Raw genomic sequence first — 453088 nt, forward strand, 5'->3', positions numbered from 1 at the left:
GGCCGGCTTATAGGACTATCACCTTCATACCGTCAACCAGGAAAAAGCATCGAGGCAGAACCTTTTTCATAAGCGCTTGAAATTGCAGGCTCATGACAGCGCCGCTCCCGAATTCGTCATCCGTCTCCTGGATGTCTGGCCGAGATGGTGCGTACGAATGTGGTGGGTGTTCGATCTATATGCCACCTCTGATCGAGGGCGCCGAACCCCCGTCAAAAAACGGGCGGCACCCTTGCTAAATGCCGATTCCTCGGATACTGCCAGCCTCGTGGAGAGGTGGCCGAGTGGTCGAAGGCGCTCCCCTGCTAAGGGAGTATACCGGAGACGGTATCGTGGGTTCGAATCCCATCCTCTCCGCCACCTTGGTATAAAACCGGGAACGCCGATTCCCGCCGTTTTCCCTCCCTTAGTGGCTATCAGCGCCCTCAACAGCGTGTTTTTGCTGCCGTTGATGTAGATCGCGTCGTCCGCGACCTCGACATGCTGGGCGAAAGCCCGGACGTGATCCCGCCGATAGCCGCCTTTTTCGAGCCGAAGCCCGGTGCGCGCCTCACACGCCAGTTCTCGCACGGCCGCCCCTGTGAGGCCCTTATGGGCCGAGCTTTTCAGCATGGCCTCGGTTCTTACGGCGTCGGCCCGTGCCTGATCCCGTATCGCCGTAAGGCCGGCGATGCGTTCGCCAAGGGCGGATTCGGCCGGGTCGAGCGAACCCGCCTCGATAGCCTCGTAGAGCCGCTTTAGCCGCATATCGGCCTCGGCCGCGCGCTGGTTCAATTCGGCGATGTGCTGGCTGCGCCGCTCGACGCTCTCCTGCCGGCGATCCAGCAGCGAGGCGAGCACATCTTCGATCCGCTCGGGGTCCAGCAGCCTTTCCTCGATGTGGCTGACCACGATGCGGTCCAGCTTGTCCATCGGGATCGCGCGGCCCTTGCAGCCGGTTTCGCCCTGCCGTGCCCGGATCGAGCAGGCGTAATAGCGGTAGCGGCCGTTCTTGCCTGTGCGGAGCGTCATGGCCCCGCCGCAATTGCCGCAATAGCAAATGCCGGTCAGCAGGTTCGGGCCGCTGACGACGCGCGGCGGCGTCACCTTCGGATTGTTGACCTGCAACCGCTTCTGCACCGCCTCGAATATCTCAAGGTCGATCAGCGGCGGCACCGCGACGGTGACGACTTCTTCCTCGGGCTTCACCTCGCCTTTCTTGGAGCGGCGGTTGAACCGATGTTCGCCGATATAGGTGCGGCGGGTCAGGACGCGGTGAAGCTGGCCGATGCCCCAACGCCCGCCGCTGCGGGTGAACATGCTGTGCCTGTTGAGGTAGCTGACGATGTTCTTGACGCCCATGGGGCCGGACGTGCCATCGCCTTCCGATGCAAGGCGGAAGATCAGGCGCACGGTGTCGGCGTGCAGCGGGTCGATTTCCAGCTTCTTCTTCATCTTCGTGCCACGCTGCTCGGCATCGACCACGCGGTAGCCGATGGGCGGCAGCGAGCCATTCCAGAAGCCTTGCCGCGCGTTCTCCTTCAAGGCGCGCAGGACGTGCTTGGCGTTCTCCTTCGACTGGTATTCGTCGAACAGCGACATGATCCGCCGCATCATCTGGTGGATCGGATCGTCACCAAGTTCCTGCGTCATGGAAACGAGCTTGACGCCGTTCCTCGCCAGCTTCCGGTAGTAGTATTCCATTTCAAATTCGTCGCGGAAGAACCGCGAGAAGCTATGCACCACCACCACGTCGAACGCTGGCGGCTTGGACGTGCCGGCTTCGATCATGCGCTGGAACTCGGGGCGGCGGTCGTTGGTCGCCGATGCGCCCGGCTCGACGAAGGTTTCGACAAGCTGATAGCCGCGAGACTCGCAATAGGCTTCGCCCTGCCGCTTCTGGTCGGGGATCGACACGTCATGCTCGGCCTGCCGGGCGGTCGAAACGCGCAGATAGAGCGCGGCGCGCAGGGCGACGTGCGGGGAATGAATGTTCATAGCGCGCCTCCTTTCGCCGCGCGGCGTTCGAGCAAGGGCAAGGCCAGCTCGACGCGATCATGCAGCACTTTGGGCACGAGCTTCTGGCCCTCGCCGGGGTCCATGCGGATCAGACCGTAGCTCGCCATCTTCTTGAGGGTTCGGGACAGGTTGGGCTTTGCCCGTCCCGTGATCCGCGACAGTTCCTCAAGCGAGCCGGGCGACTGCTCGTCGATGACGCGCAGCAGCTCGCGGTTCCCGCTGGATAGAAGCTGCGCGAAGGATTCCATGGATGTGAACCACACCTTCGGATCGTCCGCCGCCGGTTTTTCCTCGCCCTTGGCGATCCGCATGGTGCGGGCCTTCATCTCGTCGTAGCCGGCAATCCCGACTTTCAGGGTCGTCATGTTACGCCTCGCTCCTTCAATACCGCGTCCACCGCCTGCCAGAAGTCGGCCAGCAGCGTGGCCGCGTCCTCGTAGGCGTAGGGCTTCACGGTCTGGAGGCGGTGCCGATGGTCCATCGGCTCGCCGCGCTTCCCCCGGCCGACCGGATGGGCGTTATCGAAGCCGACCAGCCGTTCGCCCGAAGGCCCGTGAAGCGTGAGCGAATAATCGAGGCCGTGCGGCTTCTCCGGGGACGCCGGAACGCGGGTGACGATGAACTTCACCCAATGGCCGCCCTCGGGATCGACGACAAGCACCTGACCGTCGAGGTCCAGAAGCGTGTCGAGGCTCTGGTCACGATCCTCGCTCATGACTTGCTGTTATCATCTGAAGATAACAATGGCAAGTCCTGATTGTCGGGATCGAGGTCGATGGGGCCGAACAGGCGGTCGAGCACATGGCCGAAATACCGCTCGAAGATTTGCAGTTCTTCCTCGGTGATCGGCACCTTTTCGGGCCAGTCGTCGAAGACCGGCAGCGCCTCAACATCTACGATGCGAAGCGGCGACCTGCGACGTTCCCGGCCGTCTGGTGTGGGTTCGTCGGCGTAGTCGAAAAGATCGTAGGGAAGTGCTTCGGGGACCGGGTGTCGCGGTCGCCCTTTGCGGGCGCGGCGGCGCTCTGCGCACATGGAATCCTCCTTGGTTCTGGTGGATTCCGGGGCGCTACAGGTCCCGGAATTAAGCGAACCATGGAGGGCAGTCGGCGGCCTGTAGCGTGCCGCATTTGCGCCTATGCGCTGGCGGCACCCCTGCCGGGATGGGGTTAGCTTGCGGCTCGCCGGGCCTTGGCGAAACCGCGATCCGTGGCGATGAAGTGTTGAAGCATCGGCACGATGAGCTTGGCGGGATCGGCGACGGGCTGGCCGCTCTCGCGGGCCAGCACCTCGGCATAGGCGATCAGATCGCGATTGAGGGTTGCGGGCAGCTCCAGCATGACCTTCACGGGCTTGTCGTCTGGCAGCGGGCCGAGTTTCAGTTTCGTCATGGTCAACCTCCTGCCGGCTCGAACACAAGATCGCGGGTGACGATGATCCTGACCGGAAAGCCCGGCCGGATGGTGAGCGTCGGCGCGACCTGCAACTGGCGTTGGACGATCTGCTGGCCGGCCTGATTGACGGTATCCTGCGCCCCGTCGCGGATAGCGCGGATCAGCCGGTCCTCGTCGCTCGTCGCCAGCTCGGAACCGACTGCAAGCAGCGTGGACAGCCCTGCGGCCTTCATTAGATCCCACCAATGGTAATCAACCCCGTCTTCCAGCCCGGCATAGCCGCTGGCGTCCGCGCCCGGCAGGCGCTCCAGAACGATGGAGCGGCCGCCCGGCAGGATCAGGCGGTTCCACACCAAAAGCACCCTGCGCTGGCCGAAGGTCACGCCATCGTCGTATTGGCCGATGATGCGGGTGCCCTGCGGGATCAGCAGCAGCGAGCCGGTCGGGCTGTCATAGACGTTCTCCGTCACCTGTGCCGTGATCTGGCCCGGAAGGTCGGAACGGATGCCGGTGATGAGCGCGGTGGGGATCACGGCCCCTGCCTGAAGGATGTAAGGCGAGGCCGGCGGCGTGACTCGATCCGGCGCGACGGTCTGACGGTCCACGGGTCCGTTGAGGAAAGTCGTATGCCGGTCCTGTGCCACGGGCTGCCCGCCGAGGCCAAGACCGGCAAGGCCGGGCATGGCCGTTCCCGCCGGCGATCCCGTGCGCGGGCCGGACTGAAAAAAGACGTTGCTCAAGCGCGCGGCTTCTTCCTCGGCCCTGCGGCGTTCTTCCTCGGGATCGACGGCGGGCGTCGTCATGACGGGCGGCGCGACTGGCTGGCCCCTGTTCTGCGCGTCGAGGATCGGACGGCCGAGGTCGCCGGGCAGCGCCGGGCCGAGCGCCGGCCCGCTATAATCGCTCGGCAGGCCGGAAAGGCCGTCCGCCGTGGGGCGGTTTTCGGTCGAATAGAGTTCGTCGCCGCCCGGTCCCCCGTCTCGGGTCTGGAGCGCGTAGATCAGCACGCCGCCGATGCCGAGAAGCGCGACGGCTCCGACGCCTGCCAGCATCTTGCGGGACAGACGGGTGACGCGGGGCGGCTCGGCGCGCAGCCGCATGGGCGCGGCGGTATCGGTGATGGTGTTGTCGCTCATGACGGGGTGTCTCCGGTCGCACTGGCGGGCTGCGTGGCGGCGGCCTGCGTCGGGTTGGTGCGAACGATCCTGACGACCTGCTGGCGATTGCCGCTGCCAAGGCGCAGCTCGGCCGCGCCGAACAGGCGGTCCACGATCAGGACGTTCTGGTGGATGCGGGAATTGACGATCTGCGGCTCGCCGTTCGATCCAAGCACGAAGATCGGCGGCATCTCGCCTTGCACGATCCCGGCCGGGAAGACGACATAGACGCGCCTGCCATCGTCGAAGACGGAAACCGGCCGCCATGGCGGGCTGTCGCCCTGCACCTGCAAGGCGTAGCGATAGTTCCGCGCCGCCTCGGCCGGAATGATCGGCGCGGCCGGGACCGTCTGACGCTGGCCGGCAGGCGGTGCCGGATAGGCCCATGCGACGGAAGGCATGTAGAGCGATTCCCGCGCGCGCAGCTCGAGCATGTAAGTGCGCCGGTCGGTGGTGACGACAAGGTTGGTGGAAATGTCCGGCCGTGTCGGCTTCACGAGGATATGGACACGGCGGTTTGCGCCGCTGCCGCTCTCGGTGTCGCCGATAATCCACCTTGTCGTATCGCCGGCCGCGATCGGCCCCGCGCCTGTCAGGCTTTCGCCCGGCTCCAGCGCAATGGTGGTGATCTGCCCGACTGCGGCATAGACCTGATAGAGCGCGCCTTCCGACCACGGATAAATCTGGATAGCGTTGTAGTAGCCTTCCCGGCGCGGCTCGACGCGGGCGGCGGCGTTGGCGTTCTCGACGCGGCCAGTCGGCGTGCCTGCGGCGGTGCCGCCGCGCGCCACGGTCCATGCCGGGGGCACATGCAGCGGCCGGGGCGTGTTGTCGGTTGCCGCCGCCTGCACGGTCGGCAGCGGCGGCACGCTGGCGTCGTAGCTGAATTGCGGCGTCCGGTTGGTGGCGCAGCCTGCCAAAGTAATTGCAAACGCCGTCGCAAAAATCGCATAGGTTAGCGACTTCAGGATCAGTAAGGAGGAACCGACAGAATGGATTCTGTGCCGACGATTGTTGCCCGGTATATCGATGCCTACAACAGGATGAATGTACAGGCGATGCTCGACTGCCTGTCGGGCGACGTTCGGTTTATCAACAGATCGAACGGAGAGACGACGAACGAAACGCACGGGATCGAGGCATTTCGTGCGCTGGCGGAACAGGGCGTCCAGTTGTTTGCTGAAAGAGAACAGACGATCCTCGACTGCATCGCGATAGACGACCGTGCAGCGGCGCGCATCGGCTATCGTGCCAAGGTCAAAACCGACCTGCCCAACGGCTGGAAGGCCGGGCAGAAGATCGAGATGACTGGCACTTCGTTCTTCACGATCTCCGAGGGAAAGATCAGCGAGGTGATTGATGCAAGCTGACGCTTTCATTGGCTCATCTCCCGCGACCAGTTGATGGCGTTGATGTAGATGCCGAACGGGTTGGCCGCTATCGCTTCGCGCGAACGCGGGGTCTGGATCACGATGGTCAGGATCGCGGTCCATCGTTCGGTTCTGGCGAGCTGGCCGTTTTCGTAATGGCGCTCCGTCCAGGCAATCCGAAACGAGTTCGGCGAAGCCCGGAGTCGGCTGTTCACTTCCACCGCGACTTGCTGCCGGCCAATCCTCGTGAACGGATCATTGCTGCGCGCATAGTCATTCAGGGCCGCCGCACCGCGATCTGTGGTGTAGTCATAGGCCCAATGCCAGAACTGGCTTACGATGACCGGATCAGAAGACAGGCTTCGGACCCATATGATGAAGTTCTCCAACTGCTTCCCGATCTGCTCGTCGGATAGCGTGTAATTGGCGATGGCGGGGCCGGACACACGGACCTCGTGATTGCGATCCACCTCAACCACCCAAGGCACGACGGTTCCCTGAGCCGATTGCCAGACAAGGGCGGCCGCAAACGCGGTCGAAACAAAGAGATTGCCGAAGGCCATATAGCGCCAATTCTTAGCCTGCACGCGGGCCGAGCCGATACGCTCGTCCCACACTTGCGCGGCGCGCTGATAAGGCGTCTCGGGTTCCGGCGTCTTGCCGTAATGGGTTGCTGGTCGTTTGAAGATGCTCATGAGCGGTCACTTTCGGAAAGGTTGACGGAAGAACCGGAGCCGTGGCTGTCACCGGAGCGCACCGCATGGGCGGCCATGGTGGTGCCGTGATTGAGGGCCTGCCGGCGCTGCATCCGCTGCGCCCAAGCCGGAGGGCTGCCGGCCGGGCTGGATGGCGCGGCTGCGGGTTCGGCGCTTGCGCCGCCGACCGTGCCCATGGTGGAGCTGCCGCCCCCCGCGCCGAATCCCGCCTTCGCGCCTTCGGAGAAGCTGGACTTGATGCTTTCGCTTGCTCGGGATGTTGCGCTGGAGGCTGCGCGTTTGAGCGGAGAGATGGCGGCCGAGCCTGCCGCTCGGGCGACGCCGCCGAGGCCGGAGGCAACGCCTGCCGCCCCGGATTGGCCGAGCGAGCCGACGCTATAGGCAGCGGTCGCCGCGCCCGCGGACGTCGCGCCGCCCCGAACGGCCGCGGCTCCAGCGGACAGGGCAGCAGCGCCGCCCTTCGCGGCAAGCATGGCCCCGCCGCCAGCCGCTGCGCCGCCGGCAAGCACCATGCCGCCGGCAGCGAGGCCCGTGCCAACGGCCGCGCCTGCGCCGAGCTGCGGCCCGCCAGAGACGATGCCGTTGGCAATGCCGGGACCGAAGATACCGAGGCCGAGCAGCGACAAGGCTGCCAGCACAATCGCCATGGCGTCGTCTATCGTGGGGGTCGCCCCGCCGAAACCGGCCGTGAATTGCGAGAACAGTGTCGAGCCGATGCCGATGATGACGGCGAGGACCAAAACCTTGATGCCCGACGACACTACGTTGCCAAGCACCTTTTCGGCCATGAAGGCGGTCTTGCCGAACAACCCGAACGGGATCAGCACGAAGCCGGCAAGCGTGGTCAGCTTGAACTCGATCAGCGTCACGAAAAGCTGAACAGCGAGGATGAAAAAGGCCAGCACGACCAGCGCCCATGCGAACAGCAGGCACGCGATCTGGATGAAGTTCTCGAAGAAGCTGATCCAGCCCATCAGGTCGGAAATGGATTCGAGCAGCGGGCGGCCGGCGTCGAGGCCGGTCTGCGCGACGCGGCCCGGCCGCATCAGATCGGTGACGGAAAAGCCCGTGCCCGACGCCATCAGGCCGAGGCCGGCGAAGCTCTCGAAGACAATCCGGGCGAGATTGTTCCAGTTGGAAATGATGTAGGCGAAGACGCCGACGAACAGCGTCTTTTTGACAAGCCGGGCAATTATGTCGTCGTCCGCGCCCCATGCCCAAAAGAGCGCGGCGAGCGTCACGTCGATGACGATCAGCGTCGTGGCGATGAAGGCGACCTCGCCGCCGAGCAGGCCGAACCCACTGTCGATGTAGGAGGTGAAGACTCCGAGGAAATTGTCGATGACGCCTGTGTTGCCCATGGTCAGCGCGCCTCGCTGCGGTCACGTCCGAGGAAGCGGTCGCGGGATTCAGCCCATGCGGCGAGGCAGCCGGCGTCACTCGCCGCCGCCTCGCCGAGCTGTTGGCAACGGCGCAGGGTTTCGCGCAGCGGATCGGCCGGGGGCTGGAGGGCCGATGCCGGCCTTGGCGCGGAAGGCTCGTCCTTCCGCGCCATGTCGATTGCGGTCGCCGTGACGGCGATGGCGACGAACACCACGGCCCCGAGGCGGGCCAGCATCTTGCCGTCCATGGCGAGCCTCCCGTCAGTTGTTGCCGTTGAACATCTGCGCGTTGCCCGGCTGATAGCCGCTGCCCGGCGTGAGGAAACGGCGGCGCTGCTCGCGGCCCTGTTCGGCGGCGGCGGCGCGTTCCGCTTCGGTCAGCGCGTCAGCCCGGCCGTTCGCAGAGATGACGGCGATCAGGTCGGAAAGCTGCTGCGACTGGAGCGCGAGAAGCTGGTTGCCGGCCTGCGTGGCTTGCAGCGCGCCGGTCGCGCCTTGGCTCTGGCCGACAAGCGCGGCCATCTCGGCGCGGTTGCTGTCGATGTTGCCGACCGCACCCGCCTGCACGCGCATGGCGTCCTGCAAGCCGCCGACCGTGTTCTCCCAGCGGCTCCGCGCATCGGCGACAAGCTGTGCGTCGGTCGTCGAAAGCGAGACATTGCCGTATTGCTGCTGAAACGCTTGGTCGATCTGCCCGACCTCGAACGCAATGTTCTGTGCTTGGCTAAGAAGCTGCTGCGTCCGGCTCACGTTCTGCTGGAGCTGCTGGAGCGACGAATGCGGCAGGCTCGCCAGATTGCGGGCCTGATTGATGAGCATCTGCGCCTCGTTCTGGAGGCTGGTGATCTGGTTGTTGATCTGCTCCAGCGTGCGCGCTGCCGTGAGCAGGTTTTGCGCGTAGTTGCTCGGGTCATAGACGATCCGGCCGAAACCGAATTGCGCATGGGCCGGGCTTGCCAGCATGGGCGACAGCGCGACAGGCACGGCGAGCGCCAGCGCAAGGGCCGAAGCCCCGACGAACTTGGAATAGGTCATGGAAGAATCTCCTGTGTGGGGTGGGCATCGAGCCGGGCCGGCGCGGCGGATTCCGGTCGGTCGGCAAGATTGGTGAGGTTGGGGATCAGCTCGGCCGCCCAATCGACGCCGCGCGCGCGCAGCCATGCGGCGAGGAAGCCGTCGCGGCCGGCTTCAGTGACGATCTGTGCAATGAGCGTCTGGTCGGATTTGGCGGATGCGGCGCAGAGCGCGAGGCCGATTTCGGACAGGCCAAGCTCGAACAGGCGATTGCCACGCCTCGACTGGCAGTAATAATCGCGCTTGGGCGTGGCCCGTGCGAGAATTTCGATCTGCCGATCATTCAACCCGAAACGCCGGTAAATCTCGGTAATCTGCGGCTCGATAGCCCGCTCGTTCGGCAGCAGGAGCCGCGTCGGGCAACTCTCGATGATGGCGGGCGCGATGTTGCTGCCGTCAATGTCGGACAGGCTTTGCGTGGCGAAGATGACGGATGCGTTTTTCTTGCGCAGCGTTTTCAGCCATTCGCGGAGCTGGCCGGCGAAACCCTCGTCGTCCAGCGCAAGCCAGCCTTCATCTATGATGAGCAGCGTGGGTCGTCCGTCGAGCCGGTCGCCGATGCGATGGAACAGGTATGACAGGACGGCCGGGGCCGCGCCGGTCCCGACAAGGCCCTCGATCTCGAACGCCTGCACGTCCTCCGAGCCGAGATGTTCGGCTTCGGCGTCGAGCAGCCGGCCATAGGCACCGCCGACGCAGAACGGCCGGAGCGCCTGTTTCAGATCGTTGGATTGCAGCAGCACCGCAAGGCCGGTGATCGTGCGTTCCTCGACCGGGGCCGAGGCGAGCGAAGTCAGCGCCGTCCAAAGATATTCCTTCACCTCGGGCGTGATGGCGACGCCTTCGCGCATAAGGATGGCGGCGATCCAGTCCGCCGCCCATGCGCGTTCATAGGTGTCGTGGATGCGGGCAAGCGGCTGGAGCGAGACGGACGCCTCGGCCCCCTCTGTCAGCCCGCCGCCAAGGTCGTGCCAGTCGCCGCCCATGGCGAGCGACGCGGCGCGGATCGAACCGCCAAAGTCAAAGGCGAAGACCTGCGATCCTGCGTAGCGGCGAAACTGGAGCGCCATGAGGGCGAGCAGCACGCTCTTGCCCGCGCCCGTGGGGCCGACGACAAGGGTGTGCCCCACGTCGCCGACATGGAGACTTAGCCGGAACGGCGTTGAGCCTTCGGTCTTTCCAAAGAGCAAAGGGGGTGCGCCGAAATGCTCGTCCCGTTCCGGCCCCGCCCACACCGCCGACAGCGGGATCATGTGGGCGAGATTCAAAGTGCTGATAGGCGGCTGCCGCACATTCGCGTAGGCGTGTCCGGGCAGGCTGCCGAGCCATGCGTCAACCGCGTTGACGCTCTCGGGCATGGCTGTGAAGTCGCGGCCCTGAACGATCTTCTCGACCAGGCGCAGCTTCTCGTCGGCTATGCGCGGGTCGGCATCCCATACGGTGATGGTGGCCGTGACATAGGCCATGCCCGCCACGTCCGCCCCAAGCTCCTGCAAGGCCATGTCGGCGTCGAGCGCCTTGTTGGCCGCGTCGGTGTCCATCAGCGCGGACGCCTCGTTGGTCATCACCTCTTTCAGAATCGCGGCGATGGACTTGCGCTTGGCGAACCATTGGCGGCGGATGCGGGTCAGCAGCCGCGTCGCGTCGGTCTTGTCGAGCAGGATCGCGCGCGTGCTCCACCTGTAGGGGAACGGCAGGCGGTTCATTTCGTCGAGCAGGCCCGGCGTCGTCGCGGTCGGGAATCCCACGATGGTCAGGACGCGCAGATGCGCGTCGCCAAGGCGCGGCTCCAGCCCGCCGGTCAAGGGCTGGTCGGCGAGCAGCGCGTCGAGGTGCATCGGCACCTCGGGCACGCGCACGCGATGCCGGTTGGTCGAGATGGTGGAATGGAGATAGGTCAGCGTCGCGCCGTCATCCATCCAACGGCACTCGGGCATGAAGCCGTCGAGCAAGGCCAGCACGCGGTCGGTGCGGTCGATGAAGCCGCGCAGCAGCTCCCACGGGTCCACGCCCGTTTTCTCGCGGCCCTCGTAGAGCCATGTTTCGGCGCGGGCGGCTTCCTCGGCCGGGGGCAGCCAGAGGAAGGTCAGGAAATAGCCCGACACGAAATGCGTGCCTGCTTCCTCGAAACCAGCCTTGCGCTCGGCATCGACCAGCGCCGATGCGGCATCGGGAAAGGTGCTGTCGGGATAGGTCGCGGCTTCGCTGCGCTGCGCCTCGACGAAGATGCTCCAGCCGGAGCCGAGGCGGCGCACGGCATTGTTGATGCGGCCGGCGACGGCGACCAGCTCGGCGGCGACGGCGGAATCCAGATCGGGACCGCGAAACTTCGCGGTCCTCTGAAAACTGCCGTCCTTGTTCAAGACGACGCCGGAGCCGAGCAATGCGGCCCATGGCAGATAGTCGGCGAGCCGGGCGGCGGTGCGGCGATATTCGGAAAGGTTCATCATGGCCGCGCCCTCACACCGCCAGATGGCCGGGGACGCGCAGATGCCTGCGCCCGACCTCAACGAATTGGGGATCGCGCTTCGCCGCCCATACGGCTGCGAAATGGCCGATGGCCCAAATGGCGATGCCGACCAGCCAGAGGCGCAGGCCGAGGCCCACGGCCCCGGCCAGCGTTCCGTTCATGATGGCGATGGAGCGCGGTGCGCCGCCGAGCAAAATATGCTCGGTCAGCGCCCGGTGGACCGGGATCGAGAAACCCGGCACCGCGTCGAGCTGTTCGAGTCCGCCCGCCATCAAACGAGCGCCCCGCCGCCGAAGGAGAAGAACGACAGGAAGAAGCTTGATGCGGCGAACGCGATGGACAGGCCGAAAACGATCTGGATCAGGCGACGGAAGCCGCCGCTGGTATCGCCGAACGCGAGGGTCAGGCCCGTCACGATGATGATGATGACGGCGATGATCTTGGCGACCGGCCCCTCGATGGACTGGAGGATTTGCTGCAAGGGCTGTTCCCATGGCATCGACGAACCGGAGGCATGGGCGGCCGGGGCGAGCATGAGGCTGATGGCAAGGGTGGATGCGGCGGTCGCGGCGAAGCGATAGCCGCGCGTGAGCGTGCGGATCATGAAGATACTCCTGTGCTGGTGGGGATGGCCGAAGGTATGGGATGCGTGATGCGGTAGTCGCCGTCCGGCCCCAGCCCCTCGACGCGGGCAAGCTCGGCGAGCCGGCGCGCGGAACCGCGCCCGGAAAGGACGGCAACAAGGTCGATAGTCTCGGCGATGAGAGCGCGCGGGACGGTGACGACAGCCTCTTGGATGAGCTGTTCAAGGCGACGGAGCGCGCCGATGCCGGTGCCGGCATGGATGGTGCCGATCCCGCCCGGATGGCCGGTGCCCCACGCTTTCAGAAGGTCGAGGGCTTCGGCACCGCGCACCTCGCCAATGGGAATACGGTCGGGGCGCAGGCGCAGCGAGGAACGGACCAGATCGGAAAGCGTCGCCACGCCGTCTTTCGTCCGCATGGCGACAAGGTTCGGCGCAGCGCATTGCAGCTCGCGCGTGTCCTCGATGATGACGACGCGATCCTGCGTCTTCGCCACCTCGGCGAGCAGCGCGTTGGTCAGCGTGGTCTTGCCGGTGCTGGTGCCGCCTGCCACCAAGATATTGGCGCGGGCTGCGACGGCTTCGCGCAGCGTTTCCGCCTGCTCGGCGGACATGATGCTCGCCGCCACATAGTCGTCGAGCGTGAACACCGCGACGGCGGGTTTGCGGATGGCGAAGGCCGGCGCGGCGACCACTGGCGGCAGCAGGCCCTCGAACCGCTCGCCGCTCTCGGGCAGCTCGGCCGAGACGCGCGGGCTGCGGGCATGAACCTCTGCGCCGACATGATGCGCGACCAGCCGCACGATACGTTCGCCATCGGCGGCAGACAGCCGTTCGCCCGTGTCGGAAAGCCCTTCGGACAGCCGATCCACCCAAAGGCGGCCGTCCGGGTTCAACATCACCTCGACCACGGCCGGGTCTTCGAGCAACCGGGCAATGGCGGGGCCGAGCGCGGTGCGCAACATGCGCGCGCCGCGCTGGATCGCTTCCTGTCTGTGGTGGTTGGTGGTCATGTCGGCCCCGGCTTCTGGCGGGGCGCAACAGGCGGTCCCCGGACGGGGTCGATTAAGAAAGCCCGGAATTGGGCTGGTTCAACAAGTATCTAAGCGGCGGCGGCAATCGGCGGCCATCGGCGGTAAATGGGACGGGTCCGAATACCTATTCTTGATCGCCGTTGCTCTCGGATTCGTCCGGCAACGGATCGTCGGGAAGTGAGTCGAGGTCGCGCGACAGCTCTTTGAGGAACCTGTCGCCGGACGCCAGACGTCGGCCGAGATTCTGCATGAAGCCCTCGAACCGCTCCGCACCTTTTGCACGGGCTGCGGATTGCGCGGCTCCCGTAAGCGGCGGCGTGATGGTCATCCAGAAATGGATGAACTGCGCGACCGTCTCGCCGAGGACGGCGAGATCTAGGTCGAGCGTGTCGATCTGGCGGCCGAGCTTGTCCAGTCGGCGCGACATGGCGGCTTCAAGCTGGTCGTCGGCATCGCCGGACAGATAGGACATGACCGCCGCCTCCACGATTGCGGATTTTGAGACATTGCGGCGCAATGCCACCGAGCGGCGCAGCGCCATCGCCTCGATCTGCGGAATGAGCGCGGGGTCGAAATAGATATTCAGGCGGGTGCGTGTGGTCATGGGCGTGTCCTCAAAGCTCAATGCCATCATCGGGGTTCAGTGCCACCTGCCGCGCGACCATCCTCATGCGCTGGCGCATGGCGCGGGCCTTGGCGGCGTCAACGTCCGGCTCGTCGTCCAAGAACTCGAACTCCTGTTCGGGCGATGGCGGAGGGGCGACGATTTCCTCTTGGCTTGGCAATTCCGGCTCGCGGCGGATGCCGGCATTGGCCGGATCACCCTCGGTCCCGTCTGCGGCATCGGTCACGGAACGGCTTTCCGCCGCGACTACGCGGCCGGACCAATCATCGGCGGATGGGCTGGTCGCCAGCGGAGCGGCGACCAGATCGGGCGGGGTCAGGATGCGTTCCTGAAACCGCGCGTCCTCGAAATAGCGTGCCTTGGTCGCGCGGATCGGCGGCGTGCCCGCCACCATCACGATTTCGTCGGTGGGCGGAAGCTGCATGATCTCGCCCGGTGTGAGCAGCGGCCGGGCCGTCTCCTGCCGTGACACCATCAAGTGACCTAACCACGGGGCAAGGCGGTGCCCTGCATAGTTGGTGGAGTCGCGCAGCTCGGTCGCGGTGCCTAATGCGTCTGAAACGCGCTTGGCCGTCCTTTCGTCGTTCGTGGCGAAGCTGACGCGGACGTGGCAGTTGTCGAGGATCGCGTTGTTCGGCCCATAGGCGCGCTCGATCTGGTTGAGACTCTGCGCGATCAGGAAGCCTTTGATTCCATACCCCGCCATGAAGGCGAGCGCCGATTCAAAGAAGTCGAGCCGGCCGAGCGCCGGAAACTCGTCCAGCATCAACAGCAGCCGATGGCGCTTGCCGGAGGTGGTCAATTCCTCGGTCAACCGCCTGCCGATCTGGTTGAGGATCAAGCGAGTAAGCGGCTTGGTGCGGTTTATGTCGGACGGCGGCACGACCAGATAGAGCGTGACGGGCTGGCGGCTGCCGACCAGATCGGCAATGCGCCAGTCGCATCGTGCCGTCACCCGCGCCACCACGGGATCGCGGTAGAGGCCGAGAAAGGACATGGCGGTGGAAAGCACACCCGACCGCTCGTTCTCGGACTTGTTCAACAGCTCGCGGGCCGACGACGCGATGACGGGATGAACGCCAGCCTCGCCGAGATGTGGCGTGTCCATCATGGCGCGCAGGGTCGCCTCGACCGGGCGGCGCGGATCGGACAGGAAGTTGGCGACGCCCGCCAGCGTCTTGTCTTTCTCCGCATAGAGAACATGCAGGATCGCGCCGACCAGCAGGCTATGGCTGGTCTTTTCCCAATGGTTGCGCTTGTCGAGGCTGCCTTCGGGATCGACCAGAATATCCGCGATATTCTGCACGTCCCTGACTTCCCACTCCCCTTGCCTGACCTCCAGCAGCGGGTTGTAGGCCGACGATCTAGCATTGGTCGGATCGAACAGCAGGACGCGGCCATGCCTCGCGCGAAAGCCCGCTGTCAGCGTCCAGTTTTCCCCTTTTATGTCGTGGACAATGGCGGATGCCGGCCATGTCAGCAGCGTCGGCACCACCAGCCCGACGCCCTTGCCGCTGCGCGTCGGGGCGAAGCATAGGACATGCTCGGGGCCGTCATGGCGCAGATAGTCCCGTTCGTATCGGCCGAGCACGACGCCATCGGGGCCAAGCAAGCCGGCGCTGCGGATTTCCTTGTCCTCGGCCCATCGCGCCGATCCGTAGGTGGCGACGTTGCGCGCTTCCCGTGCGCGGATGATCGACATGAAGATTGCGGCGGCGATGGCGAGGAAGCCGCCCGATACGGCGATGATGCCGCCCTCGACGAAGATCGCGGGCGCGTAGGCGTCGAACGAAAACCACCACCAGAAGAAGGCGGGCGGATAATAGACCGGCAGGCCCGCCAGCTCGAACCATGGTGCGCCAAGCTGCGGCTGGAAGCCGAGGCGGAACGCCGTCCATTGCGTCGCTGCCCACACCATCACCAGAACGATGGCGAAGACGACAGCGATTTGACCCCAAAGGATTCGGCCTCCGCGCAATGCAGGCTCCAGTCGGCAAAAGAGACGGAGCCGATCAGAGAGTAGGCAAAATCGGGACGGGCAACAGGAAAGAGGCTGCCGGAGGGCTGCCGGATACTATCGGCGGCAAATAGGACGGGTTGCCTCGGCATCGTCGCCGATGCTGGTGCCTATGCCGGCTGACGGAAACGAATCGCGGCTGGAAGTCAGTAGGTGCGGACGATCCGGCCCATGTCGTTAGCGAGCGTGAGCAGGTTGCGAAGCGCCGCGTTGCGGTTGGACGGCGACCAGATCGCCGAGAACGTGATCGGCTCCGGCTCGTCGGCGAACGGCAGAAAGACGATGCCGGTTGTGGGCAGCAGCGCCGTGGCTGCCCCGACGATGGTGACGCCGAAGCCCTGTCCGACCAAGGACAACAGGGTGCCGCGCCCCACGTCGAAACGCAGGATCGACGGCGCGGGCCAGCTTCCGGCGAGGCGCAGAATGATATGGTCATGCGCTTGCGGGCCGGTGCCGCCATGCCGGACAAGGAACGTCTCGCCGACCATATCGGCCCATGTGACGGTTGCCTGCCCTGCGAGACGGTGCTGCTCCGACAGAACGGCGACCAGCGGCTCCGTCCAGATGCGACGGGAATTGCAGTCAGGCAGTTCGGGTGTGCCGGCCACGAAAACTATGTCGAGCATGTCGGCGCGAAGCTGCATGACGGTATCGCGGGCCGTGCCCTCGGCGATCTCGACCTCGATGCCGGGGTGGTCTTCCCGATACCGTCCGATCAGCTCGGCGAGGAAACTGCGGGGGATCAGGGCGTGGATGCCGATACGAAGCCGGCCGCACTCGCCCACCGCCGCCATGCCTGCGGTCTTCACCGCATGGTCGAGTTGATCGACGCCGGCCGCGATCCGCTCGACGAAGTGGCGTCCGGCTTCTGTCAGGCGAACACCTCGCGCATGGCGCTCGAACAGGAGGATGCCAAGGTCTTCTTCCAGCGCCTTCACGCGGGCGCTGACGCTGGATTGCGCCACGCCGAGCGCATTGGCGGCGTGACGAAAGTTCAGATACTCGGCGACGGCAAGCGTCTGAATCAGCGATGCCATGGGGATACGCGATCCGAGTGCGGTTGATATGCCCGATTGCCGGTCGATCATTGGCGCTGAACGGCGGCGCATAGCTTTAGCGCCTCCGCTCTAGTCGGCTCCCAACCATGGGCGACGGCATAGAAAGCACGGTAAGACCAGAAGGGGGCATCTCACCTCGCAATGTTCATCGCTGCGGACGGGTTGTTCGCCTTCGCCGCCAAATATCTGCCGGTGAGTGTCTGTGCCTCCCGAGCAAGTGCGATAGGCGGGCCTTGGAAGACGATTTTTCCGCCATTCCGGCCCGCCTCCGGCCCCATGTCGATTATCCAGTCAGCGTTGGCGATAACGTCAAGGTTGTGTTCGATAACGATCACGGTGCTGCCGCCATCTACCAATCGGTCTAGGATTTTGAGCAACCGGCCGACATCGGACATATGCAATCCGGTGGTAGGCTCATCGAGGATATAGATTCCCTCGCCGTCCCCGAGCTTCATTGCGAGCTTGAGGCGCTGGAGTTCGCCGCCTGATAGCGACGAAAGCGGCTGCCCAACACTTAGGTATCCCAAACCGACAGCGATCAAAGCATCCAGTGTCGGCGTGATTTCAGGATTGTCGAAAAAACGTCGAGCGTCCGACAGGGGCATCTCAAGAACATCACTGATCGACTTTCCACGAAGGCGCTTCCTTAGAACGCTCTCCTTGAACCTCTTGCCTTGGCAAGTCTCACAAACTGTTTTGATCGGATCGAGAAACGCAAGATCGGTATAGGCGATCCCTAGACCTTGGCAGTCAGGGCAAGCGCCACGCGAATTGAAGCTGAACAGGGATGCGCTGGAGCGAGTTGCCTGTGCGAACTCGTCCCTAATGGGGTCCATAATCCCGGTATAGGTCGCTGGCGTCGAGCGGGAAGACACACCGATGGCCGATTGGTCGATAAGCACGGCCTCGGGAAAGGCAGACGCAAAAGCCCCACTGATGAGCGAGCTTTTTCCAGACCCGGCGACGCCTGTTACAACAGTCAGGACTCCCTTCGGCACATCGACATTGACGTTTTTCAAGTTGTTTCCGGTGGCGTTTCGTAGCGGGAAAGAACCTTTGGCCGAGCGAACGTGCGCCTTGATAGCGAACGGCGCTCGTAACGCCTTGCCGGTCGGAGTGCCTGACGCCAGAAGATCGGGGACCGAGCCTTGGAACATGACTGTTCCCCCGTCGCGTCCAGCACCGGGGCCGATGTCTATGACATGATCTGCGATGGTGATAACGTCCGGGTCATGCTCCACGACAAGGACCGTATTTCCCTTGTCGCGGAGCTTCTTGAGCATCCGAGTAAGGCGATCCACATCACGGGGATGCAGCCCGATACTCGGCTCATCAAGGACATAGATCACCTCGACCAAGCTGGAGCCAAGGTGACGGACCATTTTAATTCGCTGCGACTCTCCGCCAGAAAGCGACCCGGTTTCCCGGTCCAGACTTAGATAGCCAAGCCCGATGTCGATAAGCTGTTCCAGACGTTCAATGACATCGCCGGCCAGTTGAGATGCGACGCTGCCCGATAGTTGAGCTAACACCTTCACCAGTTCTTGGCACTCTAGAGCGGCCATATCCGCAATATTGTAACCGTCTATCCGGCACTCCAGCGCGCGTTGATTGAGGCGGCTTCCTCCGCACGCTTGGCATGGCCCCGATATTACGAATTTTGCAGCGCCAGCTTTTGTTGCATCTGAAAGGTCGGACGTGTCACGGCGAATGTATAGGCGGGTAAATTTGCTCGCTACGCCCTCAAAGGGTGCGTGGCGGGCTGTCGCACCTGATCCGATAAGCACCTTGCGGCCTGACCCATAGAGCAAGTCATGCCACTCGTCTTTCGTGTAATCTTTCAGCTTCTTGTCGTTATCGAAACGACCAGACTGCGTATAAACTTTGATATGCCATCCGTCTTTCCCGAAAGGGCCATGGCGGAACGGTCCTTCATTCAGTGATTTTTCAAGATCGAAGAAAGCACTGTGATCCAAGGTTCGTGCTGTGCCGATCCCTTCACAATTCGGGCACATGCCTTCGGGATCATTGAATGAAAAAGCGTTCGAGTATCCCGCATAGGGTTGCCCCACACGCGAGAATAGAAGCCGAAGCAGAGCATAGGTGTCGGTATAGGTGCCAACCGTCGAGCGAGCGTTTCCGCCGACACGCTTCTGCGAGATGATTACAGGGGTTGAAAGGTTGGTGATGGATTCGACGTCCGGCCTTCCGTAGTGCGGCAAACGATTTCGCTGGAAAGCCGTGAAGGTGTCATTGAGTTGTCGTTGTGCTTCCGCGCCAACGGTATCAAAAACCAAAGACGATTTGCCGGACCCGGAGACGCCAGTGAAAACCACAAGCCCGTTCCGGGGAATATCAACATCAACATTCTTGAGGTTGTTTTCCGCTGCGCCCCGCACCTCTATGGCTCTGGCATCGGAATGGAGTGCGAGGGAAGCGCCGTCCGTCATACCAGCCCACCATCAGCACGAATGTTCTGTCCAGTGACCCATCCCTGCGATTCGTCAACGAGCATCCCGACGATGCCCGCAATATCAGACGGTCGGCCCAAACGCCGTAGCGCAGTCATGTAGGTGAGATTGGTAAGCGTTTCCTCGTCTGCATCCCGGCGCAACAGATCGGTATCTGTTGGCCCGGGCGATACCACGTTCACCGTGATCCCTCTCGCTCCCCATTCCCGCGAGGCGACGCGAGCGAATTGCTCGACCGCTGCCTTGCTGGCTGCATAAACTGCTTCCCCGGCTGACGGCCATGCCGTGCCTATCGTGGAAATGCAGACGACCCGGCCATTTTCGCGCATGGCGTGTCCGGCCTGCTGCATGGTGAATAGTGTTCCCCGAGCGTTGATGCCCATCACTCGGTCGAACATTTCCGGCGTTATGCTTTCGATGGGCGCATGTTCGATGATGCCTGCCGAGCAAACCAACACGTCCAAAAACGGACCATCGTTTTTTCCGAACCAAGCCGAAGCGGTCTGGAATAACGAAGAAACTGCATCAATGTCAGCTTGATCGGCTCTGAACGCCCTTACGGCGCGACCGGCATCTTGATGAGATTTCTCGACCGAACGAGCGGCGTTTTCATCACTCTGGTAGGTGAACATGACCGCAAAACCATCTTCCGCGAGCCGGTCAACAATGGCTTTTCCGATCCCCCGTCCGCCGCCAGTAACGATGGCGCTGCGCTTATGTTCGATCATGTCTTTCCCGCGATTCTGGTCATTCCAAGTTGACACTAGCACGCTCCCCCTGACATCATTCTGTCAGGGGGAAACGGAGAAGATCATGCGTCGCGCAGAACGGTTGTTCCGCATCGTCGGGCTGTTTCGGGATCGAAAGGTGCTGACGGCGGCAGAGCTGTCAGAAGCCCTAGAGGTCTGCGAGCGCACGATTTATCGTGACATCGCGCACCTGCAAGCCTCGGGCGTCGGCATCGAAGGCGTCGGGGGCATCGGCTATGTAGCAGACGACAACCTCCAGCTACCGCCGCTCAACTTCTCGCTGGATCAGATTGAAGCGTTGGCCGTGGGATTGAGTTTTGTCATGGCTGCCGGGGATACGGAATTGGCGCAAAGCGCCGCTGCCGCGCAATCGAAGATCGACGCTGTGCTCCCCGTAACGTCAAAGCCAATGTTGGCCGACACGCCCATTGTCGTGTCGCGCCGCGCGGCTGGCCGCGCGCCGCCCCATGCAGCGACGATACGCCGGGCGCTCCGCTCCCGGTCCATCGTCGAGTTCGACTATCAAAGCGATCAATCCAAGCGCGCTCGGCGGCGGTTGCGCCCCATGGCGCTTACTGCATTTTCCGACTGCTGGATTGTTAGCGGATGGTGCGAAACACGGCAGGCATTGCGAAATTTCAGGCTGGACAGAATAGAAAATCTTAGAGTCACCAATGACACCTTCGACAGCATCCCCGGTCACGATATTGCCGGGTATGTGAAACATCGGCGGGAGTTGTTGGTCCATCGCAATCGCGGCGCTTCGCGCACGCAAGCACTAAATTCCTAGCCCTCTCTGCCGCCCTAGCTGCCACGAAACCGATCCGCCCTGCACGACGCCCATAACCTCGCGGCCGAGCTGGCGGTCGATGACCGGCCGCCACGGGACTAGCGTAAACTCATGGGACTGCTCGACCACGGCGAACTTGCCGCTCGATAGCTGCATGGTGCCGGTGAACTTGCCGCTGACGTTCTCGCCGTCCGTGGCGGCACGGAACGGCAGCCCCTTGCTCTCGGCCATCTCCGCGCCGACGCGGGCAACCTCGCGCTCGCGCAAGGTGGCGAGAAGGCTGCGACGGTAGAAGATGCGGCCATTCCGTGCTCGAGTGGCGTCGCTGTGTTCGATATGATGCTCGCGGCGCTGGTCCATCGCCTCACGCACTTGCTGGCCGAAACCGGCCGGCGCAAGGTCCGCTGTTTCGCCATGGACCAATCGCCGGTCCAGCCATGTCGCGCCGTCCGATCCGATCTGCTTGCCTAGATCGACCGGAGAAAGGACGCGCACGCTGGCCTGCCGGTCGCGGCCGGCGTCATAGACAGCGGCACGGCTGACCAGATCGTCGGGGATGCGCCATTGGTCGGCGTCGATCCGCTCGACGATACCGGCCCGGCGCAGCGCCTCCAGCCGGCGGACATGGGCATCGACATAGCCCTCATAGTCGCCGCCGGGAACGCGGCCCTCGAATTTCGCCTGCTCCAGATGGCGGCTCGGCCGATAGATGCCGTCCTCGGCAATGGCCCTGATGGTGCGGTCGGACGGCCGGGCCGTCGCCTCGGCCGGGCCGATCTGGATGACGCTGCCGATGCGGGCATCTTCCAGCCGCTCGGGCGCGATGCCCGCGATGTGATGCGTCCGCCCGTCGATCCCGTCCACCACGATGGTCAGGTCTTCGCCCAGCTCGTCTGATAGATGCTTGTCCACGACGCGGCCGACAATAGGCGTCTCTGGCGCTCCGTCATGGATTTGGAAACTCATGGGATCGCGTTCGCCGCCCTGCGGGCCGAGCGCCTTCTGCATGGTGCGGATAATGTCGCCGCGCTCGCCCAGCTCGCGCAGGGCCGGCTCCATGTCCTTGCTCAATTCCCAAACGCCGGGCGCGTGTTCGGTCGCCAGCCCCATCTTCTCCAGCTTGCCGAGACGGCGCAGGCGCAGCGTCCGCTCGAACTGCCGCTTCGGCTCTGCCGGTTCATGGCGCAGATCGAGGAAACGGGCATCGGCTTCCTCGACCATGGCGCGGTCGATCCGGGTGAAACGGTCTTGGTCGATTTCGGCGGATAGCTTGCGGGTCTGCTCGATCTCGGTCACGGGGCCGAGTTCCAGACTGGCAAGCTCGCTGGCGCGCTCGCGCAGGCCAGCGGAAAGGTAGTCGCCGTTGATGACTAGATCCCCGCCGGCATCGTCACGGCCGTTGACGATGATATGCACATGGGGATGGCCGGTGTTGTAGTGATTGACGGCAACCCAATCGAGTTTCGTGCCGAGGTCCGCTTCTACCTGTTGCATGAAATCGCGGGTGTAGGCCGTGAGGTCCGACAGCTCCGCGCCGTCCTCGGGCGAGACGATGAATCTGAATTGGTGGCGGTCGTCCTTACCGCGATCAAGGAAGGCGTCGCCATCGGCGCGGTCCTCGGTCGCCGAATAGAGCCGGCCGCGCTCGCCATCGCGTGACGTGCCGTCGCGCTGGACATAGCGCAGATGCGCGCGGGCGCGTCCGCCCTTCCACGCTGCCCGGACGCTGCGCTGCTTGACGATCACGCGGCGGCTGCCGGGCTGGCGATGATGCCATTGGCCGGAGATGTTGCGGGCGCGCACGAAGCTCGCGCCCCGGCCGCGCTTCACGCCCTTGCCGCTGGCGGCCACGGCGCGGGACCGCCCCGGCGATGACGGGCGGGCGGATGACGGCATGGAAGGATCGCGGGAGGCTGCCGCCTGATGCTGCCGGGTGATCTTCTTGACCTGCGTGAAAAAGCTCTTGGTCTTGCCGGCCTTCGGCGTGTCGGATCGGATGCGGCCGGGCTTTGGGCGGAAGCGGTTTTCGTCGTCGGCGCTCATGGGCGCGACTCCAGCCAAAACCGCCGAAAACAGGCCGATATGGGCCTATGGTGCCGCTCGAAACCCTGCAAAGCCATGGCTTTGCGCGAAATCGCGGCACGCGGCCCCTCAAAACCATGGTGCCGGAATCGGGCACCTAACCAGTGTGCAGACAACAACAATTTCCAGAAGCGGCCCGACATGGTGCCGTCTTCTTTAATCTTGCCCTCCGCCCTTTCTGCCTTTTCTGCCCCTCCTGCCGGGAATCCAGCCGGGCAAAAACCTGCCTGACTGGACACCGGAACGAGCGCCGCCGAGCGCGGGAACGCCGCCCTCATGGCGTTCCCGAACCGCTCGCGTCGGCGACGAAAATGCTGTCGCCCCGTGACTCCGCATCGACGGGATCGCGCGCCGGAACGGTCGCGCGGCCGTCACCGGATCGTGCGTCGGACGGCGGCGCGGCGACAGCCCGCCCGTCGCCCGGACGCATGACGAACAGCGGTGCCTCGCGCCAATCGGGCGGCGGTGGCGGTGCTGATGACGGCGCTTCTGTTGCCGCCGCGCCGCCGAGGATCGGAGCAAGCGCGGCGACATAGGCCCGCGTTTCGGCCGGCAAGGCGCGGCCGGTCGCAAGGTATTCGTCATAGCGGCCGGGACCGGCATTGTAGGCCGCCAGCATCGCCGCGACATTGCCATAGCGGTCGAACATTTCGCGCAGGTAGGCCGTGCCTGCGAGGATGTTGTCGCGCGGGTCGTAGGGATCGCGGCCGAGGCCGTAGCGGGCGCGCAGGCCCGCCCATGTGTCGGGCATCACCTGCATCAATCCCATCGCCCCGGCCGATGAAACCGCGCGCACATCGCCCGCGCTCTCGGCGCTTAGCACCGCGACGATCCAATGCTCCGGTATGCCGAAACGCTGCGACGCCTCGGCGATGTGGGCCGTATAAGGATGGGCGGCCGCCGGGCGCTCGACGGGCGCGGATTGCGCGACCGCGACGCTCGATCCGGCGCAGACGGAAAGCGCGCCGGCCAGTATCAGGACGGCATAATGCCATGCAGTCCTGTCTCCGCTTCGACACCAGCCTGCCAGCGTGCTCGCTGCGGTCAAGGGCAAGGCGCAAGCGCCGGCCGATGGCCGCCCCTGACCTTCGCTGTGCGCGCCGGCCGTCCGGTGGCCGAGCGGGACGAAGGGATGAGACGGCTTTTCCGCGAACAAAGGGATGACGATCTTGGACCGGATGGCGGGCCGGACGCGCGCGGCCGTCATTCCTCGTCCTCGACTTTTCGGGGGTGCTTCCAACGCAGCGTCCAGACCGATGGATCGTCGTTGGACTGGAACAGCTTGGCGCGGATCGGGAACGGGAAGATCGGTCCCTCCAGCCGCAACGACACGAACTCGCCAGCGTTTTCGCTGGAGTCTTTCCATGCGGGGCCGGTGTCCGGGCCGTCCTCGCTATCGAGGCGCACGCGATAGTCGGGCGCGTTCTTCACGTCGCTCGGCTTGGCCGGAACGATGAACAGCTTATCGCGGAGGCCGAACGAATGTAGCTTCCCGGCATAGCCGGTTTCGGTGCGGGTGAAGGTGCCTATTTCTGCCATGGGAAATCTCCTGTGATTGGCTTTCGGGGATGGTTTCAGTGCGTCGGTGCGCGCCACTCGTAGCGGCCGACGCCTTCCTCATCGGTCCAGAGCGGGACCGCTCGGCCGATGACGGAAGCTGCGGGGGTGAGTCCGAAATAGCGGCCGTCGAGGCTGTCGCGGACTTCCCAATTCATAAGGAAAAGCTGGCCGTCGCCGATCACTCGGCAGCCCTGCCAGACGGGCAGATCGCGGCCGAGGCTGTCGCGCTCCAGCGCCTCGCCCATCTCGATCCCGTCAACCGTGATCGTGGATCGCAAGCGACAAACCCGCTGTCCCGGCAGGCCGACGACGCGCTTCAACAGCGGAACGCCGCGCGCGATATAGCTGCGCTCGGCCATGAAGGCGGCGAGCGGTTCGGGCGGCATGACGGCGACCAGCTCGGGCACCTCGATCCGCTCGGCCGGCTCGACGGTATAGAAGCCGATGGGTGCGCTGGCCGTCGCGTTCCAGATGAGTTTCACGGGCCAATCGACCGCGCTGGCGGCGGCGATTCCGATAGCGGCGAGCGCCGTCACCGTGAGGGTGCGGCGGCGCGTCATGGCTCGATCCTTCGGCGGTGAAGCCACGCGGCATGTCGCTCGGGCGTGTAGGCGTGCGGCTCCAGATTGGCGGTCAAACGGTTGTGGACGTGCCGCCAATGCTCCGGCGCGGCGTCGGCCGGATCGAGGCCGAGCGATTCCACGGCGTCGATGGCGGCAAGCCCGCGCTGCACCTTCGGCCAGCTATCGAGCCGCAACAGGATTTCGCCGCCGGGGCGGACGAATGGCAATGTCTGGAACGGCTCGCCGCGCCCGATGGCCCGCACAATGTCGATGCGGGAAACGACCGTGCCATGCTCGCCGTTCGCCCATCGGACGAAGGCGAAGACGCTGCCCGGCGCGAAGCCGACCACGCTACGGCGGCGGTCGATGATCTGTTCATAGCTCTTGCGGCCGAACCTGATCCAATGCTCGATGCGGCGTTTCTCGAAAGTCAGCTCGACCAATGTGGTGAAGGGCGCAGGCCCGTCCGGCAGCGGACGGCCGTGCGCGCTGCGATGGGCGCGACGGGTCATTGTGCGTCTCCGGCGATGTGCTGGTGGGGATTGCGCGCGTGCGCTGCGTCAACGGCGGGCGTCATGGCTTGCCGTTCCCGGCAGAACCGGCACCACGCTTCGCCTGCGCGCGCGTCAAAGAAAAAGAGTTAGATTCTCTGTTAGATAAGTTAGCGGTCGGATTCCGCGTTTCAGGCCAAAGCGTTAGCTGCGGTTCGTGCGCCTGATCTGCCGATAGTCGTGCGCCTGATATGCCGATACCCCGTGCGCCTGATCTGCCGATGGCATTAACAGGGTTATCAACAGTGCCTGTTGATGAGTTTTCGGGGCGGATGCGCAGCAGCTCGCGGCCGTCTTCCCGCTCGATCTGGAGGCGGTAGCCGGGGAGTTTCTGGCGGGCCGCGATCCGGCGCAGGTCGAGCGCGAAGTCGGACGGCCGGGCAAGGCTGCCGGATTTCTGATGAAGGTGCGCGACCTCGAAAATCCAGCCATGACGCTGGTGCCCGGCGTGCTTTCTGGCGACGCGGTAAAGCCATCGCTCGATGCCGCCAGTCAGGCCGAAATAGGCCGGGTCGATGGTCAGGACCAGCGAGCGGTCGATGACGCTGTTGTAGAACCATTCGGGCAGGACGAACTCCATGCCCTCGACACGGCCGGCGCGCGTCGTCATTTCCTCCCATTCGTTGATCCAAGAGAATTGCCGGCGACGCCAATGCGGGCCGTTGCGAATGGTGGTGGCGATGACGGTGGATTGCAGCCGCGCCAGCGCGGCTTTTAGAAGCCGGTATTGATGATTGCCGGTCGGCCGCCCGATGGCGCGCAACAGGTGGTAGGGCGTGAACCGGACGAAGCGCGAAGTCGTGAGGCCGTCATTCTCGGCCGCGACGATCTGCGAGGCCGCCCATATCAGCACATCGGCGTCCCAAATGGTCGCCATCCCATGCTCGGGCATCCCGAACACCTGCACCTCTATGTCGGCGGCCTTGTAGAGAATCGGCTTGGTGCGCGGGGTCTTCGCCAGCGAGAAAAACGGCCGCTCCATCAAGTCGCGCTGGTCGCGCGGCGGCGCATCGCCCGTTGCGACCACGAAGGGGTCTAGGCGGCTGCGCTCGCTGTCCTCGGTCGGCTGCGCGGGGGCGTGATCGTCCTCGCGCAGCATCTAGCACTCGTCCCGTTCTTCGGGCGTGAGCGGACGCGCGGGAAAGACCGTGCCGGCGGTCTTGTCGCGGGTGGATTTACGTTCGCCGACCGCGCTCCAGTCCTCCAGATCGCGGACGGTGTAGAGGACGCGACCGCCGACCTTGCGATAGGTCGGGCCGGTGCCATAGGTGCGATGTTTTTCAAGGGTGCGGATGGATATGCCGAGGAAGCGCGCGGCTTCCTTGGTGCGCAACAGGCGCGGCGGCAGGCCCGCAAGCGGGTTGGCCATGGATCACCTCCAGTCGGGATTGGGCTGCCGGGGGGCGGCAGCGGACTGTGGCGAACCATGGCGAGGGATCGGCGGCGCGTAGCGTGCCGCATTTGCGCCTATGCGTTGGCGGCACCCCCTTCGGGGCGCTGCGCGGCTGAGGGATTTCAGCCGCCCGTCGCCGTGTCGCGCCGAAAAGGCAAAGACATTCGCGCGCGGCTCGGCTAGGAATGTAAGCGGAGCAGACGCGCTGCTCTGGGGCTTAGTAACCCCTGACTAGCGGTTGGTGCCGGCCGTGACGGCACCACGATCCTCGACTTATGGTCGGGGGGCCTATGACGTATGTCCAAGGCTACCCGCCCAAAGGTCATAGGGCCGTCTAGTCACGGTTACTAACTCCCCGATCACCAGGTTGAGGGGCCATTTGCGGGGGCGCACCGCAAGCAAGGCTCTTTCCAGATGAAGGGGAAGGCTATGCGGGTTCCCATCGAACTCGATCCCGATGTGGACGACGAAGCGCCAGCCGGCAACGCCATAACCGCCTATGACGAACGCCACTACGTCACCTATCTGCGGCTTCTCGATGCCAAGGCCGAGGGCGCGGACTGGAAGGAAGTCGCGCGGATCGTGCTGCACCGCGATCCGGCAGCCGAGGAACTTCGGACCTATCGTTGCTGGCAAAGCCACCTCGAACGCGCGCAATGGCTATCGCGTGAGGGCTATCGGAAGGTTCTGGAGCAGGCGGTAGGCAACAGCCCCTGAGCATGACGCCCATAAATGTCGCCACGGACGGCTTCGGCTGCAAGAAGCGAGGGCCTACGCTTACCATGAGGCGGCGTTTAGGCTATGTGGGAACACAACACGCTAGACGGGCCTGAAAAAGATCGTCTAGACATGAAAAAAATATAGCTTGCAAGGGCCTGAACATGAGCGTTGATGTTGATCTTGGCGAGACAGAAGAACCGGATGACGCTCCGGTTGCAGTCGACTCCCGCGACCCTGATGACTTCTTGGCAAAGAACGCATTTCGCGTTGTTTATCAGACCAATAATTTTCTGCTTCCACAGATCAGGGATATGATTGATAGGCGGGAAGCAATCAACCTTCATCCCGAATATCAACGCCGGCTTCGATGGACGACCGCACAGAAATCAAGGCTTATTGAGTCTCTTCTTCTTAACATTCCAATACCTCCAGTGTTTTTCTACGAAAGCGATGCGGCCCGGTATGAGGTTATGGACGGGCAGCAGCGACTAAATACTATCCGAGAGTTTTTCTCGGGGTCATTTGCTCTTTCTGGATTGAAGGTCCTTTCTCCACTTAACGGAATTCGGTATCCGAAGGCTCCGCCTCGGGTAAAAAGAACCTTAGACCGAGCAAGTATTTCTGCCATCGTTCTCCTGATGGAGAGTGAGTCTGAAATTTCCGGGCCGGGGTCACTCGGCCTCACAGATATCAGGCGCTTAGTTTTTGACAGGCTCAACACCGGGGGTATGAAACTCAACGCGCAAGAGCTAAGGAATGCTCAAAATCCCGGACCGCTAAATGATACAATTATTGAACTAAGTCGATACAGTCTATTTACTGATGTATTTGGAATTCCTCCTTATACGGAGAAAGATCCGGAGGATTATTATATCAATCCAGAACGGCAAAAGAATAGCCTATACAGCACGATGAAGGATTGCGAACTTGTCCTTCGTTACTTTGCACTGAAAGACGATGCCAACATTCGAGGGTCAATGAAGTCCATGCTTGACCGAGCAATGGAGGTTCGCATGACTCCTGAAGAAGCCGCAATCGCTCGAGAGGAATACAAAGAGCAATTCAAGTTCCTTTATGAAATTTTCGATGGAAAGCCGTTCTCTGTTGCGTCCAGAACCGATGGTCGGGAGCGCGTATCTGCTGCGGTTTATGATGCTGCAATGGTGGCGATTAATCGACTGTGGGCAAAGAGGGACTTAATTAAGTCGGAGAAAGCTGCAATTGTCGGTAGGATGCAGTCAGCTATCGCTGATGACGATAAATATGAAATACTTGTTGGTCGTGGTAACACCGCTGAATCGGTTAGGGATAGGATAGAGCTACTTCAAGACATTCTTCATCATTCTGCGTGAGGAAGCCGTGGCGACCTCATATGATCTCATAGCAGAAGACTTTTTGTCTGATTTGACTGCATTGTCAAATCTCGTTCAGGCTGCTCACAGTAGCGGTTCCTCCGCAAAGGCCCGCGTCGCGTCGGTGAATTCGGCTACCCTTCTTCTGGCCGCCACCTTTGAGGAATTTATTCGGCAGTTGGGCCGGCAGTTCGCTAGAGATGTTGTTTCGCGGACCAGTGATCCGAAGAAGCTTCCTAAAAAGCTGACAGCAACCGCTTGGAAGCGGACGCTTGAAAACTTGGCACGCGCGAAAATAGACACCGGAGGAACACCACTTTCCCTAGAGCATATATCGGCAGATTCTCGGGCTAAATTTGATGCAGTTTGGGCCTTTCTAGGAGGCGATGTTTCGCAAGATATATACGATTCACTGATCCATAATGAAAACAATATGCGGCCATCAGAGATTAATGCCGTTTTCTCTATATGCGATCTTTCAAACATATGTTTCAAGATATGTGACCATGAGAAAATGAAGGATCATTTTGGCGAAGAAGATAGCGGAAAGGTTCATGGGCGGTTCCTCACATCATTAAATGATTTCATGGAGATGAGGAACGATATTGCGCACTCCTTGAACGCGGGAAGCTCCGCTGGTCCCGATATATTTTACGGTTATGTTTCAACATTCCAAGCGATTGCTGTCGCACTTGCGGAGCGGCTTCCTGATAGTTTGCCTGCGGCGCAAGTTGGGGCGTAGACCTTCTAATCTGCATTCTTTATGAAGGTCGGCTAGTAAGCCATCGGCTTTCCAATTGAGTGACTTCCACACAATGGTTATGCTTTGCGAAAGCGCTTGGCCTTACATTATCTTCCATTTGTTCCGACCTTAATTGGATAGTGGAGCAGCAGGCGATAGCCGCCCCGCATCATCTTGATGCCGTGCGCGACTAGCCTGCGGGCCTTGTTCTTGCGCGGATCGTTCTCAAAGTCTTCCTTGGTGCCGCGAAAGCCGAGCAGCACTTCGGCGATGGTGCGATAGCTCTCGCCGCGCAGCCGGGCGTCGAGCGCGCGCAGGGACAGGATATGCCATTGCCGGAGCTGCGCGGGAACGGCCCGGAAGTCGGGACCGGGCGCGCGGCCGTTGAGGGACCGCCAAAGACGGCGGGCAGCGTGGGCACGCAGCTCCAGAAAGGAATCCATCGGCAGGGTGACGGCATAGAAAGCGGCTGCGTCGGGCACCGCCTCGGGCAGCCAGAATTGATGTGCGACGCCATCCACCTGCCAGATACCGTGCCAGCCATCGGCGGCGCGGCGCAGGTCGAGGCCGTCGAGATGCGCCAGCGTCAATATCGGTTCGGTGTCGCTGTCCTTGTGACCGACCGGCGACAGCACTACCGCTTGCGGTTGAAGGCTCGGCGTCCAGATCGGGGATTGCTGGTCATGCGGCGCGTCGGGATCGCACGGGAAATCGCAAGCCCCAGCGATGCGCGAACGCTTCAAGGTCGCGCCCGGTCGGCTGGCCGGTCAATGCGATGGTCTGGAAGTCCTGACGATATTCGTCGTTGCGGCGCAGGTATTCCCAAGCGAAACCGGCGGCCGGAATGTGCTTCGCGTGTCTGTATGCCGCCGGGAAACGCCAGTCGATGCTAAGCATGGCGTCACCTCCCAAAGCCGGGGTGCGCGAGGCCGCGCCCGGACCAGAGAGATTCAAGTATTGTTTGAAGTAATAGAAGCCGCTCAAAGTAGATATGTTGAGCGGCTAACCCGATCATTATTGGTTATTTTCTTCGTAACACTATCGTCGCGCTCTGGCTAGTCGCCCGCCCGCAAGTGCGGACAGGCGACCATGTTTTCATCTGTTGGAAAACACATGCACCTCGCCGTGCGCCGTCTCGATGGTGAACACATCGCCGCCCATCTCGGCGTCGCGCGCCATCGCGTCCCAATCGACATAGTAACGTAGCGGCTCGGGGATCGTGACGCTTTCCGTGGTCAACTCCTCCATGTAGTCGGCAAGGCTGGCGAACTGACCATGATAGCAGTCCTCCAAGGTGGATTCGGCTTGATCCATGTCGCCGCCGAACTGCTCCAGCAGGCCCGCGCCGAGTGCGCCATGCTCTGCGATGAACGCGGCCATCCGCGCCACGTTGTCGATGCCGGCATATTCGGAGATGCTGACGCCCTCGAAACCCTCATAGGCGTGAATGGCGTATTCCTCCGCATCCTCGACAGGGGAACGGGCAAGCATCGCGGCAATCTCGTCCCTGATCTGGTCGGTGTCCTGATCCGCGTCGATCCAAGCCCCGTGCAGAAAGCCGTTATTGTAAGCTGCAAGGCAGGCAACATAGATGCGGGGGGTGCTGTCGGATACGTTGGTCATGTCTCTGATCCTCGGGTCTGAAGGTCAGCGAAGCGGAACGCCGCGCCTGACCTTCTGGCCGTCGCCGAGACTGGGGTAGCAACGAGCAAGGGCGGCCGGGGTGGAGGGGGATCACCCGGCCTGCACAAGCCCCTTGGGGCGCGGAAGGCTGGGGATACCGCCCCGGACGGTTCCACTTACCTTGCTGGCGCGAGGGCAAGGCCCTTAGTAAAACCAAGCAATCAGTCGCCGCTTCGCGGCGTCATTTGGAGGCACGACTTGGCGCGTGATGAGGGCCTTGAGGAAATCTTGCGGGAAGACCTCGGGGGCATGTCTGGATTGATGGAAAAGGCCATGTTCGGCGGCTGGGCTTGGCTGCTCGACGGCAATCTGCTGTGCGCAGCTCGTGACGATGGGATGCTCGCCAGACTCGGCAAGGATCGGGACGGTTGGGCGCTGGATATGCCTGACGTGGTTCCGATGATCTCGCGCGGCCGGCGGATGCAAGGTTGGGTGCGAGCCGGACCTTCGGCTTTCGGTGACGATGCGCTACGGCGCAGGCTGGTCGATGCCGCACTCGCCTTCGTTCGATCCCTGCCGGCAAAGTAGGCCGCTGCGGCGCGGCGATAGCCGCGCCGGCCCGGAGGCGAACGCGCTTCCAAATTGCGCTGTAGAGAGCCGGAGGGCCGCTATGAAAAAGCCCCGGCGCTTGCGCCGGGACCGTCTTTTATACCTTCATGTCAGCGGGCAGGTGCGGGGCTGGAGGGCAACGGTGCGGCCAGTCGCATCAAAGCCGACACGCCAACGAAACCGCCGCCGACCAGACAGAAGATTTGCCGCCAGATTTCAGAGGGCACCGCCTCTTTGGTGATGCCATGGACTAGCGCATAGCCCGCGACGGCGGCGGGTGCGGCAAAGATCAGTGCCACGATTAGGCGAAGGATGGGAGTGCGCAACGTCTCGAACAGCAGGGCGAGGATGCCAAACGCCACCCCAGCGGAAACGAGGCCGACCAGCCCGGCACCTATTACGCCGGAGCCGGTCTGATAGGCGAATTGCGCAGCGGTCAATCCGAGCATGAAGGGCAGAGCATAGACTGCGAGCTTATAGGCCACGACGCAAAGGACGGCGACTAGCGCCACGCTCATCAACATCACGGCTACCATGGTTCTGCTCCTTCACGGTCTGCGCGGATTGCCGTTGCGTCGCTCCTGCGGTTGGGCACGGGCAACATAATGCCAACCCGTGCCCCGTCTGTCGACCATCGGCGGCTTTCAGGTGTCATTTTGGAGGGCTATAGCGTAGGTGTAGTTCTCGGTTTCTTCGTCTCCCGCCCGCCACGCGCGGTTCGTTCTTCCGATAATCATAACGTCGAGTGCCTCACCGTCCTGCAAGATGACACGCCAGTCGCAAAAGCGACGTTTGGTGCCGTCCTGTCGTTGGGACAAGCCCCGCCCCGCGACATGCGATGGCGGGCGTCGGATGCAAGCACGCGCCCTCTCCGCCCCCGTTATCCACAGCCCCTCTGCGGAAAAACCCTGTATTACCGGCCTATCTGAAATTTGCGTCGGCAAGCGGATTGATGGTGCGCGTCTGCGGCGCTAGCGTCAGCGCAGACATCGCCGCCGCCCGGCCGAAATGCCCGGCGGCTACCTTGTGGAAATCGTATCCGGTGGCTCCTAATCTCGATCGTGAGACACTATATATGGCGTCAGCCCATGTGGATGGGCACAAGGTTTAGTTAATCAAAACGGTGCAACATGATCGCGGCGCATGAGCGGCGAGCTTGCCGTGCCAGCGTTTTCACCGTTTCCGGAAAGGGTCGAAGTCATGGGCATGAAGGTTGAGCGCCGCTACACGAAGGCGGGCGAAAGCCCCTACGCTTCCGTTGAATTCCGCAAGGCGACCAGCGAAATCCGCAACCCGGACGGATCGATCGTCTTCCGCCTAGAGGGAATCGACGTTCCGGCCCAGTTCAGTCAGGTCGCGAGCGACATCCTCGCCCAGAAGTATTTTCGCAAGGCCGGTGTTCCGAAGCACCTGAAGAAGGTGGAAGAGAACGACGTCCCGTCGTGGTTGTGGCGCGGTACGGCGGACGAAGCGGCCATGTCCGCCCTCCCCGAATCGGAACGCACGGGCTCCGAACTCGATGCCCGCCAGGTCTTCGATCGCCTCGCCGGCACCTGGACCTACTGGGGCTGGAAAGGGGGCTATTTCGATTCGGAAAGCGATGCCCTCGCCTTCCGCGACGAGCTTGCCTACATGCTGGCGACCCAGAAGGTGGCGCCCAACTCCCCGCAATGGTTCAATACCGGCCTTCACTGGGCCTACGGCATCGACGGGCCGGGCCAGGGCCATTTCTATGTCGATTACCGCACGGGCGAACTGACCCGTTCCGCCTCGTCCTACGAGCATCCACAGCCGCATGCCTGCTTCATCCAGTCCGTCGGCGACGACCTCGTCAACGAGGGCGGCATCATGGATCTGTGGGTGCGTGAGGCGCGCCTGTTCAAATATGGTTCGGGCACGGGCTCCAACTTTTCCGCCCTGCGCGGCGAGGGCGAAAAGCTGTCCGGCGGAGGCAAGTCTTCCGGCCTGATGAGCTTCCTGAAGATCGGCGACCGCGCCGCCGGCGCCATCAAGTCGGGCGGCACCACCCGACGGGCCGCGAAGATGGTGGTCGTCGATATCGACCATCCCGATATCGAGGCATACATCCAGTGGAAGGTGCGCGAGGAGGAGAAGGTCGCTGCGCTGGTAACCGGATCGCGGATCGTCTCGCGCAACCTCAAGGCCATCCTGTCGGCCTGCGTCAATTGCGAAGGGCCGGAAGGCGATTGCTTCGACCCGATGAAGAACCCGGCGCTCAAGCGCGCGGTGCGCGACGCCAAGAAGGCCCAGGTGCCGGAAAACTACGTCAAGCGCGTCATCCAGTTTGCCCGCCAGGGCTACACAGACATCGAATTTCCCGTCTACGATACGGACTGGGATTCCGAAGCCTACCTGACGGTATCGGGGCAGAACTCCAACAACTCGGTCCGCGTGACCGACGCCTTCCTGGAGGCTGTCGAGACGGACGGAACATGGGACCTGCATGGCCGCACATCGGGCAAGGTCACCAAGACTTTGAAGGCCCGTGAGCTGTGGGACCAGATCGGCTATGCCGCCTGGGCCTCGGCCGACCCCGGCATCCAGTATCATACGACCATCAACGACTGGCATACCTGCCTGGCGGCCGGTGAGATCCGGGCATCGAATCCCTGCTCGGAGTACATGTTCCTCGACGATACGGCCTGCAACCTGGCGTCCTTGAACCTGATTCAGTTCCGCAAGCCGAACGGCGATTTCGATATCGTGAACTTCGAGCATGCGACGCGCCTGTGGACCATCGTTCTCGAAATCTCGGTGCTGATGGCGCAGTTCCCGTCACGCGAGATCGCGCAGCGCAGCTACGACTATCGTACCTTGGGCCTGGGCTTCGCCAATATCGGCGGCCTGCTGATGACGGCCGGCATTCCCTATTCGTCGGCGGAGGGCCGCGCGATCTGCGCCGCCATCACCGCGATCATGACCGGCCAGTCCTACCGGACGTCGGCGGAAATGGCCGGGGTTCTCGGCGCCTTCCCGGATTATGAGCGCAATGCCGACGGCATGCTGCGCGTCATCCGCAATCATGCCCGCGCCGCACAGGGAATCGCCAACGGCTATGAGGGACTGTCGACGGACCCGGTGCCGCTGGACCATGCGTCCCTGAAAGACCGCAAGTTGTCCGCGCGTGCCAAGGCCGTGTGGAACGAGGCGCTGGAGCTCGGCCAGAAGCACGGCTTCCGCAACGCCCAAGTTTCCGTGATCGCGCCGACGGGCACGATCGGCCTCGTCATGGACTGCGACACCACCGGTATCGAGCCGGACTTCGCGCTCGTGAAGTTCAAGAAGTTGGCTGGCGGCGGCTACTTCAAGATCATCAACCGCGCGGTGCCGGACGCTCTGCGGACGCTTGGCTACAAGGAAAGCCAGATCGCCGAAATCGAGGCCTATGCCGTCGGCCACGGCAATCTGGACCAGGCGCCGGCGATCAACCCCGGCTCGCTGCGTTCGAAGGGGTTCGGCGATGCGCAGATCGAGGCGTTGAACCTCAGCCTGAAGAGCGCATTCGATATCAAGTTCGCCTTCAACAAATGGACGCTGGGCGAGGATTTCTGCCGGGACACGCTCGGCATCAGCGACGAGCAGTTGAACGACTTCAGCTTCGAGCTGCTGCCCTTCCTCGGCTTCTCCCGAAAGGATATCGAGGCGGCGAACATTCACGTCTGCGGCGCCATGACGCTGGAGGGTGCGCCCTTCCTGAAGGAAGAGCACCTGCCCGTCTTCGACTGCGCCAATCCGTGCGGCCGCATCGGAAAACGCGCACTGTCGGTGGAAAGCCACATCCGTATGATGGCGGCGGCGCAGCCCTTCATCTCGGGCGCCATCTCCAAGACGATCAACATGCCGAACGACGCCACGGTGGAAGACTGCGCCGCGGCCTACATGCTGTCCTGGAAGCTGGCGCTCAAGGCCAACGCGCTTTACCGCGACGGCTCCAAGCTGTCGCAGCCCCTGAATGCATCGCTGATCGCCGACGAGGAAGACGAGGAAGACCTGATCGCCGAGGCGACCGAAGCCTTGCTGGCCGCACCAGCGCCGGCGCGGGCGGCGGAAGTTGCCGAACGGATCGTCGAGCGGATCGTGGAGCGCGTCGTGCGCGAGCGGGAAAAGCTGCCGAACCGGCGCAAGGGCTATACCCAGAAGGCCATCGTCGGCGGACACAAGGTCTACCTGCGGACGGGCGAGTTCGACGATGGCCGGATCGGCGAGATCTTCATCGACATGCACAAGGAAGGCGCCGCCTTCCGCGCGATGATGAACAATTTCGCCATCGCCATATCGCTCGGCCTGCAGTTCGGCGTGCCGTTGGAAGAATACGTGGACGCCTTCACCTTCACGCGCTTCGAACCGGCCGGCATGGTGCAGGGCAACGAGCTGATCAAGAACGCGACCTCCATTCTGGACTATGTGTTCCGCGAACTGGCCGTTTCCTATCTGGGGCGCCACGACCTTGCGCATGTCCAGCCCGACGATGCGACATCTTCCACGGTGGGCCGCGGTGTCGAGGGAGATCGCCCGGCGAACCTGCCGGTCTCGCACGGCATGGTCCGCGGCAATACGGGCAAGTTCCGCGTCGTCTCGTCCGGCGAGCCGGCTGGATCGGCCGCGACGTCGCCACGGCCCGCGAACGTACAGCCTACGGCAACCCGGGCAACTCAGCCGATGGCCGGCACCCGCCCCGTCGTGGTTGGCGGCGGTGCAGGGGCAGCGACGGCGTTCAAGCGCGATTTCGAGACCGCGCCTCTGGACCTGCCTGCCCCCGTTGCCGATACGTCACCGGCCCAGGGTCTGTTCGACCAGCCGATCGAAGGGCGCGCCACGGCGCGCGACGTGGCCAACGTGACCGGCAGCAAGATGGCCGAGCGTCGGGCAGAGGCTCTGATGAAGGGGTATACCGGCGAGAGCTGCTCCGAGTGCAACAACTTCACCATGGTCCGCAATGGCACCTGCCTGAAGTGCGATACGTGCGGCTCGACGAGCGGTTGCTCCTGATACCGTTCGATCCGCGAGGCTACGGAGGAAACCCGACCCGCCCGGTCTGACCGGGCGGGTCGAAATCGCGAGACCACGAACGCGTCCAATGGCTCTGGTGGCCGTTGGTCAGCGCCCATCGACGATCTTGAACACCTCCGTATGGTCAGCGCCGTGGCCGAGCGTCTGGTGAGCGCGGCTCCACAGATCGCGGGCGGCCGACATCCCGTCCATTTTCAGATCAAGCCCTTCCGCAAGCGCGCTGGCGATCGCGACGTCCTTGGCCATCAGCTCGAGCGAGAAACCGGCATCGCGGAACGCTCCGTTGAGAACGAATTGCTTCAGCTTGTTCTCGGTGGAATTGTTGCGTCCGGTGGAGACGTTCAGGACATCGACGAGGGTCTTCGGATCGAGCCCGAAGGCGCGTCCTACATGAATGGCCTCGCATGCGGCCGCCAGGCCCACTGCCGAAACGTAGTTGTTCAACGCCTTGGCCGCGTGCCCGGAACCGAGCGGCCCGGTGCGCACCACTGTTCCGATGGGCGCGAGCAGCAGCTCGACCCGATCGAGTGCAACCGGATCGTCGCCGCCAAGCATGATCGCCAGCGTCCCCGCGACGGCCTTGCGAACGCCGCCGGAAACGGGAGCGTCGAGCACCGTCCAGGACCGCTGCGTCAACGCCGCGCCGAGCTCGCGCGTCGCCAGGGGATCAGAGGAGCTCATATCCACGATCACAAGGTCCCGGCGCACCGCCGCGCCGAGACTGTCCGCGCCGTCGAGGACGACCGAGCGCACGATCGTCGAGTTCGGGAGCATGGTGATCACGACGTCGCATTCGGCTGCGAGCGAAGCGAGCGAGGTATGAGCCACGGCCCCGACCTCGACCGCGAGCGCCGTCGCCTTCTCGCCATCGGTATCGAACAGGGCGAGCGCCTGTCCGGCCCCCGCCAGGCGGCGCACCATCGGTGCGCCCATCATGCCGAGGCCGACGAAACCGAGCGGGGCGGTCATGCCGATCGACCTTCGCTCTCGATCTTCTCGAAGGTCTCGCGAGCAATCCGGAAGCTGTCGACCATCGCGGGAACGCCGGCATAGACCCCGACCTGTAGAAGGATTTCTCGGATTTCCTCCTTCGTGACACCATTCGTCAGAGCGCCCCGAACGTGTGCCGAGAGCTCGTGCTGGCGGTTGAGCGTCGCGATCATCGCGATGTTGATGATCGAGCGCGTCTTGCGCTCCAGGCCGTCGCGGCCCCAGATCTCGCCCCAGCAGTAGGTGGTCACGAGCTTCTGGAAGTCTTCGGTGAAGTCGTCGACCTTCGCCGTCGCGCGGTCGACATAGGCGTCCCCGAGCGTCTCGCGCCGGATCTTCATGCCCTTGTTGTAGGTCGCCTCGTCCATACGTTTTCCTTCCGTTGTGTGGGTTAGGTGAGTGCGTCGAAGTGGCGGTCCGCCACGAGGGCCGCCTTCCGTACGTGTTCTTCGGCGAGCCGCCGCGCTTCGTCAGCGTCGCGCCGGAGCAGAGCGTCCCGGATCTCCGCCATTTCGCGGATCGTCTCGACCAGTCGTCCCGGTCGCGACAAGGTCAAACGGCGCATCTGCGTTATCCGGTTGTTGAGCAGGGTGAAGGTCTGCCCGACGACCTTGTTGCCGCAGTGCTCGAAGAGGCAGCGATAGAACTCGTTCTTCAGACGCACAGCGGTTTCTTCGCCGTCCTCTGCTCGGAGTCCTGCCAGCGCGTCGACGACGGCGGACAGGTCCGCGCAACCCTGCGCGCTCGCATTCTGCGCAAACTCGGCGCAGGCCAATCCTTCGAGGACGCCGCGCACGCGGTAGAGTTCGGCGACGGTGCGTCGATCAAGCGTCGCTACGGTCGGTCCCTTGTGCGGCACGTACTCGATCAATTCCTCGGCCGCGAGCTTTTGAACCGCCTCCCGCACCAGCGTGCGGCTTACACCGAACATTTCGCACAGCTCACGATCCTTCAGATGCCGACCGGGCGGCAGAGCACCGCCCAGAATGGCTTCACGAAGGCTCGATACCAGTCGTCCGCCAAGAGTCAGGTCGTCGCGGTTCAGGATATGGCTTGCGGTCGGGGTCATTGTACTCCTTGGGGGCTGGGTCAGGCGGCGCGGAACGCCATCGTGTCCCAGTTTACTGTGCAACGTCCTCATTCGCGAGGATCGTTTCCCAACGTTCGACCTCGCTCGATATGAGCGCCTTCAGGGCCTCCGGACCGCGCGCGTCCTCATCTGGGATGGGAACGCCGAGCTGCTCGAACCGAGCTTGCACGGTCTCGTCGTCGAGCGCGACGTCGATCGCTTCGGCGATCTTCGCAATCACGGCATCGGGTGTCCCCGGCGGCACGGCGATCGCGTTCCAGACCGTCATGTCGAACTCGGGGATACCGGCTTCCGCGAACGTCGGGACGTCAGGGATCTGAGGCTGGCGCTGGCTCCCGGAGACGGCGAGTGCGGTTCCCTGGTCGCCGAGCTCGATCGGTATCATCGTCACCGTCTGATCGATGACCGCGTCCATCATTCCGGCCTGAAGGTCAACGATAGCCGGTCCGGCCCCTTGGTAGGGAACACGGGTCCCCGAGAGTCCCGTCAGTGAAAGTAGAAGAGCCGGGGCAAGATCCGACGTCGCGCCGATCCCGCCGGTGCCGAAATTGACGGCCTCGCCGTCCGCCCGGAGCTTCTCGATGAATGCGTCGAGCGTCTCGATTCCGCTCGCCTTGCTGGTTGCAAGGACCATGGGAACGTCGGCCACGAGACCGACCGGAACGAGATCCGTTCGGGGGTCGTAGTCCATGTCGTCGAAGACGCCCATGGCGGCGGCCATTGGGCCCATGTTGCCGAACGTGATCGTCTGGCCGTCGGGGTCGGAGCGAATGACCTGCAAGGTACCGATTCGACCGCCGGCTCCGCCAACATTCTCGACGAGAACGTTCTGGCCGAGATGCGCCGCCATCGCAGGAGCTACTATCCGAGCCAGAACGTCCGTCGTCCCGCCGGGCGGGAACGGAACGACCATTTTGATCGGTCCCTTCGGAAACTGATCCTGGGCGAGCGCCGCCCCCGTTATCGAGATGGCCAAGCCGAGTGCGAGAACGATGCGCATAGTAATCCTCCCATATGCGGACAAGATTACAATCATATTGTCATACAATGTGCAAGGGCTTGCGATTGCGTGGTTTGAGTGGGGAGGTGGCAGCGGGAAAAGACATCGCAATCGCGATCGAAGAGCGCATCGATCGATCGCGTCTCGATTGTGGCAAATCGAAGCGCCGATACCCGTAGGCTGCCGTTGCCCTATCATGGCTTGGAGCATTCAAGTTTCGGGAGGGTAGTGTCATGGAGCGGACGAAAAACAGGAAGCGGCCGGACATCCTGGCGGCCAGCCTTTGCGCCATTCTTGCGACAGGAAGCGCAGCCGCGCAGAGCACCACAGATCGAAGCCCGATTGTCTCGTTCAAGGATGGATTTACGCTCGAACAGTCGAAGGAAGCGCTTGCCGAGCGTGACCTGGCCGCATGGCTGGCAGTCGGCGATGTATCCGTGTGGCTCAACCTGCGCATATCGGAGGCGCTGCCGACAGCCATCGTGCCGAACCGCAACCCGCCTCGCGAACTTGTCGCGGCGCTCGATCCGGCTATCGGGAAGATCGAGGCCGACACCGGGCCTTCGGGGTTCCTCACGCTCGACGCGTTCATGGCGCACCCTGAAAGCAATGCACAAGCGTTCGTCGTCGTGCACAAGGGGGAGATCGTCTATGAAAATTATCAGGGGATGCAGGCAACAGACCATCATTTGTGGATGTCCGTTGCCAAGACGCTGCCGGGATTGGTGATCGACAAGCTCATCAGCGAGGGCAGAATCGACGAAACCCGAACGATCGGCTCCTACGTTCCGGAGTTTCGTGGCTCGGCCTGGGAAGACGTCAGGGTTCGCGACGTCATGGACATGACGCCGGGTCTGAACTCTGAGGAGAACAGAGAGACGAAAGCCGACCCGGACTCGATCGCCGTCCGCGTCTACCGCGCCGAGTTCGGAATGCCTTATAACGGCGAGACGGAACTCTTGATCGATGTCCTGCGAGATGTGCAAAAGCAAGCAGAGCCGGGTACGGAGTTCGAGTACAGCTCACCCACGACGCAAGTGCTGGTCTATCTGGCCGAGGCTGTCACCGGTGAACGTTGGGCCCAGTTTGTCGACAAACATGTCTGGTCCAAGCTCGGCGCCGAAGGGCCTTTGCTGGTCAATACGACGCCGGATGGCACCGCAATCGCACACGGCATCGTATCGAGCCGGCTTCGCGACCTCGCGCGTTTCGGTATGCTTTATACCCCGAGCTGGGACAAGGTGGCGAACGAACGCGTGGTTGCGCCCGAAATCCTCGCGCGCATCCGCAAAAGCGTCCGCTCGAAGGAGTTTTTCCGCAACGGCTTCGATGGTCCGATCTTCATCGACCAACTGCGCGACGACACCATGATCAGCAACAGCCGCCAGTGGGATGCCGTCTGGCCCGATGGGGACATGTGGAAAAGCGGGCTGATGAGCCAAGGGGTGTACGTGTCGCCTGAGAAGGACCTCGTCATCGCATATTTCTCTGTCAGCCCGAGTGGGATGATCCATCGCTTCGTTCGCCCGATCGCAACATCGAACCTCTTCCAGGGCGACAAGATGGAATAATGCCGTACCGCGACCAGGATCGGTTTCCGGGCGATCGCTTCCGGTCAACCGCTTCGGGAACGATTTGTGTGCTGCAGCGTAACCTCCACGGAAGAGTTTACGCGATGAGGTTTTCGTATCATGAAAGTGGGTGTTTTCCGCGAGCCGGTGACAGTCCTGGTCGGTATCGGCGTTCCGGTGGAAGTCGCCGACATACGCCATGCTTTCGAACTGATGGTCGATTGGCCACACCGGTCCCGACGCACCGGACATTTCGCCTGCATCAACACGTGCCGTCAGGCGCTCAACGGCCGAGGCGATACCGAAACGGCCCGAGAGGCTTTCATCGCATTCGCCGAAGACGCGGGTATCCTGATGCCGGCGCTGAACGACAACGTCCTTGCTGCTCAGTCCGGCTCGACGGCCGGCAAACCCGCCCAGGCGTGACACTTGGCCTTGCGCCTACGGATCGCGATCCGGCATGGAGGAAACAATGGCAACGATGACGCTTGGCGACATCTCCGGAAAGATGGCCGATATCGACTTCTGCATGCTCGTAACGCGTGACGGCGAGGCTACGATGACGAGCCGCCCGATGAGCAATAACGGGGATGTCGAATATGACGGCAATTCCTGGTTCTTCGCTTACGAGGACACTGCAAAGATACGTCAGATAGAAGCCAGCGATGCGGTGACGTTGACGTTCGCCGGGGCGAAGCATCTTCTGGGCGGACCCGGCATCTTCATTTCCGTCGATGGGAAAGCGGATCTCGTTAGGAACAAGGCCGAGTTCGAGGCGCATTGGCACAAGGGTCTCGACCGCTGGTTTCCCCAGGGAACGGACACTCCGGGGATGATCCTGATCAAGGTCCATGCGGGTACGATCCGCTACTGGGACGGCGAAGACGACGGCACAATCGCCCTTTGAATTACCTGGAGTGATAGAATGACGAAAACGGCACTCGTTGTCGGTGCCAGCGGCATCGTGGGCAATGCGGCGGTCGATGCATTCCGTGGAAGGGGCTGGAGCGTCCTCGGCCTGGCGCGGCGCGATATCCAGGTGGAGGGCGTCACGCCGATTTCAGCCGATCTCCTGGATGCCTCTGCGACGGCCGACGCTTTGGCCGGCCACGCTCCAGATGCGGTGGTCATATCGACCTGGCTGCGCCAGTCGACCGAAGCCGAGAATATCGCCGTCAATTCGGCCATGGTCCGGAACCTGCTCGACGGTCTTTCTGCCAGTTCCGGTCGTGTCCCTGCCAGGCACGTGGCGCTTGTGACCGGTCTCAAGCATTACCTCGGCCCGTTCGAGGCTTATGGAAAGGGCACTCTGCCGCAAACGCCCTTTCGAGAGGAGCAGGCCCGCCTCGACGTTGCGAACTTCTATTACGCGCAGGAGGACGAGCTGTTCACCGCCGCGGCGCGCGACGGCTTCACCTGGAGTGTCCACCGCCCGCATACGGTCATCGGCAAGGCCGTCGGCAACGCCATGAACATGGGTACGACGCTAGCCGTCTATGCAACGATCTGCCGGGAGATCGGCCGTCCGTTCCGTTTTCCAGGCTCCAGCGCACAATGGAACGGCCTGACCGACATGACCGATGCGCGCCAGCTTGCAGCCCAGATCGTCTGGGCGACCGAGACGCCCGCCGCCGCCAACCAGGCGTTCAATATCGTCGACGGCGATATCTTTCGCTGGTCGTGGATGTGGCAGCGGATCGCGGAATGGTTCGGGCTGACGGCGGCGCCCTTCGACGGGACCGTGCTGCCCCTGGAAGAGCAGATGCGCGACGATGCTGCTTTGTGGCGCAAGATCGCCGAACGGGAGGCACTGGCAGAGCCCGACCTCTCGCGGCTGGTATCCCCCTGGCACACCGACGCCGACCTTGGCCGCCCCATCGAGGTGGTGACCGACATGTCGAAAAGCCGCGCTCTCGGGTTTCTGAGATACCAGGCGACCGATCAGGCGTTCTACGACCTGTTCGCGGACCTACGCGAAAGCCGCCTGATCCCCTGACGCATCTGCCGTCCGATGCGTTCCATGCCTGGCCGGCAGTCCGATGATCCGCACCTTGCCGATAGAGCGGGCGTGCCGCGACAGCACCATATAGGTCAGGTCGTCGGCCTGCAGCGTTTCTCCTTCGGTGGGCATGTGTCCAAGGCGGGTCAGGACATAACCGGCCAGGGTGGAGTACCGATTGGCCTCGTCGACGAGCGAACGGTCGAGGATGCCCGAAAGCTGGCGGATATCGATGAAGCCGTCCACTTCAAGAGAGCCGTCGGGCATCCATTCGAATGCGGCTGGCTTCTCGTCCATGTCCGGAAACTCGCCTGCGATAGCCTCGAGTATGTCGGTCGGGGTTGCGATACCCTGGAAGGAGCCATGTTCGTCGACGATAATCGCCAGTTGGACAGGCGATGATCGCAATAGCTCCATGACACGCAGGACATCGCTGCTGTCGTGGACGACGACGGGCTGACGCGTCATCCGGGGCCAATCGACCGGCCGCCCGTCGGCGAGCGACAGCAGCAGGTCCTTGACCAGCGCGACCCCGACGAACTCGTCCACCTGCCCGCGCGACAGGATGACCCTGCTGTGCGTCAGCGCGCGGATGTCGGAGTTCGAGACATCCGGCGCGTCGTCGAGGTCGAGCCACTCGACCTCGCCGCGCGGACTCATGATGGACGCGACCGGCCTGTCGCCAAGGCCGAGGACACCGCGGATCATTTCCTTCTCTTCTGCCTTGAAGATCTCGCCGCCGGCTGTCTTGTCGGCGATGACGTCGACCGTCTCCGACAATGCCTGGTCGCCTGCGCGTCCGCCGAGAAGCCGCAGGACGGCCTGCGACGTGCGCTCGCGAAGGTCGTTGGTGGTGACCACCTTCTCCCGATTGCGCCGGCCGAACTGGTTGGCCGCCTCGATCAGGACGGAAAAACCGATGGCGGCGTAAAGATAGCCCTTCGGAATATGGAAGCCGAACCCTTCCACCACCAGCGAAAAGCCGATCATCAGGAGAAAGCCCAGACACAGGATGACGACGGTCGGGTGCCGGGATACGAAGGCCATCAATGGTTTCGAGGCTACCAGCATCACCGTGACTGCAACCGTCACGGCCGTGATCATTACCCACAACTCGTCCACCATGCCGACGGCCGTGATGACGCTGTCGAGGGAGAACACCGCGTCGAGAACCACGATCTGCGCGATGACCTGCCAGAACACGGCATGTGCCACCTTGCCTTCCTTCGGCCTGTAGGCACCCTCCAGGCGCTCGTGCAACTCCATCGTACCCTTGGCCAGCAGGAATACGCCGCCAAAAATCAGGATCAGGTCCCGACCCGAGAACGAGCCGCCGGCCACGGTGAACAGCGGCTGCGTCAGCGTGACGATCCACGAGATGGAAAACAGCAGCAGGATGCGCATCACCAGCGCGAGCGACAGTCCGATCACCCGCGCGCGGTTTCGCTGGTGCGGCGGCAACTTGTCGGCAAGGATCGCAATGAACACCAGGTTGTCGATCCCCAGGACGACCTCGAGCACGATCAACGTGACGAGGCCGATCCATATCTGGGGATCTGCGAGAAATTCCATGACGACGAAGGCCCTTTGCGAGAGGATTGAAAGCAGCGATGCCGTGCCGGCTCAGCCGCTGTCGAGACCCGTACGGACACGCCGCGGACGCCGGTCCGTGAAGATGCGTTTGCCGAACCAGATGGTGGCGACGATGGTGACGACGAGGACGAGCCCGACGATGCCGAGGCTGCCCTCCCCGGCTACGTCGCCGATCTCGCCTGCGCCGCGCCCTCCGAGATAGCCCGGCGCCAGCATCACGGGCGCCCAGATCAGCGCCGAAAGGACATTGGCGACCTGGAAGCGCGTCTGCCCCATTTCCATCATCCCGGCGACCAGGGGAACGGTGGAGCGGATCGGCCCAAGGAAACGGCCGATGAAGACGGCGGCAAAACCGTATCTGCGGAAAAACAGGCGCGTGCGTGCGATGGCGTGCCGGTATGGTTTCAAGGGTCTTCGGTTGACCACGCTGGGCCCGAGCCACCGCCCGATCGCATAGGACGCGATGTCACCGATGATCGCACCGAGAATCGCGCCGGCCAGGACCGGGATGGGATCGATGATCCCCGCTCCGGCAAGGCCCCCTATGAGAAGCATGATCGCAGTTGCCGGAATCAGCAGGCCGACGAGGATCAGGGATTCGCCGAGGCAGATCAGCAGCACGATAGGCATCGCCCAAGCTTGATGCGTCTGGATGAAGTCGCCGAGATCGGCAAGAAAGCTTTCCATAGAGTGATCTAATCCTCGATCGTCATCGCAAGCCGTCGGCGATGCGATCGGCCTCGTCCCGAAGCCTCCTGCCGTCGCCGCCGATCGTCACCAGGGCATAGGCCACCTCGCCGAGCTGCCAGTAGGCGGCCGAGGCTTCGCCGGCGGCGAAGGTGCCGACCGGCATGACGTCGAACGAGCCGGGCCGAACGGCGAACAGGGATACTTCGCCCAGGTCCGGAGAACCCAGCGCCATGGCGACACTGGGGCCGAACGTGGAGGGATAGACCTGCACATCGTGGACGACCCAGTCCGCCGGAAGCGCCGGAAGCCGGATTGCGGTGGCCGCGAGTATTTCGGCCGGATCGTATTCGGCGGTTTCTATCTGCGAGATCATGGCCGCCCGAAGCGCGCTCGTCGCATGCGACCGGACGGCATCCGCAACGAATGTCGGTGGCGGCGCGGCGGCGACGCTTTCGCGCACTCCGAGCGCGTTGAATTCGGCGCTCGCGAACCAGCCGACGCCGAGCATCAGGGCAAGGGCCGCCACGCGCGGCAGTTGCCTGACGGCGCCACCGCGTCCGAGCGCCCGTTGCAGGTGCCTCGCCAGAGCGTCCGTACGGGTGCCGGACGGCGGCGTCGCCGCAGATAGCGCGACGCGCAGCTCGTCGCGAAGACGCAGGGCGGCCATCATCTCTGCCGCTTCGCCGGGGTGCTCCGCCAGATGCGCTTCCACGGCGATCCGCCGGTGGACGGGAAGCTGGTCGTCGACATACGCGGCAAGGTCGAATTCGGTGATGGGATCGGGATCAGTTCGCATCGCGTACACCCCTTGTACGAAACGGCACTATGCGTGCTTCGGGCAGTCCGTCTTCGAGCTCGCGAAGGCGCGCACGACCGCGCGATAGCCTCGAGACCAGCGTCCCTACGGGAACCCCCAGGGTTTCGGCAGCCTCGTCGTAGCTGAGCTCCTCCACCGTAACCAGGTGCAATGCGGCACGCTGCTCGTCGGGCAGCGACAGGAAAGCGCGTCGCACATCGTGAAGACGGGCGGATATCTCCTGGCTGCCATCCACTGTGGCCACCGCGGCCAGGGCGAGCGCATCGTCGCGTATCCGATCCGCCCGACGCCGCCGTGTTCCATCGACGAACCGGTTGTGAAGGATTGACATGAGCCAGGGGCGAAGCTCCTGCCCCGCCTTAAACTGGTCGCGCTTTTCGACGGCGCGCAGCAGGGTGTCGTGCACGAGGTCTTCCGCGTCGTCCGGATTGCGCGTCAACGACCGTGCGTATCGACGCAACGGGCCAAGCAGTCCGACGATGTCGATGTCACGTCCAGGTTTGTTCATGTCGGGTATACGCTCGAGACGCCGGATCCATCCATTGCGCCCGACTTTTATATCGGCTGTCAGCCTTCGCCGGCACGCGCCTCGTTCATGATGCTGCTCATGGGTTGCGCGATCGCCTTCTCCGTCAGGGCCTGCGCGGTTCTATACTCCCTGACGATGGCTTGCCCGAGCTTCGACAAGCGGGCGCCACCGCCCTGGTGGCCGCCATGCTGCTTCTCGACCGTCGGCTTGCCGAACAGCTCGTCCGCCTCGGCCACGAGCATCCAGGCGCGCTTGTAGGACATTCCCATCGACCGCCCGGCGGCGGCGATGGAGCCGTATTCGGCGATCCGCTCCAGCAACTCCACCTTGCCCGGGCCGAGCGACCTGCCGTTGAAATAGATGCGGAGACTGAACCTCTCCATGCGAATGCTCCACGATCGTCGGTTCCGGCCGACGCCCAACGTCTGCGCGGAAAGCCCGATCCTTAGCATATGGTCAGCGCGACGCGACTATGGATACGCTTTTCACCTGGGCGAATACCGCTTCGCCGACAGACAGGTTCAACGCTTTGACGGAGCGCGCAGTGATGCGCGACCGGATGAAAGCGCCACCGGGATCGAGCTGCAGCCGGATGCTGCGCTCGAACTCGCCGATCGGATCTATTCCGACCACCCTTGCAGGCAGCGCGTTCAGGATGCTCGTATCTTTCGCCGGGCTCCTGACGATGGACACATCGCCGGCAGCGACGCGGACGCGCACGGTCATGCCGGCCTCGGCCGCCCTGCCGACCGTCCGGATCGTCGCACCACCGACGTCGACAGCCGCAATTCCGTCGGCCTCGATGGCCTGCACGCGCCCGATCAGGACCGAGGCGAAATCCGCTTTGGCCGCCAGCGGCGATGCCGGATCTGACAATGCGTCCTCCAGCGGCCCGCCGGAGACGACCCGTCCGTCCCGCAGAAGCACGAGATGGTCCGCCAGACGCTCCACCTCGGACATATCGTGGGTGACCAGGATCATCGGAATCCTGAGATTGGCATGCAGCGCTTCGAAGTACGGCAGGATCTCTTCCTTTGCCGTCCTGTCCAGCGCCGACAAGGGCTCGTCCATCAAAAGCAGGCTGGGTTGACGCAAGAGGGCGCGCCCGAGCGAGACGCGCTGCCTTTCGCCGCCCGACAAATGCGTGGGGGCGCGCTCCATCAGCGGCGCAAGGCCGAGGAGTGCGACCACCTCGTCGAACGCGATGGAATGCCGAGCGCGTTTCGATCGCTTCGCACCATAGACTAGGTTCTGGCGCACGCTGAGGTGGGGAAACAGGCTCGCTTCCTGGAAGACATAGCCGATCGGCCGCCTGTGTGTCGGAACGAAGCTCTGGCCGTCCTGCCAGAGATCGGGCCCGACACGGACCGCGCCCGCCAGCCGGTTCAACCCCGCGATACATCGCAGGATCGTCGTCTTGCCGCAGCCGGACGGACCGAAGAGTGCCGATATTCCGTGCATGGGCAGGGCGAAATCCACGTCCAGCGTGAAGCTGCCGAGACGACCGGCCAGCGCTGCGACGATCCTGTCGTCCATCAATAGACCCTCCGCCCGGCACGGCGGGCGATCAGGGATACCGAAAGGATCACCAGGAAAGAGAAGACGAGCATTCCTCCGGACAGGATATGGGCCTCGCGCCAGCGCAATGTCTCGACGAAGTCGTAGATCGCGACCGAAAGAACCTTCGTCTCGCCCGGAATGTTGCCGCCGATCATGAGGATGACGCCGAACTCTCCGACCGTATGGGCGAAGCCCAGCACCGCCGCCGTCAGGAAACCGGGAATCGCCAACGGCACGGCAATGGTGAAGAACCTGTCCCAGGGCGATGCGCCGAGCGTCGCCGCCACCTCAAGCGGACGCGCCCCGACCGCCTCGAACGCGTTGCGGATGGGCTGGACCACGAAGGGCATGGAATAGATGACCGAACCGAAAACGAGGCCCTCGAATGTAAAGGCGAACGTCCGCAGGCCGACGAGCCCGCCGAACCAACCGCCGAGACCGGACGGCCCCAGGGCGACCAGCAGATAGAAGCCAAGGACGGTCGGCGGCAGAACGAGCGGCAGGGCGACGATCGTGGCGACCACTTCCCGCCACCGCGAGCGCGACCATGCAAGCCACCAGGCGATCGGCGTTCCGACGATCAGCAGAACGAAAGTCGAAATGGCGGCAAGTTCAAGGGTTAGCCTGATCGGCGACCACAATTCGCTGGACAGAGCCTTCCCCCTTTCGCGATGGGATCGGGTATGCCGTACGAAGCATACCCGCAGTCTGATCCTGCTTCATCGCGCAAGGGCGTAGCCGTACTTCTCGATGATCGCGCCGGCTTCGCCACTTTTCAGGAACTCCAGGAAGGCTGTTGCCGCGGGATTGCCCTCACCCGTCTTCAGAAGAACGGCATCCTGCCTGATCGGCTGGTAGAGATCCTGCGGGACAACCCATCGGGACCCGGCATCCGTCTGCGATACCTGGCCGAGCGCGACGAAGCCGACCTCGGCGTTTCCGGTTTCCACGAACTGATAGGCCTGACCTATATTCTGCCCCTGGACGATCTTCGGCATCAGGCTGTCGTAGACGTCCAGCGCCTTCATCGTTTCGACGGCGGCGGCTCCATAGGGCGCCGTCTCCGGGTTGGCGATCGCGATCTGGCGGAAATCCTCCCCTTTCAGCGTCTCCGGCCCCGTAACCTTCCCGGCCTCGGCGGAATAAAGCACGAGCTGGCCGATTGCGTAGGTGAAGACCGTTCCGTCGACGCCGTAGCCCTCCTGCACGGCCAGCGTCGGCCGCTCGTCGTCCGCCGCCAGGAACACCTCGAACGGCGCCCCCTGTGTGATCTGTGTGTAGAACTGCCCGGTCGCACCGAAGGACAGCGTCGCATCGTGCCCGGTGGCATTGGCGAAGGCGGCGGCGATGTCGTTGGCCGCATCGGTGAAATTTGCCGCTACCGCGACATTGACGGTCTCCGCCTGCGCCGAGGCGGAGAACGCTGCTCCGGCGAAGATGGCGATCAGCACTCGATACATAGGCCCCCCGATATAGCCAAGTGGATATATTGCCTGAACCTACCGGGGGCGCTGTCCGAGTGCAAGTAGGCGTCCTCGTCGCTCTACTCCTCTTCCTGGAACGCAACCTCCCGGGTCCGGCGCACGGAGGGCAGGATCACGATCAGCAGCAGAATAGCGGCGGCGGCCAGCATGACCGCGCTGATCGGCTGGGTTACGAACACGGTGGCGTCGCCGCGTGAGAGCAACATGGCCCGTCGCAGGTTTTCCTCCATCATCGGTCCAAGGACGAAGCCCAGCAAAAGCGGGGCGGGTTCGCAGTCGAGCTTGCGGAAGACGTAGCCGAGCACGCCGAACACGGCCATCACGTAGATGTCGAATGTCGCGTTATGCAGGCTGAAGACGCCGATCGCGCAGAATGCCAGGATCATCGGGAACAGATAGTGGTACGGAACCGAGATCAGGCGAACCCATATCCCGATGAGAGGCAGGTTGAGCACGAGAAGCATCAGGTTGCCGATCCACATGGAGACGATCAGGCCCCAGAACAGCGCCGGCTGCTCGGTAATCACCGAAGGACCGGGCTGTATGCCCTGGATAATGAGTGCGCCGATCATCAGCGCCATGACCGGGTTCGAGGGAATACCGAGCGTCAGCATCGGAATGAAGGACGTCTGCGCGCCGGCGTTATTGGCAGATTCCGGACCTGCGACCCCTTCGATCGCGCCGTTCCCGAACTCTTCGGGATGGCGCGAGATCCGCTTCTCGAAGGCATAGGATGCGAAGGAGGCGAGCATGGCGCCGCCGCCCGGAAGGATTCCGAGGACGGAGCCGAGGATTGTTCCCCGCATGATCGGGGCGGAGATGCGCTTGAGTTCCTGGCGCGTCGGCATCAGCCCCGTGACATTCCTGGTCAACAGCGTCCGGGAAGATTCGTTCTGAAGGTTTGCGACGATTTCGCCGATGCCGAAAAGGCCCATCGCCACGATCACGAAATTGACGCCGTCAGCAAGATAGGTGAAGCCGAACGTGAACCGCGGGAGCCCCGTGTTGACGTCCGTTCCAATGACGCCGAACAGCAGTCCAAGCACGATCATTCCCAGCGCATGCAGAAGAGATCCATGCGCCAGCACGACAGACGCGACGAGACCGAGAACCATCAGCGAAAAGTATTCGGCGGGGCCGAATTGCAGGGCAACCGTAGTCAGAGGCGGCGCGAACAGGGCCACCAGCACCGTTGCGATGGTGCCGGCGACGAATGAGCCGATCGCGGCGGTCGCGAGCGCCAGCCCGGCCTTGCCCTTGAGAGCGAGCTTGTATCCATCCAGCGCCGTTACGACTGAGGCGGACTCACCCGGCAAGTTGACAAGGATGGCGGTTGTCGACCCACCGTACTGCGCGCCGTAGTAGATGCCGGCCAGCATTATGAGAGAAGCGACCGGCGGCAGGTCGAAGGTGAGCGGCAGCAGGATCGCGATCGTGGTGAGGGGACCCAGACCGGGAAGAACGCCGATCGCGGTTCCGAGCAGGACGCCGACAAAACAATAGAAGAGGTTGTCGAGACTGAATGCCGTGACAAGGCCGAGTTCGAGATTGGTGAGAATGTCCATAGGGTCACCCCTTCACCCAGTTGCCGACGAGGGGCATGGGAACGCCGAGCGCCTCGACGAACAGAAGGGTGCAGAAGGAGATCAGGATGGCCATGAGCAGCAGCGGCTTCAGGCCCAGCCGGAAATGCCCGCTGGCCGAAGCCGGAACGAGCAGGAGGAACACAAGCGACAAGGGCAGGCCGAGACGCGGCAGCAGCCACGCGAAGGCGACGACCCCTGTCGTCACAAGGCCCATCGGCATCCAGGCGAGTTTTCCCACGCGCTCGCCGTCCCGCAGGAGTGAGCGCACGATCGCCGCCAGGCCGAACACGGCAAGCACCGTACCCAGCATCGCCGGAAAGTATCCCGGCCCCATCCTTGCGGTCGTGCCGACCGGGTAGTCGCGAGCGACCACAAGGGCCAGAGCACCGAATGCGGCGTAGAGAACGCCAGCCCAAAAATCTTTTCCGGCTCGTATCGTCGGCATGATCAAATCCTCCCGTCGTGCCTTGTCTTTTTCGCGCCTCGACCCCTCTCAAGCGCCCGCATATCGCGACAGGAACTTCATCGTTTCGCTGTCGATCGAGATCCCATGGCGGCGCTGGCGTGCGAGGTTGGTCAGCTCGATCTCTCCGGGCAGGAGGACCGGGTTTTCAGGGCCGACCGAAGGGGTGGAGTGGATGATGTCGGAAAAATCCCGGACACGGGCTGCCAGCCATGATGCCGAGCCGAGGCGGCTTGTATCCAGGAGAATGAAGAAATGCCCGAGGTTCTGCGGCTGGTCCGGCGTATCCACCCATGATCGCACATGGGACAGGTAAGCCGCATCCGACAGAACGCCGGCAAGGAGATCCACGATCAGGGCAAGTCCGTATCCCTTGTGACCGCCGATGGGCTGAAGGAAGCCGTCCAGCGCCTCGTTGGGATCCTCCGTCGCAACGCCGGCGCGGTTCGTGGCCCAGTCGGACGGGATGGCCCTGCCCTGCTTTGCAGCGTTGCGTATCTTGGCGCGGGCGACGACGCTCATCGCCATATCCAGGATGATCGGCGAGCCGCCCGGATTGGGAATGCCAAAGCCGATGGGACTGTTGCCCAGGCGTGCTTCGCGACCGCCCCAGGGAGCGATGGTTGTCGTGGCATTGCTGCCGATGAAGCTTGCGAAACCAGACTCGGCCGCAACGTAACAATACGGCCCGACCGGCCCGAAATGGTTGCTGCCACGGGCAAGGGCGATACCGATCCCGTTTTCCCGTGCAAGGTCCATCGCTGCCCGCAAGGAATGTTGCCCTACGAGTGGACCGACGCCGTTGTCTCCGTCGACCCTTGCTATGCCGGGTGCAACCCGCTCGATGCGGATATCCGGCCTTGCCGCGATCCCGCCGAGCGCCAGGCGCTCGCCGTAGGACTGGATGCGGCTCGTGCCGTGCGTGGAGACGCCGAACAGGTCCGCAAGAACGAGGATGCGAGCGGTGTCGCTTGCATCGACTTCACCGAGACCGAGTGCGATGAGGGTGTCCGTCGCGGCGCGTTGCAATTCCGCCTCCGCGACGACGGTCTTTTCATTTTGATTTTCCATAGGGCGAACTCGCTTTCCGGATGATGACATGGCCGTGCTATTCCGCGTGCAGGTTGGCCTTGCGAACGATATCGCCCCAGCGGGCGCTTTCGGCTTCGATGAAGTCCGCGAATTCAGCCGGGGTCGAACCGACCGCGACGCTGGCGTCCTCGTTCAGCCGCGCGATCACGGCGGGCTTTCGCAGAGCCTCGACCGCGGACCGGTTAAGGCGATCGATCGCCGCCTGTGGGGTGCCCGATGGGACCAGCAGGCCGAACCATTGCGAGCTTTCGAAGCCCGGATACCCGGTCTCGGCAACTGTGGGCACATTCGGCAGTAGCGGAATCCTCTCGGCCGAACCAACCGCGAGAGCGCGCAGCGCGCCGGACTTGAGATGCGGCAGGAATGGAGGCACCCCTGCGGATGCGGCGTCCGTGCGACCTGCGAGAAGGTCGGTGATCTGCGCGCCTGTGCCCTTGTAGGGGATATGCTGAACGTCGATCCCGGCCGCCAGCTTGAGTTGTTCGAATGCCAGGTGGCCAGCGCTGCCGTTGCCGGCGGACCCATAGTTGAGCGTCCCGGGGTTGGCCTTCGCCAGTTCGATGAATTTGGGCAGCGTAGCGGCATCGACCTCGGAATTGACGACGAACAACATGGGCACCCGCGTCATCAGGGTAACCGGGGTAAAATCCTTGGCCACATCGTAGGGCAGGTTCTCCAGCATCGCCGGATTGACGGCCAAGGTTCCAACATGGCCCAGAACGATCGTCTGGCCGTCGGGCTTGGCGCCTGCCACATCCTGCATGGCCACCACGCCGGCGGCGCCGGCCAGGTTTTCCACAACGACCTGATGGCCGAGGTCCTTCGACATCTCCGCCGCCACGGTACGGGCGATGATGTCGGAACTGCCTCCCGGGCCGTACGGAACGACGAGCCTGATGGTATCGTTCGGCTCCCAGCCCTGGGCGTGTGCCGCGACGGGCCCGGCCAACGAGAGGGCAAGTGTCGCGAGCGCCAGACTGGCATTGCGCACAGGCCACCACCGAGGCCTGCGCTTCGAATTCGATTGGCCGGATGATGTCATTGAAGTTCCTCCCGCTATGACGCGCGACCGGTCAGTCGTGCGATCGAAAACATCATTACTGCTGGCGTGTAGATCCGGAAAAGGCTAGGAATCCTAACTTCCGACATGGGAATAGCTTCGCTGTGGAAACTCGTTTCCTTGAAAGTTTCGTCGTGTTTACCGAGAGCCGCTCGCTGGTCGAAGCCAGTCGCAAGCTTGCCTTGACGCCCGCTGCGCTGGCGCTGCGGTTCAAAACACTCGAGGATGAAGTCGGGTATCCACTATTGAGCCGCGTCGGGCGGATCGTTCGCCCCACCGCGGCCGGATTGCGGTTGGCGGAACAATCGCGAAACGTCGTCCAGCGCATCCGGGACCTGCGCACCCTCGGAGATGATCCCGAACTGGGTGGCGAGCTTCGGCTCGGTGTAGCGTCCAGTGCGGTCGCAGGTGTCCTGTGCAACCTGCTGCTCGATCTTGCGAAGAAATATCCCAAGCTGGAACTCATCATCACCAAAGGCAGTTCGTCCAGCCTGTACGGCAGTCTTGTCGACGACCGCATCGACGCCGCGCTGATGTTCGAGCCACTGTTCGATGTTTCAAAAGGCCTCGACTGGTCGACAATCCATTCAGAGCCCTACATCGTCATCGCGCCCGCCGCCTTCGGAGAGCGAGAAGCTCTGGATCTGCTGCGCACCGAGCCATTCATCCGCTATGATCGTCGGCTCTGGTCGGGTCAGATCGCCAGCCGGTACCTCGACCGCAAGATGATCGTTCCGCGCGAGCGGCTCGAGATCGACGGCCTCGAGGCGATTGCCGTGCTGGTCAGTCGCGGCCTCGGCGTTTCGCTCGTCCCGGACTGGTCGACGCCGTGGCCCGAGGGACTGGATATCAGGAAGTTTCCTCTTCCCGATGATCGACCATACAGGACGATGGGGATGATGTGGCCGCGCGCGTCCCGGCGGCTACCGATCATCGAGGCGCTTCTGGCCATGGCGAAGGTCGAATAGCGGGCGGCCGGTCATCCTGTGCGCGGCAGTCTCCGACCGCCGATCCAAACGCCACGCAGGTTCAACGCGTCGTCGATCCAAACCATGTCGGCACGAAATCCCGGGGCAAGCGCGCCACGCTCGCCCTCGAGACCGAGGAAAGCGGCAGGATAGGACGAGGCCATCCGCAGCGCCTCCTCGAGGGGCACGCCGACCGTCCCCGCGAGGTACTGCACGGCGCCGATCATCGTCAGGTCGGAACCGGCAAGTGTTCCGTCGTCCAGCGTCAGGCGTCCCTGGCTGCGTCTCACCGTACGCCCGTTCAACTCGAATACGCTGGCGTCCACCCCTACGGTCGGCATGGCGTCGGTTATTGCCATGATTTTCCCCTCGCCGCGCTTGGCGCGCAGCGCGATGCCGATGGCTGCGGGATGCACATGATGCCCATCCGCGATCACGCCGCACCAGACGTCCGGCGTATCGAGGGCCGCGCCGACCAGCCCGGGGCTGCGATGGCCAAGCTGGCTCATGGCGTTATAGAGATGGGTGACACCCCGCGCGCCGGCGGCGAAGGCACGCTTCGCATCCTCGAACGTCGCGTCCGAATGGCCGATCGAGACGGTGATCCCGTTGGCGGCCAGAATGCTTATCTGGCGCGGCGTGACGCTTTCGGTCGCGACGGTCAGGATCATCGGCCGAACCGTCGTCGCCAGTATCCGCTCGAGGTCTTCCTCCGACAGGGTTCGGATCAGCGCCGGATCGTGCGCGCCCTTGCGTGCCCGGGAAAGAAACGGGCCCTCGACATGGATGCCGATGCACCCGGACACGCCTTCGGCGATCGCGGCGCCGACCGCCTCGATGGCCGCATAGGTGATCTCCGGCCGGTCGGTGATGACGGTGGGCATCAACGCGGTGGATCCGAAGCGCGCATGCGCCTCGCAGATGGCGCGTATGCCGGCTATGGTGGGTTGTTCGTTCAAGAGCACGCCACCGCCACCATTCACCTGCACGTCGATGAAGCCGGGCGCCAGGAGGCCGCCGGGCAGGTCCATCAGCCTTGCGTCGCCCGGCACGTCGGCTTGCGGCAGGATATCCCGCACACTCTCTCCGTCGACCAGCAGCGCGTGACCGGACCGGCGAACCTTTCCATCGAAGATGTCTGCGCCCCGGTATGCGGTCATCGCCATCAGATCGTCTCCGTAACCTTCTTCAAGCCACGCGGCACATCGGGGTCGAAGCCGCGGGCGCGCGACAGCGCCTCGGCAAAGCCGTAGAATGAAAGCAGCATCACCAGCGGCTCCAGCAGCGGGTGCCCGGCCGGCGCCGTGGGCAGTCGACGCCCCGGAGCGCCCTCGCCCGCCACGAAAAGCGTCGCGCCCTTTTCCAGCAGGCGGTTAGCGGTATCCACGAGGCTGGCATGCGCCGCGTCCTGCGGAATATAGGCGAACACGGGAAAGCCGCCCTCCACCAGCGAGACCGGGCCGTGCAGCAACTCCGCGCCCGAATAGGCCTCGGCATGCACGATGCAGGTCTCCTTGAACTTGAGCGCGGTTTCCGCCGCCACCGCGTATCCCGGACCGCGCCCGAGCGTGTACAGGGATCCCGCATCCCGGACCGCGTCCACGGCCTCGTCCCATCGGCAGTCCAGTGCGGCGTCGAGGTCGTCCGGAAGGCGTCGCAGGCCGTGGCGGAGCGCATCGTCGCCCTGCCATTCCGCAAGGATGCAAAGCGCCGCCGCCACGGAGGCGATGAAGCTCTTGGTGGCCGCAACGCTTCTTTCCGGGCCTGCCTGCAGCGCCACGGCAGCGGACGCGGCATCGGCCAGTGGGGACCCTTCGACGTTGACGAGTGCGATCGTCTCGCCGCCGCCGTCGCGCGCCGCCTTTGCCAGCGCCACGATGTCGGGGCTGCGCCCCGACTGCGAAACCGCGATGGCGGCACATCCTTGCAACTTGAGAGCCGCGCCATACACGGACACTACGGATGGCCCCAGCGAGGCCACCGGAATACCGGCCATGATTTCCGTCGCGTATTTCAGGTAGGTGGCGGCGTGGTCGGAAGAGCCGCGCGCGATCGTGGCGACGGCGGGCGGCTGCAAACGTCGCAAGCGGGCGCCCGCCGCGCGCATCGCGTCGCGCGAAAGATCCAGCAACCGGCGGACGGCCTCCGGGGCCTCGTCGATCTCGCGTCGCATCAGGGAGGGTTCGCTCATCGCTCAGCCTTTTCCGGATAACGCCATTTCGGCGACGAAGTCATAGGCGTCCCCCCTGTAGTGCGAGCGGGTCAGTTCGACCGGCTGGCCCGACGCGTCGAAGGACACCCGAAGAATCGACAAGGCCGCCGCCCCTTCGGGCAAACCCAGCAAACCGGCATCCTCGGGCCCAAGATTTTCCGCTCCCAGTCTTTGCAGCGCCCGAACGGGACGATGTCCGGCAAGCGCCATGGCATCGTAAAGGGAGGCGCCGACAAGGTCCGGGTCGGGCAGGATCGTCGCCGGAACACAGGCGCGCTCCACGGCCATCGGCTGCCCATCGGCACGCCGAAGCCGATGGAACCGGCTGACGGGCTCCCCCGGCGACAGCGCCAGTTGCAGCGCCTCTTCCGGCGTCACACGGCCGATGGCGCGCGTCAGCCAGTCCGAGGTGGCCGCGCGTCCACGCGTCCGCATGTCCTCGGTGAAGGACGTCAGGTGCGACAGGCCTTGTTGCAGCTTGCGGCGCGAGGGGTCGGCGATGAAAGTTCCAGAGCCGTGCCGCTGCTCCACGACGCCGTCCAAGGCAAGTCCTTCGAGCGCCTTACGCACGGTCACCCGTGACACACCGGCCTCCAGTGCAAGTTCCCGCTCCGACGGAAGCGCCTGGCCGACGCGCAATGCTCCGTGTTCGACCGCCTCGCGGATCGCTGCGCCGAGCCGCAGATACAGCGGCCCGCCCCCTGCGGAAAGCCGCCCCATGCGGAATGGCGCACTCATGCCCCCGCCCCCGCGGGAAGCAGCGTTGCGGCAAGATCGAGTGCGCCCTCCATGGCATCGCCTTCCGGCGAAACGAGGTACCGTTGAATATCGGCCGGAAACAGCGGCTGATATCGGGACGCCATCCCCCCCAGAAGCGCGATGGCCGGAGCGCCCAGTTGCCGCAGCCGCCGCAACATGGGCTCGACGGACGCCACGCCCTGACCGACGATCCGAAGGGCGATGGGGTCGCCGGCATCGAACCGCTCCCATACCAGCGGAGCGAAGCAACCGAAGTCGCGCGGCATGGCGGTTCGGGCAAACTCCGCCAGCGCGCTCGGGTCTCGGTGGAACCGGGCAAGGACATCGCGGCACAATTCGCTTTCCTCCACCACGCCGTCGAGCGCCAGCAGCGCGAGCGACAATGCGGAGCGGCCAAGGTCGGCCCCGCTGCCCTGGTCGGAAACGGCAATCCCCCAGCCTCCGAGCAGCGTGAACTCCGCTTCGGAGCGTACGACGTAGGCGGAGCCGGTTCCCAGGATGGCGATGGCGCCGTCCCGGCCTGCATGCGCGCCACGACACGCAACGACTGCATCGGTTTCCAACGCAAAGGACGCAAACGGCATGGGCCGTGCGAGAAGCTCCGCCGCGAAGGACGATACGTTGGCTCCGGCAAGGCCCAGGCCGGCATGGCTGCACGCCAGATGATCGGCGGAAAGCCCGCCGGCCCCGAGAGCCGCCGCGGATACGGCAATGATGTTGGCGAGCGCGGCGTCGACGCCGGCGAATATGTTGGCCGTGCCGCCGGACGCCTCACCGATCTGCGCGCCCCCGGCATACCGCGCGCGAACGCGGCACTGCGTGCCGCCACCATCTATGCCGAGAAGGATTGGCTCCCGCACGGATAACATCTCCTGATACTCACCCGGATAATACCAAAATAAGCCACACGGGCAAGACGAGTGCTCCGTTAAGACATCATTTCTTTTTTTCTGGTTGCAGAACATATGCTTATCGGCTGTCGGCAAGGTTTCATATGACAAAAACTTAACAAGCCATCTGGACGAATGGCATCAAGTTGGTAACACTATCGATTGTGATGTGGCCGCTCAGGCTCGAGGAGGTTGCCATGACCGACGATTTGCGGGCGACCGAAGCTTTGCATCCCGCCTCGCGTGGGCTCGACATGCGGTCTGATACCGAAGCACTCGGCCTGCTGCTCGCCGGACAAAGGCATGCGCTGGCTGCCGTGGAGAGCGCGGTCCCGGCACTGGCAGAAGCGGCCGAACTTGCGCTGGATCGGCTGGCGGCCGGCGGCCGGCTCGTCTATCTGGCGGCGGGAAGCCCGGCCCTCATCGCCCTCGGCGATGCGCTCGAAATTCCGCAAACCTACGGTGAGCCCGCATCCTCCTTCATCACCATCCTGGCCGGCGGCGCCGAGATCGTGACGAAGTTCGGCGGCGGCGCCGAGGATGACCGCCGGCAGGCCGAAGAGGACGTTCTGTCCGCATCCGTCGGCCCGACCGACTGCGTCGTGGCGATCTCGGCCAGCGGATCCACGCCGTATGTCCTGCGGGGCCTTGAAGCCTGTGCCGCCCGCGGCGCGGCAACCGTCGCCATCGCCAACAATCCCGATGCCCCGATCTTCCGGCCGGCGACGGTGAGCGTCCTCCTGGATACGGGGCCGGAGCTCGTCGCCGGTTCCACCCGCCTGGGCGCCGGCACGGCCCAGAAGGCGGCTCTCAACATGCTGTCCACGCTCATCGCGATCCGGCGCGGCCATGTGCACGACGGCCACATGGTGGGATTGCGCGCGGACAACGACAAGCTGCGCGCGCGGGCCATCCGCATGGTGTGCGACATGGCCGGCGCATCGCCGCAGGAGGCGGCGGAGGCCCTGCGGCAAACCGATGACGAGGTCAAGCCGGCGGTGCTGCTGGCGGCCGGCGCAAACGACATCGCCGCCGCCCGGCAGCGGCTCGAGAAGGCAGGTGGCAGCCTGCGGCAAGCCCTGGCGGCCTTGCGAAACTGACACGAGAGAGAACCGGCGTCGACGCCGCTTGGGAAAGGAACAACGGAATGAGCAGACGTGTCCTCAAAGCCTCGATCAGCCTTGCCGCTCTTGGCCTCTCTGGCCCGGCGCTGGCGCAGACGACGCTGACCATCGAAAGCTGGCGCAACGACGACCTGCCCGTCTGGCAGGAAAAGATCATCCCCGCCTTCGAGGCCAAGCACCCCGAGATCAAGCTGGTCTTCTCCCCCTCGGCGCCGACCGAGTACAATTCGGCGCTGTCCGCCAAGCTGGACGCGGGCTCTGCCGGCGACATCGTCGCCTGTCGTCCGTTCGACGGCTCGCTCCAGCTTTTCCAGAACGGGAAGCTGGGCGACCTTACCGACCTTCCGGGCATGGAGAATTTCAGCGCCATCGCCAAGACGGCGTGGTCGACGGATGACGGTTCGAAAACCTTCTGCGTGCCGATGGCGTCGGTATTGCACGGCTTCATGTACAATATGGACGCGTTCGAACAGTTGGGCCTTCAGGTGCCGACGACCGAAGCCGAGTTTTTCGCCGTGCTCGACAAGATCAAGGAAGACGGCACCTATGTACCGCTGGCCATCGGCACCAAGGACCAGTGGGAAGCGGCCACGATGGGCTACCAGAATATCGGGCCGACCTACTGGAAGGGCGAGGAAGGCCGCAAGAAACTGATCGACGGCGAAGAGAAGCTGACCGACGAGCCATGGGTGAAGCCCTACGAGGTGCTGGCGCGCTGGGCCGACTACATGGGCGACGGCTATCAGGCGCAGACCTATCCGGATAGCCAGAACCTGTTCACCCTCGGCCGCGCCGCAATCTATCCGACCGGCTCCTGGGAAATCTCCGTCTTCGAGCCGCAGGTCGATTTCAGGATGGGCGCCTTCAAGCCTCCGGTCGTCGATGCGGGCGACACATGCTACATATCCGATCATCCCGATATCGGCATGGGGGTCAACGGTGCCAGCCCCAACCAGGAAGCGGCGAGAACCTTCCTGGAGTGGGTGGCGACGCCGGAATTCGCGGAGATCTACGCCAATGCCGCTCCGGGCTTCTTCCCGCTTATCGATGCGGACGTGAACATAGAGGATCCGCTGGCGCAGAGCTTCGTCGCATGGCGCGGCGAATGCCAGCCGACGATCCGCTCCACCTACCAAATCCTGTCGCGCGGAACGCCGAACCTCGAAAACGAGACATGGGAGGAATCCGCAAATGTCATGAACCGGACGCAGACGCCGGCAGAAGCGGCCAGCAAGCTCCAGACGGGGCTGGAAAGCTGGTACAAGCCCGGCGCCGCGCCGGCGGCGCCGTCCGGACAGTAAGAACCCGAACCGGATCGGCTGGACATGACCGAAACGATCAGGCCGAGACGGCGCTGGCATATCGCCGTCTTCCTCGCACCGGCGCTGCTGGTCTACACGACCATCATGATCGTGCCGCTGATCCAGACGCTATGGCTGGCGCTCGAGCGGACGACCCCCGATGGCGCCAGTTTCGTCGGGCTGGCGAACTTCCGGGTCCTGTTCGGCGATCCGCGCTGGTCGGCGGGCTTCTGGAACGCCCTCGGCAACAACGTCTATTTCTTCCTGATGCACATGCTGATCCAGAACCCGATCGGCATCGCCCTCGCCGCGCTGATGTCGGTGCCGCGCCTGCGCGGTGTCGCCTTCTATCGGACAGCCATCTTTCTGCCGACGATCCTGTCCTTCGTCATCGTCGGTTTCATCTGGAAGCTCATCCTGTCTCCGCTGTGGGGCATCGCGCCCGACCTGTTGAGCGCCGTCGGCATGCGGTTCCTGTTCGCCCCCTATCTCGGGCAGGAAGCCTATGCGCTGACGACCGTGTCGCTTGTTTCGGTCTGGCAGAACATCGGCATCCCGATGATGCTGATCTACGCGGCGCTGCTGACCATACCCAACGAAATCATCGAAGCGGCCGAGTGCGACGGCGTTACCGGGCTCTCCCAGTTCTTCCGGATCAAGCTGCCATTGATCCTGCCGGCCATCGGCCTCGTTTCGATCCTGACATTCGTCGGCAATTTCAATGCTTTCGACCTGATCTATTCCATGCAGGGCGCGCTCGGCGGGCCGAACGGGTCCACCGACATTCTCGGCACCCTTCTCTACCGCACATTCTTCGGCTTCCAGCTCCAGCAGGGAGACCGCAACATGGGCGCGGCCATCGCCACCGCCATGTTCCTCATCATCCTCGCCGGCGTGTCGCTGTACCTTTTCGTCATCCAGCGGCGGATGCGCCGCTATCAGCTCTAGGGAGGCGTCGATGTCCAAGGCACCGCGCGCCTTTCGCATGGGCTTCGTGCATCTGGCGCTGATACTGTACACGCTCGTCGCCGTCACCCCCGTGGCGATCGTCGTGATGAACTCGTTCAAGACCCGGCGGGGCATCTTCAACGAACCGCTGCTGCCGCCCTCGCTTGAAACGGCCAGCCTGGCCGGCTACCGCATGGTCGCCTCGCAGGGCAACTTCCTGCTTTATTTCCAGAACAGCATGATCGTCACCGTGACGTCGCTTTTCCTCGTGCTGCTGTTCGGCGCCATGGCGGCCTTCGCGCTGTCGGAATATCGCTTCCGGTTCAACAGCCTTCTCGGACTTTTCCTCGCCCTCGGCATCATGATCCCGATCCGCCTCGGCACCGTCGCGATCCTGCAGATGATGGTTGCGACCGGCCTGGTCAATACGCTGGCGGCACTGATCCTCGTCTACACCGCGCAGGGCCTTCCGCTCGCCGTTTTCATCCTTTCCGAGTTCATGCGCACGGTGTCCGACGACCTCAAGAATGCGGGTCGCGTCGACGGCCTGTCGGAGTATCGCGTCTTCTTCACGCTGGTCCTGCCCCTCGTCCGCCCGGCCATGGCGACGGTTGCGGTCTTCACCATGATCCCGATCTGGAACGATCTGTGGTTTCCGCTGATCCTGGCGCCAGGCGAATCCACCAAGACGGTCACGCTTGGCGCCCAGCTCTTCCTCGGCCAGTACGTCACCAACTGGGAGGCGGTGCTGGCGGCATTGTCGCTGGCCATTCTGCCGGTGCTCGTCCTGTACCTGATCTTCTCGCGCCAGCTCATCCGCGGAATTACCGCAGGTGCGGTGAAATGATGGAAAGGACTGCAGGGACAATGAGCCGACCGCTTCGTGTCTTCGTCGCCGGCCTCGGCCAGATGGGCCGCTCGCACGCGCTGGCCTACCATCGCGATCCGGGCTTTACGATCGTCGGCCTGTACAACCGGTCCGACATCGCGCTGCCGGACGAGCTTGCCGCCTATCCCCGGATGACCGATTTCGGGGCCGGGCTTGCCATGGCGCCCGACATCGTCTCCATCAATACCTATACCGACAGCCACGCCGAACTTGCCATCGCGGCCATGGAGCGCGGCGCGCATGTGTTCGTGGAAAAGCCGCTGGCCGCGACGGTGGAAGACGCACGGCGCGTGGTTGACGTCGCGCGCCGGACGGGCCGCAAGCTCGTCGTCGGTTATATCCTGCGGCACCACCCGTCCTGGCAACTCTTCATCGAGAAGGCGCGCGAACTCGGCCCGCCCTACGTGTTCCGCCTCAACCTGAACCAGCAATCCTGCGGGGCGGCGTGGGACATCCACAAGCGGCTCATGCAAACGACGTCGCCCCTTGTCGATTGCGGCGTGCATTATGTGGACGTGATGTGCCAGATCACCGATGCACCGCCGGTCGAGGTGCGCGGCATGGGTGTGCGCCTTTCGGGCGAAATCGATGCCGCCCAGGTCAATTACGGGCATCTTCAGGTTCTGTTCGCGGACGGTTCCGTCGGCTGGTACGAGGCCGGTTGGGGCCCGATGATGTCGGAGACGGCGTTTTTCGTGAAAGACGTCATGAGTCCCGGCGGCTCTGCCTCGATCGTGCTGGATGAAGGCGCATCCTCTTCCGATATCGACACCCATACGCGAACGGCGAAGATCCGCGTCCATCGGGCGGCCCTCGGCCCGGATGGTGGTTTCGCGCGTGCCGACGAATGGCACTCCACCGCGGACGAGCCCGACCATCAGGCGCTGTGCGAGCGCGAGCAGGCATTCCTGTTACGCGCCATACGGGACGATATCGACCTGTTCCGCCATAACGAGGATGCCGTCCGCTCGCTCGAGATCGTCCTGGGAGCGGATACCAGCATGCGGGAAGGCCGCATCGTCAAGCTATGACTTGCCCCGATACGCGCACGGAGACTGCCCGGTGACGACATCGCTCGAGTTGAAAGCCATTGCCAAATCCTTCGGCGCGACCGACGTCCTCAAGGGCATCGACCTTCAGGTCCAGGAAGGCGAGTTCGTGGTCTTCGTCGGTCCCTCCGGTTGCGGCAAATCCACCCTCCTGCGCATCATCGCGGGGCTGGAAACGCAGACCTCCGGGCATGTGGAAATCGCGGGCCGCGTGATGGATGGCGTCGAGCCGGCCAAACGCGGCATCGCCATGGTATTCCAGTCCTATGCGCTGTATCCGCACCTGACGGTCTCCGGCAACATGGAGCTTGCGCTCAAGCAGGAGGGGGTGGACAAGGCCGAGCGCGCGCGGCGCGTCGCCGAGGCTGCCGCGATGCTGGAGCTGACGCCCCTCCTGACGCGCCGCCCCGCCGAACTGTCGGGCGGGCAGCGGCAACGCGTCGCCATCGGCCGCGCCATCGTGCGCAACCCGACCCTGTTCCTCTTCGACGAGCCGCTGTCCAACCTCGACGCGGCCCTGCGGGTGAATACGCGGCTGGAGATCGCACGGCTGCATCGAGCCCTGGGGGCTACGATGGTCTACGTGACGCACGATCAGGTCGAAGCGATGACACTTGCCGACAAGATCGTCGTTCTCAATGCCGGACGGGTGGAACAGGTCGGCCGCCCGATAGACCTGTACAACCGCCCCGATACGCTGTTCGTCGCCGGCTTCATCGGCTCGCCGCGCATGAACTTCCTCGGCGGGCGGCATGCCGAGATTCTCGGCGCCGAACGGATCGGCGTGCGCCCCGAGCATCTGGAGGTCGTCGCCGAAGGCGGCCAATGGCGCGGCTTCATACGCCACGCGGAGCATCTCGGGTCCGACACCTATCTCTATGTCGCCATTTCCGACACCGAGGAACTGACGGTACGGCTGCCGGAAGAAAGTCCGCTCGAGGCCGGCCGAACCATCGGCCTGCGGCCCCGGCCGGGGCGTGTCCACCGTTTCGACGCGGGCGGAAGGACCATTCGGGACGATCAGCCCGTGGCGCCGGGGTAAAGGGCACGCGCCGCCATGATGGCGCGATGGTTCCCATCCGCCCAGGCCACCAGCGATCTCATCGGCACGAGAAAGGACCGGCCCAAGCCGCTTCAATAGAGACCAGATCCTAAATTCATACCAAGGAGACGACGAGATGGCAAAAGTTGCGCTGATAGGGGCATCCGGAAATGCCGGTTCCCGGATACTGAAGGAGCTGTCGGATCGCGGACACGCCGTCACGGCCATTGCGCGCCATCCGGAAAAGATAGCGGAATTGCCGCAGGTGACCGCCGTCAGGGGCGATGTCTACGACAAGGATGGGCTTGCGGCGCTGATTGCCGGTCATGACGCGGTCATAAGCTCTGTCCATTTCACGGCGAGCGACCCCGGCACGCTGATCGAGGCCGTGCGCCAGTCCGGTGTCCGCCGGTATCTGATCGTCGGTGGCGCCGGCAGCCTGGAGGTCGCGCCTGGTCGCCGCGTCATAGACCTGCCGGACTTCCCGGAGGCGTACAAGGCCGAGGCCGGCAAGGGAGCCGAGTTCCTCGACCTCGTCCGCAAGGCCGACGACCTCGAATGGACGTTCATCTCGCCATCCGCGGAGTTCGTGCCGGGCGAAAGAACGGGCACGTTCCGCCTTGGCAAGGATACGCTGTTGTCGAACGAGGCGGGCTCACGCATCTCCTTCGAGGACTTCGCCATTGCGCTGGTCGACGAGCTCGAAACGCCGCACCACATCCGCGCCCGGTTCACGGTCGGCTATTGACGGGAATGGCGGAGGCGGCCATCGCCAGCGCGGCCCCGCCGAGGGCCGGGCCGCTTCCGGCCAGATCGTAGACCATGCCGAACAACGGCGCGCCCGCTGTCTGGCCGAGGGCCAGCACGAGAAACGGATAGCCGAGCCCCAGCGCCGGGCGATCGCCCAGCAGTGCGATACCCCATAGCAGAAAAGCGCCGCTGGACACGATATAGGCAAGGCCGAATACCGCCATCGCCGCGAAGGCAAGCGCCGGGTCGGCGCCGGCAAGCGCAAGCAGGCCGAGTGCCAGCGCCATCGCACTCACGGAAATGCGGTGGACGAGGCCGACGCCGAAGCGATCCGTCAAGAGGCCGGTTGCAACGGCGCCGGTTCCGGCCACGCCGAGCACGATCCATGCCAGTGCGATTGCGCTGTCGTCGAAGGTCAGCTCCTGCCGCAGGATGGTTGCGCCGAAGGTCCAGACGGCTGTCGAGCCCGCTCCCATCAGGAAGGCGGCGATCGTCAGGCCGGCAATTCCAGGTTGCCTCGCAAGCGCCAGAGGCAGTGCCGTGGCGGCGGTTGCGACCCTGCCCGCCGGAATGGCGAACCACAGCCATATCGTGACGACCAGGCCGGCGGCGGCGAAGGCGGCGTAAAGCTGCCGCCAGCCGATGGCAAGCGACAGAACGGCGATACCGGAAAGGACGATGCCCGCCGCCGTGCCGGAGTTGATGGCGCCGTTGGCCTTGGCCTGCGCTCCGGGCGCGAAGGCGCGCGCCACAGCGGCGGCCATCGGCGGCGAGGTCAGCCCCGTGCTGAGACCGGCAAGCGCGATCGCGAGGCCCATCGTAACGGCTGACGAAGCCATTGCGGCAAGGGCGAGACCGCCCGTCGCGACGCCGGCGGCCAGAATTGCGTTGGTACGCTCTGCGTACTGTGCTCCATAGGTGGACGCGAAGACGATGCCGACGCAGTAGGCCGCAAAGGCTCCGCCGCCGATCCATCCGGCTGCGGTTGCGCTGAGGCTGAGCTCTGCGCTGATGTCGGGCAGCAGCAATCCGAAGGCGAAGCGCGCCAGCCCGTAGGTCAGCGCGGTCAGGCAGAAGCCGGCGGCGACGAGGTTGAGATGCCCCCTCACCGCGATTGCTCCCGCACCGACCGGATCAAGGCGTCGGCCGCGCGTCTTGCCTCTTCAATGCAGCCGAGGCCGGCAATGGGAGCCGCTGCGGTAGCGCCTTCGAAGAGAATCCAGACCTGCCGCGTCAAGGCCGAATTTGGCTTCCCGAGCGCACCGGCCACCCGCTCCGCGACCTCTTCTTCGAATTCTGCCTTCTGACGCGCCACGAGGTCCACGATCGCAGCATTGGCCTGCTCGTATTCGGCGCGGGCGCGCAGGAGCATGCAGCCTCGCGGCCCATGCTCGCTCATCCAGTTCTCCAGCGTGTCGAACAATGCCGCGACAGGGTCGCCCGCAGCACGTCCGGCTGCCAGCCGCGCCATGAAGGCTCGATGCCGATGGTCGAGAACGGCCAGCACCAGCCCGTCGCGGGAGCCGAAATGCTTGTAGAGGGTCCGAGTGGATGCGCCCGATGGCGCAAGGAATGCGTCCACGCCCGTCGCCCGGAAGCCGTTGCCGTCGAAGACGGCTTCCGCACCGGTGATGATATCTCTGTGCTTGTTCATCGCCGCTCATGTAAAGCGATCGTTTTACATGTCAAACGCAAAAGATCGTTGGACGCGCGAAGGGTGCGGGCCGGCTTTCACGCTTACTGATTGGGCTGGTCTAGTTTTTATGCAATCAGCGGTTGACAACGCATTGCATGACGCAGCATGATCGAACCAATTCAAATTGGTTCGATCCATTATGAGCGTTTCCCCTCCCGACAATTCGACGATCGCGCTGGAGCGAATCCGCGACCTTCTGTCGAAGCTTGCCGGGAGCGACGAGACCAGGTTGCCCACCGAACGCGCCTTGTCCGAACAGCTCGACGTCAGCCGCGGCGCCGTCCGGCGCGCGCTGGAGGTGCTCGAGGCCGAAGGCGTCGTTTGGCGGCGTCAGGGTTCCGGCACCTATGCCGGCGGTCGTCCGGCGCGAACGGTTCCCGGCGCGAAGACGGACCCGCTGGTGGCGACGACGGACTTTACGGAGATCATGGAAGTCCGGCTGCGGATAGAGCCGCCGCTGGCGCAACTGGCTGCGTTGCGCGCCCTGCCGGAAGAGATCGCCGCCATGCGCGAGCATCTGGAACGGATCAACGGCAACGACGATGCCGACGCCCGGGAATTGTGGGATGGCGCGCTGCATCGCCAGATCGCGGCCAGCGCCCGCAACAGGCTGTTTCTGACGCTCTTCGATATCGTCAACCGCATCCGGCAGGACGACAGTTGGCGCACGGTCCGCGAAAAGGCGCGCAAGATCGCCCGATCGCGCGAGACCACGCGCGGCCAGCACGAGGCGATCATCGACGCCATCGAGGCGCGCGACCCGGCGCGCGCCGGAGAGGCCATGCGCGAGCATCTGCTTCTCATCCAGGAAATCCTGATCCGCCAGACATCGCTTCTGCCGGCCGAGCAGGCCGGCTCCACCCCCGACCCGAAGGAAATGACGTCATGCGATTGAAATGCATCAAGGCATCCCTGCTCCTGTCGGCCATGCTGTGCGGCACTGCGTCCGCCGCTACCCTGACCATCGGGCTGGGCGACGATCCGGACGTGCTGGACCCCGCGCAATCGCGCACCTACGCCGGGCGCATCGTGTATGCCGCCTTGTGCGACAAGCTCGTGGACATCGACACCGACCTGAACATCGTGCCTCAGCTGGCAACCGACTGGAGCTGGTCCGACGATGGCAAGAGCCTCGTCATGAACCTTCGGCAGGGCGCTACCTTCCATGACGGCGAGGCTTTCGATGCGGAAGCTGTCGTCTACAACATCGAGCGCGCCAAGACGCTTCCGGAATCGCGTCGCAAGAGCGAGTTGGCCAGCGTCACCTCGGTCGAGGCGACCGGCCCCTACCAGGTGACCTTTTCCCTGTCCGCACCGGACGTTACCCTTCTGGCGCAATTGTCGGACCGGGCGGGCATGATGGTTTCGCCCGCGGCGGCCGAAAGCGCCGGCGCCGATTTCGGAGCCAACCCGGTGTGCTCCGGCCCTTACAAGTTCGTCCGGCGGGTCCAGCAGGACAGGATCGTCCTCGAGAAATTCGCCGAGCACTGGGATGCCGACGCCTTCCCCCTCGACGGGGTCACCTATTTGCCCATACCGGACACCACGGTGCGCCTGGCCAATTTGCGCTCCGGCCAACTCGACTTGATGGAACGCGTGGCGGCCAGCGATGCGGCCGCCGTGCGGGACGACCCCGAACTCGGCAATGCGACGGTGGTGGGCCTCGGCTACCAGTCCATCTACGTCAACATCGGCAACGGACCGCGTGCCGACAATCCGCTCGGCGACGACAAGCGGCTGCGGCAGGCGTTCTCGCTGGCGATCGACCGCGAAGCGTTGAACCAGGTCGTCTACGAGGGCACGCAGATCGCCGGCAACCAGCCCTTTCCCCCAGGGTCGCGCTACTACAACGAAGACTTCCCGGTACAGCCGCGCGACATCGAGCGCGCCAAGGCGCTGATGGAGGAAGCCGGCGTCAGCTCTGTCGACGTTCAGTTGCAGGCGGCCAACGTGCCGGTGACCATGCAGCAGATGCAGGTGGTTCAGGCGATGGTGGCCGAGGCAGGATTCAACGTCTCGCTGCAGGCGACCGAGTTCACCACCCTTCTGGCGGCGCAAACCTCGGGCGACTTCCAGATGTCGCGGACAGACTGGTCCGGCCGTGTCGATCCGGATGGAAACATCCACCAGTTCGTCACCTGCCAGGGCGGCCAGAACGACGTCAAGTACTGCAACGAAGAGTTGGACCGCATCCTGAACGAGGCGCGCACCCTGCCCGATCCCGCCGCGCGCAAGGAACTGTACGACGCGGCCGTCGCCATCCTGCAGGACGACGTGCCGCTGATCTACCTCGGCAACCAGTCCTACATCTATGCCTTCGATACGGACGTCACCGGCTTTACGCCCTATCCCGACGGATTGATCCGCCTGCGCGGCGTCGACAAGGCAGACTAAGGCTCCTCAACCGAACCGGCGCGGCGCGTCTGCGCGCCGTCGCCGGCCCATCCCGCACAAGAGGGTCGCGCATGCTGGCCTATATCGGCAAACGCCTGCTCCTTGCGATACCGACGCTGCTGATCGTCTCGGTATTCGTCTTCCTGCTGCAGAAGCTTCTGCCCGGCGATCCTGTGCTGGCCCTGGCGGGCGAGGACAGGGATCCGGCCACGCTGGAGTTCCTGCGCGAGCGCTATCGCCTGAACGATCCCATCGTCTGGCAATATCTCTATTGGCTGGGTGATCTCCTGCGCGGCGACATGGGAGTGTCGCTGCGCACCAACCAGCCGGTCTCCGCGCTGATCCTGGAAAAGCTGCCGGTCACCATTCAGTTGGCCACATTCGCCATGATCCTCGCGATGCTGATCGGCATTCCGGCCGGCATCGTCGCCGCCGTCCGAAAGAATTCGGCGCTGGACGTAACCGCCAACCTGGTGGCCCTGTCCGGGCTGTCGATCCCCAATTTCTGGCTGGGGATCATGCTGATCCTGCTGGTATCGGTAAACCTCGGCTGGCTGCCCGCTTCGGGCTATGCGCCGCTGTTCACCGACCCCGTGCGAGCGCTCGAAACGATGATCATGCCGGCCTTCGTGCTGTCGACGCCGCTGGCCGCGCAGTTGATGCGTCATACACGGTCGGCGATGCTGGGCGCGCTGAAGGCGGATTACGTACGCACGGCACGGGCCAAGGGCCTCACCCCGCGCGAAGTGGTCCTGGGGCACGGCTTCCGCAATGCGCTGCTGCCGGTCGTCACGCTGTCGGCGCTGCTGTTCGGCGATCTCCTGGCGGGCGCCGTCCTGACGGAACAGATCTTCACCATCCCCGGCTTCGGCAAGCTGATCGTCGATTCCGTCTTCAACCGCGACTATGCGGTGGTGCAGGGCGTCGTCCTGTGCACGGCCGTGGGCTTCATCCTCATGAACCTCGTCGCGGACATTCTCTACGTTCTCCTGAACCCCCGCATGAGGGCCGCCCTATGACGACCGCCCTGCAGACAGCGCCCTTGCGGCGCGATACGCCCTTCCGCCGCTCGTGGCGCAAGCTTGCCGCAAACCGCGGTGCACTGGTGGGGCTGGCCGTCGTGGCCATCTTCGCCGCCGCCGCCCTCGCGGCTCCCATATTGCCCATCGCCGACCCTTCGGCCACAAGCTGGACCGCCATACGGCAGGGGCCGTCCGCCGCGCATTGGCTCGGCACCGACGAAATCGGCCGGGACACCTTCTCGCGATTGATCTGGGGTGCGCGCGCCTCCCTGTCCGCGGGCATCGTGTCGGTGATGATAGCCGTCGGCATCGGCGTGCCGATCGGCCTCCTGTCGGGCTATTTCGGCGGCTGGTTCGACACCATCGTCTCCCGCCTGACGGAAGCCTTCCTGGCCCTGCCCTTCCTGATCCTGGCCATCGCGCTCGCGGCCTTTCTGGGGCCGTCGCTCACCAACGCCATGATCGCCATCGGCCTTTCGGCCGCCCCCGTCTTCGTCCGGCTGACACGCGGACAGGTGCTGGCCGTCAAGACGGAAGACTATGTCGAGGCGGCCCGCTCGGTCGGGCTGACCCATCCGCGCATCATCCGGCGCTACATCTTCCCCAATGTGCTGCCGCCCATCGTGGTGCAGGCGACGCTGACCGTCGCCGCGGCCATCATCGCCGAAGCATCCCTCTCGTTCCTCGGGCTCGGCCAGCAGCCTCCGGCTGCATCCTGGGGCTCGATGCTGAACACGGCCAAGAATTTCCTGACGCAGGCGCCGTGGATGGCGCTCTGGCCGGGCCTGGCGATCTTCGTCGTCGTCATCGCCTTCAACCTTCTCGGCGACGGCCTTGCCGACGCACTCGACCCGCGTGAATCCTGACGCAGAAAGTTCAAGTCCATGCTGCCACAAGTAGCCGCTCCCTTCACGACACGCCCGGAACTTCTCGGCACGTTCGGCGCCGTCGCAACGACACACTGGATCGCCTCCGCCGTGGGCATGAGCATCCTGGAAAAAGGCGGCAACGCCTTCGACGCCGCCGTCGCCACCGGTTTCGTGCTGCAGGTGGTGGAGCCGCATCTGAACGGTCCGGGCGGCGACCTGCCGGCCATCACATACTCCGCCGCCTCCGGCCGCACCGAGGTGCTGTGCGGCCAGGGCCCGGCGCCCGCGAACGCGACGATCGAGGCCTATCGCGCCGCAGGGCTGGAGATGATCCCCGGCAACGGCCTGCTTGCCACGGTCATTCCCGGCTCGTTCGACGCCTGGATGCTAATGCTGCGCGACCACGGCACCATGACGGTCCGGCAGGTACTGGAGCCGGCCATTCATTATGCGGCGGAAGGGCACCCGACCCTGGCGCGCGTGTCGGCCACCATCGCCGGGCTGGCCGATTTCTTCGAGCAGGAATGGCCGTCCTCCTTCGAGACATGGCTTCCCGGGGGGCGGGCGCCCGGCCCGCAATCCCTGTTCCGCAATCCCGCCCTGGCGCAAACTTGGCAACGCATTGTCGACGAAGCGGAGGCCGCGTCGGGCCGCGAAGGCGGGATCGAGGCTGCGCGCGATGCCTTCTACCGGGGCTTCGTGGCGGAAGCGATCGAGCGGTATCTCCGCACGGCCGAGGTCATGGACGGCAGCGGCCATCGCAATCGCGCGGTCCTGACGGCTGAGGATCTTGCGGGTTGGCAGGCGAGCTGGGAGACGCCGCAGCTCTACGACTACGAGGGATGGACGATTGCCAAGACCGGCCCATGGGGACAAGGCCCCGTGCTGCTGCAGTCCCTTGCGCTTCTGAAGGGATTCGACATCGCCGCCCTCGACCCGACGGGGGCGGATTTCGTCCATCTCGTCACGGAAGCCATGAAGCTGGCCTATGCCGACCGGGATCTCTACTACGGCGACCCCGCCTTCGACACCATACCGATGGAGACGTTGCTGTCGGCGGACTACAACGCGGCGCGCCGCGGCCTGATCGATATGGATCGCGCCTCGCACGAGCTGAACCCCGGCAGCGTCCCCGGCTTCGAGAGCCTGCGGGAACGCACGCTCGGCATGCTCAACGAAGAGGGCATGACGGCGGGCGCCGTCTATGAGCCGACCATGGCCCATCTTTCGGAGAAGCGCGGCGATACGGTGCATATCGACGTCGTCGACCGCTGGGGAAACATGGTATCCGCAACGCCCTCCGGCGGCTGGCTGCAATCCTCTCCCGTCATTCCGGGTCTCGGCTTCTGCCTGAATTCGCGCGCGCAGATGTTCTGGCTGCGGCCCGGATTGCCCACCTCGCTGGCGCCCGGCCGACGCCCGCGCACGACGCTCAGCCCCTCCATGGCCAGCCATGGCGACGGGCGCCGCATGTCCTTCGGCACGCCCGGCGGCGATCAGCAGGACCAGTGGCAGCTCTCCTTCTTCCTGCGCGCCGTCCATCATGGCATGGACCTGCAGGCGACGATCGATACGCCGCTCTTCCATACGACGCACTTTCCGGGTTCGTTCTTCCCGCGGACCCGCTCGCCGGGCAACCTGACCATCGAGCGCAGTTTCGGCGAAGACACGCTGCGCGATCTGGAACGGCGCGGCCATCGCATGACCGTTTCCGACCCGTGGAGCATCGGCCGCCTGACGGCGGCCCAGCGCGATCCCGATGGCCTTCTGCGCGCAGCGGCGACGCCGCGGCTGATGCAGGCCTATGCGCTCGCCCGATGAAGGAGGCTTCCGCCATGGCCGACACTCCGGTCCTTTCCGTACGCAACCTCGATGTCGCCTTTCCAGCCGCCGGCGGCTGGAAGACCGTGGTCAAGGACGTATCATTCGAGATCGGCCCGCGCGAAACGGTGGCGATCGTCGGTGAATCCGGCTCGGGCAAGAGCGTCACCTCGCTTGCGGTCATGCGGCTGCTGCAGTCGGGCGCCAGCCGGATCGGCGGCTCGGTCACGATGGGCGGGCGCGATCTTCTGACGATTCCGGAACGGGCCATGCGCGACGTGCGCGGCAACGAGATCGCCATGATCTTCCAGGAGCCGATGACCAGCCTCAACCCGGTCTTCACCATCGGTCGGCAGATCGGCGAGGTTCTCGTCCGCCATCGCGGCCTGAGCCGCGCGCAGGCGCGTGCAGAGGCGATCGCGGCCATGGAAAAGGTCCGCATTCCCAATGCGGCCGCCCGGCTTTCCGCCTATCCGCACGAATTCTCCGGCGGCATGCGCCAGCGGGTCATGATCGCGATGGCTCTGGCGTCGCGTCCGAAACTCCTGATTGCCGACGAGCCGACCACGGCGCTCGACGTCACCATCCAGGGACAGATACTCGACCTCATAAAGACTCTCCAGGACGAAGAGGGCATGGCGGTGATGTTCATCACGCACGACATGGGCGTGGTGGCTGAGATCGCAGACCGTACGTTGGTGATGTATCGCGGCTCCATGGTGGAGGAAGGGTCGACCGAACGGATCTTCCAAGACGGCCGCCAGCCTTATACGCGGGCGTTGCTGGCCAGCGTGCCGCGCCTCGGCTCCATGGAGGGCCGCCCCTTGCCCCTGCCGTTTCCGGTCGCCGACATGGAAACCGGCCGGATGCGCGATGCGGATCCGGCCGCAAGCGGCGCAGCTCCGCACGGCGCGCCCGTGCTGAGCGTCAAGAACCTCGTCACGCGCTTTCCCGTCCGCAAGGGCATCTTCGGCCGCCCGGTGGGCGCGGTCCATGCGGTCGAGGATGTCAGCTTCGATCTCCTGCCCGGCGAAACGCTGGCGCTGGTGGGGGAATCGGGATGCGGAAAGTCGACGACCGGCCGGTCCATCACCCGGCTCGTCGAGCCCCTTTCCGGCAATGTGGAGCTGGACGGCTACGATGTCCGCGCGCTGCCGGAGCCGGAGTTGCGCCGCATGCGCCAGAGCGCCCAGATGATCTTCCAGGATCCGTTCGCATCGCTAAATCCGCGCATGAGCGTCGGCGAGGCGATCGCCGAGCCGTTCATCGCGCATCGCCTGGGCAGCCGCGCCGAGGCCCGCGCCATGACGGCGGACCTCCTGGCCCGCGTCGGACTGCAACCGGAGGCGGCAGACCGATACCCGCACGAGTTTTCAGGCGGGCAGCGGCAGCGGGTCGCCATCGCAAGGGCGCTGTCGTTGAAGCCGAAGCTGATCGTCGCCGACGAGGCCGTATCGGCCCTTGACGTCTCCATCAAGGTCCAGGTGTGCAACCTGCTTCTGGACCTGCAGAAGGAGTTCGGGCTCGCCTACCTGTTCATCAGCCACGACATGGCCGTGGTGGAGCGGATGAGCCACCGTGTCGCCGTCATGTATCTCGGCGAGATCGTCGAGATCGGACCAAGGCAGGCCGTCTTCGGAAACCCGCAGCACCCTTATACGAAGAAGTTGATCTCGGCGGTCCCGATCCCCGATCCGGCGCGCCGCCACCTGAAGCGCGCCATGGTGGCCGACGAATTGAAGAGCCCCGTGCGCCCGCTGGACTATCGCCCGCCCGCCAGGACGTACCGGGAAGCCTCGGCCGGGCATTTCGTGCAGGTGGCGTAAGCCCGCTCAGCCTTCCGCAAGGCTGGCCTGCACGATACCGCCATCGGACTTGAACCGCGAGCCGACGGGATGCCCCGCTTCGATGAAGCGAACGTCCCGGATGGCGCCCGCCGCCTGCAGGGTGGCGACGATATGGTCCCGCTCCGGGTCCGAGTGGCGATCGACCCTGTGCGATATCTGGAAGGTCATGGATTGCAGGCCGAAGCCGAGGTCCTGCGTGCCGGCGCCCACCCAGACCTGTGCCCGGTCCGCCGATACCGCGTTCCGGCGGCTCCAGAAGGCGGCCGCCACGGCATCGAACTGCGGTTCCGCCTCCGCCGCCCAGAAGCGCACATGATGGCGCTTGCGCGGGCTGCCGCCGACATCTTCCTGGAAGCCGATGTCCTGCCTGCGTCCGAACAGGAACAGGGGGCTGAAGGGCGCGCTCGGATAGGGCCTGTCGGCGACGAAGCTGACGATCATACGCCAGCTCGTGCGCAGGGTGAGCGGATCGGCCTCGACCCAGCCGGCCCCGGCGAAGCCCGACTTCAACTGCGCGAGGGAGCCGGCGAGCACGATATTGACCGGGTCCGCGGGAATGCCGTCCCCTGCCCGCGTCACCCGTGGTATCCGGTTGCCGCGCGTCAACGTGACGGTGATCCGCAGCACCGGCGGCAGGATCACGTAGGCGGCGACGAAATAGGTGCACAGGAGAGCGATGAACCAGGGAAGACGCCTGTCCACCCGGTCGAATACCTCTGCCACGACGAGCCAGATGGTGAGCGCCGCGATGACGGCCAGGACAAGACGCTGAAACCAGCGGACAATAAGGCTCATGGCGTGACGGCATCCGGCGGTGGGCGGCCCCGTCCACCGCGCGGCGGACGGGGCCCATGGCCGACGATGCGTCAGGCGACGCGGGTGCGCAACTCTCCGACCCCGTCGACGTGGCCCAGCATTTCGTCGCCGCGCTCGACGGCGCCGACCCCGGCAGGAGTTCCGGCGAAGATCAGGTCGCCGGGCTGCAGCTCGAACAGCCCGGAAAGATAGGAGATCATCTCCGGCACCTTCCAGATCATCTGGTTCAGGTCTCCGCTCTGGCGCGTCTCGCCGTTGACCTTCAGCCAGATCGCGCCGGCGGTGATATCGCCGGCCTCGGCGGCAGGCACCAGCGGGGTGCATGGCGCCGACGCCTCGAAGGCCTTGCCGGTCTCCCACGGGCGGCCCATCTTCTTGGCCTCGCCCTGCAGGTCGCGGCGGGTCATGTCGAGGCCGACCGCATAGCCGAAGACATGCGACATGGCGGATTCGAGGGGGATATCCTTGCCGCCCTTGTGCAGCGCCACGACCAGCTCGATCTCGTGGTGCACGTCGCTCGTGGCAGATGGGTACGGGAAATCCCTGCCCGAAAGAACCAGCGTGTCCGGGTTCTTCTGGAAGAAGAAGGGCGGCTCGCGGTTCGGGTCATGCCCCATCTCGATCGCATGATCGGCGAAGTTGCGGCCCACGCAGTAGATGCGATGTACCGGGAACAGCTTGTCCGTGCCCGCCACGGGAAGCGTCGGTATGGGAAGCGGCGTGAAGACGTAGGCGTCGGAAGCGGTATGCACGTTCATGATCTTGCTCCAGCGTAGTACTCGATCCTGGACTCGAAATGTTCGACGATTGTCGACAACAGCATTGCCGCGACAAACAGTATGATGGTCAGCGCCCAGAAACTGGCCATCTCGAAATTGCGGGAGAAGCTCTCGAACAATTCGCCGTATCCGATAATGGAAACGAGAATCTGTCCGATGACCACCCCTTTGACCCCACGGATAAGGCCGATCCTGATGCCGGCCAGGATTTCCGGCAGCGCCGACAGAAGCACGATCTTCCGGAACAGTGTCCACGGACCGGCCCCGTAGCTGCGCCCCATCTCGAACAGCGAGCGGGGAACCTGCATCACCCCGGCGCGGGCATCCAGCACGATGATCCAGACCGCGAACAGGAAGACGGTGACGACCACCGTGGTTTCCCCGAGGCCGAACAGGATCATCAGCACCGGCACCAGCGCCGACAGCGGGGCCGAGACGAACATGTTGACCCACAGCGCCATCAGCCTGTCGACCGACTTGAAAAGGCCCATCAGGATCCCGAGCGGCACGCCGACCCCGATGGCGAAAGCCATGCCGACAAGGAAGCTGCGCACGGTGATGATGGAGGCGTTCTGCCAGGACTGGCTTTGAACCAGCCGTATGCCGGCCTCCACGATGTCGCTCATTGGCGGGATGAGAAAGATGAGGTCGAGGCGGCCGACGATCTCCCACAGGAGAGCCCAGACGATCAGGGATGCCATCATCGGAATGCGGATACCGAAAAGCGTCATGGCTCCTACTCCGCGTAATGCCGAAGGCCGTGCCAGATTTCTTCCACCGTATCGAGATAACCGGGGTCGCGGCGGATCTCGTCGGGGTTGGCGGACCTGTCGATCTTCGGGTCGATGATACGCGACACGCGGCCGGGGCGCGGCGACAGGAGCACGATCCTGTCCGAGACGTAGACGGCTTCCTCGATGGAGTGCGTGACGAACAGGAAGGTCTTGTTCTCGAGCGCCACGAGGCGCAACAGATCTTCCTGGAACTTGCGCCGGTTCTGTTCGTCCACCGCCGAGAAGGGCTCGTCCAGAAGCAGCACGTCGGCGTTGACGGCGAAGGCGCGGGCGATGCCGACGCGCTGCTTCATGCCGCCCGACAGCTCGTGCGGATATTTCTGCTCGAAGCCGCTCAGCCCCACCTCGTCGATATAGCGTTGCGCCACGCTGCATCGCTCGGCATGGCCGACCCCGCGCAGTTCCAGCCCGAAGGCGACATTGCGCATGACCGTGGCCCAGGGCATCAGCGCGAAATCCTGGAATACGAAGGCGCGCTCCGGACCGGGCCCGGTCACGACGCGCCCGTTGACGCGCACCTGGCCCGCCGTCGCCGGCACCAGCCCGGCGATGATCTTCAGAAGGGTCGTCTTGCCGCAACCGGACGGGCCGAGAAGCGTCGTCAGCTTGCCTCGTTCGAAACCGAGGTCGATGTTGCGTAGCGCCTCGACGTCGCCATAGGTCTTGCAGATGCCGGCAACCTCGACGACGGTGTCGGCGCCGGCCTGATCCGGCTCATGGGCGCTTTGCGCCCGCACTGGGTTCGACATATCAGGCACTCCGTCTTTCGGGCCGCAGATAGCGCGTCTCGATGCGCTGCAGGGCGACGAGGGTGAGCATCGACAGGACGATGATGGAGGCGACGGCGGCATACATATGCGCGTAATCCGCCACCGAGCGGTGATAGGTGATGAGATCGCCGATCCCCGTGGGGGTGATCAGAAGCTCTGCAAGCATGACGCCGATATAGCCGGCGGCCACGCCCAGACGAAGCCCGGCGAAGATGACGGGCGAAGCGTCCGGGATGATGATCTTGAACACGCGCTGCATGCGCGTGCCCTGGAAGGAGCGGCACATGGCCACCAGCGACGGATTGACGTGGCGCACCGCCTTGTAGGAGTTGAGCGCGATGACCGGCAGCGCCAGCATGATGACCGCCAGCGTCTTTGCCGTCAGGCCGATGCCGTAGACGAAGGTGACGAGTGGCACCAGCGCCGCCATGGGCGCCGCCTGCAACACGATGAAGACCGGCGCGAAGAACCATTCCGCCTTGGATGACAGGCCCATGAATACGCCCAGCCCGACCCCCAGCGCGGCCGAAATGGCAACGCCGAGCACCAGAGGCTGCAGCGTGACGAAGAAGGCGTAGCCGAGGCTGCCGTCGAACAGCATCTGCAGGAACGCGGCGACCGTGTCGGTGAAGGTCGGAAACGCGAAGCTGATCGGGACGAGACCGGCGATCTGCCACGCGGTGCACAGGATGGCCAGCGAGGCGACCGCCCAGAGCGTCGGAACCCGATCGAACAACCGGGCCACGCCGCGCATCATGTCGTCGACGGTCCGGTGCACGCCCCCGGCTTCTCCTGTCTTGGTGAAGGAGGTCATGGCATCGCCCTCACGAGGAACCGAGCTTGGCGAGTGCGGCGTTGAGCGGGTCGAGATCCCAGAAGTCCTCGACCTTCAGCTCGGACGGCTCGCCCGTCAGCGCGCCCGATACGGTATAGAACTCGAAGTCGCCGCGCGCCGCCTCTTCGCCACCGCCGTTGACCGGCAAGCCGGCTTCCGCCGCACCGGTGAAATAGGGCTCGATCTCGGCGACGGTCTCGGCGCTCGCATCCGGGAGCAGGTTGTACTTCTGGCGCAGGTCCACCATGACGGCCGGATTCTCGGCCACTTCGCGCCAGGTGGTCAGGATCGCCTCCACCAGCTTGGCGACGTCTTCCTCGTTCTCGCGCAGATAATCGGTATTGGCGAACAGCGCCTCGTCCGTGGCCGGGGCCGTGTCGAGCGGCAGGAAGATGAAGCGGTCCGGCGCCTCGCGCTCGAGGATCCGGCGGCCGGATGCATCGACGATGGTCGCCTTCACATTGCCTTGCAGCAGCGCACCGGTCCGTACTTCCGCGCCCGGTATGTAGGAGACGCGGGAGTAGCTGATGTCGTTCTGCTGGGCCGCCAGTTGCATCAGGGCTTCCGTTCCCGACCCGCGCGAATGGACGGCCACCTCCTGCCCGTCGAGGTCTTTCCATTCCTTGTAGGTGTTGCCGTCCACCACGGGATACATCTGCAGGGTCGACAACTGCATGAAGATGCGGATCGGTGCGCGCACCTTCTGGATCAGCGCGTAGGGCCCGCCGACGCCGATGTCGGCCTGCCCGCTCACCACCGCCTGCGCGGCGATGTCCTCGGATTTCAGGTAGGTGACGTCGATCTCCACCCCGGCCTCGCGGGCCCGCTCGATGGCGGCCATCAGGTGCAAGGTTTCGACCGTCGCGATATCGCCGAACGCGATACGCATCGGGTCGGCCATGGCCGGCCCCGAAAGGGCGCTTGCGGATACGAGAACGGTTGCGGCCAGAGCGAGACGCCTGAGCGCCCGCAGATTGATTCCGGACATGATTTCCTCCCTGGACATTCGACGCGCTCTTGTCGGCGCATTAATGAACCAATGATGCTATTGTTACGGCTTTGGTTAAGTCGATGTCAACCGAGAATGCGTTGACGACTGTGGATTGGTAACGTAGAGATTGAACCAATATCAAATTGGTTTTCAAAATGTACGCTTCGCTCGATCCATCCGCAGATCACGCCGCCCTTGCCCGCATGCGCGAATACCTGCTGCATGCCGAGCTTGAGGATGGAGGTCGCCTGCCCCCCGAGCGGGATCTCGCCCTGTCGCTCGGCCTCTCCCGTGGCGCCCTGCGCAAGGCGCTGGCCGACCTGGAGGCAGAAGGCGTGTTATGGCGGCATGTGGGCAAGGGTACGTTTACCGGCGCGCGGCCCATTGACGGCGCTGCGGATGTAGCCGCCATGGCAAGCCGCACCAACCCCATCGAGATCATGGGCGCGCGCCTGTCCATCGAGCCGGAGATCGCGCGGGTGGCCGCGCTGAACGCCACGCCCGCCTCTCTGGCACGCATGCGCCAGTGCACCGAACGCATGCTCACCGCGGCGGACTGGCGGCAATATGAAAGCTGGGACAACCAGTTCCATCGGACCGTCGCCGAGGCGACCCAGAATACGCTTCTGGTCGGGCTTTTGGATACGCTCAACGCCGTGCGCCGTCAGGTGAATTGGGGCCGGCTGCGCGCCAATCCCAAAAAGCCTCCGAGCGACCACCACAGCTTTGCCGAGCACGAGGCCATCATGGCAGCCATCCACGACCGGGATACGCAGGGCGCATCCAACGCCATGCGTGTGCATCTGCAAAGTGTCGAACGCAATCTGAGAAACGCGTGACGCGTTGCCCCGTCTGCCGCGCCCGCGCCATTGCGCCGACGCGGCGCCATCTGCTCGAGGCATCCGGCGGTCTGCGGCGATTTCCGCTGGTATGCGGGTCGTGCGGCCTCATGATGCACCGGCGCGAGGCGCGCCGGCTTCACGCTGCCCTTTCGGCAGCCCTTGGTGGCCGGTTCTTCACGCCGCAGGCAGATCTGGGGCTCGATATCTTCACGCTGCGCATCGCGGCATCGCGGCTCCGGCTGCTTGCGCTGCCTTGCGGACACCGCCAGCATGACGCGCTGTCTGCGCCGCATTCGCCGCTCGGAGCCCAGGCGCGCCTCGTCCCCCTGGATACTGCCCCGCGCCTGCCTCTTTCCCTTGGCATCATGTGCCGGGCCGACAGGCTGGATGCCTGCGTGGACCGGGCGCGACAGCATCTCGAATGGGCATCGGAGGCCATCATCCTGTGCGACGGGGCCGAGCGCGGTGAAACGGGAGACGGTCGTCTGCGGATCGCCTTCCGGCCGATGAACGGAGATTTCGCAGGCCAGCGCAATGCCCTTCAGGACCTCTCCACAAGGGCATGGGTGCTGCAACTGGACGACGACGAGAGCCTGTCGCGGGAGACGGCATCGGCGCTCCCGGCCCTAGCCCGCGCGGCCGAGGCGGCGGGTGCCGTATCCATCGGGCTCGCGCGCCGCAATCTGGTAGACGGCGTCCTGTCCGACCTGTTCCCCGATACGCAATACCGCCTGAACCGGAGGGAGGTTCGCTATCGAGGAACGGTCCACGAGCGCCCCGACCGCCCCTGGCAACTCAGCACGATCGCCCTTCATGGCGCCATCGAGCATATCCTTGATGGTGAGCGCGTCTCGCGCCGCTCCCAGCATTACGAGAGGCTTTCTCCCGGCATGGGCCGCCTGGCCGAAGCGACCGAGCTTCTGACGCCTTACCGCCCCTGATGCCGCCTGATGGCCGCGTCGTAAAGAGCCAGCGTCTGCCGCGCCAGGGACGCCCTCGTAAAACGCCCTGCCGCCTTCAGGGCCCGTTCCCGGTGGCGGAGACGCAATTGCGCCGAGGCGATCAGGGGGCGCAGGGCAGCGGCAATGGCGTCGGCCGACGTCTCTTCAGCAAGCACTCCGCCATCGGCTACGAAATCGCGTGCGCTGGAATCCGTCGCGCTGGCCAAAATGACCCGCCCGAAGGCAAGCGCCTCCTGATAGACCAGGCCGAAACTTTCATAGCGCGATGGCGCGGCGACGATATGCGCATGCGCATATTCTTCCATCAGGCGCGCCTGCGGCTGCCGTCCGAGTGCGGTGATCCGGGCGCGGGCGGCCGGTGACAGCGCATCCGGGAGATCGGCTCCGGAAACGCCGAGAAGACGCACGGAAAATTCCGGGCCGGATGCGTCTTCGGCCTCTCCGGCCAGCCTCTCCACCGCCTCCATCAGTTCTGCAAAGCCCTTCCGTTCTTCCGCGCGTCCGACGAACAGGATGCGCGCAGGCCCGCCCTCGTGAAACGGCGCATCGGCTGCCATGGCTAGAAACTCCGGCGGAAGGGAAAGGCCGATCACCGCATGCGGGACACCTGCGCCGACAGCGTAATGGCTTTCCATACCGCGAGCATGTTCGGCCGAGTTGGAGACAAGACCGCTCGAACGGTTGATCTGCCGACGCTCCAGCCGGTCGGCCGCCGCAGCGTCGAGCGTGTCGCGCGCGCCATGCGCCGTGGCCCGGGAAAAGGCGGCGGGCGTCGATATCCGCGAAACAAGCGGCGCGTCTCCGCGGCGTCCCAAGAGGGCAGCCGGCGCGTACCAGTTCGTCGCCTCCACGATATCGAAGGGCCGTTCGCCGTGCAGCGCCGCAACCTTGCGGCGGAAGGCGATGGGCGCCGCCAGGTGGCCGACGCCGCCCCACTGTCGCAGCCGTGCCAGCGACGACCCGTCGTCCATGGCGGCTCCGACCAGCCGCACCCCGCCCTCATGCCGGGTGCCCCGCCGGTCCAACGTCACGACGGTCACGTCGCAGCCGAACTCGGCAAGGCTTTCCGCGATCTCGCGCGCGGCAGTGGACAATCCGCTCGGCGATGGCGGATAATCCCACGCCAGAAGGCAGCAACGCATCAGTTTGCCCCTCCGGCCAGAAGCGAGCGGTAGAGCGCTATATAGTCGGCGGCCATGCGCTCTGACGTGAAACGCGCCTCGAAGCACCGTCGCACGGTGTTTCGGTCCAGTTCGCGAAGACGCCCTATTGCGGAGACCGCACCGGCCTCGTCCTTGACGATGAAGCCCGAAACCCCCGGCTCCACGATCTCGGGTACGGAGCCCTTGTCCCATGCGATGACCGGCGTTCCGCAGGCCATGCTTTCGATCATCACCAGGCCGAACGGCTCCGGCCAGTCGATCGGAAACAACAGCGCGCCGGCATCCTGCAGGAGCCGCTGCTTGCCGGCATCGTCGAGCGGGCCTTCATAGATCGCGTCGGGCCCCAGCAATGGCGCAACCTCCCGCTCGAAATACAGCGGATTGCCGACATCCACCGTGCCCGCCAGCCTGATCTTCCAGCCGGCGGCGCGTGCCGCCCTGATGGCCCTGTCGGGGCGCTTCTGGTCCGTCATCCGTCCGATGAAGGCAAGATAGCCGCCCTCCCCACGCCCGGCCGCATAGCGGTCCCGGTCGAGCCCGTGGTGGACGACGCGGGTCCGGTTGGCCGGCGGCAGCATGGCATTCTGCGCCGCGGAGATGGCGGCGACCGGAAGATCCGGGAAGGATGCGAAGAACAATTCCCGGTCGAGTTCGTCGACGCGCCAGTGGATCGTGGTCACGGAATGCCGACGCCTATCGCCCAACAGAGCAGCATGAAAAAATTCGCCGTGGCAGTGGATGATGTCGAAATCATTCAGCGCGGCCCTCAGTTCTTCCATTCGAACTGCTTCCAGAACAGCCGGAATCGATGGCGGCACGGAGCCATATTTCTTTTCCAGGCTAAGCAAACTCGGTAGTTTGCCGACCTGCGACACCGGCGCCGCACTATCCGAAGGCGCAAACAGCGTTACTTCAACTCCAGCTTGTTTGAGAGAAACGCAAAGGTCACCGATCATGCGTTCCGTGCCGCCATGATCGCGGGGCGGTACCGGAAATATTCCGGGGGCGACCTGGGCAACACGGAGTGGCGATAGGGTCTTGTGCGTGCTCGTCATGCGCACTCCTTGTTTGCCCGAGGGAGCGGGTATGTTCATCTTGCACGTCGCACTTCAAGGGTGTCTCAAGGGGCATGGAGTGGAATACGGGCTGACGGCGGATACGGGTGGCCATATCCGCTACCTTCTCGAACTGGTCGAAGCGTCCGCAGAGCGCCATCGGGGCCACCGGCACGTCATCGCCACGCGTCGGTTTGCCGGTGTCGGGCCGGAATACGAGATCGCCGACGAGGTATGCCGGCCGGGCGTCCGCATCCTGCGTCTGCCGACGCGCAACCCCTTCTATGTCTCCAAGGAAGAGATGCACGAAGAGGTCGAAAGCTTCGCCGAGGGCCTGGTGGCATGGATCGAGGCAAACCGACGGCCCGACATCATCCATGCGCACTACGCCGATGCCGGGCGGGCGGCTTCCATCGTCCGGAAACGGCTGGGCATCCCCTTTTTGTTCACCGCGCACTCCCTGGGACGGGTGAAGCAGGCTGCCTTCGAGGCGCTCGATGCGCCGCTGCCCGGCATGGCCGAGCGGATCGAGGCGGAGGAAACCGCCCTGCGCGATGCCTCCCTGCTGATCGCCTCCTCGCGCGATGAGGCCGAGGTGCAATACGCCATGTACCGGGGGTACGAACCCGGACGGATTCGCATCCTGCCGCCGGGCAGCAACCTTGCGGCCTTCCGGGATGCCGTCCCGACACCCTGCGTCGAAGCGGAGATGGCGCGCTTCCTGTCCGATCCGTCGAAGCCCTGCCTGCTCGCCATCGCCCGTCCGGTGCGGCGCAAGAACCTGTCGACGCTTGTCGAGGCCTTCGGGCGCTGCGCGGAATTGCGCAGGCGGGCCAACCTCATCATCGTGGCGGGCACCCGTACCGACCTTGCTCATTGCGATGCGGAGACCTCGGGCGTGTTGTCCGAGATCCTGCACCTGATCGACACTTACGATCTCTACGGGCAGGTGGCCTATCCCAAGCATCATGCGCCGCAGGACATACCGTCCTATTACGCCTATGCCGCAAGCCGGCGCGGCATCTTCGTGAACCCGGCGCTGAACGAGCCGTTCGGCCTGACCCTTCTGGAAGCCTCGACCGCCGGCCTGCCCATCATCGCCACGGACAGCGGTGGCCCGAACGACATCGTGGAAACCTGCGGCAACGGCATGCTGGTCGACCCGCGCGATGCGGACGGCATCGCCCGCGCCGCGCTGGCGATCCTGTCGGACGAGGCGTGCTGGCGCCGCTACGCCCGGGCCGGTTCGTCGGCCGCCGACGCCTATGACTGGAACAGGCATGTCACGCGATATGATGGCCTTATCCGATCCATCATCCGCCCGGCCGGGCCGCATCCACGCCCCACGAGCCTGCTCGTATCCGACATAGACAACACGCTGGTCGGCTGCGGCGATGGCCTGCTGGCCTTCCGGGACTGGCAATGTCGCCAGCCGGGCCTTGCCTTCGGCGTGGCGACAGGGCGCTCCTTCCACAGCGCGATGGCGATCATCGAGCAGGAGGATGCACCCCGCCCGCAGGTGATGATCACCTCGGTGGGCTCCGAGATCTACCATCTGGCATCCGACGGTGTCAGCTACAGGGCGGACACCGTATGGAGGCGTAAGGTGCGTCGCGGGTGGCGGCGCGACGCGACCATCCGCGCGCTCGAAGGGATCGCAGGGCTGACTGCGCAGGCGCCGCTGGAGCAACGCCCGTTCAAGCTGTCCTATTTCTCGGACGGGCGGCCCGATACGGTGGCTGCCGTGCGGCGCCGGCTGGAGGCGGCCGGCATTTCAGCCTCCGTCGTCCACAGCCACGGACGCTATCTCGACGTGCTGCCCCATGGCGTCTCGAAGGGCTCGGCCGTGGAGTTCGTCCGCACCGGATACAGGCTTCCCGTCAATTCGGTCTATGTCGCCGGCGACAGCGGAAACGACATCGACATGCTGGGCATCATGCCCCAGTCGATCATCGTCGCCAATTATTCCGACGACCTTGCCGGCCTGCCGGCATTGGCCCATGCCTATGTGGCGCGGGGCACGCATGCACGCGGCATCATCGAGGGCGTCGCGCATTTCCGGTCCACTGGGAGGGTCGGGTGGAAGCCAGCGTCCTGACACTCGTTCGCGGCCGAGAGGCCAGCCTGGGCAACCTCATGGCCGGCCTGGCCGCGCAGACCGCGCCTGCGAAGGAGCTCGTCATCGCCTACATGCAGCCGGAGCCCTTTGCCGACCTGCCCTCTCCCGGCTGTCCGGTGCGAAACCTTTTCATATCGGGCGACCCGATGCCGCTGGCAATGGCACGGAACGCTGCGGCCCGCGCCGCGCGCAGCGAGTTGCTGATCTTCCTGGATGTGGATTGCATAGCCTCTCCTGGTCTCGTCGCCTCTTATCTTGCAGCCGCGGAACGGAGCGCCGACGGCGTCTTCCTGGGCGAAGTCCTGTATCTTCCGGAGGGCGCCGTGGATGGCGCCCTCGATTACGGAAAGCTCGACCGCCTCGGCCATCGCCACCCCGCAAAGCCCCGCATGCCGGATGACGGGGTTCGGCACGAGCCGGATCATGGCGAGCTGTGGGGTCTTTCCTTCGCCATGCGGCGCACATGCTGGGACCGGCTCGGCGGCATGGACGAGAGCTTCGTCGGCTATGGCGGAGAGGAAACGGACTTCGCGCTGAGACTCGGGGCGGCGGGCATACCGCTGTTCTGGACGGCCCATGCGCGGGCCTACCACCAGCATCACGCGGTCCATGTCCCGCCGCTCCAGCAGTTCGACCATATCCTGCGCAATGCCCGATTGTTCCACGCCCGGCACGGGCGCTGGTGCATGGATTACTGGCTCGGCCAGTTCCGGGACGCCGGCTATATCGACTGGCGACCGGAAGACGGCGTCATCGGCATCCGGCGCCGTCCTACCCCTTCGGAAATCGAAGCCGCGCGCCAGCCCGGCAGCGTCCTGTACTCTTGATCACATCGGAGACCGTCATGAAGCGGCCCATATCATTCTTCGTGCACCACCAGGGGCGCGGACACGCCAGCCGCACGATGGCCTTGGTGGACAGGATGGCGGCGGACCGTCCCGTTTCCGTGCTGACTGCGGGGCCGCATCTGTTCGACGGATTCTCCCGCGATATCGAAATCGTACCCCTGCCCGACATGATCGGCGCAACCGTGCCGACGCCGCGCCTCTTCGCCGAGCAGACGCCCAGCGTCATGCACTGCGTGCCCCTCGGGCTGGCGGAAATGCGGCGGACAATGCGCATCATCCTCGATCATCTCGACGCCCGCGAGGTCGGGCTTTTCGTCGTGGACGTTTCGGCCGAGATCGCCCTTCTGTCCCGCATCGCAAGCGTCCCCTGCGTGCAGATCCGCATGCATGGCAACCGCTCGGACATCGCGCATATGGGCTCCTACGAAGCCTCGGTCGGCATGCTTGCGCCCTTCGACGAACGTCTGGAGCAGGCGGACTATCCCGCCGCCCTTCGTGCGCGCACCTGCTACACGGGCGGCCTGTGCACGACCCGGGCAGACAAGCCCCAGCGCGAGGATGCCCGACGGCGCCTGGGGTTGGATCCCGACCGGGAGATCATCCTGGCGCTCACGGGCGGGGGTGGCGCCGGAACGCCCTATGCCGCGCTGACGGTCGGCGCGCGCGCCGCGCCCGACGCGCTCTGGATCGCCATCGGACCGACGCTGGAGGAAGGCCACGAAACGGACTTCGCCAATCTGGTAAAGCTCGGCTGGGTGGACAACGTGCCGGATTACCTTGCGGCCGCCGACATCGTCATCGCATCGGCCGGAGACAATACGATCCACGAGGTTGCCCGCGCATCGGGAAAGCTGATCGTCATGCCGGAATGGCGCTACTTCTCGGAGCAGCATCGCAAGGCCGACGCGCTGGTCGCCATCGGGGCGGCCGTCACCGCACCACAGTGGCCGGGAGATTTTCCGGCATGGCTGGCGCTGCTGGACGCGGCACGCCGCCTGGACGGCTCCGTGCTCGCCTCGCTGCACGATCCCGACGCCGCAGGGCGCGGCGCACGGTGGCTCGAAGCGCTGACGGATGCGCTCTGGGAGGCCGCGCCGCAGCCCGTCCCTGCTGCCGCGCCGACGCCCTTGCCGGTCCGCGCGGCATGAAGCCGGGGACCGCGCAGAAGAGAGCGGCTTCCACCACGCTCGCCGACACCGCACGCGCCCTGTCCGCGCGGCTATCGGCCGATCCGGACGCCACGGCCGAAAGCCTTGTCGGCATATTGGCGAAGCAAGGGCTTCTGGCGGCCGGGATCGTGCCGACCGGCTCGGGAAAAGGCGGCTTCGCCTTCCATATGCCCTGGCAGGCGCTTGCGGACATATTGGAGGGCATCGGCGCCGTGGATCTCAGCCTCGCGCGGCTGCTGGAAGGCCATGTCAACGTCCTCCAGCTCGTGCACCTCTACGGTTCCCCCACCCAGCAGGAGCATGTGGCCGATCTTGCGCTGTCCGGCGAGTTGCTGGGCATCTGGGGCGCCGACGACGCTCCGCCGGTAACGCTCGTCTGTGAAGGCGCGATCTGGCGGATGAGCGGCGCCAAACGCTACGCGTCGGGCGTCGGGGTCGTCCATACCGCGCTGGTTCCGGTGTTTACCGGCCCGGCGCCCCTCCTGCCCCTGGTCGAGGTCCGCCAGCCCGAGCGCATGGATCTGTCCGGCTGGGACCATGGGGGCATGGCGCGGTCGCTGTCCGGGCGCTACTCCTTCGACGGAACAAGCCTTACGGGTGACGATCTTGTCGGCAATCCGGGCGATTACCGGCGCGAGCCCCATTTCGTCGGCGGCATATGGCGATGCGCAGCGGCCCAGGTGGGGGCCATCAAGGCCATCGTCACCATCATGCGCGATACGCTGGCGGAACGGGGGCACGATGCCCACCCGCTCCAGAAGCAGCGGCTCGGCCGCGCCGCCATTCAGGCCCGCACCGCGCGACTGTGGGTGCACGACGCGGCCGGGCGGGTGGAGGCTGCCGCCTCGTCCAAAGATGCCGAAGCGATCAGGGAGGCGACCGCCCTTGCCGCCTACGCGCGCCTCGTCACCGAAGAGGCGGGGCTGGCCGTCATCGAGACGGCGCAAAAGGCGATCGGCCTGTCCGGCTTTCACCGCGCGCATCCGCTGTCCATCCGCGCGGCAGACCTGGCGGTCTATCTGCGGCAAGCCAACCCCGACGCCGTCCTGCTGGAACATGCGGCCGCCGTCAGCGAAAGCCTCGACGCATGAACGGGCCGTTCGGCACATGGACGGACCGGGCCGAAACTGCGCCGGTGGCGGATGTCGGCCTTTTGGTGGGCGACGGCAGCCTGATGGTGATCGCCCCCCACCCGGATGACGAGTCCATCGCCTGCTCGGCCCTTCTGCTGGATGCCGCCCGGCAGAATCGGGCGCTCGTCATCGTGGCGCTGACGGATGGCGATGCCTCGCATCCGGGGTCGGTGGCGGTGCCTCCCCCGCAGTTGGCACGGATCCGCACACACGAGCAGATGGCCGCCGTGGAAGCTTTAGGCTGTTCCCACGCCCAATGGCTGCGCCTCGGCCTTCCCGATGGGGCCAGCCGCTGGCATCCGGGGCGCCTCGCCGCCGTCGACGCCCTTGCGGAAAAATGCCGCCAGCTCGGCGTCACCGCCGTCGTGGCGCCGCATCCGGACGACCCGCACCCGGACCACCACGCGGCGGCGGAACTTGCCCTGGATCTGCGGGCGGAGCTGCCGCAGCTTCGTATCCTCTTTTACGAAGTCTGGACGTGCCGTCTGGCGCGCGATGCTCCGTTCCGCCAGGACGACCTGACGCCCTTCCGCGTCGCCACGGACAGGGAAGCGAAGCGGCGCGCCATCGCCTGCCACGCCAGCCAGCTCGGGCATGTCGTTCCGGATGCCGCCAGGGGCTTTACCCTGCCGGAATGGTTCCTGGCGCTTCACGATAGCGAATTCGAGCGCCTGTCATGGCTGCACATGCCCGGCGAGGCGCCCGCCGCTTCGCATTTCGATGTCATCTACAAAAGAAGTCCGGATCCATGGGACGTACGCACGTCCCCCTACGAACTCGGAAAGCGGGATGCCGCCCGCGCGCTCCTAGGCGATGCGCGTTTCGATCATGCGCTCGAGGCCGGCTGCGGAGAGGGTTGCCTTGCCGGCGACCTGCTGCTGCACGGGCAGGCCCGGCGCGCGACGGGTATCGACCAGGCGGAGGAGATCGTCGAGCGGGCCCGCAAGTCCGCCCCGGAGGGGCTTCGCCTCGTTCGCGGGCGGCTGCCCGACGATCTTCCGGAGGGCCCCTACGATCTCGTGATCTTTTCGGAGTTGCTCTACTACCTTCCGGAAAGGGATCTTGAGCGTCTGGCCGCCCTGACACGGATGCAGATGGTGCCGGGGGCCGCAATGCTGATCGTGTCCTATCTGGGCGATACCGAAACCCCGCTCGACGCCAGGGCCGGTGCGGATTTCTTCATCGCGCTGTTCGGGCCGGAGCTCCAGCCCGTCTCGCGCCGGAGCGCGGAACGGTTCCGGATCGATCTGTTGCGATGGCGTCCCTGATCGCCAGCAGACCGGGCAGATGGCGGGCAAGGTCGGATAGGCGCAGGGGCCAACGCGCCAGGACAGGGCTCATGTCTTCGGCCGTGTGAAACGCACAGCGGCCGCCCTGCTCGGCCAGTTCGTCCAGCCTGTCGCCTTCGACGCCGACATCGGCAAGAACGGACCGGCGCGTCTCGATATCGTCGGCTGCCAGGAAGTCGCGGAGCGCGCAGTTCCGTCGCACCAGCGTTTCCGGCACTTCCAGCAACTCGTCGACGATCGGGTCCGCCTCGGTCCGGCTGCGCTGCAATTCGTCGGCAAGGCCGCCACGCGCCCGGCCGTCTAGCCGGGGCGATGTCGCCACGCGCGCGGTATCCACATAAAGGACGCGGAGCCCCAGGCCCAGGACGCTGCGCCGCAGGGCGCGATCTTCCCCGGACGGTGGTGTCGGCAATCCGCCGACCGCACCATAGGCCCTGCCGGTGATGGCAAAATTGGCCCCGCCGATATTGCCATGATGCGGCCAGGAATTGTCACGGTCGGGAAACAGCATCTCCGCGACCTCCCGCGAGACTGCCCTGTACTCCCGCAACAGATATTCGCCGGCAGGGTCGGCCTGCGGCAGAAGCGCGGCTTCCTCGGCCAGGAAGTCGATGGCGCCGCAGACGAGGTCGCCACCCCGCGCAAAGGCTGCCCTGTACGCACCGGCCAGGCCTTTGCCCGCGATCGTATCGCCATCCGTCGACAGAAGCAGGGCCTCGGGGTTCAGGGCATGGGCGATGTCCATCGCCAGGCGGCGGGCACGCGGCGCGCTGCCCTGCCCCGAGCGCCAATCGCATCGAAGCAGCAGCCACGGGCGCGTCCAACCCTGCATGACATCCAGTGCCGCCGGCGCCGTCGCATCGCGGCAGCCGTTGGCCACCAGGACCACCCCGTCGTCATCGTCCAGCGCCTCATTCAGGGCCACGAGGCAGCGACGGATCAGGCGTTCTTCATCGCAGGCCGGTATGCAGGCGCACAGGCCGGGCTGCTTTGGCCATGCGCCGTCGATGGCCGGCGGACCCTCTATCGGGAACGCGCCCGCAACGGTTTCGACGGTCCGATGCGCTTCCTTGTCCATAATCCCTTCAATTCACCGGACGCCGCCGCGTTCCGCTGGACACTGACGGAACGGATGCTTAAGAAACCTGATTTCAGTGTTCAAGTTTCCGTGTCAGTTGCGATGCACGATCCTGCAAGCCCTTTTTCCCCGTCCGCTGCGTTCCTTCACAGGCGCGCGGTCCTGGCCTTTGCCGGCGCTGCCCTGTCCGGTCTAGCCCTCGCGCCTGCGGCGCGTGCACAGACTGCGCGGCGGATCGTCTCTCTGGATTACGGGCTGGCGGAAACGCTGATTACGCTTGGCCTGCCGCCGGTCGGCCTTGCCGACGTGCCGGGCTGGGCCGAATGGGTGGTGGAGCCGCCTTTGCCGGCCCGCACGGTGGATGTCGGAGCCAATCTGGATCCCAATCTGGAAGTCGTATCGGCGCTGCGGCCGGACCTGATCCTGACCAGCGACTACACATCGGCGGCAGAGCCGATCCTGTCCCGGATCGCACCGGTGGAGCGCATCTCGATCTATGCTCCGGGCCTCGTTCCGTTCGACGAATCCGTAACCGCAACGCGCCGTCTGGGACGCCTGACAGGCCTGGAAGCGCGTGCCGAGGCCTTCCTTGCCGATACGCAGGCCTTCTTCGATGCAACGCGCATCGCCTGTGCGCAATTCGCGGACACGCCACTTCTGGTTGTATCGTTGATGGATGAGCGTCATGTGCGCGTCTATGCGCCCGTCGGTCTTCTCGATTCGGTCATGAAACGGCTCGGCCTCACCAATGCCTGGCAGGCTGATGGCGGCTACTGGGGGTTCGAGACGGTCGGCATCGAGCGTCTTTCGGAGGTGGGGGACGCGCAGCTCTTGCTGATCGAGCCGGTACAGCCGGATGCATGGACGCGCCTGTCGCAATCTCCCCTGTGGCAGGCATTGCCGGCGGTGCGCCGGCGGCAGGTACGCCGCCTGCCCTCCGTCCTGATGTTCGGCAGCCTCGTCGCGGCACGTCGCTTCGCCGGGTCGCTGCGCGTCGCACTGGAAAGCCCCGCCTCGTGAAGCTGGCCATATCATCGAGTGCGCCGCGCCTTGCGCTCGGCCTTCTCGGCATCGCCGCGCTGCTGGCTGCAGCCCTGTTTGCCGGCAACGTGCAGGAGTTGTTCCGCCCGACGCAAGGCTATGACGTCGACAGGCTCGTCTTCCTGTACGCAACGCTTCCGCGCCTGGGCCTGGCGCTTCTGGCGGGGGCCGGCCTCGGCGCATCCGGCGCCATCCTGCAGATGGCCCTGCGCAATCCGCTGGCCTCGCCCACCACGGTCGGCATCGACGGGGGAGCGCGGTTGGCCATCGCCGTGGCGCTGCTGTTCATGCCGGGCCTGCTCGGCTGGGGGCGCGACATCGCCGCCCTCGCCGGCTCGCTCCTTGCCATGCTGCTCGTCCTCGTCCTGACCCGCCGGCAGGGTTTCTCGCCGGTGCCGCTGGTACTGGCCGGCCTGATGGTCAGCCTTCTGTGCGCCGCCATGTCCGGCGTGCTGCAACTGACGCACCAACGCTATCTGGAAGGTCTTTTCATCTGGGGCGCCGGGTCGTTGAGCGCGCAAGGCTGGGCGCCGGTCGGCGCACTCGGCCTGCGCCTGGCGCTGGCCTTCGCGATCCTCATGCCGCTGATGCGGCCGCTGAGGCTTATCGAACTCGGCAGCGACAGCGCGCGCGGCCTGGGGCTGAAAGTGGCGCAATGGCGCATGGCGGCAATCTTCGCCGGCATCCTTCCGGCGGCATTGGTTACCAGCGCGGTGGGCGTGTTCGGTTTCATCGGCCTGATCGCGCCTTTGCTTGCCACCGCTTCGGGCGCGACGACACCCTTGAAGCGGCTGATCTGGTCTGCCGTCACCGGCGCCGGGCTGCTGCTCCTTACGGATCTTTGCGTTCAGTGGGCCGCGGGAGCCTATGCGGCCTTCGTACCGACAGGCGCGGTCACCGCCATACTGGGCTCGCCATTGCTGCTCTGGCTGCTGCCACGGCTGTCCATCGGACAGCGCGTGCCGCCCGGCATGGCGGCCGGGGCGCGCCCAAACCCCGCACGCCTCGGCCTGCCTGCACTCGGGCTCGCCGTTCTGGTTTTGCTGGTGGTGACGCTTATGGTCGGGCGCGTACCCGGCGGCGCCTTCGCCGTCGCCATGCCGGAGCAGTGGGCGGACCTTGCGCAATGGCGGATCCCGCGCACCGTCGCCGCCTTCGTCGCAGGGGCGCTTCTTGGCATCGCTGGCCTGATCCTGCAGCGCGTCAGCGGCAACGAGATGGCCAGCCCCGAAATTCTGGGCATCGGCGCCGGCGCGCTGCTGGGCATGGCGGCGATACTGCTTCTTGCGGGAGCATCCGGAGGGATCGGGGCCACCGGCGCGGGGCTTCTGGGCGGTCTGTTCACCATCCTGATCGTGCTCGGCTTCAGCAGGCGCTCCGGCTTCGCGCCGGACCGCGTTCTCCTGTCGGGTATAGCCATCACCGCACTGGCCGATGCCTTCATCGGCGTGCTTACCGCCAGCGGCGATCCACGCGGCTTCCAGCTTCTTCGCCTGGTCGGCGGATCGGCCTCGGCCGCTACATGGCCGTTGGTGCTGCAGATGGCAGGCGCGCTGGCGATCATCGCCGCCGCCACCGCCGCCTGTCTTCGCTGGCTCGCCATGCTGCCTCTCGGTCAGGCAACCAGCCTTTCCCTGGGCGTGCCGCTTCGCCCGGCCCGCCTGTCGCTTCTGGCGCTCGCCGCATTGGCAGCCGCCATTGCCGTCCCCGTTGCCGGTACGGTCAGCTTCGTCGGGTTGATGGCGCCGCATCTGGCACTCCGGTTTGGCAAGGGGGGGCATGCGCCCGGCCCGATGCTGCTGCGCGCGGCCCTTGCGGGTGGCCTCGTCATGGTGGTCGCCGATTGGGTCGCGCGGCTCGCCGCATTTCCGTTCCAGCTACCCACGGGCCTCGTCGCCTGCCTTGTCGGCGGGCCGTTCCTTCTGGTCCTTCTACAGAAACGCAGCCGAACGTAACTGCTGCGTTCGCACCCGCACAAAAATCGGGCTTGCCCAGAGAATTGACAGACGCCGCCAGATTGGCAAGATGTCAGACCAATTCTATCAGTCTGGTTTCTAGCGCCGATGCAGCAGGGGCTTGCCCGCCTACCGACACATGACAGGCTGCGCGACGTCCTCGCCGCGCTGGCCGACTATGTCGACCGTGCCGGGCTGAAGGCATCGGACAAGCTGCCGGCAGAGCGGGAGTTGATGTCGGCGCTGGGCGTCGGGCGCTCTACGATCCGCGAGGCCATCCGCCAGTGGCAGGCGCTCGGCATCGTGGAGACCCGCAAGGGCAGCGGCTCCTATCTTCTGCGCACCGTCAATGCGACCACCGTCCACATGCCGCTTTCCATCGACGGTTCGGAGTTGCGCAACGCGCTTCTCCAGACGCTGGAGGTGCGCCGCGCACTGGAAGTGGAGGCATCGGCGCTCGCTGCCCTGCGCGCCACGCCACAAGACCTGGCGGTCATGGAGGACCGGCTCGCGGAGGTGGAGCGAAAGCACATCGCGCGCGGTGGCCAGGGCGCCGGCGCGGAAGACCTTCTTTTCCACCTCTCCATCTACGACGCCGCCCACAACCCGTTGTTCGGCCAATTGCTGGAGCAGATGCGCCAGACCTTCGAAAGCTTCTTCGCCGAACCCTTCGACAGGCCCGACTTCGCACGCCGCTCCTTTCCCTTCCACCGCGAGCTGTTCCACGCCATCGCGGCCCGCGATCCGGAAACGGCACGCCGCAAGACAATCGCAATCCTCGACATCGTCGAGGAAGACATCAAGGACATGTCGACATGACCATGCAGCCGGTTTCTGCACTGGAAATCGCCCGGATCGCCGCGCACGACGCCGGCAACCCGTATGAGGCGGTGGTGCCGCCTATCGTGCAGACCTCGCTTTTCACATTCGGCTCCTACGCGGAAATGGCGGCCACCTATCGCGGCGAGAAGCGCCGCCCAACCTACACGCGCGGGCTGAACCCGACCGTCCGCCTGTTCGAGGAAAAGCTGGCGGCGATGGAAGGGGCACAGGATGCGGTGGGATTCGCCAGCGGCATGGCGGCAATCTCGTCGGCCGTCCTTGCCTTTGCACGGCCGGGCGACCGGATCCTGGCCGTGCGCCACGTCTACCCCGACGCCTATCGCCTCTTCGAGACGCTGTGCCGCGAGTGGAGCATAAGGGTGGACTATGTCGACGGACGGGACGCAGAGGCGGTGGCCGCCGCCCTGCCCGGCGCGCGGCTCTTCTACATGGAGTCGCCGACGAGTTGGGTGATGGAAACGCACGACGTGCGTGCGCTGGCGGGCCTTGCCCGGAAGGCCGGCGTCCTGAGCATGATCGACAATAGCTGGGCGACGCCGGTCTTCCAGCAGCCGCTGGCGCTGGGGGTGGACCTCGTCATCCACTCCGCCTCCAAATATATCGGCGGCCATTCCGACGTGGTGGCCGGAGTGGTTGCCGGTTCGTCCGCGCTGATCGGCGAGATCCGCTCCCGCACCTATCCCTATCTCGGCGGCAAGCTTTCGCCCTTCGACGCCTGGCTGCTTGTGCGCGGCCTGCGCACGCTGCCCCTGCGTATGAAGGCGCACGAGGCCGAGGCTCTGGCCGTGGCGCGCCACCTGGCCGCCCATCCCGCAGTCGTTTCCGTCCAGCATCCCGGCCTCGGCAACACGCTGCCGGAAGGGCTGACCGGCACCAGCGGCCTGTTCTCCTTCATCTTCCGCGACGACATCGACGTGCCTGCCTTCGTCGATGCGCTGAGGCTGTTCAAGCTCGGCGTATCGTGGGGCGGCCATGAAAGCCTCTGCGTGCCGGGCCAGGTCGTCCTGGAGCAGGCACAGGGCCCCAATTCCGGCAGGGCCTTCGGGATCCACCCGAAATCCATACGCCTGCATGTCGGCCTGGAGGGCGCCGACATGCTGATCGCCGAACTCGACGCCGCCATCGCCGGCGCCGCGCTTTCCCCCCAGCAAACCCCAGGTGAGAAGGAAATTCCCGCATGATCCGAATGTTTGCCGCAGCCTCGCTGGCCACGCTTCTCCTGTCGTCCACGGCCATGGCCGATACGACGCTGAAGCTGGTGGAAGTGATAACGAGCCCCGCCCGGACCGAGACCCTGAAGGAGATCGTCGCCGAGTTCGAGGCGGAGAATCCCGGTACGACGGTGGAGATCACCTCGCTACCCTGGGGCGAGGCCTTCGAAAAACTGGCCACGATGGTTTCGGCGGGCGATACGCCTGACGTGGTCGAGATGCCGGATACCTGGGTAGCGCTCTATGCCAAGAACGGCGCGCTGGAAAGCCTGGAACCGTATCTTGAAACATGGGAGCATACGGAAGGGCTCAACGAGCGGGCCCTGCAGTTCGGGCGGTCCATCGACGGAACGGCCTACATGCTGCCCTACGGCTTCTACATGCAGGCGCTTTTCTACAACAAGAAGCTGTTCGAGGAAGCCGGAGTCGCGGCTCCGCCCACGACGCTGGACGAGTTCATGGAGGCCTCGCGGAAGATCGCCGAGTTTCCCGGCAAATACGGCTACTGCCTGCGCGGCGGACGCGGCGGCCTGAACGACTGGACCATCTTCGCCAATGGCGTGTCCGGCGACAACGCCCTCTTCCATGAAGACGGCACCTCCACCTTCGCCGACCCTGCCAAGATCGAAGGACTGTCCTTCCTGATCGACTACTACAAGAACGGGCTCGCTCCGAAGGACGCCGTCAACTGGGGCTTTAACGAAACCGTGGCGGGTTTCTACTCCGGCACCTGCGCGATGCTGAACCAGGATCCGGACGCGCTGATCGCCATCGACGAGCGCATGAAGCCGGAAGACTATGGCGTCGTCCCGATCCCGAAAGGTTCGGCAGGCAAGGCGTTTCCAGTCATCGGCTTTGCTGGATGGTCCATGTTCGCATCCAGTGAAAACAAGGATATGGCTTGGAATCTTATCGCAAAGCTTGAATCTCCTGAAGGCAATATCGCGTGGAACAAGCGCACCGGCGCCTTGCCGGTGCACACCTCTGCCGAAGACGATCCCTTCTATGCGGACGACAAGTTCAAGGGCTGGTTCGACGAGCTGCGCGACGCGAACGTGGTGCCCACTTCGCTGCCGAGCCACCTCGAGGAGTTCGCCTTCTTCAAGGACAGCCTCGTGCCGACCTCGGCGCAGCGCGCCCTTCTGGGCGAGATCACGGCCGAGGAACTGGGCAAGGAATGGGCCGACTACCTGACCCCGGCCCAGCAGAAGTTCCTCGCCGACCAGTAATCGCCCGACGGAGACACGATGACCTCGACAACCGCCGCAAGCGCACGAACACATGGGCCCACCGGGCGCAGCCCGATGCAGAGGTTTCTGCACCGGGCCGAGCCCTACCTCTACAGTGCGCCGGCGCTGGTTCTCATCCTCGCCGTCATGCTGGTGCCCCTGGCCATCGGCATATCCTATGCCTTCCGCGATATCCGCCTGCTGAACCCGTTCGGCGGCGGATATGTGGGGCTCAAGCACTTCCAGACGCTGATGTCCGACCGGAATTTCTGGACGGCGCTCAACAACACCGTCTTCTGGACGGCGTCCTCGGTCTTCTTCCAGTTCACGCTCGGGCTCATCCTGGCGTTGCTTCTCAACCGCCCGTTTCGGGGCCGCGGCATCGCCCAGGCCCTGGTGTTCCTGCCATGGGCGGTGCCGACCTTCCTGTCCGGGCTCAACTGGGCGTGGATGTTCAACCCGGTCGTCGGGCCCCTGCCGCACTGGCTGGCGGCCCTCGGCATTCTCGAAGCGCCCACCAATATCCTGGCCGACCCGGACCTTGCCATGTGGGGCCCGATCATCGCGAACATCTGGTGGGGCATTCCCTTTTTCGCAATCACCCTGCTGGCCGCCCTGCAGGCCATACCGAAGGATATCTACGAGGCCGCATCCATCGACGGGGCAAGCGCCTTCCGGCAGTTCACCAGCATCACCGTGCCCTTCCTGGCGCCAACCATGGCGATCACCATCCTGCTGCGCACTGTGTGGGTTGCCAATTTCGCCGACCTGATCGTGGTGATGACCGGCGGCGGGCCGGCGGACCGGACGCAGATCGTGGCGAGCTACATCTTCACCACGGCGTTCCGGAAGCTGGATTTCGGCTATGCCTCGGCCATCTCGATGGTCCTCTTGGGCCTTCTGCTGGTCTATTCCCTCCTCATCATCGGCCTGCGGCAGGCCATGCTTTCGCGGGGTTGACGAATGACGACGCGCAAGCTCGCATTGACGTTCGGGCACAGGCTGGGGCTTCTGGCCTTCATCCTGTTCGCCCTGTTCCCGCTGTTCTGGCTGCTCAAGGTGGCGGTCACACCCAACGACCTGATGTATTCGGAAGGCGTGCGGCTGTGGCCCTCCCGCATGAGCTTCGAGCATTTCGACTTCGTCCTGCGGCATTCCAGCTTTCCGCTGTTCTTCCGCAACAGCCTCATCGTATCGCTGTCCACCGCCGTCATCGTCACCGTCATCGCGGCCTTCGGGGGCTATGCCTTCTCGCGCTTCGCCTATCGCGGCAAGATGGCAATGGTGGCGTTGCTGCTGGTGACGCAGATGTTTCCGCTGGTGATGCTGATCGCGCCGATCTTCAAGATCCTGTCGCCGCTGGGCCTCACCAACTCGCTCACCGGCCTCGTCATCGTCTACTCGGCCTTCAACGTGCCCTTCGCCATCTTTTTGATGCAGAGCTTCTTCGACGGCATCCCGAAGGATCTGGAGGAAGCCGCCATGATCGACGGTGCCAGCCGCTTCCGCGCCTTCGCCCAGATCATCGTGCCGCTGACGCTGCCGGGCATGGCCGCAACGCTGGGCTTCGTCTTCACGGCGGCCTGGAGCGAGCTCCTCTTCGCCCTGATGCTGATATCCAAGGTGGATGCCAGCACCTTTCCCGTGGGGCTCCTGTCCTTCGTGTCGAAGTTCGGCGTCGATTTCGGGCAGATGATGGCCGCTGGCGTGCTGGCGCTCATTCCGGCGGTTCTCTTCTTCCTCGTCATCCAACGCTATCTCGTGCAGGGCCTGACGGCCGGCGCGGTAAAGGGATAACGCCATGTCCACCATCGACATCCGTTCCGTGCACAAGGCGTATGGGCCGATCACCGTCCTTGAAAGCATCGACCTGTCGATCCGGTCGGGCGAGTTCATCGTACTGGTGGGCCCGTCCGGCTGTGGCAAGTCCACGCTGCTGCGCATGATCGCCGGACTGGAGGACATCAACTCCGGGGAGATCGCCATCGGCGGACAACGGGTCAACGACCTGGCGCCGAAGGACCGAAACCTTGCCATGGTGTTCCAGTCCTATGCGCTCTACCCGCATATGAGCGTTGCCAACAACATGCGTTACGCTCTGCGCCTGCGCCGCACCCCACGCGAGAAAATGGAGGCTGCCGTGCGCGGCGCAGCCGAGACGCTGGGTTTGACCCGCTTTCTGGAGCGGCGCCCCCGCGCTTTGTCCGGCGGCCAGCGCCAGCGTGTCGCCATGGGCCGCGCCATCGTCCGCGAGCCGGCTGCCTTTCTTTTCGACGAACCCCTGTCCAACCTCGACGCCCGCCTGCGCGAGCAGATGCGGGCCGAGATCAAGAAACTCCACCAAGGCCTTGGCGCAACATCGATCTATGTCACGCACGACCAGATCGAGGCGATGACGCTGGCCGACCGGATCGTGGCGATGGAGGCCGGCGTGATCCAGCAGATCGGGTCGCCGCTGGACCTGTATGAGCGCCCGGCAAACCGCTTCGTCGCCGGCTTCATCGGCTCTCCTGCGATGAACTTCATCGACGGCCGTATACGGCCGGGAAGCGGCGGTCCGGTCATGGAGGGCCTGTCTTCCGGGCCGCTCCCGCTGGATCGCGATGTGCGGCCCGGCGATGTGACCATGGGAATCCGCCCGGAGCATGTTGCCATCGGCGACGCGGCTGCCGGCTCGCCGATCGTCGTGCCGGTGGAGCTCGTCGAGCCGACGGGAATGGGCACAATCATCCATTGCGATCTCGACGGAATAGCGGTCAAGGCATTTGCCAGCGGTGTCAGCCGCATCGCGCGTGGAGACCGCGTGCCCCTGTCGCTGCCCACGGACAAGCTGCATCTCTTCGATCCAGGCAGCGGCGCCAGGCTGAACTGAGGTCTGCCATGACGATGACGGATCGGCTCGTGGTACTGACCGGCGCCGGCGGCGGCATCGGCTCCGCTTTGGTGGAAAGGCTGGCGGGTGCCGGAGCGCGCCTCGTTCTGTCCGATCGTGCCGACGCCCGCTTCGACCCGCGGGCCATCGACGCCGCGCCCTTCGATCTTCTGGATCGCGCGGCATGCGAGGCGGCCGCGCAGCGATGCCTTGCACGCCACGGCGCGCCCGATATCGTCATCTCCAATGCCGGGTTCACGCGGGCGGAAACCCTTGCGACGACGGATACCGACGCATGGGATGCCGAGATGGCGATCAATCTGTCCGGTGTACGGCACTTTACCGCGCCGCTCGTTGCGGCAATGCGCCGGCGTGGGCGCGGCACGCTCGTCTTCGTGGCTTCCGTCAACGCGATCGGCCATTACGGCAATCCCGCCTATTCCGCCGCCAAGGCGGGGCTTTTGGCCTATATGCGCGCCATTGCGGTGGAAGCCGGCCCCGACGGGGTCAGGGCAAACGCGGTGTGCCCCGGCTCCGTGCGCACGCCGGCCTGGGACCACCGCTTCGAAAAATGGCCCGGCCTTGCCGCCCGCATCACGCCGCTCTACCCGCTGCGGCGCATGGTGGAACCGGGCGAAGTCGCCGATGCCGTGCTGTTTCTTGCGTCGGACGCCGCATCCGGCATCACCGGTGCGGTCTTGCCCGTGGATGCGGGGCTGACCGCCGGCAACCCTGCCTTCGTCGATGCAATATCCTGAATTTCTACCTTAGGAAAATTTCGTATGCTGCCTACCGATAATCCCTTTCCCGAAGAAGACCAGGCCCGCCACGCCATCTGGACCATGCTGGTGCAACGCGACATAGACGCGTTCCTGTCGGCCGACTGGTCGCTGGTGGCGGGCGACTTCGTCGAAGATCGCTTCTTCGGGCTGGATGCCGACGGTTCCGGAAATCCGGATAGCTGGCGCCTGCGGTTTCCGACCCTGGCGTCCTACCGGGAAGAGTGGCTGCGGCAGGCGCGTGCCGCGCAGGATGTAGCCTATGCCGAGCCCGTCCGTGCCGCGCTCTTCAAGGCCACGAACCTGCGCGACATCGATATCGACGGCGACAAGGCCGTGGCGCACAAGAAGTTCGACGGCATCCTGCGCCGTGCGGATGGCGGGCAGGATATCCTGTCCTGGCAGACGCTGTACTTCTGCGCCCGCGTGGACGGCGCATGGAAGCTTACGGGGTTCGTCGGCTACATGCCGAACCCGCTCAGCCAGCCGCGCGGCTGAGCTGCGCCCAGGCTGCGGTATCCTTGGACCCATGGCCGGTGACGATGCACACCACCGTATCGCCCGCGCCCAGCTTTCCGTCCGCATGAAGGCGGCGCATGGCGGCCAGCGAGGTTGCGCCCGTCGGCTCGCAGAACAGGCCCGCATGGCGCGCCAGGTCGCGCATCGCATCCAGGATTGCGGCGTCCGGCACGGCCACCGCCTCGCCGCCGCTGTCGCGGACGAGCGACAGCGTCAGGCTGCCCTCTTCCGGATACTGGGCAAGCGGATCCGATATGCCCGAGGCGACCGTCTTCGGGCTTTGCCATGGCGAAACGGCCTCCGCGCCGGCCGCATAGGCAGACGCTATCGGGGCGCATCCCGACGATTGCGCCGCCACCAGACGCGGCATCGCCCCCGCCCGGTCGGCGAACCCCTGGTGTACGCCATGCACGAGCGGGCCCGAACTCGTCGGAATGGAAACCCAGTCCGGCGCATCGCCGCCGAGCGCCAGCGCGATCTCCTGCCCCATCAGCCGCAGCGCGTCGACGCCATAGGCGTTCAGATAGGTGGTCGTCAGGTTTGCGTAGCCGGTTTGTGCGGCCAGGGCCCGCCCCTTGTGGAATGCGTTCGAATAATCGCCGGGTACGCGGTGGAAAGTTGCTCCGTAGGCGGCGATCTGCGCCACCTTGCCATCGGGTGTCGTTTCCGGACACACGATGATCGCCGGAATTCCGACATTGGCGGCATAGCACGCGACGGCGGCCCCGGCATTGCCGCTCGACGCACAGATGACCCCTTCGACGCCCAGGTCCAGCGCGCGGCTCATCGCGGCAGCCACCAGCCTGTCCTTGAACGAACCGGAGGGGTTGCGCGTCTCGTCCTTCAGCAGGAGCCGCCAGGCGAAGTCCGGATGCAGAAGGGCGGGACGAACCTCCCGCAGGGGCGTATCGCCCTCGCCCAGCGTGACGGCATCGGATACGAAGTCGCGCCGTTCCCAAAGGCCTGCAACCGGCAAGGCGCGCTCGACGCGCAGGATGCCACCGCATTCCGGGCAGCGATAGGTAAGCGCCGGCGGGGACAGGGCCCCGCAGGAAAGACAGCGCAACCCGGCGAGCGGCGGTATCGCGTTTCGAATTTCCGCGTCCATCGCGCGCCTCACGCTGCCAGGGAGCGTGTGGTGGTGGACAGACTCTGGAAGTTGTCGCGGATATAGGCGGCCGCACGCAGGGCCAGCGCCGAGATGGTCGGCGTGGGGTTCACCACGCCGCCGGTGGCCAGCACGCTGCCGTCCACGATGAAGAGGTTGGGCACCTCCCAGCTCTGGTGCCATTTGTTGACCACGGAATGTTCTTCCTCCTTGCCCATGCGGCAGGTGCCGATCATGTGCCAGGCCGGCGTGCGGTAGACGCCGTCCTTGTCGCGGTAATCCTGCAAATGGTATTCGACGGCGCCGCATGCCTTGGCCAGGTCTTCCAGGCGATCCAGCATGTAGTTCATCATGCGCCTGTCGTTTTCACCGGGTGCGTAATGCGTTTCGGCCGCCGGCACGCCGTCGCCGTCGGTCAAGGTGGCCGACAAGGTTACCCGGTTGTCCGGGTTTGGCAGGTCGTCGCCGATGGCGAACACCCCGATGGAATGGCCGAAATGACTACGGAACCAGTCATGGTGGCCCTTGCCCCAGGGCGCACGCGACGGGCTGAACCAGCCTGTCGCCAGCTCCCCGGCGGACGCGGTAGACGTGATGCAGTTGAAGTTGAACCCGTTGACGAAACCGCGCGACAGGTCCGTTTCGGCGAACTGGCGGGAAATGAGGGAGGCGACATAGCCGATCTGTCCGTCGACCGGCTCGTCCACGAACATCTCGCAGCCCACCAGCGTATGATGCAGCAGATAGCGGCCCACCTGGTCGTTCTGGTTGGCCAGATTGTCGGAGGCCAGCAGCAACCGCGGCGTGCCGATGCCATTGGCCGCGACGATGACGATTTTGGCCTTCTGGAACAGGGTGCGGTCGGTATTGCGGTCGACGTACCATGCGCCCGTCGCGCGCCCGTCCGGCCCCTTCTCGATCTTCAAGACGCGGGCGTTGATGCGCAGTTCGCAACCTGCATCCAGCGCCTTGGGCCAGATCGACATGGAATACTTGCTCATGGAGCCGCGCGGGCAGCCGTTGCAGGTGCCGCAATTGTTGCAGGCCGGGCGTCCGTCGTAATCTTCCGAAACCGCGCCCGCCTCTACCGGCCACCAATGCCAGCCCAGCGTATCGAACCCGTTGGCAAGCCGCCCCGCCACCCTGGAGAAGGGCATGGGCCGCGTCGGGCAACGCTCGCGCGGGGGCATGGCCGGATCGCCCGGCAGGCCGGAAACGCCCACCAGCCTGTCGGCGGCCTCGTAATAGGGCGCGATATCCTCGTAGGCGATGGGCCAGTCGGGTTGCAGCCCATGCTCGGTGCCCTTGCGGAAATCGCTGGGCCGATAGCGCGGCCATATGGCCCCATAGACGTTGGTCGAGCCGCCGACGGCGTTCCACATCAGGATCTGGGACGAGTCCGACGTGACCGGAAAATCGTCCGGATGCCGGCGCTTGTTGACGTCCGGGCTCCAGTTGGTGCGCCGCTGCCAGCTCCAGTCCGCATGAAGGTGCGGATGGTCCGCCGCCTCCACCCAGGAGCCCTGCTCCAGGCAGACGACATCCAGGCCGGCCTCGGCCAGTACCAGCGCGGCAAGAGATCCGGTGGCGCCGGCCCCGACGATCAGCACATCGCATTCCCGCGTTTCGGTCATCGCTCGAGCCCCCAGCGTTCCGTTCTGCTTTCGGCAAGGTCCAGCGCGGCGATATCCAGCCGCTCGACCTCGTCGGTCCTCAGGTAGTGGCCGCGCCCGTGGCGCGGCGTATCGCGGTTGTAGTCGAAGGCCGCCATCGGATAGCCGGTCACATGCGGCCGGTAGGAGTAGGGCCGCCCCGTCGCCTGGATCGCGGCAATGACGAACGGGGTCTCGTAATAGGCAAGGTATGTCGCGCTGCGCAGCGTATCGAACAGCTCCGGCTCGGCCGTCTCCAGCGCGGCGACCGCGGCCACCCGCCGTTCGCCGTTCGGGCTGGACAGACCGTCCTTGCCCCATCCAAGGCCCCTCGCCAACCGGTCGAAGGCGGCGTCGTCCCATTCCGCCATGACACGCAGCGCGACCAGGCCATGCACGCCCGCCTCCGACGCCGAGGGCCAGAAGCCGTCGCCCGGCACGAGCTCGTCCACCAGCGCCAGCACCAGCCGTGCCTTTTCGCGCGCTTCCATCGGCGTGTTCCGGCGCTCCGGCTCCAGATCCGCGGCGCTCATGACAAATCCTTTCCGGGCAACGTCACGCTGATCATCTTCAATTCGGTCATCGCTTCCATCGTGTGCCGCCCGCCCAGCCGCCCGATACCGCTTTTCGTACCCGAACCGCCGCCGAACGGCAGGTGGATCTCCCACCAGGTACTTCCGGCATTGACGTTCACGATCCCGGCGGGAATGGCCTTCGCCATCTCCACTCCCCTGGCGATGTCTGCCGTGAAGACGCCGACCGACAGTCCGTATTCGCTGTCGAGAGCAAGCTCCAGCGCCTCGGCTTCCGTGTCGAAGGCAACCACCGGTACGACCGGGCCGAACGTCTCCTCCCGGTTGATCTTCATGTCGGGCGTCACGTCCCGTATGACGGTCGGCTCGAAGAAGAGGTCGCCGCCGAGGTCGGGGCGCGGCCTGCCGCCATGCAGAAGCTTGGCGCCGCCGGCGACCGCTTCCTCGACATGCTCCCTGACCTTGGCGGCGACCTTGGCGTTGTTCAGCGGCCCCATGGTGGTGCCCTGGTGGGACGGATCGCCAAGCACATGCCGGGATGCATGTTCCACCAGCCTGTCGCAAAGCGGATCCACGATGGAACGGTGCGCCAGAACGCGGCCGGTCGCGGCGCACACCTGCCCCGCATTGAAGAACGCACCGCCGGCCGCGGCGGCGGCGGCGGCGTCGAGATCGGCATCCTCGAACACCACGACGGGCCCGTTGCCGCCGAGTTCCAGCAGCATCGGCTTGCCGGCCCCACGCTCGGCAATGCGCCTGCCCGTCGCCGCGCTGCCGGTGAAGCCGATGGCCACGACGCCTCGATGGGTCACGACAGCCTCTCCCGCAACCGCGCCTTCCCCGATCACCAGGTTTATGACTCCTGCCGGCAGGCCGGCTTCCGCGATGGCCTCCATCAGCGCCACGGCGACGAGCGAGGTGGACGGCGCCGGAACCCATACGATGCAGTTGCCCGTCGCGATGCCCGGTGCGAGATATTCCACCGGGATGTTGACCGGGAAGTTCCATGGGGTAATCACCCCATAGACGCCACGCGGCTGACGTATGGTCATCACCAGCTTGGTCGGGTCTTCGGCCGGCAATGTCTCGCCACCCATCTGCCTGACCAGCTCGGCGGCCAGCCGGAAGCCGTCCGCGGCCTTGCCGACTTCGCCCATGGCTTCCGCCAGCACCTTGCCCTGCTCTGCCGACAACACGCGGGCTATCTCCTCGCGCCGGGCGTCGATCGCCGCCCCGATGGCGACGCACAACGCGGCGCGGGCAAAGACGGGCGTTGCCGCCCAGCCGGCGGATGCGCCGGATGCCGCGCGCACCGCGCCATCCACCGCCGCCGCGCCCGACTTCGGCAGGCGGGCGATTTCCTTGCCGGTAGCGGGGTTTATCGCCGGCATTGTCTCCGGCTCGGTCAGCCACTCCCCGCCGATGTAGTTGGCCGGCTCGCGCCGCACCGGAATCGATCCGTCCATCATCCCGTTCCTCCCCGTCATTCCGCCGCGGCCGCGAGCGGCTTGTCCGCCCCGCCGGCCACTTCCCGCCCCGCGATGACCAGGCCGGCGGCGAACAGCCGCTCGTTGGCCACGACGACTTCTCCGCGCACGTCCTCCAGCGGAAAGCTTCCTTCCCGCAGTTCCAGCACCGAAGCGTCGCCCGGCGCACCAACCTTGAAACTGCCGAGTTCGGGGCGCTGCAGCGCCTTGGCTGCGTTGACGGTGGAGGCTGCGATGACCTCGTCCAGCGGAACGCCGAGGGCAAGGAACTTGGACAGCGTCGTCACCTGGTCGTAGGCCGGGCCGGTGATACACAGCGAGTGGACGTCGGAAGAGATCGTGTCGGGCAGGAAGCCTTCCGCCACCATGGCCCTTGCCGTGCGCCATGAGAAAGAGCCCATCCCGTGCCCGATATCGAAAAGCACGCCGCGCTGGCGCGCTGCCAGGATCGCCTGCTTCACCTTGCCCCTGCCGTCGATCGGGGCGTTGGGGAACGGGCGATAGCAGTGGGTCAGCACATCGCCCTGGCGCAGCCGCGAGACGACCTCCTCATAGGATGGCGGCGGCTCGTCTATATGGGCCATCAGCGGCAGGCCCGTTTCGTCGGCCACCTGCAGGGCGACGTCCAGCGGCTGGATGCCGGCCGGGCCCGAGGCATGCCGCCCGACGCGCACCTTGACGCCGATGATGACGTCGCGGTTCTCGTTGATCACCTCCACCGCCTCGCGGCCGGCCAGAAGGCGGATATCATGGCTTTCGCCCAGCATGATGTTCTTGGCGAAGCCGTATATGCCGGCGAAGGAAACGTGCAGATAGACGAGGATGCGCACCTCGCTGCGTTCGATGACATGCTTGCGGAACCCGGCGAAATTGCCTGGCCCGGCGCTGCCCGTGTCCACGCAGGTGGCAACGGCGCTGTCGCGCGCGAAGGCATCCGGATCGACGCCCAGCGATGTTCCGCCCCAATAGACATGGGTATGCAGGTCGATCAGGCCGGGCGTGACGATCAGCCCCGAGCAGTCGCGGCTTCGCGCGCCGGCAAGCCCTTCGCCGATCGCGGCCACCTTGCCGTCCGCAAAGGCCACGTCGGCCTTGCGATCGATGCCCTGGGCAGGGTCGACGACGCGCCCGTTCTTGAGGACGAGATCATAGTGCATGAATTCGACTTTCAGCTTGATTGAAAGGTCTTTCGATCCGCCGGCCGTCCGCAGCCGAGAAGATGCGGACCGCTTCCGGATCTGCTGCGACGGTGATCGTCTGGCCGGCTTCCAGCCCTGTCGTGTCGGTGGTCGTCGCCCGCACCACCGTGTCGCCGAACAGGATGTCCAGAAACTGGAAGGGCCCGGCCGGTTCGATCAGGATCAGCTCGCCGGTCAGGGTGAAGCCGCCGGACGGGCGGCGTACCGGCTTGAGGTCGTGCGGACGGATGCCGACCACCTCGCCCGGCGGCGCGCCGCACAAATCGCCGGGCAAAAAGTTCATCTGCGGGCTGCCGATGAAACCGGCGACGAACTGGTTGGCCGGGCGGTTGTACACTTCCATCGGCGGCGCGAACTGCTGCAACACGCCGTCCTTCATTACCGCGATCCGGTCGGACAGCACCATGGCCTCTTCCTGGTCGTGGGTGACGAAGATGACGGTGATGCCCAGCTCCCGTTGCAGGCGCCGGATTTCCGTACGCATCCGCACTCGAAGCGAGGCATCGAGGTTGGACAGCGGCTCGTCCATCAGGAGCACGGCCGGATTGCGCACGATGGCGCGCCCGACCGCAACACGCTGGCGCTGCCCGCCCGAAAGGGCCGCCGGCTGGCGGTCCAGCAGCGGCTCGATGCCGAGCACATCGGCCGCCCAGGCCACCTGCCGGGCGATGGTGGCGTCGTCCACCCGCTGCTGCCGCAGCGGAAAGGCGATGTTTTCCCGCACGGTCATGTGCGGATAGAGCGCGTAGTCCTGAAACACGAGGGCGATGTTGCGCTCTCGCGGGCCGAGGTCGGAAATCTCCTGTCCATCGAACCGGATGGAGCCGTCGATCCCGCTTTCGAGCCCGGCGATGCAGAAGAGCAAGGTGGACTTGCCGCAACCCGAAGGCCCGAGGAAGGAGATGAACTCCCCATCCTCGATCGACAGGTCCAGGTCCTTCAGCACATGGGTGCGGCCGTAATGCTTGTTCAGGTGGGATATGGTGATGGAGGCCATGTCTTTCGTCTCCTCAGCCCTTGACCGCGCCCGACAGCGCGCCCTGGACCAGATATCGCTGGAAGAAGAAGGCGACGGCCACCGGCGGCACGATCGCCAGCACGCTGGCGGCGAAGAGCGGCCCGTACTCGTAGAAGCGCGCCTGGTTGAGGAACCCGGCGATGACGACGGGGATGGTCTGCGTCTTCGGCGTGGAGGTGAGGATCATCGCGAACAGGAACTCGTTCCACGACACGAGGAAGCAGAAGATAAGCGCCGCGATGATGCCCGGCCGGATCACCGGCACCAGGATCTTGCGGAACATGGCGAAGCGGCTGCATCCGTCTATCAAGGCCGCCCGCTCGAGGCTCTCGGGAACGTTCTCGAAAGTCGTCTTCATCATCCAGGCGGCCAGCGGCATCAGGATCGTCGAATAGGCGATGACGAGGCCGAGATGCGTATCGATGAGGCCCAGCATGCGGAACAGCACGAAGAACGGCAGGACCAGCGTGAGCGCCGGCACCATGCGCGTCAGCAGCAGCGCCCACAGGCTGACGGAGAAAAAGCGCCGGCCGGCATGGCGTGCGAAGGCGTAGCCGGCCAGCGTTCCCAGCGCCACGTTGACGATGGCGACGGTGACGCCGACCAGCAGGCTGTTGAGGATCGACAGGGGAACGCGCGCTGCCTGCACGCTCGTCGTGCCGCCATCCGGCCACAGCACGGCGCGATAGTTTTCCAGCGTCAGGGTGGACGGCAGCATCGAGGGCGGCGTGCGGATGAGGTCGGTTGCCGGCGACAGGCTGATGAGCAGCAGCGCCAGAACCGGCAGAAGAGACCAGGCGAGGATCGCGGCGACACCCAGCCGGAACGTTGCAGTGCCGAGGCGCCGCGACGTCGCCGCGCTCAGCATGCGGCGCGGCGCGCCTGCAGGCAGGCGCACCATGGTGGCCTGCACCCTGCGTGCCGCGTCCGGAAGCTCGGCTTCGGCTTCCGCCCTGCGCATCGGCTTGCGGCGGCTGAAGACGGTGAAATAGAGGATCGCGAAGGCAAGGCTGAGGAAGGTCAGCACGTAGAGGATCGCGGCCCCCTCGCCGAACTTGAGAAACTGGAACGACTGCATGTAGCCGTGCCACGACAGGGTCGTGGTGGCCGCGCCGGGCCCGCCCCTCGTCATGATGAGGATGATGTCGAAGGTCATCAGCGCGTTGATCGTGGCGATGACCATGGCGAAGACGAGCGTCGGCTTGAGCCAGGGCAGCGTAATCGAGAAGAAGCGACGCACCGCGCCCGCCCCGTCCAGCAATGCCGCACGATGCAGGTTCGACGGCATGGACTGCAGGCTGGACAGGAGCATGAGCGTCGTCAGCGGAGCCTGGTTCCACACCTGCGTCAGCGTCACCAGATTGAGCGCCCGCCCGCCATCGCCGAACCAGGGGCGCGCCAGCGCACCAAGCCCGATATCGTTGAGGAAGCCGTTGAGCAGGCCGAAATTACCCGCATAGACGAAAGACCAGAGTACGCCGACCGAGACCGGCGCCATCGCCCAGGGCACAAGCACGACGCTGCGCAAGAGACCGCGCCCCGGGAAGGGCTGGTTGAGCACCAGCGCCATCAGGGTGCCCAGGACCGTGGTGCCGATGACCGCCAGGACGGAAAAATACAGTGTCCGGCCCAGCGACGCCCAGAAGGCGGCGTCCTGGAAGACGCGCTCGTAATTGGCAAGGCCGACGAAGACCCAGCGCTTGGTGATGGGGTTGGTGCTGTTGAACGACAGATACAGGCTGTAGAGCAAAGGCAGGGCCACGATCAGCGTCATCAGCACCAGCGTCGGCGCCACCGCGACATAGGCGAAAGCGGGAACGCCCTGCCCGCGGCGCTTTCGGGCGCGCGGAACGGCCGTGCCGGTCGTCTCCAGGGAAATGGTCATCTGGCTCCTCGCGATGTCGGATTCTTCGCGGGGCGGCGCGGCAGCGCAAAGCAGCCGCACCGCATCGAAAGGCTCAGCCGTACTGGACCTTGAGTTCCTCCGCCTTTTCGGCCAGCGAGGAAACGAGCGCGTCGGTGGAGCTGCCGGAACGGATATATTCCTGCACCTGCTGCATCATGTACATGTCCCATTCAGGGAACCAGATCGCCTTGCCGATGGCGCGCGATGTGGCGTTGGAAAGCTGGTCGGACGCGACCTTCAGGTCTTTCCACTTCGAGAAGCTGTCGACGACCTCTGGATCTTCCATCAGTTCGCGATAGGCGGAACCCAGGCCGAACTCGAGCGCCCAGCGCTTGGACACATGATACTGCCCGTCCTTGGCCTTGCCGCCGAAGAACTGGAGAAGGTTCCAGACACGCTCCTCGTCCACCGGGTTCGCCCCCATCAGGTAGGAGGCGGTCCAGGCCATGGTGGATCGCGTTGCGCCGGGCATAAGGGCGTTGCGGGCCTTGCCGGCGATCTTCGAAACGGCGGGGTCGTTCGCGACCTTCTGGTTATAGTCGTGCACGACCATGAATGTGTGCCGTCCGGAGGCGTAGCTGGGTACGCCCTCGCCCGGCAGGGTCATGATGTCAGGCGTGACAAGCCCTTCGCGGTAGAAGGTCTGGTTGATCTCCAGGATCTTGCGCAGGGCCGGTTCGTCCACGAAGTTGCCCTCGGCATCGAAGACCTTGGCGCCTTCCGAGTACCAGGCGGAGAACATGTACCAGGACATGTTCGGCCATTGCTGCTGCCACATGCCATGGAATGGCGCGTCCGATATGCCGTCGGCCTTCAACTTGCGGCTGACATCCAGAACGGCATCCCAGGTGGCCGGCACCTCGACGCCGGCCTGCGACAGATGCTCCTCATTGTAGAGGAAGGTGTTGTAGCCGGCATAATACGGCATGCCGGACAAGGGTCCGCCATTCGGCAGCGACAGGCTTTCGACGCTCACCGGATACATACCGGCGATGATATCGTCGATGCCCGGCATGCCGCCGAGATCGCGTATCCATTCGGCGGCATGCCACCGTGCGATATAGTTTTCCTCGGCATACAGCATGTCGATGTGCTGGCCGCCGGTCAGCTTCGTCTCTGCAATGGGGTGGTAGTCGCCCGTCACCAATTCGTAGTTCACGTTCTCGTCGTAGAGAGACATGAACGTCTTGACGTTCTCGTCGACGATCTGCGGCTGGTACTGCCAGCCGACGAACGTCAGGGGCGTGGACGGTGCGGCGAAGGCCCGGCGCCCCATCATTCCCGCAGCCGCGATGCCTGCGGTACCGCGAAGCACCTGCCGTCGGGACAAGAGATATCGATCCAGCAATGTCGTCATGCCAGTCCCCCGTGGTTTCAAGAAGATAGAGTCGGGGCGCTCCTGCAAGGCGCCGCCCGCATTCCGTTGACCCGGCTCCCCATCTTGCGGGTGGCCGACGAATTGTCCTGCTATGGGACGAAAGCTAATCGGAGTTTCTGGAACCTGTCTACAGGTATTTTTAGTTTTCGATCATTTTCGGCGGCGCGGGGTAAATATCGCACGGCAGCAGAGTATTTTTTGATCTAAAAAACAAAAAATGAACAGTTGCAGCGCATCAATCGCACAATGGCTGCGTCTTCGGCGTATCGCGCGCGTCTGCCAGTTGCTGGCGCACGCGACGCAGCTTCTCTCGCCCCGCATCCTTTCGGCGGATGGCGACGGCATAGGCCAGAACGTCGATGGCGATCAGGTAGGAGTAGCGCATGGTGGCCGGGCTCAGGATATCTTCGTCGGCCGGCATGTCGATCGGCAGCAAGGCATCGACGACGCCGGCCAGAAGGCTGTCCGGGGGCACCAGCCCGAGTGACAGCGCACCGTATTCCCGGGCAACCGACACCGTGCGCGCAAGCTCGGCATTGTCCCCCGTCAGCGAGCAACAGAAGACGAGATCCCCGCGCTCCGTCGTGGAAGCCAGCATGAACTGTAGCTGGTGGTCGGCACAGGGGATGACGCGGATGCCGAGCCGGAAGAAGCGGTTCTGGATTTCCTCGATCAGCCACGACGATACGCCGCCTCCGCCGAACGCGTAGAGCGTCGTACAGCCTGCGATCATCTCCACGGCGCGTTCGACCGCGGGCAGATCCATGCCTCGGTACATCTGGTCGATGGCGCTGTGCGCGCGCTTGGTGACGCGGTCGGCGATCTCGGCGATCCCGGCCGGCGGAGTCTGCGGCTCCAGGTAGCGCATGCCGACCCGCATCGAGCCCATGATGCGCAATTTCAGGTCCTTCAGGCCGTCGCAGCCGAGCGCGCGTGCGAAGCGGCCTATCGTGGGCGCGGAAACTCCGATCCAGACGGTCAACGCCTCTACGGGCGTTTCCACGAAGCGATGGGGTTCCGACAGGATCGCATCGGCGATCCGGCGGTTGGATTTCGAGAAACCCTCCTGCCGGTCGACGATGGAGGCGATGATATCCGTCGGCCGGGATTTGGCATTGCCCGGCCCGGCAATGCCCGCCGCTGTTGATGTATCACCCCGCATCCATGGCTCCGTCCGGGCAATGCTGTCACAGGACCGTCTTACGCGGTCATCGACAGGAGTTACAGCCCGACACGCGCGGTACAAGCCTCAGACGACTTTTCCGCGCGCCGGCACGTCCCACCGCTCGATGGCGCCATCTTCCAGCAGCACGTGGACGCTGTCGAACATGTTGGTGACGACGCAGGCATGGTTTGGCACGATGCGCACCCGGTCGCCGACCGAAAGCCCGACCGGCCCGTCTGAAACGATGCGGCCATGCTCCTCCGACAACTGGTCGATGGACAGGTCCGGCCGCCCGAGCACCGCGCCATGGCCCGTCAGGCCGAGAAGGTCGGAGGTCAGTACCTTTGAACCGGCGTCGATGATGGCGCGGCCGGGTGTCGGCACCGACACGACTGTCGCTAGCACGGTCAGGGCGCAGTCGTCCAACTCGGCTACGCCCCGCGCCACCAGCGACCGATCGTTGTAGACATAGGTGCCCGGCCGGTATTCCGTCACGATGCCATCGGTCCGCGATTGCCAGATGTCGGGCGTACCGCCCGATGTGACGCGCGCGACTTCGATTCCCTCAGCCTCGATCAGGGCCTTGGCCGCTTTCAGGAATTCGGCGGCGGTGGCAGCGCCGCCGGCGGCCGGATAGGTCATCAGCCCATCGAAGACGAGGCCGGGCGCCGCGGCGATGCGCACGGCAAGATCGTGCGCCGCTTCCGGCGACGTCACGCCGCACCGCTTGCCGCCCGTATCGCACTCCACCAGCACGCGCAGCGGCTCTGCCGCATCGGCAAATCCGGCGGACAGGCCGTCGACCACCGTTGCATTGTCGGCGACGACGGAGAGTTTCACCTTGCCCGACAGGTCTTTCAACCGCGCCACCTTGGCGGCCCCGAGGATGTTGTAGGTTATCAGCACGTCGGAGATTTCGGGATGGCCGGCCACCATCGCCTCGGCCTCCCCGACCTTCTGACAGGTTATTCCCACCGCGCCGGCCGCAATCTGCATCGCGGCGATGGCCGGCAACTTGTGCGTCTTGATATGCGGGCGCGCGAGCAGGCCCATGGCATCGGCGTGCGCCTGGAAGCGTTCGATGTTCGCTCGTACCGTCTTCAGATCCACCAGCACCGCAGGCGTTTCGATGTCGTCGATAGTGGATAGCTGCATGGCGAACGCCCTCCGATGGATTTCTTCGATTGACAAGGAATGCAACGGGCCTCCTTATACGTCAATCCGAAATTGCAGACTGTTGTCCAATATATTGGACGCACATGAGGAAGCATATCATGTCTTTGTCACGTTACGGCGCCGGTCAGTCCGGTGCGGGCAAGCAGCCGCTGCCATTTGCCCGCGCGGTCGAGGCGGATGGCTGGCTTTATGTTTCGGGCCAGGTCGCGATGGAGAATGGCGAGATCGTCAAGGGCGGCATCCAGGCGGAAACCCGCAAGACGATGGAGAACGTCATCGCCATCCTCGAGGAAGCCGGTTACGGGCTGGAAGACGTCGTGCGTGTGGGCGTATGGCTGGACGATCCACGCGATTTCTGGAGCTTCAACGGCGTCTACGCCGAGTATTTCGGCGCCAATCCGCCGGCCCGGGCCTGCGTCCAATCCTCCATGATGGTGGACTGCAAGGTCGAGATCGACTGCATCGCATATCGGAAGAAGTGATGCGCCTCTTCACCGCCTCGCTGGCAACGGAGACAAATACGTTCTCTCCGGTCCCCACCGACCTCGACTCCTTCAAGGCGGCGTTCCATGCGGGGCCGGGCCAGCATCCCGACACACCGACCCTGTGTTCCTCGCCCGTCCCGATCCTGCGGCGGCGCGGCCGGGCGGAAGGCTTTACCGTCATCGAGGGCACATCCTGCTGGGCCGAGCCGGCGGGGCTGATCCAACGGCAGACATATGAGGGTCTGCGCGACACGATCCTTGGAGAGTTACAGGCGGCGCTGCCGGTGGACGGCGTGGTGCTGGGCCTGCATGGCGCCATGGTGGCGCAGGGCTATGACGACCCGGAGGGCGACTTCCTGTCGCGCATCCGCGCCATGGTGGGCCCGGATGTCCTGATCGCGGCGGAGTTCGATCCGCACAGCCACCTGACGCCGTTGCGCGTTGCGCAACTGGACGTCCTGGCCGCCTTTCTGGAGTTTCCGCATACGGATTTCGAGGAGCGCGGCGAACATCTCGTGGATCTTGCGCTGCGCACGCTGCGCGGCGAAATCCATCCGGTGATCTCTACCTTCGACTGCCGCATGATTACCATCTACCCGACCAGCCGGGAGCCGATGCGCTCCTTCGTCGACAGGCTGAAGGCGCTCGAGGGCACGGACGGCATCCTGTCCATTTCCGTCATCCACGGTTTCATGGCGGGCGATGTGCCCGAGATGGGCACGCGCATCGTGGTCGTCAGCGACGCAGACAGGCCCAAGGGCGAGCGGCTCGCCGAGACGTTGGGCCACGCGCTCTATGCCATGCGCCGCGATACGGCCATGCCGATGCTGGGCATCGACGCCGGACTGGACGCGGCGCTGGATATCCAGGGACGCGGCAGCGGCAAGCCCGTGGTGATCGCCGATGTCTGGGACAATCCGGGCGGCGGGGTGGCGGGCGACGCCACCAACATCCTGCGCCGCATCATCGAACGCGGCATCGACGATGTCGCCGTCGCAACCATCTGGGATCCGGTCGCGGTATCCTTCTGTCATGCCGCCGGCGAAGGCGCGGAGATCGAACTGCGTTTCGGGGGCAAGTCCTCCCGCCATGGAGGCGAACCGCTGGATGCGCGCGTAACGGTGCTGAAAACCAAGACGGCGGGCTGGCAGAGCTTCCGCAACAGCCGCGTGACGCTTGGGCGCGCCGCCGTCGTGCGGATCGTCGGCACGAAGATCGACATCGTCCTCATTACCAGCCGCACGCAAACCTACGAGCCTTCGATCTTCGCCAATCTCGGGATCGATTTCGCCTCGAAGGCCATCCTGCTGGTAAAATCGACAAACCATTTCCACGCCGGTTTCGCGCCGGTCGCTGCAGACATCGTCTACATCGCCGCGCCGACGAGCTACCCGACGGACCCGGCGACGACGCCCTATCGCAAGGCCAGCCTCGGCCTGTGGCCGCGCGTTGCCGATCCGCTCGGCCTGGAAGGCTGAACCACCGAATGCCCACGAAGACCACAAGGAGCAATGCCATGAAGAAAATGCTTCTCGCAGCCAGCCTCGCCGCCATGACGACCGGCGCCAGCGGCATCGCCCTCGCACAATCCTCCGGCGGCGTCCTGACCGTGGCGACGATCGGCGAGCCGCCGACGCTGGACGTCATGCAGACGCCGACCGATATCGTGCTGACCATTACCCAGCATATCTTCGAGACGCTCTACACCTATGATTCCGAATGGCAGCCGAAGCCGCTCCTTGCGGCGGACATGCCCGAAATCTCGGAAGATGGCCTGACCTATCGCATCCCGTTGCGAGAGGGCGTGACCTTCCATGACGGAAGCCCATTCGATTCCGCCGATGTGGTGGCCTCGCTGAAGCGCTGGATGACAGTCAACTCCAAGGGCCGGCAAGTGGCGGAAGTGATCGCGGACGTCGCGCCGGATGGAGAGGATGCTGTCACCATCACGCTGAAGTCGCGTTACTCGCCGCTGCTTGCGACGCTGTCGCAAGGCTCGCCCATCCTGCCCTCCGAGAAGCTGGGCGACCAGTTGACCGAATTCGTCGGCACCGGCCCCTACAAGCTGCAGGAGCGCCGGCCGGACCAGTATACCCAGCTCGTTCGCTTCGAGGAGTACAAGTCGCCGGAGGGCGAGCCGTCCAACTATGCCGGCCGCCGGGAGGCCATCGCCGGCGAGATCCGCTTCGTGCCCGTGCCCGACGCCAATACCCGCGTGGAAGGGTTGATCGCCGGCCAGTACGATTACGCCGACGCACTGCCGGTCAGCGCCTTCGAGCGGATCGACGGGGGGGACAACGTCGAGCCCGTCATCTTCGAGAATGCGGGCTGGACGTCGCTCAACATGAACATGGCGGAGGGCCCCCTGACCGACAAGACGCTGCGGCAAGCGGTGCAGGTGGCGCTAAACCCCGGCGATCTGATGCTGGCGGCCTTCTCGGACGAGCGCTTCTTCAGCGTCGATGGCGCCTTCTTCCCGGAAGGCTTCTTCTGGCACACGGAAGCCGGCGTCGAGCGATACGGCGAGGGCGACCCGGAAGCCGCCGCCGCCCTGATGGAAGAAGCCGGCTATGACGGCACGCCGATCCGCATACTGACCAGCCGCCAGTACGAGTTCCATTACAAGACCGGCGAGGTCGCCAAGGCCTATCTGGAAGCCGCCGGCTTCACCGTGGACCTGCAGGTGGTGGATTGGGCAACGCTGACGACACGGCGCGCCGACAAGGGGCAGTGGGACATCTTCATCACCCACTCCAATTTCCCGGGCGACCCTTCCACGTTGAATACCATAACCGACACCTATCCCGGCTGGTACACGTCCGACGCCAAGGCGGAGGCAGTGGGCGCCTTCCTGCAGGCGACGACGAACGACGACCGCTTCGCCGCATGGGAAAAGATCCAGACCGTCATCTACGACGACGCACCGCTGGTGAAGGTCGGCAACTTCAATGCGCTCGGCGGCCTCGCCAACGGCGTCACCGGATATCAGGCCGCCTACTGGCCGCGCTTCTGGAACGTGACGCCCAAGGGCTGAATCCGACGACTGGAGGAACGTGATGTCCCGGTTGCTTTACGCGCTTTTGAAGCGCCTGGGCGGCATGCTGGTGGTGCTGGCGCTCGTCGTGACGGTGGTTTTCGTGATCGTGCGGGTGACGCCGGGCGATCCGGCGGCTGTTATGCTGGGCTCCGACGCGACGCCCGAGGATGTCGCGGCCCTGAGGGCACGGCTCGGGCTCGACGCGCCCATCCTGCAGCAGTACGGGCATTTCGTGCTCGACGTCGTGCGCGGCGATCTTGGCCAGTCGATCTTCCTCGGCCAGCCGGTCACCACCGCGCTGGCGTCGCGGGCGGAGCCGACCTTCTTCCTGACGCTGTTCTCCATCCTGATCGCCGTTTCCATCGCCCTGCCCGTCGGCATCCTGTCGGCGGTCAGGCGCGGCACGCTGTTCGACCAGATCGTCGTCGGGCTGACCATGGTGGCCGCCAGCGTGCCCAGCTTCTGGCTGGGCCTCATTCTCATCCAGAGTTTCGCGGTCGGTCTCGGCTGGTTTCCCGCCTCAGGATACGGAGGGCCGGACACACGCTTCCTCGACAGGCTGTGGCACCTCGTCCTGCCGGCTTTGGCTCTCGGCATCGTCAACTCGGCCCTCATCACGCGCTTCACCCGGGCCGCCATGCTGGACGTGCTCGGAGAAGACTATGTGCGAACGGCGCGCGCCAAGGGCGCCAGCGCCGGCCGCGTCATCCTGAAGCACGCGCTGAAGAACGCGCTGATCCCGATCATCACCGTGATCGGCCTGTCCATCGCGCTTCTGGTAGCCGGCGCGGTGGTGACGGAAACCGTCTTCGGCCTTCCAGGCATCGGCAACCTGGTCGTGCAGGCCGTCCTGCGCCGCGACTACCCCGTGATCCAGGGTGCACTGCTGGTGATCGCGGCAATCTACGTTCTCATCAACTTCGTGGTGGACATGCTCTACCTCGCCGTGGACCCGAGGGTGCGCACATGACCATGCCGTCTCTCGCCTCGCCATTCGGCAAAAGCCTGCGCCGGCTCGTCGGCAACAAGGCCATCCTGATCGGCATCGTCATCCTGACGATCGTGGTCCTGGCCGCGGTGCTGGCCCCGCTGGTGGCGCCCTACGCGCCCAACAAGCTGTCCATCGTCAACCGGTTGCAGGCGCCTTCGGCCGCTCATCTCTTCGGGACCGACGAATTCGGACGCGACATCTTTTCGCGCGCCATCCATGCGGGCCGCGTCTCGCTTCTGGTCAGCCTCGGCGTCGTGGCGATATCCACCGTGCTCGGTGTCTTCCTTGGGGTTCTGGCAGGCTACTTCCGGCGGCTCGATGCCCCCATCTCGCGGCTGCTGGATGCGATGATGTCGTTTCCCGACATCCTGCTGGCCATAGCGCTCGTCGCGGCGCTCGGCCCGTCGCTGCTCAACGTCATTCTGGCGCTCGGCATCACCTATGCGCCGCGACTTGCCCGCATCGTGCGCGGCTCGACACTGGTCCTGCGGGAGTTGCCCTATATCGACGCGGCCATCGCGCTCGGCTTGCCGACATGGCAGATCCTGCTGCGGCATGTCCTGTTGAACCTCGCGTCTCCCATCCTCGTGCAGGCGACCTTCATCTTCGCCGCCGCGATGCTGGCCGAGGCGAGCCTGTCCTTCCTTGGGGTGGGAGCGTCGTCGGATCAGCCCACATGGGGCACGATGCTGGCCTCGGGCCGCGAATACATGAACAACGCGCCGTGGCTGATGATCTTTCCCGGCCTTGCCATCGTCTTCTCCGTCCTGTCGCTGCAACTGGTCGGCGACGGCCTGCGCGACCTCGTCGATCCGCGCCTTGCAAAAGGGGTCTGAGCCATGAACGTGAAGCAGCCTGTCCTGCAGATCGAGCAACTCACGACCGCGTTCCGAACCGAAGACGGATGGCGTAACGTCATCCGCAACATCGACCTCAGCGTGGATGCCGGCGAAACCGTCGCCATCGTCGGAGAATCCGGCTCCGGCAAAAGCGTCACGGCGCTGTCCGCCATGCGCCTGCTGCCGCCCCGGACGTCCCGGATCGAAGGTCGTATCCGGCTGGACGGACGCGACCTTCTGGCCCTGTCGGAAAAGGAAATGAGGGCCGTTCGCGGCGGACAGATCGGCATGATCTTTCAGGAGCCGATGACCTCGCTCAACCCGGTCTTCACCATCGGAAACCAGCTCGCGGAAGCGCTGGTGCTGCATCGCGACCTGTCTTGGCGGCAGGCCGAGGCGGAAGCGCTGCGCCTGATGGATCGGGTGCGTATACCTGAGGCCCGCGCCCGGCTTGCAGAATATCCGCACAAGTTTTCGGGCGGCATGCGCCAGCGCGTCATGATCGCGATGGCGCTTGCCTGCAGGCCCAGGCTGCTGATCGCAGACGAGCCGACGACGGCGCTGGACGTCACCATCCAGGCCGAGATCCTGCATCTGATCCGAGAACTGCAGCGCGAGGAGACCATGGCCGTCCTGTTCATCACCCACGATATGGGGGTGGTGGCCGAGGTTGCGGACAGGACGCTGGTCATGCTGCGTGGAGACATGGTGGAGACGGGTCGGACGGAAGAGATCTTCGCGCGTCCGAGGCAGCCCTATACGAAGGCGTTGCTGGCCGCCATACCACGTCTCGGCGCAATGTCCGGCTTCGCCAACCCCAGGCGGTTTCCGGATGTCGACGCCGCCACCGGCGCGACTTCGGAAGGCCGGGAAATGATGCCGCCCGCCGTCGCGGCGCCGGAACCGATCCTGAAAGTGTCGTCCTTGTCGACACGCTTCGAGGTCCATGCGGGCCGCGTCCACGCGGTGGAAAACGTTTCCTTCGACATCCGGCCAGGAGAGACGCTGGCCCTCGTCGGCGAATCCGGCTGCGGCAAGTCCACCACCGGCCGCACGATACTCGGCCTGACACGGGCAAGCGAAGGGCGCGTGGAAATCGACGGGCAGGATGTACTGGCGGCCGAGGGCGCGGGCTTGCGGCGCATGCGGCGTACGGCGCAGATGATCTTCCAGGACCCGTTCGCCTCGCTCAACCCGCGCATGAGCGTCGGCGCCGCCATCGCCGAGCCGATCCTGTCTCACCGGCTGATGGGAAGGGCCGAGGCGCGCCAGCGCGTATCGTCGCTTCTGGACCAGGTCGGGCTTCCGGCCTCGGTCGCCGGTCGCTATCCGCACGAATTTTCGGGCGGCCAGCGCCAGCGCATCTCCATTGCACGCGCCCTCGCCGTCTCGCCGCGGCTCATCGTGGCGGACGAGGCCGTTTCGGCGCTCGACGTCTCAGTGAAGGCGCAGGTCGCCAACCTGCTGATGGAGCTCCAGCAGGAGATGGGGCTCGCCTACCTGTTCATTTCGCACGACATGGCGGTGGTGGAGCGGATCAGCCACCGCGTGGCCGTGATGTATCTGGGCGAGATCGTTGAGATCGGGCCGCGCCGGAGCGTCTTCGGCAATCCGGCGCACCCTTATACGCGGCGGCTGATCGACGCCGTGCCCATTCCGGACCCGGCAGCGCGCGGTAGCCTGCCGCCCAGGCTGTCTAACGAACTGAAAAGTCCGTTCCGGCCGCTCGACTACGTGCCGCCGACGCGCGTCTACGAAGAAGTCGGACCGGGGCACTACGTCCAGCGCGCCGCCTGAGATATCCGTCAGGCGGGCATCATCACCGTCAGCGCGACCGCCAGGAACGACAGGCAAGCCGCCGTCAGCGTCGTCACGTAAAACACAAGCTTCTTCTGGCTCATATCCATATCGGTCAAACCCTTCGGCAGTTTGCGATGGAAATCCGCGGCGCCTGCCGTCGCGCCGCCCCGGCCTTATAAGCCTGGGCGCCGAAAGCGCGGATTGGACATTATGTCCAACCCGCGGTTGCCGACGAACATCCCGTCACCGACTTGTCAATGTTACTTTATAACATTACAAGCCAATGTGCTTACCGTCATTTCGCGCAAGATGAGGAACCGTCCATGCCACGCCTGCCTGTCACCGTTCTCTCGGGTTTCCTGGGAGCCGGCAAGACCACCCTTCTTAATCATGTCCTGGCCAATCGGGATGGAATGCGGGTCGCCGTCATCGTCAACGACATGAGCGAGGTGAACATCGACGCCAGTCTCGTGCGCGATGGCGGGGCCAACCTGTCGCGCACCGATGAAAAGCTGGTCGAGATGACCAATGGCTGCATATGCTGCACCCTGCGCGACGATCTCCTGGCCGAGGTGCGCGACCTGGCCCGGCAGGAGCGTTTCGACTATCTCCTGATCGAATCCACCGGCATCGCCGAGCCCCTGCCCGTCGCGGCGACGTTCGAGTTTCGGGACGAGGCGGGAGACAGCCTGTCCGATATCGCGCGGCTGGATACGATGGTTACGGTGGTGGACGCAGCCAATCTCCTCACCGATTACGCCTCGGCCGATTTCATCCGGGAGCGGGGCGAATCCCTCGGCGAGGACGACGAACGGCGGCTTGTGGACCTGCTGGTCGAGCAGATCGAGTTCGCGGATGTGGTCGTCCTGAACAAGGTTTCGTCGGCCGATGCCGAAGAGCTCAAGGCGGCGCGCAGGATCATCCGGGCCCTGAACGCCGACGCGCAGATCGTCGAGGCCGATTTCGGCGAGGTACATCCGAAAGCCATTCTGGGCACAGGCCTTTTCGACTTCGAGAAGGCGCATGAGCATCCATTGTGGTTCCGCGAACTGAACGGCTTCGCGGACCACATGCCCGAAACCGATGAATACGGGATCCGGTCCTTCGTCTATCGCGCCCGCCGCCCCTTCGAGCCGACACGCTTCCAGGCCTTCGTCGAAAGAGCCTGGCCGGGTGTCGTGCGGGCGAAGGGCTTCTTCTGGCTGGCGACGCGTCCCGACTTCGTGGGAGAGATCAGCCAGGCCGGCGGCCTCGTACGCACGGGCAAGCGCGGTTTCTGGTGGGCGGCGGTGCCGAAGCGGCATTGGCCGGAGCATCCCGAATGGCAAGCGATGATGAGCGGCCTCATGGATCCCGTATGGGGTGACAGGCGCCAGGAAATCGTCTTCATCGGCACCGATCCGATGGACGAAGCGGCCATCCGGGCCGAGCTGGACGCCTGTCTCGTGGCTTCCGACGGCTTCCTGCCCGAGGCCTGGAGCCGGCTGCCGGATCCGCTTCCCGCCTGGCCACGGGCTGCGTGACGCGATGGAGATGCAGGGGGTCGATCCCTTGTACGGAAACTGCGCATAGCCTGGCGTCGCGGAATATGGTCAACCTGCCCCGATGAACCGGAGGAAAGGGCTGGCCATGGCCGACAGCGCAGGCATGCAGGATACGCCGACCCACAAGCGCGGGGCCGGCGTGGGCTTCGTCTACGAGACGCTGCGCAACGAGATCGTGGAGCTGAAGCTCAAACCAGGAAGCGCCATGGACGAAGTGCAGCTCTCTGCCCGTTTCGCCATGTCGCGCACGCCCATCCGCGAGGCGATGGTGCGCCTGCTCAGCGAAGGACTGCTGGTCACCTTGCCGAACCGGGCCACCATCGTGGCGCCGATCGACTTCCTGAACCTGCCGCATTTCTTCGATGCGCTGACCTTGATGTATCGCGTTACGGCCCGGCTGGCGGCCGCCAACCACGACGCGGACGAGATGAAGGCGATCGAGGCACGCCAGGCCGACTTTGCGGCAGCGGTTGCCGGGCGCGATGCGCTGGCGATGATCGCGACCAACCGAGATTTCCATCTGGAAATCGCACGGGCCGGCGGCAACGCCTATTACACCGACCTGTTCACGCGCCTGCTCGACGAAGGCCGCCGCATCCTGCGGCTTTATTATTCCAGCTTCAACGACATGCTCCCGCGCCCCTATGTGGACGAGCACGAGGCGTTGATCGCCGCGATCGGGCGGCGCGCGGTGGACGAGGCCGACGCCCTCGCCGCGGCACACGCACGACAGATCATCGGCCATATCCAGACGGCGGTCAGCGCGGATGCGCGCATCAACGCGGAAATTTCCCTGTAATCGCCGATTTTATGTCGACAAAGAAAATACAACGCCTATGATGCATCAGGATCGAGTTGATGGAGAGCGTTGTGGACAATTCCGTATTCGAAGGGTGCATGCCGGCGCTGATGACGCCCTGCAGGGCCGACAGGACGCCGGATTTCGATGCGCTGGTGCGCAAGGGCCGCGAACTCGTGGGACGGGGCATGTCGTCGGTCGTCTATTGCGGCTCGATGGGGGATTGGCCGCTGCTGACCGATGCGCAGCGCATGGAGGGCGTCGAGCGGCTGGCCGATGCGGGCATCTCGGTTGTCGCCGGAACGGGAGCCGTCAACACCGCCATTGCCGCCGCCCATGCCGCGCACGCGCAGAAGGCCAGCGCCAGGGGGTTGATGGTCATTCCGCGTGTGCTGTCGCGCGGGCCCTCGCCTGCAGCCCAGAAGGCGCATTTCAAGGCGATCCTGTCGGCCGCTTCGGACCTGCCCGCCGTCATCTACAACAGCCCCTATTACGGCTTCGCCACGAAGGCGGACCTCTTCTTCGCGTTGCGCGCGGAGCATCCCAACCTCGTCGGCTTCAAAGAATTCGGCGGGACGGACTCCCTCACCTATGCCGCAGAGCATATCACCAGCCAGGACGACGCCGTGACGCTGATGGTCGGCGTGGATACCGCAGTCTGCCACGGCTTCATCAATTGCGGTGCGAAGGGCGCGATCACCGGGATAGGCAATGTGCTTCCGGCAGAAGTGCTGCACCTGTGCAGCCTGTCGGCCTGTGCCGCGAAAGGCGATCCGGAGGCCCGCCGCCGCGCGCTGGAGCTGGAAAGCGCGCTGCATGTCCTGTCGACCTTCGACGAAGGGCCGGACCTCGTCCTGTTCTACAAATATCTGATGGTGCTGACCGGCAACCCGGAATACGAGTTGCACTTCAACGAAAGCGATAGCCTGTCGGCAAGCCAGCGCGGCTATGCGAAGTCGCAGCTTGACATGTTCCAGGCCTGGTATGCCGCCTGGAACGGCAAGCTCGGAAGCGAGTATCGCCAGGCCGCATGACCTGAAGAACAAGGGCCGCCCGATCGGGCGGCCCTTGATGATCTTAGTTGAAGCGGTACGAAATCTTCGCCGTGATCGTGTGGAAGTCGAAGTCGTCCGAACCGGTGAAGTCGGTGAAGCCACCGCTGCCGGCAGGGCCCCCGAACGGACCCGACACGAAGCGCGTGTAGGAATCGTCGTCGCCGAGATTGGTGTAGAGATACTCGACGCCGAACGAGATGTTATCGGTGACGAGGAAGTCCATGCCGCCGCCGACGGTGTAGCCCCAGCGGTCGCTGCTGTCGGAGAAGGCCGTCGCCGTGGCGAACGGAGCCGAGTTGGCGGAGAACTTGTAGCTGACGTCACCGTAGGCGACACCGCCCGTCGCGTAGAACAGGGTGGTCGGGGTGACGAGGTAACCGGCGCGAAGGCGGCCCGTGGCGAAATAATCGAGGTCACGCTCGGCCGTGTAGAAGGCCGGTGTGCTCGAGAAGGCGCTCTGGCGCTGGCCGAGGTCCGATGCGTTGATGTCGAGCACCGCACCGACGACCCAGTTGTTCATCTGGTAATCGTAACCGACGTGGCCGCCGCCGACGAAGCCGGATTCGAAGCTGGACTCGTAGTTGCTGCCGAAGGCGCTACCCGGGAAAGCACCGGGGAAGCTCGGCACGATGCTGAAATTGTCCGGGTTCGACGGGTTGAAACCGCCACCGCCCTGGACACCCAGGTAGAAGCCGGTCCAGGACGGAACGGCCATCGCAACCACCGGCGTTACCATCGGCTCTTCATAGATCACGTCAGCGGCCGAAGCCGGGACAGCCGTCGCGGCCAAAAGGCCAAGGGCCAAAAACTTCTTCATCAATCCCCTCCATGGGAAAACAGGCGTACAGCACGCACTATCCGTCAGTGCGAAATTTTTGCGACACGCTTCAAACGAAAAATACTTCCGAAGGCATGAAAACAGCTCAAAAAATCTTGTTGCGCGAATTGTCGCACCTTGGTTGCCAAGATTTTCGGGAGCTCTAGCGCCGGGGATGACGCAAGCTTTACTTAAGCCACAGAAGACACGTCGATAGCAAGACCTCTGCCGCGCATACGACGCTGGCAGGGTCCACAAATTCCGCCTCGTTGTGGCTGACGCCGTCCCTGCATGGCGAAAACAGCATGGCCGCAGGCGCGATGCCTGCAATGAAGGTGGCATCGTGAAACGCCCCCGACAAAATGCGCCGGTGCGAGGCGCCGGCCGAACGAGCCCCCTCTTCGACCAATTCGACCATCGTTTCGGGGAAGGCCACCGGGGCCATGTCCATCATGGGTACCACGTCGACGCTGCATCCATGATCGCGCGCGGCGTCGGCCAGAACCGCGCGCACACTGGCCTCGTGCCGGGCCAGGCCCTGCGGGGTCGGGTGCCGCAGGTCGATGGAAAATCGCACCTCTGCCGGGACGGCGTTGATCGACCCCGGCGAGGCCGCGATGCGGCCGACGGTCAGCCGGACGTCTTCGTCGCCCGGCATGATCGTGCGGAACAGGTCGGCAAGCGCGGCTGATGCCGCGGCCATCGGATCGCGACGAAAGGCAAGCGGCGTGGTGCCGGCGTGCGCCGCCGAACCCGTATAGGTGACGTCGTACCAGCGCGTGCCCTGGATGCCGGTTACAGCACCGATGGCGATCCCTTCCCGCTCCAGCACCGGGCCCTGCTCTATATGAAGCTCCAGATAGGCGGCTATCGGATGGCCGGGCCGTTCCACGCACACGCCGGGCAAGGCGGCCAGCGTGTCGCGCAACGCCGCTTCGAGTGTCGTCCCTGCCTTATCCCTGGCCTTCAGCCATTCCGGCCGCAGGCCGCCCTCCACGAATGCGCGCGACCCGAGCGCCCCCGGCTGGAAGCGGCTGCCTTCCTCGTTCGTCCAGGATACGAGTTCCACGGGACGCGGCGTCGAGACGCCAGCATCGGACAGGGCTTCCAGCACCTCCAGCGCAGCCAGGACACCGAGCGCCCCGTCGAAACGTCCGCCTGTCGGCTGGCTGTCCAGATGGCTGCCGATCAGCAGTGGCGGCAAGTCGGCATCAATACCCGCACGCCGGGCAAAAAGGTTGCAGGCCGTGTCCTGACGCAGGGCGAAGCCGCGCGCCGCAACGATCTCCGCCAGCATGGCGCGGGCCTGCCTGTCTTCGGGCGAAAGCGCCTGCCGGTTGACGCCGCCCTTCGGCGTCGCGCCGATGGCGGCAAATGCGTCCATGCGCGCCAGAAGGCGCGCGGCATCGACTTTGGGCGTCACCGGACGGAAGCCGCGAACCGACGGACGCGCTCCGGATCCACCGCATTCCACCATACGCCGTCATGTTTGAGAGAGCTGGCAACGATCACGCCGTCGCTGACGGCAAGAATATCGTTGACATTGTCCGGCGTCACGCCGCTGCCGACAAGTGTCGGCAGCCCTCCCGCCTGCCGGATCATGTCGATATAGGCAGGGTCGGCCGCGTGGCCCGTCCGCTGGCCGGTGGCGATCACCACATCGGCATCGAAGAAGACGAGATCGCGCACCAGTTCCTCGACCGGCCGGTCGGCGACGATGGCATGGGCGCCGTGCTTCACGTGCGCATCGGCGAAGATGCTGACGCCATTGGCGCGCAGCAGGGCACGGTAGCGCATGGCGCGCGCCGCCTCGCCCTCCATGAAACCTTCGTTCGCCACATAGGCATTGGCCCATTGGTTGACCCGGACGAACGCGGCCTGCGATGCGGTGGCGATGGCAAGCGCCGGGATGGCGGCGTTGGCCAGAACGTTGATCCCCATCGGGCGCCGGAGCGCGCGCCGGATCCTGTCCGCCACCACCGCCATGACGGCGCTCGTCTCGGGGCCGATATCGTCGGGCTTGGCAAAGGGCACGTCACCGTGATTCTCCACGATGACGCCGTGGCAGCCATTGTCCAGATAGGCCCGGGCGTCTGCCAGACCACGCTCGTACAAGGCTTCGACGCCGCTGCCGTCGTAGCGGGGGCTGCCCGGGATGGGCATCAGGTGGACGACGCCGATAAGGGGTTTGTCGACGCCGAAGATGCGGCGCAGCGTGTCGGTATCGCCGCGTCCGACGGGAGAGCCGTTGGATGCCATGTCTAGTCCTTCCGCAGCATGATCGCCTGCATTTCGCCCCGGCCGGGGCAGGATTCGAAAGTGCCGGGCCGCGTCACCGCCAGCGCGGCTGCCTCGACCGCCATACCGACGGCCTCGGGCAAAGCCATGCCGGCATGCCACAGGGCGGCGACGACGCCACAGAAGACATCTCCGGCCCCGCTCGTATCCACTGCCTCGACGGGTATCGCCGCCCGCCGGAACCGCTTGCCGCCGCACAGGCCTATGGCGCCCTCGGCGCCCAACGTCACGACGACATCGCGCGCTCCAAGACCATGAAGCGTATGCAGGGCGGCCTCGATATCGCGCTGGCCGGACAGGCTTTCCGCCTCGCCCCGGTTGACCACCAGAAGGTCGCAGGGCGGGAATGCGGACGAGTCCAGGGGGCTGGCGTTGACGGCCAGCCGGATGCCGGCCTGACGTGCCGAGGCGGCCAGCGCCCCGGTGACCGCCGGGGCAAGGTTACCCTGCAACAGCATGGCATCGCCCGACCTCAAACCCGATGCCACCGCCGCGACCGTTTCATCGCCGATGGCGCGTGCGCATTCGACGCAGCTCGCGACGATGTTTTCCGCCGAGGCGGATACCAGCACGACCGACATGTCGGTTGCCGCCTCTACCCTTGCGATATCGATGACGGGCAGGCCGGCAGCCGCCACTGTGTCGACGAGGCGGCTTCCCTCGGCATCCTGCCCCAAGGCGCTCCAGAACCGGACCTTCGCGCCGGTGCGCGTGGCGGCCAGGGCCTGGTTTGCCCCCTTGCCTCCCGGCCCGCGCAGGCATTCCACGGCGTTCACCGTTTCGCCCGGGCCGGGCAAGGCGGCGACGCGCATGGCGATATCCACGCAGATATTGCCGACGACATGCAGCGTCATGCCGGGCTCGCGAAGACCGCGCGCGGATTGGCGACGAGCATCCGGTCGATGGCGGCCTCCTCCATGCCGAGGCGGCGCAGGCGCGGCACGAAATGGCGCAGCACATGCCCGTAGCCGAAGCCACCATAGCGCGTCAGCATCATCTTCAGGAAGACGTCCTGCGACAGGAGGATCCGGTCGGCGAAGCCGCGTTCCACGAGGGCGGCGATGGCATGGGCGTTTTCCTCGTCGCTGGGGGATTGGGCATCCCGGTCGGCATAGTAATAATCCATGCCGATCATGTCGTATTCCAGAAAGGCGCCGCGCCGGGCAAGGCTTTCCTGGTAGGCCGGGTCGGAATGGCTGGGGTTCATGTGGCACAGGACCGTATGCGACAAGTCCGCTCCCTCTTCCTCCACCACGTCCAGCACCGCGTGCGCCAGCCTTTCCCAGCCCGGCAGATGGATCGATAGCGGTACGCCGGTGCGGGCCGATGCACGCGCCGAGCCGCGCAGCGATTTCAGCTCCGCAGGCGTGAAGTCCTTCGATACGCCGACCTCGCCGATGATGCCGGCCAAAATTTCTGGCTTCTCGGCAGCGCCGCCGACATCGGCCACGATGAAGTCGGCCACCGCGTCGACGTCCATCCCGGCCAGCCAGTCCGGATGGGTATGTTCCAGGTAGAACCCTGTCCCCATCACGATCTTCAGCCCGCTCATCCGGGCGATGCGCGCCAGCTTCGCGGGATCGCGGCCGATGCCGAAATTCGTGCATTCGACGACCGTGTGGCCGCCCAGCGCCCGGAAGCGATCGAGTTCCGCAAGCGCCAGATCCGTATCCAGCAGCGATACATTGTCGAGGTTCGCATAAGGGTTCATCCGCAACTCGCCGATGATCTCCATGCGCACCGGCCCCTGCGAAAGCGCCTCGTTTTCCGGGCCGCAGGGGCAGCGCCAGGTTGCGCTGCCGTCGAGGACGATATGCTCGTGCATCAGGGTGATGCCCATCGCGTCCACCGGCACGGGCCCGGTCACCGTCATGACGTTGCCGGAGCGAACGCCGATGCCCGCGGACGCGCCCGACGCATGCGCGCCGGGAGGCTGGAAATCGAGACCCATGGCTTCAGCGTCTCCGTGCCGTGCCCCGGAAGAGGCGGAAGTTGAGCCATATGGCGATGAGGATGATGCAACCGGTGATGATCGGCGTCAGGAAGGGCGACATATGTGACAGGATCAGCCCGTTGGCGATGACGGCAACCGTCAGCGCACCCAGCAGCGTACCCGTCATGGAGCCGCGCCCGCCGAAAAGGCTGGTGCCGCCCAGCACCACGGCGGCGATGACCTCCAGTTCGAAGCCCTGCCCGGCGTTGGACGAGCCGGAGCCGAGGCGCCCCGCCAGCACGATGCCGGCCAGCGCAGCCGCGGCGGACGACAGCATGTAGACACCCAGTACGATCCGCCTCGTATCGACGCCGGCGCGCCGCACCGCCTCGGCATTGGCGCCGATGCCGGTGACATAGCGACCGAACCGCGTGGAGTTGAACACGACGAAGGCCGCGACGAGAACCGCAAGTGCGATCCAGGCCGGTATCGGCACGCCGGCCAGCCAGCCGCGCCCCAGCACCACGAAGGGGCTCTCCGGCGCGATGGGGATCGAATAGCCGCCCGTTATCAGCAACGCAACGCCCCGGATCACGGAAAGGCCGGCCAGCGTGACGATGAAGGCGGGTATGCCCTCATAGGCGATGAAGAATCCCTGGATCGCCCCGATCAGGCAGCCGAGGGCCAGCATGGCCAGGATGACGGCTGGCCACGGCAGGCCCATCTGCAGCAGCGCGGCGGACAAGGCCGAGACGAGCGCCAGGACCGATCCCACCGAGAGGTCGATGCCGCCGGTCGTGATCACGAAGGTCATGCTTGCGGCGACGATCAGCAGCGGCGCGGACTGGCGAACGACGTTGAGGAGGTTCGACGTCGACAGGAAGGCGTTGGTGGACAGGGCGAACAGCAGGCAGACGGCGATGAAGAAGACGGCGATCGAGGCGACCCCGCCATTGGCGACGAAGCGGTCGGCCAGCGTTTCCTTGCGGAACCGCGCGGAGGCCGCGCCCTGCGACTGGTGAGCGTTGCTCATGGGCGGGGCTCCTCGACATGGCGGCGCGCCGACCGCGCATCGAACTTGCGCCCGACGATCAGGTTGACGACCTCTTCGACATTGGTGTCCTCGACCCGCCTTTCGGCGATGGCCCGCCCCTCGTACATCACCTGGATCCGGTCGCAGACGAGGAACAGGTCCTGCAGGCGATGGGTGATCAGGATCACGCTGACGCCGCGCGCCGAAACGGCGCGGATCAGGTCCAGGACCGCTTCCACCTCCGCCACCGCGAGCGCGGCGGTGGGCTCGTCCATGATGAGCACCTTGGGGTCGAAGGAGGCCGCCCGTCCGATGGCGATGGACTGGCGCTGCCCGCCCGACAGGTTCTCGACCTTCAGCCGCGTGTCGGCGATGACGATGCCGAGCCGATCCAGCATGGCGCGGGCCTCGTCGTGCATGCGCGCCTTGTCCAGGAACGGCAGGCCGGCCACGCGGCGGCGCGGCTCACGCCCCAGGAAGATATTGCCGGCGACGTCCACCGTGTCGCACAGGGACAGGTCCTGATAGACCATTTCGACATGCGCGGCACGCGCATCGGCCGGCGAGGCGAAGCTGACCGCCTGCCCGTCGATCTCGATAATGCCGCTATCGGGAACCACCGCTCCCGACAGCACCTTGGACAAGGTGGATTTTCCGGCGCCGTTGTCGCCGACGAGGCCCAGGACCTCGCCCGGCGCAAGGCGCAGCGATACGTCTTCGAGCGTCTGGATGGGGCCATAGCGCTTGCTGATGCCGCGCATATGGACCCGGTCTCCCGCAGGGGCCGATGGCATGGGCAATTCCCGTTCCGGGGCCCGGCCATGGATGGCCGGGCGGACAAGAATGAGCCGGCCGCCACAGCGCCCGGCCGGGTTCGATCACTGGAACATCGAGCGGAACTGGTCGACATTCTCCCTGGTGACGATCGTCACCGGTACGTTGATGACGGGTTCCACCGTGCCGCCGCCCTTCAGCGTCACGAGCGCCTCCACGGCTGCCTTGCCTTCGCCGGCCGGGTCCTGCTGGACGACGGCCGTGACCCAGCCTTCGTCGATACCCTTGACCGCCTGCGCGGTGAGGTCCCATCCGAACACCTTCACGTCCGATTGGCGGCCTTGGCTCTCCACGGCGGACACGGCCCCGATCAGCGCCGGCTCGCCGGTGGCGTAGATGGCCGTCATCGCGGGGTTGGCCGTCAACAGGTTTTCGGCGGCGCCAAGCGCGACGTCCTGCACGTTCTGCCCGTCCACCGTCTCGGTAAATGTCACGGCATCGCCCGATGCCGCGACCGCCTCCTTGAAGCCGTCGAGACGCTGGTTCTGGATGAACGAGTTGAGGGCGCCGACCACGCCCACCGTCGCCTCTCCGCCCATGTCGGACTTGACGTAATCGGCGAAGAACTTGCCGATGTCGGCCCCGGCGGCGGCATTGTCGACGCCGACGAAGGAAACGTTGTCGCCGTCCGGGATCTGGGCGTCGATGGCGATGACCGGTATGCCGGCGTTCTTCGCTTCGGTGATGGCCGGCTTGACGCCGTTCACGTCGATGGCGACCAGGATGATGCCGTCCACCTTTTGCGTGATGTAATTCTCGATCGCGGTGTTCTGCGCCGCCGGCACATTGTTGGCATCGAAGATCACCAGTTCGACGCCGGCGGCGGCCGCGGCCTCCCTTGCCCCGTCGTTGATCTGGTTGAAGAAGAGAGCCTGCTGGTTGATCGTCACCAGGGCATAGGTGTCCGCATTCGCGGCGGCCGCCGCGGTCAGCACCGACAGGGCAGCCGCGGTCTGTGAAAGTCTACGGATCAGGCGCATGTCTGAAGTCTCCTTTGAGCGTTCACGGCCGGCAGTCCGGCGTCGGAGCACGGTGAGAATTCAAGACACTTGAATTTATGTCAAGGGTTTTGCACGCACTGCGGGCAGGTTTCGATCTTGCACCGCAATTGGGCATTCAAAAGGTGGGAGGCGTATTCACCCAGAAGATGGCGGCCGGCTCCGCCCCGAGATTGCGGTAGTGGTGGGGGCGCTCCGACTGGAAGGCGAAGCTGTCTCCGGCAGCGAGTTTGAAGGCCAGGTCGTCCACCATCAGTTCCACCTCTCCGGTAATGACGTAGCCGACCTCTTCGCCCGAATGGCTGATCGGCCCGGCGCTTTCGCCGAACGGAGCCAGATGGTGGATATTGCATTGCAAAAGATGGCCGGGAGCATAGGGGATGACCCGCTCCAGCGCGATCCCGCGCCCCTGCCGCAGGGGGTCGAGCGCGATCAGGGGCCGTGCTCCGGCGCGATAGACGATCCCTTCCTCACCATCGGCCTCCTCGAACATTCGGCCGATATTCGTACCGAGCACCTCGACCAGGCGATGCAGCATCGGCAGCGACGGGGAGGCCTTCCCGTTCTCGACCTTGGACAGGAGGCTTTCCGAGCATTGCGCGGCTGCCGCCACCGCCTTCAACGTCATGGCGCGCATCTGCCGAGCATGGCGCAGGCGGGTTCCGAGGCGCGCCGCGGCCCCTTCGCTCTTGAAGTCGATGGAATTGCGCCCCATGCCGGTATCTCCGCATCTTGTCCGTCGACAGAATGCCGCCAGCTTGAACGACATTCAAGTAACTGGAACGCTATTGCGCGATTTTGCGGCAGCGCGTCACAATTAACCGCTTTACTAAAGCGATTTACAATTTCAACCTCTCGTTCATGGCCGAGGATGGACGCAAGAAGCGGGTGACGTTGGGAGAGGTGGCGAAGGCTGCCGGGCTCTCGCCTGCCGCCGTGTCGCGATACCTGTCCGGGCAATTGTCGCTGCCGGAGACGACAAGTCGGCGGATCCAGAAGGCCATCAGGGAACTCGGCTACCGGCCGAACCATCATGCGCGCAGCCTGAGCCTCGGACGTTCCGACGCGATCGGGCTGGTCGTGCCGGATATCAACAATCCCTTCTTCTCCAATCTCGCGGCGGCGGTGGAGCGCGCCGCGCAGGCGCGCGGAATGCTGATGATGCTGTGCGCCACGTCCAACAGGCTGGAGCGCGAGCTGGAGTATCTCCATTTGCTCGGGGCCGGCGTCGTCGACGCGCTCGTCTTCGCCACCAACCATGGCGACCCGGACGGCCAACTGGCCGGCATGCTGAACGGCGACCGCCGCGTCGTGCTGCTGGACGAGGACGTGCCGGGCACCGATCTGTTCAAGGTGTTCTCCGACAACCGTCAGGGCGGCCTTCTGGCCGGGCTCCACCTGATCGAGCATGGGCATCGCCGCATCGCCTATATCGGCGGCCCCTGCGACCTGATGAGCGCACGCGAACGCGCCGAAGGCCTGCACGACGCCGTGCATGAGGCGGGCGGCGACGCCGCCATCGTCTCGGAACTGTTCGGCAGCTACACCATCGCGCATGGCGAAGCGGCCATGGAGGAGATCCTGGATACCATGCCGGGCGTCTCCGCCGTCTTCAGCGCCAGTGACGAGATCCTGATCGGAATGCTTCACGTCTTGCGCCGCCGCGACAGGGTCGTGGGCCGCGACATCTCCATCGTCACCTTCGACGATGCCGGGCCGCTGGAAATCCTCGCCGTTCCGGTGACGGCCATCCGCCAACCCCTGCAGGCCATGGGCGAACGCGCCCTCGACATGGCCATGGACTCCCTTGCCGGCACGCGCGGCCCCAGCGTGGCGCGCCTGCCGGTCGAACTCATCCGGCGCCACTCGGTGGCGCGCCTCGCCTGAACCGAAAGCAGAAAGGAAATACGATGTCCGACAAGAAGAAGGTACTGCTGGTCGGCGAAAGCTGGGTCAGTTCGGCCACCCACTACAAGGGCTTCGACCAGTTCGGCTCCGTCACCTTCCATCTCGGCGCCGAGCCGCTGGTGAAAGCGCTGAAGGACAGCCCCTTCGAGCTGACCTACATGCCGGCGCACGAAGCCGTCGAGGCATTCCCCTTCGACCGTTCGGGGCTGGATGCCTATGACGCGATCATCCTGTCGGATATCGGCGCCAATTCCCTGCTGCTGCCACCCGCCGTATGGCTGCACAGCAAGACCGTGCCGAACAGGCTGAAGCTGCTGCGCGAATGGACAGCGGATGGCGGCGGCCTGTTCATGATCGGCGGATATTTCTCGTTCCAGGGCATTGACGGCAAGGCCCGCTGGCGGCGAACGCCGGTGGAGGAGGCCCTTCCCGTCACCTGCCTTCCCTATGACGACCGCGTCGAGATACCGGAGGGGACCGCGCCCGTCTTCGTCGCCGACCACCCCGCCCTGGCCGGCCTGCCGAAGGACGGCTGGCCCCTGCTGCTGGGCGTCAACGAGGTGGAGGTGAAGCCGGGTGCGGACCTGCTCCTCCGCCTGCCCGACGACCAGGGCAGCCACCCTCTGCTGGTCACCGGCACCTATGAGAAGGGCCGCACCGCCGCCTGGACGTCCGACATCGGCCCGCACTGGCTGTCGCCGGCCTTCTGCGAATGGGACGGCTATGGCCGGTTGTGGAGCAACATCCTGTCCTGGCTGACGGAAACGCGCTGACCTGGGAGACGACGATGACCGACAGCCCGCTCGTCGAGGCGAGATCCATCTCCAAGCGCTTCGGGGCACTCGCCGCCCTTACCGACGTCGACCTTGCGATCCGCAGCGGCGAGGTGCTGGCGCTTCTGGGCGATAACGGCGCGGGAAAATCGACCTTCATAAAGGTTCTGTCCGGCGCGCACCCGCAAAGCGACGGCGAACTCCTGATGGATGGCAAGCCGGTGGCCCTCTCTTCGCCGCAAGATGCCGCGGACCTCGGCATCGCCACCATCTTCCAGGAACTGGCGCTGTCGGAAAACCTGTCCATCGCGGAAAACGTCTTCCTGGGGCGGGAGCTGACCCGCCGCTTCTTCGGCGTGCCGCTGTTGCGCCGCGCCGCCATGAAGCGCCGCGTAAAGGAACTCCTGGAAGAGCTGGACGCCCATATCTCCGATCCGGAGGCGCCGGTGGGCGCCCTGTCCGGCGGACAAAGGCAGGCCGTGGCCATCTGCCGGGCGCTGAACCTCAATGCGCGGCTGGTCATCATGGACGAGCCGACGGCGGCGCTGGCCGTGGCCGAAACGCGCAAGGTGCTGCAACTGACGCGCCGTCTTGCCGACAGCGGCCGCGCCGTCGTGCTGATCAGCCACAACATGCACGACGTCTTCGAGGTCGCGGACCGCATCGTCGTCTTCCGGCGCGGCCGCAAGATCACCGAAAAACGCAAGGCCGACACCAATCCAGAGGAGATCGTCTCCTTCATCACGGGCGCGCATCCCGACGTGCGCGCGCTCGAGATGCGCCACTAGAAACCCGCACGTCCGACGAAAGGCCAATCGCATGATCAAGAGATCGCAACTCGCCATGGCCCTCGCGGCCCTCATGACATCCGCCGTCACGATCGCGGCCGCACAGGAAAAGCCCAAGGTGGCCTTTGTGCCGCAGATCGTCGGCATCCCGTATTTCGACGCCATGCAGGCAGGCGGCGACAAGGCCGCCGAAGCGTTGGGCGTCGACTTCATCTACCAGGGCCCGGTCGACACCAACCCGGTGGACCAGCTCCAGATCGTCCAGAACCTCATCAACCAGGGCGTCGGGGCCATCTCGGTGAGCGTCCTGGACGCCTCCAGCCTGACCCCGGTGGTGGAGGCGGCCAAGGCGAAGGACATCAAGCTCTTTACCGCCGACAGCGACGCGCCGCAGTCCGGCCGCGCGCTCTACGTGGCGCAGGCGACCGATCAGGGCCTCGGCTATGCGATCATCGACCAGATGGTCGAGAGGGCCGGCGAAGACGCGAAGATCGCCATCGTTTCCGGCGAAGCTACGGCATCGAACCTCAACGCCTGGATCGGCTTCATGCAGGAGCGGGTGAAGGAAAAATACCCGAATGTGACGCTGATGGAGCCGCAGTATGCCGGCGGCAGCGCCGAGAGGGCGGCGCAGATCGCCACAGACCTGATGACCGCCAACCCGGATCTGACGGGCATCATCGGTGTCGCGTCCACCACCTGCCCCGGCGTGGCGCAGGCCATCGAAACGGCCGGGCGCTCGGAAGACGTCGTGGGGACTGGCTATTGCAGCCCCAATACGGCCCGCAGCTATCTGAAGAGCGGCGCGCTCGACTACACCGTCCTCTGGGACCCGGCCGAACTCGGCTATCTGACCGTCTGGGCGGGCAAGCAACTGATCGACGGGGCAGAAATCCCCGCGACCGTCACGCCCGAAGGCATGAGCCACGCCGTCACCTACGACGCCGCTACCGGCATATTGCTGCTCGGCGATCCGGCGATCTTCACCGCCGACAATGTCGATGACTTCAACTTCTGATATGGGGCGGCTGTTCGGCACACGCGAAGCGATCCTGGGGGCGGCCATTCTGGCCGCCTGCCTGTTGTTCGCGTTCCTGTCGCCCACCTTCGCCACCCCTGCCAATATCGCCACGATCCTGCGCAACTCGACCGAGCTTTTCCTCGTCGGGCTCGGCATGACGCTTCTTCTCGGCGTCGGAGCCATCGACGTGTCGGTCGGCGTCGCCATGGGATTGGCGGCCATCCTGGTCGGCAAGATGCTGGAGGCCGGCGCGCCCTGGTATCTGGTCGCATTGGACGGCCCGTTGGCCGGCGCCGCGCTCGGCCTTGTCGCCTCGCTCGTCGTCGTGGTGGGGCGTGTGCCGGCCATCGTCGGCACGCTCGGCCTCTACGGCATCTATCGCGCGGCCATCTTCCTGGCGCTCGGCGGCAGTTGGCTTTCGGGCCTGCCGACCGGCCTGACCGACATTCTGGCCGCCCGGGCCTTCGGCGTTCCGGTGGCGCTGCCGCTGATCGCCCTCGCCTATCTCGCGGTCTTCGTCGCGGTCCGGAAGACGCCCTTCGGCCCGCACCTGCTTGCCGTAGGCCAATCCGAGGCCAAGGCACGGCTGGCCGGAGTGCCGGTGCGCCGCACGGCCTGCATCGCGTTCCTCATCAGCGGGCTTCTTTGCGGCCTTGCCGCCACCTTCTATATCGCCACCTACCGCAACGTCGCCATGACCATCGGCGGCACGCTGGCGCTGGAGGCCATCGCCGCCGTCGTGCTGGGCGGCACCAGTATCCTCGGCGGGCGCATCAGCCTGATGGGTACGGCGCTGGGCGTCCTTCTGCTTCGCATCCTGCAGAACGGCCTTCTGCTGGTCGGCGTGCCTTCGCTGTGGCAACCGGTGGTGACGGGCGCCCTTATCCTGCTGGTCCTCGGCGGTGAAGTGGCGTCGGGCCGCCTCGTACCGCCGCGCATCCGGAAGACTGCGGAGGCCGCACGATGATCCGATCCAGGGACTTCACCCTTTATCTCCTTGCCGGTCTCTGGCTTGCGGCGATCGCCATTCTGGCGGCGATGCAGCCGGGCGCGATAGCGCTGTCCACGGTGACGACTGTCCTGCAATTCTCGACCATCCTGGCGCTGGTGGCGTTGGGGCAGGCCATTGTGATCCTGTGCGGCGGGGCCGGCATCGACCTCTCGGTCGGCGGCACCATGTCGCTGACCGCCATCCTTGCCATGATGGCGGTACAGGCCGGCATGCCGGGCTGGCTGCTGGTGCCGGCCTGCCTGGCGCTGGGAGGCCTGCTGGGCCTTGCCAACGGGTTGATCGTCACGCGCCTCGCGATCCTGCCGTTGATCGGGACGCTCGGCACCTTCTACATCTATTCCGGCACGGCGCTGGCCATCACCAGCGGCGCCAATATCGGCAACGTCCCCGCGGCGCTGACGGTCTGGGGACGCGGCATCATCGGCGGGTTGCCGCTTCCCTTCCTCACGCTCGCACTGCCGCTGTTCCTGCTGGTCGCCGCCATGCTTCGCTTCACAAGCTGGGGCCGCTGGATCTATGCGACCGGCTTCAACGAGCGCTCCGCCCGGCTGGTCGGCATACCGGTGGATCGCCTGCGCCTTGCCGCCTATGTCGCCAGCGGCGCGCTGGCGGGCACGGCGGCGCTCGTCAGTCTCGCCTGGCTGGGCAGCGCCCGCCCCAATATCGGCCAGAACCTGGAACTCACCTCGCTTACGGCCGCCATGCTGGGCGGGATCGCCATCTTCGGCGGACGTGGCGGCGTCATCGGCGTTCTTGCGGCCGTGCTGCTGCTGGTCACGGTGCAGACGGGGCTTCTTCTCGTCAACGTCAACAGCATCTGGCAACTCGGCATCGTCGGCGCGCTGCTGCTGGCGGTGCTTCTCGTCGACACGCTCGCCATCGCTCGGAGGACAGCATGACCCTATCGCCGGAAACCATTGCCGAGGCCGTGGAGGCCCGCGCCGACCGCATCGTGGACACGCTGTCGCGTCTGGTGGAGTTTCCATCCATCGTGATGAACGACCCCGCCGGGGCCGGCCCGGGCGAGCGCGACTGCCAGCTCTACCTGCAGAAGCGGCTGGAGTCCCTCGGCTTCTCCACCGACCTCTGGGAGCCGGACGGACCCGCTTTGCTGGCCAGATACGAGGGGCGCCCCGGCGCCAACAAGGGCCGCACCTTCGATGGCCGACCCAATCTCGGCGGCACCTTGAAGGGCAGCGGCAATGGCCGCTCGATCATGCTGACGGGCCATATCGACGTCGTGCCCCCCGGCCCTGCATCGCATTGGCAAAGCGACCCCTTCGTGCCCGTTGTGGAGGACGGGTTCGTGCGCGGACGCGGCACGGTGGACATGAAAGGCGGCGTCGCCTGCATGCTGATGGCGGTGGAAATCCTCAAGGAGATCGGCGCAGAACTGAAGGGCGATGTCGTCTTTACCACGGTCGTCGACGAGGAGATCGGCGGCATGGGCTCGCTTGCCATGGTCGACCGGGGCTTTCGCGCCGATGCCGGCATCATGACGGAGCCGACCGCCAACCGCATCGCGCCCTTGTGCCACGGCATCCTCTGGGGCCGCATCGTGATCGACGGCATAGGCGGCCATGCAGAGCTGACGCCGAACGCCTGGTATGCCGGTGGCCCCGTGGATGCGGTGCAGTTGACCCGGCAGATGCTGGACGGGCTGGACATCCTGAACAGGCGCTGGATGCACGATCCGCGCAAGAACCACCCGCTGATGGCCATGCCCAACCAGATCATCGTCACGCAACTCAATGTCGGGGAGCATCCCTCCTCGATGGCGGGACGCGGCGAAATCGTCATCGACGTCCAGTATCTGCCGCATGAGAAGGATGCGTTCGGCCTCGGCGGCCACGTCAAGCGCGAGATCGAGGCGCATGTGGCGGCGCTGTGCCTTGCGGACCCCTACCTGAAGGAGCATCCGGCGCGGATGGAATGGATCCTCGACGCCGACTGCGCCGAGGTTCCGGCAGACCACCCCTTCGTGGTAAGCTTCCAGCGCGCCGTCGCATCGGCCAGGCTGGACCCGGCCTTGTCCGGCTTCGGAGCGCACAGCGATATCGGACTGCCGACCGGGCTCGGCAACACGCCGACGGTCAATTTCGGGCCCGGCGACCCGGCCCAGAGCCACCAGCCGAACGAGCGCGTCTCGATCGAGGATCTGGTAGCCTGCACCAAGGCCATCGCGCTCGCCGTCTACGACTGGACCAACCGGGAGCGGCCGGCCGCCTGAGACGGCACCGCCTTGCGGGGCTCCCGCTCCGCAAGGCCCCCGGAGACGTCCCCCACGGTGCGCCCGACGATACGCATGTGAATGCCCATCGCCTCGGCGGCGGCGGCGCCATCGCCGGCCACTATGGCCTCGACGACGCGGCCATGCTCCTCCTGAGAGCGGTCGATGCGCCGGTCGGCGTCGAATTGCAGCCGGCGGAATGGCGCCACCCGCCGGCGCACGCTGCGCGCCGTTTCTTCCAGAAAGCCGTTATGGCTGCCGGCGTAGATGGCATCGTGGAAACGGTCATTGTGGGAACGGTAGCGTTCGACCTCGGAGGCCTTCACCAGCTCTTCGCCGGATGCATGAAGCGCCTCGAGCCGGCTTTTCTCTCCGGCCGTCATGGCCGCCGCGCACAGGCGGGCCGCAAGGGATTCCAGCTCCGCCATCACAAGGAAGATGTTCTGGAACTCGGCTTCCGTCAGCGTCGTCACCACCGCGCCCCGATGCGGACGCGACAGGGCGAGGCCGATGGATTCGAGTTGCCGGATCGCCTCGCGGACCGGCGTGCGCGAGACGCCGAACTCGCCGGCCAGCCCAACCTCGTCCAGGGGCTCTCCCGGCAGCAGGATGCCATGCACGATCCGGTCGGCGATGGCCTCGCGGATCATGTCGGCCTGCGTACGGCGTGCCATGTATCTGTTCGTCTGCGTCATGATGTCGTGTCACGCGGCCGGGGCGCGGCTGGCGATGTAGTTGCGCCATCCACCATAATGCGTGATCTCGCTGGCATTGGCGAGCGCGGCCGGCTCGCAGATGAAGCCGGTGACCAGCGAGCCGTCGTCCAGCTCAACCTTGCCGACACCGAGCGGCTGCGGGATCCCGGCGACGAAGCGGCCGAAACCACTGGCCGGCAGGCTCCATACCTCCACCTCCAGCCCCGGGCCGGCAAAGCCGCCTTCCCGCACGAGGCCGGGTTTCGGCGGCACCGTACCGGCCAGGGCGTGAAGGCGGTAATGCGGTGCGGTACGCGCCGTGCGCACCAGCCGTCCGCCCTGTGCCGCAAGCTCGCCGTTCAACGGCATGCCTGTCAGGTGCGCGCCGACGACCGCGATCTCCAGCCAGCTACCGCCCGATGGTTCCGGCAGCTTGTTCCGCACGCTCAGGCCGCGGTCCAGTCCGGCTCCGCAGCCTGCTTCTTCATGCAGGCGCGCCGCAAAACCGGCCAGCGCGTCGTCGCTGTCGGCCCGGCCCACCAGTTGCACGCCGAAGGGCAGTCCGGCTGGCGTGAAGCCGGCAGGAACGGCGATGGCCGCAGCACCGAAGAAATTGGCGAAGTTGGTGAAACGGCCGAAACGCGCGTTCAATGCCACCGGATCGGCAAGCATCGCCGCCACCGTCTGGATATCGGGCGAAGTCGGCAGCAGCAGCGCGTCGATGCCGTCCATCGCCTTTTCCGCCTGTCGGCGGTAGCCGGCAAGTGCGTAGACACCCTCGAAGGCATCCACCGCGCTCATGCCGCGCGCACTTTCGATGATGGCGCGCACCGTCGGCTCGACGCTGTCCGGCTGGGCATCGATGAAGGGCTTGATGGCGGCCAGCCGCTCGGCCACCCATGGACCCTCGTAAAGCAGCGCCGCCGCCTTTCGGAAGGGCGCATAATCGAAGGGCACGATCTCCGCACCGAGAAGCCGCGCCCGCTCTATCGCCGCGCGATACAGCGCTGCATAGGCATCGTTGCCGAAGAACTCCTGCTCTTCCGCCTCCGGCACGCCGAGGCGCAGACGCGCCGGCAGCCGGGTTTCGCCGAAGCGGCGGGAGAATGCATCGGCGGCGTCGAAGCCCTCCATCACGCGGCGCGCCGCGATGCCGTCGGCCACCGTGGCGGCGAACACGGTGACGACGTCGATGGAGCGGCAGGCCGGGACGACGCCCGTCGTGGACACCCGGCCAGTGGAAGGCTTGATGCCGACGATATTGTTGAACGCGGCGGGCACGCGCCCGGAGCCGGCGGTGTCGGTGCCGAGCGCCAGCGCCGCCGTGCCGGAGGCGACCGCGACGGCGGAGCCGGAGGACGAGCCCCCCGAGACATAGGCGGCGTCGAACACGCAACGCGGAGCGCCATAGGGCGAGCGCGTGCCGTTCAGCCCCGTGGCGAACTGGTCGAGGTTCGTCTTGCCGACGATGATCGCGCCGGCCTGACGCAACCGGGCCACTACATGCGCGTCGGCATCCGGCGTATAGGCAAAGGCCGGGCACGCCGCCGTAGTCGGGAAGCCGGCGACGTCGATATTGTCCTTGACGGCAACCGGGACGCCCCACAGCGGCAGGCTGCCGGGAACGGGCGACCGCTCCTCGAGCGCCCTTGCCTGCCGCGTCAATTGCTGCCGGGTGGCCGGGGCGATGAATGCGGCCGGATCGCCTGCCGCGATGCGCCCGGATACGGCGTCGATCATCGCGTCCAGCGTCAGTCCCGCCGCGTAGGCGTCGGCCAGTGATGAAAGGTCGATGAACTTCGGAAGATCGGTCATTGTCGGAATGTCCTCAAGCCTGTTCTGCTTCATCCAGTATCTCGACCGGCGCCGCCCAATGGATCAGCACGAGGCATCCCTCGTCGGACCAGACCCGGTGGATGCTGCCGGGGCGGTTGACGACGAAATCGCCGGCGGCATAGCGCCCGGCGTCGTCGCTTTGCGCGCCCTCCAGCACAAGGATGGTTTCCAGGCCGGCATGGCGGTGGCGCGGCACGCTGGCCCCCGCCGCGTATCGCAGCAGGGCGACGGCCGGTCCCCCGTCCACGGAGCGGGCGATATGATGGATATCCACCCCCGGCCGGAACGGCTCGAAGGCGACGGGATCCGGCAGGGCGGCCAGAAGCCCCTGCATGCGTTCGGGTTTCATGTCGCCAATCCTTCCGCGATGGCATCCACCGTGGCCGTCCAGCCGACGATGCCTCCCTGTGCCCGCACCATGTCCAGCGTCGCCGCCTTGAACTCGGGAAAATAGCTTTCCGTCGCATCCTCGGCGAGCAGGCAGTCGAAGCCGCGGTCATTGGCCTCGCGCATGGTCGTCTGTACGCAGACTTCGGTCGTCACCCCGGCCAGCACCAGCGCGGTGACGCCGAGGCGTTCCAGGACGAAGGCCAGCTCCGTCGAATGGAAGGCTCCCTTGCCCGGCTTGTCGATGACGGTTTCGCCGGGCAGCGGGAACAGCTCCGGCACGATCTCCGCGCCCGGCGCGCCGGCCACCAGGATCCTTCCCATCGGCCCCATGTCGCCGATGCGCCGTCCCTCCGGGCCGCGCCGCCACTTCGCGGGCGGGCAATCGGACAAGTCCGGACGATGGCATTCGCGCGTGTGGATCACCGGTGCGCCCCGGGCACGAAACACCTCGATCAGCCTTTTGGTGGCGGGCACGATGGCCTGCAGGCGCGAGACGTCGTTGCCGAGGCTCTCGCCAAAACCGCCAGGCTCCAGGAAGTCGCGCTGCATGTCGATGACCACCAGCGCCACGTGCCCGTGCTCGAAGGGGAATGGCGACGGAAGCGCCGCGACCGACCCCATCACCGGTGCCCCGCCATGTGCCGGCCGATCTCCATCGGATCGGCCTTGCGGCCGCCTTCCGTCTCAAAGACGATCCTGCCCTCGTGCATGACGAGGATGCGATCGGACAGGGCGATCACCTCATCCAGATCCTCGCTCACCAGCAGCACCGCCGTTCCCTTGTTGCGCGCTTTCAGAAGCGCCGCACGGATATCCGCCACCGCACCGAAATCCAGCCCGAAGCACGGATTGGCGACCACCAGCAACTCTGCATCGCCGTCCAGCTCGCGCGCCAGCACGGCGCGCTGCACATTGCCGCCCGACAGGGTGGCGATGGGCGCTTCCGGCGATTGCGTCTTGATGGAATAGGCGGAAATCTGCTCCTCGGCGTAGCGGCGCATGCCGCGCCTGTCGACAAGGATGCGGGCGCGCCCATCGGCATGCCGGTCGAAGGTGCGGAAGGCAAGATTCTCCATCACGCTCATCCGTCCGACGCACGCATTGCGCAGCGGTTCTTCGGGCAAGACGCGCACGCCCATCGCCTGCGCCTGCGAACGGCGCGCGTGGTACGGCGCACCGCCGACATGGATGGACCCGGATGCGGGCACGGTCTGGCCGGACAGCGTCTCCACCAGCACCGCCTGTCCGTTGCCGGATATGCCGGCAACCCCGACGATCTCGCCGGCCCGCACCTCCAGCCTGTCGATATCGATGCCGCCGCGTTGTGGCCCGGCCTTCACCCGGCTGAGGTCGAGGACGGCGCGCGCGTTGGTGGCGGCGGGCTTGGGCGTGGGCGCGGCCTCCAGGTCGCGCTTGCCGATCATCATGTCCGCCATGTCCGGCACCGATAACGCGTCGACGCGGCCCTGCCCGGCAAGCCGACCCCGCCGCAGCACGGTCACCTCGTCGCAGAAACCCGTAACCTCGGGAAACTTGTGGCTTATCAGCAGGACGCCCAACCCCTCGTCGGTGGCGCGGCGACGCAGGAAGCCGAGCACGTCCCGCGCCTCGCCGGGCGTCAGCACGGATGTCGGCTCGTCGAGCACCAGAACGCGGGAGCCGAGATACAGCTCCTTGAGGATTTCGGTCTTCTGCCGTTCGCCCGCCGAAAGACGATGCACGGGCACGTCCAGCGGCACCTTCAGCGGCATGTCGGCCATGAAGGCCGCCAGCTTAGCCCGCTCCTTGCGCCAATCCACGATAGTCGGCACGTCCGGCCCCGCCATCACCAGGTTTTCCAGCACCGTCATGGCGGGCACCAGCGTAAAATGCTGGTACACCATGCCGATGCCCAGGCGGCGGGCATCGCGCGGGCTGGTCACCTCGACCTCACGCCCGTCCATCAGGACGCTCCCTTCGTCCGCGCGATAATAGCCGAGGACGCATTTGACGAGAGTGGATTTGCCGGCGCCGTTTTCCCCCAGCAGTGCATGGAACGTGCCGCCCCGCAGGCGCAGCGATACGCCATCCAGCGCGGTAAAGGCACCGAACCGCTTGGTCAGCCCCACAACCTCCAGAAGGCTCGTCAACGCAAGGCCTCCAGCAGCGCGTCGCTCCTCGCCACGGCCCCGAAGACGCCGCCCTGCATCGTCACCATGCGGATCGCCGCCTCGTGGTTGCCCCTGTCGGTGGCGCCGCAGCAATCTTCCAGGATCACGCACTCGTAGCCACGGTCGTTGGCCTCGCGCATGGTCGTGTGGACGCAGACATCGGTGGTGATGCCCGTCAGAACGATATTGCGGATGCCGCGCTGGTTCAGGATCAGTTCCAGATCGGTCGCGCAGAAGGATCCCTTGCCCGGCTTGTCGATAACGACTTCACCCGGCAACGGCGCAAGCTCGGGGATGATTTCCCAGCCCGGTTCACCCCGCACGAGAATGCGCCCGCAGGGGCCCGGGTCGCCGATGCCCGCGCCGATATTGCGCGAGCGCCATCGCTTGTTGGCCGGCAGGTCGGCCAGATCGGGCCGGTGCCCCTCGCGCGTGTGGATGATGTGGTAGCCGCCGGCCCGCATGGCCGCCATCACCCGCGCAATGGGCTCGATGGGCGCCCGCGTCAGGGACAGGTCGTAGCCCATTGCGTCCACATAGCCTCCCTTGCCGCAGAAATCGGTCTGCATGTCGATGACGATCAGAGCCGTATTGTCGGGCCTCAGGCTTGCGTCGTAGGGCCAGGCATAGGGCTGCGAGGCGATGCTGCCTGTCGTCTTCCGCGATGTCGTGTCCATTGCCAGCGTCTCCTTATTCCGCCGCTTCGCGGGCCGGGCCGCCATAGCGGCGCGTCGGCGCGGCGAAGCCGAAGCCGGTTCCGTCCGTCACCTTCACCTCGTCTTCCCACGGCAGGCGATAGGTGCCTGCGGCCAGGTCGTGCATGTATGTGTAAGGACAATCCCCGGCGCCGCCGGCCACGGCGACATAGCCGCGATGGCCGAGCTGGTAGATATTGTTCTCCACGCCCCAGTTCCGGCGCGCTTCGCGCACGAGGTCGGGCCGCACCTCGGCGGTGATGATCTCGTCCACGCGGCCCGTCGTGCCATGGGCGATCACCGTCCCGTCGAAATTGACGATCATGCCCTCGCCCATGGAATCGAAGCTTCCGTCCGATCCGCACATGCAGACATTGGCCGTCACCATGAGATTGCAGAAGGCGTTGGACTGGTTGGTGAACCGCCAGCTCTCCCGGATCGGAGCGGTGTAGCCTGCCGTCCGCAGCATGATCTCGGCGCCCTTGTAGGCGCATTCCCGCGCCATCTCCGGAAACATGCCGTCATGGCAGATGATGAGCGCCAGCCTGGTGCCCTTCGGCCCGTCGATGACGGGAATGCCCAGATTTCCCGGCTCCCATGGCTCTACCGGCACCCATGGATGCAGCTTGCGATAGTTCAACCGGATTTCGCCTGTGTCGTCGATGACGAGCCCCGTGTTGTAGGGCATGCCGCCGGGATTCAGCTCCATGATGGAGAAGCAACCCCAGATGGAATTGTCGCGGCAGGCCTGCCTGAAGGCGGCAACCTCCGGCCCGTCCACGCGGCACATGATCTCCGGGTTGGTGTCCATCGAAAGCCCGTGCAGCGAATATTCCGGAAACACCACCAGATCCATGGTGCCGAGGTTGCGCCGGGCCTTTCCCACCATGTCGACGATGCGTCGTGTCTGCGCGGCAAGATCGTCCTTCGTCACCACGGTCGGCAATTGCAGTTGCACGCAGCCGATGACGACGCCGTGTTCCGATTTGTTGAGTCCGCCAAGGCCGTTCATGCCTGGTCTCCCTATCTGGTGATCGACAGTTCGCGCGGGGCGCCGTCGAGGGCGCGGTCCGGCGACGAGGTGAAGATGAGAATGGCGAGGGTCAGCACGTAAGGCGCTGCATAGAACAGGTAGTAGCCCTGTGTGATCCCGATGGACTGGAGCGCGGGCCCGAGCGCCCCGGCCCCGCCGAAGATGAGCGCAGCGCCGAGGCACGCGACGGGCCGCCACCGCGCAAAGATCACCAGCGCCACGGCAATCAGGCCCTGGCCGGACGAGATGCCCTCGTTCCAACTGCCGGGATAGTAGAGCGACAGGTAGGCGCCCGCGACGCCGGCCATGAAGCCGCCGAACGCCGTCGCACCGATGCGCACCGGCAGGATCGGATAGCCCATCGCCCGCGCGGCGTCGCTGCTGTCTCCGACCATGCGCAGGACGAGACCGAGCCGGGTGCGACGGAAGACGAAGGCGATGGCGAATGCGAGCGCGATGCCGATCAGGAAAAGCGGATTGACCTGCAGCGCGGCGCGCAGCTGCGGGCTGCCGGCCCAGAAGCCGAGATCGATGGACGGCAGCATGGGCGCGGCGGGCTGGATCAGCGGCTTGCCGAGGAAGAAAGCCAGGCCGGTGCCGAACAGCATCAGCGCGATGCCGACGGCGATATCGTTGACCCGCGGCAGCGAGCACAATGCGCCGTGCAGAAGGCCGAACAGCGCTCCGGACAGCCCGGCCGCCAGGACACCCATCCACGGAGAACCGGTCAGGAGCGAGCCGCCATAGCCGGCCATGGCCCCGAAGACCAGCGTGCCTTCCAGCCCGAGGTTGATACGGCCGCTCTTCTCCGTCACGCATTCGCCGAGGCTGACGAACAGGAACGGGGTGGAAACGCGGATCGCGCCGCCGATGACCGCGATCAGGACGCCCCACAGGCCGAGATCGCCGTTCATCGTCCAGCCTCCGCAGATGCGGTGCGGCGGGGCACCAGCCGGCCGGACAGGGTTTCGGAGGCCAGCATGGCGATGAACAGGATGCCCTGCAGCACCAGCATGGTGGCATCGGGCAGCTCCATTCGGCGCTGCACCAGCCCGCCGGCGGCGTCGATACCGCCGATCAGGATGGCCATGGGAATGATGGCAAGGGGGTTCTGCCGCGCCAGGAAGGCGACCAGAATGCCGGTATAGCCATATCCGGCGATCAGCGCCGCATTAGCGTTGCCATGGATGGCCGCCACGTCGACCATGCCGGCGATACCGGCTGCCGCGCCGCCGGCCAGGCAGAACAGAACGACAAGCCGGCCGACGGGAAGGCCCTGTACGGCGGCGGCGCGCGGGTTGCCGCCCGCGATCCGTGCCGCGAAACCGAAACTCGTTCGCCCGATCACGAATGCCGCGACGAGGCAGGCGAGAACGCCCACGACGAATCCCCAATGCACGTCCAGCCCCGGCATCGCTCCGATGCGGAACTCTGCCGGCAAAGGCAGGGTGGACGGCTTGTTGAGACTTGCTGGGTCGCGGAGTGGGCCCTCCACCATGTGGTTGAACAGCGCGATCGCGATGTAGGCGAAAAGCAGGCTGGCGATCGTTTCGTTGACGCCGCGCCGCACGCGCAACAATCCGACGGTGCCGATCCAGGCGCCGCCTGCAAGTGCTCCGGCCCCGGCCATCAGGCCGATTGCCGGCACGGCAGGCATCCCCGCCAGGGCTGCCCCGGCCGCCGCGGCGGCAAGCCCGCCCAGGACGAAAGCCCCCTCACCGCCGATGACGATCAGGCCGAGTTGTGCCGGCAGCGCCACGCACAGCGCCGTCAGCAGCAACGGCGCGGCACGTTGCAGCGTGTTGGAGATGGAAAACTGTGTACCGAAACCGCCACGCCAGACCAGCTGGTAGAATTCCATCGGCGATTTGCCGAAGACCAGCAGGAACAGGCCGAACAGAAGAAAGCCGGCCAGGATGGCCAGCAGAGGCAGCAGAACTGCCTCGACCTGCCCGGCCTGTCGCTCCGGCAAGGCGAAGACTCCCCCACCGGCGGTTGCGCTCTGCGTGACGCTCGTCATCGCCTTGCCCTTCGCGTCAGGAGGTCGAGCCGACGACGCCTTCGACCAGATAGTCCATGCTTTCCAGCTCGATCGCCGTTTCGGGATACTCCGTGCCCGCAGCGACGATCTCGTTGCCGCGATTGTCTTTCAGCGGACCCTTGATGATGGCGTAGCCGCCCTTCATCATGTCGTCGCGCACGGCGTCGGCCTGGCGCCGCGCCGCATCCCCCACCATCGCGCCGTAGGGGCTGGACTTGACGAAGCCTTCGGCAAGGCCGCCGCGCACGAAATTGGGCAACGGCTCTCCTGCCACGGCCTTTTCCACGAAGGACCGGTAGACGTTGGCCCAGTTCCACTCCGCGCCCGTCAGGTAATGTTCGGGCGCCAGCGCCGCCTGGCTCGTGTGGTAGCCGCAGACGAACACGCCGCGCGAGGCGGCGGCCTGCGTCAGCACCTTCGGTCCATCGACATGGCAGGTGACGACGTCCACGCCCTGGTCGGCCAGCGCGTTGACGGCCTCGGCCTCCTTGACGGGCATCGACCAGTCGCCGGTGAAGATCACCTGCGTCTGGATCGAGGGGTCGACGCTGCGCGCGCCCAGCGTGAACGAATTGATGTTCAGCAGCACCTGGGGAATTGGCTTGGCGGCGATGAAGCCGAGCTTCTTCGATTTCGTCTGGTGTCCCGCGACGATGCCGGACAGATACTGCGCCATGCCGATATAGCCGAAATACGATCCGGCATTCTTCGGATCGCTCTCGCTCCACAGGCCGCCGCAATGGCGGAACTGGACGTCCGGGTTGGATTCCGCCGCCTGCAGCACGAAAGGCTTGTAGTAGCCGAACGAGGTGGGAAACAGGAGTTGCGCACCGTCCAGCTCTATCATCGACTGCATCGAGCGCACGACGGCATCGCTTTCAGGTACGTTCTCTTCCTCCAGAACCGTCACGCCGGCGATGTCCTTGACCGCGGCGGCGCCCTCGGCATGCGCCTGATTGTAGCCGAAGTCGTCGCGCGGCCCGACATAGAGGAAGCCGACCGTCATATCGGCGGCGAAGGCCGGCGTCAGCCGACCGAGCGCGGGCATAAGGGCCATCGAGCCGGCGGCGGTCAAAAGGCGGCGGCGATTGATGAGAAAGGACGACATTTGGCTCTCCGGCAGTGTTGCGATCTCTCGCCGGGATTGCATGCAATGCGTGTGCCAAAAGCGCCCCTTCATAGATTACAATGATTTAGCCGAACTCCTTTCAGCCAAGCCGATTGCATAATGCCTATATTTTATGCATACGGTTGAAAACAGAGCGGAGTCGCGAAGCTTTTTTCCGCCCGGTCAGGACTTCTTCAGAACGTCCTGCCATTCCGGATGACGGGCGATCCTGCCCGGCTGTAGGTCATTTCCGCCTCGGAGCCATCGACCACGAGGACGTATCGGCCCTTGGAAGGTCCGCAAGTCCTCGATATCCAAGTTCGCGTTCCTTGTTCCGCGACACAGCTACCTGCCGTTCTACGCTACCGTAGCGCGAAATGCGATGACACTGTTCGCAGGCTTCGAGGGTGCCGGACCGGCTCCCGGACGAAACCACCAGTAGAAAGTGTATCGATGACCATTCGCAATGGCCTGGCCTCGCTTCTCCGCCCGGACGATTCCGTCCTCGTTATGATCGATCATCAGCCCTATCAGCTCGCCAACCTGAATAGTCATGAACCGCAGATGGTCATCAACAACGCGACGGGGCTGGCCAAGGCGGCCAGGGCGTTCGACGTACCGACCATCCTGACGAGCGTGATCGCCAAGCAGGGCGGCATGATCTTCCCGCAGATCACCGACGTGTTCCCCGATCAGGAGGTGATCGACCGGACATTCATCAATACGTGGGAGGACGACATCGTCGTCGATGCGGTCAAGGCGACCGGGCGCAAGCAACTGGTCATCGCCGGGCTCTGGACGGAAGTCTGCGTCGCGATGCCGACCATCCAGGCGCTCGGCGAAGGCTGGGACGTGACCGTCGTCACCGATGCGTGCGGATCCGTTTCGCCGGAGGCGCATTCCGTTGCGATCCAGCGCATGGTCGCCGCCGGAGCCAATGTCATCACCTGGCTGGCGGTCGCGTCGGAATGGCAGCGCGATTGGGCGCGGACGGAGCGCCTGCCGGCCCTTATCGAGGTCATGAAGCAGCATGCCGGCGCCAGCGGCATCGCCTATCTCTGGGAGCAGCAGCTTCTGGCCACGCCGCCGCACCAGGGCGTGCGCTGATACGGCGCGGGCCGGGCCGAAGCTCTGAGCCGGCCCGGCCGCTTTGCAGCCGCTACTGCGTCAACAGGGCCTGAAAGTCCGTATCGAGTTTGCGGAGAGCGCCGTCTATATGCGCCCTCTGCTCCGAAATCCAGCTTTCCTGCCGATCGAGCCGCGCGGTCGCCTCGTCCAGCATGCGCTTCATTTCCGCCGGCTGCGGGCCGCCGGACGTCGCCCTGCCTCGCACGATGGCCACCGGGTCGAGCGCGGCGCGGAACTCGGCCTCGCTCAAGGGCAGATCCTGCGGGAAATCGGTGTCCGCAACTGTTTCCGCGTAGATTTCCCTTGCCTTATCGTAGGGAAAGTCGAGGGGCCCGATCCCTTCCGCCCTGGCATATGTGACGATCTCGGAGGCCACGTGATGGCCTTCGCGGAACGGCAGGCCATGATCGCGCATCAGGATATCGGCGATCTCCTGGGAGGCGGTCCAGTCTCCGTTCAGCTCTTCAAGCGCCCGCTCCGGGCTGATCACCAATGCCTTCAGGACCTTGTCGAGATCGGCGAGCGTTTCGATGCCGGCATCGACCATCTCGGAATTGGCATCCACGTCCTTTGGGTCGGGCATGCCGGGCGTGATGTTGTGAGCCTGGATCACCGGGCCGAGGGCCAGCGTGATGGCCGTCGATGCCTGGCTGCGCGTGTTGTTGAGAAGACCGGGATTGCGCTTCTGCGGCATGGCCGACGATACATAGGTGTTGCCGCCGCCCTCCTGCAGCAGGATCCATGGCCGCGTCTGCGCATATTGCGTCATGACGTCTTCCACGAAGTTTCCGCTGTGCAGCGCGATTGCCGTCACGATGGAGCCGATCTCGACCGGCTGGTCCATGGAGGCGATCTGCGAGGCGTCGTAGGCATTGTCCACCACGCCGGCAAAGCCGAGATAATCGGCCATCCGCTGCCGGTTCAGCGGCCAGCCCGTTCCGTTCAAGACCGTCGTGCCCATTGCCGAGCGGTCCACCCGTGCATAGGCCTCGCGAATCCTGTCCGCATCGCGTGCGAAGCCTGCGGCATGCCCCAACAGGTAATGGCCGTAGCTGTTGGGCTGCGCCGCAACGCCGTTGGTGTAATTCGGGACGATGGTGTCGGCATGCGTGGCGGCAAGGTCCACGAGGGTACGGGACGTGGTGTTGAGTTGCGCGGCAAGCCCGAGCAGCCTGTCGCGCAGGATGGCCGCCCGATAGGTTGCGTGCATGTCCTGGCTGGAGCGGCCCGCATGCAGCAGCGTCACTTCCACCCCACCGGCGTCGATGAGAAGGGGCTCGAAGGTGATGACGGTGGACGGGCGTTTCGCCCCCGGTTCACCCCCGGCCTTGATGACGCTGTCGATCGCCTTGGCGATCGTGGGCGTCTTCGCCTTGTCGAGCAAGCCTTCGTCGGTGTTGATGATGGCCGTCGCCTTGTTGATTTCTCCCAGCCAGAAGAACTCGTCGCGCACGGCATCCTGTGCCGAGGCGGCGCCGCACACAAGCGTTGCAAGCGCCGTGGCGCGGCCGAGCGCATAAAGGGGCCTCAAGCCCCCGTCCCAGACTCCGATCATGAACTTCCTCCCGTGATGCCGCGATTCAGGCGGCCTTGAACCTGTCCAGCGCCGTCAGGGTGACGGTTACCGGGTCGGCTTCCTCGCGTCGGTAGATTTCCCGGCGCAGAAACGTCAGCTCGGAATCGTAAGCCGCCTCGTCGACCTCGACCCACCAGCATTTCGGCCGGCCGTCGCTGCCATCGGACCAGCGATAGCCGCGCCGTTTCAGGACGTCCTTCAGGTCGAAGGGCGTATGCTCGGCATAGATGCGCCGGCGGGTCCGGCCGCTCGATTCCAGGAGATGGGCGAAGGCGCTGCGCCCATCGGCCCCGGCGGGGCGCGCCAGCACTTCCAGAAGCGCATGGCAATCATCCACCGCGCGGTGGCCATCGTGGAACAAGCCGCACTGCGACAGAAGATAGGACAGCTTGCTGCCTTCGAAACCGAGTTCCCGCCAGGCGATCTCGGCGTGCGAACAGGCCCACGCCTTGACCTCGAAGCAGGCCGACAGCGCTTCGCAGAAACGCCGGTCGAAGGCGGCGTTATGCGCGATGACGAGGTCTGCGGGCTCGGCCAGCCGCTCGAGCCCGGCCAGGTCGATGTGCCGGCCCGCCACCATGGCGTCGGTGATGCCCGTCAGACGGGTGATCTCGGGCGGGATCGGAACCGAGGGTTGCTGCAGCCCACCGAACACGCCGACGACATCGCCGATCGTACCATCGTCGTCATAAGTGAAGGCGACGGCCCCGACCTCGATCACCTCGTCGATGCCGTGCCGAAGGCCGGTGGTCTCGGTATCGATCAGCAGCGCGACATGCGGCAAGGGGCTGTCGTGCCGTGCCACGACGGGGCGCGGCACGAGCTTGCGCAGGATGCGGAAGCGGCCGGTCGCCTCCAGCCGGTGCGCCATGCGCTCCTCTTCGTCGAAGCTGAACAGATCGAGTTGGCCCATGCGAAATTCCTGCGTGCGTCAGGCAATCAACTACCCGCATGGATGGCCCGCGTCAAAAGCCGAGCTTCACTCCGGCGATGGCCACACGCCCCATGCCGCCATAGCCGTAGACGTCCTCGTAGCGCTCGTCGAACAGGTTTTCGACGCGGGCAAAGGCTTCGGCATGCTCGTTGAAGCGATACGATCCGGCGAGGTTTACCAGCGTATAGGAGTCGAGCTCGACGCGCGTCTGGTTGTAGAAGGCATCGAAGGCGATGTCCTGCTGGCCGCCGGTATGGACGATGCCGAGGTTGAGCGCGGCCGCGCCGTCCAGGAAACTGTAGCCTATGTCGAGGCTCGCCACGTTTTCGGGTCGGCGGGCCAGCTTGACGCCGTTCGCGTCCTCGCCGTCGAGAAAGGTGTAGGCCGCGCGCAGGGTCAGCCCGTCCAGAAGATAGGCCGTCAGGCCCAGTTCGACGCCGTGGATCTTGGACGTGCCGGAAAGGTTGATGGACGTGTTGCCCGCACCCTGGATCAGGTCGGTGATGCGCTGGTCGAAATAGGTCGCCTCCAAGGACAGGGCATCGTCCAGGATCCACTGGTCCACGCCGATATCCCAGCCCTTCGCCTGTTCCGGCTTCAGCGCGGGGTTGCCGCGATAGGTGCCGTCATAGCCGAACAATTCGAACAGGGTGGGATTCTTGATTCCGGTGCCGTAGGAGCCGCGCAGTTTCGTGCCGGTTTGCGACAGGTCGTAGGCCGCGGTGCCCCGCCATGTGGTGGAGTCGGCGAAACGCTCGTTCAAGTCGTGGCGGACCGCCCCCGTCAGGAAGAGTGCGTCCGCAATGCCGAGCTGATACTGGCCGACCAGCCCCGTTTGTCCGGCGGAGCGGTCGAAGCTGGAATACTCCCCCTTCACATCGGCGGATTCTTCCTCGTGTTCGGCAAGGAAGGTCAGCGTATGGGCCAGCCGGGCGGCTTCCTGCGTCAGGAAGACGTTCGATTGATAATCCACCTTGGTCCGGTCGCCGACATAGGTGTCGGTGCGTGCACCGTCGGTGAAATAGCGCAGCGTCGTATGGCTGCGGCTGATGCCGGCGATATGCTGCCAGCGGCCGTCCAGCGTATCCAGCCGCGCCTGCGCGCGTCCGTACATCTGGCGGCCGCGTGTCGCGGCGTCCGCATCGGCGGGCAACCCGTCGGAAAAGCCGTCCGCGTCCGCGCGATAGTCCGTGACGCGGCCCACCATGTCCAACCGTAGATCCTGCGTTGCGTCGACGCCGAATTTGGCGAATCCCGTGACGTTGTCATAACCGTCGGCCTCCGGATTGCCCCGCCACTCGGAGGCGCTCGAGAAGCCATCGGTGCGGTAGCCGCCAAGGCTGCCGAAAAAATCGGCGTTGCCGGAGACGCCGCCCGCCGACAGGACGCCGCTGGCCGTGCCCTTGCTGCCGCCCTCCAACCGCGCCGTGGCGAACGGCTTGCCCTCTCCCTTGCGGGTCACGATGTTGACGACGCCGCCCATGGCGTCGGACCCGTAGAGCGCGCTTTGCGGACCGCGCAGCACCTCGATCCGCTCGACGTCGTCGGCAAGGAGATTGGCGAAGTCGTATTCTCCGCCGGTTGCCGGATCGTTCACCTCGATGCCGTCGATGAGCACCAGGGTCTGGTTGCCCTCCGCCCCACGCAGCCGAACCTGCGTCAGGCCGCCGACCGTGCCCGTGCGGCTGAAGCCGACGCCCGGAATGGTCCGCAGCGCGTCGGCGACGAAGCGCACCTGCCGGCGCTCCAGCTCGGCCCGGTCGATGACGGTGACGGCGCTGCCGACGGCGCGCGCCGGCGTCGACGTCCGGTTGGCCGTGACGATGACGGGGTCCAGTGCGATTGCCGCCGGCAGAAGGGTTGTCTGTGCCTGGGCGGACGAAATGGCAAGAAGAGCCGAGCCTGTCAGGCAGGCGGCAAGGCGGATGGACAAGGCAACCTCGTTCAAGATCGTTTCCGGTTGCATCGAACGAGGACCGGCCCTGTCGAGGCACCCCGCCCGACATGTTCGCGTGCAACCACGGCCGACGGCAGGTCTCCTGGCTCGCGGGTCTTTCCGCCGTGCCGCCTTCCCGGGGCCGTGTGGCCCCAGTGGCATAATGGCAAGGCAGTCTCCGCCTACAGTTGCGGGGGCAGCCGCAGCATGGCCGGCTGGCGCACTGCGTTCCCTTTGAAGCCCCTTGCGGGGCACCGTCGCCGCGGACCATAGACGCGGCATTTCCGCCTCACAAGCACCCACCGGGCGACAGGGATCCGACTTTCCGGTTGTGCTGCAGCAACGCAACTGTAACAAGGAGGTGAAGGGGCCGGTGCGGTCCGCGCGGAGTGCAAGGATGGCGCATAGTTTTCGGCAGGATCGTCCGACGGGGCGTGGCGGACCGAGAATCCTGATCTATAGCCACGATACGTTCGGCCTTGGCCATCTGCGGCGCTGCCGCGCCATCGCCAACCGGCTGGCCGGCTCGATGGACGACGCCTCCATCGTCATCATCTCCGGCTCTCCCATCGTCGGCCGCTTCGACTTCGAAGACGGCGTGGATTACGTGCGCGTGCCGGGCGTGGTGAAACAGGCGAATGGCGGCTACACGACCTCCAACCTGCGCCTGTCGCTGGACGAGACCGTACAGATCCGCCGCTCCGTCATCATGGCCACGGCGCGCAGCCTCAACCCCGACCTCCTGATCGTCGACAAGGAGCCCGCCGGCTTCCGCGACGAGTTGCTGCCGACGCTGGAGCATCTGAAGGCGACGGGTGCGCGCATCGTGCTGGGCCTGCGCGACGTTCTGGACGACGCCGCTGTCATCGTGCCCGAATGGGAGCGCAAGGGCGCGACGCAAGCGCTTTCCGCCTTCTACGACCACGTCTGGGTGTACGGCCTGCCCGAGATCCACGAGCCGCTGGCTCCCTTTGCGCTGGCCGAACGGTTGCAGAAAGAAATCATCTATACCGGCTATCTCAGGCGGGACCTGCCCCAGGTCTCGGCCACTGCCGCCTACCCGCCGGTCACGCGCAAACCCTATGTTCTCGTCACGACCGGCGGTGGCGGCGACGGCGAAGGGCTGATCGACTGGACCCTTTCGGCCTACGAGGCCGACCCGTCCCTGCCCCTCGGCGCGCTCATCGTCTTCGGACCCTTCGTCCCGCCCGAACAGCGCGCCGGCTTCATGGAGCGCGTGGCCCGCCTGCCCGACGTGGAGGCGATCACCTTCGATTCCCGCATCGAGCATCTCATCGCCAACTCCGAAGGCGTCATCGCCATGGGCGGCTACAACACGTTCTGCGAGATCCTGTCCTTCGACAAGCGGTCCGTCATCGTGCCGCGCCGCACGCCGCGCATGGAGCAGACCATCCGCGCCGCGCGCGCGGCCGAGCTGGGCCTCATCTCCTGTCTGGACGGCGCTGGACTGGAAGACGGCGCTCACCGCAACCCGCATTTGATGGCCGATGCCATCCGCGCCCTCCCCACACGCCCGAAACCTTCGGAAAAGACCCTGCCAAGGCTGCTTGATGGACTGGATACGATCGACGCAACGGTGCGAGGCTGGTTCTCCAGCCCCTCGGAAGAACCGGCCCGAACCGCCAGCCGGTAGAATCGCCGTCGTCCTGAAGGGCTATCCCAGGCTTTCCGAAACCTTCATCGCACAGGAAATCCTGGGGCTGGAACGGCTGGGCTTCCGGCTGGACATCTGGTCGCTGCGCCGCCCGACGGACAGTGCACGCCACCCGATGCACGAGCAGATCGCAGCGCCGGTTGCCTACCTGCCGGAATATCTGAAAGACGATCCGATGCGGGTGTGGCGCGGATTGCTGGCGCTTCCCCGGCAAGCGGGCTTTCGGCGCTTCGTTCGCACGGCGCTTGCCGATCTGAGGCGAGACCCGAGCCCCAACCGGCTGCGGCGCATCGGCCAGGCGGCGGTTCTGGCACGGGAACTTTCGCGGGACGTCACGCAGCTCTACGCGCACTTCCTGCATACGCCGGCCTCCGTTGCCCGCTACGCGGCGCAACTGCGCCAGCTCCCCTTCAGCTTTTCCGCCCATGCCAAGGATATCTGGACGACGCCCGACTGGGAAAAGCGCGAAAAGATCGCCGACAGCATCTGGGGCGTCACCTGCACGCGGCAGGGCCATGACGAACTCGTGCGCCTGTCGCCCGGCGGCGACAAGGGCCGCGTGCGCCTGGTCTATCACGGGTTGGACCTCGGTCGCTTCCCGGCGCCGCCACGCCGCGATGGTGGGGGAAACGGATTGGATACCCCGGTCCGGCTGGTCAGCATCGGACGCCTTGTCGCCAAGAAAGGCTATGACGACCTGCTGCAGGCCCTGGCCATGCTGCCTGCGGGAGCGAACTGGCGCCTGACGCAGATCGGCGGCGGAGAACTGGCGAAACCGCTTGCGCAAACAGCGGTGCGGCTTGGCCTGGCCGACCGGATCGACTGGCTGGGAGCGCGCCCGCAAGGGCAGGTCATCGAGGCGCTGCGGGCGGCGGATTTGTTCGTGCTGGCATGCCGCGAAGGCGACGGCGGAGACCGGGACGGGCTGCCCAACGTCCTGATGGAAGCGGCGACGCAAGGGTTGCCGATCCTGTCGACGGATTTCGCCGGCGTCCCGGAGTTCGTCACCGATGGGGTGGAAGGCCTGCTTGTTCCGCCGCAGGATCCGGCGGCGCTGGCCGCCGCGCTGACGCGGCTGATCGGGGAGCCCGCATTGCGTCTGCGCCTGGGGGCGGCGGCCCACGCCCGTGTGACGGGCGACTTTTCCGCCGGCGCCGGTATCGGCAGGATCGCCGCGCTCTTGACGCAGGACGGCGTCGGTCAGCGGGCGGAAACGCGGGTCAGATAGGCCTCGGCAAGCCGGGCATTCTCGCACTCGTCGGCACGGTGATGGCCGGCCACGCAAGAGGCCTGCACCTCGGCGCGCATCGGCTCGTTCGCCACCAGGCTCGCGACGCTCTCGGGAGGCGATTTGAGGAAGAGAAGGCACAGGACGCCTACGCCGATCGCCAGGCGGCAGCCTGTTTTCATCACGGTTGCAGAACCAATCATCGTATCTTTTCGATCGCTCGGAGTTACTTGCGGCGGGCTATATGTCACCACTTTTTAACCATTGCAACCCCCCGCCCCGGCCGGGCCTTTCCGGGCCTCGGTAAGGCCCGGAAAGCTTTCTGCATCAACCCTTTGCGCGGGCCGCCAGCGCTGCGTCGATATCAGAGGCCGTGTGCCTTTCCCGCAATCCGGGCCCCTTTTCGCCGTCATTGCTGTTCACGATCCGGCCGCGCTGCACGGCGGGCCGCGCGCCGACCTCGTCCACCCAGCGGCGCAGGTTGGCATAGGCGTCGACACCGAGGAACCGGCCGGCGTTGTAGGCCTCGTTGTTCATCAGCGCGCCCAGCCAGGGCCATGCCGCGATATCGGCGATGGTGTAGGAATCTCCACCCAGATATCGCGCCTCGCCCAAGCGCCTGTCGGCGACATCCAGCAGCCGCTTCGTCTCCATGGCGTATCGGTTGATCGGATATTCCTGCGCAAAAGGCGCATAGGCATAGAAATGCCCGAACCCGCCTCCGATGAACGGCGCCGAACCCTGCAGCCAGAACAACCAGTTCAACGCCTCCGTCCGTTCCGGACCGGAGGCCGGCAGGAACTTGCCGAACTTGTCGGCGAGATGCAGCAGAATGGCGCCGGATTCGAACACGCGGACCGGCTTCTCTCCCGAACAGTCCAGGAGTGCCGGGATCTTCGAATTGGGGTTTACCGCCACGAAGCCGCTGGAGAACTGGTCTCCCTTGCCGATATCGATCATCCAGGCGTCGTATTCGGCGCCGCTTTCGCCGGCGGCCAGCAACTCCTCGAGCATGATGCCGGCCTTCTGGCCGTTCGGCGTCGCGAGGGAGTAAAGCTGCATCGGGTGGCTGCCGCGCGGAAGCTCTGCCTCGTGCCTAGCGCCGGCGGTAGGGCGGTTGATGGATGACCAGCGCCCCGCATCCCCGGCGGGCGGGCTCCAGATCTCGGGCGGCGTGTATCCGGCGTTTTGGTCGCTCATTGCTTATCATCCTTCCATTCGTCGGTCTTCAGGCCTTGACGACGCGGCTCATGTCCGCACCGGCCTTTTCGAAGGCGTTGCGCGTATCGATGCCCAGCTTCATCACCGAGGCGATCCGCGCATAGTCGACTCCGCCATGGTCCGTCGCCACAAGCACGGCGTCAAAGGACGCGATGCCGTCATCGTCGAGCAACCGGGAGGCACGTCCCGCAAGATGGGGATGCTCCCGCGTCTTCGGCAACACCGGGACATGCGGATCGTGATAATCGACATGCGCACCGCGCTCCTCCAGAAGGTCGATCAGGCGCAGCGATGCGCTTTCGCGCGTGTCCTCGACGTCGGGCTTGTAGGCGACCCCAAGCACGAGGATCCGTGCGCCGTTGAGGCCGCGCCCGCAATGCCTGTCCAGCGCCTCGGCCGTCGCCCGCACCACATGGCGCGGCATATCGGTGTTGATCTCGCCGGCCAGTTCGATGAACCGTGTGGCTATATCGTACTCCCGCGCCTTCCATGTCAGGTAGAAGGGATCGATTGGAATGCAGTGTCCGCCAAGCCCGGGGCCGGGATAGAAGGGCATGAAGCCGAACGGCTTGGTCTTCGCCGCCTCGATCACTTCCCAGATGTCGATGCCCATCGCTCCGTAGACGAGCTTCAGCTCGTTCATCAGGGCGATGTTGACGGAGCGGAAGATGTTTTCCGTCAGCTTGACCGCCTCCGCCACCCCCGGCGAGGAAACCGGCACGACGGCCTGCATGGCCGCGCCGTACAGCGCGCTTGCCAGCCGCAAGGCATCCGGGCCGTCGCCCCCCACGACCTTCGGTATGTCGCGCGTCCCGTAATCCCGGTTCCCCGGGTCTTCCCGTTCCGGCGAAAAGGCCAGGAAGAAGTCCTTGCCGGACAGCATTCCGCCGCCCTCGAGGATGGGCTTGACCAGCTCCAGCGTGGTCCCCGGCCATGTCGTGGATTCCAGCACGATCAACTGGCCGGGCCGCAGGGATCGGGCGATCTGGCGAACCGACCGCTCGACGAAGGACAGGTCGGGCTCGCGGTGGCGCGTCAGCGGGGTCGGCACGCAGATCAGGATCGCGTCCGCCTCGCCGGTCCGGGCGAAATCCACCGTGGCCTCGAAGCGCCCTTCCCGGAGTGCCGCGCCCAGCGCCTCGCCGGAAATGTGCGTGAAACCGCTTTCGCCCCGGTTCAGAAGTGCGACACGATCCGGGTTGATGTCGAAGCCGAGGACCGGAAAGCCTGCCCGGCACATGGCAAGCGCCAGCGGCAGGCCGACATAGCCGAGGCCGATGATGCCGACTTTCGCGCGGCGCGCCTCCAGGGCCTGCGCCAGTGCATTCGCCATATCGGTCATTGCTTGCTCCACAAGTCGTGCGCCGCGCGAAACCGCACGGCCGGATGCCCGGCCGTCAGGGCCAGCAACCTGTCGACGAAACGCCATGTCGCTCCGTCATGGATGAGATGATGTGTCAGAAGGCCGACCGGCTCGCTTGCATCGGCCAGATCCATGATCCGTGTGACAAGCTGCGCGGGCTCGGCCAGCCGCTTGCCCCCACGCCAATCCACCGGATCGATATGGGTATTGTGGACGCAAAGCCCTGCAAGGCGATCGGAGCCACGCAGACCGAATGTCGAAAGCCCTTCGAAACCAATGGCCTGAAGCTGCTTTATAATGTCCTGGTCGATCCTGTTCCATGGCGGCACCATGACCGGCAGGGCCTTGCCGCCGAAGGCGTTCCGGTGCCGGACCAACCCTTCGCGCAGCGGCGTAATGAAAACATCCGGCGGTGCATGGCCCAGTTCCTGCCTCTTGGCGCCCGCCGGCGCGTTGTCCCGATGCTCCAGCCCATGCAGCAGGATATCGACCCCCGGCTCGCCACGCAGGAGAGCAGGCAGCGCCGGGCGGATGAGGAACGGGCTTACGGCCAGCGCCAGCGGCACGCCGTGTCGCTGCCGCAGGGCCAGCAGACGGCGTAGCTGCGGCGTGTCGTCGGCCGCGTCGTCGTCGCGCCACCAGAGCTCCATGACGGCCCCTTGCGCATGGAGCGTATCGAGCCTTTCGGCCAGCGCCACCAGGGACGCCTCCGCCGCGTCGCGCCGGCGCACTGCCGCCTCCGCGATCCGGACAGTCTGCCGGGCGCCATCCGGCGACGCGCCGGGCACCATTCGCGGCAGTTTCAGGCCAGCGCGCACGCCGGCCAAGATGGCAGATCCGCTCGGATCCGCGGCATCCAGCAGCATGGCCGCGCCACTGGCGGCCAATGCCTCGGCACGCAGGCGTTGCTCCTGCTCGCCACCATCTTCGAAGGGTACGAGAATGGCAGGCGTTCCGGCGGCAGCCAGATCGGTGGCCGTGTTGTAACCGGCCTGGCTGACGGACAGGCGGGCGGCTGCCAGAAGGGCCGGGAAATCCGGCCGCGCCCGCTCCACCCGTGCGTTCGACGGCGCACCGGCCAGAAGGCTTTGCATGTCCCGTTCGCCGACGCCGGCCCCCACGAGAATATGCCAGGAAAGATCCGGTGCGGCATGCGCCGCCGCGACTGCGGCACGGAACAACGGCAGGGCCGCCGCGCTGCCGCCGCCCGAAACGAGGACGTCACCGCCGCCTTCGGCGCTCGGCGCTGCGCCGCGCTGTCTCGCCACGTATCCCGTATAGGCGAGGAAGGGCTCCAGCCGCTCGCTGACGGGCCACGAACGTGACAAAGGCGTTCGTGCGGCATCGCCGTGGACGAGCACCGCGTCGTAATGCTCGACGATGCTGGCCTCGGCGCGCTCCGCCTTCTGCGGCCGCGATGGCGGATTCAGGATATCGCGGACCGATGCCATCACGACGGGGCGCGGCCCCGCCCCTTCGACATAGTCGAGTAATGCTTTAAATTCGAAGCGCAATGCATTGCGCCCAAACGGAAATGTTTCCGTTATGATGCAGTCCGGCCTGAAGTCGGCTGCGTATCGCACGAGGCGTTCGGCGCGGGCCTCCAGATAAGCGGGGGTGACGGGCCCATCATGCTCGTCGCGCAGGTTCACGAAATCCGTACCTTCTGCGTAAACGGCCGGCAATTGCGCCGTCTGAACGCCCCTGCCGGGGCCATGATGGGATTGTCGTCGGCCTCCGGATACGAGGAGCACCGCATGCCCGGCATCGGCAAAGGATTCGGCCAGGGCGGCGGCGCGGGCGAGATGCCCGACGCCGAGCAGATGGGTTACGGCGATCAGGACACGCAAGACCGGCTCCCTTGCGCCGTCAGCCGCCGCAGGCAGGCAGATACCGACGATGCGGCGGCCTCGATGTGATGACGGCTGCGCGCCAGCTCCGCCGCGCCGCGTCCAAGCGCGGCAAGACGCTCCGGGCCCGACAACAGGCCGCCGAGGGTGCGCGCATAGGCGGCGATGTCGCCTGCCGGGACGAGATATCCGCTCACACCGTCGGCGACCACTTCGCCGACCCCGCCATAAGCCATGGCAAGGCTTGGACAACCGCTGGCGGCAGCCTCCAAATAGGCCATGCCGAAGGCTTCGTTCACACCGGGCCAGACGAGGAGGTCGCTTCGGCGGTAGAGCGCGCCAAGGCCGGCAGCGTCCAACCGCCCCGGAAACGCCACCCGCTCGCCGAAGGGCGAAAACAGGGCCTCGACCTGTGCCTGCGCCGGCCCGTCCCCTGCGATCTCGATCCGCCATCCGTCCGGAACAAGCCGCAGCGCTTCGGCGAGCAGGCCGTAGGAAGCGAGTTTGTCGCCTGTCCGCATCATGGCCGCGCAGGCCAGCCGGACCGGTGTGCCGATGCTCCGGCCGGCCTTGCAAGGCCATTCGGATGTATCGACGAATGGTGGAAGGGCAAGGATGTCCCGCACGCCGACGGCCTTCAGCCCGGCGCGGTCGCGGCCGTTCAGCAGCAGGTGAAGGTCGGCGGTACGGTTGGCCTCGTCCGCCAGCGCCGAGAAGCGCGCATAGGGCCCGCTGCCCCGCTTGCCCGCGCTGGAACCCTCGGCAACCACATAGGGAATACCGAAATGGGCGCTGACGCGCGGCCCGATCAGATCCGGAGCCTTGTAGTAGTTGTGATAGGTAAACCAGGCCGAAGGCGGCGGCCCGGCAACGAGGCGCCGCACCTCACTCTCGGCCTGCGACAGGATCGCATCCTGCGCATCGGCCGCGCCGACGCCGTCACGGCTGGAAAAACGCGTCGCAAGCACCGGGGATGTGCCTGCCAGTTCGAGCGCGCGCATCCACAGGCGCGCCATGGTCCGGTCGCCGGAGGGCACCGGATGGTCCGGCGCCTTCATTGGTGCATGAAAGGCGACCGGACCGTTTCGAGACGCTGATGAACGCATGCTCGCACTTCGCACAAGAAACGACTACCTGTCGTACTTCTCCGCTGCTAGCGTTGGCAAGGCAGCTACGCAGGTAACGAACCGTTCATGGCGCCATCCCTTTACAGCTATCTGTGGAAGCACACGAAACGCCAGCAGCTCTGGATGCTGGTGATCGTGATCGTTTCGGTGGTGCCGCTCTATCTGTCGCTGAACCTGCCCAAGCTCATCATCAACGGGCCGATCCAGGGCTCGGGCTTCGAGGATGGCAGTACCGACACCTACTTCCGCTGGACCCTGCCCGATTTCCTGCCCGCGCTCCGCGGGGCGGACGTCTATTCCGGCCTGGAGCTGGAGCGCCTCCAGGCGCTTTACATCCTGTCCGCGCTGTTCCTCGGGCTGGTCATCGTCAATGGCGCGTTCAAATACTACCTGAACATCTACAAGGGCCGGCTCGGCGAGCGGATGCTGCGGCGGCTGCGCTTCGAGATGGTCGACCGGGTTCTGCGGTTTCCCATGCGACGGCTTCGGCGCATACGCCCTGCCGAAATCGCCAGCATGGTGAAGGACGAGCTGGAGCCGATCGGCGGCTTCATCGGCGACGCCGTCATCCAGCCGATCTACCTGATGAGCCAGATCCTGACGGCGATGGTGTTCATTTTCGTGCAGAGTTTCACGCTCGGCCTCGTGGCACTGGCTGTCATGGGATTGCAGGTCGTGGTGATTCCGCGGATGAGGCGCCGGCTGCTGATCCTGGGCAGACAGCGCCAGTTGGCCGCGCGGCGGCTTGCCGGCAGCGTCGGCGAGATCGTGGAGGGCATGCCGGCCATCCGCACCAACGATGTATCCAACTTCGTGCGGGCCCGCGTCTCGGACGAGCTGGGCCGCATCTTCCTGATCCGGTTCGACATTTATCAGTGGAAGTTTTTCGTCAAGTTTCTCAACAACTTCCTGTCGCAGGCAACGCCCTTCATCTTCTATCTGTTCGGCGGCTATTTCGCCATAACGGGGCAGATGGACATCGGGGCGCTGGTGGCCACCATCGCCGCCTACCGCGAGCTTCCCTCGCCGCTGAAAGACCTGATCGACTGGGATCTGACGCGACTCGACGTCAACGTGAAATACGAACAGGTGATGGACCAGTTCTACGTCGACGGTCTCCTGAACCCGCGCTCGCAGGCGCAGGGCGACGGAGAGGTGCCGCATCTTGCCGGGCCGCTGCGCCTGGAGGGCGTGACCATCCGCGACGAAACGGGCATCCTCCTTGCCAACGCCATCGACCTCGACCTGCCGCTGACACAGCAGGTGGCGGCGACAGGCCCCGTCGGCGATGGTGCGGAAAGCGTGGCCGAGGCTCTGGCGCTCCTGTCGCAGCCGGCCGAGGGTGCGATCACCGATGGCGGACGGCCGCTGGCGGACTTGCCCGAGCGTATCACCGGACGGCGCATCGCCTTCGTCGATACGACGACCTACTTCCCGCAATCGAGCCTCAGGGCGGCCCTCTTCTATCCGCTGATGCACCGGCTGGAAGACAAGCTCCCGCCGGCCGTTACCCGGCGGGAGCAACTCGCCCGCGCCGAATCCATCGCTTCGGGCAACAGCGTGGAGACGCCGGAAGGCGATTGGGTGGACCATACCGCGATCGGCGCCGGCCCCGATGAAAGGCTTGCTGCGATCCGGGAGGTTCTGGAGATCACGCAGCTGACGCGCGACGTCAAGCGCATCGGCCTGGCCTCCCTGGTGCCGGCGGCGCTGATATCCGGCGCGGAAACGCCCATCCTGCGGGCGCGGGCCGATTTCAGCGCGCGGCTGCAGGAGCGCGGGCTTGCCAAGGCGGTCCAGCTCTTCACGCCGGACGCCTATCTTTCCGATGCGACGATCATCGAAAACATCGTCTTCGGCGCGATGCGCGGCGAGGAATCGATGGCCTCCCAGTTGATCGCACTCGTCGAGGTACGCAACATCATCCTTTCCAGCGGGCTGGATGCGCCATTGGCCGACATGGGGCGCAAGATGGCCGAGACACTGGTGGAGGTGTTCGGCGGCATGGGCGAAGGCAACCCCTTGTTCCGGCGCATGTCCATCGGCTCCGCCGAGGAGATCGAGGCGCTCCGCGCCCTCCTTGCGCGCATCGAGGGCCGCCCCACCGGCGCGGCGGAGCTGGACGACAGGCGGCAGCTTATCCGCCTGGCGCTCGGTTATGCCGAACCGCGCTACCGGTTGGGCCTGCTCGACGCCACGCTGAAGCAGCGCATCATCGACGCGCGCCGCTCGCTGCATGCTGGGGCGTCCGATACGCTCCTGGCGGAGGTGGACCTGTACGAACCGGGCGAGTTCAACCCGTCGGCGACCATCCGGGACAATATCGTGTTCGGCCGCGTCGGCGAGGTCACGTCCGCCACCAGCGATGCGCTGGACGAGATCCTGGTGGATGTCATCAACGGCAACGGCCTGTCGGACATCGTCCTGGAGGCGGCGCTGGATTACGATATCGGGTCCGGCGCCAAAAGACTGACGGTCAGCCAGCAGCAGCGCCTGGCCCTGGCGCGCGCCATTCTCAAGGCGCCGGACTACCTTGTCGCCAATCGCTGCCTGTCGTCTCTCGACGGCAACCTGCAACAGAAGATCGTCGCGGCGACCCTGGCGCGCGGACGCGACGAGAAGCGTCCCTTCGGGGTGTTCTGGGTGGTCGGCAACCTGGCCGTCACCTCGCAGTTCGAGCGGCTGGTCAGCTTCAAGGGCGGACGCATCGTGGAAGACAAGGCCCTTGCCGAGGATGCGGCATTGGGCCAATCTCCGGTAGAGGCCCTACGCCGCGAAGCGCGTCAAGCAAGGGGAGCCACCCCATGAGCCTGTTGACGGACGAAGTCGAAGTCCTTCGCCGCAGCCCGATGTTCGCAGGCGTGGAAACGCCGCAGTTGAAGCTGCTTGCCTATACCGGCGAGATGGTACGCTTCGATGCGGGCGAAATCCTGTTCCGGCAGGGCGATCCGGGCGACAGTGCCTATGTCATCCTGTCGGGCGAGGTCGTGGTGCTGGCGGAGTCTCCCATCGGCCCTATCCAGCTTGCGCGCCTCGGGCAGCATGAGATCGTGGGGGAAATCGGCATATTGTGCGACGTTCCCCGCACCGCGACGGTGCAGGCGGCCACGCCGCTGCGCAGCCTGCGCATCGCCAAGGATTGCCTGGCCGAAATGCTGGAGAGTTTTCCGGGCATGGCGCTTGCCATGCTGCGGGAACTGGCACAGCGCCTCAGCCGCACATCGGCCGAGCTGGTGATGTTGCGCGGCGAAGGCGAGCGACCGGACATGTAAAGCAGGCGCCATGACATCGAAACAGCGGATCGGGGCGTTCGACGGATTGCGCCTCACCATTTTCGGCGCGCGCGGAACCATTCCCTCCGCGCCTGACGACCCGAGCGAATTCGGCGCCCGAAGCTGCTGCGTCCTGGTGGAGGCGGACGGCAGGCCGCTGGTCTTCGATGCCGGTTCCGGCGTCGTGGAGTGCGGGCGGGCGCTGGCTGCGGACGGCTGGGCCGACGTGGACCTGTTCTTCGGCCACATGCATTACGACCATATCATCGGCCTGCCCTACTTCATGCCGATGTACGATCCGGCAGCCTGCGTCCGCATCCATGCCGGGCACATGCTGGACGATGCCTCATGCGAGGCCCTGGTGCGGGACTTCATGCGCGCCCCCTTCCACCCCGTGGGTGTCGAATCGCTGAAGGCACGGTTGAGCTTCGTGACCTTCCGGCCGGGGGATACCCTGCATCCAAGCCCGCGAACGACGATCACGACCTACCGGCTCACCCATCCGAACGGCGCCGTCGCCTACCGTATCGAACATGCGGGGCGCTGCATCGTCTATGCCACGGACCACGAGCACACGCCCGGCACCGTGGATGAGGCGCTGACGGACTTCGTCCGGAACGCGGACCTTTTGGTCTACGACACCACCTACAGCGACGCCGAGATGGAGCGCTTTCGCGGTTACGGCCATTCCTCGCACGAGGAAGGGGTACGCTTGTGCAAGCGGGCCGGCGTCGGCCAACTGGTGCTGTTCCACCATTCGTTCAAGCATTCCGACGCGGTCCTGCGCGAGACTGAAGCCGCCTGTCGCGCGGTCTTTCCAGGCACGACAGCGGCACGCATCGGCCAGGTGTTCGAGCTTCCCGCCCGCAAAGGCACATCGGATGAGCATTGACCGGGAAAGCCTGCACGAGCTCGGCGAATGGATGGTCGGGGAGATGCTCGCCGATGCGCGGCTGAAATCCGTTGTACCGGAGCTGGCGCGACGCCTGACGGCGCTGGGCGTGCCGGTGCATCGCTGCCGTCTGACCTGGCCGACGCTTCATCCCCTGTTCGAGGCCGAGACCCTGTTGTGGACCGCCGAATTCGGCGTGACCAGCCAAAGCTTCGACCGCGAGCGCGTGGACGATACGGCCTGGCGCCAGAGCACCGTCAAATGGATGCTGGACAACGGCTCCAACCTGATGCGCGCGCGGCTCGACGGACCCACGCCAGACCCGACCTTCCCGCTTTACGACGAATTGCGCGAGGAGTCCTTCGTGGACTTCATCGCGCTTCGCACACAGCTCTTCGCCGACGATTCCATGCTGCGGCAGGAAAGCTCCGACCTGGATTTCGGGCTGTACGTCGCCTGGGCGACGAAGGATCCGGCGGGATTCTCGCCGGACGCCGCCGAGCTTCTGGAGTATATCCAGCGCTATGTCGCCATGGTGTGCAAGTCGCTGGCGCTGCCTCGGCTGATCTTCGGCGTCGCCAATACCTATCTCGGCCCCACCATCGCGCGCGAAGTGCTGGGCGGGCGCATAACGCTGGGCAGCGGCAGCCAGGTACGAGCCCTGATCTGGTATTCGGACCTGCGCGATTCCACCGCGCTGGCGGAAGCGATGGGCAGCGAGCCCTATCTGGCGTTGCTCAACGACTATTTCGACTGCACCGGACGCGCCGTGGTGGAGGCGGGCGGGGAAATCCTCGCCTTCGTCGGCGATGCCGTCATGGCGATCTTCCCGATTTCGGACGCAGCCTTCAGCGAAAGGCAGGCTTCGCTTCTGGGCATGCAGGCGGCGGACGCGGCCCTGGCGGCGGCCGAGCACGTCAATGCGCGGCGGACTTCAGAGGGCCAACCGCCCATCCGTTTCGGTATCGCCATGTGTGTCGGCGAAGTCCGGCTCGGCAATATCGGTATTCGCCAGCGCCTGTCCTTCTCGGTCATCGGCCCCAGCGCCAACGAGGTCGAGCGCATGGAGAAGATGACGAAGACCATGCGGGTTCGCGTCCTGGCAACCGAGGAGATCGCCGAAGTCGCGCCGCATCGCTGGCAAGCCATGGGGCCCGTGCCCCTGCGCGGCTTCCGCGACGCCGTCCCGCTGTTTGCCCTCGTTCCACCCGGCAAAACTGCAGATTGAGCGTTCTCGTCGCCGTTTCTGAAACGGACCGTAGCCCGTCACCATCATACAACTGCAATTGACGCGACTTATGGTTTGCCTGCCTATGAACCGGCAGAAAGGTTTGGCATCCATGCGCATTGCTATGATCGGTTGCGGCTACGTCGGGCTCGTCTCTGGCGCATGCCTTGCGGACTTCGGACATGACGTTACCGCCGTCGACAGGGATTCCAGTCGCATCCAGGCGCTGGATACCGGCGTGATGCCGATCTTCGAGCCGGGGCTGGACCAGCTCGTGGCAACCAACGTCTCTGCCGGACGCCTGCGCTTTTCGCATGACATGCAATCATCGGTCGCGGACGCCGACGTGGTCTTCATCGCCGTCGGCACCCCCTCGCGGCGTGGCGACGGCCACGCCGACATCAGTTTCGTTGAATCTGCGGTTGAAGGCATCGCCCCACATCTCAAGCCGGGCGCGGTCGTGGCCACCAAGTCGACCGTGCCGGTCGGCACCGGGGACAGGATCGCCGTGCAACTGGCCCGCCTAGCGCCCGGACGGACCGTTTCCGTCGTCTCCAACCCGGAGTTCCTGCGCCAGGGCGCCGCGATCGAGGATTTCTGCCGCCCCGACAGGATCGTCGTCGGCACCGAGGACGCGCACGGACGGACCGTCATGGAGGCGGTGTACGGTCCCCTGTCGATCAACCGCGCGCCGATCCTGTTTACCGGCCGGCGCGATGCGGAGTTGGTCAAGTATGCCGGCAACGCCTTTCTGGCGATGAAGATCGAGTTCATCAACGAAATGGCGGATCTGTGCGAAAGGCTGGGCGCGGACGTGCAGGAGGTTGCGCGCGGCATCGGGCTGGACAACCGGATCGGCCCGAAATTCCTGCATGCCGGCCCCGGCTATGGCGGCTCGTGCTTCCCCAAGGACACGCAGGCGCTTCTGGAAACGGCACGCGCCCATGGCGCGCCGCTGGCGCTGGTGGAAGCCACCGTCGCGGGCAACCTGGCGCGCAAGGAAGGGCTCGCCGCCCGGGTGGCGCATGCCTTCGGTGGCAGTGTGGACGGCCTGCGCGTGGCGCTGCTGGGCCTGTCCTTCAAGCCCAATACCGACGACATGCGCGAAGCCCCCTCCATCCCCCTTGCACAGGCCCTCCAGGCCGCCGGGGCGGAGGTGACGGCAACCGACCCGCGCGCCATGGACAACGCGCGCGGCCTGTTGCCCGGCGTCCGAATGGTGGAAGATGCCTACGAAGCGGCAAAGGGCGCGGACGCTGTGGTACTGGTGACCGAGTGGAATGCCTATCGTGCGCTGGATCTCGCAGCCATGTCGGCCCGCATGCGCGGCCGGATCTTCGTGGACCTGCGCAACGTCTACAGCCGCGATGCGATGGCCGGGCACGGGCTGATCCATCATGGAGTCGGGCGCGGCCCGGCGGCAACCGCCCTTCCCCTGCAGCGTCAGGCGTAGCGGAAGCCTTGCGCGCGATACCAGTCCACGAATTTCGGGATACCCCCGGCGATCGGCGTCTGCGGCGCGTACCCCGTCAGGCTGCGGAGCAGCCGCGTGTCGGCGAAGGTGGCCTCGGAATCGCCAGCCGGCATCGGACGGTACCGCTTGTTCGCCGTCACACCGGCCGCCTTCTCGATTTCCGCGACGAAGTCCATCAGCCCGACCGGCTGGCCACCGCCGGCATTGACGACGCGATAGGGCGCCACGGGGCTCAGCGTATCGCCCTCGACGCGTCGACCCTGGCCGGGCGCGGCCTCCATCAGGCGGGCCATCGCCTCGACCAGGTCGTCTATGTAGGTGAAGTCCCGCAGGCTGGACCCGTTGTTGTTGATGTCCAGCGGTTCGCCGGACAGGATGCGCCGGGCGAAGATGTAATAGGCCATGTCGGGCCTGCCCCAGGGCCCATAAACGGTAAAAAACCGCACGGCCGTGGTGGGTATCGCGTAGAGATGGGCATAGGAATGCGCCATCAACTCTCCCGCGCCCTTGCTGGCGGCATAGATGGTCAGCGGCTCGGCAGTACGGGCGCGCTCATCGAAGGGCATGGCCGTACTGGCACCGTAGATGCTGCTGGTGGATGCCAGCACCAGATGCGCGGGCGTATGGGCCCGGCATGCTTCCAGCATGTTGAATGTGCCGACGATATTGGCCCCCACATAGGCTTGCGGATGCGTGATCGAGTGACGCACTCCCGCCTGCGCCGCCAGATGGAAGACGATTTCGGGCCGCTCTTGTGCGAAGAGCGAAAGAAGCTCCGCTCCGTTCTCGACATCCAGGCCGACGAAGCGGAAGCCGTTCCGCCCTTCGATCTCGGCCAGCCGGGCGCGCTTGAGGGCCGGGTCGTAATAGGGCGACAGATTGTCGAGCCCCGTCACCGCATGACCAGCGTCGAGCAGCCGGCGCGCCAGATGGAAGCCGATGAAGCCGGCGCAACCGGTAATGAGAATACGCATGAACGGCCCCGCGGATGGTGATGATGCAACCCGATAGCGCGGCAAGGGGCGCAGGCATAGGGCAGCGCCGTCGCTTTCTGGTTTTGCGCCATGCGCCCACCGCCTGGAATGCGGAGGGCCGCATACAGGGGCGGACCGATTGCCCGCTGTCCGCCGAAGGGCTGGAACAGGCGCTCTCATGGCGCGTGCCGGCGGGATTTTCCGGTGCCCCCTGTCTCAGCAGCCCGCTGCGGCGCTGCCTCGACACGGCACGCGCCATGGGCCTGTCGCCCATAGTCGAGGAAAGGCTCGTGGAGATGGACTGGGGAACGCTCGAAGGCGCGACGCTTGCCGGGATGCGTGCCGATGGCGGCGAGGATTTCTCGCGCCGCGAGGCCGCCGGCCTCGATTTCCGCCCATCGGGCGGCGAAACGCCGCGGGAAACCGGTGCGCGCGCCCTGGCGGTGCTGGCCGAAGCGCCCGCGGACGCCGTCATCGTGACGCACAAGGGCGTCATGCGCGCCTTGCTCGCCTTGGCGACGGACTGGGACATGGTGGGCAAGCCGCCGGTCCGCTTTCCGGGCGATGGCCATGCACTGATGCTGGAATGGCGGGACGGCGCCCTGTACCTTCAACCCGGCAGTGTGGATATGCGCAACTGAAGCGCGCTATGGTCGACTGCCGATAGTTTCTGCCCGGGCCCCATGGACGACCTCCTCCGCATCGAAGACCTGATCGTCGATTTCCATGCGCCATCCGGCCGGGTGCGCGCCGTCGGCGGCGTATCCTTCCGCGTGCCGCGCGGCGGCACGGTTGCGCTGGTCGGCGAATCGGGCTCCGGCAAATCCGTCACGGCGCACGCCATCATGGGTCTTCTGCCGGGCGCGGCCCGCATGGAAGCCGGCCGCATCCTGTTCGAAGACGGCAAGTCCGGAACGCTCGACCTTGCCGCCCTTCCGCCGCTGTCCGATGCCTTCACGGCCCTGCGCGGCGCGCGCATATCGATGATCTTCCAGGAGCCGTCGACATCCTTCTCCGCCTTCCACACGATCGGCGCGCAGATCGTCGAGGCGCTGATGCTGCACGAGAAGGTCGATGCGGGACAGGCCCGGATCCGGGCGATCGACGCGCTCGCGGCCGTGGGCTTCCGGCAGCCGGAACGGCAGATCGACGCCTATCCGTTCGAATTGTCCGGCGGCCTGAACCAGCGCGCGATGATAGCGATGGCCACCATAACCCGCCCGGCGCTGTTGATCGCCGACGAGCCGACGACGGCGCTGGACGTGACGGTACAGGCCGAGATCCTGCGCCTGCTTCGCGATCTCCAGCGCGACCATGGCACGGCCATCCTGTTGATCGCGCACGATCTCGGCGTGGTCGCCAACCTCGCCGACGAAATGGTGGTGATGCACCATGGGCGCGTGATGGAAAGCGGCATGGCCGACGAACTCTTCGCCCAGCCGCGCCACCCCTATCTCAAGGCCCTGGTGGGCGCCGTGCCGCGCCTGGGCATGCCGCGCGGCGAACGGTTGAAACCGCTGCGCGACATCACGGTTCCTCTGCCCCCGATGGCCGGCAAGCCGGCTGCCGCCCCCACGGTGCTGCTTCGGGTGGACGGTTTGCAGAAGCGTTTTGCCGGGCGCAAGGCCGGGCTGTGGCCGGGCCGGGCGGCAGGGACCGCGCCGCTGGCCGTCAACGACGTGTCCTTCGAGATCCGGCGCGGCGAATGCCTGGGCCTTGTCGGAGAAAGCGGAAGCGGCAAGACGACCGTCGCGCGTATCCTGGCGCGCACCATCGAGGCGGATGCGGGAAGCATCCGCATGGCCGATCCGGACGGCGGCGAAACCGATGTCCTGGCGCTCGACGGAGATGCCCTGCGCCATTGGCGGCGGCGCATCCAGTTCGTGTTCCAGAACCCCTATTCGGCGCTCAATCCGCGCATGACGGTCGGCTCCATCGTCGCCGAACCGCTGAAGATCCACAAGATCGGCACGCCGGCCAGCCGGCGGGATCGGGCGCTGGACCTCCTCGGGCTGGTGGGCCTCGACGAAAGCCACATGGCCCGATATCCGCACAGCTTTTCCGGCGGCCAGCGCCAGCGCATCGGCATCGCGCGGGCGCTGGCGCTGGAGCCGGAACTGCTCGTGCTAGACGAGCCGGTCTCCGCGCTGGACGTTTCGGTGCAGGCGCAGATCCTCAACCTGCTGCGCGACCTGAAGGACAAGCTCGGCATCACCTGCCTGTTCATCTCGCACAATCTGGCCGTCGTGGACTATCTGGCCGACCGCATCGCCGTCATGTCGGGCGGACGGCTGGTGGAAACGGCGCCGCGCGCCGCGCTGTTCGCCGATCCGCGCCACCCGTATACGCGCTCGCTGATCCGCGCCGTGCCCGAGCCGGACCCGAACAACCGGCTTGATCTCGACGCCATCGGCCTGACGCAGTCGGGGCCCTCGCAATGGGGCGCCGATTTCCTGCCCGACGCCGCGGGGACGGAACCGGGCATGGTCCCGGTGGGTCCGGACCATGCCGTGCGAGCCCACCGCGCTCCGACCGGAGCGGACCTCGGCGGACGAAGTCCGGCGGAGCACCGGGAGATCGAGCACGCCATCGCCACCGACCCGAAGGGCGAAGCCACGGTCCATCTGGATTTCGAAAGCGGCACGCTGGACGGCTGGAGCACGCGGCGGCTTGCAGGGCCATGGTCGGCCCGGACCGACGATTCCCGCGCCCGCATCGGGCGCTATTCGTGCCGCTTCGAGCTTCGGCCGCAGGACAATGTCAGCCAGGGCAATCGCGCCGAATTGCGCGACTGGTGGAACGCGCGCCTCGACACGGAATGCTGGTACGGCTTCTCCACCTTCCTGCCCCTCGACTTTGCGCCACCCGCCGGCACAGGGATCGTGCTGGCGCAGTGGCATGACCAGGCAAGGCTGGGCGAGCCGTCCGGCAAGCCGCCCATCGCCCTTCGCTATCGCGACGGGCTGTTGCGCTTCACCGGCGCCGCCGGGGCGGTCGCATCGTCCGACCCGGAGATCGTCTATCTGTTCGGCGAAGCCGCGGCGACCCCTGGCGCGTGGATGGACTTCGCGCTGCGCGTTCGCTGGCCGGGCAGCGGCGACGGCGCCGTGGAATGCCTTTTGAATGGCGAAAGCCTGTTCCGCTTCGATGGCCCCCTCGGCTACCGCAACCAGACGCTCGGCCCCTACTTCAAGTTCGGCCTGTATGCGAGCGGCCCCTTCACCGAGCCGCTCGTCGCCTGGCACGACAACTACAGCCGCGGTGGCACCTATGCCGCCGTAGACCCATCCATACACCACGAAGCACGGGAAACCGTCTGATGCACCTTGCGGCCAACGATGCGAGGGTGGCGGCGGCAGGCCCGTTCCGGGCGGTCGAGACCGTTTCTCTGCCCGACACGGCGGCCTTCGGCATGCGCCTCGCCGCCCTTGCCCGTGCCGCCAGGCGGCTCGGCTGCGAATGGCTGTTCCATACCCCGCCGCTGGAGACACCGTCCGCGTCGGCGCTGGACAGGGCCGCATTGGCCAGCCTGCATTACGACATCATCTTCGGGGCGCTTGCCACCGGGGCGCAGCCGGCCCTGTGGCGGCCGTCGCGCCTTGCCTTCGACGAAGCGTCCCGGCTGCCCCACGCGCTGCTGAACTGGTGGATCGGCCGGACGGTGCTGGCCCGTACCGACACGGTGTGGCGGCTTGCAGAGGCCGGCCATCTCGACGATGCGGACGAGATCGCCACCCTTTTCGCGCTGTGGGGCCACGCGCGCGCCGTCAAGCTGGCGCAACCCTTGAGCGATCGGCAGGACGAGCCGGAGCCGCTGCGCGCCGAGGATCGCGCCGCCGTCCTGGCGCGGCTTCAGCGCGAGCCCGTACGGCTTCCCGTCGACTGGGGCGACCGGCAGTACCTGCTCCCCTATACGGGCCGCAATGCCGGCATCGAACGCGAGCAGACGCGCGGCCTGTTCTTCGAGGCCGATGAACTCATGTGGCTTCGGCGGCGGCTCGGGCCGGGACGCGTCATCGCCGATATCGGGGCCAACACCGGCAACCACACCATCTTTTTCGCCGGGCCGATGCAGGCCGCCCGGGTCATCCCGTTCGAGCCCCTGCCCGACGCGGCAGCCATGCTGTCGCACGCAGTTGCGTGGAACCGGCTTGCCAATGTGGACCTTTCGATGCTGCACCACGGCGTCGGGGCGCGTCCGGCCGCCATGCGCGCCGAACGGTCGGAACGCGGCGGGCTCGGCGCGACCCGGCTGGTGGAGGATGTGGGGGGCGACATAAAGGTTCTACCGCTGGATGCCCTCTTGACCGGGCCGGTGGACTTTCTGAAGATCGATGTCGAGGCGATGGAGATGGACGTCCTGTCCGGCGCCAGGGGCGTTATCGCGCGCAATCGCCCCGCCATCTTCATCGAGGTGGCCGAAGCCACGGCGGATGCCTTCCGCATTTGGCTCGGCGAAAACGATTATGGCGTCGAGCGCGTCTTTTCCGACAAGGGGCACACCAACCTTCTGGTCCTGCCTCGTGCCGCCTGAGCGGAGATTGCATCGCATGCGGCTGGCCCCGATCCTGTTACTCCTGGCTGCCATGGCGGCGCCGGCCCTGGCGCAGGACTGGCAAGAGCCGCCCGCCCTTGCGGGACAGGTCGCGGATGGCGGCCTTCCCCCCGTTTCCGAAAGGATCCCGGACGAGCCGTTGATCTACGACCCCCGCGCCCATGGCGGCGAGATCGGCTCCTATGGCGGCACGCTCCGGCTGATCGAGGGCCAGGCCAAGGATACGCGGCGCATGGTCGTGTACGGTTACGCCCGCCTCGTCGGCTATACGCCCGAAGGCACCCTTGCGCCGGACATCGCCAAGGCCGTCGAGGTTGAAGACGGACGCATCTTCACCTTCCACCTGCGGGCAGGGCATCGCTGGTCGGACGGCGCTCCCTTCACCGCCGACGATTTCCGTTACTACTGGGAAGATATCGCCAACAATGCCGAACTTGCCCCCTATGGCCCGCCGCGCGAATTGCTGGTGGACGGCAAGCCGCCGCACGTCACCTTTCCCGACGCAACGACCGTGCGCTACGAATGGGATTCGCCCAACCCGTATTTCCTGCCGGCGCTCGCCGGCGCGCAACCGCTCTACATCTTCCGCCCGGCCCATTACCTCAAGCAGTTTCATGCCCGCTATGCGGACCCGGCGGCCCTCGAACGCGCCGTGGCGCAAGCCGGTCAGCGTAACTGGGTGGCGCTGCATTTCAAGTTCGACCAAGCCTACAAGAACAGCAACCCGGACATGCCGTCGCTCGAGCCGTGGGTGCTCCGGACGGCCCCGCCGTCGGATCGCTTCATCTTCGCCCGAAACCCGTTTTTCCATCGCGTCGACCCGGAAGGCCATCAGCTTCCCTATATCGACGAGGTGGCGATGAGCATCGCCGCCCCGCGGCTGATCCCCGCCAAGACGGGCGCCGGCGAAGCGGACCTGCAGGCCAGCTATCTGGGCCTCGCCAACTTCGCCTTCCTGAACCGGGCCGAGAAGGTCGAGGATTTCGAGGTCAGGCGGTGGCAGAGCGGCCGTGGCTCGCGCCTGGTGCTGTTTCCCAACCTCAACGCGCAGGACGAGACCTGGGCGCAACTGTTCCGGCAGGCGGATTTCCGCCGCGCCCTGTCGCTCGCCATCAACCGCGAAGACATCAACAAGGCCATCTATTACGGCCTCGGACGACCGGGCATCGATACGGTGGAACCGCAATCGCCGCTCTACGACGCCCGCACGGCCAACCTGTATGCCGGTTATGACCCGGCCTATGCCGAACGGCTTCTGGACGGGCTGGGCCTCGTCGAGCGCGGTCCCGGCGGCGTGCGCCTGCTGCCCGATGGACGGCCGATGATCATCGTGGTCGAGACGGCCGGCGAGGATACCGAGCAGGTCGACGTGCTGGAACTTGTGGCGGAAGACCTCGCCAGGATCGGCATCACGCTCATCACCCGCACCGGCGAGCGCGAGACGATGGAGCGCCGCATATCGGCGGGGCTTACGCTGATGTCGGTATGGACGGGCCTTGAAAATGCCCTCCCCAATGCCGGCTCCGACCCGGCGGAACTGGCGCCCACCAATTCGCGCCAGCCCGAATGGCCCGCCTGGGGCGCCTGGTACGAGACCAAGGGTTCGTCCGGGGCGGAGCCCGACATGCCTGCGGCACGGCAGTTGCTGGCGCTGAACGCGGAGTGGAGCGAAACGAACGACGAAGCCCGCAAGGCCGAGATCTGGCGGCAGATGTTGCGCATCAACGCCGACGAGGCGCTGCGCATCGGCATCGTATCCAATATCGACCAGATCGTCGTCGTATCGGATCGGCTGAAAAACGTTCCGCAGCGGGGCATCTACAACTGGAACCCCGGCGCCTTCTTCGGCATGTACCGGCCGGACAGCTTCTTCCTGACGCGGCAGGAGCACGTGGCCGAAGGGCGGAGCTGAACGGCGATGCTGGCTTACGTGGCGCGACGGCTGGCGACGATGGCGGGCACGCTCCTGGCCATCAGCGTCATCGTGTTCGTCATCATCCAGCTACCGCCGGGCGATTACCTCACCACGACCATCGCCGAAATGCAGGCATCCGGCGAAACGGTAGACCAAGACAGGATCGAGTTCCTGCGCCGACAATACGGGCTCGACAAGCCCATGCCGCTCCAGTACCTGACATGGGTCGGCGGGTTGCTGCAGGGCGATCTCGGCTATTCCTTCGAATACGGCATGCCCGTCAGCGACGTCGTGGGAGACCGCCTCTTCCTGTCGTTGGTGCTGAACTTCGCGACCATCCTTTTCATCTATGCCGTCTCCTTCCCCATCGGCATCTATGTGGCGACCCGCCCATACGGCCTGGCCGACCACGGTCTTTCCTTCCTCGGCTATCTCGGCCTCGCAACGCCGAATTTCCTGCTGGCGCTCATTCTCCTCTATCTGTCGAACCGCTATTTCGGCTTGTCCATCGGCGGGCTGACAGACCCCGAATATGTCGATGCTCCGTGGAGCGCGGCCAAGGTAGGTTCGCTGCTGGCGCATCTGGTGGTGCCGGTGGTCGTCATCGGCACGGCGGGCACGGCCGGAATGATCCGCCGCCTGCGCGCCAACCTGATGGACGAGTTGCATCGTCCCTATGTGGTCGCCGCACGGGCGCGCGGCGTACCGGAAGGCCGCCTGCTGCGCCGCTATCCGCTGCGCGCGGTGCTGAACCCCTTCATCTCCGATATCGGCACGCTGCTACCGCAGGTGGTGTCTGGCTCGGTCATCGTCTCGGCGGTCATGTCGCTTCCGACCACGGGGCCGATGCTGCTGTCGGCGCTGCGAAGCCAGGACATGTATCTCGCAGGCTCGTTCCTGATGTTCCTGGCGCTGCTGACCGTCGTCGGCATGTTCCTGTCCGATATCCTGCTGGCCATGGTGGACCCGCGCGTGCGCCTGCAGGCGGAACGCAAGGCATGAGCGAGCGCCTGCCCCACTTCGTCTCGACCGAGCCGTTCGACCCCGGACGCACGCAGGCCGTGGGTACGGTGCGGTCGGAAAAGTTCCTGCGCGCCTCGCAGGGCCAGATCGTCTGGTGGCGCTTCTGCCGGCACCGGCTGGCGCTGTTTTCGCTCGTCTTTCTCGGGCTCGCCTACGCCTCCATCCTGATCTCGGAGTTCCTGGCGCCCTATCCGCTGGCGGCACGCCATACCGACTTCATCTTCATGCCGCCGCAGCCGGTGCATCTTTTCCATGAGGGCAGTCTTGTCGGGCCCTTCACCTACCGCATGGTGGGAACGCTCGACACGGAGACGCTGGAGCGCAGCTACGCCGAAGACCGCACGGCCCCGATGCCGCTCCGCTTCCTTTGTCGGGGAGAGCCCTATTCCTTCTGGGGCCTCGTCGATGGCGACCTGCATCTCGTCTGCCCGCCGGACGGCGGCACGCTGTTCCTTCTGGGCACCGACAGGCTGGGACGGGACATGCTGTCGCGCATTCTCTACGGCGCGCGCATATCGCTGACCATCGGGCTCGTCGGCGTAGCCCTGTCCTTCGTGCTCGGCCTGTTCTTCGGCGGCATGGCCGGGTATTTCGGGGGCAGGACCGATTATTGGGTTCAACGCGTGACGGAAGTGCTCCGCTCCATCCCCGAGCTTCCGCTGTGGCTGGCCCTGTCGGCGGCGCTCCCCGTCACATGGAGCCCGCTTCTCGTCTATTTCGGCATCACCCTCATTCTCGCCTTGCTGGATTGGCCGTCGCTGGCGCGCGCCGTCCGCTCCAAGCTCCTGTCCCTGCGAGAGGAAGACTTCACCGCCGCCGCCGTCACCATGGGAGCGAAGCCTGCGCGCATCATCGGGCGGCATCTCATTCCCAATTTCATGAGCCACCTGATCGCTTCGGCATCCCTGTCCATCCCCACGATGATCCTCGCGGAGACGGCACTCAGCTTCCTCGGCCTCGGATTGCGCCCGCCGATCACCAGTTGGGGCGTCCTGTTGACGGAGGCGCAGAACATCGAGGCCGTGGCGCTGTATCCGTGGCTGCTGTTTCCGATGCTGCCGGTCATCGCCACGGTGCTGGCCTTTTCGTTTCTCGGCGATGGCCTGCGCGACGCGCTGGATCCGCATGCGCAAGTCTGAAGATGGAACACCATGCCGCGTAGGGCATGAAATATGATAAGCGATGCTTCGGAATCCCGGCCGGCGAGGCCTATCTTGCGTGTCTAAAGCACCCATTCCACCGATCGAGGTCCGCCATGTCCACCATCGCCGCGCCGCGTCCCGGCGCAACGGCTCCGTCGCCCGGCCTTCCTGGCTTCGGCGCGCTCGCCGCACTCGTCGTCGGTACGGTCGCACTGGGCTTGGCCTTCGGTCCGAGGCAGGGGGCGTTGTTCCTGACGGGGGGCGCACTCGGAATGGCGCTCTATCACGCGGCCTTCGGTTTCACCTCGGCCTGGCGCGTCTTCATCCTGGAAGGGCGCGGACGCGGCCTCAGGGCGCAGATGGTGCTTCTGGCCGTCGCGGTGGTCCTGTTCTTTCCCTTCCTCGCCTCCGGCACGCTCTTCGGCGAAGAGGTGCGCGGCAACGTCTCGCCGCTTTCCACCTCGGTCATCGTCGGCGCTTTCATGTTCGGCATCGGCATGCAGATGGGCGGCGGTTGCGCTTCCGGCACGCTCTTCACCGCGGGCGGCGGCAATGCCCGCATGGTCGTGACCCTGATCTTCTTCATCGTGGGTTCGGTCCTGGCCACCATCAACTTCGACTGGTGGGTGTCTCTGCCGTCATTTCAGCCCGTGACGCTCGTCTCGCTCGGCGCGCCGCTCGGCATCGCGGTTTCGCTGGCCCTGTTCGCGGCCATCGCCGCCCTGACGGTCGTGATCGAGAAGCGTCGCAACGGCGGCAGGCTGGAACAGGCGCCGCCCTCGCCGCGCCACGGGTTGCAGCGTTATCTGCGCGGGCCTTGGCCGCTCGTGTTCGGTGCGGTCGCGCTGGCCATCCTGAACTTCGTCACGCTGGCCCTGGCCGGGCGGCCATGGGGCATAACGTCGGCCTTCGCCCTGTGGGGCGCCAAGGCGGCGCAACTGGTCGGCATCGACCCGACCGCCTGGGCCTACTGGCAAACGCCGGGCAATGCCCGCGCCTTGTCGCAAAGCGTCTTCGCCGACATCACGTCGGTCATGAATTTCGGCATCATCGCCGGCGCCATGCTGGCCGCGGCGCTGGCCGGCCGTTTCGCCCCCTCGCTGCGCATCCCGCTGCGTTCGCTGCTGGCGGCCGTCATCGGCGGGCTGCTGCTGGGATACGGCGCGCGCATTGCCTACGGTTGCAATATCGGGGCCTATTTTTCCGGCATCGCGTCCGGAAGCCTGCATGGCTGGCTCTGGGCGGTCGCCGCCTTCGCCGGCAATATCGTCGGCGTGAAGCTGCGTCCCTTCTTCTTTGCGGAACGGCAGGGTGCGGCGGCTCGCGGGGACGGCGCCTAATGCAGGATCGCGTCGGCCACCAGTTTCAGTGATACGAGAAACAGCGCGGCCTGCACGAACAGGTAGAAGCCGCGCTCCGGCAGCAGACGCACCAGCCGCCAGCCCGCAACCGTTCCGACAAGCGCGACCGGCAGCAGCATCGCCGCAAATTCCAGGTTGCGCAGGCTGAATTGCCCGAGCGCGGTGTAGGGCACCAGCTTCATGGCGTTGACCGCCGCGAAGGTTATGGTTGTCGTGCCGGCGAACACGGTTTTTTCCAGCCGCTGCGGCAGGACATAGACCTGGAACGGCGGCGCGCCAGCATGCGAGACGAAGCTGGTGAAGCCGATGACCGCACCCCAGAAGATGCCCCGCGGCACATCGGCCGGGCGCGGCGGCACCGCACGTTTGCGCTTCAGGAACATGTCCACGCAGAAGACAAGGCCGATCAGGCCGATCAGCAGCGTCACCAGGCGTGCATCGGCAATGCTGGCGGTCGCCCAGCCGACGCCGATGCCGATGGCCGCCGCCGGAATCAGGATGGCCAGGTTGCGGCCGGAAAAGCGATGCCGATACAGGTAGACGCCGACCATGTCGCTGGCGACGAAGATCGGCGACAGAAGGGCCGTCGCCTGCAGAGGCGGCATGGTAAGGGCCAGCACCGGCACGCCCAGCATGCCCCCCATCGATAGCCCGCCCTTGGACAGGCCGACAAGGAACGCCGCCAGCGTGGCGGCGATGATGAAGCCCATGTCGATCGTCTCGGGCACGTCGTCCTCGAATCGCGATTGCGCACTATCTTCAACGCTTCTATCGCAAATCCCCGCATAGCGGGGGCAAGAGGGCGCGCATGGCCGGGACTTCCGCATTCACCGCCGCGCAGTGGCGAATTCTTGCGGCGACGATCCTGGGCTCCAGCCTGACTTTCATCGACGGCACCGTCGTCAACGTCGCGCTGCCGGCCATCGGCTCCAGCCTCGACGCCGGATTCAGCGCGCTGCAATGGGTGGTCAGCGGCTATCTGCTGACCCTCGCGAGCCTGATGCTGCCGGCCGGCACGCTGGGAGACCGCCGCGGCTATGTCCGCACCTTCAGCCTTGGCCTCTTCCTGTTCTCGCTGGCATCCCTTTTCTGTGCTCTTGCCCCTGCCGCAGGATGGCTGATCGCGGCGCGCCTTTTCCAGGGCATGGCAGCGGCGGTGCTGGTGCCGGCCAGCCTGGCGCTGCTCGCACAGAACTTCCGGGGCGAGGCGCGGGGACGGGCGATCGGCATCTGGGCCGCATCCAGCGCCGTAACCACCGCCGTCGCGCCCCTCTTAGGCGGACTTCTCGTCGATCTCGGCGGCTGGCGGATCGTCTTCCTCATCAACCTGCCTTTGGCGGCGGTTGCATGGGTGCTGGTACGCCCGGCCCTCGGCGGGGACGAGGTCAAGGGCGCCGGTCCGGTCGATTTCGCGGGCGCGGCGCTTGCGACGGCAAGCCTCGGCCTGATGAGCCTCGGCCTCGTGCGGATGGGCGAAGGCGCCCTGTCGCAAGGCGGAATGCTGCTGGCCCTCTCCGTGCCGTTTCTTGCCGGCTTCGTCGCATGGCAGTTCCGCTGCCCCAATCCGATGATGCCTCCGGATCTATTCGCCAACCGGGTATTTTCCGGCGTCAACCTGCAGACCGTGCTTCTTTATGCAGCATTTTCCGGCGGTCTCCTGATGGTGCCGCTCTCCCTGATCGAGGGGCACGGTTTCGACGCGCTGGAAGCGGGCGCTGCGCTGCTTCCCATCTCGATCATCATGGGCCTGTTCTCAAGCCTGTCGGGCCGCTATGCGGCCAAGTCCGGGCCCTGGCTGTCCCTGACCATGGGACCGGTCCTGGCGGCTGCCGGCTTTACGCTCATCGGTATCACCGCACCGCATTCCGGCTATTGGCTGGGCTACCTGCCGGGGTTGATCGTGCTGGGCTGCGGCATGACGATGGCCGTGCCGCCGCTGACGACCGTGGTGCTGGACGCCGTTCCGGACGGGCGCAGCGGAACGGCTTCCAGCATCAACAACGTGGCGGCGCGCACGGGCGGCCTCCTGGCCGTCGCGGCCCTCGGTTTCGCTTTCGGGGGCGCTGCCGCGGAAAGTCTCGACGATGCGGGCATCGGCCGCGCGACCGCTCTGGCCATGTTCGGCGCGGCCATCCTGGCGGTGCTGTCGGCGATCGCCGGCCATGTCGCCACGCGCGGCGGCGTCAGGCCTGAAGCACGCGTTTCCACACCCGTTCCGCCCCGGCACTGAGAACGCCCTGCCTGAAGATGCAGATGTTGATGTCGATCTCGGGCAGGTCGCCTTCCATCCGGACGAGCCTGCGCTCGGCGAGGTCCGCAGCCACAAGTTGCAGCGGCAGCCAGGCATAGCCCGCGCCACCCACCGCGGCGCCGCGCAACGCGGCAGCCAGATGGGATGTGAAGGCCGGGCTTTTCCCGTTGGCCTCAGGGGCCGATGGCGCACAGGCGGCCGCGATACGGCCGAGGCCCGATTCTGCGCTGTAGGCGAGATGCGCGATCTCGTCCTTCTCCAGCCCCGGCGCGTGAACGGCCACCATCCTGTCATGGCCGATCACGCGATGCTGGAGCCGTCCATCGAAAGGATCGTCCACCAGCGGGTGATGATGGCAGATCAGGAATTCGGCGGCCTGGCGTCGCATCATCTCGGCACAGGTCGCCATGTTCGCCGCGTTCAGCTGGATGGGCCCGAGTTCGAACCCCTCGCCCATGCGCCGGATCCAGTCCGGAAAGAACACGAAGGACAGGGTCTGGGTGGCTGCGAAGGGCACCGCCGACGTGCTCGGACCGGCGGCCTCCCGCGCCCTGCGGGCGATATGGGCGATGCGGCGTTGCAGGTCCGGCGCGAGTTCGGCGAACGCTTCCCCGGCCGGTGTCAGGGATACGCCGTGCGGCAGGCGCTGGAAAAGCGACGCCCCCACCCATGCCTCGAGCGCGCGAATGCGCCGGCTGAAGGCAGGCTGGGTCACGTTGCGCCGGGCCGCCGCCCGCGAGAAGCCGCCCTCCTCCACAACCGCCATGAAATCGTCCAGCCAGATGCCGTCCACGCCCTGCCCCATCATCGGCCATGCCGAAGCGGCATGGGCTCAACCGATCATGGCATTGGATCGATGGACGATCAAAGCCGTATCCATGCCGCAGGAAAAAGGAGCAGCATGCCGATGCGTATCGTTGATATCCGGGAGAAGACGGTGTCCATCGCCTCTCCCATCGCCAACGCCTATATCGACTTCTCGAAAATGACCTGTTCGGTGGTCGCGGTGGTGACGGATGTCGTTCGGCACGGCAAGCCGGTCATCGGCTACGGCTTCAACTCCAACGGGCGCTACGGGCAAGGCGCGCTGATGCGCGAACGGTTCATTCCGCGCCTGCTGGAAGCCGACCCGAAGGCGCTGGTGGACGCCGAAAACGACAATCTCGATCCGTTCGCCATCTGGCGTACGCTGATGCAGAACGAAAAACCCGGCGGCCACGGCGAGCGGTCCGTTGCGGTCGGCACCATCGACATGGCGGTTTGGGACGCCGTCGCCAAGATAGCCGGCGTGCCCCTGTGGCGCCTGCTGGCCGACCGGTATCGCGGCGGCGTCGCCGACGAAAAGGTCTGGGTCTATGCGGCCGGCGGCTACTACTACCCAGGCAAGGACGACGAAAAGCTCAAGGACGAGATGCGATCCTATCTCGACCGGGGATACGAGGTCGTCAAGATGAAGATCGGCGCCGTCCCCCTGGAAGAAGACCTGCGGCGGATCGAATCCGTCCTGTCCGTCGTCGGCACCGGAGCCCGCCTGGCCGTGGACGCCAATGGCCGCTTCGACCTCGAAACCGCCATCGCCTACGCGCAGGCGCTCAGCCCATACGGCCTGTTCTGGTACGAGGAAGCGGGCGATCCCCTGGATTATGCGCTGCAGGCGGATCTTGCGCATCATTATGCGGGGCCGATGGCGACGGGCGAGAACCTCTTCTCGCACCAGGATGCGCGCAACCTTCTGCGGCATGGCGGCATGCGCCCCGACCGCGACTGGCTGCAATTCGATTGCGCCCTGTCCTACGGCCTCGTGGAGTATCTGCGTACGCTGGATGTCCTCGAAGAGCTCGGCTGGTCCAGCCGCCGGGTCGTGCCGCATGGCGGGCACCAGATGTCGCTGAATATCGCGGCCGGCCTGCATCTCGGAGGCAACGAGTCCTACCCGGACGTGTTCCAGCCCTTCGGGGGCTTTGCCGACGGCATCGCGGTGGAAGGCGGCCTGGTTGGTCTTCCCGATATCCCCGGCGTAGGCTTCGAGGCGAAATCGGCGCTCTATCGCGTCATGAAGGAGGTTGCGGAGTAACATCGACCAGACGTCGCAATGGGAGGAAAAACAATGAAAAAACATAGCTTCACCCTGGCTGCACTCATCAGTGCGGTCTCGTTTACCGCCATGGCGCAGTCCTATCCGGACAAGCCGATCACGATGATCGTCCCCTTCTCGGCGGGCGGGCCGACCGATACGGTCGCCCGGCTGACGGCCGAAGCGATGTCGCAGGAGCTTGGGCAGCAGGTGGTGGTGCAGAATGTCGGCGGTGCGGGCGGTACGCTCGGCGCGGGACAGGCGGCGCAGGCCGCACCGGACGGCTACACCATCCTCGTGCATCATATCGGCATGTCCACCGCGCCGTCGCTCTACGCAAACCTGCCCTACGATCCGGTCGAGAGCTTCGAGCCGATCGGCCTGGTCACCAATGCGCCGATGACGATCATCGGGCGGAAGGATATGGCGGAACGCTCGTTGCAAGACCTGGTCTCGGCGATCAAGGCGGATTCGCAGGCCTATACGCTGGCCAATGCAGGCGTCGGCGCGGCGTCGCATCTGTGCAGCATGCTGTTCATGTCGGCCATCGACACCGAGATGACGACCGTGCCCTATCAGGGGAACGGCCCGATCATGACGGACCTCCTCGGCGGCCACGTCGACCTCACATGCGACCAGACCACCAACACGACCCAGCCGATCCTGGATGGACAGGTAAAAGCCTATGCCGTCACGACGCCGGGCCGCATCGGGCAACTGCCCGACGTGCCGACGGCCACCGAAGCCGGGCTGGACGATTTCGTCATCACCGTCTGGCATGGCGTCTACGCACCCAAGGGTATCGACCAGAATGTACGCGATGCGCTGGTTGCGGCATTGCAGAAGGGACTGACACACGAAAGACTGGTGCAGCGATTCACCGATCTCGGCACCGCGCCCGTAACGCAGGCGGACGCGACGCCCGAGGCGCTGCAAACGCAACTCGCCTCGCAGATCGAGTTCTGGCGGCCCTTCATCGAGCGCGCCGGGCTTGCCGCCGGACAATAGCTTAAAGGACGGAAACCTGAACATGAGCAGCAATGGAAACGCCTACCGGATCGCCGTCATCGCGGGTGACGGCATCGGCAAGGAAGTCATGCCGGAAGGCATCCGCGTTCTGGAGGCGGCCGCCAAGGCGTTCGACCTCGACCTGCGCTTCGACGTGTTCGATTTCGCGTCCTACGACTATTACGAAAAGCACGGCACGATGCTGCCGGAAGACTGGAAGGCACAGATCGGTTCGCACGACGCGATCTTCTTCGGGGCGGTGGGCTGGCCCGACAAGATACCCGATCATGTATCGCTTTGGGGCTCGCTACTGCAGTTCCGCCGCGAGTTCGACCAGTATGTGAACCTGCGCCCGGTCCGGCTGATGCCGGGCGTGCCCTGCCCGCTCGCCGGACGCAAGCCGGGCGACATCGACTTCTATGTCGTCCGCGAGAACACCGAGGGCGAATATTCCTCCATTGGCGGCAAGATGTTCCCCGGTACGGAGCGGGAGGTGGTCATCCAGGAAACGGTCATGACCCGCCACGGCGTGGACCGCATCCTGCGCTATGCCTTCGACCTTGCCCGGACGCGGCCGGCGAAGCACCTGACGTCCGCCACGAAATCCAACGGCATTTCCATTTCCATGCCGTACTGGGACGAGCGCGTGGAAGAGATGGCGAAGGCCTACCAGGATGTGCGATGGGACAAGTATCACATCGATATCCTGACGGCGCATTTCGTGCTGAACCCGGACAGGTTCGACGTCGTCGTCGCCTCCAATTTGTTCGGCGATATCCTGTCCGATCTCGGACCGGCCTGCACGGGCACCATCGGCATCGCACCGTCGGCCAACATCAACCCGGACGGCGATTTCCCGTCCCTGTTCGAGCCGGTACACGGCTCGGCGCCGGATATCGCGGGACAAGGCATCGCGAACCCGGTCGGCCAGATCTGGACCGGTGCGATGATGCTGGAGCACCTGGGAGAGGCGACCGCCTCCAAAGCGATCGTGGAAGCGATCGAACGGGTGCTGGCGAGCCCTTGCGGCCGCACGCGCGATCTCGGGGGGCAGGCCGACACGGCTGCCGCCGGCAAGGCCATCGCCGCCGAGATCGGCTGAGGATCGTCAGGACTTCTGCTGGTGCAGCAAGGCACGTTCGAGTGGCACGGGCGCGATGGCGGTCGTTCCCTCGAAGGGGGTGTTGAGGTCGAGGATCAGATAGATCGTTCCGGCTATGCAGGCCGGGCATATGATCAGGAACAGCACCGACACGATGTTGCGCGGTGCGAACAGCCCGAAGGAAACGAAGATCAGCGTCAGCCAGACGGTGACGACGGCGATCATGACCGGATTGACCGACGAGTAGCTTTCGATCCCGATCTTCCAGCGATCCTGCTGCACCTTGTGGAACATGGCCATGGCCGCGTCGCGATCCCGCGCGGCGTCACCGCTCTCGCCCGGCAGGTCCGAAATCGCCGTTCCGATGGCGGCGAGCGCCAGCTCGACATCCGTTTCCTCCGCGCCCGGCATGAGGCTGCGGCGGGCCGGCCACGCCTCGGCAAGCGACAACGCGGTAAAGTGTTGCAGGTCGGCGCGCACGGCATCGGCGCCTGCCCCATAATCGCGCAGGGCGCCGTCCAGGTTGACGAGGTCGGTCGCATATTGCTGGACGTCGCGCTCGGTCAGGTTGTAGCTGGACATGACCGAAGAGACGGTAAGCCCAAGGATCAGGGCGCTCATGGCCGACACCATGCCGATGCCCAGTTTCACCACGTCGCGCGTTTCGGCCGATATGTGGTGCGGCCGCAGTGACGGCCCGACCGCCATGGCGGCCATCGCCCCGACAACGACGATCGTGAAGATCAGCAAAGACGTCGAAAGCGGCTCCACCGACTGGCTCCCCCTGTACTGCTTGCCCCGATCCGAATATCGGCGGCGGCCGACTTAAAGCTAAGCGCCCCATTCCATCGCGGCCGAGCGGCATGGATCCATCAAGAGATCCGCGAGCTGGTCGTCGAGGTGCATGATGGACAGCGATACGCCCACCATATCCAACGAGGTATAGTACGGCCCGACGAGGCTCATCGTCACCTTCAGCCCTCTCGCCTTCAGGCGCTCGCGGACGCGCCGATAGACGATATACAGCTCCATCGTGGGCGTACCGCCGAGAGAGTTGACCAGAACGGCCACACGATCCCCCTCTGCGGCAGGTATCTCGGCCAGGATACGGTCCAGCATCAGGTCCGCCGCGGCGTCGGCCCTGGCCACGGGCTGCCGGGCGATGCCCGGTTCGCCGTGGACGCCGACGCCGATCTCCATGTCCTCCGGTCCGATGACGAAACTGGGGCGACGCGTTTCCGGCAGAGAACCGGGCTCCAGCGCAATACCCATCGTGTAGGTTCGGGCATTGGCGCGCCGCGCGACGGCTTCACATGCATCGAGCGGCAGATGCCGCTCGGCTGCGGCTCCCGCGACCTTGAAGACGAAGACGTTGCCGGCGACCCCGCGCCTGGCGGCGCGCGATTCCGCCGGTGATGACGCCACGTCGTCCGTCGTGACGATCGACCGGACGGCGATCCCCTCGGCTGCGGCAAGCTCTGCCGCCATGTCGAAGTTCATGACGTCGCCCGAGAAATTACCGTAGATATACAGCACTCCCGCGCCGGAATGGACCGCGCGCGTCGCCGCCAGTATCGGGTCCGGCGGCGGCGCGGAAAATACGTTGCCGATGGCGGCGGCATCTGCGAGCCCGGGACCGACATAGCCCCAGAACCCCGGCTCATGCCCGGAGCCGCCTCCCACCACGATTCCGACCTTGCCGGGGCGCGGCGCATCCGTTCGGGCGATTGCGCGCGGCGCATCCTTGACGGGGGCCAGGATATCGTCATGCGCCGCCGCCGCGCCCGCCAGCATTTCGTCGACGGCATCATGCGGATCGTTCAGCAATTTCTTGACGCGTGTGCGGGCTGCCAAAGGCGTTTGCGCCGGCGACGCCGAGCGGCGCGGCGTATCCTGAAAGCCCTCTGCCGTCAGGATGCCGCGTCCTGTCGAGGCGTCGGTAACGAGAACGCTTACGAAACCGCCGCGCAGGGCAGCCAGTATGGCGGGAACCTTGTCGACCCCTCCGGCGACGGCGATACGGTGCGGGATCCGCCTGAGCGCCGCGAGGTCTATCCCGACGGTTCGTCCGTCCAATGGCCCCGACACCGCCTCTCCGCGCGTCGAAATGAAGCGGCCGGCGATGCTGCCGATGGCATCCTGATAATGGAGGTGCTGCGTAACCCCCTCGAAGAAGCCGCTCGTATGGATGGCGCTTTCTGGCCGCAGCGAGGAAATGCCCAGCACGATGCGGTTCGCCTCTGCAAGAACGTCCATCTGCTCGGCAAGGACGGCTTCGCCCAAGAGCATGTCGCGCACCGTCGCGCTGGATACGATCGCCGGCGCAGACAAGGGAATGCAGCGGGCGCCGAGCGCCTCGGCAAGCCGTGATGCGCAGGCCTCCGGTGTCCAGGGTATCTTGGCTGTCGTGCCTCCCGTGGCCTGCACCACCCTGATGTCGGCCAGGCCGGGCGCCTGCATCGCCTGCGCAAGGGAAAGCATCGTCCGCCCCCACGTTACGGCGATCGTATCGCCGGACCGTACGTGGAACGACAAGGCTTGCGCGCCGGCATTGCCCAGCCGTGCGATCAGCGACCGCTCTCCTCCGTCCGTAGGTATGACCAGGCAGTCCTGCAGCCCGAAATGCTCCTTCAGGGCTTCCGCAAGGGAAAGGGCGCGGAACTTGACCGGCTCGATCTCGATATTGACGAGGCCGCGGGTACGCGCGTCGGCCAGGTAGGCGTTCACCGAGGCGCGCGATACGCCCATCGTCGCGGCGATATCGCCTTGGGTCATGCCTTCTTCGTAATACAGCCAGGCCGCCCAGAGCAGTGCATCGTCGCCGAAACGCAGCGGCATCGAGCCGGGCTCTCCCGATGCCTTTCCGGCGATGCGTGTCATCGGCCAGCCTCGCCCTTGCGCTCGAGGATCAGCGCCAGTCCTTCGCGCAACCCTTCGATGACGATGACCGCTGATGCAGCGCCAGGGTCCAGATGTCCGAGGCTCCGCTCGCCGAGACGCGAGGCGCGCCCCTTCGAGGCAACCATGGCCCTGGTGGAGTCGCGGCCCTCCATCGCGGCCTCGACTGCAGCGTCGAGTGTGCGCAACGGCGAGACGCCTGCGGCCAATGCCGATTCGACGGCGCGCGCGGCTGGCCCCCATGCGTCCATCATGGTCTTGTCGCCCGCTGCAGCCTTGCCGCGTTGGCGTATCCCATCCGCCATCGCCGGTATGAGGTTGGCTATGTCGCGGTCCGACAGGCTTTCGGCATCTTCCAGGCCCTGTCCGGCCCGCAACAGGGCGCTGGCATAAAGGGGTCCGGCCGTCGCACCCACGGCACTGAGAAAGGATCGTGCCGCGATCGGGAACAATGCGCCGGCAGGTGTACCGCCGGTCGCCGCATCCCGTGTCGCACGGACGATGGCCGCAAATCCTTCGGCCATGGACGTGCCATGGTCTGCATCTCCGATGGCGCCGTCCAGTTCACCCAGCCAGTCGCGCGCTTCGGACAACCGCGTGGAAACCACGCGGAACAGATCGACCATATCGCCCGATTCTATCTTGCCCATGGCGCAGTCTCGGCCGGAATCCGGCTCATGTGCAAGCCGTCAGCCCAGCCGGCGGGCGATCGAGCCGCCGAAGGTCGACAGGATGAGGCAGCAGGACGTCGCACCGGCATCCAGGACCCCGCGGGACCGCTCCCCGAGCCGGCTGGCGCGGCCGATCCTGGCAACCAGATCCACGGTGGAATCGCGGCCCTTCTCGGCGGCGGCTGTCATCGCGTCGAGGGCCGCAGCGAATCCCTCTTGCTTGTGCGCGTCGAAGGCGGCGACGGCGGGAACCAGCGTATCCATCAGCGTCTTGTCGCCGACCTCGGCGCTGCCGACGCCGCGCACCCCGTCCAGCCCGGCATTGAGCATGGCGGAAAACGTTTCGGCATCGACCGTATCGCGGCCTTTCAGGACGGCCGCCATGTCTTCGAACATCAGGCCGTAGAGCGGCCCCATCGAGCCGCCGATCTCCGACATCAGGACATCCGAAAGCGTTGCCAGCGCTTCATCCAGGCCGACTTCGCGGCCATGGATGCGCTCGGCGGCGCGGCCGAACCCCTTGGCCATGTTCACGCCATGATCGCCATCGCCGATCTTGCCGTCGATCTCCGAAAGATAGGCCTTGTTGGCCACGATGACCGCCGCGATCTCTTCGACGATCGCGCCCTGGCCGGCATTGTCGATAGCTTGTGTCATTCTTGTCCTCACAAAGCCGGAGAGGCGGTTTCCATGTCGAGAAGGCGCTTGAGCTCGTCGTCCAGCACCATCACCGTCAACGTCGCGCCAACCATTTCGAGGGAGGTGAAGTAGTTGCCGACAAAAGCCTTGTGAACGGACAGGCCACGCTCGGAAAGGCCCTTCTCGATCCGGTCGTAAAGGACATAGAGCTCGTTCACCGGCGTCGCGCCGAGGCCGGACACCAGCACCGCCACTTCACCGCCTGCACCGACCTCGTGCTCTGCCATGACGATGTCGAGCATCTCGTCGGCAACTTCGTCGGCGGTGCGCAATGCCTCTACCTTGGTTCCGGGTTCTCCGTGGTGGCCGATGCCGACCTCCATCGTGCCCGCCTCGATGCTGAAATTGGGATGGCCCACCGCCGGCAGGGTACATGGCCCCAGGCCGACACCGACGGAGCGGCACGCATCGACGGCCTTCCGGGCGGCCGCCTGCACCTCGGCGAGCCCGGCGCCCTCCGCCGCACGCGCACCGCCGATCTTCCACATGAAGATCTCGCCCGCAACGCCACGTCGCTTCTCACGCTCTACCGGTGGCGCCGACAGGACATCGTCGTTGGCGACGACGGTGGCAACTTCGATACCGTCCTTGCCGACCATGCGCATCGCCATTTTGACGTTCATGTTGTCGCCGGCATAATTGCCATACAGCACGGCGACCCCGGCACCCCCGTCCGCAGCCCGGATGGCATCCGCGAAACTCTTCGCGGTCGGTGAGGAGAAGAGTTCGCCGACGGCGACTGCGTCGACCAGATTGCGCCCCGTATAGCCGATGAAGGCAGGCTCGTGGCCGGAGCCGCCGCCGGTCACGATGCCGACCCGTCCAGGCCGCGCCGCATCGACCGAAAGCACGACCCGCGGATTTTCCGGATGCAGGCGTACCAGGCGCCTGTGCGCCTTGACGAAGCCGGCCACCGTTTCGTCGACGAGATCGTCCGGGTTGTTGATGAAACGTTGCATGGATCTGACCTCTCCCTGCGCCGTCCCGACATGGCGGCGCCTCCCTCATCTATCGGCTCATAACGGATTTGGGCCCACCTGTCATTATTCAATAATGATTGACATATGTCACCGACAGCTTAGTGTGGCCCTGCACGTCATGGAGGCGCCTGCAGCAACTCCGCTGCAGGTTCGACGGCAGGGAGGTTTGGGAGATGGGCGAGCAGTTCGACCGCCAGTTCACATTTCTGGTTGCGGTCAACGCGCTCATCGTTGCGGGAGCGCTCCTGTCGGTCGGCCCTTCCTACACAAGCCTGTTCAATTTCCAGTCGATGGGCGCGCAGGTGCCGGAGCTTGGGCTGCTGGCGCTCGGCGTAATGCTGGCGATGGTTTCCGGCAATGGCGGCATCGATCTTTCCGGGATCGCGCTGGCCAATCTCTCCGGCATCGTGGCGGCGCTGCTGGCGCCATCCATCGCGTCACCGGACACGACGCCGCTCGCCTACACATGGGTCTTCTTCGGCGTGGCTATAGCCACCGGTATCTTCGGCGGCATCGTCAACGGCACGCTGGTCGGCTATGCCGGGTTGACGCCCATCATCGCGACCCTGGGCACGCAACTCCTGTTCACCGGCATCGCCGTGGGACTTACGGGGGGCTCCGCGCAGACGCTGGGCTTCATCCTGCCCATGGACGATTTCGGCAACATGCCCGTCTTCGGAGTGCCGCTGCCGTTTGCGCTTTTCATTGCGATCGCGGCCCTGCTGGCCATCGCCCTGCGGTTCAGCGCTTTCGGGAAACGTCTGTTCCTGATGGGCAGCAACCCGGTTGCGGCATTCTACGCAGGGATTGCGGTACGACGGATGTTGTTCGGCACCTATCTCCTGTCCAGTATTCTCGCTGCCGTCGCCGGTTTCGTGATCGCTGCCCGCACGTCCAGCGTAAAATGGGATTACGGCACGTCCTACGTGCTCGTCGCCATCCTGATCGTTGTAATGGCCGGCGTGCGCCCATCGGGCGGCTATGGACGCGTGGTCTGCGTGGTCCTGTCCGCCATTGCGCTGCAGATGCTGTCCAGCCTGTTCAACTTCATGGGTATCTCCAATTTTTTCCGCGACTGTGCATGGGGGCTGCTTCTGCTGCTGTTCCTCGCATCCGCGCGGATAGACCTGCGCCCCTTCATGCGCGTGCGGGCCTGAACCGATTGCCCCGTGCGGCCCCTCCCGCGCGAGTGCTGACCATCGAGGGATTGTGGAGGAAACGGGAATGCGCATCTTGACTGCCCTTCTGGGCACCGCCGCCTTGGGCATGGCCCTGGCTTCGCCGGTTGCGGCACAGGAAAAGAACGTCGTCACGGTGGTGAAGGTGACCGGCGAGAACTGGTTCACCCGCATGGAAGAAGGCGTCAAGGCCTACGGCGACGAGCATGACGGCATCGCCACGCGCCAGGTGGGACCTGCCAAGGCGGACGCGGCGCAACAGGCCGCCATAATCCAGGACCTGATCGCGCAGGGTGTCGACGCCATAGCCATCGTGCCGATGGACCCGTCCTCCCTGGAGGGCGTCCTGCGGCGCGCGATGCAACGGGGCATCAAGGTTGTCACGCACGAGGCCGACAACCTGCAGAATACGCAAGTGGACCTCGAGGCGTTCGACAACGCCGAGTTCGGCGCCCATTTCAACGAACAGCTGGCGGAATGCATGGGCCACGAGGGCAAGTGGACATCCTTCGTCGGCTCGCTTGGCAGCCTGACGCATGTGCAATGGGCGGACGGCGGCGCGAAGAATGCCGAGAAGTACGAGAACATGGAACTCGTCTCGGCCAAGAACGAGTCCTTCAACGACGCCAACCGCGCCTATGATCTTGCCCGCGAGATCCTGCGCGCGCATCCCGATATCAAGGGCTTCCAGGGGGGCTCCGCGATCGATGTCATCGGCATCGGACGCGCCGTCGAGGAAGCCGGCATCGCCGACAAGACGTGCGTCTACGGCCTGGGCCTGCCCAAGGATACCGGCCCCTATCTCGAGACGGGCGCGGTCGACGGCATCGCCTTCTGGGACCCGAAGGATGCCGGCTATGTCATGAACATCCTGGCCGAAAAAGTCCTGAATGGCGAAGAGATAACCGACGGCATGGATCTCGGCGTTCCCGGCTACGACAAGGTCAGCGTCACGGACGGCCCGGGCGAAGGCGTGATCGTGCGCGGACAGGCCTGGGTGGACGTCACCAAGGATAACTACAAGGACTATCCCTTCTGAGAATGACGGAAGGAACGAAGCCGCGGGGCAGGCTGTCGCCTGCCCCGCCGACGGCGGATGACAGGAACACGGCGATGGCGCGCGACGGCAACCCCGAGATGAACGACGGCTCCGCGTTTCTGGAGGTCAGCAACCTCCACAAGCGTTACGGCGGCGTTCATGCGCTGCGCGGCGTCAGCTTTCGGATCGACCGTGGACAGACGTACCACCTTCTCGGCGAGAACGGCTGCGGCAAGTCTACCCTCATCCGGATTCTGTCGGGTGCACAACCTGCCACGGAAGGCAGCCTCGTCATCGACGGGATCAAACGCGATCGGTTGAACCCCATCGCCGCGCTGAAGGCCGGGATCGAGACGGTCTACCAAGATCTTTCCCTTCTGCCGAACATGTCGGTGGAAGAGAATGTCGCGCTGAATCAGCAACTTGTGGAAGGGGACGGACGTCTGTTCAGGGGTCTTTCCGGTCCAAGGCTCAGATCCACGGCCCGCGCCGCATTGGCCAGGGTGGACTTGCCCACCGACACCGCATTTCTGAAACGTCGCATAGAAGACCTTCCAATCGCGACACGCCAGCTCGTCGCCATAGCCCGCGCCATCGCCGGCCGGGCCGGGCTGGTCATCATGGACGAGCCGACCACATCCTTGACGCGCCGGGAGGTAGAGAACCTGATCGCCGTCGTGCGACGCCTTCACGCGGACGGCGTCTCGGTGCTGTTCGTCACGCACAAGCTGGACGAGTGCAAGGCGATCGGTGGCCAGGCCATCGTGATGCGCGACGGCGCGATCGTCCGCCAATGCGACATTGCCGGAGCGTCCAAACGCGAATTGGCCGCCTTGATGACCGGCCGCGATATCGACGAAGGGCGCTATCGGACCCGGCCGCGCATCGGTGATACGTTGCTGGAAACACACGCGCTCGGAAAGAAGGCCGCCTTCCGCGACGTCTCGCTTGCATTGGCCGAAGGGGAAATTCTCGGGATAACCGGCCTGCTCGATTCGGGGCGCAACGAGCTGGCGCGGGCCCTGGCCGGCGTCTCGCCCGCGGACACTGGCCAGATACGCATGGGCGGCAGCGCCATCACGCTGGCGACACCGTCGCAAGCCAATCGGGCGGGCATCGGATATGTGCCCGAGGACCGACTGACGGAAGGCCTGTTCCTTGAGAAGCCGATCGAGGAAAACCTCGTGATGGCTATTCTTCGCAAGCTCCGAAACGGGCTCGGCCTCATCGACAGACGGAAGAGCGCCGAAGTCGCGAACGGGCTGATGCGGGACCTGAAAGTCGCCGCGCCGGACATCAAGCGTCCGGTACAATCGCTTTCAGGTGGCAACCAGCAGCGGATCCTGATCGGCCGCTGGCTGGCTATCCAGCCGCGCCTTCTGATCCTCCATGGCCCGACCGTCGGAGTGGACGTCGGTTCCAAGGATACGATCTTCCGCATCATCCAGGCCCTCGCCGACGGCGGAATGGCCGTCATCATCATCAGCGACGACCTGCCGGAACTGCTTCAGAACTGCGATCGGATCGCGGTCATGCAGAAGGGGCATATCGTTTCCATCGACGCGGCGACGGACCTGGACGAGGCCGCGCTGTACGAACGGATGGGCGCTGCATTGCAGCTCGGCGCGAACCGCAACAGGGCCTGACACGAATGACCACGGATACGATACCAGCCGCCGCGCCGAGCCTTCCGAACCGCATTGTCGGAGTTTTCCGCCGCCATCCCGAAGCCTTCGCTGCCCTTCTGATCGTCGTCATCTGCATCGTCGTCGGTACGATCAACCCGGCCTTCTGGCAGCTCGCAAACCTGTTCGATATCCTGCGGGCATCGGTCGTGCGCGGGCTCTTCGCGCTCGGCGTCCTGATGGTGCTTGCGGCAGGTGGCCTGGACGTTTCGTTTTCGGCCATCGCGGCCTTCGTCATGTATGCGGTGACGAAAGCGGTCACGCTCTTCGCCCCGGATACCGGTATGCTCGTCATCTTCTGTGTCGCGGCACTGGGCGGCGCATTGCTCGGGGCGATCAACGGCGTCCTCGTCAATGCACTCAAGGCGCCTTCGCTGATCGTCACCATCGGCACGCAATACGCCTATCGCGGCTTCCTGCTGACATTCGTCGGCACTGCCCTGTTCATGAATATTCCAGCGGCGATGGACAGGTTCGGACAGGCCAGCCTGATGACGCGCACCGCGGAGAACGGCTTCACCGTGCAATTGCCCGCATTCGTGCTGGTGCTTGCGGCAGCCGCACTCGCCACCTGGGCGATCCTGCGCTTCACGCTGATCGGGCGCGCCGTATATGCCCTCGGCGGCAGGCCCGACATAGCGGAACGGCTCGGCTACAAAGTGGCGACCGTTCAGCTGTTCGTCTTCGCCTGGGCGGGAATGCTGGCGGGCATAGGCGGTATCATCCACGTGTCCAGCAATCGGCTGGCCAATCCGTTCGACCTTGCAGGCATCGAGCTTTCGGTCATCGCGGCCGTAATCCTTGGCGGCGCGCGGATAACCGGAGGCTCGGGCACGGTGCTCGGCACGCTCCTGGGCGTCGTGCTCATAACGCTGGTCAGCAACGTCCTGATCATGGTTGGCATCCCGAGCACCTGGCAAACGGCCATTCTCGGCCTGTTCATCGTATCAGCCGGCGTCTTCTTCGTGCTGCAGCGTCGATAGGCTCGCACTCCATGCCGCAAGAATGACGGCGGCAGAGGCCGCCCCGGCGTCGACATGGCCGAGGCCGCGTTCGCCAAGCTTGGCCGAACGCCCCTTGCGCGCAACCAGATCGGCCGTGCGCCGCGCTCCCTGCGCCGCCGCCTCCGCCGCACCGGTCAGGCAGTCCGCCGTCGAGCCGCCGCGGCTTGCAACCGACGCCGCCGCTTCCGCCGCCGGCAGCCACGCATCCAGCATGGTCTTGTCGCCGGCAACGGCCCTGCCACGGCCGGCGATGCCTTCGGCCATCGCAGCGACCAGCCGCGCGACGGCGCCGGCATCGAGGTTGCGACGATCCCGCACCGCCTCCGCCGCCTTCAGGAAGGCGGTCGCATAGAGCGGCCCGGCCGAGGCGCCGACCGCTTCCAGGAAAGCCGAAGAGGCCACGCGAGATTGTGCCGTCACGGTCGCGCCCTCGGGCTGCGCATTCAGCGCCGCGACGATGGCCCGCCAGCCCATATCCATCGTGACGCCATGGTCGCCATCGCCGATCACGCCGTCCAGGGCCGAGAGCCTGTCTTTCTCATGCGCAATCGCTTCGGCCGCCGCCAGCATCATGGAGCGGAAGCCGGCGGGGGTGATGTCGCCGTCTTCCCGCAGCGCGGCGTCGTCCTGCACGTCGGCACGCCGGGCATGTTCATGCCGCCGGTGGGAAAGCCCTGCGGACGATGGGGCGGCGGGCGCGCCGTGGCTCCACGCCAGAGCGTGGCAGGGGTGATCCAGAAGAGCCTCGAGCTCGGCGTCGAGCTTCATCACCGTCACCGATGCGCCGCCCATCTCCAGCGAGGTGGCATATTCGCCCACGAAGCTGCGATGGATCACGACGCCGACTTCGTCCAGCCGCGCCTTGACCCGCCGGTGCAGGATATAAAGCTCCATTTACGGGGTAGCTCCGAGCCCGTTGACCATCACCGCCACCCGTTCGCCTTCCGCAAGGGCGAGGTCGGCGAGGATCGGTTCCAGCAACCGGTCGGCAACGCTGTCGGCACTTTCCAGCGGGACGCGCGAGATGCCGGGCTCTCCATGCAGGCCCATCCCGATCTCCATCTCGCCATCGCCGATCTCGAAGTTCGGCACCGCCGTCTGCGGCAGGGAGCACGGGGTCAGGGCGACGCCCATCGAGGCCGTATGGCGATTGGCATGGCGTGCCAGCCGTTCGACGCCGTCCAGGTCATGGCCGAGATCGGCCGCCGCACCGGCGATCTTGAAGACGAATCCGTCTCCGGCGATGCCGCGCCGTTCGTGCCTTCGCTCGGAAGGAGCCGAGGCGACATCGTCCGTCACCTGCACGCTGCGCGCCTCGATGCCGTCTCCCGCCAGCAACTCCGCGGCCATGTCGAAATTCATCACGTCGCCGGTGTAATTGCCGTAGATGAAGAGCGCGCCTGCCCCGCCGTCCACGGCGCGGGCCGCCTCGGCCGCCTGTTCGGGAGAAGGAGACGCGAAGACGTTGCCGACGGCCGCTGCATCGGCCAGACCGCGCCCGACATAACCGAAGAAGGCCGGCTCGTGGCCGGAGCCACCCCCCACGACGACGGCGACCTTGCCGTCGCGCGGACCATCGACAGCGACGACGGCGCGCCGCGCACGCCCTTCCACCCTCAGCAGCGCCGGATGCGCACCCGCGACGCCGTCCAGCATCTGCGATATGACATCATCCGGATTGTTGATGAGCTTCTTGGTACGCCGCTCCGCCATCTCGCCGCCCTCCCGAATGCCTGGTTCACGTTCAGATTGTATGGTCTAACCGAAGGCAGCCACAACGGTTTCGATGGGCAGGAACAGCGTCCGGCTGTCCTCGGGATACTCGACGAACTCCGCATAGCGCAGATAGAAGCGCTTCGCCGCCTTATCCTTCGCCTGGACCATCACCGCCCCGATTCCGATGCTTTGCGAGGCCAGCGCGATCCGCCGCAAAGCATCCGATAACAGGTCCGCGCCGAGGCCCCTGCCCGCGTGGTCGAGGCTGACGGCGAGCCGCCCGATGATCGAAACCGGAATCTGGTCGGGCGCGTTACGTCGCACCTTGCCGGGAGCCGCACCCCGCTCGACCGATCCCGCCGAGATGCAGAAATAGCCGACGACCCGATTTCCCGCGCACACGACATAGGTGCGCGAGAACCGGCTTTCGTTCTTCAAGGCCCGCTGGCGCAGCCAGTCGTTCAGCGCAGGCTCGCCGCAGTCGAATGCCGAAAGATCATGCTCTACTGTCAGAGGAACGGGGGCCGAAAGTCGCAATTCAGGCTGGTCAGGCGTGTCGTCTACCTCTGCCATGCCGGGGTCCGGCGCAGCAGGGCCTTGAGCTTCGGTCCCGGCGCGGGCGGGTTGTCGATCGCCTGCATGAAGGCGTCGTAGCGTTCGGGATCAAGGGTGAACAGGCGCTGGTCGAGCAGCACATCCACCGCTTGCCGCCGTGCGCTTTCCACCATGAACTCCGTGCGCGTCTTGCCGAGCACCGCCGCAGCATCGTCGATGAGCTGGCGGGTGGTGGACTCTATCCGCAGGTTGATGCTGCCCTTGGCGTCCGCCTTAGAGGCGCGCGCCGCGACGGCAGCGTTCTTGGAACGAGAAGATTCGGAAGGGGCGAGACGTGTTTTTGCCATGACCGAAAATATGGGTGTCTGTATCCACACTGTCAATACAGAAGGCACTCATAGAGGATCGGGCTTAAGGTCCGCTTCCCCTGTATCGATGTAGGGTGACCAGAAGGCAATGCTTTCCGCGATGGCCGGGATGACGCGACGGTCGTCCGGCTCGCGCTCCTTGAACGACAGTTCCAGGCAGATTTCGTTGTCGGCGGCGCCGCCTTCGCGCAGGGCGTCCAGCAGCGGCTCCGGCTTGATGCGCCCATTGGCGTTGTGTTCCGCCGTGAAGGGGCGGTGGCCGCTCTTGTCCATCTTCGACTGCTTGATATGGATGATGGGCGAAACCGTCGGAACGGCACGCGCCCAGGCATAGGGGTCCGTATCGTCCGGGTTCGGCGAGGTGACGTCGCCATGGTCGATATCGGCCATCATGAACATGGGAACGGCCATCCCTGCAGCCGAAAGCCGGTTCTGCAGCGTCAGGCATTCGGCGATGGTGTGGCCGAACTCGCGGCCGACGGACATCGGCTCCCAGTAGATGTAGTCCAGCCCGGCCGTCCGGGCGTGTTCGGCCACCTCGGCCCAGCAATCGATGGCGATGGCCGTCAGCTCTTCCCGCCGCGCCGGGTCGTCATAGTCGCGGTAGGTGAAGATGGCGAACTGCGTGCCGACCGAGACGCCGCCGAGATCGGCCGTGATGTCGGCGAAGGTCTTGAACCAGTCCACGTAATAGCGCCGCACGTCACGGTCGGGATGTCCGAAATGGTTGAGCCGCCCGTATGGGCCCGTCATGCCGGATGTGACGCGCACGCCCGTCCGGTCCAGCGCGGCGGACATCGCGCGCGTCAGCCGGCGGATCACCGGCGCCGGCCAGGACGGATTGATGAACTCGTGCGTCAACTGCAGGTCGCGGATACGGAGTTCCCGCGCCACGGTGTCGACCAGGTCGTCGACATCGGCGAAACGATTGACGAGCGGATTGGTGTTGAGGGAAAGCGTCAGGGCCATGTCGGGATCGTCCAATGCTGCAAGATGGGTCAGGCGGCGATATCGGCCCGATCGTCGAACCAATCGGCCAGCTCGCGCTTTTCCGAGTCGTTCAGGTGCAGGCCGTGCTTGGTGCGGCGCACCAGCACGTCGTCGGCCGTCATCGCCCATTCATGCTCGATCAGGTAGCGGACCTCGGCCTCGTACAAATCGCCGCCGAAATGACGGCCCAGTTCGGCCAGGCTGGCTGCTCCGCCCACCAGGATGTGGGTGCGCGCGCCGTACAGCCGCCCGTAATGGCGCATCAGCCGGCGCGGCATCCAGGGATAGGCCTCGCGCAGCCTTTCGGTGAAAGTCACGAAATCCGCGTTGGGAATCTCGCCGCCCGGCAGCGGCGAGCCGCTCGTCCAGGAACCCTTCATGCCCGGGAAATAGCTCTCGATCTTCTCCACCGCATGCTCTGCAAGCTTGCGGAAGGTGGTGATCTTGCCGCCGAAGACGTTGAGCAACGGCACGCCGTCTGTCTCGTCGAGGTCGAACGTGTAGTCGCGCGTCACGGCCGAAGGGTTGCCCTTGCCGTCATCGAACAGGGGACGCACGCCGGAGAAGGCATGGATGATGTCCTCGCGCCGCAACTGTTCCTTGAAGTACCGGTTCACCACGTCCAGCAGGTAGCCGATTTCGCTTTCGTCGGCGGTCACGTCTTCCGGTCGGCCTTCGTAGGGAATGTCGGTCGTGCCGATCAGCGCCTTGTCGCCTTCGTAGGGGTTGATGAAGATGACGCGCTTGTCGTGGTTCTGGACGAGATAGGCTTGCGAGCCTTCCCAGAACTTCGGAACGATGATGTGGCTGCCCTTCACCAGGCGCACATTGCGCGGGCTGTTGCTGCCGGCCACGCGGCCCGCGATATCCTTGACCCATGGGCCGCCGGCATTCGCCACCACCCTGGCCCGGAGCATGCGCTTTTCCCCGGTCTCGCGGTTGGTCAGCTCCGCCGTCCATGCGCCATTCTCGCGTCGGACACTGGTGCAGGCCGTGCGCGTCAGAACTTCCGCGCCCTTTTCGGCCGCCCCGACGGCGTTCAGCACCACCAGGCGTGCATCGTCCACCCAGCAGTCCGAATATTCGAAGCCGCGCGTGTAGGTATCCTTGATGGGCGCGCCTTCCGGGTCGCGCCGCAGATCCAGCGAGCGTGTGCCCGGCAGCTTCCGGCGTCCGCCGAGATGGTCGTAGAGAAAGAGGCCCAGCCGCACCAGCCAGGCCGGCCGGTCGTCCGGGCTGTGCGGCAGCACGAAGCGCATGGGCCAGATGATGTGCGGGGCCGAGTTCAGAAGAACTTCGCGCTCGATCAACGCCTCGCGCACCAGCCTGAACTCGTAATATTCGAGATAGCGCAGGCCCCCGTGCACCAGCTTGCCGGAGCGCGACGAGGTGCCCTGCGCCAGATCGTCCTTTTCGCACAGGACGACGGAAAGGCCACGGCCCGCCGCATCACGCGCGATGCCCGCGCCGTTGATGCCGCCGCCGACGACCAGCAGGTCGATCATTCGGGTATCGCTCATCATGCACTCCCTTCGGTCGCCTCGGCGGCGTCCATGGTCTGTTCCGTATGCTCACGTGCGGGTTGTTCGCCGCCGGCCTTGCCGATGCCGGCTCCGCGGTTGTCGGCCATCGTCTGCCACACCCCCTCGAGGGCGCGGCGCGCCTGCCCATAGGCGGCGAAGTCGCGGTCGTAGATCGTTTGGAGTTCGATATCCGGGGCTTCCGCCGCGCCCAGAAGCGGCGTCACCCATTCCGCGATGCAGGAATCCATGTCTGGATAGGCGCCGATGGCCACTGCGGCCATCATCGCCGCACCGGCCGCCCCGGCCTCTTCGCGGGCGGAGACGCGGACCGGCGCACCGATCGCGGCGGAAAGCACGCCGCGCAACGCACGGGAGCGCGCCGCGCCGCCCGTCAGCCGCAGTTCAGCCGGCATGTCGCCCATCGCGGCATAGCAATCGCGCGTCGCCATGCCGAGCCCCTCGACGACCGCCCGGACAAGATCCGGAAACCGATGGGTGGCCGCAAGTCCGATGAAGCTGGCGCGCGCATTGGCATCGATGAAGGGTCCGCGCTCGCCCGTATCCGAAATGTAGGGATGGTACAGGATGGAGCCGGGGCGGCTGCGATCCATCCAGCCGTCGATCCGTCGAACCAGGTCCGCATGGGGCACGGGCTGGCCGGCCTCGCCCAAGAGGTCGCCGGCGACGCGCAGCAGCCAGTCGATGTTCAGCGTGGCGGCCATGTTCGTCTGGACCTGCGTCACCATGCCGGGCACCGGCAGCAGGATCACGTAGCCGGTCCCCTCGTCGTTCAGGACCACGTCGTCGGCCGGGACGGCCCGCATGTGCACGCCGGTGGACCCCACCGTGGAGCAGGCCGCGTTGCGATGGCCGGTATGGACGCCTGCCCCAAGCGCCGTCATCACCATGTCGACGAAGCCGAGCGAGACCGGGGTTCCGGCGAGGAGGCCGGTGGCCTCGGCGGCCTCCGGCGTCAGATCGTGCGTCACACGCGTTCCATCGACGATCTCGGGCAGAAGGCGACGCTCGCGCGTCAGCCCGAGCGCGTCGATGACCGCATCGTCATAAGCGCGGCGGCGAAAGTCGCCGAAGGTGAAGCTCGCCTCCGACGGGTCGGTGGCACGCATCCCCGTCAGGTTGAGGTAAAGCCAGTCCTTGCAATGCAGGGCGACTTCGGCCGCCTGCAGCAGTTCCGGCGCGGCGCTGGCCATATGCGCCATCTGTGCGCCCTGCTGGCAGGTATTGAGCCCGGTACCCGTTGCCGCGAACCGCTCCCGCTCCTGCATGGCGCCACGCAGGCGGCGCACGGTCGGCGCGGCCCGCGCATCCAGCCACAGCCATGCATCGCCCACCGGGCGGTTTCCCGCGCCGACGAGCCAGGTGCCGTCGCCTTGCCCGGTCACGGACAGGGCGGCAACGCGCGCGGCAAGGCCCGGCGTGCCGGCCACCAGCTCGCGCAGGGCCTGGACGCAATCGGCCCACGTCTGCTCCAGCGATTGCGTCGCGGCGCCGTCGGCCCCATGCGAATAACGGTTGAGGACCGACGCGACCGCCAGTTGCCGTCCACGGAGGTCGAAAGCGACGGCCTTGATGACGGATGTGCCGGCATCGATGCCGATGACGACATCCTTGCCCTTCGACGGACCCTGCATTCTCTTTCCTCCCACGCCCGGCCTCAGAACGAATCCGCTACAAGCAGGGCAGATGCCGTCTTCTCGTCGGTTATGAGCCCGGCCAGAAGCCCGCTCCGCAGCACCGACCGTATGCCGCGAACCTTGCTCTCGCCGCCTGCCAGCGCCACGATCCGCCTGTCCCTGAGCAGGTCGATCCCGGGCGAGACGGTGCGGGCCGACAAAGACGTCTCGATGGGCAAGCCATCCCTGTCGAAGAAATGGCCCAGCATCTCCCCGACGCCACCCCCAGCCTGCACCTCGCGGATTTCCTCGATATCGATCATGCGCGAGGCGACGAGCTGAGCCTCCGGCTGCGCGATGCCGATGCCGACGAACATCAGGTCCGCGTTCAGCGCCATCTGGAAGACGTCGTTGACGCCGCGCTGCGCCAGCAGCACATCGCGATCCGCGACGGAATTGGCGAAGAACGGAACCGGCAGAACGTAGGCGGCCGCACCGGTATTCTCGGCCAGCCGGTGCATCACGTCATGCGGGTTGGCCAGGAAGTTGCGGGTCAGTCCGCCGAGCAGCGAGACGAAACGCACCTGCCCGCCATCCACTTTCGGCATGGACGAAACGGCGGCGGCCAGCGTGCGTCCGTGGCCGAGCCCGATCACGCCGCCGCCCTGCATGGACTCGATCTCCCGCCGCAGATAAGCGGCGCCGGCCATGCCCAGGGCCCGCAGCGGCAACCCGCTCTCGTAGAGATCGGGCACCACTTCGCAGCGCTTCAGGCCGAAACGCGCCGTCAGCCTGTCTTCGAGTTGAAGGCACTCGGTGACATCACCCTCGATCATCACCTTGACCGCGCCGGTCTGGCTGGCGCGCGCCACGAGGCGATGCGCCTTGACGCCCGAAACACCGAGACGCTCGGCGACTTCGGCCTGCGTCAGGCCCGCCCCGAAATGTAGCCATGCCGCGCGTATGGCGAGGCTGTCGTCTGCCGGTCGACGCGATATCCGGGACATGATCCTCCACACCTTGATGGGTGAAATTATTTTATGTTGGCGAAAGTTCTTTCATCTTCCATATCACAAGTCAATTCGTCCGCCGCCGTGGCAAAGATGGCCGCGCGCTATGCTGCACCGCAGAAATTCGGGGGTTTCGGCGTCTGCGACCATCGGCAGGATTGACAGAGTGAAGTGGTATATAACATTATCGACCTGAAACTTAACACAGACATATCATGTCCCCTGCGGGACCATGCCTTGCAATGCGACGCCCCGGCCGGGAGGAACACGGCACGGAACGCGTCATCGGGAGGAACGCTCATGTCAGGTTCAGCCGCCAAGGCCGCCCTGCCGGCAGTCGCATCGCCGCGACGCCGCGATCCTGCGCGTCAGCGCGGAGCCGCCCGATTCTTCCAGACACTTCAGCCGAACCGGAGGTTGATCCGCCCATGAGTACCGAGGCCGTCGCCGCGCGCCGCCCGCGCATTCGCCCCAGCCAGATGGTTCTGGCCGCCGCAGCGGTGGCGCTTCTCGCGGCCATCGCGCTCGACACGACCTATGTCAGCGTCGATTCTGCAGCGGGTGCACGCGCCCAGGGCTTCTCGCCCGAGACGTTTGGCGCCGAAGAGTTTCCGAACGTCCAGTCGGCCATCGAGGGCAAGGCGGCGGATGCACCCGCGCTGGCCGCCGCCATCGCCGCCGACAAGGACGAGGCCGTCGCCCGGCACGGCACGCCATCGGGTATCGCACCGGTCATGTCGGTCACCTTCACCGGCGTCGCCGGCGAGCCGCGTTCCGGCATATACCCTGTCGCGGTGGAGGGTGCACCCGACGATCTCGTCATCCGCGTCCAGACCGGCCCGGCCATCAACGGGACCGAGTTGCGGGATGCGCCCGGCACGATCGAGTTCGGCCAGTTCACCAACCAGATCGAGTACCAGAACGCCGGAGCGGCCCTGAACGAGGAAATGAAGCGGCAGGTGCTGGCCGGCGTCGACACCGCCGCCCTGACCGGCAAGACGATCACCGTCACCGGTGCCTTCCGCCTCATCAACCCCAAGAGCTGGCTCGTCACGCCGGTACGGATGTCGGTGGAATGAGCGCTCCCCGGCAGGCCGGCGGCATCGGCGAGACCGTCCTTTCCGCACGAAACGTCGCCAAGTCCTATGGCAACATCCACGCATTGAAGGGGGTCAACTTCGATGTGCGGCGCGGCGAGGTGACCACGCTGTTCGGCGAAAACGGCGCCGGCAAGTCCACACTCATGCGCATCCTGTCGGGGGTGACGCCGCCGACCTCGGGCGAAGTCATTCTCGACGGACAGTCCGTCGCCTTCGCCTCTTCGGTGGACGCGCGTGATCGCGGCATCTCCATCATCCACCAGGAGCTCAGCCTGGCGCCCAACCTCAGCGTGCGGGACAACATCTTCATGGGGCGCGAGATCCGCGGGCCGATGGGCGTCGACTTCGCGGAGGAAGAGCGGCAGGCCCGCGCCTTGATGGAAGAGCTGGAAGAGGACATCGACCCCCTCACCCCGGTCGAGGAATTGCGGCTTGGCCAGCAGCAGATCGTCGAGATCGCCCGGGCGCTGTCCATAAATGCGCGCATTCTCATCATGGACGAGCCGACCTCGGCTCTCAGCGCGTCCGAGGTGGAGGTGCTGTTCAAGGTCATCCGCGACCTGAAGGCACGCGGCGTCGCCATCGTCTATATCTCGCATCACCTGGAAGAGGCGTTGCAGATCACCGACCACGCCGTCGTCCTGCGCGACGGCAGCATGACGGCCAAGGCGGAGCGCCGCGAGATCGACCTGGAATGGATCGTCCGAAACATGGTGGGCGAGAATTTCGACCTCGGTTCGCCGCCCTCCGGTTACGATTTCGGGCCGGTGGCCCTGTCGATCCGCGACGTCAGCGTGACGGAATCCTCCAGCGGCGTCGATGTCGTCGACCGCCTGAGCCTGGACGTGCGCGCGGGCGAGATCGTCTGCATCTACGGCCTGATGGGCGCGGGGCGCACCGAGCTTCTGGAAGCCGTCGCCGGGCGTGTACCCCTGACGGGCGGGCAGGTCGTGCTGGAGGGGCAGGACGTGTCGCGCCTGTCCATCTCCGAGCGCATCCAGCGCGGGCTGGTGCTGATCCCCGAGGATCGGCAGCGCGACGGCCTGGTGCAGACGATGAGCGTCGGCGAAAATCTGTCGCTCGCCAGCATCAGGGCCTTTACGCGCGGATTGTTCACCTCGGGCCGCAAGGAGCGCAGCCTGGTGGAGGATTCCATCGGCCGCGTCCACATCAAGACGGGTGGCCCGGAGGCGCCGATCGGCTCGCTGTCGGGCGGCAACCAGCAGAAGGTCGTCATCGGCAAGATGCTGGCGACCGGGCCGCGCGTCGTCCTTCTGGACGAGCCGAGCCGAGGCATCGACATCGGCGCCAAGGCCGAAGTGTTCAAGCTTCTGGCAGGCCGCGCCACGGACGGACTTGCCGTCGTCTACTCCACCTCCGAAGTCGGAGAGTGCCTTTCCATTGCCCATCGCATCATCGTCATGAGCCGGGGCCGCATCGCGGCCGAGTTCGGCTCCGACGTGAGCAAGGAACAGATCATGGCCGCGTCGGGCGAGGCCGTCGTCGCATGACCAGAGACAAGAGCGGAGCCGCGAACATGTCCGACATCAGTTCACCCTCGAAGCAGGCCTCCCGGTCCGGCGGCTTCGACCTTGCCAGGCTGCTGCTGGAAGGGCGCGCCTTCTTTGCGCTCATTGCCATCATCATCGTCTTCTCGGTGCTGTCGCCGGTCTATTTCACGCTCAACAACTTCCTCGTCATGTCGTCCCATGTGGCGATCTTCGGGCTTCTGGCGATCGGCATGCTGCTCGTGATCCTGACCGGCGGCATCGACCTGTCGGTCGGCTCCACGCTTGGCCTCGCCGGCGTCGTCGCCGGCTTCCTGATGCAGGGCGTGACGCTGGAAGCCTTCGGCATCGTCGCCTATCCCCCCGTCTGGGCCGTGGTGGTGCTGACCCTGATGCTGGGCGCCTTCGTGGGCGCCATCAACGGCGTGCTCATCGCCTTCTTCAAGGTACCGGCCTTCGTGGCGACGCTCGGCGTTCTCTACGTGGCGCGCGGCGTCGCGCTACTGATGACCAACGGCCTGACATACAACAACCTCGCCGGCCAGGCCGACCTCGGCAACACCGGCTTCGACTGGCTGGGCTTCAACCGCCTGTTCAGCGTGCCCATCGGCGTAATCATACTCGTGGTTGTCGCCATCATCGCCAGCATCATGCTCAACCGCACGGCCTTCGGGCGCTGGATCTACTCCACCGGCGGAAATGCGCGCGCAGCCGAGCTTTCGGGCGTTCCGGTGCGCTTCACCACGCTGATGGTGTATATCCTGTCCGGAATGTGCGCCGCCATCGCCGGCCTCGTCCTGTCTTCGCAGCTAACCTCGGCCGGCCCCACGGCCGGCACCACCTACGAGCTGACGGCCATCGCCGCCGTCGTTGTGGGAGGCGCGGCGTTGACGGGCGGTCGCGGCACCATCCGCGGCACACTGCTGGGCGCCTTCGTCATCGGCTTCCTGGGCGACGGCCTCGTCATCATCGGCGTCTCGTCCTACTGGCAGACGGTCTTTACCGGCGCGGTCATCGTGCTCGCCGTCCTTCTGAACAGCATCCAGTACGGCCGCCGGCCAAAGCGCACCGCGTCGGCAGCCTCCACCCCTTCTCCGCAGCAGGGTTCCAAGGCCTGAGGGCCGGTCTACGGCGGAAGATTGCCGGGCGACCGGCTCCACTTGAGTGCAAAGCACGGGAGAAAAAGTGAACATGCGCAAGACAATCAAGGCCCTGCTGCTGGCAGGCATGGTCTCCATCGCGCCGTCCTTCGCCGCCACGGCGTCGGCCGAAGGCCTGATGACGATCATCGTCAACGATCCGTCGAACCCCTATTGGTTCACCGAAGGCGAAGTCGCCTCCAAGACGGCCAAGGAACTCGGCTACGACGCCACCGTCGCGGCCCATCGCGGCGACACCAACACCGAAAGCAACCTGATCGACACCGCGATCACCAACCAGTCGGTCGCCATCATCCTCGATCCCGCCAATGCCGACGGATCGGTGGGCGCGGTGCGCAAGGCCGTCAACGCGGGCATTCCGGTCTTCCTCGTCAATGCCGAGATCAACCAGGAGGGCCTCGCCAAGTCGCAGCTCGTCTCCAACAACGCTCAGGGTGCTGCGTTGGGTGCGCAGCAGTGGGTAGAGATCCTCGGCGACCAGGCCACCTATGTGGAACTCCTGGGCGCTCCGTCCGACAACAACGCGGCGACCCGCTCCAACGGCTACACCACCGTTCTCAGCCAGTATCCGGACCTGGAGAAGGTCGGGCAAGAAGTCGCCAACTGGGATCGCACCCAGGGCTTCAACCGCATGCAGAGCCTGCTGCAGGCCAACCCCGACATCAACGGCGTCATCAGCGGCAACGACGAGATGGCGCTCGGCGCCATCGCGGCCCTCAAGCAGGCCGGCAAGCTCGGCGACGTCACGGTCGGCGGCTTCGACGGATCGCCCGATGCGGTGGCCGCCATCAAGGCCGGGGAACTGGCCTACACCGTGCTGCAGCCGGTTGCCGTGTTTGCCGAGGAAGCGGTGCGCCAGGCCGACAACTTCATCAAGAACGGCGAGACCGGCGCTTCCGCCGAGAAGCAGCTTTTCGACTGCGTCCTCATTACCAAGGACAATGTCGACAAGTACACCTCGCCCTTCGTGCTCGAGCAGTAATTCCGAAGAAGGGGGCGGCCAGGCCGCCCCTTTCCATTGGAGGGCGACGCATGGCGGCAGGAAAATCGGGCGATGACGATCTGGCGGCGACACTTGCCGCGGACGATTCCGCGAGCGACTCGCGGCAGGCCCGCCAGCTTGCCCGACGCCAGTCCATCGCACAGACCGTCATGGCCGAAGGGTCCATGCGGATCGAGGATCTGACCGCACGCTTCGGCGTCAGCCTGATGACCGCCCACCGCGACCTCGACGAACTCGTCAGCCGCGGGCTGCTGCGCAAGGCGCGCGGCGTCGTTTCGGCCGCGCCGACCAGCCTGATCGAATCCAGCGACGTCTATCGCGCCAACCGGCAGGCCGCCGAAAAGGAGGCCATCGCCGAAGCCGCCATGCAGTTCGTGGAGCCGGGACAAGCCCTTTTCTTCGATGACTCGACCACGGTGCAGCAGATGGCGCGGCACCTGCCGATGAAGGCGCCGCTGACCTGCATCACCAATTCCCTGACGCTGATGAACGAGTTGAAGGCCGTTCGCGACCTAACGTTGCTGGGCCTCGGCGGACAGTATTTCAACTGGTGCAACGCGTTCATGGGACGCATGACGACCAGCGAGATCTCGCGCCTTCGCGCGGACACGCTTTTCATTTCCATGGCGGCGGTGACCGACGACATCGTCTTCCACCAGTCGCCGGACATGATCGAGACCAAGCGCGCCATGTTCAACGCATCGGCCCGGCGCATCCTGCTGATAGACCATACGAAATTCGAAAGGCGCGCCCTGCACGGCTTTGCCGCCCTTTCCGAGTTCGACACGGTGATCGTCGACGACCATACGCCCGAAGAGCACGTCGCACGTCTGCGCGACAAGGGGATCCACGTGGTGGTCGCGCCCGTCCGTAACCGCTAGGCCATCGCTTCGTAACAAATATTGCTGTTACATTCTGGCTGATGTAACACCTTCGCATTCAATCGCGTGGGAGGTTTGCGGTCGTGGCGTCTATCCTGGGTATCGATAACGGGCTCACCGTCACGAAGGCCGTCATCTTCGACGCGGATGGGCGGCAGCTTGCGGTAGCCCGGCGTCGGGTGCCCCAGGACATCCCGCATCCCCGCCGCGTCGAACGCGACATGGCCGGCCTCTGGCGCGCGACTGCGGAGGCGATCCGCGATGCCCTGGCGTCGTCCGGCCGCCCGGCCGGCGATATCGTGGCCATCGCCGCAACGGCGCATGGCGACGGACTGTATCTCCTGGACCGGGAACGCCAGCCGCTCGGTCCCGGCATCCTGTCGCTCGACAGCCGTGCGCTGGACATCGTCGAGCGTTGGTCGGGCGACGGCCTTTTCGACGCCGCGCTGGAACTGACCGGCCAGGCGCCGCACCTATCCGCCCCGTCCGCCCTTCTGGCATGGATCCGCGACAACGAGCCCACGCGGTATGCGCGCATCGGGCATGTCCTTGGATGCAAGGACTGGCTCCGCTTCTGCCTGACCGACACGATCGGCACGGACCGCACAGAAGCCAGCACATCCTTCACCGACGTGAGGACGCAGGCCTATTCGTGGCAAGCGGCGGAGCTGTTCGGCCTGTCCGGAATCTATAATGCCCTGGCGCCGATGGCCGGTTCGGCCGAGGTCGTCGGCCACGTCACCGCGCGGGCGGCGGCGGCCACGGGGCTTGTCGAGGGCACTCCCGTCGCCTGCGGCCTTCATGACGTGACCGCCTCGGCACTCGGAGCGGGCGGGCACAGGCACGGCGTGGTCGACATCGTGGCCGGCACCTATTCCATCAACGAAGTCGTCACCGATGCGCCCAGGGTGGACGCGCGCTGGTTCTGCCGCAACGCCATAGCGCCCGGCCAGTGGAACGCCATGTCGATCTCGCCCGCATCGGCGGCCAATTACGACTGGTTCCTCGATACGCTTTTCGCGGCGGAGCGGCACGCGTCGGATGCCGGCGGCCAGCCCATCCACGGCCTCGCCGCGGCAGAGCTCGACGATGCGCTGGCGCGACCTTCGGGCGTCCTCTTCCATCCGTATCTGTTCGGCTCGCCGCAGGCCGGGCCTGCCAGCGCCGGCTTTTTCGGCCTGCATGGCTGGCACAAGCGGAGCGACATGCTGCGCGCGGTGCTGGAAGGGATCGCCTTCAATCACCGTTATCATATCGACGCGCTGGCGGACGGCTTCCGCTTCGATGCGGCGCGGCTGACGGGCGGCATTTCCCGCAACCCCTCATTCGCCCAGCTCTTCGCCGATGTCATCGGCCGGCCGGTAACGCTGTCCACCACGGAGGAAACTGCCGCGTTCGGCGCCGCGCTCTGTGCCGGTGCGGCGATCGGCCTTTACGACAGCCCCATGGCCGACCCACGCGGCGCGGCCGTGGACGGGCCGACCTATCGGCCCGACGCGGCGCGCCACGCCGCACTGTCCGGGCGCTACGAGGTGTATCGCAGTCTTGCCGACGCGATGACGCCCCTGTGGCCGCAACTGGAATCGTTGAGCGAAGGCAGCTTGCGATGACGCGCGGGCCGGACCGGCGCGACGAGATCGCCGCCTTCGTCGCCGAACGCGGACATGTGCGCGTCGAAGAGCTGGTCGAGCGCTTCGGCGTCTCCCGCATGACGATCCACCGGCATGTGGACCAGCTGGCGCAGCGCGGCATCCTCCACAAGCTGCACGGCGCGGTCAGCGCGCAGCCGTCCGGCATTTACGAAAGCCTGTTCCGCTATCGCAGCGGAATGGCCGTGCACGAGAAGGCGCAGCTGGCGCAGGCAGCCCTGCGACACATCGAGCCGGGGCAGGTCGTCATGCTGGACGATTCGACAACGGTGACGGCGCTGGCGCCCCTCTTGGCCGCCAGGACGCCGATCAGCGTCGTCACCAACAGCCTCGCCTCCGCCGACATCCTGCGCGGGATCGACGGCGTGGATCTTTTGTGCCCCGGCGGGCAATACCACCGTACCTACGACGCCTATATCGGGCACCTGTGCGAAAGCGCGCTCGGGCGGCTGCGGTCGGATGTGGCGATCTGTTCGGCCTCGGCGGTCGACGGCGCCACCGCCTTCATCCAGGATTCCCAGATAGTGCGCATCAAGCAGGCGATGCTGGCCTCGGCAAGGCTGCGCATCCTGCTGGTGGACGGGTCAAAGTTCGGCCGCGTGGCCCTGCACGAATTTGCCCCGCTGGATGCCTTCGACACGGTGATCGTCGATGCCGGCCTGCCGGCGGAAACCGTTGCCGGACTTCGCGAAGCCGGCATTCGAATCGAAACTGCCTCTTCCAGGAAAAGCGGATCATGAGCCAAGCACCCACCACCGGCGCGCCCGAGGATTTCGATGTCGTCATCCTGGGGGCCGGGATCAACGGCGCGGGCCTGTTCCGCGACCTGTGCGAGCAGGGCGTCCGATGCCTTATCGTCGACAAGGGAGACTACGGGTCGGGCACCAGCGCCGCCCCCTCGCGCCTGATCCATGGCGGCATCAAATATCTCGAGACGGGCGAGTTCGGCCTCGTGCGCCAGTCCACGATGGAGCGCAATCTCTTGCTTCGCAACGCGCCGCATGCAGTGCATCCGCTGCCGACCATCATCCCCATCTTTTCGTGGACCAAGGGCGCATGGGCGGCCGTGCGGACCCTGTTCGGCTCCACCACCGCGCCGCGCAGCCGTGGCGCCGCGATCGTCAAGATCGGCATGGCGATGTACGACATTTATGGGGCCCGCCACCGGGTGATGCCGCGCCACACGCTTTTCGGCAAACGCCGGGCCTTGCGGGAAATGCCGGCCCTGACGCCTCGTATCGTCGCCGCAGGCCGCTACTACGACGCCTGGATCGCCCGTCCGGAACGCCTCGTCTACGAGCTCGTCGCGGATGGGCTGGCGGCAATGCCCCAGTCCCGGGCGCTGAACGCTACGGCCCTGACGGGCGTCGACGGCGGCATCCTGCACCTCGCATCCTTCGACGGCACGGCGCACGCCGTCCGGCCCCGCATCGTCGTCAATGCCGCCGGGCCCTGGATCGATACGGTCAATGCGGCGTTGGGGGCGCCATCCCGCCTGATCGGCGGCACGAAAGGCTCTCACATCCTGTTGGACCACGTTGAACTGGTCCGCATGCTGGACGGCAGGATGATCTATTTCGAGGCCGACGACGGCCGCATCTGCCTGGTCTACGACTATCTCGGCCGCGCGCTCGTCGGCTCTACCGACATTCCCGCCGCCAATCCGGATACCGTTCGATGCGACGACGCGGAAATCGATTACCTGCTCGCCAGCCTCTCGGCCCTGCTGCCGAAACTGTCCTTCTCGCGCGAGCAGATCGTCTACGCCTATAGCGGCATCCGGCCCCTGCCCGCTTCCGACGCCACCAACCCCGGCCTTATCAGCCGCGACCATTCGGCCCCGGTGGACGAGCCGGCCGGCGGACGAACCTTTCCCATCGTGTCGCTGGTCGGTGGCAAGTGGACGACCTTCCGGGGCTTTGCCGAGGAAGTCGCCGATACGCTCCTTGGGCGGCTCGGACGGACGCGGCGTGTTTCGACGCAGGCCCTGCCCATCGGCGGCGGGCGCGATTTTCCGGCGTCGGATGGCAAGCGGCAGGAGTGGATCGATGGCGTCGCCGCTGACACCGGCCTTGCGCCGGCGCGCGTCGGCGAGCTGCTGTCGAGCTATGGTACCACCGCGGCAGCCTTTGCGGCGGCCGAGGCGCAGGCCGGCGATACGCGGCTGCCGGACAGCACCGATTACAGCCTTGCCGAAATCGGCCATATCGTACGGCACGAGCATGTGCGGCACCTGGCCGACATCGTCATGCGGCGCACGACGCTTGCCGTCCGCGGCACGCTGACGATGCGGGATCTGGAAGCCATCGCCGACATAGCCGCCGCAGCCCTCGGCTGGAGCGCCGACGCACGGGCTGGCGAGCTTGCCGAGTTGTCCGAGCGGCTCAGCCGGGACAACCATATGCAGTTGTCCGCGACCGACTAGAAAGCGAGATCCGCGATGGCGAGGACCGCCGCCGCCGCCTCTTTTCCCTTCTTCACGAAATGCTCGGCGAAGAACGCCACATGCTCGGCCGATGGCTGGAAGTGATGCGGGGTCAGCGACACCGAGAAGGTCGGCACGCCCGTCGCCATCTGCGCGTCCATGAGGCCGTTCACCACGGCGCTCGCAACGAAGTCGTGGCGGTAGATGCCGCCATCCACCACCAGCGCGGCGGCGACGATGGCGTCATATCGTCCGCTTTCTCCCAGTTTGCGCGCAAGAAGCGGCATTTCGAAAGCGCCGGGCACGTCGAAACTGTCCAGGATATCCGGTCGGCCGGTCTGCGACATCGCTTCGGCGAACCCGGCATGGGCCCGGTCCACGATCTCGGCATGCCAGCGGGCCTTGATGAAGGCAATTCTGAGGTTCTTTGTCATTGCGGCGTCCAGAACGAGTGTTGAACAGGAGTCGGGCCGCAAACAGGCACGCAACCGCGCGAACATGACGCTCGAGCGGGCTGCAAGCCGTTCTCTCTCATCCGGACTGTAACCGTCGGCGCCGGAATCTCACCGGACTCTGCTGACCCTGCCGTCTCCGGCAGGCGCTCGCGGGCTGTACCGCCGGTGGGGAGTTTCACCCCGCCCCGAGAACCTTGAAGTCGAATGACTTCGACGTCTCCTTGCCCCGGTTTAACCGCCGGGGCAAGTCTTCCATGCGTGAACGGCGCGTTCAGCCGGCCGGATGGTATTTGGAATCCAGCGCGTTGATCGCCTCGACATTGCCGGCCGACTTGCCGGCCGGGTCGAACTCGCTGGCCAGATACGCGTCAGCAATGGATTTTGCGAGTTCGGCGCCGATGACACGCGCGCCCATCGTGATGATCTGCGCGTTGTTGGACAATGCCGCCCGCTCGGCGGAATAGGTATCATGCGTCTGCGCCGCCCGGATGCCCGGCACCTTGTTGGCCGACAACGCGACGCCGATGCCCGTGCCGCAGCACAGGATGGCCCGGTCGTAGGTGCCGTCGAGAACGCCCCTGGCGACGCGCTCCGAAAGATTGGCGTAATATTCGTCGGTGCCGGCCGGCGGCGTGGAGACTTCGGAAACCTCCAGGCCGGGCTTGCCCTTCAGATGGTCGGCAAGGGCCTTGGCAAGGGGTGCGCCCGCGCTGTCTCCGGCGATTGCGATCTTCATGTTTTTTTCCTTTCCTTATAATGCCTTGGCGCATTTTGCCAAGATGTCGAGATAACCCTCGACATGCCAGGCCGAACGCCCGATGAAAAGCCCGTCGACATGTGGGCAGGCAATCAGTTCCTCGCAATTGCCCGGATTGACGCTGCCGCCGTACAGGCACGGCACCGACCTGCCCGTGATGGCGCGCGCCAAATCGATGATGCGGGCCTGTCGGGCATCGGCATAGTCGGCGCTGGCCGGCTTGCCGTTTTCCCCGATGGCCCAGACCGGCTCATAGGCGAACAGGATGGGCATGGCCTTCTGAGCATCGTCGAGCCGGCCGAGCGCGCCTTCCACCTGCCGTCGCAGCACCGCGTCGGCTTCGCCGGCTTCCTTCTCGCGTTCCGTCTCGCCGATGCAGATGAGCGGCGTCAGGCCATGGCGAAGCGCGGCTTCCGTCTTCAGCCCGACGGTCTCGTCCGTCTCGCCGAAATGCTCGCGGCGCTCCGAATGGCCGAGCTCGACGATGTCGAGCCCGCAATCCTTGAGCATCGGCGGCGAAATCTCGCCTGTCCAGGCGCCGGCATCCGCCCAGTGCATGTTCTGCGCACCCACCTTCACGTTGCTATTCGAGAGGATCGACTTGACCTCCCTTACGGCGGTGAACGGTGGGATGACGAAACGCTGGATACGCGAATCCCCCGCCTCGACCGCAAGGCGCTCGGCAAAGGCGCGGGCCTCGGCGAGCGTCTTGTTCATCTTCCAGCTGGTGCCGATCCAGACGTGCGGCTTGTCGACCATGCTTCAACCTTCTTCCGCGAAATAGAGCTTGATGCCGTCCTGCCCCAGGGCGTCCGCCCTTTCCCGGGGCAGCGCGGCGGATGTCACCACACCGTCGAACACATCGAGGTCGGCAAGGCGGTGCAACGCCGTACGCCCGAACTTGCGGTGATCCACCATCAGGTAGCGGGCCGCCGAAGAGGCGATCATGCCGCGCTTGACCTCGAGCACCTCCTGGTCCTGATGGAAGGCCGTCCGCCCGTCGATGGCGGAAGACGACAGGAAGGCGATGTCGGCGCGCAGTTCGGCGATGGACTTCTCGGTCAGCACGCCGAAGAAGCCGTTGAACTTCTTGGAGAAGCTGCCGCCAAGGGCGATCAACTCGATGCCTGCCTGGCCCGACAGTTCGACGATGACCGCCAGATTGTTGGTGATGACGGTCAGCGGGCGGCATTCGATCAGATGCGGCGTGATCATCTGCGACGTGGAGCCATCGTCCACCATGACGATCATGCGCTTCTCGATGAAACCGGCGGCGCGCCTGGCGATCGCCTGCTTTTCCTCGGCGGCGACGCGCGCCCGATAGCGAAAATCCGATTCGAACTGGCCACCGGCCTCTATCGTGGCCCCGCCGCGGATCTTGCGCAGCAAGCCGGCGGATTCGAGATCGTCCAGATCGCGATGGATGGTCATGGTGGACACTTCGAAGGTGCGTGCCATCGATTCCAGCGAGGCGGACCCCTCGCGGATCAGAAGCTCGATAATCTCGTGACGACGCTGTTCGGGCCTCACCGGCGGGCAACTCCTCGATGGCTACGGAAGATAACACCGATAGTGTCAAATTCAACATCCATTTTGTTATTTTGAGGAATTGCTTGTTATCTCCTTCTCCGGCCCTTAATCCCGGTAAGCCATGCCGGCATCGCCCATTCCGCCGATCGACGAGGAGACCATCTTTTGGCGCGCATCACACTCAGACAGCTGCTCGACCACGCTGCCGAAAACGCCTATGGCGTGCCGGCCTTCAACATCAGCAACATGGAACAAGGGCTGGCCATCATGGCCGCGGCGGACGAAACGGGTTCTCCCGTCATTCTCCAGGCCAGCCGGGGCGCGCGGGCCTATGCCAACGACATCGTGCTGGCGCGGCTGATCGACGGCCTCGTCGAGCTGTATCCGCATATCCCGGTGTGCATGCATCTCGACCACGGCAACAATGTCGCCACCTGCGTGACGGCCATCCAGAACGGTTTCACCTCCGTCATGATGGACGGCTCCCTGAAGGAAGACGGCGCCACGCCGGCCGACTACGCCTACAACCGGGACATCACCCGCAAGGTGGTCGAGATCGCCCATTCCTCCGGCGTATCGGTGGAAGGCGAGCTCGGGGTCCTCGGCTCTCTGGAAACCGGGATGGGCGACCAGGAAGACGGCCACGGCGCAACGGGCACGCTGTCGCACGACCAGCTCCTGACCGATCCTGAAGAGGCAGAGCGCTTCGTGGCGGAAACCGGCGTCGATGCGCTGGCCGTCGCGATGGGCACCAGCCACGGCGCCTACAAGTTCAGCCGCCAGCCCGACGGCGACGTTCTGGCCATGGGCGTGATCGAAGAGATTCACAAGCGCCTGCCCAACACGCATCTGGTCATGCACGGCTCGTCTTCGGTGCCGGTCGACCTGCAGGAGGTCATCAATGCCCATGGCGGTGCGCTGAAGCCGACCTGGGGCGTGCCCGTGGAAGAGATTCAGCGCGGCATCCGCCACGGCGTGCGCAAGATCAACATCGATACCGACCTGCGCCTTGCGGTGACGGCGGCCGTACGCAGCACCCTGTGGAAGGACCCTGCCGAGTTCGATCCGCGCAAATACATGAAGCCGGCGATGGAGGGCATGCGCAATGTCTGCGTCGCGCGCTTCGAGGCATTCGGCACCGCCGGCCAGGCCGAAGCGATCCGGCCCCGCGCCCTGTCGGCGATGGCGCGCCACTACGCCTGAGGCATGGGCTTTACGGCCATCCTGCCGCCGGACGTTTCCCCGGCTTTCGGGCTGGCCATCGTTTTGGCCAGCTTCTTCACATCGGCGCTGACGGCCGCGCTGGGCCTCGGCGGCGGGCTCGCCATGCTGGCGATCCTCGGGCTCGGCCTGCCCTCGTCGAGCCTGCTCGCCGTTCACGGCATCGTGCAACTCGGCTCGAACGCCAGTCGCGTCGCCATCCAGCGCCGGTTCATCGCCTGGCCTCTCGTGCTCTGGTTCTTCCTCGGCAGCGTCGTGGGCGTCGCAATCGGCACCCCGGTCGCGGCGGCGATCCCCGAGACGATCGCCAAGCTCGCTCTCGGCCTGTTCATCCTGTGGTCCGTCTACGGTGCGCGTCCAAAGCCCGATCGCATGGGGCGCGCAACCTTCGTCGCCGGAGGCGCGATCACCTCGATAGCCACGATGATCGTCGGTGCGACCGGCCCCCTCGTCGCAGGTCTTCTCGCCGCCCGCGGCCTGATCAAGCAGCCCCTCGTAGCCACGCACGCAACCTGCATGGTGGTGCAGCATGGGCTGAAGATACTGGCCTTCGGCCTCATCGGCTTTTCCTATGCGCAATGGGCTCCGCTGCTGGCCGCCATGATCGCGATGGGCGCGATCGGCTCCTGGGTCGGCACCGCGGCGCTGGACAAGCTTCCGGAGGCGATCTTTCGCCGGGCTTTCAAGATCACCATGACCCTGCTGGCCTTGCAGATCGTCTATGGAGCCTTCGCATGATGCGCGTTCAGCCGCGCCCCCGGTAAGGCGGCACGCCCTGATCGGGGATCCAGACCTCGCCCGGTATGGCGCCCGTCTGCCAGAAGACATCGATGGGGATGCCGCCGCGCGGGTACCAGTAGCCGCCGATGCGCAACCATTCGGGCTCCAGGATATCCACCAGCCGACGCGCGATGGAAATGGTGCAATCCTCGTGGAATGCGCCGTGGTTGCGGAATGCGCCGAGATAGAGCTTCAGCGACTTGCTCTCCACCAACCATCGCGAAGGCACGTAATCGATCACCAGATGGGCGAAATCCGGCTGGCCGGTCATCGGGCACAGAGACGTGAACTCAGGCGCGGTGAAGCGTACGCAGTAGCGGATTCCGGCCTGCGGGTTCGCGACGCGCTCCAGCACCGCCTCCTCCGGGCTCGCCGGCAGCGCGGTCGACTGCCCCAATTGTGTCAGGTCGCTGTAGATATCGCTCATCGTCTTCCATGCTGTCTGTGGCCTACCGCTCCACGCGGAAGACCCCGTTATGGGTGTAATCGCGAACGAGGTCCACGCATCGTCCGTTCCAGTGATAGGCAAGATGGCGCCCTTGCAAGGGCGCCGACGCGCAATCGGGATAAAACAGCGCGACGCATTCCCCGCCCGGCTGCCGGACGCTTGGATAGCGCAGACCATCAGAGCCGCCGGCGCGCAATCGGGCTGCGGCGGCCTGCCCTTCGGTATAGTCGTCCGGGTGCAGCAGGCGGGCATCGGCTTGCGGGTCCACGACATGCAGCGCCGCTTCGACATCGAGCACGATCTCCCTGAACTGGTTGGTCCAGCTTTCGGGCTCGTCCGTCGCCGCCATGAAGCGCTCGTGGTGATGGATGGTCTCCGCCAGCGCGACCTCGAACGTGCCGCCAACGTAGAGCACGCCGAAGCTGCCATCGGAAAAGCGGCTCTGCCGGTCGGTGGATACATGCGTAAACGGAGCCATCAGATAGGATGCGCCCTTGCCGCCGACGCGCCTGCCGGGGGGCACGCGCTCGACTTCGCCGAGGCGCTCGGCAAGCCTCGGGTTGGTCTTCTGCTCGGCGGCCATGATCGCAGGCCAGTCGGCAGGATCGGCGATATCCTCGAACAGGTCGATGGGCGGGAATACGCTGCGGATGATCCGGACGGCCTTCGTCCACCGCGTCCGGGCGATTTTCACCAGCCGCCGCGCTCCGCATCGAGGTAGCGTCGGACGCGGATGAGATCCGTCAACTCCCCTTGCAGCATGACGTCCAGCGCGGACGCGCCGCCAAAGGCGGCATTTGGCGCCTTGATCCACTCGTACACACGGGGGGACTCCCCGAAGATCAGCCGCAGCCCCTTGTGTATGCCCATCAGGTTGGAAAGACGCGCCTTGCCGTCGCGTCCAAGGCGGCCAGGGCCCTCCGTCTTCCAGCGGCGGTAGCTGCGCAAGCCCATATCCAGCAGAAGCGCGGCTTGTTCATCGGTCAGGCCCCAGCGGGAAAAGAGCCTGACCGCCGCACGAAAGCTTGCCGCCGCTTCATCGTCTGTGATGATCGGCGACATCTGCGACAAACCCACCAAATCGACTGGTACCAGCCTCATCATCGAAAGACCTTTAATGTCATTTGGCAACATATGCACAAATGATGCCATTTGACAAGGTCATCTCGATTCTAGTACCCGGCTGCCATCCCATCCTTTCGCGGGTCGGAACCGGCAATATAGATATCCCCGACTTTCCGGATAAGCTGCGCTCCACCGAAACCGAACCCTGCCGTATCGGGCTGCACCGTCAGGCGATGGCCCATATCGGCCAGCTTCGACACGGTGGCCGCCCGCGTGGTCGCCTCTATCGCGACGTCCAGCCCGGCTAAGACGCGCCAGCGTGGCGCGTCGGCCGCCATTTGCGGATCTTGTCCCCAGACATGAGTCCGCAGCATCATCTGCACATGGCCCTGGGCCTGGATGGGGCCGCCCATCAGGCCGAAGGCCATGGAAGGTCCATCCGGCCCCATGACGAAACCCGGGATGATTGTGTGGAAGGGCCGTTTGCCTGGCCCGACCTGGTTTGGATGACCGGCCTTGGTGGAGAAGCCGAAGGCGCGGTTCTGCAGGCTGATACCGGTGCCCGGCACGACGACGCCCGAACCGAAGCCCGCATAATTGGACTGGATGAAGGACACCATCATGCCGTCCGCATCGGCGGCGGCAAGGCAGACCGTGCCGCCGTCACGCGGGGCGCCGACCGGATACTCGCTTGCGCGCGTCCGGTCGATGAGCGCGGCGCGGGAGGCTAGATAGGCCGGGTCGAGAAGGTGCGAAGCCATCACCTCGTCCATCGACATCTGGTCGGCAACGAAGGCATGGATATCCATGAAGGCGAGCTTCATCGCCTCGATCTCCAGATGGAGCGCCTCCGGCCCATCGGGGTCCATATCCTCTATGCCACTGCCCTTCAGCATGCCCAGCGTCATCAGGGCGGCAATACCCTGCCCGTTCGGCGGGATCTCGTGCAGGACCGCATTGCCGAAGCTTTGCTGGATCGTGCCGCACCAATCGTTGCGGTGGGCCGCCATGTCACCTGCGGTGATGGCCGCTCCGTGCTCCCTCGCAAATGCCTCGATGCGCTCGGCCAGCTCGCCCCTGTAGAAAGCCTCTCCCCGGCTTTCGGCGATCATCCGGAGCGTCCGCGCCATATCCGCGCTGCGGAAGATTTCGCCGGCGCGCGGCGCGCGGCCATCGGGCATGAAGGTTTGCGCAAAGCCCGGCTGTCCCTGCAGCTCTTCGGCGCCCCGGCGCCATTGTTCGGCTATGATGGGCGATACCGGATAGCCCTCTTGCGCATAGCGGACGGCCGGCTCGAACAGCTGCTCGAAGGGCAGCCGTCCGAAGCGTGAGGAAAGGTCGACCCAAGCTGAGACGGCCCCGGGAACCGTCACGCTGTCGAAGCCGCGCCGCGGCATCGCGTCCTGCCCGGCGAAGCGCTCGGGCGTCCAGCTTGCCGGCGAGCGGCCAGAGGCATTCAACCCATGCAGCGACGTTCCATCCCACAGAATGCAGAAGGCGTCGGAACCCAGCCCGTTGCCTGTCGGCTCCACGACGGGCAGCGTGATGGCCGCCGCCAGCGCCGCATCGACGGCGTTGCCGCCGCGCCGCAACATTTCCAGTCCGGCCGCGGTGGCCAGGGGTTGCGAGGTGGACACCATCTGCCGCGCCATGACGGGCGAGCGGCGCGACGCATACGGGTTACCGATTTCAAGCTGCATTTTCATCCTGTTCGATCGTTAGAGCATCGCACCGGAAAGTGGAATCCGGTTTTCGGAAAATACGATGCTCCATCAAAAGCTTAGAGCGACCTTTGCGCGTCCGAATGGACGCACGGCGCTCTAGTGTGTCGTCCCCGCCATCAGCGGCCTCGAAGGCGTTCTCGATGGCATCAGGCGGCGGCCGGCTCGTCCTCTGTCTCCCGCGCCTTGCGCTTGCGGGGCTGAACGAGGGGCTCCGGCCGAGGCTCCACCAGCATCGTATCGTTGCCGGCCATGATACCCCCCTGGGCTTGCGCCAGAAGCCGGTCCTCGTCGCGCTGACGTATGTCGGCAGCCACCTCCTCGACGTCGACGCTCGTCATGCCCAGCATCCTGAGGCCCGCGCCGCCGAAGACGATCGCCGATTCCAGCGTTTCGCGCAGTTCGTAGTCCACCCCGGCCTGCCGAAGGCGTATCGAATGCCCCCTGTCGAAAGAGCGCGCGAGCACGCGTGCATTCGGAAAGTTCTCTCGGATCAGCTCGACCATGCGGTCGGCGTCCGCCGGCTTGTCCACGCACAGCATGATGATGTCCGCCGTCACCGCGCCCGACTGGCGCAGGATATCCAGCCGCGTGCCATCGCCGTAGAACACCTTGAAGCCGAATTTCCCGGCTTCCCGGATGCGGTCCGGATCGTTGTCGATCAGCGATACGTCGACGGCCTGCGCCAGAAGCAGTTGCGAGGCGATCTGACCGAAGCGGCCGAAACCGATCATCAGGACGCGGCCCTTGAGGCCATCCGGCTCCTCGACCCCGTCCAGCGATACCCGGTCGTCCTGCAGCATCCTGTCGGCGAGGATGGTGATCAGCGGCGTGAAAGCCATGGACAGGATGATGACGGTGGCGAAAATCGCGTTTTCCGGCCCGCTGATGACGCCGCCGCCATCCGCCGCCGAATACAGCACGAATGCAAATTCGCCACCCTGCGCAAAGATGGAGACCCGGTGCAGGGCCTGCAGGTTGGACGAGCCGAAGGCGCGGGCCACGACATAGATGCCGACCGACTTGACCACGACGAAAAGCGCCAGAAGAGCCAGGATCATGGGCCATTGCGCAGCCACGACCGACAGGTCCAGCGACATGCCGACCGCCAGGAAGAAAAGGCCCATCAGCAGGCCCTTGAAAGGCTCGACGTCGGTTTCGATCTGGTGCCTGTAGCTGGAGCCGGACAGCATGACGCCGGCCAGGAACGCGCCCATGGCCATCGACAGGCCGACATATTCCATCAGCAATGCCGATCCCAGCACCACCAGCAGTGCGCCGGCCGTCAGCACCTCGGTCGTGCGCGACCGGGCCAGCAGCGCAAAGAACGGATCCAGCAACCAGCGACCGGCCGCGATGACGAAGGCGACCGCAGCGACTGGCGCAACGAAGGACATGAACGTCAGTCCATCGCCTTCACCGGCCCCGCTTGCGCCGAGAAAGGCGACGACGGCCAGGAGCGGCACGATCATCAGGTCTTCCAGCAACAGGATGGAAACGGATTGCTGGCCGCTCGGCGATGCCAGTTCGCCCCGCTCCTGCAGGACCGACATGATAACGGCGGTGGACGACAGCACGAAACCGGCTCCCGCCACGAAGGCGACCGGCAGCGAGAACCCCAATGTCATCGCAGCCGCCGTCAGAAGCGCGATGCACAGCAGGACCTGCGCGAGGCCCAACCCGAAGATCTGCGTACGCATGGCCCACAGCTTGTGCGGCCGCATCTCCAGCCCGATCAGGAACAGGAACATCACGACGCCGAGTTCGGAGATGTGCAGGATCGTCGCCGGATCCGTGAAGATGCCGAGTATCGAAGGCCCCACGAGCAGGCCGCCGGCGAAATAGCCAAGGACCGATCCCAACCCCAGACGCCGGAACAGCGGCACGGCGACGACCGCCGATGCAAGGAGAACGACGGCCGGCCCGACCGTCCCCGACAAACCCGCTTCCGCCATGCCTGACCCCACTCGCACCCGAACCGTATGGGGCGACTATGGCATGGTTTGCCGCAGGAGCACGACCGCTAGTTGACGCACGGCACCAGAAATCTGGCACGCGGATTGCTTTGCCTATTGGGCAACACGAAGGGTCGATCCCATGTCCACCACCGCCGCGCCACACGAAGGCAACACGCTTTTTCCGCTGGTCCTGTCCATAGTGGCGGCAGCCGCGACAGGCGTCCTCTGGGCCTATGCCAATCCGATCCAACTGGTGCCGGGCGTCATCCAGTGGCGCATCTTCGCTTTCCTGCCGCCGCTCGTCGGCATCCTGCTCGGCTGGAAAAGCGGTTTCATCTGCGGCTATCTCGGCACCATCGTCTGGTCCCTGCTGGCCGGCACCTTCATTCCGGCGCATTCGCTGATCGTCGACGGGATCATGGTCGGCCTGACGGGGCTCGTTCCCGCCCTCCTGTTCGACCCGGCCCGTACGAAATTCGACATGCCGACGCTGGTCAAACTGGCGGCAACCTGCCTGATCGTTGGGCTGGTCATGGTGGTCGCGGTGTCGGCCAGCCTGGCCTGGCTCGGCATATTCCCCTTCTGGTGGGCCGTCATGTATCTCGGCCTGTCGGACATCGTGCCGATGCTCATCGGAACGCCGCTTCTGGTGCGACCGGCCATCAAGCTGCTCAAATCGGCACATCCTGCCGGCTTCACGCGTTTCTGACCCCATCGTGCTCGAACTCAAGGACATCGTCGTCGCCCTTGGCGACGCGGCACCCGCGCTCGACGGCTGCTCCCTTACGCTGGAGCCGGGCGAGCGGCTGCTGATCTGCGGCAGCGCCGGTGCCGGCAAATCCACCCTCGCCTCGGTCGCCGCCGGTATCGTCCCGCGGCTGGTCGCGCCGACCGTCTTCTCCGGCATCCACCGCGTCGGCGGAGAGGACGCCCGCCTGCTGGACCGCAGCGCCCTGTTCGGCGCGGTCGGCTCCGTCGCCCAGAATGTCGAAGACCAGCTCTGGGATCTCGGCGTGGAAGACCTGATCGCCTTCCCGCTCGAGAATCAGGGACTGGCAAAACCGGCCATTCGCGAGCGGGTCGACGCCCTGATCCACGATTTCGGGCTGAACGCACTGCGCGGCCGGCGCGTCCTGACGCTATCGGGCGGAGAGCGGCGCATGGTTGCTCTGGCCGCCGCACTGGCGGGCCAGCCGCGTTACCTGGTGCTGGACGAGCCGACGACGGGACTCGACCCTGCGGCGGCGATACGCTTGGTCTCGTTGCTGGAGCGCGCCTCCACCGACCGGATGGGCATCCTCATCACCGAAGAGAACGCAGCGCCCTTCGAAAAACTGGCCGGAGCGGTCCAACTGCTCAAGGACGGCCGCCTGACCGAGCGTCGTTCGACCGCCGACTGCATGGCCGACGCGGCGGTCTGGGCCGCTTGCGGGCTGATCGCACCGGCAAACCGCCTGAAGCGACTGCATCGGATGGCGGCCGGCCAGGAGCGACTTGTCGTTCAGGGAGTTCGCACGCGGCTTCGGCGCGGCGACGGCCAGCCCGTCCTGGCCAATGCCGGCTTCCGCCTCCGGGCAGGCGAGATCGTCGGGCTGATCGGCCGCAACGGAGCCGGCAAGACGACCCTGTTCCAGGCGCTTCTGGGCCTTGCGCCCGTCGTTGCCGGACGCATCGAGATCGACGGTGCGGACGCGCAAGGCTGGACGGTCGCACGCCGCGCGCGCACGCTCGCCTATCTGCCGCAGAACATGCGACGCGTCCTGTTCAACATGACGGTTCAGGAGGAAGTGCTGTTTGCCGTGACGGCCGGCGGCCCCGTCGACGACGATGCCCGCAACCGCGCCTCGCAGGCACTGGAGACCTATGGGCTGACGGCGCTTGCACAGGCCAACCCCTTCGCCCTCTCGGCCCGTCAGCAGGGGCTTCTGGGCCTCGCCTGCGCCGATGCCGCACAGGCCGCCGTCGCCATCCTCGACGAGCCGCTGTTCGGCCGCGACGTGCGCGGCCGGCAGATGCTCGACACCTTCCTTCAGGCGCAAAGAGGCCGTGGCGGCGCGGTGCTGATCATCTCCCACGATCTGGACATGGTGGACGATGTGGCCGAACGGCTTCTCGTTCTCGATGGAGGCGCCATCACCTATGACGGCGATACGCGACAGGCCTGGTCCAGCTCGGCCTTTGCCGTCCTTGGCTGGCCCGCGCCACGCCATGCCGCCTTCGGAGAAGCCGCATGACGCGTGTTCACGACATCAACTTCTTCGTCAAGCTGGGGCTTGCCTTCGCGGTGATGGTCGTGGCCTGGGCCGTCCCCGGCTGGTGGTGGGGCGTGCCCATCGCGGCCGCGACCATCCTGTTTTTGGCAGCGGCCGGCGTTCCGGGCCTGTCGGCCTATCTGAAGGGAGCGAGCCTGCTTGTCCTGCTGGTCATGGCAAGCTGGATCGTCAACCTTGCGATTCAGGGCATGGCATGGCCGGACACCATCCCGGTCGCTGCCGGCATGGCCGCGCGGCTCGTCACCACAACGGCCGCCTTCTACTTCGTGATGGAGACGTCCACACCCGGCTCCATCCTTGCCGCATGCAGCGCCGCGCGCCTGCCGCCCATTGCGACGCTGGTGCTGTCGCTGACCTTCGGCATCATCCCCATGCTGCGGGAGGATTTTCACCGCATCGCCGATGCGCAGCGCGCCAGGGGCATGGAGATAGACGACGTGCCTTTCTTCAAGCGGCTCCGATATTCGCTCGCCCGCGGCGTGCCACTTCTGGTTCAGGCCGTGCGCATGGCGCACGCCATCTCGCTATCGCTCGCCATCCACGGCTTCGACATGCGGCGCAAGCGCACCACATGGCGTCATGTCGGGCTGCTGGTCGAGCCGACCCTGCCACCGAGGAACGGCACGCCATGACGCACTCTCCCATGACCGGCCAGCACTGGACGGTCGATGTCGCCGGGCTTGCCGTCGAGCTTCCCATCGTGGCCATCAAGCCGGACTTCGCGATCTCCTTGATGATGGTCATCGATATGGGCGTCCGCTTCGGCGCCCATGCGGGCTCGGCGCTTGCGCGGAAACTGGCGCCGCTTCGTCCGGACGTCATCGTGGGGCCGGCTACCCTCGGCATACCCGTCGCCATCGAGACGACGCGGGCGCTGGGGCTCGATCATTACGTCGTGCTGCAGAAATCGCCCAAGATCCATCTCGGCGATGCCCTGGTGCAGAACATTTCCTCCATCACCTCGACGCGCGAGCAATCGCTGCTGCTGGACCGCCAGGCCGTGCCGCTGATCGCCGGCAAGCGCGTGGTCGTGGTGGACGACGTGGTGGCCTCCGGCTCCAGCCTGAAGGGCGCGACCGATCTCGTCAGGCGGGCCGGCGGGCAAGTCGTCGGACTTGGCGTGATCCTGACGGAAGCGCGCGACTGGCTGCAAACCCTCGGCGACGATGCGCGGCTCGTCCACAGCCTTGCGCACATCCCGCAATTCATAAACGAAGGGGGCGATTGGCTCCCGATACCGGAAACGTTTCTTGTCGATCCGGATTAACGACGCCCGCCAACCTCATCCAGATGCTCAAGAAGATCGGCCGGATCGTCATAGACGCGAATGGCTCCTGCCTGCTGGAGTTCCTCCCGCCCGTATCCGCCGCTGAGAAGACCGATCCCCAGGGCGCGGGCGCGCGTCGCGGCCAGCATGTCCCAGATCGCGTCGCCCACCACCATGCAATTGCCGATCGGAGCGCCGAGCCTGTCGGCGGCGGCCAGGAACAGGTCCGGGTCGGGCTTGGCGTAGCGCACCTGGTCGCGTGTGACGACAACGGATCGATCGGGATCGACGCCGAGCGCCTCTAGATTGACGCGCGCCGTCTCCATGCGGCCGCTGGTGGCGATGGCCCACGGTATGCCGGCCGCGCCAAGCCAATGCAGCAATTCACGTGCGCCGGGTAGTGGCTGGACGCTCGTCTTCTGCGCCCTGTACGCTTCCGCGTGGAGGTGACGCAGCCGCTCCATGCGCTCGACCGTCAGGTCCTGTCCGGTTTCCCGCAAGAGCTGGTTCGTGAACAGGCCGCCGCTCATGCCGATCCGCCGGTGGATGCGCCAGACGGACAAGGCGATTCCCTCTTCGTCCAGCGCGTGCTTCCACGCCAGCACATGCTGATAGACGCTGTCGACGAGTGTTCCGTCGAGATCGAACAGGAAGGCGGTTTCCATGCGCATGTCGCGGCCTTTCGGGTTACGTGGCACCGGCAAGGCGGAAACTGGCGCAATCGCAACGATTGGCGAGGGTCTTATGCGTGCGAGAAGACGTCCACCTGGGCCCCCGGCCGCGTGCAGGCGATGGATGCGGCATGCGCAGCCGCCGCGATCGCTTCGGGAAGGCTCATCCCCTCGTCGACGCGGGCAGCGAGCGTTCCGGTAAAAAGGTCTCCGGCGCCTGTCGTGTCCACGACGGCCACCTTGGGGGCCTCGAAATGCCGCTTCGCACCGTCGGGCGAATACAGGTCCACGCCGGCGGCCCCCAGGGTGACGACGAGTTGCACGCCGAATTGCCGGGAAAGCCCCGCCAGCCCGTCGGCCTCGCCCGCCAGCCGCCCGGCCACTTCCGCCTCATGCTCGTTGACGACGAAGATATCCGTGCGATCGAGTACGGCGGTCAGCGCAAGAGGATCGGCGTTTTCGTCGGCCGGCGCGAAATTGAAGACGAGCGTCGCGTCGTCCGGCAACCGCCGCGCGAAAGCCAGAGTCTCGGCCAGCGGCACTTCCATCTGGACGATGGCCGTCGAAGCGGACAGGACGAGCGCCTCGGGCACTGCCTCGGCGGAAAGGCAGAGGTTGGCGCCGCTGGCGACGGTTATGGCGTTTTCCGCCCTGTCATCGACGGAGATGAAGGCGACACCGGTCCGCGCCGTCGTCCGCTGCAAGGCGGACACGTCTACCCCCAGGCCGGCGAAATTGGCCGCGCAGTCGTCTCCGAAGGAATCCTGCCCGATTGCGCCGGCCATGGCGACGAAGCCGCCGGCGGCACGGGCCGCATGCGCGGCGGCAACCGCCTGGTTTGCGCCCTTGCCGCCGAAATAGGTGTCGTAGCAGGCAGAGAGAACGGTTTCGCCCGGCCGCGCGATGCGCGCGACGCGCGACACGAGATCGACGTTCACGGAACCGAATATGATGATGCTACCCATGATATCGCCTGCCCGATTGATGCCAGAACCGCCGGACGCGATGCGCCCGGCGGAGTCGATAACAGAGGGTCGTCCGGCGGAACAGCCTCAGTTCAGCATTTCGGCCGGCAACGGCGAGCCGTGGTACTTCTGATAGATGTCTACCCGTCAGCTTCGGATCGAGCGCCGAAGTGACGTCGTCGAACAGCATCACCTTCGGCTACATGGCCAGAGACCGCGCGATAGCCGCACGCTGCTGCCCCCCAACAATTGTTCGGGATAAGATCGGCCTCTTCCGACTGGTCCACCTGCGCAGTACCCGCGCCGCTGTCTCCCGCGCCTGTGCAACCCTTTTCACCGACACCGGTGCCAGCATGATGTTTTCGACGATGGTCAGTTGCGGGAACAGGTTGTAGCTTTGAAAGACGATGCGAAGCGTGCGGACATCGCCTAGAGGATTCGAAACTCGACAAACACGCGCTGCGGACGTGGTAAGACCACGTCAATGCACTCGTCATGTTGCAACGCATCAAAACCGCTTGGTCAACGATGGAAGATGTTCAGCCGATCTGGCTCAGCTTGCGGTGATATTCGCGCTTGGCCTTGTACATGGCGTTGTCGGCACGGCGTGCGGTCGCCTCGAGGCTTTCCCCGTCACGGCTGGTGGCGAGCCCGGCCGACAGGCTCAGCCTGGACGACGCCGTGGAATAGAACTGGTTGTTCAGGTCGCATAGCCCGTCCAGATCCTTCAGGATCTTGGCGGCATGAACCTCGTCGAGGCCAGGCAGGGTCAAGGCGAATTCGTCGCCGCCGATGCGCGCCGCATGGCCAGGCGCCTCCACCAGCTTGCCAAGCACCTCGCCCGCCCGACGCAGGAGGTCGTCTCCGGCCGCATGACCCAGGGAATCGTTGACCTCTTTCAGGTTGTTGAGATCGATGATGATGATCGATATCGGGTCGGTGCCGTTGCGCTGCAGGCGATTCAACTCGTCGATATAGAATGACCGGTTGAAGAGCTTGGTCAATGCATCGTGCTTGCCCAGGAATTCCAGATAGGCTTCGGCCGCCTTGCGCGCCGTGATGTCCGTCAGCGCCACCTGCACCAGGGACCAGTCGTCCTCGGCGCCGGGCAGGACTGAGAATTGCAGCATGAGATGGAGCTCGCGGCCGTCCAGGGCGTAGTTGACCACCTCTCGCGTCTGGAAAAGCTGGCCGTTCCAGAGGTCGATCAACTGCTCGCGGAAGGGCTGCACCATCCTGTCGCGAAAGATTCGCCCCAGGCTGTGCAAAAGCGTGCGCTTGTCCGGCGCACCGAACAGCTTGATCGTCGTGTGGTTGATGTCGATGACGCGGATTTCGCTCATGCACCGGTTGACGAATTCGGGGTGTACATCGGTGAACACCCTGAAGTCCTGGATGCCGCGAAAACGCAGTTCGTCCAGCAGCTTCTTGATGGCGGAAAAATCCTCGACCCAGAGAGATACCGGCGAATGCTCGAACAGGCCGCGTGCGAACCGTTCGCTGGCGGCCTGGGCGGCACGGGCGCCTTCCCGCTCGGTCATATCCTCGGTCACCACGAGAACGCGGCTCCAGTCATGCTCGTGCCCGGGCATGATCTTGCCGGATAGCTGGATGTCCAGCCTGTCGCCGGCAGCCGTATAATTCACCGTATGGCTGTAGAACTCGCGCTCGCCCCGCCACAAGGCCTCGAGCTCCTGGGCATGGGTGTTCATCATGTCGGCGCTGAAGATGACCGACAGGTTCTTCTCCAACTCGGCGAGGTCGGCGACCTTGTACAATTGAAGCACGCGCTCGTTGACCTTCAGAACGCGTATGAGCGCGGAACAGCGGCGGACACGTTCCGGATCCTCCGCCAGATACGCGGCCAGATCGGATACGCCCGCTTCACGCCACTCGGCGAACAACGCTTTGACGCCGCTGTAATCCTCCAGCCACATGGGCGAAGGAGACAATCCGAAGAAATCCGGTTCGCTATCGATCTTGCCGGCCACAGGGGACACATGGCTCGAGGAAGTCTGCATTCCGATTACACCTGCCGAGACGCACTTGCCTTCTTCGAATAATTCAAGGTTGCGATCTTTGACAGGCGTAATTTGATTGCTGCCGCTATTCACGATCGTCATGGTGCTGTCGTGCATGCTGCAGCCCTTTCCCTGACGGAGGACGTACTTCCGCCCGACAAGCAAAAGGAAACGCCCGCCCTCCTACCAGAAACTTCAGGAAGAATGATACCCTGTATCCTGCATTTGTCATTCTTATATTTTCGTATGTTTTTGGAAACCGTTTCTAGAATGTAGGCGGCGTACAGGCGCTGACGACCCGACAAGGGTTGGGGCCGACGCATCGGAAGCGGTGAGGCCGGCGACTGTCGAAATAATAGGCGTCGCCGGGTCCGAGAATTCGCCTTTCTCCGTCCACCGTCACCTCCAGCCGGCCGCAAAGCACGATGCCGCCCTCCTCCCCGTCGTGGACGAGCGGGACCTTGCCCGTATCGGAGCCCGGCTGATAGCATTCCTCCAGGATCTGAAGGCTGCGCCCGAAGAGGTTGTCGCCGACCTGACGGTAGGAGATTGGGCCCTTGCCGATCTCCTTCAGTTCGTCCGCGCGGTAGAAGGCGCGGGCCGGCTGCTCCGGCTCGAAGGCGAAGAATTCCGCAAGGCCGACGGGAATGCCGTCGAGGATACGCTTCAGTGCGCCCACCGAAGGGTTCGTACCGTTGGATTCGATCAGAGATATCGTCGAATTCGTAACGCCCGCTCTCGAGGCCAACTGGCGCTGCGAGAGCTTGTGCTTGAGCCTGAGGCTGCGCAACCGTCCACCGATATCCACCGTCACGCCGTTCACTCCGTTCGATATATCGAACATTTGCAGCACGGATCACGGTAAAACAATAGCTTGGCGGTATCCAGAAAAGGACTTGTTGCGACCGGGGTTCAGGGCTCCAATGGGCGATCACGCACCGGAGCCGATCCATGAACGTTCACGACCGCCCCAACGCCCCCGTCCTCGACAGCTACTGGATGCCGTTTACCGCCAATCGCCAGTTCAAGGCCGCGCCGCGCATGCTCGCCGCAGCCGACGGCATGTACTACACCAGCGATGACGGGCGCCGGGTGCTGGACGGGACGGCCGGCCTGTGGTGCGTCAATGCCGGCCATGGCCGGCGCGGCATCGCTGCTGCGGTGGAACGGCAACTTTCGACGCTCGATTTCGCACCCTCGTTCCAGATGGGCCATCCCATCGCCTTCGAATTCGCGGAACGGCTTGCCGCGATCGCCCCGGGGCCCGAGGGAAACCGCCTCGACCGCGTGTTCTTTACCGGCTCGGGATCGGAATCGGTCGATACCGCGCTCAAGATCGCCATCGCCTACCAGCGGGCCATCGGCCAGGGTACTCGCACCCGCGTCATAGGGCGTGAACGCGGCTATCACGGCGTCGGCTTCGGCGGCATATCGGTAGGCGGCCTCGTCAACAACCGACGTGTCTTTCCGCTGCTGCCCGGGGTCGACCACCTGCGGCATACCCACGACCCCGCCCGCAACGCATTCGTCAAGGGCCAGCCCCGCCACGGCGCGGAGCTGGCCGACGATCTGGAAAGGCTGGTCGCACTGCATGGCGCGGAGACCATCGCCGCCTGCATCGTCGAGCCGGTCGCCGGCTCCACCGGCGTGCTCATCCCGCCGCAGGGCTATCTCCAGCGGCTTCGCGACATCTGCTCCAGGCACGGCATCCTCCTGATCTTCGACGAGGTCATCACCGGGTTCGGCCGCCTGGGAGCCCCCTTCGCGACGGACTGGTTCGGCGTCGTGCCGGATATCGTCACCACGGCCAAGGGCCTGACGAACGGCACGATCCCCATGGGCGCCGTCTTCAGCAGCCGGGCCGTCCACGATGCGTTGATGCACGGCCCCGAAGCCCAGATCGAGCTTTTCCACGGCTATACCTATTCCGGCCATCCGGTGGCGTGCGCAGCCGGCATCGCCACGTTGGACATCTACGCGGACGAGGGGCTCCTCACCCGCGCGTCGGAGCTGGACGACCACTTCGCCAATGCCATGCACGCCCTCGAAGGCACGGAGAACGTCGTCGATATCCGCACCATCGGCCTCGTCGCGGGCATCGAACTGGCGTCGATTGAAGGCGCGCCGGGCAAGCGCGCCTACGATGTCTTCGTGGACTGTTTCGAGAAAGGGCTGCTTATCCGCGTCACAGGCGACATCATCGCCCTGTCGCCGCCGCTGATCGTCTCCGAAGACGAAATCTCCAGCATGGCCGACATGGTCGGCGATGCCATCCGCCGCATCGGCTGAGGATTGCGCGGCCCGTGGATATTCAATAAGCCCCCCGGATAATTTGCCGGGGGCGCATCATGCAGGCGTTTCACCTACACCGTGGCTTTGCCCTGCAAGGCCTTCTGATAGCTATTGCGGTCGTCGCCATCACGCTTGTCCTGGTGTCCTGGCTGGGTATCCACGATGCGGCCATCGAGGGCGGCCCGCTGGAGCGCGGGCAGGAAGCGGCGCTTGCAGCGGCGGCGCTGTTCTACGCCATCGCGGCCGTCCTGCAGCGCGGCGCCGGCCGCATGGCGGCCGTCGGCGCCAGCGTGCTGGCGGCGGTCTTCTTCCTGCGCGAGTTGGAACTGGCCGGCGACGGCCCGATCGCTTCCCTGTTCAACGCGCCGCACTTCCGCATCTACGAGGCTGTGGCAATCTGCGCCGTCGCATTGCCCTACATCGCCCTTCGCTGGCGGCTGCTGGGTGAGCATATCGCCTATCTGAAAGAGCTTCGCGGATGGCCCTTCGTCTGCGTCGCCGTGCTTCTTTTGATCGGCGAGGCATTCGACGGGCATCCTGCACTGGCCGGGATCGACTATCTGCCGATGTTGATCGAGGAGACGGTCGAAACCTTCGCCTATGTCCTCTTCGCAGCCATCGGGTTGCAGGTGCTGCGCAATGCCGTCGCGCTGCATCGCCACACCGAATTGGGCTCGGAAACGCATCACAAGGCGCTATAAGAATCATCCGCAGCAATGGGAGGTTGATTCATGGCGATCCAGAAGGCCCTTGTTCTCGAAGAGCGGCACAAGCTGGCGATCCGCGACATCGATCTTCCGCTGACGGTCGGGCCGACGGACGTGCGCATTCGTCTCCATACGGTGGGCATCTGCGGCTCCGACGTTCATTACTATACGCATGGCCGCATCGGTGGCTTCGTCGTCGAGGCCCCGATGGTTCTGGGGCATGAAGCTGCGGGAACGGTGGCCGAGATCGGCTCGGACGTGCGCCACCTGGCAGTCGGAGACCGCGTCTGCATGGAGCCCGGCGTGCCTGATCCGAACTCCCGCGCCACGCGGCTCGGCATGTACAATGTCGATCCGGCGGTCACCTTCTGGGCGACGCCGCCGGTCCATGGCGTCCTGACCGCCGAAGTCGTCCATCCTGCCAATTTCACCTTCCGCCTGCCCGACAGCGTCAGTTTTGCGGAAGGCGCCATGGTAGAGCCCTTCGCCGTCGGCCTGCAGGCCGCCCAGAAAGCGAAGATCGCCCCCGGCGACGTCGGCGTCGTCATCGGTGCCGGGCCCATCGGCATCATGGTGGCGCTGGCGGCCCTGGCCGGGGGGTGCGCCAGCGTCATCGTGGCCGACCTGATGGCCGACAAACTCCAGATCGCCGCTCGATATCCCGGCATCGTCCCCGTCGATATCCGTAGCGCGGACCTGAAAGAGGCCGTCGACAAGGCGACCGGCGGCTGGGGCGCGGACGTCGTCTTCGAAGCCAGTGGCTCGCCGAAGGCATGGGAAAGCCTGCTGACCCTGCCGAGGCCGGGCGGAGCCGTGGTCGTGGTGGGGCTTCCCGTGCATCCCACGGCGATGGACTGGGCGACCGCCTCCACCCGGGAGCTCTGCTTCGAGACGGTCTTTCGCTATGCGCACCAATATCCGCGGGCGATCCAGATGATGGCGTCGGGCAAGGTGGACCTGAAGCCGTTGATATCGGCCACCCTGCCCTTCGACAGGTCGGTGGAGGCGTTCGAGCGCGCCGCCGAAGGCCGGCCTGCCGATGTCAAGCTACAGATCGAGATGCCGCAAGGCGGATAAGCGCCGTCGCCTGGCGGCGCATTGCTTGCCGCGCAACGCTCCGTTGCGTAAACCGCTGCTACTGGACATGCGACACGCCGCTAGGCTGTGCAAAATCTTGCCGCTTGCGGCAAGTGTCCACGGTTTGTGCAATGCAGCACGGGAGACTTCATGAGCCGCGTCCTTTCGAGGGATGCGATGGCGTTGCACCTTACGGTCCTCGTCATCGTGATCATCGCCGACCTGATCGGCGTCATCCGGGTGCCGATCGGCATCGCGACGATCATTCTCCTGCCTATCCTGTATGCCTTCGCCATCGGCATCGCGCTCAACCCCGCGATCTGCAAGCCCATGTCGCGCCTGATCACGCCGCGCTCCACCCGGATCGCTGGGGGCATGATCACCATTGCGATCATGCCCTTCATCGCCCGCTTCGGCACGACGGTCGGCCCCGAGATCGAGGCCATCATCGAGGCCGGGCCGGCATTGGTGCTGCAGGAACTGGGCAATCTCGGCACCATTGCCGTGGCTTTCCCGGTCGCCGTCTTCCTCTTGCGCATGGGCCGCGAAGCCATAGGCGCAAGCTATTCCATCGACCGGGAGCCGAACCTGGCGCTGATTGCAGAGAAATACGGCCTCAACAGCCCCGAGGGTGCCGGCGCCATGGGCGTCTACGCCACCGGCACGCTCATCGGCACATTCGTCTTCGCCATCATGCCTCCGCTGATCCACGCACTGGGCATCTTCGACATCCGCGCGCTGGCCATGTCCTGCGGCGTAGGCTCCGGGTCCATGCTGGCAGCCTGCACCGGCGGTCTCGTGGCGGTCGTACCCGACCAGGAGCAGCTTATCCTGGCGCTTGCCGCGGCCAGCAACATCCTGACCTATGCGACCGGGCTTTATGTCGGCCTGTTCGTCGCGCTTCCGCTGACGGAGTGGCTGTACCGCAAGTCGCGTCCGCACGAATTCTCGACCGCAGCCTGAGGACACCGTCATGAGCAATGCAAGAGACGAGAGAGTGTCCGACCTTCGGGACGTGATCGTGGAGGAAGACGAGCGCGCCCTGCCCATCGGAGAAAAGATGGCCATGCTGGCGGTAGCCGGCGTCATCGGCCTCGCCGCCAACTGGGCCGCCACAGGCACGACCGCCATCGAGGCGCTGCCCGGCATGCTGATCCTTCTGGCGGCATCCGCTGCGGGCCTTCTCATCGCGCAGGTGGTACCGCTGAAGCTGCCTGCCGTGGCGTGGGTCTCGCTGATCGCGATCCTGATCACCATCCCCGGCCTGCCGGGCTCGGCCGCCGTGCTGGATGCCGTCGGCCGCCTCAACTTCCTGGCGCTGGCGACGCCTGCGCTGGCCTATGGCGGCCTTGCGCTGACGCAGACCGAATTTCGCATCGCGCGCACATCGGGCTGGAAGATCGTCATCGTCGCCATCTGCGTGATGTTCGGCACCTATATCGGCTCCGTCGTCGTCGCAGATCTGACGCTGCGGCTCTTCGGCTGACATCCAATTCACAAGGGACGCCTCCATGTCCGCAGCCATACCCGGCGACATCATCGAGGAAGCCGTCAACTGGCGCCATGCGTTGCATCGCCGGCCCGAACTGGCCTACCGCGAAACGGAAACCGCCGACTTCATCGCGGCCCGCCTCGAAAGCTTCGGCCTGACGGTACGGCGCGGCTACGGAAAGACGGGGCTTGTGGCGACGCTGTCGCGCGGCACGTCCCGCCGCGTTGTCGGCCTGCGCGCCGACATGGACGCGTTGCCGATCGTTGAAGCGAGCGGCGTCGCCCATGCCTCCCTGGTTCCGGGCGTGATGCATGCCTGCGGGCACGACGGGCACGTAACGATGCTGCTGGCCGCCGCGCGCGAAATCGCCGCCCTGCCAGGGCTCGACGGTACGGTCCATTTCATATTCCAGCCGGCGGAAGAGGTAGAGGGCGGCGCGCGGGAAATGATCCGCGACGGCCTGTTCCGCGACTTTCCGGTGGACGAGGTCTACGGCATCCACAACTGGCCGGGCATGAGGCCGGGCTCACTGGTCGCGCGGGACGGCGCGATGATGGCGGCTTTCGCGACATTCGAGATCGCCGTCACGGGGCGTGGCTCGCATGGCGCGATGCCGCACGAGGGGGCGGATCCGATCCTGGCCGCAAGCCAGATCGTGACCGCGTTGCAATCCATCGCGGCGCGCAACGTTCCGCCGCTGGAGGCGGCGGTGGTTTCCGCAACGCAGATCCACGGCGGCGATGCCTATAACGTCATCCCCGAAGCCGTCGTCATCCGGGGCACGACACGCTGGTTCTCTCCGGTCGTGGGCGACTTGATGGAGGCGCGTCTCGGTACGGTCGCGGCCATGGTGGCCCAGGCGATGGGCGCCGGCGCGAGCGTCGACTACAGGCGCCTTTACCCGGCCACGATCAACACGCCGGCCGCCGCCGCGGCCATCCGCGCGATCGCCGGCGACGCAACCGGCCTGACAGTCGAGGACAGTGGCCCCAGCATGGCCGCGGAGGACTTCGCATTCATGCTGGAAGAGCGGCCGGGAGCCTACATCTGGCTGGGTGCGGCCCGGGATGGAGACAATCCCGGCCTGCATTCGCCGCGCTTCGACTTCAACGATGCCATCATCGCGGACGGTATCCGCCTGTGGCGCGACATCGCCGCGGCGCGCCTCGGGCAAGGCGCCGCCGGGCCGGCATGATATGAAGGGTGCATGGATTTCATCGACGCCAAGGCCCTGCGCCACTTCCTGACCGTGGTGCGCCACGGCTCGTTCCGCGCCGCGGCCGAGCAACTCAACGTCGCGCCCTCCGCCGTCAGCCGGCAGATCGCCGATCTCGAATACGAGATCGGCCTGCCCCTGTTCGAACGCACGGCCCGGGGCGCCACGCTGACCCCCGCCGGCTCCCTGTTGCTGGAGCATGGACGCCGCCTGACCGAGGAAGGCGGCCTGCTGCGAGAGGAACTCGACCGGCTGAAGGGCGGCGAGCAGCGTCGTGTCGCCATCGTCTGCGGCGAGGGCTTCGTCGGCGACCTGATCGACAACGGCCTCGCTCCCTTCTTCACCATCTATCCGCATGTCCGACATGCGCTTCGACTGGCGGGCACCGACGCCATCGTGGAAGCCATCGCCAATGGCGAGGCGGATATCGGCCTCGTATACAATCCCCCGGTAGAGACGCGGATCCGCTCCATTGCCATCAAGCGGCAACCGCTCTGCATGGTCACCCGGGCGAACGACGACCTCCTGAATGCGGCCCGGCCCGACCTCGCCTCCGGCCTGCACCGGCCGCTGGCGCTGCTGACGGAGGGGCATGGCACCCGGCAACTCGTGGCGCGGATGGCGGCGGATGCAGGACTTGCCGTCGCCCCGGTGCTCGAAACCCAGTCGATCGACGCGCTGCGCCGCTTCGCCATGGCCGGCGGCGTGACCTTCCTGCCGCATTTCGCGGTGGCGAACGAGATATCGGCGGGGCTGCTCGGTGCATCGGAGCTCGACGATCCGCTGGCCTTGCAGGCCAGCGCCCACCTGATCGTCCGGGCGCACCGCCGCCTGCCCGCTTCGGTGGACAACCTGGCCAGCCACCTTGCGCAGAACATGGCCGCGTTTCGGCTGTAACCGCTTCTATTCGACGAGCCGCGTCGAAACGCCGAGCACCGGGCCTGCCTCGGCAAGTTTTCGATCCAGAGTATACAAGGTCTCGCCCTGCTCGGAGGCGATCGCGAGATGCAGTGCGTCACCCGCACGCAGGCCGACCTCATATCGATCGGCAATGCGCAAAGCGCAACGCCCCGTTCCGGCGTTGACGCCTATCGCCGGGCGGCACGCCGTTTCACCTTACAACAAGCAATTGCAGTATCGGAGGATGATCGATGGACAGGAAGACACGCATCGGCGTCGTCGGCCTCGGGGCGATGGGGTTCGGCATGGCGGCCACGCTGGCCAGGGCCGGCTTTGCGGTAACGGGTTACGACCTCGACCCAGGCAAGGCGAAGGCGGCCGCGGAGGCCGGTTTCGCCTTCGTCTCAGAGCCCGGCGAGCTGTTCGCCGGCAGCGACCGGATCGTCTTTTCCCTTCCCACCGCCCAGGACGTGGCGGCGATGCTGGAAGCGCAAGGCGACGCCGTTGGAACGAAGGCGGAAGGCCGTGTCATCCTGATCGACACCTCCACCTCCGAGCCGGACGTCAGCCGTGCGCTGGCGCGGCGCATGGCCGATGCAGGCCACGGCTTTCTGGACGCGCCGGTCAGCGGCGGCCCGGCCGGCGCTGCATCCGGTAAACTGACCATGATGATCGGCGGCGACGAGGCGGACCTTGCGCAGGCGCGCCCTGTGGTCGAGGCGATGGCTGCGAAGATCCTGCATGTCGGCCCGAGCGGCGCCGGCAATGTCGCCAAGCTGGTCAACAACCTGCTGGTTGCAGCGCATATGTTGACGACGCAAGAGGCGTTGAAGCTGGCGGTCGGCGCGGGAGTGGACGCCGAGTCCGTCCTGCGGGTCCTGAATGCCGCCACCGGCCGCAGCGCCATCAGCGAGATCCACTTTCCCAACTGGGTCATGTCCGGTCGTTTCGACAGCGGCTTCTCTATGGGGCTGATGCGCAAGGACGTGCGCCTGGCCGGCGCCATGGCCGACGAATTCGGCGTCAGCCTGCCGATTTGCGGTCATGTACGCGACATCTGGGCGGCGAGTGCCGAACGCCTCTCCGACGGGGAGGATTTCACACGGATGGGCGATTATGCCAACCACGAGAAGGCCGAGAACCATGAATAATCCGCATGCTGCACCGGACCAGACGGACCGCATCCAGGAACTCGTCGCAAGCCTGATCCCCGGCGGGCGTATCGGCAGCCTGGTCGATGGCGCCATCGAGGAAGGCACGGGCGAAACGCTTCACCTGACCGATCCCGCCAATGGCCGCGTCTTCGCCAGCTTCCGCGATGCGGGAGAAACCGTCGTCGACGCCGCGATGGATGCCGCCGCGCGCGCCCAGAAGGAATGGTCTGCCCTCAACGGCTCGGCCCGCGGCCGTATCCTGTACGAAACGGGGCGCCTCATCCGCGCCAATGCCGAGACCATCGCCGAAATGGAATGCCGCTCCGCCGGCCGGCCGATCCGGGACATGCGCGGCGAAGCCGTCCGCGTTGCCGAGATGTTCGAATATTATGCCGGCTGGTGCGACAAGCTGCATGGCGAAGTCATCCCGGTACCCGGCAGCCACCTCAATTACACGCGGCGCGAGGCAATCGGCGTCGTCACCCAGATCACGCCCTGGAACGCGCCCCTGTTCACCGGAGGTTGGCAGATCGCACCGGCGCTGGCGGCCGGCAACGGCGTTGTCATCAAGCCGTCCGAACTGACGCCGCTGTCCACCATCGTCCTCGGCCTCCTGTGCGAAAGGGCCGGCGCCCCGCGCGGCCTCGTCAACGTCCTGGCCGGCGCGGGCGCGACCACCGGCGCAGCGGCCGTCGCACACGACGCCACCGGTCTCGTCGTCTTCGTCGGCTCGGCGGCCGGCGGTGTCGCCGTCGCCACGGCGGCGGCGCGCAAGACGGTGCCGTGCATCCTCGAGCTCGGCGGCAAATCCGGAAACATCGTCTTTCCCGACGGGGACATCGACCGGGCGATCCTGGGGGCGCAATCGGCCATCTTCGGCGGCGCGGGGCAAAGCTGCGTCGCCGGCTCCCGCCTGCTCGTGCATCGCTCGATCCATTCGGCTTTCGTCGAGCGATATGCCAAAGCCGCCGACCGTATCCCCTTCGGGCACCCGGCCGATGCCGACACGCAGATCGGCCCGATCAACAATGGCCGTCAGTTCGACAAGATCGGCGCGATGGTCGCACGGGGCATCGCGGATGGCGCGCGGCTGGCGACCGGTGGCCCGGCCGGCGGCGCATTGGGGGAAACGGGCGGCTACTTCTTCGCCCCGACGATCCTCGACGATGTGAAGCCCGATGCGGAGATCGCGCGCGAGGAGGTGTTCGGACCGGTCGTCGCCGTGATGCCCTTCGATACCGAGGAAGAAGCCGTCGCGCTGGCCAACGCCACGCCCTACGGGCTGGCCGGTGCGGTCTGGACGGGCGATGTCGGACGGGCGCATCGCGTCGCGGCTGCGGTGCGGGCCGGCACCTTCTGGATAAACGGCTACAAGACCATCAACGTCATGTCGCCATTCGGCGGCTTCGGCCGCAGTGGCTACGGCCGCTCCAGCGGGCTGGAGGCCCTGCACGCCTATACGCAGGTGAAGAGCGTGTGGGTGGAGACGGCGGCCAACCCGCCCGTCGCCTTCGGCTATACCGGCTGACCGGCGACGCTCACCCGATCGGGTCCGGGATACTGACGATCTTCGGATCGGCCGGGTCCAGGAAACGCAGGACGGGCGCCGGAATGCGCCTGTCCGACGGGTCGTGCACGCCGCATCGCGATACGAGATGCCTTATGTCGGCGCGGGCGCCCATATGCCGGAAGATCATGCGCGAAGCGTAGGGCACGTTCTCGCGTCTCCAGGCGACCCCCATGGTGATTCCGCGAAGATAGGTTCGCTGATGGGCCTCGAAAGGCGTCAGCGTCGTCTGGGCGATCATTGGGTTGCGGCCGACGCTGCGCTCCACGATGAAGATACGATTGCGCCACCAGGCGACCGTGCCGACATATTTCGACAATTGGCGGATGGCGTTCGCCTGATCCTCTATGCGCTCGAGCGTCTTCAGCGAGACGGTCCCGTCGTCCTCCTCCCGCATGACCGCGCAGGAGCACACGATGCTGCCGGGCCACGACATGGACAGGTGGTAGGTCTGGTAATAGCCGAAATAGTCGCGCAACGCCTCGAGATCGCCCGGAAAGCCGTCGGCAAGCACCGCACCGACGTGGCGGCCGCTTTGCGGCCGCTTGAGCAGGCGGGCGAATTCGCCGGCGGACAGGTCGAACATCCCCGGCTCCAGCCCGAAGGCTTGCGCGATGCGCTGGCGATTGAACGCCGATGGCTTCGTCTCGCCATGGATGTAGCGGTTGAACTGCTGCCGGTTGATGCCGACTTCGCGGCACAGTTCGGAAATGGAGCGGCGCGTTGCGCAGGCCGCACGCAGATTTTCGCTGAAGCTCACGCGTCGTTTCCCTGCATGGCGTAATCCAGGTGCACCAGCGTAAACAAGCGTAAGGATGCGTCAAGTCGCGAACTTGCATCTGTTTTCAGCAAGCCGATTATCCGCGTGTTTTAACGGCACTTCATCGAAAGGACGGCACATGGGCGACTTCCAGGACGGCAAATTCAGAAACGGCAGAGCGCTGTCGGGCGCCCCGCTCAGCCGCCGCCGCCTGATGCAGCGCGCGGCACTGGCCGGCACCGCCGCCATGCTCGGCCCCGTCCTGGCCCCCTTCGGCGCACGGGCGCAGGAGCCGCAACGGGGCGGCCATTTCAAGATGGGCCTTTCCGGCGGCGCATCCACGGACAGCCTCGACCCGGCGCTGGCCAGCGGCACCGTCGCCTTCGTGATCTGCCATTGCTGGGGCGATACGCTGGTCGAGTCGGACCCGAAGACGGGCGAGCCGGTTCCCTCGCTCGCCGAAAGCTGGTCGCCTTCGCCCGACGCCAAGGTGTGGACCTTCAAGATCCGCGAAGGCGTCAGCTTCCATGACGGCTCGCCGCTGACGGTGGCGGATGTCGTCGCGACGCTCGAGCGCCACACCGACGAGAACGCCAAGTCCGGGGCGCTCGGCCTTCTGGGCGCGGTGACGGGCATAGAGGACAAGGGCGGCGCGCTGGTCGTCACGCTCAGCGAAGGCGATGCCGACCTGCCGTTGACATTGACCGACTATCACCTTCAGATCCAGCCGCGCGGTGGGGTCGACAATCCGAACGCCGCCATCGGCACCGGGCCCTACAAGCTGGCAAACTACCAGGCCGGTCTGCGCGCCACCTTCGAGAAGAACGAGAACGATTGGCGAAACGACCGGGGCTTCCTCGACAGTGTCGAAATCATCGTCATGAACGATTCCACCGCCCGGGTGGCCGCGCTGTCCTCGGGCCAGGTCCACTTCATCAACACGGTCGACCCGAAGACGGTGAACCTTCTGGGCCGCGCCCCGAATGTCGAGATTCTGCGCACCTCGGGCAAGGGCTTCTACAGCTTCCTGATGCATTGCGACACGGCGCCCTTCGATAACAACGACCTGCGGCTGGCCCTGAAATACGCCATCGACCGCGAGGCGATCCTGCAGCGCGCGGTCGGGGGCTTCGGGGAAATCGGCAACGACTATCCCGTCAACGCCAACTACGCGCTGGCGCCGGAAGGGATAGAGCAGCGCGCTTACGATCCGGACAAGGCGGCCTTCCATTACAAACAGTCGGGCCATGAAGGGCCGATCGTACTGCGCACGTCGGACGCGGCCTTCCCCGGCGCAGTCGATGCGGCCGTGCTGTTTCAGGAAAGCGCCCGTGCCGCCGGCATCACGCTCGACGTGCGCCGCGAGCCGGCCGATGGCTACTGGACCAATGTCTGGAACGTGCAGCCCTTCTGCGCCTCCTACTGGGGCGGCCGCCCCACGCAGGACCTGCGCTATTCCACCTCCTATTTGTCGACGGCGGAGTGGAACGATACCCGCTTCAAGCGAGAGGATTTCGACGCCAAGCTTCTGGCGGCGCGCGCCGAACTGGATGCCGACAAGCGCCGCGCCCTCTATCGCGACATGGCGGTGATGGTACGTGACGAGGGCGGGTTGATCCTGCCCGTCTTCAACGACTATCTCAACGCCGCGTCCAGGAGCCTGAAGGGCTGGGTCGACGACATCGGCAACGACATCTCCAACGGGCGGATCGCCAGCCGCGTCTGGCTGGAAGCGTGATGGCAGGCATGATCCTGAGGAGGCTGGCGCTCGGCCTCCTGCTTCTGGTCGCCGTTTCGCTGCTGATCTTCTGGGGCGTCGAGGCGCTGCCGGGGGATTTCGCAACGACCTATCTGGGGCAAGCCGCGACACCCCAGGCCGTGGAGAATATCCGCCGCGACCTGGGCCTGGACCAGCCGGCGGTGCAGAGATACCTGCAATGGCTGGCGGGCGCGGCGCAGGGCGATTTTGGCAATTCCTGGGCCAGCGGCCAGCCTGTCGGCACACAGATCGCCGACAGGCTGGGCAACTCGCTGTTTCTGGCCGGCATCGCGGCGCTTGTCGCCGTACCGCTGTCTGTCGGGCTCGGTCTTCTGGCCGTCCTGTTCCGCGACCGGTTCGCCGACAAGGCCATCAACGTCGTTTCGCTGGCGGCCATCTCCCTGCCGGAGTTCTTCGTCGGCTATCTGCTGATCCTGTTCTTCGCCGTCAACCTCGGCATCGCGACCTTTCCCTCCACCGTCTATGCGGGCATGCCGCTGGCCGACAGGCTCGGCGCGATCGCCCTGCCGGCGGCGACGCTGGTGATCGTGGTGCTGGCGCACATGATGCGAATGACGCGGGCCGCGATCCTGAACGTGATGTCGTCTCCCTATATCGAGACCGCCGAACTGAAGGGGCTTGCCCCATTCCGGATCATCCTGCGGCATGCCGCGCCCAACGCCCTGTCGCCCATCATCAATGTCGTCGCGCTCAACCTGGCCTATCTGGTGGTGGGCGTGGTCGTCGTGGAAGTGGTGTTCGTCTATCCCGGCATGGGCCAGTACATGGTGGACGCCGTCACCGTGCGCGACCTGCCGGTGGTGCAGGCCTGCGGCCTCATCTTCGCGGCCATCTACATCGCCATCAACATGATGGCGGACATACTGGCCATGATCGCCAATCCCCGTCTGAGGCATAAGCGATGAAAGCGCGCGACATCCCCTTCAGCGCCTGGGTCGGCCTCGCCGGCATCGCGGTGGCACTGGCCTGCGCCCTCTTCGCGCCGCTTGTCGCGCCCTACGGAGAAACGGAAATCGTCGGCGGCGTCTGGGAGCCGATGGGCGGGGCGTTCCCGCTCGGCACGGACAACCTGGGACGCGACCTCCTGTCCCGGCTCGTCTATGGTGCACGCACCACCATATCGGTGGCGCTTGCGGCGACGCTCCTGTCCTTCGCGCTCGGCATCGTGCTGAGTTTCACGGCCGCCGTGCGCGGCGGCGTGACGGACCAGGCCCTGTCGCGCCTCAACGACCTTATGATGGCGATCCCCACCCTGATCTTCGCGCTGGTCGTCCTGGCCGTATTGCCGCAGAAGATCTGGATCCTGGTCCTGGTGATGGCCGTCCTGGATTCCACCCGCGTCTTCCGCCTCGGGAGAGCCGTGGCCATGGATATCGCCGTGATGGATTTCGTCGAGGCCGCACGGTTGCGGGGCGAAAGCACCCGGTGGATCGTGTTCCGCGAGATCCTGCCCAACAGCCTGTCGCCGCTTCTGGCCGAGTTCGGGCTGCGCTTCGCCTTCGCTGTCCTGTTCCTGTCCACGCTGTCCTTCCTCGGCCTCGGCATCCAGCCACCGGCCGCGGACTGGGGCGGCATGGTGCGCGAAAACAAGGACGGAATCATCTTCGGCGTCTCGGCCGCCCTCGTGCCCGGTGCGGCACTGGCTACCCTGGCCGTGTGCGTCAACCTGGTGGTGGACTGGCTCCTGCGCCGCACCGCCTCGCTGAAAGGGGGCCGCGATGGCTGACCTTCTCGATGTCCGCAACCTGCGGATCGTGGCAGACGGGCGCGGTGCCGACGGAAAGCCGCAGGAAACCGTCATCGTGGACGACATCTCCTTCACCTTGCAGAAGGGGCGCGTCCTCGGCCTGATCGGCGAATCCGGCGCCGGCAAATCCACCATCGGGCTTGCGCCGCTTGCCTATGGGCGCGGCGGGCTTCGGCTGGCCGGCGGACAGGTCCTGCTGGACGGCGAGGATATCCTTGCCCTCGGCTCCGGAGCCGTGCGCAGAATCCGCGGAGCGCGGGTCGCCTACGTCGCCCAGTCCGCGGCCGCCGCCTTCAACCCGGCTCATCGCATCGGCGGGCAGGTGGTGGAGGCCGCGGTGCGGCATGGCAGGATGACGAGGGAACAAGCCTTCCGGAGGGCCGAGGAACTCTTCTCCCTTCTGGGCCTGCCCGACCCGCGCGGTTTCGGCCGACGCTTCCCGCACCAGGTGTCGGGCGGCCAGTTGCAGCGCGCCATGACGGCCATGGCGCTATGCGCCGAACCCGAACTGGTCATCTTCGACGAGCCGACGACCGCGCTGGACGTGACAACACAGATCGACGTGCTTGCGGCCATTCGCGCCGCGATCCGCGAAACCGGGACGGCGGCGCTCTACATCACGCACGATCTGGCCGTGGTGGCGCAGATCGCCGACGACATCATGGTCCTGCGAAACGGCCGATTGGTGGAGACGGGCCCCACCCGGCACATCGTCGACACCCCACAACGGGACTATACGAAAGCGCTTCTGTCCGTCCGGCACGATCGGCACCAGGAAAAGCCGGATCGGGGCGACCGCCTCCTGACGGTGGAAGGGGTGGATGCCCGGTACGGAAGCGGCGGCAAGGTCCTGGACGGCGTCAGCCTGCATGTCCCGCGTGGGCAGACGGTGGCCGTGGTGGGGGAAAGCGGTTCCGGAAAGTCCACGCTGGCACGGGTGATCACCGGTCTTCTTCCGCCATCGGCTGGCAGTATCGGCTTTGACGGGGCAACCCTGTCCCCGGCCCTCGCCGGCCGCTCCACGTCCGACCGGCGGCGGATCCAGATGATCTACCAGATGGCGGATACGGCGTTGAACCCGCGCCATACGGTGGCGGAGGCGATAGGCCGCCCGCTGACCTTCTATCATGGGTTGCGGGGGCAGGCGCGGCGCGCTCGCGTTGCATCGCTTCTCGACGAGATCGAGCTGCCGCACGCGCTTGCGGCGCGTTACCCCGCCGAGCTTTCCGGCGGCCAGAAGCAAAGGGTGGCCATCGCACGCGCCCTTGCCGCCGAGCCGGATCTCATCGTCTGCGACGAGCCGACCTCGGCGCTGGACCCGTTGGTCGCGGCCGGCATCCTGCGGCTCCTGGACCGCGTCCAGAAGGAGCGGCAAACCTCGTATCTCTTCATCACGCACGACATCGCCACGGTGCGCGCCATCGCCGATGCCGTGGCGGTGATGCATCGCGGAAGGCTGGTGCGCTTCGGGCCCCGCTCGCAGGCGCTGGAGCCGCCCTTCGACGCCTATACCGAACTGCTCATGAAATCCGTGCCCGAAACGCGCGCCGGCTGGCTCGACGAAGCCATCGCCGCACGCAAGGCCGGCTGAACCCGATCGACAGAAGTGCAGGCATACGACATGAAAGACATGAACCATACCGTCATCGAGAACGAGTGGATCACGCTGAAGGACGGCACGCGACTGGCGGCCCGTATCTTCATGCCCGACGAAACATCCCGCGGCGGCGTGCCGGCCGTTCTCGAGTTTCTGCCCTACCGCAAGCGCAACGGCACCGCCCCGCGCGACGAATCCACCTACCCCGTCTTCGCCGCCGCCGGCATTGCCGGCGTGCGCGTGGATATTCGCGGATCGGGCGAGTCCGATGGGGTGATCGACGGCGAATATACGGAACGCGAGTTGTCGGACGCCTGCGAGGTGATCGCCTGGATCGCCGCGCAACCATGGTCCAACGGCAGCGTCGGCATGATGGGCATTTCCTGGGGCGGCTTCAACTGCCTGCAGGTCGCCGCCCTCAAGCCGCCGGCGCTGAAGGCGGTGATCTCCATCGCATCGACCGTCGATCGCTACAATGACGACATCCACTACAAGAACGGCACGCACCTGTCGGCCCAATTGTCCTGGGCCGCGACCATGCTGGCCTATCAGTCGCGCTCGCCCGACCGCGCGATCGTCGGCGATGCATGGCGCGCCATGTGGCTGGAGCGCCTGGAAGGCGAGCCGTTCTTCATGGAAGAGTGGCTGGCGCACCAGCGCCGCGACGATTTCTGGAAGCACGGCTCCATCGGAGAGGATTTCGCCAACTTCCGCGTGCCGGCCCTCGTCATCGCCGGCTGGGCGGACGGCTACCGCAACACCCCGATGAAGGCCTTGGCGGGCATGCCCGACAAGGCCTGGGCGCTGATCGGCCCGTGGGTGCACAAATATCCGCATTTCGCGTGGCCGCGGCCGCGCGCCGATTTCCATGCCGAGGCGATCGCATGGTGGAACCGCTGGCTGCGGGACGAGCCGAACGCAGCGGAAACGACGCCGCGCCTGCGCGCGTTCATACAGGACGGACCCCGCCCGGCGCTGCGCCGCGAGGTGGAGCCCGGCTACTGGGTCGCAGTCGTGGACGGCGCCCCGAATGTCCTGCCCAGCTTCGCGCTCGACGCCGCCGGCAGGCTGCATGACGGGCCGTCCTCGGCGTCCGGCTGCACCCGGCTGCGCTCGCCGTTGGCCACCGGCACGGCCGCCGGCGAATGGTTTACCCTCAAGCCCGACGCGGAGATGGCCGGCGACCAGCGCATCGACGATGCAGGCTCCCTCACCTTCGAGACCGACCCCTTGTCCGACGAGATGGTGTTGCTGGGCATGCCGGCGCTGTCGCTGACCCTGTCCAGCGACGCGCCGCAGGCCAATCTGTGCGCCCGGCTGGTGGATGTGCACCCCGACGGCACCGCGACCCGTATCACCTACGGTGTCCTCAACCTGGCCCATCGCAACGGCAACGAAGCTCCGGAGGCGATGACCCCCGGCGCGCCCACCGCCATCGACATGATGCTCGACGCCTGCGGCTACCGCCTGGCGCCCGGCCACAGGTTGCGCCTGTCGCTGTCCAGCGCCTACTGGCCGCTGATCCTTCCGCCGCCATACGACGCCACGCTGACCATCGACTTGTCTTCGCTCGTCCTCCGGTTGCCGCAACTCGGCGCGCATGAGCGGATATCCGTTCCGGAACCCGCAAATCCCGACCCGCTGCCGACCTACGATGCGCTGGAGGGCGGAGCCACGCGCCGCAGCGTCGAGCGCGACCTGATGAGCGGTACGACGCGCTACCGGATCTTCGAGGATACCGGCCTCTCGCGCCATCCCGGCAACGGGCTCGCCTCGCGCGATATCCGCGACGAAGTCTGGTCCGTCGTCGATGGCGATCCGCTTTCGGCCAGGGGTACGTCCGACTGGACATGCGTGATCGGCAGGGAGGGTTGGGAAACCCGCACCCGGTGTACCGCCACCCTCTCGTGCACGCCGACGGAATGGGTCGTGGAAGCGCGGGTGCGCGCCTATGAAGACGGCGAACCGATCTTCGAGAAGGCCTTTTCGCGCCGCATCGCCCGCGATCTGATGTAGCGGGCGCTCAGCCTTCGATCATGTCGCGGATCCGCATGGACAGCGCCGCGATGTCGAATGGCTTGGTGATGACCTGCATCCCCGGCGGCAGGCGGTCGCCGTCTCCCTGTACGGCGGTTTCGGCATATCCCGTGACGAACAGGATCTTCAGACCGGGCCTCAGGGCCCGGGCCGCATCGGCCAACTGCCGCCCGTTCATGCCGCCGGGCAGGCCGACATCCGTAACCAGAAGGTCGATGGACGCATCGGAAGACAGGATTTCCAGCGCCTGCGCGCCGTCGCCGGCTTCCAATCCGGAAAACCCGATCTCGGTGACGGCATCCACCAGAAGCATGCGCACGAGCGTCTCGTCGTCGACGACGAGGACGGTGCGCCCTGCCCCTGAAACGGCGGCGACCTCGCCTTGCGCGGGGGTGGCCTGAACGGCAGGCGTATCGCTGCGCGGCAGATGCAGGCATACGGCCGTCCCGCGGCCCGGCTCGGATGTGATACGCACCTGCCCGCCCGACTGGCGCGCGAAGCCATAGATCATCGACAGGCCGAGGCCGGTGCCGACGCCGAGCGGCTTGGTTGTGAAGAACGGCTCGAACGCCTTGGCGATAACCTCCGGCGTCATGCCCGTGCCGGTATCGGTGACGCACATGGTTACATAGTCGCCCACCGGCAGGGACAGCTCGCGCGCCGCCGCTTCGTCCACGCTCTGGTTGCGCGTCTCGATGGTGATGAGCCCGCCATCGGGCATCGCGTCGCGCGCGTTGATGCAAAGGTTCAACAAGGCGTTTTCGAGCTGGTTCGCGTCCACCAGCGTCGCCCAGAGAGCGTCGTGCTGGCGCGTTTCCAGGCCGATCGCCGGGCCGACGGTGCGCTGGATCAGATCCTGCATGTCGGCGACCAGCCGGTTCACGTCGGTTGGCTGCGGGTCCAGCGTCTGCCGGCGGGAAAAGGCCAGCAGGCGATGCGTCAGCGCTGCGGCGCGGCGGGCCGCGGACTGCGCGCCCGACATGTAGCGGGCGATGTCGTCCGTGCGGCCCTGCCGGATGCGGGTTTGCATCATGTCGAGGGAACCGGATATCGCCGCCAGGAGATTGTTGAAATCATGCGCGATGCCGCCGGTCAGTTGTCCCACTGCCTCCATCTTCTGCGACTGGCGCAACGCCTCTTCCGTCGTCATCAGATGGGCGGTCTGCTGCGCCACGCGCTGCTCCAGCGTCTCGGCCAGATCCCGGGCCAGTTCCTCGCTGGCCAGAAGGGCGGCCTCGGCCTTCTTGCGGTCGGTGATATCCCGGAAAAGGACGGATACCTGGTTGAGGCTCGCCGGTTCCACGCGTGAAGCGGAGACCTCGATGTGGCGCCCCACTTCCGCAAAGCGACGCTCGAAGCGGATCGGCTGGCCGGTCCGCAGCACGCCGCCGTAAAGGGCCACCCATTCGGCCCCCTCGTCCGGGGCCACGTCATACACCGACTTTCCCACGATGTCGGGAATGCCGGTATGGCGGCCATAGCCGGAATTGGCCTCGACATGGATATAGTCGCTGAGCGGTCCGTGGGGCCCATCGACGAACTCGATGATGCAGAAACCATCGTCGATGGCTTCGAACAGGGCGCGATATCGCGCCTGGGCCTGAGCCAGCGCGTCGATCAGCGCCAGTTCGGCGTCCGGTTCGATCGCCCCGTCGCGGGGCTGGAAGTCTGTCTCGCTCACGCGGTCGCCTTGTGTCGCGGCATGGATCGGCCAAGAACTACTTGCACGAACCGCGTTCAACCGAAAGGTGCAACCACGTGAGCGTCGAACTTCGTCAAGCGAGAAGCCACGGCTTGAACAGCATCCACAACGCCATCGCCACCATCATGACATTCTCGGTCAGCGACACGAAGCCGAGCGGCACGTTGCTGTCGCCGCCGACACAGGCGCATTTCAACTCGCGCTTGTCGATATAGACGGCCTTGTAGACGGACACCGCGCCGATCGTGCCGATAAACAGGGCCACGGGAATGGACAGCCACATCAGGGCCCCGGCGATCATCAGGACGCCGGCGAGACCCTCCGCGAACGGATAGACATAAGCGTAGGGAACGTACCGCCGCGCCAGAAGGTCGTAGCCCAGAAACATGTTGGAGAAGCCCTCGACATCCCGCAACTTCTGCACGGCCAGAAGACACATGGAGATCGCGATGAACCATTCGCCGGCCGCGATGGTGGCGAGAGAGCCGAATGCCGCCCAGCTCGTCGCCAGCGCCATCAGCGCGGCCATGGCGAAGATGGCGATGACCGGCTTGTAGGTCAGGGCTTTCTTGTCCACGACGGCAAGGCCGAAATGCCGCCGCAGGTCATCGTAACCACCCACGCGCCGACCATCGATGAAGGTCTGCGGAGTGGTCTTCACGTCGTGCTGCTCTTTGAACGCATCCGTTTCGGCCCGGTTGACCAGCTTGTGGTCCTCTACCTCGAAACCTTTTCGCTGCAGGAGGTCCAGCGCCTTGAGGCCGAACGGACAGACATGGTCCGGCGTGACCATGCGATACAGAACCGCTTTGCTTGCGCTTGTGGCCGTCGTCATATCCGCAACTCCAGATGCCTTGCGGGCGCAGTGCCCGATCTCTGCCCCGTCAGATGGAGCTTCCCATGGTTGGAAGGTCAAGTCCGCCGTCGCCAGTTTATTTGCGCTTGAGCCGGAGCGTGCGCGACCCTAAAAACCCAAGGACAGTTTACGGGAAGGCCTGTCCGCATGACACATCATCGCGTCGCCATCGTCACCGCAGCCGGCAGCGGCATGGGGGAAGCGGCCGCCCGCCGCCTCGCCGAGGACGGATTCAAGCTTGCCATACTGTCGTCTTCCGGTCGTGGCGCGGCCCTGGCGGAAGAGTTGGGCGGCTTCGGCGTCACCGGCTCCAACCAGTCGAACGACGATCTCAAGAGGCTCGTCGATGGTACGATGGAGCGTTGGGGCCGCATCGACGCGCTGGTAAACAGCGCCGGACACGGGCCGCGCGCGCCGATCCTGGACCTGAGCGACGAGGACTGGCACCGGGGCCTCGACGTCTACCTCATGAATGTCGTGCGCTCCGCCCGGCTCGTCGCCCCGATCATGGTGCGTCAGAAAGGCGGCGCCATCGTCAACATCTCCACCTTCGCGGCCTTCGAGCCCGACCCCGTCTTCCCGACATCCGGCGTCTTCCGCGCCGGGCTCGCCTCCTACGCGAAGCTGTTCGCAGACCGGTATGCCGCGGACAATGTGCGGATGAACAACGTGCTTCCCGGCTTCATCGACAGCCTGGCCGAGAAGGCGGAATTCCGCGAGCGCATTCCCATGGGCCGGTATGGCCGGGCCGAAGAGGTTGCCGCCACCATCTCGTTCCTCGTGTCGCCGGGCGGCGGCTACATAACCGGGCAGAACATCCGGGTCGACGGCGGCATCACCCGCGCCGTCTGATCGCCTTTTCCAGGATCGGCACCTTCCATGCAGGCTTCACGCGATATCGACAGGCTCGTGGACATCATGCGCGCATTGCGCACGCCCGAAACGGGCTGTCCATGGGACCTGGAGCAGAGCTTCGATTCCATCGTTCCATACACGGTGGAAGAAACCTTCGAGGTCGTCGACGCCATAGAGCGGCGCGACGCCGAGGATTTGTGCGAAGAGCTCGGCGACCTGCTCCTGCAGGTCGTCTATTACTGCCAACTGGCGGAGGAAGAGGGCCTGTTCGCCTTCGGCGACGTGGTCGAAGGCATCACAGCCAAGATGATCCGGCGCCACCCGCACGTCTTCGGAGATGCCGAAGCGCGTTCGGCGGGCAGCGCAAAGGGCCAATGGAACCGCATCAAGGCCGAGGAGAAGGCGCTGCGCGCCGCGCGCCGGGCCGCACGCAACGATACGCTGTCCGGTGGAGAATGGGCGCCGAGGCCCGTTCCGGAGGTCGCCGGCCTTCTCGATGGCGTACCGGGCGCTCTGCCCGCCCTAGCCCTTGCCCTGAAAGTTCAGCAAAAGGCCGCAACCGTCGGTTTCGATTGGAAAGAGCCGGAGCCCATAATCGACAAGATCCGGGAAGAGATCGCCGAATTCGAGGAGGCGGCGGCAGTCGCCGATCCGGCGGCGCAGGAAGACGAGCTCGGCGACATCCTGTTCAGCGTCGTCAACCTGGCCCGCGCCACCGGCATCGATCCGGATGCCGCGCTGCGCCGGACGACCGCCAAGTTCAAAAAACGGTTCTCTTATGTGGAACAGGGTGTTGGTGGTTTTCCCTCAAAGGAAGGACAAGCGGCGACCCTGGAAGAGATGGAGGCGCTTTGGCAGGAGGCGAAGACCAAAGGGCCCTAGTCTGGCTTCAACGCCGCATCGACAAGAGCTTCGACGTGGATTGCGGTCGTATCGAACACCGGTACGGAGCTGTCGCCCGGCCCCACAAGCAACATGATTTCCGTGCAGCCCAGTATGATCGCCTGCGCGCCAGCATCCACGAGGCGCGCGATGACTGCGCGATAGGCCGAGCGGGATTCATCGTCGACGATGCCGGCCACCAGTTCCTCATAGATGATGCGATGCACCGTGGCCCGGTCCTGCGCATCGGGGACGACGACATCCAGCCCGTATTTGTCGGCGAGCCTGCCTTTGTAGAATTCCTGCTCCATGGTGAAGGCGGTTCCGAGGAGGCCGACCCTGGTATATCCGGCGTCTGCAATACGTTGCCCCGTAGGGTCCGCGATGTGGATGAGCTTGCCCGGCACGGCCGCCTCCACCTGCGGGGCAAGCCGGTGCATCGTGTTGGTGCAGATGGCGATCACATCCGCGCCGGCCCGGTCGAGCCGCCCTGCGGCATCGACCAAAAGATCGGCGAGCCCCTCCCAGTCCCCGGCATGCTGGCGCCTCTCGATCTCCGCGAAGTCGAACGACCAAAGGATGCAGCGGGCCGACGCGGTCGGGCCTCGGCTGGCGCGAACGCCTCGGTTGAGCAGGCGATAATATTCAGCCGAGCTTTCCCAGCTCATGCCCCCGATAAGACCGATCATCTTCATGGCCCACACAATAGCTGCGATTTCGCTGCCTGCAACGCCCCATCACATTCTTAAAAGAGATTTTCAACAATCGCAATTAATCGCTTTTTTTGGCTAATCGCCAATTTTACGATCCTTCGCACATTTGGATAAGCGCCAGGATTCCATCAATGGTACTCACAATCGCAGATCGTGCTGCCCGTCTGAAACCTTCGGCGAGCATCGCAGCGAAAGCGATGGTTGCTAAACTGCAGGCCGATGGTCACGCCATCATCGACCTGACCATCGGCGAGCCCGACCTGCCCACTCCCGATCACATCATCGATGCGGCCCTTGCCGCCATGAAGGCCGGCGACACCCATTACACGGCCTCGGCAGGCACGCCGGCGCTTCGTCGCGCCGTGGCCAATCTCTACGCCACGCAGCGCGGCATCCCCTGCAGCGCATCCAACGTCGCGGTCGGCTGCGGCGCGAAGCAGCTGATCTTCGAGGCGTTCGCTGCAACCCTGAACGCCGGGGACGAGATCATCGTGCCTGCACCCTACTGGGTTTCCTACCCGGACCTCGCGCGGCTCCACGATGGGGTGCCGGTCGTCGTCGGGTGCGATGCTGACGTTTCCTTCAAGCTGACGCCCCAGGCGCTGGAAGCGGCGATCACGCCGCGCACCCGCTGGCTCGTCCTGAACTCGCCCAACAACCCCTCGGGCGCGGTCTATACGCAGGGCGAGCTTTCCGCCATCGCCGAGATATTGCGCCGGAACGAGCATGTGTGGGTGATGACCGACGAGATCTACGAGCATCTCTGTTACGATGCCGCCCGGGCGCCGGGCCTGATCGAGGTGGCGCCCGACCTGTTCGCCCGCAGCCTCATCATCAACGGCGTTTCCAAGGCGTATGCCATGACGGGTTGGCGTGTCGGCTATGCAGTCGGCCCGCAGGCTCTGGTGGACGTGATGGTCAAGATGCTGAGCCAAAGCACCACCTGCGCAAGTTCCGTCAGCCAGGCTGCCGCCGTGGCGGCACTCGAGGGGGACCAGGCCTGCGTCGGCGAAGCATGCAACGTGTACCGCCTCCGGCGGGACCGCATGACGCAAATTCTTTCGGATGCGCCGGGCCTTCGCTTTTCCATCCCGCGCGGGGCCTTCTATCTTTATGTGTCCGTCGCCGACCTGATTGGCAGGACGACGCCGGCCGGAAAGACGCTCGAAAGCGATGTCGACGTGTCGCTGTACCTGCTGGAACACGCCAAGGTTGCGGTCCTGGACGGATCGGCCTACGGCCTTTCCCCGTATCTGCGCCTGTCCTTCGCGGCCTCCATGGAGGCAGTGGAAGCCGGGTCGCACGCCATCGTCGCCGCCTGCCATGCCCTTGCGCCGCGCACGGCGGTTCATTCCTAGGAGGAAGCCCAATATGTTGGAACCCAGAATTCTGGACGGTGCCGCCCAGGCCGATGCGGACATCATCGACCGCTTCCGCAAGACATCCACCTCGATCATCAGCGACAACCTCTCGCGCCTTCCGGGGGCGAATGGGCTTCGCCCCTTCCACAGGGTGGACGGCGCCATGGCCGGAACGGCGTTCACGGTGCGTGTCGCGGCCGGCGACAATTACACCATCCACAAGGCGCTCGATCTGCTGCGCCCGGGCGACGTGCTGGTGGTGGACGGCGGCGGCGATACGGAGCGCGCGCTGGTGGGAGAGATCATGGCGACGCTGGCCCGCACGCGCGGGGCGGCAGGCCTGGTGATCGACGGGGCCGTCCGGGATACGGGCGCGCTGGCCCGTATGGACTTTCCATGTTTTGCCAGGGCGGCCAACCATCGCGGGCCCTACAAGAACGGACCGGGAGAAATCAACGTACCCGTCAGCATCGGCGGGCTGGTGATCCAGCCGGGTGATATCGTCGTGGGCGACGAGGACGGCGTCGTGGCCTTTCCGCAAGCTATCGCGGAGGAGCTGCTCGTTGCGGTGGACCTTCAGGAAAAGAAAGAAGCGGACATCATCAAGAGCATTCTGGCGGGGACATATACGGGCGCATATGCCAAATAGTCGGGTGACGGCGGCACGGCCCTCGCCGTCCGACGCAGGAGCCCCGACCTGAATTGGTGACGTTCAAGCAGCTCGAAGCCATCTACTGGATCGCCGATCTCGGCAGCTTCGCAGCGGCGGCCGCGAAGCTGAACACGACGCAATCGGCGATCTCGAAGCGCGTGCAGGAGCTGGAGCAGCACTTCAGTGTCGAGATCTTCGATCGGTCCAAGCGGACGGCACGCCTGACGGACAAGGGCGTCGAGATCCTCCATTACGCCAAATCGCTGCTCGAGGAGCGAGACCATTTCGTCGAGCGGGTCAGCTCCAGCCAGGTGCTGATCCGGCATTTTCGCGTGGGCGTCACCGAACTGACCGCGATGACCTGGCTGCCCAGCCTCGTCGGTCGGATCCGCGGCGAGTTTCCGCGCGTCGCCATCGAGCCGGAGGTGGAGCTGAGCGCGGTCCTGTTCGACCGTCTGATGAACGACACGATCGACCTCATCATCATTCCCGACGTCTTCAACGACTCGCGCTGCGTGACGGTCCCTCTGAAAGCCGTCGAGAACGCATGGATGGCGGCGCCGGAGATGATCCAGGGCGATACGCCCCTTACCCTGTCGGACCTGTCACGCTTTACCATGCTGGTGCAGGGAAACCGCTCCGGCACGGGTTTGATCTATGGACGTTGGCTGTCCGGGCACGATATCGCACCGGCCAAGACCATCCATTGTGAAAGCCTGGTCGCGCAGATCGGCTTTACCGTATCCGGCCTCGGCGTCAGCTATCTCCCGGTGCCGGTGACACGACGTCTGGTGGAAGAAGGGCGGCTTGCGCGCGTGCCGATGACGAACCGCCTTCCCCATGTGCGCTACGCGGTCCTCTACAGGCACGACCGCAGCACGGACTTCAAGAAACGCATCGCCGAACTGGCAGAAGCCTGCTGCAGCTTCGATACGTTCTTTCTGCCAACCTAGGCCATGGAGAAGCGCGAACGAGGCACGACGCGGTCGGAAAAATCTTCCTGGAGGGAGTTGACGCCCATCATCCCCATGTTCCGGGCAATCTCGGCCTTCAGAAGGCCGATGGCATAAGAAACCCCCTCTTCTCCGCCTACGGCGCACGCATACAGAAGCGGTCGACCGACAAATACGAAGGTTGCACCTAAGGCCAAGGCCTTCAGGACGTCCGTCCCGCGACGAACGCCGCCGTCCAGCATGACCGGCATCGAACCACCGACAGCGGCAACGATGGTGGGCAGGACACGCAAGGGGGAAAGAGTTCCATCCAGTTGCCGTCCGCCATGGTTCGACACGATGACGGCGTCGACGCCGCGCTCCCGTGCGATGACCGCGTCCTCTGCCGACATAAGGCCCTTTATCACGAGATGCCCCTTCCAGCGCTTCCGGATGATGTCGAGGTGCGCCCAGTTCAAATGATCCTTGGCTCTGAAATCCCGCTCGACGCTTTGCGAAAGGATCGGGGCGCCGCGATGTGCGAAGGAGTTCTCGAAATACGGCATGCCGTGCCGCGCGAATGTCCGCAGGAACGTCCCGCAGGTCCAGCGCGGGCGCAGCATACCATCCAGGAGAAGACGCAGGCTGGGGCGCAGCGGCGTGGAGAAGCCGTTACGTACGTTGTTCTCGCGGTTTGCCCTCACAGGTGTATCGACAGTAATCACGAGAGTGCCGAACCCGGCGCGTTCGACCCGGTCGACCAGTCCAATGATCCGCTCGGCATCCCCCGGCAGATAAGCCTGGAACCAGGCGTCCGGGTTGGCGCTTCGAACCTCCTCGAGCGGAATGAGCGACGAACCGCTCATGATCATCGGAATTCGTTCGGCCGCCGCGCTTCGCGCCAGCACGAGATCGCCGCGATAGGCGACCAGGGCGCTGATGCCCATGGGCGCGATGCCGAACGGAGCGGCATACTCCCGCCCCAGCAGGCGGGCCGTCATCGTCCGTTTCGAGACATCGATCAACGAGCGTGGGACGAAGCCGAGCTCAGCGAAGGCGGCCCGATTGTCGGCGAGCGAGCTATTGGTTTCGGCCGCACCCGAGACGTAGCCGAAGATCGGACGAGGCAGGTGCCGTCGACCCAGTTGCTCGAAATCGTCGAGGCACAGCGCATGTCGAAACCTGCCCTGCTTGCGCCGGGGCATTCGACCGGATCTTTCCCCCACGGACGCGTCGGCGTTTGCACTGTTCATCGCTGGCTTTCTTAATCGAAGGTCGCAGGTCCGCGGGCGCCGCTGAGGCGTTCGTTCAGTTCCGATGCCGCCCGCCGCAAGGGTTCGAGGTAGGATGCGATTATCTCGTCGGTGAAGCGGTTTGTCGGCCCCGAGATCGCCAGCGTGCCGATCAGCTTGTTCTCGACGTTGAAGATGGGGCAGGCCATGCTCGCGACCTGCGGATCTCGTTCGCCGCGCGTTACATGATAATGCCGCTGACGGATCGTTTCGTAGGGCTCGCCCGGCTGACCGGCAAAGGCAAGCATGACGCGCCCGGGCGCCCCCTGATCGAGGGGAAACGAACTTCCGGGACGCGTGACATGGGAGATCGACTGAGAGGACTGGGCTCGAAAAAGACAGACGCGACGATCCCCCTCGCGCACATAGAAGGTCGCACTCTCCCCGGTGACCCGGCGCAATTCCTGTAATGTCGGGAGGATGTATTCCTCCAGCTTGAAACCCGACGTGTAGATGCCCCCGAGCTTCCCTATCTTCGAGCCGAGACGCCAGGTGGAATCGGCGTTGCGCACGAGGAAGCCGGACTGCGCCATGGTTTTTGCCAGACGAAGCGTCGTCGGCTTCGACAGGCCCACGCGACGGGACAGCTCGGTCAGCGAAATGGATTGGTCTCCCGTCGAGAAGGCGTCGAGGATCGACAGCGCCCTCTCGACGGCGGCGACCGTTCCGCTCTTTGCGGAAGTTTCGTTTTGGGTCCGGTCCATCGGCATCCAGGCGTTCGCTCCACTGCGTCTGATTTCGCACCGCTCCTAGTATCAACGCGGCGATGCTATTGGGAGAGATATCCGAAAGCGCAGGGTGAGGCCTCACTCCTCCTGCGCGCCTTCGAACGCACGCTCGCGCTTGCGCCGGAACGACGGTACGACCATCAGGGCAAGCAGGAGCGCGGTCGCAAGCAGAAGCGCGGCACTGATGGGGCGTTGCACGAAGATCGAGAAGTCGCCCTGGGTGATCATCAACGTCCGCCGCAGATTGGTTTCGAGCAGCGGTCCGAGGACGAATCCCAGCAACAAGGGGCCACATTCGCATTTGGCCTTGCGAAAGAGATATCCGAGCAGGCCGAAGAGAACGGCTAGCGCCACGTCGAAGGGACGATTGTTCACGCTGTAGATTCCGATACAGCAAAACAGGAGGATTGCCGGGAACATCAGGCGATACGGGGTGCGCAGCAGGCGAACCCAGATGCCGATCAGCGGAAGGTTGATGACGACCAGCATGAGATTGCCGATCCACATGCTGGCGACCAGCCCCCAGAATATCACCGGCTGCGTCTGGAAGACCGTCGGTCCGGGCGTGATGCCATGGATGACGAACGCGCCGAGCATCATCGCCATCATGTTGTTGGAGGGAATGCCCAGCGTCAGAAGCGGGATGAACGAGGACTGGGAGGCGGCGTTGTTTGCGGCTTCCGGAGCTGCAACCCCTTCGACAGCCCCTTTACCGAACGCCTCCGGGCGTGACGAGACCCGCTTTTCGAAGGAGTAGGCGGCAAAGGAAGACAGCGTCGCCCCGCCGCCGGGAAGGATCCCCAGGAACGTCCCGAGCCCGGTGCCACGCAACGTGGCGCCCCAACTGCGCCTGAAATCGTCGCGGCTCGGCCAGAGGCGGCTTACCTTCTGGGACAGGAGGCTGCGATCCTCCGGCTTCTCCAGGTTCTCGGCAATCTCCGCAATGCCGAAAAGGCCGATGGCGATCACGACGAACTCGATGCCGTCAAACAGGCTGACGGCGCCGAAGGTCAAACGCTGTGCGCCGCTGCTGACGTCGGTTCCGACCATACCGAGCACGAGCCCGATGCCGATGACGCCGACGGCCTTGAGCGGAGATCCCTGCGCCAGGATCGCGGCCGCGAGCAAGCCGAAAAGCATCAGGGACACATATTCGGCAGGGCCGAAGGACAGAGCGAACTCCGACAGGGTCGGTCCCGCTATCGCAATGAAGGCGGTGGCGACCGTACCGGCGAAGAAGGACGCCAGGGCCGCCACGGCCAGAGCGGCTCCGGCGCGCCCCTGGCGCGCCATGACGTAACCGTCCAGGGCCGTGACGACCGACGAGGCCTCGCCGGGCAGGTTCACCAGGATGGCAGTCGTCGATCCGCCGTACTGCGCGCCGTAATAGATGCCGGCGAGCATGATCAAGGCTGCCAGCGGCGGCAGGTAGAAGGTGATTGGCAGCAGGATCGCGATGGTCGTGGTTGGCCCAAGGCCCGGCAGGACCCCGATCAACGTGCCGAGGAGAACCCCGATCAGGCAGAAGGCCAGGTTGGTGGGAGACAGGGCTGCGCCGAAGCCCATCATGAGAGGGTCGAAGATTTCCATTTGCGCGATACCCTATTGTGGCCACAGGGGCATCTGGACACCCAGGCCGAAGACGAAGACCACCGTGGTGAAGATCGTCAGCCCTATTGCGAGGCATGCCATCTCCAGCGGCCGCCAACTTCGGTCCGCAAGGCTTCCGATCACGACGACCCACAAGGCCCCGATCACGAAGCCCAGATACTGTGCGGCGATAGCGTAGCCGCCGATCGCGACGAGAAGGATGACGATCGGCCGCAAGGCGATCGTGCCGATGTCCGCAGGTTCTCCGCGAACCGAGAGCGCCAGGACGAACAGGCCGACCAGGACCACGAAGCCGGAGATCATGTTCGGCAGGAAGCCGGAGCCCATCGCGGCCAGGGTGCCCATTTCCAGGTCGCGGCCCGCCAGAAGGCCGATCGCGCCGAGGACGATGAACAGGAGACCGGCGAGAAGGTCGGGGGCGTTGGCGCCCCGCTGCCTGGCCCCTCCCCGCATCAGTTTCCGGCCTCGGTGAGAGCCCAGATAGCCTTCAGGCGTTCCGTCTTCTCCGGCAGTTGCGCTTTCCATTCGTCGCCCGGCAAGTAGCTGATCGGCAGTGAAAGTGCCTGAGCGGTCTTCTGGAACTCCGGATCGTCGAGCGCCTTGCGGACGGCTTCGGCGAAGTGTTCGCGGATATCTGCCGGGGTGCCGTGGGTGATCGCAAAGCCGCGTTCGGAGCCGCCTTGCAGGGCATAGCCGAGTTCGGCGGCCGTCGGCACATCCGGAAGCGAGGCGGCACGCTCGTCGGCAAGCTGGACCAGAGGACGGATCCGCTCGTTTTCGCCGGAAAGATACTCGCCCATGTTCAGGCCCATCGACTGGATATGGCCGCCGAGGAGCGCCGTCTTCGCCTCACTCGCCCCGTTGAAGGGAATGTTGGTCATGTCGACATCGGCTTCTCGTTCGATCTGCAGCATCGCGAGATGCTCGTCTCCGCCGACGCCCGTCCCGCCCAAGGTCAGCGCTCCGGGATTTTCCTTCGCGTAGGCGATGAGATCTTCGAATGTCTCGAATGGAGAATCCCGGCTGACGACGATCAACGTCGGATCGGCGACGATGCGCGTGACAGGCTCGACGTTCGCCGGATCGAAACCGATCTTCCGGCTGAGCTGCATGGTGATGAACCCAGGCAGGTTGAAGGACGAGACGGTGTATCCGTCCGGCTGGGCCTGCGCGAGCGCAGTGTAGGTGATTTCGCCGCTGGCGCCGGGCCTGTTCTGAATGACGATGCGGGAGCCCGGCAGGTTCTTCTCGATGTACGGCGCGAGGGTGCGGATCATGACGTCGGTCCCGCCGCCTGGCGCAAAACCGACGATGACTTCGATCGGCTTGTCGTTCGGCCATTCGGCCCATGCGGCCTGAGACAAAACCGCGACCGTCGAAACGGTGGCGGCGAAAAATGCTGCAGCTTTCGTCATGGCCAAATCCTCCCTAGCCCTTCGCGATATCCATTCTGGCGACCCTCCACTTGTTTCGCCAGATGAAACTATATTTCACTGTACAATACATGCTGACTGTGGTGATGTCAAAGGGTGCGCTGGGGGGATTCCGGCGCGATGGGAGAACGATGATGACGATGCAGCATGAATTGTCGGTGCTGATCACCGGCGGCGCGATCGCGCCGGAAGCGACGGCATTGCTGGAGGAGCGACGATGCAAGACGCATTACGTCGACTTTTACGCGTCTTCGGAGGAATTGGCGGATGTCGCTTCCCGCTATCGCGTGGATGCCATCCTCGTGCGCAGCGGCACCGTATCCAGCAAGGTGATCGACGCCTCCGACAGGCTGAGGGTCATCGCCAAGCACGGATCGGGGGTCGACAACATCGACCTTGCCGCCGCATCACGTCGTGGCGTGCCCGTCCTGCGGGCGGTGGCCGCAAACGCGCGCGCCGTCGCGGAGCATGCGTTCGCGTTGATGGGATGCCTGTTGAAGGATATTCCAACCCTCGATCGGCAGGTTCGCGGCGGGGTCTGGCCGAAGGCGACTTTTCGGGGGAACGACATCGCCGGTTCGGTTCTGGGCATCATCGGGTACGGGCAGATCGGCCGCCATATGGAACAGATGGCGACTTCATTCGGCATGCAGGTCCTGGTGTACGATCCGCTGGCGCCGCGGGAGTTCGAGCGAGCAGGCGTCCGGCGTGTTGACGATCTCGACGAGCTGTTGCAGGCCAGCGACGCCGTCAGCCTCCATTGTCCGCTCACCGATACGACACGGCACCTCATCAACCGGGATCGGCTCGCCCGGATGAAATCCTCGGCGATCCTTATCAATACGGCCCGCGGCGGCCTCGTCGACGAAGTAGCCCTATGCCAGGCCTTACTCGGTGGCGTGATCGCCGGTGCCGGCCTGGACAGTTTCGAGCAGGAGCCTCCGAGGCCGGACAATCCCCTGTGGGCGCTGCCCAACGTCGTGGTGACACCGCATGTCGGCGGCGTCACCCGCGGCGCGCTGCGTCAAATGGGGCTCCAGGCGGTCCGCCATATCCTGCATGTTTCGGATGGCCATGCGCCGGATCCTGAATGCGTCGCCAACCCGCGATATGCCGATGCCGCAATGGCGGCCACTGCTAACGAACCCAGGGATGCCTGACATGACCGAGCTTGGATTTCGTATCGAACCCAATGCGCCGCTGATCGATCCGGAGCTGATCGCTGCCTTCGAAAGCGTCGTCACACCGCACATAAGCGACAGCATCAATCGGCTGGCGGGCGGCTATAATCTACGTCCCGTCAACATGCGTGGAAAGCTGGTCGGAACGGCGCTGACCGTACGCGCGCGTGCCGGCGACAATCTGATGATGCATAAGGCGATAGAGATGGCGGAGGCCGGACACGTCATCGTCGTGGACGGAGGCGGCGACCTCTCGCGTGCGCTGACAGGCGAACTGATGGCACGCTCATCCATTCGCAAGGGAATCCGCGGCTTCGTTCTGGACGGTGCCGTACGGGACGTGGGTTTCTTCCGCGATGGGGACTTCCCCTGTTACGCCCGCGGCGTCACGCATCGCGGCCCGTTCAAGGAGGGTCCGGGCGAGATCAACGTTCCCGTGTCGATCGACGGCATGGTTGTCAGTCCGGGAGATCTCATCGTCGGCGACGAGGATGGCATCGTCGCCATTCCTGCATGCGAAGCGCAAGCCGTTCTTGAACTCAGCCGGGCGAAGGCAGCCGCCGAGGCTGCAATCATCAAGGCGATAGAAAGCGGGTCGATGAAGCGCGGCTGGATCGACGAGACAATTGCCAGAAAGAAGGCGGTGGCCTGAACGTCGGCCTGCCAGGCTAACACCCGGACTCAAGTTGCGACATCGGGGTAATGTCCGCGCCGGCCTCCATCACGGCGGCGCGGATCGTGTTGCCGAGTTCGACCGCTCCCGGCGTGTCGCTATGCAGAAGAATGGATTGAGCCTGCATGGGGATCGTGCCGCCCTCTATGGTCTCCACGACGCCTTCACGCAGAAGCCTGACGATCCGCGCACGGATCGACGCCGGATCCTTCACCATGGCCCCCGCCTTCCCGCGCGAAACGAGCAGCCCCCGCTCGTCATAGGCGCGGTCCGCCAGGAAAGACCGTACGACGCGCAGACCGAGCGACTGCGCGATCGTCTCCGCCTTCGTGCCGGGCAGCGCCACATAGGTCAGGTCGCGGTCGAAGGCATGAAGCGCCCTCAGCAACACCTCCGCCACATCCGCATCCACGAAGGACAGGTTGCCGAGTGCGCCGTGAAAATTCGCATGGGAAAGCCTGGTCCCCGCCGCCTCGGTAATCGCTCGCATGGCGCCGAGTTGATACAGCACCATGGTGCGCAGTTCGTCGCTGTCCATCGCGAACGGCTTGCGGCCGAATCCCTGCCGGTCCGGATAGCCGACATGGGCGCCGACATCGACGCCATGGCGTGCCGCAAGGCGCACGGTGCGGTCCATGATGACGGGGTCGCCAGCGTGGAACCCGCACGCGATATTGGCGGAGGAAACGAGCGGTATGATCGCGGCATCGTCGGCCGCGGCATAGATACCGAAGCCTTCGCCAAGGTCGGAATTGATATCGATCTTCATCACATCGCCTTCTTGCCTGGACGAAAGCCGAGGACAGGATCGCCGAAACCGATGATCCGCCCGGCCTCCACCATTCTGGAGGTCACCGTTCCGTCGCCGGGCGCGCGGATGGCGCGCAAGGCAGGGCCGATTTTCACGAAGGCCAGGACATCGCCCGCCGCCACCGGACGGCCGGCCTCGCAGGCCCCGTCCGGCGCGTCGACGACGACGCCGAAGCACGGCGCCGTCAGGGTCGTCTCGGTCACCGGGTCCGCTTCGACCGGCTCTTTCCCGGCGCGGCCGGAGCCCAGGAGCTTTGGCCTGGACTTCAACTTGAGTCGCAGCCGGCTCTGCCCATTCTCCCATTCGAGGCGCGTCACACCATGGGCAAGCGCGAAGCGCGCGAGATCGCAGATTTGCGCCGCGTCCAGAAGTGCGGGACCATCGTCTTGCGTATCGGACAGGTCGGTCATGACGCGAGAGCCCCCAGAACATCATCCAGCCGCTCGAACAGCGATCCCATCGCGCTCTCCCTTGCCCGAAGCCGGTCCACGGCATGCGCGGCCGTAATACGCCGAAACCTGACCCGGTCCCCCAGCCGCGCCTGGCCGAGGCGCCAAAGGTCGGCCGTGGCCACGACGCCGATCTTGGGATAGCCGCCGCACGTATTGGCATCGCTGAGTTGCACGACAGGCTGGCCGGACGGCGGAACCTGGATCGTGCCCGGCAAGATCCCATGCGAGCGTAGTTCCAGCCGGTGCTTCAGCGCCAGTTGCGGGCCGGTCAGGCGGTAGCCGATCCGGTTGCTGTCCGGATGGATCTTCCATTCGGTGCCAGCAAAGGTTTCGATGGCCTCGTCCGTGAATGCGTCGTATTCCGCCGCCGGAACGTAATCCACCACGATCGCTTCACCTGCGCCCGCAGCGCCCTCGTGGAGCAAGCCGAGTTCGCCCGGGTCCAGGCCATAGTCGGCAGGCATGCCGGAGGACGGCGCACCGACGAGGTCCAACCGGTCGCCGCTGCGCAAGGCCCGCCCGTCCAGCCCCCCGAAACCGCCCTTCAGGTCGGTGCTGGCAGAGCCGAGAACGGACGCTACCGAAAGGCCGCCCTCGACGGTCAGGTAGGCGCGCATTCCATGCGCCGCTGCGCCGGCTTTCAGACGTTGGCCGGCGCGCGCCGCCATGCACCAGAACGGCGGCATCGGCACGCCATCCAGCCGGGCGGCGCAATCGGCCCCCGTCAGCGCAAACCGCGTATCCCGATGGAACAGGATTTCGAAGGCGCCGATGGTGAACTCGATGCCGGCTGCATCCTCTGCGTTGCCGAGCATGCGATTGCCGATCCGCAGAGCAATCGAGTCCATCGCGCCGCACGGCCCGACACCCACGGCGGAGAACCCCGTGCGACCTGCGTCCTGAATGGTGGCCAGAGGCCCGGGGGCGACGATCTCGATCACAGGTTCAGGCTTTCGATCTGGAAGCGGATTGTGTCTCCGGGCGCCAGAAGCGCGGGTCGTTCGGCGACAGGGTCGAAGAACGAGACGTCTGTCCGGCCGATGATGTGCCATCCGGACGGCGAGCGGCGCGAGATGACGCCCGCCTGGGCCCCGCCGATCACCACGCAGCCGGCATCCACGCTGACACGCGGCACGGCGCGCCGTGGCACGGCAAGAGCCGGGTCCAGTCCCGCGAGATAGCCGAATCCGGGCTGGCTGCCGATCGCGAAGACCGTGTACCTGCCCCCGGCATGGCGCTCGACATAGTCGCGCGGCGACAGGCCGGCCACTGCCGCGACTTCGGAAAGATCCTCGCCATCCGCGCCGCCATAGCGGACCGGGATGTCGATCAGCCTTCCGCTGCCCTGCCGCCGTTCCGCACGCTGCCACATCATGCCGATCTCGGCCATGGCAGCCTCGCCCGCGATGACCAGCGGATCGAAACGCACGAGAAGGTTGTTCATTCCCGGAACGATGTCCAGGTAGTTCGTCGTCCCGGCCAGACGATCCGCGAGCGCCCAGAATCGTTCCTGGCGCGCAAGATCCAGCCCATCGGCATCCGTATCGCACAGGATGGCGCCCTCGCCCATCCAGCTCATTCGCAAGGGCAGATCATCCGCCATGACGCCGCCTTTCCAGCCAATGCTCCAGATAATGGATGCCGACGCCGCCCTCGGCAAACCCGTCATCGGCCATGATCTCGCGGTGCAGTGGCAGGTTGACCGCAATGCCGTCGACGACGGCCTCGTCCAATGCCGCGCGCATCCGGGCGATGGCTTCCTGGCGGCTGCTGCCGCTGGCGATGATCTTGCCGATCATCGAATCGTAGTTCGGCGGCACCACATAGCCGCTTTCCACATGGGTATCGACACGGATGCCGGGCCCACCGGGAACATGCCATCTTTCGATCCGGCCAGGGCCGGGCACGAAGGTGAAGCCGTCCTCCGCGTTGATCCTGCACTCGATGGCATGGCCGACGGGCCGGACATCCCCCTGCGCGAACGAAAGCCGCTCCCCGCCGGCGATCCGCAGCTGCCACGCCACGATATCGATGCCCGTGACGCATTCCGTTACCGGATGCTCGACCTGCACCCGCGTGTTCATTTCGATGAAGTAGAAACGCCCGTCCTCGTACAGGAATTCGAAGGTGCCGGCGCCGCGATAGGCCATGGCGCGGCAGGCAGCGGCACATCGCTCGCCGATATCGGCAACCAGCGCGCGGTCGATGCCCGGCGCCGGGGCTTCCTCGACCACTTTCTGGTGCCGCCGCTGCAAGGAGCAGTCGCGGTCGCCCAGCCACACGGCATTGCCATGCTCGTCGGCCAGAACCTGGATTTCGACGTGACGCGGCGCCTGCAGGAACTTCTCCAGATACACGGCGGGGTTGCCGAAGGCGCGGGCGGCTTCCTCTCGCGTCGTCGCCAGCGCCTCGGACATGTCCGCCGGCGCGCGCACCACCCGCATACCGCGGCCGCCGCCCCCGCCCGCAGCCTTCAGGATGACCGGGTAGCCGACGGCCTCGGCCAGCCGCAGCGCTTGCGCCTCGTCGTCGATCGCACCCTCGCCGCCGGGTACGCACGGCACCCCCGCGGCCTTCATCGCCGCCTTCGCGGCGATCTTGTCGCCCATCGTCCGTATGGCGTCGCCGGACGGGCCGACGAAGACCAGGCCGGCCTCTTCCACCGCGTCGGCGAAAGACGCGTTCTCCGACAAAAAGCCATAGCCCGGATGGATGGCGTCGGCCTCCATCAGCCGCGCCGCCTCGACGATACGGCGGGCGTGAAGGTAGCTTTCCGACGCCTGCGCCGGGCCGATGCACAGGGCGTGATCGGCGGTCCGGACATAGGGGGCCGCACGGTCGGCCTGCGAATGGATCTGCACGCTTTCGATGCCGAGCAAGCGGCAGGCCCGCTGTATGCGAAGGGCGATTTCGCCGCGATTTGCGATCAGTACCCGCTTCAGCATGGCCATCTACGCCCTGTCGGGCGCCAGGGTGAACAGGACGTCGCCGGCCTCGACCCCCGCACCATTGTCCGCCAAGCGGGCGGCAACGATGCCCGCGACAGTCGCCTTGACCGGCGTCAGCATCTTCATCGCCTCGACCAGTCCGACCGTATCGCCGACCGCGACCGTGCCGCCGACATCGACGAAAGGCGCCTTGCCCGGACTTTCCGCGCTGTAGAAGGTACCCGACAGCGGCGCCTCGATCGTCGTTTCGCCGGCGGCGGGCGGCGCGGCCACGGGCCCGTCCGCCTTGCTGCCTCCTGCATCCGGAAGCGGCGTCGCCGCCGCTCCCCGGACAATCCGCAAACGCATCGCGCCTTCACGAAAATCGACGGCCTCCACCCCCGACTCCGCCATCGAGCGGATGAGAGCCTTGATCTCCGCGAGCGTCATGCCGCCTCTTCCACGATTTCGGCTTCGATGGCTTCGAGGCTGCGACGGCTCGTCTCGACGGCCAGGAGGGCGATGGTGATGGCCTGCACGATCAGCAGGACAGAGACGGCGCCGACGACGGCGATGATACCGCCCCCATGCATCAGATAGACCGATACGAAGGGGATGCCGATGGATGCGAGGCGACCCGTCGTGACGGCCCAGCTCGTAAGCCGCATGCGCACCTCGGTGGGGAACAGTTCGGGCAGGTAGCCCGCCTGGATGACCGATACGAGGAAGTAGATCAGGCTGAACATCACGAAGCCGAGGCCGGTAGCCACCGCCTGGCTTTCCACCAGCGCGAAGCACGGACCCACGATCGCCGCGAGGATCGACCCGCCGATGATCGCCGGCTTGCGGCCGATCCTGTCGGTCAGCAGGAAGGCGACGATGGCGCCGGCCGGGCCGCCAAGGGTCATCAGCACCGCCTGCCCGAGCGACTGGTTGATGGGGATGCCCTGTTGGGCAAGGAAGGTCGGCAAAAGGGCGATGAAGCCGTAGATCGCGGCGCTCTGCACGATCTGCGTAACCGCGCCGATACCGAGCGACTTGCGGAACCGCGGATCGAGGGCGCGGACGTTGGGAACGGTGACCACGGGCGCCGCCTTCGGAGCCGGCAGCTCGGACGTGGCTTCCGCCTCGATGAAGGTGACGATCGTATCCGCCTCCCGGCCGCGACCGTTCTTTTCGAGCCACCGCGGCGATTCGGGGATGTTCTTGCGGGCGATGAAGACCAGAAGCCCGCCAAGGCCCGCGATGACGAACATTGCGCGCCAGCCGAGGATGGGGATGACGAACCAGCTCATCAGCGTTGCGGCGAACAGGCCGAACTGCGCGATGCAGGACAGGAGCGCGGCCCACCGCCCCCGATGGCTCGGCGGAACGAACTCGCTGAGCAGGCCGTACCCGATCACGAGTTCCGCCCCAAGTCCGATGCCGGTCACGAAGCGGGCGACGATCAGCCACTCCATGTTGGGCATCACGGCGCAGGCCAGCGACGACAGGCCGAAGACGAGGAGGTTGAACTGATAGGTGAACTTGCGGCCGTATCGATCGCCGAGGAAGCCGGCGAGGATGGAGCCGATGAGCATGCCGAAGGCGGTCGCCGACAGGAAGGCGGCGTTCTTTTCGACCGTCGACCAGTTCTCCTGCACCATGGCCGCAAGAACCGAATTCGCGAGGTAGATGTCGAACGCGTCGAAGAAAAGCCCGGCGCCGACCAGCACCAGGATCTTCTTGTGGAACGGCAGGATCGGCAGCCTGTCGAGGCGGTCGGAAACGGAGGCTGTCGACATGAGTTCGCCCGTCGATAAATTGGAGACGGCAAAATCTTGCAGAACTGAAACTTATTTAAAAACGATATTAATGCATCGCATTCGATCGCCTGAGGGAATGATATCGGCCGCACCACAATCGCGGCCGATGCCCGTCACGCTTGTCGCTCGATCACCATGCCGGGGTGCCGTCCGGCAAGACGGCGCAAATCCGCCCTGGCCTGATCTGTCATGGCCAGGGTCAGGGAAACGCCCCCATCCTCGCGGTCCTCCCGCTGCTTGACGGTGGCGTTGTCGTAGACCCATGGCAGCAGCGTCAGGCTGGATGCCGGCAACTCCAGATGCAGAGGCCGGGCGGCGCCCGCTATGCGCTCCTCGATATCAGTCAGGAGCGCGGCAACGCCTTCGCCCGTCAGCGCGGACACCAGATGCGCCGCATGACCGGGCGCCGAATCGGCGGCGGCGGCAAGACGTTCGCGCGCAACCTCGTCCATCAGGTCGGCCTTGTTCCACACCTCGATCACATGGTCCGTATCGTCCGGATCGATGTCCAGGCTGGACAGGATCTTGCGCACGTCCGATGCCTGTGCCGCCGCTTCGGGATGCGCCATATCCCGAACGTGAAGCACGAGGTCCGCCTCGATCACCTCTTCCAGCGTTGCGCGGAAAGCCGCCACCAGATGGGTAGGCAGGTCGGAGATGAAGCCGACCGTATCGGAGAAGATCACCGGCGTGCCGTGCGGAAGGGTGATGCGCCGCAGCGTCGGGTCGAGCGTGGCGAACAGGAGATCCTTGGCAAGGATGTCCGCGCCGGTGATCGTATTGAACAGGGTGGATTTGCCGGCATTGGTATAGCCCACCAGCGCCACTGTGGGATGCGGCGCCTTCTTGCGCTTGGCCCGATGCAGCGTACGCGTGCGACGGACGGCTTCGAGCTCCTTTTCGAGGCGCTTGATCTTTTCCTGAAGCTGCCGCCTGTCGGCCTCGATCTGCGTTTCGCCGGGCCCACCCAGGAAGCCGGCGCCGCCGCGCTGGCGTTCGAGGTGCGTCCACGAACGCACGAGCCGGCCGCGCTGGTAGTTGAGATGCGCGAGATCGACCTGCAGCCGCCCCTCACGCGTGCGGGCGCGCCGCCCGAAGATCTCGAGGATCAGGCCGGTGCGATCGAGAACCTTGGAGTTCAGCTCTTTCTCGAGGTTGCGCTGCTGCACCGGGGTCAGCGGATGATCGACGATGACGAGGCCGATCTCCTCTGCGGCGACAAGCCCCTTCAACTCGTCGACCTTGCCGGCGCCGATCAAGGTGGCGGGCCGCGCCTTGGCCACCTGAACCAGCTCGGCGGCCACGATGTCCAGATCGATGGCTGCGGCAAGGCCGACCGCCTCGGCGAGCTTTTCCTCACCGCCCCGGCGGGCAGCCTCGCTGGGGTCGTCGACGGGGGCCGGCTGGCGGACGATCGGCACGATCACCGCCGCGCGCGTTGGTATGCGCTTGTGTTCGATGGGCCCCTTGGCCCGTTCGGTGGAAAGTTCCGTCAATCGGTGTTCCCGTTATTCCTCACCATCGTACATCTGCACAGGCTGAGACGGCATGATGGTTGAGATTGCGTGCTTGTAGACCAGTTGCGAGTGCCCATCGCGGCGAAGGAGGACACAGAAATTGTCGAAGGAAGTGACGATCCCCGTCAGCTTCACGCCGTTGACCAAAAAGATCGTCAACGAAATCTTCTGCTTTCGAACTGCGTTTAGGAATACATCCTGAAGGTTCTGCGAGCGCTCGGCCATCGCGTGTCCTGTCGTCATTGTTTCTTTTTTCTTGGCTGGCAGCCCGCATTCCTGCGGCGCCAGCGGCTCGATTCATCGTCGCATCCGACCATATAGGCGCTCCCGAACGCGGTTGCGAGAGGCCGGACCGGTTGAGTCTCCGACTTGAGGAAGCTACCAGCCGGCCTGCCGACGGCAAAGGTGGGCATATCAAAAATACTCGAGGCTGACGCGGAAGAATTGCTCCACCTTCTTCACTGCGTGGCCGGCCGCAAACAGCACGACGCGATCACCCGGCTTGATGCGGACCTGCCCATCGGGCCGGATGAACCCCTTGCCGCGCCAGATGGCGCCGATACGCAGGCCCTCGGGCAGATCAAGCTCGCGCAGGGGCGTTCCGACGAGCGGCGATGTCTCCAGCGCCTCGGCCTCGATGATTTCGGCGCGCCCGTCCAAGATGGAATGCACCGCTCGGATCCGACCGCGCCGGACATGCTGCAGGATGCGCGATACGGTCACGGAGCGCGGGTCCACATAGGCATCGATGCCCAACGGCCGGGTAAAGGTCTGGAAGGCCGGATCGTTGATCAGCGTCATGTTGGAGCGGCAACCGAGGCGCTTGGCCAAGACGCTGGTCAGGATATTGGCCTGGTCGTCGTTGGTCAGCGCCACCGTCAGGTCGGCACGGTCCACATCCGCCTCGAGCAATACCGACCGCTTCAGCGAGCTGCCGTTCAGGACCACGGTGCGGTTCAGCTTTTCCGCAACGAAGCGGGCGCGGTCGGCATTGGCCTCGACAAGGCTCAGCCGTGCCGCCAACCGCCGACGCTCCATCTCCTGCGCGACGTAGAGGCCGATATTGCCGCCGCCTGCGATGATGATGCGCCCCGCCTCCGGCTCTTCGTGGCCGAACAGCAGCAGCGTACGCCTGATCTGCTTTTCGTCGGCGACCACATAGGCAAGATCGCCCGCCAGAAGCTCGTCGCTGGTGGACGGTACGATCAACTCGTCGTTGCGGACGACGCCGACGACGGTGGCTCCCAGATCGGGGAACAGCTCGGTCAACTGACCGAGCGGCTTGTTGATGACGGGGCAATCCTCCCGGCAGTCGATGGCAACCGTGACGACCGCCCCGTCCAGGAACGGGATGACGTCCATCGCGCCCGGCAGGGCGATGCGCCGCAGCACCATCTCCCCGACCTCCCGCTCGGGCGAGATGATGACGTCGATGGGCATGTGATCGGTGGAGAACAGGTCCTGCAGGTCGGAGCGCAGATACGACTGCGAGCGGATGCGCGCGATCTTCGTCGGCACCTCGAAAACCGAATGCGCAACCTGGCACGCCACCATGTTGACTTCGTCGTACAGGGTGACGGCGATCAGCAGGTCGGCCTGCGCCGCGCCCGCCTCTTCCAGCACTTCGGGATAGGCGCCATGGCCGACGATGCCGCGCGCGTCGATGGTTTCGCGGATCGCCTGCACCAGTTCCGGAGAGGTATCGATGACGGATACGTCGTGCCGTTCCGCGGCAAGGCGTTCCGCGATGCCGTAACCGACCTGCCCCGCACCGCAGACGACGACCCGCATGGCCAGTTGCCCTCAGATGCCGAGCGATTTGAGCTTGCGGTGCAGCGCCGAGCGTTCCATCCCGACGAATTCGGCGGTGCGCGAGATATTGCCGCCGAAGCGGTTGATCTGCGCCACCAGATACTCCTTCTCGAAGACTTCGCGGGCGTCGCGGAGCGGCAGCGCCAGGATGCGCCCATCCGACTGGCTCGGGGTGCGCGGCAGCATCTCGCTCACCTCGTGCGGCAGCATGTCCGCCGAAATGACTTCGTTGTCGTCCTGCCGCGACAGGATCATCAGCCGCTCGATGTTGTTGCGTAGCTGGCGGATATTGCCGGGCCAGTCGCTGGATTGCAGCACGGCCAGCGCCTCCGGGCTCAGCTCCTTCGGCCTGATGCCCGTCTGGTCGCTGATCTGCCGCATGAAGGCGTCGATGAGCAGGGGTATGTCCGCCCGGCGCTCGGCCAGGGGCGGCACCGAGATCGGCACCACCGCGAGCCGGTGATAGAGGTCTTCCCGGAAGGCCCCTTCCGACATCAGGCTTTCGAGGTTCTGGGCGGTGGACGAGATGATGCGCACATCCACCTTCACCTTCTTGGCGCCGCCGACGCGCTCGAAGGTCTGCTCGGTCAGCACGCGCAGGATCTTGTTCTGCGTCTCGCGCGGCATGTCGCCTACCTCGTCGAGATACAGCACGCCGCCGTGCGCCTCCTCGAAGGCGCCGACCTTGCGTTCCACCCCCGGAGGCGTCTCCGTGCCGAACAACTCTACCTCCATCCGCTCCGGCGTGATGGTGGCTGCGTTGAGCGCAACGAAGGGGCCGCCGGAGCGGGCCGACGCGGCGTGGATGGCGCGCGCCACCATCTCCTTGCCGGAGCCTGACGGGCCCAGGATCATGACGCGGCTGTTGGTGGGCGCCACCCGCTCGATGGTGGTGCGCAGCTGGTTCATCACATGCGACTTGCCGATGAGTTCGGGCGAGTCGTAGGTGCGGCGGCGCAGCTCCAGCACCTCGCGCTTCAGCTTCGACGTCTCGAGGGCGCGTTCGGCGATCAGCACCAGGCGGTCGGCCTTGAAGGGCTTCTCGATATAGTCGTACGCGCCGCGCTTGATGGCGGAAACCGCCGTCTCGATATTGCCGTGCCCGGAGATCATCACCACCGGGATTTCCGGATGCTGCGTCTTGATGGCCTCGAGAAGGTCCAGCCCGTCGAGGCGGCTTCCCTGCAACCATATATCCAGGAAGATCAATCGCGGTACGCGATCGGCGATCGAGGCCAGCGCCGCATCCGAATTGCCGGCGATGCGGGTCTCGTGCCCTTCGTCTTCCAGGATCCCCGCGACCAGATCGCGGATATCGGCTTCGTCATCGACGATCAGGATGTCCGATGCCATCAGTTCTCACCACTTCGTCGTTTCGTTGTCCGCAGTATCCGCTGCGGTGTCCTGCCTGAATGCGGGCAGGCGTATGCGCACGAGCGCCCCCTGCCCATCCGGAGCATCGTCCAGCTCTATCGAGCCGCCGTGCTCCTCCACGATCTTCTTGACGATCGCAAGTCCAAGGCCGGTGCCTTTTTCCCGGGTCGTCATGTAGGGCTCGAGAAGCCGTTCTCGATGCTCTTTCGGAAATCCCTTGCCGTTGTCGACGATCTCGACGGTATGCCACTCCGGCCCGGGCGTGGCGCGCACGGTGATGCGCCGACCCTGTTGCCCGGTCTCGTCGAAGGCCTCGACGGCGTTCTTAACGAGGTTGCCGAAGGCCTGCGAAATCAGCCGTCCGTCGAAATTGCCGATCATCGGCGTGTCGGAAATCTCGTTGGTGAAGTCGATGCCATGATCGCCCATCTCGCGCATGAAGACGGCTTCCTTCAGCGCCTCGCGCAGGTCTCGCCGCTCCATCGTGGGCTTGGGCATCCGCGCGAAGGACGAGAATTCGTCGACCATGCGGCCAATGTCCGATACCTGCCGGATGATCGTATCCACGCAGCGGTCGAAAATCTCGCGGTCGTCCACCACCAGCTTGCCATAGCGACGGCGGATACGCTCCGCAGATAGCTGGATCGGCGTCAGCGGGTTCTTGATCTCGTGGGCGATGCGGCGCGCCACGTCGGCCCATGCGGACGAGCGCTGCGCCTCCACCAGGTCGGTGATGTCGTCCAGCGTCACCACGCTGGACTGGTTGCCGTCGCCACCGTCCTCGGAGGTGACGCGAACGTTCAGCACGCGCTCGCGCTGCTGCACCTGCTCCTGGAATTCGTGCTTGCGCGAATGCGACGCCGCCTCGTGGATGCCGGCGATGATGGGGAACAGGTCCCCCAGCCGACGCCCGACGGCCTCGTCGGCCCTGATCTGCAGGATGCGCTCGGCGGACGGGTTGAGCATGGAGATATTGCCCTTGGCCGTCACGCCGACGACGCCGGCGGTGACGCCCGACAACACCGCCTCGGTAAAGCGGCGGCGCTCGTCGATCACGTCCTTGGCGCTTACCAGCTCTTCGCGCTGGCTGCGAAGCTGCCGGATCATGTTGTTGAATGTATTCGACAATGAGCCGACGTCGCCATCCGAAGCCCGCACCGGCACGGAGACGGTCAACTTGCCCTCGCTGACTTCGTCCGCAGCGCTGATCAACAGGCGGATCGGCCGCACGAGCCGGTCGGCGACGCCGATGCCCGTCCAGATGGCGGACAGAAGCACGATCAGCGTGATGCCGAGATACAGCAGCGCGAAGGCCACCTGCAGGCCGAAGCGATTGGCTTCCAGCGCGGAATACTCGGCCGTCCGCTCTTCCATCATGCGCAGGGCGGCGATCACCTCCGGGTCGACGACGCGGATCGTATAGAGGTAGACGTTGCCGAAATCGCGCAGTTGCATCACCGCGCCGACAAGGTTGGTGACGCCCGGCGGAATGAAGACCAGATTCCCATCCGCGGCCTGTTCCAGCGCATCGGTGGGCGGCGCGGGCAGAGGCCGCTCGACCGGCACGTCGGCCCGCAGGAAGGGCGAGCCGTCGCCGCGCAGCAATTGCGCGCCCAGCAGCGAACGCCCCTTCGCCTGCTCCGTCATCAACTGCGTGAATCCGGTCCTGTCCAGGTCATAGAGGCGGCGCTGCGCCTGCAGATCGTAGGCCATCGACAGGGTCGAACCCTGCAGGTTGCGCGCATTCTCGTTCACATAGGCGCGCGCGACGCTGATGGAGGAATCGACGATGGCGCGCGTTCGCATCTCGAACCAGCGATCCAGCCCGAGATCCAGCGTGATGCCCGCCACGATGGCGACGAGAAGGGCCGGTGTGGCGGCGACGATGGAGAAAAGCACGACGATGCGCACATGCAGGCGCGATGCCGCCTTGCCCTGCCGGCGGGCGCGCACCATGCGCAGCACCTCACGCCCGATGAGGCCGCAGAGCAGCAGAACGAACAGGCCGTTCACGGCGCTGCAGATCTTCACCACCGTGTCGGTGGGCGCGATCGGCGTCAGCCCCATCAGGACCACGAAGGACACCGCGCCGGTAATCAGCGCGCCCAGCACCGCCAGGATACCGGGAACCAGCATGAAGCGACGCCGCTCGCGGAGAAGCGACATGCCGTCATCCGATTGGGTTGCCTGAGCACTCATTGAGTCGTCACACCTGCCATCTCGTGGCAGTTTTGCAACGTAATGTGTTCAGATTGCAACGAGACCGTCGAAAATTTTAGCGGATCGAGCGGACGACCATCACATCCAGATCGCGGATTTTTTTCCGCAACGTGTTGCGATTGACGCCCAACAGATCGGCTGCCTTTACCTGATTGCCGCGCGTTGCGGCCAACGCGGCGGCGATCAGTGGATACTCGACCTCGCGCAGGATACGCCCATGGAGGCCAGGGGGCGGCAAATCGTCGCCGAACGAGGTGAAATAGTCCGCGAGGTAGCGTTCGACCGAGGCGGACAGATCGATGGCCTTGCCGTTTTCCCCGTCGCCATTGCTGGTTTTGGCCATTTCGTTGGCCAGCTCATGCTCCACCAGTTCGGCGGTGATCTCGTCCTGCGGATAGAGCGCCGACAGCCGGCGCACGAGGTTTTCGAGCTCGCGCACGTTTCCGGGCCAGGCATATCGGCGCATCACGTCCAGCGCGCCCTGGCTCAGCGTCTTGCGCGGCAGCCCCTCCTTCTGCACTTCGGCGAAGAAGTGGCGGGCAAGATCGCCAAGGTCCTCTATGCGTTCGCGCAGCGGCGGCAGGCGCAGCGGCACCACGTTGAGGCGGTAGAACAGATCCTCGCGGAACTGACCGCGCTGGATCAACTGGCGCAGATCCTTGTTGGTGGCCGCAACGATGCGCACGTCCGTGGCGATGGGCGTTCGTCCGCCGACGACCGTATATTCGCCCTGCTGCAGCACGCGCAGCAGCCGCGTCTGGGCTTCCATCGGCATGTCGCCGATCTCGTCCAGGAACAGCGTGCCGCCCTCGGCCTGCTCGAAGCGGCCGCTGGCTCTGGCCTGTGCGCCCGTGAAGGCACCCTTCTCGTGGCCGAACAGCTCCGACTCGATCAGATCGCGCGGGATGGCGGCCATGTTGATGGCGACGAAGGGCCCCTTCCGCCGGCGGCCGTAATCATGCAGGGCGCGGGCCACGAGCTCCTTGCCGGTGCCGGACTCTCCGGTGATCAGCACCGTCAGATCGGTCTGCATCATGCGCGCCAGCGCGCGATAGATATCCTGCATGGCGGGCGATCGGCCCACCAGCGGCATCGTCTCGCCGGCATTCTCGCCGCCGTCGGCCCGCGCGTTGTTTTTCGGCTCGGCCAGGGCACGCCGCACGATGCCCACCAGTTCCGACAGGTCGAAGGGCTTGGGCACATAGTCGTAGGCGCCGCGCTCCGACGCCTTGATGGCCGTCATGAACGTGTTCTGCGCGCTCATCACGATGACCGGTAGGTCGGGCCGCGTATTGCGGATGCGCGGCAGCGTATCGAAAATATCGCCGTCCGGCATCAGAACGTCGGTGATCACGAGGTCGCCGTCGCCAGCCGCCACCCAGCGCCACAGCGTGGCGATGTTGGAGGTCACGCGTACCTCGTAGCCGGCGCGCAGCAGGGCCTGCGACAATACGGTCCGGATCGCCGCATCGTCGTCGGCAACGAGAATCTGGGCCGGTGCCATCAATCGGTACTCCTCGGGGAGGTCGTTATCTTGTCCATAGCCTCAGTCCAGGCCGGCATGAGAACGCGAAACGCGGTATGGCCGGGCTGGGAGTCGCATTCGATCACGCCGCCATGGTCGCCCACGATCTTGGCCACCAGCGCAAGGCCGAGGCCGGTTCCGCTGGGCTTGGTCGTCACGAAGGGGTCGAAGATGTTCTCCCGGATATCCTCGGGAACGCCGGGGCCGTTATCCTCGACGGTGAATTCCAGCGGCAGCGTCACGCGCGCGCGGCTGCCCGGCACGGAAAGGCGCACGCCCGGCCGGAATGCGGTGGACAGCCGTATCTCCGGATCTTCGACCGAAGATACGGCTTCGCTGGCGTTCTTGACGAGGTTCAGGAACACCTGGACGAGCTGGTCCCGGTTGGCGAAGACGGGGGGCAAGGACGGATCGTAGACTTCGCTGATATGGACGTTGCGGGCAAAACCGCTGCGCGCCAGCGTTTTCACATGCTCCAGCACGGAATGGATATTCACGGCGGAACGCTCTACCGGCCGCTGGTCGGAAAACACTTCCATCCTGTCGACCAGCTTGCCGATCCGCTCGCTTTCCTCCTGGATCAGGCGGGTCAGCACCCGATCCTCGTCCGAGGCGGAGGTTTCCAGAAGCTGCGCCGCCCCGCGGATGCCCGACAGGGGGTTGCGGATTTCATGCGCCAGCATGGACGCAAGCCCCGTCACGCTGCGCGCGGCCGATCGATGGGTCAGTTGCCTGTCCATCTTGTCGGCGATGGAGCGCAGCTGGATCATGACCACGACGAGGCCCTTGCTGTCCGGGATCGCCGAGACATAAAGGTCTACCAGCCGCTCGCCGCCGAGCCGCGGCGAAGACAGGTCCACCCGATATTCGCTGATGCGCGAGCCTTGCGCGCGCACCTGGTCGATCAGCATGAACAGCGGGCTGTCGCCCGGTACGAAATCCGATAGCCGACGCCTGGACAGGTAGCTAGCCCCGGCCGAGAAGAACTGTTCCGCGTCGGAATTGGCGAAGGAGAAATAGCCTTCGGCATCCACCACGACGACGGGATGCGGAATGGCGTTCAAGACCTGGAAGGTATCGATGGGAGGTGTCGTTGCCCGTGTCACGTCGCTTACGCAGCCCTTTCCAGAAACATGGGTTCGGTCGGCTCGAGGTCGGCCGCGCGGACGCCGCCGAAAACGTCCCCGATCAGCCGCATGACCGCCGGCACGTTGCGAGCGCTCATCAGCGCCGTCCGCGCCGACGCCATGTCGCTGCCCCGCCGCCTGGCCACCCCGTCGAGATACCAGCCGAGATGCTTGCGCGCATGGCGGACACCGGTCGCCGCGCCGTAATGGTCGATCATCGCCTCGTAATGCCCGCCGACCAGGTCGTCCAGCGCCAGCGCCGCAAGGTCGCGCGGCGTCAGCGCGCCCGTCATCAGGCCGATCAGCCATGGGCGGCCGCACAGGGCGCGCCCCACCATCACCGCATCCGCGCCGCTGGCCGAGCGTGCGCGGTCGATATCGGCACCGGTCTCGACATCGCCGTTCACCACAAGCGGAAGGCCGATGGCCGCCCGCACGGGGGCGACGGCCGCCCAATCGGCGCGGCCTTCATAGAACTGGTCGCGCGTGCGTCCATGCACCGTGACCATGGATAGGCCGACAGACTCCGCCGCCCGGGCGATTTCGGCAGCATTCAAGCTGTCGCGGCTCCAGCCGAGGCGCATCTTGACGGAAACGGGCACCGAGCCGGCGCCCTCCAGCGTCGCCGCCATCAGCCGCGCGGCCAGCTCCGGCTCGCGCATCAGCGCCGAGCCGCATTGGCCGCCCACGACCTTCTTGGCCGGGCAGCCGAAATTGATGTCGATCAGGTCCGCACCCTCGCCGGCCAGCCTTTCCGCCGCCGCACGCATCATTGCAGGGTCGCGGCCCGCCAGTTGCACGGCGCGCGGGCCCGCGCCATCGGCCATCACCCGAAGAAGGCTCTCCCGCGTACCGCGCATCAACTCGCCGCTGGCCACCATTTCGGAGAAGACCAGGCCGGCGCCGAGGCGACGCAGCAGCCGGCGAAAGGGAACATCCGTTATGCCCGACAAGGGCGCGCACAGGACAGGCGCCCCAAAATCACGCCCGTTCAACGACAACCGCGCGTCGTCCCTGAGAGGGACGGCGGGAATCAATGATCTGCGTGCATGTTCTAATCGGTTCGCGGCCATGGTTGATCTATATATGGACATGCCCAAATCGCAAGCATATCCGTTCTGTATGCGTATCTTTTCGCTGCAGTGCAACCAATTTGTGCGTCTGTGATGGCTGGAATGAGGGGAATGCAGGCAGGCCGCCCAAGCCTTGCGCGCAGCGCCTCTTTATGGTCCCTCCACGACAGGATCATGATGGGGACTGGAGAATGAACAAGCCGCGCCGCGCCGCCGCCATCATCGTCGCCGCCGGGCGTGGAGAGCGCGCCGGCGCGGAGGGCGGGCCCAAGCAGTACCGCAGGCTCGGCGGCCGGGCGCTGATCGCCCACGCGCTGGATTGCTTTCCGGCGGAGCGGTTCGAAAGCGTGATCGTGGTCATCCACGCCGAGGACGAGGCGCTCTACGCGGCGGCCGTCCCGCCCCTGCCCCACGTCCGCACGGTGACAGGCGGCGCAAGCCGGCAGCAATCCGTCCTCAACGGGCTGGCCGCGCTGGAAGCCAGCGCACCGGACATCGTGCTGATTCACGATGCGGCGCGCCCCCTGGCCGGCGCCGTCGTGCGCCGCATACAGGATGGGGTCACACAAACCATGGGCGCGCTTCCTGTGCTGCCTGTATCCGATACGCTGAAGCACAGCGACGACGGCCTTCATGTGGCCCATACCGTAGCGCGGACGAACCTGTTTGCGGCCCAGACGCCGCAAGGCTTCCCATTCGGGCCGATACTGGCGGCGCACCGTGCCGCACGGGCCAGCGGGCGCGACGATTTCACCGACGATTCGTCCATCGCCGAATGGGCGGGCATCCGCGTCGGCCTCGTGGCCGGCGCCCCCGAGAACCAGAAGATCACCTATGCGGCCGACCTTGCCCGGGCCGCCGCGCATCTGACGAAGGACGATACCCCCATGCTCGATGTCAGGGTCGGCAACGGCTACGACGTGCATCAACTGGTTGCCGGCGACCATGTCACGCTATGCGGCGTCCGTATCGCGCACGATCAGGCACTGTCCGGCCACTCCGACGCGGATGTCGGGCTTCATGCGCTGACCGACGCGCTGCTGGCCACATGCGGGGCCGGCGATATCGGCGATCATTTTCCGCCATCCGATCCGCAATGGAAGGGCGCCGCATCGCGCATCTTCCTGGCGCATGCCGCCGAGATCGTGCGCAGCCATCGCGGCCGCATCTGCAATGCGGACATAAGCCTCATCTGCGAGGCGCCGAAGATCGCGCCGCACCGTCTGGCCATGCGCACCGCCATAGCCGATACTCTGGGCATCGACGTCGGGCGCGTGTCGGTCAAGGCCACCACTAACGAAACCATCGGCTTCGTGGGCCGCAGGGAAGGCATAGCCGCCATCGCGACGGCCAGCGTCGTTTTCGGGGAGACAGGCGATGCAGGATGACGAAGGGCTGATCGAGGAGGCGCAAAGGCTGGTCGCGGAGGCGACGGCCGGCGGGCTTCGCATCGTCACGGCGGAATCGTGCACGGGCGGGCTGGTAGCGGGATACCTGACCGAGGTTCCGGGCTCGTCCGCCGTGGTGGAGCGCGGCTACGTCACCTATTCCAACGCGGCCAAGACAGAGGTGCTGCACGTCGACGACGCGGCGCTGCAGGCTTTCGGCGCGGTATCGGGCGAAGTTGCGCGCGCCATGGCGCTGGGGGCGCTTGCCGCCTCCCATGCCGACATCGCCGTTTCAATCACCGGCATTGCCGGGCCCGGTGGCGGAAGCGCCGAGAAGCCGGTCGGGCTGGTTCATTTCGCCGCCGCACGGGGCGATCGGCTTATTCATCGCAAGGAGATGTTCGGCGATATCGGGCGCCGGCGCGTCCGCCTGATGAGCGTCGCCATCGCCTTCGACCTCATCGACCAGATGATGCGTCAGGACTGAAGGTCAGGCGGCGGGCGCGCCGTAGACCTTGGCGGCACGCTCCTCGAACGCCACGGCGAAACGCCGGAAGGCGTAGTCGAACATGGAGCCCATCACCATGCCGAGCGCCCGGTTCTTGAACTCGTACTCGATGAAGAACGCGACCTTGCATCCCTTGGAGTCATCCTCGAAACGCCACTGGTTGCGCAGGAAGCGGAAGGGCCCGTCGATGTATTCGACGTCGATCTGCCGCCTGTCGGGGTCCAGCAGAACCTGCGTCGCGAAGCTTTCGCGGATCATCTTGTAGGCCACCGTCATATCGGCGACGAGAAGCGTCGTCCCCTCGCGCTCGCGGCACGTGCGGATGGTCAGACGCTCGCACAGCGGCACGAATTCGGGATAGCGTTCCACGTCCGCCACGAGATCGAACATCTGGCGCGGCGTAAAGGAGACGATACGCGTACTTTCGAATTTCGGCATCGCGCGTCAGGCCGCCTCGGACGTCTGACGCGCCTGGCGCGCCTTGCGCAGCCGCTCGAAATCCTCTCCCGCATGATGCGACGAGCGGGTCAGCGGGCTTGCCGCAACCACCAGGAAGCCCTTGGTGTAGGCCACCGTCTCCAGCGACTTGAACTCCTCGGGCGGCACGTAGCGGATGACGGCATGGTGCTTGCGTGTCGGCTGGAGGTACTGGCCGATGGTGATGAAATCGACATCGGCGGACCGAAGGTCGTCCATCAGTTGCAGGATCTCGTTCCGCTCTTCGCCCAGCCCAACCATGATGCCGGACTTGGTGAAGATGGTGGGATCCAGTTCCTTGACGCGCTGCAGAAGCCGCACCGAGTGAAAATAGCGCGCTCCGGGACGCACCGTCAGGTAGTTGGACGGCACCGTTTCGAGGTTGTGGTTGAAAACGTCCGGCCGTGCGGCAACGACGACCTCCAATGCGCCGGGCTTGCGCAGGAAGTCGGGTGTCAGGATTTCGATCGTGGTGCCGGGTGCGGCGGCCCGTATAGCCCGGATGGTCCGTGCGAAATGCTCGGCGCCGCCATCGGAAAGATCGTCGCGGTCGACGGAGGTGATCACCACGTGGTGAAGCCCCATCTTCGCTACGGCGCGCGCGACGCTTTCAGGCTCGCCGTCGTCGAGCGCGTGCGGCTTGCCCGTGGCGACGTTGCAGAAACTGCATGCGCGCGTGCAGATGCCGCCCATTATCATGAAGGTGGCGTGCTTCTTTTCCCAGCAGCCGCCGATGTTTGGGCAGCCTGCCTCTTCGCATACAGTGACGAGGTTTTCCGCCTTGACGATTTCGCGCGTTTCCGCGTAGCCGCGCGACACGGGCGCCTTGACGCGGATCCAGTCGGGCTTGGGCAGCACCGGCGTATCGGGCCGGTGCGCCTTTTCGGGGTGGCGTGGCCGGGGTTTTTCCCCGGCCCGCGACAAGGTATCGAGAACGGTGACCATGGCTCGTTATTTAACTCCTGCCACGGCCTGCAACAAGGCTTGTAGCATCGGGCCGAAAAGTGGAATCCGGTCTTCGGAAGATCCGATGCTCCACCAGAAAGTCAGAGCGACCTTTGTGCGTCCGTATGGACGCGCAACGCTCTAGCCCCGGCCGCGGATCGCCCGCCAGAGGAAGATCAGCAGGCATGCGCCCACGATCGCGACGATGAACTGCACCAGATAGGTCTCGGCCGTAAAGATGCCGAAAAGGCTGAGGATAAAGTTGAGCAACAGCGCTCCGACGATCCCCAGGATGATGTTCGTGAGAAGGCCGATATTGGCCCCCATGATCTTTTCCGCGATCCATCCGGCGAGACCGCCGAGAATGATCGACATGATGATGCCGACGCCGTTCATGCAACCCACTCCTGTCTGACCTGCGGCGGATTGTGCCGCATGTCAGGTTAGATGGGCGATGAGGGGGCCGGTCAAGTCCGCACGAGTCGGTACCGGCCCCCCTGTCACATATGTATGACGCGGCCATAGGCGTCGAGGACGCTTTCATGCATCGTCTCGGACAGGGTCGGATGTGGGAACACGGCATGCATGAGTTCCTCTTCCGTGGTCTCGAGGCCCATGGCGATGACGAATCCCTGGATCAGTTCCGTCACCTCGGCGCCCACCATATGGGCGCCCAGGAGTTCGCCCGTCTTCGCGTCGAAGATGGTCTTCACCATGCCTTCCGGCTCGCCCAGTGCGATGGCCTTGCCGTTGCCGATGAACTTGAACCGCCCCACCTTGACCTCGCGCCCGGCCTCCTTGGCCTTCGCCTCGGTCAGGCCGACGCTGGCCACCTGCGGCTGGCAGTAGGTGCAGCCCGGAATCTGGGTGCGGATCATCGGATGCGCGTCGAGACCCTTGATCTTCTCGACACAGATCGTGCCCTCATGCTCGGCCTTGTGGGCCAGCATCGGCGCGCCGGCGACATCGCCGATGGCGTAGACGCCGTCGACATTGGTGCGGCCATAGCCATCCACCTTGATGATGCCGCGCTCGATCTCGACGCCGATGCCATCAAGATTCAGGCCCTCGGTATTGCCCTGCACGCCGACGGCGGAAATCAACCGCTCCGCCTTCAGGGTCTGGCTCTTGCCGCCCTGCTCCACCATCACCTCGACGCCGTCCGCACCTTTGCTGACCTTCGTCACCTTGGCATCGGACAGGATCTTCATGCCCTGCTTTTCGAACTGCTTGCGAGCGACGGCGGCGATTTCCCCGTCCTCCACCGGCAGGATCTGCGGCAGCAGTTCCACGACGGTGACGTCGGCGCCCATCGTGCGATAGAAGGAGGCGAACTCGATGCCGATGGCGCCCGACCCCATGACGATCAGGGATTTCGGCATCGCCTTCGGCTTCATCGCCTCGAAATAGGTCCAGATGCGGTCGCCGTCCGGCTCGATGCCCGGCAGGACGCGCGGACGCGCGCCCGTGGCGACGATCACATGCTTCGCCTTGTAGGTGCCATGGCCCAGTACCGTCTTCGGCACCGGGTTCTGCGGTTCCACGGCCGGCTTGGTCGCCTCGCCGACCTCGACCTCAACCGGGCCGCCCTTGCCGGCCTTGGCGATGCGGGCCTGCCCCCAGATCACGTCGACCTTGTTCTTCTTGAGCAGCATGCCGACGCCGCCATTGAGCTGCGCGGAGACCCCGCGCGAGCGCTTGACCACCGCGCCGATGTCGAAACCCGGCTTTTCGATCTTCAGGCCGTAGTTCTCGGCGTGCTCGGCATAATGGAAGATCTCGGCAGAACGCAGCAGCGCCTTGGTCGGGATACAGCCCCAGTTGAGGCAGATGCCGCCCAGATGCTCGCGCTCGACGACAGCCGTGCGGAAGCCCAGTTGCGCGGCACGGATGGCGGCCACATAGCCGCCCGGTCCGCCGCCGATGATCAGGATGTCGTAGGTTTCAGCCATGTCAGCGTCCTTGCCCTGCCTGTCCGAAGCCGATCAGACCAGCATGCCCATCGGGTTTTCGATGTATTCGCGGAAGGCGGAAAGAAGCTCCGCGCCCAGCGCGCCGTCCACGGCCCGGTGGTCCGTCGACAAGGTAACCGTCATGACGTTGGCCACCTTGATCTCGCCCTTCCGGACGACCGCCCGCTCCTCGCCCGCGCCGATGGCCAGGATGGTGGCATGCGGCGGGTTGATGACGGCGGCGAAGTCGCGGATACCGAACATGCCGAGGTTGGATACGGCGGTGGTGCCGCCCTGGTATTCCTCGGGCTTGAGCTTGCGGGCCCGGGCGCGCTTGGCCAGGTCCTTCATCTCGTTGGAGATGACGGACAGGGTCTTCTCGTCGGCCCGCCGCACGATGGGGGTTATGAGCCCGCCTTCGATGGACACCGCCACGCCGACATCGGCGTTGCGATGCTTCAGCATCGCGCTTTCCGTCCACGAGACGTTGGCATCGGGCACCGCCTTCAGCGCGCAGGCCATGGCCTTGATGATCATGTCGTTGACCGACAGCTTGTAGGCAGGCTTGTCGCCCGCTTCCGTCCTGATCATCGGCGCGGCCTCGTTGAGCTGCTTGCGCAGCGCCAGCAGCGCGTCGATTTCGCAATCCACGGTCAGATAGAAATGCGGAACCGTCTGCTTGGACTCGACCAGCCGCTTGGCGATGGTCTTGCGCATGCCGTCATGCGGAATCTCTTCGAACGATCCTGCGGGGAAGAGCTTGCGAACGGTCTCGTCGCTCATGCCACGCGCGGGTGCGGCGGCGGCGGCGGGCGCCGGCGCGGCCTTCGCATCGTCGGCAGGCTTGTCGGCGGCAGCGGCGGGCTTGGCGGCGCCGCCCTTGGAAGCCGCCTCGACATCCGCCTTGACGATCCGGCCCTGCGGCCCGGAGCCGGATATCGACGAAAGGTCGATGCCGGATTCCTTTGCGATACGCCGCGCCAGCGGCGATGCGAAGACGCGGTCGCCCTTGGGCTGGGCATCGCCCTTTGCCGGAGCGGCCACCGGCTGGGCGGCGCCTGCCGGTTCGGCCTTGGCTTCCTCGACGGTGGCCCTGGCCGGCGCATCGGCCTTCACGTCCGCCGCCTGCGCCCCGCCGGATGCGTCGTCGGCGCTTTCCCCGTCACCGGCCAGGACGGCGATGGTGGCATTCACCTTGACGCCCTCGGTGCCGGCGGCGACGAGGATCTTGGCGACGGTGCCTTCGTCCACCGCCTCGACTTCCATCGTGGCCTTATCGGTCTCGATCTCGGCGATCACGTCGCCCGGCGAAACCTTGTCGCCTTCCTTGACCAGCCATTTGGCCAGCGTGCCTTCTTCCATGGTCGGCGAAAGCGCCGGCATCGTCACATTGATCGGCATCCGTCAACACTCCTCAAGCGCGATAGGTCACGGCCTTCACGGCCTCGATGACTTCCTTGACGGAAGGCAAAGCCAGCTTTTCCAGGTTGGCGGCGTAGGGCATCGGAACATCCTTGCCGCAAACCTTCAGCACCGGCGCGTCGAGATGGTCGAAAGCGCGCACCATGAGTTCGGAGGCGATATGCGAGCCGACGGACCCTTGCGGCCAGCCTTCCTCCACGGTGACGCAACGGTTGGTCTTGCGAACGGAGCGCACCACCGTATCGATGTCGAGCGGGCGGATCGTGCGCAGGTCGATCACTTCGGCGTCGATGCCCTCGGCGGCGAGCTGCTCGGCGGCGGCGACCGCATAGGTCATTCCGATGCCGAACGAGACGATGGTGACGTCCTTGCCCTTGCGGTGGATGCGCGCCTTGCCGATCGGCACCGTCCAGTCATCCAGCTTCGGCACGTCGAAGCTGTGGCCATAGAGGATTTCGTTTTCCAGGAAGATGACGGGGTTGGGATCGCGGATGGCCGACTTCAACAGGCCTTTCGCATCGGCCGCCGTGTAGGGCTGCACCACCTTCAGGCCGGGGATATGCCCATACCAGGCGGCGTAATCCTGGCTGTGCTGCGCCGCCACGCGCGCCGCGGCGCCGTTGGGCCCGCGGAACACGATGGGGCAGCCCATCTGGCCACCGGCCATGTACAGCGTCTTGGCAGCCGAATTGACGATCTGGTCGATCGCCTGCATGGCGAAGTTGAAGGTCATGAACTCGACGATCGGGCGCAGTCCCGCAAAGGCGGCGCCGACGGCCAGGCCGGCGAAGCCGTGCTCGGTGATCGGGGTATCCACCACGCGGCGCGCGCCGAACTCGTCCAGCAGGCCCTGGCTGATCTTGTAGGCGCCCTGATATTCGGCGACTTCCTCGCCCATCAGGAACACGGTCTCGTCCCTGCGCATCTCTTCGGCCATGGCATCGCGAAGCGCCTCGCGGACGGTCGTCTTGACCATTTCGGTGCCGGCCGGCACCTCTTCGGCCAGGTCGCCATCGACGTCGTCGGGCTCGGGGTGCGACAGGCCGGACGCGGGAACCGGCTTGCCGGCGTTCTTTTCGGCCGCATCGGCCGCGCCGTCGTCGGCAGGCTTCGGATCGTTGGTGGAGCGGCCGGTGGGCTGTTCCTGCTTCTTCGGCGTGGCGTCATCCGCACTTTCGCCTTCGGCGATCAGAATGGCGATGGGCGCGTTCACCTTCACGCCCTCGGTGCCGGCGGGCACCAGGATCTTGCCCAGCTTTCCTTCGTCCACGGCCTCGACTTCCATCGTGGCCTTGTCGGTCTCGATCTCGGCGATCACGTCACCCGGCGCGACGTCGTCGCCTTCCTGCTTGATCCACTTGGACAGGGTGCCCTCTTCCATCGTGGGGGAAAGGGCGGGCATCAGAATCTCTGTCGGCATGAGTGCGCCCTCTCAGTTCGCGGACTGCGGTACGGATTCGGCGTAGACGTCGGTCCACAGTTCCGAAGGATCCGGCTCGGGATCGTTCTGGGCGAAATCGGCGGCCTCGGCCACGATGTCGCGCACCTCCCGGTCGATGCCCTTCAGCTCGTCCTCGTCCACCTTGAACTTGTCCATCAGGCGCTGGCGTACCTGCTCGATCGGATCGGATTCGGAGCGCATCTTCTGCACTTCCTCACGCGTGCGGTACTTCGCCGGATCGGACATGGAGTGGCCGCGATAACGATAGGTCATCATCTCCAGGATGATGGGGCCGTTGCCGCCACGGCAATGCTCTACCGCAAGGTCTGCGGCCGCCTTGACCGCGCGCACGTCCATGCCGTCCACCTGGATGCCCGGAATCTTGAACGAGAGCCCGCGATGCGCGAAATTCGTTTCCGCCGAGGCGCGGCTGACGGCCGTGCCCATGGCGTAGCGATTGTTTTCGATAACGTAGATCACCGGCAGCTTCCACAGGGAAGCCATGTTGAAGGCCTCGTAGACCTGGCCCTGGTTGGCCGCGCCGTCGCCGAAATAGGTCACGCAGACAGAATCGTTGCCGCGATAGGAATTGGCGAAGGCGAGGCCGGTGCCGATCGGCACCTGAGCGCCGACGATGCCGTGGCCGCCGTAGAAGTTCTTCTCTTTCGAGAACATGTGCATCGAGCCGCCCTTGCCGCGCGAATAGCCGTTGCGGCGGCCTGTCAGCTCGGCCATGACGCCCCGCGCTTCCATGCCGGTGGCAAGCATGTGCGCATGGTCGCGGTAGGCGGTGATGATCTGGTCGCCGTCCTTCAGCGCGGCCTGAACGCCCACGACGACGGCCTCCTGGCCGATATAGAGGTGGCAGAAGCCGCCGATGACGCCCATGCCGTAGAGTTGGCCGGCCTTCTCCTCGAAGCGGCGCATCAACAGCATCTCGCGATAGGCCGCGAGGTCGTCTTCCTTGGTGAAGTCGGCAGGGGCCGGCGTGTCGAAGTGCTCGAGCGTCTTGACGATTTCGGAGCTGGAGGCGGTCGCCCCCTTGCCCTGGACGCTGCTCTTTTGCTTGCCAGAAGCCATAAAGCGCCTTCCCTCTGTTAAGGCCCCGCGGGGCGTGTCGGGAAAACGCACTACACGCAATTCAGATGCAACGGCAAGAAGGCGACACAATCTTGCCCTGATTTCGGTTAAATGCCGCAATGCAGCATGATTTAACCGCAATCAAGTTAACCTGCAGCCTTGCTCAGCGCAGGATGACGATCTCGTCTTCATTTCCCATATTGAGGGCACGACGGGCCCGCTCGTCAACCATGTCGCGCTGGAGGGAGCCGTCACGCAGAGACTGGACGCGGGTTTCCAGCGCGGCCCGTTCCTTGACGAAGCCGGCAAGCTGGGCCTCCCGCTGCTCGAGCAGCGCGGCCATCTCCTTGCGGGACTCGACGCCGTAGCGCCCTTCCTGGGATTGGAGCGCGAAGTACGCCAGCACCGTCATGGTGATGACGGGTACGACAAAAGGTCCGAGTTTGGATCTGCGCTTCTGTTTGGTCCGCATGGGGGAACATCTCTCCGCTCGACGGCAGGATGCTCCCCACACGCTTAATTTTGCATTAAACGCGGCGCTTCAGGATGGAGCGTCCGGCATAGACGGCCTGGTCGCCGAGCTCTTCCTCGATGCGCAGGAGCTGGTTGTATTTCGCCAGCCGGTCGGAGCGCGCCAGCGAACCCGTCTTGATCTGCCCGCAATTGGTGGCGACGGCCAGATCGGCGATCGTCGCATCTTCCGTCTCGCCAGAGCGATGCGACATGACGGCGGTGTATCCCGCGCGCTGCGCCACGCTGACGGCATCGAGCGTTTCGGTCAACGTGCCGATCTGGTTGACCTTGACGAGGATGGAGTTGGCCACGCCCTTTTCGATGCCCTCGCGCAGGCGCACCGAATTGGTCACGAACAGATCGTCGCCCACCAGCTGGACGCGGTCACCGACCTTGTCTGTCAGAAGCTTCCAACCGTCCCAGTCGTCTTCGGCCATGCCGTCTTCGATGGAGATGATGGGATAGGCGTCGCACAGTTCGGCCAGATAGTCGGCGAACTCGGCGGCGGACAGCTTGCGCCCCTCGCCCTCCAGGTCGTAGACGCCGCCCTTGTAGAATTCGGTCGAGGCGCAGTCGAGCGCCAGGAACATGTCCTCGCCCGGCTTGTAGCCCGCCTTCTCGATCGACTGGACGATGAAGTCCAGCGCCTCGCGCGCGGAGCCGAGATTGGGCGCAAAGCCTCCCTCGTCGCCGACATTCGTGTTGTGGCCGGCGTCCTTGAGGCTCTTCTTCAGCGTATGGAAGACTTCGGCACCCATGCGCAGCGCCTCGGAGAAGCTTTCCGCGCCCACCGGCATGATCATGAATTCCTGGAAGTCGATCGGGTTGTCGGCATGGGCGCCGCCATTGATGATGTTCATCATCGGCACCGGAAGCACATGGGCGCTGGCGCCACCGACATACCGATAGAGCGGCAGGTCCGCCGACTCTGCGGCGGCCTTGGCCACGGCCAGCGAGACGCCCAGTATGGCGTTGGCGCCGAGGCGGCTCTTGTTCGGGGTGCCGTCGAGCGCCTTCAGCACGGCGTCGATCCGAATCTGATTCTCCGCCTCGAAGCCGGCGATGGCTTCGAGGATGTCGGTGTTGACGCCGGACACGGCCTCCTGAACGCCCTTGCCGCCATAGCGCTCGTCGCCGTCCCGCAGTTCGACCGCCTCGTGAGCGCCCGTCGATGCGCCGGAGGGCACCGCTGCCCGACCCATAGAGCCGTCTTCCAGCACCACGTCCACTTCGACCGTCGGGTTGCCCCGGCTGTCGAGAATTTCACGCCCGATGATGTCGATGATTGCCGTCATGGCGAGACCCCCTGAAATCGATAGCCAAGGGCCTTTTAGTGGCTTGGGCGCCAAGTTGGAACTGCCGTCCGCCATGAAATCGCGACGAAAGATGAAGCTTCCGTCTTTCATTGTCATTTAAGATATGCAGGATATCTAACGATTGTTTTTAGTTCAGGACTATTTCGATGGCCCAGGCCGCACCCACGACGCCGACCGCCGGCCCGGCAGCGCCGGCAACCTACATACTCAGCGACGGTGTATCCCAAAGGGTGATCCAGCCCGGCCACCGCGAGACGGTGCAAGCAGTCGCGGGGCGGCGATACAAGCTCCTGCGCATGGAGCCGGCGGGCGCCAGGCCCGTGGCGGACGTCATCGCAATCGCCGACGGCGGCACGGATGACGGCCACCTTCGCCTCATGACCGGCGACCACACCGAAATCGTCATACGCGACTTCTTCAAGGCGCCCGATACGAGCATCGACATCCCGCGCCCGGATGGGGATACGCTGACCCTCGACAAGGCCACGTCCCCCCTGTCGCGCGGAGCGGACGGCAGCGACCTTCTCGGCATGGCCGGAACGCGCAGCGGCCTCGGCGAACTCGCCCGCGATTTCGCCGGGCACTTCGACGTCCTGTCTGCAGACCGGTTCGCGACGGCGCTCGTCTGGAGCGGGGCGATGGAAAACGCGGCGCCGGTCGCTCCGGCGGGCTTGGGCGGCATTCTGGGATCGGCGGTCGGAGGCGTCGGAACGGCAGCGGCGCTCGGTTCGTCCAACCTTGCGGTCGGCGCGGGCACGCTCGCGGGGGTCGGCGCCGTCATTGCCGGCGTCGCCAGCGCCTCGGGCTCCAGCAGTTCGGCAAGCAGTAGTGTCGAGAACGCGACGCAGGACCCGCTAGCTCCGCTCATTTCCATCGCGACGATTTCCGACGACTACCGGATCAACCAAAAAGACTACGACTCGATCGTCGGAAAAGATGGAACTCCCGGTACAGGCCTGACCGTCTCTGGAGCGACCCTCCGTGTCGACGACGGAAACATCCTGACCGTGACATGGGCCGGCATCGAGAAAACGGTAGCCGTTACCGGCGGGAAATGGAGCGTCACATTCGCCCCAAATGAGGTTCCGAAAACGGACGGCGCCTATTCGATATCGGTCCACGTCAAGAATACCGCAGGAAAGGAAAAGACCGAGACGCATGAGTTGCCGATCGATCGCACGGCGTCTATCGCCATCGATCCGATCACCGGCGATGGCGTCGTGAACGCAGCGGAATTGAACAGCGGCATCACGCTGACCGGAAGCACCGACTTCGAGGACGGCCGGTCGATCTCCGTTTCCGTCGGCGATACCAAAAAGACGGTAACCGCCCAAAACGGCCATTGGAGCGCGGCATTCTCCAAGGCCGAGCTGCCCACCCAGTCCGGTGGCGCGGTGTTCCTCAGCGGAACGGATGCCGCCGGTAACGAAGCGATGCTGTTTGCCAGCCTCTCCTACGACCTGACGGCGTCCATCAGCATCGCCAAAATCAGCGGTGACGACCTCCTCAACGCAGCAGAGATCAGCTCCGGCACCATCGTGATCAGCGGGACATCCAGCAGTATCGAAGACGGTCGCCAGGTGACGGTCACCTGGGGTGGGGTCAGCCGCGAAGCGACCATTGCTTCCAACACCTGGTCGGTAAGCTTCACTGCGGCGGATGTTCCAGCCGACGGAGTATCCAGCATCACGGCTGCCGCCACTGACAAGGCAGGCAACTCGGCCTCGGCAAGCCGCAGCTTGACGATAGACCGTGTCGCACCCGCGATCGCCATAAATGCGATCTCCATGGACGATCGTGTGAATGCGGCGGAAGCCGCCGCCGATGTTGCCATCACCGGCACGACGAATGCCGCCAACGGTGCAGAGGTGACCGTCGTCTGGAACGATGTGAGCCGAACCGGAACCGTCACGAACGGCGTCTGGACGGTGGCTTTCCCGACGGGACAGATTCCAGGCAATAATTCCTATACCATCACGGCGACCGTCAGCGACGCGGCAGGCAACCACGGCTCCGCAACCCGCACGATCGTCGTCGCGAAAGATCCGCTGCTGCAGACCGTCAGCGCTTCTTCCGGCTTCCGGATCGAGGGTGAATCGGCAGCGGACAACGCTGGCTACAGCGTCGCGCATCTTGGGGACGTCAACGGCGACGGTCTTTCCGACCTTATCGTCGGCGCACCCGCAACGTCGAGCGGGGTCGGCGCCGCCTATATCCTGTTCGGCTCCACGTCGGGCGGGTTCGGCCAAACCTTCTTCGATCAGGTCGGCGGCACGGGCGCCGACAGCCTCAGCGATGGCGGAACCGCCAAAAGTCTCGCCGGCGGCGAAGGCAACGATATAATCCAGCTTGCTGCCGCCAGCGTGGCCTACGGCGGTGCCGGAAACGATACGTTCGAGATTGCGGATCAAGCAGTCATCACCGCACTGGCCTCGAGCTTCGGAAACGGCGGCAATACCGCACAATTGGCGCGCATCGACGGCGGTAGCGGCATCGATACGCTGAAGCTGACGGGCAGCGGATTGAATCTCGACCTCGGCAGCATCACCAACCGCAGTGCCGGGACGGCACTGGAGGGCCTGGACAGGCTTTCGTCCATCGAGATCATCGACATCACCGGCAGCGGCGATAACACGCTGACACTCTCGCTTCACGATGTGCTGGATCTGGCCGGAAGCAACATCTTCACCGACAGCAATGGGTTTGGTTTTGGCGCGTCGGTGCCCAGGCATCAGATGATCGTGAAATCGGATGCCGCCGATCACGTCATCCTGAGCGACCAGGCCGGCTGGTTTGATGGCGGTACCGTGACAATGGATGGAACGACCTACACAGCCTATGTGGCGCAGAACGCCTACGCAGCGATCTACCTGGAGCATCCAATCGTCTAGCCACAGGCGGGCGATCGGGCAGGATACTGTCCGGTCGCTTCCTCAGATGGACTTCGTCAGCCTGTCGATGTCGCGAAGGCGCTTCAACATGTCTTCCATCCGATCCAGCGGAACCATGTTCGGCCCGTCTGATGGCGCGTTGTCGGGGTCTTCGTGGGTCTCGATGAACAGCCCCGCGACGCCCACCGCCACCGCCGCGCGCGCAAGTGTCTCCACGAAGCGGCGCTCGCCGCCCGATGAGCCGCCCTGCCCGCCCGGCTGCTGCACGGAATGCGTGGCATCGAACACGACCGGCGAGCCGGTCTCCGCCATGATCGGCAGCGCCCGGAAATCCGACACCAGGGTGTTGTAGCCGAAGGATGCGCCCCGCTCCGTCAACAGGACGTTCGGGTTGCCGCTCTCGGTTACCTTGGCGGCGACGTTGCGCATGTCCCACGGGGCAAGGAACTGCCCCTTCTTGATGTTGACGACACGGCCGGTTTTGGCAGCGGCGATCAGAAGGTCTGTCTGGCGGCACAGGAAGGCCGGAATCTGCAGGATGTCGCAGACGCTGCCCACCTCGGCGCATTGCGCCTCGGTATGGACGTCCGTCAGCACCGGCACGTCGAACTGGCGCGAAATCTCGTCGAACACCGGCAGCGCGCCGGCCAGGCCGATGCCCCGTCTGCCGGACAGGCTGGTGCGGTTGGCCTTGTCGAAGCTGGCCTTGAAGACATAGCCGATGCCGAGATCCGACGTCATTCGCACCATGCGCTCGGCGATCATCATCGCATGATCGCGGCTTTCCATCTGGCACGGCCCGGCGATCAGGGCGAAAGGCAGCTTCTGCGAAAAGGAAACCTTGCGCAGCGTCACCGTTTCATTGGCGTGCGACATGGCAGGATATCTCCAACTGGGGCGTCAGACGAGGCGCGACCGCTCCACCGCCGCCTGCACGAAGGACGCAAACAGCGGATGAGGCTCGAAAGGCCGCGACTTCAATTCGGGGTGGTATTGCACGCCGATGAACCACGGATGGTCCCGCAGTTCCACCGTTTCCGGCAGGAGGCCATCGGGCGACATGCCGCTGAAATCCATGCCGGCCTCTTCGAGCCGCTCGCGGTAGGCGCGGTTGACCTCGTAGCGATGACGATGCCGCTCGCTGATTTCGGTCGTCCCGTAGATATCGGCGATGCGCGAACCCGGCTTCAGGGAAGCGGTGTACGCGCCGAGGCGCATCGTGCCGCCGAGGTCGCCCTGCGAAGCGCGCTTCTCCAACTCGTTGCCCTTCAACCATTCGGTCATGATGCCGACGACCGGTTCGGCCGCGGGGCCGAATTCCGTGGAGCCGGCATTCTCGACACCGGCCAGCGAGCGGGCCGCCTCGATGACGGCCATCTGCATTCCGAAGCAGATGCCGAAATACGGCACCTTGTGCTCGCGTGCGAAGCGCGCGGCCAGTATCTTGCCCTCCGAGCCGCGCTCGCCGAAGCCGCCCGGCACGAGGATGCCGCTGACCCGGTCGAGATAGGGGGTCGGGTCTTCCTTTTCGAAGATCTCGGACTCGATCCAGTCGAGCTTGACGCGCACCCGGTTGGATATACCGCCGTGCTGCAGCGCCTCGATCAGGGATTTGTAAGCATCCTTCAGGCCGGTGTACTTGCCGACGATGGCGATGGTGACTTCGCCTTCCGGACTACGGATCCCGTCGACCACCTGATGCCAGCGCTCCAGCTTGGGCGCGGGAGCCGGATCGATGCCGAACGCGGCCAGCACCTCGGTATCCAGCCCTTCCTTGTGGTAGGCGATGGGCACGTCGTAGATCGTCGCGACATCCAGGGCCTGTATGACGGCGGACTCCCGCACGTTGCAAAACAGGCTCATCTTGCGGCGCTCTTCGCTGGGGATGGGCCTGTCGGCACGCACCAGCAGGATATCGGGCTGGATGCCGATGGACCGCAATTCCTTGACGGAATGCTGGGTCGGCTTGGTCTTCAACTCGCCGGCGCTGGGAATATAGGGCATCAGCGTCAGGTGGATATAGACCGCGCCTCCGCGCGGCAGCTCGTTGCCGAGCTGGCGGATCGCCTCGAAGAAGGGCAGCGCCTCGATATCGCCGACCGTGCCGCCGATCTCCACCAGCACGAAGTCTACATCCTCGTTGCCGTCCAGCACGAAGGCCTTGATGGCGTCCGTGACATGCGGAATCACCTGGACGGTGGCGCCCAGATAATCGCCCCGGCGCTCCTTGGCGATGATCTCCTTGTAGATCCGCCCCGTCGTGACGTTGTCCATCTTCGTGGCCGGGCGGCCGGTGAACCGCTCGTAATGGCCGAGGTCGAGGTCGGTTTCGGCCCCGTCGTCCGTCACGAAGACCTCGCCGTGCTGCGTCGGGCTCATCGTGCCGGGGTCGACGTTCAGATAGGGGTCCAGCTTACGTAGCCGCACACGGTATCCCCTGGCCTGGAGCAATGCGCCCAGTGCCGATGAGGCTATGCCTTTGCCAAGGGAGGAAACCACGCCGCCGGTGATGAATATATATCGCGCCATGGGCCTTCTCGATAACCGCTCACAGGAAAATACGCCAGAAGAAATTTCCGGCTCAATGGAAACGGGGCGCCATGAGCGCCCCGCCTCGGCATGTCTTGCAGATGGACGTCCGTTACTGGGCCTGGCCTTGCGGCGCGGCATCCTGTGGTGTCGAGCCGGGGGCAGCCTGCTCCACCGGAGGCACGGTCGGCGCTTCCGATGCGTTCGGCGCTTCCGGCGCCGGATTGGCTGGCACCTGCTCGGCCGGGGCAGACGGCGTTGCGCCGAAGGGCACGCCGGTCTCGGGCTCCGCCGGAGCCGCGGCGGGCGCGTCACCCTGCTGCTGGTCCGGCAGGCCGCCGAGCTGATCGAGCAGCGATCCGCCCTCGCCCTCGGTTGCGCCGGGGACGGTCTGGCCGGCCGGGACACGATCGAAGACATTAGTGGGCGTGCCGCCGTAACGGGCCAGAATCGCCAGGGCGAGGGAAGTGGCGAAGAAGCATGCCGCCAGAATCGCCGTCGTCCGCGTCAGGGCGTTGGCGGCCCCGCGCGCCGTCATCAGGCCACCGCCGCCACCGCCTCCCATGCCGAGCGCACCGCCCTCGGAGCGCTGGAGCAGGACGACGACGACCAGCGCCAGAACGATAAGCAGGTGAATGACGATCAGAACGGTTTGCATGGGCGTGTGTCTGCGGCTTTCATCTTCTGAATTGCGGCGTGTCTTATAGGACGGGGCCGAAAATGCCAATCGTTTTAGGGCAACGCTCAGGCCAGCGCGCGCACGCCGTCGCATATCGCGACGATATCGGCCGATTTCAAGCTGGCGCCGCCGACCAGCGCTCCGTCGACATTGTCGACCGCCAGAAGCGTGGCGCAATTGCCGGGCTTTACGGAGCCGCCATAAAGAAGCCGCATGGCGCCGCCCGCCTCTCCGAACCGCTCCCGAAGGCGGGCGCGCATGAAACCGTGGGCCTCGGCCACGTCCTCGACTGTCGGGGTCTTGCCGGTGCCGATGGCCCAGACCGGTTCGTAGGCGATGACGACATGCTCCGCCGTCGCCCCGTCCGGCACTGAGCCGGCAAGCTGGCGGCCCAGCACGTCGAGCGTTTGCCCGGTCTCCCGCTCGCCTTCCGTCTCGCCGATGCAGATGACGGCCGTCAGCCCCGCGTCGCGGGCGGCCTCCGCCTTGGCCCGGACCACGTCGTCCGTCTCGCCATGCAGGGTCCGGCGCTCCGAATGGCCGACGATGACGTGCGTTGCCCCGGCGTCGGCCAGCATAGCCGCCGAGATGTTTCCGGTGAAGGCGCCTTCCTGGCGCTCGTGGCAATCCTGCCCGCCGACGGGAAAGGCGCCGCCCACGGTTTGCGCCGCGGCGGCAAGAAGGGTGGCGGGGGTGCAGATCAAAAGATCGACATGAGAGAGTTGCCCGCCGGCCACGGCGTCGCGCATGGCGCGCAGCTCTTCCAGGCTGGCCTTCAGCCCGTTCATCTTCCAGTTGCCGGCGATCAGCTTGCGTGCGGTCATTCCTGCTCTCCCATCCATGCGTCGACCGACCGGATAGCCGCAGCGTGACGCAAAATCAAACCATGCGGCTTGCACGCGCCGGCCACTCCTTCCTATTAGGGGGCGAACCGGCCTATTAGAGGGCGAATGGAACAGGAGAACGCCGTCCAATGATGAACCAGATGCGGAAGGGTGTGGGTGGTTTCACCGCCAAGCTTCTGTTGGGCCTTCTGGTGCTCAGCTTCGTCGTCTGGGGTATCGCGGACGGCTTCAACATGGCGGGCAGCCCCAATACGGTCATCTCGGCCGGCGGCACCGAAGTGTCCACCCGCGAGTATCAGCAGGCCTACGGACAGGCGATCAACCGCATCAGCACGCAGTTGCAGCGCCGTCCGACGCCGGAAGAACAGGCAGCCCTGAACATCGACCAGCAGGTTCTGTCGCAGCTCACCAGCGTCGCCCTTCTGGACGAGGAAGCCCGGCGGCTCGGCCTTTCCCTGTCGGACGAGGGTCTGGCGCGCCGCATCGCGAACGAACCCGCCTTCCGCGATTCGTCGGGCAATTACTCGGCCAACACGGCAAGGCTCGTCCTGCAGCGCGCCAACCTGACCGAAGAGCAGTATGCCGCCGAAGAGCGCAAGATGTCGCGCCGCATCCAGGTCATGGATGCCGTGACCGGCGGCATGGCCCTGCCCGCCGCCTTCTCGGATGCGATGGGCACCTACAATGGCGAGCGGCGCACCATTGCGTCGATCATGCTTCCGCCCATCCCCCCTTCCGAAATCCCGGAGCCGGACGACGCGGCCGTGCAGGCGCTCTACGACGACACCTCCGAGGATTACGCCATCCCCGAACTGCGCTCCTATTCCTATGTGGCGCTCGTGCCGGAGCAGCTCTTCGACCCGGCCTCCATCACCGAGGCCGAGATCGAAGCCGAGTACAACGACAATCTTGCGGATTTTACCACGCCCGAGAGGCGGCGCGTGCAGCAGATCGTCTTTCCCGACCGGGCCGCGGCCGACGCGGCGGCGGCATCCATGGCCGGTGGCCAGAGCTTCGCGGATGCGGCCCGCGCCGCCGGCCGCAGCGATGCGGACGTGGAGCTGGGCCTGCGCAGCGCCGACCAGATCCCCGACACGGTCGTACGGGACGCGGCTTTCGGCCTTCAGCCGAACCAGCCGAGCGGCGTCGTGGAAGGTCTGTTCGGCCCCGTCATCGTGCAGGTGAGCGAGATCCAGCCGGCAGAGGTGCGCAGCCTCGATGCCGTGCGAGAGGAGATTCGCCAGCAACTGGCCGCGGTGCGCGCCAACGCCCGCGCGACGGAAGCCTACACCACCATCCAGGATTCGCTCGGCTCCGGCGCCACGCTGGCCGAGGCGGCGGAAACCGCCGGCCTCGAGCTCACCTCGGTTCAGGCCATCGACCAGAAAGGCCGCAACGCGGACGGACAGGAGATCGAGAACCTCGTCGGCGGCAGCGACCTTCTGACCGCCCTGTTCCTGGCCCAGCCCGGAACTGCCACCGAGCCGGTCAATTTCGCCACGGGCTCCTATGTCTTCTTCGACCTCACGGACATCCGGGAGGCGCAGGAGCGGCCGCTCGCCGAAGTTCGCGACCGCGTCGTCGCCGACTGGAAGACCGATGAGGGCGACCGTCTCCAGGAAGAGCGCGCCAAGGCCATGGTGGCGAAGGCCATGGCCGGGACGAGCCTTGCGGACATCGCCGCCGAGGCGGGCCTTTCCGTAGAGACCACATCCGGCCTGACGCGCGCCAGCGGCCCGTCGCAGATCGGCCAGCCGGCCACCATGGCCGCCTTTGCGGGGCCGCAGGGCCACGTCGCGGATGCCCCCGCCTCCACCGACGGGAGCTGGATGGTGCTGGAAGTCACCGAGATATCCAAGCCGGCGGACCCGCGTGAAAGCCTGCAGGCCGGGCTCGTCGACCAGATGAACGACATGGCCGACAACGACCTGCTGCAGGGCTTCGTCGCCCGCCTGCAACGCGACATCCCCGTGGAATATCATCAGCAGGCGATGGATCAGGTGCGTGGGGTGCTGCAGTGACGGCAGGGCTCAAGCCGCTTCTCGCCAAGGTCGCCGACCGCCAGGTCCTGACGCGTGAAGAGGCCCGCGCGGCCTTCTCGGTGCTGATGTCGGGGGATGCCACGCCCTCGCAGATCGGCGGCTTCCTGATGGCCTTGCGCGTACGCGGCGAGGCGGTGGACGAGATCGCCGGCGCGGTCGATGTGTTGCGGGCGCATATGGCGCGCGTCGACGGCGTGGCCGACGACGCGGTGGATATCGTCGGCACCGGCGGCGACCATGCCAGCACGCTGAACATCTCCACCTGCACGGCTTTCGTCGTCGCCGGCTGTGGCGTCACCGTGGCCAAGCACGGCAACCGCGCCCTTTCCTCCAAATCCGGCGCGGCCGACGTGCTGGCAGCGCTGGGCGTCGATGTCGACCTGCCGCCGGAGGCCATCGGCCCGGTCATCGCCAAGGCCGGCATCGGCTTCATGTTTGCGCCGACGCATCACTCCGCCATGCGCTTCGTGGGTCCGAGCCGGGTGGAGCTCGGCACCCGCACCATCTTCAACATGCTGGGTCCGCTGGCCAATCCTGCCGGCGTGCGCCGGATGTTGCTGGGCGTCTACGATCCGCAATGGCTGCTGCCGCTGGCCGAAAGCCTCGCCGCCCTCGGCACGGAGCGGGCTTTCGTGGTGCATGGCGACGGGCTGGACGAGATCACCGTCTGCGGGCCGACGGAGATCGCCGTGCTGCGTGATGGCGCGATCGGCAGCATCACGATCACGCCGGAGGAGTTCGGCCTGAAGCGCCGGGAACTGGACGAAATTCGCGGCGGCGACGGCGCCGCCAACGCCGCGGCGCTGCGGCGGGTGCTGGAGGGCGAGCCCGGGGCCTACCGCGATATCGTGCTGCTGAATGCGGCGGCTGCCCTCTGCGTCGCCGGCCGGACCGAGGAGATCGGCGAAGGACTCGTGCAGGCGGCCCGCGCCATCGATGACGGCTCCGCGCTGCGCAGCCTGGACACGCTCGTGGCGACCACGCGCGACAGCAGGAAGGCTCTCGCATGAGCGACATTCTGGCGAAGATCGAAGCCTACAAGCTGGAAGAGATCGCGGCGGCCAAGGCGAAGATTTCGCTCGGCGAACTGGAAGCCCGCGCCCGCGCCCAGTCGGCCCCGCGCGGCTTTGCCGATGCCCTGGCGAGAGCCCAAGCGGAGGGCCGTTACGGCCTGATCGCCGAAATCAAGAAGGCGAGCCCGTCCAAGGGCCTGATCCGGCCGGATTTCGAGCCGCCGCTTCTGGCGCAGGCCTATCAGGCCGGCGGCGCCGCCTGCCTGAGCGTCCTGACCGACGGGCCGAGTTTCCAGGGTGCGCCGGCCTTCCTGACGGCGGCGCGGGAGGCGACGCATCTGCCCGCCCTGCGCAAGGATTTCATGTTCGATACCTACCAGGTGGCGGAAGCACGCGCCTGGGGCGCCGACGCGATCCTGATCATCATGGCCAGCCTCGACGACGCGAAGGCCGCAGAGATCGAGGATGCGGCGATCCATCACGGCATGGATTGCCTGATCGAGGTGCATGACGAGGCCGAGATGGAGCGCGCGCTACGGCTCCGATCGGCTCTCGTCGGAATCAACAACCGCAACCTCCGGACCTTCGAGACGGACCTCGCCGTGGCCGAGCGGCTTGCACCGATGGTGCCTGAAGGGCGCATCCTCGTCGGGGAGAGCGGCATCTTCACCCATGCCGACTGCGAGCGGCTGGCACGATCCGGTATCCGCTCCTTCCTTGTCGGCGAAAGCCTGATGCGGCAGGACGACGTTGCCGCCGCCACACGCCGCCTTCTGGGTCTGCCGATCCACGGAGAGACCGTTTGACGGCCGGCTCCCTCACCCATCTGGACGCAACCGGCGCCGCCAGCATGGTGGATGTCGGCGACAAGCCGGCCACCCGGCGCGAGGCCACGGCCGAAGGGCTCGTCCTGATGCGTCCGGCGACGCTGGCGCTCATAACGGCCAATGCCGTGCGGAAGGGCGACGTCGTCGCCATAGCGCGGATCGCGGGCATCATGGGCGCCAAGAAGACAAGCGAGCTCATTCCGCTGTGCCACCCGCTGATGCTCGACAAGGTATCCGTGGACATCGCGCCGGAGCCGGCCCTGCCGGGCCTGCGCATCACGGCGACGGCGCGCGTCTCCGGCCCCACGGGCGTGGAGATGGAGGCCCTGACGGCGGTTACCGTGGCCTGCCTTACCATTTACGACATGGCCAAGGGCGTCGACAGGGACATGGCGATCTCCAATATTCGCCTGTTGACGAAGTCCGGGGGCCGCTCGGGCGAGTGGCGGGCCGAGGGAACCTCGTCTTGAGCCTGATGCCCGTCGAGGATGCATTGTCCCGTCTTCTGGACGGCGTGGATCCGATCCGGGAAACGGAAACCGTTGCCCTGCGCTCTGCGGCAGGGCGCGTCCTTGCCGCCGATGTGGACGCCCTGCGGACACAGCCGCCATTCGACGCATCCGCAATGGACGGCTATGCCGTACGGGCCAGCGATGCCGTGGCGGGCGCGATCCTGCCCGTCATCGGCGTTTCGGCCGCAGGCGCCGCCTTCCCTGCGCCCGTCGAGCCGGGAACGGCTGTGCGCATCTTCACCGGCGCGCCCATGCCGGCGGGCGCGGATACGGTGCTGATCCAGGAAAACGCCATGCTCGAAGCGCCGCACACGCTGCGTGTCGACGTTGCGGCAGAACCGTCGCGTCACATCCGCAAGGCCGGCCTCGACTTCCTGCAAGGGGACGCCCTGCTGCGGTCCGGGCTGCATCTGCGCGCAGGCCACGTCGCGCTGGCGGCCAGCGCCGGCCATCCGCAGCTTCCCGTCCTGCGCCGACCGCGCGTCGCCATCCTGGCGACAGGCGACGAGCTGGTGCTGCCGGGAGAAAGCACCGGCCCCGACCAGATCGTCGCGTCCAACGGGTTCGGCCTTGCCGCCATGGTGGAGGCCCATGGCGGCGACGTGCTGGACCTCGGCATCGCCCCCGACGACCAGGCCGTGCTGGAGGCCCGGCTTGCGGAAGCCGAGGATGCCCGCGCGGATATCGTCGTCACCATCGGCGGCGCGTCCGTCGGCGACCGGGATCTCGTCGCCCCGGCCTTGCGGGCGCGCGGCGTGGAACTGGATTTCTGGAAGGTCGCCATGCGCCCCGGAAAGCCGGTCATGGCGGGCCGCAAGGGGGCGCTGCGCATTATCGGGCTGCCGGGCAACCCGGCATCCACAATGGTGGCGGCAACCCTGTTCCTGCGCCCCCTTGTCCGCTGCCTCGCGGGCCTCGGCGCGGACCCTGGATACCGACGTGGCATCCTGTCGGAAGCGCTCCCGGAAGGCGGCGAGCGGGCTGACTTCGTACGCGCCCGGCTGCACCGGACTGCGGACGGCCTGCCGAGGGTGGAAGCATTGCCGCGACAGGACTCCTCGCTGTTGTCCATATATGCGCTCGCGGACGTCCTCCTGTATCGCCCTGTCGCTGCCCCCGCAGCCGATGCGGGCCAGGAATGCCTGTTCATCCCGCTCGATTGACGCGCCATGAACGCTTGCGGAACACAACTGGAACAGCTAGGTTTGTTCTGGTTTTGTTTTTGATCGATTCCGGGGGCGGCACGTGCTAACGCGCAAACAGCATGATCTCTTGATGTTCATTCACGAGAGGCTGCAATCCGCCGGCGTCCCGCCCTCCTTCGACGAGATGAAGGATGCTCTCGACTTGCGGTCGAAATCCGGTATCCACCGCCTTATCACTGCCCTCGAAGAGCGTGGATTCATCCGCCGCCTGCCCAATCGGGCGCGGGCGCTGGAGGTGGTCAAGCTGCCCGAGTCGATGGCGCGGGGCAGCCGGGCTGCGGCCTCCGCCCCGCCGCCGTCGAACGTCGTTTCCCTGGCCGACCAGTCCGCGGCATCGGGCGTTGCCGCGCGCCGGCGGGTTGCGCCCGCCGCAAACGATGCCGACGCCGGCATCAGCATTCCCGTCATGGGCCGCATCGCCGCCGGCGTGCCCATATCCGCCATCCAGAACAACACCCACAGCCTGACGCTGCCCCCGGACATGATCGGCCCCGGCGAGCATTATGCGCTGGAGGTTTCCGGCGACTCGATGGTCGAAGCCGGGATCCTGGATGGGGATACGGTCGTGATCCGCCGCGTGGATACGGCGACGCCCGGCGATATCGTCGTCGCGCTGGTGGACGACGAGGAAGCGACCCTCAAGCGATTCCGCCGCAAGGGAACCGCGATCGCACTGGAAGCGGCGAACCCGGCCTACGAGACGCGGATCTTCAATGCGGATCGGGTACAGGTGCAGGGGCGGCTGGTGGGCCTGATACGGCGTTACTGACGGTTTCGTCCGCCGCCCGGCGCGTCCGGGTTTCGCCGTCCTTCTTCCAGTATTCCGGCCATGGCGCCAGACGGTGCATGTTCCACTCCGGCGGATCGTCCGGGATGGACGGCGTCAGCACGAGTTGGCCGCCCTCGCCGCGGGATATCGCAAGAGAGCCGGTCCGACGCAGGCTGCGCAGCGTGACGAGCGTCGCGCCTCCGATCGGGCACCGGTTGCGGACAAGCGCCCGCGCAACGATTACGAGGTCTGCCTCGGCGCAGAGCCTGTCCGTTTCCTCGATCGAATCCGTCCATGCCAGGCGGATACCGGATGCGCTGGCAAGCTGGCAGGCGGGCGGCGCGCAGGGCAGCGGGCTATCGGCGCGGGGCGGGCCGAAGCGCCTTTCCCACTGGTCGGAGATGAAGCGCCCCGGGCGCTTGCCCAGATAGGCGACGCCCTCCGTATCGATCAGCGCAACCTTTTTGCCATCCTCGTAGATCAGTATGTCCGGCGCTCTTGCCGGGCCGGCGGCAAGGAGGCCGCCGAGGGCGGCCGCCGGCAGCGCCAGCCAGCGCAGGGCGCTGGCCAGGAAACAGGCCAGGAACAGCGCGAGCGACAGGGCGATGAGCGACGACGTGGGCAGCGCCATGCCGCCCTGGTCGGGAAAGGACTGGGCCAGATAGCGCGTCACCGCGAAGACCGCCGAAAGGCCCCACCCCATGAGATGCAGGAAAGGCGCGTCGAGCCCCAGGGGCATTGCGAGGGCCGCGGCCAGCGCCGCCGGCATGACCCAGAAGCTGAACAGGGGCATGGTCGCCACGTTGGCGAGGATGCCGTAGGGCGCCAGCCGCTGGAAATGATAAAGGCCGTAGGGCGCAGTCGCGGCCCCGGCCACCGCGGATGCGATGCAGGCGACCGCCAGCCACGCGACCGGGCGCAGGCCCTGCCCTTCTCCGGGCGGCGTCTGCCACCGCCGCGTCAGGGCGGCGGCGAGGCCCACAAGCGCGGCGGTTGCGGCAAAGGACATCTGGAAACTGGCCGTCAACGCTGCATGCGGCGCGATCGCCAGCACGGCCATGGCCGCAAGGGTGACGTTGCGTAGCGTCAACGCCGGCCTCTCGACGAGGACGGCCACCAGCATGATGGCGATCATGATGTAGGAGCGTTCCGTCGCGACGTTCGGACCGGCGATCGCCATGTAGGCGGTGGTTGCCATGAGGGCCGCGACGGCCCCCGCCTTGCGCGTCGAGATCGGCAGAAGGTGCGCCGGCAGCAGAACGAGCAGGCTGCGCACGGCACCCATGACGAAGCCCGCCACAAGCACCATGTGGAAACCCGAAATGGACAGGACATGCGATAGCCCGGTAACGCGGAAGATCTCGTCGATGTCCTCGGGGATGCCTGTCCGCTCGCCCGATATCAGCGCGGCAGCCACCGCCCCCTCCGCCCCCGGCAGGACCGCCCTGATCCGGCCGGACATGGCGACGCGCAGGCCGACGAGCCATTCGGCAAAACGCTCGGAGGTCGCCGATGGCGTCTCATCCAAAACGGGCTCCGGCGCGCCCAGCGAGAAGCCGTAGGCGCCGACACCATCGAAATAGGCGCCGAAGGCGAAATCGTATCCATCCGGCCAGGCCGGCCCGCTGGGCGGCCCAAGGCGCACGAGGCCGCTGTAGATGCCGCCGATCGGAATGGGTTCGTGACGGCTGGAGACGGCGATGCGCACTTGCCGGGGCGGTCGCGACAATACCGGCCTTTCCGTTGCGCTCACCGCCACGACGTAACGCATCTTGCCGTTCTCGTCGGCTTCCCGCATGGCGACCCGCCCCGTGACATGGACGGTGGCGCTGCCGGACAGGATCGTGGTCTGCGTGCGCGCAAGCTCAACGTGGCAGAGAAGCTGGCCGAAGGCGAGCGTGCAGGCCAGCGCCAGCAGCGGGCGCAAGACCATGCGTGCCCGAGGCGAAGCCTTGTCGGCGGCATGCAGCGCCGCCAGGGAGGCCATGATCATGGCGATGCAGCCCGGCACCGCGACCCGCAGGCCGACGGCATAGAAGAGCGCGACGGCGGCGACGACACCGGGTGGAACGAGATGGATGAAGCTGCGTGCCGATGCCTCGCGCTCGAATGCGGAACGCAGTCGACTCATTCTCCGTACCGTCCCCATAACAGGCTGCTTGCCTGGCCTCCCTCCTATGATACACAGCGGCATGGACGGCACGGATTGCCGCAGCCCGATTTTGCCGCCAGGCGTGGCGTTATCCAAAGCTTGCGCCTTTTGAGCGCGCAAACCGGCCGGTAAAGACAACTGGAGTTTTCATGACCGAGACCGTGGTCACCCGCTTCGCGCCCTCGCCCACCGGATACCTTCATATCGGCGGAGCCCGGACGGCGCTTTTCAACTGGCTCTATGCCCGCCATCACGGTGGCAAGATGCTGCTGCGCATCGAGGATACGGATCGCGAACGCTCCACCGATGCTGCGGTGACGGCCATCATCGACGGGTTGTCGTGGCTTGGCCTCGACGCGGACGAACCGCCGATCTCGCAATTCGAGCGCGTCGCGCGCCATCGCGAGGTGGCGGAAGAAATGGTCCGCCGCGGCAATGCCTATTTCTGCTTTGCCACACCGCAGGAACTGGAAGAGATGCGTGAGACGGCCCGCGCGGAAAAGCGCCCGCCGCGCTATGACGGCCGATGGCGCGACCGCGACCCGTCGGAGGCCCCTGCCGACGTGAAGCCGGTTATCCGGCTGCGCGCCCCGCTGGATGGCGAGACGCTGGTGCGCGACCGGGTGCAGGGCGACGTGCGCTTTCCCAACAAGGATCTGGACGACCTCGTGCTGCTGCGATCCGACGGCACGCCCACCTATATGCTGGCCGTGGTGGTGGACGACCACGACATGGGCGTGACCCATATCATCCGGGGCGACGACCACCTGACGAACGCCGCGCGGCAGACGCTGATCTTCCAGGCGATGGGCTGGGACGTTCCGGTCATGGCGCATATACCGCTGATTCACGGCGCGGACGGCGCCAAGCTGTCGAAGCGCCATGGCGCCCTGGGCGTCGAGGCCTATCGCGAGCTGGGTTATCTGCCCGTCGGACTGAAGAACTATCTGGTGCGACTGGGCTGGAGCCATGGCGACGACGAGATCATGTCGATCGAGGACATGATCCGATGGTTCGATATAGAAGACGTGAACAAGGGGGCCGCACGCTTCGATTTCGCCAAGCTCGAAGCCGTCAACGGCTATTGGATGCGCCACAGCGACGACGCCGACCTGGCCCGCACCCTGATGGCCGAGCGCGACCATCTGCCGAACGGCTCCATCCTGCGGCAAAGGGACGATGCCGAGACGCTCGATCTTCTGACGCGCGCCATGCCCGGCCTGAAGGAGCGCGCCAAGACGCTGGTCGAGCTTGCGGACAGCGCATCCTACCTGTTCGCTGCCCGCCCCCTGCCCCTGGAGGACAAGGCTGCCGAAACCTTGGGCAATGGCGGGCGCGAGATCGTCGCCGGCCTTTTGCCGGCGCTTTCCGGCGTATCGGAGTGGACGGTGGCCCGCCTCGAGGCCGTCGTGCGCGAGCATGCGGAGAAGGAAGGCCTCAAGCTCGGCAAGGTGGCGCAGCCGCTGCGCGCCGCGCTGACGGGTCGCACCACATCCCCGGGCGTCTTCGACGTTCTGGAGGTGCTGGGCCGCGAGGAGTCTCTCGCGCGCCTGGCAGACCAATCGTGAATGGGGGCGATTACATCTTTTGATTGGCAGTGCGGCATAAATCGCTGCTTTGCAGAAAAAAGTAAGTGCCGAAAACTTGTTCGCAGGGCGCGGACAAGTTAGGCATGAGCTCCGAAATCGACCTATGCGCCGCCGGCCAACGCGTCAGCGATCCGGCGGCTTTCGAAGAAGGGAACGCGCATGAGTGAAGCCGCGAAGCTTTCGCTGGACGGAAAGGAAGCCAGTTTCGGCGTCCGCCACGGCACCATCGGCCCCGATGTCGTGGACATCGGTTCTCTCTACAAGGAAACCGGCGCGTTCACCTACGATCCGGGCTTTACCTCGACGGCCTCCTGCGAGTCGAAGATCACCTTCATCGACGGCGATGAGGGCATCCTTCTGCACCGGGGCTATCCCATCGAGCAGTTGGCCGAGGAAGGCGACTTCCTCGAAGTGTGCTACCTGCTCCTCTACGGCGAACTGCCGACCGCCCAGGAAAAGGAAGACTTCACCTACCGCGTCACGCGCCACACGATGGTGCACGAGCAGATGACGAAGTTCTTTTCCGGCTTCCGGCGCGACGCGCACCCGATGGCCGTCATGGTGGGTTCGGTCGGCGCCCTGTCGGCCTTCTACCACGACTCCACGGACATAACGGATCCGCATCAGCGCATGGTGGCTTCCATCCGCATGGTCGCCAAGATCCCGACTCTCGCGGCGATGGCCTACAAGTACCATATCGGCCAGCCCTTCGTGTATCCGCGCAACGACCTGTCCTACGCAGAGAACTTCCTGCATATGTGCTTCGCCGTCCCGTGCGAGCCGTACAAGATAAACCCGGTTCTTGCCCGCGCGATGGACCGCATCTTCATTCTGCACGCCGACCACGAGCAGAACGCCTCCACCTCCACGGTGCGGCTGGCCGGTTCGTCCGGAGCAAACCCCTTCGCCTGCATCGCCGCCGGCGTCGCATGCCTGTGGGGCCCGGCGCACGGCGGCGCCAACGAAGCGGCGCTCAACATGCTGTCGGAGATCGGTAGCAAGGACCGCATCCCCGAGTTCGTCGCACGCGCCAAGGACAAGAACGATCCGTTCCGCCTGATGGGCTTCGGCCACCGCGTGTACAAGAACTACGATCCGCGCGCCAAGATCATGCAGAAGACCTGCCACGAGGTGCTGGACGAGCTCGGCCTGAAGGACGACCCGCTTCTCGAAGTGGCGATGGAGCTGGAGCACATCGCCCTGAACGACGAGTACTTCATCGAGAAGAAGCTTTATCCGAACGTCGATTTCTATTCGGGTATCACGCTGAAGGCTCTCGGCTTCCCCACCACGATGTTCACCGTACTGTTCGCCCTCGCGCGGACAGTCGGCTGGATCGCCCAGTGGAAGGAAATGATAGAAGACCCGCAGCAGCGCATCGGCCGCCCGCGCCAGCTTTATACGGGCTCGCCGCAGCGCGACTATCTGGCGCTCGACAAGCGCGGCTGACCGCTTCGCAAAGACGAGGAAAAGGCGCGTTCCCTGCCGGGAGCGCGCCTTTTGCGTTAAGGGGTCAGTGTCCGGCGTGTTGCAGGATGATGGCTGCGGTGGCTTCGCCGGGACTTCGATCCACGGTCATCAGGCGGTGGATTTCGGCGAAGCCTTCCATCTGGGCACGCCGCTCGCCCGTATCCTTCAGCAGCCGTTCCAACCGGCGGGCCAGGAGTTCCGGGCGGACGAATTCGTGGAAATGCTCGGCCACCAGCGGATGATCCAGGATGTAATTCGGCAGGACCGCTGTCCAGCCGGTGATGAGCCGGCGCAACTGGTAGGACAGCGGGTCCAACCGATAGGCGATCACCATCGGCGTTCCGGCCAGCGCCAGTTCCAGCGCAACGGTGCCCGAGGCAGCCAGCGCCGCATCCGCTTGCGCAAATGCATGCCACTTCGCCTCATCGCCCTCCAGCACTTCAGGCTTTTCCGGCCAGGAGGACAGCTTGTCCCGCACGAGGGAGGCGACCCGCGGCACGACGGGCAACAGTCCGCGCAGTTCCGGCATCCGTGTCTTCAGGAGCGCGAATGTCGCGCCGAAATCGTCCATCAGGCGGCTTACCTCACCGCGCCGCGAACCGGGCAGGATCAGCAGCGCAGGCGGTTCACCGACGGGTTTCAAGACTCCGCCTCCCCGTTGCTTCCAGATGGCCTTCAGATGCGGCTCGCTCATGATCGGATGGCCGACATAGCTGGCCGGCGGGCCGCCGGCCGCCGCGATATAGGCCGGTTCGAAGGGAAACAGGCACACCGTATGGTCCACCGCCGCGGCCAGTGCCTTGGCGCGCTCCGGCCTGTATGCCCAGATCGCCGGCGGCACGACATTGACGATCGGCAGGTCGGGCCGCGCCTTGCGCAAACGCGTCGCGACACGGTTGGTAAAGGTGAAACTGTCGATGGTCACGACGATATCGGGGCCTGCATCCAGAAGCCCGTCGACGGTCTGCGACAACCGTCGCATCAGTTGCGGCAGCCGCGCCACGATCGCGCCGACGCCGATGATCGACAATTCCTCGATATCGAAGAAGCTGTGCAGCCCCTCGGCCCGCATGGCCGTTCCGCCCAGGCCCACAGGCTCTATGGTTTCATTCAAGGTGCGCAAGCCGCGTATGATGTCCGCACCGATCCTGTCGGCGGAGTGCTCGCCCACAACGAAACCGACCTTCATGGACGCCTCCCCTCGGCAACGCCGACGACGAACAGGCCCTGGCGCGCCGCCGCCTGCGCAAGCGCGTCGATATCGATGACGAGCGACGCACCGGAAGAGACTCCGATACCGGAAAGGCCAGCCTCCGCCGCTTGCTGGATCGTCTCCACGCCGATGCTCGGCAGATCGAGCCGATGATCCTGCTGCGGCTTAACCGCCTTGAACAGGACCGTTCTCTCGGAGCGTCCGATGCGGCCTTGACGACGCAGGTCTGCCACCCGCTTCAGCATGTCACGCGTTCCTTCGATGCCTTCGAGCGCGATGACCCGCTCGGCCGAGGCAACCGCCGCCTGCCCGATATCGAGATGTCCCAGCGCCCGCGCCGCCTCCGCCGCCCGTGCGATGGCCCTGGCTTCCGGTTCATCCGGCGCATGGCCGGCAATGAGGCCTTCGGGCGCGATGAGGCGCGGCATGACCTCCTGCACCCCGTGCAATTCGAAACCCCGCCGCTCGAACGCGCGGGAAACGGCGCGCAGCATCGTATCGTCGCCTCCGCGCATGATGGAGAAGATTTCCGGAAGCAACCGCAAGGTCTGCAGCGACGGGATCATGGAACGGTAGTCGGGCCGCACGGATATGGTGCCGCAGAAGACGATATGCCGCACACCCGCCTTGCGCAGGTAGGGGAAGATATCGCCCGTCTGGGACCATTTCAGCGGCCGGTTGCGATAGGCGGACCAATCCTCCCGCCAGCCGTCGCCCACGGGTACGACGACCGGCGTGAAACCGACGCCCTTCAACGTGTCCGCCACCATCTTCGGCAGGACGCCGCCGCCGGCGACAATGCCGAACGCCTCGCCCGGCGTGACGGGCACGATGCCCGCCGGCGCCGGCAAGGGCGCGGTCAAGCCGGCCGGGCCGACCGGGGGAAGCATAGCGCCCTGTCCCCGCCGGCCTTGATGAAGCCGAGCAGATCCTGGACAAGCGGGTCTTCCGGATACTCGGCCTCCACCTCTTCCATGTTTTCCTTGAAGGTCAGGTCGTCGGAAAACAGCATCCGATAGGCCTTGCGCACGTTGCGGATGGCTTCCCGGTTGAAGCCCGCGCGCTTCATCCCGATCACGTTGAGGCCGGCAAGATAGGCGCGGTTTCCGATGACCATGCCGAAGGGGATCACGTCGCCCTCCACGGCGGCGAGACCCCCGATATAGGCGTGATGACCGACCCGCGTGAACTGGTGGATGGCCGAACCGCCGGCGAAGGTGGCATAGTCCCCGATGGTGCAGTGACCGGCCAGCATCACATTGTTGATGATGGTCACGTTGTTGCCGAGGATACAATCGTGCGCCACATGCGCGCCGGTGAAGAAGGCGCAGTTGTCGCCGATGGTCGTTTCCGAGCGCCCTTGCACCGTACCGGGGTTCATGGTCACGCTTTCGCGGATCAGGCAGTTGGCCCCGATCACGAGACGTGTGTCCTCACCCCGATATTTCAGGTGCTGCGGCGCATGGCCGAGTGACGCGAAGGGATAGATCTGCGCGTTGTCGCCGATACGCGTGTTGCCCGCCAGAACGACATGCGAATGAAGCCTGGAGTTTGCGCCCAGCACGACCCGCGGGCCGATATGGCAGAACGGGCCGATCTCGCAACCGGCTCCGATGACGGCCCCGTCTTCGACGATGGCCGTAGGATGTCTGGTGTAATCTTGCGATGCCATACGGTTCCTCAGGCGGCCTCCGCCTGTGCGACCATGGCGCTGACGGTGGCCTCGGCAACCTTCACGCCGTCCACCTTGGCAACGCAGTCGAAGCGCCAGATGTTGCCGCGCTTCTTGACCTGCGTCACATGATATTCAAGCCGGTCACCCGGCACCACGGGCTTGCGGAACTTCGCGTTGTCCACGGTCATCAGGTAGACGAGCGCCGGCATGCCTCCGAGGCCGCGGGTGCAGATGGCCCCGGCCGTCTGCGCCATGCCCTCGATGATCAGAACGCCCGGCATGACCGGATTGCCCGGGAAATGTCCCTGGAACTGGGGCTCGCTGGCGGTGACGTTCTTGATGCCGATGGCGCTTCTGTCGCCGTCGATCTCTATGATCCGGTCCACCAGAAGAAAAGGGTAGCGGTGGGGCAACAGCGCCATGATCTCCATGACGTCCATCTTTTCCAGCACCGGCTTCTCTTCGCTCATTCCTGTCCTCCTGTCGTGCGCTTGGCGCGCGCCATGTCGCGGAGCCACGTCACCTCGCGCAGCCAGTCGCGTACCGGACGCGCGGGCGTGCCTCCCCAGCGCGCGCCGGGCGGCACGTCGCCCGCGACGGTGCTGACGGCAGCGATCTGGGCGCCGTTGCCTACCGTCACATGCCCGTTGACGCCGGATTGCCCCCCAATAGCGACATTGTCGCCGATTGTCGCGCTTCCGGCTATGCCGACTTGCGACACGATGACGCAATTTCGGCCGATGCGGACATTGTGGGCGATCTGCACCTGGTTATCGATCTTGGTGTTCTCGCCGATGACGGTGTCGCGGACCGCGCCGCGATCCACCGTCGAGTTGGCGCCGATCTCTACATTGTCCTGAATGATGACGCGGCCGATCTGCACCTGCTTCAGGATACCTTCGCGGCCGATCGCGTAGCCGAAGCCGTCCTGGCCGATGCGCACGCCGGGATGCAGGATAACGCGGTTTCCCAGCAGCGCATGCTGCAGGCTGACGCCCGCGCCGATGGCGCAGTCGCGGCCGATCCGGCAGCCGCCCCCGATGGCGGCGCCGCCACCGACGACGGTACCGGAACCGATCTCGACTCCAGGGCCGACGACGGCGAACGGCTCGACCGTCGTGCCGTTTTCTATCCGTGCGGTGGGATGGATGCTGGCCTGCGGGGATATGCCCCCTTCGCCGCCGAAGGCCAACGGCGTCATCGCAGCCGGAAACAGTGCTGCCCCGACCTTAGCGAAAGCCGTCTGCGTATCGGCCACGACAAGGCGGGCGATGCCGGCAGGAACCAGCTTCGAATAGCGCTCGACGACGATGATGGCGCCCGCGCGCGTCACCGCCAGCTCGTGCTCGTAGTTCGGATTGTCGAAAAAGCTGATATCCGTGGGGCCGGCCCGCTCCAGCGTCGCGATGCCGTCTATCGGCAATTCGCCCGACTCCGCCTGCTCCAGCATTCCACTACAAAGCGCCGCAAGCGAGCCGAGTGTCTTCGGCTCGCCGCGGCTGAAAAACGAGGTTTCGTTCATCGTTCCATTCCGGGCCGAGTTGGCTTTACCCGGCCCGTGGTATCAGAAGCGCGAGGAGAAGCCGAACGAGAACTCCTGCGTCCGGTCATAATCTTCCTTGGCGATCGGGTAGGCATAGTTCACGCGGATCGGGCCGAAGGGCGACGCCCAGATCAGGCCGACGCCGGCCGAGGCGCGGATGTTGAAATCGTCACCCACGACGCCCGGCTGGCTGGCGAACTCCGAACCCCAAAGCGAACCCGCATCGGCGAAGGCGGCGCCACGGAAGCCGAGATCACGCGAGACCAGCGGCAGCGGGAAGGTAACTTCGGCGCTGGCATTGGCGTAGTTCTCGCCGCCGATGGCGACGCTGTTGCTTCCCGGAATGACGTTGCCTGCGGCGTCGACCGCAAACTGACGCGGTCCGAGACCCTGGTACTTGAAGCCGCGAACGATATCCTGGCCCTTGAAGAAATTGTCGAAGACGCGCAGGTCGTCGCCGAGCGCCGTGACGTTGCCCGCCCCGCCGCTCAACTGGCCGATCACGTCATACTCTTCGTTCAGCAGCGAGAACCAAGAGGCCTTGCCCGTGGTGCGCAGGAACTCGGCATCGCCGCCCAGGCCCGCAACTTCCTGACCGGCCTGGATGAAGAAGCCGTCACGCGGATCGGTGCTGCTGTCCAGCGTATTGTAGGTCAGCGCATAGGACATCGACGACGTCGTGTACGGGCTGTCGCAGATCGCCTGGTTGATGATGGACGAATTCGTGTAACGCGGCGCGTACTGGCCGATGAAGGTGGCCGGCGTGCCTGCGGCTGCTGCCGCCGCAGCGGCATTATCCCCATCCGCGCATGTCGTGTAGAAGAGATTGCCGAAGGCGTCGTACTGGCCGACACCCGTATCGTCGCCGAAGCGCTCTTCCTTGTAGTTGTAGGCGATCTGCGCCGTCAGGTTCTGCGTGAGGGGCGCCGCGATCCGCAGCGTGCCGCCGGTGCGCTCGATGTCGTAATCGGACGAGGAGTTCTCGGTGCGGTAGATATCGAAGCCGGCCGCAAGACGACGCCCGAGGAAATAGGGCTCCGTGAACGACAGGTTGTAGTTGCGCGTATCCTCGCCGAAGCCGGCGGAGATGCGCACGAACTGACCGCGACCGAGGAAGTTGCGCTCGGTGATGCCGACTTCCGCGACGGGACCGGGGTTCTCACCGCCGGTCGTATAGCCGCCGCCGACCGAGAATTCACCGGTGGACTGCTCGACCACCTGGACGACGACGACGACGCGATCAGGCTCGCTGCCCGGAGCGGTCGAGACGTTGACGGTCTGGAAGAAACGCAGGGCCTCGAGCCGCTGGCGCGCACGCTGGACGAGCACCTGGTTGAAGGCGTCGCCTTCCGAAACGTCGAACTCGCGGCGGATGACGTAATCGCGCGTCTTGGTGTTGCCGCGGATCTCGATGCGCTCGACATAGGCGCGCGGCCCCTGGTCGATCACGTATTCGACGCCGATCGTGTTGTTGGTGAAGTCGCGGTCGCCGCGCGGCGTGACCTGGGCGAAGGCATATCCCTGGGCCGCCACGGCGTTGGTCAGGTTGACGAGCGTATTCTCGACCTTTTCCGCGCTGTAGACATTGCCCGGCTTGGTCTCGAGCTCGCCCTGCAGAGCCGCGGCGTCGATGCCGGGCACCGTGGAGTCGATGTTGACGTTGCCGAAGGTGTAGCGCTCACCCTCTTCCAGGGTGATCGTGATGAAGTACTGGTTCTTCGCGGCATCGAGCTCGGCAACCGAGGAGACGATACGGAAGTCGGCGAAACCGCGGTTGTAATAGAAGCGGCGAAGGGTCTCTTCGTCGGCGCGCAGACGATCCTCGTCGTAGATGTCGCTCTTCTGGAGGAAGCCAAACAGGCCGGTTTCACGCAGCGAAATCACTTCCCTCAGGCGACGGTCGCCGAAGGCGTTGTTGCCCACGAAATTGATCTGCGCGATCCGGGTGCGGTCGCCCTCGACGATATCGAACACCACGTTGACGCGGTTGCCGTCCGCCGGAATGGTGCGGACCGAAACCTGGGCGTCGCTGCGCCCCACGCGGGAATACACGCTGCGTATGGCGTCGACGTCGGCCTGCGCGGTGGAGGCGTTGTAGGCCGCGCGCGGCGCCGTCTGCACGACGGATTCGAGCTGCTCGTTCTTGACCTTGGAGTTGCCCTGGAAGACGACCTCGTTGACGATCTGGTTCTCGTCGACCTGGACGATCATCGTGCCGCCCGACTGGCTGACGCGGACATCCGAGAACAGGCCGGTTGCGAACAGCCGCGTAACCACCTGGTCCATCTCTGCCGGGGTCACGTTCTGGCCCGGGCGGATCTGGCTGAGGTTGCGGACCGTGTCGGCATCGACGCGCGACGTGCCGCGCACCTCGATCCGGTTGACGACGGCCGCGTGCGCAGCGCTCATGACCCCGAGCTGGATACCGACAGTGGATGCCGTAAGGATCGTCGAGGAAAGCGCCGCCGCCGACAAGGCGTTGAGAAGCTTCGAACCAGCCGTCATAGGCCTAACCACCTTTATACTTCTGCCGAGCAGGACGCGTGACAGGATACGTCACATGCCTTGTATCGGCTTTGCGGATGCGTTCAACCAGACTGGGCCTGAATCCGTTTAGGATTCACGAAAGCGTTGCGAAATCGACACGGCAACGGCCCCGTATGGTTAACGATCGGCAAACCCCCTGATGTCCCCTGACCCCTTGCGGCGCGGCTTCAGCCGAGCCGCAGGAGATCGTTCGAGAATGCGAATACCATGAGCCCCATTACAAGGACCAGCCCGATTCGGAAACCGATCTCCTGCGTGCGTTCGCTCAGCGGTTTCCCGCGGATCGCCTCGGCCGCGTAGAACAGGAGATGCCCCCCGTCCAGGATGGGGATCGGCAGCAAATTCAGCAGGCCGATGGATATGGACAGCAGGGCCGCCATGTTGAGCAGCGTGGCAAAACCGAGGGTTGCCGCCTGACTCGACATCTGCGCTATGCGGATCGGTCCGCCGATCTGGTCCACCGGCTGCGCTCCGCGGAACAGCCCGCCGATGAAATCCACCGTGCGCTCGGTGACGAACCAGGTTTGCGAGACGCCGAACTGCAGCGATTGCAGAACCGTCAGTTCCTCGACCCGAAAGGATGACGCGGCATTCGTCGCAACGATGCCGACGACCGGCATGGTATATTCGTTACCGAACGGGTCGGTTTGCGTCCGCTCCTGCGGAGTTACGGTCAGGGGTACTTCCGAGCCGCCTCGCTCCACGACGACCGCGATGGGTATGTTGGCGCGCGAGGCGACATGGCGCTGGAAATCGCCGAAATAGGCGATGGCCTGCCCATCCGCGCTGACGATCCGGTCACCGGGCATTATACCGGCGGTTGCAGCCGGCGAATCTGCCTGCACTTCCGCCACGACCGGATCGCCCACGACACGCCCGTTGAAATAGGCCACCCCCGCGAAGATCGCGATGGCCAGGATGAAATTGGCCACGGGCCCGGCCGCTACCGTCAAGGCGCGTCGCCCGACGCTTTTCGCGTGGAAAGCACCGCGACGCTCGGCATCGTCCATATGCTCCAGCGCATCCCGGTCTGGCATGCTGCCGGCGTTCTCGTCGCCGAGGAACTTCACGTAGCCGCCCAGCGGAATCATGCAGAGCTTCCAGCGGGTGCCGTGCCGGTCGGTAAAGCCGACCAGTTCCTTTCCGAAGCCGACCGAAAAGGCCAGGATGCGGATGCCGCACCATCGGCCCACCAGGTAATGGCCGAGTTCGTGGAAGAAGACGATGACCGTCAGGACGAAAAGAAACGGAACGATCTTGACGAGAGCGCTGTCCCAGACCGCACCGAGTGCGCCCGCTGCATCCATGACGTGCCTATCTCCAGATGTAAGTGTGCAAAAGACCTATAGGTGAAATATGGCGCGGGCGGGTTCTTCAAGCTCGCTTGCGAACAGGCCCGTGAGCCATAGGACGGCCGTGGCGAAGATGAGCGCGTCGATCCTGTCCATCAGGCCGCCATGGCCGGGGATCAGGCGGCCGGAATCCTTGACGCCGAAACGACGCTTCACCCAGGATTCGTAGAGATCTCCTGCCTGCCCCACTGCCGACAGGACGGCCGAGAGCAACAGGATGCCGAAACCGACATCGCCGCTGACGAGATAGGTGTAGAGCCAGCCGGCCAGCACGCCGGCGACGAGCCCGCCGACGGCGCCGGAAACCGTCTTCTTGGGCGAGACGAGCGGCATCAGCTTCGGCCCCCCGAACGTCCGCCCGCTGAAATAGGCGGCGATATCGGTGGACCAGACGACGCAGATGACCAGACCGAGCGCGGCCAGACCCTCGACGTCCTCGCCGCGCACCATACCCGGTGCAAGCCCTGCGATCGCGGCATAGACGAGGCCGCCGGCAACCCAGTCGGCGCGCTTCTCGCGCCGGTCGACGAAGGCGATGAAAATCGCCACGAATGCCACGATGGCAAGGGCCAGGAGTTCGAAATGGAACAGGAAGGCCAGAAGAGACAGGGCCAAGGCGTTCCGGGCGACGTCGAACAGCGGGCCGGAACGCTTGGCCCCGGTGATGCGCGCCCATTCGTCGAAGACGATGAAACCCGTTACGACGCACAGGATACGGAAGGGCAAGCCGCCCATGATGGCCAACGCCAGCACCGCCAGACCCAGGATGACGGCCGAAATCAGGCGCGGCTTAAGATCGCCCCAGGATTTCGCACGCAGGAACCGTCCGATCTCCAGGCCCATCGATCAGGACGCGATCTCTTGCGACACGGCGCCGAAGCGACGATCACGCGAGGCATATTCATCCAGCGCGCCCTGCAGGGCGGCACGGTCGAAATCGGGCCAGAGGCATGGCAGAAAAACCAGTTCGGCATAGGCCGACTGCCAGAGGAGGAAGTTGGACAGCCTCTGCTCGCCGCTCGTGCGGATGATGAGATCGAGTTCGGGCAGCCCCGCCGTGTCCATGTGGGCGTCCATCGCCGAGGCGTCGACATCCTCACTGCGCAGTTCGCCTGCGGCGACGCGCTCGGCGATGCGCCGCGCGGCCCGTGCGATCTCGTCGCGCGCGCCGTAATTGAAGGCGATCACCAGTGTTGTCCCGGTATTGCCGCGCGTCAGGCTTTCGGCCTCTTCCAAAAGGCCGAGGATATCGCTCGGGAGGTTGTCGCGGGCGCCGATGATGCGCACCCGGACGCCTTCGCGATGCAGTTCCGCAAGGTCGCGCCGGATGAAGATCTTCAGCAGCGACATCAATTCGCTGACTTCGTCCTGCGGCCGTCGCCAGTTTTCCGACGAGAAGGCGAAGAGCGTCAGAACCTCGATTCCGAGTTGACCGACCGCACGTACGGCATCGCGCAGAGCTTCCACCCCACGGCGGTGCCCCATGGTCCGCGGCAGGCCGCGGGCCTTCGCCCAGCGGCCGTTACCGTCCATGATGATCGCGATATGTCGGGGGTGCCGCACGTCGACCTGCCTTCCTTTCGAATCCAGCCGGCGCCCGGTCAGACCTGCATGATCTCGCCTTCCTTGGCGACCAGCAGCTTGTCGATCTCCGATACGGTGTCGTCGGTCATCTTCTGGACCTTGTCCGACGTCTGGCGGCTTTCATCCTGCCCGATGTCGCCGTCCTTCTCCATCTTCTTCAAGGCATCCATCCCGTCGCGGCGCACGTGGCGCGCGGCGACGCGGGCATTCTCGGCATATTGATGCGCAACCTTGACCAGTTCCTTGCGGCGCTGCTCGTTCAGCTCTGGCAGCGGGATCCGCAGGGTCGTGCCGTCGGTAATCGGGTTGAGGCCCAGATTGCTGTCGCGGATGGCGCGCTCGACCGCGCCGACCATCGACTTGTCCCATACGGACACAGCGATCATGCGGGCTTCCGGCACCGTGACGTTGGCCACCTGGTTGATCGGCATCGAGGATCCGTAGGCGTCGACTGTGATGGGATCGAGCAGGTTGGCGGAGGCCCGTCCCGTACGAAGTCCGGCAAGATCGCTCTTGAAGGCGCTCACGGCTCCATCCATGCGGCGCTTGATTTCATTGACGTCGAAGTCGGCCATGTTCTGTCCTCTTTTGAAACTGTGTTCGGGCGGCGCGTCAGTCGGACACGATCGTCGCGCGCCCCTGCCCGGACAGGATCCGGGCGAATTCGCCGTCTTCGTGGATCGAGAAGACCACGATCGGGATATGGTTTTCCCGCGCCAGCGCCACGGCCGCGATATCCATGACCGCAAGCCCCTTCTGCAGGACTTCGTCGTGCGTCAGCGTCTCGAAGCGCTCGGCATCGGGATAGAGCTTCGGGTCGGCGCTGTAGATGCCGTCGACCTGCGTGCCCTTGAACAGCGCCTCCACGCCCATCTCGGCGGCGCGCAGGGCGGCTGCGGAATCGGTGGTGAAGAAGGGGTTGCCCGTCCCGCCTGCGAAGATCACCACCCGGCCGGCCTGCGCGTGGGCCAGCGCCGCCCTCTGCGAGAAGCTTTCGCATATCTCCGGCATGGCGATGGCCGATAGCACGATCGCGTCCACGCCGATCTTGGTAAGGGAGGTCCGCAACGCCAGGGCGTTGATGACGGTGGCGAGCATGCCCATGTGGTCGCCAGTGACGCGGTCGCCGCCCTTGGAGGCCACGGCGACGCCGCGAAAGATATTGCCGCCGCCGATGACGACGGAGATCCTGACGCCGAGTTCGCGCACCTGGCGGATGTCGGCCGCGATCCTGTCCGCGACGGCGACGTCGATGCCGAAGCCCTGCGCGCCCATGAGCGCTTCGCCGGATACTTTCAGAAGTACGCTTTTGTAACGCAAGGTCAGTCTTCCCTGTCGAGCCATGGTCCGACCGTCACGGACCGTCGGCGGAAAGCGATTTTCCGGCCCCGGACCTGACAGCGCGACGTAACGTCGGCTTGCGATACAGGAAGGGCGTCCACTTGCCAAGCGGACGCCCTTTCAATCCACATTCGTGACGGTCGATTACTTCTTGCCGGCCGCGGCGGCGACTTCTGCGGCGAAGTCGCTTTCTTCACGCTCGATCCCCTCGCCCAGCGCGAAGCGGACGAAGCCGGTGATGCGCGCCGGGGCGCCAAACGATCCTTCGGCCTGCTTGAGCGCGGCGCCGACGGTCAGGTCGGGGTTGATGACGAACGCCTGGCTCGTCAGCACGACCTCTTCGAAGAACTTGCGCATGCGGCCTTCGACCATCTTCTCGATGATGTTCTCGGGCTTGCCGGACTGGCGCGACTGATCGATGAAGATCGCGCGCTCGCGCTCGACGGTCGCGCTGTCGACCTCGTCGTTGCTGAGGGCAAGCGGGTTCGTCGCGGCGACGTGCATCGCCACCTGGCGACCGAACTGCGTGAGCGCGGCCTTGTCGCCATCCGACTCGATGGCCACGAGAACGCCGAGCTTGCCGAGGCCGTCTGCGACCTGGTTGTGGATGTAGGTCGCGACGACGCCGTTGGATACGCTCAGCATCGCGGTGCGGCGCAGGCCCAGATTTTCGCCGATGGTGGCGACCGCATCCTTGACGGTGTCGGAGACCGACTTGCCGCTTCCCGGCATCGTCGCGGAAGCGACGGCCTCGGTGGAGCCGTCGGTGGAAAGACCAACCTCGGCAATGTCGCGCACCAGCGCCTGGAAGGCATCGTTACGGGCGACGAAGTCCGTCTCGGAGTTGACTTCCGCGACGATGGCCTTGTTGTCCCCGGCGGCAACGCCGACGAGGCCCTCGGCAGCCGTGCGGCCGGCCTTCTTGTCGGCCTTGGCGATGCCCTTTGCGCGCAGCCAGTCGATGGCGGCTTCCATGTCGCCATTGGTCTCGGCAAGAGCGGTCTTGCAGTCCATCATGCCCGCGCCGGTCTTCTCGCGCAGTTCCTTCACCATCGAGGCGGTAATTGTCATAGATAAAGCCTTTGGAAACAGACGGGCGCACCGCTCCGGCTGGAAGGTGCGCCCCTAAGATGACGCCCGGATAACAGGCGCCATCGATTGAGAACATCAGGAGCCGGCGCTTATCAAGCAGCGGCGCTCTGTTCGCCGGTCTCGGCCTCGTCGGCAGCGGCCGTCTCTTCCGGAGCGGTTTCCATCGCACCGACATCCACGCCCATGGCGCCCTGCTGGCGGGCGATGCCGTCGACCGCCGCGCGTGCGATGAGGTCGCAATACAGCGCGATGGCGCGCGATGCGTCGTCATTGCCCGGGATCGGGAAATCGATACGGGAAGGATCGCTGTTGGAATCGACGACGGCGACGACCGGGATGTTGAGGCGCTTGGCCTCGTCGATCGCGATCGCTTCCTTGTTGGTGTCGACGATGAAGATCAGGTCCGGAACGCCACCCATGTCCTTGATGCCGCCCAGCGCGCGGTCGAGCTTGTCGCGCTCGCGCTGCAGGGTCAGGCGCTCCTTCTTGGTGAAGCCCTGGGCCTCGCCGGACAGGATCTCGTCGAGCTTGCGCAGACGCTGGATGGAGTTGGAGATCGTCTTCCAGTTGGTCAGCATGCCGCCGAGCCAGCGCGCGTTGACGTAATACTGGGCCGAACGGTTGGCGGCATCGGCCACCAGCTCGGAAGCCTGGCGCTTGGTACCGACGAACAGCACGCGGCCGCCGCGGGCGACCGTGTCGGACACCGTCTGCAGCGCCTTGTGCAGCATCGGCACCGTCTGCGACAGATCCAGGATGTGGATGTTGTTGCGCGCGCCGAAGATGTAAGGAGCCATGCGCGGGTTCCAGCGGTGGGTCTGGTGCCCGAAGTGAACGCCGGCTTCGAGAAGCTGGCGCATGGAATAATCTGGCAAAGCCATGTCGATCTATCCTTTTGACCGGTTTAACCTCCACGGATCGAAGCGGATGAACCGCCACCGGAGGGAGCCGCCGCGTCGCGACAGAACCCGATATCCGTGTGTGGAATAGCGCGGCGCATACAACATGGCGGCTGCAAAGGCAAGCCGAACGACACAATCACCGCTTTGAAACGACGCCGAAACCGCCCTTATTCGCAGTCCGGCGACGACAGATATTTAAGGTTGGCGAGGTCGCCTTTCAACTCATAGGCGCCGAAATCCAGCAGCATCTGGTCCGACACGCCGTTTTCGTAAAGTCGGTAGCGTGCACGGAAAACGGGTTGCCCATCCCCGTCGGAATCGCTGTTGAAGTAGGATTCGTCGATCATCCATGATTGGAGGCCGGCCAGTTCCTCGCCCGTCCGGCCGCCCTCCGCCGGCGGCGTGCCTTCCTTGACGGGCAGGATGACGGAGGTGGTCGTCAGAAGCTTCTCGGCCTCGGGGTCCCCATCGAACAGGCGCGCCTCGAAGAAGCGGGTTCCCTTTCGGCCCTGGTTGATGAGCTCTTCGGTATGGCTCAGCGGAAAGCGCGACAGCGGAAGCTTGAAACCCCGACTGACAGGCTCCTGGAGCGTGACATCGGTACCGTCGGGCGCATTGACGGCGGCGCCCTTCACGGCCCCCTGGTCGAGCCCGTCGACGAAGGTCGTCGTCTCGAACGAGAATTCCTTTCCGAAGGCCTTCTCCGTGGACCGCGTGCGCTGGTCCGTCAGGGTCATCTCGCCGTCCTTGTGGAAGCGTGCCGCGAAACGATAGTCGAGGTCGTAGTCGCCGCAGGCCCTGGCATTGAGCGTGAAGGCGATGCGGCCTTCGACCGCCAGTATATCTTCCGTCTGCCCGGCCAGCGACAGGTCGTAGACGGCCTGATGGGGGCGGAGCGGCGCGGCTTCTGCCGGCAGGCAGACCGCCAGGACGGCCAAGGCCGCGATGCCGATAAGGGCTCTGTTGTCGATGCTCGGCAAAACCTTCGATCCCCTTGCCTTATTGGACGCGCCGTTGGACATTCGCCCCGCAACATGCAGTCGGAGTATCCATGACAGATTCCATCGAAAGCCGTCTTGCCGCAAAGGGCCTCAAGCTTCCCGCCGCGGCGGCGCCGGCGGCCAATTATGTCGCTTATGTCACCTATGGCAACATCCTCCAGACATCCGGCCAGTTGCCGATGGCCGATGGTGGCCTGGCGGTCACGGGTACGCTGGGGGAAGGCGTAACCCTCGAGCAAGGGCAGGAAGCCGCCCGTCATTGTGCGTTGAACATCCTGGCCCAGGCCAAGGCGGCCCTCGGCGGAGACCTTAAGCGGATTCGCCGCCTGCTGAAGCTGACCGTCTTCGTCGCCAGCGCGCCGTCCTTTACCGACCAGCACAAGGTGGCCAACGGCGCATCGGACCTGATGGTCGAGCTTCTGGGCGATATCGGCAGGCATTCCCGGTCCGCGGTCGGCGTGCCGGCGCTTCCGATGGGAGCCGCGGTCGAGATCGAGGCTGTGTTCGAGATTGCCTGACAGCCCCCTATCCGCGATCGACTGGCTGACGCGGCGGCCTATCGCCCATCGCGGCCTGCACGACGGCAACATCCATGTCGCCGAAAACTCCATGGCGGCGTTCCGCGCCGCCATGGAGGCAGGCTATGCAATAGAATGCGATATCCACATTGCGGCCGACGGCGTGCCCGTCGTGTTCCATGATGGCGATCTGGCCCGCATGGCCGGCATGGAGAAGGATGTCTCCAGCCTCGGCTCGGCCGAACTGGCCGCGATACGGCTGGCCGGCACAACGGACGGCGTGCCGACGCTCGCCGCCCTGATGGAGCTCGTGGCCGGGCGCGTTCCCCTGATCGTCGAGATGAAGGGAACCAGCGCCGCCGCCGATGCCGGCTTCGTGCGCGCCCTGTCGCCGACGGTTCTTGCCTATGACGGCCCGCTTGCGCTGATGTCCTTCGACGAATGGCTGCTGGCCGACGCGCTGCCGCTGCGGCGCAAGGTGCCGTTGGGCCTGACCGCCGAAGGCACGCGCGACGAAAAGCTGGCTGCGCACCGCGCAATCGTGGAACGGGGCTGCGACTTCGTTTCATACAATGTGCACCACCTGCCGAATCCCTTCGTTGAATGGGTGCGTCAGGAACTCCATCTACCCGTCATAAGCTGGACGGTGCGCACGCCGGACGATGTGGAGCGCAGCCGCATTTATGTCGATCAGATGACGTTCGAGGGCTTCCTCCCGCGATAGGCCTGCGGCCTGTCGTTTCCGGCGGCCCGCGACAGGTCGGGAGATTCCATGACCGTCAACACAGACGAGAACCGCTCCGGCGGCGCGTCGAGCGGCCTCACCCTTCGTGTGGCCGACAGTATCGCGACGCTGGATGCCGACCGATGGAACGCGCTTGCCGCTCCCGACGGGCGCGGCAACCCGTTTCTTCGCCATGCCTTCCTCGAAGCGCTGGAGCGTTCAGGCAGTGTCGGCGAAGATGCGGGGTGGCTGCCGCAGCACCTTCTGCTGGAACGCGATGGCTGCATGATCGGCGCGGTTCCCGCCTATCTGAAACTGCATAGCCAGGGCGAGTATGTCTTCGACCACGGCTGGGCCGATGCGTTCGAACGCGCGGGTGGCCATTATTATCCGAAGCTCCAGATTGCCGTCCCGTTCACACCGGCCACCGGCCCGCGCCTGCTTGTCGGCAATGGCGGCAACGCCGCCCGTGAACTCCTGGCGCGATCCATCATCGCCTATGTCGGCCAGACCGGCTTGTCCTCCGCCCATGCGACCTTCCTCGTCGAGGAAGACGCCGCCGCCCTGGCCGAAGCCGGCCTGCTGGAGCGGCTCGACATCCAGTATCACTTCTTCAACCGCGGTTATGCGACTTACGAGGATTTCCTCTCAAGCCTTTCATCACGCAAAAGAAAATCACTCCGCAGAGAACGCAGGGATGCGCTGGCCGCAGGCATGGAGGTTGAATGGCTGAGCGGCTCCACGCTGACGCAAGAGGCGCTGGACGCCATGTTTGCCTTCTACATGGACACGGGAAGCCGCAAATGGGGGCGACCCTATCTGAACAAAGGCTTCTTTCACCTGCTGGCGGAGACGATGGCCGACGAACTGCTGCTCGTCATGGCGCGACGCGATGGACGATACATTGCCGGCGCCATGAATATCATCGGTCCGGATCGGCTTTACGGGCGCTACTGGGGTTGCGTCGAAGACCACCCCTTCCTGCATTTCGAGCTTTGTTATAATCAGGCGATCGACTACGCGCTGGCGCACGGGCTGGACGTGGTGGAAGCCGGTGCCCAGGGCGACCACAAGATCGCCCGAGGGTATGAGCCGGTGCTCACGCGCTCCTACCACTACCTTGCGCATCAGGGCCTGCGCCGGGCCGTGGAGGAGCATCTCCTGCGCGAGCGGCGAGCGATGATCTCCGAGCAGGTATCCCTTGCGGCCGAGACACCGTTCCGCAAGGGTGAATGAAGACGATCGACACATACCGGAGACAGGTTTCGAGAATGACGACCGCGTATCAGGACGACAACATCTTCGCCAGGATCCTCAAGGGCGAAATACCCAGCGTGAAGCTCTTCGACCTGCCCGAAGCCATTGGGATCATGGACGTCATGCCGCAATCGCCCGGTCACTGCCTGGTGCTGCCGAAGGCGCCATCGCGCAACCTGCTCGACGCCGAGGACGAGACCCTTTCGCAGCTGCTCCCCATCGTCGCCCGGCTGGCGCGGGCCGTGAAGGAAGGCATGGGCGCCGACGGAATCGTCATTTCCCAGTTCAACGAGGCGGCGGGTGGCCAGACGGTGTTTCACCTGCATATCCATGTCGTCCCCCGTTACGAGGGCCAGGAATTGAAGGCACACGCATCCGGCATGGCCGATACCGCCCTTCTCGAGGAACAGGCGCAGAAGATCCGCGCGGCGTTCAGATAAGCCCTGCCTGCCAGGCGCCTGTCAGCAACACTGCCTGCGAGGCCAGGATGCCTGCAATGATGCTGCGTCCCGTGCCCAGGTAGATCCCGAACCCGACGCAGACCGCGCCGACGCGCCACGCCATCGCGACTTCCTCCAGCGTACCGCCCGGATAAAGGACCAGCCGGGCGATCACGGCCGCCACGAGGGCCGTGGCCACGGCACGCACGAGGGCGATGCCGGGAGAGCGCTCGGACATGCGGCCGGCCGACAATACACCGAGATAGCGCCAGATATCGGTTGGCAGCCACCCTGCGAGAAGAATGAACAGATAAGGCCACCACGGCTGGGACAAGCCGAAGAAGGTCAGATCACCCATGCCGGGCCTCCATACGGCCGATGGCGAAGGCGATGAGCCCGCCGACGATGCCCGCAATCAGGATGTCGAAACCGGGCGCGAGCCAATGCGCGATCGGCAGCAGCGCCATGCCGACGAACAGCCCGTAGCGGCCCGAGGCATCCCGCGCCGATCCGAAGAGCGACAACAGGAAGTAGACCGGTGTCAGGAATGCCAGCGCACCGGCCACCAGGGGCGGGAAATGGCCCATCAGGTTGAAGGCGATGGCAACCACCACCGTATTGATGAGCGTCAGCGGTATCGCAAACCCGGCGAAGAATAAGGGCCGCCTATCGCGCGGAACGGCATGCAGGTGCTCCATTGCGAAGACCCAGCAGGTGATCGCCACGAAATGCGACAGGAAGAGCATGCTCCACCGGCTGCTGCGCGGCGCCCGCAATTCGGGCATCAAGGCCACGACCATCGGCATGAGCCGAACGGACGACAGGGCCACGGCCAGAGCGGCAGCGGGTAACGAAAGGCCCGCAGTGATGGCGCCGACCACGATGATCTTGGCCGGCAGCGCCCAGATCGTGAAGGTCATGAAGGTCGCGTGCAGCCAGTCGATGCCGGCCTCGCGGGCGAGCCCGGCAAAACCGACCATCGATACGGTCAGAATCAGCGCCGGTATCGAGAGGATGCCCCGCATCCCCCGCAAGAACCAATAGGCTCCGGACGCATCTCCACCCGGCACAGTCACCATCGCCACGGCCCCTCCAAGACCGTCATCACCTACACTTGGTAAGGGTGACTTGCTACCGGAAATAGTATCCGACGCGAAGAAGGGGCCGCGAGGCCCCTTCCATATCCGCGTCTCCAGGACACGCTATTGCTTGTTGCGCGGCACCTTCGGCACGGTGCCGCCGCGCCGTGCCGACGACTGCTTGGCATCGGGCCGCGAAGTGGCCTTCGGCGGGGAAGCGACGGCGACATCACCGCCATCGTAATCATCCTGCTCTTCCTCCACTCGAGCCTGACGGCGGCTGCGGCTTTCGGCCGATTTGCGGCGCGCCGGCGCCTCGTCGGCGATTGCCTCGAGCTTGAGTTCCCGGCCATCCGCGCCATCGACGACGGACACCTTGACGGTGCCACCCCGCTTCAGCTTGCCGAACAGGACCTCGTCCGCCAGCGGCGTCTTGATGTATTTCTGGATCACCCGTCCCAGCGGCCGCGCGCCCATGTTCTCGTCATAGCCCTTGTCCGCCAGCCAGACGACGGCTTCCGGCTCGAGCTCGAAGGTCACTCCACGGTCGGAAAGCTGTGCCTCAAGCTGCATGACGAACTTCTGCACCACCTCGTGGATCACCGGCGTCGGCAACGGCGCGAAGGGGATGATCGCATCGAGCCGGTTACGGAACTCCGGCGTGAACAGGCGGTTGATCGCCTCCATGTCGTCGCCCGTCCGCTTGGCGGAGGTGAAGCCGATGGACGCCTTCTGCAGATCCGCCGCGCCCGCATTGGTCGTCATGATCAGGATAACGTTGCGGAAATCGATACGCTTGCCGTTGTGATCGGTCAGCTTGCCATGATCCATGACCTGCAGGAGGATGTTGAACAGGTCGGGATGCGCCTTCTCGATCTCGTCGAGCAGCAGCACGCAGTGCGGATGCTGGTCCACGCCATCGGTCAGGAGTCCGCCCTGGTCGAAGCCGACATATCCTGGAGGGGCGCCGATCAGACGCGATACCGTATGGCGCTCCATATATTCCGACATGTCGAACCGCAGGAGCTCGATGCCCAGCGAGGCCGCGAGCTGCTTGGCAACTTCTGTCTTGCCGACGCCCGTCGGCCCTGAGAACAGGTAGCTGCCGATGGGCTTCTCGGGCTCGCGAAGGCCCGCGCGCGACAGCTTGATCGCCGCCGTCAGCATGTCGATGGCCGCATCCTGGCCGTAGACGACACGCTTGAGTTGCGTATCCAGATTGGCCAGGACAGCCTCGTCATCCTTGGAAACCGATTTCGGCGGTATCCGCGCCATGGTGGCGACGGTGGCCTCGATTTCCTTGACGCCGATCTGCTTCTTGCGCCGGGACTCCGGCAGGAGCATCTGGGACGCGCCCGTTTCGTCGATCACGTCGATCGCCTTGTCGGGCAACTTGCGGTCATTGATGTAACGCGCCGAGAGTTCCACCGCGGAGCGGATTGCCTCGTTGGTGAACCTGACGTGGTGAAACTCCTCGAAATAGGGCTTCAGCCCCTTCAGGATCGACACGGCATCGTCGATGCTGGGCTCCTTGACGTCGATCTTCTGGAAGCGGCGCACAAGGGCCCGGTCCTTCTCGAAGAACTGGCGGTATTCCTTGTAGGTGGTCGAGCCGATGCAACGGATCGCGCCGGAGGAGAGAGCCGGCTTCAACAGGTTGGAGGCATCCATCGCGCCGCCGGATGTGGCCCCCGCACCGATGACGGTGTGGATCTCGTCGATGAAGAGGACGGCGCCGGGATACTCCTCCAGCTCCTTGACCACCTGCTTGAGCCGCTCCTCGAAGTCGCCGCGGTAGCGCGTGCCGGCAAGGAGCGTGCCCATGTCCAGCGAAAAGATGGTGGCGTCGGCCAGCACCTCGGGCACGTCGCCCTCGACGATCCGCTTGGCCAGGCCTTCGGCGATGGCGGTCTTCCCGACGCCCGGATCACCCACGTAGAGCGGATTGTTCTTCGAGCGGCGGCACAGCACCTGGATGGTGCGGTTGATCTCGTCGGCGCGGCCGATGAGCGGATCGATCCGCCCCGTGCGCGCCTTTTCGTTCAGGTTGACGCAGTAGGCGCTCAGCGCATCCTGCTTCTCCTTGCGGCGTCCTTCTTCCTCGTGCGACTGCCCCATGGTCGATTGCTCGTCCTCAGCTCCGCGAACGGATCGGCTTTCGGCGCCACCGGGTCGCTTGGAAATTCCGTGGGAAATGAAATTAACGGCATCGTATCGGGTCATTTCCTGCTCTTGCAGGAAGAAGGCGGCGTGGCTTTCGCGTTCGGCGAAGATGGCAACCAGCACATTGGCGCCTGTCACCTCTTCACGGCCGGATGACTGGACATGAATGACGGCCCGCTGGATGACCCGGTGGAAACCGGCCGTCGGCTTGGAATCCTCGTCGCTGCCGGTGACGAGATTGGCAAGTTCGGTATCGATGTACTCGACCAGGGCTCCGCGCAGCGTGTCGATATCGACGCTGCATCCACGCAGCACGGCCGCGGCGTCGGCATCCTCGAGCAGCGCCAGCAGGAGATGCTCCAGCGTGGCGAATTCCTGGTGACGTTCATTGGCGAATGTCAGCGCCTGGTGGAGCGACCGTTCGAGACTGGGAGAAAATGTAGGCAAGCTTCACCTCAATTCTTTTCCATCACGCATTGCAGCGGATGTTGGTGCTGACGGGCGAAATCCATGACCTGCGTGACCTTCGTCTCCGCGACCTCGTATGTGTAAACTCCGCACTCACCGACACCATGCTTGTGCACATGCAACATGATCCGGGTGGCTGCTTCCCTGTCCTTCTGGAAGAAGCGTTCGAGAACATGAACGACGAACTCCATCGGGGTATAATCGTCGTTGAGGAGCAAGACCCTGTAAAGACTTGGCCTCTTGGTTTTCGTCTTCGTACGCGTGATGACGGACGTGCCGCGATCCGTGTCGCCGTCGCCCGCCTGCCCGGCTTGCATGATGATTACCGAATGCGCCTCGACCAAGTCCGTGTCTCTCAATGCCACCATCGTCATGGATCGATATGTAAGCATTAGCGACGTCATTATAAGACGCGTCCCGATGCGACATGTCGATGCCATGGCCTCAACAACGAAACGGATGGTCGCCCCGTTTGCCGGCGCGCGCAAGGGCACGCCCGAAAACTTGCGCGGATGTCATATCGGCGCTGTGAAAAAGACGCCGAAACGCATACTGCCGGACCGCTTCCGGCCCGGCAGTTCAATGATCGCCGAGGATCGACACGAGAACGCCTAGGTCGGAAATGGCGATGGATTGGTATCCACGAAGTTGGCGACCCCAACCCTCATGCTGCCCAAAAGGTAAAACTGGCTATCCAGCACTATGTCGTTTCCAGCGAGGTCACGAATGCTGGCGCCATTCAACGATAGTGCCTCTTCACCAAGCGTGACGCCGTCTAGATCGATATCATCGTCTGCAACCCGATAGGAGAATTCGAGGAGTGAGCCATTTGCAGGAGTCATCGCAAGGTGACGCACGGTAGATCCGATGATTATATCCAGTGTTGGGGTTCCGGCCGTTGTATCGACGGTGACGACCTCGTCCACCAACATCATGAATCTCAATTCGTTTCCGACTTGTGCTGACAAGCTCATGCTGCCGTTTACAAACGCAAATATGCTGGAGATATGGGGGCTGGTCGAATCCACGGTCGCAATCAGGAATTTGGCACTTACTGCGCTACCGGCGCTAAAGTAATGCAAACCGTCCTGCATCGGGCTTGTCGGCCGCCATATCCATGTCGCACCGGTCACATCGATCTCACCGGCCAACTGGCCGTCCGCAAACAACGGTACACTAAGAGTTATACCGTCAGGAATTGGCGCCTTCAAACTCCCATGAAGCTCCAGTCCGTCAGCGGAGACCGAAATCGAAGTGGACTGATGTCCGTTGGAAAACAGACTGTCGACGCTCGGAGAAAAAGCATGCAACTTTTGCTCGTTGCTCATCACCGCCAGTTGCGCCACGGTCAGCGCCTCCAGCTGGTCGATTGTCAACCCATCAAAAGACGCAGCGTCGATGTTGCTCAAGTGATCCGCCGGCAACTGTCCGATTTCGCTCGTAGACAGCATCGCCACGTCGCGAATGTCTAGGTTCAGCGGCTTGCCCGGTTGCAGGGACGACATCTCCGGCGTGCTGACGGCAACTCCGATGGCATATGGAAGTGTATCGAGCTCTTCGGACGGCTCGAACGTCCAGGTCAGACGGTCCTCCGATAATGTCGCAGTCCCGATTTGGTCTTCGCCCGCGATGATCGCCAAGGATGCACCTTGTGGTAGCGGCGCATTCAAGGTGCCGAATAATTCTGGACGCCTGTCAAGCGTGAAATCGGAGTTCGTACCCAAATCCCCCGTCTGAACCTGCAACCCATAAAGGGCTTCCATTTGCTCGCCGGACAAATACGTCAATTGGGCTGCGGCCAACTGAGACGCGTTGATATGCGCCAGGGCTTCGGCCGGAATATACTTCATATCCTCCGCCGACAGATGGGCCACTGTATCGGCGGTCATCCCGGCCGCGTCCTCGGGACCGATATTTGACAAAACCTGAACTCTTATTTCGCGTTTTATCCCATCCATCACCGCCAAACGAATCTCGTTGGCCTGCGCGAAAATCGGCGAGTCGCTGGCCATGGAAGCAACCAGATGCAAATTCTGATTTGCCCTGTCGACCGCCTGCGCTCCGAAGGAAAGCAAGTAAGCCGGGGTGTTCAGATCGTTCTTGTCCAAGGCCAGCAGCATATACTCGAAGGATTGCTCATAACCGAAATCTGCCGACAGCCCGGACATGGACGCCAGAAGCTTGCCGACATAGTTGGACTCGGTACTGACCTGCCCATACTTGTCGATCACGGCTGCTGCCGGCTGATGAATTTCACCGGGGATGCCAAGGGCGGCAGCGACGTAATCGTTTGCGGCTCTGGCCGTGCTCTCCGCGACAACCCCATGGCCCGCGATCTTCTCTGCATAACGGACCGCCAGTTCGGAGAGAGGCGACACCGTAACCTTCGCGGACTCCTCGCCGTTCACGAAGAGATACAGACGAAGCTCTCCCGAAAGGTCGGCCGCATTCCCCGTCGCCTCGTCAAGGTAGTCTGCGCGCCATCGGTTTTGTCCGAGACACGAGCCAGCAGAACACCGCTGTATCCCTTGGGCAAGTCCACCTCGAATGTACCGTCGCTTGCAACAGCGATCGCGCCGGCAATCAGGTTGCCGTTCAGATCGTAGAAGGTGACTTCCAAGCCATGACCGTCGATCACCGGGCCCGCGACCACGCTCCCGGATACATGCATGCTCCTGGCGGTTGAGACCACGGGCGGCGTCGTGACTGTCGTGATGACGTATCCGGAGTCGGATCCGCCGCCGGAGCCACCGCCGAGAGTTGCGCCGGCAACACCGAGCCCGCCCAGCCCACCGAGAACCGGGAGGTACATCGGCCGCTGCACGGACCCGTTTGCAATCAAATCTCCAAACTCTCTTGTAATGCCGTACTGCGCAGAGAACGCGTCGATTATCGAACTCGGTTCGTGCGACCCTGCAAACGAATAGATGTACTGCGAACCATCCTGGGCGATCATCGAGGCGACGGTGCCACCATCGATCATCTTAAGGTGGTTATCCACGTTCGGCAGTTCGATGGCACAGGCCGCGTCGTCGCAAGCCAGGAAGAAGTCCTCAAGGACGATCTTCGTGTGGCCTTGCAAAAGCACGACAAGATTGTCGTCATTATCCCTGAGGGCGAAAACCTCTCCGTCGAATGGCTTGCCGTCTGGATCCAGGCTGTTCTGCAAACGATAACGAATGCCCCGTTTGGCTTGCACCGACACGGTCGACCCCGCCACGACCCTGACGGCGGTAGATCCATCCCAAAGGAAGACATTTGAGCTCGGCACCGTTGCCGACCCGGCGAGCTTCTTTACAGCCATCACGCTTTAACCACCATACGTCATAACGATATCCTTCGCGCTCTATCGTTATAATGTTTACCAGTAAAGCAAAAAACCGCGCCCGTTGCCGGACGCGGTTTCCATTGAACCGGTTGCAAGGCCCCCGTGCGGATGGAGCCCCGATGGCGGCCTGCTCAGGCCTTGAAGGCCTGCGGCTTGGGGAAGCTGCCCATGACGGCCTCGAACGGCTTGTAGCTCTCGCGCGCCATGTCCGAGCAGATCTCGCCCATCTTCGTCGCCTGCGAAACCCAGCCTTCGTAAGCCGCCTTGGCATAATCCGCCTGCAGCTCGAACACCTTGTCCAGGGTGCGGACCTGCGTCATCTTCTCCATCAGCTCGGTCGACTGCTCGTAGGAGCGCTTGGTGTAGTCACCCGTCTCCGACGCCAGCATCTGGAAGCCGCGCGTCACCGCCGAAACCGACTTCAGCGCGCCATCCATGGCGTCCTTACCAAAGCGGCTGGTGTCCTCGTATACCGTCATGTTCTCACTCCCTTCGATTGAATGTGCTGCAATGCAACAATACCCGGTCGTTATATTGCATTGCACAATGAAATGCAACTCATTGTGCGTTGCGGCCGATCTCGGAATCGCAGACTTTCGAGGGAGGCGCGTGGCGGCGACGGGAATTCGGGGGAAGTTGCAAACGAACCTTCAACCATAAACGGATTGGTAAGGCTGCCTCTCTACGGTTGGACGGTGACAGTTGCAGAAATGCCCCGGCGACTCGCCGCCGCGGCGCCACCCGAAGCAAGAGAGCCTCGAACGTGCCAGTCTTCCGTACACGTCTGAAAGCCGCCCTGACCGGTCTGGTGCGCACCTGCGCGGTGGCCCTGGTGGGAGCCGGCATCGTCCTGTCCGCAACCGCGGGCCAGGCATCGGCGAACGAGAAATATGCCGCCTTCGTCGTCGATGCGAACAACGGCAAGGTTCTCTTCAACCGCTACGGCGACGATCTGCGCTACCCGGCGTCGCTGACCAAGATGATGACGCTGTACCTGATGTTCGAGGCGCTGGAGACTGGACGCGCCGAGCTTTCGACGCCGATGAAGGTGTCGGCCTATGCGTCGTCCCGGCCGCCGACGAAGCTCGGCGTACGCGCCGGCGGTACGTTGACGGTGGAAGAGGCGATCTACGGCCTCATCACCCGCTCGGCCAACGACGCCTCCATGGTGATCGCCGAATATCTGGGCGGCACGGAAACGCGCTTCGCGGAGATGATGACATCCAAGGCCCGCGGGCTGGGAATGTCGCGCACCACGTTCCGCAATCCGCATGGCCTGCCCAATGCAGGGCAACAGACGACGGCGCGGGACATGGCGACGCTCGGCATCGCCCTGCGCGAGCATTTTCCCCAGTACTACAAGTACTTCTCGACGCGCTCCTTCAATTTCCGCGGCCAGACGATCAACGGACACAATCGGTTGCTGGGCCGGATCGAAGGGGTGGACGGCATCAAGACCGGCTACATCAACGCCTCGGGCTACAACCTCGTCAGTTCGGTCGCCACCGGCAACAAGAAGCTCGTGGCGGTGGTCATGGGTGGTCGTTCGGGCGCCTCCCGCGACGCGCACATGGCCGAACTCATCAAAACGTATCTGCCGAAGGCAAGCAGCCGATCCGGCGGGCCGCTCGTCGCATCCTGGTCGCCCACGGGCCGCAGCGCGGCTCCGGGCGCGGTTGCTTCGACGCCTCGCGTGGCCGCCCTGCCGAAGACGGGACCTCTTCCGACCCTGCGCTCCGAATCGATCGACAGCCGCGTCGCAGCCGCCTACGGCACCAATGCCGCCGGCGCCGTGGCAGACGCCATCGCGACGCCGTCCGGCCGCCCCTCGATGGGCCGGGATGCCCTTCGCGCCGCCATGGCCGAGCGCAGCCAGGCCCAGCGCCTGTCGGTTCCGACGGCCAACGCCCTTGCGCCAGAGCCGAGCCGCCCTGCCCGCGCCACGCGCCCGCTGGAGGCGCCCCAGATGGCGCCGGTGCGCAGCGGCATGCCGGGCGCGCCGATCCCCCGGGCACCCATTCCGTCGGCATCGATAGACCACTCGCCCACCGGCTCGATCGCGTCTCCCGTAGCGGAGGCCGTCAAGGCCCGGGGCTGGGTCGTGCAGATCGCGGCGACGCCCGCCCGCGAAACCGCAGACGCCATGCTCGACGAGGCTCGACTGATCGCAGGTGCGGCTTTGGCGAATGCCCGCCCGGTAACCGAGATCGTCGCCAACGGCAACGACAAGCTCTACCGCGCCCGCTTTGCCGGCTTCGACTCCAAGGCGGAAGCCGACGCGGCCTGCAGCGCACTGCAGACCCGATCCTACCCCTGCTACGCAGTCGCCAACTGACCACGAGACCAGACGAGACGAAGGTGCACCATGCTGACGGCTGAACCCGAATCCCAGGCCACCGACAAGGTTGCAAACGCTCGCCCGGCGATGGGGAGCACATTCATCGGCGACGCCGCTGCCCATCTGTCCGAATTGCGCGATGGCCGCTCGCGGCTGCGCGCCAAGGACCTCGTCAGCCTGTTGCTGTGCCATGGCGCACGCGCCTGGCGGTCCTCCCAGCCGACCACGCGGGTACGCATAAGGGTCGGCTCGCCGCTTGGCGGACGCGCATTGTCGCTGCGGATGGGCGGCGCCAAGGGCTGAGACTAGAGAAGGCCGAGCGCGGCCAGTTCCCGCCTGAGTTCGGGCGGCAGGGCCGCAATCGAGGCGTCGTCCGCGCCGAGGTCCGGGGGCGCATCCTCCGCTGTCAGATAGCGCCAGCCCTGAAAGGCGCGGCGCGGCTGCCACGCCGTACGCTGGAAGACGGGTTCCAGCACGATATGGCAACGCTCTATGCCATCGGCCTCGGTGACCGCGTCGAAACGGCGGATAGGCTGGCGCAACTGGACGTTACCCTTGATGACCCAGTAGAGCGAGCCGCCGTCGAGTATCTCGCCTGCACGCTTCGGCGTGACGCGCGTGCGATGCGTCTGCTCTGCCGGCAGGCCCGCCGCGCGGGCGGCGGCCAGCCGCAGGGCGACGTGACTTTCCAGATCCTCGACGGTATCGACGCCGACGCACAGCTTTATCATGTTGAGCACCATGCTCAGCGTCTTGCCGCCGGACAGGATCGCGGTCAAGACGAGGTGCCGCAAAAGGGCCGGTTACAGCAAGAAGAAGGTATGCCCAGATGAGCTTTCTCGACCCATTCGATGCGCTCAACCAATGTGCCTTCCTGGTCTTCATCGGGGGCTGGATCGTCTACAGCTACATTGCCGACCGCAGCCCGCTGAGCCGGCGCGGGCTGACGGCCCGCATGAACGAGCAGCGATCTGTCTGGATGCAGACCTTGTTGCGCCGCGACCTCCGCATGATCGACACGGCCATCATGGCCGGGTTGCAGCAGGGCACGGCGTTCTTCGCGTCGAGTTGCATCTTCGCCATCGGTGGCTGCTTCGCCCTGATGGGGTCGGCGGAGCAGATAGCCGTCATCGCGCAGGACCTGCCCCTGACCGGGCTGGCGGACCGCGCGCAGGTGGAGTTGAAGCTGCTCGGTGTCATGGCCATCTTCGCCCTTGCCTTCTTCCAGTTCGGCTGGGCCTACCGCCTGTTCAACTACTGCACCATACTCGTCGGCGCGATCCCCATGCGAATGGAAGCCGATGCCGATCCCGATGCCGCCGCGGTGGCGCTGGAGCGCGCCACGCGCATGAACGTCATCGCCGGCCGACACTTCAACACCGGGCTGCGCACCATCTTCTTCGGCGTTGCCTATCTCGGCTGGTTCCTCGGGCCCTATGTCCTGATGGCCACAACCATCGGCCTCGCCGTCATCCTGTTTCGCCGCCAGTATTTTTCCGATGCCCGGCGGGCCCTTGCACACTCCGGACCGAACCCTTGACCTCGCACGTATCCTCACACCCGGAGATCCGCGAAACGATCCTGCGCATGCTGGACGCACGCGCGGCCCCCAAGACCGTCTGCCCCTCCGAAGTCGCCCGCGCGCTGGCGGGGCCGGATGAAAAGGTCTGGCGGCTGTTGATGCAGCCGGTGCGCCGGGCGGTCGTGGAACTGGCCGGCGAAGGCCGCGTCGGCGTCTATCGCAAAGGGCGTCCCGTCGATCCTCAGGCGTTCAAGGGCATCTATCGCATCGGACGGCCGGGCGGCGTATCAGACGCGGGGTAACAGCGCGTCGGTGCGCCCGGACAGCCAGTATGCAGCAAGTCCGATATATTCGCGGATGGCGAAATGCACCTTCTCGACGTTGCGGATATTGGCCGACGACGGCCGCCAGACGGCCGCGCCGGAGGGCGTGCGATAATCCACCGGCCAGGGCACCACGTCGAAACCGGCCATGCGGAAGCAGCCGACGGCACGCGGCATATGGAAGGCGGAGGTGACCAGAAGCCACACCTCTCCGGGCTTCGGATCGGCCATCCGCCGGGTTTCGACGGCGTTCTCGTATGTATCGCGCGAGCGGCCTTCCAGCTCGATCCGGCTGGGTTCGAGGCCGAGGCTTTCCATCAGCCGCCCGGCAACTCCCGCTTCGCTGATATCGTCGAAAAGCACGGCGGCCGTGCCGCCCGAAAAGATCACGCGGGCCTGCGGAAAGCGCCGCGCCAAGGCAACGCCTTCGGTGACCCGGTCCGCCGCGTCGTTGAGCTCCGGCTCGCCGCGCGTGCCGGAGACGCGCGTGTCGAGCGAGCCGCCCAGGATGATGATCCCATCCACCCGGTCGGGCAGCGGCGGACGCGGAATGCGATCTTCCAGCGCGTTCATCATCAGGAGCCCGAGCGGAGACAGGCCCAGCACCAGAAGCGACACGAGGCCGGCGCCTGACAGCCACGCCGCCGCCCTTCGCCAGCCGGCGAGCCCCGCGACGAACCCGGCGGCCATCAGGATCATCACGAGAGCCAGAGGCTGAACGACGAACCAGAAAATCTTGGACAGGTAAAAGAACATGCTTGGCCAGAAACAACCCGGTTGAGGAACGATCTACCGCTTATCAGGCAAGCCTGTCGCGAGCGTGGCCGGCCATCATGTGGCGGACTTGCGGAACGGCCGGAAAGGTTACAAACAGCCTATGGTAAAACGAGAGGCGGCGATGACGGCAACAGCGGGCAAGAAACGAAGCCGCATCGAAATCCTGGATCTGCTGCGCGGCATCGCCTTGATTGCGATGGCGGTCTACCACTTCACATGGGACCTGGAGTTCTTCGGCTACATAGCGCGCGGAACGGCAAACAGCGGCGGCTGGCGCCTCTTTGCGCGCGGGATCGCATCGAGTTTCCTGTTCCTCGTGGGTCTGTCCCTAGTGCTGGCCCATCTGCGCGGCATCCGTTGGCAGCCTTTCCTGAAAAGGTTGGCGCAAATCCTCGCCGGCGCCGCCGCGATCACCGTCGCGACGCTGCTGTTCACGCCGGGCAGTTTCGTTTTCTTCGGAATTCTGCACCAGATCGCCGTCGGCAGCCTGATCGGCCTTGCCTTCGTGCGCCGCTCCACATGGCTGGCGCTGGCGGCCGGCATCCTGGTGATCGCGCTGCCCAACCTCTACGCGACGCCCGTGATGAACCCGCGATACCTGGCGTGGATCGGCTTCGCCGCGCAGGAGCCAATGTCCAACGACATCGTGCCGATCTTTCCTTGGACCGGCATCATCCTTCTGGGGATCGGCTGCGGACTCTGGCTGGCGCGCCACGATGGCTGGCTGAAGCTCAAGATGCTCAACCCCGCGATCCTGTCGACGCCGCTGACTGCCCCTCTCCGCTTCATCGGCCGTCACTCGCTGGCGTTCTACCTGATCCACCAGCCGGTCAACATCGCGGTGATCGCGGCGTGGTCCTATTTCATGCCGCCGGACCTTACGGGCGTCTTCCGACAGGAATGCATAGCCGCCTGCGAGGCCCAGCAGTCGGCGCAGACATGCCGGAGCTACTGCGGCTGCGTCGAGACCGAGCTGGCGGATGCCGGCCTGCTGGAGCCCTATCTGGCGAACCGGCTGACCGAGGAGCAGACCGGCGATTTCCAGGACAGGATCTTCATGTGCACGGCGCGCACGTTGCCTTGAAACACCCTCAGCCGTTGGGGGCGATGCCCAGCTCGGCCATTCGGGTCAGGCAGGCCTCTTCGGCCTGATCCAGTTCGGCCAGAAGCTCCTGGATGTCGCGGCGCTTCTGTTCCAGTTCGGCACGACGCTCGTTGACGCGGCGCACGATGGCGCGCAGTTGCCCGGCCTCGCCCGGTGGAGAGCGGTACATTCCGATGATCTCGCGGATCTCGGCAATCGAGAAGCCCAGCCGCTTGCCGCGCAGAACGTTCTTCAGGAGCTGCCGGTCCGAATGGCGGAAGAGGCGCGTGCGACCACGCCGGATCGGCGAGAGAAGCCCCTCGTCCTCATAGAAGCGGATCGTGCGCGTGGATATGTCGAACTCGCGCGTCAGCTCGGTGATGGTGTAGTAGTCGCGCATCGAACTCTCCAGCGTAATCTTGGGTTCTTTCTTATCAGATTTACGTAAAAGTCAATTGCGGTCTCCTGTCAGCGTGACAGGCCGAACCACCATGATGCGAGCCCGAGGAAGCCGAAGAAGCCGACGACGTCCGTGACCGCCGTCACGAAGACGGCGGAGGCGATTGCCGGGTCGGCGCCGGCCCGTTTCAGAAGCAGGGGAATCAGGATGCCCGCCAGCGCGGCTGCGAGCATGTTGATGATCATGGCGACCGCAATGACGACGCCGAGGCTCGTTTCCCCGAACCATAGGGTGACGACCAGTCCGATCAGCATTGCGATGGCTGTCCCGTTCAAAAGGCCGACCAGAACCTCGCGCCGCAGGATACGCCCGGAATTATGGATGTTGATGTCACGCGTGGCGATGGCGCGCACGGTGACCGTCATCGTCTGCGCCGCCGCGTTTCCGCCCATGGAGGCCACGATCGGCATCAGTGCGGCCAGCGCCACCATCTGCTGGATGGTCCCGTCGAAAAGCCCGATGACGGACGCCGCCAGAAAGGCCGTGAAGAGATTCACGAACAGCCAGGCGAACCGCGAGCGCGCCGCCGTCAGGAAGGAGTCGGAAATCTCTTCGTCGCCCACGCCGCCGAGGCGACGGAAATCCTCTTCCGCTTCCTCCTGGATGACGTCGACGATATCGTCGATCGTCAGCACGCCGACCAGGCGCTCATTCTCGTCCACCACCGCCGCCGATAGAAGATCGTATTGCTCGAAGATCTGCGCCGCTTCTTCCTGGTCCATTTCGGCCGGGATGGCATGGCGCGTCGGATGCATGATGGATTCGATCTTCTCGGGCCGCTTGGCCCGGAGAATTTCATGCAGCGCCACCGCGCCGCGTAGCTTGAACGAAGGATCCACCACGAAGACCTCGGAAAAGGTCTCGGGCAGGTCGTCGTCCTCGCGCATGTAGTCGATGGTCTGGCCGACCGTCCAGAATGGCGGCACCGCCACGAACTCGGTCTGCATGCGGCGGCCGGCGGATTCCTCCGGATACTCCAGCGCCCTGCGGAGGCGAAGCCTCTCGCGGAAGGGGAGCCGCTTGAGGATTTCGTCGCGGTCTTCGGCGTCGAGATCCTCCAGGATGTAGACGGCATCGTCCGACGCAAGCTCCGACACCGCGACGGCCACCTGCTCCGGCGGCATGGCGTGGATCATCTCGAGGCGGATGGCCTCGTCCACTTCGGTCAGCGCGGTATAGTCGAAATCCTCGCCCATCAGGCGGACGAGGGCCTGGCGCTGCTCTGTGGTCAGATAGCCGAGAACCTCGCCGAGTTCCGTCTCGTGCAGGCCGCCGATCGCCTCGCGCAGGTCGCCGGCGTCGTCGTGGGCCAGGGCTTCCCGGACGCGGTCCATGAACGACTGGAGCAGATCGCCCTCTTCGTCATAGATGCCGGATGCAACCGGCGTTTCGTCCACGGGGATTTCGTTCATGTCGCCTTCGGCCAACGGCACCCCCTTTTGAAACGAACCGGAGAACACAACGCACCTACATTTCCGCATCGCATGTTGCACCCCTTATTCACGCGGTTTACCCCATGCGGACACGAAGAATGCCCCGGCGACGCGGCACTGCAACACATGGCGGCTCATGAGCGGTTTCAAGGAGTGGCGGTACGACTATCTGCAGGATCCGGAGGCGATCTATGCGCGCTCCTTCGAAACCATCCGGAAGGAAGCGGACCTTTCGCGCTTCACCCCCGATGAAGCCGACGTGGCCACGCGCATCATCCATGCCTGCGGCATGGTGGATATCGCCACGGACATAGGCTTCACGCCCGGCGCGGTTTCTGCCGGAGCGCAAGCGCTGCAGGCCGGGCGCCCCATCTTGTGCGATGTCCAGATGGTGGCGCGCGGCATCATCCCCCGGCTGTTGCCGCCAGGCGTGGACATCGTGTGCACGCTTGACGATCCCGGCGTGGCGGAACGGGCCAGGGCCATGCGGACGACCCGCAGCGCCGCCGCGGTGGACATGTGGGCAGACCGCATCGACGGCGCAATCCTGGTGTTCGGCAACGCGCCAACTGCCCTTTTCCGCCTTCTAGAACGCATATCACAGGCAGGCGCGCACCCTGCGCTGGTGGTCGGCATGCCGGTCGGCTTCGTCGGCGCGGTGGAATCCAAGCAGGCTTTGGCCGCGCGGCGGGAGCTGGCATCCATCGTCGTCCACGGGCGGCGCGGCGGCAGCGCGATGGCCGCGGCAACCGTCAACGCGATCGCAATCCTCTCACGCGCCGCCTTTTGAGGCGGCGTTCATGCCGATCTCGGCAAGTATCTCGTCCGTGTGCTGCCCGAGCCTTGGTGACGGCCGCGAAAGGGACAGTTCCGCGTCGGAAAAGCGGATCGGCGTCCTGACACCGGGCACGGCACCGCCGAGCGCAGTTTCCTCTGCCATGTCGATCCGCATGCCACGTGCGACGACCTGCGGATCGGCGAAGACGTCGGAAACGCTGTTGATCGGCCCGGCCGGAACCCCGGCGGCTTCCATCATGGCCAGGAAATCGTCGCGCCCGCAGGCGGCGATCAGAGGCGCCAGAAGTCCGGTCAGCCGGTCCCGCGATCCAACGCGGGCGGCATTGGTGGCGAAGTCCGGTTCGGCGGCAAGGCCGGGCCGCCCCAGCGCAGCGCACAATCTTGCGAACTGACCGTCATTCCCGACGGCGAGGATGACATGGCCGTCGGCGACGGCGAAGACCTGGTAGGGCGCGATATTGGGATGAGCATTGCCCATGCGGTGCGGGCTGACGCCGGAAACGAGATAGTTGAGCGCCTGGTTGGCAAGGACGCCGGTCATGCAGTCGAGAAGGGCCATGTCGATATGCTGCCCCCTGCCCGTTTGCTCCCTTTGGGCAAGAGCCGCCTGGATGGCGATCACGCCGTAGAGACCGGTGAAGATATCGGCAAAGGCGACGCCGATCTTCTGCGGCTCGCCCTGCGGAGCGCCGGTCAGGTCCATGATGCCGCCCATGCCCTGGACGATGTAGTCGTAGCCCGCGCGGTGCGCGTAAGGCCCATCCTGGCCGAAGCCGGTGATGGAGCAGTAGACGAGCCGCGGATTGAGTGGCGAGAGGCTCTCATAGTCGAGGCCGTATTTGCGCAGCCCGCCAAGCTTGAAGTTCTCGATGACGACATCGGCGCCCGCGGCCAGTCGGCGTGCGGCATCGCGTCCATGCTCGGTCGAAAAGTCGAGCACGATGGACCGTTTGCCACGGTTGCAGGCGTGAAAATAGGCAGCGCTGAGATGGTTGCCGTCGATGCCGGGCACGAACGGGGGGCCCCAGCTTCGCGTATCGTCGCCGCCGGGCGCCTCTACCTTGACCACGTCCGCCCCGAGGTCGGCGAGCGTCTGGCCGATCCATGGTCCCGCCAGAATTCTGGCGAATTCGACGACCCGAAGGCCGGCAACCGGTGCTTGCATCGCGTGCGCAATCCCAAAAGCGTTTCAGCGGCCCCGGTGTGACACGCCGTCGAATATGGGACAAGCGCAACGAATCAATTGCACGTTTTTGTTTACAGGATAACTGTTTTCACCTTCGGATGGTCGCGGCCGTCCGGTTGTCATGCCTGCGCGTTAAGAAGGCATGCAGCCTGTTTTGGCAGCGGCAAGAAAGCGATCAGGCACAGTCGTCGAACGACAGCATCAAAGGAAGTGACTCAGTTGCAACTATTTGTCGACCGTAAGGCATTGATGCACTTCCGCGTTACAACACAATAAGGGCAGTGTACTATCGTCCGGACAGTCCCAGCACATCCTCCCATCGCACCAGGAGCCTCCCAATGACCTTCCAGTTCTCGACCCCCTCCCAGACCTCATTCCTCTCCACGGCCGGCATCGGCCTGGCGGACCGCGACGCGTGGACCCCGCTGTACTCCGACATCGACCTTTCGCTCGACCGCGACGCCGGCATCTACTGGTGTCACCTCCAGCCGCAGTCCCGGCCCAGCGTGACGCCGGAGCTGCTCCGGGACGTGACGTCGATGCAGTCCTTCCTGCGCAACCGCATGGCGCAGACGCCGGAAAACGAACTGCCGTTCAAGTATTTCGTGGTCGCCTCGCGGTCCACGGGCATCTTCAACCTGGGCGGCGACCTTCGTCTCTTCGCCGACGCGGTTCGCAAGGGCCACAAGCTTCTTCTCCAGAAGTACGCCCACGCCTGCGTCGACATCGTCTGGAACAACGTCGTGAGCTACGACCAGCCGGTCGTCACCATGGCGCTCGTGCAGGGCGACGCGCTGGGCGGCGGCTTCGAGACGGCCCTGTCCTGCAACGTCATCGTGGCCGAGCGCAGCGCTCGTTTCGGTCTGCCGGAAGTACTTTTCAACCTCTTCCCCGGCATGGGCGCCTATAGCCTGATCGCGCGCCGCATCGGCGCCGTGGAGGCGGAGCGCATGATCCTCAGCGGCCGGATCTATACGGCCGAGGAACTGCACCGCATCGGCCTCGTGGACGTGCTGGCAGAAGACGGCGAAGGCGAAGCGGCGCTGCGCGCCTGGTGCGCGCGGCAGTCGCGCAGCCACAACGCCATGCAGGCGGTGTTCCGCACCCGCAACCGGGTTGCCGGCATTTCCCTGCAGGAGCTGCGCGATGTCGTCGACATCTGGGTCGATGCCGCGATGCGCCTTGCCCCCTCGGACCTGAAGAAGATGGAGCGCCTTGCCGCCGCCCAGGATCGTCGCTGCAACATCGGCCGCGAGCAGGACGCGCTGATCGCGGCGGAATGAAGCCGTCAGGCGTTCTGGTCGCGATCGGAGATCACCAGCGGCCGACGGGCATGCTGACGCAACAGGATCGAGCGGGCGGTTTCGAACTCCTGCTCGATCCTTTCCACGACGCCGGGCCCGGCCTCGACCAACTCCTCAGACGATTTCGGACGCCAGCTCCGGCACGATTCCGCCACGCGGAGGACGCCGATATTGCCCGCGCCGCTTTGCAGCGCATGCGCCTTTTCCGCGTATCCCGCCACATCGCCCGCGGCGACGACCTCGCGCAGTTCCAGCAGCAGAGCGCTGCCGTCGGTCAGGAAGTCGGATATGACCGCCGCCACGAAGGCCGGGCCGCCGAGCGTTTCGAGGTTCTTCAGCATGGCGGTGTCGACATGCTGGTCGCCTTCGGCCGCGCGCGTTAACGGCGCGTCGGTCTCGCTTACGAGCTTCAACTCCGCCGCAGGCCTGCGATCGCCTTCCCATGCGGCACCGTCGCCGTGCTCGGCAAATAGAAGGTCGATCTGCTCGAGCAAGGCGGGTCCGTTGACCGGCTTCGTCAGGCAGGCGTCCATACCGGCCTGCACCGCGCGGTCGCTTGCCGCCTTGGTTGCATCCGCGGTCAGGCCGACGATCGGCAGATGCGGCCGGCCGAGTGACATCATCCGAAACAGCTTCGTCGACTCCACCCCGTCCATGCCCGGCATGTTCAGGTCCATCAGAACGAAATCGATGCCCCCCGCCTCCATGGCATCGAGTGCCTCTTCGCCATTGCCGACTACCTTGACGTAGTGCCCCCCCGCCTCGAGTATCCGGCTGATGACCTTCTGGTTGACGCGGTTGTCGTCGGCCAAAAGGATCCGCAGCCCCTTCTCGCGGCGCACGATGGTGGAATGGCTGCCCGATGCGGTTTCCGTAGCCCGCCTTATCAATCGCATCGCGTGCATGAGATCCTCCCCGAAACGCTCCTCGCCCACGATGCAGGGAACGATGTGCCTGATAGAGGCCGCCGGAAGCCCGTCGGCCCGGCGGGTCAAACCGAATATGCCTGTCGGGGCCGCCGTCCTGAGCTGAGCAACGAACTGCGCCGGATCCGCCCCTTCCGGCCAGCCGGGCTCCATCTCCACAAGCAGCACCACGCGGTGCCGGATCTCGTCCGGGGCCGGCAGCACGACCTGCGTTACTGCCTGTTCCACCGTCCCCGCAATTACGGCAATACCGCTGTGGCGCTGTATCACGGCCGGCACCTCGCCGCCATAGACATGCGACGGATCCAGAAGGATCACCTTCGTCTCGGACAGGAGCGAGCCGGCGGGCGCCTCCGCCTCTGCCGCCTTGCGGACGGGAATACGCACCCGGAACAGGCTGCCCTCGCCAGGGCGACTGCATACCTCGATATGGCCGCGCTGCAGGTCCACCAGTTCCCGCACGATGGCCAGGCCCAGCCCCGTGCCTCCGAAGCGGTTGAGAATGGTCGCGTTGGCCTGCGTGAAACGCTTGAAGATGATCGCCTGTTCGTCATCGGTCATGCCGATGCCGGTATCTTCCACTTCGAACAGCAGCGACGGACCGCCCTTGCCGTCGACATAGTCCACGGACAAGGTCACGGAGCCGGTCTCGGTGAACTTGATCGCATTGCCCACTAGGTTGATGAGAACCTCGCGCATGCGCCTTTCGTCCGCGGTCAGCAGCGCAGGGGTGCGTGCGGTGGCGAACAGATGGAACTCGATGTCCTTCGCCCTCGCCTGCACGGCGCCGACGTCGCGCACCCCCGCCAGAAGCTCCAGCGGATCGAAAGTGACCGGGGCCAGCTGCAAACGGCCGGATTCGATACTGGAAAGATCGAGAAGATCGTTGATCTGCGACAGCAGCGCGCTGGAGGCGACGCGGATCGTGTCCACCATGTCGCGCTGGTCGCGCCGGAGCGTGGTATCGACGAGCAGGTCGGTGGACCCCATGATGGCGTTGAGCGGCGTTCGCAATTCGTGGCTGACACTGGTCAGGAAGGCCGATTTTGCGCGGTTGGCCTGCTCCGCCGCTTCCTTGGCGCGGGACAGGCTTCGGATCAGCGTTGCGGCATAGAGCGGCAGGATGACGATGCCGCCAAGCAGGCCACCCGACAGAAGCGGCTGGCCCTGCCAGTAGGGCGAGCTCAGTATGACCGTCAGGAAGCCGAGCGTGCCGACGACCGTCGCCGAATAGAGATAGGCCTCGCCATAGCGGAAGCCGTTGCCGAGGATGATCCAGTAATAGAACGGGTAGAGAATGGCGACGGAGCCCTGCCCGATGGCGAGGCCGAACGACAGGAGCACAAGGTCGACGGCCATGGCGACGACGCGCCGGACATTGGATATCCCCGGTCGCCATACGAGATGCGCCAGAAGAAGCGTGGCCGAGACCATGTAGATCACGGCGATCAGACGCGCCGCGAAGGCTGTCTCTCCGCCGGGCATGAAGAACAGCGTGAAGACCAGGATCGCCAGGGAAATTACGGCACGGTTGAGCGTGATCTCGTGTTCGCGATCTGGGCGCCTGCGAAACCAGGCCACCCATTCTTTGATAATCACACCCAAAGCTCGTTCTGATCCGCCGTTAAGCCGTTCTGCTTCGTTTCTAGGCGGCGTTGCCGACCGCCTGCCTGTTGTCGAGCAGCGCCCTCAGGCAGGCATCCGCCGCCACCGGACGCCCGAGATAGAAGCCCTGCGCGAGTTCGCATCCTTCATCCTTGAGGAAGGCGAGCTGTTCGGCGGTTTCGACACCCTCGGCGACCACCTGCAGCTTGAGACCGTGAGCCAGCCTGATGATCGCACGCACGATGGCGGCGTCCGCCTCGCTGCCCGGAATGGCGCTCAGGAATCCGCGATCGATCTTGATGGCGTCGATCGGCAGCATCTTGACCCGCAGCAGCGACGAGTATCCGGTTCCGAAATCGTCCAGCGTCAGCCTGATACCCATGTTGTGCAACACGGCCAGGCGTGGCGACGGATTCTGCACCGGATCGAAGAACGTGTTCTCGGTCAGCTCCAGTTCCAGATTTGACGAAGGCAACCCGGTGTCTGCCAGGACGCGCGACACCATCTTCGGTATGTCGTCGTAGTTGAACTGTACCGGCGCCAGGTTGACGGCCATGGTAAGGCTTTCGAAGCCCATCGACCGCCACTCCTGGGCCTGGCGGCACGCCTCTCGCAGGACCCAGTCGGAAATGGGCGCGATCAACCCCGTCTCTTCGGCGACGCTGAGGAACTCGGCGGGCGACAGGAGCCCGCGTTGCGGATGCTGCCAGCGGATCAGCGCTTCCACCCCGGAAATGCGACGCGAAGCGATATCGACCTGCGGCTGGTAATGCAGCACGAACTCGCCCCGCGCCAGCGCATCGCGCATGGCCGCCTCGAGCAGGGAGGACTCCTTGATGCGGGCCCGCAGGTCCGCGGCAAAGACGCTGTACCGGTTACGGCCTTCGGATTTGGCCTGATACATCGCCAGATCGGCATTCTTGAGGATCTCGTTCACGTCCTGGCCATGCGGGCCGATCAACGCGATGCCAAGGCTTGCCGTGGCGTTGACCCTGTGCCGGGCAACGTCGATCGGGTCGGAGAGCGTGGATACGATACGGCGGGCCAGCGCTTCCGCTTCCGACACGTCGGAGATCCCCTCCTGCAGGAAGGCGAACTCGTCGCCGCCGAGGCGGGACAGGGTCGTGTTCTCGTCGATCAGGAGTTTCAGCCGCTGGGCGATCGACTGGAGCAGCTGATCGCCGACATAATGGCCGAGCGTATCGTTGACGGTCTTGAAGCGGTCGATATCCAGCAGATGCAGCGCATGCATGCGCCCCGGCCGCGCCGGCTCCAGAAGCAGCGACTGCACCCGGTTCGACAGATAGGTCCGGTTGGGAAGGCCCGTCAGCCCGTCATGAAGGGCCAACTCGCGCAGACGCTCGTGCGCCATCTTCTGCTCGCTGACATCGAGCGAAGAGGTCAGGACGCCGACGACCTTGCTGTTGGCATCCATCAGCGGCGACTTCGTCGTCAGGAAGTAGCGCTCGCTCCCCTCGGGAGATCGGATCGCCTCCTCATAGGCGGGGTGCGGCAGGCCGCGGGTCAGCACGCTGCGCTCCACCTGCCGGAGCCGGGCCACGTCAGTGCCCGCAAGCAGCGTCTCTGCGGGAAGGCCGACACAGGCAGCCGGATCGCGGCCCGAATAGACGGCAAACATCGCGTTCACGAAGACGCATCGTCCATCGCGATCGGTGGCGCTTATCAGTGCCGGCACCGTATCGATCACCTGCGCAAGCTGCTCGCGACTGTCGCGCACGGCGATCTGGCGGAAGTACTCGCTGTCCAGCAACCGGCGCTCCAGCGCCTGCGCCTTCAGCTTCACGCTCTGCTGCTGGCGGCGGAACTTCAGGAAGTTGCGCGCCCGGCTGACGAACTCCTCGTGGTTGACGGGCGTCTGCAGGAAGTCGGTTGCGCCCGCCTCCAGGGCCATGAGGCGGAAACTGAGATCCTCGTAGGCTGTCAGAACGATGATGGGCACGTCGGCGGAATTGGGCATGTCGCGCAGGCGACGGGTCAACTGGGCGCCGTCCATCCCCGGCATCTTGTAGTCCGTGATGATGAGGTCCGGCTCGCCCTCTTCGAGCCAGTCGAGCATCCGGAAGGGGCTTGCGAAGGTTTTGACGTTGACGTCCTCCCCCGCCAGCTTCGACAGACGAGAGTATATCCTTTGGTTGCTGCCTTGATCATCAACAACGACTATCAATGACATGAGTGCGAACGCCTCGTTAAACCGCTCCGACAGTCCGGAGTGCTGTTTCGGCACCGGTAAAGGGGCCAAGTAAAAACTTACTTTACAGTTTCGGCCAAAGGAAGGAAAACGGAATTACAGGCGGTGGGACACGTCCGAAACGGCTCTCACGCAAGGTCCGTCGCCATCGCGACCTTGCCCTTGCCGCTCCTCTTGGCAGCATAGAGCGCACTGTCGGCTGCCCGCAGGAGCGGTTTGAGATCGACCTTGTCGGCCGCATCGGGCCGCGCGAAGGCGATGCCGATGCTGACGCCGAGGGAACGGATGTCCTGGCCCGCGACATCGTAGGGTGCATGCAGATCCTGCATCAGGCGGGCGGCCAGCCTGTCGGCCGATGCCTCGTCGTCGCAAAGGCAGACGAAGACGAACTCGTCGCCCCCGATGCGCGCCGCCCCCGCTTCGGCCGAACAGTGGACCTGGAGACGGTCCGCGGCGGCGCTCAGGACGGCATCGCCGACATCGTGGCCGAAGCCGTCATTGACCGCCTTGAACCCGTCGAGGTCCATGTACATGAAGGCCACCAGCCGTCCGGATCCCTCCGCCCTGATGGCGATACGACGCAACTCTGCGACCAGACCCACACGGTTGAGCAGGCCGGTCAACGCGTCGTGGCGGGACAGGAGCGCGTGCTGCCGCTCCGCCATCATCGTCGTCACGAGGATCGATTTCAGAACATAGGCGGCGCGGCACATGCTGAAGATATAGAAGGGAATCTGCACCAGCCCGAGCAGCAACAGCGGCTCGCCGGTAAAGGGCAAGGCAAGGCAGGCCGGCCCGAACGCCAGCACCATCATGGCCGAGGCCAGGCGCGGCGTGCCGAAGTTGCGGATGCAGATCCCGCCGATCATGGCGGCGGACGACATCATCGCCATGGTGGACGCCACCCAATCGCCGGACAGGAGGCATATGAAACTGCCGTAACCGACGCTGGCCGCCCAGGCGAGCGCCAGCATCATCATGCCATCCGTGTTGGTTTCGCGGCCGAGCTGCGCCAGCCGCCTGGACCGGACAAGCAGGTAGACGCGGGCAAGGCAGATGAGGATCTCGATGCACACCCAGACATAGAAGCGGGGAGCATCGATCCGGATCGCGATGAACGTGGCGACGAGGATGGTGTTGGCGACCCCGCCCACGAAGATCGGCAGGGTGCCGTAGAGCCCGCTGAACAGGCGGCCCCTGACTTCGAAAGGCGCGTCCTCGGAAATATGGCCCAGCCACCTGCCCAGTGCGGTCTTGGGAAGGGAGTAGCCCCTGAAGGCAGTCGAAGCCCGGTCGTTCTTCAAGCGGCTCCCCATCCGGCTATGCTCGTTCCCCTCAATACCGCAATCGGGGCTCGCCTACCAACCGGCACGGGACGAATCATCAGAAACCGATCGTTTCCTCGAACCTGTCCCAGGAACTGTACATTTCATAGCGGCCGATACCCGGGATCGGAACGTGCCCGTAATAGGGAGAAAGCTGGAACTCGGAGAAGAATTCGCTCTTGCCGGCGACGGCCCCGACATAGACCGCCGACGCGAGCCCAGTCCGGTTTGCGCCGTGTTCGCAGTGGATCAGCAACGGCTTCTCCGCATCCCGCATGATGGCGGCAAGCTGCTGCAACGTTGCGACGGGCACCTCGTGTGCCGAGCTGATCGGGAAATCGACCATGTCGACATCGTTGCGCGCGGCCGCCGAACTGGCCTCGGCGTACCAGCCCTCATGTGCCTCGTCGCGCAGGTTGATGATGGTGCGCACACCGTAAACGCGCACCATCTCGTCTATGTCCTCGCCGTCCGGCTGAGCGGAACGGTAGAGCTGCCCCGGCAGGACTTCATGGAAGTTGCCGGTCATCTGGCCGAGCGCCATGTGGATGCCCGTGATGGCCGGAATGGCAAGCACCGCAAGTACCGCGATGGTCGTCCGCTTATGCCTGACCATGAGACATCCCTGAAACTCGAACCCGCTTGGACACCCTGCAGCGTCAATCCGGCGATTATCGGGCCGGCCCTGCCTGGTCCTGTGTCTTGCGCTCGGATGTCCGCTCGATCCAGGCGGTGAAACGGTCCACCCAGGCCGACAGGAAATCGCGTGTCGAGGCGTCGACCACGGTGCCGTCGGCGCCGAACAGCTCCGGCTTGTAGGTGAAGTAGACTTCGGGCTGCCCCATCAACACCGTATCGACGACCGTCAGAAGACCCTTCAGCGAGTTCTGCGCCGCCGCCGTGCCGGTGGCGCCGGGCGTGGTTCCGATGACCGCAGAAGGCTTCGCGCTCCACGAATTCTTGCCATAGGGGCGCGATGCCCAGTCGATCACGTTCTTGATGGCCGGCGTGTAGGCACGGTTGTACTCGGGCGTGACGAACAGGACGGCATCCGCAGCCTCGATCTCGGCCTTCACGCGGGCAACCGCAGCGGGCACCCCGTCGGACATCAGGTCGTCATTGTACAGGGGAAGGTCGCCGATCTCGACGAAACGGAACTCCAGCTTGCCGGATGCAAGCCGGGCGATGCTTTCCGCAAATTTGCGATTGATGGAGTCCCTGCGCAGGGATCCGTTGAAAACTGCGACGCGCTTCATGTCCGCTCCTTGGGAAGAGTCATCAGACGGCGTGTTGAAGCCGCAGGCTTGCATCGTCAATCGAAGCCTTGGCGACACAGCGTCTTTCAACGATGAACAGTCAGCCGAGCCCGCGCACGATATGAAGCAGCGCAAGCTGCCCGGGATCGTCCAGCAGGGCGCTCCTTTCGGCGAACATGCGCGCACGCCCAAGCCTGCAAGGCCTGCCCTTGAACGCTTCGAGGGTCGCCTCCGCCGCTTCCACGGCCCTGCGCCGCATGCCGCCGGCATCGGAGCCGGGAAGAGCCGTGGCAATGGCATCGAGGCCGTCGAGCACCGTCTTGTCGCCGAGTTGCCCCTTGCCGCGCGCCATCATCGCGTCGCGTGCCGCGGCGACGAGCGCAGGCACGTCATCGGCCGCGATGTCGGCCCGGCCCTTCGTGGCCTTGGCTGCCGCCATGAATCCGGTGGCGACAAGCGTGCCGTAGGACGAGGAGGAAACGCGCTGGAATGCCTTGGCGCATTCCAGGAAGGCGAGGCCTATATCGCCCGGCAGATCCGACGCCGCCGCCGCCGCAAAGCCTTTCGAAACGGTGATGCCGAGGTCTCCGTCGCCCAGCGCCCCGTCGGCTGCGTTCAACTCCGGGGCTGCGGCCTCTGCGGCGGCCGCAACCCGGACGAGAGCATCGTGCAGCATGGCGGTATCGATTCGATCGCTCATCGGTGCCCTCCGTCAACCGACACGCCAGTAGGCACACGCGGCCGGTGCGCGCAGCAGATCCTCGAGCTCGCCGTCCAGGGCCAGCGTCGTGATGGTGGCGCCCGTCATCTCCATCGATGTCGCGTAACGCCCCACCAGGGGCATGACGATCTCTATCCCCTCGCCGTCGAACCGCTGCTTAACCCGGCGGTACATGATGTACAGCTCTTCCAGCGGGGTCGCCCCCAAGGAGTTGACGAGAACCGACGCCCGGTCGCCCCGCCCGAGCGACTGGTCGGCCAGAAGCCGGTCCACCATCTCGTCCACGATGGCGTCCGCCGCCTTCAGTGTATCGCGCCAGATGCCAGGCTCGCCGTGTATCCCCATGCCCATCTCCATCTCTTCGGGGCCCAGCTCGAAGGTCGGCTTGCCGGCCTGCGGCACGATGCAGGGCGTCAGGGCCATGCCGATGGAGCGGCAGGCATCGGCTGCCTTCCGGGCGACGCGCGTCACCTCGCCAAGGTCGGCCATCCCCTCCGCCGCCGCGCCCGCGATCTTGAAGGCATAGACCATGCCTGCAACGCCCCGGCGCTTTTCGGCCTCCTCCTTCGGCGCGGACACGATGTCGTCGGCAACGAGCACCGTGGTGGTGGCGATGTCGTTTTCCATCTCGACCAGTTCGCCGGCCATGTCGAAATTCATGACGTCGCCGCCGTAATTGCCGTACAGGCGCAGTACGCCGGCCCCTCCGTCCGACAGGCGGATGGCGCTTGCCATCTGTTCGGCCGACGGGCTGGCGAAGACGTCGCCGATGGCGCATGCGGTAAGGAAACCGCGGCCGACATAACCGGTAAACACCGGCAAGTGCCCCGAGCCACCGCCCGTCACGATGCCCACCCGCCCTTCGGATGCGCCGTCGGCCCGAAGGATCACGCGGGGTTCGGGCCGGGCATAAAAATCCGGATGCGCCGCGACGAAGCCCTCCAGCATCTCGTCGACATAGGCATCGGGTGCGTTCAGGATCTTCTTCAAGGATGGGCCTCCCTTTCCCTCAGCCGGCGCGCGCCAGCCTTTCATGATGCTTACGATAGGTCTCGATCAGGATCGGCAGGCTCGTGCCGAGGATGATCAGGATGCCGATGACCACCTTCTGCCAGTAGGACGGCACGCCGGCGCTGAGCAGCGAGGTATTGATCATGGTGATGACGAGCGCGCCGATCAGCGTTCCCGCAACCGTGCCGTGGCCGCCCTGGATGCGTGCGCCGCCCAGCACCACGGCTGCGATGACGTCGAGTTCCGAGCCGACCAGGTCGAAGGGATTGGCCATGCGCGACAGGGTCATGTGCGTCATCCCGGCAAGGCCCGCTATGCCGCCGGCGATGACGTAGATCCATAGCTTGACGCGTGCGACATCGATGCCGATGCGCCGCGCTCCTTCTTCGGAGCCGCCGATCGCGTAGATCTTCCGGCCGAACAGGGTCACGTTCATCAGCACGGCGACGAACAGGGCTACGACGACGAGAACCACGAAGGACAGCGGCAGCGATACGAGCTGCCCGACGGCGTTCTCCAGCCGCAGGATCACCGTACGCGCGAAACCGATCACCTCGCGCGGGACGTTGGTGATGTAGGTCGTACCCACGAAGGTCAGCAGTGCGCCCCGGATCAGGCTGAGCGTGCCCAGCGTCACGATGAGGGTAGGCAGGCCGAGGCCGCCGATCAGGATGCCGTTGACGAGGCCGAGCGCGGCGCCGATCAGGGCGCTGACGACGAAATAGCCTATGATGGGGATGTCGAGGTCGACCCCCATGATGAGGACGGTGGTCGTATACATGGCGAAGGCGCCGATGGCGGTGAAGGATACGTCGATGCCGCCGGACGCCAGGATCATCATGACACCCAGCGCGAAGATGCCCGTAACGATCGAGTTGCGCAGAAGATCGACGATCGTGGCCGCCGACAGGAAACCGGGATTGATAGCGCCGACGCCCAGCGCGAACAGCAGCGCGAAAGCCAGCACGATGCCCTGCGGCGAGGCGACAAGCCGGACTGCACCCCGCATCAGCGCTCTCCTTCCTGCGTGACGGCCGCGTATATGGCCTCGTCATCGACGGCTTCGGGGTCGTAGGGCCCCGTCATGCGACCCTTCACCATCACCATGATGCGGTCGGAGATCGCCATGGCCTCGCCTATGTCGTCAGTCACCACCATCAGCGCCGTGCCGTCGCGGCTGAGCGCCAGAAGCAGCTCATGGATCTCCCGCTTTGAGCCGATGTCGACACCGACCGTCGGGCCGTTGAGGATCATCAGCCGGGGCGCACGCTCCATCCAGCGCGCCAGCACGACGCGCTGCTGATTGCCACCCGAGAGGGTCGCGACCGCCGGTTCTATCCCCGGCGTCCTGATCCGCAGCCGCTGGACGGCGCTGCGCGCACGCGCGGCCAGGGACCGCCGGTCGAGAAGGCCGCCCGAGCCGGACTCCTCGAGGCTGGAAACGAGGATGTTGTCGGCGATGGGCTGATCCAGGAAAAGCCCTTCCGTCAGCCTGTCCTCCGGCACATAGGCGATGCCGGCTTCCACCGCCGCAACGGCGCCCGACAGACGCGCCGGCCGGCCGTCGATCTCGAGCGTCCCTTCGTCGGGCTGCAGCATGCCGAACAGCGTCAGCGCCAGTTCGGTCCGGCCCGATCCGAGAAGGCCGACGATGGAAACGATCTCGCCGGGGCACAGATCGAATGTGACGTCTTCGTATTCGCCCCGGCGCGACAGGCCCTTCGTGCGCAGGAACGGGGCGGCCGGCACCACGGGCAGGCGGTCCAGCCGCTGGCTCTCCACGCTGCGGCCCGTCATCTCGCGGCCCAGCCTTTCGGCGTCGAAGGCGTCGGCGGGCCCTTCGGCCACGACGCGCCCGTCCCGCAGGACGGTGATCGTGTCGGAAAAGGCGAAGACCTCTTCGGTCTTGTGGCTGACGAAGAGGAACGAGACGCCATCCGCCTTCAGGGTGCCGACGATCTCGGCCAGCCGCCGCACCTCGCTGCGGGTCAGCGCCGTGGTCGGCTCGTCCATGACGATGATGCGCGCATCGTTGGCCAGGGCCCGGGCGATGGCCACGAGCTGCTTGGACGCGACGGGCAGCAGCTCCACCAGCATCGAAAGGTCCAGCGCCACGCCCATGCGCTCCAAAACTTCGGCGGCTAGCCGCCTTTGCGCCCGGCCGCGATGCAGGCGAGCGCCGGACGATACCGCCTGAAGCATCGCGATATTCTCGGCGACGCCGAGATTGGGGAACAGCGAGAAATCCTGGTAGATGACGGCCAGTCCGGCATCGATTGCGGCGCGCGCATCGCCCGCCACGTGGCGTCCCCCGATGTCGACCTGCCCTGCATCGGCGGCCACGACGCCGGACAGGATCTTGATCAATGTGGACTTGCCCGAACCGTTCTCGCCGGCAAGGCAGCGCACCTCGCCCGGCTCGAGCGTCAGGCTGACATCTTCGAGTACCCGCACCGGCCCATAGGATTTCCGGATGCCGGACATGGACAACGTTTGGGCCAAGCGCGTGTCTCCGCTGCGGTTGGGATGGCGGGGCGGCCGCAAAACCGCCCCGCGCGGCTTATCAGAAGTCGTACTGGTCCATGTTCTCGGCAGTCACGTCCACCCAGGCCTGGCCGTAGATCACCTTGCCGTCCAGCTTGACCTTGTCGTAGCCCTCGACGCCGAGATCGGCGCCGTCCTCGATGGTTTCCCCGTTCAGCGCCTTCGCCGCCACGACGTTCATGGCGTAACCCGCCTTGGCCGGATCCCAGAAGGAGATCATGGCGATCTCGCCGGACTCCAGATACGGGCCCGAGACCGATGGCAGGCTGGTGCCGACGATCTTGACCTTGCCCGACAGGCCGGCCTCTTCCACGGCGATGGCCGCACCGACGACATCCTCGCCGGCAGAGCCCTGGATGCCCTTCAGGTTCGGATGCGTGCGAAGCAGCTCGCGTGTTTTCTGGTAGGCGGTCTGCTGCTGCTCTTCCGATTCCAGCTTGTCCACGACAAGCGTCATGTTGGGGTACTTCTCTTTCTGGTAGGCGATGGCGGCATCGACCCACTGGTTATGCGTATTGGAAGTCAGGTAGCCGACGAAAACGGCATACTCGCCCTCGCCGCCCATCTCCGTCGCCAGGCGCTCCATCAGGTGCTCGCCATAAGCGGCGTTGTCGAAGGCTTCGATATCGTAGGTGATGTTCTGAAGGTCGGCGCCCTCGTGGCCGACGACGACGATGTCGTTGTCCAGCGCCCGCTTCAGCACCGGTTCCAGCGCCTGCGGAGAGTTGGGAACGACGGTGATCGCGTCCACGCCCCGCGCGATCAGGTCTTCGATCAGCTGGATCTGCAGCGCCGCATCGGCCGTCGCCGCGCCGACCTGCGTCGCATCGTTGCCCGTATCGGCGGCGAACTCCTTGACGCCCTCCTCCATGCGGTTGAACCAGGCGATGCCCGAAAGCTTCACCACGGTCACGATGGTGTGCTTGGCGTCCTGCGCACCGGCCACGCCTGCCGCACCTGCCAGAAGCGCCGTGCCCAGAAGCGCGCCGGCGACGATTGTCCTGAACCTGCCCTGCATATGCCTTCTCCCTCTGCTTCAGGCGCGCCTTGCGCCGCTTGTGGATTCGCCGGCCCGCATCAGGTCTCTCGTGCGGGCGTAGAGTTGCCGATAGGTGCCGGAGGCCGCGTCGTAGAGCGTCGACAGCGCCGCATCGGGCCGGATCTCGCGGGCCACGGGGTTCCACCGGTCCATGTCGGCGGCGTCCGCGTCCCCGACGCCCACCGCCGCCAGGAAGGCGTTGCCGTAGCTTGCGCCGAAAGAGCGGTGGCGCAGCGACTGGCTGCGCCCGGTGATGTCCGATACCGCCTGCAGCCAGACCGGGTTGCGCGTTCCGCCGCCGACCGCCGTCAGGGTTTCGGGCCTCGCTCCGGCGTCGTCGTAGGTTTCGAGAATGTGCCGGACCCCGTAGGCGATCCCCTCGATCAGGCCGCGATAGACATCTCCCCGGCCGTGCGTGAGGTCGAGCCCGAAGATCATGCCCTTGGCATGCGGGTCGTGCAGCGGCGTCCGCTCGCCCGAAAAATAGGGAAGGACGATCAGACCCCGCGCGCCGGGCGGCGAAGCCGCGGCTTCATGGGCCAAAAGGCCCATCGCCTCGCGCGGGTCCAGTTCGCGCGCGAAATTCTGGACGAACCAGTGCGTCAGCGTGCCGCTGGTGGCCAGTCCCGACATGGAGGCATGCTGGCCGGCAAACAGCCATGGCGCATACCAGAGGCGCGGATCCTGCACCCGCTCGGCCGTCACCTCAATCCCGAAGACGGTTGAGCCATACATCAGCATCATCTGCCCCGGACGCCGGACGCCCACACTGACCGCCTCCGACGCCGCGTCTATCGTACCCGCGATGACGGGGGTTCCTTCCGCAAGGCCGGTGCGGCGGGCTGCCTCGGCGGTCACGCCGCCGACGACATCCGTGGTCCAGGCCAGCCGCGCCAGCCTGTCGCGGCCGCAGATCAGCGTGTCGTACGTATCCGTCCAGTCCATCCGGGCGATATCGTACAGCGGGTTGAACCCCGCGGCCGAGTAATGGTCGATCACCGTTTCGCCGGTCAGCCGCCGCACCAGGAAGGACGTGGAATTGAGGAAACAGGCCGCCCGCTCGAACACGTCCGGCCGGTTGCGCCGCAGCCACAGGATCTTCGGACCGACCGATTGCGATGTCAGCGCGTTGCCGCCGGAGGCGAGCAGCGCCTCCTCTCCGATCGACGCCGTCAACTCGTCGATCTCGTCCGCGGCCCGCGTATCGACACCGTAAAGCACCGCGTTCATCAGCGGCGTGCCGGCGGCGTCCACCGGCAGCATGCAGGGGCCGATGCCGCTCGCGCCCACGGCCCGCACATCTGCGGGCTCGAGGCCGCCGGTGCGGATCATCTCGGCGCAGATATCGGCGAACTCGCCCCACCAGTCGCGCTCCGCGTCATGCTCGGCATGGCCCGCCTGGGGCACCTGCATGCGGTGGGCGCGGCGCGCCTCGGTCAACACGTCTCCCGTGGCCGTCACGATGACGCCCTTGGTCTCGTAGGTGCCGACGTCTATGCCGAGGTAATAGCCGCTCACGTGTAGAGATCCCGGTCCAGATCGAAGCCGCGGCCCATGCGCCGGATGCCGCCGCACACGAGCCGCGTCAGCCCCTCCAGGTCACGGAGATCGCAAAGCTCCAGCGCGGTATGCGTGTAGCGGCTGGGGAAGCACAGATCGATGACGGCGACGCCCTCGCCGACAAGCTGCACATAGGACGAGTCCGTCAGCGCCCCCACATGCGCGGTGCGCTGCAGGGGCAGTCCGTCCTCTGCCGCCGTCGCCTCGAAGAGCCGCGTCAGCGCCGGGTGCGGAATGGTTCCGTTCAGCGTGCCGCGTCCGTGGAAGGAGTAGAGCGCCATGGCCGGGCCGGCTCCCATGGCAACCTCTCCGCGATGGGCCATGTCGGGCGTGTCGGATGTCAGCGCCAGGTCCAGTTGCACGGCGATATCCGGCTGCAGGGATTGCGCGGCAACCATCGCGCCGCGCAGGTTGAACTCTTCCAGGACGGCGAAGAGGTAATGCACGGTCGGCAGACCGGGTGCGCCCTTGAGCTCCAGCGCCGCCTGCAGCACGACGGCGCAGCCCGCCCTGTCGTCGACGGAGGTGCCGGCGACACGATCCTCGTTCAGGTGGATCACCCGCGGCTGGTATACGACCGGCGTTCCGATCTCTATGCCCAGCGCGCGCGTCGCCGCGGAGCTGTCCGTACCGACGTCGACGAACAGGTCCTGATAGGGCGTCACCTTGTATTTCTCTTCGGGCGGCGTGGCGTGATGGCTCTTGTTGGCGATGACGCCGTGCACATCGCGTCCCTCGCCGACGCAGAACAGAACGGCCTGCGCGGGCAGCGCCTTTTCCGGAATGCCGCCCAGCCGCTCCACGCGCACCAGCCCGTTCGGCTCGATCTTGCGGGTGATGAAGCCGAGCTGGTCGGTATGGGCGAACAGCATGACCGACGGTGCTTCGGGATCGCCCTCGACCGTCGCTATGAGGTTGCCGAGCCTGTCGGTACGGCTGGCGATGCCGGCGGCATCCAGCCGCGCCTTGACGGCCCGGCGCACCCTGTCTTCGTGGCCGGACAGGCCCGGCAGCATCATCAGGTCGCTCAGGCTTTGCCGCAGAGCATCTTTCATGATCTTCGTTTCCCGAAACGCGGTCGCGGCAACAGGCCGCGCTCCAGCAACGCCCGCGCCGACATGACGACGACGAGCAGACCGCCGAAGAAAAGGTCGCGCGCGAAGGCCGTGAAGGCGAGAAAGTTGAGGCCGCTGGAGATGAGCTGGAGCGTGATGACGGCCAGCACCACACCGAGCGTCGAGCCGAAGCCGCCGAACGGGCTGACGCCGGCAAGGATGTTTATGAGGATGACGAGCAGCAAATAGGAGCCGCCGTAATCGGCATTGGCCGAGTTGGTGCGGGCCAGGATCACCAGCCCGGCCAGCGCCGCCACCAAACCGGCTATGGCGTAGATGCGAATGATCAGGCGCGGCTCGCGCATGCCGGCGAAGCGCGCAGCCAGCGGGTTGGCGCCGTAAAGACGCAGCCGCACCCCTGTCGCGGTGAACCGCATCAGCGCGCCGAGCGCCAGCGCAACCAGAGCAAAGACGATCAGCGGAACCGGTACGAGGCCGCCCAGCGACGCGTTGAAATTTGCACCGTACCAGCCCGGAAGTCCGGTGATGGCCGGCCCACGCGTGATGACGATGCCGAGCCCGCCGTAGAGCTGGAGGGTGCCGAGCGTCGCCAGGATGGGCGGAAGCCTCAGATAGGCGATGAGCACGCCGTTGAAGGCGCCGCACAAGAGCCCCGTCAGCAGCGCCGCCGGAATGGCAAGCACAGCCAGCTCGGGGCCGGCGCGCATCATGACGGCGGCAACGATGGACGCCAGGTTTGCCGTCGCGACGACCGAGAGGTCGATGCCGCCGGATACCATCGTCGGCAACACGGCAAGCGCAAGCAGCCCGAATTCGGGGAATTGCGACCCCATGGACACGAGGTTGGCGCGGCTGAGGAAATGCGGCGAGGCAAATGCCAGCGCTACGAAGATCGCCACTGCCAGGATGGCGAGGCTGGCGACATAGGGTCTTGTCGTATCCTGCCGTCTCGCCGATCCTGACATGCCGGTCGCCTCCCTCTTCGGTTACTCGCCGCGCGCCGCTTTCGCCAGCCGCATGAATTCGGCGGCGCGCGCGGCGTCGACTGGCTTCCACGTATCCCCATCCACCTTGAGGGAAGACCCGACCACGCATCCGTCGGCGACCCGCAGGACATCGGCCACCGTGTTGTGCCGCACGCCCGTATTGGCCAGTACCGGCGTATGCGGCAACGCGGCCTTGACGGATTGAAGGTCGCCCATCTCGGCCGCCTCGCCCGTAATGGCGCCGGAAACCAGGATCGCGTCGGGGATTGATGAAAAGACGGCCGAGCGCGCCCGGTCGGCCAGTTCCCGCCGGTCGAGCGACCAGGCGAATTCGGCTGAGACGTTGGCCAGCATCGCCACGTCGGGCCGCCTCAGGCGGTGCAGGTAACGCATGGCCTCGCCGGCATTCGGCGTCCATGGCCCCATGTCGGAGGCATAGGTGCCCGTCAGGATCTCACGCAGGAAGGAAGCGCCCGTCGCCGCAGCCAGCGCCACGGTGGACATCGGATCCCACAGGACGTTGACGCCGAAGGGCTTGGCGATCTGGGGCCACAGCTGCCCGATGACATAGGCCATCGTCGCCGTGGAGGCGGTATCCACGCTCAGTTCGTAGGGACGGTCGTTCTCGTTGCCGAACATCACCGCATCGACGTCGGCATCCTGCAACGCCTTCAGATCCTTGCGGGCCGCTTCGACGATGGCCTCGACGCCACCCTCGGCATCGTAAAGGGGCGTACCTGGCAACGGCAGCAGATGGACCATGGCGATCACCGGCTTCTTGTCGCCGAATACGGACCGGAAATTCTTCATGTCAGCACGCGTCTTTCTTCCATAAGTCCATGAAGGGTCAGCATAGTTCTATCTTTTCAATGAGCTCCCGATAGGGGGCGATCCGCCGTGTGGCGCCGGTGTCTGCGATCAGCAGGGAAATGCTGTCCAGCGGGCACACCGGCACCAGCGCACGGCTGTCGAGCTTCGTATGATCGGCAAGCAGGATGGTTCGCCGGGCGCGTGAGATGGCGGCCAGCTTCACGTCCGCCTCGTCACGTGTGGAATTGGAAACGCCTTCGAGGTCGATCGCGTCGGCGGCCATGAAGAAGAGATCGAAGGTGAAACCGGAAATCGCCTCGATGGCCGGCGCGCCGACGATGGAGAAATAGCCGTTGCGCACCTGTCCCGCAGGCACGTGCGCCTGCGTGGCGCCGACTGCCGCCGCTTCGGCGACCTTGAGGTCGAGTGCGACGATGCTGATGGCGCGCCCGGCCAGTTCCTGGGCCAGCGCCAGCATGGTGGTTCCCGAATCCAGAAGAATGCTCCGGTGACCGCTCACATGGGCGGCGGCGGCCTTGCCGATCCGCTTCTTCGCGCCCTGCTGTACGCGCAGTTTCTCGAGAAACAACGGCTCCATCGCCTCGCCGGTACGTGGCGCCACGACGCCGCCATGCGTGCGGGCCGCAAGGCCGGCCTGTTCCAGAAGTGCGAGGTCGCGGCGGATGGTAGGCTCGGAAGCCGCGAAGTGATGGGCGAGTTGCGCAACCGTGAGGCTGCCGCGCTCAGCGATCAGTCCGGCCATGCGCTGCTGGCGCTCATGCGGGAAACGCTGCTGCATGCCCCCTCCTGCGAACCGGATGACGATGATGATTAATGATCGTTTTGCCGGAGTCAATCGTTGATTGAAACGGGCGACGGCAGCGCCCACTTCTATCTGTGATATCGAAATTGAATGTGATGTGCCGTCACGGTTGGCATAATCTTGTGACGGTAGGCAAAGCTTACCATTTAGCTTGCATCTGGCCGCGGGGCGCAATACGGCGTTTGCGTTATCCCCCCGCCGAGGGTCTGGCGATGCTCAAGAAAGTTTCGGATACGGACACGCTCCCACACGGCGCGGGTGCAACGGGCCAGCGGCCCGGGCGCTCGCGCAGGAAGCTCGTCCTTCCCCTTCTCGCGCTGCTGTTCGTGGCGGCAGGCGCGGCGTTCGGTTTCTATTGGTGGACGGAAGGCCGTTTCCTGATCGAAACCGACGACGCCTATATCGCCGCCGACATGGCGGTGCTGACCGCGCGCGTGAACGGCTATGTCACGTCACTGCCCGTCGCGGAGAACCAGCCCGTCAAGGCAGGACAGCCGGTCGTCGAGATCGACCCCGGCGATCTGCAGCTCGACCTCGACGCCGCCGAGGCGCGGATCGCGACGCAAGAGGCGGCCATCGCTCGCATCGACGCGCAGCGTCAGGCCGCAGGCGCTGCGGTCGTTCAGGCAGAGGCGCAGCTCGAAGCGCTGCAGGCGGCCGAAAGCGAAGCCAGGCGCACTTTCGACCGTGCAGCCGATCTGGCCCGTACGGGGGCCGGCGCTCAGGCGGCACTGGATACGGCACGCAACAATCTGGCGCAGGCTTCGGCATCCGTCCGCGGCGGAAGCGCTGCCGTCGACAGCGCCAAGGCCGATGTCCGGGTGCTGGACGCCCAGATCGCCGAGGCGCGGCGCAACCTTGCGGAGCTGCGTGTCGCCCGCGAAAGCGCCGCGCGCAACCTCACCTTCGCAACCGTGCGCGCGCCTTATGACGGCGTCATCGGTAATCTGTCGGTGCAACCGGGCGACCTCGTCTCGCCCAGCCGCCGTCTGGCGACGATTGTCCCGCTGGACCGCGTCTATATCGACGCCAATTTCAAGGAGACGCAGATCGGCGGGATCGCGCCCGGAGCAAAGGCCAGCATCGAGGTGGACGCCCTGCCCGGCGTGGAACTGACGGGTACGGTCGAATCCTTCGCGCCGGCTTCCGGGTCGGTCTTCTCGCTGCTGCCGGCAGACAACGCCACCGGCAATTTCACCAAGATCGTCCAGCGCGTGCCCGTCCGCATCCGGATCGACGATCCCCAGGCCGCCGGCGGCAGGCTGCGGCCTGGCCTGTCCACCGTGGTCACCGTCGACAGGCGGACGGCCGCCACCCCCGACGCCGAGTAGCACCGCGCCATGTCCGCCGTCGCAGCCAGCGCGGAAGAGGCCGTCCCGGCCCGCCGCATCGCGGCCTTCATGGTCATGGTGCTCGGCATGTTCATGGCGATCCTGGACATCCAGATCGTCTCGGCGTCGCTTGCCGAGATCCAGGCGGGGCTTTCCGCCTCGGCCGACGAAATTCCCTGGGTGCAGACGGCCTATCTGATCGCCGAGGTGATCATGATCCCGCTGTCCGGCATGCTCGGGCGCATTCTTTCCACCCGGGTTCTCTTCACCCTTGCGGCCGGCGGATTCACCCTGTCTTCGGTCCTGTGTGCCACCGCCACCTCCATCGACCAGATGATCGTCTACCGCGCGATCCAGGGCTTCGTCGGCGGCGGCATGATCCCCAGCGTCTTCGCGGCAGCCTTCACGCTGTTCCCGCCTTCGAAGCGCGCGGTCGTGTCCCCCATGATCGGGCTGGTGGCGACACTGGCGCCGACCATCGGCCCCACCATCGGCGGCTATCTCAGCCATGCCATGTCCTGGCATTGGCTGTTCCTGATCAACCTGCCGGTCGGCCTCGTCGTCACCGTCGCCGCATGGAACCTGATCGATTTCGACAAGCCGGACTGGTCGCTGCTGCCGCACTTCGACTGGTACGGGCTCGCCGCCATGGCGGCCTTCCTGGGCGCGCTCGAATACGTTTTGGAAGAAGGCCCGCAGAACGACTGGCTCGACGATTCGGCCGTCGCGGCCATGCTGTGCGTCACGGTCGTTGGGGCGGTGTTCTTCTTCTATCGCTGTTTCACCGCGCGAGAACCGATCGTGGACCTTTCGGCCTTCGGCAACCGCAACTTCGCGCTGGGAAGCCTGTTCTCCTTCGTCATGGGCGTCGGCCTCTACGGCCTCACCTATCTCTACCCGGTCTACCTGTCGTCCATTCGCGGATACGACTCCCTCATGATCGGGGAGACCATGTTCGTTTCCGGCCTGGCCATGTTCTTCACGGCGCCGCTGGCGGGCTTCCTGTCGGCCCGGATGGACCTGCGGGTGATGATGGTCATCGGTTTCATCAGCTTCGGCGTCGGCACATGGATGATGAGTGGCATCACCCATGACTGGGACTTCCAGGAATTGTTCATACCGCAGGTTCTGCGCGGTTTCGGGCTGATGCTGTCCATGGTGCCGATCAACAATATCGCGCTCGGCACATTGCCGCCGCAGAAGATGAAGGGCGCTTCGGGTCTGTACAATCTTACCCGCAATCTCGGCGGTGCGGTTGGTCTGGCCATCATCAACACGATGCTGACGGACCGCACGACGCTGCATTACCAGCGGCTGGCCGAACATGTGTCATGGGGCAACCCCATCGCCGAGGAACGGATGAGTTCCATGGCCCAGAGCCTCGACGCGGCCGGCCTCGACGGACAGGCCGGGGCCGTCGCCAACATGGTGCGCATCGTCACGCGGGAGGCGCATGTGATGGCCTTTGCAGATGTGTTCATCACGCTCACCGTGCTGTTCGGTGCGCTTGCGATCCTTGCATTCTTCATCGACAAGCCACAGCCCCGCCCCGCTGGCGCGGGCGGCGGCCACTAAAGACGATACATTTCGGCACGCCCCGTGATCGTGTGCCAGCAGCGGCTCCACTGCGTGACGCCCATGCGGTAGCCGATGACGCGCACCGCATTGCCGCCGCGCTTCTGCGTTTCCGCCTTCATGCCGTTCAATATGGTCACTTCCGGCGTCGGATATTCCGAAAGATCGTTGCGGCATCGCGTTACCCGGACGGTGCCGAGCGATTGCGCGCCGGCCGGAGGGTCGACCACCACCCGCACATCCATCAATGTCTGCTGCGGGACCGATGGGAGGTTCGAGACCGTCGTGGGCGAACAGGCGGACAAGACCGACAGGACCGGCACGAGAACGGTCAGATTGCGAAGTGCCATGGAACCCCCTGCTGCGACACACGCATAACTACCTAGGGTAGATTTCACAGTCAGGAAAGCGTTGCGTCTCCTCAAGCGAGGCGGCTGCTCTTCAGATCGCCGGTGCGCTCCAGCAGCGGATAGACGGTCGCGGCGATATGAGCCTCGATCCGCTTGAGGTCGCGCACGACATCCAGGTAGCGGTTTGCCGATTGCCCCTTGGGCAACTGGCCGGTCAGGATCTGCCGGAACTGCTCTTCCGTGGCGGCACGCTCGAAGTCGCGGAAGCGCTCCTTCTCCGCAACCAGTTGCCGTGCGGACGTCGCGTCTCCATCGATCAGCACGCTGACAGCCAGCCGCAGATGGGCGATAAGCCTTTCGTGCATTTCTCCGATCCGAACCATTTCCTCTTCGTTCAGGATCTGCCGGTCGTCTATGCGCTGCGCAGCGATCGCCATCAGGTTGGCGTCCACGATATCGCCGATATGCTCGATGTTGACGGCGAAATCGAGAATCTCGAACAGACGACGCTTGTCCGAGTCCGTCAGGTCGTTCTGCGAGATTCTGGACAGGTAGCGCCGTACGGCGCCGTAGAGGCGGTCGATCTCGTCGTCCGTACGCCTGATACGCGACAGTGCGATCGGGTCCGCGTCGCGAAACACCTTGCGCGAGCCGGCAAGCATGGCCTCGGCAATGTCGGCCATGCGCAAGACCTCTCGTGCGGCGTTGGCCAGCGCCACCTTCGGCCTGCTCAGGCTCGCCGTGTCGAGATACAGCGGCCTGCCGGCATCCTCGGGCCTGGCGTCCTCCGGAAACAACCGCGTGAGCAGCCGGGCCGCGGCGGGCAGAAGCGGCACGGACACCAGTGCCATCACCAGATTGAAGACCAGGTGGAAATCCGGCGCGAGGCGTTGCGCCGGCAGCCCGAACCGTTCCGCGGCAGAGGATATCGGCGCCAGGAGAAGCATGGTCAGGGCAGCGCCCGCAACGCGGTTGGCCAGATTGCCGACCGGCAGTCGCAGGTGGCTGCGATCACCACCCGAGGCGGCGATCAGCGGGTTGATGGCGCTGCCGATATTGGCGCCGACAACCATGGCGATCGTGGAGGGCGCCGAAAGGATGCCGATCTCTGCCAGCGACATGATGAACAGGATCGCGCCGACGCTGGAATGCGCCAGGAAGGTGAAGATGATCGCGATCAGCATGGCAAGGACCGGATCCTGCACCAACAACGCCATCACCTGCCGCACGTCGGCTGCGTTTTCCAGCGGCACCACGAGTGCCGACAGGAGGTCGAGCGACAGGAGGATGACGCCGAGCCCAAGCAGGATGCGGCCGACTTCCGACAAGCGCGGATTGGCGCGCCGCCTTTGCAGGACATAGCCGATGAAGATCAGCAGCGGATAGACGAGACCGAGGTCGAAGGACAGGACCTGGACGATCAATGCCGTGCCGAGATTGGCGCCGAGCATCACCGAAAGGGCCGGCACCAGGGCGACGAGACCGCCGGCCGTGAAGGACGTGACCATCATGGCGGTGGCCGTACTGCTTTGCAGCGCCATGGTGACGAGCGTACCCCCCACGATGGCCGCAAGCCGATTGTCCAGCCGGGTCGCCAGTATCCGCCGCAATGACGGCCCGAACCCGGCCATGACGCCGGCGCTGACAAGGCCGACACCCCACAGCAGCAGCGCGACGATGCCCAGAAGACTGACGATAACCTGCGTTGCCGTCATGACATATCCCCGGCCACGCCCATCATCCCATCGTCCAAGCCCATGTCGCCCCCACCCGGCAAATGGTGGGACCGGGCAGCCGCAAGGCAAGTGGCTGCGCGGGATGGAAATCGCCGACGGGGCCGGTTATATCGAACTCTCATCCTCGCCCACCCGTTCGAAAGCAGCTCTTCCTCCCGATGTTGACGATGAAAGGCAAATACGGTCTCAAGGCGATGCTGCATCTTGCAGGTCAGCCTCCGGAACGGCTGACCCAATCCGAAGAGATCGCAACGGCGCACGGTATTTCCAAGAAGTTCCTGGACGCCATCCTTGGCGACCTGCGCAGCGCCGGTTTCGTCGATGCGCGCAAGGGGCGTGGGGGCGGCTATCGCCTGTCCCGCCCCGCCGGGGAAATCCGGGTCGGGCATGTGCTGCGCGTGCTGGATGGGCCGCTTGCTCCCCTACCCTGCGCCAGTCGTACCGCCTACCGCCGATGCGACGACTGCACCAGCGAAGAGACATGCCGCGTACGGGCATTGATGCTTGAAGTGCGCAACGCCATTTCCGCGGTTCTGGACAATCGCAGCCTGGCGGAAATGCAACAGGTCTCGCCGGGCGGCGACATCGAGGAAGCGGCAGCCGCGCTCGGTTAGCTTCCGCGCATCGCGCGTCGGGCGTCGTCGGCATACTGGCGCGCCGCCAACCGAAAGATGACCGGCCCGCGCACAAGATAACGCCGCCACATCCGGCCCGGGTCGGATGCCAGTCGATGCAGCCATTCCAGCCCGGCCTTCTGCATGGCGCGAGGCGCCCGCTTCTGCTGTCCCGTCAGGAAATCGATGCTGGCTCCGACGCAAAGCGCGAAGCCGCCTTCGCGCCCGCTGCGCGCCAGATCCCGGGCGAACACCTCCTGCTTGGGAAACGACAGGCAGATGAACAGGATGTCCCATTCCGCCTTCGCCGCCTCCTGCACGGCGGATCGCCATGCCGGCGTATCGCGCACCAGCCGATCGGCGCATGGAAGGTGAACGAGCCTGCAGTCGGGAAAACGGGCCCGCAGCCGCCGGAAGGCCGCCTCGGATGGCCCGATGACCGCCATGCGAACATCCGGGCTGATCGTCCGCTTCAACAGGTCGAACGTCAGGTCCGAACCCGGGGTCGGGATCAGGCGCCGCCCACTGGGCCGCGCCAGCGCCGACAGGATGCGGCTGTCGCATATCTGCAGGCGCGCCCCGTCATAGGCTTCACGCAGGCATCGATCCCCGCCGTCGTGATAGCTGACGACGTGGTCGACATTGGGGGTGACGGCATAGGCGAAATCGCCTGTCGAAAGGCTGCGTCCGATCGCGGCGCGAACGCCGTCGATGTCGCCATCCACGAAACGCATACCGAGAAAGGGCACCACGGAAGCCATCGACAAGATCAAGCACGCGTCCAGCAACAAGATGTTCACGCTCATATATCCCCAAAAGCCGGCACGATTTCGGCTTTTGCAATGCAGCGCAAAACGCCTTGTAATCAAACTCACATTTGAGTTTGGAGCCGTCCGCCTTTCGGATGATGCTTCATCCTCCGACCGCCTGCTCTAGTTCGAAGCGGGAACCGAAAGTCGATCTTGGAGGCGAGATGATCGGACATTGGCCGGAAATACCGTTTGGACCGTGGCAGGAAAGTTGCCGCCATCTCCACCTGATCAGCCAGATCGTCGGCAAGTATCGCCTGGCGCATGCGCCGTGGCTGAACCACTCCTGGCACGCGACGCTGTATGTGACGGCGCGTGGATTGACCACCTCGATCGTGCCCGATGGCCCCGGCGGGATAGAGGTGGAGCTCGACCTGATCGAGCATCGGGTCATCGCCCGCTCCACAAGCGGAAGCATCGCGGCGACGCCCCTCAAGCCCGGTTCGATCGCCGATTTCAAGAGGCGGTTCATCGACATCGTCGAACAGGTCGGCGGTACGCCGAGGTTCAGCGATACGCCGAACGAGATTCCCGACGCCGTCCCGTTTTCAACCGATACGGCAGAGCGCCCTTACGACGCGGAGGCGGTCAACGCCTTCTTTCGTGCCTGCGTGCAGGTCGACCGCGTGTTCAAGCAGTTCCGTACCGGCTTCATCGGCAAGGTCAGTCCGGTCCACATTTTCTGGGGCAGCTTCGACATGGCCGTGACCCGGTTTTCCGGCAAGCGGGCTCCGCGCCATCCCGGCGGAGTACCGGCCCTGCCCGATGACGTGACGGCAGAGGCCTACAGCCACCAGGTATCGTCCGCCGGTTTCTGGCCGGGCGGCGGCGGTATCGATTATCCTGCCTTCTACTCCTACGCCTACCCCGGCCCCGACGGTTTCGCGCAGGCCATCGTCGAGCCTGCGGAAGCGCGTTTCGACCAGACCCTGGGCGAGTTCATCCTTCCCTATGATGCCGTGCGTACGGCGCGCGATCCGGACGCGGCGCTGCTGGCCTTCCTGCAGACAAGCTACGATGCCGCTGCCATTCTGGGGGGATGGGACAGGGCAAGCCTTGAATGCGCGCCCGGCCGTCCCCTGGAACCACGCACGGTGGAGAACTGACACGACATGACCAGGATTCTCGCAATATCCGGCAGCCTGCGGAAGGGCTCGTTCAATACGGCGCTCATGCATGCAGCCGTCGAAGCCGCGCCACAGGGCGTCAGCATCGAAGCCGCGACGCTGCACGGCATCCCGCTTTACGATGGCGATCTGGAATCGTCCGACGGAATTCCCGGGCCGGTTACGGCCCTGAAGGACAGGATCCGGCATGCCGACGGGGTTCTTCTGATCACGCCGGAATACAACAACTCGCTTCCCGGCGTGTTCAAGAATGCGATCGACTGGACGACGCGTCCTTCCTCGGACATCCCGCTCCTGTATCGCGGCCGGCCGATGGCCGTCATCGGCGCGTCGATGGGCGGGTTCGGCACCATCCTCAGCCAGAACGCATGGTTGCCGGTGCTGCGGACGCTGGGCGCCAGGCCGTTCTACGAGGGCCGTCTTCTGGTGTCGCGTGCGCAAGGCGTTTTCGACGCAGGCGGACGGCTGACCGACGACAAGGTCCGCGCGCAACTGGCCGATTTCATCGGCGCGTTTGCGGAGTTTGCCCGCAAATCGGCGAAGCAGGACGTGCGCATGGCATGAAAGAGGCATGGCGGCGGCACGATCCCGCCGCCATGCGCAATCAGATGCGGATCACCGACAGGCCCGTCGTGCGGCGATTCTCCAGGTCTTCATGGGCGCGCGCCGCCTCCGTGACGGGATAGACCTGATTGATCGTGATCTTGACCGCGCCGGAGCCGATGACCTTGAACAGGCTGCGGGCGCTGGCCTCCAGCTCTTCGCGGGTTGCCGTATAGCCGAACAGGCTAGGCCGCGTGGCGAAGAGCGAACCCTTCTGGTTCAGCAGCGCCAGGTCGAAATTCTGGATGACGCCGGAAGACTGTCCGAAGGATACGAACAGCCCCTGCCGTTTCAGGCAGTCCAGGCTGGCGGGAAATGTATCCTTGCCGATGGAATCGTATACGACGTCGCATTTGCGGCCCCGTGTGATGTCCTTCACGGCTTCCACGAAATTCTCTTCGCGGTAGTTGATGACGTGGTCGCAGCCGTTCGCGCGGGCGATGTTGCACTTTTCCTCGGAGCCCGCCGTACCGATGACGGTTGCGCCGAGATGCTTGGCCCATTGCGTCGCGATGACGCCGACGCCGCCGGCCGCGGCATGGAACAGCAGCACCGTATCCGGGCCGACCTTGAAGGTCCGGCGCAGCAGGTACTCCGAGGTCATGCCCTTCAGCATCACTGCGGCGGCGGTTTCCTCGTCTATGCCGTCCGGTAGGTGCACGGCCTGGGCGGCCGGCACCAGCGCCTCCTCGGCATAGGTGCCCTCGCCGCCGGCATAGGCGACGCGGTCGCCTTCCTTGAAGGAGGTGACGCCCTCGCCGACCGCAACCACCGTGCCTGCCCCTTCCTTGCCGGGAACGAAGGGAAAGCGCGGCGCCTTGTAGGTGCCGTTGCGGAAGTAGACATCGATGAAGTTCAGGCCCGCCGCCTTCTGGCGGATACGCAATTGTCCGGGGCCCGGGGCCGCCACGGAATGCTCCCTCCAGACGAGCTTATCCGGGCCCCCGATTTCGTCAACGACAATGGCTTTCGTCAAACCAACTGTTCCTTCTGGTCTGGGTCTGCGCCGCTTCCGTCCATGAACTGGACGATCGCGCCGATGGAAACAAGATATAGGCTCGTCAGAACGATCCCGCCCTTCACGATAACGGGCGCATCGAAATCGGTGAACAGCGCCCACAGGCCCAGAACCGACCAGACGGCGAAGACGCCGAGATTGACGAGGCGGTATCGCTTTACCCGAACCGGATGCAGGAACTTGACCGGCGCGAAGGTCGTGACTGCGCAGAACAGCACGACGATGAAGGCGACGATGGCAGGCGGCTGCACCGCGAACAGGGTGAAGACCACCATGTTCCAGGTAACGGGAAAGCCGCGGAAGAAATTGTCCTTCGTCTTCATGCGCGTATCGGCATAGTAGATGGCGCTGGTGATGACGATCAGCGCCGCGGCGACGAAGGACCAAGCATGGCCGATAAGCCCCGACTGGTACAGGGCGAAGGCCGGAATCATCACATAGGTGGCATAGTCGATGATCGAATCCAGCATGTCGCCCGACCAGTCGGGCAGCACGCGCTTGATGTCGATGCTGCGGGCCAGGGGCCCGTCAATTCCATCCACCAAAAGGGCCAGCCCCAGCCAGGCGAACATCGCCACCCAGCGCTCTTCGGCTGCGGCGATGATGGACAGGAAGGCCCAGAAGGCTCCGCTGGCCGTCAGCAAGTGCACGGAGAATGCGCGCCATTTTTCGTATGTCGTCACCACGTTGCCGGACCGAGCCTCTTTGTTGTCTGTGCCGCCTCCGGGCAGCCTATGGCATGAACGTTCACGGGTCGCACCTTGTAGTGCAAGGCGCAAGCGTTTGAAAACGCCTGCACGCATATTTCCCGCGCCGCCCTGGCTCTATCGCAACAGCGGTCGGTATGCGCTACATCGCCATTGCATGAAACGAGCGATCGGAGTCGGCATGAGACGAGACGTCGCAGTGATCGGTGCCGGCCTTGCCGGCCTTTCGGTCGCGCTGGCCTTTGCGGACGAGGGATTCGATGTCGCGCTTGCGGCCCCGGCGCCCGCACCCGACGGGCGCAGCACCGCCCTGTTCGGCCGCTCCGTCACCTTTCTTCAGCGTCATGGGCTGGAAAAGCCCGTCCGCGAATGCGGAGCGCCCCTGGCCATCCTTCGAATCATCGACGATACCGGCCGTCTGCTGCGTGCGCCGCCGGTGGAATTCCGCGCCGCCGAAATCGGCCTCGACGCCTTCGGCATCAACGTGCTGAACGCCGACCTGACCGAACTTCTGGTGGAACGCCTGCGCCTTCATCCACGCGTCACCTGGCACGAGAGCATGCTCCAGTCCATGGAAAGCGGCGTGGATGCCGTCAGCATCACCCTCGAGAACGGGGCCCGGGTTCAGGCCGGGCTGGTCGTCGGCGCCGATGGTCGCAACTCGCCCGTTCGCACCTATGCCGGCATCGGCATAAAACGCTGGTCCTATCCGCAGACGGCGATCGTCCTCAATTTCCGCCACGCGCGCCCGCATTCCAACGTTTCGACGGAGTTTCACAGGCGGGCGGGGCCGTTCACCCAGGTTCCCCTGCCGGGCGAGCGGTCTTCCCTTGTCTGGGTCGAACGCCCGGAGGCGGCCCATACCCTCGGCTCCATGCCGGCTGAAACGCTCTCGTCCATGGTGGAGGAGCGCCTTCACTCCACGCTCGGTGCGGTGTCGGTGGAAGACGGTGTCCAATCCTTTCCGCTGTCGGGCGCGCGCGCAATGCGCCTGACCGCACCGCGCATCGCACTCGTCGGCGAGGCTGCGCATGTCTTTCCGCCCATCGGAGCGCAGGGACTGAACCTCGGCATGCGGGATGCGGAGGATATCGTGGCGGCCGCGACACGGCATCGCGACGATGTCGGCGGCGCGGCCATGCTGGCCAGCTACGAGGCAAGCCGCAAGGCCGACGTGACGCTCCGCACGATGGGGGTGGACCTGCTCAATCGATCTCTGCTGGCCGATATGCTTCCCGCCCAGATCGCCCGGTCGGCAGGCCTTGGGATGCTTTCGGCGCTGAGCCCACTGCGTCGCTTCGCGATGCGGGAGGGCGTCGTTCCCGGCGCGGGCGTGGCGGGGTTGCCGCGGTCGTTGAGAGGCGCAAGCGAGTAGCTTGTACCGGTTGCCGGGCCGCGCTATCGGTCGCACATGGCACCAGCACAGCCGATCCAGAAAGCGCGATTCCATCTCGGACAGGTCGTCCGCCACCGGATGTTCCCGTTTCGCGGCGTCATATTCGATGTAGACCCCGAGTTCGACAATACCGAGGAATGGTATCTGTCGATTCCGGAAGAGGCGCGCCCCCGCAAGGACCAGCCCTTCTACCATCTCTTCGCCGAGAATTCGGAAAGCGACTACATCGCCTACGTCTCGGAGCAGAACCTGGAACTCGACGAGAGCGGAGCGCCGGTCAATCATCCGCAATTGGCGGAGATGTTCGACGGCCCCGTCGATGGCGAGTATCGCTTGAAACCCGCCCACCGCAATTGAGATACAGTCAGACAAACGAAAGGGCGCCTCGCGTCGCCGCGAGGCGCCCCTGAACTTTCGGCAGTCGGCGCGTTACTGCGCGTTCCCGCCTTCGATCGCCTGGTTCTGTGCGTCCTCGAACCGCTTGCGGCGGGCTTCCGCCTGATTCTGGAGGGCTTCGTTCAGCTGCTGCTGACGCTGTTCCAGCTCGGGCTGCTCGCGTGCCGGACCGTCATAGGCCTGGGTGAAGCCCTGCAACGTCACGTTGATCGGGTTCGGCTGGCGCTGGAAGTTGGTCGACGTGACCTTCAGCGTTCCGCCGCGCTTCATGGAATTGACCATGGCGTCGGACAGCTCGACCTCCGCGATGCAGCGGTCGGGGAAGCAGACGGAATAGTTCAGCGTCTGCGGGGCGTTGGTGTCGATCTGCAACTGCACGCCGGCGGGGATGACCCGGCCCGTGGGCACGACCGCCTGAAGCACCTTCTGGTTCACCTGTCCCGATACGTTGATCAGGTTGACGGCGGTGATGAGCTGGCGCGTATCCGCGATCATCGTGTACTGCGTGTTGCAGATCTGGTTTTCGCCCTGCGGCGTGCAGACCTTGAACCATTCGGCCGGAACGGACTGCGCCAAGGCGCCGGTCGCCGGCAGGACAGCCGCGCCCAGCACAGCGAAGCCGGTGGCAAGGGCAAGGCGGTGAAAGTTCATGAAGCGGGTTTTCAAAGCCAGTCTTCCTCTCGGCAATTCTGTCGTCCCGGCACCTGGACGTTCCCTTAACGGGTAAGCCCGTGTTTCGCAAATGAGGCCGTTTAAAGACCCATCATGCACTGGAACGCTGCGATAGCTCCAACCGCTGCGGTAGGCAAGCGGCTGATATTCCGATAATTTCGCGAGCATCGATTTCCAGGGGACCGCTTCAATGCCAATGGCCTCGAAAGCCTTGCACGCCGCTGCAGTGGCGGCTTGTCTTCTTCTTTCGCCCGGTGGCGCAGCGGCCGCCGGGACGGCCCCGTCGCATGCCATTGCAATGCATGGAGAACCGGCCCTTGCCGACGGCTTCTCCGCCTTTCCGTTCGTACGGCAGGATGCGCCCAAGGGCGGCCGCATGGTGTATGGCGTAGTCGGCGATTTCGACAATCTGAACCCCGTCACGGTGCGCGGCGCCTTGACCACGGCCCGCGGAATTTTCGCCGACACCGAGTTCGGCAATCTGGTGATCGAGCCGTTGATGCTGCGTTCTCCGGACGAGCCGTTCACTCTCTATGGCCTGATCGCCGAATCGGTCGAGACGGATGCCGAGCGCAGTTTCGTGGAGTTTACGCTCAACCCGAAGGCAAGGTTCAGCGACGGCAGCCCCGTGCGGGTCGCGGATGTGCTCTTCACCGTCGAAATGCTCAGGCAACAGGGCGTCGTGCGCCCGCAATATACAAGCTGGCTGTCGCGTGTTTCGCGTGTCGACACGGTCGGCGAGCGGGGTATCCGGTTCACCTTCAATGAAAAGGCCGACCGCGAGCTTCCGCTGCTTCTGGCGGGCCTGCCCGTCCTGCCCGAACACGGCTTCGCACGCGACGGTTTCGGCAACACGACCCTGAAACCCATCATCGGCTCCGGCCCCTACACAATCGCGTCCGTGCAGCCGGGTCAGCGCATCGTCTACAAGCGCAACAAGGATTATTGGGCGGCCGATCTGCCGGCAAAGCGCGGCCTGGACAATTACGACGAGATCGTCGTCGAGTATTTCCGCGATGCGAACTCCCAGTTCGAAGCCTTCAAGAAGGGGATCTTCTACCTCTATCCCGACGCAAATCCGCGCCACTGGCGCACTGCCTACAATTTTCCGGCCGTGCATGACGGCTCGGTGGTGCGCGAAGTCTTCGAAACGGGTCGCCCCGCCGTTCTGAACGCCATGTTCTTCAATACCCGCCGGCAGACCTTCGAGAATCCCCGTGTTCGCGAAGCCCTCTCCATGCTGTTCGATTTCGAATGGGCGAACGCCAATCTGTATTACGGCGCCTACGAGCGGACGTCGGGCTTCTTCGACAACACGACCCTGTCGAGCCTGGGACGCCCCGCCAGCGACGGCGAACGCGCCTTTCTGGCGCGTTACCCCGGCCGTGTCGCCGACAGCATCCTCCATGGAGAATGGCGCCAGCCTGTTACGGACGGATCCGGCAGCGACCGCCGTATCCTTCGCGAGGCCCTGAGCCTTCTGCAAGCGGAAGGCTACCGCTTCGACGGAAGCCGCCTGGTGGATTCCACGGGCCGCCCCCTCTCCTTCGAGATCCTCGTCCAGACGCTCGAGCAGCAACGCGCCGCGCTCGGCTACCAGCGCACCCTGGCCCGCATCGGGGTCGACGCCAATGTCAGGCAGGCCGACGACGCGCAATATCAGCTACGCAAGCAGAGCTTCGACTACGATGTCCTGTTTTCCGCTTTCAACGGGACTCTGTCGCCAGGCGCCGAGCAGGCGGGCCGTTGGGGAAGCGCGGCGCGCGACGCGCAAGGCTCGTTCAACTATTCCGGCGTCGCCGACCCCGCAGTAGACGCAGCCATCGACGGTATCGTCCAGGCCCGCACCCGGGAGGACTTCGTCGACGCCGTGCGCGCCTACGACCGTATCCTGATCTCGGGGTTCTATGTCGTGCCGCTGTACTACCTGACGGATCAGTGGCTGGCGCGCTGGAGCTTCATCCGCCACCCCGATACGACGCCGCTGACCGGTTACTACCTGCCGTCCTTCTGGCGCGAGACCGAGGGCAGTTGACGGCTCGATGTCCCGCTCCACGGGCCACGGCGACCCATTCGGCCGCCGTCTCCGGGTCGTCGAACGCCTCGGGCGGGCAGGAGTAATAGGGCATCTTCACGGGCTTGCGCCCGGACGCCTGGTAGACGAAAGGCGTGGAACCCGCGGCGACATAGGCCGCCTCGGCCACGGCATCCGATTTCAGGAAAAGCGTGTCGAAGGCGACGAGGGCTATGATGACATCCCCGTCATAAATGCCCTGTCCACCGAACATGCGGCGGATGCGAAGATCGGCGACGGAGCCGAACAGCTCTTCTATATCGCCGCGGTCCATCGCGGATCAGGCTTCGGCCTGCTCTAGACGCGAGCGATCCGCCGGCTGCAGTTCGACGGACTCGCCGCAGCCGCAGGCCGATGTCTGGTTGGGATTGTTGAAGACGAAGCCGGTGCGCAACACCGACACCTCGAAATCCATCACCGTGCCGAGCAGAAAGAGCACGGCCTCCGGCGATATGAAGACGCGGGCGCCGTCCTTTTCCACCACATCCTCGCCGGCGACGGGGCAATCGGCGAACTCGATCGTATATTCCATGCCCGCGCAACCGCCGCGCTTGACGCCGATCCGAAGCCCGGCGCCTTCCACGCCGCCGCGCGTCTCGACGATTTCACGGACGCGGCCGGCAGCCGCCTCGGTCAGGCTCATGATGGCGAAGCGGCCCATGACAGAAACCTCTTTCCTTTGCATTCCCGCCCAAGATGGCGATGGCCGGGCTTTCAGGCAAGCGCCGAGGGCGCTTCCTGCGTCAAAACCAGCCGACGGCGACCTGCGCTTCCTCGCTCATCCGCTCGGGCGTCCACGGCGGGTCGAAGACGATCTCGACACGCACCAGTTGGATGCCCTCGACGGAGCTTACGGCATTCTCCACCCATACCGGCATCTCGCCGGCGACCGGGCATCCCGGCGCGGTCAGCGTCATCTGGATATCGACCGTGCGGTCATCCTCGATATCGATCTTGTAGATCAGCCCGAGTTCGTAGATGTCGGCCGGAATCTCCGGGTCGTACACCGTCTTCAGGGCCGCCACGATATCTTCCGTCAGCCGGGCGAGTTCGTCCGGCGGTATGGCGGAAGCCGGGGGCATGTCCCCCGCCGCCGTATCGGCCTTCTGTTCCATCGCGTCCGTCATAGGTTCGTCCTTCAAGCGAAGAAGCGTCTGGCTTTGTCCAGCGCTTCGGCGAGTGCGTCGACTTCGCCCATCGTGTTGTACATAGCAAAGGAGGCCCGGCATGTGGAGGTTACGCCGAAGCGCCGCAAGAGCGGCTGCGCGCAATGCGTGCCGGCGCGGACCGCAACGCCCTCGCGGTCGATCACCATCGACACGTCATGCGCGTGGATGCCCTCCAGGTCGAAGGACACGATCGCGCCCTTTCCCGGTGCGGTCCCGTAGATGCGCAGGCTGTTGACCGCCGACAAGCGCTCGTGCGCGTAGGCGCCGAGCTCGGCCTCGTGCGCGGCGATACGCTCTCGCCCCACGGCCTCGATGTAATCCAGCGCCGCGCCGAGGCCGATGGCCTGCACGATCGGCGGCGTACCGGCTTCGAAACGGTGTGGCGGCGCGTTGTAGGTGACGGTATCCTCCGTCACCTCGGAGATCATCTCGCCGCCGCCGTTGAACGGGCGCAGCCGGTCCAGCGCCTCGGCCCTGCCGTAAAGGATGCCGATGCCGGTCGGGCCATACATCTTGTGCCCCGTGAACACGTAGTAGTCGCTGCCGAGGGCCTGCACGTCCACGGGCATATGCACCGCAGCCTGGCTTCCGTCCACAAGCACGGGAACGCCCTGCGCATGGGCAAGATCCACCACTTCGCGAACGGGCGTCACCGTGCCCAGGACGTTGGACATGTGGGTCATGGCCACCAGCCGGGTGCGTGGGCCGATCGCCCTTGCGAAATCCTCGACCGCGATGGAACCATCGTCGGCGACCGGCACGAAGACGAGCTTCGCGCCCTTGCGCTCGCGCAGGAAATGCCAGGGCACGATGTTGGAGTGATGCTCCATCACCGTCAGCACGATCTCGTCGCCCTCGCCGATGTCGTCGGCCAGCCCATAGGAAACGAGGTTGATCGACTCCGTCGCCGAGCGGGTGAAGACGATTTCGTCCGCATGTGCGGCATTCAGGAAGCCGCGAACCTTTTCGCGCGCCAGTTCGAAAGCGTCCGTCGCCTTGTTCGACAGAAAGTGCAGGCCGCGATGAACATTGGCATAAGAATGCGCATAGCTGTCCTGGATCACATCCAGCACCTGCCGCGGCTTCTGCGCGGATGCGCCATTGTCGAGGTAGACGAGCGGCTTGCCGTACACCACCGTCTCGAGGATCGGGAAGTCCCGGCGTATCGCCTCGACGTCGTACCGGGCGCGTTTATCCAGTTCGAGGGCCATCGGCGGCTGTGTCCTTCGCTTTCAGGGCATGGTCGGCGCGGCGGCCAAGCCGCCGCACCGCCGGCTCAATGGGTGGCCAGCCAGTGGTCGATGCGCGCTTCCAGCGCCACGACCGCATCCTCATGCTCGATCTCTTCCACGACCTCGTCCACGAAAGCCTTTACCAGCAAGGCCCGGGCCTCGCGCTCCGGGATGCCGCGCGACATCAGGTAGAAGAGGTGGTTGGCGTCGATTTCGCCGGCCGTCGCGCCATGTCCGCACTGCACGTCGTCGGCGAATATCTCCAACTCCGGCTTGGCGAAGAAATCGCCTTCGTCGGACAGAAGCAACGAGTTGCAGGCCAGCCGCGCGTCGGTCTTCTGCGCGCCCTTGGCAACCTTGATCATGCCCTGGAAGACGCCCTGTCCACCCATGACCACATTGCGGAAGATTTCCGTCGCGGTCGTATGGGCCACGCTGTGGGTCAATGTCGTGGTGACGTCCACATGCTGCCCCTCGGCAAGCAGGTTGACGCCGCGGATCTGGATATCGGCACCCTCGCCGACCGTCTCGCAATGCACTTCCTGGCGCACGAGCGCGCCGCCGGCATTGAGCACGAACATACGCAACTTCGAATTCGCGCCGAGCCGGACGGTCAACTGCCCGAGATGCGTTTCGCCACGGCCCTTCTCCTGATCGACGATCCAAAGAATGTCGGCGTCCTCACCCAGATCGACCTCTCCGACCAGTGTGGACAGGGAACCCGCCCCGGACGGCGATACGCGTTCCACGAAAGTGGCGCGCGCGCCCTTGCCGACCGTTACCCGCGTGAAGGCCTGCGCGCCGGCAGCGCCCGGTGCCGCACGAAGCTCCACCGCGTCGGAAAGCACTGCACCCGAGGCAATTTCGATCTGCGATCCGGTTGCACCCAACGCCGCATTCAGCACCCGGATGGTGTCATGCGGACGGTCCAGATGATTGAGCGCGCGGTTCCACTCCGGAATCCGGGTCGAGCGCGATACGGTCAGCCCCTCGCGGGCGATCGTTTCGCCGGAGCCGGCTTCCACCACGACGCTGTGAGGAAGCAGCGGCGCCAGGATGCTTTCGGCCTCTTCCCCCGCAGGAGCGGCAGCCTGCATGGCCCGATCCAGCAGAACCCTAAGGTCGGTGTAGTGCCATGCCTCGACGCGGCGGCTGGGCAGCCCCGCGTCGCGCAGGGCCGCCAGGGCCTCATGCTGGCCGCTGCCGGCTTCCGCGCGCTCGATCAGCCGCAGTTCCGCGGGTGTCTTCTTCGTCGCTATCGGTGCCGACATGCTCAAGCAGCCTCTTCGATGATCTGGGAATAGCCTTCTTCTTCAAGGTGCAAGGCCAGTTCCTTGCCACCCGACTTGATGATGCGCCCCTTGTAGAGCACATGCACGCTATCGGGTACGATATGCTCGAGCAGGCGCTGGTAGTGGGTGATCACCAGGAAGGCGCGGTCCGCCTGCCGCAGGGCGTTGACGCCATCGGACACGATCTTCAGCGCGTCGATGTCGAGGCCGGAATCCGTCTCGTCCAGAACGCAGAGCTTCGGCTCCAGCAGCGCCATCTGCAGGATTTCGGCGCGTTTCTTCTCGCCGCCCGAGAAGCCGACGTTCAACGGCCGTTTCAGCATGTCGGCATCGATGCGCAGGGCGCTTGCCGCCTCCTTGACGCGGCGCATGAAGTCCGGCGTCGTCAGCTCGTTCTCGCCGCGCGCCTTGCGCTGTGCGTTCAGCGCTGTCTTCAGGAAGGTCATGGTGGCCACGCCGGGGATTTCCAGCGGGTACTGGAACGCCAGGAAGACGCCGGACGCGGCGCGCTCGGCCGGATCCATCTCCAGGATGGACTCGCCGTTGTACAGGATGTCGCCTTCCGTCACCTCGTAGTCCTCGCGGCCGGCGAGAATATAGGAGAGGGTCGACTTGCCCGAGCCGTTCGGCCCCATGATGGCGGCAACTTCGCCTGCCTTCACCGTCAGGTCCAGGCCGCGCAGGATCTCGGTGTCGGTGTCGGCGACGCGGGCGTGAAGATTCTTGATTTCCAGCATGTTCGTCTTCTTCGTTCGATGTCGATGGGCCGCGCGGCACAAGCGCTGCGGCCGGGTGCGATGGGGTGCGAGCGCCGGCCTAGCCGACGCTGCCTTCGAGGCTGATGCCGATGAGCTTCTGCGCCTCGACGGCGAACTCCATCGGCAATTGCTGGATCACGTCCTTGACGAAGCCATTGACGATCAGCGCCACGGCCTCTTCCTCGGGGATGCCGCGCTGCATGCAGTAGAACAGCTGGTCCTCGGAGATCTTGGAGGTCGTCGCCTCGTGCTCGAACTGGGCCGTCGAATTGCGCGCTTCGATGTAGGGCACCGTGTGCGCCCCGCAGTCCTCGCCGATCAGCAGCGAGTCGCACTGCGTGAAATTGCGGGCGTTGGACGCCTTGCGCAGCGCCGACACCTGGCCACGATAGGTATTGTTCGAGTTGCCGGCCGAGATGCCCTTGGAAATGATCCGGCTGGACGTGTTCCTGCCGATATGGATCATCTTGGTGCCGGAATCGATCTGCTGATGGCCGTTGGAAACGGCGATCGAGTAGAACTCCCCGCGCGAATTGTCGCCGCGCAGGATGCACGACGGATACTTCCAGGTGATGGCGGAGCCCGTCTCAACCTGCGTCCAGGAGATGCGCGAGTTGGCTCCGCGACAATCGCCCCGCTTGGTGACGAAGTTGTAGATGCCGCCCTTGCCTTCCTTGTCGCCGGGGTACCAGTTCTGCACCGTCGAGTACTTGATCTCGGCATCGTCCAGCGCGATCAGCTCCACCACCGCGGCGTGAAGCTGGTTCTCGTCGCGCTGCGGCGCCGTGCACCCTTCGAGGTAGGACACGTAGGAGCCCTTGTCGGCGATTATGAGCGTGCGCTCGAACTGGCCGGTATTACGCTCGTTGATGCGGAAATAGGTGGAAAGCTCCATCGGGCAGCGGACACCCGGCGGCACGTAGACGAACGAGCCGTCCGTGAAGACGGCCGAGTTCAAAGCCGCGAAGAAGTTGTCACCGACGGGGACGACCGAGCCCAGATATTTCTGGACCAGCTCCGGATGCTCGCGCACGGCCTCGGATATCGGCATGAAGATCACGCCGGCCTTTTCCAGTTCCTTGCGGAAGGTGGTCGCCACGGAGACCGAATCGAATACGGCGTCCACGGCCACCTTGCGGTAGCCGCCCTCGACCGGCTCGCCCGTCTCCTCGTCGAGGCGCGAGGGCTCGTCCGCACGGCGGACGCCGGCCAGGATCTCCTGCTCCTTCAAGGGGATACCGAGCTTTTCGTAAGTGCGCAGAATCTCCGGATCGACCTCATCCAGGGAAGCCGGGCCCGACATCGACTTCGGCGCCGCATAGTAATGGAGGTCCTGGAAGTCGATCTCCGGATAGTCGAGGCGCGCCCAGCCCGGATTCTCCATCGTCTTCCAGCGCTCGAACGCCTTCAGGCGCCAGTCGAGCATCCACTGGGGCTCGTCTTTCTTGCGGGAGATGAAGGCGATGATATCTTCGTTCAGGCCCTTGGGGGCGAGATCCATCTCGATCTTCGTCTCGAAGCCGTATTTGTACTGGTCCACGTCGATCCGGCGAACCTGATCGATGGTTTCCTGAACTGCTGGCATTCTCTTTTCTCCATTCTCGCCGGGGTCAAGGCCCGGTGGACGGCGTCTTGGCGTGCCATGCCTATAGCGGTAGTTTATAACCGTTCAAATAGTCATCGTCGCAAAAAAGTTGAATACCAGATTCCTCTTTTCTGCGCAGCATGGCGATCACGCGGCGTCGGAACGCCCCTGCGCCCTGCCAAGACGCGCCAGGACACGCCTGGCTACAGTGATGAATTCCTCGATATCGGCGCGCGTCGCGTCCGGGCCGAGGCTGATGCGCAAGGCGCCCAGCGCCGGATCGGCCGGATAGCCTGCCTGCGCCATCGCCTTCAGAACGTTGCTGGCTCCGACCTTCCCGGACGAGCAGGCGGAGCCGGCGGATACGGCGATTCCCTGCAGATCGAAGGCGATCTGGACCGTTTCGGCCCGCATCGCGGGATGGGTGAAGCTGATCGTATTGGGCAGGCGGTCGGCGCCGGCGCCCATAATGGAGATTTCCGGCGCCATGTCCCGCAGGACGGCCTCGAGCTCGTCACGCAGCGCGCGCACATGCGGCCATCCATCGCCGGCGCTAGAGGCCGCATTCAGCGCCGCCGCGCCGAAACCCGCGATCAGAGGCAGGCTTTCCGTGCCGCCGCGCCGCCCGCGCTCCTGCCCGCCGCCGGTGAACAGCGCAAAGGGGCGTGTGTTCTCGTCCGCCAGCACCAGCGCCCCGACGCCCTTCGGACCGCCGAACTTGTGTGCGGACAGGACGGCCGCGTCGATTCCGGCCTCTCGCAACTCCAGCGGACGCCGCCCCGCCAGTTGCACCGCATCCGCGACGAGCCGCACGTCGTGGCCATCCAGCGCGGCGCGGATGCGGGCGAGCGGCTGGATGACGCCACTTTCGCCATTGGCCCAGGAAACGGCAAGAATCGCCGGCCGGCCGGCCAACGCGTCGAGCCATTCCGCAAGCGCCTCCACAAGCACGACGCCCTCGGCATCGACGGGCAACCGCGTCACTTTGTCGGCATCGAAACGGCCGCCGGTGCGCAGACATGGGTGGTCGGTTTCCAGGACGGCCAGCGCCTCCGCCCGCCACTCGGCCCCATCCCTCAGCCACAGCGGCGACAGCGCCGTCGACGCGGCCTCCGTGGCGCCACTGGTGAAGACGACACCGTCGGGCGACACGCCGCACAAGGCGGCGACGGCGTCCCGCGCCTTCTCGAGCACGGACTTCGCGGCTCGTCCCTCCGCATGGACGGACGATGGATTGCCGGGCATGTCCATCGCGTCCAGCACAGCCTGTCGCGCCGCCGGCAAAACCACCGACGTCGCGTTATGGTCGAGATAGATGCGCCCTGTCGCAGCAGGCATGGTCAATCGGCCCTCTGGAAGTCGAACTGCCAATGATCGAGCAAATTTCTTGAATTTGCGGCCCCGGAAGGACTACATAGCGCATTCCGTGGAGCCAGACAGTTTTGAATCTTTCTAACTTGCTGGACCCTAAGAGGCTGCGTTTCCTCCGTCAAGGCGCTGCCGAACCCGCGACGCCCGCTCGATAGGATTGCCAGACACTATGCCAGAAGTCATCTTCAACGGTCCCGCCGGTCGCCTCGAAGGCCGTTACCAGGCCGCCAAGGAGAAGAACGCCCCGATCGCCATCGTGCTGCATCCGCATCCGCGTTTCGGCGGCACGATGAACAACCAGATCGTCTATAATCTCTTCTACATGTTTCAGCAACGCGGGTTTACCGTGCTGCGCTTCAACTTCCGCGGCATCGGCCGGAGCCAGGGCGAGTTCGACCACGGCATGGGCGAGCTGTCGGACGCCGCGGCCGCGTTGGACTGGGTGCAGACGCTGCATCCGGATTCCAAGAACTGCTGGGTGGCCGGCTACTCGTTCGGCGCATGGATCGGCATGCAGTTGCTGATGCGCCGGCCGGAGATCGAGGGGTTCATCTCCGTTGCCCCGCAGCCCAACAGCTACGACTTCTCGTTCCTCGCGCCCTGTCCGTCGTCCGGCCTCATCATCCACGGCGACAAGGACCGCGTGGCTCCGGGCAAGGATGTGCAGGGCCTCGTCGACAAGCTGAAGGCACAGAAGGGCATCGTCATCACCCAGAAGACCATGCCGGGCGCCAACCACTTCTTCAGCGAGCACGCGGACGAACTGATGGCCGAATGCTCCGAATATCTCGACAGGCGTCTTGCCGGCGAGTTCGCCGACACGCGGCCGAAGCGGCTGAAATAAGGTCGCGTTCGGCCTAGGCATTCTTGTCCCACACTCTGGAATGATCTCACCATGACCGGTTTCAAGTCCGACTTCCTGAACACGCTTTCGGAACGCGGCTTCATCTATCAGGGCTCCGACATGGAGGGCCTCGACAAGGTTGCCCTTGCGGGCGGGCTGACCGGATATATCGGCTACGACGCCACGGCGGCCTCGCTGCATGTCGGCCACCTGCTGCAGATCATGATGCTGCGCTGGCTGCAGAAGACGGGCGGTCGCCCCATCGCGTTGATGGGCGGCGGCACCACCCGCATCGGCGACCCGAGCTTTCGGGACGACCAGCGTCCGCTGCTGGACGAGGCGGGCATCGCCCGCAATCTCGAGGGCATCAAGGGCGTCTTCGCCAAATATCTCGATTTCGATGGCCCTGCCCGCATGGTCAACAATGCCGATTGGCTCGACGAACTGCAGTACATCGACTTCCTGCGCGATTACGGTCGCCACTTCTCGGTCAACCGCATGCTTTCGTTCGAGAGCGTCAAGCAGCGGCTGGACAGGGACCAGTCGCTATCCTTCCTCGAATTCAACTACATGATCCTGCAGGCCTACGACTTCGTGGAACTGTACCGTCGCTTCGGCTGCCGCATGCAGATGGGCGGCTCGGACCAGTGGGGTAATATCGTCAACGGCATAGAGCTGACGCGCCGCACCGCCGATGGCGAGGTCTTCGCACTCACCTCGCCGCTGCTGACGACGGCGTCCGGCGTCAAGATGGGCAAGACGGCCGGCGGCGCCGTCTGGCTGAATGCCGACATGAAGAGCCCCTACGAGTTCTGGCAATACTGGCGCAACACCGAGGATGGAGACGTCGAGCGGTTCCTGAGGCTGTTCACCGAACTGCCGATGGACGAGATCGCGCGTCTTGCCGCGCTTGGCGGCTCGGAGATCAACGAGGCCAAGAAGGTCCTGGCGACGGAGGTGACCGCCTTGTGCCACGGCCGTATGCTGGCCGAGGAGGCACAGGAGACGGCACGCGCCACCTTCGAGGAAGGCGCCCTGGCCGAAAACCTGCCCACCATCCAGGTTTCCGGCCACGAGCTATCCGAAGGGCTCGGCATCCTGACGGCCCTGGTACGGGCCGGTCTCGCGACCTCCAACGGAGAGGCGCGCCGCCACATCCAGGGTGGGGCCGTGCGCATCAACGACCAGCCCGTTGCCGACGACAAGGCCCGCATCGACGAAAGCGATCTTGCCGGTGGCGTGGTCAAGCTTTCCGTAGGCCGAAAGAAGCACGTTCTGGTGCGTCCTTCCTAGGAGCGCCGGGCGTCCATCCGGACGCACAAAGGTCGCTCCAGGTTATTGACAGAGCATCGGATTTTCCGAAAACTGGATTCCACTTTTCGGTCCGCTGCTCCAGCTACCAGGATGTTGGCAGACGCTGTGGTCTACATAGCTTGTGAAGGGCGTCCGTCGATCAGGGGACGCCCTCTTACAAACACGCCGGCGAGGCCCACGACGACACCGGTAATCGACATCAGGCCGCCGGCAAATGGCGCTCCGCCGATGATTGCCACGAGAGTGCCCGAGGCAATCAGGCTGATCGTCACCGCTGCGCCGAGATAAAGACCCACCATCCGGTACGTCTGGTTCTTGTTGCGGTGATCGGCTTCATCGAGGATGTCGGCATCGGTTCGCGCCTCAACCAGTGCGATACGCTTTTCCTCCAGTGCCATGCGGCGATCCAAGTGCTGAAAGAACACTTTTGGCGCATCCGGAAATATCCTGGCGTAAGCCGCCATTTCCGTAGCACTGGGAACCGGACCGGATCGTACGATCCTGCGATAGAAGGCGCGTTGAAGTTCGAGGCGCTGTTGTTCCGGCAACTCGCCGACGACCGACTCGATATCCTCGATCAGTTCGCCTTCAACGTCTTCACCTGTCGTTGCCTGATCGGTGTTTATCAACGCCACTCCGAATGCGCATATTGGCAGAGGCCATCACGCTTCGCATGCTTCTTCTGGGGTGTCGAGCAACCCCAAGTGGCACGTTGGAAAACAGGAAAACAGGCGATGCCAACCCATCCAGGACGCCGTTGCCAAAGGCGGTGGACAGTTGGCGCGAGATGGACTTCAAAGCGTTCATTCGTTCTTGCCCCCGTCAGAAGCCGACGTTTCAAACCCTGTAGATCATATAACAACCGCCGCTCCAACGAGCAAGATAGCCTACACCTATTCCTATATCATTGATATGAGAAGATCTGCCGGAAGATGCCAGGGGCGATCAGCGAGATCGGGTTGACCGTCAGGGTGGGAGAGCCGAATGGGCCGGACAGCCGATAGGTTATTCCGATCAGGCCGCCTTCGTTGCCGTTGCCCAGGATCTGACCCACGAGCGGCAATGCGCCGAAGACGCGGTTGATGCCATAGGCCGGCATGAACGAGCCGGTTATGTCGATCCGGCTCTGCCGGTCGTAGAGCTGCCCTTCGAAGCTGGAGCCGAAGACCGGGCCACGGACGATGCCGTTGGCGACGCGCAAGGCGCCATCGGCATAGGAAAGCTGCGCCGAAGCCTGATCGAAATAAGCCTGGCTTGTCCGCAGGTCGCGCCCGAGCGCCTGCGACAGGCTCGATTGGCCCTGCACGGGGGTGGAGCCGACGATGCGCTCCAGCCGCGGCTCGTCCACAAGTGTGAAGTCACGCAGCTGCAGCCGTCCGACATAGCCCTTGTCCGTCGATCCCGACAGTTCGAGCAGCGCACCGCCACTGCGCATATTGGCGTAGAGGCCGGAGAACGACAGGAGCGCACCGATATTGGCGCTGCTGAGGCTGATGGCGTCCTGGCCGCCGCGCTTGGAAAGGTCCCCGGCGATCTGCCCGTCACCCGCCACGGCCGAGATGGACAGGCCCGTCAACCGCCCGTTGCGGCTGGCATAATTCATCGCGAAACTCTGCAGCGCGACGCCGTTGAAACCGCCCAGGGCATCCACATTGGCGACGATGTCCAGCGCGCCGCGCGCTCTCTTGCCGGTCCTGTCCTGTCCAGCAGTCGACTTCAGATCCTGCAGGATCGCGCGTGCGTCGAACTTTTCGCCCGTAACGTCGATGGAATAGCCGGCATCCGTCCGCCGTGCCTTCAGCCGCGCCGAGTCACCCGCGTTCAACGCCAGTTGCGACAGGTCGGCCGAGCGCAACCCCGCCTTGTCCGTCACCGCCGAGCCCAGGGCCTGGAAGCCCTCTCCTTCCAGACGGATATCGTCGAGGCGCGTCGCGTCGCCGCTTTCGGCCATGGAGAGTTTCAGGCTGGCGGCAACGCCTTTGCCTTTGCTCCATGCCACGGTCGGAATCCGGAGAGCGCTGTTCGTAAGGTCCGCGCTCAGCCGCGTCGGCCCATCGGACAACTCGGCGTTCAGCGTGAAATCGCCGTCGATGATGCCCGACAACGCCGGGACGATCTTCGATACGCGTTCGTCGTTCATCTGCAACGCAACGGCGATGCGACGGCTGCCCGTTCGCTCCTCGCCGAAGGGGATGGCCAGGTCGACCGTACTCGGAATCGTGTCCATTCGGGCGTCGAAGCGGCCGGTGACCAGACCCGGCCTGATCGAAAAACCGCCGTTCATTCCCTCGAAGCGACGCCCCTCGATGGGCGAGCCCGCATCCGCGTCGGAGATCTTCGCTTCGACGGTCCAGTTCAGAAGTTGGTTCGAGGGGTCGATATAGCGCCCGACGCGCAGGCTTGCATCGGCGGTGACAGCCCCTGTTCCACTGGCCTTCTGCGGCTCGATATCCAGCGAACGCAAGGCATTCAACGGAGGCCGCGCCGCGATGTCCAGAAGCTGCGGCACGCTGCCTGCAGCCTTGATGGACAGATCGACCAGCAGATCGCGTCGATATCCCGTACGAGGCTTGGAGAGCCTGACCGTGGAATCCGATAGCGTGATTTCCGCAAGTCCCTCCACCATCGCATCGTCCACCACCACGCGCGTGGTGCTGCCGCGCGTCTCGAGCCGCCCATTGGCGTTGTAGAGCCCCGGCAGGGAGCCCACGGTGGAAAGATCGGCATTGTCGATATCAAGGTCGATGCTGAACTCGTCGGGCCGCGCCTCGCCGAGCTTGCCGAAAGCGCGTCCCAGCCTATCCAGCCGGGCGTCGATGCGGATTTTCGCGTTCGAGGCCAGCGCCGCGTCACCCATGTGCGAGATGACCCAGCGACGCGCCCTGCCGGCAATGTTGAAGGGCCAGAAGGCCTTGACGGAAGCCGCGCCCATGCGCTCGGACGACACGTCCAGACGCGTCATGGCATCCGGCGCGCCATAGCCGAACTCGGCCGAGGCATTCAGCACCCCCTCCTCGGTCTCCAGCCGCCCTTCGCTGAGTTCCAGATGCCTTGCGCTCGGGTCGAATATCCCGCTGACGGCGAGCTCGCCCCGATGCTCGCCGCCCGATCCGACGGTCGATTTCAGGTCTTGCGTACGCAAACGGAAGGCCAGCCGATCCAGTGACACGCCTTGCCCGGCCGGAGCCGCCTCGATCGTGCCGAGTGCGGTGAACGAGACGCCACGAAACGCCATGGGGCTTGCGAGCAGTTCGATCTCTTCGGCGTCGCTGCGATAACGCAGGTTCAACTCGGCCGACTCGATCTCGGTACGGTTGGTGCCGAGTTGCAGCGCGCCGCGACCCAGCCGGGCCGAGGCATCGGCCTGCAGCGGCGCGCCGGCCGACTCGCGGGTCATCGTTATGGACAACTCCAGCGGAAAGCTGCCACCGAAAGGCCGCTCGTCGAACTCGTCCTCTTCGGGCGCCGGCGGAAAGGCATCCGCCACGCGGATCTGGCCCGAACCGAGGTTCAGTCGGCTGAGCAGACCCGTCTTCTCCGAGAATTCGGCATCGCCGGCCATCGAGACCGGCAGGCCGTCGAGATCGAACCGGGTAACCAGCCGCAGGGCCCCCGCATCGCTGCGCCGCAATTCCGCGAAGTCGACATGCAGTTCGTCTCCGGAGCCGTCCAGCCTCGGTATTCCGGTGATGGAGATATCGTCGAAGGTCAACGTATCGAAATGAAAGGAGCGCAGAACCGCCAGATGACGCTCGACATTCTGCAGGATGCCGCCGGCCGTGCGGGCCAGGAGCGTACGCGGCGGATCGGCGTCGACGCCGTCCGCGCTCGGCGTGGCGACCTCCTGCGGAGGCGCTGGTCGCCCGCCGTCCCTCGGCGGCAGGATAAGCGAATTGAGATCGATCCGGGCACCCGAAACCTCGAACCGGCCGAATTCGAGTCCGCCGCCGGAGATCAGCGGCACCAACCGTACGGCGACGCCGAAATGGTCTATCTCGCTGCGAGCCGAAGGGTTGTCCTTCGGCGCCGTGCTGACGTCGCTCCACGTAACGGCAAGCGAACCGTCCCCGCGCAGTTGATATGTCTGTTCGCCGAGACGGGTGACGAAGCGGGGCCCCATCAGGTTGGCCAGGGCCGTCTCCGCCCTCGAGCGGACGAGATCCTGGCCGGGCGCCGTTCCGAGCAGGAATATGACGAGTCCGCCGACGAGGACGACCAGAAGCAGGAAAAGACTGGCGATGGCGCCGGCTAGGCGGCGCATCGGCGTCATTCGCATGCGCAGCGACACCGCTTCGTGCCGGCGGCGTCGAGGTGGCGGAACATGGCGTCGGCGGTCGAGTTCATCCCTACCCTGTCAATGGCGTCGGTGCGGATATCTCCGCCCTTTTCAGAACATAACCGGCATGCTCCAACGTCAATCCGTTTTCCACGCCTTTAAGCCGAAAGGAAGGCTCAGCCGATGTTCAACTTTGCCGCAGGTACGCCTTGCCCCCAGTTTTCGTTGCCGGACGCGGATGGCGCCATCGTCACGCTCGACACGGTGAAGGGGCGGCCCTTCGTGCTGTATGCCTATCCGAAGGACGACACGCCGGGTTGTACGACCGAGGCGCTGGATTTCACCGCCCTTCAGCCGCAGTTCGAAGCGGCGGGCGTCACGGTCCTGGGCGTTTCCCCGGACACGGTCCAGAAGCACTGCCGGTTCCGGGACAAGCGGGGGCTTTCGGTTCGCCTCCTGTCGGACGAAGACCGTAGCCTGATCGAAGCGCTCGGGCTGTGGGTGGAAAAACTCAACTATGGACGCCGCAGCATGGGCGTGCAGCGCGCCACCTTCCTGTTCGACGCCGACGCCAAACTGGTTCGCGCATGGCCGAAAGTGTCGGTCAACGGCCACGCCGCCGAGGTGCTGGAAGCCGCGCGAACGCTCGGGCAATAAGACAAGGCGTGCGGTCCGTTGCCGGGCCGCACGCCTGTCGATCCTCGAGGGCGGTTCGCCTTACTCGACGTCTTCCACCTTTGTGTCGCCGCCGAAGACGCGATGGGCCAGGGCGGCCTCGATGAACTCGTCGAGATCACCGTCCAGCACCTCCTGGGGGGTCGTATGCTCCACCCCGGTCCGCAGGTCCTTCACGAGCTGGTAGGGCTGCAGCACGTAGGAGCGGATCTGGTGTCCCCAGCCGATCTCGGTCTTGGAAGCGGCGGCCGCATTGGCCTTCTCTTCCCGCTTCTTCAACTCGTCTTCATACAACCGGGCGCGCAGCATGTTCCACGCCGTCGCGCGGTTCTTGTGCTGCGACCGTTCGCTCTGGCACTGCACGACGATACCGGTGGCCAGATGGGTGATGCGAACCGCGGAATCGGTCGTGTTGACGTGCTGGCCGCCCGCGCCCGAGGCGCGATAGGTATCGATGCGGACATCGGCTTCCGAGACGTCGATATCGATCGAATCGTCGACCACCGGGTACACCCAGACCGAGGCGAAGGATGTGTGACGCCGTGCCTGGCTGTCGTAGGGAGAGATACGGACGAGCCGGTGCACGCCCGACTCCACCTTCATGCGGCCATAGGCGTTATGACCCTTCAGAAGGATGGTCGCGCCCTTGATGCCCGCTTCTTCGCCGGCATTCTCTTCCAGCACCTCGACCTTCATGCCGGCTCTCTCGCCCCAGCGCATGTACATGCGCAGCAGCATCGAGGCCCAATCCTGGCTTTCCGTCCCGCCGGCGCCGGAATGCACCTCCAGATAGGTGTCGTTGCCATCGGCCTCGCCGGACAGCAGCGTCTCGATCTGCCGCTGGGCGACATCGCGCTGCATGCCGCGAATCGCGGTCTCGGCTTCCTCGACGATGGAGGGGTCTTCCTCCTCCTCGCCCATGGCGATCAGCTCGATATTGTCGGCAAGCGCCTGCTCCAGCTTGCGGATGCCGCCGATGGCGTCATCCAGGCGCTGCCGCTCCTTCATCAGGCGCTGCGCCTCCTGGGGATTGTCCCAGATCGACGCATCTTCCGCCTTGGCGTTCAGGTTTTCGAGTTCCTTGACCGACTTGTCCCAGTCAAAGATGCCTCCTCAGCAGGCTTATGGCCTGCTTGATTTCGTCGACGATCGTCTCGATCTCGGCTCTCACGCCTCAACCCTCGTTATTCGTTGCATGGGTGGGAAAACGCGGCGGACCATAGGCATGCCGCGCGATGCTGTAAACCCGCCTGTCCGGCGCGCCAGAGCATCGGACCGAAAAGTGGAATCCGGTTTTCGGACAATCCGATGCTCCAACAGATATTTAGAGTGACCTTTGTGCGTCCGGATGGACGCACGGCGCTCTATCAGAACAGACCGCCCTGCCCCGTCACGATGGCCTCTTCGGCCCGCTGCGATACGCCTGGGGCGACCGAGCCGACGGCGCCTTCGCCGATGACNGATATTTAGAGTGACCTTTGTGCGTCCGGATGGACGCACGGCGCTCTATCAGAACAGACCGCCCTGCCCCGTCACGATGGCCTCTTCGGCCCGCTGCGATACGCCTGGGGCGACCGAGCCGACGGCGCCTTCGCCGATGACGCTGTAGACGTCGGAGGGCCCGGTGCCGGGCTTGAAGGCCTCCAGCACGGTGCCGGCGCCGCCGGCCGGCGCCGCCATGCCGGTACGCCGGTCGACGGAGATCTGCGTCATGCCGTCCGGAATGCGGAAATCGGCCACCGGCATATCCTTGACCGCCTCGGTCATGAACTCGGTGAAGACCGGCGCGGCGAGGCTGCCGCCGGTTGCGTTGTCGCCCAGCGAGCTTGGATTGTCGTAGCCGATGTAGACGCCGGTCACGAGGTCGGGCGTATAGCCGACGAACCAGGCATCCTTGACGTCGTTGGTGGTGCCCGTCTTGCCCGCCACCGGACGGCCGATGGCGGACACCGACGTTGCCGTGCCGTGCTGTACGACACCTTCCATCATAGAGGTGATCTGGTAGGCCGTCATCGGGTCCAGGACCTGCTCGCGCGTGTCGACGAGCTCGGGCTCGGCCTGATTGTCCCAGGCGCGGTCGTTGCAATTGTCGCAACGGCGGTTGTCGTGGCGGTATACCGTACGGCCATACCGGTCCTGGATGCGGTCGATCAGCGACGGCTCGATGGAGCGGCCGCCATTGGCCATCACCGCATAGGCGGACACCATGCGCATCACCGTGGTTTCGCCGGACCCAAGCGACATGGGCAGGTACTGGCCCATCTTGTCGTAGACGCCGAAGCGCTGCGCATATTCGGCCACGAGGTCCATGCCCATGTCCTGCGCCAGGCGGACCGTCATCAGGTTGCGGCTGCGCTCGATGCCGAGCCGCAGGGTGGACGGGCCGGCATAGCTGCCGCCGTAGTTTTTCGGCTCCCACAGATTGCCGTTGCCGTCCGGAATGGAGATCGGCGCATCCAGCACCACCGAGGCCGGCGTGTACCCGTTGTCGAGCGCCGCCGCGTAGACGATCGGCTTGAAGGAGGAACCCGGTTGCCGCAGAGCCTGCGTTGCGCGGTTGAATTCCGATTCGGCATAAGAGAAGCCGCCCACCAGCGCCTTCACGCGGCCGGTATGCGGGTCCATCGCCACGAGCGCGCCCTCCACCTTCGGGGGTTGGCGGAGCATGTAGCCGGAGCCGTCGGCCTTCGCCTCGACATAGACGACGTCGCCGGTCTTGAAGGCGTCCGCGACGGAGCGGCGGCCGAGCGCCCAGCGCATGTCGCCGCTCGCAAGCTCCACGACCTCCCGCTCGTCGCCGAGCCGGCCGGAAACGGTGCGCCTTGGCTGCAGCCCCACGGTGACGCCGTCGGGATTGGTGGCCAGGACCACCGAAAGGCGCCATTCGGGCACGTCGGAGAAAGCCTGGACCTTGCCGAGCGGGATCGCCCAGTCCGATGTCAGCGATATCTGCTCCACCGGTCCGCGCCAGCCCTTGCGCTGGTCGTAGGCCACCAGCGCGTGTTGCAGGGCCCGCCGCGCGAAGAGCTGCATTTCCGGGTCCAGCGTCGTGCGGACGGAAAGGCCGCCCTCGTACAGCGAGTCGACCCCGTAGCCGGTAATGATCTGGCGACGCACTTCCTCGGTGAAATACTCGGCCGAGGCGAGGTAGGTGCCGGTGGGGCGCGGGTTGATGCCGAGCGGCTTGGCGGAAGCCTCGTCCGCCTCTGCCTTGGTGATCTCGCCGTTTTCGAGCATGCGCGAAATAACCCAGTTGCGCCGGCCCAGCGCCTCGTCCGGGTTGCGGAACGGGTTGTAGTTTTCAGGCGCCTTCGGCAGCGCGGCCAGATAGGCCGCTTCCTGGATTTCCAGCTCGGTCACGCTTTTGTCGAAATAGGCAAGCGAGGCGGCGGCGACGCCGTAGGCCCCCATGCCGAGATAGATTTCGTTGAGATACAGCTCCAGGATCTTGTCCTTGGAGAAGGCCTGCTCGATGCGCAGGGCCAGGATCGCTTCCTTGACCTTGCGTTCCATCGAGCGCTCGTTGGTCAAAAGGAAGTTCTTGGCCACCTGCTGCGTGATCGTGGAGCCGCCCTGCATCGGCCCGCCGCGCGCAACGATGAGGGCCGCTCTCGCGATACCCTCGATGTCGATGCCCGGATGCTCGTAGAAGCTCTTGTCCTCGGCCGACAGGAAAGCATCCTTCAAGCGCTTGGGGATGGCCTGGATGGGCAGGAACAGCCGGCGCTGCCGGGCATACTCGGCCATCAGGCTGCCGTCGTCGGCATGAATGCGGGTGGTGACGGGCGGCTCGTACTGCGCCAGGACCTGATAGTCCGGCAGGTCCGAGCCCATGCGACCGATATAGATGGCGACCGCCCCTGCGGCGATGAGCGCGAAGACGGCTCCGATGCCGAAGAAATAGCCCAACAGCCTGATCATGCGCCCAGCCCCGAAAACCAATCTGGCCGGGCGATCGAACGCTGTCCGGCTCCTTTACGCTCCACGGGCCCCCCGGAATCCGGCCGGCATGCCGCACGGAACGTCTTAAGTGGATGATTTATAAATGAGGCGGGGCGATGTTGCGATGCCCTCTTTCGACTGCATGGGATTATTTGCGCAACACCAACCCATGGTTGTGACGCGAAGGCCACATTCAATCGCGGCCGGCAAACCGCAGCACCGCCCCGGCAAGTATATCCGCAACCCGCTCCTGCCACGCCGGCGACTGGACATCCTCCGCGTCCGTCGCATTCGACAGATAGCCGAGCTCCAGCAGGACGGACGGCACGTCGGGCGCGCGCAAGACCCTGAAACCAGCCGAGCGCCGCGGATTGTTGATGGTGCGGACCTGCCCGTCCTTCAGGGCGGCGATAAGGGCATCGGCGAAGCCGACCGACAGGGCCTCGTTCTCGCGGCGCATCAGATCCATCAGGATATCGTGGATTTCCGGCGTATCCTGCTGCCATTCCGGCCCGGCAAAGCGATCGGCGGCATTTTCCGAGCGCGCCAGATCGCGCGCAAGGGCATCGGAGGCGCGCTCCGACAGGGTGTAGACCGTCGCGCCCTGCACGTAGGGATAGCCGATCGAATCGGCGTGGATCGAGACGAAGAGATCTGCGGTTGCCTTGCGGGCGACCTCCGTGCGTTCCGCCAGCGGCACGAAGCGATCGTCATCGCGCGTCAGCACCACGCCGATATCGTCACGCCCGGCCAGCGCGTCGCGCAGCCGGCGGGCAAAGGCCAGGTTGATATCCTTCTCGTGCACGCCGTCGATGCCCGTGGCCCCGTTGTCGATGCCGCCATGGCCGGGGTCGACCACCAGAGTAAAGGGCTTCTGGCCGGGCGCCGGCCGGGCAGCCGCATCCCTGCCGTGGACCGGAACCGACGTCGACGCCAGCGCATCGCGGAAGGCTTCCTCGCTGGCCCTCGTCAGCCTGAGCCGCAGCACCACCCCGGCGGCGCCGCCCGCCACGTCCAGCCGCGGCAGGACGGGCCCCGAAAGGTCGAGCACGATGCGATAGCGCCCATCGCCCGCCAGCCCGTCACGCGCCGCGGCAACGGCCAGTCCGTCCGGCACGGGCGGCATGGGGGACGCCAGAACGGTGTCGTGGAGATCGAGGACGATCCGGCGCGGCCGATCCAGAATCGTCAGTTCGTTGTTCGGGTTTTCCGTCATCTCGATGGACAGCATCGCCTCGTCCGCAGTCCCCGACCATGTCATGGCGGTGACCACCGAAGTTGCATTGGCCGTGCCCGGCATCCACATCAGGCACGCGGAGACGAAGAAGAGGCATGACCAGAATTTCGTCATCGTGGAGGCTTGGCACTTTCATGAGCTGGTCTCTTGTTTCTGGCGCAAGCGCGCCGTAAAAGCAAAAGTTGAGACTTTAGGACAGGCGTGCACGCCGTGCCGCGAACCGACCGAAGCCCCAGAACAGCTTCGTCGCGTATGCAGGCTGAAGGAGCCGCCAAGAAGCCCGCGGGTCTCGCAACAAATCCATTCCACCCGGCTTGCGGGGTGGAGCATCCATACGGCGCGGACAAGCGGACATAACCGCCGATGCGCCGACATTCGTCGGTCGCCGCCAGGCGATCAGTTGCTGAAAAAATTCAGGTCGCCAACGCGTGCAGGCAGCAGAATTCGGACATCTGACGGAGAACCAGAGATCGCCACAGCGGTCGCCGTCGTCCGCCGCCTGTCTGCGCCCCCGAGCCGCGACCGTTGCGGGCCGCCGCCCTGTCCCCTCCCTGCCGGCTCAGTCGTCGGCACCGGACAGCGTGGCCATCGCCCGGGAAAGCATATTCCATGGCCAACAAAATGCTGATCGATGCGTCCCACCCGGAAGAGACGCGCGTCGTCGTCGTACGCGGTAACCGCATCGAGGAATTCGATTTCGAATCCGAACACAAGAAGCAGCTCAAGGGTAACATCTATCTTGCCAAGGTGACGCGCGTGGAGCCGTCGCTCCAGGCCGCCTTCGTCGAGTATGGCGGCAATCGCCACGGTTTCCTCGCCTTCAGCGAAATCCATCCCGACTACTACCAGATCCCCGTCGCAGACCGTCAGGCGCTGATCGAGGAGGAGTTGGCCCGCGTCTCGGAAGACGACGACGCGGACGAGCCGAAGCCCGAAGCCAAGTCCGGCGCGAAGCGCCCCCGCCGCAGCCGGAAGGCAGCGCAGGCGGCCGATGTCGAAGGCGAGGACAGCGTCTCCGAGCCCGTCGCGTCCGACACTCCGGAGGCGGCCGCCGCGGAAGAGGCCGAGCCCGCCAAGAAGGCGCCGGCGCGCCGCCGCCGCACGACCCGCAAGAAGGCCGAGCCCGAAGCGGAAGCCGCGGACACGGCCGAAGCCGTCGCCTCCCCCGATGACGAAAGGCCTGCGGCAGCCGATTCGGCCGAGCCGGAGGCCGACGACAGCCCCGTCGACGACGGCCACGACGAGCCTCCGATGCCCGAGCAGATCGGCTCGGAAGACGCGATGGAGGAGGTCCCGGAACGGCATCGCGCGCCGCGCAAGCAGTACAAGATCCAGGAAGTCATCAAGCGCCGGCAGATCTTGCTGGTCCAGGTCGTCAAGGAAGAGCGGGGCAACAAGGGCGCCGCGCTGACGACCTACCTGTCGCTGGCCGGGCGCTATTCCGTTCTGATGCCGAACACGGCGCGCGGCGGCGGCATTTCCCGCAAGATCACGAATGTGACGGATCGCAAGCGCCTCAAGGAGGTCGTCCGCGATCTGGAGGTGCCGCGCGGCATGGGCATCATCCTGCGCACGGCCGGGGCCAACCGCACCAAGGCCGAGGTCAAGCGCGACTACGAATATCTGATGCGTCTGTGGGAGAACGTCCGCACGCTCACCCTCGCCTCCACCGCGCCGGCGCTGGTGTACGAGGAAGGCAGCCTCATCAAGCGCTCGATCCGCGATCTCTACAACAAGGATATCGACCAGATCCTCGTCGCCGGCGACGCCGGCTACCGCGAGGCGAAGGATTTCATGCGCATGCTGATGCCGAGCCAGGCGAAGGTGGTGCAGCGCTACCAGGACCCCACGCCCATCTTCGCGCGGCAGGGCATCGAGGCGCAGCTCGACAAGATGCTGCAGCCCAACGTCACCCTGCGCTCCGGCGGCTACATCATCATCAACCAGACCGAAGCCCTGGTTGCCATCGACGTCAATTCCGGGCGCTCGACGCGCGAACACTCGGTCGAGGATACCGCCCTGCAGACCAACCTGGAGGCCGCCGAGGAAGTGGCGCGCCAGTTGCGCCTGCGCGATCTCGCCGGCCTCATCGTGATCGACTTCATCGACATGGAAGAGAAGCGCAACAACCGCGCGGTCGAGAAACGCCTCAAGGATTGCCTGAAGAACGACCGGGCCCGCATTCAGATCGGCAGCATCTCGCATTTCGGCCTGATGGAGATGAGCCGCCAGCGCATTCGGGCCAGCGTGCTGGAATCCACGATGCAGGTCTGCCCCACCTGCGGCGGCAACGGCTTCATCCGCTCGGCGTCGTCGCTGGCGCTGCATGTCCTGCGCAGCATCGAGGAGCATATCCTCAAGCACGGCACGCACAACGTGATCGTGAAGGTGCCGACCGCCACCGCGCTCTACATCCTGAACGAGAAGCGCTCCACGCTGGACGAGCTCGAGCGCAACCACGGCCTGCATATCAGCATCCAGGCCGAGGAAGGGCACGGTCATGCCCACGTCGCCATCGAGAACGGCGCGGAAGTGCCGCGCAAGATCGACATCGAGGTCGTGCAGCCGCAAAGCGTCGTGCCCGTGGATGACGATATCGTCGACGAGGAGACGCCGGAAGCTCCGGAGCCGGCCGCCGAGGCACGCGACGGCAGCGAAGAGCCGCGCCGCCGCAAGCGCCGCCGCCGGCGTCGGCGCGGCGAAGGCGACTCGGCCGAAGGCAACGCCCGCGCGGACGATTCCGGCGAAGAGGACGCGGCCGACGAGAGCGAGGAAGACGATGTTGCCGCCGAGGCAAGCGCCGAGGTTCCATCCGATGACGAGAATGGCGGCGACCGCAAGCGCCGCCGCCGTGGTCGCCGGGGCGGTCGTCGGGGCCGCGACGCGGCTGCGGACGACGCGGATTCCGATGGCCAGTCCGAGGAGCGGATCGAGGACGCAGCCACGCTGGCCGAAGAGGTCGAGAGCGGCGTGATCGTGGCCGAGAATGCCGACGAGCCGTTCGCCAGGGCATCCGATGACGACGCGGCGCCCGACGCCGTCGACGAGGATACGGTCGTCGCAGCCGAGGAAGCCGCCATCGAAGACGTCAATGGCGCGGTCCCGGCGCAGGATGTCGCGGCGGCCCCTGAGGACGCCATCGAGACCGAGGAAGAGGCAGCCGCACCGGCGCCTTCGGAGCCGGCGGCACCGGTCGTCACCAAGAATGGCGAAGCGGCCGAAGCGGAGGAGAAGCCGAAGCGGACGGGCTGGTGGGCGCGCCGCAGCTTCTTCTGATCCCGGCAGGTTCGGAACACAAGGAAAACGCCGGTCGGCCACCCGACCGGCGTTTTCAACTCAAGGGCAGGCTATCGCCGCTCGATGAAGGCCTGCAGCCTGTTCAACGCCTCTTCCATGGCGGCCGTGTTGCCGGCGTAAGACAAGCGCACGGTGCCCTCTCCCTTCGCAAGGTCGAAGTCGAGCCCCGGCGCCACCGCCACATGAGCCTGCTGCAACACCGCGCGGGCGAATTCGGAGGCGCTGTGCCAGCCCTTTGGCAACGCGGCGTAGGCATAGAAAGCGCCATCGATCGGCGCGATGCCCGAAAAGCCCATATGCGGCAGGCGCTCGATCATCAGGCGTCGATTGACCTCATAGACCCGCCGAACGCCCTCCAGTTCGTCGCGGGCATCGAAGGCCGCTTGCGCCGCCACCTGGGAAACCTCCGGCGCCGATATGTAGAGGCTCTGGCCGATCCGTTCCGCCGCGCGGCGCAGGCTTTCCGGCAGCACGAGCCAGCCGATGCGCCAGCCCGTCATGCAATAGTATTTCGAGAAGGAGTTGATGACGATGGCCCGGTCGGTGAACTCGAGCGCCGAACTGGCCGCCTCGCCATAGACCAACCCGTGGTAGATCTCGTCCGAGATGAAGGTGATGCCTTCGCGGTCGGCGAACTCCACGAGGGCCTGCAACTGCGCGCGCGGCGTAACCGTGCCCGTCGGATTGGCCGGACTGGCGACGAGAACGCCCTGCACCGGTCTTTCGCGGTGCACCGCCGCCAGCCTCTCTGCCGTCAGCACGTAACCATCCTGCGGACCGGTGGCGATCTCGACAGGCTCGATGCCCAACGCGCGCATGATGTTGCGGTAGGCCGGATAGCCGGGAGCAGCGATGGCGATGCGCGCGCCGGGGTCGAATGCTGCCAGGAAGGCGAGGTTGAAGCCGGCGGACGACCCCGTCGTCACCATGACGCGTGCTGCGGGAACATCGGCTCCGTAAGCGTCACGATAGTGTGAGCCGATGCGGGCGCGCAGCGAGGCGAGCCCCATCGCGTCCGTGTAGGAGACGACGCCATGGTGCAGCATGTCGCGCGCCGCGGACAGCGCAACGGCCGGCGCCGGCGCCGACGGTTGGCCGACAGCCAGCGAGATGACGGGCGCTCCGCCCGCCTTCAGCCGGTTTGCCTCGGCCAGTACGTCCATGGCCCGGAACGGGGCCACATCGGAGCGGGCCGACGGAGAAGGATGGGGGTTCGCTTGCATCATGAGCCTCACAATCGCCGGATTGGCATGGCCGACACTTTGCATTTACAGGGCTCAGGGGCGAACCTGACCGCAAATGCGAATCGTCTCCGGGAGGCAGGATTTATCATGAAACCGGGCCTGGGCCGCCTTACCCGCACCATCGTCGCGTTTGCCGCCGCCATGGCGACGGTTGCCGTGCCACCAGTCGCGGAGGCGCAGCAGCGCAGCCGCCTGCCAATCGTGCGCGACGCCCAGATCGAAGGGCTGATCCGCGACTATACCGAACCGCTGCTGAAGGTTGCAGGCCTGCAATCGAACCGGGTGGAGATCGTCCTCGTCAACGACCTGTCCTTCAACGCCTTCGTGGCAGGACGGCGCATCTTCATCAATACGGGCACGATCCTCAATTCCGAGACGCCCAACGAGACCATCGGCGTCCTCGCGCACGAGATCGGCCATCTGGCCGGCGGCCACCAGGAGCGCCTGCGAGACCAGTTGGCGCGGGCCCAGGTGATCGCCGTCGTCGCCGGGCTTCTGGGCGCCGGCGTCGCCGTGGCGGGCGCGGCCGGGGGCTCTTCCGCGGCGGCCGGGGCCGGCAGCGGCATCATGATGGGCGGCGGGGGCCTCGCACGGCGCGGCCTGATGTCGTACCAGCGGACCGAGGAAATCACCGCCGACCGCTCGGCCCTCACCTATCTGAGCAAGACGGGGCAGTCGCCGAAGGGCCTGCTCGACAGTTTCGACGGCCTTCTGCGCAACAACATGCTGTCGGGGCGCGGCACCGACCGCTATCTCAGTTCCCACCCCGCCCCGCAGGATCGAATCGGCTTCCTGCAGACGGCAGCGCACGAGAGCCCCTATTTCGACCGCAAGGACCCGCCGGAACTGCAATTGCGGCATGATCTGGCCCGCGCCAAGATCGCAGCCTACAACGGCGGCGCGACGCTTGTGCGGCAGACATTCGGCCGCGACCTGCACAGCCAGCCCGCACTGTACGGCGACGCCATCGCCACACAGTTGTCGGGCGTGCCATCGGGGGCGCTCGCCAAGATCGACCGGCTGATCCAGCAGAGCCCGCGCAATCCATGGTATCATGAGGTCAAGGGCGAGATCCTGATGGAAGCCGGCCGCGGCAAGGAGGCGGCAACGCAGTTCCGTCGCGCGGCCGAACTGGCGCCAGGCCGCTCCGGCCTTCTGCAGGCATCCATCGGACAGGCGCTCGTGACATCGGGAGACCCGTCGCAGATGAAGCAGGCGATCACCGAGATCCGCCGGGGTCTCGACCTGGAGCCGAACAATTACAACGCCTACCGCTTCCTCGCCATGGCCTATGGCCAGACCGGAGATGTCGGGGCGGCGGAACTGGCAACGGCGGAAGGCTATTGGCAGGCGGGAAACTTCCGCGAATCCAAGGTCTTCGCGGCCCGCGCGCAACAGAAGTTCCGGCCCGGCACGCCGCAATGGCAGCAGGCGCAGGACATCATTCAGACACGTTGACCGCGCCGGCGGCCGGGGCCGCCACAGCGCCTGACAAGGACGAACGCTTTGAAGCTCCATCACCTCATGGCCGTGGCCGCGCTCAGCCTTGCCGTTCCGCTTCCCGCCGTGGCGCAAGGCTTCGACGCGCAGCAGAAGCAGGAGATCGGCGAAACGGTGCGCGAATACCTGATGGCCAACCCGGAAGTTCTGGTGGAGGTGATGGGCGCGCTCGAGCAGAAGCGGAACGCGCAGTCCCGCGAGACCCAGAAGCAGGCGATCGCCGAAGCGGGCGACGCGCTGTTCGCCACACCCGAAGGCGCGACGCTCGGCAATCCGGAAGGCGACGTGACGCTGGTCGAGTTCTTCGACTACAATTGCGGCTACTGCAAGCGGGCCCATGCCGACATGCAGGCCCTTCTGGAATCCGATCCCCAATTGCGCGTCGTGCTGCACGAGATACCCGTTCTGGGTCCGGAATCGGTGGCCGCCAGCCGCGTCAGCCTGGCTTTCCGCAACCTGCACCCGGATCGGTACGGCGCGTTTCAATCGCAACTCCTGATGTCTCGCAGCACTGCCGACGAGGAGCGCGCCATCGAGGTGGCGGTGGGCCTCGGCGCCGGCGAGGCCGACATCCGGGCGGCGATGGCCTCTCCCGCCATCGAGGAAGAGCTGGATGCGGCTGCCCGAATGGCCGTCTCGCTGCAGATCAGCGGTACGCCCTCCTATGTCATCGGCGACGAAATGGTGCCGGGCGCCGTGGGGGCCGATACGCTGGCCGGCAAGATCGCCAACATGCGCGCCTGCGGCAGCGCGACCTGCTCCTGACGCAATCGCTCTTCCCATAACGCCCTGAAACGCTTTATACGGCCCACATCATAATTGCATGGGCTTCTCAAGGATAAGAAATGTCGAAAGAAGACAACGCCGTGGACCGCTCCCTCATCCGCGAACTGGCCGATATCCTGAACGATACCGACCTGACCGAGATCGAGGTCGAGCAGGGCGAGCTTCGCATCCGCGTTTCGCGCCAGAAGGAATACGTCGCCGCCGGCGGCTACATGGCCAGCGTACCGCAGCACTATGCGGCGCCGCAGATGGCCCCGGCCCCGCAGGCAGCCGCCCCCGGCGGCGCGCCGGCGCCCGCCGCTTCCGGGCCGGAAGCAGGCTCGGTGCCCTCGCCCATGGTCGGCACGGTCTATCTGGCTTCGGCGCCGGGCGCCAAGGCCTTCGTCGAGGTCGGCCAGCAGGTCAAGGAGGGCGATACTCTGCTGATCATCGAGGCGATGAAGACGATGAACCAGATTCCGGCACCGCGTGCCGGCGTGGTCAAGCGCATCTGCGTCGAAAACGGCCAGCCGGTCGAATATGGCGAAGCCCTCGTCGTCGTCGCCTGAGGTGTCCATGTTCAACAAGGTTCTAATCGCCAATCGCGGTGAGATCGCCTTGCGGGTGCTGCGCGCCTGCAAGGAACTCGGGATTCCCACCGTGGCCGTGCATTCCACGGCCGACAACGGCGCGATGCATGTGCGCCTTGCCGACGAAAGCGTCTGCATCGGCCCGCCGCCGGCGCGCGACAGCTACCTCAATATCCCGCAGATCCTCGCAGCCTGCGAAATCTCCGGGGCGGATGCCGTGCATCCCGGCTACGGCTTCCTGTCGGAGAACGCGCGTTTCGCCGATATCCTGGAAGCGCACAACATCACCTTCATCGGTCCGCGCGCCAGCGATATCCGCACCATGGGCGACAAGATCGAGGCCAAGCGCACGGCCCAGGCGCTGGGCATCCCGGTCGTCCCCGGCTCCCCCGGCGCGGTGACCGACGATGCGGAAGCCATGCGTATCGCCGCCGATATCGGCTTTCCCGTTCTCGTCAAGGCTTCGGCCGGCGGCGGCGGGCGCGGCATGAAGGTTGCACGCTCAGCGGACGACCTGTCCATGGCGCTGGCGACGGCCCGCGCGGAGGCCGGCGCGGCTTTCGGCGACGACGCCGTCTACATCGAAAAATATCTCGGCAAGCCGCGGCACATCGAAATCCAGGTCTTCGGCGACGGCGAAGGCAATGCGATCCATCTCGGGGAGAGGGATTGCTCGCTGCAGCGCCGGCATCAGAAAGTGTGGGAAGAGGCGCGGTCGCCTGCCCTCAACGATTCGCAGCGCGAAGAGATCGGCGAAATCTGCGCCAGCGCCATGCGCAAGATGAAGTACCGCGGCGCCGGCACGATCGAGTTCCTGTACGAGAACGGCGAGTTCTACTTCATCGAGATGAACACCCGCCTCCAGGTCGAGCATCCGGTTACGGAGGCGATCACCGGGCTGGACCTCGTGCACGAGCAATTGCGCGTCGCCGCCGGCCAGGGCCTATCCCTCACGCAGGAGCAGGTGAAGTTTTCGGGCCACGCGATCGAGTGTCGCATCAACGCGGAAGACCCGGTCACCTTCGCGCCCTCGCCCGGCCAGATCAGCTACTATCACGCACCCGGCGGCCTCGGCATCCGGATCGATTCCGGCGTCTATCAGGGCTATTCGATCCCGCCCTTCTACGACAGCCTCATCGGCAAGCTGATCGTACATGGTCGCAATCGGCAGGAGTGCCTGATGCGCCTGCGCCGGGCGCTCGACGAGATCATCGTCGACGGGGTGAAGACCACGCTGCCGCTGTTCCAGCGGCTTGTCGACAACCCCGACATCCAGGCGGGGGACTACGACATCCACTGGCTGGAACACTACCTGGCGGGTGGCGCGAAAGCGGGTTGACCCGTACTCCCGGAGCCCGAGCGATATGGTTTCGATCACGCCTGAGCTCCTCCTCCGGGCCTATGCCAGCGGCATATTCCCCATGGCCGAATCCGCGGCGGACCGGTCGATTCACTGGATCGACCCGTCCGAGCGGGGCATCTTGCCGCTGGATGGCCTCCATATCGCCCGGCGGCTGGCACGAACGATCCGCAGACAGCCCTTCGATATCCGTTTCGACACGGCCTTTCCCGCCGTCGTCGACCGGTGCGCCGAGCCGCAGCCCGGCCGCACCGAAACCTGGATCAACCGGACGATCCGCGACCTCTACCTGCAATTATTCCGCCTGGGACATGCCCACAGCGTCGAGGCCTGGGACGGCGGCGATCTTGCCGGCGGTCTCTACGGGGTAAGCCTCGGCGGCGCATTCTTCGGCGAGAGCATGTTTTCGCGCCGCACCGATGCCTCGAAGATCGCGCTCGCCTATCTTTGCGCCCGCCTTCGCAAGGACGGATTCGTGTTGCTGGATACGCAGTTCCTGACGGCCCATCTTGCCAGCCTCGGCGCGATCGAAATCTCGCGGCGCCGATACCACGCCCTTCTCGCGACGGCGCTGGAGGTCGACGCCGCCTTCGACGCGAACGACCCGCTCACGCCGGATGACGTTCTGTCCCGTTGATCCGGTCAGAATTTCAGCGCAAGGCCGGCCCGGATCGAGTGCTCGTCATAGCCGGACGAGATCGTCACGTTGCCGATATCGTAGCTGCGGCTCTGGAAGTTCGTGTAGCGATACTCGATCCGCGACGTCACATTGTCTCGCAGGGCAGCCTCGACGCCGGCTCCGACCGTCCAGCCGAGATGCGTCGCGCTGTCGCTGGAGCCGTCGAGGGACAATTCGTTGCTGGCGACCGCCAGCCCTGCCGTCGCGAACATCAGGATGGGATCGTAGGCGACGCCGACGCGCGCGCGCAGCGAGCCGAATGCCGTCGAGCTTTCGCCGATGGGGACGCCGGTCGAGTAGGCAAGCCCGCTGCCGTCCACATCGCTTGCACCCACATCGCCTTCCAGGCCGTAGACGAGGCGCTCCGTCTGGAGGTTATAGCCGGCATAGATGCCGCCGATGAAGCCATCAGCGCGGAACGTGCCGCCTGCCGGATTGTCGAAATCGGCCCGGCTGTAGCCGACGAACCCGCCGCCATAGGGACCCGCCCAGGTGTAGACGTCCGGCGCTGGATCGACGAGGCCGGCGGCAGGTTCCGCGATATCGGCCGCCTGCACCGGACGGCCCAGGCCGACCAGTGCGACAATGCAGAACAAGACAGGCAGCCGGTACATCGTCAGCAACTCCGCGCAAGCCTCACGCAAGGCTCGACGAAAGGAATATTTAAGGTTCCGCCCATCCGGCGCAATTGCAGACGGGAGACACAGGAGCCAAATTTCGCCATGGCGCACTTATGCTGCCGCGTCGGCTGCAATCGCGCCGTAGGCGGCTTATATGAATGGTTCCAGACCCGCCCGACATAAGTTGCGACATGAAGCCTGAAGACGAACTCCTTGAAGACGATACGGAAAGCGAAGACGAGATCGCCGAGGAGCATGCGGATTCGGAAGTCGGCGCACGTCCCGCCATCCAGTGGGACGATGGCGGACCGTCCGTCGATCATGGCCTTCGCGGGGCAGAACTGATCGCCGCCTTCGCGCGTCGCCTGCCCAACTCGCCGGGCGTGTACCGCATGTTCGACCACGCGCACGAGGTTCTCTATGTCGGCAAGGCGCGCTCGCTCAGGAAGCGGGTCGCAAACTATACGCGTCTCGGCGGGCACACCAACCGCATAGCCCGCATGATCCGCGCGACGACCCACATGGAATTCGTCACGACCCGGACCGAGACGGAAGCGCTCCTGCTCGAGGCCAACCTCATCAAGAGGCTGCGCCCGCGCTTCAATGTGTTGCTGCGCGACGACAAGTCCTTTCCGTACATCCTGGTGCCGGGCGATCACGAGGCCCCGGCCATCCTGAAGCATCGGGGAGCGAGAGCCCGAAAGGGGCAGTATTTCGGGCCATTCGCATCGGCCGGGGCGGTGGGGCGCACCGTCAACGCGCTGCAGCGCGCCTTTCTTTTGAGGACATGTACCGACAGCGTCTACCAGACGCGCACCCGCCCATGCCTGCTGTTCCAGATCAAGCGCTGCTCCGGCCCCTGCACGGGGGAAATCTCGATCGGCGATTACGCGCGCCTCGTCGACGAAGCGAAGGACTTTCTGTCGGGGCGCTCGACACAGGTTCGCCAATCCCTCGCCTCGGCGATGCAGGATGCCTCCGACAGCCTGGACTTCGAACGCGCCGCCATCTATCGGGACCGGCTGTCGGCCCTTTCCCATATCCAGAGCCATCAGGGTATCAACCCGCAAGGTGTCGACGAAGCCGACGTGTTCGCCATGCACCAGGAGGGCGGCCTGACCTGCATCCAGGTCTTCTTCTTCCGCACGGGGCAGAACTGGGGCAATCGCGCCTATTTTCCCAAGGCCGATCCGAGCATCGAACCGGCGGAGGTTCTTGCAGCCTTTCTTGCCCAGTTCTACGACGACAAGCCTCCGGCGGCACAGGTCATGCTGCCCATCGACGTGGAAGAGCAGGACTTGCTGGCGGACGCGCTTTCGGCCCGCGCCGGCCGGCGCGTGCGCATCAGCGTGCCGGCGCGCGGCTCCAAGCGCGACCTCGTCGACCATGCGACCGCCAACGCCAGGGAGGCGCTGGGACGCCGCCTGGCCGAGACGTCGACCCAGGCGCGCCTTCTGGACGGCCTGCGCGAGACGTTCAAGCTGGCCTACACGCCGCGCCGCATCGAAGTCTTCGACAACTCCCACATCATGGGCAACCAGGCAGTGGGCGCGATGATCGTGGCAGGCCCCGACGGCTTCGCCAAGAACCAGTATCGCAAGTTCAACATCCGCTCGGCCGAGATCACGCCCGGTGACGATTTCGGCATGATGCGAGAGGTGATGTCCCGCCGCTTCGCCCGGCTGATCAAGGATCACGGCGAAGCGGGCCCGGTCGCCCCCCCCGCCGACGCCGATGATGCGGCGGACGCGGACATGCCGGCCTGGCCCGACCTCGTGCTCATCGATGGTGGAAAGGGCCAGGTCGCGGCGGTACGCGAGATCCTCGAAGGCCTCGGCATCGCCGACAAGGTCACCACTATCGGAGTCGCCAAGGGCGTGGATCGTGACGCCGGGCGCGAACGCTTCGTCATACCGGGTCGCGAGAGCTTCACCCTGCCCCCGCGCGACCCCGTCCTGTATTTCGTCCAGCGCCTGCGGGACGAGGCCCATCGTTTCGCCATCGGCACCCACCGTGCCCGCCGCTCTAAGGAGCTGACGCGCAACCCGCTGGACGAGATCGCCGGCATCGGCCCGACGCGCAAGCGCGCCCTGCTGCAGCACTTCGGAACGGCCAAGGCCGTATCCCGCGCGGCGTTGAGCGACTTGCGCAAGGTGGACGGCATTTCGGAGGCGATGGCACGGCTGGTCTACGATCATTTCAACGGCGGCTGAAGATCGTCCTTCCATGCCTTGACGTATGGCCCGGCGAACGGTTCAAAGGGCCAACGAACTGCGGACGGTACCCATGTCATCCAAGGCGCTCAACCTGCCGAACATCCTGACTTATGCACGCATCGTCGCGGTGCCGCTGGTCGTCCTGTGCTTTTTCGTAGAGGGCCGGCTGCACGGCTCCGACACGGCGCGGTGGTGGGCCGTCTTCCTGTTCGCCACGGCCAGCATCACCGACTGGCTCGACGGCTATCTGGCCCGCGCGTGGCAGCAGACCTCCACCATCGGCCGCATGCTGGACCCCATCGCCGACAAGCTCCTCGTGGCCGCCGCCCTCCTGGTTCTGGCGGCCGACGGCACCATCGCCGGCTGGAGCATCTGGGCCGCCATCGTCATCCTGTGCCGCGAGATTCTCGTGTCCGGCCTGCGCGAGTATCTAGCCGAACTGAAGGTGAGCGTGCCCGTAACGCGGCTCGCCAAGTGGAAGACGGCGGCGCAGATGGTCGCCATCGCCTTCCTGCTGGCAGGGCCGGCGGGAGACCAGATTTTCCCTTATGTCACGGAACTCGGCATCCTCTTCCTCTGGATCGCGGCGCTCATCACCCTCTATACCGGCTATGACTATTTCCGCGCGGGCCTGCGCCACATCGACGTCTGACCGGGAGGTCGCGCCATGAAACTCGCCTACTTCGCTTCCATCCGGGAGCGCATCGGCCTTGCCGGCGAAGACGTGTCCCTGCCGGCAGACATCGCCACCGTGGCCGAGCTCATCCGCTGGCTGGAGGGCCGCGGCGATAATTATGCGGAGGCCTTGAAGACGCCGCAACTCGTACGCGTCGCGTTGGACCATGAGCATGCGCGGCACGACGCACCGCTGGCCGCCGTCCGGGAAGTCGCCTTTTTCCCACCCATGACCGGGGGATGACATGGCTCTCGTCCGCGTCCAGTCCGAGCGCATCGATTTCGCCGAAGCGGCGTCCACGCTGCCTTCCGGCGGCTCGTTCGGGGCGCTGGTCAGCTTTACCGGATATTGCCGCGACGAAGCGGGGCGCCTCGCGGCGCTCGAAATAGAACATTATCCGGGCATGGCCGAAGCCCAGATCGGCAAGATCGCCGAAGCGGTGGCCGCACGTTGGCCGCTGGCCGGCTGGACGATCATCCATCGCTTCGGCCGCATCCTGCCCGGCGAGGAGATCGTCTTCGTCGCCTGCGCCTCCACGCATCGGCAGGCGGCCTTCGAAGCGGCATCCTGCATCATGGATTTCATGAAGACCGAGGCACCCTTCTGGAAACGCGAACATCTTGTGGATGGCAGCGTGGGCGCCTGGGTGGAAGCACGAGACACCGACGCCGCGGCCACGGATCGCTGGCACAGGCTTTGAGCCGGCAGTCACCATTGCGGTTGTGAATGGCCGCGCCGTCTGGTAGCGACACCGGTGCCGGTTTCCGAAAGGAATTGAAAGGGAATCCGTGGCTGGCCTCGTGGCCGGTCAAACGGAACTGCCCCCGCAACTGTAGGCGGCGAGCGACGCGCGATATGCCACTGGGAGCCAACCCGGGAAGGCCGCGCAAGCATCGACCCGTCAGTCAGGAGACCTGCCGGCACGAACAGCAACGCGAACTGGGCGGGGTTGCCCAGGAAGGTGTCGACATGGCCTATCCCAGCCGGGCTCACGCCCGAACTCTGCTTTCTTCTCTTGCATTCGCGGCGTGCCTAGGTGTTCTCCCCGACGCGAGGGCCGAAACGGCCTATCCGTTGACGCTGCAGAATTGCGGCGTCGAAGTCCGCTTCGAGACGGCGCCGGACAGCGTCGTTGCCGTCGGCCAGGCCGTTACCGAAATTCTCTATTCCCTCGACCTTGCGGACAAGGTTGCCGGAACGTCAGTCTGGTTTACGCAGGTGCTGCCGCAATTCGAAGCGGTGAACGCCGGCATCGAGCGTCTTGCCGACAACGATCCCAGCTTCGAGAGCGTCGTCGCCAAACGTCCGAGGTTGGTTGCCGCCCAGTATGAGTGGCATGTCGGGCCACAGGGCATCGTCGCGACCCGCGAGCAGTTCTCCGATCTCGGGATTCCAACCTATATCCTGCCGTCCGACTGCATCGGCAAGGACAACACCGCCGGCTCCGACGGAACGCGCACGGCCATGTATTCCATGGAAACGCTCTACCAGGGCATCACCGAGCTCGCCGAAATTCTTGCCGCCCCCGAACGGGGCGAAGCGCTTGTGGCCGATCTGCGCAGCCGTGAAAGCGCGGCCATCGAAAAGGCGCGCGCGCTGCAGATGGACGACGCCAGCGCCATGTTCTGGTTTTCCTCTCCCGAACTGTCGGGCGATCCGTTCGTCGCCGGCGGCAAGGGCCCTCCCGCGACGATGATGGACGCGCTCGGCCTGCGCAACATCGTCGAAAGCGACGAGGAATGGCCGCTCGTCAGTTGGGAGACCATCGCCCGCGCCAACCCGTCCATCATCGTGGTGGCCAGCATGGAACGCCGCCGCTTCGAAGCCGACGACTACGAGAAGAAGCTGGAGTTCCTGCGAACCGACCCGGTGGCCAGCCAGATGGATGCGGTCCGCAACGATCGTATCGTAGTGCTGGACGCGCATGCCATGGACCCCTCCATCCGGAATGTCGCGGCGCTGGAAACACTCGCCGACGCCCTGTCCAAGCTCGACGCACGGTGACGGCGGCGGATATCGCAAGGCCCGGGCCCGCCTCGCCCATGGTCTGGGCGGGCGCGGGCGTCGCGTTGCTGACGCTGGCGGTCATGGCCGGGGTCGTCATCGGCGAAACGCCACTGCCGCCGTCTCTTGTCGGATCCGTCCTCGCCAACAAGCTTTTCGGCGCCGCGCATGCGGTGGATGCCATCGATGCCGGCATCATCTGGAATTACCGAATGCCGCGAACGCTGGTCGCCGCGGCATGCGGCGCCGGGCTGGCGCTGGCCGGCGTCGTCCTCCAATCCCTGGTGCGCAACGCATTGGCGGACCCTTATCTTCTGGGTGTTTCGGCGGGCGCGTCCACCGGTGCCGTCGCAGTGACGATCATGGGCGTCGGCGCCGGCGCCATCGGCCTTTCGGCCGGGGCCTTCGCCGGTGCGGCGCTGGCCTTCCTGATGGTCGCCGCGCTTGCGCGCGCGGCGGGCGGCGGACCGGCGCAAATGGTTCTTGCGGGCATCGCCGGCTCGCAACTGTTCAACGCCCTCACCTCCTTCTTCATCGCACGCTCGGCCAATGCGGAGCAGGCGCGCGGCATCATGTTCTGGCTGCTGGGCAACCTGTCCGGCGTGCGCTGGCCCGATGTGTCGCTGGCCGCCCCGGCTGCCGCGCTGGCGCTCTTCGTCTGCCTGTGGTGCGCAAGGGGGCTCGACGCCTTCTCCTTCGGCTCGGAAGCGGCATCCTCGCTCGGCATCGATGTCCGGCGTATTCGCATCGCTCTCATCGGGGTCGTCACGCTCACCACCGCCATCATGGTCAGCCTGGTCGGCTCGATCGGCTTCGTCGGGCTGGTCGTCCCTCATGCGGCGCGCTTCATCGTCGGTGTCCGGCATCGCCGGCTCATCCCCGCATCGGCGCTGCTGGGTGCGGTCTTCCTGATTGCCGCCGACATCGTGTCGCGCATGCTGATCCCCGGTCAGGTCGTTCCGATCGGCGTCGTGACCGCGCTCGTCGGCGCACCCGGCTTTGCGTTGATCCTCGTGCGCCGGCGCATGCGCCAATGAAGATCGAGGCCAGCAACCTTTGCTGGGCGGTCGGCGGCAAGCCGATCCTGTCCGGCGTCAGCATCGACGTCGCGCCGGGCGAGACGCTGGGTATCGTCGGCCCGAACGGATCCGGCAAGTCGACGCTTCTGCGCATTCTCGCCGGGCTGCTGCCATCGAACGGCGTTCTTCTGGACGGCAAGCCGTCATTCCGTATGACCCGGCGCGATCTGGCGCGCAATCTCGCCTTCGTTGCCCAATCCTCCGACACGGAGGAAGCGTTGACGGTCTGGGATTGCGTGGAACTGGGACGGACGCCGTGGCTTGCGCCCTTTGCAGCGCCGAGTGCGGCAGATCGGGAAATCGTCGCGCAATCCATAAGCGCCGTGGGGCTGGACGGCTTCGACGCGCGCTTCTGGAGCACGCTTTCGGGCGGCGAGCGCCAGCGCGTGCACATCGCGCGCGCCTTGGCGCAGCGCCCTCGCCTGCTGATCCTCGACGAGCCGACCAATCATCTCGACATCCACCATCAGATGGAAGTGCTGCGGCTGGTCTCCGCGCTGCCGGTCACGGTCGTCGTCGCGCTGCACGACCTGAACCAGGCATTGGGATGCGACAGGCTCGCCATCATGGAAAAGGGCCGGCTTGCAGCCGTGGGCGCGCCGGCCGACGTGCTGACGCAAGCGCGCCTTGCCTCGATCTTCCGGGTGGGCAGCCGAACCCTGACGGATCCCCGCGATGGGCACCGGGTCTTCCGCTTCATCGCGCTGGATCGCTGATGGCAGAACGCCCGCCAGGCCAGGGGCCGGACGGGCGTCCATCATAGGGGAAGGCCGAAACCTTCAGCCGACGATTTCGGTCTCGGCGAACCAGTAGGCGATCTCCTGGCTGGCCGTTTCGGGCGCGTCGGAGCCGTGAACCGAGTTTTCGCCGATGGAAACGGCGAAGGACTTGCGGATCGTGCCCTCGGCGGCGTCGGCCGGATTGGTCGCGCCCATGACTTCGCGGTTCTTCAGGATGGCGTTTTCGCCTTCGAGGACCTGCACGATCGTCGGCCCGGAGGTCATCGTCTCGACGAGTTCTCCGAAGAACGGCCGCTCCTTGTGGACGGCGTAGAAGCCCTCGGCCTCGCGCTTGCTCATCCAGACGCGCTTGGAAGCGACGACGCGCAGGCCGGCTTCTTCCAGCTTCTGCGTGATGGCGCCCGTCAGGTTGCGCCGCGTTGCGTCCGGCTTGATCATGGAGAACGTGCGTTCGATAGCCATATGGCTTTCCTTCCGATGGAATACGAGGGAAAAGATGCCGCTCCATACAGTGCGGGCCGGACATCGGCAAGGCCCGGAGAGGCGATCCCGAAGAGGCGGTCAGGCCGCCGCGACGCTGCGCCCCTCGCCGTCATAGAGGTCGAGGCATCGCTCGAACCACTCCATCACGCGGTCATCCGGCTTCAGCGGATGGAAGGGCGATACGACGCGCAGCCACTGAAACGCGCCGAACACGATATGATCGGCGAAGCCCGGCTGCCGCCCGCTCAGGAAAGGCTGGATCTTCAGCGTGGCGCGCAGGGGGTTGAGCGCGCGCGAGAAGGCCTCGACATGCTCGGGATCGCGATGCACGACCTCTTCCAGCTTCATGCCGAAGAAGGCCTCCCGCGTGCGGCGGAAATGCTCCTTGTCGGCCTCGTCGAGCAGCGAGTAGATATCCATCAGCGCGACGGAGGTGACGAAGGGGTGCAGCGTACGCTGCGACCAGCTTTCCACCAGCCGCGCCAGCCCTCGCCCGATCTCGCTGCCGAACAAGGGCGGACCGTCGGGGTAATTGGCTTCCAGATACTCGGCGATGGCGAAGGAATCCTGCACGACGTCCTTGCCGTCCCGCAGCACGGGCACCGTCCTGTCGAAGCCGTTCTCGACATGCCGGACGCTGGTGAAGGGCACGGGGACAGTCTCGAATTCCAGCCCCTTGTGGCGCAGGGCCAGCCGGATCTTCCAGCAATGGGGCGAGAAGGGCCGGGTCTCGTCCTGGCCCACCAGTTCGTACAACAAGATGCTCATGCCATTCTTTCCTCTACGGAACGGTCGGAAGATCCGTCTGCCTGAATTCGTCGTGCGTGGCGAGGATCGGCATGCCCCCATGCTTGGCGCAGGCATAATGCACGCAATCCGCCAGGTTGAGCTTCGTCCGCCCGGTGCGATAGCGGCTGGCGGCGTCAAGCAGCAAAGGCGTCAACTCCCGTGCCGGGGGAAGATCGGCGATGACGATCGCACGCTCCTCGACGAATTCCAGGACGATCCGGCCCGCCAATTCCAGAGGCACGCCGAACTTGTCCGGCCGGGCCAGTGCGATTGCCGCCTCGATGACCGCAAGAGGAGAAGTCGTCGGTGACGGCGCTTCCGAAAGCACCTCGGAAACGCGCTCGCCCTCGGCCTCGCCCGAAAGGATCGCGATCATCGCACATGCATCGACGAACATCAGCGACGCTGCCACATCGCGTCGAAAGCTTCGCGGGGCAAGGGCTGCCGCGCCTTTTCATCGAGACGAATGCCATGTCGCGCGCGAATGCGCTCGGCCGTTTCCAGCGGAGTTTCCCGCACCTCGCGTCTTTCCAGGGCCTCCGACATTGCAAGAGATATCGCCCTGCTCAAGGATACGTTCTCGATCCCCGCGAGCTTGCGCGTCAGACGCTCGGCCGTTTCGTTCGTTATGTGCAACGGCATGTCATATCCGATCTACATGACCCTTGGTCGGAATGTACACATAAGGCGCAGCCATGAGAAGCAATTCGTGCCGGCTGTTGCCGGCCTCTTTCGCGCGGCGACGAGACATGGCAAAAGCGGCTCATGCTTCAGATCACAGACCTTTCCGCCCGTGTCGCCGGCCGGCTTCTCATCGACCACGCAAGCCTGACCATTCCGGCCGGCACCAAGGCCGGCCTCGTCGGCCGCAACGGCGCGGGCAAGTCTACCCTCTTCCGCATCGTCACCGGTGATCTCGCCGCCGAGACCGGCTCGATCAGCGTGCCGCGCAACACCCGCATCGGCCAGGTGGCGCAGGAGGCGCCGGGCACCGAGGAGTCCCTGATCGAGATCGTGCTGGCAGCCGACGAGGAGCGTGTCTCCCTTCTGGCCGAAGCGGAAACCGCGACCGACCCGCACCGCATCGCCGAAATCCATACCCGCCTTGCCGATATCGAAAGCCATTCGGCGGAGGCGCGCGCCGCCGCCATCCTGGACGGGCTGGGTTTCGACAGCGCCGCGCAGGCACGGCCGGTATCGTCGTTTTCGGGCGGATGGCGCATGCGCGTCGCGCTTGCCGCCGTGCTGTTCTCGCGTCCCGACCTGCTGCTGCTGGACGAGCCGACCAACTATCTCGACCTCGAAGGCACGCTCTGGCTGGAAAACTTCGTTTCCCGCTATCCCTACACCGTTCTGATCATCAGCCACGACCGCGATGTCCTGAACAATGCCGTCAACGCCATCATCCATCTAGACCAGCGCAAGCTGAACTTCTATCGCGGCTCCTACGACCAGTTCGAGCGACAGCGCGCCGAAAAGCTGGAACTGCTGCAAAAGCAGATCACCAAGCAGCAGGCCGAGCGCAAGCATATGGAGGCCTTCGTCGAGCGCTTCCGCGCCAAGGCCAGCAAGGCGCGACAGGCACAAAGCCGCCTGAAGGCGCTGGAACGCATGCAGCCGCTTGCCGCCATCGTGGAAGAGCACGTCGTGCCCTTTACCTTCGATGCGCCGCAGAAGACGCTGGCATCGCCCATCATCCGCATGGAGGACGCGGCGGTCGGCTATCAGGCCGGGCGATCCATCCTGAAGCACCTGGACCTCCGGATCGACCATGACGACCGGATCGCGCTGCTGGGCGCCAACGGCAACGGCAAGTCCACCTTCGCCAAGCTGCTCGCCGACCGCCTTCAGGCGCAGCAGGGTACGATCACCCGCGCGCCGGGGCTGAAGGTCGCCTTCTTCGCCCAGCACCAGATCGACGACCTGCGGCCCGAAGAGACCGCCGTCCAGCATGTGCGGCGCGCCATGCCGGACGTGCCCGAAGCGAAGGTGCGCGCCAAGGTGGCCCGCATGGGCCTTGCCACGGAGAAGATGGATACGGTGGCCGACAAGCTGTCCGGCGGCGAAAAGGCCCGTCTGTTGATGGGGCTTGCCACGCTGGACGCTCCGAACCTCTTGATCCTCGACGAGCCGACCAACCATCTGGATATCGAAGCACGCGAAAGCCTCGTCCGCGCGCTCAACGAATATCCGGGGGCCGTCATCCTGATCAGCCACGACCGCCACATGGTCGAGGCCACGGTGGACCGGCTGTGGATCGTCGGAGACGGAACCGTGGCGCGCTATGACGGCGATCTCGACGACTACAAGAAGTTGATCCTTTCGGGCCGGCGCAGCGGCAGCGGCCAGGCCGCATCCGAAGAAGACGCGCCCGCCGTTCCGCAGGTATCCAAGGCAGAGCAGCGCAAGAACGCCGCCGAGCGTCGCGAGGCCCTGAAGCCGCTTCGCAAGCAGATCTCCGCGCTGGAGATTCAGATGACGCGCCTGCAGAAGACGATCGGCGATCTCGACGGGCAACTAGCCGACCCGGCGCTCTATGCGAAGGAACCGGCCAAGGCGGCCGAACTGGCGAAGCAGAAATCCCTGGCCGAGAAGACGCTGACGAAGGCCGAAGGCGAATGGCTGGCCCTGTCGGAAGAGCATGACGCGGCCATGGCCGACTAGGGCATTTTCAGCGTCAGGCTTTCTTGATCCAGCGCCGCTCCGGCGTTTGCTGCCAATAGGTCACCACTTGGTCGGCGGCCTTCTCGACCTTCCAACGCTCTCGCGCGGTGGCAAGCTGGTCGGGATCGTAGCCGTCGAACAGATAGACGCCGCGAACATAGGGCTCCAGGCTCAGCGGCACCGCGCCCTCCACCAGAAAGCGCACATGCGGATCGTTCGCGCGCTGCTCGGCGTCGCACGTCAGAAGGATCGGCTGCAGGCCGGCCGATCCCTCCGCGTCGGAGCCGTGCGGCAGGAAGCTGTCGTCCCGATAGACCCAGAGATGCTGGTCCAGCGCGTCGCGTCGCTCTTCGGTGGCGGTCTGCACCACGACGCGCCAGCCCCGCGCGAGGCACTTTTCGAGCAGGTCGGGCAAAGCCTCCTCGAGGCGGCTTTCCGTCATATGGTAGAAAAGCACCTCGGCCATGGCCGCGCGCCTAGGCCTGCTCGTAATTGTCGGCGACGAGCCGGTCCAGAAGGCGCACGCCGAAGCCCGACGCCCAGGACTGGCTGTACTCGTTCGACGGCGAGCCCATGGCCGTGCCGGCCACGTCCAGATGGGCCCACGGCACGTCGTTGACGAAACGCTGCAGAAACTGCGCCGCCGTGATGGAGCCGGCCGCGCGCCCGCCGCCGATGTTGCGGATATCGGCGAACTTGCCCTCGATCATCTTGTCGTATTCCTTGCCCAGCGGCATGCGCCAGACCTTTTCCCCGGTTGCCTCGCCGGCGCTGGACAGTTGGGCGGACAAGGCGTCGTCGTTGGAGAAGAGCCCGGCATAATGATTGCCGAGCGCCACGATGATGGCTCCGGTCAACGTCGCCAGGTTCACCATGAAGCGCGGCTTGAACCGATCCTGCGTGTACCAGAGCGCGTCGGCCAGCACGAGCCGCCCCTCCGCATCCGTGTTCAGTACTTCGATCGTTGTGCCGGACATGGCGCGCACGATGTCGCCCGGCCGCTGGGCCTTTCCGTCGACCGCATTCTCGACCAGGCCGACGATTCCCACCGCATTGACCTTCGCCTTGCGGCCAGCCAGCGCGCGCATCAGCCCGACGACGGCGGCCGAGCCGCCCATGTCGCCCTTCATGTCCTCCATGCCGGCCGCCGGCTTGATGGATATGCCGCCGGTATCGAAGACGACACCCTTGCCCACGAAGGCGACGGGGGCCTCGCCCTCCGTCCCGCCGTTCCAGCGGATGACGGCAAGACGCGCCGGCGACGGAGAGCCCTGTGCCACGCCCAGCAGGGCGAACATCTTCAGTTCCGCCAGTTGCTCCTCTTCGAGGATCTCGACTTCGAGGCCGAAATCGCGCAGCGTCTCTATGCGGCGTGCGTACTCTACCGTTGTCAGGATGTTGGCCGGTTCGTTGACCAGGTTGCGCGCCAGGATAACGCCCTCGCCCACCGGCTCGCGCCGCGCATACGCCGCCCCGGCCGCCTCGCCATCCTTGACGTGGAAGGTGATGGTGGCAGGTGCGTCCTGCCTGGGGGCCTCGCCCTCGGCATCGTCCTTGGACTTCTTGCTCTTGTAGAGGTCGAAATCATAGGCGCGCAGGACGGCGCCCTCCGCCATGCCGGCCACCTCGGACGCACCGACATCGGCCGCCATGACGGAAACGCCGGAAGCGCCCTTCGTGCGGGCGAGGATCGTTCCGCCGATCTTCAGCCAATCCTCTTCCACAAGTTCCTTTTCGCCCTTGATGCCGACGACGACCAGCTTGTCGAGCCCGCTGCCGGACGGCGCCAGGATCTCGACGGTCGACAGGAGCCTGGCCTTGAACTTGGCTGCCTCGGCGGCGCGCAGGACCTGCTCGGCCAAAGTCTCGCCGACGAGGCCTGAAAGCGCGGAAACGTCGCCGGCCAGGACGACGCGGACCCCGTCTTCCGGCGGCCGGGTCGTGGAAAAGGCGATGGTTGGCGTGAGGGCCATGGGGATGCTCCCGATTTTTTGGGGGAATTCTCGTTCCGGGGAATCGATGTTTGTTCGTCCGACTGCTATGCGGCCTATCTTGGAAATGGTGCGCGCCATTGCAAGAGAAACGAACGATCATCAATTGTTCACGATGTTCGTTCGCCCTTCTTTAGCCAAGCTCGCACAATCTATGGTCGGCAACGCGCACAAGGCGTGCTGCCAGTCTCGCGCAGTGCGGGCGGACACGGGTATCTGACGGCATCCATGAAGCTTCTGGAACGCTACATTTTCCGACGTGCCGCCATCTTCAGCGCGGCTTCGCTGGCGGCACTGGTCCTCGTCGTGTGGGTCGTCCAGGTGCTTCAGCGCGTGGATCTCGTGCGCAGTACGCTGGGGGCGGTCGGCGACATCCTGTGGATCGCGCTGATGCTGTTGCCGGACCTGACGGCAGGCGTCCTTCCCTTCGCCATCCTGATCGGGTCGATCCAGGCCCTGAACGGCCTGAACACGGATTCCGAACGATCCGTCATCTCCGCGGCGGGCGCATCGCAATTCCTGGTCGCCAAGCCGATCATCCTTCTCGGGCTGATCGCCTCCGCTCTGGTGCTGTTCAATTCCAACATACTGGGTCCGGCGTCGTCCAAGGCCTTCCAGAACGGCGTGCGCTCCATCAATGCCAACGCGATCTCGCTGTTCCTGACGCCGGGCCGCTTCGAGCGCGTCCAGGACGGGGTCGTCATCAGCGTCGCCGATATGCGCGGCCCGGTTATCCAGGGCCTGTTCCTGGCCGACAGTCGCGACCCTGCGACCGACGTGAACTATTTCGCCCAGGAGGCGTCCATCGTCGATCTGGACGGCGAATCCTTCCTGGTGCTGAAGAACGGCCAGCTGCATCGCAAACCCGTCAACGACGACGCGATCTCGGTGATCGAGTTCCAGACCTACGCGTTCGACCTTGCGGACCTTCGGCCGGTATCCACCCGTGACTGGATCCGCATGTCGGAGCGCAGCACGGGCGAGTTGACGAACCCGGACCCGAGCGATCCACTCTATCAGTCCAATCCCAACCGGTTCATCGAGGAACTGGCCCTGCGCTGGAGCGACTGGTTGTACCCCATCGCCTTCGCCCTTTGGGCGGCGGCCGTTGCCGGGCCGCCGCGCACCAACCGGCAGGGAACGGGCCCCACGATGGTGATCGGCCTGGGCGGCGCGCTGCTTCTGAAGGCGCTCGGCTTCGTATCGCTGTCGCTGGTGGAAGCCAACACGGCGATGGTGCCCCTGGTGTTCGCCCTGCCGCTGCTGTCGGCAATCTCGAGCGCCATCCTCCTGGCGCGCAATGTCAACGTGGTCGAATCCCGCTTCGTCCGCAACGTCTCGGAGGCGATCTCCGCATCCGCCACCGCCCTGCGCCGACGATCGCTCGGGCGGTCGCACCGAACGGGACGCACGGCATGAAGCGCCTGACGCTCGATCTGTACTTCATGCGACTGTTCATGAAGAGCGTGTTCGGCACGCTCGCCATCGTCTTCGCGCTCGCTTACCTCGTGGATCTGATCGAACTCAGCCGCCGGGGGCGCTTCGACGATATCGGCTTCGGAACGCTTGCGGCCATCTCCGCCTTCCGCGTTCCATCCTTCATCGAGCAGGCCTTCCCCTTCGTCATCCTGTTCGGATCGATCTTCACGCTCGTCACGCTGAACCGGCGGATGGAGCTCGTGGTCGCGCGCGCGGCCGGCATATCGATCTGGCAGATCCTGTTTCCCCTCCTTGCCGGTTCGTTCCTTCTCGGCGTCGCCGCCACCGGCCTCTACAATCCCTTGGCCAGCATGGCGCAGACCCGCTCCGCCCAGATCGAGACGATGGTGGCGGGCGACCGGGCCGACGAGAATGCCAGCCGCACGCCGTGGCTGCGCCAGCATGGCGGCGGCATCTCGTCCATCATCGGAGCCAAGGCCGTTACGGATGGGGGGCGCGAACTGGGCGGCGTGACCGCCTTCGTGCTCAACGATAACGGAATCGTGCGCGAGCGCATCGATGCCGACAGGGCAACGCTGGGCGACGGCGCGTGGATGATCGACCGCCCCGTCGTCACCGTGGTCGGCTTCCCGCCGGAAAGCCGCCCGTCCTATACGCTTCCGACGACGCTCCTGCCCGAATACATCGAGCAGCGGCTGGCCGATCCCAGCACCATATCCGTCTGGGAATTGCCGTCGAAAATCGATGTGGCGCGGCAATTAGGGTACAATGCAGACGCTTTTTCCATGCGTCTTTACACACTGTTGGCAAAACCTGCACTATTCATGGCTATGACCCTTGTGGCAGCCACGGTTGCGGTGCGTTATTCGCGGCTGGGGCAATCCGGGCCAGCGATCATCGGTGGCGTGGCGGCAGGCTTCGTGCTTTATGTCGCAACGTTTCTGGCGCAGGCGCTGGGCAGCAATTCCGTGGTACCCCCCGTTGCGGCGGCGTGGTTCCCGGTCGTGGCGGCAGGACTGTTCGGGGTAACGGTTCTGCTCCATCAGGAGGACGGTTAGTATGACAGCGAGGGGGACCTCGCGCCGCACTGGGACTGGGGGACAGTCGTTTGTGAAAGGCGTGCTACTGGCGGGCGCGGCCCTGTGTGCGATGACCGCACATGGCGGTTTGGCGTTTGCGCAGGAATCGCTGGGCGGGCTCGGCGTCAACGTGAACGTCAACGAGGGCGACCAGCTCTTCCTCGAGGCGGACACCGTCTCCTACGACAGCGACACCGCAACCGTCACGGCCTCCGGCGGCGTCCAGATCGACTATGGGCAATACAAGCTCGTCGCGCGGCAGATCGTCTACGACCAGAACCTGAAGCGACTGGTCGCAGCGGGCGATGTGGAACTGGTGGAGCCAGGCGGCAACCGCATCTATGCGGACGCGCTCGACGTCACGGACGACTTTGCCGACGGATTCATCAAGGCCCTGCGCATCGAGACGCCCGAGAATACCCGGCTTGCCGCGGCGGAGGCCGTGCGCGAGAACAGCTCGGTCACCACTTTCGAGCGCGGCGTCTACACGGCCTGCGAAGCCTGCCGCGAGAATCCGGATAGGCCGCCCTTGTGGCAGGTGAAGGCGCGCCGCATCGTCTGGGACCAGCAGGAGCAGATCATCCGCTATTACGGTGCGCGCTTCGAACTGTTCGGCGCGCCCCTCGCCTACCTGCCGTATTTCGCGACGCCCGATCCGACGGTCAAGCGGCGCAGCGGCTTCCTGGCGCCATCCTTCGTCCAGTCCGACAAGACCGGCTTCGGACTCCGGGTGCCTTATTTCCTGGCCCTGTCCGACAGCTACGACGCCACGGTGGCCGGCACCTACTATTCCAAGCAGGGGTTCCTCGGCGAGGTCGAGTATCGCCAGGCCTTCGAGAACGGATATTTCACGCTGCAGGCTGCCGGCATCTCGCAGAACAAACCCGAAGAGTTCGACGATTTCTGGTCCGACGGCATCAACTTCCGCGAGGACGTCCCGCCGGAAAACCGGGGAATGATCGGCACCACGGGCCGGTTCGCCATCAACGAACGATGGACCTTCGGTTGGGACGCCCTGCTGCAGACCGATCCCAACTTCTCCGAAGTCTACAGCATCGACAATTTCAACGAGGTCTACCGGTCGTCGGAAATCTACCTGACGGGCCTCGGCACGCAGAGCTTCTTCGACCTGAGGGCCCAGAAGTTCGATGTGCAGACGCAGAACACCTTCAACGAGGAGGTGCAGCCCTATGTCCTGCCCTCGCTCGACTACGAGTATATCGCGGAAAACCCCGTCTATGGCGGTCAGCTCCAACTGAACGCCAACATCACCAATATCCGGCGCGACGACAGCTTTCCCGCGTCGTTGCTGGTGTGCCGGCCCGGCTTCTACACCGAAGGCGTCTGCGACGGCTCGACGGGCTTCCCCTACTGGACGGACACGTTCCGCCGGAACGCACTGGAGGGGGACTACTCGCGCGGGACTGTGGAAGCCAACTGGAAGCGCGATTTCATCACCGACGCCGGGCTTGTGCTGACCCCGTCGGCCAATGTACGGGGCGACGTCTATCGCGCGGACATGCGCGCCGACGGCTTCGACTACGGGACGCTCTATTCCGATCTCGGCGCCTTCTCGATCGACGAGACGGGCGTTCGCGGAATGGCGACGGCTGCGATCGAGGCGCGTTATCCCTATCTCATCGAGACGGAGCGCACCTCCCACCTGATCGAGCCGATCGCACAGCTTCTCGTGAGGCCCGACGCCTCCAAGGCCGGAATGCTGCCCAACGAAGACGCACAGACGCTCGTCTTCAACACGGCGAACCTCTTCTCGCACGACAAGTTCTCCGGCTACGACCGGATCGAAGGTGGAACGCGCGCCAATGTGGGCGTCCAGTATTCAGGCGTGTTCGGCACCGGCTATTTCCTCAACGCCGTGGCCGGCCAGTCTTTCCACCTGGCGGGAGAGAACCCCTATGCGCAGGACAATCTTGCGCTGGTGGGCTATGATTCGGGGTTGGAAACCGACCGTTCGGACTATGTCGCGGGCGTTGCCCTGACCGTGCCGCTGGGCATAACGCTCGGAGCGCAGGGCCGCTTCGACGAAAGCGATCTCGAATTGCGGCGCACCGATCTTTCCTCCAGCTTCTCCTACGGCAAGGTGGGCGGGTCGGTCATCTATTCGCAGATCGCCGCCCAGCCGGTCTATGGCCTGCCGGTGGACCGCCAGCAGATCACCACGGCCGCCAGCGTCCAGCTGACGGATTCGATCCGGGCGTTCGGCTCCATCGGCTACGATCTCGAGAACGAGTCGGTCATCTCGCGCAGCTTCGGCGTCGGCTATGCCGACGAGTGCTTCAGCCTCATCGCGCAGTATCAGAGCACCGACGATCGCTATCAGCTGACATCGTCCGAATCGAAGCTGATGGTTACGCTGAGCCTGAGGACGCTGGTCGAAACCGACTTCAATTATGGCCTTGGCGAAGACTGAGGACACGGGAGCGTGCTCTCGAAAGCGGCTTGACGATCATTCTTTTGCCAAAGCTGTTTCGTATCGGCCATAATACGCTTAGAAAAGCGGCCGAACCGGATGAACGGGAGCCTTAGACATCGATGATCAAGAAGCGTTTTCTCGCGGGCGCCGCCGTAGCGGCCCTGGCCGCCCTGGGCGCCGTCGGACCGCTTCCGCTTTCCGCAAAGCCGGCGATCGCGGCGACGGAAGTCAAGGTTGTCGTCAACAGGCAGGCGATCACCTCCTACCAGATCCAGCTTCGGCAGGCCTTCCTGCGGCTGCGGCGCGCACCGGCCAGCGCCGACGCGGCCACGAAGGAATTGATCGACGAGGCCGTGAAGAAGCAGGAGATACGCCGTCGCGGTATCTCCATTCCGGATAGCGCGGTGGAAGAGGCCTATGCCAACTTCGCGCGCCAGAACAATCTGTCGATTGCGCAACTGGGACAGCTGTTCGGGCAGGCCGGCTTCTCGGGAGACGCCTTCAAGGACTATATCCGCGTCCAGATGGGCTGGGGCCAGGCCGTCCGCATGAACGTTCAGCAGACGGAACGCCTGAGCGAGCAGGACGTGGTGCAGCGCATGCTGCAGCAGGGCGGGGAAAAGCCTACCACCACGGAGTACACCTTGCAGCAGATCGTCTTCGTGCTGCCGCAGGGCGCCTCGCGGGATCGGCGCACGGCCGAGGCGAATGCGATGCGCCAGCGCTTCCAGAGCTGCGACAGCGCCTTCCAGCTTGCACGCGGACTGCGCGACGTGACGGTGCGTGATCTCGGCCGCGTCGCGCAGCCGGAGCTGCCCCCCCGCTGGAAGGATGAAATCAGCCGGCTTTCGGCCGGCGGCACCACGCGTCCGCAGGTGACGGAGCGCGGCGTCGAATTCATCGCCGTGTGCAACACGCGCCGGATCTCGGACGACCATGCGGCGCAGCTCGTCTACCAGGCCAAGGATCTGGAGTCGCTCAGCGCCTCCGAACCCGATGCGGCCCTTCTCAAGAAGCTGCGCGACCAGGCGACGATCGTCCGTCGATGACGTCGCCATCCGTGGCGGGGCTGCCCCTGGCCGTCTCGGTGGGGGAGCCGTCCGGAATCGGGCCGGATCTTGTCCTGACATGTCACCGGGACAGGGCGCTGTTCAACCTCGCGCCCTTCTTCACGGTTGCAGACCCGGGCATGCTCGAAAGCCGCGCGGAGCGGCTGGGGATCGACCTTTCCGTAGCCGTCATCGAGCGGCCGGAAGATGCGGTCGCCGCCTTTCCTTCTGCCCTGCCCGTGCTGCCTCTTCAGAACAGACATGAGGACGAGCCGGGCGCGACGAACCCGGCCAACGCCGCCGGCACGATCGAATCCATCGAGCGGGCAACCCGGTACACGCTCGAGGGCCGGGCCGTGGCCCTGGTAACGGCGCCCATCGAGAAAAAGACCCTCTACGACGCGGGCTTCGACCACCCGGGGCATACCGAGTTTCTGGCCGCGCTGTGCCAGCGCCATAGCGGCCATAGCATTCAACCCGTGATGCTGTTGACCGGGCCGGAGCTGTCGAGCGTACCGGTGACCATCCATATTCCGCTGAGCGAGGTGCCCAGGGCCTTGACGACGGAGCTCGTCGTCGCCACCGGGCGCATCGTCGCGCGGCACCTGAAGCGCGATTTCGGCATTGCCCAACCGCGCCTGGCCGTCGCCGGGCTGAACCCCCATGCCGGCGAGCAGGGCGCGATGGGCCGCGAGGACATCGAGATCGTGGCCCCGGCCATCGAGCGCCTGCGCCGGGACGGTATCACGGTCCACGGGCCGCTCCCCGCAGACACGATGTTCCATGCGCAGGCGCGCAGCACCTACGACGTGGCGCTCTGCATGTATCACGATCAAGCGCTCATCCCGGTGAAGACGCTGGGTTTCGACGAGTCGGTCAACGTCACACTCGGCCTTCCGATCATCCGTACATCGCCGGATCACGGAACGGCGGCGGCCATCGCGGGTACCGGGAAGGCGCGCGCCGCCAGCTTCATCGCCGCGCTGACACTGGCAAGCCGCATGGCATCCATTCGTGCGGGCAGCGGCGACGCATGAGCCGTATCGACACACTGCCCCCTCTGCGCGAGGTTCTGGCCAGCCACGGCCTGGAGCCACGCAAGGCCTTGGGGCAGAACTTCCTTCTCGACCTCAATCTGACGGCGCGCATCGCGCGGCAGGCAAAACCCCTGGCCGATGCCACGATCGTCGAGATCGGGCCGGGGCCCGGCGGCCTGACCCGTGCGCTCCTGGCCGAAGGCGCGGCGCATGTGATCGCGGTGGAAAAGGACGAGCGCTGCCTTCCCGCCTTGCAGGCCATCGCGGAGGCCTATCCGGGCCGACTGACCGTCGTACCGGGCGACGCACTGCAGGTGGACCTGCCGGCGCTGGCCGGGAGCCCGTTCAAGGTCGTTGCGAACCTGCCTTACAATGTCGGAACGCAGATCCTGCTGAATCTGGTGACGACCGACGCGTGGCCGCCACCCTGGACCTCCCTGACACTGATGTTCCAGCGTGAGGTTGCCCAACGCATCGTGGCCCGTGAGAACGACGATCATTATGGCCGTCTCGGCGTTCTGTGCGGCTGGCGCACCGAGGCGGAGATCCTGTTCGACGTATCGCCGCAGGCCTTCACCCCGCCGCCCAAGGTCACCTCTTCGATCGTGCAGATCACGCCGCGAACAAAGCCTTTGCCCGTCGACCTGTCGCAACTCGAAAAGATAACCGCGCTTGCCTTCGGACAGCGCAGAAAGATGCTGCGCCAGAGCCTGAAAGCGGCCGGCGGGGAAAAACTTCTCGACCGGGCCGGAATCGATCCCCAGCGCCGGGCAGAGACCTTGAGTGTCGAGGAATTCGTCCATCTGGCCAATCTGGCCCAGGACCGTGAAATCTGACAGGTTCCGGCGGTCAGCCGTCCATCAGCTTGTCGGCTTCTTCCAGCAACGCCGCCGTGAAATCGAACAGCCCGGGCCGCCGGTCCCGCCGCAGGCGCTCGGCATTGACGATCGACAACACCGCCGCGAAGGCCCGGTCCAGATCGTCATTGATGACGACATACTCATAGTCGCGCCAGCGCTCGATCTCGACCTTCGCGTTCCGAAGGCGCATCTGGATCGTCTCGGCGGAATCCTCGGCGCGGCGGTTCAGGCGCGAGCGCAACTCCGCCATGGAGGGCGGCAGGATGAAGATGGAGACGATATCCGTCTTGGCCTGCTCCTGCAGTTGCCGCGCACCCTGCCAGTCGATGTCGAAAAGCATGTCGCGCCCTTCCCGCATCGCCTTTTCGGCGGCGTCCCGGGGCGTCCCGTAGAGATTGCCGTGGACCTCGGCCCATTCCAGCAGGGCATCGCCCGTCTGCAGGCGGATGAATTCCTCGCGGCTGATGAAGTGATAATGGACGCCGTCGATTTCGCTGGCGCGGCGCGTCCGAGTGGTAACGCTGACCGACAGGGAAAAGCGCGAATCCTGCTCCAGCAGGTTCCGCGCGATCGTGGACTTCCCCGCTCCGGATGGAGAGGAGATGACGAGCATCAATCCACGCCGCGCGATGGGCAATGGGGATTCGGTGTCGATCAACGGCCTCATTCGATGTTTTGAACCTGCTCCCTGAATTGGTCCACCACGACCTTCAACTGCAATCCGATGGCAGTCAGCGAGGCCGCATTCGATTTCGCGCAGAGCGTATTCGATTCCCGGTTAAATTCCTGTGATAGAAAATCCAGGCGACGTCCGATTGCGCCACCTTCGGACAAAAGGGCCCTCGCCGCGGCAATATGCGCATGCAGCCTGTCGAGTTCCTCGCGGATGTCGGCGCGCGTCGTCAGAAGGGCGGCCTCCTGCGCCAGCCTCCCCTCATCCACAACCGCCGTCGCTGACAGGAGCGCCTCCACCTGGCCGCGAAGCCGCGAACGGATGGCGTCCACGGTTCGGGCCGGGTCTGCCTCCGCGGCCGCTGCAAGCCCTGCCATCTCATCGAGGCGACGAACCAGAACCGAAGCGATCTCGGCGCCTTCGGCAGCCCGGGCGGACGCCAGATCCTCCAGGGCGCGATCCAGCGTATCGAGCGCCGCAGACGCCAGCTCCGCTTCGGCATCGAGCGCCTCGTCGGGGGTGGAGTCGAGAACGCCCTTCAGGGCCAGAAGTCCGTCGGCGGTGGGCGGCGAGGCATGCCCCTCGGTGACGAGCCATCGCGCTTCCGCAACGTAGGCCAAAAGCGCCTGGCGATTGATCGCGCGCTGCGGAGGCGAGGCGCCGCGTTGCACCTGCAGCGACATCTGGACATTGCCCCTCGTCAGGCGGGAAGCAGGCTTGCGGCGCGCATCGAATTCCAGGCTTTCCAGCCCTGTGGGAAGACGAAGGCGAACATCGAGACCCTTGCCGTTCACGGACCGCAGTTCCCAGACGATACGCCAGTCACCATGGTTCGCCTCGGCACGGGCAAAGCCCGTCATGCTGGCAACGGGCTTGCCCATCTCGTGCCTTCCCTACTCGACCAGATCGGCGTCCGCGGCGGCGTCTTCGGCCGCAGCGCCCTGCTGGCGCATGAACTCGCGATAGCGTGCGACGTTGCGGTTGTGGTCCGCCAATGTCCGGGCAAAGGCATGGCCGCCGCTTCCGTCGGCGACGAAATACAGATCGTCCGCGTCGAGCGGATGAGCCACGGCCTCCAGGGCGGCGCGGCCGGGATTGGCGATCGGGCCCGGCGGCAAACCGTTGATCACGTAGGTGTTGTAAGGGGTGTTGCTCTGGATGTGGGAGCGGCGCAACGGCTCTCCGGACGGTTTACCCGCGCCACCCCAGATGCCGTAGATGAATGTCGGATCCGACTGCAGCCGCATGCCCTGGCGCAGGCGGTTGATGAACACGGAAGCCACGTGCGGGCGCTCCGCGTCGACGCCCGTTTCCCGCTCGACGATGGAAGCCAGGGTTACGAATTCCTCGATCGTGTCGACGGGAAGACCCTCCTGACGCCCCTCCCAAATCTCGTTGACGAGCCGCTCCTGTGCCGCCGACATCTGCGAGACGATGTCGCTGCGGCTGGCCCCGCGCGTGAACGTGTAGGTTTCGGGAAGCAGGGTGCCCTCACCCGGCATCGGCGGCAGGTTGCCGACCAGCGTGTCGTCGGCCTCGAGGCGGGCATAGATTTGCGCCACCGTCCAGCCTTCGGGGATCGTCACCGAATGCATGATGGACCGGCCCGTCTCCAGCTTTTCCATCACGCCGCGCATCGAGGTGCCCGGCGCGAATGCGTATTCGCCGGCCTTCAACTGCGATGCCGCGCCGGAGAAACGAACGCCGGCCTGGAAGATCAGCGCGTTGGAGACGACGCCGGCCGACTGGAGCGAGTCCGAGATGCTCGAAAGCCCGCCACCGCGCGGTACCATGACGACCTTCTCCTCGGTCAGCGGTCCAGCGCGCTCGAACTGGAACTTGCCCCAGTAGAACAGCGCCGCGCCGCCGATCACCGTGATGACGGCCAGGCTCAGGCAGAAATTCAGGAAGACGACGACCGCCCCGCGCGAGCGTTTGGAGCGGCCCTTCAGGCCGCGTCTGGCGTCGACAGAATCGTTCGGCGTGCCGCCCTTCGTCACATCGCTCACGGAATACAGGCCCTCGGGTCGGTGATTGCGGAGATGCGGTCGGTGCTACATCGCCAATATGGCAAAAGACGGATGACGGAAAGGCGCTACACCCGAGGGTTGCGCCACTTCCGGGTGGTCCGGCTCAGTCGGTAACGCGCTGCAGGACGAGCGTCGCGTTCGTGCCGCCGAATCCGAACGAGTTCGACAGGGCGACATCGATCTTCCGCTCGCGCTTCACATGCGGAACGAGGTCTATCCTGGTTTCGACGGCAGGCGTATCGAGGTTCAAGGTCGGGGGCGCGACATTGTCACGAATGGCCAGCGTGGCGAAGATGGCCTCGACGGCGCCGGCCGCGCCCAGCAGATGCCCGATCGACGACTTCGTCGACGACATGGACACGTTGGGCGCATGGTCGCCCAGCACGCGCTCGACGGCCGCGAGCTCGATCGTGTCGGCCATCGTGGAGGTGCCGTGCGAGTTGATGTAATCGATCGCGGACGGCTCCAGCCCGGCCCGCTTCAGCGCAGCGCGCATGCAGCGCTCTGCCCCTTCGCCGTTCTCGGAGGGTGCCGTGATGTGATACGCATCGCCGGAAAGGCCGTATCCGACCACTTCGGCGTAGATCTTGGCGCCGCGCGCCTTGGCATGCTCGTACTCTTCGAGCACCACGATCCCGGCGCCTTCGCCCATCACGAAACCGTCGCGGTCCGAATCATAGGGCCGCGACGCCTTGGTGGGTTCGTCGTTCCGGTCCGTCGAGAGTGCCTTGCAGGCCGCGAAGCCCGCCAGGGCGATGCGGCAGACGGGGGATTCGGTGCCGCCGGCAACCATGACGTCAGCATCGTCCAGGGCAATCAGCCGGGCGGCGTCGCCGATGGCGTGCGCGCCGGTCGAGCAGGCGGTGACGACGGAGTGGTTCGGGCCGCGCAGGTGGTGGCGGATCGACACATGGCCCGACGCCAGATTGATCAGGCGGCCGGGAATGAAAAACGGTGATATCCGGCGCGGGCCCTTGTCGCGCAGCGTGTAGCCGGCCTCGACGATGCCTTCCAGGCCGCCGATGCCCGAGCCAATGAGAACGCCGGTGCGGACCTGATCTTCGTCGGATTGCGGAGCCCAGTCGGCGTCCTTCAACGCCTCGTCCGCCGCCGCGACGGCATAGACGATGAAGGGGTCCACCTTGCGCTGTTCCTTGGGCTCCATCACCAGGTCGGCGTTAAAGGTGCCCTCGCTGCCGTCGCCCAGGGGAATCTGGCAGGCGATCTGGCAGGCCAGATCGTCGACTTCGAAGCTCGTGACCCGGCCTGCGCCGCTCTTGCCCGCCAGAAGACGGCTCCAGCTTTCCTCAACACCGTTGGCCAAGGGCGAAACCATGCCAAGACCGGTTATGACGACACGCCTCATCACGTACCCTTCGATACAGAATGCCGGCCCGGCGAGCGATCTGGCCCGCCGGAAGCCGATATGGATTGAAAAGAAATCAGCCCTGATTCTTTTCGATGAACTTCACGGCGTCGCCGACCGTCAGGATCGTCTCGGCGGCATCGTCCGGGATCTCGACGCCGAACTCTTCCTCGAAAGCCATGACGAGTTCGACCGTGTCCAGGCTGTCGGCGCCGAGGTCGTCGATGAAGCTGGCGTTCTCGGTCACCTTCTCCTGTTCGACGCCAAGATGTTCGACGACGATCTTCTTCACCCGTTCAGCGGTATCGCTCATATTCAATCCTCTAATGAGATGGGTTTCGCCGTTTTCGTTAGACGCCGCCGGACGGTTAATCAAGCGGCCTGACTGCGGAGTGCTGGCGTTTTGGCGTCTCCGGGCCCAAAAAGCTGGGGGCAACCGGGCCGTCGAACCGGCCCGCGCACCCATATCAGATCATGGCCATTCCGCCATTCACATGAATTGTCTGACCCGTAACATAGGCCGCTTCCTCGGAGGCAAGGAAAAGCGTCGCCGTCGCGATGTCCTCGGGCGTACCCATGCGCTTCATGGGGATGGCCCCCATGATCGCGTCCTTCTGCTTGTCGTTGAGCTTGCCGGTCATGGCGCTCTCGATGAAGCCGGGCGCAATGCAGTTCACCGTCACGTTGCGCGAGGCGATCTCCTGCGCCAGCGACTTCGAGAAACCGATCATGCCGGCCTTGGCCGCGCAATAATTGGTCTGGCCGGGATTGCCCGTCACGCCCACGATGGAGGTGATGTTGACGATGCGGCCATAGCGGCGCCGCATCATCTGGTGCGTCAGGCTGCGCGTGAGTCGAAAGGTCGCGGTCAGGTCGACTTCCAGAACGGCGTCCCAGTCCGCGTCGGACATGCGGACGAAAAGCCCGTCCCGCGTGATTCCCGCATTGTTGACGAGGATATCGACGCCTTCCATCACCGCGTCCGCGACCTCGCCCAGGCCGGTCTGCCCTTCCCGTGTGCCGAGATCGGCGGGCAGCACATGGACCCGGTCGCCGAGGTCGCCGGCCAGCTCGTCCAGCTTCTCGCGGCGGGTGCCGTGCAGGCCGACGGTCGCGCCACGCGCATGCAGAAGGCGGGCGATCGCCTCGCCGATACCGCCGCTGGCGCCCGTCACCAGTGCCTTGCGGCCAGAAAGATCGAACATCGTCACTCCCCCTGCAGCTTCGCCAGTGCCGCATCGATATCGGCCGGAGTGCCGACCGACTGCGCGGCGAGCCGCTTGTCAATTCGCTTCGCAAGGCCCGATAGCACTTTACCGGCGCCCACTTCAAACAGGGTGTCGACACCGTCCTCCGCCAGGAAGGCCATGCTCTCGCGCCAGCGCACCTGCCCGGTCACCTGCTCCACGAGCTGGCTGCGGATGCGCTCGGGGCTGGACGAAGGCGCCGCCAGCACGTTGGCGATCAGCGGCACGCGCGGCTGCGCGATCTCGACGCCGAGCAGCGCCTCGGCCATGCGGTCGGCGGCGGGCTGCATCAATGCGCTGTGGAACGGAGCCGACACCGACAGCGCGATGGCCCGGCGGGCGCCGCGGTCGGACGCCAGCGCCATGGCCCGGTCCACCGCCGCCTTGTCGCCGGAGATGACCAGTTGTCCGCCGCCATTGTCGTTGGCTACCTGCACGCTTCCCTCGCCCGACGCCTCCTGGCAGATCGCCTCCAGCGCGTCGGCTTCAAGCCCCATGATGGCGGCCATCGCCCCTCGCCCGGCCGGCACGGCGGCCTGCATCGCCTCGCCGCGGATGCGCAGCAGGCGCGCCGTCTCGCCGACGCCGATGGAGCCCGCCGCCGCAAGCGCTGAATACTCGCCGAGCGAGTGGCCGGCGACGTAGGACGCGGACGAAAGATCGAAGCCCCGCGCCTCGAGGGCGCGCATCGCTGCCAGCGACACCGCCATCAGCGCGGGCTGCGCATTGGCCGTCAGGGTCAGCGTTTCCTCCGGCCCCTCGAAGATCAGCCTGGACAGGTTCTCGCCCAGCGCCTCGTCGACCTCCTCGAAGACGGCCCGCGCCTCCGGCACGCCGTCGTAGAGTTCGCGGCCCATGCCGACGGACTGGCTGCCCTGCCCCGGAAATACCAATGCGAGTTTCATGAGGGTTATCGTCTCCGGCTTGTCTGACTGGCCCCGCCAATCGGGGCAAGCGCGCTTCAAGTCAAGCGACGCCTTGCGGAATGCATCGAAATAGCGTAAGTCGCGGCCCGTCAATGCCCGTTCGTCAGCCGGGGGCTGAACGGAAGGGGCGGCATTTGCGTGCCGCTCGGCCTTGGTGCCTGCGCTTCCCGTGTCCCCGCTCTCGACCGTCTCACTCGACGCGCCTTTCCATGTTCGGCACTTCGCGGCCGCTTTCAGGGGGAGTCGCAGAGGCTTAGCCGCTGATGCCGGGCAGCGTACGAAAGAGAAACACGGAAAGGCAATCGATATGGCGCTCTACGAGCACGTATTCCTTGCCCGCCAGGATATCAGCAGCCAGCAGGTCGACGCCCTCGTCGAGCAGTATCGCGGCGTGCTGGAAGCCAATGGCGGCAAGGTCGGCAAGGTTGAGAACTGGGGTCTGAAGACCCTGTCCTACCGCATCAAGAAGAATCGCAAGGCGTATTACACGCTCGTCAACATCGACGCCCCGGCAGCCGCCGTGGAAGAGATGGAGCGTCAGATGCGCTTCAACGAAGACATCCTGCGCTACATGACCATCCGCGTCGAGGAGCACGAAGACAGCCCCTCCGCCATGATGCAGAAGCGCGACGACCGCCCCCGCCGTGGCGACCGCGACGGTCGCGATGGCGGTGACCGTGGTGGCCGTCCCCGCCGCGAGCGCAACGAGGAGGCCGCATAATGGTCGATATCGCCCAGCTCCCGACCCGTCGCCCGTTCCATCGTCGTCGCAAGTCCGACCCGTTCGCGGCGAGCGACTCGCCGAAGATCGACTACAAGGACGTTCGCCTTCTGCAGCGCTACATCTCCGAGCGCGGCAAGATCGTTCCTTCGCGGATCACGGCCGTCTCGCAGAAGAACCAGCGCGAGCTGGCCCGCGCCATCAAGCGCGCGCGCTTCCTCGGCCTTCTGCCCTACGTCCTGAAGTAGGCATCGCGCAGCGGGGCGCTTTCGGCGCCCCGCCGCCTCGCCTCCCCGCTCGGCCGGGGCGGCGTGACCTTGAGCCGAGTTGGGGCACGTGCCCCTAACTGCGAAACGCAGGACAGCGACACCGACATGCAGAAACAAGCCCTCCTCGTATCCTTCGCCGCCGGCCTCGCCAGCGCGCTGTTGTTCGCCGGTCTCATCGCCCAGACCCAGGGCGGGGCATTCCTGACGTTTCTCGCACCGCTTCCCATCTTCATCGCCAGCCTCGGCTGGGGCTCGCGCGCCGGCTTCATTGCCGTGGTCGTTGCGGCGCTCGCCGTGATCCTGTCTAGCGGATCCATGCTCGTCAGCGTACCGCTGGTGGTTGCGATGGCCGGTCCCGCGGCCTGGATCGGGCATCTGGCCGGTCTTGCCCGCCCCGCGGGGCCGGAAGACGCGCGCACCGGCGTCCCGCCGCTGGACTGGTATCCCCTGTCGCGCATCCTGATGGGGATCTGCCTGATGGCGATCGTGGGCTGCGTGATCCTGGGCTGGATGATCGGCTTCAACGCCGAGGAGTTCGGGCCGGAGCTGGCCAACGCCTTTACCGCATCCGGCACGTTCTCCACGGAGGACGAGGCCCAGCTTCGCGAGCTGACGGCGCTTGCGGTGCGCATCATCCCATTCATCCAGCCGGCGCTGCTGGTCGCTCTCCTGACGTTCATGCTGTATCTGGCCGCCGTCATCACGCGTGCCAGCGGCCGCCTGAACCGGCCCAAAGACGACATTCCGGCACAGGCGGGCCTGCCCCGCGCCGCGCTGCCGATCTTTGCCGTGGCCTTGGCCGTCTCCTTCTTCGGCGGCGGCATCGGCACCGTAGCCGCCGTCGTGTGCGGCGCCTTCGGCATGGCCTTCACGCTGGTCGGCCTTGCCGCCATGCATCGTCGCACACGGTCCATGTCGGGCCGGGGGCTGATCCTGTTCAGCGCCTATGCCGCGATATTCCTTCTTTCCATCCCGCTTTTCGCATTCCTGATCATCGGCCTCGTCGATGTGGCGAAAGCGCGGGCCGAAGACAGACCCTGAACCCTCATTCGACACCCGAAAGGAACATACAATGGAAGTCATCCTGCTCGAGCGCATCGCGCGCCTTGGCCAGCTCGGCGAAACCGTCCGCGTCAAGGACGGCTACGCCCGCAACTATCTTCTGCCGACCGGCCGCGCCCTGCGCTCCAACGAGGCCAACCGCGCGCGCTTCGAAGCGCAGAAGGCCCAGCTGATCGCCCGCAACGAGGAGCGCAAGTCGGAAGCCCAGGCCATCGCCGAACAGCTCGACGGCAAGCGCTTCGTCATCGTCCGCTCGGCCGGCGAGACGGGCCAGCTCTACGGTTCGGTCTCGGCCCGCGATATCGCGGAGCTGATCCGCAACGAAGGCTTCTCGATCAGCCGCAACTCGGTCGAGCTGAACCAGCCGATCAAGCTTATCGGCCTGCACACGGTCGCCATTGCGCTTCATGCCGAGGTCGAGGCCAGCGTCGAGCTGAACATCGCCCGCTCGCAGGAAGAGGCCGACCGTCAGGCACGCGGTGAGACGCTCACCTCCGCCGACGCCATCTACGGCGCCGACGAAGAGGAAGAAGAAGTGCTCGAAGAGGGCGAGGAAGAGGCCGGCGAGGACGGCGAAGCCGAGGCCGAAACCGAAGATCGCGCCTGAGGCGCATTGCCCGCCCGATTCGGGAGCGCACACCCTATCCACAGGAAAGGCCGGGCTTCTGTCCGGCCTTTTCCATGTGTAAAGCATGACGTAAAGCCCCGCACTTGCGGGCCGTTCGCCCGGAACGGGACGGAAGCACCGCCATTTTTTCCACATCTGTGAAAAGAAGCTGTATTTGTCCGGTGAAGAAGGCGCACGCCTTCGGCTGGAGCAATCGTCATCCCCGACGAATGGCTTTAGTCTTCATCCGATCACGATGGTATCGAAGGGGTCCGCGCATGGCCGATGCGGCGCGCAAGCTTGAGCAGGATGGGCTTCCCTACAGGGAGGCGCCCTCGAACATCGAGGCCGAACAGGCCCTGCTGGGCGCGATCCTGGTCAACAACGACGCCTATTACATCGTCCACGACTTCCTGAAGCCGGATCATTTCTTCGAGCCGCTGCACCGCGAGATCTTCGGCAAGGCGTCCGAGATGATCCGCATGGGCAAGATCGCCAACCCGGTGACGATCAAGACCTTCCTGGCGGCCAACGACAAGGTGGGCGACATCACCGTCGCCCAGTATCTCGCGCGGCTGGCGGCGGAAGCGACCACGATCATCAACGCGGCCGATTACGGCCGCGGCATCTACGATCTCGCCCTGCGCCGGTCGCTGATCCGCATCGGCGAGGAGATGGTCAACGACGCGTTCGACGCCCCTCTCGACATGGAGCCGAAGAAGCAGATCGAGGATTCCGAGCGCAAGCTGTTCGAACTTGCGGAAACGGGCCGATACGACGGCGGCTTCCAGCCCTTCTCCGATGCGATGGCGCTGGCGATCGAGATGGCCGGCGCCGCCAAGGACAGAGATGGCGGCCTTTCCGGCATATCGACCGGCATCCGCGAGATGGACCGGCGCCTGGGCGGCCTGCAGCCCTCCGACCTCGTCATCCTGGCCGGCCGTCCGGCCATGGGCAAGACGTCGCTCGTCACCAACATCGCCTTCAACATCGCCAACGCCTACGAGCCGGCAGAGCAGGCCGACGGCTCCTTCAAGGCCAAGAATGGCGGCGTCGTCGCTTTCTTCTCCCTGGAAATGTCGGCCGAGCAGCTTGCCACCCGCATCATCTCCGAGCAGAGCGAGGTCTCCTCGTCCAAGATCCGGCGCGGCAACATCACCGATGCCGAATATGCCAAGCTGGTCGCCTGCACCGAGATGATGCAGCGCGCGCCGCTCTATATCGACCAGACCGGCGGCATCTCCATCGCCCAGCTCGCGGCGCGTGCACGGCGGCTGAAGCGCCAGCGCGGGCTGGACGTGATGGTGATCGACTATGTCCAGCTTATGCAGGGTTCCTCCAGGCGCGCCTCGGAAAACCGCGTTCAGGAAATCACCGAGATCACCACCGGGCTGAAGGCCCTGGCGAAGGAACTCGCGGTGCCGATCATCGCGCTGTCCCAGCTTTCGCGCCAGGTGGAATCGCGGGAAGACAAGCGCCCGCAGTTGGCCGACCTGCGCGAATCCGGCTCCATCGAGCAGGACGCCGACGTGGTCATGTTCGTCTATCGCGACGAATACTACCTGCAGAGCAAGGAGCCGAAAGCCGGCACCGAAGAGCATTTGAAGTGGCAGCAGGCGATGAACGAGGCGCGCGGCAAGGCCGAGGTCATCATCGCCAAGCAGCGCCACGGCCCGACGGGCACCGTGCCGCTGGCCTTCCAGGCCGAATTTACCCGGTTCTCGGATCTGGCCGAGGAGTCGCACATGCCCGAACGCTTCGAATAGCGGCGGAAGACCCAAAGACCATGTCCCTTACCGCTATGCCGCGTGCGCCCTTCGTCGAGATCGATTCCTGGGCACTGAAATCCAATTGGCGCACCCTTGCCATGCTGGCCCCCGAAGCGCGAACCGGCGCCGCGGTGAAGGCCGATGGCTACGGCCTCGGCGGCGTCATCGCATCCAAGGCGCTGTTCGGCGCGGGCTGCCGCGATTTCTTCGTGGCCTGGGCCGAAGAAGGCGCGGAGATCCGCGAAGCCATGCCCGGCAAGAACTGCCGCATCTTCGTCCTGCAGGGTCTGGATGGGCACGCGGCGCATCTATGCCGCAGCCACAGGTTGATCCCCATCCTCTCCACGCCGGACGACGTCTCGCTGTGGGCGCAGGGTGACGAGACGGATGACGATGCCCTGCCCGGCGTCGCCGGGCTGCAACTGGAAACCGGGATGCACCGGCTTGGCCTCACCGACCTGCAAAGCCGCAAGGCAGCCGAGCTTGCCGCCCAGGGCCGGCTGGACCTGGCCCTTGTCATGAGCCATCTCGCTACCGCCGACGAACCCGGTTCCGGGCTTGCCGACGAGCAGCTCGAACGCTTCCGAAAACTGGCGAACCGCTTTCCATTCGTGGCGCGCTCCCTGGCAAACTCCGCCGCCATCCTGCGCGGTCCGCAATTCCATTTCGACCTGACGCGCCCAGGCATCTGCCTCTATGGCGGCCAGGCTTCGCTGGAAGCCAGCGGCGCGCTGAGGCCCGTCGCGCGCCTCGTCGGGCATGTCCTGCAGGTGGCGGACGTCAAGCGCGGCGAGCATGTCGGCTATGGCGGGCTGGTGAAGCTCAAGCGCCCGGCCCGCGTCGCCACCGTGGGCCTCGGCTACGCCGACGGCTATCCACGGTCTGCCTCCGAAAGCAGCACCGGGGGGCAAGGCGCGCCGCCGCTGGTGCATGTCGCCGGGCATCGCGCGCCGATCGTCGGTCGCATATCGATGGACATGAGCATGGTGGACATTTCCGGCCAGCCGGAAGGGGCGGTACGGCCGGGAAGCGAGGTTGAATTCTTCGGCCCCAACATCCCGATCGACGATGTCGCCGTCCGTGCAGGCACCATCGCCTACGAGCTTCTCACCGGGATCGGATCCCGCGTGCGACGGGTCTGGATCTGAGCGGATGGCGAAGGCGAAGATCAGCTTCATCTGCCAGAACTGCGGTGCGGTCTACAATCGCTGGCAGGGCAAGTGCGATGCCTGCGGCGAGTGGAACACGATCGTCGAGGAAAACCAGGCCGGCGGCATCGGCGGCGGACCGGCAAAGGCCGGACGGCGGAAAGGCCGGGTTTCGGCGCTGTTTCCCCTGTCCGGGGAAACCGAGGAAGCGCCGCGCATCGTATCCGGCATCGCGGAACTCGACCGGGTCACCGGCGGCGGCATCGTGCGCGGCTCGGCGCTTCTGGTGGGCGGAGATCCCGGCATCGGCAAGTCCACCCTGTTGATGCAGGCCGCCGCGGCGCTGGCGCGCCGGGGCCATGGCGTGATCTATGTTTCGGGCGAGGAGGCCGTGGCACAGGTGCGGTTGCGGGCGCAGCGCCTGCATGCCGCCGATACGTCGGTGCAGCTCATGGCCGAAACCAATATCGAGGATATCCTGGCCACGCTGTCGGAAGGCGGGCGGCCCGACCTCGTCATCATCGACTCCATCCAGACCATCTGGACCGATACGGCGGACTCCGCCCCCGGCACCGTGACGCAGGTCCGCTCGGCCGCCCAGGCGCTGATCCGTTATGCCAAGTCCACCGGAACGGCCGTCATCCTGGTGGGTCATGTCACCAAGGAGGGGCAGATCGCCGGGCCCCGCGTGGTGGAGCACATGGTGGACGGCGTCCTCTATTTCGAGGGCGAGGGCGGGCATCACTACCGCATCCTGCGGACGGTGAAGAACCGCTTCGGCCCCACCGACGAGATCGGCGTCTTCGAGATGGGCGACGGCGGCCTGCGAGAGGTGTCCAACCCGTCGGAACTGTTTCTCAGAGAACGCAACGACAAGGCGCCCGGTGCGGCGGTTTTCGCCGCCATCGAGGGAACGCGTCCCGTGCTGGTGGAAATCCAGGCGCTGGTCGCGCCCTCGCCGCTCGGCACGCCGCGGCGGTCCGTGCTCGGCTGGGACCAGCCGCGCCTTGCCATGGTGCTGGCCGTGCTGGAGGCCCATTGCGGGGTGCGCCTCGGCCAGCATGACGTGTATTTGAACGTGGCCGGAGGCTATCGGATCAACGAGCCGGCCGCCGACCTGGCGGTCGCCGCGGCGCTGGTATCCTCGCTGTCGGGCAGCGCGCTGCCGGCCGATTGCGTCTATTTCGGCGAAGTGAGCCTGTCCGGTGCGGTCCGGCCCGTGGCTCATGCGGGACAGCGCGTCAAGGAAGCCGAGAAGCTGGGGTTCCGCGGCGCCGTCCTGCCGCAATCCGGGCAGGATCTCCAAGGGCCGCGCGGTTTCCGCATCGGCGAAGTATCGGCGCTTGCGGACCTCGTCGCGCGCATTGCCAGCGGGCAGGATAAAAGGAATGCTTGATTTTCGCCGCATCCGCGAGTGTAAGACACGCGTTGCAACGAGATCGCCTAGCCAAGGACCGGTATGAACATCACCCTGCTCGACGTCGCGCTCGTCGTCATCACCCTCCTTTCGGCGATCCTCGCGATGGTGCGCGGCTTCTCGCGCGAGGTGCTGTCCATCGTCAGCTGGGTGGTGGCCGCCGCCGCCGCATGGTTCTTCTTTCCGCAGCTCACCCCCTTCACCGAGCAGTACATATCGCAGCCGACCGTCGCCATGGGCGTAACGGCCTTGGGCATCTTCCTGATCACGCTGATCATCGTATCGCTGATCACCATGCATATCGCGGACTTCATCATCGACAGCCGCGTCGGCGCGGTGGACCGGATCCTCGGTTTCCTGTTCGGCGCCGCGCGCGGCGTCCTGCTGATGGTGGTGGCGGTCGTATTCCTGAACTGGCTCAACCCGGACCAGCAACATCCGCAGATCGCCGACGCGCAGTCCAAGCCCTTCCTGGACGATCTCGGCAACCAGCTCGTCGGCAGCATGGACGGGCTGGTAGACTACGTGAACCAGCGCCTCGGTCCGCCGCCTGCCTCCGAAACGGACATCGGCGGTGCGGAAGCCCCGTCCGAGCAGGCCGAGCCCGGCTCGATCGACGACGCGATCCAGGGCCAGCAACCACAGGCCGATTGATTTTCGGGCTGGTGTCAGGCACAAGGCTGCTCAAGCGGCTTCGCGGGGGCAGATCGAGGCCGAAGCCGACTGGAATTGGAGGGGTAAGCGACCCGACTGGCGCGATCGTTTTCGCGCCGGTTTCATTTTTGTTTCGCGTTTCGCGTGATCGCCCCCATATGGAGGCCAGCCACGCGGTAGAAGCGCGGTATCGGGCCTTCCGTTCGGGAACGAGTTTGACATGGGCGAAACACCTTTCGACGACATCGACGGCGATACCCTCCACGAGGAATGCGGCGTCTTCGGCATTCTCGGCCATCCCGATGCCGCCACGCTGACGGCGCTGGGCCTGCATGCCCTGCAGCATCGCGGGCAGGAAGCGGCCGGCCTCGTCTGCTTCGACGGTCGGCAGTTTCACACCGAAAAGCGCATGGGCCTCGTCGGCGACCATTACACCGACCCGGCCGTGCTGGCGCGCCTGCCCGGCCACATGGCCATTGGCCACGTGCGCTATTCCACCACGGGTGAAACGGCCTTGCGCAACGTCCAGCCGCTCTTCGCCGAACTGGAAGTCGGCGGCATCGCCATCGCCCATAACGGCAACTTCACGAACGGGCTGACGCTGCGCCGACAGTTGATCGCCGATGGCGCGATCTGCCAGTCGACCTCCGATACCGAAGTAGTTCTGCACCTCATCGCCCGTTCGCGGCAGGTCTCCTCCTCCGACCGCTTCATCGACGCGATCCGCCATGTTGAAGGCGGATACTCGATGCTTGCGCTGACGCGTACCAAGCTGATCGCCGCGCGCGATCCGATCGGCATCCGCCCGCTGGTCATGGGCGAACTCGACGGAAAGCCGATTTTCTGCTCGGAAACCTGTGCGCTCGACATCATCGGGGCACGCTACATCCGAGACGTGGAAAACGGCGAAGTCGTCATCTGCGAGATCCAGCCGGACGGCTCCATCTCGGTGGAATCCCGCAAGGCCGAAAATCCTGCGCCGGAACGCCTCTGCCTTTTCGAATATGTCTATTTCGCGCGGCCGGACTCGGTCGTCGGCGGGCGCAACGTCTACACGGCCCGCAAGCGGATGGGCGTCCATCTGGCGCAGGAAGCCCCGGTGGAGGCCGATGTCGTCGTGCCGGTGCCCGATGGCGGTACGCCGGCGGCGATCGGCTTCGCCCAGGAAAGCGGCATTCCCTTCGAGCTGGGCATCATCCGGAACCACTATGTGGGCCGCACCTTCATCGAGCCGACCCAGCAGATCCGCGCCTTCGGCGTCAAGCTGAAGCACTCCGCCAACCGGGCGATGATCGAGGGCAAGCGTGTCGTGCTGGTGGACGACTCCATCGTGCGCGGCACGACCTCGGTCAAGATCGTCCAGATGATCCGCGATGCCGGTGCGACGGAAGTGCATATCCGCGTGGCCAGCCCGATGATCTTCTACCCAGATTTCTATGGCATCGACACGCCGGACGCCGAAAAGCTGCTTGCGAACCAGCATGAATCCCTCGAAGCGATGTGCCGCTTCATCGGAGCGGACTCCCTAGCCTTCCTGTCGCTGGATGGCCTCTATCACGCGGTCGGAGGCGAGGCGCGTAACGACGCCTCCCCGCAGTTCACCGACCACTATTTCACCGGCGACTACCCCACCCGGCTGCGGGACCGCGAAGCGCCGGCCAGCAATGTTCATCATCTTGCGGTGATGGCCGGCAACGGCTGACGCTGCGCGCAACGATCTTCCACAGCTTCGGGAATCCGGAATGGCAGGCAGGCTAGACGGGCGTATCGCCCTCGTAACGGGCGCATCGCGCGGCATCGGCTATTTCCTGGCGAAGCAGCTTGCGGGCGAAGGTGCACATGTCGTCGCGGTCGCGCGTACGGTCGGCGGCCTGGAAGAGCTGGATGACGAGATCAAGTCCGCCGGCGGGTCGGCCACGCTGGTTCCGCTGGACCTGACGGACATGGAAGGCATCGACCGGCTCGGCGGGGCCATCTACGATCGCTGGGGCAAGCTGGACGTGCTGGTTCTCAATGCCGGAGCCTTGGGCGTGCTCGCGCCGCTGGGCCATATCGAGGCCAAGACCTTTGACAAGACCATGCGCGTCAACGTGGATGCGACATGGCGGATGATCCGCACCACCGACCCGCTCCTGCGTCTGTCCGATGCCGGGCGCGCCATCTTCCTGTCATCCGGCGCGGCGCATTCGACCAAGGCCTATTGGGGCCTCTACGCCGCCACCAAGGCCGCCGGCGAAGCGATGATCCGCTCCTGGGCGAACGAAACGCGCAGCCTGCCGCTGCGGGTCAATTCGGTGAACCCCGGGGGCACACGCACTGCCATGCGCGCCCTGGCCATGCCCGGCGAGGATCCTGAAACGCTGCCGCGTCCCGCCGATGTGGCGGCGACGATGCTGCACCTCGCCTTTCCGGACTTGACGGAAACCGGGCTTCTGTTCGACGTTCGCCAGAACCGCTTTCTCAACTACCATATGCCCGACTGAGCGCCTGCGGGCCCGGCCCGGCGAAGGAGCGTCGGATGGGCCTGCGTCGCAAACTGAGGGTAGAGCCCGGCACGCGCCCTCGCCTGGCCGATATCGATACCGGTTTTCACGGCGATTTCAAAAGCGAGAAGACGGCAGGAAAGCAGCTTGCGAAAAACGCCGAGCGGCTGGGCGAGCTGCAGCAGAAGCTTTATGGCGAGGGCAGGCACGCTCTTCTTATCGTGTTGCAGGGCATGGATGCCGCCGGCAAGGATGGAACCTGCTGGCATGTCATGTCGGCCATGAATCCGCAGGGCACGGTGGTCAAAAGCTTCAAGCAACCGACTGCCGAAGAGCTGCGCCACGACTTTCTCTGGCGCATCCATGCCCATACGCCGGGCCTCGGCGAGGTCGCGGTGTTCAACCGCTCGCATTACGAGGACGTGCTGGTGGTCCGCGTCCACGATCTCGTCCCGGAGGCGGTCTGGTCCGGGCGCTACCGCATGATCAACGATTTCGAGGCGATGCTGGCGGCGCAGGGTACGACGATCCTGAAATTCTTCCTGCACATATCCCCGGCCGAGCAATTGCGGCGCTTCGAGCAGCGGTTGGCCGACCCGGCGCGGCAATGGAAGATCAGCGAATCCGACTATTCGGAGCGCCCCCACTGGGACGCCTACCAGACGGCCTATGAGGACGCGTTGGAGAAGTGCTCCACCGAACACGCACCCTGGTACGTGATCCCTTCGGACCGAAAATGGTTTCGCAACCTGGCCATTTCGCACATCATCGCGAAAACGCTCGACGGGCTGGATATGAAACTCCCCGCCCCGAGCGTGGATATCGAGAAAATCCGCGCGCTGTATCATTCAGCGTCGGGAACACCCACGGCGGATCAGGAGTGAAGCCGGTGCTGCGCTTCCGCCTTGCGGTAGGAGCGCACGCCGAACGGCATCAACGCATAATAGGCGACCACGGAAAGCGTCAGGGTTTCCCAGAAGAAGCTGAGCAGCAGGCCGATATAGAGAACGACCACCAGCACGGCCGGCACCACATACTCCCGCCGCACCGGCATTCCGATCGTCTTGCCCGAATAGGTCGGTATGCGGCTTGCCATCAGAAGGCCGACCACGACGAGGTAGACGGACGAAAATGCCGCCGTCACCTGCGGAAACCCGGTGCCGTCGCCGCTAAATCCGAGATAGACGGGAAACAGCGCCAGCGCCGCGCCGGCCGGGGCCGGCACGCCGGTGAAGAAGGCGCTCTTCCATGCCGGCTTGTTCGGCTCGTCCAGCATGGTGTTGAAGCGCGCGAGCCGCAGGGCCGAGCCGCTGGCATAAAGCAGCGCGGCGATCCAGCCCACCGCGCCGGCATCGTGCAGCGTATAGGCATAGAGCAGCAAAGCGGGCGCAACGCCGAAATTGACGACATCGGCCAGCGAATCCATCTCCGCGCCGAACCGGCTCTGGCCGTTGACGAAACGGGCGATGCGGCCATCGATCCCGTCCAGGAAGGCCGCGCCGAGAACCAGCACGACGGCCAGTTCGAACCGCCCTTCGAAAGCATAGCGGATGCCCGTCATGCCGGCGCATATGGACAGGATGGTGATGACGTTGGGTACGATGTGACGGATCGGGATACGGGAATAATAGCGCGTGCCGCCGAGCGTCTCGTCCTGCTTGTCGTTTCCGTCTTGCGTCACTGGCGTCAGTCCCTCCGCGACGGCCAGGTGGCCAGCCTTTCTCCATATTCGGCGATCACCGTTTCGCCCGCCGTGGCGTGCTGCCCCTCCGCCACGCGCGGCACGGTGCCATCGGGCAGATAGACGTCGAGCCGGGAGCCGAAGCGTATCAGGCCGTAACGCTCGCCGGCCTCCAGCGATCCGCCCGCGCGGACGAAACTGACGATACGCCGGGCAACCGCACCGGCGATCTGCACCACGCCCACCTCGCCGAAGGGGCCGGCCAGCACCATGGACGAACGCTCGTTGACCTCGCTCGCCTTGTCCAACTCGGCATTCTTGAACTGGCCCTCGCGATAGGCGATCCGCAGGATGCCGCCACGGACCGGCGCACGGTTGATGTGGCAGTCGAAGACGTTCATGAAGATCGAGATGCGCAGCATCGGCTCATCCCCGAGTTGAAGCTCGGCCGGCGGCACGACATGGCCGACCAGCGATACGCGGCCATCGGCCGGGCTGACGACGATGTGATCGGCCTGCGGCGTGACCCGCTCGGGATCGCGGAAGAAATAGGCGCACCATACGGTCAGGATCAGGAACAGCCAGAACAGGGGTTCCCAGAGAAGGCCGAGCAGCAACCCGACGATGAAGAAGCCTGCGATGAAAGGGTAGCCGGCCTTGTGCACGGGCACCAGCGCGTTGCGGATCGACGTCAGGAAGTCCATGGATTTGCGTTTCCTTGCATGCGGCAGCGTGGGCAGGGTTTAGAATTCTTGGCGCTTACGTTCAAGCGGGTCGGCCGGCGCCCGCCTCTCGACGATGCCGAGGGCGTCCGCTTCCCTTGCGCGGCGCAATGTTTCCTCGGCCTCGCTGGCTTCGCGCTGCATCGTCCACATCTCGGCATAGAGCCCGCCCTCGCCCAGCAAGGCACGATGGGTTCCGCGCTCCACGATCTGCCCGGCCCGCAGAACGATGATCTCGTCCGCGTCGACGATGGTGGACAGGCGGTGGGCGATGGTCAGCGTGGTCCGCTCCCGCGAGACCAGGCTGAGCGCGCTCTGGATCTCCTGTTCCGTATGGGTATCGAGCGCCGACGTCGCCTCGTCCAGCACCAGGATCGGCGGCGCCTTCAGGATGGTCCGCGCGATGGCGACGCGCTGCTTCTCGCCGCCCGACAGCTTCAGCCCGCGCTCGCCCACCATCGTATCGTAACCCTCCGGAAGGCTTTCGATGAAGTGGTGGATCTGCGCAAGCTCGGCGGCGCGGCGCACCTGCGCATCGGAGGCATCCACTCGCCCGTACCGGATGTTGTAGGCGATCGTGTCGTTGAACAGCACCGTATCCTGCGGGACGATGCCGATGGCGGCGCGCAGACTGTCCTGCCGCACATCGGCGATGTCCTGCCCGTCGATGGTGATGCGCCCCGACGACACGTCGTAGAAGCGGAACAGCAGCCGCGAGATGGTGGACTTGCCGGCCCCGGACGGGCCGACGATCGCGACCGACTTGCCGGGGGGCACCTCGAAAGTGATACCCTTCAGGATTTCCCGTCCGCGATCGTAGGAAAAGCGCACGTCCTCGAAGCGGATCGCGCCGGCGGCGACCGACAGAGGCAGCGCATGGGGATCGTCCTGGACTTCCTCGCGCACGGACAGCAGATTGAACATCTCCTCCATGTCCGTCAGGCCCTGCCGGATCTCACGGTAGACGAAGCCGATGAAGTTGAGCGGGATGGAAAGCTGCATCAGCAGCGCGTTGATGAAGACGAAGTCTCCCAGCGTCTGCGTGCCGGCCTGCACTTCGCGCGCCGACATCACCATGGCGGCCCCCATGCCGAGCGAAAAGATGACCCCCTGCCCGAAATTGAGCCAGCCCAGAGAGGTCCAGGTCTTGGTTGCGGCGCTCTCGTAACGCGCCATGGACCTGTCGAAGCGGTCGGCCTCCATGGTTTCGTTGCCGAAATACTTGACCGTCTCGAAGTTCAGGAGCGAGTCGATGGCCTTGGTATTGGCTTCGGTGTCGCTGTCGTTCATTTCGCGGCGGATGCCGATGCGCCAGTCGCTGGCCTTCACCGTAAACCACGAATAGGCGACAACGGTCAGCGCGACCACCAGCACGTAGGACGCGCCGTAGGTGACGCCGAAGATGATGGCGGTCAGCAGGAATTCCAGAAGTGTCGGCACCGAATTGAGGATCGTGAAGCGCACGATCGTCTCGATGCCCTTGGTGCCCCGCTCGATGATGCGAGACAGGCCGCCGGTGCGCCGCTCGAGGTGAAAGCGCAGGGACAATGCGTGCATATGCACGAAGGTTCGATAGGCCAGCCGCCGCACGGCATATTGCCCGACACGGGCGAACAGCGCGTCCCGCAACTGGTTGAAGGCCACGGATACGACGCGCGCGACGTTATAGGCGA

General features: G+C 65.3%; 422 protein-coding genes, 1 tRNA gene, 5 pseudogenes and 3 riboswitches (1 of these 431 cut by a window edge). Of the genes and pseudogenes, 182 read left to right on the forward strand and 246 right to left on the reverse strand.

Going from position 1 to position 453088, the window contains the following annotated elements:
- The first annotated feature begins 270 nt into the window (after positions 1–270).
- Together NDN16_RS02710 and NDN16_RS02715 are read left to right on the forward strand one after the other, a co-directional pair.
- Positions 271–360, forward strand: a tRNA-Ser gene (locus NDN16_RS02710).
- 120 nt (positions 361–480) lie between these two features.
- Positions 481–741: a hypothetical protein gene (locus tag NDN16_RS02715; RefSeq protein WP_251112100.1), complete on the forward strand. Its 261-nt coding sequence runs from the start codon at positions 481–483 to the stop codon at positions 739–741.
- Positions 742–936: 195 nt separating this feature from the next.
- On the opposite strand, the pseudogene NDN16_RS21030 reads toward NDN16_RS02715, so the two are convergent.
- The 7 genes and pseudogenes from NDN16_RS21030 to trbG form a co-directional block, all read right to left on the reverse strand.
- A pseudogene (locus NDN16_RS21030) lies at positions 937–1977 on the reverse strand (recombinase family protein); the annotation flags it as partial.
- Entirely contained in the window at positions 1974–2363 is a 390-nt protein-coding gene (locus NDN16_RS02720; RefSeq protein ID WP_251112101.1) for a transcriptional regulator, read from the reverse strand. The pseudogene NDN16_RS21030 and the gene NDN16_RS02720, both read right to left, overlap by 4 nt.
- A complete protein-coding gene (locus NDN16_RS02725; protein ID WP_251112102.1) occupies positions 2360–2713 on the reverse strand; it encodes a toxin-antitoxin system TumE family protein in 354 nt (117 codons plus the stop codon). Before NDN16_RS02725 ends, NDN16_RS02720 begins: the two co-directional genes overlap by 4 nt.
- Positions 2710–3033 (reverse strand): hypothetical protein, encoded by a 324-nt coding sequence (locus tag NDN16_RS02730; RefSeq protein WP_251112103.1) that lies wholly within the window; start codon positions 3031–3033, stop codon positions 2710–2712. Before NDN16_RS02730 ends, NDN16_RS02725 begins: the two co-directional genes overlap by 4 nt.
- 134 nt (positions 3034–3167) lie before the next feature.
- Complete coding sequence (locus NDN16_RS02735; RefSeq protein WP_251112104.1) at positions 3168–3389, reverse strand: DUF2274 domain-containing protein; 222 nt, start codon at positions 3387–3389, stop codon at positions 3168–3170.
- Positions 3390–3391: 2 nt separating this feature from the next.
- Positions 3392–4528, reverse strand: a complete 1137-nt coding sequence (locus NDN16_RS02740; RefSeq protein ID WP_251112105.1) for a TrbI/VirB10 family protein — start codon at positions 4526–4528, stop codon at positions 3392–3394.
- Positions 4525–5523, reverse strand: coding sequence for a P-type conjugative transfer protein TrbG (gene trbG / locus NDN16_RS02745; protein WP_435301053.1), 999 nt, complete (start codon positions 5521–5523; stop codon positions 4525–4527). Before trbG ends, NDN16_RS02740 begins: the two co-directional genes overlap by 4 nt.
- An 18-nt stretch (positions 5524–5541) precedes the next feature.
- On the opposite strand from trbG, the gene NDN16_RS02750 reads away from it, so the two are divergent.
- On the forward strand, positions 5542–5919 hold the full coding sequence (locus NDN16_RS02750) for a nuclear transport factor 2 family protein (protein WP_251112107.1): 378 nt from the start codon (positions 5542–5544) through the stop codon (positions 5917–5919).
- Positions 5920–5924: 5 nt separating this feature from the next.
- Here NDN16_RS02750 and trbF read toward each other — a convergent pair whose 3' ends face one another.
- From trbF to NDN16_RS02815, 13 genes are all read right to left on the reverse strand, one after another.
- Entirely contained in the window at positions 5925–6614 is a 690-nt protein-coding gene (gene trbF / locus NDN16_RS02755; RefSeq protein ID WP_251112108.1) for a conjugal transfer protein TrbF, read from the reverse strand.
- Positions 6611–7996: a P-type conjugative transfer protein TrbL gene (trbL, locus tag NDN16_RS02760; RefSeq protein ID WP_251112109.1), complete on the reverse strand. Its 1386-nt coding sequence runs from the start codon at positions 7994–7996 to the stop codon at positions 6611–6613. Before trbL ends, trbF begins: the two co-directional genes overlap by 4 nt.
- Before the next feature lie 2 nt (positions 7997–7998).
- Entirely contained in the window at positions 7999–8265 is a 267-nt protein-coding gene (gene trbK-alt, locus NDN16_RS02765) for a putative entry exclusion protein TrbK-alt (protein ID WP_251112110.1), read from the reverse strand.
- A 13-nt stretch (positions 8266–8278) separates the two neighbouring features.
- Positions 8279–9052, reverse strand: coding sequence for a P-type conjugative transfer protein TrbJ (gene trbJ / locus NDN16_RS02770; protein ID WP_251112111.1), 774 nt, complete (start codon positions 9050–9052; stop codon positions 8279–8281).
- Entirely contained in the window at positions 9049–11541 is a 2493-nt protein-coding gene (gene trbE / locus NDN16_RS02775; RefSeq protein ID WP_251112112.1) for a conjugal transfer protein TrbE, read from the reverse strand. Before trbE ends, trbJ begins: the two co-directional genes overlap by 4 nt.
- Positions 11542–11551: 10 nt before the next feature.
- A complete protein-coding gene (locus NDN16_RS02780; protein ID WP_043619038.1) occupies positions 11552–11833 on the reverse strand; it encodes a VirB3 family type IV secretion system protein in 282 nt (93 codons plus the stop codon).
- Positions 11833–12165: a TrbC/VirB2 family protein gene (locus NDN16_RS02785; protein WP_021696279.1), complete on the reverse strand. Its 333-nt coding sequence runs from the start codon at positions 12163–12165 to the stop codon at positions 11833–11835. Before NDN16_RS02785 ends, NDN16_RS02780 begins: the two co-directional genes overlap by 1 nt.
- The gene (trbB, locus tag NDN16_RS02790) at positions 12162–13157 is read right to left on the reverse strand and encodes a P-type conjugative transfer ATPase TrbB (RefSeq protein ID WP_251112113.1); all 996 of its coding nucleotides are present in this window, start codon (positions 13155–13157) and stop codon (positions 12162–12164) included. The genes NDN16_RS02785 and trbB overlap by 4 nt, the downstream gene beginning before the upstream one ends.
- Before the next feature lie 145 nt (positions 13158–13302).
- Positions 13303–13782, reverse strand: coding sequence for a CopG family transcriptional regulator (locus tag NDN16_RS02795; RefSeq protein WP_251112114.1), 480 nt, complete (start codon positions 13780–13782; stop codon positions 13303–13305).
- Between the two features lie 10 nt (positions 13783–13792).
- Positions 13793–15781: a conjugal transfer protein TraG gene (locus tag NDN16_RS02800; RefSeq protein WP_251112115.1), complete on the reverse strand. Its 1989-nt coding sequence runs from the start codon at positions 15779–15781 to the stop codon at positions 13793–13795.
- 185 nt (positions 15782–15966) lie between these two features.
- Complete coding sequence (locus tag NDN16_RS02805) at positions 15967–16857, reverse strand: LysR family transcriptional regulator (RefSeq protein WP_251112116.1); 891 nt, start codon at positions 16855–16857, stop codon at positions 15967–15969.
- Between the two features lie 152 nt (positions 16858–17009).
- On the reverse strand, positions 17010–19328 hold the full coding sequence (locus NDN16_RS02810) for an excinuclease ABC subunit UvrA (RefSeq protein WP_251112117.1): 2319 nt from the start codon (positions 19326–19328) through the stop codon (positions 17010–17012).
- Entirely contained in the window at positions 19325–20077 is a 753-nt protein-coding gene (locus NDN16_RS02815) for an SDR family oxidoreductase (protein WP_251112118.1), read from the reverse strand. The genes NDN16_RS02810 and NDN16_RS02815 overlap by 4 nt, the downstream gene beginning before the upstream one ends.
- A gap of 85 nt (positions 20078–20162) precedes the next feature.
- Here NDN16_RS02815 and NDN16_RS02820 point away from each other — a divergent pair, with 85 nt between their 5' ends.
- Positions 20163–20888, forward strand: coding sequence for a helix-turn-helix transcriptional regulator (locus tag NDN16_RS02820; protein WP_251112119.1), 726 nt, complete (start codon positions 20163–20165; stop codon positions 20886–20888).
- On the opposite strand, the gene NDN16_RS21195 is transcribed toward NDN16_RS02820, so the two are convergent.
- The 8 genes and pseudogenes from NDN16_RS21195 to NDN16_RS02855 form a co-directional block, all read right to left on the reverse strand.
- Positions 20877–22109 (reverse strand): DUF3363 domain-containing protein, encoded by a 1233-nt coding sequence (locus NDN16_RS21195; protein WP_435301054.1) that lies wholly within the window; start codon positions 22107–22109, stop codon positions 20877–20879. The genes NDN16_RS02820 and NDN16_RS21195 overlap by 12 nt on opposite strands.
- A 174-nt stretch (positions 22110–22283) precedes the next feature.
- Positions 22284–22931 (reverse strand): annotated as a pseudogene (locus tag NDN16_RS21200) (relaxase/mobilization nuclease domain-containing protein); the annotation flags it as partial.
- A gap of 313 nt (positions 22932–23244) precedes the next feature.
- Positions 23245–24177: a lytic transglycosylase domain-containing protein gene (locus NDN16_RS02830; RefSeq protein ID WP_251112120.1), complete on the reverse strand. Its 933-nt coding sequence runs from the start codon at positions 24175–24177 to the stop codon at positions 23245–23247.
- The gene (locus tag NDN16_RS02835; RefSeq protein WP_174835053.1) at positions 24174–24509 is read right to left on the reverse strand and encodes a DUF736 domain-containing protein; all 336 of its coding nucleotides are present in this window, start codon (positions 24507–24509) and stop codon (positions 24174–24176) included. Before NDN16_RS02835 ends, NDN16_RS02830 begins: the two co-directional genes overlap by 4 nt.
- 35 nt (positions 24510–24544) lie before the next feature.
- Positions 24545–25090: a S26 family signal peptidase gene (locus NDN16_RS02840; protein ID WP_251112121.1), complete on the reverse strand. Its 546-nt coding sequence runs from the start codon at positions 25088–25090 to the stop codon at positions 24545–24547.
- The gene (locus tag NDN16_RS02845) at positions 25087–25605 is read right to left on the reverse strand and encodes a DUF2840 domain-containing protein (RefSeq protein WP_203064889.1); all 519 of its coding nucleotides are present in this window, start codon (positions 25603–25605) and stop codon (positions 25087–25089) included. The genes NDN16_RS02840 and NDN16_RS02845 overlap by 4 nt, the downstream gene beginning before the upstream one ends.
- Before the next feature lie 61 nt (positions 25606–25666).
- A complete protein-coding gene (locus NDN16_RS02850; protein WP_251112122.1) occupies positions 25667–26743 on the reverse strand; it encodes a replication initiator protein A in 1077 nt (358 codons plus the stop codon).
- Positions 26744–27013 carry a helix-turn-helix transcriptional regulator gene (locus tag NDN16_RS02855; RefSeq protein ID WP_043061663.1) on the reverse strand — a complete coding sequence of 90 codons (270 nt, stop codon included), beginning with the start codon at positions 27011–27013 and terminating at the stop codon, positions 26744–26746.
- A 453-nt stretch (positions 27014–27466) separates the two neighbouring features.
- Here NDN16_RS02855 and NDN16_RS02860 point away from each other — a divergent pair, with 453 nt between their 5' ends.
- From NDN16_RS02860 to NDN16_RS02870, 3 genes are all read left to right on the forward strand, one after another.
- Positions 27467–27754, forward strand: coding sequence for a DNA -binding domain-containing protein (locus NDN16_RS02860; protein WP_251112123.1), 288 nt, complete (start codon positions 27467–27469; stop codon positions 27752–27754).
- A 164-nt stretch (positions 27755–27918) separates the two neighbouring features.
- On the forward strand, positions 27919–29109 hold the full coding sequence (locus tag NDN16_RS02865) for a DUF262 domain-containing protein (RefSeq protein ID WP_251112124.1): 1191 nt from the start codon (positions 27919–27921) through the stop codon (positions 29107–29109).
- A gap of 7 nt (positions 29110–29116) precedes the next feature.
- The gene (locus NDN16_RS02870) at positions 29117–29851 is read left to right on the forward strand and encodes a HEPN domain-containing protein (RefSeq protein ID WP_251112125.1); all 735 of its coding nucleotides are present in this window, start codon (positions 29117–29119) and stop codon (positions 29849–29851) included.
- A 107-nt stretch (positions 29852–29958) separates the two neighbouring features.
- Here the strand turns inward: NDN16_RS02870 and NDN16_RS02875 are convergent, their stop codons facing one another.
- From NDN16_RS02875 to NDN16_RS02885, 3 genes are all read right to left on the reverse strand, one after another.
- The gene (locus NDN16_RS02875) at positions 29959–30486 is read right to left on the reverse strand and encodes a DUF2285 domain-containing protein (protein WP_251112539.1); all 528 of its coding nucleotides are present in this window, start codon (positions 30484–30486) and stop codon (positions 29959–29961) included.
- A gap of 46 nt (positions 30487–30532) precedes the next feature.
- Positions 30533–30748, reverse strand: coding sequence for a transcriptional regulator domain-containing protein (locus tag NDN16_RS02880; protein ID WP_251112126.1), 216 nt, complete (start codon positions 30746–30748; stop codon positions 30533–30535).
- Positions 30749–30946: 198 nt separating this feature from the next.
- Positions 30947–31474, reverse strand: a complete 528-nt coding sequence (locus NDN16_RS02885; protein ID WP_251112127.1) for an antirestriction protein ArdA — start codon at positions 31472–31474, stop codon at positions 30947–30949.
- A gap of 258 nt (positions 31475–31732) precedes the next feature.
- Between NDN16_RS02885 and NDN16_RS02890 the strand changes: the two genes are divergently transcribed.
- Positions 31733–32062, forward strand: coding sequence for a TfoX/Sxy family protein (locus NDN16_RS02890; protein ID WP_251112128.1), 330 nt, complete (start codon positions 31733–31735; stop codon positions 32060–32062).
- A 131-nt stretch (positions 32063–32193) separates the two neighbouring features.
- Here the strand turns inward: NDN16_RS02890 and NDN16_RS02895 are convergent, their stop codons facing one another.
- Positions 32194–32619 carry a hypothetical protein gene (locus NDN16_RS02895; RefSeq protein WP_251112129.1) on the reverse strand — a complete coding sequence of 142 codons (426 nt, stop codon included), beginning with the start codon at positions 32617–32619 and terminating at the stop codon, positions 32194–32196.
- Between the two features lie 670 nt (positions 32620–33289).
- On the opposite strand from NDN16_RS02895, the gene NDN16_RS02900 reads away from it, so the two are divergent.
- On the forward strand, positions 33290–37093 hold the full coding sequence (locus NDN16_RS02900) for a vitamin B12-dependent ribonucleotide reductase (RefSeq protein ID WP_251112540.1): 3804 nt from the start codon (positions 33290–33292) through the stop codon (positions 37091–37093).
- A 108-nt stretch (positions 37094–37201) separates the two neighbouring features.
- Here NDN16_RS02900 and NDN16_RS02905 read toward each other — a convergent pair whose 3' ends face one another.
- The 4 genes from NDN16_RS02905 to NDN16_RS02920 are packed head-to-tail and all read right to left on the reverse strand — an operon-like array spanning position 37202 to position 40194.
- Entirely contained in the window at positions 37202–38083 is an 882-nt protein-coding gene (locus NDN16_RS02905) for an NAD(P)-dependent oxidoreductase (protein ID WP_251112130.1), read from the reverse strand.
- Positions 38080–38472 carry a 4-carboxymuconolactone decarboxylase gene (pcaC, locus tag NDN16_RS02910; RefSeq protein ID WP_251112131.1) on the reverse strand — a complete coding sequence of 131 codons (393 nt, stop codon included), beginning with the start codon at positions 38470–38472 and terminating at the stop codon, positions 38080–38082. The genes NDN16_RS02905 and pcaC overlap by 4 nt, the downstream gene beginning before the upstream one ends.
- 23 nt (positions 38473–38495) lie before the next feature.
- A complete protein-coding gene (locus NDN16_RS02915) occupies positions 38496–39173 on the reverse strand; it encodes a GntR family transcriptional regulator (protein WP_251112132.1) in 678 nt (225 codons plus the stop codon).
- Positions 39174–39225: 52 nt separating this feature from the next.
- Complete coding sequence (locus tag NDN16_RS02920) at positions 39226–40194, reverse strand: Bug family tripartite tricarboxylate transporter substrate binding protein (RefSeq protein ID WP_251112133.1); 969 nt, start codon at positions 40192–40194, stop codon at positions 39226–39228.
- Positions 40195–40427: 233 nt separating this feature from the next.
- On the opposite strand from NDN16_RS02920, the gene NDN16_RS02925 reads away from it, so the two are divergent.
- The 4 genes from NDN16_RS02925 to NDN16_RS02940 all read left to right on the forward strand — a co-directional run bounded on the left by NDN16_RS02925 (position 40428) and on the right by NDN16_RS02940 (position 43761).
- Entirely contained in the window at positions 40428–41765 is a 1338-nt protein-coding gene (locus NDN16_RS02925) for a serine hydrolase domain-containing protein (RefSeq protein ID WP_251112134.1), read from the forward strand.
- Between the two features lie 120 nt (positions 41766–41885).
- A complete protein-coding gene (locus tag NDN16_RS02930) occupies positions 41886–42191 on the forward strand; it encodes a DUF982 domain-containing protein (RefSeq protein ID WP_251112135.1) in 306 nt (101 codons plus the stop codon).
- A gap of 46 nt (positions 42192–42237) precedes the next feature.
- Positions 42238–42672: a pyridoxamine 5'-phosphate oxidase family protein gene (locus tag NDN16_RS02935; RefSeq protein WP_251112136.1), complete on the forward strand. Its 435-nt coding sequence runs from the start codon at positions 42238–42240 to the stop codon at positions 42670–42672.
- Positions 42673–42690: 18 nt separating this feature from the next.
- A complete protein-coding gene (locus tag NDN16_RS02940; RefSeq protein ID WP_251112137.1) occupies positions 42691–43761 on the forward strand; it encodes an SDR family oxidoreductase in 1071 nt (356 codons plus the stop codon).
- Here NDN16_RS02940 and NDN16_RS02945 read toward each other — a convergent pair.
- The 12 genes from NDN16_RS02945 to NDN16_RS03000 all read right to left on the reverse strand — a co-directional run bounded on the left by NDN16_RS02945 (position 43735) and on the right by NDN16_RS03000 (position 54569).
- Positions 43735–45336 carry a TerC family protein gene (locus tag NDN16_RS02945; protein ID WP_251112138.1) on the reverse strand — a complete coding sequence of 534 codons (1602 nt, stop codon included), beginning with the start codon at positions 45334–45336 and terminating at the stop codon, positions 43735–43737. The two genes, NDN16_RS02940 and NDN16_RS02945, sit on opposite strands and share 27 nt — an antisense overlap.
- A gap of 51 nt (positions 45337–45387) precedes the next feature.
- Complete coding sequence (locus NDN16_RS02950; protein ID WP_251112139.1) at positions 45388–46044, reverse strand: DedA family protein; 657 nt, start codon at positions 46042–46044, stop codon at positions 45388–45390.
- A 22-nt stretch (positions 46045–46066) separates the two neighbouring features.
- Positions 46067–46843, reverse strand: a complete 777-nt coding sequence (locus NDN16_RS02955; protein ID WP_251112140.1) for an anti-sigma factor — start codon at positions 46841–46843, stop codon at positions 46067–46069.
- Positions 46833–47372: a sigma-70 family RNA polymerase sigma factor gene (locus tag NDN16_RS02960; RefSeq protein WP_251112141.1), complete on the reverse strand. Its 540-nt coding sequence runs from the start codon at positions 47370–47372 to the stop codon at positions 46833–46835. The genes NDN16_RS02955 and NDN16_RS02960 overlap by 11 nt, the downstream gene beginning before the upstream one ends.
- A gap of 59 nt (positions 47373–47431) precedes the next feature.
- The gene (locus NDN16_RS02965; RefSeq protein WP_251112142.1) at positions 47432–47776 is read right to left on the reverse strand and encodes a winged helix-turn-helix domain-containing protein; all 345 of its coding nucleotides are present in this window, start codon (positions 47774–47776) and stop codon (positions 47432–47434) included.
- Positions 47777–47849: 73 nt separating this feature from the next.
- On the reverse strand, positions 47850–48929 hold the full coding sequence (modC, locus tag NDN16_RS02970) for a molybdenum ABC transporter ATP-binding protein (protein ID WP_251112143.1): 1080 nt from the start codon (positions 48927–48929) through the stop codon (positions 47850–47852).
- The gene (modB, locus tag NDN16_RS02975; RefSeq protein WP_251112144.1) at positions 48929–49594 is read right to left on the reverse strand and encodes a molybdate ABC transporter permease subunit; all 666 of its coding nucleotides are present in this window, start codon (positions 49592–49594) and stop codon (positions 48929–48931) included. Before modB ends, modC begins: the two co-directional genes overlap by 1 nt.
- Positions 49595–49672: 78 nt before the next feature.
- A complete protein-coding gene (modA, locus tag NDN16_RS02980; protein ID WP_251112145.1) occupies positions 49673–50413 on the reverse strand; it encodes a molybdate ABC transporter substrate-binding protein in 741 nt (246 codons plus the stop codon).
- A gap of 83 nt (positions 50414–50496) precedes the next feature.
- Complete coding sequence (locus NDN16_RS02985; RefSeq protein ID WP_251112146.1) at positions 50497–52002, reverse strand: tripartite tricarboxylate transporter permease; 1506 nt, start codon at positions 52000–52002, stop codon at positions 50497–50499.
- 4 nt (positions 52003–52006) lie between these two features.
- A complete protein-coding gene (locus NDN16_RS02990) occupies positions 52007–52468 on the reverse strand; it encodes a tripartite tricarboxylate transporter TctB family protein (protein WP_251112147.1) in 462 nt (153 codons plus the stop codon).
- A gap of 48 nt (positions 52469–52516) precedes the next feature.
- Entirely contained in the window at positions 52517–53557 is a 1041-nt protein-coding gene (locus tag NDN16_RS02995; RefSeq protein WP_251112148.1) for an Ldh family oxidoreductase, read from the reverse strand.
- 37 nt (positions 53558–53594) lie between these two features.
- On the reverse strand, positions 53595–54569 hold the full coding sequence (locus NDN16_RS03000) for a Bug family tripartite tricarboxylate transporter substrate binding protein (RefSeq protein WP_251112149.1): 975 nt from the start codon (positions 54567–54569) through the stop codon (positions 53595–53597).
- A 173-nt stretch (positions 54570–54742) separates the two neighbouring features.
- Between NDN16_RS03000 and NDN16_RS03005 the strand changes: the two genes are divergently transcribed.
- Entirely contained in the window at positions 54743–55606 is an 864-nt protein-coding gene (locus tag NDN16_RS03005) for a LysR substrate-binding domain-containing protein (protein WP_251112150.1), read from the forward strand.
- Positions 55607–55617: 11 nt separating this feature from the next.
- Here NDN16_RS03005 and nagA read toward each other — a convergent pair whose 3' ends face one another.
- Genes nagA through NDN16_RS03025 form a run of 4 tightly spaced genes read right to left on the reverse strand, consistent with a single transcriptional unit; the run spans position 55618 to position 59437 of the window.
- Positions 55618–56772 carry an N-acetylglucosamine-6-phosphate deacetylase gene (nagA, locus tag NDN16_RS03010; RefSeq protein WP_353050187.1) on the reverse strand — a complete coding sequence of 385 codons (1155 nt, stop codon included), beginning with the start codon at positions 56770–56772 and terminating at the stop codon, positions 55618–55620.
- Entirely contained in the window at positions 56772–57797 is a 1026-nt protein-coding gene (locus tag NDN16_RS03015) for an SIS domain-containing protein (RefSeq protein ID WP_251112151.1), read from the reverse strand. Before NDN16_RS03015 ends, nagA begins: the two co-directional genes overlap by 1 nt.
- Positions 57798–57800: 3 nt before the next feature.
- On the reverse strand, positions 57801–58556 hold the full coding sequence (locus tag NDN16_RS03020; protein ID WP_251112152.1) for a GntR family transcriptional regulator: 756 nt from the start codon (positions 58554–58556) through the stop codon (positions 57801–57803).
- Positions 58553–59437 carry a BadF/BadG/BcrA/BcrD ATPase family protein gene (locus NDN16_RS03025; RefSeq protein ID WP_251112153.1) on the reverse strand — a complete coding sequence of 295 codons (885 nt, stop codon included), beginning with the start codon at positions 59435–59437 and terminating at the stop codon, positions 58553–58555. Before NDN16_RS03025 ends, NDN16_RS03020 begins: the two co-directional genes overlap by 4 nt.
- 227 nt (positions 59438–59664) lie before the next feature.
- Here NDN16_RS03025 and NDN16_RS03030 point away from each other — a divergent pair, with 227 nt between their 5' ends.
- The 7 genes from NDN16_RS03030 (at position 59665) to NDN16_RS03060 (ending at position 66568) form a co-directional block, all read left to right on the forward strand.
- Positions 59665–60567 carry an N-acetylmuramic acid 6-phosphate etherase gene (locus tag NDN16_RS03030; protein ID WP_251112154.1) on the forward strand — a complete coding sequence of 301 codons (903 nt, stop codon included), beginning with the start codon at positions 59665–59667 and terminating at the stop codon, positions 60565–60567.
- A 47-nt stretch (positions 60568–60614) separates the two neighbouring features.
- Positions 60615–61892: an ABC transporter substrate-binding protein gene (locus tag NDN16_RS03035; protein WP_251112155.1), complete on the forward strand. Its 1278-nt coding sequence runs from the start codon at positions 60615–60617 to the stop codon at positions 61890–61892.
- A gap of 24 nt (positions 61893–61916) precedes the next feature.
- On the forward strand, positions 61917–62840 hold the full coding sequence (locus NDN16_RS03040; RefSeq protein ID WP_251112156.1) for a carbohydrate ABC transporter permease: 924 nt from the start codon (positions 61917–61919) through the stop codon (positions 62838–62840).
- A 10-nt stretch (positions 62841–62850) separates the two neighbouring features.
- On the forward strand, positions 62851–63687 hold the full coding sequence (locus tag NDN16_RS03045; protein WP_251112157.1) for a carbohydrate ABC transporter permease: 837 nt from the start codon (positions 62851–62853) through the stop codon (positions 63685–63687).
- Complete coding sequence (locus NDN16_RS03050) at positions 63687–64760, forward strand: Gfo/Idh/MocA family protein (RefSeq protein ID WP_435301055.1); 1074 nt, start codon at positions 63687–63689, stop codon at positions 64758–64760. Before NDN16_RS03045 ends, NDN16_RS03050 begins: the two co-directional genes overlap by 1 nt.
- 31 nt (positions 64761–64791) lie before the next feature.
- Positions 64792–65820 carry an ABC transporter ATP-binding protein gene (locus NDN16_RS03055; protein WP_251112159.1) on the forward strand — a complete coding sequence of 343 codons (1029 nt, stop codon included), beginning with the start codon at positions 64792–64794 and terminating at the stop codon, positions 65818–65820.
- A 136-nt stretch (positions 65821–65956) separates the two neighbouring features.
- Positions 65957–66568: an NAD(P)-dependent oxidoreductase gene (locus NDN16_RS03060; protein WP_251112160.1), complete on the forward strand. Its 612-nt coding sequence runs from the start codon at positions 65957–65959 to the stop codon at positions 66566–66568.
- On the opposite strand, the gene NDN16_RS03065 is transcribed toward NDN16_RS03060, so the two are convergent.
- Together NDN16_RS03065 and NDN16_RS03070 are read right to left on the reverse strand one after the other, a co-directional pair.
- The gene (locus NDN16_RS03065; protein ID WP_251112161.1) at positions 66552–67679 is read right to left on the reverse strand and encodes an MFS transporter; all 1128 of its coding nucleotides are present in this window, start codon (positions 67677–67679) and stop codon (positions 66552–66554) included. The two genes, NDN16_RS03060 and NDN16_RS03065, sit on opposite strands and share 17 nt — an antisense overlap.
- A complete protein-coding gene (locus tag NDN16_RS03070; protein WP_251112162.1) occupies positions 67676–68224 on the reverse strand; it encodes a TetR/AcrR family transcriptional regulator in 549 nt (182 codons plus the stop codon). The genes NDN16_RS03065 and NDN16_RS03070 overlap by 4 nt, the downstream gene beginning before the upstream one ends.
- A gap of 181 nt (positions 68225–68405) precedes the next feature.
- Here NDN16_RS03070 and NDN16_RS03075 point away from each other — a divergent pair, with 181 nt between their 5' ends.
- From NDN16_RS03075 to NDN16_RS03100, 6 genes are all read left to right on the forward strand, one after another.
- Positions 68406–69161 (forward strand): FadR/GntR family transcriptional regulator, encoded by a 756-nt coding sequence (locus NDN16_RS03075; protein ID WP_251112163.1) that lies wholly within the window; start codon positions 68406–68408, stop codon positions 69159–69161.
- A gap of 32 nt (positions 69162–69193) precedes the next feature.
- Complete coding sequence (locus tag NDN16_RS03080; RefSeq protein ID WP_251112542.1) at positions 69194–70660, forward strand: ABC transporter substrate-binding protein; 1467 nt, start codon at positions 69194–69196, stop codon at positions 70658–70660.
- A 71-nt stretch (positions 70661–70731) separates the two neighbouring features.
- On the forward strand, positions 70732–71679 hold the full coding sequence (locus NDN16_RS03085; RefSeq protein WP_251112164.1) for an ABC transporter permease: 948 nt from the start codon (positions 70732–70734) through the stop codon (positions 71677–71679).
- Positions 71676–72548 (forward strand): ABC transporter permease, encoded by an 873-nt coding sequence (locus tag NDN16_RS03090; protein WP_251112165.1) that lies wholly within the window; start codon positions 71676–71678, stop codon positions 72546–72548. The genes NDN16_RS03085 and NDN16_RS03090 overlap by 4 nt, the downstream gene beginning before the upstream one ends.
- 18 nt (positions 72549–72566) lie before the next feature.
- Complete coding sequence (locus tag NDN16_RS03095; RefSeq protein ID WP_251112166.1) at positions 72567–74372, forward strand: gamma-glutamyltransferase family protein; 1806 nt, start codon at positions 72567–72569, stop codon at positions 74370–74372.
- 14 nt (positions 74373–74386) lie between these two features.
- Complete coding sequence (locus NDN16_RS03100; protein ID WP_251112167.1) at positions 74387–76198, forward strand: ABC transporter ATP-binding protein; 1812 nt, start codon at positions 74387–74389, stop codon at positions 76196–76198.
- Positions 76199–76204: 6 nt separating this feature from the next.
- Here NDN16_RS03100 and NDN16_RS03105 read toward each other — a convergent pair whose 3' ends face one another.
- From NDN16_RS03105 to NDN16_RS03130, 6 genes are all read right to left on the reverse strand, one after another.
- A complete protein-coding gene (locus tag NDN16_RS03105; RefSeq protein WP_251112168.1) occupies positions 76205–77014 on the reverse strand; it encodes an LssY C-terminal domain-containing protein in 810 nt (269 codons plus the stop codon).
- A gap of 71 nt (positions 77015–77085) precedes the next feature.
- Positions 77086–77793, reverse strand: a complete 708-nt coding sequence (locus tag NDN16_RS03110) for a fumarylacetoacetate hydrolase family protein (protein WP_251112169.1) — start codon at positions 77791–77793, stop codon at positions 77086–77088.
- A complete protein-coding gene (locus NDN16_RS03115) occupies positions 77790–78545 on the reverse strand; it encodes an ABC transporter permease (protein ID WP_251112170.1) in 756 nt (251 codons plus the stop codon). Before NDN16_RS03115 ends, NDN16_RS03110 begins: the two co-directional genes overlap by 4 nt.
- A 5-nt stretch (positions 78546–78550) precedes the next feature.
- Entirely contained in the window at positions 78551–79357 is an 807-nt protein-coding gene (locus NDN16_RS03120; protein WP_251112171.1) for an ABC transporter ATP-binding protein, read from the reverse strand.
- Between the two features lies 1 nt (position 79358).
- The gene (locus NDN16_RS03125) at positions 79359–80135 is read right to left on the reverse strand and encodes an ABC transporter permease (protein ID WP_251112543.1); all 777 of its coding nucleotides are present in this window, start codon (positions 80133–80135) and stop codon (positions 79359–79361) included.
- A gap of 67 nt (positions 80136–80202) precedes the next feature.
- Positions 80203–81201, reverse strand: a complete 999-nt coding sequence (locus NDN16_RS03130; RefSeq protein WP_251112172.1) for an ABC transporter substrate-binding protein — start codon at positions 81199–81201, stop codon at positions 80203–80205.
- A gap of 158 nt (positions 81202–81359) precedes the next feature.
- Here NDN16_RS03130 and NDN16_RS03135 point away from each other — a divergent pair, with 158 nt between their 5' ends.
- Together NDN16_RS03135 and NDN16_RS03140 are read left to right on the forward strand one after the other, a co-directional pair.
- Positions 81360–82043: a FadR/GntR family transcriptional regulator gene (locus tag NDN16_RS03135; RefSeq protein ID WP_251112173.1), complete on the forward strand. Its 684-nt coding sequence runs from the start codon at positions 81360–81362 to the stop codon at positions 82041–82043.
- Positions 82040–82987: a hypothetical protein gene (locus tag NDN16_RS03140; protein ID WP_251112174.1), complete on the forward strand. Its 948-nt coding sequence runs from the start codon at positions 82040–82042 to the stop codon at positions 82985–82987. Before NDN16_RS03135 ends, NDN16_RS03140 begins: the two co-directional genes overlap by 4 nt.
- Here the strand turns inward: NDN16_RS03140 and NDN16_RS03145 are convergent.
- Both NDN16_RS03145 and NDN16_RS03150 read right to left on the reverse strand, forming a co-directional pair.
- Positions 82975–84150, reverse strand: coding sequence for a glycosyltransferase family 4 protein (locus tag NDN16_RS03145; protein WP_251112175.1), 1176 nt, complete (start codon positions 84148–84150; stop codon positions 82975–82977). The genes NDN16_RS03140 and NDN16_RS03145 overlap by 13 nt on opposite strands.
- Entirely contained in the window at positions 84150–85265 is a 1116-nt protein-coding gene (locus tag NDN16_RS03150; protein WP_353050188.1) for a glycosyltransferase family 4 protein, read from the reverse strand. Before NDN16_RS03150 ends, NDN16_RS03145 begins: the two co-directional genes overlap by 1 nt.
- On the opposite strand from NDN16_RS03150, the gene NDN16_RS03155 reads away from it, so the two are divergent.
- From NDN16_RS03155 to NDN16_RS03175, 5 genes are read left to right on the forward strand one after another with little or no spacing between them, the layout of a single operon-like run.
- Complete coding sequence (locus NDN16_RS03155; protein ID WP_251112176.1) at positions 85258–87324, forward strand: HAD-IIB family hydrolase; 2067 nt, start codon at positions 85258–85260, stop codon at positions 87322–87324. The genes NDN16_RS03150 and NDN16_RS03155 overlap by 8 nt on opposite strands.
- A complete protein-coding gene (locus tag NDN16_RS03160; RefSeq protein ID WP_251112177.1) occupies positions 87306–88172 on the forward strand; it encodes a glycosyltransferase family 2 protein in 867 nt (288 codons plus the stop codon). Before NDN16_RS03155 ends, NDN16_RS03160 begins: the two co-directional genes overlap by 19 nt.
- Positions 88173–88189: 17 nt before the next feature.
- The gene (locus tag NDN16_RS03165) at positions 88190–89341 is read left to right on the forward strand and encodes a glycosyltransferase (RefSeq protein ID WP_251112178.1); all 1152 of its coding nucleotides are present in this window, start codon (positions 88190–88192) and stop codon (positions 89339–89341) included.
- Positions 89338–90453 carry an acyl-CoA dehydrogenase family protein gene (locus NDN16_RS03170; RefSeq protein WP_251112179.1) on the forward strand — a complete coding sequence of 372 codons (1116 nt, stop codon included), beginning with the start codon at positions 89338–89340 and terminating at the stop codon, positions 90451–90453. The genes NDN16_RS03165 and NDN16_RS03170 overlap by 4 nt, the downstream gene beginning before the upstream one ends.
- Complete coding sequence (locus NDN16_RS03175) at positions 90450–91763, forward strand: PIG-L family deacetylase (RefSeq protein WP_251112180.1); 1314 nt, start codon at positions 90450–90452, stop codon at positions 91761–91763. The genes NDN16_RS03170 and NDN16_RS03175 overlap by 4 nt, the downstream gene beginning before the upstream one ends.
- Here the strand turns inward: NDN16_RS03175 and NDN16_RS03180 are convergent.
- Positions 91675–92862 (reverse strand): glycosyltransferase, encoded by a 1188-nt coding sequence (locus tag NDN16_RS03180; RefSeq protein ID WP_251112181.1) that lies wholly within the window; start codon positions 92860–92862, stop codon positions 91675–91677. The genes NDN16_RS03175 and NDN16_RS03180 overlap by 89 nt on opposite strands.
- Before the next feature lie 102 nt (positions 92863–92964).
- Between NDN16_RS03180 and NDN16_RS03185 the strand changes: the two genes are divergently transcribed.
- From NDN16_RS03185 to NDN16_RS03230, 10 genes are all read left to right on the forward strand, one after another.
- Positions 92965–93882, forward strand: a complete 918-nt coding sequence (locus tag NDN16_RS03185) for an ABC transporter substrate-binding protein (protein ID WP_251112182.1) — start codon at positions 92965–92967, stop codon at positions 93880–93882.
- Entirely contained in the window at positions 93879–95858 is a 1980-nt protein-coding gene (gene fhuB, locus NDN16_RS03190; protein ID WP_251112183.1) for a Fe(3+)-hydroxamate ABC transporter permease FhuB, read from the forward strand. The genes NDN16_RS03185 and fhuB overlap by 4 nt, the downstream gene beginning before the upstream one ends.
- 108 nt (positions 95859–95966) lie before the next feature.
- Positions 95967–96677 (forward strand): FadR/GntR family transcriptional regulator, encoded by a 711-nt coding sequence (locus tag NDN16_RS03195; protein ID WP_251112184.1) that lies wholly within the window; start codon positions 95967–95969, stop codon positions 96675–96677.
- On the forward strand, positions 96674–97882 hold the full coding sequence (locus tag NDN16_RS03200; protein WP_435301043.1) for a PLP-dependent transferase: 1209 nt from the start codon (positions 96674–96676) through the stop codon (positions 97880–97882). The genes NDN16_RS03195 and NDN16_RS03200 overlap by 4 nt, the downstream gene beginning before the upstream one ends.
- Positions 97879–99141, forward strand: coding sequence for an ABC transporter substrate-binding protein (locus NDN16_RS03205; protein ID WP_285292382.1), 1263 nt, complete (start codon positions 97879–97881; stop codon positions 99139–99141). The genes NDN16_RS03200 and NDN16_RS03205 overlap by 4 nt, the downstream gene beginning before the upstream one ends.
- Before the next feature lie 18 nt (positions 99142–99159).
- On the forward strand, positions 99160–100101 hold the full coding sequence (locus tag NDN16_RS03210) for a carbohydrate ABC transporter permease (RefSeq protein ID WP_435301044.1): 942 nt from the start codon (positions 99160–99162) through the stop codon (positions 100099–100101).
- 3 nt (positions 100102–100104) lie between these two features.
- The gene (locus tag NDN16_RS03215; protein ID WP_251112185.1) at positions 100105–100938 is read left to right on the forward strand and encodes a carbohydrate ABC transporter permease; all 834 of its coding nucleotides are present in this window, start codon (positions 100105–100107) and stop codon (positions 100936–100938) included.
- A gap of 4 nt (positions 100939–100942) precedes the next feature.
- The gene (locus NDN16_RS03220) at positions 100943–102013 is read left to right on the forward strand and encodes an ABC transporter ATP-binding protein (protein ID WP_251112186.1); all 1071 of its coding nucleotides are present in this window, start codon (positions 100943–100945) and stop codon (positions 102011–102013) included.
- An 8-nt stretch (positions 102014–102021) separates the two neighbouring features.
- Complete coding sequence (locus tag NDN16_RS03225; RefSeq protein WP_251112187.1) at positions 102022–102771, forward strand: SDR family NAD(P)-dependent oxidoreductase; 750 nt, start codon at positions 102022–102024, stop codon at positions 102769–102771.
- A gap of 24 nt (positions 102772–102795) precedes the next feature.
- On the forward strand, positions 102796–103290 hold the full coding sequence (locus NDN16_RS03230; protein WP_251112188.1) for a hypothetical protein: 495 nt from the start codon (positions 102796–102798) through the stop codon (positions 103288–103290).
- On the opposite strand, the gene NDN16_RS03235 is transcribed toward NDN16_RS03230, so the two are convergent.
- The 10 genes from NDN16_RS03235 to NDN16_RS03280 all read right to left on the reverse strand — a co-directional run bounded on the left by NDN16_RS03235 (position 103271) and on the right by NDN16_RS03280 (position 115912).
- Complete coding sequence (locus NDN16_RS03235) at positions 103271–104419, reverse strand: pyridoxal-phosphate dependent enzyme (protein ID WP_251112189.1); 1149 nt, start codon at positions 104417–104419, stop codon at positions 103271–103273. The two genes, NDN16_RS03230 and NDN16_RS03235, sit on opposite strands and share 20 nt — an antisense overlap.
- Positions 104420–104427: 8 nt before the next feature.
- Positions 104428–106053: a GMC family oxidoreductase gene (locus NDN16_RS03240; RefSeq protein ID WP_251112190.1), complete on the reverse strand. Its 1626-nt coding sequence runs from the start codon at positions 106051–106053 to the stop codon at positions 104428–104430.
- On the reverse strand, positions 106050–106604 hold the full coding sequence (locus tag NDN16_RS03245; RefSeq protein WP_251112191.1) for a gluconate 2-dehydrogenase subunit 3 family protein: 555 nt from the start codon (positions 106602–106604) through the stop codon (positions 106050–106052). Before NDN16_RS03245 ends, NDN16_RS03240 begins: the two co-directional genes overlap by 4 nt.
- Positions 106601–108073, reverse strand: coding sequence for an aldehyde dehydrogenase family protein (locus NDN16_RS03250; RefSeq protein ID WP_251112192.1), 1473 nt, complete (start codon positions 108071–108073; stop codon positions 106601–106603). The genes NDN16_RS03245 and NDN16_RS03250 overlap by 4 nt, the downstream gene beginning before the upstream one ends.
- Positions 108074–108087: 14 nt before the next feature.
- Entirely contained in the window at positions 108088–109248 is a 1161-nt protein-coding gene (locus tag NDN16_RS03255) for an amidohydrolase/deacetylase family metallohydrolase (protein WP_251112193.1), read from the reverse strand.
- The gene (locus NDN16_RS03260) at positions 109238–110287 is read right to left on the reverse strand and encodes an ABC transporter ATP-binding protein (protein ID WP_251112194.1); all 1050 of its coding nucleotides are present in this window, start codon (positions 110285–110287) and stop codon (positions 109238–109240) included. The genes NDN16_RS03255 and NDN16_RS03260 overlap by 11 nt, the downstream gene beginning before the upstream one ends.
- A 13-nt stretch (positions 110288–110300) precedes the next feature.
- A complete protein-coding gene (locus NDN16_RS03265) occupies positions 110301–112193 on the reverse strand; it encodes an ABC transporter permease subunit (RefSeq protein WP_251112195.1) in 1893 nt (630 codons plus the stop codon).
- A 73-nt stretch (positions 112194–112266) separates the two neighbouring features.
- Positions 112267–113571 carry an ABC transporter substrate-binding protein gene (locus NDN16_RS03270; RefSeq protein WP_251112196.1) on the reverse strand — a complete coding sequence of 435 codons (1305 nt, stop codon included), beginning with the start codon at positions 113569–113571 and terminating at the stop codon, positions 112267–112269.
- A 256-nt stretch (positions 113572–113827) separates the two neighbouring features.
- Positions 113828–114754, reverse strand: coding sequence for a MurR/RpiR family transcriptional regulator (locus NDN16_RS03275; protein ID WP_251112197.1), 927 nt, complete (start codon positions 114752–114754; stop codon positions 113828–113830).
- Between the two features lie 87 nt (positions 114755–114841).
- Positions 114842–115912, reverse strand: coding sequence for a D-TA family PLP-dependent enzyme (locus NDN16_RS03280; RefSeq protein ID WP_251112198.1), 1071 nt, complete (start codon positions 115910–115912; stop codon positions 114842–114844).
- Positions 115913–116031: 119 nt separating this feature from the next.
- Here NDN16_RS03280 and NDN16_RS03285 point away from each other — a divergent pair, with 119 nt between their 5' ends.
- The 9 genes from NDN16_RS03285 (at position 116032) to NDN16_RS03325 (ending at position 126462) form a co-directional block, all read left to right on the forward strand.
- Complete coding sequence (locus tag NDN16_RS03285) at positions 116032–116415, forward strand: RidA family protein (protein ID WP_251112199.1); 384 nt, start codon at positions 116032–116034, stop codon at positions 116413–116415.
- A complete protein-coding gene (locus NDN16_RS03290) occupies positions 116415–117896 on the forward strand; it encodes a M81 family metallopeptidase (protein WP_251112200.1) in 1482 nt (493 codons plus the stop codon). The genes NDN16_RS03285 and NDN16_RS03290 overlap by 1 nt, the downstream gene beginning before the upstream one ends.
- 38 nt (positions 117897–117934) lie before the next feature.
- A complete protein-coding gene (locus NDN16_RS03295) occupies positions 117935–119452 on the forward strand; it encodes an ABC transporter substrate-binding protein (RefSeq protein ID WP_251112201.1) in 1518 nt (505 codons plus the stop codon).
- Positions 119453–119474: 22 nt separating this feature from the next.
- Positions 119475–120425, forward strand: a complete 951-nt coding sequence (locus tag NDN16_RS03300) for an ABC transporter permease (RefSeq protein ID WP_435301045.1) — start codon at positions 119475–119477, stop codon at positions 120423–120425.
- A gap of 2 nt (positions 120426–120427) precedes the next feature.
- On the forward strand, positions 120428–121282 hold the full coding sequence (locus tag NDN16_RS03305; protein ID WP_435301056.1) for an ABC transporter permease: 855 nt from the start codon (positions 120428–120430) through the stop codon (positions 121280–121282).
- A 3-nt stretch (positions 121283–121285) separates the two neighbouring features.
- The gene (locus NDN16_RS03310; protein WP_251112203.1) at positions 121286–123082 is read left to right on the forward strand and encodes an ABC transporter ATP-binding protein; all 1797 of its coding nucleotides are present in this window, start codon (positions 121286–121288) and stop codon (positions 123080–123082) included.
- Positions 123083–123408: 326 nt separating this feature from the next.
- Entirely contained in the window at positions 123409–124608 is a 1200-nt protein-coding gene (zigA, locus tag NDN16_RS03315; protein ID WP_251112204.1) for a zinc metallochaperone GTPase ZigA, read from the forward strand.
- 106 nt (positions 124609–124714) lie between these two features.
- The gene (locus NDN16_RS03320) at positions 124715–125428 is read left to right on the forward strand and encodes a GntR family transcriptional regulator (protein WP_251112205.1); all 714 of its coding nucleotides are present in this window, start codon (positions 124715–124717) and stop codon (positions 125426–125428) included.
- Between the two features lie 59 nt (positions 125429–125487).
- A complete protein-coding gene (locus NDN16_RS03325) occupies positions 125488–126462 on the forward strand; it encodes a dihydrodipicolinate synthase family protein (RefSeq protein ID WP_285292384.1) in 975 nt (324 codons plus the stop codon).
- Between the two features lie 43 nt (positions 126463–126505).
- Here the strand turns inward: NDN16_RS03325 and NDN16_RS03330 are convergent, their stop codons facing one another.
- The 9 genes from NDN16_RS03330 to NDN16_RS03370 form a co-directional block, all read right to left on the reverse strand.
- Positions 126506–127300 carry an outer membrane protein gene (locus NDN16_RS03330; protein WP_251112206.1) on the reverse strand — a complete coding sequence of 265 codons (795 nt, stop codon included), beginning with the start codon at positions 127298–127300 and terminating at the stop codon, positions 126506–126508.
- 187 nt (positions 127301–127487) lie between these two features.
- Positions 127488–128723 carry a Zn-dependent hydrolase gene (locus NDN16_RS03335; protein ID WP_251112207.1) on the reverse strand — a complete coding sequence of 412 codons (1236 nt, stop codon included), beginning with the start codon at positions 128721–128723 and terminating at the stop codon, positions 127488–127490.
- The gene (locus NDN16_RS03340; protein ID WP_251112208.1) at positions 128720–129559 is read right to left on the reverse strand and encodes a BtpA/SgcQ family protein; all 840 of its coding nucleotides are present in this window, start codon (positions 129557–129559) and stop codon (positions 128720–128722) included. Before NDN16_RS03340 ends, NDN16_RS03335 begins: the two co-directional genes overlap by 4 nt.
- A gap of 2 nt (positions 129560–129561) precedes the next feature.
- The gene (locus NDN16_RS03345) at positions 129562–130452 is read right to left on the reverse strand and encodes a PfkB family carbohydrate kinase (protein WP_251112209.1); all 891 of its coding nucleotides are present in this window, start codon (positions 130450–130452) and stop codon (positions 129562–129564) included.
- Complete coding sequence (locus NDN16_RS03350; RefSeq protein ID WP_251112210.1) at positions 130449–131549, reverse strand: phosphotriesterase family protein; 1101 nt, start codon at positions 131547–131549, stop codon at positions 130449–130451. The genes NDN16_RS03345 and NDN16_RS03350 overlap by 4 nt, the downstream gene beginning before the upstream one ends.
- A gap of 4 nt (positions 131550–131553) precedes the next feature.
- Entirely contained in the window at positions 131554–132564 is a 1011-nt protein-coding gene (locus NDN16_RS03355) for an ABC transporter permease (protein ID WP_251112211.1), read from the reverse strand.
- Positions 132561–133325: an ATP-binding cassette domain-containing protein gene (locus tag NDN16_RS03360; protein ID WP_353050189.1), complete on the reverse strand. Its 765-nt coding sequence runs from the start codon at positions 133323–133325 to the stop codon at positions 132561–132563. The genes NDN16_RS03355 and NDN16_RS03360 overlap by 4 nt, the downstream gene beginning before the upstream one ends.
- Positions 133326–133442: 117 nt before the next feature.
- Positions 133443–134378 carry an ABC transporter substrate-binding protein gene (locus NDN16_RS03365; RefSeq protein ID WP_251112213.1) on the reverse strand — a complete coding sequence of 312 codons (936 nt, stop codon included), beginning with the start codon at positions 134376–134378 and terminating at the stop codon, positions 133443–133445.
- A gap of 136 nt (positions 134379–134514) precedes the next feature.
- Complete coding sequence (locus tag NDN16_RS03370; RefSeq protein ID WP_251112214.1) at positions 134515–135111, reverse strand: cupin domain-containing protein; 597 nt, start codon at positions 135109–135111, stop codon at positions 134515–134517.
- Between the two features lie 146 nt (positions 135112–135257).
- Between NDN16_RS03370 and NDN16_RS03375 the strand changes: the two genes are divergently transcribed.
- The 7 genes from NDN16_RS03375 to NDN16_RS03405 are packed head-to-tail and all read left to right on the forward strand — an operon-like array spanning position 135258 to position 142128.
- Positions 135258–136283 (forward strand): LacI family DNA-binding transcriptional regulator, encoded by a 1026-nt coding sequence (locus NDN16_RS03375; protein WP_251112215.1) that lies wholly within the window; start codon positions 135258–135260, stop codon positions 136281–136283.
- 23 nt (positions 136284–136306) lie between these two features.
- Positions 136307–137077 carry a glutamine amidotransferase gene (locus NDN16_RS03380; RefSeq protein ID WP_251112216.1) on the forward strand — a complete coding sequence of 257 codons (771 nt, stop codon included), beginning with the start codon at positions 136307–136309 and terminating at the stop codon, positions 137075–137077.
- A 14-nt stretch (positions 137078–137091) separates the two neighbouring features.
- Entirely contained in the window at positions 137092–137865 is a 774-nt protein-coding gene (locus NDN16_RS03385; RefSeq protein WP_251112217.1) for an ATP-binding cassette domain-containing protein, read from the forward strand.
- 31 nt (positions 137866–137896) lie between these two features.
- Positions 137897–138883, forward strand: a complete 987-nt coding sequence (locus tag NDN16_RS03390; protein ID WP_251112218.1) for an autoinducer 2 ABC transporter substrate-binding protein — start codon at positions 137897–137899, stop codon at positions 138881–138883.
- Complete coding sequence (locus NDN16_RS03395) at positions 138867–139853, forward strand: ABC transporter permease (protein WP_251112219.1); 987 nt, start codon at positions 138867–138869, stop codon at positions 139851–139853. Before NDN16_RS03390 ends, NDN16_RS03395 begins: the two co-directional genes overlap by 17 nt.
- Positions 139850–140797: an ABC transporter permease gene (locus tag NDN16_RS03400; RefSeq protein ID WP_251112220.1), complete on the forward strand. Its 948-nt coding sequence runs from the start codon at positions 139850–139852 to the stop codon at positions 140795–140797. Before NDN16_RS03395 ends, NDN16_RS03400 begins: the two co-directional genes overlap by 4 nt.
- Positions 140794–142128, forward strand: coding sequence for a M20 family metallopeptidase (locus NDN16_RS03405; protein ID WP_251112221.1), 1335 nt, complete (start codon positions 140794–140796; stop codon positions 142126–142128). The genes NDN16_RS03400 and NDN16_RS03405 overlap by 4 nt, the downstream gene beginning before the upstream one ends.
- Here NDN16_RS03405 and NDN16_RS03410 read toward each other — a convergent pair.
- Genes NDN16_RS03410 through NDN16_RS03455 form a run of 10 tightly spaced genes read right to left on the reverse strand, consistent with a single transcriptional unit; the run spans position 142092 to position 152076 of the window.
- Positions 142092–142802: a GntR family transcriptional regulator gene (locus NDN16_RS03410; protein WP_251112222.1), complete on the reverse strand. Its 711-nt coding sequence runs from the start codon at positions 142800–142802 to the stop codon at positions 142092–142094. The genes NDN16_RS03405 and NDN16_RS03410 overlap by 37 nt on opposite strands.
- 30 nt (positions 142803–142832) lie before the next feature.
- Positions 142833–144638 (reverse strand): allophanate hydrolase, encoded by a 1806-nt coding sequence (gene atzF, locus NDN16_RS03415; protein WP_251112223.1) that lies wholly within the window; start codon positions 144636–144638, stop codon positions 142833–142835.
- A 13-nt stretch (positions 144639–144651) separates the two neighbouring features.
- A complete protein-coding gene (locus NDN16_RS03420; RefSeq protein WP_251112224.1) occupies positions 144652–145008 on the reverse strand; it encodes a cupin domain-containing protein in 357 nt (118 codons plus the stop codon).
- Positions 145005–145670 (reverse strand): cysteine hydrolase family protein, encoded by a 666-nt coding sequence (locus NDN16_RS03425; RefSeq protein WP_251112550.1) that lies wholly within the window; start codon positions 145668–145670, stop codon positions 145005–145007. Before NDN16_RS03425 ends, NDN16_RS03420 begins: the two co-directional genes overlap by 4 nt.
- Complete coding sequence (locus NDN16_RS03430; protein WP_251112225.1) at positions 145670–147178, reverse strand: ABC transporter ATP-binding protein; 1509 nt, start codon at positions 147176–147178, stop codon at positions 145670–145672. The genes NDN16_RS03425 and NDN16_RS03430 overlap by 1 nt, the downstream gene beginning before the upstream one ends.
- Positions 147175–147876, reverse strand: a complete 702-nt coding sequence (gene biuH / locus NDN16_RS03435) for a biuret amidohydrolase (RefSeq protein ID WP_251112226.1) — start codon at positions 147874–147876, stop codon at positions 147175–147177. The genes NDN16_RS03430 and biuH overlap by 4 nt, the downstream gene beginning before the upstream one ends.
- A 13-nt stretch (positions 147877–147889) precedes the next feature.
- Positions 147890–148906, reverse strand: coding sequence for a formamidase (locus NDN16_RS03440; protein ID WP_251112227.1), 1017 nt, complete (start codon positions 148904–148906; stop codon positions 147890–147892).
- Positions 148907–148917: 11 nt separating this feature from the next.
- A complete protein-coding gene (locus NDN16_RS03445) occupies positions 148918–149841 on the reverse strand; it encodes an ABC transporter permease (RefSeq protein ID WP_251112228.1) in 924 nt (307 codons plus the stop codon).
- Complete coding sequence (locus NDN16_RS03450; RefSeq protein ID WP_251112229.1) at positions 149838–150947, reverse strand: ABC transporter permease; 1110 nt, start codon at positions 150945–150947, stop codon at positions 149838–149840. The genes NDN16_RS03445 and NDN16_RS03450 overlap by 4 nt, the downstream gene beginning before the upstream one ends.
- Positions 150948–150963: 16 nt before the next feature.
- Positions 150964–152076: a BMP family ABC transporter substrate-binding protein gene (locus tag NDN16_RS03455; RefSeq protein WP_251112230.1), complete on the reverse strand. Its 1113-nt coding sequence runs from the start codon at positions 152074–152076 to the stop codon at positions 150964–150966.
- A 453-nt stretch (positions 152077–152529) separates the two neighbouring features.
- On the opposite strand from NDN16_RS03455, the gene NDN16_RS03460 reads away from it, so the two are divergent.
- Positions 152530–153183, forward strand: coding sequence for a hydrolase (locus NDN16_RS03460; protein WP_251112231.1), 654 nt, complete (start codon positions 152530–152532; stop codon positions 153181–153183).
- A gap of 52 nt (positions 153184–153235) precedes the next feature.
- Here NDN16_RS03460 and NDN16_RS03465 read toward each other — a convergent pair whose 3' ends face one another.
- From NDN16_RS03465 to NDN16_RS03475, 3 genes are read right to left on the reverse strand one after another with little or no spacing between them, the layout of a single operon-like run.
- Complete coding sequence (locus NDN16_RS03465) at positions 153236–154759, reverse strand: argininosuccinate lyase (RefSeq protein WP_251112232.1); 1524 nt, start codon at positions 154757–154759, stop codon at positions 153236–153238.
- A gap of 25 nt (positions 154760–154784) precedes the next feature.
- Positions 154785–155693 carry a 3'-5' exonuclease gene (locus NDN16_RS03470; protein WP_251112233.1) on the reverse strand — a complete coding sequence of 303 codons (909 nt, stop codon included), beginning with the start codon at positions 155691–155693 and terminating at the stop codon, positions 154785–154787.
- 52 nt (positions 155694–155745) lie between these two features.
- A complete protein-coding gene (locus NDN16_RS03475) occupies positions 155746–157662 on the reverse strand; it encodes a TonB-dependent receptor plug domain-containing protein (RefSeq protein ID WP_251112234.1) in 1917 nt (638 codons plus the stop codon).
- 64 nt (positions 157663–157726) lie between these two features.
- Positions 157727–157924, reverse strand: a riboswitch (cobalamin riboswitch).
- Positions 157925–158047: 123 nt separating this feature from the next.
- Between NDN16_RS03475 and NDN16_RS03480 the strand changes: the two genes are divergently transcribed.
- On the forward strand, positions 158048–159304 hold the full coding sequence (locus tag NDN16_RS03480; RefSeq protein ID WP_251112235.1) for a glycosyltransferase family protein: 1257 nt from the start codon (positions 158048–158050) through the stop codon (positions 159302–159304).
- Positions 159222–160553 (forward strand): glycosyltransferase, encoded by a 1332-nt coding sequence (locus tag NDN16_RS03485; protein WP_251112236.1) that lies wholly within the window; start codon positions 159222–159224, stop codon positions 160551–160553. The genes NDN16_RS03480 and NDN16_RS03485 overlap by 83 nt, the downstream gene beginning before the upstream one ends.
- On the opposite strand, the gene NDN16_RS03490 is transcribed toward NDN16_RS03485, so the two are convergent.
- The 5 genes from NDN16_RS03490 to NDN16_RS03510 form a co-directional block, all read right to left on the reverse strand.
- Entirely contained in the window at positions 160526–160756 is a 231-nt protein-coding gene (locus NDN16_RS03490) for a hypothetical protein (RefSeq protein WP_285292385.1), read from the reverse strand. The two genes, NDN16_RS03485 and NDN16_RS03490, sit on opposite strands and share 28 nt — an antisense overlap.
- Before the next feature lie 124 nt (positions 160757–160880).
- Complete coding sequence (gene yghU, locus NDN16_RS03495; RefSeq protein WP_251112238.1) at positions 160881–161753, reverse strand: glutathione-dependent disulfide-bond oxidoreductase; 873 nt, start codon at positions 161751–161753, stop codon at positions 160881–160883.
- Between the two features lie 28 nt (positions 161754–161781).
- Positions 161782–163116 carry a nucleotide sugar dehydrogenase gene (locus tag NDN16_RS03500; RefSeq protein ID WP_251112239.1) on the reverse strand — a complete coding sequence of 445 codons (1335 nt, stop codon included), beginning with the start codon at positions 163114–163116 and terminating at the stop codon, positions 161782–161784.
- Complete coding sequence (locus NDN16_RS03505) at positions 163113–164987, reverse strand: glycosyltransferase (protein ID WP_251112240.1); 1875 nt, start codon at positions 164985–164987, stop codon at positions 163113–163115. Before NDN16_RS03505 ends, NDN16_RS03500 begins: the two co-directional genes overlap by 4 nt.
- On the reverse strand, positions 164975–166045 hold the full coding sequence (locus NDN16_RS03510; RefSeq protein ID WP_285292386.1) for a glycosyltransferase family 4 protein: 1071 nt from the start codon (positions 166043–166045) through the stop codon (positions 164975–164977). Before NDN16_RS03510 ends, NDN16_RS03505 begins: the two co-directional genes overlap by 13 nt.
- 135 nt (positions 166046–166180) lie before the next feature.
- Here NDN16_RS03510 and NDN16_RS03515 point away from each other — a divergent pair, with 135 nt between their 5' ends.
- The 5 genes from NDN16_RS03515 to NDN16_RS03535 all read left to right on the forward strand — a co-directional run bounded on the left by NDN16_RS03515 (position 166181) and on the right by NDN16_RS03535 (position 172959).
- The gene (locus tag NDN16_RS03515; RefSeq protein WP_251112242.1) at positions 166181–168922 is read left to right on the forward strand and encodes an ABC transporter transmembrane domain-containing protein; all 2742 of its coding nucleotides are present in this window, start codon (positions 166181–166183) and stop codon (positions 168920–168922) included.
- A complete protein-coding gene (locus NDN16_RS03520) occupies positions 168919–169386 on the forward strand; it encodes a cyclic nucleotide-binding domain-containing protein (RefSeq protein ID WP_251112243.1) in 468 nt (155 codons plus the stop codon). Before NDN16_RS03515 ends, NDN16_RS03520 begins: the two co-directional genes overlap by 4 nt.
- Before the next feature lie 10 nt (positions 169387–169396).
- Positions 169397–170278, forward strand: a complete 882-nt coding sequence (locus tag NDN16_RS03525; protein WP_251112244.1) for an MBL fold metallo-hydrolase — start codon at positions 169397–169399, stop codon at positions 170276–170278.
- Positions 170268–171506, forward strand: a complete 1239-nt coding sequence (locus tag NDN16_RS03530; RefSeq protein ID WP_251112245.1) for an adenylate/guanylate cyclase domain-containing protein — start codon at positions 170268–170270, stop codon at positions 171504–171506. The genes NDN16_RS03525 and NDN16_RS03530 overlap by 11 nt, the downstream gene beginning before the upstream one ends.
- Positions 171507–171618: 112 nt before the next feature.
- The gene (locus NDN16_RS03535) at positions 171619–172959 is read left to right on the forward strand and encodes a UDP-glucose dehydrogenase family protein (protein WP_251112246.1); all 1341 of its coding nucleotides are present in this window, start codon (positions 171619–171621) and stop codon (positions 172957–172959) included.
- Here NDN16_RS03535 and NDN16_RS03540 read toward each other — a convergent pair.
- On the reverse strand, positions 172950–173954 hold the full coding sequence (locus tag NDN16_RS03540) for an NAD-dependent epimerase/dehydratase family protein (RefSeq protein WP_251112247.1): 1005 nt from the start codon (positions 173952–173954) through the stop codon (positions 172950–172952). The genes NDN16_RS03535 and NDN16_RS03540 overlap by 10 nt on opposite strands.
- 20 nt (positions 173955–173974) lie before the next feature.
- Between NDN16_RS03540 and NDN16_RS03545 the strand changes: the two genes are divergently transcribed.
- The 7 genes from NDN16_RS03545 to NDN16_RS03575 all read left to right on the forward strand — a co-directional run bounded on the left by NDN16_RS03545 (position 173975) and on the right by NDN16_RS03575 (position 183929).
- Positions 173975–174595 (forward strand): histidine phosphatase family protein, encoded by a 621-nt coding sequence (locus NDN16_RS03545; protein ID WP_251112248.1) that lies wholly within the window; start codon positions 173975–173977, stop codon positions 174593–174595.
- Between the two features lie 42 nt (positions 174596–174637).
- Positions 174638–177274 (forward strand): dipeptide ABC transporter ATP-binding protein, encoded by a 2637-nt coding sequence (locus NDN16_RS03550; RefSeq protein WP_251112249.1) that lies wholly within the window; start codon positions 174638–174640, stop codon positions 177272–177274.
- The gene (locus NDN16_RS03555; RefSeq protein ID WP_251112250.1) at positions 177274–178488 is read left to right on the forward strand and encodes an FkbM family methyltransferase; all 1215 of its coding nucleotides are present in this window, start codon (positions 177274–177276) and stop codon (positions 178486–178488) included. Before NDN16_RS03550 ends, NDN16_RS03555 begins: the two co-directional genes overlap by 1 nt.
- Before the next feature lie 16 nt (positions 178489–178504).
- Entirely contained in the window at positions 178505–180421 is a 1917-nt protein-coding gene (locus NDN16_RS03560; protein ID WP_251112251.1) for an ABC transporter substrate-binding protein, read from the forward strand.
- Positions 180422–180427: 6 nt separating this feature from the next.
- Positions 180428–181426 (forward strand): ABC transporter permease, encoded by a 999-nt coding sequence (locus NDN16_RS03565; protein ID WP_251112252.1) that lies wholly within the window; start codon positions 180428–180430, stop codon positions 181424–181426.
- Positions 181423–182586, forward strand: a complete 1164-nt coding sequence (locus NDN16_RS03570) for an ABC transporter permease (RefSeq protein WP_251112253.1) — start codon at positions 181423–181425, stop codon at positions 182584–182586. The genes NDN16_RS03565 and NDN16_RS03570 overlap by 4 nt, the downstream gene beginning before the upstream one ends.
- Before the next feature lie 116 nt (positions 182587–182702).
- On the forward strand, positions 182703–183929 hold the full coding sequence (locus NDN16_RS03575) for a YeeE/YedE family protein (protein WP_251112254.1): 1227 nt from the start codon (positions 182703–182705) through the stop codon (positions 183927–183929).
- Here the strand turns inward: NDN16_RS03575 and NDN16_RS03580 are convergent.
- On the reverse strand, positions 183926–184660 hold the full coding sequence (locus NDN16_RS03580) for a sulfite exporter TauE/SafE family protein (protein ID WP_251112551.1): 735 nt from the start codon (positions 184658–184660) through the stop codon (positions 183926–183928). The genes NDN16_RS03575 and NDN16_RS03580 overlap by 4 nt on opposite strands.
- Before the next feature lie 98 nt (positions 184661–184758).
- On the opposite strand from NDN16_RS03580, the gene NDN16_RS03585 reads away from it, so the two are divergent.
- The gene (locus NDN16_RS03585; RefSeq protein WP_251112255.1) at positions 184759–186180 is read left to right on the forward strand and encodes an MFS transporter; all 1422 of its coding nucleotides are present in this window, start codon (positions 184759–184761) and stop codon (positions 186178–186180) included.
- Here the strand turns inward: NDN16_RS03585 and NDN16_RS03590 are convergent.
- Entirely contained in the window at positions 186134–187009 is an 876-nt protein-coding gene (locus tag NDN16_RS03590; protein ID WP_251112256.1) for a LysR family transcriptional regulator, read from the reverse strand. The genes NDN16_RS03585 and NDN16_RS03590 overlap by 47 nt on opposite strands.
- 99 nt (positions 187010–187108) lie before the next feature.
- Between NDN16_RS03590 and NDN16_RS03595 the strand changes: the two genes are divergently transcribed.
- The 3 genes from NDN16_RS03595 to NDN16_RS03605 are packed head-to-tail and all read left to right on the forward strand — an operon-like array spanning position 187109 to position 190385.
- Positions 187109–188275 (forward strand): mandelate racemase/muconate lactonizing enzyme family protein, encoded by a 1167-nt coding sequence (locus NDN16_RS03595; RefSeq protein WP_285292387.1) that lies wholly within the window; start codon positions 187109–187111, stop codon positions 188273–188275.
- 33 nt (positions 188276–188308) lie between these two features.
- Entirely contained in the window at positions 188309–189283 is a 975-nt protein-coding gene (locus NDN16_RS03600; RefSeq protein WP_251112258.1) for a tripartite tricarboxylate transporter substrate-binding protein, read from the forward strand.
- 22 nt (positions 189284–189305) lie between these two features.
- On the forward strand, positions 189306–190385 hold the full coding sequence (locus NDN16_RS03605; protein ID WP_251112259.1) for a tartrate dehydrogenase: 1080 nt from the start codon (positions 189306–189308) through the stop codon (positions 190383–190385).
- A 6-nt stretch (positions 190386–190391) separates the two neighbouring features.
- On the opposite strand, the gene NDN16_RS03610 is transcribed toward NDN16_RS03605, so the two are convergent.
- The 5 genes from NDN16_RS03610 to NDN16_RS03630 are packed head-to-tail and all read right to left on the reverse strand — an operon-like array spanning position 190392 to position 195612.
- The gene (locus NDN16_RS03610; protein WP_251112260.1) at positions 190392–191156 is read right to left on the reverse strand and encodes a hypothetical protein; all 765 of its coding nucleotides are present in this window, start codon (positions 191154–191156) and stop codon (positions 190392–190394) included.
- A gap of 60 nt (positions 191157–191216) precedes the next feature.
- Positions 191217–193265 (reverse strand): bifunctional sugar-binding transcriptional regulator/dihydroxyacetone kinase subunit DhaK, encoded by a 2049-nt coding sequence (locus NDN16_RS03615; protein WP_251112261.1) that lies wholly within the window; start codon positions 193263–193265, stop codon positions 191217–191219.
- Positions 193262–193933 carry a dihydroxyacetone kinase subunit DhaL gene (gene dhaL, locus NDN16_RS03620; RefSeq protein WP_251112262.1) on the reverse strand — a complete coding sequence of 224 codons (672 nt, stop codon included), beginning with the start codon at positions 193931–193933 and terminating at the stop codon, positions 193262–193264. Before dhaL (NDN16_RS03620) ends, NDN16_RS03615 begins: the two co-directional genes overlap by 4 nt.
- A gap of 39 nt (positions 193934–193972) precedes the next feature.
- Positions 193973–194623 carry a dihydroxyacetone kinase subunit DhaL gene (gene dhaL, locus NDN16_RS03625; RefSeq protein WP_251112263.1) on the reverse strand — a complete coding sequence of 217 codons (651 nt, stop codon included), beginning with the start codon at positions 194621–194623 and terminating at the stop codon, positions 193973–193975.
- Positions 194620–195612, reverse strand: coding sequence for a dihydroxyacetone kinase subunit DhaK (locus tag NDN16_RS03630; protein ID WP_251112264.1), 993 nt, complete (start codon positions 195610–195612; stop codon positions 194620–194622). Before NDN16_RS03630 ends, dhaL (NDN16_RS03625) begins: the two co-directional genes overlap by 4 nt.
- Positions 195613–195806: 194 nt before the next feature.
- Here NDN16_RS03630 and NDN16_RS03635 point away from each other — a divergent pair, with 194 nt between their 5' ends.
- The 4 genes from NDN16_RS03635 (at position 195807) to NDN16_RS03650 (ending at position 200518) form a co-directional block, all read left to right on the forward strand.
- Positions 195807–196790, forward strand: coding sequence for an ABC transporter permease (locus tag NDN16_RS03635; protein WP_251112265.1), 984 nt, complete (start codon positions 195807–195809; stop codon positions 196788–196790).
- Between the two features lie 67 nt (positions 196791–196857).
- Complete coding sequence (locus tag NDN16_RS03640) at positions 196858–197850, forward strand: substrate-binding domain-containing protein (protein WP_251112266.1); 993 nt, start codon at positions 196858–196860, stop codon at positions 197848–197850.
- A 74-nt stretch (positions 197851–197924) separates the two neighbouring features.
- The gene (locus NDN16_RS03645; protein ID WP_251112552.1) at positions 197925–199496 is read left to right on the forward strand and encodes a sugar ABC transporter ATP-binding protein; all 1572 of its coding nucleotides are present in this window, start codon (positions 197925–197927) and stop codon (positions 199494–199496) included.
- Between the two features lie 5 nt (positions 199497–199501).
- Entirely contained in the window at positions 199502–200518 is a 1017-nt protein-coding gene (locus NDN16_RS03650) for an ABC transporter permease (RefSeq protein ID WP_251112267.1), read from the forward strand.
- Here the strand turns inward: NDN16_RS03650 and dhaL (NDN16_RS03655) are convergent.
- The 8 genes and pseudogenes from dhaL (NDN16_RS03655) to NDN16_RS03690 all read right to left on the reverse strand — a co-directional run bounded on the left by dhaL (NDN16_RS03655) (position 200483) and on the right by NDN16_RS03690 (position 208332).
- Entirely contained in the window at positions 200483–201112 is a 630-nt protein-coding gene (gene dhaL, locus NDN16_RS03655) for a dihydroxyacetone kinase subunit DhaL (protein WP_251112553.1), read from the reverse strand. The genes NDN16_RS03650 and dhaL (NDN16_RS03655) overlap by 36 nt on opposite strands.
- Before the next feature lie 150 nt (positions 201113–201262).
- Positions 201263–202252, reverse strand: a pseudogene (locus NDN16_RS03660) (dihydroxyacetone kinase subunit DhaK); the annotation flags it as partial.
- Positions 202253–202297: 45 nt separating this feature from the next.
- Positions 202298–202828, reverse strand: a complete 531-nt coding sequence (locus tag NDN16_RS03665) for a GNAT family N-acetyltransferase (RefSeq protein WP_251112268.1) — start codon at positions 202826–202828, stop codon at positions 202298–202300.
- Positions 202816–203157, reverse strand: a complete 342-nt coding sequence (locus NDN16_RS03670) for a DUF1778 domain-containing protein (RefSeq protein ID WP_251112269.1) — start codon at positions 203155–203157, stop codon at positions 202816–202818. The genes NDN16_RS03665 and NDN16_RS03670 overlap by 13 nt, the downstream gene beginning before the upstream one ends.
- A 48-nt stretch (positions 203158–203205) precedes the next feature.
- The gene (locus NDN16_RS03675; protein WP_251112270.1) at positions 203206–204147 is read right to left on the reverse strand and encodes a sugar phosphate isomerase/epimerase family protein; all 942 of its coding nucleotides are present in this window, start codon (positions 204145–204147) and stop codon (positions 203206–203208) included.
- Between the two features lie 29 nt (positions 204148–204176).
- On the reverse strand, positions 204177–205688 hold the full coding sequence (locus tag NDN16_RS03680; protein WP_251112271.1) for a glycerol-3-phosphate dehydrogenase: 1512 nt from the start codon (positions 205686–205688) through the stop codon (positions 204177–204179).
- Positions 205688–207343, reverse strand: coding sequence for an FGGY-family carbohydrate kinase (locus NDN16_RS03685; RefSeq protein WP_251112272.1), 1656 nt, complete (start codon positions 207341–207343; stop codon positions 205688–205690). Before NDN16_RS03685 ends, NDN16_RS03680 begins: the two co-directional genes overlap by 1 nt.
- A 23-nt stretch (positions 207344–207366) precedes the next feature.
- The gene (locus NDN16_RS03690) at positions 207367–208332 is read right to left on the reverse strand and encodes a sugar-binding transcriptional regulator (RefSeq protein WP_251112273.1); all 966 of its coding nucleotides are present in this window, start codon (positions 208330–208332) and stop codon (positions 207367–207369) included.
- 431 nt (positions 208333–208763) lie between these two features.
- On the opposite strand from NDN16_RS03690, the gene NDN16_RS03695 reads away from it, so the two are divergent.
- From NDN16_RS03695 to NDN16_RS03730, 8 genes are all read left to right on the forward strand, one after another.
- A complete protein-coding gene (locus NDN16_RS03695) occupies positions 208764–209414 on the forward strand; it encodes a DUF2291 family protein (RefSeq protein ID WP_251112274.1) in 651 nt (216 codons plus the stop codon).
- Positions 209411–210946, forward strand: coding sequence for a sugar ABC transporter ATP-binding protein (locus tag NDN16_RS03700; protein ID WP_251112275.1), 1536 nt, complete (start codon positions 209411–209413; stop codon positions 210944–210946). The genes NDN16_RS03695 and NDN16_RS03700 overlap by 4 nt, the downstream gene beginning before the upstream one ends.
- A 26-nt stretch (positions 210947–210972) precedes the next feature.
- Complete coding sequence (locus NDN16_RS03705) at positions 210973–212061, forward strand: ABC transporter permease (RefSeq protein WP_251112276.1); 1089 nt, start codon at positions 210973–210975, stop codon at positions 212059–212061.
- Positions 212062–212170: 109 nt separating this feature from the next.
- Positions 212171–213085, forward strand: a complete 915-nt coding sequence (locus NDN16_RS03710) for a D-ribose ABC transporter substrate-binding protein (RefSeq protein ID WP_251112554.1) — start codon at positions 212171–212173, stop codon at positions 213083–213085.
- A gap of 50 nt (positions 213086–213135) precedes the next feature.
- The gene (locus NDN16_RS03715; protein ID WP_251112277.1) at positions 213136–213987 is read left to right on the forward strand and encodes a DeoR/GlpR family DNA-binding transcription regulator; all 852 of its coding nucleotides are present in this window, start codon (positions 213136–213138) and stop codon (positions 213985–213987) included.
- An 83-nt stretch (positions 213988–214070) separates the two neighbouring features.
- The gene (locus NDN16_RS03720; RefSeq protein WP_251112278.1) at positions 214071–215597 is read left to right on the forward strand and encodes an FGGY-family carbohydrate kinase; all 1527 of its coding nucleotides are present in this window, start codon (positions 214071–214073) and stop codon (positions 215595–215597) included.
- Complete coding sequence (locus NDN16_RS03725; RefSeq protein ID WP_251112279.1) at positions 215594–216376, forward strand: DeoR/GlpR family DNA-binding transcription regulator; 783 nt, start codon at positions 215594–215596, stop codon at positions 216374–216376. Before NDN16_RS03720 ends, NDN16_RS03725 begins: the two co-directional genes overlap by 4 nt.
- A complete protein-coding gene (locus tag NDN16_RS03730; protein ID WP_251112280.1) occupies positions 216373–218061 on the forward strand; it encodes a glycerol-3-phosphate dehydrogenase/oxidase in 1689 nt (562 codons plus the stop codon). Before NDN16_RS03725 ends, NDN16_RS03730 begins: the two co-directional genes overlap by 4 nt.
- On the opposite strand, the gene NDN16_RS03735 is transcribed toward NDN16_RS03730, so the two are convergent.
- The 4 genes from NDN16_RS03735 to NDN16_RS03750 all read right to left on the reverse strand — a co-directional run bounded on the left by NDN16_RS03735 (position 218058) and on the right by NDN16_RS03750 (position 220803).
- A complete protein-coding gene (locus NDN16_RS03735) occupies positions 218058–218495 on the reverse strand; it encodes a 6,7-dimethyl-8-ribityllumazine synthase (RefSeq protein ID WP_251112281.1) in 438 nt (145 codons plus the stop codon). The genes NDN16_RS03730 and NDN16_RS03735 overlap by 4 nt on opposite strands.
- A gap of 85 nt (positions 218496–218580) precedes the next feature.
- Positions 218581–218713: riboswitch (FMN riboswitch) on the reverse strand.
- A gap of 74 nt (positions 218714–218787) precedes the next feature.
- Positions 218788–219252 carry a D-erythrulose-4-phosphate isomerase gene (locus NDN16_RS03740; RefSeq protein WP_251112282.1) on the reverse strand — a complete coding sequence of 155 codons (465 nt, stop codon included), beginning with the start codon at positions 219250–219252 and terminating at the stop codon, positions 218788–218790.
- A gap of 15 nt (positions 219253–219267) precedes the next feature.
- A complete protein-coding gene (locus NDN16_RS03745) occupies positions 219268–220032 on the reverse strand; it encodes a triose-phosphate isomerase (RefSeq protein WP_251112283.1) in 765 nt (254 codons plus the stop codon).
- A 3-nt stretch (positions 220033–220035) separates the two neighbouring features.
- A complete protein-coding gene (locus tag NDN16_RS03750) occupies positions 220036–220803 on the reverse strand; it encodes a DeoR/GlpR family DNA-binding transcription regulator (RefSeq protein ID WP_251112284.1) in 768 nt (255 codons plus the stop codon).
- Positions 220804–220968: 165 nt separating this feature from the next.
- Between NDN16_RS03750 and fba the strand changes: the two genes are divergently transcribed.
- Together fba and NDN16_RS03760 are read left to right on the forward strand one after the other, a co-directional pair.
- The gene (gene fba, locus NDN16_RS03755) at positions 220969–222006 is read left to right on the forward strand and encodes a class II fructose-bisphosphate aldolase (protein WP_251112285.1); all 1038 of its coding nucleotides are present in this window, start codon (positions 220969–220971) and stop codon (positions 222004–222006) included.
- Between the two features lie 3 nt (positions 222007–222009).
- The gene (locus NDN16_RS03760; RefSeq protein WP_251112286.1) at positions 222010–222762 is read left to right on the forward strand and encodes a sulfite exporter TauE/SafE family protein; all 753 of its coding nucleotides are present in this window, start codon (positions 222010–222012) and stop codon (positions 222760–222762) included.
- A 7-nt stretch (positions 222763–222769) separates the two neighbouring features.
- On the opposite strand, the gene queF is transcribed toward NDN16_RS03760, so the two are convergent.
- The 5 genes from queF to NDN16_RS03785 all read right to left on the reverse strand — a co-directional run bounded on the left by queF (position 222770) and on the right by NDN16_RS03785 (position 227993).
- The gene (gene queF, locus NDN16_RS03765) at positions 222770–223231 is read right to left on the reverse strand and encodes a preQ(1) synthase (protein WP_251112287.1); all 462 of its coding nucleotides are present in this window, start codon (positions 223229–223231) and stop codon (positions 222770–222772) included.
- A 22-nt stretch (positions 223232–223253) separates the two neighbouring features.
- Positions 223254–223946, reverse strand: coding sequence for an RES family NAD+ phosphorylase (locus NDN16_RS03770; RefSeq protein WP_435301046.1), 693 nt, complete (start codon positions 223944–223946; stop codon positions 223254–223256).
- On the reverse strand, positions 223943–224353 hold the full coding sequence (locus NDN16_RS03775) for an MbcA/ParS/Xre antitoxin family protein (protein ID WP_251112556.1): 411 nt from the start codon (positions 224351–224353) through the stop codon (positions 223943–223945). The genes NDN16_RS03770 and NDN16_RS03775 overlap by 4 nt, the downstream gene beginning before the upstream one ends.
- 71 nt (positions 224354–224424) lie before the next feature.
- A complete protein-coding gene (locus NDN16_RS03780; protein ID WP_251112288.1) occupies positions 224425–226017 on the reverse strand; it encodes a gamma-glutamyltransferase family protein in 1593 nt (530 codons plus the stop codon).
- A gap of 170 nt (positions 226018–226187) precedes the next feature.
- Complete coding sequence (locus NDN16_RS03785; protein ID WP_251112289.1) at positions 226188–227993, reverse strand: monovalent cation:proton antiporter-2 (CPA2) family protein; 1806 nt, start codon at positions 227991–227993, stop codon at positions 226188–226190.
- 142 nt (positions 227994–228135) lie between these two features.
- Between NDN16_RS03785 and NDN16_RS03790 the strand changes: the two genes are divergently transcribed.
- Genes NDN16_RS03790 through NDN16_RS03805 form a run of 4 tightly spaced genes read left to right on the forward strand, consistent with a single transcriptional unit; the run spans position 228136 to position 231536 of the window.
- On the forward strand, positions 228136–228705 hold the full coding sequence (locus NDN16_RS03790; protein WP_251112290.1) for an aminotriazole resistance protein: 570 nt from the start codon (positions 228136–228138) through the stop codon (positions 228703–228705).
- Positions 228706–228712: 7 nt separating this feature from the next.
- Positions 228713–230230 carry an ABC transporter ATP-binding protein gene (locus NDN16_RS03795; RefSeq protein WP_251112291.1) on the forward strand — a complete coding sequence of 506 codons (1518 nt, stop codon included), beginning with the start codon at positions 228713–228715 and terminating at the stop codon, positions 230228–230230.
- Entirely contained in the window at positions 230227–230901 is a 675-nt protein-coding gene (locus NDN16_RS03800) for an energy-coupling factor transporter transmembrane component T family protein (protein ID WP_251112292.1), read from the forward strand. Before NDN16_RS03795 ends, NDN16_RS03800 begins: the two co-directional genes overlap by 4 nt.
- Positions 230898–231536, forward strand: a complete 639-nt coding sequence (locus NDN16_RS03805) for a phosphoribosyltransferase family protein (protein ID WP_251112293.1) — start codon at positions 230898–230900, stop codon at positions 231534–231536. The genes NDN16_RS03800 and NDN16_RS03805 overlap by 4 nt, the downstream gene beginning before the upstream one ends.
- On the opposite strand, the gene NDN16_RS03810 is transcribed toward NDN16_RS03805, so the two are convergent.
- The 4 genes from NDN16_RS03810 to NDN16_RS03830 all read right to left on the reverse strand — a co-directional run bounded on the left by NDN16_RS03810 (position 231533) and on the right by NDN16_RS03830 (position 236007).
- Entirely contained in the window at positions 231533–232207 is a 675-nt protein-coding gene (locus tag NDN16_RS03810) for an HAD family hydrolase (protein WP_251112294.1), read from the reverse strand. The two genes, NDN16_RS03805 and NDN16_RS03810, sit on opposite strands and share 4 nt — an antisense overlap.
- Positions 232208–232278: 71 nt before the next feature.
- Positions 232279–233172: a PfkB family carbohydrate kinase gene (locus NDN16_RS03815; protein WP_251112295.1), complete on the reverse strand. Its 894-nt coding sequence runs from the start codon at positions 233170–233172 to the stop codon at positions 232279–232281.
- A 539-nt stretch (positions 233173–233711) separates the two neighbouring features.
- Positions 233712–235193 (reverse strand): diguanylate cyclase domain-containing protein, encoded by a 1482-nt coding sequence (locus tag NDN16_RS03825; RefSeq protein ID WP_251112296.1) that lies wholly within the window; start codon positions 235191–235193, stop codon positions 233712–233714.
- Positions 235194–235458: 265 nt separating this feature from the next.
- Entirely contained in the window at positions 235459–236007 is a 549-nt protein-coding gene (locus tag NDN16_RS03830) for a cupin domain-containing protein (protein ID WP_251112557.1), read from the reverse strand.
- 137 nt (positions 236008–236144) lie between these two features.
- Between NDN16_RS03830 and NDN16_RS03835 the strand changes: the two genes are divergently transcribed.
- The 7 genes from NDN16_RS03835 (at position 236145) to NDN16_RS03865 (ending at position 242874) form a co-directional block, all read left to right on the forward strand.
- On the forward strand, positions 236145–237482 hold the full coding sequence (locus NDN16_RS03835; RefSeq protein ID WP_251112297.1) for an aspartate aminotransferase family protein: 1338 nt from the start codon (positions 236145–236147) through the stop codon (positions 237480–237482).
- A gap of 59 nt (positions 237483–237541) precedes the next feature.
- The gene (locus NDN16_RS03840; RefSeq protein WP_251112298.1) at positions 237542–238186 is read left to right on the forward strand and encodes a hypothetical protein; all 645 of its coding nucleotides are present in this window, start codon (positions 237542–237544) and stop codon (positions 238184–238186) included.
- Positions 238187–238216: 30 nt separating this feature from the next.
- Positions 238217–239269, forward strand: coding sequence for an NAD(P)-dependent alcohol dehydrogenase (locus NDN16_RS03845; RefSeq protein ID WP_251112299.1), 1053 nt, complete (start codon positions 238217–238219; stop codon positions 239267–239269).
- 150 nt (positions 239270–239419) lie between these two features.
- Positions 239420–240232, forward strand: a complete 813-nt coding sequence (locus tag NDN16_RS03850; protein WP_251112300.1) for a DUF3100 domain-containing protein — start codon at positions 239420–239422, stop codon at positions 240230–240232.
- A 10-nt stretch (positions 240233–240242) separates the two neighbouring features.
- The gene (locus NDN16_RS03855) at positions 240243–240755 is read left to right on the forward strand and encodes a hypothetical protein (protein ID WP_251112301.1); all 513 of its coding nucleotides are present in this window, start codon (positions 240243–240245) and stop codon (positions 240753–240755) included.
- A gap of 25 nt (positions 240756–240780) precedes the next feature.
- Complete coding sequence (locus NDN16_RS03860; RefSeq protein WP_251112302.1) at positions 240781–241956, forward strand: M20 aminoacylase family protein; 1176 nt, start codon at positions 240781–240783, stop codon at positions 241954–241956.
- A 12-nt stretch (positions 241957–241968) separates the two neighbouring features.
- Positions 241969–242874: a LysR family transcriptional regulator gene (locus NDN16_RS03865; RefSeq protein WP_251112303.1), complete on the forward strand. Its 906-nt coding sequence runs from the start codon at positions 241969–241971 to the stop codon at positions 242872–242874.
- 6 nt (positions 242875–242880) lie between these two features.
- Here the strand turns inward: NDN16_RS03865 and NDN16_RS03870 are convergent.
- Positions 242881–243018: pseudogene (locus NDN16_RS03870) on the reverse strand (VapC toxin family PIN domain ribonuclease); the annotation flags it as partial.
- Positions 243019–243128: 110 nt separating this feature from the next.
- Here NDN16_RS03870 and NDN16_RS03875 point away from each other — a divergent pair.
- Both NDN16_RS03875 and NDN16_RS03880 read left to right on the forward strand, forming a co-directional pair.
- Positions 243129–244028, forward strand: coding sequence for an NAD(P)-dependent oxidoreductase (locus NDN16_RS03875; protein ID WP_251112304.1), 900 nt, complete (start codon positions 243129–243131; stop codon positions 244026–244028).
- The gene (locus NDN16_RS03880) at positions 244021–245559 is read left to right on the forward strand and encodes an aldehyde dehydrogenase family protein (RefSeq protein ID WP_251112305.1); all 1539 of its coding nucleotides are present in this window, start codon (positions 244021–244023) and stop codon (positions 245557–245559) included. Before NDN16_RS03875 ends, NDN16_RS03880 begins: the two co-directional genes overlap by 8 nt.
- A gap of 10 nt (positions 245560–245569) precedes the next feature.
- Here the strand turns inward: NDN16_RS03880 and NDN16_RS03885 are convergent, their stop codons facing one another.
- The gene (locus NDN16_RS03885) at positions 245570–246358 is read right to left on the reverse strand and encodes a helix-turn-helix domain-containing protein (protein ID WP_251112306.1); all 789 of its coding nucleotides are present in this window, start codon (positions 246356–246358) and stop codon (positions 245570–245572) included.
- A gap of 214 nt (positions 246359–246572) precedes the next feature.
- On the opposite strand from NDN16_RS03885, the gene NDN16_RS03890 reads away from it, so the two are divergent.
- The 5 genes from NDN16_RS03890 to NDN16_RS03910 are packed head-to-tail and all read left to right on the forward strand — an operon-like array spanning position 246573 to position 253498.
- Complete coding sequence (locus NDN16_RS03890; protein WP_435301057.1) at positions 246573–248096, forward strand: ABC transporter substrate-binding protein; 1524 nt, start codon at positions 246573–246575, stop codon at positions 248094–248096.
- Positions 248096–249043: an ABC transporter permease gene (locus tag NDN16_RS03895; protein ID WP_251112307.1), complete on the forward strand. Its 948-nt coding sequence runs from the start codon at positions 248096–248098 to the stop codon at positions 249041–249043. Before NDN16_RS03890 ends, NDN16_RS03895 begins: the two co-directional genes overlap by 1 nt.
- Positions 249040–249864: an ABC transporter permease gene (locus tag NDN16_RS03900; protein ID WP_251112308.1), complete on the forward strand. Its 825-nt coding sequence runs from the start codon at positions 249040–249042 to the stop codon at positions 249862–249864. The genes NDN16_RS03895 and NDN16_RS03900 overlap by 4 nt, the downstream gene beginning before the upstream one ends.
- Positions 249857–251476, forward strand: coding sequence for an ABC transporter ATP-binding protein (locus tag NDN16_RS03905; RefSeq protein WP_251112309.1), 1620 nt, complete (start codon positions 249857–249859; stop codon positions 251474–251476). Before NDN16_RS03900 ends, NDN16_RS03905 begins: the two co-directional genes overlap by 8 nt.
- Positions 251477–251506: 30 nt before the next feature.
- Entirely contained in the window at positions 251507–253498 is a 1992-nt protein-coding gene (locus NDN16_RS03910; protein WP_251112310.1) for a CocE/NonD family hydrolase, read from the forward strand.
- A 7-nt stretch (positions 253499–253505) separates the two neighbouring features.
- Here the strand turns inward: NDN16_RS03910 and NDN16_RS03915 are convergent, their stop codons facing one another.
- Positions 253506–255200, reverse strand: coding sequence for an ATP-binding protein (locus tag NDN16_RS03915; protein ID WP_251112311.1), 1695 nt, complete (start codon positions 255198–255200; stop codon positions 253506–253508).
- A 94-nt stretch (positions 255201–255294) separates the two neighbouring features.
- On the reverse strand, positions 255295–256056 hold the full coding sequence (locus tag NDN16_RS03920; protein WP_251112312.1) for a glutaredoxin: 762 nt from the start codon (positions 256054–256056) through the stop codon (positions 255295–255297).
- A gap of 168 nt (positions 256057–256224) precedes the next feature.
- On the opposite strand from NDN16_RS03920, the gene NDN16_RS03925 reads away from it, so the two are divergent.
- Together NDN16_RS03925 and mazG are read left to right on the forward strand one after the other, a co-directional pair.
- Positions 256225–256929: an SDR family oxidoreductase gene (locus NDN16_RS03925; RefSeq protein WP_251112313.1), complete on the forward strand. Its 705-nt coding sequence runs from the start codon at positions 256225–256227 to the stop codon at positions 256927–256929.
- 27 nt (positions 256930–256956) lie between these two features.
- A complete protein-coding gene (gene mazG / locus NDN16_RS03930) occupies positions 256957–257814 on the forward strand; it encodes a nucleoside triphosphate pyrophosphohydrolase (RefSeq protein ID WP_251112314.1) in 858 nt (285 codons plus the stop codon).
- Here mazG and NDN16_RS03935 read toward each other — a convergent pair.
- Positions 257811–258509: an aspartate/glutamate racemase family protein gene (locus tag NDN16_RS03935; protein WP_251112315.1), complete on the reverse strand. Its 699-nt coding sequence runs from the start codon at positions 258507–258509 to the stop codon at positions 257811–257813. The genes mazG and NDN16_RS03935 overlap by 4 nt on opposite strands.
- 215 nt (positions 258510–258724) lie before the next feature.
- Here NDN16_RS03935 and NDN16_RS03940 point away from each other — a divergent pair, with 215 nt between their 5' ends.
- From NDN16_RS03940 to NDN16_RS03950, 3 genes are read left to right on the forward strand one after another with little or no spacing between them, the layout of a single operon-like run.
- On the forward strand, positions 258725–259885 hold the full coding sequence (locus tag NDN16_RS03940) for an aminotransferase class I/II-fold pyridoxal phosphate-dependent enzyme (RefSeq protein WP_251112316.1): 1161 nt from the start codon (positions 258725–258727) through the stop codon (positions 259883–259885).
- A gap of 13 nt (positions 259886–259898) precedes the next feature.
- The gene (locus NDN16_RS03945) at positions 259899–260537 is read left to right on the forward strand and encodes an RraA family protein (protein WP_251112317.1); all 639 of its coding nucleotides are present in this window, start codon (positions 259899–259901) and stop codon (positions 260535–260537) included.
- 56 nt (positions 260538–260593) lie between these two features.
- Positions 260594–261493, forward strand: coding sequence for a LysR family transcriptional regulator (locus tag NDN16_RS03950; protein ID WP_251112559.1), 900 nt, complete (start codon positions 260594–260596; stop codon positions 261491–261493).
- Here the strand turns inward: NDN16_RS03950 and NDN16_RS03955 are convergent.
- From NDN16_RS03955 to NDN16_RS03975, 5 genes are all read right to left on the reverse strand, one after another.
- Entirely contained in the window at positions 261490–262677 is a 1188-nt protein-coding gene (locus tag NDN16_RS03955) for an alpha-hydroxy acid oxidase (protein WP_251112318.1), read from the reverse strand. The genes NDN16_RS03950 and NDN16_RS03955 overlap by 4 nt on opposite strands.
- Positions 262678–262736: 59 nt before the next feature.
- On the reverse strand, positions 262737–263474 hold the full coding sequence (locus NDN16_RS03960; RefSeq protein ID WP_285292395.1) for an IclR family transcriptional regulator: 738 nt from the start codon (positions 263472–263474) through the stop codon (positions 262737–262739).
- A 96-nt stretch (positions 263475–263570) separates the two neighbouring features.
- Positions 263571–265082: a tripartite tricarboxylate transporter permease gene (locus NDN16_RS03965; protein ID WP_251112320.1), complete on the reverse strand. Its 1512-nt coding sequence runs from the start codon at positions 265080–265082 to the stop codon at positions 263571–263573.
- Between the two features lie 12 nt (positions 265083–265094).
- On the reverse strand, positions 265095–265556 hold the full coding sequence (locus NDN16_RS03970) for a tripartite tricarboxylate transporter TctB family protein (RefSeq protein ID WP_251112321.1): 462 nt from the start codon (positions 265554–265556) through the stop codon (positions 265095–265097).
- Positions 265556–266518: a tripartite tricarboxylate transporter substrate binding protein gene (locus tag NDN16_RS03975; protein ID WP_251112322.1), complete on the reverse strand. Its 963-nt coding sequence runs from the start codon at positions 266516–266518 to the stop codon at positions 265556–265558. Before NDN16_RS03975 ends, NDN16_RS03970 begins: the two co-directional genes overlap by 1 nt.
- A 152-nt stretch (positions 266519–266670) precedes the next feature.
- On the opposite strand from NDN16_RS03975, the gene NDN16_RS03980 reads away from it, so the two are divergent.
- Positions 266671–267696, forward strand: coding sequence for a hydroxyacid dehydrogenase (locus tag NDN16_RS03980; protein WP_251112323.1), 1026 nt, complete (start codon positions 266671–266673; stop codon positions 267694–267696).
- A gap of 1 nt (position 267697) precedes the next feature.
- Positions 267698–268369, forward strand: coding sequence for an RraA family protein (locus tag NDN16_RS03985; RefSeq protein WP_251112324.1), 672 nt, complete (start codon positions 267698–267700; stop codon positions 268367–268369).
- A gap of 16 nt (positions 268370–268385) precedes the next feature.
- Here the strand turns inward: NDN16_RS03985 and NDN16_RS03990 are convergent, their stop codons facing one another.
- The 15 genes from NDN16_RS03990 to NDN16_RS04060 form a co-directional block, all read right to left on the reverse strand.
- Complete coding sequence (locus NDN16_RS03990) at positions 268386–269159, reverse strand: LamB/YcsF family protein (RefSeq protein ID WP_251112325.1); 774 nt, start codon at positions 269157–269159, stop codon at positions 268386–268388.
- Positions 269159–269611 (reverse strand): hypothetical protein, encoded by a 453-nt coding sequence (locus NDN16_RS03995; protein WP_251112326.1) that lies wholly within the window; start codon positions 269609–269611, stop codon positions 269159–269161. Before NDN16_RS03995 ends, NDN16_RS03990 begins: the two co-directional genes overlap by 1 nt.
- Complete coding sequence (locus tag NDN16_RS04000) at positions 269608–270594, reverse strand: biotin-dependent carboxyltransferase family protein (protein WP_251112327.1); 987 nt, start codon at positions 270592–270594, stop codon at positions 269608–269610. Before NDN16_RS04000 ends, NDN16_RS03995 begins: the two co-directional genes overlap by 4 nt.
- Positions 270591–271256: a 5-oxoprolinase subunit PxpB gene (pxpB, locus tag NDN16_RS04005; RefSeq protein WP_251112328.1), complete on the reverse strand. Its 666-nt coding sequence runs from the start codon at positions 271254–271256 to the stop codon at positions 270591–270593. The genes NDN16_RS04000 and pxpB overlap by 4 nt, the downstream gene beginning before the upstream one ends.
- Entirely contained in the window at positions 271246–272598 is a 1353-nt protein-coding gene (accC, locus tag NDN16_RS04010) for an acetyl-CoA carboxylase biotin carboxylase subunit (protein ID WP_251112560.1), read from the reverse strand. The genes pxpB and accC (NDN16_RS04010) overlap by 11 nt, the downstream gene beginning before the upstream one ends.
- A 6-nt stretch (positions 272599–272604) precedes the next feature.
- Complete coding sequence (locus NDN16_RS04015) at positions 272605–273030, reverse strand: acetyl-CoA carboxylase biotin carboxyl carrier protein (RefSeq protein ID WP_251112329.1); 426 nt, start codon at positions 273028–273030, stop codon at positions 272605–272607.
- On the reverse strand, positions 273027–274364 hold the full coding sequence (locus tag NDN16_RS04020) for an MFS transporter (protein ID WP_251112330.1): 1338 nt from the start codon (positions 274362–274364) through the stop codon (positions 273027–273029). Before NDN16_RS04020 ends, NDN16_RS04015 begins: the two co-directional genes overlap by 4 nt.
- 134 nt (positions 274365–274498) lie before the next feature.
- Entirely contained in the window at positions 274499–275881 is a 1383-nt protein-coding gene (gene hflX / locus NDN16_RS04025; RefSeq protein WP_251112331.1) for a GTPase HflX, read from the reverse strand.
- Positions 275882–275893: 12 nt separating this feature from the next.
- The gene (gene hfq, locus NDN16_RS04030) at positions 275894–276127 is read right to left on the reverse strand and encodes an RNA chaperone Hfq (RefSeq protein WP_039194400.1); all 234 of its coding nucleotides are present in this window, start codon (positions 276125–276127) and stop codon (positions 275894–275896) included.
- 189 nt (positions 276128–276316) lie between these two features.
- On the reverse strand, positions 276317–277693 hold the full coding sequence (trkA, locus tag NDN16_RS04035; protein WP_251112332.1) for a Trk system potassium transporter TrkA: 1377 nt from the start codon (positions 277691–277693) through the stop codon (positions 276317–276319).
- A gap of 12 nt (positions 277694–277705) precedes the next feature.
- Positions 277706–279067: a sigma-54-dependent transcriptional regulator gene (locus tag NDN16_RS04040; protein WP_251112333.1), complete on the reverse strand. Its 1362-nt coding sequence runs from the start codon at positions 279065–279067 to the stop codon at positions 277706–277708.
- A 6-nt stretch (positions 279068–279073) separates the two neighbouring features.
- On the reverse strand, positions 279074–281254 hold the full coding sequence (locus NDN16_RS04045; RefSeq protein WP_251112334.1) for a sensor histidine kinase NtrY-like: 2181 nt from the start codon (positions 281252–281254) through the stop codon (positions 279074–279076).
- Positions 281255–281363: 109 nt separating this feature from the next.
- The gene (ntrC, locus tag NDN16_RS04050; RefSeq protein ID WP_251112335.1) at positions 281364–282812 is read right to left on the reverse strand and encodes a nitrogen regulation protein NR(I); all 1449 of its coding nucleotides are present in this window, start codon (positions 282810–282812) and stop codon (positions 281364–281366) included.
- Positions 282812–283939 (reverse strand): two-component system sensor histidine kinase NtrB, encoded by a 1128-nt coding sequence (locus NDN16_RS04055; protein ID WP_251112336.1) that lies wholly within the window; start codon positions 283937–283939, stop codon positions 282812–282814. The genes ntrC and NDN16_RS04055 overlap by 1 nt, the downstream gene beginning before the upstream one ends.
- Positions 283940–283944: 5 nt before the next feature.
- On the reverse strand, positions 283945–284955 hold the full coding sequence (locus NDN16_RS04060; RefSeq protein WP_251112337.1) for a tRNA dihydrouridine synthase: 1011 nt from the start codon (positions 284953–284955) through the stop codon (positions 283945–283947).
- A 269-nt stretch (positions 284956–285224) separates the two neighbouring features.
- On the opposite strand from NDN16_RS04060, the gene NDN16_RS04065 reads away from it, so the two are divergent.
- Together NDN16_RS04065 and NDN16_RS04070 are read left to right on the forward strand one after the other, a co-directional pair.
- On the forward strand, positions 285225–286421 hold the full coding sequence (locus NDN16_RS04065; protein WP_251112338.1) for a bifunctional 2-C-methyl-D-erythritol 4-phosphate cytidylyltransferase/2-C-methyl-D-erythritol 2,4-cyclodiphosphate synthase: 1197 nt from the start codon (positions 285225–285227) through the stop codon (positions 286419–286421).
- On the forward strand, positions 286411–286908 hold the full coding sequence (locus NDN16_RS04070; protein ID WP_251112339.1) for a CinA family protein: 498 nt from the start codon (positions 286411–286413) through the stop codon (positions 286906–286908). The genes NDN16_RS04065 and NDN16_RS04070 overlap by 11 nt, the downstream gene beginning before the upstream one ends.
- A 3-nt stretch (positions 286909–286911) precedes the next feature.
- Here the strand turns inward: NDN16_RS04070 and NDN16_RS04075 are convergent, their stop codons facing one another.
- From NDN16_RS04075 to eno, 9 genes are all read right to left on the reverse strand, one after another.
- Positions 286912–287367, reverse strand: coding sequence for a type II toxin-antitoxin system RatA family toxin (locus NDN16_RS04075; protein WP_251112340.1), 456 nt, complete (start codon positions 287365–287367; stop codon positions 286912–286914).
- 6 nt (positions 287368–287373) lie between these two features.
- Positions 287374–288351: a lipoyl synthase gene (lipA, locus tag NDN16_RS04080; RefSeq protein ID WP_251112341.1), complete on the reverse strand. Its 978-nt coding sequence runs from the start codon at positions 288349–288351 to the stop codon at positions 287374–287376.
- Positions 288352–288492: 141 nt separating this feature from the next.
- Complete coding sequence (locus NDN16_RS04085; protein ID WP_251112342.1) at positions 288493–288747, reverse strand: GlsB/YeaQ/YmgE family stress response membrane protein; 255 nt, start codon at positions 288745–288747, stop codon at positions 288493–288495.
- 104 nt (positions 288748–288851) lie between these two features.
- Positions 288852–290303, reverse strand: coding sequence for a dihydrolipoyl dehydrogenase (lpdA, locus tag NDN16_RS04090; RefSeq protein ID WP_251112343.1), 1452 nt, complete (start codon positions 290301–290303; stop codon positions 288852–288854).
- Between the two features lie 33 nt (positions 290304–290336).
- Positions 290337–291704: a pyruvate dehydrogenase complex dihydrolipoamide acetyltransferase gene (locus NDN16_RS04095; RefSeq protein WP_251112344.1), complete on the reverse strand. Its 1368-nt coding sequence runs from the start codon at positions 291702–291704 to the stop codon at positions 290337–290339.
- 13 nt (positions 291705–291717) lie between these two features.
- Positions 291718–293145 (reverse strand): pyruvate dehydrogenase complex E1 component subunit beta, encoded by a 1428-nt coding sequence (locus NDN16_RS04100; RefSeq protein WP_251112345.1) that lies wholly within the window; start codon positions 293143–293145, stop codon positions 291718–291720.
- Positions 293146–293157: 12 nt separating this feature from the next.
- Positions 293158–294246 (reverse strand): pyruvate dehydrogenase (acetyl-transferring) E1 component subunit alpha, encoded by a 1089-nt coding sequence (gene pdhA, locus NDN16_RS04105; protein WP_251112346.1) that lies wholly within the window; start codon positions 294244–294246, stop codon positions 293158–293160.
- A gap of 163 nt (positions 294247–294409) precedes the next feature.
- Complete coding sequence (locus NDN16_RS04110; protein ID WP_251112347.1) at positions 294410–294718, reverse strand: FtsB family cell division protein; 309 nt, start codon at positions 294716–294718, stop codon at positions 294410–294412.
- A 55-nt stretch (positions 294719–294773) separates the two neighbouring features.
- On the reverse strand, positions 294774–296054 hold the full coding sequence (gene eno, locus NDN16_RS04115; RefSeq protein ID WP_251112348.1) for a phosphopyruvate hydratase: 1281 nt from the start codon (positions 296052–296054) through the stop codon (positions 294774–294776).
- Positions 296055–296221: 167 nt separating this feature from the next.
- On the opposite strand from eno, the gene NDN16_RS04120 reads away from it, so the two are divergent.
- Positions 296222–298966: a hypothetical protein gene (locus NDN16_RS04120; RefSeq protein ID WP_251112349.1), complete on the forward strand. Its 2745-nt coding sequence runs from the start codon at positions 296222–296224 to the stop codon at positions 298964–298966.
- Positions 298967–299008: 42 nt separating this feature from the next.
- Here the strand turns inward: NDN16_RS04120 and kdsA are convergent, their stop codons facing one another.
- From kdsA to tpiA, 4 genes are all read right to left on the reverse strand, one after another.
- Positions 299009–299842, reverse strand: coding sequence for a 3-deoxy-8-phosphooctulonate synthase (gene kdsA / locus NDN16_RS04125; RefSeq protein ID WP_251112350.1), 834 nt, complete (start codon positions 299840–299842; stop codon positions 299009–299011).
- A gap of 24 nt (positions 299843–299866) precedes the next feature.
- The gene (locus NDN16_RS04130) at positions 299867–301495 is read right to left on the reverse strand and encodes a CTP synthase (protein WP_251112351.1); all 1629 of its coding nucleotides are present in this window, start codon (positions 301493–301495) and stop codon (positions 299867–299869) included.
- A gap of 112 nt (positions 301496–301607) precedes the next feature.
- Entirely contained in the window at positions 301608–302153 is a 546-nt protein-coding gene (gene secG / locus NDN16_RS04135) for a preprotein translocase subunit SecG (RefSeq protein WP_251112352.1), read from the reverse strand.
- A gap of 86 nt (positions 302154–302239) precedes the next feature.
- Complete coding sequence (gene tpiA / locus NDN16_RS04140) at positions 302240–302998, reverse strand: triose-phosphate isomerase (RefSeq protein ID WP_251112353.1); 759 nt, start codon at positions 302996–302998, stop codon at positions 302240–302242.
- A gap of 149 nt (positions 302999–303147) precedes the next feature.
- On the opposite strand from tpiA, the gene NDN16_RS04145 reads away from it, so the two are divergent.
- The 6 genes from NDN16_RS04145 (at position 303148) to lexA (ending at position 309387) form a co-directional block, all read left to right on the forward strand.
- On the forward strand, positions 303148–305040 hold the full coding sequence (locus tag NDN16_RS04145; protein ID WP_251112354.1) for a peptidyl-prolyl cis-trans isomerase: 1893 nt from the start codon (positions 303148–303150) through the stop codon (positions 305038–305040).
- Positions 305037–306071, forward strand: a complete 1035-nt coding sequence (trpD, locus tag NDN16_RS04150) for an anthranilate phosphoribosyltransferase (protein ID WP_251112355.1) — start codon at positions 305037–305039, stop codon at positions 306069–306071. Before NDN16_RS04145 ends, trpD begins: the two co-directional genes overlap by 4 nt.
- Positions 306068–306880 carry an indole-3-glycerol phosphate synthase TrpC gene (gene trpC / locus NDN16_RS04155; protein WP_251112356.1) on the forward strand — a complete coding sequence of 271 codons (813 nt, stop codon included), beginning with the start codon at positions 306068–306070 and terminating at the stop codon, positions 306878–306880. Before trpD ends, trpC begins: the two co-directional genes overlap by 4 nt.
- A complete protein-coding gene (moaC, locus tag NDN16_RS04160) occupies positions 306877–307371 on the forward strand; it encodes a cyclic pyranopterin monophosphate synthase MoaC (RefSeq protein ID WP_251112357.1) in 495 nt (164 codons plus the stop codon). Before trpC ends, moaC begins: the two co-directional genes overlap by 4 nt.
- Positions 307372–307376: 5 nt before the next feature.
- Positions 307377–308576, forward strand: a complete 1200-nt coding sequence (locus NDN16_RS04165; RefSeq protein ID WP_251112561.1) for a molybdopterin molybdotransferase MoeA — start codon at positions 307377–307379, stop codon at positions 308574–308576.
- 112 nt (positions 308577–308688) lie between these two features.
- Complete coding sequence (gene lexA / locus NDN16_RS04170; RefSeq protein ID WP_435301047.1) at positions 308689–309387, forward strand: transcriptional repressor LexA; 699 nt, start codon at positions 308689–308691, stop codon at positions 309385–309387.
- Here lexA and NDN16_RS04175 read toward each other — a convergent pair.
- Complete coding sequence (locus NDN16_RS04175; RefSeq protein ID WP_251112359.1) at positions 309329–311518, reverse strand: ComEC/Rec2 family competence protein; 2190 nt, start codon at positions 311516–311518, stop codon at positions 309329–309331. The genes lexA and NDN16_RS04175 overlap by 59 nt on opposite strands.
- A gap of 170 nt (positions 311519–311688) precedes the next feature.
- Here NDN16_RS04175 and gltX point away from each other — a divergent pair, with 170 nt between their 5' ends.
- Both gltX and gltA read left to right on the forward strand, forming a co-directional pair.
- On the forward strand, positions 311689–313107 hold the full coding sequence (gene gltX, locus NDN16_RS04180) for a glutamate--tRNA ligase (RefSeq protein ID WP_251112360.1): 1419 nt from the start codon (positions 311689–311691) through the stop codon (positions 313105–313107).
- 180 nt (positions 313108–313287) lie between these two features.
- Complete coding sequence (gltA, locus tag NDN16_RS04185) at positions 313288–314577, forward strand: citrate synthase (protein WP_251112361.1); 1290 nt, start codon at positions 313288–313290, stop codon at positions 314575–314577.
- 64 nt (positions 314578–314641) lie between these two features.
- Here the strand turns inward: gltA and lpxB are convergent, their stop codons facing one another.
- The 14 genes from lpxB to NDN16_RS04255 all read right to left on the reverse strand — a co-directional run bounded on the left by lpxB (position 314642) and on the right by NDN16_RS04255 (position 328827).
- Positions 314642–315787 carry a lipid-A-disaccharide synthase gene (lpxB, locus tag NDN16_RS04190; RefSeq protein WP_251112362.1) on the reverse strand — a complete coding sequence of 382 codons (1146 nt, stop codon included), beginning with the start codon at positions 315785–315787 and terminating at the stop codon, positions 314642–314644.
- Positions 315784–316701 carry an LpxI family protein gene (locus tag NDN16_RS04195; RefSeq protein WP_251112363.1) on the reverse strand — a complete coding sequence of 306 codons (918 nt, stop codon included), beginning with the start codon at positions 316699–316701 and terminating at the stop codon, positions 315784–315786. Before NDN16_RS04195 ends, lpxB begins: the two co-directional genes overlap by 4 nt.
- On the reverse strand, positions 316671–317483 hold the full coding sequence (gene lpxA / locus NDN16_RS04200) for an acyl-ACP--UDP-N-acetylglucosamine O-acyltransferase (protein WP_251112364.1): 813 nt from the start codon (positions 317481–317483) through the stop codon (positions 316671–316673). Before lpxA ends, NDN16_RS04195 begins: the two co-directional genes overlap by 31 nt.
- Positions 317484–317491: 8 nt before the next feature.
- The gene (gene fabZ / locus NDN16_RS04205; RefSeq protein WP_060602036.1) at positions 317492–317956 is read right to left on the reverse strand and encodes a 3-hydroxyacyl-ACP dehydratase FabZ; all 465 of its coding nucleotides are present in this window, start codon (positions 317954–317956) and stop codon (positions 317492–317494) included.
- Positions 317953–319008, reverse strand: coding sequence for a UDP-3-O-(3-hydroxymyristoyl)glucosamine N-acyltransferase (gene lpxD, locus NDN16_RS04210; RefSeq protein ID WP_251112365.1), 1056 nt, complete (start codon positions 319006–319008; stop codon positions 317953–317955). The genes fabZ and lpxD overlap by 4 nt, the downstream gene beginning before the upstream one ends.
- Before the next feature lie 42 nt (positions 319009–319050).
- A complete protein-coding gene (gene bamA, locus NDN16_RS04215; protein ID WP_251112366.1) occupies positions 319051–321534 on the reverse strand; it encodes an outer membrane protein assembly factor BamA in 2484 nt (827 codons plus the stop codon).
- A gap of 209 nt (positions 321535–321743) precedes the next feature.
- Positions 321744–322883, reverse strand: coding sequence for an RIP metalloprotease RseP (gene rseP, locus NDN16_RS04220; protein WP_251112367.1), 1140 nt, complete (start codon positions 322881–322883; stop codon positions 321744–321746).
- A 36-nt stretch (positions 322884–322919) separates the two neighbouring features.
- Positions 322920–323771, reverse strand: a complete 852-nt coding sequence (locus NDN16_RS04225) for a phosphatidate cytidylyltransferase (protein WP_251112368.1) — start codon at positions 323769–323771, stop codon at positions 322920–322922.
- A gap of 3 nt (positions 323772–323774) precedes the next feature.
- A complete protein-coding gene (locus NDN16_RS04230; RefSeq protein ID WP_353050190.1) occupies positions 323775–324491 on the reverse strand; it encodes an isoprenyl transferase in 717 nt (238 codons plus the stop codon).
- Between the two features lie 38 nt (positions 324492–324529).
- Entirely contained in the window at positions 324530–325087 is a 558-nt protein-coding gene (frr, locus tag NDN16_RS04235) for a ribosome recycling factor (RefSeq protein ID WP_251112369.1), read from the reverse strand.
- Between the two features lie 37 nt (positions 325088–325124).
- Entirely contained in the window at positions 325125–325856 is a 732-nt protein-coding gene (gene pyrH, locus NDN16_RS04240; protein ID WP_251112370.1) for a UMP kinase, read from the reverse strand.
- 141 nt (positions 325857–325997) lie between these two features.
- Entirely contained in the window at positions 325998–326924 is a 927-nt protein-coding gene (gene tsf / locus NDN16_RS04245; protein WP_251112371.1) for a translation elongation factor Ts, read from the reverse strand.
- 113 nt (positions 326925–327037) lie between these two features.
- Positions 327038–327826 (reverse strand): 30S ribosomal protein S2, encoded by a 789-nt coding sequence (gene rpsB, locus NDN16_RS04250; protein WP_251112372.1) that lies wholly within the window; start codon positions 327824–327826, stop codon positions 327038–327040.
- Between the two features lie 188 nt (positions 327827–328014).
- A complete protein-coding gene (locus tag NDN16_RS04255) occupies positions 328015–328827 on the reverse strand; it encodes an EipB family protein (protein WP_251112373.1) in 813 nt (270 codons plus the stop codon).
- A 71-nt stretch (positions 328828–328898) separates the two neighbouring features.
- Here NDN16_RS04255 and NDN16_RS04260 point away from each other — a divergent pair, with 71 nt between their 5' ends.
- The 4 genes from NDN16_RS04260 to NDN16_RS04275 are packed head-to-tail and all read left to right on the forward strand — an operon-like array spanning position 328899 to position 331787.
- Complete coding sequence (locus tag NDN16_RS04260) at positions 328899–329366, forward strand: RidA family protein (protein ID WP_251112374.1); 468 nt, start codon at positions 328899–328901, stop codon at positions 329364–329366.
- Positions 329359–330090, forward strand: a complete 732-nt coding sequence (locus NDN16_RS04265) for a glycerophosphodiester phosphodiesterase family protein (RefSeq protein ID WP_251112375.1) — start codon at positions 329359–329361, stop codon at positions 330088–330090. The genes NDN16_RS04260 and NDN16_RS04265 overlap by 8 nt, the downstream gene beginning before the upstream one ends.
- A 48-nt stretch (positions 330091–330138) precedes the next feature.
- Positions 330139–331326 (forward strand): GNAT family N-acetyltransferase, encoded by a 1188-nt coding sequence (locus NDN16_RS04270; protein WP_251112376.1) that lies wholly within the window; start codon positions 330139–330141, stop codon positions 331324–331326.
- Between the two features lie 35 nt (positions 331327–331361).
- Positions 331362–331787 (forward strand): HIT family protein, encoded by a 426-nt coding sequence (locus NDN16_RS04275; protein ID WP_251112377.1) that lies wholly within the window; start codon positions 331362–331364, stop codon positions 331785–331787.
- On the opposite strand, the gene NDN16_RS04280 is transcribed toward NDN16_RS04275, so the two are convergent.
- The 7 genes from NDN16_RS04280 to NDN16_RS04315 form a co-directional block, all read right to left on the reverse strand.
- Positions 331780–332145, reverse strand: coding sequence for an AzlD domain-containing protein (locus NDN16_RS04280; protein ID WP_251112378.1), 366 nt, complete (start codon positions 332143–332145; stop codon positions 331780–331782). The genes NDN16_RS04275 and NDN16_RS04280 overlap by 8 nt on opposite strands.
- Positions 332138–332866: an AzlC family ABC transporter permease gene (locus tag NDN16_RS04285; RefSeq protein ID WP_251112563.1), complete on the reverse strand. Its 729-nt coding sequence runs from the start codon at positions 332864–332866 to the stop codon at positions 332138–332140. The genes NDN16_RS04280 and NDN16_RS04285 overlap by 8 nt, the downstream gene beginning before the upstream one ends.
- A 123-nt stretch (positions 332867–332989) precedes the next feature.
- Entirely contained in the window at positions 332990–335476 is a 2487-nt protein-coding gene (gene clpA, locus NDN16_RS04290) for an ATP-dependent Clp protease ATP-binding subunit ClpA (protein WP_251112379.1), read from the reverse strand.
- A gap of 8 nt (positions 335477–335484) precedes the next feature.
- Entirely contained in the window at positions 335485–335814 is a 330-nt protein-coding gene (gene clpS, locus NDN16_RS04295) for an ATP-dependent Clp protease adapter ClpS (protein ID WP_060602095.1), read from the reverse strand.
- A 294-nt stretch (positions 335815–336108) separates the two neighbouring features.
- Positions 336109–337875, reverse strand: coding sequence for a hypothetical protein (locus NDN16_RS04305; RefSeq protein WP_285292401.1), 1767 nt, complete (start codon positions 337873–337875; stop codon positions 336109–336111).
- Positions 337876–337901: 26 nt separating this feature from the next.
- Positions 337902–338801 carry a hypothetical protein gene (locus NDN16_RS04310; protein ID WP_251112382.1) on the reverse strand — a complete coding sequence of 300 codons (900 nt, stop codon included), beginning with the start codon at positions 338799–338801 and terminating at the stop codon, positions 337902–337904.
- Positions 338802–338956: 155 nt separating this feature from the next.
- Complete coding sequence (locus NDN16_RS04315) at positions 338957–339304, reverse strand: phasin family protein (protein ID WP_251112383.1); 348 nt, start codon at positions 339302–339304, stop codon at positions 338957–338959.
- A 284-nt stretch (positions 339305–339588) separates the two neighbouring features.
- On the opposite strand from NDN16_RS04315, the gene NDN16_RS04320 reads away from it, so the two are divergent.
- Positions 339589–341160 carry a D-alanyl-D-alanine carboxypeptidase gene (locus NDN16_RS04320; protein ID WP_251112384.1) on the forward strand — a complete coding sequence of 524 codons (1572 nt, stop codon included), beginning with the start codon at positions 339589–339591 and terminating at the stop codon, positions 341158–341160.
- Positions 341161–341190: 30 nt separating this feature from the next.
- On the forward strand, positions 341191–341466 hold the full coding sequence (locus NDN16_RS04325; RefSeq protein WP_251112385.1) for a hypothetical protein: 276 nt from the start codon (positions 341191–341193) through the stop codon (positions 341464–341466).
- Between the two features lie 2 nt (positions 341467–341468).
- Here NDN16_RS04325 and NDN16_RS04330 read toward each other — a convergent pair whose 3' ends face one another.
- Entirely contained in the window at positions 341469–341906 is a 438-nt protein-coding gene (locus NDN16_RS04330) for a DUF1489 family protein (RefSeq protein WP_251112564.1), read from the reverse strand.
- Between the two features lie 86 nt (positions 341907–341992).
- Between NDN16_RS04330 and NDN16_RS04335 the strand changes: the two genes are divergently transcribed.
- Both NDN16_RS04335 and NDN16_RS04340 read left to right on the forward strand, forming a co-directional pair.
- Positions 341993–342703: a DUF599 domain-containing protein gene (locus NDN16_RS04335; protein WP_251112386.1), complete on the forward strand. Its 711-nt coding sequence runs from the start codon at positions 341993–341995 to the stop codon at positions 342701–342703.
- Positions 342700–342987: a DUF3253 domain-containing protein gene (locus NDN16_RS04340; RefSeq protein ID WP_285292402.1), complete on the forward strand. Its 288-nt coding sequence runs from the start codon at positions 342700–342702 to the stop codon at positions 342985–342987. The genes NDN16_RS04335 and NDN16_RS04340 overlap by 4 nt, the downstream gene beginning before the upstream one ends.
- Here the strand turns inward: NDN16_RS04340 and NDN16_RS04345 are convergent.
- On the reverse strand, positions 342973–343764 hold the full coding sequence (locus tag NDN16_RS04345; protein WP_251112387.1) for a YdcF family protein: 792 nt from the start codon (positions 343762–343764) through the stop codon (positions 342973–342975). The genes NDN16_RS04340 and NDN16_RS04345 overlap by 15 nt on opposite strands.
- A 142-nt stretch (positions 343765–343906) precedes the next feature.
- Between NDN16_RS04345 and NDN16_RS04350 the strand changes: the two genes are divergently transcribed.
- The gene (locus NDN16_RS04350; protein WP_251112388.1) at positions 343907–344869 is read left to right on the forward strand and encodes a heparan-alpha-glucosaminide N-acetyltransferase; all 963 of its coding nucleotides are present in this window, start codon (positions 343907–343909) and stop codon (positions 344867–344869) included.
- A 7-nt stretch (positions 344870–344876) separates the two neighbouring features.
- On the opposite strand, the gene NDN16_RS04355 is transcribed toward NDN16_RS04350, so the two are convergent.
- The gene (locus tag NDN16_RS04355) at positions 344877–345269 is read right to left on the reverse strand and encodes a MerR family transcriptional regulator (protein WP_251112389.1); all 393 of its coding nucleotides are present in this window, start codon (positions 345267–345269) and stop codon (positions 344877–344879) included.
- Between the two features lie 68 nt (positions 345270–345337).
- Positions 345338–346741, reverse strand: a complete 1404-nt coding sequence (mgtE, locus tag NDN16_RS04360) for a magnesium transporter (RefSeq protein ID WP_251112390.1) — start codon at positions 346739–346741, stop codon at positions 345338–345340.
- Between the two features lie 157 nt (positions 346742–346898).
- On the opposite strand from mgtE, the gene NDN16_RS04365 reads away from it, so the two are divergent.
- Positions 346899–347552, forward strand: a complete 654-nt coding sequence (locus NDN16_RS04365; protein ID WP_251112391.1) for a precorrin-8X methylmutase — start codon at positions 346899–346901, stop codon at positions 347550–347552.
- Here NDN16_RS04365 and NDN16_RS04370 read toward each other — a convergent pair.
- Positions 347535–348725: a CaiB/BaiF CoA transferase family protein gene (locus NDN16_RS04370; protein ID WP_251112392.1), complete on the reverse strand. Its 1191-nt coding sequence runs from the start codon at positions 348723–348725 to the stop codon at positions 347535–347537. The genes NDN16_RS04365 and NDN16_RS04370 overlap by 18 nt on opposite strands.
- Positions 348726–349084: 359 nt before the next feature.
- Between NDN16_RS04370 and NDN16_RS04375 the strand changes: the two genes are divergently transcribed.
- The gene (locus tag NDN16_RS04375; RefSeq protein ID WP_251112393.1) at positions 349085–350029 is read left to right on the forward strand and encodes a crotonase/enoyl-CoA hydratase family protein; all 945 of its coding nucleotides are present in this window, start codon (positions 349085–349087) and stop codon (positions 350027–350029) included.
- Positions 350030–350034: 5 nt separating this feature from the next.
- Here the strand turns inward: NDN16_RS04375 and NDN16_RS04380 are convergent, their stop codons facing one another.
- The 15 genes from NDN16_RS04380 to NDN16_RS04450 all read right to left on the reverse strand — a co-directional run bounded on the left by NDN16_RS04380 (position 350035) and on the right by NDN16_RS04450 (position 367917).
- Positions 350035–352575 carry an ATP-binding protein gene (locus NDN16_RS04380; protein WP_251112394.1) on the reverse strand — a complete coding sequence of 847 codons (2541 nt, stop codon included), beginning with the start codon at positions 352573–352575 and terminating at the stop codon, positions 350035–350037.
- Between the two features lie 46 nt (positions 352576–352621).
- On the reverse strand, positions 352622–354772 hold the full coding sequence (locus tag NDN16_RS04385; protein WP_251112395.1) for a two-component system response regulator: 2151 nt from the start codon (positions 354770–354772) through the stop codon (positions 352622–352624).
- Between the two features lie 146 nt (positions 354773–354918).
- On the reverse strand, positions 354919–356094 hold the full coding sequence (locus NDN16_RS04390; protein ID WP_251112396.1) for a GGDEF domain-containing protein: 1176 nt from the start codon (positions 356092–356094) through the stop codon (positions 354919–354921).
- A gap of 79 nt (positions 356095–356173) precedes the next feature.
- Positions 356174–356731, reverse strand: coding sequence for a fused DSP-PTPase phosphatase/NAD kinase-like protein (locus NDN16_RS04395; RefSeq protein ID WP_251112397.1), 558 nt, complete (start codon positions 356729–356731; stop codon positions 356174–356176).
- A 55-nt stretch (positions 356732–356786) separates the two neighbouring features.
- Positions 356787–357371 carry an NADPH-dependent FMN reductase gene (locus NDN16_RS04400; protein WP_251112398.1) on the reverse strand — a complete coding sequence of 195 codons (585 nt, stop codon included), beginning with the start codon at positions 357369–357371 and terminating at the stop codon, positions 356787–356789.
- Positions 357372–357471: 100 nt separating this feature from the next.
- The gene (locus NDN16_RS04405; protein ID WP_251112399.1) at positions 357472–358071 is read right to left on the reverse strand and encodes a dihydroxyacetone kinase subunit L; all 600 of its coding nucleotides are present in this window, start codon (positions 358069–358071) and stop codon (positions 357472–357474) included.
- Positions 358072–358083: 12 nt separating this feature from the next.
- Complete coding sequence (locus tag NDN16_RS04410) at positions 358084–359082, reverse strand: dihydroxyacetone kinase subunit DhaK (RefSeq protein WP_251112400.1); 999 nt, start codon at positions 359080–359082, stop codon at positions 358084–358086.
- 19 nt (positions 359083–359101) lie between these two features.
- Complete coding sequence (locus tag NDN16_RS04415) at positions 359102–360112, reverse strand: ABC transporter permease (protein ID WP_251112401.1); 1011 nt, start codon at positions 360110–360112, stop codon at positions 359102–359104.
- On the reverse strand, positions 360112–361605 hold the full coding sequence (locus NDN16_RS04420; RefSeq protein WP_251112402.1) for a sugar ABC transporter ATP-binding protein: 1494 nt from the start codon (positions 361603–361605) through the stop codon (positions 360112–360114). Before NDN16_RS04420 ends, NDN16_RS04415 begins: the two co-directional genes overlap by 1 nt.
- 61 nt (positions 361606–361666) lie before the next feature.
- Positions 361667–362665, reverse strand: coding sequence for an autoinducer 2 ABC transporter substrate-binding protein (locus NDN16_RS04425; protein WP_251112403.1), 999 nt, complete (start codon positions 362663–362665; stop codon positions 361667–361669).
- 18 nt (positions 362666–362683) lie between these two features.
- On the reverse strand, positions 362684–364204 hold the full coding sequence (locus tag NDN16_RS21040; protein WP_251112404.1) for an FGGY-family carbohydrate kinase: 1521 nt from the start codon (positions 364202–364204) through the stop codon (positions 362684–362686).
- A complete protein-coding gene (locus NDN16_RS04435) occupies positions 364201–365301 on the reverse strand; it encodes a M42 family metallopeptidase (RefSeq protein ID WP_251112405.1) in 1101 nt (366 codons plus the stop codon). Before NDN16_RS04435 ends, NDN16_RS21040 begins: the two co-directional genes overlap by 4 nt.
- Entirely contained in the window at positions 365298–366287 is a 990-nt protein-coding gene (locus tag NDN16_RS04440; RefSeq protein WP_251112406.1) for an ABC transporter permease, read from the reverse strand. Before NDN16_RS04440 ends, NDN16_RS04435 begins: the two co-directional genes overlap by 4 nt.
- A 21-nt stretch (positions 366288–366308) precedes the next feature.
- Complete coding sequence (locus NDN16_RS04445; RefSeq protein WP_251112407.1) at positions 366309–367118, reverse strand: BtpA/SgcQ family protein; 810 nt, start codon at positions 367116–367118, stop codon at positions 366309–366311.
- A 37-nt stretch (positions 367119–367155) separates the two neighbouring features.
- Entirely contained in the window at positions 367156–367917 is a 762-nt protein-coding gene (locus tag NDN16_RS04450) for a DeoR/GlpR family DNA-binding transcription regulator (RefSeq protein ID WP_251112408.1), read from the reverse strand.
- A gap of 236 nt (positions 367918–368153) precedes the next feature.
- Between NDN16_RS04450 and NDN16_RS04455 the strand changes: the two genes are divergently transcribed.
- Complete coding sequence (locus tag NDN16_RS04455) at positions 368154–369272, forward strand: HlyD family secretion protein (protein WP_251112409.1); 1119 nt, start codon at positions 368154–368156, stop codon at positions 369270–369272.
- 9 nt (positions 369273–369281) lie between these two features.
- On the forward strand, positions 369282–370847 hold the full coding sequence (locus tag NDN16_RS04460; RefSeq protein ID WP_251112410.1) for a DHA2 family efflux MFS transporter permease subunit: 1566 nt from the start codon (positions 369282–369284) through the stop codon (positions 370845–370847).
- On the opposite strand, the gene NDN16_RS04465 is transcribed toward NDN16_RS04460, so the two are convergent.
- A complete protein-coding gene (locus NDN16_RS04465) occupies positions 370844–371197 on the reverse strand; it encodes a hypothetical protein (RefSeq protein ID WP_251112411.1) in 354 nt (117 codons plus the stop codon). The genes NDN16_RS04460 and NDN16_RS04465 overlap by 4 nt on opposite strands.
- 71 nt (positions 371198–371268) lie before the next feature.
- Positions 371269–372912: a Na/Pi cotransporter family protein gene (locus NDN16_RS04470; protein WP_251112412.1), complete on the reverse strand. Its 1644-nt coding sequence runs from the start codon at positions 372910–372912 to the stop codon at positions 371269–371271.
- A 179-nt stretch (positions 372913–373091) separates the two neighbouring features.
- Here NDN16_RS04470 and NDN16_RS04475 point away from each other — a divergent pair, with 179 nt between their 5' ends.
- Positions 373092–373547 carry an RrF2 family transcriptional regulator gene (locus NDN16_RS04475; RefSeq protein ID WP_251112413.1) on the forward strand — a complete coding sequence of 152 codons (456 nt, stop codon included), beginning with the start codon at positions 373092–373094 and terminating at the stop codon, positions 373545–373547.
- On the opposite strand, the gene NDN16_RS04480 is transcribed toward NDN16_RS04475, so the two are convergent.
- A complete protein-coding gene (locus NDN16_RS04480) occupies positions 373544–374347 on the reverse strand; it encodes a WecB/TagA/CpsF family glycosyltransferase (RefSeq protein ID WP_251112414.1) in 804 nt (267 codons plus the stop codon). The two genes, NDN16_RS04475 and NDN16_RS04480, sit on opposite strands and share 4 nt — an antisense overlap.
- 173 nt (positions 374348–374520) lie before the next feature.
- Between NDN16_RS04480 and NDN16_RS04485 the strand changes: the two genes are divergently transcribed.
- Together NDN16_RS04485 and NDN16_RS04490 are read left to right on the forward strand one after the other, a co-directional pair.
- Positions 374521–375462: a DUF5996 family protein gene (locus NDN16_RS04485; RefSeq protein ID WP_251112415.1), complete on the forward strand. Its 942-nt coding sequence runs from the start codon at positions 374521–374523 to the stop codon at positions 375460–375462.
- Positions 375463–375468: 6 nt separating this feature from the next.
- The gene (locus NDN16_RS04490; RefSeq protein WP_251112416.1) at positions 375469–376047 is read left to right on the forward strand and encodes an NADPH-dependent FMN reductase; all 579 of its coding nucleotides are present in this window, start codon (positions 375469–375471) and stop codon (positions 376045–376047) included.
- Between the two features lie 40 nt (positions 376048–376087).
- Here NDN16_RS04490 and NDN16_RS04495 read toward each other — a convergent pair whose 3' ends face one another.
- Together NDN16_RS04495 and pcsA are read right to left on the reverse strand one after the other, a co-directional pair.
- Positions 376088–377062 carry a quinone oxidoreductase family protein gene (locus NDN16_RS04495; protein ID WP_251112417.1) on the reverse strand — a complete coding sequence of 325 codons (975 nt, stop codon included), beginning with the start codon at positions 377060–377062 and terminating at the stop codon, positions 376088–376090.
- On the reverse strand, positions 377059–377787 hold the full coding sequence (pcsA, locus tag NDN16_RS04500) for a phosphatidylcholine synthase (protein ID WP_353050191.1): 729 nt from the start codon (positions 377785–377787) through the stop codon (positions 377059–377061). The genes NDN16_RS04495 and pcsA overlap by 4 nt, the downstream gene beginning before the upstream one ends.
- A 205-nt stretch (positions 377788–377992) precedes the next feature.
- Here pcsA and NDN16_RS04505 point away from each other — a divergent pair, with 205 nt between their 5' ends.
- Both NDN16_RS04505 and hspQ read left to right on the forward strand, forming a co-directional pair.
- Positions 377993–379186, forward strand: coding sequence for a UbiH/UbiF family hydroxylase (locus tag NDN16_RS04505; protein ID WP_251112419.1), 1194 nt, complete (start codon positions 377993–377995; stop codon positions 379184–379186).
- Positions 379187–379222: 36 nt separating this feature from the next.
- Entirely contained in the window at positions 379223–379564 is a 342-nt protein-coding gene (hspQ, locus tag NDN16_RS04510; protein WP_251112420.1) for a heat shock protein HspQ, read from the forward strand.
- A gap of 72 nt (positions 379565–379636) precedes the next feature.
- Here the strand turns inward: hspQ and NDN16_RS04515 are convergent, their stop codons facing one another.
- Positions 379637–380254, reverse strand: a complete 618-nt coding sequence (locus NDN16_RS04515; RefSeq protein ID WP_251112421.1) for an invasion associated locus B family protein — start codon at positions 380252–380254, stop codon at positions 379637–379639.
- Positions 380255–380573: 319 nt separating this feature from the next.
- Between NDN16_RS04515 and NDN16_RS04520 the strand changes: the two genes are divergently transcribed.
- Positions 380574–382310 carry an extracellular solute-binding protein gene (locus NDN16_RS04520; RefSeq protein ID WP_251112422.1) on the forward strand — a complete coding sequence of 579 codons (1737 nt, stop codon included), beginning with the start codon at positions 380574–380576 and terminating at the stop codon, positions 382308–382310.
- Here NDN16_RS04520 and NDN16_RS04525 read toward each other — a convergent pair.
- The 8 genes from NDN16_RS04525 to NDN16_RS04560 form a co-directional block, all read right to left on the reverse strand.
- On the reverse strand, positions 382234–382623 hold the full coding sequence (locus NDN16_RS04525; RefSeq protein WP_353050192.1) for a TfoX/Sxy family protein: 390 nt from the start codon (positions 382621–382623) through the stop codon (positions 382234–382236). The genes NDN16_RS04520 and NDN16_RS04525 overlap by 77 nt on opposite strands.
- 6 nt (positions 382624–382629) lie before the next feature.
- Positions 382630–383010, reverse strand: a complete 381-nt coding sequence (gene sufA / locus NDN16_RS04530) for a Fe-S cluster assembly scaffold SufA (protein ID WP_251112423.1) — start codon at positions 383008–383010, stop codon at positions 382630–382632.
- An 82-nt stretch (positions 383011–383092) separates the two neighbouring features.
- Positions 383093–383476, reverse strand: a complete 384-nt coding sequence (locus NDN16_RS04535) for an SUF system Fe-S cluster assembly protein (RefSeq protein WP_251112424.1) — start codon at positions 383474–383476, stop codon at positions 383093–383095.
- 11 nt (positions 383477–383487) lie between these two features.
- A complete protein-coding gene (locus tag NDN16_RS04540) occupies positions 383488–384729 on the reverse strand; it encodes a cysteine desulfurase (RefSeq protein WP_435301048.1) in 1242 nt (413 codons plus the stop codon).
- A gap of 65 nt (positions 384730–384794) precedes the next feature.
- Positions 384795–386021: a Fe-S cluster assembly protein SufD gene (gene sufD, locus NDN16_RS04545; protein ID WP_251112425.1), complete on the reverse strand. Its 1227-nt coding sequence runs from the start codon at positions 386019–386021 to the stop codon at positions 384795–384797.
- Between the two features lie 2 nt (positions 386022–386023).
- Positions 386024–386779, reverse strand: a complete 756-nt coding sequence (gene sufC, locus NDN16_RS04550) for a Fe-S cluster assembly ATPase SufC (RefSeq protein WP_251112426.1) — start codon at positions 386777–386779, stop codon at positions 386024–386026.
- A 79-nt stretch (positions 386780–386858) separates the two neighbouring features.
- The gene (gene sufB, locus NDN16_RS04555) at positions 386859–388385 is read right to left on the reverse strand and encodes a Fe-S cluster assembly protein SufB (protein ID WP_251112427.1); all 1527 of its coding nucleotides are present in this window, start codon (positions 388383–388385) and stop codon (positions 386859–386861) included.
- 147 nt (positions 388386–388532) lie between these two features.
- Positions 388533–389723: a cysteine desulfurase family protein gene (locus tag NDN16_RS04560; RefSeq protein ID WP_251112428.1), complete on the reverse strand. Its 1191-nt coding sequence runs from the start codon at positions 389721–389723 to the stop codon at positions 388533–388535.
- Positions 389724–389925: 202 nt separating this feature from the next.
- Here NDN16_RS04560 and NDN16_RS04565 point away from each other — a divergent pair, with 202 nt between their 5' ends.
- Positions 389926–390600, forward strand: a complete 675-nt coding sequence (locus tag NDN16_RS04565) for an alpha/beta hydrolase (RefSeq protein WP_251112429.1) — start codon at positions 389926–389928, stop codon at positions 390598–390600.
- A 51-nt stretch (positions 390601–390651) separates the two neighbouring features.
- The gene (gene tyrS, locus NDN16_RS04570) at positions 390652–391893 is read left to right on the forward strand and encodes a tyrosine--tRNA ligase (protein WP_251112430.1); all 1242 of its coding nucleotides are present in this window, start codon (positions 390652–390654) and stop codon (positions 391891–391893) included.
- Positions 391894–392024: 131 nt separating this feature from the next.
- Here the strand turns inward: tyrS and NDN16_RS04575 are convergent, their stop codons facing one another.
- Entirely contained in the window at positions 392025–392543 is a 519-nt protein-coding gene (locus tag NDN16_RS04575) for a hypothetical protein (protein ID WP_251112431.1), read from the reverse strand.
- A gap of 275 nt (positions 392544–392818) precedes the next feature.
- Positions 392819–396175: an AsmA-like C-terminal region-containing protein gene (locus NDN16_RS04580; protein WP_251112432.1), complete on the reverse strand. Its 3357-nt coding sequence runs from the start codon at positions 396173–396175 to the stop codon at positions 392819–392821.
- Positions 396176–396373: 198 nt separating this feature from the next.
- Between NDN16_RS04580 and NDN16_RS04585 the strand changes: the two genes are divergently transcribed.
- Positions 396374–396847: a peroxiredoxin gene (locus NDN16_RS04585; protein ID WP_251112433.1), complete on the forward strand. Its 474-nt coding sequence runs from the start codon at positions 396374–396376 to the stop codon at positions 396845–396847.
- A gap of 60 nt (positions 396848–396907) precedes the next feature.
- On the opposite strand, the gene prfB is transcribed toward NDN16_RS04585, so the two are convergent.
- From prfB to NDN16_RS04600, 3 genes are all read right to left on the reverse strand, one after another.
- Positions 396908–398036 (reverse strand): peptide chain release factor 2 gene (prfB, locus tag NDN16_RS04590; RefSeq protein ID WP_251112434.1). Its coding sequence is split into 2 segments (ribosomal slippage): positions 396908–397966 and positions 397968–398036, totalling 1128 coding nucleotides; the frame shifts between segments, so codons are not numbered across the junction.
- Positions 398037–398374: 338 nt separating this feature from the next.
- On the reverse strand, positions 398375–400786 hold the full coding sequence (locus NDN16_RS04595) for a penicillin-binding protein 1A (protein ID WP_251112435.1): 2412 nt from the start codon (positions 400784–400786) through the stop codon (positions 398375–398377).
- A 214-nt stretch (positions 400787–401000) separates the two neighbouring features.
- Positions 401001–402158, reverse strand: a complete 1158-nt coding sequence (locus NDN16_RS04600) for an N-acetylmuramoyl-L-alanine amidase (protein ID WP_251112436.1) — start codon at positions 402156–402158, stop codon at positions 401001–401003.
- A 495-nt stretch (positions 402159–402653) separates the two neighbouring features.
- Here NDN16_RS04600 and NDN16_RS04605 point away from each other — a divergent pair, with 495 nt between their 5' ends.
- Positions 402654–405320 (forward strand): Rne/Rng family ribonuclease, encoded by a 2667-nt coding sequence (locus tag NDN16_RS04605; RefSeq protein WP_251112437.1) that lies wholly within the window; start codon positions 402654–402656, stop codon positions 405318–405320.
- Between the two features lie 71 nt (positions 405321–405391).
- Here the strand turns inward: NDN16_RS04605 and NDN16_RS04610 are convergent, their stop codons facing one another.
- A complete protein-coding gene (locus NDN16_RS04610) occupies positions 405392–406567 on the reverse strand; it encodes a pyridoxal phosphate-dependent aminotransferase (protein WP_435301049.1) in 1176 nt (391 codons plus the stop codon).
- A gap of 105 nt (positions 406568–406672) precedes the next feature.
- Here NDN16_RS04610 and NDN16_RS04615 point away from each other — a divergent pair, with 105 nt between their 5' ends.
- The 5 genes from NDN16_RS04615 to aat all read left to right on the forward strand — a co-directional run bounded on the left by NDN16_RS04615 (position 406673) and on the right by aat (position 411437).
- On the forward strand, positions 406673–408043 hold the full coding sequence (locus NDN16_RS04615; protein ID WP_251112438.1) for a M48 family metalloprotease: 1371 nt from the start codon (positions 406673–406675) through the stop codon (positions 408041–408043).
- A 66-nt stretch (positions 408044–408109) separates the two neighbouring features.
- A complete protein-coding gene (locus tag NDN16_RS04620) occupies positions 408110–408850 on the forward strand; it encodes a DsbA family protein (RefSeq protein WP_251112569.1) in 741 nt (246 codons plus the stop codon).
- A gap of 80 nt (positions 408851–408930) precedes the next feature.
- On the forward strand, positions 408931–409419 hold the full coding sequence (gene accB / locus NDN16_RS04625; protein WP_251112439.1) for an acetyl-CoA carboxylase biotin carboxyl carrier protein: 489 nt from the start codon (positions 408931–408933) through the stop codon (positions 409417–409419).
- A 7-nt stretch (positions 409420–409426) separates the two neighbouring features.
- Positions 409427–410779 carry an acetyl-CoA carboxylase biotin carboxylase subunit gene (accC, locus tag NDN16_RS04630; protein ID WP_251112440.1) on the forward strand — a complete coding sequence of 451 codons (1353 nt, stop codon included), beginning with the start codon at positions 409427–409429 and terminating at the stop codon, positions 410777–410779.
- Between the two features lie 25 nt (positions 410780–410804).
- A complete protein-coding gene (gene aat, locus NDN16_RS04635; protein ID WP_251112441.1) occupies positions 410805–411437 on the forward strand; it encodes a leucyl/phenylalanyl-tRNA--protein transferase in 633 nt (210 codons plus the stop codon).
- A gap of 5 nt (positions 411438–411442) precedes the next feature.
- On the opposite strand, the gene NDN16_RS04640 is transcribed toward aat, so the two are convergent.
- The gene (locus tag NDN16_RS04640) at positions 411443–412093 is read right to left on the reverse strand and encodes an outer membrane protein (protein ID WP_251112442.1); all 651 of its coding nucleotides are present in this window, start codon (positions 412091–412093) and stop codon (positions 411443–411445) included.
- Between the two features lie 197 nt (positions 412094–412290).
- Between NDN16_RS04640 and uvrC the strand changes: the two genes are divergently transcribed.
- From uvrC to NDN16_RS04675, 7 genes and pseudogenes are all read left to right on the forward strand, one after another.
- Positions 412291–414312, forward strand: coding sequence for an excinuclease ABC subunit UvrC (gene uvrC, locus NDN16_RS04645; protein WP_251112443.1), 2022 nt, complete (start codon positions 412291–412293; stop codon positions 414310–414312).
- A 73-nt stretch (positions 414313–414385) separates the two neighbouring features.
- Complete coding sequence (pgsA, locus tag NDN16_RS04650; RefSeq protein WP_251112444.1) at positions 414386–414967, forward strand: CDP-diacylglycerol--glycerol-3-phosphate 3-phosphatidyltransferase; 582 nt, start codon at positions 414386–414388, stop codon at positions 414965–414967.
- A gap of 15 nt (positions 414968–414982) precedes the next feature.
- The gene (moaD, locus tag NDN16_RS04655; protein WP_251112445.1) at positions 414983–415234 is read left to right on the forward strand and encodes a molybdopterin converting factor subunit 1; all 252 of its coding nucleotides are present in this window, start codon (positions 414983–414985) and stop codon (positions 415232–415234) included.
- Position 415235: 1 nt separating this feature from the next.
- Positions 415236–415691: a molybdenum cofactor biosynthesis protein MoaE gene (locus NDN16_RS04660; protein WP_251112446.1), complete on the forward strand. Its 456-nt coding sequence runs from the start codon at positions 415236–415238 to the stop codon at positions 415689–415691.
- A gap of 41 nt (positions 415692–415732) precedes the next feature.
- Positions 415733–415927, forward strand: a riboswitch (cobalamin riboswitch).
- A 33-nt stretch (positions 415928–415960) separates the two neighbouring features.
- On the forward strand, positions 415961–416995 hold the full coding sequence (locus NDN16_RS04665) for an ABC transporter substrate-binding protein (RefSeq protein ID WP_435301050.1): 1035 nt from the start codon (positions 415961–415963) through the stop codon (positions 416993–416995).
- A gap of 38 nt (positions 416996–417033) precedes the next feature.
- Positions 417034–418032, forward strand: a complete 999-nt coding sequence (locus NDN16_RS04670) for a FecCD family ABC transporter permease (RefSeq protein WP_251112570.1) — start codon at positions 417034–417036, stop codon at positions 418030–418032.
- 71 nt (positions 418033–418103) lie between these two features.
- Positions 418104–418790, forward strand: a pseudogene (locus NDN16_RS04675) (ABC transporter ATP-binding protein); the annotation flags it as partial.
- Positions 418791–418853: 63 nt separating this feature from the next.
- Here the strand turns inward: NDN16_RS04675 and ndk are convergent.
- The 4 genes from ndk to NDN16_RS04695 all read right to left on the reverse strand — a co-directional run bounded on the left by ndk (position 418854) and on the right by NDN16_RS04695 (position 420728).
- On the reverse strand, positions 418854–419276 hold the full coding sequence (ndk, locus tag NDN16_RS04680; RefSeq protein ID WP_251112449.1) for a nucleoside-diphosphate kinase: 423 nt from the start codon (positions 419274–419276) through the stop codon (positions 418854–418856).
- Between the two features lie 99 nt (positions 419277–419375).
- Positions 419376–420065, reverse strand: a complete 690-nt coding sequence (locus NDN16_RS04685; protein WP_251112450.1) for a glutathione S-transferase family protein — start codon at positions 420063–420065, stop codon at positions 419376–419378.
- A gap of 13 nt (positions 420066–420078) precedes the next feature.
- Positions 420079–420483, reverse strand: coding sequence for a type II toxin-antitoxin system VapC family toxin (locus tag NDN16_RS04690; protein WP_251112451.1), 405 nt, complete (start codon positions 420481–420483; stop codon positions 420079–420081).
- The gene (locus tag NDN16_RS04695; RefSeq protein ID WP_251112452.1) at positions 420483–420728 is read right to left on the reverse strand and encodes a type II toxin-antitoxin system VapB family antitoxin; all 246 of its coding nucleotides are present in this window, start codon (positions 420726–420728) and stop codon (positions 420483–420485) included. Before NDN16_RS04695 ends, NDN16_RS04690 begins: the two co-directional genes overlap by 1 nt.
- Positions 420729–420851: 123 nt before the next feature.
- Here NDN16_RS04695 and NDN16_RS04700 point away from each other — a divergent pair, with 123 nt between their 5' ends.
- Complete coding sequence (locus tag NDN16_RS04700; RefSeq protein WP_251112453.1) at positions 420852–422750, forward strand: ABC-F family ATP-binding cassette domain-containing protein; 1899 nt, start codon at positions 420852–420854, stop codon at positions 422748–422750.
- Between the two features lie 13 nt (positions 422751–422763).
- Here NDN16_RS04700 and NDN16_RS04705 read toward each other — a convergent pair whose 3' ends face one another.
- Positions 422764–423216, reverse strand: a complete 453-nt coding sequence (locus tag NDN16_RS04705) for a DNA polymerase III subunit chi (RefSeq protein WP_251112454.1) — start codon at positions 423214–423216, stop codon at positions 422764–422766.
- Positions 423217–423226: 10 nt separating this feature from the next.
- Entirely contained in the window at positions 423227–424723 is a 1497-nt protein-coding gene (locus NDN16_RS04710; RefSeq protein WP_251112455.1) for a leucyl aminopeptidase, read from the reverse strand.
- Between the two features lie 246 nt (positions 424724–424969).
- Between NDN16_RS04710 and NDN16_RS04715 the strand changes: the two genes are divergently transcribed.
- The 6 genes from NDN16_RS04715 to rsmA all read left to right on the forward strand — a co-directional run bounded on the left by NDN16_RS04715 (position 424970) and on the right by rsmA (position 432616).
- Positions 424970–426160 (forward strand): LptF/LptG family permease, encoded by a 1191-nt coding sequence (locus NDN16_RS04715; protein ID WP_251112456.1) that lies wholly within the window; start codon positions 424970–424972, stop codon positions 426158–426160.
- On the forward strand, positions 426157–427239 hold the full coding sequence (gene lptG, locus NDN16_RS04720) for an LPS export ABC transporter permease LptG (protein WP_251112457.1): 1083 nt from the start codon (positions 426157–426159) through the stop codon (positions 427237–427239). Before NDN16_RS04715 ends, lptG begins: the two co-directional genes overlap by 4 nt.
- A 52-nt stretch (positions 427240–427291) precedes the next feature.
- Entirely contained in the window at positions 427292–429691 is a 2400-nt protein-coding gene (locus NDN16_RS04725; protein ID WP_251112458.1) for an LPS-assembly protein LptD, read from the forward strand.
- Positions 429692–429813: 122 nt separating this feature from the next.
- Positions 429814–430743, forward strand: coding sequence for a peptidylprolyl isomerase (locus NDN16_RS04730; RefSeq protein ID WP_251112459.1), 930 nt, complete (start codon positions 429814–429816; stop codon positions 430741–430743).
- Positions 430740–431780: a 4-hydroxythreonine-4-phosphate dehydrogenase PdxA gene (gene pdxA, locus NDN16_RS04735; RefSeq protein WP_251112460.1), complete on the forward strand. Its 1041-nt coding sequence runs from the start codon at positions 430740–430742 to the stop codon at positions 431778–431780. The genes NDN16_RS04730 and pdxA overlap by 4 nt, the downstream gene beginning before the upstream one ends.
- On the forward strand, positions 431777–432616 hold the full coding sequence (gene rsmA / locus NDN16_RS04740) for a 16S rRNA (adenine(1518)-N(6)/adenine(1519)-N(6))-dimethyltransferase RsmA (protein WP_251112461.1): 840 nt from the start codon (positions 431777–431779) through the stop codon (positions 432614–432616). Before pdxA ends, rsmA begins: the two co-directional genes overlap by 4 nt.
- Positions 432617–432629: 13 nt before the next feature.
- Here the strand turns inward: rsmA and gmk are convergent, their stop codons facing one another.
- From gmk to fabD, 7 genes are all read right to left on the reverse strand, one after another.
- Positions 432630–433307 carry a guanylate kinase gene (gene gmk, locus NDN16_RS04745; RefSeq protein WP_251112462.1) on the reverse strand — a complete coding sequence of 226 codons (678 nt, stop codon included), beginning with the start codon at positions 433305–433307 and terminating at the stop codon, positions 432630–432632.
- Positions 433304–434194, reverse strand: a complete 891-nt coding sequence (locus NDN16_RS04750) for a YicC/YloC family endoribonuclease (RefSeq protein WP_251112463.1) — start codon at positions 434192–434194, stop codon at positions 433304–433306. Before NDN16_RS04750 ends, gmk begins: the two co-directional genes overlap by 4 nt.
- 12 nt (positions 434195–434206) lie before the next feature.
- On the reverse strand, positions 434207–435331 hold the full coding sequence (mltG, locus tag NDN16_RS04755; RefSeq protein WP_435301058.1) for an endolytic transglycosylase MltG: 1125 nt from the start codon (positions 435329–435331) through the stop codon (positions 434207–434209).
- Positions 435332–435446: 115 nt separating this feature from the next.
- Positions 435447–436709: a beta-ketoacyl-ACP synthase II gene (gene fabF / locus NDN16_RS04760; protein ID WP_251112465.1), complete on the reverse strand. Its 1263-nt coding sequence runs from the start codon at positions 436707–436709 to the stop codon at positions 435447–435449.
- Between the two features lie 76 nt (positions 436710–436785).
- Positions 436786–437022 carry an acyl carrier protein gene (locus NDN16_RS04765; protein ID WP_039193436.1) on the reverse strand — a complete coding sequence of 79 codons (237 nt, stop codon included), beginning with the start codon at positions 437020–437022 and terminating at the stop codon, positions 436786–436788.
- Between the two features lie 154 nt (positions 437023–437176).
- Positions 437177–437914 carry a 3-oxoacyl-[acyl-carrier-protein] reductase gene (gene fabG, locus NDN16_RS04770; RefSeq protein ID WP_251112466.1) on the reverse strand — a complete coding sequence of 246 codons (738 nt, stop codon included), beginning with the start codon at positions 437912–437914 and terminating at the stop codon, positions 437177–437179.
- A 2-nt stretch (positions 437915–437916) separates the two neighbouring features.
- Positions 437917–438861, reverse strand: a complete 945-nt coding sequence (gene fabD, locus NDN16_RS04775; RefSeq protein ID WP_251112467.1) for an ACP S-malonyltransferase — start codon at positions 438859–438861, stop codon at positions 437917–437919.
- A 328-nt stretch (positions 438862–439189) separates the two neighbouring features.
- Between fabD and rpsF the strand changes: the two genes are divergently transcribed.
- The 11 genes from rpsF (at position 439190) to NDN16_RS04830 (ending at position 449896) form a co-directional block, all read left to right on the forward strand.
- Positions 439190–439603, forward strand: a complete 414-nt coding sequence (gene rpsF / locus NDN16_RS04780; protein ID WP_251112468.1) for a 30S ribosomal protein S6 — start codon at positions 439190–439192, stop codon at positions 439601–439603.
- A complete protein-coding gene (rpsR, locus tag NDN16_RS04785) occupies positions 439603–439851 on the forward strand; it encodes a 30S ribosomal protein S18 (protein ID WP_039193423.1) in 249 nt (82 codons plus the stop codon). Before rpsF ends, rpsR begins: the two co-directional genes overlap by 1 nt.
- Positions 439852–439977: 126 nt before the next feature.
- On the forward strand, positions 439978–440913 hold the full coding sequence (locus tag NDN16_RS04790; protein ID WP_251112469.1) for a DUF2232 domain-containing protein: 936 nt from the start codon (positions 439978–439980) through the stop codon (positions 440911–440913).
- A gap of 31 nt (positions 440914–440944) precedes the next feature.
- On the forward strand, positions 440945–441541 hold the full coding sequence (gene rplI / locus NDN16_RS04795; protein WP_251112470.1) for a 50S ribosomal protein L9: 597 nt from the start codon (positions 440945–440947) through the stop codon (positions 441539–441541).
- 278 nt (positions 441542–441819) lie between these two features.
- Positions 441820–443307 (forward strand): replicative DNA helicase, encoded by a 1488-nt coding sequence (locus NDN16_RS04800; protein WP_251112471.1) that lies wholly within the window; start codon positions 441820–441822, stop codon positions 443305–443307.
- A gap of 20 nt (positions 443308–443327) precedes the next feature.
- A complete protein-coding gene (gene alr, locus NDN16_RS04805) occupies positions 443328–444458 on the forward strand; it encodes an alanine racemase (RefSeq protein WP_251112472.1) in 1131 nt (376 codons plus the stop codon).
- A 4-nt stretch (positions 444459–444462) separates the two neighbouring features.
- Positions 444463–445854, forward strand: a complete 1392-nt coding sequence (radA, locus tag NDN16_RS04810) for a DNA repair protein RadA (RefSeq protein WP_251112473.1) — start codon at positions 444463–444465, stop codon at positions 445852–445854.
- 63 nt (positions 445855–445917) lie between these two features.
- Positions 445918–446529, forward strand: coding sequence for a CvpA family protein (locus NDN16_RS04815; protein WP_251112474.1), 612 nt, complete (start codon positions 445918–445920; stop codon positions 446527–446529).
- Positions 446530–446749: 220 nt separating this feature from the next.
- Positions 446750–448231: an amidophosphoribosyltransferase gene (gene purF, locus NDN16_RS04820; protein ID WP_251112475.1), complete on the forward strand. Its 1482-nt coding sequence runs from the start codon at positions 446750–446752 to the stop codon at positions 448229–448231.
- A 40-nt stretch (positions 448232–448271) separates the two neighbouring features.
- Positions 448272–449012, forward strand: a complete 741-nt coding sequence (locus NDN16_RS04825) for an SDR family NAD(P)-dependent oxidoreductase (RefSeq protein ID WP_251112476.1) — start codon at positions 448272–448274, stop codon at positions 449010–449012.
- Between the two features lie 35 nt (positions 449013–449047).
- Entirely contained in the window at positions 449048–449896 is an 849-nt protein-coding gene (locus tag NDN16_RS04830) for a polyphosphate kinase 2 family protein (RefSeq protein WP_251112477.1), read from the forward strand.
- On the opposite strand, the gene pssA is transcribed toward NDN16_RS04830, so the two are convergent.
- The 3 genes in view from pssA to NDN16_RS04845 are tightly spaced (at most 12 nt apart) and all read right to left on the reverse strand, a layout consistent with a single transcriptional unit that may run on beyond the window.
- Positions 449887–450693 carry a CDP-diacylglycerol--serine O-phosphatidyltransferase gene (gene pssA / locus NDN16_RS04835; RefSeq protein WP_251112478.1) on the reverse strand — a complete coding sequence of 269 codons (807 nt, stop codon included), beginning with the start codon at positions 450691–450693 and terminating at the stop codon, positions 449887–449889. The genes NDN16_RS04830 and pssA overlap by 10 nt on opposite strands.
- Before the next feature lie 5 nt (positions 450694–450698).
- Complete coding sequence (locus NDN16_RS04840; protein WP_285292435.1) at positions 450699–451424, reverse strand: phosphatidylserine decarboxylase; 726 nt, start codon at positions 451422–451424, stop codon at positions 450699–450701.
- A gap of 12 nt (positions 451425–451436) precedes the next feature.
- Positions 451437–453088, reverse strand: the 3' portion of a protein-coding gene (locus NDN16_RS04845; RefSeq protein WP_251112571.1) for an ABCB family ABC transporter ATP-binding protein/permease. 187 nt of this gene lie beyond the right edge of the window; the window shows 1652 of its 1839 coding nt (coding positions 188–1839); its start codon lies beyond the right edge, outside the window; its stop codon occupies positions 451437–451439.

Source organism: Aureimonas altamirensis, from assembly GCF_023702225.1.
GTDB lineage: Bacteria > Pseudomonadota > Alphaproteobacteria > Rhizobiales > Rhizobiaceae > Aureimonas > Aureimonas altamirensis_B.

What these genes read in the sequence shown, in the direction of transcription:
- modC (WP_251112143.1), bottom strand. Translation starts at nt 48,929, where the DNA reads ATGGACGACAGGATCGTCGCAGCGCTGGCCGGTCGTCTCGGCAGCTTC.
- NDN16_RS04520 (WP_251112422.1), top strand. Translation starts at nt 380,574, where the DNA reads ATGCATGGAGAACCGGCCCTTGCCGACGGCTTCTCCGCCTTTCCGTTC.
- NDN16_RS03080 (WP_251112542.1), top strand. Translation starts at nt 69,194, where the DNA reads ATGCTGTGCGGCACTGCGTCCGCCGCTACCCTGACCATCGGGCTGGGC.
- accC (WP_251112560.1), bottom strand. Translation starts at nt 272,598, where the DNA reads ATGCTGAAGCGGGTACTGATCGCAAATCGCGGCGAAATCGCCCTTCGC.
- NDN16_RS03785 (WP_251112289.1), bottom strand. Translation starts at nt 227,993, where the DNA reads ATGGCGGAAGCGGGTTTGTCGGGGACGGTCGGGCCGGCCGTCGTTCTC.
- NDN16_RS03545 (WP_251112248.1), top strand. Translation starts at nt 173,975, where the DNA reads ATGATGCAACCCGATAGCGCGGCAAGGGGCGCAGGCATAGGGCAGCGC.
- NDN16_RS03135 (WP_251112173.1), top strand. Translation starts at nt 81,360, where the DNA reads ATGTACGCTTCGCTCGATCCATCCGCAGATCACGCCGCCCTTGCCCGC.
- NDN16_RS03275 (WP_251112197.1), bottom strand. Translation starts at nt 114,754, where the DNA reads ATGCGGGGTGATACATCAACAGCGGCGGGCATTGCCGGGCCGGGCAAT.
- NDN16_RS03570 (WP_251112253.1), top strand. Translation starts at nt 181,423, where the DNA reads ATGAGCGAGCGCCTGCCCCACTTCGTCTCGACCGAGCCGTTCGACCCC.
- NDN16_RS03500 (WP_251112239.1), bottom strand. Translation starts at nt 163,116, where the DNA reads ATGACCGATATGGCGAATGCACTGGCGCAGGCCCTGGAGGCGCGCCGC.
- NDN16_RS03665 (WP_251112268.1), bottom strand. Translation starts at nt 202,828, where the DNA reads ATGGCAGAGGTAGACGACACGCCTGACCAGCCTGAATTGCGACTTTCG.
- NDN16_RS02845 (WP_203064889.1), bottom strand. Translation starts at nt 25,605, where the DNA reads ATGACCCGTCGCGCCCATCGCAGCGCGCACGGCCGTCCGCTGCCGGAC.
- NDN16_RS03445 (WP_251112228.1), bottom strand. Translation starts at nt 149,841, where the DNA reads ATGAACGGCGATCTCGGCCTGTGGGGCGTCCTGATCGCGGTCATCGGC.
- NDN16_RS03925 (WP_251112313.1), top strand. Translation starts at nt 256,225, where the DNA reads ATGACACATCATCGCGTCGCCATCGTCACCGCAGCCGGCAGCGGCATG.
- NDN16_RS04460 (WP_251112410.1), top strand. Translation starts at nt 369,282, where the DNA reads ATGTCCGCCGTCGCAGCCAGCGCGGAAGAGGCCGTCCCGGCCCGCCGC.
- NDN16_RS04750 (WP_251112463.1), bottom strand. Translation starts at nt 434,194, where the DNA reads ATGGGCAAGCCCGTTGCCAGCATGACGGGCTTTGCCCGTGCCGAGGCG.
- NDN16_RS04790 (WP_251112469.1), top strand. Translation starts at nt 439,978, where the DNA reads ATGCAGAAACAAGCCCTCCTCGTATCCTTCGCCGCCGGCCTCGCCAGC.
- NDN16_RS03235 (WP_251112189.1), bottom strand. Translation starts at nt 104,419, where the DNA reads ATGGACGCGGAAATTCGAAACGCGATACCGCCGCTCGCCGGGTTGCGC.
- tsf (WP_251112371.1), bottom strand. Translation starts at nt 326,924, where the DNA reads ATGACAATTACCGCCTCGATGGTGAAGGAACTGCGCGAGAAGACCGGC.
- gltA (WP_251112361.1), top strand. Translation starts at nt 313,288, where the DNA reads ATGAGTGAAGCCGCGAAGCTTTCGCTGGACGGAAAGGAAGCCAGTTTC.
- accB (WP_251112439.1), top strand. Translation starts at nt 408,931, where the DNA reads ATGTCGAAAGAAGACAACGCCGTGGACCGCTCCCTCATCCGCGAACTG.
- NDN16_RS04365 (WP_251112391.1), top strand. Translation starts at nt 346,899, where the DNA reads ATGAGCGGTTTCAAGGAGTGGCGGTACGACTATCTGCAGGATCCGGAG.
- NDN16_RS02865 (WP_251112124.1), top strand. Translation starts at nt 27,919, where the DNA reads ATGAGCGTTGATGTTGATCTTGGCGAGACAGAAGAACCGGATGACGCT.
- mazG (WP_251112314.1), top strand. Translation starts at nt 256,957, where the DNA reads ATGCAGGCTTCACGCGATATCGACAGGCTCGTGGACATCATGCGCGCA.
- NDN16_RS03560 (WP_251112251.1), top strand. Translation starts at nt 178,505, where the DNA reads ATGCGGCTGGCCCCGATCCTGTTACTCCTGGCTGCCATGGCGGCGCCG.
- NDN16_RS03630 (WP_251112264.1), bottom strand. Translation starts at nt 195,612, where the DNA reads ATGCAACGTTTCATCAACAACCCGGACGATCTCGTCGACGAAACGGTG.
- NDN16_RS03590 (WP_251112256.1), bottom strand. Translation starts at nt 187,009, where the DNA reads ATGATGGGGCAGGGCGTGGACGGCATCTGGCTGGACGATTTCATGGCG.
- NDN16_RS03440 (WP_251112227.1), bottom strand. Translation starts at nt 148,906, where the DNA reads ATGAACGGCCTTGGCGGACTCAACAAATCGGAACACGGCGTCGTCATC.
- NDN16_RS04700 (WP_251112453.1), top strand. Translation starts at nt 420,852, where the DNA reads ATGCTTCAGATCACAGACCTTTCCGCCCGTGTCGCCGGCCGGCTTCTC.
- NDN16_RS03165 (WP_251112178.1), top strand. Translation starts at nt 88,190, where the DNA reads ATGAAGCGGCCCATATCATTCTTCGTGCACCACCAGGGGCGCGGACAC.
- NDN16_RS03375 (WP_251112215.1), top strand. Translation starts at nt 135,258, where the DNA reads ATGGCCGAGGATGGACGCAAGAAGCGGGTGACGTTGGGAGAGGTGGCG.
- NDN16_RS04815 (WP_251112474.1), top strand. Translation starts at nt 445,918, where the DNA reads ATGAACATCACCCTGCTCGACGTCGCGCTCGTCGTCATCACCCTCCTT.
- NDN16_RS02900 (WP_251112540.1), top strand. Translation starts at nt 33,290, where the DNA reads ATGAAGGTTGAGCGCCGCTACACGAAGGCGGGCGAAAGCCCCTACGCT.
- NDN16_RS04345 (WP_251112387.1), bottom strand. Translation starts at nt 343,764, where the DNA reads ATGTTCTTTTACCTGTCCAAGATTTTCTGGTTCGTCGTTCAGCCTCTG.
- eno (WP_251112348.1), bottom strand. Translation starts at nt 296,054, where the DNA reads ATGACGGCAATCATCGACATCATCGGGCGTGAAATTCTCGACAGCCGG.
- frr (WP_251112369.1), bottom strand. Translation starts at nt 325,087, where the DNA reads ATGGCCGACTTCGACGTCAATGAAATCAAGCGCCGCATGGATGGAGCC.
- NDN16_RS04690 (WP_251112451.1), bottom strand. Translation starts at nt 420,483, where the DNA reads ATGTTCGTCGATGCATGTGCGATGATCGCGATCCTTTCGGGCGAGGCC.
- fabZ (WP_060602036.1), bottom strand. Translation starts at nt 317,956, where the DNA reads ATGAGCGAAGAGAAGCCGGTGCTGGAAAAGATGGACGTCATGGAGATC.
- ntrC (WP_251112335.1), bottom strand. Translation starts at nt 282,812, where the DNA reads ATGGCACCGGCCCAGATTCTCGTTGCCGACGACGATGCGGCGATCCGG.
- NDN16_RS02735 (WP_251112104.1), bottom strand. Translation starts at nt 3,389, where the DNA reads ATGACGAAACTGAAACTCGGCCCGCTGCCAGACGACAAGCCCGTGAAG.
- trbL (WP_251112109.1), bottom strand. Translation starts at nt 7,996, where the DNA reads ATGGGCAACACAGGCGTCATCGACAATTTCCTCGGAGTCTTCACCTCC.
- pxpB (WP_251112328.1), bottom strand. Translation starts at nt 271,256, where the DNA reads ATGGCGGATGATCTGCCCTTGCGAATGAGCTGGATGGGCGAGGGCGCC.
- NDN16_RS03510 (WP_285292386.1), bottom strand. Translation starts at nt 166,045, where the DNA reads ATGAAGGCGCCGGACCATCCGGTGCCCTCCGGCGACCGGACCATGGCG.
- NDN16_RS03970 (WP_251112321.1), bottom strand. Translation starts at nt 265,556, where the DNA reads ATGCGGGGAGGGGCCAGGCAGCGGGGCGCCAACGCCCCCGACCTTCTC.
- rseP (WP_251112367.1), bottom strand. Translation starts at nt 322,883, where the DNA reads ATGGATGCAGCGGGCGCACTCGGTGCGGTCTGGGACAGCGCTCTCGTC.
- NDN16_RS03015 (WP_251112151.1), bottom strand. Translation starts at nt 57,797, where the DNA reads ATGAGCGAACCCTCCCTGATGCGACGCGAGATCGACGAGGCCCCGGAG.
- NDN16_RS03380 (WP_251112216.1), top strand. Translation starts at nt 136,307, where the DNA reads ATGTCCGACAAGAAGAAGGTACTGCTGGTCGGCGAAAGCTGGGTCAGT.
- NDN16_RS03975 (WP_251112322.1), bottom strand. Translation starts at nt 266,518, where the DNA reads ATGACGAAAGCTGCAGCATTTTTCGCCGCCACCGTTTCGACGGTCGCG.
- zigA (WP_251112204.1), top strand. Translation starts at nt 123,409, where the DNA reads ATGCCACGCCTGCCTGTCACCGTTCTCTCGGGTTTCCTGGGAGCCGGC.
- NDN16_RS04505 (WP_251112419.1), top strand. Translation starts at nt 377,993, where the DNA reads ATGAGACGAGACGTCGCAGTGATCGGTGCCGGCCTTGCCGGCCTTTCG.
- NDN16_RS04280 (WP_251112378.1), bottom strand. Translation starts at nt 332,145, where the DNA reads ATGGGTGATCTGACCTTCTTCGGCTTGTCCCAGCCGTGGTGGCCTTAT.
- gmk (WP_251112462.1), bottom strand. Translation starts at nt 433,307, where the DNA reads ATGAGGCCGTTGATCGACACCGAATCCCCATTGCCCATCGCGCGGCGT.
- NDN16_RS04350 (WP_251112388.1), top strand. Translation starts at nt 343,907, where the DNA reads ATGACGGCAACAGCGGGCAAGAAACGAAGCCGCATCGAAATCCTGGAT.
- dhaL (WP_251112553.1), bottom strand. Translation starts at nt 201,112, where the DNA reads ATGATGCTGGCGGCGGCCGAAGCGATTGCGCATGAGAAAGACAGGCTC.
- NDN16_RS02730 (WP_251112103.1), bottom strand. Translation starts at nt 3,033, where the DNA reads ATGTGCGCAGAGCGCCGCCGCGCCCGCAAAGGGCGACCGCGACACCCG.
- NDN16_RS04275 (WP_251112377.1), top strand. Translation starts at nt 331,362, where the DNA reads ATGACGACCGCGTATCAGGACGACAACATCTTCGCCAGGATCCTCAAG.
- NDN16_RS03110 (WP_251112169.1), bottom strand. Translation starts at nt 77,793, where the DNA reads ATGAACGTGCATACCGCTTCCGACGCCTACGTCTTCACGCCGCTTCCC.
- rpsB (WP_251112372.1), bottom strand. Translation starts at nt 327,826, where the DNA reads ATGGCTTTGCCAGATTATTCCATGCGCCAGCTTCTCGAAGCCGGCGTT.
- NDN16_RS03890 (WP_435301057.1), top strand. Translation starts at nt 246,573, where the DNA reads ATGCAGCGCGCGGCACTGGCCGGCACCGCCGCCATGCTCGGCCCCGTC.
- NDN16_RS03245 (WP_251112191.1), bottom strand. Translation starts at nt 106,604, where the DNA reads ATGAGCGCCGCGGATCTGGAGCCGGAGCGCCGGAACACGCCGATGGAA.
- alr (WP_251112472.1), top strand. Translation starts at nt 443,328, where the DNA reads ATGTCCCTTACCGCTATGCCGCGTGCGCCCTTCGTCGAGATCGATTCC.
- NDN16_RS04165 (WP_251112561.1), top strand. Translation starts at nt 307,377, where the DNA reads ATGCCCGTCGAGGATGCATTGTCCCGTCTTCTGGACGGCGTGGATCCG.
- NDN16_RS04225 (WP_251112368.1), bottom strand. Translation starts at nt 323,771, where the DNA reads ATGGGCCTGGAGATCGGACGGTTCCTGCGTGCGAAATCCTGGGGCGAT.
- NDN16_RS04095 (WP_251112344.1), bottom strand. Translation starts at nt 291,704, where the DNA reads ATGCCGATCAATGTGACGATGCCGGCGCTTTCGCCGACCATGGAAGAA.
- NDN16_RS03780 (WP_251112288.1), bottom strand. Translation starts at nt 226,017, where the DNA reads ATGCAGCTTGAAATCGGTAACCCGTATGCGTCGCGCCGCTCGCCCGTC.
- NDN16_RS02795 (WP_251112114.1), bottom strand. Translation starts at nt 13,782, where the DNA reads ATGACCACACGCACCCGCCTGAATATCTATTTCGACCCCGCGCTCATT.
- NDN16_RS03130 (WP_251112172.1), bottom strand. Translation starts at nt 81,201, where the DNA reads ATGTCCGGAATCAATCTGCGGGCGCTCAGGCGTCTCGCTCTGGCCGCA.
- uvrC (WP_251112443.1), top strand. Translation starts at nt 412,291, where the DNA reads ATGAAGCCTGAAGACGAACTCCTTGAAGACGATACGGAAAGCGAAGAC.
- NDN16_RS03155 (WP_251112176.1), top strand. Translation starts at nt 85,258, where the DNA reads ATGTTCATCTTGCACGTCGCACTTCAAGGGTGTCTCAAGGGGCATGGA.
- fabD (WP_251112467.1), bottom strand. Translation starts at nt 438,861, where the DNA reads ATGAAACTCGCATTGGTATTTCCGGGGCAGGGCAGCCAGTCCGTCGGC.
- NDN16_RS03605 (WP_251112259.1), top strand. Translation starts at nt 189,306, where the DNA reads ATGAGCAGCAATGGAAACGCCTACCGGATCGCCGTCATCGCGGGTGAC.
- mgtE (WP_251112390.1), bottom strand. Translation starts at nt 346,741, where the DNA reads ATGAACGAAATCCCCGTGGACGAAACGCCGGTTGCATCCGGCATCTAT.
- NDN16_RS03695 (WP_251112274.1), top strand. Translation starts at nt 208,764, where the DNA reads ATGAGTACCGAGGCCGTCGCCGCGCGCCGCCCGCGCATTCGCCCCAGC.
- NDN16_RS03815 (WP_251112295.1), bottom strand. Translation starts at nt 233,172, where the DNA reads ATGGGTAGCATCATCATATTCGGTTCCGTGAACGTCGATCTCGTGTCG.
- NDN16_RS03465 (WP_251112232.1), bottom strand. Translation starts at nt 154,759, where the DNA reads ATGATCGGAGTCTGGGACGGGGGCTTGAGGCCCCTTTATGCGCTCGGC.
- NDN16_RS04325 (WP_251112385.1), top strand. Translation starts at nt 341,191, where the DNA reads ATGCTGACGGCTGAACCCGAATCCCAGGCCACCGACAAGGTTGCAAAC.
- NDN16_RS04440 (WP_251112406.1), bottom strand. Translation starts at nt 366,287, where the DNA reads ATGTCAGGATCGGCGAGACGGCAGGATACGACAAGACCCTATGTCGCC.
- NDN16_RS03215 (WP_251112185.1), top strand. Translation starts at nt 100,105, where the DNA reads ATGACGACGCGCAAGCTCGCATTGACGTTCGGGCACAGGCTGGGGCTT.
- NDN16_RS03225 (WP_251112187.1), top strand. Translation starts at nt 102,022, where the DNA reads ATGACGATGACGGATCGGCTCGTGGTACTGACCGGCGCCGGCGGCGGC.
- NDN16_RS03805 (WP_251112293.1), top strand. Translation starts at nt 230,898, where the DNA reads ATGACGCACTCTCCCATGACCGGCCAGCACTGGACGGTCGATGTCGCC.
- NDN16_RS02945 (WP_251112138.1), bottom strand. Translation starts at nt 45,336, where the DNA reads ATGGAATTTCTCGCAGATCCCCAGATATGGATCGGCCTCGTCACGTTG.
- NDN16_RS02805 (WP_251112116.1), bottom strand. Translation starts at nt 16,857, where the DNA reads ATGGCATCGCTGATTCAGACGCTTGCCGTCGCCGAGTATCTGAACTTT.
- NDN16_RS02905 (WP_251112130.1), bottom strand. Translation starts at nt 38,083, where the DNA reads ATGACCGCCCCGCTCGGTTTCGTCGGCCTCGGCATGATGGGCGCACCG.
- NDN16_RS03365 (WP_251112213.1), bottom strand. Translation starts at nt 134,378, where the DNA reads ATGCGCCTGATCCGTAGACTTTCACAGACCGCGGCTGCCCTGTCGGTG.
- radA (WP_251112473.1), top strand. Translation starts at nt 444,463, where the DNA reads ATGGCGAAGGCGAAGATCAGCTTCATCTGCCAGAACTGCGGTGCGGTC.
- NDN16_RS04830 (WP_251112477.1), top strand. Translation starts at nt 449,048, where the DNA reads ATGGGCCTGCGTCGCAAACTGAGGGTAGAGCCCGGCACGCGCCCTCGC.
- NDN16_RS03120 (WP_251112171.1), bottom strand. Translation starts at nt 79,357, where the DNA reads ATGTCGAACCCAGTGCGGGCGCAAAGCGCCCATGAGCCGGATCAGGCC.
- NDN16_RS02965 (WP_251112142.1), bottom strand. Translation starts at nt 47,776, where the DNA reads ATGGAGAGGTTCAGTCTCCGCATCTATTTCAACGGCAGGTCGCTCGGC.
- NDN16_RS03355 (WP_251112211.1), bottom strand. Translation starts at nt 132,564, where the DNA reads ATGAGCAACGCTCACCAGTCGCAGGGCGCGGCCTCCGCGCGGTTCCGC.
- NDN16_RS03735 (WP_251112281.1), bottom strand. Translation starts at nt 218,495, where the DNA reads ATGACAAAGAACCTCAGAATTGCCTTCATCAAGGCCCGCTGGCATGCC.
- nagA (WP_353050187.1), bottom strand. Translation starts at nt 56,772, where the DNA reads ATGGCGATGACCGCATACCGGGGCGCAGACATCTTCGATGGAAAGGTT.
- NDN16_RS03485 (WP_251112236.1), top strand. Translation starts at nt 159,222, where the DNA reads ATGGACTGGATACGATCGACGCAACGGTGCGAGGCTGGTTCTCCAGCC.
- NDN16_RS02925 (WP_251112134.1), top strand. Translation starts at nt 40,428, where the DNA reads ATGGAGCGGACGAAAAACAGGAAGCGGCCGGACATCCTGGCGGCCAGC.
- NDN16_RS03050 (WP_435301055.1), top strand. Translation starts at nt 63,687, where the DNA reads ATGGAAAGGACTGCAGGGACAATGAGCCGACCGCTTCGTGTCTTCGTC.
- NDN16_RS03955 (WP_251112318.1), bottom strand. Translation starts at nt 262,677, where the DNA reads ATGCCCCGGCGCAAGCAGGGCAGGTTTCGACATGCGCTGTGCCTCGAC.
- NDN16_RS04070 (WP_251112339.1), top strand. Translation starts at nt 286,411, where the DNA reads ATGCAGGATGACGAAGGGCTGATCGAGGAGGCGCAAAGGCTGGTCGCG.
- NDN16_RS03450 (WP_251112229.1), bottom strand. Translation starts at nt 150,947, where the DNA reads ATGACGAGCGTCACGCAGAGCGCAACCGCCGGTGGGGGAGTCTTCGCC.
- lpxB (WP_251112362.1), bottom strand. Translation starts at nt 315,787, where the DNA reads ATGAAGGTCGGTTTCGTTGTGGGCGAGCACTCCGCCGACAGGATCGGT.
- NDN16_RS03105 (WP_251112168.1), bottom strand. Translation starts at nt 77,014, where the DNA reads ATGAGCCTTATTGTCCGCTGGTTTCAGCGTCTTGTCCTGGCCGTCATC.
- rpsR (WP_039193423.1), top strand. Translation starts at nt 439,603, where the DNA reads ATGGTCGATATCGCCCAGCTCCCGACCCGTCGCCCGTTCCATCGTCGT.
- NDN16_RS04065 (WP_251112338.1), top strand. Translation starts at nt 285,225, where the DNA reads ATGAACAAGCCGCGCCGCGCCGCCGCCATCATCGTCGCCGCCGGGCGT.
- NDN16_RS02860 (WP_251112123.1), top strand. Translation starts at nt 27,467, where the DNA reads ATGCGGGTTCCCATCGAACTCGATCCCGATGTGGACGACGAAGCGCCA.
- NDN16_RS03035 (WP_251112155.1), top strand. Translation starts at nt 60,615, where the DNA reads ATGAGCAGACGTGTCCTCAAAGCCTCGATCAGCCTTGCCGCTCTTGGC.
- lpdA (WP_251112343.1), bottom strand. Translation starts at nt 290,303, where the DNA reads ATGGCTGAAACCTACGACATCCTGATCATCGGCGGCGGACCGGGCGGC.
- NDN16_RS04260 (WP_251112374.1), top strand. Translation starts at nt 328,899, where the DNA reads ATGACAGATTCCATCGAAAGCCGTCTTGCCGCAAAGGGCCTCAAGCTT.
- NDN16_RS04615 (WP_251112438.1), top strand. Translation starts at nt 406,673, where the DNA reads ATGAAACCGGGCCTGGGCCGCCTTACCCGCACCATCGTCGCGTTTGCC.
- NDN16_RS04800 (WP_251112471.1), top strand. Translation starts at nt 441,820, where the DNA reads ATGGCCGATGCGGCGCGCAAGCTTGAGCAGGATGGGCTTCCCTACAGG.
- NDN16_RS02750 (WP_251112107.1), top strand. Translation starts at nt 5,542, where the DNA reads ATGGATTCTGTGCCGACGATTGTTGCCCGGTATATCGATGCCTACAAC.
- NDN16_RS04370 (WP_251112392.1), bottom strand. Translation starts at nt 348,725, where the DNA reads ATGCAAGCACCGGTTGCCGGCCTTCGGGTCGTCGAATTCGCCAGAATT.
- trbJ (WP_251112111.1), bottom strand. Translation starts at nt 9,052, where the DNA reads ATGACCTATTCCAAGTTCGTCGGGGCTTCGGCCCTTGCGCTGGCGCTC.
- rpsF (WP_251112468.1), top strand. Translation starts at nt 439,190, where the DNA reads ATGGCGCTCTACGAGCACGTATTCCTTGCCCGCCAGGATATCAGCAGC.
- NDN16_RS03390 (WP_251112218.1), top strand. Translation starts at nt 137,897, where the DNA reads ATGATCAAGAGATCGCAACTCGCCATGGCCCTCGCGGCCCTCATGACA.
- NDN16_RS03550 (WP_251112249.1), top strand. Translation starts at nt 174,638, where the DNA reads ATGGACGACCTCCTCCGCATCGAAGACCTGATCGTCGATTTCCATGCG.
- queF (WP_251112287.1), bottom strand. Translation starts at nt 223,231, where the DNA reads ATGAGCGATATCTACAGCGACCTGACACAATTGGGGCAGTCGACCGCG.
- NDN16_RS04600 (WP_251112436.1), bottom strand. Translation starts at nt 402,158, where the DNA reads ATGACGAAATTCTGGTCATGCCTCTTCTTCGTCTCCGCGTGCCTGATG.
- NDN16_RS04405 (WP_251112399.1), bottom strand. Translation starts at nt 358,071, where the DNA reads ATGAGCGATCGAATCGATACCGCCATGCTGCACGATGCTCTCGTCCGG.
- NDN16_RS03420 (WP_251112224.1), bottom strand. Translation starts at nt 145,008, where the DNA reads ATGAAACCCGAACGCATGCAGGGGCTTCTGGCCGCCCTGCCGGATCCC.
- hspQ (WP_251112420.1), top strand. Translation starts at nt 379,223, where the DNA reads ATGGCACCAGCACAGCCGATCCAGAAAGCGCGATTCCATCTCGGACAG.
- NDN16_RS03940 (WP_251112316.1), top strand. Translation starts at nt 258,725, where the DNA reads ATGGTTGCTAAACTGCAGGCCGATGGTCACGCCATCATCGACCTGACC.
- NDN16_RS03865 (WP_251112303.1), top strand. Translation starts at nt 241,969, where the DNA reads ATGGATTTCATCGACGCCAAGGCCCTGCGCCACTTCCTGACCGTGGTG.
- sufB (WP_251112427.1), bottom strand. Translation starts at nt 388,385, where the DNA reads ATGCCAGCAGTTCAGGAAACCATCGATCAGGTTCGCCGGATCGACGTG.
- pyrH (WP_251112370.1), bottom strand. Translation starts at nt 325,856, where the DNA reads ATGGCTCGACAGGGAAGACTGACCTTGCGTTACAAAAGCGTACTTCTG.
- NDN16_RS04540 (WP_435301048.1), bottom strand. Translation starts at nt 384,729, where the DNA reads ATGGCCCTCGAACTGGATAAACGCGCCCGGTACGACGTCGAGGCGATA.
- NDN16_RS04565 (WP_251112429.1), top strand. Translation starts at nt 389,926, where the DNA reads ATGCCAGAAGTCATCTTCAACGGTCCCGCCGGTCGCCTCGAAGGCCGT.
- NDN16_RS03645 (WP_251112552.1), top strand. Translation starts at nt 197,925, where the DNA reads ATGGCGCGCGACGGCAACCCCGAGATGAACGACGGCTCCGCGTTTCTG.
- NDN16_RS04400 (WP_251112398.1), bottom strand. Translation starts at nt 357,371, where the DNA reads ATGAAGCGCGTCGCAGTTTTCAACGGATCCCTGCGCAGGGACTCCATC.
- trbE (WP_251112112.1), bottom strand. Translation starts at nt 11,541, where the DNA reads ATGATGAACCTTTCCGAATATCGCCGCACCGCCGCCCGGCTCGCCGAC.
- NDN16_RS02855 (WP_043061663.1), bottom strand. Translation starts at nt 27,013, where the DNA reads ATGGCCAACCCGCTTGCGGGCCTGCCGCCGCGCCTGTTGCGCACCAAG.
- NDN16_RS04620 (WP_251112569.1), top strand. Translation starts at nt 408,110, where the DNA reads ATGGCCGTGGCCGCGCTCAGCCTTGCCGTTCCGCTTCCCGCCGTGGCG.
- NDN16_RS03535 (WP_251112246.1), top strand. Translation starts at nt 171,619, where the DNA reads ATGCGCATTGCTATGATCGGTTGCGGCTACGTCGGGCTCGTCTCTGGC.
- NDN16_RS02920 (WP_251112133.1), bottom strand. Translation starts at nt 40,194, where the DNA reads ATGCGCATCGTTCTCGCACTCGGCTTGGCCATCTCGATAACGGGGGCG.
- lptG (WP_251112457.1), top strand. Translation starts at nt 426,157, where the DNA reads ATGAAGCGCCTGACGCTCGATCTGTACTTCATGCGACTGTTCATGAAG.
- NDN16_RS03425 (WP_251112550.1), bottom strand. Translation starts at nt 145,670, where the DNA reads ATGGGGTCGGTCGCGGCGCTTCCGTCGCCATTCCCCTTCGAGCACGGG.
- NDN16_RS04695 (WP_251112452.1), bottom strand. Translation starts at nt 420,728, where the DNA reads ATGCCGTTGCACATAACGAACGAAACGGCCGAGCGTCTGACGCGCAAG.
- NDN16_RS03575 (WP_251112254.1), top strand. Translation starts at nt 182,703, where the DNA reads ATGTCCACCATCGCCGCGCCGCGTCCCGGCGCAACGGCTCCGTCGCCC.
- NDN16_RS03090 (WP_251112165.1), top strand. Translation starts at nt 71,676, where the DNA reads ATGACGACCGCCCTGCAGACAGCGCCCTTGCGGCGCGATACGCCCTTC.
- NDN16_RS03020 (WP_251112152.1), bottom strand. Translation starts at nt 58,556, where the DNA reads ATGAGTGCGCCATTCCGCATGGGGCGGCTTTCCGCAGGGGGCGGGCCG.
- NDN16_RS02715 (WP_251112100.1), top strand. Translation starts at nt 481, where the DNA reads ATGCTGGGCGAAAGCCCGGACGTGATCCCGCCGATAGCCGCCTTTTTC.
- NDN16_RS03515 (WP_251112242.1), top strand. Translation starts at nt 166,181, where the DNA reads ATGGCGCCATCCCTTTACAGCTATCTGTGGAAGCACACGAAACGCCAG.
- NDN16_RS03175 (WP_251112180.1), top strand. Translation starts at nt 90,450, where the DNA reads ATGAACGGGCCGTTCGGCACATGGACGGACCGGGCCGAAACTGCGCCG.
- NDN16_RS03060 (WP_251112160.1), top strand. Translation starts at nt 65,957, where the DNA reads ATGGCAAAAGTTGCGCTGATAGGGGCATCCGGAAATGCCGGTTCCCGG.
- accC (WP_251112440.1), top strand. Translation starts at nt 409,427, where the DNA reads ATGTTCAACAAGGTTCTAATCGCCAATCGCGGTGAGATCGCCTTGCGG.
- NDN16_RS03210 (WP_435301044.1), top strand. Translation starts at nt 99,160, where the DNA reads ATGACCTCGACAACCGCCGCAAGCGCACGAACACATGGGCCCACCGGG.
- NDN16_RS03835 (WP_251112297.1), top strand. Translation starts at nt 236,145, where the DNA reads ATGAACGTTCACGACCGCCCCAACGCCCCCGTCCTCGACAGCTACTGG.
- NDN16_RS03825 (WP_251112296.1), bottom strand. Translation starts at nt 235,193, where the DNA reads ATGCAGACTTCCTCGAGCCATGTGTCCCCTGTGGCCGGCAAGATCGAT.
- sufA (WP_251112423.1), bottom strand. Translation starts at nt 383,010, where the DNA reads ATGGGCCGCTTCGCCATCATGAGCCTGACCGAGGCGGCTGCCGGCCGC.
- NDN16_RS03230 (WP_251112188.1), top strand. Translation starts at nt 102,796, where the DNA reads ATGCTGCCTACCGATAATCCCTTTCCCGAAGAAGACCAGGCCCGCCAC.
- pgsA (WP_251112444.1), top strand. Translation starts at nt 414,386, where the DNA reads ATGTCATCCAAGGCGCTCAACCTGCCGAACATCCTGACTTATGCACGC.
- purF (WP_251112475.1), top strand. Translation starts at nt 446,750, where the DNA reads ATGGGCGAAACACCTTTCGACGACATCGACGGCGATACCCTCCACGAG.
- NDN16_RS02940 (WP_251112137.1), top strand. Translation starts at nt 42,691, where the DNA reads ATGACGAAAACGGCACTCGTTGTCGGTGCCAGCGGCATCGTGGGCAAT.
- tpiA (WP_251112353.1), bottom strand. Translation starts at nt 302,998, where the DNA reads ATGACCGCACGCAAGCTGATCGCCGGCAACTGGAAGATGAACGGGCTG.
- aat (WP_251112441.1), top strand. Translation starts at nt 410,805, where the DNA reads ATGGTTTCGATCACGCCTGAGCTCCTCCTCCGGGCCTATGCCAGCGGC.
- NDN16_RS04825 (WP_251112476.1), top strand. Translation starts at nt 448,272, where the DNA reads ATGGCAGGCAGGCTAGACGGGCGTATCGCCCTCGTAACGGGCGCATCG.
- tyrS (WP_251112430.1), top strand. Translation starts at nt 390,652, where the DNA reads ATGACCGGTTTCAAGTCCGACTTCCTGAACACGCTTTCGGAACGCGGC.
- NDN16_RS03965 (WP_251112320.1), bottom strand. Translation starts at nt 265,082, where the DNA reads ATGGAAATCTTCGACCCTCTCATGATGGGCTTCGGCGCAGCCCTGTCT.
- NDN16_RS03205 (WP_285292382.1), top strand. Translation starts at nt 97,879, where the DNA reads ATGATCCGAATGTTTGCCGCAGCCTCGCTGGCCACGCTTCTCCTGTCG.
- NDN16_RS03540 (WP_251112247.1), bottom strand. Translation starts at nt 173,954, where the DNA reads ATGCGTATTCTCATTACCGGTTGCGCCGGCTTCATCGGCTTCCATCTG.
- NDN16_RS04535 (WP_251112424.1), bottom strand. Translation starts at nt 383,476, where the DNA reads ATGACGGACGCGATGGAACAGAAGGCCGATACGGCGGCGGGGGACATG.
- ndk (WP_251112449.1), bottom strand. Translation starts at nt 419,276, where the DNA reads ATGGCTATCGAACGCACGTTCTCCATGATCAAGCCGGACGCAACGCGG.
- NDN16_RS02950 (WP_251112139.1), bottom strand. Translation starts at nt 46,044, where the DNA reads ATGGAAAGCTTTCTTGCCGATCTCGGCGACTTCATCCAGACGCATCAA.
- secG (WP_251112352.1), bottom strand. Translation starts at nt 302,153, where the DNA reads ATGCAAACCGTTCTGATCGTCATTCACCTGCTTATCGTTCTGGCGCTG.
- NDN16_RS03085 (WP_251112164.1), top strand. Translation starts at nt 70,732, where the DNA reads ATGCTGGCCTATATCGGCAAACGCCTGCTCCTTGCGATACCGACGCTG.
- NDN16_RS03725 (WP_251112279.1), top strand. Translation starts at nt 215,594, where the DNA reads ATGACGCGCGGGCCGGACCGGCGCGACGAGATCGCCGCCTTCGTCGCC.
- NDN16_RS03960 (WP_285292395.1), bottom strand. Translation starts at nt 263,474, where the DNA reads ATGCCGATGGACCGGACCCAAAACGAAACTTCCGCAAAGAGCGGAACG.
- NDN16_RS03985 (WP_251112324.1), top strand. Translation starts at nt 267,698, where the DNA reads ATGACCGAGCTTGGATTTCGTATCGAACCCAATGCGCCGCTGATCGAT.
- lipA (WP_251112341.1), bottom strand. Translation starts at nt 288,351, where the DNA reads ATGGTCACCGTTCTCGATACCTTGTCGCGGGCCGGGGAAAAACCCCGG.
- NDN16_RS03070 (WP_251112162.1), bottom strand. Translation starts at nt 68,224, where the DNA reads ATGAACAAGCACAGAGATATCATCACCGGTGCGGAAGCCGTCTTCGAC.
- NDN16_RS02725 (WP_251112102.1), bottom strand. Translation starts at nt 2,713, where the DNA reads ATGAGCGAGGATCGTGACCAGAGCCTCGACACGCTTCTGGACCTCGAC.
- NDN16_RS04040 (WP_251112333.1), bottom strand. Translation starts at nt 279,067, where the DNA reads ATGGCATCGGACATCCTGATCGTCGATGACGAAGCCGATATCCGCGAT.
- trbK-alt (WP_251112110.1), bottom strand. Translation starts at nt 8,265, where the DNA reads ATGGACGGCAAGATGCTGGCCCGCCTCGGGGCCGTGGTGTTCGTCGCC.
- NDN16_RS04665 (WP_435301050.1), top strand. Translation starts at nt 415,961, where the DNA reads ATGGCCTATCCCAGCCGGGCTCACGCCCGAACTCTGCTTTCTTCTCTT.
- NDN16_RS04395 (WP_251112397.1), bottom strand. Translation starts at nt 356,731, where the DNA reads ATGGTCAGGCATAAGCGGACGACCATCGCGGTACTTGCGGTGCTTGCC.
- NDN16_RS04355 (WP_251112389.1), bottom strand. Translation starts at nt 345,269, where the DNA reads ATGCGCGACTACTACACCATCACCGAGCTGACGCGCGAGTTCGACATA.
- NDN16_RS03670 (WP_251112269.1), bottom strand. Translation starts at nt 203,157, where the DNA reads ATGGCAAAAACACGTCTCGCCCCTTCCGAATCTTCTCGTTCCAAGAAC.
- NDN16_RS04560 (WP_251112428.1), bottom strand. Translation starts at nt 389,723, where the DNA reads ATGCCTGCTGCGACAGGGCGCATCTATCTCGACCATAACGCGACGTCG.
- NDN16_RS02835 (WP_174835053.1), bottom strand. Translation starts at nt 24,509, where the DNA reads ATGGCAGAAATAGGCACCTTCACCCGCACCGAAACCGGCTATGCCGGG.
- NDN16_RS03685 (WP_251112272.1), bottom strand. Translation starts at nt 207,343, where the DNA reads ATGCAGGGTCCGTCGAAGGGCAAGGATGTCGTCATCGGCATCGATGCC.
- NDN16_RS04085 (WP_251112342.1), bottom strand. Translation starts at nt 288,747, where the DNA reads ATGAACGGCGTCGGCATCATCATGTCGATCATTCTCGGCGGTCTCGCC.
- NDN16_RS03400 (WP_251112220.1), top strand. Translation starts at nt 139,850, where the DNA reads ATGATCCGATCCAGGGACTTCACCCTTTATCTCCTTGCCGGTCTCTGG.
- NDN16_RS04270 (WP_251112376.1), top strand. Translation starts at nt 330,139, where the DNA reads ATGACCGTCAACACAGACGAGAACCGCTCCGGCGGCGCGTCGAGCGGC.
- NDN16_RS03045 (WP_251112157.1), top strand. Translation starts at nt 62,851, where the DNA reads ATGTCCAAGGCACCGCGCGCCTTTCGCATGGGCTTCGTGCATCTGGCG.
- NDN16_RS02915 (WP_251112132.1), bottom strand. Translation starts at nt 39,173, where the DNA reads ATGACCCCGACCGCAAGCCATATCCTGAACCGCGACGACCTGACTCTT.
- NDN16_RS03945 (WP_251112317.1), top strand. Translation starts at nt 259,899, where the DNA reads ATGTTGGAACCCAGAATTCTGGACGGTGCCGCCCAGGCCGATGCGGAC.
- NDN16_RS03305 (WP_435301056.1), top strand. Translation starts at nt 120,428, where the DNA reads ATGCCGTCTCTCGCCTCGCCATTCGGCAAAAGCCTGCGCCGGCTCGTC.
- NDN16_RS04670 (WP_251112570.1), top strand. Translation starts at nt 417,034, where the DNA reads ATGGTCTGGGCGGGCGCGGGCGTCGCGTTGCTGACGCTGGCGGTCATG.
- NDN16_RS03900 (WP_251112308.1), top strand. Translation starts at nt 249,040, where the DNA reads ATGAAAGCGCGCGACATCCCCTTCAGCGCCTGGGTCGGCCTCGCCGGC.
- NDN16_RS03260 (WP_251112194.1), bottom strand. Translation starts at nt 110,287, where the DNA reads ATGGCCTCCATCACCATATCCCACCTGAACAAGCATTACGGCCGCACC.
- NDN16_RS03240 (WP_251112190.1), bottom strand. Translation starts at nt 106,053, where the DNA reads ATGACCGAAACGCGGGAATGCGATGTGCTGATCGTCGGGGCCGGCGCC.
- NDN16_RS02895 (WP_251112129.1), bottom strand. Translation starts at nt 32,619, where the DNA reads ATGGTAGCCGTGATGTTGATGAGCGTGGCGCTAGTCGCCGTCCTTTGC.
- NDN16_RS03600 (WP_251112258.1), top strand. Translation starts at nt 188,309, where the DNA reads ATGAAAAAACATAGCTTCACCCTGGCTGCACTCATCAGTGCGGTCTCG.
- NDN16_RS03905 (WP_251112309.1), top strand. Translation starts at nt 249,857, where the DNA reads ATGGCTGACCTTCTCGATGTCCGCAACCTGCGGATCGTGGCAGACGGG.
- NDN16_RS03460 (WP_251112231.1), top strand. Translation starts at nt 152,530, where the DNA reads ATGACCATTCGCAATGGCCTGGCCTCGCTTCTCCGCCCGGACGATTCC.
- NDN16_RS04640 (WP_251112442.1), bottom strand. Translation starts at nt 412,093, where the DNA reads ATGTACCGGCTGCCTGTCTTGTTCTGCATTGTCGCACTGGTCGGCCTG.
- clpS (WP_060602095.1), bottom strand. Translation starts at nt 335,814, where the DNA reads ATGCAAGCCGGGCAGGCGGGCGACGGCGACACGGATCGCGGCACGTCC.
- fabF (WP_251112465.1), bottom strand. Translation starts at nt 436,709, where the DNA reads ATGAGGCGTGTCGTCATAACCGGTCTTGGCATGGTTTCGCCCTTGGCC.
- NDN16_RS04525 (WP_353050192.1), bottom strand. Translation starts at nt 382,623, where the DNA reads ATGGACCGCGGCGATATAGAAGAGCTGTTCGGCTCCGTCGCCGATCTT.
- NDN16_RS03410 (WP_251112222.1), bottom strand. Translation starts at nt 142,802, where the DNA reads ATGGCACGCCGTACGCAGGCCGACATGATCCGCGAGGCCATCGCCGAC.
- NDN16_RS04485 (WP_251112415.1), top strand. Translation starts at nt 374,521, where the DNA reads ATGATCGGACATTGGCCGGAAATACCGTTTGGACCGTGGCAGGAAAGT.
- NDN16_RS03585 (WP_251112255.1), top strand. Translation starts at nt 184,759, where the DNA reads ATGGCCGGGACTTCCGCATTCACCGCCGCGCAGTGGCGAATTCTTGCG.
- lpxA (WP_251112364.1), bottom strand. Translation starts at nt 317,483, where the DNA reads ATGGCATCGCAAGATTACACCAGACATCCTACGGCCATCGTCGAAGAC.
- NDN16_RS03075 (WP_251112163.1), top strand. Translation starts at nt 68,406, where the DNA reads ATGAGCGTTTCCCCTCCCGACAATTCGACGATCGCGCTGGAGCGAATC.
- NDN16_RS03220 (WP_251112186.1), top strand. Translation starts at nt 100,943, where the DNA reads ATGTCCACCATCGACATCCGTTCCGTGCACAAGGCGTATGGGCCGATC.
- NDN16_RS02815 (WP_251112118.1), bottom strand. Translation starts at nt 20,077, where the DNA reads ATGATCGAACATAAGCGCAGCGCCATCGTTACTGGCGGCGGACGGGGG.
- NDN16_RS03810 (WP_251112294.1), bottom strand. Translation starts at nt 232,207, where the DNA reads ATGCGCATGGAAACCGCCTTCCTGTTCGATCTCGACGGAACACTCGTC.
- NDN16_RS04285 (WP_251112563.1), bottom strand. Translation starts at nt 332,866, where the DNA reads ATGGTGACTGTGCCGGGTGGAGATGCGTCCGGAGCCTATTGGTTCTTG.
- NDN16_RS02935 (WP_251112136.1), top strand. Translation starts at nt 42,238, where the DNA reads ATGGCAACGATGACGCTTGGCGACATCTCCGGAAAGATGGCCGATATC.
- NDN16_RS04130 (WP_251112351.1), bottom strand. Translation starts at nt 301,495, where the DNA reads ATGGCGCGATATATATTCATCACCGGCGGCGTGGTTTCCTCCCTTGGC.
- NDN16_RS04145 (WP_251112354.1), top strand. Translation starts at nt 303,148, where the DNA reads ATGATGAACCAGATGCGGAAGGGTGTGGGTGGTTTCACCGCCAAGCTT.
- NDN16_RS04730 (WP_251112459.1), top strand. Translation starts at nt 429,814, where the DNA reads ATGATCAAGAAGCGTTTTCTCGCGGGCGCCGCCGTAGCGGCCCTGGCC.
- NDN16_RS03595 (WP_285292387.1), top strand. Translation starts at nt 187,109, where the DNA reads ATGCGTATCGTTGATATCCGGGAGAAGACGGTGTCCATCGCCTCTCCC.
- NDN16_RS04110 (WP_251112347.1), bottom strand. Translation starts at nt 294,718, where the DNA reads ATGCGGACCAAACAGAAGCGCAGATCCAAACTCGGACCTTTTGTCGTA.
- NDN16_RS03850 (WP_251112300.1), top strand. Translation starts at nt 239,420, where the DNA reads ATGAGCCGCGTCCTTTCGAGGGATGCGATGGCGTTGCACCTTACGGTC.
- NDN16_RS03715 (WP_251112277.1), top strand. Translation starts at nt 213,136, where the DNA reads ATGGCGGCAGGAAAATCGGGCGATGACGATCTGGCGGCGACACTTGCC.
- NDN16_RS04465 (WP_251112411.1), bottom strand. Translation starts at nt 371,197, where the DNA reads ATGGCACTTCGCAATCTGACCGTTCTCGTGCCGGTCCTGTCGGTCTTG.
- NDN16_RS04455 (WP_251112409.1), top strand. Translation starts at nt 368,154, where the DNA reads ATGCTCAAGAAAGTTTCGGATACGGACACGCTCCCACACGGCGCGGGT.
- NDN16_RS04595 (WP_251112435.1), bottom strand. Translation starts at nt 400,786, where the DNA reads ATGATCAGGCTGTTGGGCTATTTCTTCGGCATCGGAGCCGTCTTCGCG.
- NDN16_RS03860 (WP_251112302.1), top strand. Translation starts at nt 240,781, where the DNA reads ATGTCCGCAGCCATACCCGGCGACATCATCGAGGAAGCCGTCAACTGG.
- NDN16_RS03635 (WP_251112265.1), top strand. Translation starts at nt 195,807, where the DNA reads ATGGGCGAGCAGTTCGACCGCCAGTTCACATTTCTGGTTGCGGTCAAC.
- NDN16_RS04020 (WP_251112330.1), bottom strand. Translation starts at nt 274,364, where the DNA reads ATGTCGACAGCCTCCGTTTCCGACCGCCTCGACAGGCTGCCGATCCTG.
- NDN16_RS03920 (WP_251112312.1), bottom strand. Translation starts at nt 256,056, where the DNA reads ATGACGACGGCCACAAGCGCAAGCAAAGCGGTTCTGTATCGCATGGTC.
- rplI (WP_251112470.1), top strand. Translation starts at nt 440,945, where the DNA reads ATGGAAGTCATCCTGCTCGAGCGCATCGCGCGCCTTGGCCAGCTCGGC.
- NDN16_RS03280 (WP_251112198.1), bottom strand. Translation starts at nt 115,912, where the DNA reads ATGCAGCTATCCACTATCGACGACATCGAAACGCCTGCGGTGCTGGTG.
- fabG (WP_251112466.1), bottom strand. Translation starts at nt 437,914, where the DNA reads ATGTTCGATCTTTCTGGCCGCAAGGCACTGGTGACGGGCGCCAGCGGC.
- NDN16_RS03185 (WP_251112182.1), top strand. Translation starts at nt 92,965, where the DNA reads ATGCACGATCCTGCAAGCCCTTTTTCCCCGTCCGCTGCGTTCCTTCAC.
- NDN16_RS21195 (WP_435301054.1), bottom strand. Translation starts at nt 22,109, where the DNA reads ATGGTCGAGGAAGCCGATGCCCGTTTCCTCGATCTGCGCCATGAACCG.
- NDN16_RS04335 (WP_251112386.1), top strand. Translation starts at nt 341,993, where the DNA reads ATGAGCTTTCTCGACCCATTCGATGCGCTCAACCAATGTGCCTTCCTG.
- NDN16_RS04415 (WP_251112401.1), bottom strand. Translation starts at nt 360,112, where the DNA reads ATGCGGGGTGCAGTCCGGCTTGTCGCCTCGCCGCAGGGCATCGTGCTG.
- NDN16_RS04470 (WP_251112412.1), bottom strand. Translation starts at nt 372,912, where the DNA reads ATGACGGCAACGCAGGTTATCGTCAGTCTTCTGGGCATCGTCGCGCTG.
- atzF (WP_251112223.1), bottom strand. Translation starts at nt 144,638, where the DNA reads ATGACCGATCTTCCGAAGTTCATCGACCTTTCATCACTGGCCGACGCC.
- trbF (WP_251112108.1), bottom strand. Translation starts at nt 6,614, where the DNA reads ATGAGCATCTTCAAACGACCAGCAACCCATTACGGCAAGACGCCGGAA.
- NDN16_RS04585 (WP_251112433.1), top strand. Translation starts at nt 396,374, where the DNA reads ATGTTCAACTTTGCCGCAGGTACGCCTTGCCCCCAGTTTTCGTTGCCG.
- NDN16_RS04490 (WP_251112416.1), top strand. Translation starts at nt 375,469, where the DNA reads ATGACCAGGATTCTCGCAATATCCGGCAGCCTGCGGAAGGGCTCGTTC.
- NDN16_RS03290 (WP_251112200.1), top strand. Translation starts at nt 116,415, where the DNA reads ATGCGCCTCTTCACCGCCTCGCTGGCAACGGAGACAAATACGTTCTCT.
- NDN16_RS02885 (WP_251112127.1), bottom strand. Translation starts at nt 31,474, where the DNA reads ATGACCAACGTATCCGACAGCACCCCCCGCATCTATGTTGCCTGCCTT.
- NDN16_RS03790 (WP_251112290.1), top strand. Translation starts at nt 228,136, where the DNA reads ATGTCCACCACCGCCGCGCCACACGAAGGCAACACGCTTTTTCCGCTG.
- NDN16_RS03125 (WP_251112543.1), bottom strand. Translation starts at nt 80,135, where the DNA reads ATGATGCGCGGCGTGGCCCGGTTGTTCGATCGGGTTCCGACGCTCTGG.
- NDN16_RS03880 (WP_251112305.1), top strand. Translation starts at nt 244,021, where the DNA reads ATGAATAATCCGCATGCTGCACCGGACCAGACGGACCGCATCCAGGAA.
- NDN16_RS04450 (WP_251112408.1), bottom strand. Translation starts at nt 367,917, where the DNA reads ATGCAGCAGCGTTTCCCGCATGAGCGCCAGCAGCGCATGGCCGGACTG.
- moaD (WP_251112445.1), top strand. Translation starts at nt 414,983, where the DNA reads ATGAAACTCGCCTACTTCGCTTCCATCCGGGAGCGCATCGGCCTTGCC.
- NDN16_RS03250 (WP_251112192.1), bottom strand. Translation starts at nt 108,073, where the DNA reads ATGATGGACGGATCGATTCCGGTGCGGCGCGAGCCGGCCAACTACATC.
- NDN16_RS04120 (WP_251112349.1), top strand. Translation starts at nt 296,222, where the DNA reads ATGGCCCAGGCCGCACCCACGACGCCGACCGCCGGCCCGGCAGCGCCG.
- NDN16_RS02820 (WP_251112119.1), top strand. Translation starts at nt 20,163, where the DNA reads ATGCGTCGCGCAGAACGGTTGTTCCGCATCGTCGGGCTGTTTCGGGAT.
- NDN16_RS03650 (WP_251112267.1), top strand. Translation starts at nt 199,502, where the DNA reads ATGACCACGGATACGATACCAGCCGCCGCGCCGAGCCTTCCGAACCGC.
- NDN16_RS03990 (WP_251112325.1), bottom strand. Translation starts at nt 269,159, where the DNA reads ATGAAGATCGATATCAATTCCGACCTTGGCGAAGGCTTCGGTATCTAT.
- modA (WP_251112145.1), bottom strand. Translation starts at nt 50,413, where the DNA reads ATGTATCGAGTGCTGATCGCCATCTTCGCCGGAGCAGCGTTCTCCGCC.
- NDN16_RS04445 (WP_251112407.1), bottom strand. Translation starts at nt 367,118, where the DNA reads ATGAAGAATTTCCGGTCCGTATTCGGCGACAAGAAGCCGGTGATCGCC.
- NDN16_RS03565 (WP_251112252.1), top strand. Translation starts at nt 180,428, where the DNA reads ATGCTGGCTTACGTGGCGCGACGGCTGGCGACGATGGCGGGCACGCTC.
- hfq (WP_039194400.1), bottom strand. Translation starts at nt 276,127, where the DNA reads ATGGCCGAGCGCTCGCAGAACCTTCAGGATGTATTCCTAAACGCAGTT.
- NDN16_RS04515 (WP_251112421.1), bottom strand. Translation starts at nt 380,254, where the DNA reads ATGAACTTTCACCGCCTTGCCCTTGCCACCGGCTTCGCTGTGCTGGGC.
- NDN16_RS03520 (WP_251112243.1), top strand. Translation starts at nt 168,919, where the DNA reads ATGAGCCTGTTGACGGACGAAGTCGAAGTCCTTCGCCGCAGCCCGATG.
- pdxA (WP_251112460.1), top strand. Translation starts at nt 430,740, where the DNA reads ATGACGTCGCCATCCGTGGCGGGGCTGCCCCTGGCCGTCTCGGTGGGG.
- NDN16_RS04580 (WP_251112432.1), bottom strand. Translation starts at nt 396,175, where the DNA reads ATGCGCCGCCTAGCCGGCGCCATCGCCAGTCTTTTCCTGCTTCTGGTC.
- trkA (WP_251112332.1), bottom strand. Translation starts at nt 277,693, where the DNA reads ATGCGGGTCGTCGTCTGCGGTGCGGGGCAGGTCGGTTACGGCATCGCG.
- NDN16_RS03470 (WP_251112233.1), bottom strand. Translation starts at nt 155,693, where the DNA reads ATGGGCCAACTCGATCTGTTCAGCTTCGACGAAGAGGAGCGCATGGCG.
- pdhA (WP_251112346.1), bottom strand. Translation starts at nt 294,246, where the DNA reads ATGGCTTCTGGCAAGCAAAAGAGCAGCGTCCAGGGCAAGGGGGCGACC.
- NDN16_RS02780 (WP_043619038.1), bottom strand. Translation starts at nt 11,833, where the DNA reads ATGGCGGGCGGACTCGAACAGCTCGACGCGGTGCCGGGTTTCTCGATC.
- NDN16_RS03800 (WP_251112292.1), top strand. Translation starts at nt 230,227, where the DNA reads ATGACGCGTGTTCACGACATCAACTTCTTCGTCAAGCTGGGGCTTGCC.
- NDN16_RS03775 (WP_251112556.1), bottom strand. Translation starts at nt 224,353, where the DNA reads ATGAGGCTGGTACCAGTCGATTTGGTGGGTTTGTCGCAGATGTCGCCG.
- NDN16_RS02810 (WP_251112117.1), bottom strand. Translation starts at nt 19,328, where the DNA reads ATGACGGACGGCGCTTCCCTCGCACTCCATTCCGATGCCAGAGCCATA.
- NDN16_RS03330 (WP_251112206.1), bottom strand. Translation starts at nt 127,300, where the DNA reads ATGAAGAAGTTTTTGGCCCTTGGCCTTTTGGCCGCGACGGCTGTCCCG.
- NDN16_RS03270 (WP_251112196.1), bottom strand. Translation starts at nt 113,571, where the DNA reads ATGACGACATTGCTGGATCGATATCTCTTGTCCCGACGGCAGGTGCTT.
- NDN16_RS04310 (WP_251112382.1), bottom strand. Translation starts at nt 338,801, where the DNA reads ATGGCTGTAAAGAAGCTCGCCGGGTCGGCAACGGTGCCGAGCTCAAAT.
- NDN16_RS02740 (WP_251112105.1), bottom strand. Translation starts at nt 4,528, where the DNA reads ATGAGCGACAACACCATCACCGATACCGCCGCGCCCATGCGGCTGCGC.
- NDN16_RS03555 (WP_251112250.1), top strand. Translation starts at nt 177,274, where the DNA reads ATGCACCTTGCGGCCAACGATGCGAGGGTGGCGGCGGCAGGCCCGTTC.
- NDN16_RS04610 (WP_435301049.1), bottom strand. Translation starts at nt 406,567, where the DNA reads ATGATGCAAGCGAACCCCCATCCTTCTCCGTCGGCCCGCTCCGATGTG.
- NDN16_RS03100 (WP_251112167.1), top strand. Translation starts at nt 74,387, where the DNA reads ATGGCCGACACTCCGGTCCTTTCCGTACGCAACCTCGATGTCGCCTTT.
- NDN16_RS03320 (WP_251112205.1), top strand. Translation starts at nt 124,715, where the DNA reads ATGGCCGACAGCGCAGGCATGCAGGATACGCCGACCCACAAGCGCGGG.
- NDN16_RS04435 (WP_251112405.1), bottom strand. Translation starts at nt 365,301, where the DNA reads ATGAAAGATGCTCTGCGGCAAAGCCTGAGCGACCTGATGATGCTGCCG.
- sufC (WP_251112426.1), bottom strand. Translation starts at nt 386,779, where the DNA reads ATGCTGGAAATCAAGAATCTTCACGCCCGCGTCGCCGACACCGACACC.
- NDN16_RS03525 (WP_251112244.1), top strand. Translation starts at nt 169,397, where the DNA reads ATGACATCGAAACAGCGGATCGGGGCGTTCGACGGATTGCGCCTCACC.
- NDN16_RS03405 (WP_251112221.1), top strand. Translation starts at nt 140,794, where the DNA reads ATGACCCTATCGCCGGAAACCATTGCCGAGGCCGTGGAGGCCCGCGCC.
- NDN16_RS04175 (WP_251112359.1), bottom strand. Translation starts at nt 311,518, where the DNA reads ATGAGTCGACTGCGTTCCGCATTCGAGCGCGAGGCATCGGCACGCAGC.
- NDN16_RS03030 (WP_251112154.1), top strand. Translation starts at nt 59,665, where the DNA reads ATGACCGACGATTTGCGGGCGACCGAAGCTTTGCATCCCGCCTCGCGT.
- NDN16_RS04705 (WP_251112454.1), bottom strand. Translation starts at nt 423,216, where the DNA reads ATGGCCGAGGTGCTTTTCTACCATATGACGGAAAGCCGCCTCGAGGAG.
- NDN16_RS04075 (WP_251112340.1), bottom strand. Translation starts at nt 287,367, where the DNA reads ATGCCGAAATTCGAAAGTACGCGTATCGTCTCCTTTACGCCGCGCCAG.
- NDN16_RS04015 (WP_251112329.1), bottom strand. Translation starts at nt 273,030, where the DNA reads ATGACGCTCGCGGAGATCAAGGCTCTCATCCGCTCGATGGCGGAGTCG.
- NDN16_RS03195 (WP_251112184.1), top strand. Translation starts at nt 95,967, where the DNA reads ATGCAGCAGGGGCTTGCCCGCCTACCGACACATGACAGGCTGCGCGAC.
- NDN16_RS03710 (WP_251112554.1), top strand. Translation starts at nt 212,171, where the DNA reads ATGGTCTCCATCGCGCCGTCCTTCGCCGCCACGGCGTCGGCCGAAGGC.
- biuH (WP_251112226.1), bottom strand. Translation starts at nt 147,876, where the DNA reads ATGGACACGACATCGCGGAAGACGACAGGCAGCATCGCCTCGCAGCCC.
- NDN16_RS04195 (WP_251112363.1), bottom strand. Translation starts at nt 316,701, where the DNA reads ATGCTTCCCCCGGTCGGCCCGGCCGGCTTGACCGCGCCCTTGCCGGCG.
- NDN16_RS02830 (WP_251112120.1), bottom strand. Translation starts at nt 24,177, where the DNA reads ATGACGGCCGCGCGCGTCCGGCCCGCCATCCGGTCCAAGATCGTCATC.
- NDN16_RS03385 (WP_251112217.1), top strand. Translation starts at nt 137,092, where the DNA reads ATGACCGACAGCCCGCTCGTCGAGGCGAGATCCATCTCCAAGCGCTTC.
- NDN16_RS04100 (WP_251112345.1), bottom strand. Translation starts at nt 293,145, where the DNA reads ATGCCGACAGAGATTCTGATGCCCGCCCTTTCCCCCACGATGGAAGAG.
- NDN16_RS04660 (WP_251112446.1), top strand. Translation starts at nt 415,236, where the DNA reads ATGGCTCTCGTCCGCGTCCAGTCCGAGCGCATCGATTTCGCCGAAGCG.
- NDN16_RS03730 (WP_251112280.1), top strand. Translation starts at nt 216,373, where the DNA reads ATGAGCCAAGCACCCACCACCGGCGCGCCCGAGGATTTCGATGTCGTC.
- NDN16_RS03325 (WP_285292384.1), top strand. Translation starts at nt 125,488, where the DNA reads ATGGAGAGCGTTGTGGACAATTCCGTATTCGAAGGGTGCATGCCGGCG.
- NDN16_RS03875 (WP_251112304.1), top strand. Translation starts at nt 243,129, where the DNA reads ATGGACAGGAAGACACGCATCGGCGTCGTCGGCCTCGGGGCGATGGGG.
- NDN16_RS02785 (WP_021696279.1), bottom strand. Translation starts at nt 12,165, where the DNA reads ATGATCCGCACGCTCACGCGCGGCTATCGCTTCGCCGCGACCGCCGCA.
- NDN16_RS03745 (WP_251112283.1), bottom strand. Translation starts at nt 220,032, where the DNA reads ATGGTCGACAAGCCGCACGTCTGGATCGGCACCAGCTGGAAGATGAAC.
- NDN16_RS03150 (WP_353050188.1), bottom strand. Translation starts at nt 85,265, where the DNA reads ATGAACATACCCGCTCCCTCGGGCAAACAAGGAGTGCGCATGACGAGC.
- NDN16_RS03455 (WP_251112230.1), bottom strand. Translation starts at nt 152,076, where the DNA reads ATGTCGTCCTTTCTCATCAATCGCCGCCGCCTTTTGACCGCCGCCGGC.
- NDN16_RS03740 (WP_251112282.1), bottom strand. Translation starts at nt 219,252, where the DNA reads ATGAAGATCGCAATCGCCGGAGACAGCGCGGGCGCACCCCTTGCCAAG.
- NDN16_RS04475 (WP_251112413.1), top strand. Translation starts at nt 373,092, where the DNA reads ATGTTGACGATGAAAGGCAAATACGGTCTCAAGGCGATGCTGCATCTT.
- NDN16_RS02880 (WP_251112126.1), bottom strand. Translation starts at nt 30,748, where the DNA reads ATGCTTAGCATCGACTGGCGTTTCCCGGCGGCATACAGACACGCGAAG.
- NDN16_RS02990 (WP_251112147.1), bottom strand. Translation starts at nt 52,468, where the DNA reads ATGCCGACGATACGAGCCGGAAAAGATTTTTGGGCTGGCGTTCTCTAC.
- NDN16_RS03910 (WP_251112310.1), top strand. Translation starts at nt 251,507, where the DNA reads ATGAAAGACATGAACCATACCGTCATCGAGAACGAGTGGATCACGCTG.
- trbB (WP_251112113.1), bottom strand. Translation starts at nt 13,157, where the DNA reads ATGACCACCAACCACCACAGACAGGAAGCGATCCAGCGCGGCGCGCGC.
- NDN16_RS02840 (WP_251112121.1), bottom strand. Translation starts at nt 25,090, where the DNA reads ATGACGCGCCGCCGCACCCTCACGGTGACGGCGCTCGCCGCTATCGGA.
- NDN16_RS03845 (WP_251112299.1), top strand. Translation starts at nt 238,217, where the DNA reads ATGGCGATCCAGAAGGCCCTTGTTCTCGAAGAGCGGCACAAGCTGGCG.
- NDN16_RS03350 (WP_251112210.1), bottom strand. Translation starts at nt 131,549, where the DNA reads ATGGGTCTCGATTTCCAGCCTCCCGGCGCGCATGCGTCGGGCGCGTCC.
- NDN16_RS04605 (WP_251112437.1), top strand. Translation starts at nt 402,654, where the DNA reads ATGGCCAACAAAATGCTGATCGATGCGTCCCACCCGGAAGAGACGCGC.
- sufD (WP_251112425.1), bottom strand. Translation starts at nt 386,021, where the DNA reads ATGTCGGCACCGATAGCGACGAAGAAGACACCCGCGGAACTGCGGCTG.
- bamA (WP_251112366.1), bottom strand. Translation starts at nt 321,534, where the DNA reads ATGACGGCTGGTTCGAAGCTTCTCAACGCCTTGTCGGCGGCGGCGCTT.
- NDN16_RS03690 (WP_251112273.1), bottom strand. Translation starts at nt 208,332, where the DNA reads ATGTCCCGGATATCGCGTCGACCGGCAGACGACAGCCTCGCCATACGC.
- NDN16_RS04425 (WP_251112403.1), bottom strand. Translation starts at nt 362,665, where the DNA reads ATGCAGGGCAGGTTCAGGACAATCGTCGCCGGCGCGCTTCTGGGCACG.
- NDN16_RS03295 (WP_251112201.1), top strand. Translation starts at nt 117,935, where the DNA reads ATGAAGAAAATGCTTCTCGCAGCCAGCCTCGCCGCCATGACGACCGGC.
- NDN16_RS03615 (WP_251112261.1), bottom strand. Translation starts at nt 193,265, where the DNA reads ATGACACGCATCGCCGGAAAGGCATCGGGAGAGCCCGGCTCGATGCCG.
- NDN16_RS03255 (WP_251112193.1), bottom strand. Translation starts at nt 109,248, where the DNA reads ATGCACTATGATCTCGTCCTCAAGAACGGGCGCGTCGTCGACCCTGCC.
- NDN16_RS03490 (WP_285292385.1), bottom strand. Translation starts at nt 160,756, where the DNA reads ATGATTGGTTCTGCAACCGTGATGAAAACAGGCTGCCGCCTGGCGATC.
- NDN16_RS03040 (WP_251112156.1), top strand. Translation starts at nt 61,917, where the DNA reads ATGACCGAAACGATCAGGCCGAGACGGCGCTGGCATATCGCCGTCTTC.
- NDN16_RS03680 (WP_251112271.1), bottom strand. Translation starts at nt 205,688, where the DNA reads ATGAGCGATACCCGAATGATCGACCTGCTGGTCGTCGGCGGCGGCATC.
- NDN16_RS03265 (WP_251112195.1), bottom strand. Translation starts at nt 112,193, where the DNA reads ATGACCATTTCCCTGGAGACGACCGGCACGGCCGTTCCGCGCGCCCGA.
- NDN16_RS04375 (WP_251112393.1), top strand. Translation starts at nt 349,085, where the DNA reads ATGACCTTCCAGTTCTCGACCCCCTCCCAGACCTCATTCCTCTCCACG.
- trpC (WP_251112356.1), top strand. Translation starts at nt 306,068, where the DNA reads ATGAGCGACATTCTGGCGAAGATCGAAGCCTACAAGCTGGAAGAGATC.
- NDN16_RS03345 (WP_251112209.1), bottom strand. Translation starts at nt 130,452, where the DNA reads ATGACGCTGCATGTCGTCGGCAATATCTGCGTGGATATCGCCATGCGC.
- NDN16_RS04765 (WP_039193436.1), bottom strand. Translation starts at nt 437,022, where the DNA reads ATGAGCGATACCGCTGAACGGGTGAAGAAGATCGTCGTCGAACATCTT.
- NDN16_RS03180 (WP_251112181.1), bottom strand. Translation starts at nt 92,862, where the DNA reads ATGGACAAGGAAGCGCATCGGACCGTCGAAACCGTTGCGGGCGCGTTC.
- NDN16_RS03675 (WP_251112270.1), bottom strand. Translation starts at nt 204,147, where the DNA reads ATGGCCCTGACGCTTTCCCTCAACACCAATCCGCTCGTCAATCGTTTC.
- NDN16_RS03995 (WP_251112326.1), bottom strand. Translation starts at nt 269,611, where the DNA reads ATGACCGACCTGTCCGATACGCAAGACGATGGTCCCGCACTTCTGGAC.
- NDN16_RS03640 (WP_251112266.1), top strand. Translation starts at nt 196,858, where the DNA reads ATGCGCATCTTGACTGCCCTTCTGGGCACCGCCGCCTTGGGCATGGCC.
- NDN16_RS03855 (WP_251112301.1), top strand. Translation starts at nt 240,243, where the DNA reads ATGAGCAATGCAAGAGACGAGAGAGTGTCCGACCTTCGGGACGTGATC.
- lexA (WP_435301047.1), top strand. Translation starts at nt 308,689, where the DNA reads ATGTTCATTCACGAGAGGCTGCAATCCGCCGGCGTCCCGCCCTCCTTC.
- NDN16_RS04045 (WP_251112334.1), bottom strand. Translation starts at nt 281,254, where the DNA reads ATGTCGCTTCTCCGCGAGCGGCGTCGCTTCATGCTGGTTCCCGGTATC.
- NDN16_RS03980 (WP_251112323.1), top strand. Translation starts at nt 266,671, where the DNA reads ATGACGATGCAGCATGAATTGTCGGTGCTGATCACCGGCGGCGCGATC.
- NDN16_RS03360 (WP_353050189.1), bottom strand. Translation starts at nt 133,325, where the DNA reads ATGCGCGGCATCAGCAAGCGCTATGGCCCCATCCAGACGCTCGAAGAC.
- rsmA (WP_251112461.1), top strand. Translation starts at nt 431,777, where the DNA reads ATGAGCCGTATCGACACACTGCCCCCTCTGCGCGAGGTTCTGGCCAGC.
- NDN16_RS04385 (WP_251112395.1), bottom strand. Translation starts at nt 354,772, where the DNA reads ATGTCATTGATAGTCGTTGTTGATGATCAAGGCAGCAACCAAAGGATA.
- NDN16_RS02995 (WP_251112148.1), bottom strand. Translation starts at nt 53,557, where the DNA reads ATGGAAAATCAAAATGAAAAGACCGTCGTCGCGGAGGCGGAATTGCAA.
- NDN16_RS03760 (WP_251112286.1), top strand. Translation starts at nt 222,010, where the DNA reads ATGGGCTTTACGGCCATCCTGCCGCCGGACGTTTCCCCGGCTTTCGGG.
- NDN16_RS04710 (WP_251112455.1), bottom strand. Translation starts at nt 424,723, where the DNA reads ATGGCCCTCACGCCAACCATCGCCTTTTCCACGACCCGGCCGCCGGAA.
- NDN16_RS03300 (WP_435301045.1), top strand. Translation starts at nt 119,475, where the DNA reads ATGTCCCGGTTGCTTTACGCGCTTTTGAAGCGCCTGGGCGGCATGCTG.
- NDN16_RS02985 (WP_251112146.1), bottom strand. Translation starts at nt 52,002, where the DNA reads ATGGACATTCTCACCAATCTCGAACTCGGCCTTGTCACGGCATTCAGT.
- kdsA (WP_251112350.1), bottom strand. Translation starts at nt 299,842, where the DNA reads ATGTCGCACGCCAATGAAACGGTGACGCTGCGCAAGGTTTCCTTTTCG.
- NDN16_RS02930 (WP_251112135.1), top strand. Translation starts at nt 41,886, where the DNA reads ATGAAAGTGGGTGTTTTCCGCGAGCCGGTGACAGTCCTGGTCGGTATC.
- NDN16_RS04685 (WP_251112450.1), bottom strand. Translation starts at nt 420,065, where the DNA reads ATGAGCATCTTGTTGTACGAACTGGTGGGCCAGGACGAGACCCGGCCC.
- NDN16_RS03395 (WP_251112219.1), top strand. Translation starts at nt 138,867, where the DNA reads ATGACTTCAACTTCTGATATGGGGCGGCTGTTCGGCACACGCGAAGCG.
- NDN16_RS03095 (WP_251112166.1), top strand. Translation starts at nt 72,567, where the DNA reads ATGCTGCCACAAGTAGCCGCTCCCTTCACGACACGCCCGGAACTTCTC.
- NDN16_RS04330 (WP_251112564.1), bottom strand. Translation starts at nt 341,906, where the DNA reads ATGGTGCTCAACATGATAAAGCTGTGCGTCGGCGTCGATACCGTCGAG.
- NDN16_RS03340 (WP_251112208.1), bottom strand. Translation starts at nt 129,559, where the DNA reads ATGGCATCCAACGGCTCTCCCGTCGGACGCGGCGATACCGACACGCTG.
- NDN16_RS03310 (WP_251112203.1), top strand. Translation starts at nt 121,286, where the DNA reads ATGAACGTGAAGCAGCCTGTCCTGCAGATCGAGCAACTCACGACCGCG.
- NDN16_RS03580 (WP_251112551.1), bottom strand. Translation starts at nt 184,660, where the DNA reads ATGGGCTTCATCATCGCCGCCACGCTGGCGGCGTTCCTTGTCGGCCTG.
- NDN16_RS03170 (WP_251112179.1), top strand. Translation starts at nt 89,338, where the DNA reads ATGAAGCCGGGGACCGCGCAGAAGAGAGCGGCTTCCACCACGCTCGCC.
- NDN16_RS02960 (WP_251112141.1), bottom strand. Translation starts at nt 47,372, where the DNA reads ATGAACAAACCTGGACGTGACATCGACATCGTCGGACTGCTTGGCCCG.
- NDN16_RS03935 (WP_251112315.1), bottom strand. Translation starts at nt 258,509, where the DNA reads ATGAAGATGATCGGTCTTATCGGGGGCATGAGCTGGGAAAGCTCGGCT.
- NDN16_RS04715 (WP_251112456.1), top strand. Translation starts at nt 424,970, where the DNA reads ATGAAGCTTCTGGAACGCTACATTTTCCGACGTGCCGCCATCTTCAGC.
- NDN16_RS02955 (WP_251112140.1), bottom strand. Translation starts at nt 46,843, where the DNA reads ATGCGAACTGATCCCGATCCCATCACCGAATTCGACCTTGCCGCGTAT.
- gltX (WP_251112360.1), top strand. Translation starts at nt 311,689, where the DNA reads ATGACCGAGACCGTGGTCACCCGCTTCGCGCCCTCGCCCACCGGATAC.
- NDN16_RS04315 (WP_251112383.1), bottom strand. Translation starts at nt 339,304, where the DNA reads ATGACGGTATACGAGGACACCAGCCGCTTTGGTAAGGACGCCATGGAT.
- yghU (WP_251112238.1), bottom strand. Translation starts at nt 161,753, where the DNA reads ATGAGCGACCAAAACGCCGGATACACGCCGCCCGAGATCTGGAGCCCG.
- pcaC (WP_251112131.1), bottom strand. Translation starts at nt 38,472, where the DNA reads ATGGACGAGGCGACCTACAACAAGGGCATGAAGATCCGGCGCGAGACG.
- NDN16_RS03700 (WP_251112275.1), top strand. Translation starts at nt 209,411, where the DNA reads ATGAGCGCTCCCCGGCAGGCCGGCGGCATCGGCGAGACCGTCCTTTCC.
- NDN16_RS03145 (WP_251112175.1), bottom strand. Translation starts at nt 84,150, where the DNA reads ATGCGTTGCTGCCTTCTGGCGTGGGATTATCCGCCATCGCCGAGCGGA.
- NDN16_RS02850 (WP_251112122.1), bottom strand. Translation starts at nt 26,743, where the DNA reads ATGCTGCGCGAGGACGATCACGCCCCCGCGCAGCCGACCGAGGACAGC.
- NDN16_RS02720 (WP_251112101.1), bottom strand. Translation starts at nt 2,363, where the DNA reads ATGACGACCCTGAAAGTCGGGATTGCCGGCTACGACGAGATGAAGGCC.
- NDN16_RS03530 (WP_251112245.1), top strand. Translation starts at nt 170,268, where the DNA reads ATGAGCATTGACCGGGAAAGCCTGCACGAGCTCGGCGAATGGATGGTC.
- dhaL (WP_251112262.1), bottom strand. Translation starts at nt 193,933, where the DNA reads ATGGGCAAGATAGAATCGGGCGATATGGTCGATCTGTTCCGCGTGGTT.
- NDN16_RS03285 (WP_251112199.1), top strand. Translation starts at nt 116,032, where the DNA reads ATGTCTTTGTCACGTTACGGCGCCGGTCAGTCCGGTGCGGGCAAGCAG.
- NDN16_RS03895 (WP_251112307.1), top strand. Translation starts at nt 248,096, where the DNA reads ATGGCAGGCATGATCCTGAGGAGGCTGGCGCTCGGCCTCCTGCTTCTG.
- NDN16_RS03480 (WP_251112235.1), top strand. Translation starts at nt 158,048, where the DNA reads ATGGCGCATAGTTTTCGGCAGGATCGTCCGACGGGGCGTGGCGGACCG.
- NDN16_RS03115 (WP_251112170.1), bottom strand. Translation starts at nt 78,545, where the DNA reads ATGACGCTTTTCGGTATCCGCATTCCGATGATGGCATCCCTGATCGTC.
- lpxD (WP_251112365.1), bottom strand. Translation starts at nt 319,008, where the DNA reads ATGAACGAAACCTCGTTTTTCAGCCGCGGCGAGCCGAAGACACTCGGC.
- NDN16_RS03200 (WP_435301043.1), top strand. Translation starts at nt 96,674, where the DNA reads ATGACCATGCAGCCGGTTTCTGCACTGGAAATCGCCCGGATCGCCGCG.
- NDN16_RS03370 (WP_251112214.1), bottom strand. Translation starts at nt 135,111, where the DNA reads ATGGGGCGCAATTCCATCGACTTCAAGAGCGAAGGGGCCGCGGCGCGC.
- NDN16_RS03840 (WP_251112298.1), top strand. Translation starts at nt 237,542, where the DNA reads ATGCAGGCGTTTCACCTACACCGTGGCTTTGCCCTGCAAGGCCTTCTG.
- NDN16_RS03705 (WP_251112276.1), top strand. Translation starts at nt 210,973, where the DNA reads ATGTCCGACATCAGTTCACCCTCGAAGCAGGCCTCCCGGTCCGGCGGC.